Genomic DNA, 349,664 nt, shown 5'->3' on the forward strand with positions numbered 1-349,664 from the left:
TTCTTGACGACCATAGAGCATTGGAACCACCTGATCCCATCCCGAACTCAGCAGTGAAACGATGCATCGCCGATGGTAGTGTGGGGTTTCCCCATGTGAGAGTAGGTCATCGTCAAGATTAAATTCCGAAACCCCAATTGCGAAAGCAGTTGGGGTTTTGTTTTGGGCGCTCGAAAAGTGTCCACCTTGTCCCCGTACACTTATTCCCCGCAGCTCCGACCTGACTGCCCCGACAAATTTGCACAGTTATTTCTGAGCGACACCACTAGAATAGCCACCTAACCATTTTTAGAGTCAGAGCCCTATCTATGCCCGATCCGGTTGATGCCCGCGAGGTGTCGGATTTACCGCTGGACGATCTGGTGGCATGCCATGAGTGCGACTTGCTGATGCGCAAACCAACGCTCGCCCTCGGCGAAAAAGCCCAATGCCCACGCTGCGGCTACGAGCTATACGCTCACCGGCACAATGTGGTCGAGCGCAGCCTAGCCTTGGTACTGGCAGCTCTGCTGCTGTACATCCCCGCGAACTTTTTGCCCATCATGCAGCTCAATCTACTCGGGCAGTCCTCGGAGGACACCGTGTGGAGCGGCGTGGTTGGCCTGTTCGATACCGGTATGCAAGGCGTTGCCGCCGTAGTGTTCCTGTGCAGCATGGGCATCCCCTTGCTCAAGCTCCTGTGCCAATTGGCAGTGCTGCTCAGCATTCGCTGGAACATCGGTCGCAACTACGGGCTGCTGCTATACCGCATCTACCACCACATGAAGGATTGGGGGATGTTGGAGGTCTACTTGATGGGTGTGCTGGTGGCGATCGTAAAGCTCGCCGACATGGCCTCCATCACCATTGGCCTGGGTCTGGTCTGCTTCGTCAGTTTATTAATGGTCCAAGTTCTGCTTGAGGTGGTGATGTCGCCCCATCAGATCTGGCAAGCGCTGTCAGGAGAGGATGACCATGCGGGCGATTGATGCAGGCATTCTGATTTGTACTGAATGTCATGAGTTGAACAAGCAGGAAGCGGATATCGAGGAGCAACTCTGCACCCGTTGCGGCGCGTTGATCCATGCCCGTCGCCCCAATAGCCTCACACGCACCTGGGCGCTGTTGATCACCGCGGCGATCCTGTATATCCCCGCTAACCTGTTACCCATCATGACGGTCAACTCCCTCGGCCAAGGCGACCCCAGCACCATCATGTCGGGAGTCATCCAGCTGGTGCAGCACGGGATGTTTCCTATCGCTGCCGTGGTGTTCATCGCCAGTATCCTGGTACCGACCTTCAAGTTGGTCGGCATTGGCCTACTGCTGTTCTCGGTGCAGCGTCACCAACCGCTGTCCGCGCAACAACGCATTGTGATGTATCGCTTTATCGAGTTCATTGGGCGTTGGTCCATGCTGGATATCTTCGTGATCGCCATCCTGGTGGCGGTCGTTAACTTTGGGCGACTCGCCAGTGTCGAGGCCAACCTCGGCGCTGCGGCGTTCGCCAGTGTGGTGATCTTGACGATGCTTGCCGCAGTAACTTTCGATCCCCGACTGATTTGGGATAACACGGAGTCGGACGACGACCATGAGTGATTTGCCTAAAGCTAAAACCCGCCCAGCCTCTAACTGGTCGGCCATTTGGGTGTTGCCCCTGATTGCCCTGATCATCGGTGGCTGGCTGGGGTGGCGTGCCTATTCCCAGCAAGGTATCGAGATTCAAGTTCGCTTTGAGAGCGGCGAAGGTATTCAGGTCAACAAGACTGAAGTGGTCTACAAAGGCATGACCGTGGGTAAGGTCAAAACCCTGGCCCTGGATGATGAGGGCAGCAATCGCGGGGTGATCGCCACCATCGAGATGAACAAGGACGTTGAGCAGTACCTCAAGACCAACACCCGCTTCTGGTTGGTCAAGCCCAGCGTCAGCCTTGCCGGCATCACCGGCCTGGAAACCCTGGTCTCGGGTAACTACATCGCCGCCAGCCCCGGTGATGGCGAGCCCACGCGCAAGTTCAAGGCGCTCTCCGAAGAGCCGCCGTTATCCGACGCCAAGCCCGGCTTGCACCTGACCCTAAAGGCCGACCGCCTGGGCTCGCTGAACCGTGGCAGTCCGGTGTTCTACAAGCAGATTCAGGTCGGCCAGGTCAAAAGCTATCTGCTGTCCGAGGACCAGAGCACGGTAGAGATCAAGGTCTATATCGAACCGACCTACGCCAACCTGGTGCGCAAACACACGCGTTTCTGGAACGCCAGCGGCATCAGTATCGATGCCAACCTTTCCGGTTTGAAGGTGCGCAGCGAATCCCTCTCCAGCATTGTCGCCGGTGGTATTGCCTTCGCCACGCCAGAGAATCGCAAAGACAGCCCGCCCACCGACCCGAGCCTGCCTTTCCGCCTATACGAAGATTTCGATGCCGCCGCAGCGGGCATCAAGGTCAAGGTCAAGCTCACCGACTTTGAAGGCCTGCAGGCCGGGCGTACGCCGGTCATGTACAAAGGCATCCAGGTCGGCAGCCTGAAAACCCTGAAGATCGACCCGGACCTGTCCAGCGCCAGCGCCGAGCTGACCCTCGACCCATTGGCCGAGGACTACCTGGTCGAGGACACGCAATTCTGGGTGGTCAAACCGTCCATCTCCCTGGCAGGCATCACCGGCCTGGAGGCCTTGGTCAAGGGCAACTACATTGCGATTCGCCCAGGCGACAAAGGCACCCCGCCACAACGCGAATACGTAGCCCGCGCCAAGGCGCCGCCGTTGGACCTGCGTTCCCCGGGCCTGCACATGGTGTTGCTCACCGACAGCCTGGGCTCGCTGGATGTTGGCAGCCCGATTCTGTACAAGCAGGTCAAAGTCGGTTCGGTGCAGAGCTACCAGTTTTCACGCAAGAAAAAACAACTGGTGATCGGCGTTCATATCGAGAAGGAATATGAAAGCCTGGTCAACGGCTCGACGCGCTTCTGGAATGCCAGCGGCGTCACCCTCACGGGCGGCCTCACCGGCGGTATCCAGGTCAAAAGCGAATCCCTGGCTAGCCTGATGGCGGGCGGTATCGCCTTCGAAACGCCGGAACCGAATGTGCCGTTGAAACATCGTATCCCGCGCTTCCGCCTGTACGCCGACCGTGATGCCGCCAACCAGCACGGCACCCTGGTGACCATCAAAGTCGACCGCGCCGACGGCCTGAGCGCCGGCACGCCGGTGCGCTTCAAGGGGTTGGATGTGGGCAAGATCGAGAGTGTCGACCTCAGTGCCGACATGCAGTCGGTGCTGCTCAAGGCGCGTATCACTCAGGTTGCGGACCGTATCGCGCGTTCGGGCAGTCAGTTCTGGGTGGTCAAGCCGGAACTGGGGCTGATGAAGACGGCTAACCTGGAGACCCTGGTCACCGGCCAATACATTGAAGTGCAACCGGCCGCAAAAAACGCCGGCCCGCAGAAGAGTTTTGTCGCCCTGGCCCAGCCGCCTGAAGGCGTGCATCAGGAAGCTGGCCTGAGCCTCACACTCAGCGCCGCCCGCCGTGGTTCGTTGAAGGAAGGGGTACCGGTCACTTACCGTGAAGTGACGGTCGGCAAAGTCACCGGCTATGAGTTGGGCCAGACCGCCGATCGTGTGTTGGTGCACATCCTGATCGAGCCCAAGTACGCACCTCTGGTACGCAGTGGCAGCCGCTTCTGGAACACCAGCGGCTTTGGCCTCGACTTCGGCTTGTTCAAGGGCGCGACCGTGCGTACCGAGTCCCTTGAAACGCTGGTGGCCGGCGGCATCGCCTTTGCCACCCCGGATGGCGAGCGCATGGGCAACCCGGCACGGCCGCAGCAGACGTTCCCGTTGTTCGACAAGTTTGAGGATGAGTGGCTGACCTGGGCGCCCAAGATTCCACTCGGTAAATAAACCGAGGCGCGGCCTTCGCGAGCAAGCCCGCTCCCACATTCGATCGCATCCCTACAGGGAAACTCGATCAACTGTGGGAGCGGGCTTGCCCGCGAAGAGGCCCGCCAAAACACCACAAATCCCAAGCCGAAAAAAAGGCCGCGATCCATCAGATCGCGGCCTTTTTGCCTTTCAGTACAACCCGTCAGGCTTCATCCAGCTCCGGCTCGTCCGCCTGCACATTCATCGTCGCCTTCACCACATCATGGCGACGGATGTACTTCCAGTCCGCCTCATCAATGTAGATCCCGTTCGGCCCGCTGCCGCCTTCCAGGTCGATCGCCACCTGGGCAGACACCTGCGGCTTCACACTCGCCAGGATCGGCACAAAGCCCAGTTGCAGGCTGGTTTCCAACAGCGCTGCCTGGTTCTTCTCATCGATGTCTGCCGCTTCATCGAGGTAGTACGGCAACCGCACGCGACCGGCCTGGTCGCGGTCCATCAGGTGCAGCAACAAGTACATGTTGGTCAGCGCCTTGATGGTCATGGTGGTGCCGTTGGACGCAGCGCCGTCGATGTCGGTATGGATCACTGGCTGGCCGTTGACCTTGGTGATTTCGAACGCCAACTCGAACAAGTCCTTGAGGCCCAACTGGTTATGGTTGGCGGCGACCAGGCGAGCCAGGTATTCCTTGGCTTCTTCGTTCTTGTTGTCCTGTTCGGCGCTCTGGCTGAGGTCGAACACCGAGAGGGTCTCGCCTTCTTCATACTGACCGGCACTGTGGATGATCTGGTCGATATGCTTGAGGGCTTCCTTGTTCGGCGCCAGCACGATGCGGAAGCTTTGCAGGTTGGAGACCTGGCGCTTGTTGATCTCGCGGTTGAACAGCGCCAGCTGGTGTTCCAGGCTGTCGTAGTCGCTGCGGATATTGCGCAGGGTACGGGCGATATCGGTGACCGCCGCACGACGTGCCTTGCCGAGGGTCAGCGCCTCGTCGGTACGGTGCGCATAGGCGTTGATCAGCAGTTGCAGGCGACGCTCGACATCATCCTCACTGTCGAACTTGGCCACGCCCTTGAGACGCACCTGGGCGTACAGCGCCTCGATCTGGCCATCGGCCCGCAGCAGGCCCTGCCAGCTGTCCTGATAGTCATTGAGCAGCGGCAGCAGGTTGTCCATGGAATCGTCGACCGGGTCCATGAACGGCGTGCCGAACGGCAGGTCCGCCGGCAACAGCTGACGACGGCGCAACGCGTCATCCAGGGTACGTTGCTTGGCTTCCATATCACCGATCTGGCGGCCGACCAATTGCAGCTTGGCCGACAGTTGCTGGACACGCTCGGTAAAGGCATCGCTGGAGCGTTTCAACTCGTCCTGGGCGGCTTCCATCTGCGCCAGGTTGTCCAGTTTCTCGCCTTCTTCGGCGCTCAGGGTCTGGGTGCGGCGGAAGTCTTCCAAGGCCTTCTGGGCGTCCAGTACCTGCTGGTACAGCGCTTCGGTCTGGGTCTTGCTCGCGGCGCGGTCGGATGCCACGGCCTGCTGGGTTTTCAGTTGCTTGAGTTCTTTTTCCAGGCGCTCTTTCTGGTCACGCAACGCGGCGCGGTCCGCCAGGGCTTGTAGTGCCGGCGGCTCGATGTGCGAGATGTCGATGGACAGCCCCGGCACTTCAAAGCGCTCGCCCTTGAAGCCATCGAGGATCTGCTCCAGGGATTTGACCCACTGGCCGTCCTCGTCCAGCGTGATGCCATGTTCGCCCAGCGGCAGGCTGAACAACGAACTGTTGAACAGGCGCATCAGGCGCTCGACATCCTGCTGCGAGAACTCTTCGCGCAGCTTGGCGTAGCTGTTGTTGTCCGCGTGATCGAGTTGCTGCTTGACCGACTTCAAGCGCTTTTCCAGGTCGCGCAGACGCTCTTCAAGGTCCTCGGCGCTGAACTGCCGCGACTGCGCCAAGGCGCCCGCCAGTTCATCGTGGGCATCCTTGGCGGCGAGCAATTGCTGCTCCAGCATCTTGACGTCATCCACCAGGGCAAAGCGGTGCTTGAGCACCGACAACTCGCCCAGCCAGCGCTGGATGCCACTGATTTCCCGCTCCAGGCGCATCAGCTCCTGAGTGCCGCCACGCTGGTCGTTTTGCAGCGCGTCCTGCTCGTTGCGGTAGTGTTCGGCCTGGATGGTCAGCTCTTCCTTGCGCGCACTGGCGTAGTCCGACCAGGTGCCCAACAACGAATCCAGCAGCGGCGACAGGCGATGCAGTTTGCCGCGCAGGGCGTCGCGCTGTTTCACGCCATTGGCCAGGGCTTCAACCAAGGGGCCGGCAGCCACCAGCGAGTTGTAGTCCTGCTCCATGCGTCGCACATCACGGAAGGCTTCTTCACAGGCCGCGATGTAGTCGACACTGCCCGAACGCAGGCTGTGTTCGAAGGCATCGAGGAACAATTGCTTGAGCTTGGCCGCGGTGATTTCGCGCATGTGCAGCAGGTTGATAAACAGCGCGCGGAATGTTTTCAGGCTCTGCTCGCTGGTGGAGCGCAGCGGAATCAGGGTCAGGTCCAGCGGGATCGACGTATGCCCGCCCACCAGCAAACGCCGCAGTTCATCGGGCTTGAGTTCGTAGGCTTTCAGGCCCTCGCGCTCAAGGTTGGTGAACAGCTCTTTCTGGCGCAGGCAGGTGTCGTTTTTCTGGTAGTGGGCCAGGTCCAGCTTGCCGGCGTAGGCAAAGAACTGGTGACCAAAGCCACCGCCCGGGCCGCGGCCGACCACGCCGATAACGTGCGGACCGTGGGGCAGGGAAACTTCTACCAGGATGTAGCTGGTGTCGGTGGCAAAGTAAAAGCGCCGCGATTGTTCCAGGGTGTACTTGCCGAAACTCATGTCCGACATGCGTGCCAGGATCGGGAACTGCAAGGCGTTGATCGAGGCGGATTTACCCAGGTTGTTGGCGCCGTACACCGACAGCGGTTCTTCCAGCGGGAACAAGCCCAGGCTGTAACCGGCGGTGTTCAATAGGGCGAAGCGGCGGATGCCGTAGCGTTCCTTACTCATGCGTCGGTCTCCTGTTCTTCGGCAATGGCGCGTGCCAGGGCATCTTCTTCGCTTTCTTCGGTGAAGGCGCTCAGATCCAGCGGGTCATCGGTCTTCAGCAGTTTTTCATCGCTGTCTTCGTCGATGATCACCGGCGCCGGCAGCGGCAATACGCTGTGTACGCTGGCGGCAAGGTCGCGGTCTTGCTGCACCGACAGGCACACATCCAGGAAGCGGTGCATCGGCGGCAGGAAGCGGTAGATACCGTTGTCTTCGCTGGCAAAACCCAGCTGGGTCATGCGGCGCATGATTTTTTCTTCGAGCTCTTCCTGGGTTTGCACCTCGGCCTGGATAAACAGGTCGCGGTATTTCTCCAGCAACGAAGGCAACTCATCGCGGCCCAGGCTGCCCCCGTCGAGCACGGCAATCGGGTCACGGCCCTGGTCGGCCAGGTGTTCGACGATGATGAAGGTGAACAAGGCCAGGCGCTGGGCGGTCTTGTTCACCTGCGCGGCAGCCACGGCAGTGTCCGGCACGAAGTAATAGAAGCCGCGGGTATCGCAGACCAACTCAAAGCCCAGGGCCTTGAACAGTGTGCGGTACTGGTCCTGGAAGTTCGACAATTGCGCGTACAGCTCCGGGTCGCGGCGGCTGACGTGGTAACCCTTGAACAGCTCGCGAAAGATCGGCGCCAGCTGGGACAGTTCGGATAGATCAAGATGCATAAGGCGTGCTCGCAGAATTCTCGGTGGCATCAACGCCGGCCGGGAGCAGGGCGAAGGAGCGCAGGCTGACCTGGTGCTCGTGGGTGTGGTAATCGCGACGTTCCAGGCGCTCGCGCTTGAAGCGTTTTTCCCGGGACAGGCGCGAGAACCAGTACAGCAATTCATCGGTGGCGCCGTCCGGTTCCTGCTCCAGCAGCCAGGTCATCAGGTCGGGCATCGGCAGCGCGTCTTCGCAGCGCTCGAGCATTTCCTTGACCGTGCGCGGTGCGCGCGGGGCTTCGCCTTTGTGCGACTTGTGCGCCTTGGGGAAACGCGCCGGTTTGGGCTCGAAATTCGCCAAGGCATACACATAGGCTTCGACCTGGCTGGCACTGCCCAGGAAGGTGCTTTGCGGCCGCGTGAACATCGGCATCGCCGCTTGCGGCACCGCGTCCAGGCCTTTGCGGCGAATCGCCGACAGGGCCAGCGCCGCACCGCGAGTCACGGCGTTATGCCGGCGTGCTTCTTCACGCAGCGGCAGCAGCAACTCCCGTGCATGGCGCAAGGTCAGCTGGGCGCTGGTTTGCATTTCGAGAATGCGCGCGTGGGTGCGCAGCAGCATGTCGTCATCCACCAGGTGGCCAAGACGCTGTTGCTCGGTGAGCATGCGCAGCAGCACGTTTTCCACCTTGCGCACGCCTTGCTCGAAGGCGCCGTCGGCATTCACCAACTGGATCATCGGCTCGACGTATTCGTCCCAGGTCGCCAATACTTCGGCGTAACGCTGGCGCAGCGGGATCTGCCGGTCGCTGGTCTTGGCGCGGTCGGCCACGGCGGCGAGGGCTTGTTCGTCGTTGGCGAGCTTTTTGAGCACATCGCGCACGCGCATATCCAACAGGCGCAGTTGCCGGGCCAGGTCGTGGCCGTCGCGGATGTCGAAGGCGTCCTGGATATAACCGGCCAGGCGCTCCAGGTGGCGCAGGTAGGCTTCGATTTCCAGGCACAGGCCAAGCCGGTGCTCCTTGCGAAGATAGGCGAGGAAGTCGTGGATCTGCGCGTTAAGCTCGAAACGGTTCGGGCTCTTGGCGACAGGCACCAGAATATCCAGGCGAATCCACACGTCCAGCAGGCTGGTGATGTCCTGGGGCGTGCTGTCCAGTTGTTGGGCGGCCAACTGCGCGCGCAACTCGGCCAGGCTCAGGGTGCCTTGGTCGAAGTGTTCGCACAGAGGCTCAAGTAAGGCCCAGTGTTCGGCGAGGGCGCGCAGGACGCGCTTGGGTTCGATCATGGGAATGGCCGGCTGGTTGGCGATTAAAAGTCGCGATTGTACTGCATCACGCGCGGGAATTATCCACAGCCGGTCAGTGCGCAGTGGGCGATTGTTACCGAACAGCGGTAGAATCCCCGCTCTTTACTTATCCACAAGTGGCCGAGCTGTGCTTATCGAGTCCCGACGTCGTGCTTACTTGACCGCCATGCAGGTGGTCAACTGGCTGCCCCGCACCGAACTGCCGTTTGCCGCGCCGTCGCGGCCCGAGCTGTTGCAGGCGCTTGAGCCCTATGAGGCGTTCGAGTCGTCGGGAGAAGAGGCGGCCGCGCCTGTGGCGGTGGTCAAACCCACCCCTGAGGCGCGTCCGGCGGTCGAGCGTGCCAAGATCGAAGTGCCGCGCCCAGCGCCGGTGACCAAGGCTGTCAAGGTGGCGGACGAGGCTGCGCCGGTGACCAAGGCGCCGGTGGTGCCGCCGCCACGCTTCGCCCTGCAATTGCTGCGGGCCGGGCGCTGCCTGTTGTTGGTGGAACTGCCGACTGGCGAGCGTTTCCAGTCCCGTGACCCGGCCTACCTGTTGCTCAAGGACATGCTGCGCGCCGCCGGCCTGCCCGACAGCCCGCAAATCGTCGGTGAGCCGGTGCGCTGGCCGCTGCTGGTGCGCGGCACCATGGACCAGGGCCCCGAGGCTGCACGAGATTTTGTCCAGGGGTTTGTCTCGGCGCGCCTGGAAGACGAGCCCTGCGTGTGCCTGTGGCTGATCGGCCTGCCCGCCGTACGGTTTGCCGGTGAAGCCAATGCCGAGGCCTGGTACCGCGAGCTGCAGGTTGAAGGCCTGGGGTCAGTGTGGGCCCTGCCGGGCCTGGAATTATTAATGGAAGAGCCACAGCGTAAGGCTGATGTCTGGCAAGCCATGCGCCGGCTGATGGCGCGCTGGAAAACAACTGATGAGTGAGGCTTTATCCTTTCGCCCGATGACCGAGGCCGACCTCGACGCGGTGCTGAAAATCGAATACGCAGCGTTCAGCCACCCCTGGACCCGCGGGATTTTTCTCGACGGGCTGGGCAAGTACCAGATCTGGCTGATGTTCGAAGGCGAGCAGCAAGTGGGCCATGGGGTGGTGCAGATCATCCTCGATGAAGCGCACTTGCTGAACATTACCGTGAAGCCGGAAAACCAGGGCCGTGGTTTGGGCCTGGCGCTGCTGGAGCATTTAATGTCCCGTGCCTACGCGGCCAATGCGCGGGAATGCTTTTTGGAAGTGCGTGACAGCAATACCGGCGCGTTTCGGTTGTATGAGCGCTATGGCTTCAACGAAATTGGCCGTCGCCGGGATTACTACCCCGCTGTGGGTGGTCGCGAAGATGCAGTCGTGATGGCGTGCACCCTGGTTGACTAAATGCAAAGGCCCTATGTGCAAAGCCTCTGTGGGAGCCGGGCTTGCCCGCGATGCAGGCACCTCGGTCTTCAAGTAACACCGCGGTGATACCATCGCAGGCAAACCAGCTCCCACAGGGTCAGCGCTTGCGGTTCAGTGGGTCCAGATCAGCCAGTTCAGCCTCATCCAACCCACTCCCTCCGCCAATGTCATTTTCTCCCACGACGCTCAAGTCATAGTCGGCGGCATTGTCTTCACCTTCCTCCTGCGCATCCCGAGCGCCATCCTCGTGGATCAGCGTTTCCGGGCTCATATCGTCATCGGTCGATTCATGATCATCGGTAGAAGCCCCGGTCATCCCGGCTTCGCGCACCCGTTCGTCGGGCATCAGGTGCTCGCGCTCGCCACGCGGGATTTCATCGCCGATTTCCGCTGTCTGGTCCTCTTCGTCAAAATCCAGCTCGCGCATCTCACCCATGCGGTCTTCGTTGTCATCGATCGGTTCCGGCTGTGTTGCGCCGTAGGGACGTCGTGATTCAGTCATGGCCAATCCTCATACTGTGGGGCTTATAGTGTGTGGACAGGCATGGCAGCCAAAAAATTCAAGCTAATTAGCGCCTGGCGTGACCCGAACGAGGGCTTGTCAGTCACAAAACTGCGCATCATTCCTGAGGCTTCCCTGATGAACGAACTACAAGACCTGCTTGATAACAACGAACGCTGGGCGGATGCGATCAAACAGGAAGATCCCGAATTCTTCGCCAAGCTCGCCCGCCAGCAAACCCCGGAATACCTGTGGATCGGCTGTTCCGACGCCCGTGTACCGGCCAACGAGATCGTCGGCATGTTGCCTGGTGATCTGTTCGTGCACCGCAACGTCGCCAACGTGGTGCTGCACACCGACCTCAATTGCCTGTCGGTAATCCAGTACGCGGTGGATGTGCTCAAGGTCAAACACATCCTCGTCACCGGCCACTACGGTTGTGGTGGCGTGCGTGCGTCGATGCAGGACCGCCAGTTCGGCCTGATCGACGGCTGGTTGCGCACCATTCGCGACCTGTACTACGAAAACCGCGATGTGCTGGCCCAGTTGCCGACCGAAGAAGAGCGCGTAGACCGCATGTGCGAACTCAACGTGATCCAGCAGGTGGCCAACGTCGGCCACACCAGCATTGTGCAAAATGCCTGGCACCGTGGGCAGAGCCTGTCGATCCATGGCTGCATCTATGGCATCAAGGACGGTCGCTGGAAGAGTTTGAACACCACCATCAGTGGCTTCGAGCAACTACCGCCGCAATACCGCCTGCGCCCGTTGGGCGAAGCCTAAGGTCGTTTGTGCTCACGCCACCAGGCCATGAAGGCCTGGCCTTCGGCGTTCAGCGGCTCCTTGCTGCCGGTGATCCAGCCCCGGCAGTTCAGCTCGCCGCAATGGCAAGCGAACTGCCGGGCCAGTGTGTCTTCGGTAGTGGCGTAATCCAGGGTCAGCAGGCTACCGGCGTGGATGGGTTGCACCGTCCATAGTTCCAGGTACGTGGTGTCTAGAAACACGTTCGGGTTGCAGGAGTGCTGTAACAGGCCGCAGAACCAACAATCGTACAAGTGGATGCGGGGTGACAGCTGCAGCGTGTGCGGGCGACGTTCGCTCACGGCATAACCGGAAACCTGGGCAATGCGCGTGCGACTCTCAAAGGCCACGCGGGCCGTGACCCTGGCCGCAATCCCTTCAGCCTCTTGCTTGACCTCAAAGTGCTCGGTCGAGGGGTAACCCTGTTCCACGAGCAGCGTCTTGAAGGGATAGAGGCCGTCATTCACAGCCGTTTTAGCCTTATCCATGGCTCGAGTTTTCATCACTCTCCTGAGCGGGGCTGCATGGACGTGCGGGTGTGACGGCCAGTCTTGCAGCAAATGGGCGCGGCCCTAGATTCGCTGAAGTGGGATCCGGTTTCTACTGTCAAAGTTGACAGTAGAAACGGTTTTTCCCCTTAAAGCGCGGGGGCTGTGACCGTGGGGGCGGGGGCGGCATTTCTCAGCTGTTTCAACTGTGCCTTGATAGGCGCTGTGGCGCACTTGGCGTTGGCCTGCTCGGGCGTCAGGTGGCGCACGGAGGTGTAGAACAGCTCACACGTCTGCTCCTTGCGCGTGACCTGCCACGTATTCAGGCAGGCCTTGAGCAATACATTGGCATCGCTGGCGGGCTTCTGGCCCATGCCGGCTTGCCAGCAGGCGGCGCTCAAATCCTGGCCCATCACTTTCAAGCCGGCGTCGTCGGCTTTTTGCTCGTCACCGTCATAGCTGTCGGGGCTGGCCGCATACCAAATGTAGCTTGGGTGGTTGGCGCCCAATACCGCGACGGTTTTGCCAGGCTCCGGGCTGATCTGCGCCAGGCTCAGCACGCCCACGGTTTGCCCGTATTGTTGCTTGATCCAGCTACGCACCGGCGCGCCGAAGGCCACCATCGGCAATGCGCCGCCAGGGCGCAGGCTCAGTTCCTTGACCATGCGGGTCTGGTAGTCGGTGAAATACCCGTAGACGGTTTCCAGGTCTTTGCCGGCATTGGACGGCGCAGCGATGGGCGCGATATCAATGATGGTCTGGTACGCCGGCGTTTCCGTGGCCGGTACGCCGTTTTCGCTTAACAAGGTGGCCCAGCGGTCGGTGGTGGCCGATTCCAGGTAATCCTGGGCCTGGGTCAGCGAGTAATCCGGAGGGAAGTGCAACAGCTCGATGCTTTTGCGGTTTTCCAGGGCCATGCCCAACGGCAGGAACAGGTACCAGTTGTAGGCCCATTTGCCATCGCTGTTGAGCTGGCGCGCACCTTGATAAGCCAGGTCGGCGGTATTGAGCAGCGTGGTCAGCGGCTGGCCGTAACCGTCTGGCACGCCGCTGAAGGTCGCCGTGACCTGACCGTCGTGGGTCTTCACACTGACCTTGGCCCGGCTGTAACCGTCACGTTGCAGGCTCTGGTTCAAATAGTGTTCGGCGGTCTGCTCCAGTGACCATGGCCGAAAGCAGATCACATTGCAGTTGTTGGGGTACGCGAACAACTGGGTGACGCGCTGCGTGCTGCCCAGTGGCACCTCGATGTCGGCCTGTACGACCGTACTCGCCAGCAGTGCGACGAGGGTGAAGGACAGCCTGGTCAGTTTAAACATAGTCGATTCCTTGTCAGCGAAGCCCGTCTGCGCGGGATGGAAGCCCACCTGCACACAGTAGCGGCTGACCAGGAAAATCGCGTGTTAAATCGCCCGGCATGTCGTTATTGGATAAGCCCCTACAGGCTGAACTGCAAGGCATTGCTCAGATCGCCCATGGGCTTCTGGCCGCGCGCGATCATCGCGTCATCACGCTGCTTGAGGCCGTCCAGGATCTCCAATTGGAACACTCGAGTGATCAAACGCAGGATCGATGCGGTGTCGTACACCGTATGGTCCACCGTGTCTTTGCGCGCAAACGGCGACACCACCAGCGCCGGAACTCGCGAGCCTGGACCCCAGCGGTCACCCTGGGGCGGCGCCACGTGGTCCCACCAGCCGCCGTTTTCATCCACGGTCACCACCACCACCATGTTTTTCCATTGCGGGCTTTCTTGCAGCACCTTCAAGGCGCGGGCGATATGGCGGTCGCCCGAGGCCACATCGGCATAGCCGGCGTGCATGTTCAGGTTGCCTTGGGGTTTGTAGAAACTCACGGCGGGCAGCTTGCCGGCCTGGGCGTCGGCGAAGAACCGGTTGGTGCTCGACTCATCGCCCAAACCGCCGTCACGCAGGCGCTTGGCACGTTCTGCCGGGTTTTGCGGCCCTTGCTGCTTGAAGTAATTGAACGGCTGGTGGTGGTACTGGAAATTCGGAATCTTGGGGATGCCGCCGGAGTCCTTGAACTGCTCCAGCGTGGCTTGCCACGCACCGGCGTACCAGGCCCAGTCGATGTTCTTTTTCGACAGCTTGTCGCCAATATGCTCGTGGGTTTGCGGCACCAGCACATTGGGCAGGTCGGGCTTGGAATAATCCGGGTTTTGCGGGTCGCGGATCCAGGTGGGCCAGTAGGGTGGGGCCAGGGTGTTTACGCCGTAACCGTCTGGTGTCAGCGCGCTGGGGCCAAATTGTGGCGGGCCGGTCATGGCGCTGGCCGGGGAGGTGTCCAAGGGCTTGAGGCGTGTGCCGCTGGGGTCATCGCTTTGCAGCGTAGCGATCTGCGCCTTGGCCACCGACTGCGCGGCATTGGGATAAAACGGCGCGGTGGCGCTGATCAGGTACTGGTGGTTAAGGAACGAGCCACCAAACGCGCCCTGGAAAAAGTTATCGCACAGCACAAACTCCTTGGCCACGTCCCACAGGCGCAGGGCATAACGGCTCTGGGCGTAATGGCCCATCACCAGCCCACCGGAATCGCCCCAGGCGACAAAACCATCATTCTTGCCGCCGTTGATCTGCATCTGGTTCTGGTAGAACACGTGCCACAGGTCGCGAGTTACCAGGCTCAATGGCAGGTCTTCGCCCTGCGGGCCTTTGAGGGCGAACGGCGCGTTGGGCAGGCTTTCCTGGAATTGCACTTCGCTGGGGTAAGTCACCCCGTCCACTGTTTGTGGGCCGACCTGCAACACACCGCCCCAGCTCGGTGGCAGGGCAGGCAATACGCTGCCATCGCGGTCGCGCTGCTGGAAGTCCTTGGCGGTTAACGCCGACAGTGGTTTCTCCACGCCGGGGAAATCTGCAAATAGGTTGTTGAAGCTGCGGTTCTCGGCGTAGATCACCACCACGGTCTTCACCTGCTCGCGCAATGCCTTATCCAACTCCTGAGGCGTGAGCGGCCGCGTCACGGGTGGGCTCGGTGCTTCGCTGGTATTGCCGCAGGCACTCAAGGTTGCACCCACGCCCAACACCGCCGCACCGCCGAGGAATCGCCGGCGGCTGGTGTCTACCGGCGTTTTGGGGGCGCAGTCGTGGGCAGGGTGGTCGTTGTGCTCGTCACTCATTGCGAGGAATCCTTGGCGAGATGTTGCAAGATATTTCGCAGGACGGTAGCAATGGAATGTGACGGAACGAAGACAGGCTTGAGAGCGCTACAGAACAAATTGTGGGAGCGGGCTTGCTCGCGAATGCGGGTTGTCAGTCAACGAATTCATTAACGATCCACCGCATTCGCGAGCAAGCCCGCTCCCACACCGACCGCGTTATGGCATGACTGGCGGCAGATACTTCAACGTCGTCCCCAACGCCCACAGCAAAAACAACACCAGCGGCGTGTGCACCAGCAACTGCACAAACGAAAACCCGATCAGATCCCGCGCCTTCAGGCCCAGCACACCCAGTAACGGCAACATATAAAACGGGTTGATCAAGTTCGGCAGCGCCTCGGCGGCGTTGTAGATCTGCACCGCCCAGCCCAGGTGGTACTGCAGGTCATTGGCCACTTGCATCACATACGGCGCTTCGATGATCCACTTGCCGCCACCTGAGGGGATGAAGAAGCCCAGCACCGCCGAGTACACACCCATCAGCAGGGCGTAGGTGTCGTGGGAGGCGATGGAGGTGAAGAACGTCGAGATATGGTGCGCCAGGGTCTGGCCATCGCCGCCCTTTACCACCGTCATCAGTGCGGCAATCGAGCCGTACAGCGGGAACTGGATCAGCACGCCGGTGGTGGTCGGCACCGCACGGGCCACGGCATCGAGGAAGCTGCGCGGGCGCCAGTGCAGCAGCGCGCCCACCATGATGAACAGGAAGTTATAGGTATTGAGCCCCGAGATGGCGCTGATCGCCGGCTTGGTCGAGAACTCATGGAACAGCCAACCGGCCGCCAGCAACGCCAGCAGAATCGTCAGCAACGGGCTGTGTTCCAGCCATTCACCGGGGCGCGTCGGCGCCTGCGGCTTGGGCAGGTTGAAGGCCGGGTCAATGCCGCAGGCCTTGGCATCCCGGGCGCTGTTGGGGCCAGGCGCGGTGGCGTAGGCGATGATCAGCGACACCACGATCAGCGCCAGCAACAGCACGCCGGACTGCCACAAAAAAATGGTCTCGGTGAACGGGATCATCCCAGTGATCGACAGGATCGACGGCGGCAAGCTGGCCGGGTTGGCCTGCAACTGCGCGGCCGACGACGACAGCCCCAGCGCCCATACGGCCCCCAGGCCCAGGTACGCTGCAGCGCCAGCGGCGCGGTAGTCCATGCGCAAATCCGTGCGCCGGGCCAATGCCCGCACCAGCAAACCGCCGAACACCAGGGACAGGCCCCAGTTAAGCAATGAAGCCACCATGGAAATCAACGCCACCCAGGCCACCGCCGAACGGCCATTCTTGGGAATGCGCGCCAGGCGGTCGATCAACTTCACTGCGGGCGGTGAACTGGCGACCACGTAACCGCCGATCACCACAAAGGCCATCTGCATGGTGAACGGAATCAGGCTCCAGAACCCATCGCCAAATGCCTTGGCCGCTTCGGCCGGTGCGGCGCCCATGCCCAGGGTCGCCACGGCGACGATGATCACGGCGAGGGCGGCAAACACCCAGGAGTCAGGAAACCAGCGCTCGGCGAAGTTGGAGCAACGCAGGGCAAATCGGGCATAGCGGCTGTCTTCGGTAGCATCGGCCACGAGTCTTTCCTCTTGTAGTTATTATGGGGTTTGGCAGTTTTACGGCATGTTCCTCTACGGCCATTGATTTGGGAATGTAGTTATCTTCAACGATCAATGAGGAAAACAAATATATCCGTCGCGATTGCCATCGATGGGCTCAGCTCATAACCTGCACGCCATTTTGTTTGCCTGCCGAGCCTGCACATGACTGCCACCTTTTCCCCACGGGCGCAGCGTTTTTCCCGCTCCGACTACAAAACCCTGGGCCTGGCCGCCTTGGGTGGAGCCCTGGAAATCTACGACTTCATTATCTTCGTGTTCTTTGCGCTGACCCTCAGCCAACTGTTCTTCCCCCCAGAAATGCCCGAGTGGCTGCGCCTGCTGCAAAGCTTTGGCATCTTCGTCACCGGTTACCTCGCCCGTCCACTGGGCGGCATCCTGATGGCGCACTTTGCCGACCACCTGGGGCGCAAGCGCGTCTTCAGCCTGAGCATCCTCATGATGGCCTTGCCCTGCCTGCTGATCGGTATCATGCCGACCTACGCGCAAATCGGCTATTTCGCCCCGTTGATCCTGCTGGCGCTGCGCGTGCTGCAAGGCGCAGCGGTGGGCGGCGAAGTGCCCAGCGCCTGGACTTTCGTCGCCGAGCACGCACCGCGTCACCATCGTGGCTATGCCCTGGGTTTTTTGCAGGCCGGCCTGACTTTCGGTTACCTGCTGGGGGCGCTGACCGCCACCTTGCTCGCGCAGGTCTTCACCCCCGCCGAAATCCTCGACTATGCCTGGCGCTTTCCCTTCCTGCTCGGCGGCGTATTCGGAGTGATCGGCGTATGGCTGCGCCGCTGGCTCAGCGAGACTCCGGTGTTTCTGGAAATGCAGGCGCGTCGCCAAGCCGCCGCCGAAATGCCCTTGCGCACCGTGCTGCGCGACCATCGCGCCGTGCTGCTGCCGGCGATGATCCTCACCTGCGTGCTGACGTCTGCCGTGGTGGTGCTGGTGGTCATCACCCCGACCATGATGCAGAAAACCTTCGGCATGAGCCCCAGCCACACCTTCGCCCTGAGCGCCCTGGGCATCGTCTTCCTGAATATCGGCTGCGTCCTCGCCGGCCTGCTGGTGGACCGCATCGGCGCGTGGCGCGCGGTATTGGTCTACAGCCTGTTGCTGCCGGTGGGCATTGCGCTGCTGTACGCCAGCCTGATCGCTGGCGGCGTGTGGCTCGGCGCAGCGTACGCCGTGGCGGGCCTGAGCTGCGGCGTGGTGGGCGCGGTGCCGTCGGTGATGGTCGGGCTGTTTCCGGCGCAGGTACGGGTGTCGGGGATTTCCTTCACCTACAACATCGCCTATGCGCTGTGGGCAAGTACTACGCCGTTGTTGTTGATCGCGCTGATGCCGACCAGCCCGTGGATCTGCGTGGGGTATTGCGTAGTGATGGGGGCTGTGGGAGTGGCGAGTGTGGCGCTGTTTGGCAAGCGCCACACCTTGGCCGCCTGAGGGTCAGGTCAGGAAGTGCCAGAGCAACAAGGTACCCACCAACCCAACCACCGAAACAATCGTCTGCAACACCGACCACACCCAGATTGTCTGCTTCAACTGCAAGCCAAAGTACTCACGCACCATCCAGAACCCGGCGTCGTTGACGTGGCAGAAGAACACCGAGCCGGCGCCGATGGCCAGGGCGACCAATGAGCTTTGCGTCGCCGCCAACCCGGCCATCATCGGCGCGAGGATGCCGGCGGTTGTGGTGGTGGCGACCGTGGCCGAGCCGGTGGCTTGGCGCAGGGCCACGGCGATCAGCCAGGCCAGCAGCAGGTAGGGCATGTGCGCGCCTTCGGCGACTTTGCTGATGGTCTGGCTGACGCCGGCGTCCAGCAGGGTTTGCTTGAGGCCGCCGCCGGCGCCGATGGTCAGCAGCAGTACGGCGATGGGCGCCAGGGCTTTGCGCAGGGTGTTGCCGACGTCGGCGCGTGGCATGCCCGCCGCCCAACCCAGGCAAACGACCGCGGCGATCACCGCCAGGCCGAGGGCAACCAGTGGTTCACCGAGGAATTTCAAGCTCAGGGCGAGGGGGCTTTCCGGCGCCAGCGCGACTTTGGCCAAGGTGCTGCCGAGCATCAGGATCACCGGCAACAGAATGATCAGCAGCGACACGCCAAAGCTCGGCTGGCGCGGGGCCTTGGGCGGTGCGCTGAACAAGGCGCCGATATCGGCCGGTTCGTCCACGTGCAGGCGCTTGGACAGCCAGTTGCCATACAGCGGCCCGGCCAGGATCACGGCCGGCACCGCCAGGCAAAAGCCCAGCAACATGGTCAGGCCCAGGTCGGCGTGCAATGCGCCCACGGCGATCAGCGGCCCCGGATGCGGCGGCATCAGGGCGTGCAAGGTGGTCATGCCCGCCAGTGCCGGGATGGCAATTTTCAACAACGGCTGGTTCGAACGCTTGGCCATCACAAAGATGATCGGCACCATCATCACCAGGCCCACTTCGAAGAACAGCGGCAGGCCGATCACCATGGCGACCAACGCCATCACCCAGGGCAATGACTTGCCTTTGCCCAACCCGAGCAACGTGGTGGCAATACGGTCGGCCGCGCCGGATTCGGCCATCAGCGCGCCGAGCATCGCACCCAGGGCAATGATGATCCCGGCTTCGCCGAGAATCGCCCCGGCGCCTTTGCTGAACGCCTTGGCCACTTCTTCCGGCGGCAGGCCGGCGCCGACCCCGGCGATAAAGGTGCCGATCAGAATCGACAGGAAGGGCGGCAGTTTGGTCGCGCTGATCAGCACGATGATGCTGGCGATCGCCAACAGCACGCACAGCATGAGGCGGGTGTCGTGAACCATCCACGCGGCAGTCGATAACTCCAAAACGGGACTCCTTATCGAGCAGGTTGGCTAATATGTTTCTTTTTGTTTCAGCCTGAAAAGCATACCTGATAGTGCTCCCCCAACGCGTGCATGAACGATTTTGGTGCGCCCGAAGCTAACGACGCTCTGGCGCTCAGATGACAATTTTGCAAACCATGCCAGTGGATCTGGCCTATAGCTCTATGATCCGCCCCATCCCAACCCACGAGGACATTTCATGAGCGCAGGACACAGCCACGCCCAAGTACGCGCCGGCCACGAACGCAAGTTATGGATCGCCCTGGGGCTCACCGGTAGCTTCATGCTCGCCGAAGTGATCGGCGCCTTTGTCACCGGCAGCCTGGCGCTGTTGTCCGATGCAGCGCACATGATGACCGACGCCCTGGCCCTGGCGATTTCCCTGGTGGCGATCCAGGTCGCCAAGCGCCCGGCGGATCGCAAGCGCACCTTCGGTTATGCGCGGTTCGAGATCCTGGCAGCCGCCTTCAATGCATTGCTGCTGTTCGCCGTGGCGTTCTACATCTTGTACGAGGCTTACCAGCGGCTGCAGGCACCTGCAGAAATCCAGTCCATCGGCATGCTGGTGATTGCGCTGCTGGGGCTGGTGGTCAACCTGATCTCCATGCGTTTGCTCAGTGCCGCCAGCGGCGAGAGCCTCAACGTCAAGGGCGCCTACCTGGAAGTCTGGAGTGACATGCTGGGCTCCGTCGGCGTGATCATTGCCGCGCTGGTGATCATGTTCACCGGCTGGGGTTGGGTTGACTCCGTGGTCGCGGCCGCCATCGGCTTTTGGGTATTGCCGCGCACCTGGACGTTGCTCAAGGCGAGCATGAATATCCTGTTGCAAGGAGTGCCGGAGGGCGTGGATATCGAGCAGGTGGAGCAGGGCATTCGCAGTGTGCCTGGGGTCAAGGACGTGCACGACCTGCACATCTGGGCCCTCACCAGTGGCAAGAACGTGCTGAGTACGCATCTGGTCGCGGATGCGTCCCAGGGCACTGAGCAACAGATCCTCAGCCGAGTGACGGAGTTACTGCACGAACAATTCGATATTTCCCACGCCACGATCCAGGTCGAGGGCGAGGGTTTTCAACATGACGATCACGACGAAGTGCATGCCTGAACCTGGCTAACGGATTTGTAATCTTTCGCCCACGGCCCTGATAAGTACCGAAAGCTACATTGCCCCCGCTGGGAAATCTCAGCGACTTCATGGGCGTGGAACTCTCGTTATGGCAATTTCCGTTAGAACACTGTTGGGGGCGGCGGCATTGGCATTGTGGATATCCGCAAACGCCGCCCAGGCACAACCTCTCACCCTCGATGCAGCCTTGCAAACCGCCTTCGCCAACAACCCGGACCTGGCGGCCGCACAATGGGAAATTGACATCGCCCAGGGCGGTCGCCAGCAGGCCGGCTTGATCCCCAATCCGGTGGCCTCCTGGGACGCCGAAGACACCCGCCGCCGCAGCCGCACCACCAGCATCAAGCTCAGCCAGACCCTGGAACTGGGCGGCAAGCGCGGTGCACGTATCGAAGTGGCCAGCCGTGCCCAGGATGCCGCCGCGCTGACCCTGGAGCAGCGTCGCAACCAGCTGCGCGCCGAGGTCATCGACAGCTACTACGGCGCCTTGCGCGCCCAGGAACGCCTTGACCTGGCGCAACGCTCCATGACGCTTGCCGAACGCGGCCTGGTGGTCGCCAACGGGCGCGTCACCGCTGGCAAGTCGTCACCCGTGGAAGCCACTCGCGCCCAGGTGCAAGTGTCCGAAATTCGCCTGGAGTTGAACCGCGCCCAGATCGGCCTCACTGACGCCTACCGTCGCCTCGCCAGCAGCACCGGCAGCGCCGCCACCGACTTCCAGGCCGTCGCTACGCCAAGCACTTCCGTGCCAGCGTTACCCGCCGCCGCGCCATTGCTGGCTCGTCTTGAACAGACTGCGGAACTGCGCCTGGCCGAACTCAACATTGTGCAGAACGAAGCCAGCGTGGGCCTGGAAAAAGCCCAGCGCATTCCGGACCTGGATGTGTCCATCGGCAGCCAATATGACGCCAGTGTGCGCGAACGGGTGAACCTGGTGGGCGTGTCGATGCCCATTCCGCTGTTCAACCGCAACCAGGGCAACATCCTGGCGGCCACTCGACGCGCCGACCAGGCCCGCGACCTGCGCAACGCCGCCGAGTTGCGCCTGCGTACCGAAACCCGCCAGGCCCTGGACCTGTGGCAAACCGCGAACACCGAAGTGCGCGCGTTCAACCAGCAGATCCTGCCCGCCGCACAAAGTGCGGTAGACAGCGCCACCCGTGGCTTCGAGATGGGCAAGTTCAACTTCCTCGACGTGCTCGACGCCCAGCGCACCTTGATCGCAGCCCGCACCCAATACCTTGCGGCCACCGCCCAGGCTACCGAGGCCTGGGTACGCATCGAGCGCATTTACGGCGACCTCGCCCGCTTTTGATTTTTCTTGGAGTCTCCTGATGAACAAAAAACATGGCATGGCGCTCGCCGTCGCCCTGGGCCTGATGCTATCGGGCCTCGCCCTCGCCGAGGAAGAAGAAGGCAAGCTCGAACTCACCGAGCAGCAGATTCAAGCCGCCGGCATCCAGTTGGCCCAGGCGCAACCGCGCGCTATCAGCACCGTGCTGACGCTGCCGGGCGAGGTGCGTTTTGACGAAGACCGCACCTCCCATATTGTGCCCCGCGCAGCGGGCGTGGTAGAGGCGGTGAAGGTCAACCTGGGCCAGTCGGTGAAGAAGGGCGAACTGTTGGCGGTGATCGCCAGCCAGCAGATTTCCGACCAGCGCAGCGAATTGGCGGCCAGCGAACGCCGGGTCGAACTGGCGCGCACCACCTTCCAGCGCGAGCGTCAGTTGTGGCAGGACAAAATCTCTGCCGAACAGGATTACCTGCTGGCGCGGCAAACCCTGCAAGAAGCCGAAATCGCCCTGAACAATGCGCGACAAAAGATGACTGCGCTCAGCGGCAGCGCGGTATTGGCCGGCGGCAATCGTTATGAATTGCGTGCGCCCTTCGCCGGTGTGGTGGTGGAAAAACACCTGGGGGTGGGCGAGGTGGTCAGTGAAACCAGCAATGCCTTCACCCTCTCGGACCTGTCCCAGGTGTGGGTCACCTTCGGCGTGTTTCCCAAGGACTTGAACAAAGTTCGCGTGGGCAAGCCGGTGAAAGTCAGCTCGACGGAAATGGGCACCGAAGTGCTGGGCACGGTGGCCTATGTCGGCAACTTGCTCGGCGAACAGACACGCACCGCCACCGTGCGCGTGACGGTCCCCAACCCCGACGACGCCTGGCGCCCGGGCTTGTTCGTGGCCGTGCAAGTGGCCACCGATACCTACCAGGCCAAGGTGACCGTGCCGCAAACCGCTATCCAGACCGTCGAGGACAAACCCTCGGTGTTTGTGCGCACGGCGGACGGCTTTATCACCCGCCATCTTGAACTGGGCGTCAGTGAAAACGGCTACGTCGAAGTGCGTAAAGGCCTGGAGGCCGGCGCGCAGGTGGCGACGGCTGGCAGCTTCATCCTCAAGTCCGAACTGGGCAAAGGCTCGGCCGAACACGCCCATTGATCCTGCGAGTGATTCCCCATGTTTGAGCGCCTTATCCAATTCGCCATCGAGCAGCGCATTATCGTGTTGCTGGCGGTGCTGTTGATGGCCGGTGTCGGCATCGCCAGCTATCAGAAACTGCCCATCGACGCGGTACCTGACATCACCAACGTACAGGTGCAGATCAACTCGGCGGCGGCCGGTTTTTCGCCGCTGGAAACCGAGCAGCGCATTACCTTTCCCATCGAGACGGCCATGGCCGGCCTGCCGGGCCTGCAGCAGACGCGTTCGCTGTCGCGTTCCGGTTTGTCCCAGGTCACGGTGATTTTCAAGGACGGCACCGACCTGTTCTTTGCCCGCCAACTGGTCAACGAGCGTCTGCAAGTGGCGCGCGAGCAATTGCCCGACGGCATCGAAACTGCGATGGGGCCGATTTCCACTGGCCTGGGGGAAATTTTCCTATGGACCGTCGAAGCCGAGGACGGTGTGCGCAAAGAGGACGGTACGCCTTACACCCCCACCGACCTGCGGGTGATCCAGGATTGGATCATCAAACCGCAGCTGCGCAACGTGCCAGGCGTGGCCGAGATCAATACCATCGGCGGCTTCGCCAAGGAATACCAGATTGCGCCAGACCCCAAGCGCCTGGCCGCTTACAACCTGACCCTCAACGATCTGGTCACGGCGCTGGAGCGCAACAATGCCAACGTCGGCGCCGGTTACATCGAGCGCAGCGGCGAACAGTTGTTGATCCGCGCGCCGGGCCAGGTGGCGTCTATCGACGACATCGCCAACATTGTCATCACCACCTCGGACGGCACGCCGATCCGCGTGCGCAATGTGGCCCAGGTCGACATTGGTCGTGAGCTGCGTACCGGCGCCGCCACCGAAAACGGCCGTGAGGTGGTGCTGGGCACGGTGTTCATGTTGATCGGCGAGAACAGCCGCAGTGTGTCCCAGGCGGTAGCGAAAAAGCTTGAGGAGATCAACCGCTCGCTGCCCGAAGGTGTGGTGGCCGTCACCGTCTACGACCGCACCAACCTGGTGGAAAAAGCCATCGCCACGGTGAAGAAAAACCTCTTCGAAGGTGCGTTGCTGGTGGTGGCGGTGTTGTTCCTGTTTTTGGGCAACATCCGTGCGGCGCTGATCACGGCGATGGTGATTCCGCTGGCGATGCTGTTCACCTTCACCGGCATGTTCACCAACAAAGTCAGCGCCAACCTGATGAGCCTGGGCGCGCTGGACTTCGGCATCATCGTTGATGGCGCGGTGGTGATCGTCGAGAACGCCATCCGCCGTCTGGCCCACGCGCAACACCGTCATGGCCGGTTGCTGACCCGCAGTGAACGCCTGCACGAAGTGTTCGCCGCGGCCAAGGAGGCGCGACGCGCGCTGATCTTCGGGCAGTTGATCATCATGGTGGTGTACCTGCCGATCTTCGCCCTCACGGGCGTGGCCGGGAAGATGTTCCACCCCATGGCTTTCACGGTGGTGATTGCCTTGCTCGGTGCGATGATTTTGTCGGTGACCTTCGTACCGGCGGCGATTGCGTTGTTCGTCACCGGCAAGGTCAAGGAAGAAGAAAACATTGTGATGCGCAGTGCGCGCCGGGTGTATGACCCGGTGCTCAACTGGGTGATGGTGCGTCGGCCCCTGGTGTTCGGCTTGGCCGCTTTGACCATCGTCGTCTCGGGCCTGGTTGCCAGCCGCATGGGCAGTGAGTTTATCCCCAGCCTTAGCGAAGGCGACTTTGCCCAACAGGCGCTGCGTGTGCCCGGCACCAGCCTGACGCAATCGGTACAGATGCAGCAGCAACTGGAAAAAACCTTGCTGGCCCAAGTGCCGGAAATCGAGCGGGTGTTTGCGCGCACCGGTACGGCGGAAATTGCCTCCGACCCGATGCCGCCGAATATCTCCGACAGCTACGTGATGCTCAAACCCAAGGACCAATGGCCGAACCCGAAGAAGTCCCGCGAGGCAATCATCGCCGATATCCAACGGGCCAGCGCGATTGTGCCGGGCAGCGTGTATGAGCTGTCGCAGCCGATCCAGTTGCGCTTCAACGAGCTGATTTCCGGGGTGCGCAGCGACGTGGCGGTGAAGGTGTTTGGCGACGATATGGCGGTGCTCAACCAGACTGCCGGGGAAATCGCCGAGACCTTGCAAAAGCTCAACGGCGCCTCGGAAGTGAAGGTGGAAACGAGACGTTTACTAAGACCGTAAGCCGTTGTTTCCCAATCACTTTCTTCGCTGGCTTGACTAGCGAAGACCTTAATTGTAGCCTCATTTTTCACCCTCGGCAACAAGTTCGTCCAGAAACTTCCAGTAAGGTCCAAGGACACCTCCTCAGCGCATCGTCCCCACACCTCGTTCATCGCCGGCTACGGTGGTCTCGAACTCACCAATGATCACCTTTCCATATGCTTGGCTAGCTGCGTCGAAAGGCATTCGAGCACGTCACGCAAGTCCGCATAGAGGTCATGCCCGTTGGGCCGAGCCGAGCGCACCAGGCTCATCACCGAAACAGCGCGCTGACCGGCACGCAAGCTACCGACGAACAACTGGTTCGCCCTTTGAAGTGCCACTGGACGAATTTGCCTCTCGACGCGGTTGTTGTCTGGCGGCAGACGCCTGTCGTCGTTAGCGCCTCCCGGCGACCAAGGTTGGACTGCATGGCTCTCGCCGTGCCTGAGCTGTTCGGCACACCGGCTCGCTGCAGAAGCGACCACCCATACCCGTCTGCGCAAGTTGCGCGGGAAGAACCCATACGCTTGTCACTGGGACTGGATGCGCGATTCTTTATCGGTATATCAGGATACCTGGGAACGCATGACAGGCTCGGGATCAGTACGCCTGCCTTGGCATCTAGAAGCCACTGCGCGCCTATTGCGCCCTGTGAAACCGCAGGGGTATCACACCATGACAAATTGCTCTTGATGAGATTGCGGTAACGCATGACGCTGCCAGTGTGAGCGCCATTCTTCGTGTTGATCAGCGACAGGACCGATCAACCTACCACTCACGGATTCTTACACATTGAGCACATGGCGGCTACCACTGACTTGAGCTACTGAAAAGTGCTCAGGGCTCATGAAGAAGCGAGACTCGGGACTCGCTTCATCCACAGACAACTGCCCGGCCATGAGGTTGGCGCCAAAGGAGTCGGCCATGTAGTTCTCCTGGAAGGAGATGGGAGCATGAACCACAATGCACCAGCATCGAAGGTGTTCTATCGTCCGATCGAAGCCTCCCTCCGGTGGGCTGGGCTTCTGCGGTTTGAGCATGTCATCCTCACTTCGGTCTCGTCGTCAAGGAACCTGCCACAGTCGTTGGATTGCCCACGTTGGGGTGAGCTGAGGCTGTATACCGAACGCATCTACGATGGCATCCTCAATGCGGAACTTCCTTTCGGGAGGAACGGCATCACGACGCACGACACCGCGCTGATCGACTCCCCTGATCTCACTGTCCGTCACGTCGATCTGAAGCGTTGGATGCGCCAGCACTACCCCGAACAGCGCCCCGGCTTTCTCTTCTCGCGCAGCGAGCGCATCGCCCATCCCTCCATCTCTCTGGAAACCGGGCAGGCCATGCTGGTCGAGCGCTTGGCCCTCAAATCTGCCCTGGAGCAGTCCAAGCGCCAACTCCGCGAGCTGCAAGACAAGCACGACGCACTGCTCAAACAGTCCAAAATCATCCCGGCCTGCGCGCAGTACCCAATCAGTGATCGGGCCGAAGCCACCTACCTGAACATCATCGGCGGCATATTGGAGCTGATGCTCGGCCAATCGCCCTCGGGCACACCGTACTCCAGCTTCAAAACGCAAGAGGCTGTCGTAAGCGCATTGGTCGCCCATCACCACGGCGTCATGGGGATCGCCGAGCGGACGTTGAACGGCAAGTTCGCCACGGCCAGACGCCGGCTGCATAGCGCCACCCTCTGAGGATTGCCAGCTTGTATGTGCAGTCGCGGAGATTGCATTTGCAATGTCTTTCCGTAGCCATGTCTATTGAATAGAGGTCACGCCAACAAACGCCACTGAGCGTTCAGGAGTGACCACCATGTCGCAAACACCTGTTCTGCCGCCCAACGAGCGCCGCATCCTGCGCTTGGAAGAAGTCGAATCGAAGTCCGGCTTCAAGCGCGCCCACCTCTACAACCTGATGCGCGCGGGCAAGTTCCCCAAGGCGCTGCGCCTGGGTGTGCGCGCCGTCGGCTGGGATTCCATCGAAATCGATCAGTGGATCGCCGAGCGCGTCAACAACCGGGCCTGACCCATTCTCCCGCGGACCTTCCATCCTCACACGGAGAACGCCATGCAGGTTGTATCCATCATTTCAACGAAAGGTGGCGTCGGCAAGACCACCACTGCCGCGAACCTGGGCGGGCTCGTCGCCGACGCGGGGCTGCGCGTGCTGCTGCTCGATCTCGACGTGCAGCCCACCTTGTCGTCCTACTACGAACTGGGACACCGTGCGCCTGGTGGCATCTATGAGCTGCTGGCCTTCAACGAGCGCGACCTCGGCCAGCTCGTGTCCCGCACGATCATTACGGGTCTGGACCTGGTGCTGTCCAACGACCACCGGGGCGAGCTGAGCACCTTGTTGCTGCACGCGCCGGATGGGCGCCTGCGGCTGCGGCACCTGCTGCCCATGCTGGCTCCTCTCTACGACCTGGTGCTGATCGACACCCAGGGCGCGCGTTCGGTGACGCTGGAGATGGCGGTGCTCGCTTCCGATCTCGCGCTGTCACCCGTGACCCCGGAAATCCTCGCCGCCCGCGAACTGCGGCGCGGCACCATGCAGTTGCTGGAGGACATCGCTCCGTACCGGCACCTGGGCATTGAGCCGCCGCCGCTGCATCTGCTCATCAACAGGGTCCACCCGGTGTCGGCGAACGCCCGGCTGATCCAACAGGCCTTGCGCGACCTGTTCCAGGACCACGCCGGCATCCGCGTGCTGACCACCGACGTGCCGGCCATCGAAGCCTATCCGCGCGCCGCGACGCGCGGCCTGCCAGTGCATCGGGTCGAATACCGCCAGCCACCGGGCAGAGTCGCCCCCGCCGCGCTCGACACCATCCGCGGCCTCGCCGGCGAACTGTTCCCGCAATGGCAGCACCGATTTGCCACGGTGTCCGGCCGCCCGCCATTTCCTCTGGATACCGGGAGGCCCCATGGCGAGCGCACATGAACTGGCCCGAGGCCATAAGCGGCTGCGCGCCCTGATCGAATTCGCCGTCGGCGAGGGCTGGCACGTCAAGCGCACGCCGGGCGGCCACCTCAAATTCACCAAGGCCGGCTGCGCCGCGATCTACACCAGTTCGACGGCCAGTGACCACCGGGCCGCCCTCAACGCCCGCGCGCAGATCCGCCGCGCCGAGCGCGAGGCCCGGTCCCCAGTGCAGGGAGGCCGCCATGGCTGAAATGACCTCCCAGCAGATGGCCGGCAAGCTGCTCGCGGCCGGGTTCGAGCGCAGCGGCCCGTCCACCTCGGCCTTGAGCGACCCGATCGCCGACACGCCCATGGTCGTGACCCTGGACCAGTTGCGCCCCTACGACCACGATCCCAGGAAGAAGCGCAACCCGGCCTACGAGGACATCAAGGCGTCCATCCGCGAGCGCGGCCTGGACGCAGCCCCGGCGATCACCCGGCGCCCGGGCGAGGACCACTACATCATTCGCAACGGCGGCAACACGCGCCTGGCGATCCTGCGCGAACTGTGGTCGGAGACCAAGGACGAGCGGTTCTTTCGCATATCGTGCCTGTTCCGGCCGTGGCCCAGCCGCGGCGAAGTCGTCATGCTGACCGGCCACCTGGCCGAGAACGAATTGCGTGGAGGCCTGACGTTCATCGAGCGCGCCCTCGGCGTCGAGAAGGCGCGCGAGTTCTACGAGCAGGAAAGCGGCGCCGCCCTGAGCCAGTCCGAACTGGCACGCCGCCTCGCCGCCGATGGTTTCCCGGTCCAGCAGTCGCACATCAGCCGGATGAACGACGCGGTGCGCTACCTCCTGCCGGCGATCCCGACCGTGCTCTATGGCGGGCTCGGCCGCCACCAGGTCGAACGCCTGTCGGTCATGCGCAAGGCCTGCATGCTCGCGTGGGAGCGCTACGCCAAAGGCCGCACACTACTGGTACAGGACTTCGATGACTTCTTTCAGGAGGTGCTGTCGCAGTTCGACACGCAGGCCGACGAGTTCGCCCCCCAGCGCGTGCAGGACGAGCTGATCGGCCAAATGTCCGAACTGCTCGGCATCGACTACGACGTACTGGCGCTCGACCTCACCGAATCCGAAAGCCGCCATCGCGCCCTGGTCAGCGATCCGACCCCACCAACGGCACCCCCCACGCTGCCTGAGCCTGACACCATGGCACGCCCGCCCGCGGCGCCGGCCCCATCGGCCCCGACGCCGGCAACCACACCTGGGTCGCGCGAGCGCGAGGGCGGCTCAGGGTCGGACGGCTCACCCGCAGGAAGCCCCATGGCTGCTCCTGGTGATCGGCTGCAGGGGCACATCGTTTCGCCTGCACCGACGACGGAGCGGCTGCAATCCATTCAGCGGATGGTCGCCGACGAGCTGGGGGATGCGCTGCCCGATTTCTCGGCCAACGTCTTGCAGTCCATTCCCGTCCAAGCAGGCGGTCTCTACCCGATTTCCGACGTCTGGCACATCGACGCGAGCCTGGACACGCCCGAGCGCCTGCGCATCCACGTCGCGCAGTTCGCCCGCGAGATCGCGGGCGAGGCTCGCCTGGACGAGTGCATCGATGACCGTCCAGACGGCATCGGTTTCGCCTGCCGTGCCCACGCCCAAGACCTGGAGCCGCTGGGCCGTGCCGTCCTGGCGCTGCTGGCATGCATGGCCGGTCAGCAGCCCGCCGACGTCGGCTTGGATAACAGGCAATTCGTCATCGACCTGTCGGCGTTGCTGCACGGACAAGGCGACGCAACCCGGCGACTGAGCGACACCGCACTGGTCAAGCTGTTCCGGCTGCTGCGGCTGGCCCGCCGTCTGCTCGACCTGGACGCCGGCGCTGCGGACCCTGGAACGTGACCGAGGGAGACCAGCATGTCCGCACCACACCCACTCAACCAGGCCGTCATCGCCCAGGCCCTCTATGACCTGCGCAATGGGCAACTGCGCCGCTGCAAGCTGATGGGGTTTGGCGAGGAAGAGCTGGACGCCCTCAAGCATCCCGCGCTGATCAGCGTGCTGGCCAACGCCAACGTCTCGTGGTGCTCGGTGACGGTCAACCGCGAAGTGCTCCGGCGTCTGCTCAGGCAGGCGCAGGATGTGGAGAAGGAGATCGCCACGGTCGATCGCATGCTGCGCCTCGGCGCGAGCACCGAAATGGTCAGCCGCTTCTACGGCCTGACCCACCAGGAAGTGGCGCTTCGCCGCGAAATCCTCGGCCTGCCCAAGCGCAAGGGTCGCCATCCCGTGCTGGACGAGAAGCAGGACACGGAGCTGTGGCGGCAATGGAAGGCCGTGACCAGCAGCAGGAACGTCGATCTCGAAGACGAAACCTCCATCCTCGATGCCGCCATGGACCTCGCCGAAGGCATGTCGCTGCCTCTGTCGGTGGTCTGGGCTTCGATCAAGAGCTGGGTCGATCAAGGATTGGGTTAACCATGGCCGTGGACGACACCGCACCACGTCGTGGCCCCATCGCACTCGCAGACCTGTTCGACGCTGCGCTGAAAGACCTTGTGCCCAAGCCCAACGCCGACGCGCCCCCGCCCACACCTACACCTGTCGCGATGCCCACTGGTCCGGCGTCTGGCGATGCCTTCCTGTTCAGCGGCAACCGGCACGAGACCGTACCGCGACGGCTGTTCCTCGACCGCCGCCTGACGCCGCTGGAGCGCAATGCCTGGCAGGTCTTCCGGCTGATGCTCAACGACGATGGCGTGACGGCGTTCCCGACGTATGAACAGCTTCGGCCCTGGCTGGCGTCGATGCCCTGCGCCGGGCAAGCCTCGCACGAAACCGTGGCGCGAGCACTGACGCTGCTGCGGCTGACTCGATGGCTGAGCCTGGTGCGGCGACGGCGCGACGCCAAGACCGGCCGCATCCTCGGCAACCTCTATGTCCTGCACGACGAGCCGCTGACCCCCTTTGAAGCGATGCAGCTCGACCCGGACTACCTGCAACTCGTCAGCCAAGCGCTCGGCCATTCGGCCAAAGCCGTGCAGATCGTAGGCCTGCACACCCTCAAGGAAATCGGCGAAGACCCGATGCTGGCCGGGCGCACCCTGCCATCGAGGCTGCAAGTCCTGGCCGAACGCCTCGCCAGCCAGGGCGTCGGGGCGCACGAAAGTTATCCACAGGAGGACGCCACGCACGAATCCGAAGAAGGGGCGACGAGCCTTCTTCGGAATCCTGACGATCCCACTTCGGAATCCGAAGCAGGGTCGAAACCCGCGCCAGACGCCTCTCTTCGGAATCCGAAGCAGGCCCGTACAGTACGTAGTAGTCGTATTAATGAAGTACGTACTACCGCGCAGGCACAAGCGCATGCGCGCGCGCTGGGCGACCTGCAATGGCCCAAACGCTTCGCGGAACTGAAGGCAGAGCAGCAGACAGGTGCGAGGGTGGCACTACAGCAGGTCGATGCTGCGCTGAGGCAGGCCGTGCTGGACGAATGGGCTGCACGATGCAGCAACCATGGCATCCGCAATCCTGCAGGGTATCTGTTCGGCATCATCCAGCGGGCCATCCATGGCGAGTTCAACGCCTGGGCCAAGAAGGACGCGCCATCGGCGCCCGTTGCGCCGAACGAGCGGCCGCCACCACCAGCACCGCCACCATCCCAGCCGCAGGGCAAGCCTGTGCCGCCAGAAGTCGCCAGGCAGCACATCGAGCGGCTGCGCAACCTGCTCGCCAGCAAGTGAGCGGGCCTGCAAGGTGGTGAAGTGGATGCCGGTGGCTTCCAGTAGAGCTATCCCCTGGGGATAGTTCCACTGACGGCTACACGTCGAACCGCTGCACGCCAGGCCTCGATCGCCTGCAGCGGGATCGGCCTTGTTCGCGCTGATCCGGGTGTGCAGCGTTCCTTGGCGCTCCATGGCGCTATCCCCAGGGGATAGATCGCGACGCATGCACCCACCGCGCCGTGAACCGGGGACGGGCGGGTTTCGGTTTGTTGACTGACTGCCTTCCGCTACCTGCCGAAGCTGTCCGCTCTTTTCCAACAACGAGCGGACACCATGGCAACCACCAACGAACCCCTGCAACTGAATCTCGGCTCCTTGCGCAGCGCGATGTCGCTGACGCTGCACACGCACCACGCCTCGCGCATCTGGCACGGCCGCGCCGCCGCCGAAGGGCGACCGGGCATCGTCGGCCTGAACGGCTACATCGCCCAGATGAACAAGATGCGGCGCGGCTCGGAGCAGGACGACCCGTACAGCGACTTCTGGATGCTCCGCATCGAGGACAAGCTCGACCAGACCAAGGCCACGCTGCAATCGCTGCGCGAACAGGTGGACCAGGCCCTGGCGAGCGTGCCGCCGGCACTCACCCTGGGCGAAAACCTCAACGTCCAGCCGGTCAAGCTGCCGCTGTTCGTCAATGCGCAGCTCGGCTTTGCCGCCGTGTACCTGCTCGCCGACTACGACGATATCGCCCGCAAGCTGATCCTCGCGCACCACACCGCGCTGATCGATCGCTCGACGCTCGAACGCTGGCTCAACGAAGGCGCGCATGCACTGCGCAGCCTGTTCTCGCTGGCCCAGCAGTACCGCTACTCGGGCTGCACCCGCGACGACTTCGCCGCCAAGAATGCCGCAGCGCGGGCGGCGTTGGAAAAGTTCGGCGAGATGCCGCCGGACGTGCTGGAGGGCACGCGCCGCTCGAAGTTCGCGCCGCCCATCATGCGCCGTGGCCTGCAGCAGCGCGGTGACGGTCCTGCCGCAGCCGCATCGCCCAGCGACGAGGCCGCCGCCCCCGAAGCGACGGCCGGCGAGGACGCGCAGGCATGAGCGACCCAAACCGCGACACCCGCTACTTCCGCCCTCTGCAACAGACAGCCTTCATGCAGTTGGAACACGCAGCCTCTCAAAAAGGCCTTTTAAAGCCCTTTAAGGGTAAAGGGGACTTGGAGGCCTGGGCCAGCCAGTGCTTCGCCATGCGCGACGAGTTGATTGGCTTGGCGCAGCGACAGGTGCTGCAACAAGCCCTCGGGCATCCCTTCCACCTGCTCCCCATCGAACTGGCCCAGCAGACAACTGGCGCAGGCACGGCGTTTCTTCGCTGGCGCAAGCACGACCGCTCGGCCATGGGCGTGGCACTGTGGCAGGAGCTGATGGCGAGTACCAGCACGCCGGTCAACCTGCTGGCCGACTTGCACGCCATCGAGCTGCAGCGCATCACGCTGAACATGCAGATCAGCCTGTTGCACACCTTGGGCAGGCTGGCCCAGGAGTGTGCCAGCAAGGCCACCGAGGCGGAAGACGCTTACCTGCGTCGGCTCAAGTCCATCCCACCCGCACTGCGCGATCAGTGATCGCGCCGGGCAACCCAGCACGCGCTCGTCACCGACCAGGTGCGGGTATTTCAACCACCACGGAGATTGCAACATGAGTACGCATTTTTCTGGCGAGGGCAACATCGGCTCGCCCCCCGAGTACCGGGAGTTCCCCAACGGCAACGACGAGCCCAGCCGCCTTCTGCGCCTGAACGTCTATTTCGACAACCCCATTCCCAAGAAGGATGGCACCTTCGAGGATCGCGGCGGCTTCTGGGCGCCGGTGGAAATCTGGCACCGCGACGCCGCGCACTGGAAGGACCTCTACCAGAAGGGCATGCGCGTGCTGGTCGTCGGCCGGATGGAGCGCGAACCTTGGACGGACAACGAGGATCAGCCGCGCGAGACCTGGCAGATCAACGCGCGCAGCGTCGGCATCCTGCCGTTCCGCATCGAGTCCGTAGCCCTCAGCCCCAGGCAGCAAGAGGCCGCGCAGGATGCGCAGCCGAAACCCCCGGCCGCCCAGGAACCGACCGCGCCGAAGGAGCCGAAGCGCAGGAAGTGATCCGGCATGGGGCGGTGGCAGTCGTCCGTCGCCCCCATGCCCTCGCGAGCTATCCCCAGGGGATAGCTCCATCAACGTCCACCGGCGTCCGTGCGCTCCAAAAAATCGCGGCTCCCGGCCCGCACATCCCCGGCCGAACGCCACTCCCGTCCCCGCCATCCCATCCCGTAAAAGTGGTCGCCACCGCATGCGGCTTGTTTGCTGCTGCCCTTGGTGGTGTTCGGCATCCTCGATTCCCGCAACTCAATGAACCATGGAAATCGGATGGACTGACATGCGGCTGTTCTTGTGCGAGAAGCCCTCCCAGGGCAAAGACATTGGCCGGATTCTCGGCGCGACGCAGCGCGGTGAAGGCTGTCTCAGCGGCTCCGGCGTCACCGTCACCTGGTGCATTGGCCATCTCGTAGAAGCAGCAGCTCCCGAGGTCTATGACGCGGCGCTCAAGCGCTGGTCGCTGGAGCAGTTGCCCATCGTTCCCCAGCAGTGGCGGGTCGAGGTCAAACCGAAGACCGCCACGCAATTCAAGGTCGTCAAAGCGCTTCTGGCGAAGGCGACCCATTTGGTCATCGCCACCGATGCCGACCGCGAGGGAGAGCTGATCGCCCGCGAGATCATCGACCTGTGCGGTTACCGCGGCCCCATCGAACGGCTGTGGTTGTCGGCGCTCAACGATGCGTCGATCCGCACCGCGCTCGGCAAGTTGCGGCCCTCATCCGACACGCTGCCGATGTACTACTCGGCGCTTGCGCGCTCACGCGCCGACTGGCTCGTGGGCATGAACCTCAGCCGGTTGTTCACGGTGCTCGGGCGTCAGGCCGGCTACGACGGCGTGCTGTCCGTCGGGCGCGTGCAGACGCCGACCCTGAAGCTCGTCGTGGACCGCGACCGCGAGATCGCGGCCTTCAAGTCGGTGCCGTTCTGGGCCATCGACGTGTCCCTGTCTGCGGGTGGACAGGCTTTCAGCGCGCAGTGGGTTCCGCCCGATGGCTGCACCGACGACGCTGGCCGCTGCCTGCAACAGCCGGTTGCCCAGCAAGCCGCGCAACAGATCCGCGCTGCGGGTAGCGCTCAGGTGGTGTTTGTCGAGACCGAACACATGCGTGAAGGCCCGCCGCTGCTGTTCGACCTGGGCACCTTGCAGGAGGTCTGTTCCAAACAGCTTGGGCTGGATGTTCAAGAAACCCTGGAGATCGCCCAGTCCCTGTACGAGACCCACAAGGCCACTACGTACCCGCGTTCCGATTCAGGCTACCTGCCCGAAAGCATGTTTGCCGAGGTGCCCACTGTTCTGGACAGCCTGCTCAAGACCGATCCCTCGCTGCGCCCGATCATGGGCCAGCTCGACCGCTCCCAGCGCTCGCGCGCCTGGAACGACGGCAAAGTGACGGCGCACCATGGCATCATTCCCACCTTGGAACCCGCGAACCTCTCGGCCATGAGCGAGAAGGAACTGGCGGTGTACCGGCTGATCCGCGCGCACTACCTGGCGCAGTTCCTCCCTCACCACGAGTTCGACCGCACTGTCGCCAAGCTGTCCTGCGACCAGCAGAAGCTGGTGGCCACCGGAAAACAGGTGATCGTCAAGGGCTGGCGCCTGGTGCTGGCCGAGCCGCAAGCGGACGAGGACGGTGAAGCCACGGCACGCAGCCAGGTACTCCCCGTGCTGCGCGAAGGCATGGCGTGTCAGGTGACCGAGGCCGAGATCAAGGCGCTCAAGACGATGCCGCCCAAGCCTTACACGCAGGGCGAGCTGGTCAAATCCATGAAGGGGGTCGCCAAGCTGGTGACGGACCCGCGCCTGAAGCAGAAGCTCAAGGATACGGTCGGCATCGGCACAGAGGCCACGCGGGCCAACATCATCAGCGGGTTGATCGCCCGCAGCTACCTTGTGAAGAAAGGACGCTCCATTCGCGCATCGGATGCAGCGTTCACCCTGATCGACGCCGTACCCGCGGCGATTGCAGACCCCGGCACGACGGCAGTGTGGGAACAGGCGCTCGACATGATCGAGGCTGGTCAGCTCACCCTGGATGTGTTTATCGGCAAGCAGGCCGCATGGATTTCGCAACTGATCGCGCAGTACGGCAGCACCTCGCTGTCCATCAAGGTTCCCCAGGGACCCGCTTGCCCGCAGTGCGGCGCACCCACGCGCCAGCGCACCGGCAAGACCGGCCCCTTCTGGTCGTGCAGTCGCTACCCCGACTGCAAAGGTACGCTGCCGGTCGAATCCGGCGCGTCCAAACGCGGAGCCTCGCGATCTCTACGCCTTTATGGCAGTAGCGGCCGCAAAGGCTCTTGACCGACCCCGTTCCCCGAGAGCCGTGTCCGCCATCGGCGGCGTGGCCCATGTCCCGCACGCCCTGCGGGACGCCCAGCGCGCAACGCCTTCTCTTGTCCGTGTGCGCGTCCCGCCCGGCCGTCCCCGGCCGCGGGACCTGAAGGTAGCTTCTCCACGAACCATGTCCGGGGTTTCCCGGCGCGTTCTACTGATCTGCATTTTTCCGCTTCTGCGAAGGGTCCCCCGATGGCTTGCCCGCCTGCGAGCCACCCGGAGACCCTTCGTGGTCAGCGGTATTCGATGCCGTGCCCAACGGCGAAAAACTGGGCTCCTTTTGTGCGCGGATGTGCGCCAGAAGATGCCGGCGCCAACCACGACATGCGCCGGGTGCGATTGCTTGATGAGCAGCCGGTTCTAGCGACAACCGGGCCTGCAACAGCCCACGGGTGGTTCTGTCATCCCGAGCCGGAGGCCACTGGGCCTTCGGCGCCTTTCTCCTGCCGATCAACGTCCCGGCCCGGCCACACAGTCCAAGGCCACACAAACAGGAGACCCGACATGAACCCGCAACCTCGCCCCCCACGCGGTGTGCCCCAAACCGCGCCACTGCTGTACGGCAGCGTGTGCAGCGGCATTGAGGCCGTGAGCCTCGCCTGGCAACCTCTCGGCCTCGAAGCCGCATGGTTCGCCGAGATCGAGCCGTTCCCGAGCGCCGTGCTCGCCCACCGTTACCCCCGCGTGCCCAATCTGGGCGACATGACCGCGATCGCCCGCCAGGTGCGTGCCGGCACTGTGCCAGCGCCCGACATCCTGGTCGGCGGCACGCCGTGCCAGTCGTTCAGCGTTGCAGGTAGCCGTCGCGGGCTGGATGACCCGCGCGGTGCCCTTTCCCTTGCCTATGTGGAGCTTGCCAATGCCATCGACCAAACCCGCCAACAAGACAGCCGCCCGGCGGCCACGCTCGTCTGGGAAAACGTCCCAGGCGTACTCAACGACCGCAGCAATGCCTTCGGGCATTTCCTGGGCGCACTGGCCGGAGAAAGCCGTGCGCTCCAGCCGCCAGGGGAAAAATGGGCGTACGCTGGTTGTGTGTCTGGACCCCGCCGCCGCATCGCCTGGCGCGTGCTCGATGCTCAATATTTCGGTGTCGCCCAACGCCGCAAGCGTGTGTTTCTTGTGGCAAGTGGTGGAGATGACCTCGATCCCGCAGAAGTACTTTTTGAGCGCGCAGGCCTGCTCGGGGATTCTTGTGCGGGCAGCGCGCCGTGGCAAGAAGCTGCCTGCACTGCTGAACCTAGTGTTGACCCAGCAGACGGATATGCAGGACTGAAGCAGCCCTGCGGCAAGGTCACGACGACGTTTGGGTTCAGCAATGGGCGTGGCCCGACCGATCTTGCAGCCAGTTTGATGGCTGGCGGCCCGAAGCACGACATCTGCACCGAGACCTACTTGGTGCAATCCGTCGCAGGCAACATCAGCCACACCCTCGACACCGCCAACAACGGCAAGGGCAGCAGCGAGGACGGCACCGGCAAGGGTGTTCCGATCATCGCCTTCATCGCGCAGGGCAGCGGCGCCGATGCCACGCTCGACCTGACACCGACGTTGCGCGCTGGCGGCCATTGCAACAGCCATGCGAACGCCGGGGTCGTGCCCGCCATCGCGTTCGCGCAGAACAACCGCGGTGAAGTGCGCTTCGAGTCGGGCCATGGCCAGGTCGCTTGCACCGTGCTGTCCAACGGCAAGCCGGGCTACGGCGTACCTATGGTGGCCTGCGTGTCTCTGCACGGCCGCGAGCAGGGTCTTGCCGCCGAGCTGGGCGGCAGCGTAGCGGGCGCACTGCGCACCAGCGGCGGCGGCGCGGACAAGCCCTATGTCCTGGCTCCCGACTTCGAGGCGCATTTCCGCTACGACTGGAACGACCCTGGCCCCGGCGACTGGTCGCATTGGCGGGTGCGGCGGCTGATGCCCGTGGAGTGCGAGCGGCTGCAAGGCATGCCCGACGACTACACGCTGATCCCGTACCGCGGCAAGCCCGCTGCAGATGCTCCGCGCTACAAGGCGATCGGCAACTCCATGGCCGTCCCGTGCATGGCGTGGCTGGGCCAGCGCCTGGTGCAGTACCTGCACAAGACGGGCTCGACCGCTTCGGATTGATCGGCGACGCAGCCTGCGGGCCACTCCATTCTCCCTCTTGCATTGCCGATGGTTCGGCAACAGCCCGTAGCCAGGGTGTCAAGGCTGCCGCGGGTTTCACCCACGCCACCCGCCAGTTCGCCTCGGCATCTCACCGGCGAACGCTGCCCACTGGGCATCGATGCCTCATTTCTCCAACCCACGGGATGGCCGCCACGTCCCGTCAGGAGCATGTCGCCACCCGGTCGATCTCAGGACTTCCCCATGGACAACATCACCAAGCAAGACCGCATTACGCTGAAGAACCTCAAGGTGGCCGACTTCGCCAGCGAGGAAACACTGTGCTTCAACGCAACCGTCGTGTTCGACGGTACTCCCATCGCCGAGGCCCGCAACGACGGCCACGGTGGCTCGACGTTCCTCCACGCGCTCAACGGCAAGGCGGGGCTACTGGCGCAGGCCGAAGCCTTCGCCAAGGGCCTGCCGCCTGCGCCGCTTGACCTCGGCCACGAGAGTGAAGACCCTCACTACATCGACATGACGCTCGACTTCCTGGTCGATGAGCTGGCCGACGCCATGCACGCGGAACGCAAGGTGCGAGCCGCATTCAACCGCGACATCGGCAACAAGGTGCTGTTCATCAAGGAAGGCAAACTGCTGTTTATCAAGGGCATCAAGCTCAAAGCCATCGCCGACCGGAAGGCGTACTTCGCTTCGCTGCGCGCCCGGCAGGCCCAGCCCATCGTCATCCTGGCCGAGCTTCCACCCGAGCAGGCATTCGATTTGTGGAAGCAGTATGTCCTGGGCGACAAGCCCGACTGACCCAGCGTCACCGCACCCTCCTGACAGCCCCGCACTCGATGCGGGGCTTCTTTCTTTCGGTCCCCATCAATCGGGTCTGGGCTGGATGCCATTTTCCAACTGACGCAGCGCGGTCCGCGCACGAAGCTGCCCGCATGTTCGCTGATTCGTCAGCACATGCCAGCAGCCAGGGTTTTAGGCTGTCGCGGGTCTCTCCCGCGTTACCCACCAGTCCGCATCGCATCAAGTCTGCGGACGCGCGTCCTCGTGACGTCGATGCCTTTTATCAACCGCGTGCGGGAGCCGCCATCCCGTGAGGGACGAGGCCCCGCTTTTCCAAGGAGCCTATCCATGTCCCAGCAAGCCTCTTTCGGCCAAACCTTCGGGCAATTGGCCTCGACCTACTGCGGCAAGTTCCTGCCGCTCGAAGTCCTGCAAAGCGCCGCCGGCCACTACATCGGCACGCGCGATACCGAAGGCCCCGTTTCGCGGGAATCCCGCGAGTACTTCCGCAGCTATGCCGCGGCTCAACGTGCCCTCGAAAGAGGCGGCTGGTCCCAGCTCGCCGTTCCTTGATCCAAACTGGAGGAATCACGTCATGAACCAGCTACTGCCGCGGGAAGTCGTCGATCAGATCATGCGGGAAGAACAGCATTTCGCCGCCGCGCCTCAAGCCTTTTTCGAGGCATGGAAGCGTGGCGTCGAGATTGCTGGCCCCGAGTGGTTCGGCGACGGCACCCGTGAAGGTCTGAACCAGGCCAAGAGCAAGTGGGATCTGCGTCCCAACATGCTGCGGCTCAACGACGCCCTCGGCGTCCTGAGCAGCGGCGAACGCATGTTCCTGTCTGCCATGGTCAGCTTCTACAACGCGCGTGAGGGCGGTGCCATGCTCAAGCGCTGCCACTTCCACGGGCTGTCGGACTTCGACGGTCTCGACCTGCAACGCCGCAAGGTCATCGCCGACCTGCTCGTGAACTACAACGGTTGGTGAGCCGGTCTCCGGCACACCACTGTCTTTCGTTCCCCCCGAGAGGGACATGCGCCCAAAAGGCCATGTCCCTCAATTTCTTCTCCATCACCCTGCGGATGCCATCGTCCGCATGGGCTGGCTCCGCTTTCTCGAAAGGAGCCACCATGGCGAACAACTACTACGAAGGCACGGGCGTTCTCGTGCTGGAGCGTGTCACCCCCGTCATCAAGGCGCTGTTCGGCGCCTTCGCGCTGAACGAAGGCCATCCCGGCAACGGGCAGGCCTACATCGCCCAGATCGCCGAGACCAATGATCCGCGCTGGACGGATGTGCTGGACGGCCTGGAAGACCTGGCCGCACAACTCGGCATCCCCATGCCCGACGACGAAGAGTTGTCGATTCCACCTCTGCTCGAACGGCTGGCCGCGCACTTCGGTGCCGAGCAGGACGCGGAGCTGGAGAACCTGATCGAGCACCACAAGTTCGAGGACAGCGCCGACCTGGAAGCCTTGCTTCTGATCGCTTCCTGCTTCGATGACGGCCATCGCCTGACCGCCATCCAGTTCGAAGGCTGCTGGCATTGCAGCAGGCCGAGGCTGTTCGAGTTCGGCGGCAACGGCTGCTACCTGAGCCGCGAGGTCCAGGTCTTCAGAACGTCCTCGCAGGCGCTCCAACTCGGCGACCAACTGCGCAAGACGATCCTGTCCGCCGACATCGAAGAGGCCTCGGCATTGATCGCGCTGGAGGCCGCCAACCTGCTCGCAGGCATCAACGACGAGCAGTTCCGCCTGAATGTGCGCCGTCGCGTCGCCGACCGACTGGCCCAGATGCCAACGATCAGCGCCGCCTGACGCATTTTCCATTTTCAACCCACCGGGTCCAATTCCCGGTGGCGGGAATTGGCTCCATTATTCAATCTGGAGAGTTCCCAATGTCCCAGAAACCCAATCCCTTTCACCGTGGCTACTGGAATCTGAAAATCGTCCGCACGCTGTGCATCAGCTACGAGGACGGAAGCCCGCATGTCTGGCGCAACATCCACGCGAGCCAGCAACACCTCTCCGACGAGGAACTGGTTTCATCGTCCTGCATCGTCGCCAACGATTTCGCCGTGGTCAGCGATGGCCGCGAAGCCGTGAACGCCGAGGTACTGGCCGAATGCGATGCCGGTGAAGGCGTCAGCGGCGAAGGTGTGATCGGTGCCGTGGTCTATGCCATCCATGGCGAGGACTTCGACGGCCGCCCAGTCCACGTCGGTGACGCCTATTCGGCCGAGGCCGCGCGGGAAGCGATGCAGCGCCTGAGTTTCGAGACCGGCTACTACAGCCGGTGCTGGGAAATCAGCCGTGAGCACATCACGGTCGATAGCTGGCACTACCTCGCCGGCCTGGCGGACATCGCCACGCCGGAGGCCATGTTGTTCATCGCCTTCCGTGTGCCGTACAGCCCGGCGATCGGCGTCAAGCTGATTTCCACGCCCTGGACGGACCAGAACCTGGAGCACGCCGAGGGCATCACCGCCGAGCAGCTTCGACAGGAGCACCGGAACAAGGGCATGCCGGACGACCTGGCGAACATCCTTGAACTGGCTGGCCAGGCCGATGTGCGCATCCTCATCCTCGATGCAGACGCACCCGCGTTGCTGGGCCTGCCGCTGGCCGAGGGCTAGCAGCCGCGCGACACGCGGGTCTTCCTCTTTGTCCCCTCATGCCAGCCCGTCTCCCCCAAGAGTCGGGCTGGTCCATTTTCATAGGAGCAACCTCATGTTCCCCAACCTCATTTCGCGCGCACCGGACTTCGAGCACCAGCTCGGAGCCTGCGTCAACGCCATGAGCCAGGACGACGCCATCGGCCAGATCCTGGTATTCGAGCGCACGCACGGCACGCTGCACATGCGCCATATCGCCGGCGCCGACTTGGTGGACACCGACATTGACGACTACGAGATGGTCGTCTTCGACGGTGGCAACACCGGCGGCGACACGTGGAAGCATGTGTTCTTCCCGCGTCAGCGCGAACACTACTTCGTGTACCAAGCCTGATCCAACCAGCCCCTTTCGAGGGGCCTTTTTCTTGTCCCCAGCGCGGGAAACCGGGTGCGGCGCAGTGCCGTTTCATGCGGGCGGGTAGCCCGGCCCAGGGCCATCCTTGCCCCCATGTTCGTCGGCGTTGCCGACACATGCCCAGGCAGCCGAGACCTTCGAGGCTGCAAGCACGGGAAACCGCGCTGGTTGTTTCTTCCTACGGACGCACCGCGTCCATCCACCCACAAGGGACCTCTCCCTTGCGGGCGGGGAATCCCTTGTTCTTCCTCAAGGAGATTCCCATGGACCGTTCCCTCATCAAATCCATGATGCCTTCGCTTGTCGCAGGCCATGTGCCCCGCAACGTGCGGTCGTTCAAGTATCGCGTGTTCGATGATCAGCCGCAGTCCTCGACGCTGGGCTTCGCCATCGACCCCCAGCCCTTCGACGGCAAGGTGGTCGCGGCCAGCGACGACGCCATCGTCGTCAAGCTCAAGCCCAGCGAGTTCGCGGTGCTCGACCCCCACCTGGTGACCACCCTTCCCAGCGAAGGCGCCAAGGTGCATGTCCAACCGTATGCCCGCCGCCGCTTCGACGGCCTGCGCGCGGACACCCCGGAAGTAATCACCGAGAAGACCGCGGACGGTGTTCCCTACACCATCACCAGGCACATCCTCGGCTCCGCGCCTGCCAAGCTGCCCATCCCCGAGCCGCAGTGCATGGAACTGGGACAGCTCATCCAGCAGTTGGAGGAAATGCCGGCTCCCGATGGGTTCCGGCGCATCACCCACATGCTGGTCGATGCGGGTGCCCGCGACTTCACCTGGGTCGATCCGAAGCCGTCCAAGATCATCGAGACACCCCCGGCGATCAGCTTCTCGGTTTCGACCTCGAAGTTCGAGGGCCAGGTGACGATCCTCTACGACCGCGGCGGCGACACCTACGCGGTGGAACTGAGCCGCGACGGCGAACTGGTCGATCGGCACGACGAGGTGTATTTCGACATGCTCGGTGAAGTGCTGGAGCGGCTTATCGACGACGGGCACTGGCGTCTGATCGACGTGAGCGTCATCGACGCCAAGGCAACCAAGCGGCGCTACGGCTGACCGCAGCCTACCGGCGACTTGCCCCCATAGGCCTTCCATCCATTCGGGTGGAGGGCCTTTTTCTTCAGGAGATCAACCATGTCACTGCGATTCAAAGGTTCCGACCTGCGCCCCGTGCTGGCCGAGGCCGTTGCCAACCAATGCCGCGTCGTCCTCGCCAAGGACCAGGGCGTGTACTTCCTCGCCGAGCAGGGAGAGCGCCGTCCCGATGGCCGCGTGAAGCTGCTGGCCTATGCCGTCGGCTGCAACCCGGATACCGACCCGTTTGACGGCTGGTGGGAACTGGCGCGTGCCGAGCTGGGTGGCGACGACTTCGGCGAGTTCTTCGATCCGAAGGAAGGCGTCTTCGCCCGCATCCTGCGCGGCATGGACGATCTGATGCTATCCGCCACCACGACGCACCTGTCGCTGGAGGTGGTGCCATCGATGTAGTGCGAATACCACTGTCCCCTCACGGCCCCCTTCATGGGGGCTTCTTTTTTTGCGGCGCTGGCGGCATGGACAAAGGGAAGCGTCCGGATGCCGATTGATTACTGCCGCGCGCGCGAAGCCCGTCCATGCTGCCCCCATGCCTGCTGACGTTGTCAGCGACATGCCAGGCAACCATCGGTCTTCGAGGTTGCCGCGCAGTTTCCACTGCGTGACCGAGCCAGCTCGCACCGCATCCATCCGCGAGCGGCCACCAGTCCTGGTGGCGGATGCTTTCGCCTTATCAACCCACCGCGGGGTTACGCACCTTTCCCCGCATGCGTGGGGCCGGTGTGTCTCCGCTTCATCCCAATGGAGATTCACCATGAGCACCACGTCCAACGAGAAATCGTATTTCGACCTCCACACCTCGGGCATCGGCTACATCCAGCGTGTCCGCGAGGTTCCCGTCCGGGGCGGCCGCCGTGCGCAGCCCTTCCTGGCATGCACCATCGCCGCGCTGGTCGGCTCCGCCAAGGACCCCAGCTACCGCTACTTCGACGTCAAGGTCTCGGGTGCCGAGGCCAAGAAACTGGTCGAGCGCTACATCGGCGTTGACGATCCCAAGCAGCGGCCGCTGGTGCGCTTCCGCCTCGGCGACCTCTGGGGCGATGCGTACATCCGCGACAAGGGTGAGCACAAGGGCCAGGCCGCCGCGTCTCTGAAGGCGCGACTGCTGAAGGCCGAGCCGCTTGACCGGGCCGAACTGGCTTCGATCAAGCTGCACGAGCTGATCACCCGCGGCATCGGCTACCTCAGCCGCCCGAAGGACGTCTCCCCCAAGGATGGCGATCCGTTCCTGTCGTGCTGCGTCGCGGCGCTGGCCGGACCTGTCGGTGAACCGGAATATCGGTACTTCGACACCATCGTCGCCACCCCTGAAGCCGAGCACCTGGTTCGCCGGTGCGTGCAGGCCATCGAAGGGGACCGCAAGGTGCTGATCGCCTTCCGTCTGAACGACATGAAGATCGATCCGTACATCCGCACCAAGGGCGAGCGCGCCGGGGAACCGGGAGCGAGCCTGGAATCGACGCTGGTCCACATCGGTCTCATCAAGATCGACGGCACCCAGGTCTATCCGACGAGCCAGGCGCAAGCCGAGGCGCCGCAAGCCGAGGACGCACCCGCGCCCGAAGCCGAGGTTGCCGCCGACACCGCTGCCGACCAGCCTGTCGAGCCCGCCGTGCGCGAGCCCGCAGGTGAAGTCGAGGAGCAGGAGCCGGCATTGGCTGCTTCGTTCTGATCCGGCATGGCCCCTCACGGGGCCTTGCCTTTTTCCTATTCCCCAAGGAGAACCATCATGGCAGTCACATCGGCGCCCGACCAATCGGGTTCGCCCATCACCGTCCCAGGCCAACTCACGCTGCGCACGATCCGCGGAAGAAACGGCCCTTTCAACGTCGGCCGACTTGTCACCCCCATCGGCAAGTTCGCGGTGAAGGATGCGGAGCTGGAGCAGTACCCCGAAGGCAAGTACGACGGGGAGTTCGTCATCCGCTACATCTTCCCGAAGTCCTATCCCGTCGGCGACGGCATGCGGTTCGAGATCCGTGCCAACCTGGACGGGATGACGCTCAACGGCATCGACAAACTGAGCCGTGACGAGGCACGCAGCTTCACCACCCAGGAAGTCGATCCGCTCGATGAAGAACTGGGCGCGCAGCCTGCGTCAACGCCGGCCAAGCCCGCCAAGGCATCCAGACCCGCCAAGCCCGCATCCGTGCAGGCGTCCGCGGACCCGCTGATCGATACCACGCCTTTTGGTGTGGATGCCCCGCCGCCCGCTGCGGCTGCTGCCCCCGGCAGCACCGAAGATGGCGACGCCGCGCTGTTCGGGCTGCTCTGGCCGCTGGGAGAGTCCGTGAAACTGGATTCGACCATCGACCGCCGCACCCTGCGCGCGCAGATCGCCCGCCTGGGTGAACTGGGCTACGCGCTGGACTTCAAGACGCAGGAGTGGAGCCGCCAGGCCGAACTGCAACCTGCGTGATCGCAGACGCCGCATCCGCGGTGTTCTTGATCCATCCGCCGGGGTTCCTTCCCCATGCGGGGGAGGCTCCGACTTTCTTCTGGAGGTCTCCATCATGTCCACCATCGCTTGCGATGCACCTCATTGCACGCTGGACGAACCCGCGTGGCGCGCTGTCTGCAAGACGGCCGCCGAGCACGCCCAGCGTGGTTGCGGCCTGTCCTGGGATCACTGGGTCACGCTTTTCAGTTCGGAGATCGACGCGCAAGCCAGTCGGTTGCCGGAAACCCAGCGGGCTCAGGCCCTGGAAATCGCGACCCAGGAATGGGACTACGCAACCCCTGCCGAACGGCAGGAAACGCAGGAGTGGAACGCTGCGAACGGCTACTGCTCCCATGGCATCGAACTGGGCTACTGCCCAGCCGGTTGCGGCTCCTAGTCCGCACCGGACTCCATCGCCGCACGCGCGGCATTCCATCACCCGCTGGGGGCTCTCCCCCACGGGGAGGCCTCCGGCTCGATTCTTCAGGAGGCCTTTCATGGGCTGGTATTTCTCCCCCCAATCGCGGTCTGAACTGATCGCGGAACTGATCGCACCGCAAGAGACCGAGCGCGCCAGCGTCAAGGTCATCGCCCACGCGCTGCGCGGCAACGTCCTGTGGTCCGTCACGGAAGTGACGGCCAAGGTCGAAGGCGTGCATCGTCATCTGGCGCCAGGCCAATCCCTGCGCTACATCCGCTGCGATCTTCTCGAACGCAGCGGCGACCAGTGGGGCTACAAGCCACTGGACGAGTCCATGCACCCGTACTACTACACGTGCCCGCTGTCCTATCTGGACCTCGCACCAGAGCAGTCCGCCGACTGGCGTGCAGGCGTTCGCGCCTACCACGCGCGGCGGCGCACACCCACGGCACCTGCGGCACCCACCGCAGCGCTGATGGCCTGAGCCAGGAGGAACCGACATGGACCCGATCCTGGCTGCGCTTCCGCCCTCGCTGTTGAAGCTCGTTGAAGGGAGTTTGTCCAACGACGAAGTTTCTTCCGACGAGGAAATGCTGGAGTACTTCATCAGCAACGGCCTCACCGAGGCACAGGCACGGCAGGCACTGACCCACCGCGACCAGTACCTCAACAACATCTACCTGGAGGGCTTCACGCCAATCACTTCGGTAGATGAGGCGCTTCACTTCAACCCGCACACCCGGCAGTTCGAGCCGGACTGAGCGGCTTTCTTCCACCCCCTGGGGCAGTACTTGCCCCAGCGGGCGGTGCTGTTCCCGTTCATCCGAGGACACCACCATGCCCGAAAACACTTCTTCCACCACGCTGTATCGCATCGACGAATGCTCCGACGTGATGGCCGATGCTTGCGTCGGCGATGACCAGGGCAATCTGATCTTCCTGTCGATCTGGGCGCGCGACACCGCCGTCCAGCAGTTCCTCGCTCGTCTGACCCTCGGGCGCGACGAACAGGGCCTGGACCAGTTCCACGTCATCACCGACCAGGGCGGCAGCGTCCCGGTGTTCGTCAGCAACGTCGATCGTCTGGAAAAGCGCATGACCCGCGCCTACCGGCGAACGCTGTTCGGTTCGCTGTCCAACGTGTGGCTGTTCGACCGCCGCTGCGTCAAGCCCGACAAGGCCAACGCCAGCGCACTGGCATTGCTGCCCAAGGGCAGCGCCCACCGGCTTGACCGCCTGTGGATGCTGGTGCGGGACACCTGCCCACTGCCGCTGCTCGACCACTGGCGCGAAACCGTGCTGGAGCTGCTACAGACCCGCGAGATGCTGGCCCGTCTTCCGTTCGCCCTCGGGTCGCTGGAAGGCCATCGGCTCGCCATCGACGTGCCGGCGCTGACCCTGGCGCTGGGCTCCCTGATCCGCAGTGACGTGCTCACCGCCTATCCGTATCCGGCCAAGATTTGGACGCCGGAAGCGGTAGCGGCTTGACCCGCCCGCGAGAGCACGCCAAGGCGTGCTTTCGCACTTCATCCCCGCCAACCAGGAGACTTCCATGGCCCTCATGTTCCCGCGGCTCGCCCGCAATTTCTCCAAGAACGGGTACTACCCGACCGACGAACCCACGCTCGAAAGAGCCCTCAACGCACTGATGCCCAGCGATGGCCCGATGTGCATCCTCGATCCCTGCGCCGGCGAAGGCGTGGCGATCGCCGAAGCCGCTCATGCTCTCGGGCGCGAGCAAGCCAAGGCGTTCGCCGTCGAGTTCGACGCGGAGCGGGCACGCCATGCCCGCGGCCTGGTCGATCATTGCCTGCACGCGGACCTGATGGACACGATGATCTCAAAGCAGTCGTTCGGGCTGCTCTGGCTCAACCCACCGTATGGCGATCTGTCCAAGGACGTCAACGGCAACATCGGCTATCAGGGCCAGGGCCGTGCCCGCTTCGAGAAGCTCTTCTATCAGCGCAGCCTCTCGCTATTGCAGTATGGCGGCGTGCTGGTCTTCATCGTCCCTGGCTACGTGCTCGACGCCGAGCTGGTCGGCTGGCTGACACGCCACTACACGGACCTACGCATCTACCGAGCGGTGGAAACGCAGTTCAAGCAGGTGGTGATCTTCGGCCGCAGGGTGCGCCAGCGCGAGCTGGCACCCGATGGTCTCAAGGCCGTGCGCAATCTGCTGCTGCAGATCGGGCTTGGTGAAGTCGAAGCCGAGGAACTGCCGAGCGAATGGCCGTTCCTGCCGTACATCGTCCCCGCCAGTCCGGCCGAGCCGGAGCATTTCTTCCGCGTGACGATGGAGCCAGAGCAGTTCGCCGATGAAGTCGGCCGGCTGCAAGGCCTCTGGCCGTCGCAGGACACGCACCTGGGGGCCGCGCAGCAGTCGCTGCGTCCACCGGCGCGTGCCTTGTCCCACTGGCATCTCGCCCTGGCTCTGGCCGCGGGCGCGATCTCGGGGGTTGTGCGCTCCAAGACCGGGCGCGTGCTCGTCGTCAAAGGTGACACCCACAAGGACAAGACGCTCCAGCGGGAATTCACCGAACGCGAAGACGGCTCCATCGCCGAGACCCGCATCCTCACCGACAAGTTCGTGCCCGTCATCCGCGCGTGGGACATGACGCCCGGCTCCGCCACGCGGGGCGAGGTGTTGACCATCCGCTGATCGCTTCTCTACCGCTGACGGTCACCGTCGGCTTCCTCCACCCACCGGGGTCCAGTCGCCCCGAGGGGGCGCCGTGGCCCCTTCATCTTCAAGGAGCCTTTCCATGGCAGCCCAAGCACTTCCCATCGGCCAAGCATCGAGCCGGCGCTTCTTCCCTGGCGAGACCGTCGTGACCTGTGGCGTTGACGCCCTGGTCCAGCAGGGCCGGCTCAACCCGGTGCCGTATCTGCACCGCCACCTCAATGGCGACTGGGGCGACCTCGACGACTACGACAAGCGGCAGAACGATGCCGCGCTGGAGTCCGGCGAGGACCGCCTTTTCTCTTCCTACCAGGTCGCACCCGGCCTGCAGCTTTGGATTATCACCGAATGGGATCGCAGCGTGACCACGCTGCTGCTGCCCAGCGAGTACTGATCTCTCCCAGACGACGGCCGCCTGCCGTCTCTTCATCCCACCACGGGGCATGCCATCGCCCCGCGGGGGTGGTGCATGCCCCATTTTCTTTGGAGCATCACCATGTCCCTCGATCTCGAAACCACTGCCGCTGAAGCCGCGCCCGTACAGGGCGAACTGCTCGATGCGGAATCTTCCCCTCTGACCCTGAGCCTTCAGGATTTCGTCGGCGAGTTCGGCGACGAACTGCTCGACGCCCTCAACAGCGCGAACCCGCCGGTCTATAACGGCCAGCCGCAGGCGCACCGGCAACTCGTCGTCGCCAGCCTCAAGCGCAAGCTGTTTCCGGCCCAGGCCGAAGTCGTCCACGCCGCCGCCGAGCTGCTGATCGACCGTGGCGAACGCGCCGCGATCGTCAATGGCGAAATGGGCTGCGGCAAGACGACCGTCGGCATCGCCACGGCCGCCGTGCTCAACGCCGAAGGCTATCGCCGCACCCTGGTTCTTTCGCCGCCGCACCTTGTTTACAAGTGGCGGCGCGAGATCCAGGAGACGGTGGCAGGCGCCAAGGTGTGGGTGCTCAACGGGCCGGACACGCTCATCAAGCTCATCAAGCTGCGCGAGCAGTTGAATGTCCAGCCCACGGGCCAGGAGTTCTTCGTCTTGGGCCGGGTCAGGATGCGGATGGGGTTCCACTGGAAGCCCGTCTTCACCCAGCGGCGCACCCGTCACGGCAACGTGGCGGCGTGCCCGGACTGCGGCACGGTCATCACCGACCTCGACGGCGAGCCGGTCAATCCGGTCGCGCTCCAAGCCGAGGAATACCGCAGGAAGTGCAGCCATTGCGCCGCCCCCCTGTGGACGCTGATCCGCCCGCGCAGCCTGTCCGGCAGCGACCAGTCCTCGGCCGTGCTGAAAGCCCTCAAGCGCATCCCGACGATCGGGGAAGTCACCGCGCAGAAGCTGATGCAGAAGTTCGGCGAAGGCTTCCTCGCGTCGATGCTGGGCGACAACATCCATGAGTTCATCAACCTCATGGACGGCAACGGCGAACTGGTCTTCTCTGACCGCCAGGCGCATCGCATGGAAAGAGCGATGGCGAACATGGAGTTCGGCTTCGGCGAAGGCGGCTACCAGCCGTCCGAGTTCATCAAGCGCTACCTGCCTCAAGGCACGTTCGACCTGTGCATCGCGGACGAGGCCCACGAGTACAAGAACGGTGGCAGTGCCCAGGGCCAGGCCATGGGCGTGCTGGCGGCGAAGGCTCGCAAGACCTTGCTGCTGACAGGCACGCTGATGGGCGGCTACGGGGACGACCTGTTCTACCTGCTGTTCCGAGCCCTGCCTGGGCGGATGATCGAAGACGGCTACCGCCCGACCACGAGCGGCAGCATGACCTCGGCGGCCATGGCGTTCATGAGGGACCACGGGGTCCTCAAGGACATCTACTCCGAAAGCACCGGCACGGCGCACAAGACGGCCAGGGGCACCAAGGTATCGGTGCGCACGGTCAAGGCTCCCGGCTTCGGGCCGAAAGGGGTCTTGCGGTGCATCCTGCCGTTCACGATCTTCCTCAAGCTCAAGGACATCGGCGGCAACGTCCTGCCGCCGTATGACGAGGAGTTCCGTGAAGTCGCAATGGACACGGCGCAAGCCGCGGCCTACCGCGACCTGGCGGGTCGGCTGACCGCGGAGCTGAAACAGGCTCTGGCGCGACGCGATACGACGCTGCTGGGTGTGGTGCTCAACGTGCTGCTGGCCTGGCCGGACTGCTGCTTCCGGTCGGAAACCGTGGTGCATCCGCGCACGCGCAACACCTTGGCGTTCGTCCCGGCTCAGTTCAACGAGTTTGAGGTGACGCCGAAAGAGCGCGAGCTGATCGACATCTGCAAAGAAGAGAAGGCGCAGGGCCGCAAGGTCCTGGCCTACACGGTCTATACCGGCACGCGCGACACCACGTCGCGCTTGAAGGTGCTGCTGGAGCAGGAAGGTTTTCGGGTGGCGGTGCTGCGCGCAAGCGTGGACGCCAGCCGCCGCGAGGACTGGATCGCCGAGCAACTGGACCGTGGCATCGACGTGCTCATCACCAACCCCGAGCTGGTCAAGACGGGCTTGGACCTGTTGGACTTCCCGACGATCGTTTTCATGCAGTCGGGCTACAACGTGTACTCGCTCCAGCAGGCGGCACGCCGCTCCTGGCGCATCGGACAGAAACAGCCGGTGCGCGTGATCTACCTCGGCTACGCCGGTTCCTCGCAGATGACCTGCCTGGAGCTGATGGCCAAGAAGATCATGGTCTCGCAGTCCACCTCGGGCGACGTGCCCGAATCGGGCCTGGATGTGCTCAACCAGGACGGTGATTCCGTCGAGGTCGCGCTGGCCCGGCAACTGGTCGCCGCCTGATCCCCACGCCAACGCCGGCCTCGCGCCGCCGGCTTTCCATTGTTCCCACCTTGCAGCCACGCCCACGGTCTCCGTGGACGTGGCTGCGCATTTTTCATTCCAAGGAGATTTCCATGAACACCCATACCCAATCCACGCCCGAAAACGTGAAGGCCCGCCTGACGCTGGACGTGACCTGTTTGCTCAACGGCGAGGCCGCGTCGGAAATACTGGCACGGCTGCAACGCATGTGGGTCCGCGCCATCGGCGAGAGGTTGCTAATCGATGAGACCGCCGCGAAGGTGGATGTTTGGTCGATCGAGGTGACCGAGTTGCCCTCGGCGACTAACAGCGATGCGCTCGAAGCCGAGATCGCCGCCTTCATGCAGCAACGCATCGGGGACGGCAACCTCTGTGCAGAGGACATTCCCTTGCGCCTGGCGAGCTATGGCCTGATGGCCCCCGAGGATTTCATCGACGAAATGCGCGAGCGCATGGGCATGGAAGACGACGCCCCCACGGGCCGAGCCGTCATCCCCTCGACCGAACCTGCCGACGGCGGTGAGATCGAGATGCAAGTCGCGGTCGTCTGCATCGGTGCCTCCGGTAGCCCCAACGTGCCGGTCTTCAAGGTCAGGATCACCCAGGAGGAATACGACCTGGGTATCCACTACGACAAGGCCAGGGACCTGGCCGAAGAGGCCCGGTACGAAGGGCCGTTCATCTGCTTCGACGCCGCCGAATATGGCCCCATCCTGTCGGCCGCCCGCGAACTTGGCCTCGTTCCGCAGGTCGTCGTGGTCGATATGACCGACGGCCAGATCCACTCCATCCGCTGCGACAGCGGCGAGATCAAGGTCATCTGCTACGACACCAGCGACACTGACGAGTATTCGGCGGCGGTGGCGAACCGGCCGCTCGGCGAGAACGGGCAGTTCGTGCGCTGCTGGTCGCACACCCAACTGGCACGGGTCGATCCCGGCCTGAAGCTGGCTCGGGATTGATCGGGCGAAGCCCGATGCGTTTTCACAGGCCCCTTCGGGGGCCTTTTCCTTTGGAGGGAGGCTGCCGGGAAATCGGGCGCTGCCTGGTTCGCATTGTTTGCTGCCGCTCGTGGCCCGAGCGGCGATGGTGAGGGCTCGATGTTTCAGGACGACGCGCCATGTGCCCCTCTCCACCTTGGTTTCACCATCCCGAACGCCGTCTGCTGGCGGGTTTTCTCGGCCTGCTTTGGTCGGTGCTGGCTGGCGGCTGCGCGACGACGAGCGCGCCGGTCGCGCCCGACACCATCGAGGAAGTCTCGGCCGCACCCGTACCCGAGGCGCCCGAATACATCCCCGTTGTGCGCTACGGCCGCTACACCCTCGTGGAACTGGCACCGACAGCAGCGCAGCGCGACCTGCTGTTGCAGACCATCGACGTGTCGATGCCCGAGGATGCACGCGCTACGGTCGGCGACGGGCTACGGCATGTGCTCAAGCGCAGCGGTTACGGCTTGTGCCAGACGACGCACGCGGTGATCGAGCTGTACGCACTGCCGCTGCCGGCGGCCCACCTGCACCTCGGCCCCATGACCCTGCGGGATGCGCTGCTCACCCTGGCTGGTTCGGCCTGGGAACTGCACGCGGATGACCGCGCGCGGCAAATCTGCTTCGAGCGGCCCGGCGACAGCATGACCGCCGACAACGTACCCGCGCCGCCTGCCACCGAGGCGGTGCAGACGTTCCCGCTGGCGCCCGCGGCATCGGGAGGCCAGCCATGAACGCCCCGCAGCCCGCCCATCGTTCAACGGCCGCCGTGGTGGTGCAGAGCCTGATGTGGCTCTGGCTGATCGGCCTCAGTGTCCTCGTTGCCCTCGGCTACCAGACGATGAACGACCAGGCCGACCAGGAGCGCCTCGATTCCCGCCTGCAACGCCTCGAAGCGCAGGCAACAGGCCTGGCCGAGACCGTCGAGGCCATCCAGCAGCGTCCAGCCGTCGCCACGGCGGCAGACCTCAAAGACACCCGCCAAATCCTGGAAGCACGCGCGGCCCAGGTCGAGAAATCGCTGAGCGCCTATGCCTCCGCCGACGACCTTCAGGCACTGCGCGCCGAAGTCGAGCAAATCAAGGCGCGGCAGACCGCTGCGCGCGCCGCTGCACCCGCCCAGCCGCGCACCAGGAACAAGCCCACCGCCAAGCCCGAACCGACGCCGCTCCCGTTCCGCATCGTCGGTGCCGAACTGCGTGCCGGCGAGCGCAGCGTGTCCGTCGCGCCGAGCAATGGCGACTTCACGCCCGACCAGCTTCAGGTGCTGCTACCCGGCGATGCGGTCCGCCCGTGGCGCTTGCAGGCCGTCGAGGGCAGCACTGCGGTGTTCCAGGCCGGCGACCAGACCCGCCACGTGGCGATCCCCTGAACGGAGCACACCACATGAAGCCGTCGATCATCCTTTCCGCGCTTCTGCTGGCGTCCACCCAGTTGCCCGCGTGGGCGCAGCAATCCGCCACGGCTCCCGCCCGCAATGCGCAGAGTCAGGAACGCCCGCTGGTCGCCCGCATTCTGGACGACCGGGTGGCGAGCGACTGGGGCCTTCAACCTCAGGAGTGGGCGCGCTATCGCGAACTGATGGACGGTCCACTGGGCATCTATTCGCCCAACCTGGACCCGCTGTCGGCCCTGGGCATCGAGGCGCGTACCGAAGAGGAACGGCGACGCTACGCCGAGCTGCAGGTGCAGGTCGAAGCGCGCCGCGTGGAGAAACTGCTCGCTTATCAGCGGGCCTATGACGAGGCCTGGCAGCGCCTGAACCCCGGGATGCAGCGGGTGAACCTGCCGGACGACAAGCCGGTCGCCGGGGCCACGCGCGGCTCCGGCCGCACGGCAGTGTTCGTGAAAGATAACTGCGTGGCCTGCGGCCAGCTCGTGCAGCGCCTGCAATCCTCGGGCGCCGAATTCGACCTGTACATGGTCGGCAGCCGCCAGGACGACGCGCGCATCCGCGATTGGGCCAAGCGCGCGAACGTCGATCCGGCGCGCGTGCGCAGCGGCAGCATCACGCTCAACCACGACGGCGGCCGCTGGTTGACCTTGGGGGTACCCGGCGACCTGCCGGCGGTCGTGCGCGAGGTGAACGGCCAATGGCAGCGCCAGCCATAGCCGCCCCCCTGCGCACACTGGTGCTCGCCGCTGGCCTATGCGCCTGCGTCGCCCAAGCCCAGGAGGTTCCGCCACCGGCCTACCAGCTCGCCGCGCAGCGCGCAGGCATCCCCTCGACGGTGCTCTACGCCGTGGCCTTGCAGGAGAGTGGCATCCGCCGTAACGGACGCATCGTCCCGTGGCCGTGGTCCCTCAACGTCGCCGGCCAATCACGCCGCTATGCGACCCGCGCCGATGCCTGCGCGGGTTTGCAGCAGGCGATGCGCTCCACGCCGCACACGCGCATCGACGCGGGCCTGGGCCAGATCAACCTCGGCTACCACCAGCAGCGCTACGCCAGCGCCTGCGACCTGCTCGACCCGTACCGGAATCTCGCCATCGCTGCCGAGATCCTGCGCGAGCAACACGCCCCCGGCGAGGACTGGTTGCTGGCGATGGGCCGCTACCACCGCCCCGCGGGTGGCGAGCCCGCCGCCCGCTACCGGCGCAGCGTGTCGCGCCACCTCGCCCGGGTGCAGGGCGCACGCCCAACCGCCGCGGTTCTCGCCGCACGCAAGGAGACATCCCCATGACGACATCCCATCTGGCCTTGCGTGGCCTGCTCGTACTGCTGGCGGGTCTGCCGCTGGCCTCGCTTGCCGGCGAGCCGCTGATCGTGGTCGAAGACCGCGGCGGCGCGTCGGCGCTGCCGTACTACGAAGCCCTGAACCTCCAGCCGCGCACCAACGCACCGGCCCGGCCGCCGATCCCGACGCCCCAGGTTCCCGCCACGCCGGCGGACGAGGCCGCGATGCTGCCGGTGCGCAGCGCCAAGCTCACCCCCGGCACCGTCCCGCGGCGTGTCATCGAGGCTCCGGGTCTGCGGCCTTTCGTTGTCGTCGGCGACGACGAGGCATCTCGGGCCTGGCTGCGCAGCCAGGCAGCCGCGCTGCGCGAGCGCGGCGCGGTCGGTCTGGTGGTCAACGTCGAGACCGTGCAGGGCCTGGCGCGGCTGCGCACCCTGGTGCCCGGCGTACCCCTCGCGCCCATGTCCGGCGACGACCTGGCCGAGCGCCTGGGCCTGCGGCACTACCCGGTGCTGATCACAGCCACCGGCATCGAGCAATGAAGCCATGTCGGGGAAACAGCCGGTCGAGGTACTGCTTCGCCCAGCGGTGGAGCTATACACCGTTGCCGCATGCGCGGGCGCCGCGTTTCTCTCCCTGGTGGCCCCATGGTCGCTCGCGCTGAGCCCGTCCATGGGCGTCGGCAGCGCGCTGGCGTTCGGCGCCTACGGTGCCATCCGCTACCGCGATGCCCGCGTCATCCTGCGCTACCGGCGCAACATCCGCCGCCTGCCGCGCTACGTGATGACCAGCAAGGACGTGCCGGTCAGCCAGCAGCGGCTGTTCGTGGGGCGCGGGTTCCTGTGGGAGCAGAAGCACACCCATAGGCTCATGCAAACGTACCGGCCGGAGTTCCGCCGCTACGTCGAGCCCACACCAGCCTACCGGCTGGCGCGACGGCTGGAAGAACGGCTGGAGTACGCGCCGTTCCCGCTGTCCCGGCTGTCGAAACTCACCGGCTGGGACGTACCTTTCAACCCGGTGCGGCCGTTGCCGCCTGTGGGCGGCCTGCCGCGCCTGCACGGCATCGAACCCGAGGAGATGGACGTCAGCCTGCCGCTGGGCGAGCGCGTCGGCCACTCGCTGGTGCTGGGCACGACGCGCGTCGGCAAGACCCGGCTGGCCGAACTATTCGTGACCCAGGACATCCGGCGCGTGAACGCCGCGGGCGAGCACGAGGTGGTGATCGTCATTGACCCCAAGGGCGATGCCGATCTCCTGAAGCGGATGTACGTCGAGGCTAAGCGCGCCGGCCGCGAAGGCGAGTTCTACGTCTTCCACCTGGGATGGCCGGACATCTCCGCGCGCTACAACGCCGTGGGGCGATTCGGGCGTATATCGGAAGTCGCCACCCGCGTTGCGGGGCAGCTTTCCGGTGAAGGCAACTCGGCCGCCTTCCGAGAGTTTGCGTGGCGGTTCGTCAACATCATTGCCCGCGCCCTGGTGGAGCTGGGACAGCGGCCCGACTACATGCTGATCCAACGGCACGTCATCAACATCGACGCGCTGTTCATCGAGTACGCCCAGCATTACTTCGCCAAGACCGAGCCCAGGGCCTGGGAGGTGATTGTCCAGATCGAGGCCAAGCTCAACGAGAAGAACATCCCGCGCAACATGATCGGGCGCGAGAAGCGCGTGGTGGCGCTGGAGCAGTACCTCTCGCAGGCGCGCAACTACGACCCGGTGCTGGATGGCCTGCGCTCGGCGGTTCGCTACGACAAGACGTACTTCGACAAGATCGTCGCATCGCTGCTGCCGCTGCTGGAGAAGCTCACTAGCGGCAAGATCGCGCAGCTCCTGGCCCCGAACTACTCCGACCTGGCCGACCCGCGCCCGATCTTCGACTGGATGCAGATCATCCGTAAGAGGGCCATCGTCTATGTGGGCCTGGATGCGCTCTCCGACGCCGAGGTCGCCACCGCGGTCGGCAACTCGATGTTCAGCGATCTCGTGTCGGTCGCCGGGCATATCTACAAGCATGGGATCGACGATGGCCTGCCGGGCGCATCGGCCGGTGCGCGCGTGCCGATCAACGTCCATGCCGACGAGTTCAACGAATTGATGGGCGACGAGTTCATCCCGCTGATCAACAAGGGCGGCGGTGCCGGCCTGCAAGTCACTGCGTACACGCAGACCCTGTCGGACATCGAGGCCCGCATCGGCAACCGCGCGAAGGCAGGCCAGGTGATCGGGAATTTCAACAACCTGTTCATGCTGCGCGTGCGCGAGACCGCGACCGCCGAACTGCTGACCCGGCAATTGCCGAAGGTCGAGGTCTATACGACCACCATCGTCAGCGGCGCGACCGACAGCTCGGACATTCGCGGGGCGACGGATTTCACGTCGAACACTCAGGACCGCATCAGCATGTCCAGCGTGCCGATGATCGAGCCGTCGCACGTCGTCGGCCTGCCGAAAGGCCAGTGCTTCGCGTTGCTGCAGGGCGGCCAGCTTTGGAAAGTGCGCATGCCGCTGCCGGCGCCGGACCCGGACGAAGTGATGCCGGCAGACTTGCAGCAACTGGCCGGGTACATGCGCCAGAGCTACAGCGAAGCGACGCAGTGGTGGGAGTTCACCAGTTCCCCCGCCTTGCAGGACACGGGCCTGCCCGACGACCTGCTGGATGACGCCGCTGCGGCCGAACCTCCCGCGGTGGCCATTGCCACCGACGAGGACACCGGCAACAAGGCCTCGCCATGAAGGACGCCGCCTCGACTGCACAACGGGAGCAGAACCAGCGCCAGGGCCTGATCGTCGGCACCATCACCTTGCCGTTCCGGCTGCTCGGGGTGCTGATCGGCTCGCTGCTGTTCTCGATCGTCGTGGAGTGCGTCGGCATGCACCTGTTCTGGAAGGACCAGGGCTGGCGGCACTCGCAGCAGATGTTGCAGTACGAACTGGGGCACCTGTCCAGCCACTTCACGCGCAGCGTCGTCGTGCAGGAGCCGGGGCGCACCGCGCACGAACTGGTGGATACCGGCTACGAATGGGTATTCGTTCGCTCCGGGCTGCTGGAGCGCATGAGCCAGACCGCCGAGCGCGCCCGCGCGCCGAGCCACGGGAGGATCCAGGACGGGGGGCGCAACTTTCGCTACTACATCAGCCAGGTCTATGTCTGGACCGAGAACTACCTGATTGCCGCGGCCTTCACCACCCTCACGTTTCTGGTGCGCCTGCTGGTTCTGGTGCTCACGTTGCCGCTGATCTGCACCGCGGCGTTCGTCGGCCTGATCGACGGTCTTGTGCGGCGGGACGTGCGCCGGTTCGGCGCAGGCCGGGAATCCGGCTTCATCTACCACCGCGCGAAGGCGAGCCTGATGCCGCTGGCCGTGCTGCCGTGGGTCACGTACCTGGCCTTGCCGATCTCTGTGCATCCACTGCTGATCCTGCTGCCCAGCGCAGCCTTGCTGGGACTGGCCGTGAGCCTGACTGCGGGCAGCTTCAAAAAATACTTGTGATGACAGAGAAACCAGATCATTAGGCAACTCATTCAGTATTTCTTATTTATTGAATTTGCTGACCAAGGATTTTCTCGCGATACATATTGGCCAAATGGCGCGCCCTCATGCTCCACTGCTCTGTAATCTTTGGGAAATCTGTTGCGCCGCGCCCATCCATTCCTTGCAATGTAACGTAGCCCTGCCCATCCTGTCCGCGTACAAAAGCTATGTAGTTATATATTGAATCTCGAAATTCAGTGAGAGCATAAAAGAAGGCATCGCCAGCCGGAAGCGCACGAGATAAGTCAATGCGACCTTGGGCATATAAAAAATCATTGACACCCTTCATTCCCCATCCTACCCGATCCAACTCAATGTAAAGATTGTCCACGGCGTCATAATGCACAGATGGAATGTAACCACATGAAAAGTCCCATGTTTCGAGCCAGTCGAGAAAGTCAGACCTGAAATATGAAGGAACAATATTTTGAAGTGTGGCTATGGAATCCGCCATCTGCTGAGGCGTTAATGCGCTCCTGGCAACTTGAAATGCTGATGGGAAAATTCTCTTACAGACATCTTGTGGGATAAAACTAATATCAGAAATTTCACCCCAATAGACCACGTGAACCGGAAAAATCGATCCATCCAGCCTTTTGTGTTGAGTGCCATGGAACTGATGATGATTTATGCTGGTATGGCGATTTGCCGTTGTGAAAATCACATAACAACCAATCGGCTCAGGGAAGGAATCGGTCTTACTCAACTCAGCCGTAACGTCTGTAGAGTTTAGTTGATTAACAAATTTTGCCTGCCCAAACACTGAGTAGCCGCCAACGGCAGGAAAAATGTCAATGCCATGCTGCCTTTGCCCATTTCCGCCGTATCTTCTGAATTGCACGTCATACCTCATATTCCGCGCGACCCAGTCCCTCATGAGGTAGCAGCAAATTTCCTCAAAATCTTGATCAGTTCTAAAGGTCAGTCCTTGCATTTTTATCCTGGATCTTTGTAAGAGCGTTGATATTTTGCCACGCGGCCGGTGGAAATTCCCTTCTTGAATTCTGGCCTGACGACCACTCCCTGAGCGAACTGGACGCACGCTGCCAATCAAACCGATCAGCGCAGTTTCCTATTGTTTGCTGCCTGCAGTCACCCTGAACTCCACCATCGCACTATTCTGATCACACAGGAATGGCGCGATGTTGGCTCCGATCTGGCAGCGCGCCGCGCATCGCGGCGTGCCCATTTTTCTCGTGACGGCCCTGCTGCTGGGTCAGTCCCCGATGGCGTTGGCCGAGTCCCCCGCACAGCGCCAGGAGCTGGTCGCCGCGCTGCGCCAACTCGACGCGCTGGAGCGCACCGTCGCCGACAGCGCCGCGCGTGCCCCCATCCAGCCGGGCGAGCGCTACCACTTCGATTACCCGCGGTTGCTGGCTGACTTGGCGCGCGTGCGCGCCGGCATCCAGGCCCATCTCACACCGTCGCGTGCCCAGCCGCGCGACCCCTCCGAACTGGCCAGCGACTACCGCACCGAGCGGTCCGCTTCGCCATCGCCGACGACTACGGAAGCCAAGCCATGAACGGCGCCCAGGTCTCGGCATTTCAAGCCAACAGCGGCATCGCGCCTTCGGCGATGGCGACCGTCCTGGTCGGCGCCGTGTTCGCGGTGCTCCTCGTCTGGGGCGTCTGGGCCATCCGAACGGCCTACGTGGGGTGGTCCGAGAGCCGCCTCAACCAGCGCCAGTTCCTCGGCGTCTGCATCCGCTTCGTCGCGATGTACCTCGTCCTGAGCTTCTTCCTCCTCTCCTGACCTGAAAGGCACGACCATGCAAAACCGCATCCTCCATTCCCGCCTTGCCCAGCGCGCCGCTGTGGCACTGGGCTCCGCCGCGCTGCCCGCGCTGTCGTTCGCGCAAGGCTTGCCGCAGTTGGAAAACCCGACCCGCGGCACCGGCAACGGCATCATGGAAACGATCAGGAACTACGGCTACGACATCATCATGCTCGTAGCCCTCCTGGTCGTGGCGTCGATGTTCATCGGCGTCTGCTACCACGCCTACGGCACCTACGCGGAAATCCACACCGGCCGCAAGACCTGGGGCCAGTTTGGCCTCACCGTCGCGATCGGTGCCGTGCTGCTCGTGATCGGCATCTGGCTGCTCACCGAAGCCACCGGCATCCTGTAAGGCGAGGCCGGTATGTCCGAGCAGCAGCACGTCCGTGCGGACGGGACGGTCACGTTCCTTCCGCATCGGCTCAACCGCCACCCTGTTGTCGTGCGCGGCCTCACCGCCGACGAACTGTGGATCTGCTGCGGCCTGTCCGGCGCCGCCGGCCTGCTGGTCGGCGCGCCGCTGTCCTGGGTGTTCCGCACGATCGCCATCGCGCCGACGTTCGTCGTCCTGGGCGTGGCCCTGGGCGTCTTCATCGGCGGCGGCATCCTGCGCCGGCTCAAGCGCGGGCGCCCCGACACCTGGCTGTACCGGCAACTGCAATGGCGCATCGCCACGCGCCATCCACTGATGGCGGGATGGGTAGGCGGCCACGTGCTGATCTCGCGCTCCGGCTTCTGGTCCACCCGAAGGTCCGTTGCAAGGGGGGCACGATGAGCCGCTTCAAGAACGAGATCACCCACCTGCAGGCGCACATCAAGACGCTTCGCCTGGGTGCTGGTGCGCTGGTCATCGTCGCCCTGGTCATGGGCGGTGGCTGGTGGAGCGCGCCGCGCGACCTGACCATCCACGTCCCGCCCGACCTGCGCTCGGGCAGTACCCGCAAGTGGTGGGAAGTGCCGCCCGAATCGGTCTATGCGTTCACGTTCTACGTGTTCCAGACCCTCAACCGCTGGCCGACGAACGGCGAAGAGGACTATCCGCGCAACCTCCACACGCTCTCGCCGTACCTTACCCCGTCCTGCCAGGCCTTCCTGCGCGCGGACTACGACTACCGCCGTTCCACGGGCGAGCTGCGCCAGCGCGTGCGCGGGATTTATGAGATCCCCGGCCGCGGCTACGGCGACGACCCCACGGCGCGCGTGCGCGTGGTCTCCGACCGCGACTGGGTGGTGACGCTCGACATCACCGCCGACGAGTACTACGGCGCCGAGCAGGTCAAGCGCGCGCTCGTGCGCTACCCGGTGAAGGTCACGCGGGTGGACGTCGATCCCGCCCGCAACCCCTTCGGCCTGGCGCTGGACTGCTACGACGGCGCGCCCCAGCGCATCAGCGCACCGGAGCCGACTCGCCCGGCACCTGGCGGCCTGTCTCCGCAAGCGCCCCAAGGAGGAAACACCCCATGAAGCATCCTGTACTCGTGCTGCTGGGGCTGCTGGCCGTGGCCGCGGCACCCGTCTCCCATGCTGTGGAGATTCTGCGGTGGGAACGCATGCCGCTGGCGGTGCCGCTGAAGGTCGGCCAGGAGCGCATCGTGTTCATCGACCGGAACGTCCGCGTGGGCGTGCCCGCAGGCGTGGGCGAACGCCTGCGCGTGCAGAGCGCAGGTGGCGCGGTGTACCTGCGCGCCAGCGAGCCGATCGAGCCCACGCGGCTGCAATTGCAGGACGCCGACACGGGCGCGCTGATCCTGCTCGACATTGCGGCCGAGCCGCCCAAAGACGGCGAAGCCGAGCTGGAGCCGGTGCGCATCGTCGAGGGCAGCAGCACCCCTGCGCGCTACGGCGATCAGCCAGGCGGTGCCGATGAGGCCCCGGCACGCGCCCAGGACCAAGCAGGTACGCGGGCGACCCGGCGCGAAACCCCGGTTCCGGTCGTCCTGACGCGCTTCGCCGCGCAGAACCTCTACGCGCCGCTGCGCACTGTGGAGTCGCTGCCTGGCGTCATGCGGGTGAACCTGCGCCGTGACCTCGACCTCGGCACGCTGATGCCGACGCTGCCGGTGCGCGCGGTCGCGCTCGCGTCGTGGCGTCTGGAAGACCAGTGGGTCACGGCCGTGCGCCTGACCAACAGCAGCAGCGGCTGGGTCACGCTCGACCCGCGCGTGCTGCAAGGCGATTTCCTCACCGCCACCTTCCAGCACGAAGCGCTCGGACCGCGCGGGACGCCCGAGGACACGACCGTCCTGTACCTGGTGACGCGCGGGCACGGCCTCGCGCAATCGCTGCTGCCGGCGATCCACCGCTTCGACCCGGCCGTGCATCTGCCGCAGCGGGAAGCTGAAGCCGACGATGGCAAGGAGGCCCGCCATGCGCAGTAACGGCTTGCTCAAGTGGCTGATGATCCCGGTCGCCTTGCTGGTGCTGTTCGTTGCCATCCGGCTGTTCTCCGGTGGAAGCACGTCGGCACCGCCCGCCGCGGATGCTGGCTCCAAGCTCACGCCCGAGGAAATGAAGGCGTTGGGCATCGAAGGCGATACCCCGCGCGATACCGTGGCAACGCTCGTCGCCCAGGTGAAACAGTTGCGCACCGAGCTTCAGACCGCGCTGACCGACAACAAGTCGCAGCGCGAGGAAAACCAGCGGCTGCGCCAGCGGGAGAACTCCATTGATCAGCGCATCAATTCGGCCCTCGAATCCGAGCGCTCCAACCTGCGCCGCGACCAGGAACAGGCGGCCAGCGCGCGCCAGCAGACCGAGGGGCTGCTCGCCGACCTGCAGCGGCGCCTGGACAGCATTGGCGGGCGCGGCGGCGGTCACGCTGATCTGCCGGTGGGCCTGGGGCTGCGCGGCGGCGACGAGGCCGGCATGGAAGGCGGCATGCGCTGGGTCGAACCGGACGACGCGAAGAAGGCCGAGGGCCGCAATGGCAGTCGTGGCGCAGGCAGCGGCATGAGCTTCCCGACGAGCTTCGGCCCGGCACAAAGCACACTGGAAACCACCGCGGAAACCGTGGCGAACGCCGGCGCAGGTGCGGCAGGCGTCAAGAGCGCCAAGCCGGTCTATACCGTGCCGACCAACTCGACACTGATGGGCTCCGTGGCGATGACGGCGCTGATTGGGCGCGTGCCGATCGACGGGACGGTGAACGATCCGTACCCCTTCAAGGTGCTGGTCGGGCCGGACAATCTGACTGCCAACGGCATCGACATTCCCGACGTGGCCGGCGCGGTGTTCTCCGGAACCGCATCGGGCGACTGGACGCTCTCGTGCGTGCGCGGCCAGGTTCGCAGCATCACCTTCGTCTTCAACGACGGCACGATCCGCACGATTCCCGAAGACCGCGAAGGCAACCAGCAGAACAACCAGCAGCGCGACGGCCTGGGCTGGATCAGCGACCCGCACGGCATCCCGTGCGTCAGCGGCGAACGGCGCAGCAACGCCCAGCAGTACCTCGGGTCGCAAGCTCTGATCACCGCGGCCGGAGCCGGCGTGGCCTCGCTCATCGAGAGCGACAGCGGCCGCATGTCCTACGTCGGCTCGGACGGCGCCATCGGCACCGTGGGCATCAGCGGCAAGGAAGCAGTCGGCCAGATCCTCGCGGGCGGCGTCCGGGACATGTCGACCTGGGTCAACAAGCTCTACGGACAGGCTTTCGCCGCCGTCTATGTGCAGCCAGGCGCCAAGGTCGCCGTCCACCTCGAAAAGCCGCTGGCCATCGATCACGACCCCGAAGGCCGGCGCGTCGATCACCGTGCAGGAGAAAGCCATGCGCTCGAACTCGATTAAGGGCCTCGCGCTGGCCGCGGCCGTCGCCGTGCTCAGCGGTTGCGCCACCAGCAAGGAAGAACTGCTGACCCATAGCGACCGCACCATGATGGACATCTGGCAGCAGGAAACGGGTGGCGGCGGCAGTGGCACCGGCCAGGTCGCGCGCCGGCAGTTGCTCGACGCGCGCCAGAGCCTGCGCCGGCCGCTGACCGACGCCGATGTGCAGGCTGCGCCCGTCGAGCAGATGCGCTACACGCGCACGGCGCGCAACGAGGTTTATCGCCAGTTCCAGCGCCTGCCCAACCCCGATCTCGTCATGTATGTGTACCCGCACCTGGCGGGCACGGACCCCGTGCCGGTTCCGGGCTACACGACGGTCTTCCCCCTGTACCAGCGCGTGCAGTACGCCATGCCCGGTGAACGGCTGGAGGACTATTGATGCGCTGGGAACTTCCCTGGCCGAAGCTGGCCGCATCCGGCACCGGCGACGAAGAGAAGCCGGACGGCTGGCAGCGCCACGTCGAGGCCTTGCGCCAGGCCGGCGTCCCTGAACCCGGCGCAGCGGTCCAGGGCCGCAGGCCGGCGACGGTAGCCGACGAGCAGGCGCTGTACGACGTCGCGCCGTCGTTCGCGGAACTGCTGCCTTGGGTGGAGTTCTTGCCGCAGTCGAAGTCCATGCTGCTGGAGGATGGGCAGTCGGTCGCTGCCTTCTACGAGCTGGTGCCGCTGGGCACCGAGGGGCGGGAGCCCGGCTGGCTCGCGCATGCCCGCGATGCCTTGGAGAACGCGCTCCAGGACTCGTTCGATGAGCTGGACGAAAACCCCTGGGTACTCCAGCTCTATGCCCAGGACGAGCCCAGCTTCGACCAGTACATGCAGACCCTGCGCGACTACGTGCAGCCGCGTGCCCGCGGCACCGCTTTCACCGAGTTCTACTTGCGCTTCTTCGGCCACCACCTGCGCGCGGTCGCCAAGCCGGGCGGCCTGTTCGAGGACACGGTGGTCACGCGGCTGCGCTGGCGCGGCCAGACGCGGCGGGTGCGCATGGTGATCTATCGCCGTGCAACTGGGCAGGCAAGCCGCCGCGGCCAGACGCCCGAGCAGATGCTGAACATCGTCTGCGACCGCCTGTGCGGCGGCCTGGCGAACGCCGGCATCCAGGCACGGCGCATGGTCGCAGCCGACGTCCACGACTGGCTGCTGCGGTGGTTCAATCCGCGCCCGGCGATGCTTGGACCGAGTGCAGAGGACCGGGAGCGCTTCTACGCGCTGGCGCGCTACCCCGACAGCACCGAAGAAAGCGAGGCCGGCGAAATCGAGCTGGCGAGCGGGCGGGATTTCAGCCAGCGGCTGTTCTTCGGCCAGCCACGCTCCGACGTGGAGCACGGCACCTGGTATTTCGACGGCATGCCGCACCGCGTGCTGATCACCGACCGGCTGCGCATGCCGCCCGGCACCGGACACCTGACCGGCGAGACCCGCAAAGGGGATGCCATCAACACGCTGTTCGACCAGATGCCGGAAGACACCTTGCTGTGTCTCACGATGGTCGCCACGCCGCAGGATGTCCTGGAAGCGGATCTCAACCACCTGGCGAAGAAGGCCGTGGGCGAGACGCTGGCGTCGGAGCAGACGTTGAAGGACGTGCAGGAAGCCCGCTCCCTCATCGGCAGCGCACACAAGCTCTACCGGGGGACGCTGGCATTCTACCTGCGCGGACGCGACGAAGCGGAACTGGACCGGCGCGGCCTGGACCTGGCGAACGTGATGCTCAATGCTGGCTTGCAGCCGGTGCGCGAGGACGACGAGGTGGCGCCGCTCAACAGCTACTTGCGGTGGCTGCCATGCTGCTACAACCCCGGCCAGGATCGGCGCAAGTGGTACACCCAACTGATGTTCGCTCAGCACGCGGCGAACCTGTCGCCGGTGTGGGGCCGCGCTCAAGGTACGGGGCACCCGGGCATCACGATGTTCAACCGCGGTGGCGGGCCGATCACCTTCGACCCGCTCAGCCGCCTGGATCGGCAGATGAACGCCCATCTGTTCCTGTTCGGCCCCACCGGCTCCGGCAAGAGCGCCACGCTCAACAACCTCTTGAATCAGGTCACGGCCATCTACCGACCGCGGCTGTTCATCGTGGAGGCTGGCAACAGCTTCGGCCTGTTCAGCGACTTCGCACGCATGCTCGGGCTGACGGTAAACCGGGTCAAGCTGGCCCCAGGTTCGGGCATCAGCCTCGCGCCATTCGCAGACGCGCGTCGGCTGATCGAGACGCCCAGCGACGTGCAGACGCTCGACGCCGACGCGCTGGATGAAGACCCGCCACCAGATGCCTCGGCCATGGAGGCGGACGAGCAGCGCGACGTGCTCGGCGAACTGGAGATCACGGCGCGGCTGATGATCACGGGCGGAGAGGACAAGGAGGAAGCCCGGATGACGCGGGCTGACCGCTCGCTGATCCGTCAGTGCATCCTCGACGCCGCCGAGCACTGCGTGGCCGACAAACGCACGGTGCTTACGCGCGACGTGCGCAACGCGTTGCGCGCCCGCGGCCAGGACCCGACGCTGCCCGAAATGCGCCGCGTGCGGCTGCTGGAGATGGCGGATGCGATGGACATGTTCTGTCAAGGCACGGACGGCGAAATGTTCGACCGCGACGGCACGCCGTGGCCCGAAGCCGACATCACCTTGGTTGACCTCGCGACATACGCCCGCGAGGGCTACAACGCGCAGCTCTCCATCGCTTACATCAGCCTGATCAGCACGGTGAACAACATCGCCGAGCGCGACCAATACCTGGGACGCCCGATCATCAACGTCACCGACGAAGGCCACATCATCACGAAGAACCCGCTGCTCGCGCCCTACGTCGTGAAAATTACAAAGATGTGGAGGAAATTGGGGGCCTGGTTCTGGCTCGCGACGCAGAACATCGACGACCTGCCGCGCGCCGCGGAGCCCATGCTCAACATGATCGAGTGGTGGATCTGTCTCAGCATGCCGCCCGATGAAGTTGAGAAGATCGCGCGGTTCCGCGAACTCTCGCCCGCGCAGAAGGCGCTGATGCTTTCGGCGCGCAAGGAAGCGGGGAAATTCACCGAAGGCGTCATCCTCTCCAAGAGCATGGAAGTGCTGTTCCGCGCCGTGCCGCCGTCCCTGTACCTCGCCCTCGCGCAGACAGAACCCGAGGAGAAGGCCGAACGCTACCAGCTCATGCAGCAGTACGGCTGCACCGAACTGGAAGCGGCTTTCAAGGTGGCCGAGAAGATCGACCAGGCCCGCGGCATCGAGTCGCCGGCCCTGGAACTGTCGTAAACCGGAGAACGCCATGGAACAGAAACGTCCTTCCATTCCGATGCAGGTCCAGGCGTTCCGCCGTCGCCGCTGGCGGCCTCGCTGGCCCTGGGTATTGGCTGCTGCGCTGGTCGCGCTGCTGCTGATCTGGCTGGTGTCCCGGACGCCCGGCGAATCCTCAGCGCCGTCGCGCGCGCCGGTCAGCACGGCGCAGGTCGCTGGGCCACCCTGGCAGATGGGCAACCCGGAAGGCCGTTTCACGCTGACGCTCTATGCCGACCTGGAATGCCCGTTCTGCCGGGAGTATTTCCCGCAGCTCAAGCGCTGGGTCGGCAACAACACCGACGTGGCGCTGCAATGGCATCACCAGCCGCTGGCCGCGCACGAGCCTGCCGCGTCGGCCGAGGCACGTCTGGCCGAGTGCGCCGCCGAAGCGGGCGGGCATGCGGCGTTCTGGCAGGCGGTCGAATGGGTCTATGCCCACACGCGCAGCGACGGCCAGGGCTTGCCCGATGGCTTGCGTTACCCCGAAACAACGTCAGCCATCGAACAGTGCATGGCTAGCGAGCGCCCCAACGTGGCCATCCGCGCGCAGGCCGCGGAAGCCACCAAGAGCGGCGTGACCGCCACGCCGTCGCTGCGACTGCTCGATCGCCAGACGGGCCAGGCCATCCTGTTGCAGGGGCCGATCGAGGGCGATGCCTTGCTCTCGGCCATGGACCTGCTGGTGGCCGGGGAAATGGCCAGCGACGCGCCGGGTTCGCCCGCCACCCCCACATCCGAAATGCCTGCCGACGTTGTCGGCGACATGCCCAGGTAGCCCTCGGTCTTGAAGGCTACGGCGCGGCTCGCCGCGCTGACCGCTACCCGTTCGCTTTCGCATCCTGGCCGCGAACAATCACCGCCGCGCGGTGATGGATGCACCTTGTTCCGCTGTTTCCATCCCCAGGAGGGCTTGCCCTCCCAGGGTGGCGCCCTCCGCTCACTTTCTGGAGGTCCGCCATGTCTCTCGTCGCCAACGACTCCTGCGTGGAGCCACGTTTTGCCCCCATGTCCCAATCCGATGACTGGATCATCCGGCAAGCCATCGCGCTGCTGGAGCAGCGGGTCTTCAAGAAGGGGCCATCCCTGGAGAGGCCTGCCGCCGTCAAGGACTACCTGCGCCTGAAACTGGCCGCCGAGCCCAATGAAGTCTTCGCCATCGTGTTCCTCAACAGCATGCACGAGGTGCTGGCCTACGAGCCGATGTTCAGAGGCACGATCCATTCGACCTCGGTGCATGCGCGTCCGATCGTGCAGCGTGCCTTGGAACTGAATGCGGCAGCGGTCATTTTTTCTCACCAACACCCTTCGGGCTGCACGGAGCCGTCGAGCGCGGACCGTGCGTTGACCCAAACGCTGAGGGCCGCGTTGTCGCTGATCGACGTGAGGGTGCTGGATCACCTCATCGTCGGCCAGGGCACGCCGTACTCGTTCGCGGAATCCGGCCTGCTGTAGCGACGGCATCGGCTCCCTGATCCACGCGGAGGCTTCGGCCTCCGCTTTTTCATGGGCGCGAGACAAGCAGGTATGCGGGCAGTGCGCGATGCGCATTGTTTGTTGGGGCCGCGTCGGCTTCGCGTTTGACTACTGCTCTGATCAACTTCAAGGGCACGCGACATGACAGCATCCCTTTCCAGGTTCGCGCCGGGCTGGCGAACCCTCGGCCGGGCCGTGGCGCTGCCGGCAGCCCTGGCCGTTTTCAGCCCGGCCACCTTCGCCGCCGACGTGGTGGTCGTCACCGACAGCCGCCACCCGGTCAAGACCATGGGCGGCGAGCGGCTGATCGAGCTGGACGAAGCCCACAGGATTGAAGCGGAGCTTTCCGCGGGACTGCCCACCGACCCCGAACAGGCGACGGCCATCGTCAAGCGCCGGCTGAATGGCGGCGGTGCCGATCTGCAGCGACGCATCGCTTCCGCATACCAAGGCGTTACCGACGCATGGAGCCTCGGCATCACCAGCCTCCCGGCCGTGGTGGTGGACAGGCGCTATGTGGTCTATGGCGAGCCGGATGTGGCTCGCGCTGTCGCGCGCATCGAGCAGCACCGGAGGACCCAGCCGTGACCCGACCATTCGACCTGATGCGCCGCCTGCGCGCTGGCGTGGCTTCGTTGCTGCTGCTCAGCGCCACGGGCAGCTACGCCCTCAATACAGCGACCATCATCGGCTCGGTGGCATCGCCCGATTGCCTCGAATACCGCGTCGTCGGCATCTGCTACTGGCTCTACTGCACATGGACGGGCTGCACCGTGCGCACGTCGATCAAGGTGCGCCACTACATCCCCGATGCAGTGGTGTCGTCGTACTCGAATACCGGAGAAAACCCCTGGGTCGAAGTCCAGGCAATGAGCACGCCCAACCCGTCCGCCCAAGCTGGCGGCGACGGAACGACGAACGAGGATCACGAAAACAGCCTCGCCAAATTCAAGAACGCGGATGTCATCGGTCACCCCGGCGCAGAGGTGTTCAACCAGTTCGTCTCTTCGTCAGGCTACTTCTGTGAGGGCGCGGGCACGGCGTTTATGCCGTACTTGCTCAGCACCCTGGATACGCTGGCCTGGCGCTACAACGTGCCCGAGATGGCCTACCCGGAAGCGCTGATTCCGGGCCGGCGCGAAGTCGGTGCCCGTACCACGATGAATCTCTGGGGCAACGTGTATCCCCGTGGCGGCTTCCTGCACCAGACCGACGACTTCAAGGCCGGCGCAGTGGTGGCCCAGCGTGCGGGCGATGTGGTCACGCGCCGCGGGCAGATCCACGTCTATCAGCCGTTGCTTGCCAACTCCCGTGACGGCTACTGGCCGGCCGGCGCGCTGATGGAGGGCGAGGCCTCGACCGGCAAGTGGCAAGAACTCACGCCCGTCCTGTCCTCGTCCTGCACGGTCTTCCCGCGCAGCGGCTTCCTTACCCAGGCCCAGCAAGGCGACTACGCATGGGCGCTGTGGCGGCCGTATGCCTGCTGCGAGCGCCGGGGCCAGGTGTTCCTGGGCAGCGTCGATTTCCTCTGAGGGGGTGCCATGAAGTTCCGTCCTGCATTCAATCCGTTCTCCCGCCGGGTACGTCGCACGGAGATCGTCCTGGCACTGGCCGGCGCGCTCGCGCTGGGCAGCGGCGTGGCCTGGGGTCAACTGGGATACCAGACCAGCGGCAGCGTCATCGGCGATGACGTCATGTACTCGATCGGTGGCGGCAACGCCGTGTCGATGGGACGTGCAGCCGGCATGCGCTCCATCGGTGTCGGCGTGGGTTGGAACAGCAACTTGATCTGCGGCGACATGAGCATCCAGACCACGTTGAAGAACCAACTTAACGGCATTACCAACGGCTTCCAGCAAATCATGTCGTCGGTGATCCAGAGTGCCACCAGTGCGGTGGCATCGTTGCCCGCACTGATCATCCAGCGGGCCGATCCCGGTCTGTACAACCTGCTCACCAATGGCGTGCTGCAGGCGCGGCTGGATTTCGACCGCAGCAAGCTGACGTGCCGTGCCATGGCCGAGAAGATGGCCGAAACGGCGGGCGGCCAACTCGGCTGGAGCCAGATGGCCGAAGGGCTGGCGCTGCGCGATGCCGTGTCGAGCACGGATGCGGTCTCGGCCATCGAGCAGGCCGAGACGCGCCGCGGCAATGACGGCGTGCCGTGGGTCGGGGGCAGCAACGCGGGCGGCTCCGGCCAGCCCGCGATCAAGGTCGTCGGCGATGTCACCCGCGCTGGCTACAACCTGGTCAACGGCCGCGGCGTGACCGACACCTCGTCCATTGCGCCGGCCAGTTGCAGCAGTCTCTCGTGCCAGACCTGGACCTCGCCGCAGGCTGCCGTCGAGTGGGCCACGCGCGTGCTCGGCGAGAAGGAGCAGCGCACGTGCGATGCCTGCACCAAGACCGAGACGACGCCGGGCGTCGGGCTCACGCCGCTGATCCAGGAGGAGTACGACGCCAAGCTGCAGGCGCTCCAGGACCTGGTAACCAAGGCCAAGAACACGACGCCGGAGAACCTGCGCGAAGCTGGCAGTGCGTCGCTGCCGATCACGCGCGGCGTGATCGAGGCGCTGCGCGACGAGCCCGACCAGCACCTGCTGTCGCAGCGCCTCGCGTCCGAGGTCGCGCTGGCATCCGTGCTGGAGAAAGCGCTGCTGCTGCAGCGCACGCTGCTCACGGGCAAGAAGGAGCCCAACGTCGCGGCGAACGAACTTGCCGTGGAGGCGGTGAACCACGAGAGCGACACGCTCGACCGTGAGATTCGCAACCTCAAGACCGAACTGGAGCTGCGGCGCGAACTGGCGAACAACTCGCCCATGGCGATCATCCAGCGCCACGGCGCGCGCGCGGCCGGTTCGCGCGGCATCTACGAGGGCGATCCTGTGCCGGACCGTCTCGACCAGCTCCAGAAGGGCAATCCGGGGAGTCGGCCATGAGCCCGGCGCGCATGGCCTGGCGGCCGCTGCGCTGGTTGTTCAGCCGGCGCGCGGCGAAGACGCTGCTGTGGCTGGTGCTTATCGTTGCCGCCGCAGTGGGGGCGAACGTCGCGGGCATCAACCTGGTCGGCAGCGTTGCAGGCTGGGAACGGTGGCTGGCGGCCTCCGCAGGGTATTTCTTCATCTGGCGGCTGTGCGTGTACGCGGCAACGGCCTATGGATGGTTCTGGATGCGCCGCCGGGTGCTGGCCCGCGAAGACCAAAGCGGGACAGATGGGCAGGCGCGGCGCCGGCTGATCCGTACCGAGGTCGCCGGCGTCGTCGCCATCGTCGCGCTGGAAGCCAGCCTGTTGATGCAGGCCGCTTGAGGGGAGATCGGGGCCATGACGCTCTTCACGACCGACTATCTGGAGTACTACCTCACCCTCGTGTCCTGGATCGTCAACAACGGTATCTGGGCCGTGCTGGTGTCCAGCGGGGTGTTCGCGCTGCCTTTCGTCGCCATCGTCGTGCAGGAGTGGCTGAAGGCCCGCGCGGAAGGCGCTGACGAGGGCAACAAAGGCGTTCTGAGTGCCGCCCGTATCGAGAACCGGGTGTTCGTCGCGATCGTGGTGGTGATGTTCGCGGGCATTCCGTTCATCGACGTGGACCTCAGCACCATCCAGTACGACAGCTCGCGCTCGGCGCAGTGCCAGGTCAGCGTGCCGCAGCCCACGGAAACCGGCTGGTCGCAGTCCTTCAGCACCATCAACAACCAGTCGGCGAAGGTGCCGGTCTGGTGGGCTTTCATGCACGCGCTCTCGCGCGCCGTCACGAGCGCCTCGGTAGCGGCGATCCCGTGCGGTACGGACCTGCGGCAGATGAGGATGGAGATCGACGCGACCCGCATTGACGACCCGGTACTGGCTCAGGAGGTCGCGGACTTCTCGCGGGATTGCTATGGGCCTGCGCGGGCCAAATTGTTCATGCAGCGCCCGGATCTCGATGAGCAGCAGATGCACGACGTAACCTGGATCGGCTCGCGCTTTTTCACGGACACGGGTGGCTACTACGACAGCTACCGCTCCAGCACGGCGCGCGAGGCATGGCCCTATGACGACACCCGCGATGCAGGCCTCGCGCAGGTTGCCAATGGTGGCGGCTACCCGACCTGCAGGCAGTGGTGGTCAGACGGCAGCAACGGCCTGCGCGCGCGGCTGCTGGGGCAAGTGGACCCGACCCTGCTGAATCGCCTGGCGGGCTGGGCCGGGTTCCTCAGCCGGGCCGAGGTGGACGATTCGGTGATCCGCGCCATCGCGTCACCGCGGCAGCAGAAACTGAACCAGGGCAGCGTCTATACGGACTACGGCGGCCAGATCGACAAGACCCTGCCGAACATCGTGACGCGCGCCACGGGCGACGTGGGGATGGCAGTCGGCGCGATTGCCGCGTTTCCTGCCATGGATGTCGTGCGCCAATCCCTGCCCATGATCCTCGCCTTACTGAAGATGGCGCTGGTCATCTGCATCCCGCTCGTGCTGGTTGTGGGCACCTACGACCTGAAGACGGTCGTCACCGTCAGCGTCGTGCAGTTCGCGCTGTTCTTCACGGACTTCTGGTTCCAGCTCGCACGCTGGATCGATTCAACGATTCTGGACGCGCTTTATGGCTGGGGCTTTGGCTGGAACCGGCCGCACACCAACTTTGACCCGCTGGTAGGGTTGAACAACGCCTTCGGCGACATGCTCCTGATGTTCGTCATGGGCACGATGTTCCTGGTTCTGCCGGGATTCTGGCTGGCGAGCCTTACCTGGGTTGGGATTCGGGCCGGGCACGTCATCCAGGGACTTTCCGATGGCAGCAAGAGCGCCGGCCAAGCTGGCGGCAAGGGTGCCGGGGCGCTCACCGGAGGAAAACTGAAATAGCGCGAGGCCGGTCAGTCGTCGGTGTACAACTCGTGCGACGTGTCGTTGTACAGGTTGGGATCGTAGCCCGGCGTCTTGCGCAGCTCGGTGAGGTCGGTGAAAGGCCACTCGTCCTCATCCGAAGTATTTGCAGCAGCAGCCCATCCCGCCGCCGCAACGCCCAGCATCACGAGTGCAAACCAAAACGCAACGTAGAGCAGCACCCCCAGTACAGCCAGCTTGGCTACCCACACGAGCGCGGTAGCGCCAGCTCGCGGCATGCCCTTGGACACCAACCAGTTCGACGCCCGCCGTTCGCGTCGCGCATAGGCACGCCATCCGCGGCCAAAGGCGCGGCCGAGGCGTTCTGCGGTGCTGGTGCGGGTCGTCGTGTTCATGGTCGTCTCCTGCTGTTGAGGAATGCCTATTCCAGTTTGCTCCACTTCATTCGGTTTGCGGCTTCAATGTGTTTTCTTGCTGCTTCAGGACGCTTCGTCATCCGGCCCCACCGGGCCGGGGTCGGGTTCAACGCCGATGCGGTAGGTAACAACGAAACGCGGCCAGTCCACATGGTCCACCAGGTCGATGTCCTCGATGACGCCAACCTTCGCTCCCGCACGCTCGAACAGGGCGATGCTCTTGGCGGGATAGTTGTTGCGCGACGGATAGAGCACCCCGTCGAACAGCGCCTGGCCATCATCTCCGAGCATCGCATGCACCTGGGCGGACACCCGCTGTGTGTGCGTGTAGTCGCGGCTGGCCAACTGCTCCAGGTTCAGGCCGAAGTAGCCCGCTATGACGCCCTGCGCCGTGAGATCGGCCAGAAACACGTCGTCCATCACGCCTACTGCGCGCACCATCCGGGCTTGGACTTCTTTCAGCGCGATCGAGCGTTGCGTGTCCGCAAGCCACTGGTGCTTGTGAAACACCGACTCCATCAGCGCCGTGGGCAGGTCGCGCCCCAGGTAGAGCACGCCGTAGGCCCCCGCTGGGTCATCGTAGCGATTCGTGCTGCTGCGGCCATAGTACAGCGGGCTGCCCCGATAGACGACGCGGCTCACATGCTGGAGCAGTTCACCGGCATCGATCAGGAACGAAGGCAGCTCGTGGCTCATGGCGGTCTCGCTTCAATGCACCTGGACGCCCAGCACGTTGAACACGGCCTCGGCCACGTCATCGATCGTGCCATGCGTCACCGCATCCACGGGCGAGCGACCACCCAGGCCTTCGAGGGGTTCGGACAGCGCGCGGTAGATCGTCCAGTGGTCGATGCCCTCGACCTCCTGGAGCACGGTTTGGGTCAACTGCTGCTTCACCGGGTCGAGCTGCCAGTCGGGCAGCTTCTGGCCGCGCGGCCCCACGTTCAGCGCCAGCAGCCGACGGGCGAGGATGTCCTTGTAGATTTGCTGGCGCGACTTGTCCGCCAGCTTGGCGAACTCGGCAGGCGGCAGGTTGTCCGGCTGGTTGAAGGCTTCCAGCAGCAAGGCGCGGCCTCGCTGGACATCGGTTTCAGCCGGTGTCCAGCGCGTGTCGGAGCGCAACGCGGCCGCCTTGCGCTGCAAGGCCTGCGCCACCGTTTCACCTTCCAGGTTGGCGGGCAGCGTCACCGCCTCCACGCGCTCGTGGATGAACGCCTGCAACTCAGCCGCGAACGCCGGTGCATCCCGGATTTCGACGGTATCGGCGAAGCGTCGCACATCCTCCACCGTGACTCGCGGCAGCCGGTCGGCAATGAATTCGATCGCAGTGGGCATGGTCAGCTCCCAGGTAGGTTTGAGACAGGATTCACTCTAGTCTCCTTTGTCGCATTTGTCAACTTAGTCGCCCGGGTGGGAGCCTACCTGGCGGTGTAGCGCCCCGGCAGCATAGGCCGGGGCCCAGCGCCAGGTCGCCGTCTAATCCATTCGTGCGGGTTCCGCATTGACGCTGGAGCCGCAGCCCAGGCCCCGCTATACCGAAACGGTTAAAGGCCAAAGGGTCGAAACGGCAAGGGAATGGGGTGCAAGGGGAAAGGCCCTACCTTGAAAAGGCCAAAAGGCCTCCCGCCCGGCCCGCCATCAGGACACCGACATGCTCTCCCTGTTCCAGCGAAAACGGCCCCCGGTCGCTGCCGCGCCGTCGCCAGCACCCGCCACCGACCTCCCGAAAGGGTTGATGCGGCCGGAGTCGGCCGCATCGTTGCTCGCCACCCCGCGCCGGCAGAAGCTGCTGGAACACATCTGGCAGCGCACCTCGCTTTCGCGCAAGCAGTTCGCCTCCCTGTACCGCGCGCCGCTGGAGCGCTACGCCGAGCTGGTCCAGGCCTTCCCGGCTTCCGAAGCGCATCACCATGCCTACCCGGGCGGCATGCTCGACCATGGCCTCGAAATCGTCGCCTACAGCCTAAAGCTGCGGCAGTCCCATCTGCTGCCCATCGGGGCCAGCCCCGAAGACCAGGCGGCGCAGGCCGAAGCCTGGACTGCGGCCGTCGCCTATGCCGCACTGCTCCATGACATCGGCAAGGTGGCCGTCGATCTGCACGTCGAGCTGGCCGACGGCAGCACCTGGCACCCATGGCACGGCCCGCTGCGCCAACCGTACCGCTTCCGCTACCGCGACGACCGCGAGTACCGGCTTCATAGCGCCGCGACAGGCTTGCTGTACCAGCAATTGCTCAATCGCGATCTGCTGGACTGGCTCAGTGGCTATCCATCCTTGTGGGCGCCGCTGCTCTACGTCTTGGCTGGGCAGTACGAGCACGCCGGGGTTCTGGGCGAGCTTGTCGTGCAGGCCGACCGCGCCTCCGTCGCCCAGGAGCTGGGCGGCGATCCCGCGCGCGCCATGGCCGCGCCCAAGCACTCGCTCCAACGCAAGCTGGTCAACGGGCTGCGCTACCTGCTCAAGGAAGAGCTGAAACTGAACCAGCCGGAGGCCTCCGATGGCTGGCTCACCGAGGACGCGCTGTGGCTGGTGAGCAAGACAGTCTCGGACAAGCTGCGCGCGCACCTGCTGTCCCAGGGGGTCGATGGCATCCCCGCGAACAACACGGCCGTGTTCAACGTGCTACAGGATCATGCCATGTTGCAGCCCACCGCCTCCGGCAAGGCCATCTGGCGCGCAACTATTACCAGTGAGAGTGGCTGGTCCCATGCCTTCACGCTCCTGCGCCTGGCCCCGGCGCTGATCTGGGAGCCCTCGGAGCGACCCAGCCCATTTGCGGGAACCGTGACCGTGGACAACGCCGGCGAGGCCGAGGACGGGCCGCGCCCGTCCGCACCCGACGCTGCATTGCTACCTGGAGCAGCGGTGGCAACGGAGAAGGAGCCCGCAGCAAGCAGCCGTCCAGATCAGTCGGGCGGAAGTCACGCCATACCTCCCAGCACGCAGCGCAATCCGGCCGACCCACTGGAAAGCATGCTGGCGATGTTCGAGACAACGCCTGAGCCGGAGCAGTCCGTCGAAGCCCCGCCAGAGGGTGCCGACGATGCAGCGGTGCCGCTCGACCCTCCCGCATCGGCCCCAGGTCCTTCGGCGCCGACCGCCGCGCCTGCGCCGCACGATTTCGCCTCATTTACCGGGCGGCCATCGGGCGAGCATTTCATGGCCTGGCTGAAACAGGCCGTCCAGACCCGCAAGCTCATCATCAATGACGCCAAGGCCCTGGTACATACCGTGTCCGACACGGTTTACCTGATCAGCCCTGGTGTTTTCCAGCGCTACGCACAAGAGCATCCAACCATTGGGCCGCTTGCGAAGGACGCGGCCCTGCAGGACTGGCAGTGGGTGCAGAAGCGCTTTGAAAAACTCGGACTCCACAGGAAACAGCCATCGGGTCTGAACATCAGGACGTGCGAGGTCATGGGACCGCGCAAAACGCGCCAGGTGCATGGCTATTTGCTCGAAGACCCATCGCACATATTCGATGCCGTTCCACCGAACAATCCTTATCTGTCGCTCAAATAGCCGACTAAGAGGGGAAGTGCCACACGTTCTGTTTGAACGGGTGGCAGGCTTCAGTCGATCCGAAGAGGCTCGAACGACTTGACGAGTTGGTCCACCGCCTTGACCTGCCGCAGCAGCGGTTCGAGCGTGTCCAGTGGCAGAGCGCTGGGTCCGTCACAACGTGCATGCGCCGGGTCGGCGTGTGCTTCGAGGAACAAACCGCCAATGCCGACCGCCATGCCGGCCCGCGCGAGTTCGGGCAACTGTTGGCGACGCCCACCCGAAGCCAACGCATCCGCTTCTCGCCGCTGCAGGCTATGGGTTACGTCGAACACCAGTGGCAGGCCACTGCTGGCAACGCTCATTTCGCGGAAGCCCAACATGTCCACGACGAGATTGTCGTAGCCGAACTGCGTGCCACGCTCGCACAGCAGGACGCGCGGGTTGCCAGCCTCGTGCAGTTTGTGGACGACATGCCTGATCTGGCCCGGGCTGAGGAACTGCGGCTTCTTGACATTCACTACCCGACCGGTGCGGGCAATGGCGGCCACCAGATCGGTCTGCCGGGCCAGGAAGGCCGGAACTTGCAGTACGTCGGCAACGGCAGCGACCTGCATGGCCTGCTCAACCTCATGCACGTCGGTCAAGACTGGGCATCCGAACCGCGACTTGACCGCATCGAGGACCCGCAGCCCTTCCTCCAGGCCGACACCTCGGAAAGAATGGATCGACGAGCGATTGGCCTTGTCGAACGACGCCTTGAAAACGAAGGGTATCCCCAGCTTGCGCGTCACCTCCGCGAAGTGCTCAGCCGCAGCCAGGGTCGTATCGAGATCCTCGATGACGTTGATGCCGCCGAACAGCACGAACGGCAGGTCGTTGGCGACTGTGATGCCCTCGGAAATGGCGACGTGCAGGGAGGTGGCTGATGATGTCGATCGCATAAAAATTCCTCTCGTGATGTCAACGACCGCAGGCGAAAGCGCCGAGCGTCGTCGGCGAAGAATGCCTCACGGTCTTGAGCTTTGCGTGCAGACGCGTCCACAACAGCGCTTACAGGGTCCGACCGGGGTCCGCACCGGCGACTCCGCCCGTGACCACGGTCTTCCTTCAGCGGCTCACTGAAGACCGAGCGCCTTCATCAGCCTCGGCTTCTGGCTCGCGAAGGTGCCATAGAAGACCTCGTCGCCGACGATCGTGATCGGGGCCACGCGCACGCCGGTTCGTGACTTGGCCTCCGCGGAAATCTTCGGGTCGGTCAGGTCGCGCTCTTCAAACGCGATGCCCTGCTGGGACAACCACTCCTTTAGTGCCCGGCAGTCCGGGCAAGTTGGAGTGCTATAGATGAGGATGCGCGGGGTGTTGGCTTGGTTCATGGTCGTGCCTTCACTTGCCCCGAGCGACAAGCCAACTCTTCATCATGGCGATCTCGCCTTCCTGCGCGGAGATGACCTCCTGAGCCAACTTGCGGACCTCCGGGTTCTTGCCGTACTGCAGCGCCACCTTGGCCATGTCGATCGCACCCTGGTGGTGCGGGATCATGCCGCGCATGAAGTCCACATCGGCGTCGCCGCTGAAGTCGATCATCATGTCCGCATGCATGCGGTCGTTGCCGGCACGGTAGGCGGCCGTCGAGGCATCGCCCGAGCTGCCGGCCGCCGCCTGCTGGCCGTTGTCGCCCAGCCACTTGTTCATCATGGCGATCTCGCCTTCCTGCACGGTGATGACCTCCTGGGCCAGCTTGTGAACCTCCGGGTCCTTGCCGTACTGCAGCGCCACCTTGGCCATGTCGATCGCGCCCTGGTGGTGCGGGATCATGCCACGCATGAAATCGACGTCGGCGTTGCCAGTGAACTGCGCTCCCATCCCGGCGTGCATCTGGTCGTTCACGGCGCGATACGCGGTCGTGGAAGGACTGTCATTGGCCGAGGCGCTGGAGGGCATCGCGTGCCCTTGGTGACCTCCGCCCGCACTGGCCTGCATCGCTTCACCCGACGGGACGACCACCTTCTTCTGGACGGCCATCAGGCCGGCGGCGACCACGACGGCGCCCGCAATGAACAAGAGGCTGAACTTGTTGACCTTCATGAAAAAACTCCTTGAATGAGGTTGATGGGTTCACTGTAGGGCCTCCCATTGTTGGAAGGTCAAGCCCTTATTTCGCCCGTCACTTGGCGCTGCACGGCGGTGTGCCCATGCCCATTTCAGTTGCAAGTAATTCTCAACAAAGGTAGGATGTTAGGACGTTAATAGCGAGAGTCCAGGATCATGTCCCAGCAACCGAAAGTTCACGACACCAGCGATTTCCCCATCGTCCGCTTCGACGGCGCAAGCATCTACAACGGATACAGCAGCGCCTGGTGCGCGGAAATGGATGAACTCGTCGCCTGCGGAAAGCCCTTCGTGCTTATCTACGTCGCGGGAGGGCCAGAAGAGACTCTCGACGATCGCGCTCAGCGCGGCGTCTGGCTGAAGACTCACAAGGAGACGCTTGGCGGCACATTGCTCGCGCTCATCCACGTCGAACCGGATTCGGATAAGCGAGCCCAGTTGGAGGCCATGCTGCCAAAGCTCGTCCAGGCTTTCGGTACACCGCAGTCCACCCGGGCCACCCACGCCGATGCCGAGGCGCTGGCCCGGTATGTCCTGGCGGGTGGTCGCGTCGAAGATTCGATATGAACAGCACCGTCCGGTCGCTGTAGCGCACCAAGGGCCTATCCATGAGGACCGGCTACCGCGTGCTCTCCGGGAAACAACCCGCGTTCCGATCAACGGGGCCGGCGACCGGCTGCTCGATGGAAAGCGGCATTGCCAGCGCGGGAGTCGCGCTCGGATCAACCCGATTTCTCAAGTGCCGCAATCAGCGGAGCGACCACGTTCCGCACAGCCGCCGCAGCTGCTTCTCCATCCTGGCGCTCGATAGCATCCACGATCGCCTCATGGGTCGCGAGACCCGGCTCGGGCAGTTCCTTGTCCTTCAGCGCAGTCAGCGTGTTCATGCGGACCGAGTTCGCGAAGTAGCGGTACAGCTCAGCCAGCGCGCCGTTGCCGCACATCCCGGCGATCGCGCAGTGGAAAGCCGTATCGGCCTCGGCAAAGGCCGCGCTCGATGCGTGTTGCTCCTGCTCGCCGCGGGCCTTCAACAGTCGGCGCAGCAGCCCAACGTCCGCCTTGGACCGATGCACCGCGGCCAACCTGGCCGCCTCGGTTTCCAGCATGCAGCGCAACGCGAAGTGCTCTCGCAAGCCGGAACGCCCGACACGGCGCATGACCTCGGCCGGATCGATATTGGTTCGCACGTAGGTGCCATCACCCTGGCGGACTTCCAGGACCTGGCCGTGCGAGAGCACGCGAATGGCTTCCCGCACCGTGTTGCGGCCAACCTCCAGCATCTCGGCCAGTTCCTGCTCCCTGGGGATGCGCTCGCCGACCTTCCAGGCGCCTCCCTCGATCTGGCCGCGGATCAGCTCAATCGTCGAATCGACGAGCGAACGCCGCGGCGCCTGTGGGAGTGTGAAGCGGTTATTCATCGCGGTTCTCAAATGACGTAGAGACGGGAGCCCATCGGACCTCGATTGTAGCAACTCAGGCCTTATACATAGGATGATTCTATGTATTTGACAAAAGAGCAATTGCCGACGGCCTGTGCTTCGTTGCGCGCGACATGCGATTTTCCACCACGCCCGTGCGAGCGGGATTTTTTTCAACACCTTTTGGAGTATTTCGACCATGAACAACATGCAGCACGCCCTGTCATTCAGGCCCCTTCGTTCTTCAGACGGCTTGCGCTGCCGTCCGGTGCAGGCTTTGGGAGCGATATTCCTCGGGCTGGTTTCACTCGCCTATAGCGTCACGTCGCAGGCGGCAGATGAGCCAGAGAACGTGAAGGTGGTCCAGCAATACCTTGACGCCTGGAATGGCGGGCGAACCGACGCGATGGAAAAAGTGCTCGATTCCAACGTCGTCTATTTCAATACCAGCAATGAAGCGTCCCGCACTGGGCCTCAAGCCATTACCGAAGTCTCGCAGTTTCTGATGAAAATCCTGCCCGACCGAAAAATGAAAATCCGTTCGCAGCCGGTTGCCTCCGGCGATGGTGTGGCGATCGAGTGGGAATTCACCGCCACCAAGAACAGCAATGGCGGGACGTCGCCCTCCAGTTCGACCATCAGTTATTTCGGCGCGAGCTTCTTCCGTGTTTCGAACGGAAAGATTGTCTATGCCAGCGACTACTACAACCACAACACCATGCAGAAGCAGCTTCAGCAGTAACGTAAATCCGCAAACAGGAAATCACCGACATGTCCCGCTTCATCATGCACAAGCCCTCGGCGCCGCCAGCGCAGCGGTGAGGCAAGCGCTTTTCCTCAATCCAAGGTAATTGCGCTGGTGACTTGATGAATATCTGACACGCCGGTTATCGAGCCTTGTCTCGATGAAATAGAAATCCCGAATGAAACTACCAACCACGAAGCAGGAACTCCTTGACAAGGTTCGCGCCAGCCACCGAAAGCTCGGGGTAGAAGCTGCCACCATTCCCGCCAGCCACTACCGGCACACGGCCATGATCTGGCAGGAGCCGCGCCTGCATACCAACGCTGCGATGGTCCTGGTGGACGTCATCGTCTGGAACACGATGATCCTGCAGTTCGCGCATGATCGGACGCCTGGACCTTCGGCGTCCTTTTACTCGCCGAGTGCGATGGCGCAGCGGGCCGAGCGTCTTTCTGCCGGCTTCCAGCGCCGTTTCGCGGGCAGAGACCTTCGCGAGCTGGAAGCCATGCTCACGGAGGGACAGGACCGGGTGCTCGACTGCGTGGCGCACCATTCGAACGCCTCGCTTTTCGATCCCGCGTTGAGCCCGATGAAGACCCTCGGGCGCAAGATCCAGTTCTTCACCTCCACCGCCTACGACGACGCGCTGTCGAGGCTGCGCCAGTGGAAGCAGGTGCTGTAGCGGCCGAGGCGACCCACTGCGCGGAGCGCCTCTTGCACCGCTCCGATCAGACCGGAGCTGGCAGCGCCGGCTTTCGCGCGGCCTGCCACAGCAGCGGCACCAGGATCAGCGCCAGGGCCGGGAAGATCATCCAGTTGACCGCCTGCCAGCCCGAGCTGTGCAGGATCGATCCCGCGAGGAACGACACGGCCGCCGTGGCGGCGAAGACGAAGAAATCGTTCATGCCCTGCGCCTTGCTGCGCTCGGCCGGGGTGTGGCAATCGGTGACCATCGCCGTCGCGCCGATGAAGCTGAAGTTCCAGCCGATGCCCAGCAGCGCCAGCGAGCCCCAGAAGTGGGACAGGCCGAGCCCGCCCAGGGCCACCACCCCGGAGGCGGCGAGCAGCACCATGCCGACGGCGGTCACGCGCTCCTTGCCGTAGCGCACCATCAGTCGTCCTGTGAAAAAGCTCGGCCCGAACATCGCCAGCAGGTGCCACTGTATTCCTAGGGCGGCGTTGTCCACCGAATGCCCGTGGTTGACCATCGCCACCGGCGCGGCCGTCATCACGAACGCCATCACCCCATAGGACACCACGCCCGCAGCCACGGCCAGCAGATAGCGCGGCATCGCCAAGAGCTGCAGCACCGTCCGACCGCTATCGGCGACTGCTTCGGCCTGGGTCTGGCTCGGCGTGCGCAGCATCAGCAGGATCGGCAAGGCGATCAGCGGCAGCAGCGCCTGGCTGAGGAAGCTGCCAACGTAGGGCGTGCCCGCTACCGCATCGCGCGTGAAGATCACCAACTGCGGCCCGATGATGGCGCCCGCGAGACCGCCCACCATGACCCAGGAAATGGCCTTGGCCTTAAGCGCGTCCTCGGCGGTGACGGCGGCTGCGAAGCAGTAGCCCACAGCAGGAAATCGAACTATGAAACGAATAACCCCTTTCCTTCTGGTCGCAGTACTCGGGGGCACTGAAGCAGGCCAGCGTGTCTACTCATCGCGCATGAATTGCCTGACAACCTTTCAAATTTAGAGAAGATAAATTGAAGTTCTGACGGGAATTTCTCAGTAAAAGAATCCTATCTTTCTCGTCAACAGACTGAACGGCACCCCCTGAGTTTTTATGCATATATTCAAGATCGGCAAATTCTTTAATGATTCACCACAAAAAAGGCGGGAAGCCCATTGAGCGATCCCGCCATAGCAAAAAACTCAAACATGCTCACATCAGGAAACTTTACCCTGAAACGATCCCTTGAAATTTAAGCGCATAGTAATAATAAGATTTAGCCATTAGCCGAATCTTCCAAAGTTGGCGCACTGCTTGCTACGTTTTTAAGCGACTCCGCCATAGTGAAGTACGGAGACCACTGTTTTGCAAGTTGGTCAACCGTAAGTCCTGCGGAGATAATATAGGTTGCAGCTGCAATAACCTCTCCAGCAGATTCGCCTACCATATGAATACCCAGAATCCTTCCTGTCTCACGCTCGGATATCATCTTGATTATCCCTTTGTCGTGACGACTTACAATAGCACGTAGAACAAAGGAAACCGGAATTTCACGAACATCATAGGCAATTTGGGCCGCCTCAGCCTGCATAGGAGTCATGCCGACAGCAGCCATCTCGGGCGACGTGAAAATGACGCGGGGCAAGGCGGTGTAGTCTAGGGACCGAGGCTCGTTGCCCAGAGCATTGCTCGCGGCCACGGTCCCCTGCGCACTAGCGACATACACTAATTGAGCCATACCAGTGACATCGCCCGCTGCCCAGATGCGAGGATTTGAGGTTCGCAGATGTTCGTCCACAATTATTTCGCCTCGATCGCCCCTGGACACATTGACAGCATCCAAGTTGAGTCCTTCAGTTGCCGGACGGCGCCCCGTCGCTATGAGAATCTTATGGGCGAAAATTTGCTGAGTACGTCCTTCGGCGACGACAGTTGCAAGCACCCCGCTCTCGTGTGGTACGACGTTTGTCAGATTGGCGCCAGTATGGAACATGATGCCCTCCGCTGACAGCGCCTGCTCCAGTGCCGCAGAAATCGCGGGATCCTCGAACGGTGCAATTCGAGGAGCTATCTCGACCACTTCAACCTTGCTGCCCAGTCGAGCGAACAATTGACCTTGCTCCAGACCGATCGCATTGCCGCCGACGACCAGCATGGACTCAGGCACCTGCTCAAGGGACATGGCCGAGCCGGAAGTGAGAAAGTCCACCTCACTGAGGCCAGGAATGGAAGGAATGAATGGCGCTGCCCCACTGGCGATCAGTACCTGCTTGGCGTACACCAGGTTTGTGTTTCCGTCTGAGTCCGCGACGACGAGCGCTACGATATCTGGCTCATCTGACGCTACAAAGGTCGCCTTGCCGCGAAATACCGCAATACCTGCATCCTTGGGTGCTTGTACATGGAAAGACTGCCGGAAGTGCCCGATCATTTGATCTTTATCTCTGACAAGCAAAGACAAGTCGACAGGCCCGGCCGAGGTCGCTATACCTGGGAACTTCCCATGCGCAGCAGACATGCGAGCAGAAGCCGCCGCAAGCAACGTCTTTGAAGGAACGCATCCTACATTGAGACAGGTCCCTCCTGCCAACCCCTGTTCGATCATGGCGACTGTTTTGTCGAGCCTACGTGCTTCGTTCGCTGCGGCTCTAGCCGCCGAACCGGAACCTATCGTGACTAGATCATAGATGACGGAGGGCTGTTGTGCGGAAGCCGCTGTTGTCGTGTTCATAAAAGAAGCCTCAAGGAAATTGCAAAGAAAGAGACAGATCGGTCTCCTTGAGGGATTGTAGACAACCCTGTCTCCTTGTGTCAACATGTCGCGTATGAATCCTCACAACGATGAATAACATCATGGACAAAAAAGAACAGTTAGTCGCAACTGCCTTTAACCTTTTTTATAAGTACGGCATTCATGCTGTTGGCATCAATCGGGTACTTGAAGAGTCCGGCATTGCCAAGAAAACGCTATATAACCATTTCTCCAGCAAGGAAGATCTAATTGCTGCGACCGTCGAATATTGTGATCAGCAGTATTTCTCTTGGCTCGATTTGCGTTTGCACGAAGCGACGCCAGGTAGGGACGCCTTGTATGCCATGCTTGATGCTTTTGACGATCTGTTTCAGGGTCTCGATCAATCCAAGCCACTTTTCTTGGGTTGTTATTTCATTAATGTCAGCGCCGAATTCAGCAATCCGGATCATGATATACATAAGCTTTGCGCCCGAAACAAAGAGGCTATGCTGCGATGGATCACACACCACACTTCACTTGTCATAACGTCCAGAGAATCGATAGTTCAAATCTCTGAAACAATTGCTATGTTGCTTGAAGGGGCGATTATTCAGGCTCACGTTCTTGGAGATCTGCACGCTGCTCGCAAAGCCAAAGCCGTGGTTAAACTGCTTCTTGATAAATCTAACTAACTAACTAACTAACTAACTAACTAACTAAATTCATCTGTCCATACAACTCTTTGACCATCAATAAAGGTGGAACGGCAAAGTAGCTTTCCGAAGTTTCAGCAGTGGAGACAAGTCGTGTAGTGCCGGAACGGGCCACTTATCGGCTTCCAGTCCTCGATCAATGCCCCAAGTCAAGTCAGTTGCAACCGTACCGCCCCTGCCACAGCAGCGGCACCAAGATCAGCGCCAAGGCCGGGAAGATCATCCAGTTGACCGCTTGCCAGCCCGAGCTGTGCAGGATCGACCCCGCGAGGAACGACACGGCCGCCGTGGCGGCGAAGACGAAGAAGTCGTTCATGCCCTGCGCCTTGCCCCGCTCGGCCGGGGTGTGGCAGTCGGTGACCATCGCCGTGGCGCCGATGAAACTCAAATTCCAGCCGATGCCCAACAGCGCCAGCGAGCCCCAGAAGTGGGACAGGCCGAGCCCGCCCAGGGCCACCACCCCGGAGGCGGCGAGCAGCACCATGCCGACGGCGGTCACGCGCTCCTTGCCGTAGCGCACCATCAGTCGCCCGGTGAAGAAGCTCGGCCCGAACATCGCCAGCAGGTGCCACTGTATTCCTAGGGCGGCGTTGTCCACCGAATGCCCGTGGTTGACCATCGCCACCGGCGCGGCCGTCATCACGAACGCCATCACCCCATAGGACACCACGCCCGCAGCCACGGCCAGCAGATAGCGCGGCATCGCCAAGAGCTGCAGCACCGTCCGACCGCTATCGGCGACTGCTTCGGCCTGGGTCTGGCTCGGCGTGCGCAGCATCAGCAGGATCGGCAAGGCGATCAGCGGCAGCAGCGCCTGGCTGAGGAAGCTGCCAACGTAGGGCGTGCCCGCTACCGCATCGCGCGTGAAGATCACCAACTGCGGCCCGATGATGGCGCCCGCGAGACCGCCCACCATGACCCAGGAAATGGCCTTGGCCTTAAGCGCGTCCTCGGCGGTGTCGGCGGCTGCGAAGCGGTAGCTCTGCACATACGCGCCGTAGAAGCCCGCCAGGAAGGTGCCGGCGCAGAAGATCCAGAACGAGGCCAGCATGATGCCCAACGCGGCGATCAGGCCCGAGGCCACGCCGAAGCCGACCCCCACCACGTATCCGTTGCGGCGGCCATGGCGCCGCATGATGAAGGCGGCAGGCAAGGTGCCGATGGCAAGACCCAGGCCGAACAGACTCACGGGCAAGGTGATCCAGGCCGAATTCTTGGCAAGCTGCTGGCCGACCAGCCCACCCAGCGACATCACGATGGGCGCGCTGGCGCCGCCGAGCGCCTGCGCGGCGGTGAGAACGCCGATGTTTCGGCGCGTGATGCTCTGGTCGGTCATGGGCGTCTTTCTTATTCGTTTGTCTGGCCGGAAATATTACACGCATGAATATATATTCAGTTATATGGACATGCGATGCTCACGAACCATCGCGAGCCGGTCCATCCTCGGAAGCCCCGGCGGAAGCAGCACCGTGCAGGGCCAATGCGAGCAGGTGCTCTTTCACCTGGATCAGTTGCTCCATGCGTTCCTCAACACAGGCGAGATGGCCTTGGACAGCCTGCCTTAGCAGCTCAGGTTCCAGGAACCCCTCATGTGCCCAACCCAGTAGGCGGCGCACGTCATCCAGGCCGATTCCCGAGGCACGGTAGTTGCGAATCAGGTGAAGCCGTTCGACATGGGCCGGGCCATAGCGCCGATAGTTGTTGCGTGACCGCTCCGGGGCTTGCAACAGGCCCTCCCGCTCGTAGAACCGAATGTTCTCCGGGGGGTGCCCGTCAAGCGCGCAAGTTCACCGATCCTCATCCGGTTCTCCGTGCGCAACGATGGGGAACGCCGCCGTTGCGCATAGCCCTTATCCCGGCGACCGGGCGGATGGTTGCCCGGTGGCGCCCGATTGCACCGTGTGCTCAGTCCAGCCGCCACCCAGCGCCTTGTAGAGGTGGATGAGGTTGTTCAGCCGCGTCAGGCGCGTGCGCACCAGGGTCTGCTGCGCACCGTACTGTGTGCGTTGCGCATCGAGCAAGGTGAGGTTGTCGTCCACGCCTTCCTGGAAGCGTTGCTCGGCTAGTTGGTAGGCTTTCTGGCTAGCCGCTACCAGGAGCTGCTCCGAGCGGATCTGCTCATCAAGCGTGCGCTTGCCCGCCAAGCCGTCAGCCACCTCAGCAAAGGCCGCCTGGATAGACTTCTCGTAGTTGGCGATTTCGATCCTCTTTTGTACCTGTGCCACGTCCAGATTGGCTCGCAACGCGCCGCCGCGGAAGATGGGCAGCGTGATCTGCGGCAGGAAGCTCCAGGCCCGCGAGCCCGAATCGAACAGGCCGTCCAGCGAAGCGCTGGCCGTGCCCGCCGAGCCCGTGAGGCTAATCGTCGGGAAGAACGCGGCCCGCGCCGCGCCGATGTTGGCGTTGGCGCCGATCAGCATCTGCTCGGCGGCGCGGATGTCCGGCCGACGCGCGAGCAGTTCGGACGGCAGGCCGCTCGGCAGGTCGGTCGGCACGATGTCGTCCGGCAGCGCCACGGCCTCGTCAAGCTGCCGGGACAGCTCCGGCGTCAGCGGCTGGCCCAGCAGCAGCACCAGCGCGTTGCGGTCCTTGGCCGCCTGCCGCGTGTAGGCGGCGCGGTTGGCCTCGGCGGTGCGCAGCGCGATCTCCGCGCGGCGCAGGTCGAGCTGCGTGGAATTTCCCGCTTCCACCAGTTGGGTGGTCAGGTCATAGGAGCGCTTCTGTGTGGCGAGGGTGTCGCTCGTCAGGCGCAGCAGTTCCTGGTCGGCGCGCAGCGTGAGGTAGGCGCTGGCCACCTCGGACACCAGGCTCATCTGCGTGGCGATGCGGGTCTCGTCGAGGGCCAGGTAGGACGCCAGCGCCCGGTCGTTGAGGCTGCGGATGCGGCCCCACAGGTCCAGCTCCCAGGCGGCCGTCACCCCGGCCACGTCGTAGCGCCGGAGCACGTCGCTTTGCCCCGTGGTACTGAGGTCGGCCGGTACGCGCTCTGACGCGCCGCGGGCGGAAACGCCCAGGTTCGGCAGCATCTCGGCACGCTGGATACGGTACAGCGCCTGAGCCGCCTCCACGTTGAGCGCGGCTTTGTGCATGTCGCGGTTGTTCTCCAGCGAAATGCCGATCAACTGCTGCAGCAGCGGGTCGCGGAAGAAGTCCCGCCAACCGATCTCGGCCGTGATCGCGTCGTCGGGCGTCGCGGCCGCCAGTTCCACATAGGCCGCGCCCGAGGGATAGGCCGTGTCGATCGGCGCTGCGGGCCGGTCATACTTCGGTGCCATGGAGCAGCCAGCCAGCGCCGCCGCGAGGGCGAGCGGCGCCAGCGTCCTGGCGGGTCGTGTGAATGCGAAAGATGTTTTCATGTCGTATGTCCTCCTGGCCGTCATGCGTGCTGGTCGGTCATGCCGCCACGGGCATGGCGCGCTTCGCGGCGCAGCGCCAGCTTGCGCACCACAACGTAGAACACCGGCGTCAGCACCAGGCCGAATACCGTCACGCCCAGCATGCCGGCGAACACCGCGATGCCCATGGCGTGGCGCATCTCGGCGCCCGCACCGCTGGCCAGCACCAGCGGCACCACGCCAGCGATGAAGGCGAACGACGTCATCAAGATCGGGCGCAGCCGCAAGCGCGCGGCTTCGAGCACGGCTGCCAGCGGATCGGCCCCTTCGCTTTCCTTCGCGCGGGCGAACTCCACGATCAGGATCGCGTTCTTGGCAGCCAGGCCGACCAGCACCACGAAACCGATCTGCGTGAAGATGTTGTTGTCGCCCCCAGAGAGCCAGACGCCGGCGATCGCCGAGAGCAGCGCCATGGGTGCAATCAGCAGCACAGCGAACGGCAGCGACCAACTGTTGTACTGGGCCGCCAGGAACAGGAAGGCGAGCAGCACCGCCAGCGCGAAGATGTAGATCGCCGTGTTGCCAACCCGTTTTTCCTGGAAAGTCAGGTCCGTCCATTCGTAGGTCATACCGTCCGGCAGCGATTCGCTCACGATCTTCTCAATCGCGGCGGTGGCCTGGCCGGACGAGTAGCCCGGCGCTGGCCCGCCGCTGATGTCGGCCGAGGGAAAGCCGTTGTAATGCATCACCCGGTCGGGGCCGGAACTGCGCTCGATGGTCGCGATCGCGCTCAGCGGGATCATGTCGCCCGCTGCATTGCGCACCTTGAGCATGCCTATGTCCTCAGCCTGCATGCGGAACTGCGCATCGGCCTGGGCCATGACCCGGTAGGTGCGACCGAAGCGGTTGAAGTCGTTGACGTAGAGCGAGCCAAGGTTGACCTGCAGGGTGTCGAACACCTCGGTCAGCGATACGCCCTGCGACTTGGCCTTCACCCGGTCGATGTCCACCTGCAACTGCGGCGCATTGGTCTGGAAGCTGGCGAGCATGTTCGCCAGCTCGGGCGCCTGCATGGCCTTGCCCATGATCTGGCCCTGTGCCTGCGCAAGCGCCTCGGGACCCAGGCCCGCCCGGTCCTCGATCTGCAGCTTGAAGCCGCCCATCGAACCCAGGCCCGGCACCGGCGGCGGCGGGAAGATGCCAACGAAGCCGTCCGGGATCTGGCTGAACTTGCCCATGAGCTTGCCCTGGATGGCGAAGGCCGACAGCGACGGGTCCTTGCGCTCATCGAAGGGCTTGAGCATGGCGAACATCAGCGCGGTGTTCGGCTGGTTCACCGGTCCATTGACCGACAGGCCCGGGAAGGCCACCACGCTCTCGACGCCCGGCTCAGCCAGTGCGATCTTGGTCATCTCCTTGACGACCGCCTCGGTGCGATCCAGCGAGGCGCCGGTCGGAAGCTGGGCGATGCCCACGAGATAGTACTTGTCCTGGGCCGGCACGAAGCCCGCAGGCACCTTGTGGAAGCCCAGCCAGGTCAGGCCCAGGAAGCCGACGTAGAGCAGCAGCACGATGGCGCTGCCGCGCACCGCGCGGCGCACGCCCCCGACGTAGGAATTCGAGGCGCGATCGAAGAAGCGGTTGAAGCGGCGGAAGAAGCCGCCGAACACGCCGTCGATGATGCGCGTGAGACGATCGGGCTTGGCCGCGCCGTGGTGCGGCTTGAGCAGGATGGCGGCCAGCGCTGGCGACAGCGTAAGCGAGTTGATCGCCGACAGGATGGTCGAGAACGCGATGGTCAGCGCGAACTGGCGATAGAACTCGCCCTGCAGCCCCGACAGGAACGCCGAGGGGATGAAGACCGCTGCCAGCACCGAGGTGATGGCCAGGATCGGGCCAGTCACTTCATCCATCGCCTTGCGCGCCGCATCCTTGGGCGATTCGCCCAGCGCCATGTGGCGCTCCACGTTCTCCACCACCACGATGGCGTCATCCACCACGATGCCGATGGAGAGCACGAGGCCAAACAGCGACAGCGTGTTCAGCGAGAAGCCGAACATGTGCATCACCGCGAACGTGCCGACCAGCGAGACCGGCACGGCGATCAGTGGAATGATCGACGCGCGCCAAGATTGCAGGAACAGCACCACCACGATCACCACCAGGAGGATGGCCTCCAGCAGCGTGACGGCGACGGACTGGAGCGAGGCGCGCACGAAGACTGTGGGGTCGTAGGCGATCTTGTACTCGATGCCTTCGGGGAACTTGGCCTGCAGCCGCTCCATCGTCGCGCGCACCGCGCTGGACGTGTCCAGGGCATTGGAGCCGGGCGTCATCAGGATTTGCAGGCCGACCGCGTTCTCGCCGTCGAGCTGGCCGCGCATGGTGTAGTTGTCCGAGCCCAGTTCCGTTCCAGGCGTGCGACGTCGCGCAGGCGGGTCACCTGGCCGTTGGCGCCGGCCTTGATCACGATGTCGCCGAACTGCTCTTCGGTGGTCAGGCGCCCCAGCGCATTGACGCTGACCTGGAAGGCGGCCGACGCATTCGGCTGCTGGCCGATCGAGCCGGCTGCGACCTGCACGTTCTGCTCGCGGATGGCGGCGACCACATCGCTGGCGGTCATGCCCCGCGATGCGACCTTCTCGGGGTCGAGCCAGACGCGCATTGCGTACTCGCCTTCACCGCCGATGATCACGTTGGCGATGCCCGGCAGGCGCGCCAGTTCGTCGCGCACGTTGAGCATCGCGTAGTTGGACACGTACAGCGGGTCGTAGCGGTCCCCCGGCGAGAGCATATGCACCACCATGAGAATATCGGGCGCGGTCTTGTCGGTGACCACGCCGATGCGCTGGACCTCGGGCGGCAACCGGGGCAGCGCGCGTGAGACGCGGTTCTGCACCTGGATCTGCGCGACGTCGGGGTCGATGTGCTGCTCGAACGAGATGGTCAGCACCATCCGCCCGTCCGTGGACATCTGGGACTGCATGTACATCATGCCTTCCACGCCGTTGACCGCCTGCTCCAGCGGCGATGCCACGGTGTCGGCGATCACCTGCGGGTTGGCGCCGGGATAGCTGGCGGTGACCTGCACCGTCGGCGGCGTGACCTGGGGGTACTCGCTCAGGGGGAGCTGGAAATAGCTGATCGCGCCCGCGATCAGCATCAGCACCGACAGGACGATGGCGAAGATCGGCCGGTTGATGAAGAAGCGGGGGAAATTCATTTGCGGGCCTCCGCCGAGCCGGCCGCGCCGTCAGCCTTGGCGGGGTCCGCGCCACCGGCCTTGGCAGGCGCCGCAGCGGGAGCCGGAGCGTTTGCCGCAGCCTTGGTCGCGCCGGTCGCGCCGGCGGCCGGTGCCGCGGGCGCCTGCATGGGCACCATGCGCGGCGTGACCGCCATGCCGGGGCGCACGAGGCCCTTGATGATGATCTTCTCACCGGCCTGCAGGCCGCCGTTGATGACGCGCAGCCCGTCCACCACCGGCCCCAGTTCGATGGGCCGGTACTGGGCCTGGTTGTTCTCGCCCACGACCAGCACGTAGTTGCGCCCTTGGTCGGTGCCCACGGCCTGATCGTCGATCAGGACGGCCTCGCGCGCCGCGCCGGTGGACAGCTTGGCCCGGGCGAACATGCCGGGTGCCATGCGCCCATCCGGGTTGGGCACAACGGCGCGCGCGCGGATCGTGCCGGTGCTTCGGTCAATGGTGTTGCCCACGAAGTCGAGCGCGCCCCTGTGCGGGAAACCCTTGTCCGTGGTCAGCCCGACCTGCACGGGCAGCGAAGCCTTGCTACCGGCGCCCGCAGCGGGCCGCGAGCGGCTGACGACGTTGAGATAGGTGGCCTCATCAATGTCGAAGTACACGTGCAACGGGTCGATGGATACGATCGTGGTCAGCAGCGTGGCCGCGCCGGCGCCGCCACCGCTGACCAAGTTGCCCTCGGTCACGAGCACGCGGTCGACGCGCCCGGCGATGGGCGCAGTGACGCGGGCGTAGGACAGGTCCAGCTGAGCCGCAGCAACGGCGGCCTTAGCCGCCTGCACCTGAGCCTGGCGCGCGTTGCGTGCGGAGGCGGCATCGTCATAGGTCTTGCGCGCGACGGCGCCGGTCGCCACCAGGCGCTCGGCGCGGTCAAAGTCGGCCTGGGCCTGGCTGGCCAGCACCTCGGCCTGACGCAGTTGCGCCACGGCCGTGTCGAGCGCAACCTGGAACGGCCTCGGGTCGATCTGGAACAGCAGTTGGCCCTTGCGCACGAGGCTACCTTCGGGAACGCTCACCGCATCGACGGCGCCGCCGACCCGCGAGCGCAGCTCGACGGTCTTGGGCGCGGCCAGGAAGCCGGTGTACTCGGCCGATGGCGCGACCGTGCGGGTAATGACCTCGGCCACGGGCACCTGCGGCGCCATCGGCGCGCCCGCCGGGGGCGCCGCGGCCTTGCCCTCGTCCTTGGCGTCGCGGGCAGCGATCGCTATCCCCCCCGACGGCTGCGATGACGCCTGCCACCACAATGATTCTGATTTTTTTACGCATGGAAGTGACCCTTTCTTGGATGCAGGACTCCGGCCCTTCCGAAGCGCTCTGCAGACATTTGTGTGGAGGCTAGGCGTTACAACGACGGCAAGGTCAAGCCCTCTTGTTGCCTCAGCGGGCAGACGGCACGGACAAGGTGGTGGGACGCCCGGCGTCGTCGCCGTGGTTGGCCTCCGGCGCGCCCTTGAAGCGCAGCAGGCGCAGTGCGTTCAGCGTGACCAGGGCCGTGGCGCCGGTGTCGGCCAGCACGGCAACCCACAAGCCGGTGATACCCAACACGGTGGTGACCAGGAACAAGCCCTTGAGGCCAATGGCGAATACGACGTTTTGGTGAATGTTGGCCATCGTCGCCCGCGACAGGGCCACCAGGTGGGCCACGTCCGTGACGCGGCTCTTGAGCAGCGCGGCATCGGCGGTTTCCAGCGCCACGTCCGTGCCGCCGCCCATGGCGATACCCACGTCGGCGGTCGCCAGGGCCGGCGCGTCGTTGATGCCGTCGCCGACCATCGCCACCTTGGCATCACGCTTCATCTCGTTGACCAAGCGCAGCTTGTCCTGCGGCAGCAGCTCGGCCTCCCACTCGATGCCCAGCTTGCCGGCGATCGCCTGCGCGGTGCGGCGGTTGTCGCCGGTCAGCATGACCGAGCGCACGCCCATGGCGTTGAGCTGGGCCACGCCTTCGCGCGCGTCGCGGCGGGGCTCGTCGCGCAGGGCCAGCAGGCCCAGAACGTTCTTGCTGGCTTCGTCGAACAGGACCACCACGGTCTTGCCGCCATCCTCCAGCTTGTCGATTTCCCTGCGGTGCGCGGCTGTCAGCGTGGCCGTCTGTTCCGCATGGGCGGGCGATCCGACAGCGAGCGCACTGCCGTTCACGGTGGCGCGCACCGCCTTGCCGGCAATGGCCGATGCGCCCGTGGCCTGGGGAATCGCCACGTCCAGGCTCTTGGCATGGGCGACAATGGCCTTCGCCAAGGGATGGTTTGAGCCGGACTCGACAGCGGCGGCAAGCGCAAGGACCTGTTGATGCTTGAACAGCCCGAAGGGCAGGACCTCGGTGATGCGCGGCTTGCCCTCGGTCAGCGTGCCAGTCTTGTCGAAGGCAATGGCGCGCACGCGGCCGATGGTTTCCAACGCGTTGCCACCCTTGATCAGCAGGCCCCGTCGCGTGGCCACCGCAAGGCCCGAGGCGATGGCCGCCGGTGTGGAGAGCACCAGCGCACATGGGCAGGCAATCAACAGCAGTGCGAGGCCGCGGTACAGCCAGGTACCCCAGTCGCCACCCATGGCAAGTGGCGGAACCACCACGATCAACGCCGCGATGGCCATGACGGCAGGGGTGTAGTAGCGGCTGAACTTTTCGATGAAGCGAGCCGTGGGCGCCTTGGAGGACTGCGCCTGCTCCACCAGTTGGATGATGCGAGAAATGGTGTTGTCCGATGCCGTCTTCTCGACTTGTACTTCGAGCACGCCATCGACGTTGATGGAGCCGGCGAACACGTCGGCACCGATAGCCTTTTGACGCGGTACGGACTCGCCGGTGATAGGCGACTCGTCCAGGCTGCTTTCACCGCGGAGGATCTTGCCGTCCGCAGGCACCCGGTCACCAGGGCGCACCAGCACGCGGTCGCTCACGCGCAGGGAAGCGGCGGGCACTTCGCGCTGCCCGCCCGCGGCATCGAGCAGTACCGCCGTCTTAGGCACCAGGGAGGCCAGCGCCTTGATGCCGGCGCGCGCGCGGCCGGCGGCCACGCTTTCCAGCAGCTCGCCGATCGCGAACAGGAACACCACGGCAGCAGCTTCCTCGGCCTCGCCTATCACGAGCGCGCCCAGCGAGGCGACGACCATCAGCGTTTCGATAGAGAACGGCGAGCCTGACACAGCCAGCGCGAAGGCTTTGCGAGCGAACGGCAGCACGCCCGCGATCACCGCAGCGGCGAAGATCCATTCAGCGTAGCCAGGAACGAACTGCGCGATCGCGTAGGCCGAGCCCATCAGGCCGCCCAGGCCCAGCACGTGCTTGCCTTTCTTCGTCTGCCACCAGCGCTGATGGCGCGCCGTCGATGCTGCTGCTGGGGCCGCGGGTGCTGAGCCATCATGGCGGCGCACGTCGGAGACGCCGAAGCCCAGGCTCTTGATGGTCTTCTCGATGTGGCCGAGCTGCGTGGGGCCGCCAGACGCGAGCGTCAATTCCAGCGTTTCTGCGGTGAAGTTTATGCGGGCATCGGACACGCCATCCATGCGAGCGAGCGCCGTTTCGATCTTGCCGACGCAACTGGCGCAGTCCATGCCCTCGACGCGCATGGACACGTTGGGGGGCGTGCTGGGTGCTCCACGGGAGGCAGAGGCCGGCGCATGGTCATGCCCGCTGCAGGCCCCGTGATCGTGACCGTGGTCATGGGCATGGCCGTGAGCATGGCCATGCCCATGGTCATCACCGCACGCTTTGCCGTGCGAATGATCGTGCCCGTGGTCGTGGGCATGCCCATGGTCATGGTGGCCGCCGCAGCCGGCGTGGTCATGCGCGTGGGCCGCATGGCACGGTGCAGGTGCTGCGGACATTTCGGACGCGGGCAGTGCCTGCACGTCGAAGCCCAGGGACCGGATTTTCTTGGCAATGTCGCGTGCAGTATTTCGGCTACTTGTGCTGCGCGTCAACGTCAGCGTCTCATTTGTAAAATTAACCTGTACATTTGATACGCCATCAATTCGACCAAGCGCTGTTTCAATCTTGCCGACGCAACTGGCGCAATCCATACCTTCGACCCGAAAGCCCAGTTGTTCGTCCTGCGCTCCTGTGCCGTCCAATGTTTCCAAAGACATATCAATCTCCTGGTTCTCTGAGTAATCGCCGTGGCAGGACGCACAAATCAGCGATCGGAATGTTATGCAAACAAATGAACACTTGTTTGTATGTTTATTCAAAAAAAAGAAAGAATCTCTTTCTGGCTGAACCATCCGACCGCTGCTTTATGCAGCTGCCATTAAGTCATTTTTTGTTGCGCAGCATCTGGTAGGTTTCAAATGCGGTGCGGTAGGCATCACTATAGGTATCAGGCGTCTGCTCACCAGCCCAGAATCCAGCCATTCCCGCAACCTGCCAATCTGCCAAATCACTCTTTACTTGAGCACGAGTCAATGCCACCGGAGCCTTGTAAGCCGCACCCAGCTTGAGCTGGAGATAGCTCTCGTAGGCTTGTTGGTAGGCTTGGGTGTGCGAAGCGGTGGTGATTCCGCGCGAGGTGAACGCGTGCATGCCGGAGATTTTCCACAGTTCCAAATCAGCCATCACTTCAGCACGAGTCTTTCCTGCTGAGGGCGCCTGATACATATCACCTTGGGTCAATTGCAAGTAGCGCTGAAAGGCAGCCTGGTATTGAGGGCTGAACGTATCCGGGCCGCTTTCGCCGCGAGACAACGCTTCCAACCCAGATTGCCTCCAAGCAGCCAGATCCTCCTGGACCTGTTGCCGTGTCATATCTGCGGCGAACGGTTGAGCGTTTACTCCAGCAGCAAAAAGTGCGGAAAGCAGAACAGCAAAGCGAATTTTCTTGGACATGGTCAATACTCCTTGACGTTAAAAATAATGGCGTGGTCCTTACGCCTTTCGGATACCCCGTAGACAAATAATAACACACATGAAGATATGTTCAAGTGTTTATTTTTAGAGTGCTTTTTGCTTGGGGTCTTCTAGGCATTCAGCAAGGCGCGCCGGTGTCTCTCTAGATTAATAGCCAAAAAAAGCCTACCCCTTGAAGGCGTAGGCCGGCGCGCACTCACATGTTCAGTCAATCGTCGTGTCTGTCCTCCGAAATGTGAACCGCCATGTCCTGGAGTACCTGGCTGACGTGCTGGTCGGCAATGCCGTAGAAGATGTGCTTGGCTTGGCGCTCGCCGCGCACGAGGCGCGCGCCGCGCAACAGGCGCAGGTGATGGCTGACCAAGGACTGCGACAGGTCTAGCGAGCCAGCAATGTCGCCCACTGCGACCGATCCGCGCATGCACTGCAACAGGATTTTCAATCGCGATTGGTCGCCCAGCAGGCGGAAGGTCTCTGCCAGAACAGCGACGTCACTTTGCGATAGTGCGAGGACATCAGTGGTCGTGCCGTGGTTAGAGGTCGAACATTGCACAATAGCGGCGCTGGTGGTTTTGCGGGATGTCATGGATTCAAACCCTCAAGTGAACTGCGAACCGTCTAGCACGGCCTCAATGCTTGTGACCGGGAGCGGAGTGGTCATGGTCATGATTGTGCTCACTGTGGTCGTGGCCGCTGTGGTCCTGACGGCCTGTCGTGGGTTGCAGGCTGCAGATGTTCTCGTCAGCCTCCGAGTTCCAGTCGATTCCGACTGTGGCGTGTTCGATGCTGAACTGCTCTCGCAGCACCGCCTCGACGCGCTTGACCACAGCTCGCGCCTCCTCGTCCACGTTGGGTCGAACGTGTAGCGTGGCCATCGTGCGACCGGAAGTGAGTTGCCACACGTGAACATGGCTGACAGCCGCCAGGCCGGGCACAGTGCTCATCAGGCCTTGTTCCACCTTTTCCGGCGAAGCGTCCTCTGGCGCACCCTCCAACAGGATATGGATCGACTTGGCCAGGAGCTTCCAGGCGCTGCGCAGAATCAACGCCGCTACTAGAACCGACAGGATGGGGTCGATCGGAGTCCAGCCGGTGAAGTAGATGACGATCGCTGCAACGATGGCGCCGACAGAGCCGAGCAGGTCACCCATCACGTGGAGGATGGCACCTTTCACATTGACGTGATCGGTTTCGCCGCGGGTCATGATCCACAGCACGAGGACGTTGATCAGTAAGCCGAGCACGGCGACGATCATCATCGGGCCGGCGAGGATGACGGGCGGCGCCTGCAGCCGCTCCCACGCCTCGTAGGCGATCCATGCGACGATCGCGAACAGGGTCACGGCGTTCAGGAAGCCGGCGATGACCTCGAAGCGCAGGTAACCGAATGTGCGTTTGCTGTCGGCTGCGCGGCGACCGAATCGGAAGGCAGCGTAAGCCAGGGCAAGTGCCACGGCGTCGGTCAGCATGTGGCCAGCATCGGCAAGTAGGGCTAGCGAGCCCGACAGCACGCCGCCGACAGCTTCCACGAGCATGAAGCCGAAGATCAGGAAGAAGGAAACCAGAACCTTGCGCTCGTTGGCGCTCGTCACTGTGGGGGTGTGGTCGTGATCATGGTCGTGACCATGGTCATGTGCATTGGATTGGGACATGGGCGCCTCTGCTGGTTGAGTGTTTGACTATGGCGAAATATAACACATGAATATGTGTTCATGTGATATATTTTCGCTCACCCTTCTCAGCCTCCGAAGCCATGCGTTGTGATGCCGCAACGAGAAAATGTGCCTATCCTTTCGGCCAGATACGGTGCAGGTCATCCAGAATCAGCTGGTGATGGTGCCTGCCTTGGTCTGCGTGTGTGCGTAAATGAGGGTGATCCGGCGGCAAGCTGGGGTGGTCATGCGCCACGTCAGAAGGGTCGCTGGCCGGCCACAGCCAGAGCGTCAGCGCCACGCCGGCCAAGCCGACCAGGGACATGACAATGAAGGTCGATGGCAAGCCCATGACCGCGCCGAAGCGGCCGGCAAGTGGGTAGCAGATGAGCCAACAGGCGTGCGACAGCGCGAAGTGTGCCGCGAAGATCGCAGGACGGTCCTCGGCATGGGCCGAGCGGCGCAGAAGACGGCCGGATGGCGTTTGCGCCACGCTGTAGCCAAAGCCGATGATCAACCACAGCGGCAGCAACAATGCATAGCTCGGCAGCAGTGCGCCGATCCCCGTGCCCACGACCAGTACGGTAGCGCCGGTGAGCATCGCGGTTCGGTCGGCCACCTTTTCCAGTAAGGATGGCAGAACGAAGGCTGCCACCATCGAACCGCCTCCGAATGCCGCCAGTGCCGACGCCACTTCGACCTCGCCTAGGCCAAAGCGCGCCTTCACGAGAACCACCGTGTTCACGATCACCATGGCGCCCGCCGCCGAGACGGCCAAGCTGATCGCCAGCAGGCCCCGCAGGCGTGGCGTAGCGAGATAGATGCGTGTGCCGCGGGTCGTGCGATCCCAAATGCCGCGGCGCGGTCCGGGAATAGTTGTGGGCAACCGCACGCTGACCACGAGCGCGGCTGAAACGAGGAAACCGAGCACTGTTCCCGCGAACAGGTTGTGAAAGCTGATGACGGTCAGCAGCGCAGCAGCCAGCATCGGGGAAATCAGGCTTTCCAGGTCATAGGCCAGCCGGGACAGCGACAGCGCCTTCGTGTAGTCCTCTTCATCGGGAAGGATGTCCGGGATAGTGGCTTGGAAAGTCGGCGTGAAGCCGGCGGATGCCGCTTGCAGGACAAAGATCAGCAGATAGATCTGCCAGACCTCGGTGACAAAGGGCAAACAGATCGCGACAACCGCTCGTACCAGGTCCAGCGCTACGAGCAATGACCGTCGCGGGAACTGGTCGGCGAAGGCCTGTGCGACTGGAGCGACTCCCACATAGGCCAGCATCTTGATAGCCAGCGCCGACCCGAGCACCGCACCTGCATCGGCCCCGGCCAGCTCGTAGGCAAGTAGGCCGAGCGCTACCGTCATCAGGCCTGTGCCGACGAGTGCGATCACCTGCGCGGTGAACAGGTGGCGGTAGGTGCGGTTCTTTAGGACGGAGAGCATCGAGAGACCTCAGAGCAGTCTGGTTAGCGCCTTCATTTCGGCTAGAACGGAGTCCTCATCATGAGATAGGCAGTGGTCGATGTGGTCATGGATCAGGACGCGCTTGGCCGCTGTGACGGCGCTCTCCACCGCAGCGAGCTGGCGAGCGATGTCCAGGCAGGTTTCTTCTCCTTCGATCATCCCGATGACGTGTCGCAGATGACCCTCGGCGCGCTTGAGCCGTTTCACGAGATCTGGGTGGCTGGTGTGCTTGTGCATCTCTTTCATGCAGCAATCATATCCCCCCCCGGGGGATATGCTCAAGGAGTCTGCATAGCTGTTTGCGCAGTGGATTAGCCCCACCTCGCCTCTCGATGTCTTGCGCCCGACGCCCTCTCTAAGGCGATTGGTGCTCAAAGGATGTAAGGTTTTCTTTCCCATTCATATGAATAGATATACAATTGTTCATATCTAAGCCAGTGAACAGTGGCTTTTCAACGACAAGCACTTGCTCGGAAAGAGAACACCCAGCCGGGGGTAAGTACTGATGCAACACCGATGGAGAATTGAATGCTTCGCAAAGACATACGCAAGGGATGGATCTGGGCGGTATCCACGCTTTGGGCCGGCACCGTGCTAGCCCAGCCAGTAGCCGCCCCTCACGTCCCATCCAGACCAGACAGCCACATGGTCGCCCAATTGTGGGAGTCAGCTTGGCAGCGGCAGCCAGAAGCCGCTGGAGAAGGCGCCTGGCAGCAGGCCGCCCAAGCACGCCAAGAGACGGCCGGCAGTTGGGTGGCAGGTCCGATGGCGCTGGAAGCCTCCACCAAAACTGATCGGTTCAACAACCGCAACGGACAGCGCGAATATGAAGTCGGGGTGGCTATTCCCCTTTGGATGCCTGGTGAGCGCGCCTCGTCGGCACGCTGGGCGGACGCGGAAAGCCTCGCGCTATCCAGCCGGATGCTGGCCGCCAAGCTACGCACGGCCGGACAGGTTCGCCAGGCATGGTGGGCATGGCAGCGTGCCCAGGCCGAATTGGTGGCGGCGCAGGATCGCACCCGCAGCGCGGACGAGTTGGCGCAAGATGTGGCTCGCCGGGTTCGCGCGGGCGACCTGGCGCAAGCCGACAGAAACCAGGCCGATGGCGCCTTGGCGTCGGCTCGTAGTGCCCTGGCCATTGCTCAGGCCGAAGAAATCACGCAGCGCGAGGCGTTGTTGGCACTGACCGGCATCGAGAGTATCCCGTCGCAGGCCGATTCCGCGCAGCCGGAGCAGTCAGGTGTCCGAGTTCAACCGGCATCGGCACAGCCGTCCGGCGCGTTGTTGGGTAACCACCCTGCGCTGCTGGAACTGCAGCACAAGGCGCTGGCGGCCCGCCGCTCTGCGGAACTGGTGTCCCATCAGAAGTACGCCAACCCCGAACTGACCCTGGCGACCACGCGGGATCGGGGCGGCTACGGCGAACGCTACAACCAGACGATCACGGTGGGTGTGCGCATTCCCTTCGGTACGGGTAGCCGTCATACCGAGCAATTGTCCAGCGCCAATGCGCAGGCACTGGAGGCTGAGTCGGCACTCGCGGCCCAGCGCACCCGGCTACTCTCGGAAATTCGAACTGCCCAATCGCGCGAACTGGCAACCAGCACCCAGATGCAGGCCGCTTCGGAGCGCCAGCGACTAGCCCAACAAACGCGCACCTTCTACCAAAAGTCGTTCGCGATGGGCGAGACGGACATGCCGACACGCCTTCGCATCGAGCAGGAGGCCACCGAGGCCGAGCGCGCGGCGCTGCTCGCCAAGGTGGAGCATGCCGCGGCCATCTCGTCCCTGTTGCAGGCACAAGGCACGCTGCCGCAGCCGACCGAGACTTTCACTGACATCTCCGGCACGCGCTGATCGGCGCGCGCTCAACCATCCTGGAACCTTAGAAATGTCGCAATCCTCTTTCTGGCGTGCAGCTGCCTTGTCCAGCCTCCTGCTTGGCAGTAGCGCAACGTGGGCCGGCGACGGCCATGACCATGGCGAAGCCGCTCCTGCCCCCGCAGCGGCCGCGCTTCCGCGCTTTGCCGCAGTTTCCGATGACTTCGAACTGGTGGGTGTGCTGAACGGCCAGCGTCTCACACTCTACCTCGACCATGCTGCCGACAACCGGCCGGTGACCGATGGCGAGCTGACCCTCGAGCTGGGTGGTCAACAGGTAAAGGTCAGCTCACACGGGGTTGGAGAGTTCGAGGCCGATCTGACTGAGCCGCTATCCGATGGCGAGACCTCAATCATGGCCACTATTACTGCGCAGGGCCAATCGGACCTGTTGACGGGCGTTCTCGATGTTCATAGCGAAGACGCCGAACACGAGCATGCCGTCGCATCCGGCCGTGTGGTCGTACTAGGTGGCGGTGCCGCAGTCCTCGGCGTCGGTGTCCTAGCGTGGGCGCTGCGCAGACGTACACGCACCAACGGTGCACTGCGAGGTGCAGCATGAAGCGCAACTTCCGTTTCCTAATGACGACGGCCATGGCGGCTGCATTGGCTCTGGCTGCTCCCGCGTTCGCTCACGACGGCCATGACCACGGCGACGAAGCGCCGGCTGCGTCTTCCAATGGCCCCCAGCGCCAGCCTGATGGCAGCGTGTTTCTTCCGAAACCGTCGCAACGTCAGATCGGTGTACGCACCCAGCTGATCAAGCAGGAGCCCTTGGCCCGCAGCCATGAACTGGCTGGCAAAGTAATCATGGACCCGACGACAGGCGGCAAGGTCCAGGCAATGGTAATGGGCCGGCTGGTGCCCGGGCCGGATGGTCTGCCGCAGATCGGCCAATCCGTGCGCAAGGGCCAGGTGCTGGCTTACATCGAACCGGCCAGCGGTGTGCTGGAGCGCTCAGGCCAGATGGCCCAGGTTGCCGAGCTGCGTGCGGGCCAAGCGCTCGCGCAGAAGCGCTTGGCCCGGCTGCGCGAGCTGTCGGAGACCGTGCCCCGCAAGGAGATCGAAGCAGCCGAAAGCGAAGTGAACAGCCTGACCGAACGCGCCCGCGCCTTGAGCGGGGGCCTCGCCGGCAGGGACGTACTGAAGGCCCCAGTCAGCGGCGTCATCGCATCCAGCCCCGCAGTTGCCGGGCAGGTCGTGGATGCGCGCGAACTGGTGTTTGAGGTGGTCGATCCGACCCAACTGCGCATCGAGGCGCTTGCCTACGATCCGGCAATGGCACAGAACCTGGCCGGTGCTGCACTCGCAGTAGGCGGTCAGAAGGTGCCGCTGAGCTTCGTCGGTGCCGCCAGCAGCCTGCGCGAGCAGGCCCTGCCCATGCTGTTCAAGGGCACCAGCGAAAGCCTCTCGCGCTTGGCGGTCGGTATGCCGGTGGTGGTCTTCGTGCAAGAGGCGACGACGGTACCTGGCTACCGCGTGCCTTCCGGTGCGCTGATGAAGAACCCTGCCAACCAGAACATCGTCTGGGTCAAAGACCAGGCCGAGCGCTTCGAGCCGCGTGTCGTGAACATCACTCCTTTGGATGGTGCATCCATCGCTGTCACTTCGGGCCTGGCGGACGGCGACCGCGTGGTTGTCGAGGGCGCGTCCCTGATCAATCAAGTTCGTTGAGGGGCACCATTCCATGTTCAAGTGGCTTCTCGAAAATAGCTTACGAAACCGGCTCCTGGTCATCATCGGGGCGCTGGTGCTGATGGCGTATGGCGCGTTCACCCTGACGCGCACGCCGGTAGATGTCTTTCCCGATCTCAACAAGCCGACCGTCACTCTCATGACGGAGGCTGGCGGCATGGCTGCCGAAGAAGTCGAGCAACTCATCACGTTCCCGCTCGAAACGGCCATGAACGGCCTGCCCAGCGTCGAAAGCGTGCGCTCGGTCTCCAGCGCCGGGCTTTCCTTCATCTACGTGACATTTGACTGGAAGACCGACATCTTCCGGGCGCGCCAGATGGTCTCCGAACGCCTGACGTCCATGGAGGAAGGGCTAGCCCCGGGCGTGACGCCCACTATGGGGCCAATCAGCTCAGTGATGGGCGAGATCATGCAGATTGCAATCCCCATCGGTGCCAAGCCCTCAGGGCAGAAGAACGCAGCCCCGCCGCTGTCGGCCATGGACACTCGCGAGTACGCGGACTGGGTGCTACGCCCCCGGCTGATGGCCATACCTGGTGTTGCCCAAGTCATCCCGATCGGAGGCGAGGTCCGTCAGTTCCAGGTCCAGCCCAACACCACGCGTATGTCAGAGCTGGGCGTGACTGCGTCCGATCTGGATGCGGCTCTCAAGGGCTTCTCCGCGAACACTTCCGGCGGCTTCCTGGAGATCAATGGCCGCGAGTACCTGATCCGCAACCTGGGCCGCACGTCCCGACTCGACGACCTGCGTAACCTGCCTCTCGCGGTGCGTGCGGGCCAACCCATCCTGCTCCACCAGGTCGCCGATGTTCAGTTTGCGCCAGCCATCAAGCGCGGCGATGCGGGCTTCGAGGGCCTGCCAGCCGTGATCCTGGGCATCCAAAAGCAGCCCACGGCCGATACGATTGCACTGACCCGCTCGATCGAGTCAGCGTTGGCGGACATGAAGGGCTCACTGCCGGCTGGCATGGCCGAGCCACAGGTGACCTTCCGACAAGCCAACTTCATCGAGGCGTCCATCAGCACGCTGCAAGGCAAGCTCATCGGCGCATCGGTCTTCGTGGCGGTGATCCTGTTCTTCTTCCTGGGCACTTTGCGCCCCCTGGTGATCGCGTTGACCGCGATTCCTGCCTCGATCTTCGTGACCGGGCTGGTGTTCCACTATTTCGGCCTATCAATCAACACCATGACGCTCGGTGGGCTGGCGATCGCCATCGGCGGTCTCGTGGACGATGCTGTGGTCGATGTGGAGAACATCATGCGGCGGCTCAAGGAGGACCGCACCCGCCACCCTGAGAACCGGCTGACGCCCCTGGTCATCGTTGCCAGGGCCTCGATGGAGGTTCGCTCGGCGATTCTCTACGCCACGATGATCATTGTGCTGGTGTTCCTGCCTCTGTTCGCGCTGCCGGGGATGGAGGGGCGCTTGTTCGTGCCGCTGGGCATCGCCTTCATCGTCTCCACGCTGGCCTCGCTGCTGGTCTCTGTGACGGTCACTCCGGTGCTTTCGTACTACCTGCTGCCCAAGATGAGGACGCTGGACCATGGCGACACTCGGCTTCTAGCCTGGTTGAAGACGCGCTATCAGGGCGGCCTGCAGCGGGTCTTGCAGCGGCCGCGTGCCGCCCTTGGCATGGCCGCTGTGGCTGTCACACTGGCTGTCGCCGCGGTGCCATTCTTCCCGACCACGTTCCTGCCCCCGTTCAATGAAGGAACGTTGCTGGTGGGCCTGCGCCTGAATCCCGGTGTGACGCTGGCCGAATCTTCGGCGCTTGCCCAGCAAGCCGAGCTGCTGGTCGCGCAGGTGCCAGAGGTGCAGCACGTGGGCCGGCGCAGCGGACGGGCCGAGCTGGACGAGCATGCCGAAGGCGTGCATGTCAGCGAGCTGGACGTGGGCCTGCTGCCCGCCTCGGAGCTAAAGCGCTCCATGGAGGAGATCACCGCCGACATCCGTTCGCGTCTGGCTCACTTGCCCGGCTCCATCGGCATTGGCCAGCCGATCTCGCACCGCATCGACCACATGTTGTCGGGGGTGCGCTCGCAGATCGCCATCAAGGTGTTCGGCGAGGACCTGGACGTCCTGCGCGGGCAGGCGGATCTGCTGCGCGCCAAGCTGGCCGGAATTCCGGGGCTTGCTGACCTGGAGATCGAAAAGCAGGTCCTTGCGCCGCAGATCAAAATCCGCGTGGATTATGCGGCGGCGGGACGCTACGGCGTGGCCGCACCGCAAATTCTGTCCACGCTACAAAGCCTGGTCGAAGGCGAAAAGATCACCGAGGTCATCGAGGGCAACCGCCGCTTCGCGCTGGTGGTTCGCCTGCCCGAGCAGGCGCGGTCGATTGAGGGCTTGAGCCGCATCCTCATCGACACGCCCATGGGTCGGGTCCCGTTGTCGCGCCTTGCCACCATCGAAGACAGCGACGGCCCCAACCAGGTCAGCCGCGACGATGGCCGTCGGCGCATAGTTTTGTCGGCCAACGCTCAGAGACGGCCGCTGTCCGAAGTAGTGGCCGACATACGCAGCGTCGTCCAAGAAGTGCGCTTGCCCGAAGGCTACTTCATCACGCTGGGCGGCCAGTTCCAGGCACAAGAGGAAGCCTCGCGACTGGTGGGCCTGCTGTCCATCGTCTCCCTGACGCTCATGTTCGTGGTGTTGTACACGCGCTACAAGTCGGTCGCCCTATCGGCGCTCATCATGGTGAACATTCCATTGGCCCTGGTCGGCGCCGTGCTGGGGCTGTGGCTGTCTGGCCAGCCGTTGTCCGTGGCCGCTCTGGTCGGCTTCATCACGCTCGCGGGTATTTCTGTGCGCAACGGCATCCTGAAGGTGAGCCACTACCTCAACCTCATGCGCATGGAGGGCGAGGACTTCGACCAGAAGATGATCGTGCGTGGCTCGCTCGAACGGCTTTCCCCGGTTCTGATGACCGCGCTGGTCACGGCCTTCGCACTGGCCCCGCTGTTGTTCGAGGCGTCACGACCCGGTACTGAGATCCTGCACCCCGTCGCGGTGGTGATCTTCTCGGGGCTGGTCAGCTCCACGCTGCTGGACACCTTCCTTACACCCGCCATGTTCTGGCTGTTCGGCCGCAAGCCTGCCGAACGCCTGCTGGACGACCGCGACGCGGGGGCATTCTGATGCAACGCCTTCTGTCACCCGATTTCAACCACCGTAACCCTATAGGAGCTTTCATGTCTGTTCGATTTCGTTCCCTCACGGCTGGCACCGCCCTCGCCCTGGCATCCGTCACCGCCTTCGCCGCAGGCGACCATGACCACGCGCATGACCACAAGCCGCTGCATGGTGGCGTCGTGACCGAAGTCCGGGACGTGGACTACGAGTTGGTCGTTCAGCCCGCAGCAGCGCAACTCTACCTGCGCGACCACGGCAAGCAGGTCAACGTAAGCAACACCAAAGCCAAGCTCACGCTGTTGACCGGCTCACAAAAGCAGGAGGTGCAACTCACGCCTGCCGCGGACGGAAGCCGCCTCGAAGGCAGCGGGACCTTCGCCGCAGCCAAGGGCACGAAGGCCGTTGTCCAAGTCGAACGTGGGGGCAATACCGCGAGCGCCCGGTTCGTTCTTCCGTAGTGTTCAACGTGATCGTCAGGGAACGAGCTGTAATCTGGCGACCACCTGACAAAAGGCGCGACATAGGCGCTCACTATTTCCTCAAAAACTTTGGAGATGTAAATCATGGACATGCATTTCGACGTCATTGTTATCGGTGCCGGCCCTGGCGGATACATCGCGGCCATTCGCGCTGCCCAATTAGGCATGAAGGTCGCTTGTGTAGATGCCTGGAAGAACAAGGACGGAAAGCCAGCACCTGGCGGTACCTGCAACAACATCGGTTGTATCCCTTCGAAAGCGCTACTGCAGTCGTCAGAGAACTTTGAACAAGCCAAGCACCACTTTGGCACGCACGGCATCTCCACGGGTGATCTGCGCATGGATGTGACCACGATGCTGGAACGTAAGAATCAGGTGGTGAAGTCCAGCAACGAAGGCATCCTTTATCTGTTCCGCAAAAACAAGGTCCAGTTCTTCAACGGCCTGGCGTCTTTCACCAGGACTGTCGATGGTGGCTTCGAGGTGAGCGTCGCCGCCGATGAGGCTGTTACCTTGGTGGGCAAGCAGATCATCGTTGCCACAGGCTCCAACGTGCGGCCGCTCCCCAACCTACCGTTCGATGAGCGGGTCGTGCTCTCCAACGACGGCGCGCTGAACATCGCGGCCGTGCCCAATCGGTTGACCGTCATCGGTGCCGGCGTGATCGGCCTGGAGCTGGGCTCCGTTTGGCGCCGCCTGGGGGCGGATGTCACGATCCTCGAAGGCTTGCCCAGCTTCCTGCCAATCGTCGACCAAGCCATCGCCAAGGAGGCGAAGAAGGCGTTCGACAAGCAAGCCCTGAAGATCGAACTAGGTGCGAAGGTTCGCGAAGTCAATGCAACCGAGGCCGGCGTGACTATTCACTACACCGACAGCCAGGGCCAGACGCAGTCCTTGCAGGCAGACAAAGTGATCGTGGCTATCGGCCGTGTGCCCAACACCGAAGGCCTGAATCCGGCCGCCGTGGGACTCCAACTGGATGAGCGCGGCGCCGTGGTGGTGGACGATGCATGCCGCACCAGTGTGCCCGGCATCTGGGCCATCGGTGACGTGGTGCGTGGCCCGATGTTGGCGCACAAGGCGGAAGAGGAAGGTGTCGCAGTGGCCGAGCGCATTGCCGGCCAGCACGGTCACGTCGATTTCAACACGATCCCCAACGTCATCTACACCAGCCCGGAGATTGCCTGGGTAGGCCGCACCGAGCAGCAGCTCAAAGAGCAGGGCACCGCCTATCGAATCGGTTCCTTCCCGTTCATGGCCAATGGCCGCGCGCGTGCACTGGGCGACACGACGGGCCTCGTCAAGGTGATCGCCGATTCTGCCACGGACGAGATACTCGGCGTGCATGTAGTCGGCCCGCAGGCCAGCGAACTGGTGGCCGAGGCCGTGATCGCCATGGCGTTCAAGGCCAGCAGCGAAGACATCGCCCGCATCTGCTTTGCCCATCCGACCCTCTCCGAGACGTTCAAAGAGGCCTCGCTGGCAGTGGACAAGCGCGCGCTCAACTTCTGATTGATCGGAAGCGGCATCCAAACCGCCTCACCGAACGCAGCTGCGGGCGGTGGGGCGCATATCGCCATGGAACGTAGGCCACGCTGCAACGGCATGCTATGCCCAACAGTTACTCGTCGTTGTGGTCTTCCGCGATGTGGGTGGCCATATCCAGCAGCACCTGGTTCACGTGCTTGTCCGCCACCTCATAGAAGATCTGTTTGGCCTGGCGCACGCCCTTGACCAGGCGAGCACCGCGCAGCAGCCGCAGGTGGTGGCTCACCAGCGACTGCGAGAGTTCGAGGGTTTCAGCGATATCCCCGACCGAGGATGAGCCCTTCATGCAGCACAGCATGATTCTCAGCCGGGACGGGTCACCCAGGAGGCGGAATGTCTCAGCCAAGATGGTCACGTCATTCTGTGACAGCGATTCCAAATTGGCGCTGGGATCCTTCGGTGGGGTACTGAATGGCTTACTTGTATTCATTTTTAAAATATTTCCTAACCTCGAATGGCTGTTTTCGCCCTTCAGAATTAACAAGGCAGCAGCCGCTTAGGCGCGCGCAGCAAAGAACCAGTGCGAGCCTGGCAGGCAAGGCCTCCGCTCCCCGTGCACCGGGTCATTTCTGAAACCTGACAGCATCCGAAAAAGCGCTTGACCTTCCCACGATGGTAAACCCTAAGCTCCCTCCATGTCGAATTTCAACTATGGGAAGCACACCATGAGCATGGCAACAACGAGTAGTGCTGGCGGCCAAGCAGCGGCAATCAGCCTGCCCATCGAGGGCATGACCTGCGCAAGCTGCGTCGGCCGAGTCGAGGCCGCCCTTGCCAAGGTCGAGGGCGTGGCAAGCGTGTCTGTCAATCTCGCCACCGAGCGAGCGGACATTCGCCTGAACCGTGCTGTCGATCGCATGGCGCTGATCCAGGCGATCGAGAAGGTAGGGTACGACGTGCCTCAGGGCACCATCGAGCTGGCGATCGGAGGCATGACCTGCGCTTCGTGCGTGGGCCGCGTCGAGAAGGCGCTCAAGGCGGTGCCGGGCGTCACTGAGGCTGTGGTCAATCTGGCGACCGAGCGCGCTACCGTGCGTGGTGTGGCATCCGTGCAGGATCTAATCGCGGCTGTCGATAAGGTCGGCTACGAGGCCAGCCCTGTCGATACCAGCATGCAGGCCGACGAGGAAGCCGCCGAGAAAAAGGACGCCGAGCGCGCCGAACTCAAGCGCGACCTGACCCTGGCCGCCGTGCTGGCGCTGCCTGTGTTCGTGCTCGAAATGGGCTCGCACATGATTCCCGGCATGCACGAGTGGGTGGCTTCCACCATCGGCATCCAGCAGAGCTGGTATCTGCAGTTCGTGCTGACCCTGCTGGTGCTCGCCATTCCGGGCTGGCGCTTCTACGAGAAGGGCTTCCCGGCGCTGTTCCGCCTGGGTCCCGACATGAACTCGCTGGTCGCGGTCGGCACGGCCGCGGCCTTCGGCTATTCGATGGTCGCCACGTTCGCGCCCAGTCTGCTGCCGGCCGGCACGGTGAACGTGTACTACGAGGCGGCCGCCGTCATCGTGGCGCTGATCCTGCTGGGCCGCTTTCTTGAGGCACGGGCCAAGGGCCGCACCTCCGAGGCCATCAAGCGCCTGGTCGGCCTACAGGCCAAGGAGGCGCACGTGCTGCGCGACGGCCGCATCGTGGACATCCCGATCAACGACGTGGCGCAGGGCGACATCGTGGAAGTGCGCCCCGGCGAGCGCGTGCCGGTCGATGGTGAAGTGACCGAGGGCCGCAGCTTCGTGGACGAGTCGATGATCACCGGCGAGCCGATTCCCGTCGAAAAGGCGGAAGGCAGCACCGTGGTCGGCGGCACCGTCAACCAGAAGGGTGCGCTGACGCTGCGTGCCACCGCCGTGGGCGGTCAGACCATGCTGGCGCAGATCATCCGCATGGTCGAGCAGGCGCAAGGTTCCAAGCTGCCGATCCAGGCCGTGGTGGACAAGGTGACGCTGTGGTTCGTGCCCGCCGTCATGCTGGCCGCCGTGCTGACCTTCCTGGTCTGGCTGGTGTTCGGCCCGTCGCCCGCGCTGTCCTTCGCGCTGGTCAATGCCGTGGCGGTGCTGATCATTGCCTGCCCGTGCGCCATGGGTCTGGCGACGCCGACCTCCATCATGGTCGGCACGGGCCGGGGCGCTGAGATGGGCGTGCTGTTCCGCAAGGGTGAAGCCCTGCAACTGCTCAAGGACGCCAAGGTGGTGGCCGTGGACAAGACCGGCACGCTGACCGAGGGCCGCCCGGTCCTGACCGACCTGGAGATTGCCGACGGCTTTGACCGCAACCAGGTGCTGGCGAAGGTCGCCGCCGTGGAATCGCGCTCGGAGCATCCGATCGCACGCGCCATCGTCGAGTCGGCCGTGGAAGGTGGCATCGCGCTGCCGACGATGACAGACTTCGATTCGGTCACGGGCATGGGCGTGCGCGCCACCGTGGACGGCGCGCGTGTCGAGGTCGGTGCCGATCGCTTCATGCGTGAGCTGGGGTTGGACGTGGGCGGCTTCGCTCGCACGGCCGAGCGCCTAGGCAACGAGGGCAAGTCGCCGCTGTACGCCTCGATCGACGGCCGGCTGGCCGCCATCATCGCGGTGGCCGATCCGATCAAGTCCAGCACGCCCGCGGCCATTGCCGCGCTGCACCAGCTCGGCCTGAAGGTGGCGATGATCACCGGCGACAACGCGCGTACCGCGCAGGCCATCGCCAAGCAACTGGGCATCGACGAGGTGGTGGCCGAAGTGCTGCCCGAGGGCAAGGTCGAAGCCGTGCGCCGGCTGAAAGCCAGCCACGGCCAGATCGCCTACGTGGGCGACGGCATCAACGACGCCCCGGCGCTGGCCGAGGCCGACGTGGGCCTGGCCATCGGCACCGGCACCGACGTGGCGGTGGAGTCGGCCGACGTAGTGCTGATGTCGGGCAACCTGCAGGGCGTGCCCAACGCCATCGCGCTGTCCAAGGCGACCATCGGCAACATCCGCCAGAACCTGTTCTGGGCGTTTGGCTACAACACGGCCCTGATCCCGGTGGCCGCTGGCGTCCTGTACCCCGCATACGGTGTGCTGTTGTCGCCGATCTTCGCGGCTGGCGCGATGGCGCTGTCCAGCGTGTTCGTGCTCGGAAACGCGCTGCGCCTGCGCCGCTTCCAGCCGCCGCTGGCGGCGGATACCGCTCATTGAGAAAGGAGGAACACCATGAACATCGGTGAAGCATCCAAGGCCTCGAAGGTCTCGGCCAAAATGATCCGCTACTACGAGCAAATCGGTCTGATCCCTCCGGCTGACCGCACCGATTCGGGCTACCGCGCCTATACCCAGGACGACGTTCACCGGTTGCATTTCATCCGGCGTTCGCGCGACCTCGGCTTCTCGGTAGCCGAGATCACGGACTTGCTGGGACTGTGGAATGACAAGTCGCGCCAGAGTGCTGATGTAAAGCGTCTGGCCCAGCAACACATCGACGAGTTGGACCGGCGCATCGAGAGCATGCTGGAGATGGCCGCGACGCTCAAGGCGCTGATCCGGTGTTGCGCCGGCGACGAACGGCCCGACTGCCCGATCCTGCACACGCTGGAGCAGCCCGATACCAGTGACAACAAGCCCGAAGCGCGCACTGGCGCAGTGCCGCGCCGCGCGCGAGCCAACGCAGCAGGAAAAAAGCCGCGTGCGCACTGAGCAGCCAGGAGAGATATGCCCAAAATCACAGTCTTGCCCCATCCTGAACTGGCTCCCGAGGGAGCCGAACTGAACGTGCCAGCAGGCACTTCGATCTGCGAGGCCCTGCTGGACAACGGCATCGAGATCGAGCATGCCTGCGACATGAGCTGTGCCTGCACGACCTGTCACTGCATCGTGCGCAAGGGGTTTAATTCTCTAAACGAAGTCGAGGAGTGCGAGGATGATCTGCTCGACCGGGCCTGGGGACTGGAGGCGCAGTCGCGGCTGAGCTGCCAGGCCATCGTTGCGACCGAAGACCTGACCGTCGAGATCCCCAAGTACACGATCAACCATGCCAAGGAGAACCACTAGGAGCCTGCGTGCTGCCTCAGGCGCACCGGCCTGCGGCAGGGTTGCTCTGGCAGATGGAGGACTGACGGCATTGCAGCCAGATAACCAACCCGTGGGCCAGACCAACCCGCGAGCCAGGTGTCTACACTCCCTTTGCACGGTCGTCGGTTAGGCTGGAAAGGTCATCAACGTCCTTAAATCCGTGACGGCCGGCCCATGGAAAGTCACACAGGAGAAGTCCTGCATGTCTGCGCCCAAGCTAGCCACGCTCTACCGAATGGTCATGCCCGGCCATACCTGCCCCTACGGGCTGAAGTCGCTCGATCTGCTCAAACGCAAGGGCTACGAGGTCGAGGACAAACACTTGGCGAGCCGCGAGCAGACGGATGCGTTCAAGAAGGAGCATGGCGTCGAGACCACGCCCCAGGTCTTCATAAACGGGCGGCGCGTGGGCGGCTACGACGACCTACGCAAATTCTTCGGCATGTCCGTGAAGGACAAGAACGCCGTGACCTACACCCCTGTGATCGCGCTGTTCGCCATGGCGGCCGCGATGGCGCTGGCGGCGAGCTGGGCGGCCTTCGGCCAGCTCTGGAGCATTCAGGCGGCAGAGTGGCTCGTGGCCTTTGCCATGTGTCTCCTGGCGCTGCAGAAGCTCAAGGACGTGGACGGCTTCGCGACGATGTTCCTCAACTACGACCTGCTGGCCAAGCGCTGGGTTCGGTATGCCTATTTCTACCCGTTCGCGGAGGCCATCGCAGGCGTCCTGATGGTCGCGGGCGTGGGGATGTGGGTGTCGATTCCGTTGGCGCTGTTCATCGGGACCGTCGGGGCCGTGTCGGTTTTCAAGGCGGTCTATGTCGATCGCCGGGAACTCAAGTGCGCCTGCGTGGGCGGGGACAGCAACGTGCCGCTGGACTTCGTGTCCCTGACCGAGAACCTGATGATGGTGGCGATGGCCCTGTGGATGTGGGCCAAGGTCGCCTACCTTGGGATGCACTGAGCGCCGCGCCAGATATGGCGCAGCGCACGTGCTCGCATCGGCCGTCCTGTGTGCATGCCGGCCACGACGCGGTGTTACTGCGCGCGCGGCGGGAAGCCAGCTTCGCTCAGGGCCGCGGCGATCTGCTCTTGCGAGGCCGAGGTCTGGACCTCGACACGGCGGGTCGGCGGGTCCGTAACGATCTTGGCGTTGGGGTCGATCGTTTGGATCGTTTTCGTCACAGTGCGGGCGCAGCCGCCGCAGGTCATGTCTTCGAGATGGAATTGCATGGAAAACTCCTTTCGGGTTGGGATGCTTAAAGTTTGATCCTTGCCACGGTTGGAAGGTCAAGCGCTATTTGCATCCCCGCCACACCAACCTGCCGAATGTTCATAGGGGCAAGGCCGTGGTGCTCTTCACGCGGTCCAGCACGAAGCTGGTCTTGCAGTCTTGCACGCTGGGGTGCTTGAGCAGCGTATCGAGCACGAAGCGGGAGTAGTGGGCCATATCTCTGACGACCACCCGCAACAGGTAGTCCATGTCGCCGGTCAGCGCGTGGCACTCCACCACCTCGGGCCAGTTCTGAACCGACGCGCGGAACACGTCCATGGGGTTGCGCTTGTGCGAATCAGAGTGCTTTTCGAGGCGCACGTTCAGGTAGGCCGTGAGGGTGAGGCCGATGCGTTCGGGGTGCACCAGGGCCACATAGCCGGCGATGACGCCAGCCTCTTCGAGGCGGCGCACCCGCCTCAGCGTGGCCGAGGACGACAGGCTTGCGTGTTCGGCCAGTTCGTCGAAGGTGGACCTTCCATTGCGTTGCAATGCATCAATAAGGCGTCTATCCGTACCATCAAGGACTATTTCTGTGCTCATTTCTTTCACCACGCAGGAATCAGGCATCAAGAAGTCTATTTGCAATTGATTTTGCAGAAATGATGTGCGGGCTTTTTCTTACCATCTAGGGTGTCCAGATTTCCACCCCAAACCCAAGAGAGACACCCCTGATGACCGACCTTTTTGACAACCCGATGGGCCTGTGCGGCTTTGAATTCGTCGAGTTCGCCTCGCCGACGCCCGGCGTGCTGGAGCCGCTGTTCGAGAAGCTCGGCTTCACCGAGGTGGCCCGGCATCGCTCCAAGGACGTATCGCTCTACCGCCAGGGCGACATCAACTTCATCGTCAACCGCGAGCCTAAAAGCCAGGCGGCGTATTTCGCGGGCGAGCACGGCCCCAGCCCCTGCGGGCTGGCGTTCCGCGTCAAGGATTCGCACAAGGCCTACCACCGCGCGCTGGAGCTGGGCGCGCAGCCGATGGACATTCCCACTGGCCCGATGGAGTTGCGCCTACCGGCGATCAAGGGCATCGGCGGCGCGCCGCTGTACCTGATCGATCGCTTCGAGGACGGCAAGTCCATCTACGACATCGACTTCGAATTCCTACCCGGTGTGGATCGCCGTCCCAAAGGCCACGGCTTCTCGATCGTCGATCACCTCACACACAACGTCTATCGCGGCCGCATGACGTACTGGGCCGACTTCTACACGAAGTTCTTCAACTTCCAGGAGATCCGCTACTTCGACATCAACGGCGAGTACACCGGCCTGGCTTCCAAGGCGATGAGCGCGCCGGACGGCCTGATCCGCATCCCGCTGAACGAGGAAGCACGCCAGGGCGGCGGCCAGATTGAGGAATTCTTGATGCAGTTCAGCGGCGAGGGCATCCAGCACATCGCCCTGCTGTGCGACAACCTACTCGATGCGCTCGACCGCGTGCAGATGGCCGGTATCCCGCTGCTGACCGCCCCCAACGACATCTATTACGCAAACTTGGAAAAGCGCCTGCCCGGCCATGGCCAGCCCGTGCCCGAGTTGCAGGCGCGCGGCATTCTGCTCGACGGCACGACCGAAGGCGGCCAGCCCCGCCTGCTGCTGCAGATATTCTCCGAGCCGCTGCTTGGCCCGGTGTTCTTCGAGTTCATCGAGCGCAAGGGCAACTACCGCGAGGGCTTCGGCGAAGGAAACTTCGGCGCCTTGTTCGAGTCGATGGAACGCGACCAGATCAACCGTGGCTCGTTGGAAATCAACCCGGCCTGATTTGGGCTTTTCCATGAAGGCAGAGCGCCTTCGGTCCTACATCTCGCGAGCCCCTCTGTGGGCTCGCGCTACTTTGGCGTCAGTACGGCCTTAGCCGCTCAAGCATTGAGCGGGTTGGGTTCGGCGTCACGTTCCGAAACAGTTGCTACCACTCTTGACTTGAGTTAATACATGAACATATGTATTCTTATTCAGATACACCGATGGCCTTTTTCCTCGCCCTGAAGAGGGACCCAGCACTACCTCGCCCCCTCTAAGCGCACTTCGGCAGCAATGCGCCGTGGCCAACCCAATGACCAGGATTGCTGAAGGACGTGCCCATGGAACTTCGTCATTTGCGCTGCTTCGTGGCTCTCGCCGAAGAGCTGCATTTCACCCGTGCTGCGGAGCGCTTGCACATCGAGCAGCCGCCGCTGTCCCGCACGATCAAGGAATTGGAAGACGAACTGGGGGTGCTGCTCTTTGACCGCGATCGGCGGGGAACGCGGTTGACGCCAGCGGGTACCACCTTCCTTCAGGACATTCGCCGGCTGTTCACCAACCTGGAGCAGGCACGAGAAAACGTCAGGGCGATCGCCGCAGGCCTAAGAGGCAGCGTGCGCATCGCCATCTCCGATGGCGCCATCGACCCGCGGCTGTCTGCACTTCTTGCCCTGTGCCGCCAGGAGGAGCCGGAGATCGAAATACGGCTCTCCGAGGTCACCCTGGCGGAACAGTTGCGGGGGCTGCGATCCGGCGACTTCGCGATCGGTTTCGCACACACTGCGGACGTCGGCGACGGACTGGTGACGGAGCCCATCTGGCAGGACCCGCTGGTGGTGACCTTGCCGATCCGGCACCCGTTGCTGGCCCACAAGGAAGTGTCGCTACGTGAACTCGTGAGTTACCCGCTGGTGATGTGCGATCCGCAGCTTTGCGAGGGCTACTGCCGCGAATTGACCCGGCTGCTACATCCCCTGGAGCGCGAGTCCACCATCGTTGAGCATGTCTCGTCGCTGGACATGATGCTCACGTTGGTCGGAGCTGGTTACGGCATCGGCTTCGCAACGGCGACCCGAATCGCGGTATGCCAACGTCCCGACGTGGTGATCCGGCCGTTGGCGCTCGATTCGGCCGTCATCATCACCTACCTGCTTCGGCCCGAAGGCGGTAGCGGACTATCCGTTCCCGTAGAGCGCTTCATCGAGCGTTTGCGTTCGCCAAAGAGCGATTAGCTACGGCGCCTGCGCCACACCCGGCGTCACGCATCGCCCTGAAGGTAGAGGTTGCGCTCCGTGGCCGTCATCAGTTCGGCCGAGCTGATCTTGAGAGCCAGGGAAATTTTTAGAATGAGAGCGAGTGTCGGCATGTGCTCGCCGCGCTCAATCTTGCCCATGTGCGAACGCGCGATCCCCGCCAAGCCCGCGAACTCATCCTGAGCAATCCCCTGATCCAGGCGAGCGGCTCGCACCGCTTGCCCGAACGCCAACGCCGGTGCGGACTCATAGGTGGTTACTCCGGCGGGCCGTCCAGGCCGAATAGTGCGCTTCTGCATTCGCAGAAGCGTCATGGAATCACTGATCTTTAACCACGTTAAAGATATCTCTTTAGTATGATGTCGGTAGATCTTTTCGATCCCCTCCCGCCGCCTCTTTGGGGGTATCCATGCATGACGTCATCAGTCCGCCCCCGAATTTCACACTCGCCATAGCGCCAGGTGTACCGTCTTCACGGCTGTCGGCGCTGCTTGCACTGCAGCGAGCGCAGGAGCCGGGCGTCGCGATGGCCGTGCGTGAAGTTTCGGATCAAGAGTTGATGACGGGCCTGCAGGAGGGCCGCTACGACGCGGGACTATCTCTTAGCGGTGCGGGGGATCACCTGACGAGTAGCCGGAGGCTATGGTGCGAAAGCATGGCCGTTGCGATACCACCGCGGTCCCGCTTAGTTAACCAGGCGAAGCTCACCATCTCAGATCTTCAGGATTATCCAATCTATCGCTGGCGGGTGGAGGCTTGCCCCTTGCTGGACGAGAGGTTGGCCTCCCTCATGCCAGTGGACCAAGAGAACATCCTGTCTGCAACTTCATTCGAGATGATGGCGCTGTGGGTCTCATCCGGCTACGGCATCGGCGTATGCGCGCAATCGCGCATCGAGCGTGCCCATCAATGGGGGATCGGCATGCGACCGCTCGCCGATGGCCCCTACAATATCGTGACGTACCTCCAACGGCCCCACGCGCAAGCCGATTCTGCTGCCAAGCGGTTCGAGCGTAGAGCGCTACAGATTGCTGGGGAAGGTGCAAGGTGATGGGCCTACGGCCGGAAGCGTCATCCCGGCCATAGGCTGACCCGTGGATTAGGTTCCCTCGATCACCACAGCGCTGTCCACTAGCCTACGAACGCTCTGCCGCACATCTTCCGGGACGGGCTGCGGGGCGACGGCCTTGGGCACATCCTCGTGATGCTGGTAGTCGCCCATGATGACCCGTACGATCGCCGGCACGTTGGTCGGCGTGACCGCATCGATGGCGGCGCGATCGCCCAGGTCAGGGTGCGGCTGGGTCAGCATGCGGTAAAGTCCCCAAGAATCCGCGTGCGGGCACTGGTTCATGAGCACCTGGGCCAGCCTGTGTTTGAGCGGCACCAGTTGCCAGTCCGGAACACGCTGTCCCCGATTGCCAAGGCTGATAGCCAGCAACTTTCCGGCTTTCAGTTCGCGGTTGATCTGGTCCTTGGACTTCCCGGCCAGCTTGCCGAACAACGGGACCGGCAGGCTGTTCGGCGACTCATAGATAGCCAGCATTTCCTCGCGCTCGCGCTGGATCGCGGACACTTCCGGCTCTGGGACATGCACCGGAGGCGGCGGCAGATGCGACAGTCTCCGGAACGTGATTCCGCCGCTGCTCGAAGTGACGACAATGGGCGTTGCGACAAGGGACTGCACGCCGGGCACAGGGGGCTCGGCCACGATGGGGGCCGCACCCACCGCCTCTTCCACTTCTGCCATCGCAGGCACCCCATCGATGCGGATGGTCAGGTGTGCGCTCGCAGCTTCTACCTCGCCCTGTTCGAGCAGGTCGAGGCGATCGGCCCAGTCCTGCATCATCCGGCGCCTCGGCTCCACGTATTTGGCGTGGTTGTAGGCCGAGCTGACCTTGTTGGGGTCGGAGTGCGATAGCTGTGCATCCACCCAAATTTTCGGATAGCCGATTTCGTTGAGCGCCGTCGAGATGGTGCCGCGGATGCCGTGCCCGGTCAGGCGCCCCTCGTAACCCATGAGCTGCAAGGCCTTGTTCAGCGTATTTTCGCTGATGCGCTTCTTGAGTTCGCTGGTATGAGCCAACAAGTACTTCTGCGCCGGCCGCATCGCGCTCAGAAGATAGCGCACGATCTCGATGGCCTGCAGAGAGAGGGGCACGATGTAGGGCGGCACGTCCTGCGGCCGCTTACCGGCCTTGCGCATTTCGTCCTGGAGCTGCTTGACGAATTGTGGCGGGATGATCCACAAGCCGCGGTCGAGGTCGAACTGCTCAGGCTCGGCCAGCCGCAATTCGCCCGTCCGCACCCCAGTTAACAACAGCAGCCGCACACCAAGCTGGGTCTGCCAGCCGCGGGGGGTGTAGAGCCGAAGCTTCTGAAGGAACTCGGGCATCTCGGGCAGGTGCAGATAGGGATTGTGGGTCACCGGGGGCTTGGGTTCGGCCACCACATCCAGGTCAGCAGCAGGGTTGACCTCCAAGCCCTCGGCAACGACCAAGGCATAGCGGAACATCTGGTTGAACCAGGTGCGAACCTTCTCGGCGGTGGTGAACGCTTTGCGCTTCTCGATCGCCGCCAGAACTCCCAGGAGCTGAGGGCGGCGAATGTCGTAGATCGACATCTTCCCTAAGGCGGGCAGCACGTCCTTGTTGAAGATGCGCAGAATCTGCGACAGGGTGCTCTGGCGGCCTTCCTTGAGTTCCTTGCGGCGATGCTCGACCCAGGCATCAAAAACGTTCCTAAAGGTGTATTCACCCGCCAATTTGGCCGCGTGCCGGCGCTGGTCACGCTCGATTTGCGGATCAACCCCCCTGGCAAGCAGGGCTTGGGCCTTATCCCGCTCGGCGCGGGCCTCGCGCAAGCTGAGGGCAGGATATCCGCCCAGGGACATACGTTTTTGCTTGCCCAGCCAGTAGTAGCGAAACATCCACGACTTACCGCCTGCAGCAGAGACCATCAGGCCCAGGCAGTCATTATCGGAGAGGGTGTAGCGTTTTCCGGTGGTTCTTGCCTGCCGGACGGTCAGATCAGAGAGTGCCATTTCGAGGCTCCTAAGTAATGACTTAGGCCCTATGCTCGTCATGGTTCCCGCTCAGCCCCAGCAACTATCCGGTAGCCGTCCCACCCGTATTCTTGTGCCTCAATTGGTCACTCAAAAACGGTAGCTGTGGGTGGATTTCCGTGGCGCTCGCTGGAATGGAAAAAGGGGCCGAAGCCCCTTTTTTCAATGACTTACAGACGTCAGTAGAAGTCTGTAGATCATAATTTGGAGCGGGAACAGACCTCCGGCCTGCCGGTGCTGACCATCAATATCGACCGCGACAAGGCCGCTCGCTTTGGCCTGAATGTGGGTGATGTGCAGGACACCATCGCCGTCGCGGTCGGTGGGCGCCAGGCCGGTACGTTGTACGAGGGCGATCGGCGTTTTGACATGGTGGTGCGCTTGTCCGACACGTTGCGCACCGATATCGACGGCTTGTCACGGCTGTTGATCCCGGTGCCGGCGCTGGCGAGTAGTACCTCGGGGCAGTTGGGCTTTATCGCCTTGTCCCAGGTTGCCAGCCTCGACCTGGTGCTGGGCCCCAACCAGATCAGCCGCGAGAACGGCAAGCGCCTGGTGATCGTCAGCGCCAACGTGCGTGGGCGCGATATTGGCTCGTTTGTCGAGGAGGCCGAAGCCGCCATCACCACCCAGGTGAAGGTCCCTGCCGGTTACTGGACCACCTGGGGCGGCCAGTTCGAACAGTTGAAGGAGGCTTCTGAACGCTTGCGCATCGTGGTGCCGGTGGCCTTGCTGTTGGTGTTCGGGTTGCTGTTCATGATGTTCAACAACCTCAAGGACGGCCTGCTGGTGTTTACCGGCATCCCCTTCGCGCTCACCGGCGGGATCATGGCCCTGTGGCTGCGCGATATTCCGTTGTCGATTTCAGCGGGGGTGGGCTTTATCGCCTTGTCGGGCGTGGCGGTGCTTAATGGCCTGGTGATGATTGCCTTCATCCGAAACCTGCGCGAGGAAGGCCGCTCATTATCGGTGGCGATCCACGAAGGCGCGTTGACCCGCCTGCGCCCGGTGCTGATGACGGCGCTGGTGGCGTCCCTGGGCTTTATCCCCATGGCACTCGCCACCGGCACCGGCGCCGAAGTGCAGCGCCCGTTGGCGACGGTGGTGATTGGCGGGATTATTTCTTCGACCTTGCTGACCTTGCTGGTGCTGCCGGCGTTGTACCAGTGGGCTCATCGCCGCGATGAAGAGACCGCCTGACAACCGTGAAAACGCCGCAATGTGCGGGCTTACCCTCTGTAGGAGCGAGCTTGCTCGCGAAAAACCCTAGGCGCCGCGTTTATTCAGGAAACACGCGTTATCGTTGACGTTTTTCGCGAGCAAGCTCGCTCCTACATTGGGCCTAGGCTGGCTTCGAAGGAAACACAAGGCTGAACCGCGTAAAACGTCCAGCCTGGCTGGTGACATGAGCATGCCCCTGATGCAAATGCATGATCGATTTCACAATGGCCAGTCCCAGCCCGGTGCCGCCCTCTGCACGGGTACGGCTGCTGTCGGCGCGGTAGAAGCGTTCGAACAGGTGCGGCAGGTGGTGCGCTTCAATACCTCGCCCCGGGTTGCCCACCGACAGCGATACGCTCTGCTCGTAGGTCTCCACCAACAGCAACACGGTGGAGCCCTCGGGTGTGTGGCGAATGGCATTGGAGAGCAAATTGGAAATCGCCCGCTGGATCATCAGGCGGTCGCCCGTCACCCAGGCATCGCCGCGCAGGCTCAGGGTGATGTGTTTGTCTTCGGCACTCAGGGCAAACAACTCCATCACGCGCTGGGCTTCCTGCGCCAGGGACACCTCGGTGAATGAGGCCCGCGCCGCCGGATGGCTGACCTGCGCCAGAAACAGCATGTCGCTGACAATCCGCGCCAGGCGTTCGAGCTCTTCGGTGCTGGACTCCAGCACCGCCTTGTATTCCTGCGGTGGGCGTTGGCGCGACAGGGTCAACTGGGCCTTGCCCATCAGGTTGGTCAGCGGCGCGCGCAGTTCGTGGGCCAAGTCGTCGGAGAACTGCGAGAGTTGCTGCACCCCGGCATCCAGGCGGTCGAGCATCACGTTGATGCCGTGGGCCAGTTCACCCAGTTCGTGGGGCAGGTTGTCTAGGGACAAGCGATGGGTGAGGTCTTGGGTGGTGACTTTCGCCGCCACCTGGCTGAACTGCTTCAACGGCGCCAGGCCGCGTTGCACCAGCCACCAGGCACCCATGCCAATCAGTATCAACAGCAGCGGCAGCGCAATCAGCGTGGCGCGCAGGTAGGCACTGAGCAACGCCTGGTCGTCCATGCGGTCCAGGGACAGCAGCACCCGCACACGTTCACCGTTGGCCAGGCGCATCAAGCTGGAGGCACTGAGTATCTGGTTGCCGTAGCTGTCGACCCAATTGAGGTAACCAAGGGTTTCCCGTGGTTTGAAGTCAGTGAGCAGCGGTTCCTGGGGCTTGCTGCCGACGTTCAGCAGCACGCTGTTATCGGGCGCGGTGCCGACAATGGTCAGGTGGAAGTTGTCGTGGCCCATCACCAGGTCCATCAGTGAGTGTGGGCGAGCGCGAATACCGTGGGCATCCAGGCCCAGGGCCAGGCTGTGCTGGATCTGTTCCATCTTGCTTTCGAGGTTCTTGCGCGCGAGTTTTTCCAGCTCATGGGTGAGGGCCAGGTAGGCCAGGGTTGCCAGCAGCAGCACCAGGCCCGCGCCCATCAGGCTGACCGTCAGGCCCAGGCGCATCGACAGGCTGCCGGTCTTCATGGGCGCGCTTCCAGCACGTAGCCCACGCCACGAATGGTGTGGATCAGCTTGACCTCGCTCTGGTCATCCACCTTGGCGCGCAGGCGGCTGATGGAGACTTCCACCACATTGGTGTCGCAGTCGAAATTCATGTCCCAGACCAGGGAAATAATCTGCGTGCGGGTCAGCACTTCGCCGGCCTGGCGCATCAGTACTTGCAGCAGGGCGAACTCCTTGGTGGTCAGGTCGATGCGCCGGGCGCCGCGATAAGCGCGGTGGCGACGCGGGTCCAGTTCCAGGTCCGAGACGCGGAACACTTCCGGCTGTGGAATGTGCTCGCTGCGGCGCATCAGGGTGCGCACCCGTGCCAGCAGTTCGGGAAACTCGAACGGCTTGACCAGGTAGTCGTCGGCGCCCATGTCCAGGCCCTTGATCTTGTCAGCCAGCCGGCCACGGGCGGTGAGCATCATCACGCGCTGGGTACCATTGCGGCGCAATTCTTCCAGTACTTGCCAGCCATCCTTGCCCGGCAGATTGACGTCCAGAATCACCAGTTCATAGGCGTGTTGCCCGGCCAGGTGCAGGCCGTCGATGCCATTGGCGGCGCAGTCGACCACGTAGCCACTTTCGTTCAGGCCCTGTTGCAGGTAGTCGGCGGTTTTCTGCTCGTCTTCAACCACAAGAATACGCATGGGGGGGTTACCTCTTGAATTAGGGGAGAGAAGGCGCCCATGTCCCTATGGCGGCGGTTATCGGAGTAGGAAAAGTCTGAAGGCTAAAGTAACTACAGGGTCAACTGCGACCATCGGCCGCATGGAGCAGCAGGCAAAAAAAACGCCCCAAGCGGGGCGTTAAAAATTCATCTCTTTCCAAAGGAGCTACACAAAAGCTTCAGAGATGAATGTGCTCGGTGAATAAGTTGAAGCGAGTATAGAAAGTTCCACTTAACGAGAAGCTGAGGCCAATATTACAATTTTGATAACTGGCTATTTGTGAACAGATGTTAGTTAATCGCGAGCGAATGTAAGGGCTACAACACGACCAAGGGGTATTCGGCAATCAGACGAACTTCTTCCAGGTCTGACTCGAACGCACTGGAGCGCACGGTGGCCTGGCGCACGCGCAGGGACAAATCCTTCAAACGCCCACTTTGCACCACGTACTTGGCCTCGATATCCCGTTCCCAACGGCGTTGATCGGTCAACGGGTTACCCGCTGCATCGCGGCGCATATACACGGCATTGGCGTTGCTGTAGTCGGCGCCGGTGCCTTTGCCGTAGCGGGTCATGAACGACAGGCCGGGAATGCCGAACGCCTGCATGTCCAGGTCGTAGCGCACCATCCATGAGCGCTCCTTGGGCGCGTTGAAGTCGCTGTACTGGATCGAGTTATTGAGGAAGATCGAGTCTGACTGGCGCAGGTAGTCGAAATCATCGTCGCCGTTGTTACGTTGGTGGGACACGGCCAGGCTGTGGGCACCGACCTTGACCCCGAGCCTGGCGCTCCAGATGTTGTTGTCGAACTCGCCGAGCCGTTTCTGGCCTTCGTCCACGGCCTTGTAGTAGTTGAAGTCGCCGAACAATGACATGTCGTCGGTCAATGCGTAATTGGCATTGCTGCCGAAGTAGTACTGGTCCCAGGCGTCCTTCAAGCGGCTGCTGTACAGGCTAAAGCCCAGGTGGCTGTTGAGCTGATAGTCACCGCCGAAGTAGGCGATCCAGGGCGAGTCGACCTTGCCTGCATAGAAGGTGGCAAAGCCTTTGTTCATGCCGCTTTCACTGGGCTGGCTCATGCCGCTCAGGCGCCCGCCTTGCAGGCTCAAGCCTTCCAGGCTGGTGTTTTGCAGGGTGACGCCGCGAAAGCTCTCGGGCAACAGGCGAGAGTCGCCGTAGGCCACCACCGGGGTGAGTGGGAACACGTCGCCGGCCTTGATCACCGTGTCCAGCACGCGCAGTTTTGCCGCGCCGCCGATTTTGCTGTAGCTGTTTTCCGGCTGGTTGTCGCTGTTCACCGGGAGCACGCCGAACGAGCCTTTGCCGCCGCTGCGGCCGCTGCCCGAGTCAAGCGTAAGGCCGTACATGGCGAACGCGTCCAGACCAAAACCCACGGTGCCCTGGGTAAAACCGGATTCGAATTTGCCAATAAAGCCCTGGGCCCAGGCTTCTGAGTAACCATTGCCAGTGGGGCTGGACTGGCCTTTGCGGTCATCGCGGTTGAAGTAGAAATTGCGTGCCAGCACGTTGATGCGACTGCCCTCGATAAAACCCTCGGGCTTGTCCTCCACCGCCATGGCGGCCATGGGCAGTGCAGCCATCAGTGAAAAGGGAAGGGTGTAATGACGAATGCTCATGATGCGCTCCTCGGTGATGGCAGTTATCAGCTTCTTATAGAGGCGGGCGTTCTTATTGATCTGGCCCTGGCTGATAGTTGCAAACGACGGATAACAGCTGCATGGCGCGAAGATTACAATTCTGGAAACTAACGGCCATCTAACAAATAAGTAATGTTCTGGTGAACCTGGCGTCAGGGTGGGTTGGTTAATCTCGACACTGAACTTTTCAGTCGAGGAAACCGCAATGAACTTTTATAAAGTAGGTGTGGCTGTATTAACGGCTGTGTTGTCATTTGGCGCGCTGGCCGAAGGGGGCGGGGATCGCACCTTTGCCCTGATGATGGAGCGCAATGAGAAAGCCATGGCCGCCTACGCGATCAAAAAAGGCAAGCCGGTGCCCGAGGTCCAGGCTTACCGCTATGGCATGGACCTGGACATTGCCAAGGTCGTCAACGTGACGCCGCCGATCCGCTCGTGCAACGTCGTGCCGTCGCGCATGACCTATGAAGACTCCAGCGGCAAGCTCAATACCCTGGAATATCAGGTCATGGGCGTATGCCGTAACAATGGCGGTTGAAAATATAGTTCGGCCCAGGGCTCAAGCGCTCTTCAGAAAACCCCGGCAGCGCCGATGCAAGTTAGAACACCCACCTCACTTGCCTAACGGTGCCCCATGTTCAATACCGGCCTGAAGCAGGAGCTGACCGCTCTGCGCGAAGAATTGTCGAGCTTGCTCCAGGTGAAAGAGAGCCTGGAAAACGAAATGCTCTGCCTGACACTGGACCCTGAAGGCCGTGTGGAGTGGGCCAATGCCAACTTCCTGCAGGAATTGGCTTATTCGTTGAGTGAAATTGTCGGGCGCGCGATCGAAGACCTGGTGCCAGCCCATGTGCGCCAGGACCCGTTCCAGCTGCGCTTCAAGCACGCGCTGGCCCGCGGCGAACACTTTGCCGGCGCCGTGCGCCTGATGCGTGGCAATGGCAAAGAGGCCTGGTTGCGCTCAATCGTGCAGCCGGTGCGCAGCTCTGAAGGGCGCATCAAGCAGTTTTCGATGTTCTCCAGCGACCTTACCCGCACCATCGAGAGTTCGCGTGAACATGAAAACCTCATCACTGCGTTGATGCGTTCCACCGCGTTGATCGAGTTCGACCTGGAAGGGCATGTGCTCACCGCCAATGACCGCTTCCTCGGCGCCATGGGATACAGCCTGGCGCAGATCGAAGGCAAGCATCACCGTATGTTCTGTGAACCGCAGGAATATAACAGTGCCGAATACCAGCAGTTCTGGAAGCGCCTGAACGCCGGTGAGTTCGTCGCCGCGCGCTTCAAACGAGTGGACAGCCACGGCCGCCTGGTGTGGTTGGAAGCCACCTACAACCCGGTGGTGGATGCCAATGAGCGACTGTACAAAGTGGTCAAGTTCGCCACGGTCATTACCGAGCAGGTCAACCGCGAGCAGGCGGTGGCCGAGGCCGCCAATATTGCCTACAGCACCTCTTTGCAAACCGACGACAGCGCCCAGCGCGGCACCACCGTGGTCACCCAGGCCGTGGACGTGATGCGCGACCTGGCCCAGCACATGCAACAGGCCGGTGAAGGCATCGAGGCGTTGAATGCCCAGTCCCAAGTGATTGGCAGCATCGTCAAGACCATCAGCGGCATTGCCGAGCAAACCAACCTGCTGGCGCTCAACGCCGCCATCGAAGCGGCGCGTGCCGGGGAGCAGGGGCGTGGCTTTGCGGTGGTGGCCGACGAAGTGCGGCAACTGGCGTCACGCACCAGCAAAGCCACCGAGGAAATTGTCGGTGTGGTGCGCCAGAACCAGGACATGGCCCGCGACGCGGTGGCCTTGATGGCCGACGGGCGGGCGCAAGCCGAGCAGGGCCTGGCCCTGGCGGCCGAGGCGGGTACTGTGATCGTCGAGATTCAAGACGGTGCGCAAAAAGTGGTGAGTGCGGTCGGGCAGTTTGCCAATCAGCTGTCGAGCTGACCTGTGGGGCTTGTGCTTGAGGTATCTTAGGTCTTTTCTCGCTTGCAGAGCTGATCGACCATGAGCCCTACGTTCCGTCGCCCTGTCCCACTGTCCAAAGCTTACCGTTTGCTCAACCACGGGCCGACCGTGTTGGTGAGCGCAGCCCACAATGGTCAGCGCAATATCATGGCCGCTGCCTGGGCCATGCCGCTGGATTTCGAACCACCGAAAGTCGCGGTGGTGCTCGACAAGGCCACCTGGACTCGCGAGCTACTGGAAGGCGCTGGTACCTTTGTGTTGCAGGTGCCTTGTGTTGCCCAGGCTGATCTGGTGCAGACGGTGGGCAATACCCGCGGTGTTGAAGCCGATAAATTCGCAGCCTACGGCTTGCACAGCTTCAGCGGTGAGCACACCGAGGCGCCGATGTTGGAAGGCTGTGTGGCCTGGTTGGAGTGCCGCCTGCTGCCCGAGCCGCATAATCAGCAGGCCTATGACCTGTTCCTGGGCGAAGTGGTCGCGGCTTATGCTGATGAGCGGGTATTCAGTGATGGCCACTGGCATTTTGAAGGGCATGATGAACTGCGCACGTTGCACCATGTGGCGGGTGGGAATTTCCTGGCCATTGGCCAACCGATTGTCGGGCGCCAGCTCTGACAGAGGCGCAAAGCCACGAAGATCAACTGTGGGAGCTGGCTTGCCTGCGATGGCATCATCTTGGTGTACCTGATGTACCGAGGTGTCTGCATCGCAGGCAAGCCAGCTCCCACAGTTTGAACGTATTCCAACCCAGTACTCAGCGTCCGAGCATTTTCACCCAACGCGATGGCGGCATGCCGTAGGTGCTGCGAAATTGGCGGGTCATGTGGCTTTGGTCGGTAAAGCCTGCGGTCATCGCCGCATCTACCAACGATTGGCCCTGGGCCAATAAGTGGCGCACCAGGTCCAGCCGGCGCATGGTCAGGTAGCGGTAGGGGCTGGTGCCGAACAACAGACGAAAATCCCGCGATAACGCCCAGCGGTCGCGGCCGGCATGGTCGGCAATTTCATCGAGGGTGATGCTGCGGCCCAGGGCGCTGTGGATGAATTCACGGGCGCGTTCGGCCGCGACGTAGTCGAAGGATTTACGGCGAATGAGGGCCCCGGACGCAGCGCTCAGCGCGTGGGCCAGGTCGAACAGGGCGTCTTGCTCTTGCATCGGGTCTATCGGGCAATCGAGGCTTTGTAGCAACACTTCGCTGGCGCGGTGCAGCCTTGGGTCGGTGGACAAACCGCCGGGGATAAACGGCAACGGCTGCCCACCGAGGATCTGCTGGATCAGCGCCGGCTCCACATAAATCATCCGGTACTTGAAACCTTCGTCGCTGCCGGCGCGGCCGTCATGGGTTTCATCCGGGTGGATCACCATGGTGGTGCCGGGCAGGCTGTGGGTCGTACCGCCGCGGTAATGAAAACTCTGCACGCCGAACAACGTGCGCCCGATGGCGTAGGTGTCATGGCGGTGGGGGTCGAAGGCGAAGCCGGCAAAGTACGCCTCGATACGGTCCAGGCCGCTGGCGTGGGGCGCGCGGTGCAGCCAGTCGAGGGAGTGGGTGGGGTTGCCCATGGTGACTTGTCACAAAAGGAGGTGGAAACACGTTAACTGAGTCTGCACCGGTTGTCTGCCGGGGTCTTGTACGATTGTGCAGGTGTGGGGCGAGGCCTATGATCCCTGTTCGTATACTGCGCTGTTGGTGCTCCCCATGGACTTTTTCAACCCCGCCTATGTGGCGCCGCTGGTCTCGCTCGCATTGCTGTGGACAGTCGCCGTGGTGACGCCTGGCCCCAACTTTTTCAATACGGCGCAGTTGGCCGCCAGCTGTTCTCGGCGTCACGGCGTAATGGCCTCGGCAGGCGTGGCCACTGGCACGATTATCTGGGGGCTGGCGGGCGGCCTGGGCATCAAGTCGCTGTTTACCGCCGCGCCCATGCTGTACTTGGCGTTCAAGATCATCGGCGGCTGTTACCTGATCTATCTTGGGCTGAAACTGTTCAAGCGCTCGGCGCCGACCACAGGGCAGACGGTGTTGCCCGATGAGCCGCGACGTTCATTGTTTTCCGCGTGGCGTTTCGGTTTATTGGGCAACTTGTCCAACCCCAAGGCCGCTCTGTTCGTCGCCACAGCCTTCGCCTCGACCATGCCGCCGTCACCATCGCCAGCGCTGCTGACCCTGGCGGTCATCACCATGGCAACCTTGTCGTTCAGTTGGTACTCCAGCGTAGCCCTGGTGTTTTCCAGCGAGCGCATGGCCAACCTCTACAGCCGTTCGCGCAAGTGGCTCGACCGCTTTGCCGGGAGCTGCTACCTGTTATTCGGTGCACATCTGGTAGCGAATCGCTGACCGCCCGTGGTAAGAAGCCTTACTTTCAACAGTGAGGCCGGGTCATGAGCAAGGTGCGGGTAGGTATTATTTTTGGGGGCCGTTCGGCTGAGCATGAGGTCTCGCTGCAATCGGCGCGCAACATTGTCGATGCCCTTGATCGCTCACGCTTCGAGCCGGTTTTGATCGGTATCGACAAGGCCGGTCACTGGCACCTCAATGACACCTCGAACTTCCTGCTCAACCAGGAAAACCCGGCGCTCATCGCCCTCAACCAGTCCAACCGTGAATTGGCCGTGGTGCCCGGCAAGGCCAGCCAGCAAGTGGTAGAGACCTCTGGCCAAGGCGTGCTTGAACACATCGACGTGATCTTCCCGATTGTCCACGGCACCCTCGGTGAAGACGGTTGCCTGCAAGGCTTGCTGCGCATGGCGGACTTGCCCTTCGTCGGTTCCGACGTGCTCGGCTCGGCGGTGTGCATGGACAAAGACATCAGCAAGCGCTTGCTGCGCGGCGCGGGCATTGCGGTCACGCCGTTCATCACCCTTACGCGAGCTAATGCGGCGCGCACCTCTTTTGAAACGGCCGCTGGCAAGCTCGGTGTGCCGATGTTCGTCAAGCCCGCCAACCAGGGTTCGTCGGTGGGGGTAAGCAAAGTCGGCAGCGAAGCCGAGTACCGCGCTGCCGTTGAACTGGCGTTGGGGTTTGATGAGAAGGTGCTGGTGGAGTCCGCCGTCCAGGGCCGTGAGATCGAATGCGCCGTGCTGGGCAATGACGAGCCCATCGCCAGCGGTTGTGGCGAGATCGTGGTGAGCAGTGGTTTCTATTCCTACGACAGCAAATACATCGATGGCCAGGCCGCCCAGGTAGTGGTGCCGGCGGCGATCAGTCATGACGCCAGCGAGCGGATCCGCAGCCTGGCCATTGAGGCGTTTGAAGTGTTGGGCTGCGCCGGGTTGGCGCGGGTAGATGTGTTCCTGACGCAGGACGGCGAAGTGCTGATCAACGAGATCAACTCACTGCCCGGTTTTACCCGCATCAGCATGTACCCCAAGCTGTGGCAGGCGGCAGGCATGAGCTACAGCGAGCTGGTGAGCCGGTTGATCGAGCTGGCGCTGGAGCGGCATGCGGGGCGCAAGGGCTTGAAGATCAACCGCCAGTGATTGGCCCGAAGCAGTAACGCGATCAGGCGTTACTGAGTACTTCGCGAAAAACGTCCGGCCTTATGGCCGCAATATGCAGTAGCGAACGTGCTGCTCCGGAAGGTGCGCGACGCCCTTGCTCCCATTCTTGAAGGGTTCTTACTGACACGCCCAGAAGCTCGGCAAATTTGGGTTGTGAGAGCCCTGTCTTGCTTCTTGCTTCGGCAGCCTGAGTGACCTCAACGTGCTGCACGGCCCCGTAACGTCCCGCTTTGACATCCTGAATGGCTGTGAGTAGTTCTTCGCCTATATTGCGTTTGGCGTCACGTTCCTTCAGTTCTTTATCAGTGAGTGGCATGGTTCATTTCCTTTGCGATTTTGTACAGGATATGTGCCGGAATATTCTCCGTGGCGCTCTTGCCATAAATCAGTAGCGCGACGACTGCTCCGCACTTCAGTTGTGTGGTGTAGATGACCCGCACTGATCCACTTTTACCCCGGCCCTCCATGCTCCAGCGTATCTTTCGGCAACCTCCCGAGCGCGGAATGACATTTCCAGCATCAGGATGGCTGGCGAGAAACGCCATGAAGATACCTTTTTCATCTTCAGTCCAATAGTCAGGCCATTGCCTGCTGAAGAGAGGGGATTCTATGAGAGTGAACACGCGAAATTCTACGTCTTTGACGTAGCCTCTGGCAAGAAAGGGCGGGCCAGAAAATCGCAGGTGAGATGGGGCTGCTCAAGAAGGTTTTTATCGCAAAAGATGACATGGCACTTTGAGTTCTGGCGCTCCGCGTAGGATTTAAGGCGTAAGGGTGCAGGTCTTTTTTTATAAGCCTGTACGGATAGATCAACACCTTAATCACCCAACGCCTCACCTTCACGCCGAGGGTCCGCGCCACCACTGAGCGTCACCTTGCCCTGGGCATCCCGTGTGCGCACGATGGCCTGCACGCCGCTGGTCATCTCGATCTCGCTCAGGGCGTGGCCCTTGTCCTTGAGCGCCTGTTTAAGCGCCGTGCTGAACAGCCCAGCTTCCAACTCGGTAGCACCATTGCGACTGCCGAAGTTGGGCAGGCTGATGGCCGCCTGCGGATCGAGCTTCCAGTCGAGCATGGCCACCAGGGATTTACTCACGTACTCGATGATCTGCGAGCCGCCGGGGGAGCCGACGGTAGCCAGCAGTTCGCCCGAGTTGCGGTCGAACACCAAGGTCGGCGCCATGGCCGAGCGTGGGCGTTTGCCCGGTTGCACGCGGTTGGCCACAGGCTGGCCGTTTTCTTCGGGGATGAAGGAGAAGTCGGTCATCTGGTTGTTGAGCAAAAAGCCCTGGACCATCACATGGGAGCCGAATGCCGCCTCCACCGTGGTGGTCATCGACACGGCGCCGCCCTGGTCGTCCACCGCCACCACTTGTGAGGTGGAGATGCGCAGTGGCGAGCGGTCTGGTGCGTACGCCACCTGAATACCAGCAGGTTGCCCCGGCTTGGCGATGCCCATGCTGCGCTCGCCGATCAGCGTGGCGCGCTGCGCCAGGTAACTCGGCGCGACGAGGCCGGCGACCGGGACGGGGGTGAAGTCTGCATCGGCCACGTACAGCGCGCGGTCGGCAAAGGCCAGGCGCCCGGCTTCGGCGAGCAGGTGCACGGCCTCGGGTGTCGGTTCAAGCCCGGCCGGCGAAGCACTCTTGACCGGTGTCATAGGGGCGATGGCCAGGCGCGGGGTGCGGGTTTCCAGCGCCTGCAGTGTCCCGAGGATCTGCGCCACGGCTATCCCGCCCGAGGACGGCGGTGGCATGCCGCAGACCTTCCATTGTTTGTAGTCGGTGCACAGCGGTGCGCGTTGCTTGGCGGCGTAGCCCTTGAGGTCGGCCTGGGACAAGCTGCCGGCATTGCGATGGCCCTGCACCTTGCGTGCGATCTCCTCGGCAATCGGGCCTTGGTACAGCGCGTCCGGCCCTTCCTTGGCGATGCGCTTGAACACGACGGCCAGTGCCGGGTTTTTCAGCAGCGTGCCGGTGGCTTTTGGCGAGCCATCGGCATTCAGGAAGTACGCCGCCATGTCGGGCGATTGCGCGATAAAGCGGTCTGCGGCGATCAAGCTGTGCAAGCGCGGGGAAATGGCGAAGCCTTGCTCCGACAAGTGAATCGCCGGCTCGAACAGCTTGGCCCATGGCAAGTGGCCGCTCTTTTTGTGCGCCATCTCCAGGGCGCGCAATACCCCTGGCGTGCCCACCGAGCGCCCGCCAATCTGCGCATCCGTGAACGCCATCGGCGTACCGTCGCCCTTCAGGAACAAGCGCTCCGTCGCCCCGGCCGGCGCAGTTTCGCGGCCGTCGTAAGCCTGCACGTTGTGCCCATCCCACAGCATGATGAATGCACCGCCGCCGATGCCGGACGACTGCGGTTCCACCAGGGTCAATACCGCTTGCATGGCAATCGCAGCATCAATAGCCGAACCGCCTTGGCGCAACATCTCACGCCCGGCTTCAGCGGCCAGAGGGTTGGCGGCGGCGGCCATATGGCGCTCGGCGTGGCGGGTGCTCAGGTCGGTGCGATAGCCCGAGCCCAGCTCCGGGGCCGGTGGCTGTTCGTTGACCGGCGTGTGGCAGGCGGCGAGGGCCAGGGCTGCGGCGATGACTGTCAGGCTGCGGCGGGAAATCAAAAACACGCGCTGAACTCCGTTCATAGTGAGAAGGGGCTGTTGTCCTTGGGGTACTGCTTTTTACAGGTAAATCGTGCCTTGCATGTACAGCACGGCCTTGCCGGAAATAATCACCCGGTCGCCCTGGAGTTCACAGCGCAACTGGCCTTTACGCTGACCGCCTTGCTCGGCGCTCAATTGCGATTTTCCCAGGCGCTCGGCCCAGAACGGTGCCAGTGAGGTGTGCGCCGAGCCGGTAACCGGGTCTTCATTGACGCCCACATTCGGGCCGAACCAGCGCGAGACAAAATCAAACCGAGTGCTTTTGGCGGTCACCGCAATCCCGCGTTTAGGCAGGCCCTTGAGCCGTGCGAAATCCGGTGTGAGGGCCGCTACCTGGGCTTCATTCTCCACCAGCACAATGTAGTCGTCGGTGCCAAACACCTCGGCGGTTTCAAGTCCCAGGGCGCTCAACATGCCGTGGGGCGGCTCGCAGCGTTCGGGTTTTTTGGCTGGAAAATCCATCGCTAGCTCATCACCGTTGCGCGTTACCCGCAACTCGCCGCTACGGGTGGCAAAGCGCAACACCTGCGGGGCGTCCGCCAGCTGATGGATCAGCACCCACGCGGCCGCCAACGTGGCATGGCCGCACAGGTCCACCTCCACTTGCGGGGTGAGCCAGCGCAACTCATAGAAGTCGCCACGGGGTACGAAGAACGCGGTTTCCGAAAGATTATTTTCGGCCGCAATCTGCTGCAGTTGCTCGTCGGGCAGCCACTCAGTGAGTGGGCACACCGCTGCCGGGTTGCCGCCGAAGGGATGGTGGCTGAAAGCGTCGACTTGGTAGATGTCCAGTTGCATCGGGGCACTCCGTGTTTAGGGGAGGCTGGACACTAACAGTGGGGGTGGGGGGCGTCAAAATACAGTTAGGGAGTTTTTTGCGCGCATAAAAAAACGGCCTACCTTTCGGTAAGCCGTTTTTAGTACTTGGTGGCTACACAGGGACTTGAACCCCGGACCCCAGCATTATGAATGCTATGCTCTAACCAACTGAGCTATGTAGCCAAGTGGCGCGCATTATTCGCTTGGAACGGCAATGCGTCAAGCGTTTTTGTTGAAAATTTTTCTACGCTTTCAACTGTTTAAGCCAAAGCGCTGATTTTGGCGACGGGCGGTGGCGAATGCACCGTGGATGAGGGGAGTAGAAGAAGCTCGGTGTCTTTGAAGGTTTACTCGGGGGCCAAGTCCGACAGTGTTGGGCAGATATCCCTGTCGCCCAACGCTTGACCGACTAATTCAACTTACGTGTGCAGTGGGGGGTGGGTGACGCGCTTGAGCTGTTCGCGTGCCCGTGACAGGCGCGAGCGCACGGTGCCGATAGGAATGTCCAGTACGTCGGCGGTGTCCTGGTAGCTGCCGTCGGTTTCCAGCGAGGCATACAACGTCCTACGCATTTCTGTGGGCAAGTGATCGATCGCGCTCAGGGTATTTTCCAGTCTCCGGTTGACCTCGAATTCCCAGTCCAGGCTGTGGCTTTCTTCCTGTCCGTGCCACAGCGACTCATCGAATTCGCAATGTGCAGGCTTGGCATATAGGCGTCGAAAGTGGTTGCGGATCAGGTTTTGCGCGATACCGCACATCCAGGTACTCAGCGTCGCGGTACCACTGAAACGCTCGCGATTGCGCCAGGCTTCCAAGTATGTCACTTGCAAAAGATCATCCGCGTCTTCCGGGTTGAGTACCCGTTTGTGAATGAAACGTCGGAGTTTTTTCTGTTGGTCGTCTGTCAGATGGAGCATGAATTGAGGCGAACTGCCACCAAGGTGAGCTAAGGCTTCAATAGGGATATTCATGATTTTTCCTTAAGGTAGACGCAGTCGAAATAGTTTCGGCGTTTACCTCTTTTGCACTGCCTGTGCCAAAGGAGAATCTGAACATAACCCAATGATTTATATATATAAATACTTTAATTTCGTGGCGCTTTTGTGCAGTAATTTGCAAAAGGCACCAGGGGCTTGTGCGGGTTTTTTCACCTTGTTGGAAGAGCGAGTTTCGATGGAACCATCTGGACGGGCCTAACCACACATTGGCACTCTCTTCCTGTACTGGCCTGCCCATGAAAGTCGAATCTACCCCCGATGTGCCAATGACCCCGCGTGTGGAACTCCCCACCGTTAGCCCGGCCGCCAAGCCTGAGCCGGGCCAAGGTATCGATGATCTTTTCCTGCACTTCAGTCAGGAGGTTGAATCCAGCAGCCGTACGTTGGACAAACGCAAAATTGGCGTACGTGTGCCTCCTGTCCAGGCGCTCGCGCAGCTCTATGAGCAGTTGGGGCATCCGGCCCAGGAAAGCTTTGCCGCGGTAGCGCGTCGAATCAGGCTGCAATTGCTGATGCAACCCAGCATCGATAAGTTGCTGGAGGCCACTGGCGGTGATCCGGCGCGCACCTTCGTGGTACTCAAGGCGGTGTGGGAGCAGGCCGAGGCCGACGTGCGCAGCTCCGAAGCCGACCTGGCGCGGGATGCTATTGCCAAGCTGGAGGTCCGTTTCAAAGGGCAGATCCAGGCGGGCCTGAATATCGCCATGGCCTTGCAGACGGCGGGTGGTGATCCACAAGAGCGCCAGGCGCTGCGCGCGCTGTACTACGCCAGTGTGGTGACACGGCAATCCCTGGCCACCATGATGCAGGCGCTGCTGGGCGTCTACGGTGACGACCGTTTTGCACATGGCTTGAATGTGATGTCCAGCGCCCTGACGGCCGACATCGCCGCCCATGTGTCCTCAGTGCCTACGGCAATGTTGCGCACCTTGCTGGTAGGGCTGCGCAGCTGCAGTGCATTGAGCGGGGTGTTGTGCAGCTGTCGTGAGCTGGTCCAGAACCTTGCAACCGAACTGCATGCGGTAAGCCTGCTGCAACGCCTGCTGGGTTATACAAGTACCGGCATCGTGACAAATGAAGTCATGCGCCTGGCCGAAGATATGGGGGCCGGCACGACAACACTCGTGGCGCTCAATGCGCTTTATCCACTGTTTCTGAAATTGCCCCTGGCTTTGTGGCCGGATAGCCAGTCACGCCAAGAGGCGCTGCACAACTTTCTACTGGTGATGGACGAGCTTGCCCGCCTCGAAGGCATAAGCCCTGGCTTTCCTAATTCGAGTATCCTGGCGTGAACGTGCTGTCCACCGTCAACGGCATACTGCTCAAGGTAGCGCAGCGCGCCGAGGTCTTGGGCGCCGTGGTGATCATGGCCATTGTGTTCATCTTCATCGTGCCGCTGCCTACCTGGCTGGTGGACATTCTGATTGCGCTGAATATCTGTATTTCCTGCCTGTTGATCATGCTGGCGCTGTACTTGCCCGGGCCTTTGGCGTTCTCTTCCTTCCCGTCTATTTTGTTGCTGACCACCATGTTTCGGCTGGCATTGTCGATCGCTACGACGCGCTTGATTCTGCTCGAACAGGACGCTGGCGATATCGTTGAGGCCTTCGGCAACTTCGTAGTGGGCGGCAACCTGGCTGTTGGGATGGTGATCTTCCTGATCCTCACCCTGGTCAACTTTCTGGTGATCACCAAGGGCTCTGAGCGGGTTGCCGAAGTGGCGGCGCGCTTCAGCCTGGACGCAATGCCGGGCAAGCAGATGTCCATCGACAGTGACTTGCGTGCCGGCTTGATCGACGGTGGGCAAGCGCGCGACAAGCGTGAACAGTTGTCTCGCGAGAGCCAGCTGTTCGGCGCCATGGATGGCGCGATGAAGTTCGTCAAAGGCGATGCCATCGCTGGCTTGATCATTGTGGTGGTCAACCTGCTGGGGGGATTTTCCACGGGGATGTTCCAGCACGGTTTGAGCGCTGGCGATTCGATGGCGCTGTATTCTGTGCTGACCATCGGTGATGGCCTGATTGCGCAGATTCCCGCGCTGCTGATCTCCCTGACCGCCGGTATGATCATTACCCGCGTGGCACCGGAAGGGCGCAAGGGCGTCACGAACATGGGCGCCGAGATCGCACGCCAGATGACCAGTGAGCCCAAGAGCTGGATGATCGCCTCGGTGGCCATGCTGGTATTTGCGATCGTGCCTGGCATGCCGACGCTGGTGTTTATCCTGCTAGCGATGATGACCGGCGCCTTGGGTTATTACCTCGACCGGCGGCGCCGACGTGAAGCGCAGCCAGAAGCCGAAGCCGTCGAAGCCATGCGGCCTGAAGAAAATGGCAAAGAGGACCTGCGCGGGTTTGATCCGTCCCGGCCTTATCTGTTGCAGTTTCCCTCGGCCCTGCGCGGCACGCCTGAGGTGACCGATCTTATTCACGGCATCCGCCAGGTTCGAAATTCCCTGGTTGCCAATATCGGCCTGACATTGCCGCCGTTTGAGGTCGAGATCGATGACTCGCTGGCCGATGATGAAATGCGCTTCTGCGTCCATGAAGTGCCAATGGTCAAGGCGTCTGTGGTCCAGCGCGTTGCCGTAGAGCGCAGTGCCCTGACGGTTGAGCCTGAGCATGGCATACCGGGATTGGCCGAGCGTAACGAACAGGATTGGCTCTGGCTGCCACCTGACGACCCACTGCTCAATGACACGCAGTTGGAGCGCTTCAATGCGACGAGCCTGATCGTCGAGCGCATGAAGACGGCGATGATGCTCAGCGGGCCGCAGTTCCTGGGGATTCAGGAGAGCAAGGCGATCCTCAGTTGGCTGGAGAACAATCAACCCGAACTGGTGCAGGAACTGCAGCGCATCATGCCGATCTCGCGCTTTTCGGCGGTACTGCAACGTCTGGCCAGCGAAGGGGTTCCGCTGCGCGCCGTGAGGTTGATTGTCGAATCGCTGATCGAATACGGCCAGCACGAACGTGAGCCCGAAGCACTGGCGGACTATGCGCGCATTGCCCTCAAGTCGCAGATCTACCATCAGTACAGCGAGGCCGATGGGCTGCATGCCTGGCTGTTGTCACCGCAGACCGAAAGTGTTTTGCGCGAGGCACTGCGCCAGACCCAGACCGGGGTGTTCTTTGCACTCGACAACGACAATAGCGCTGCGCTGATCAACCTGCTCAACCAGGCCTTCAGTGCACGCGCAAAAATAAAAAGCGTGTTGTTGGTGGCGCAGGATTTGCGCAGCCCCTTGCGAACCTTGTTGCTTGAGGAATTCAACCATGTACCGGTGTTGTCTTTCGCCGAGCTGGGGAGCAATTCCAAGGTCAAGGTGCTGGGGCGTTTTGACCTTGGCCAGGATGAGTTGATGTACGGGACATTGGCATGAACACATCGCTACTTGCAGAGTACGGGGGGGCGTACTGATGTTCGAACTCCGAGTGTTGGATGGTTCGCATCAAGGGGCCGCGCTGCCTCTGTTTGGTGAGCAATGGAGCCTTGGCGCCAACGCGGGCGCCGACCTCTTGCTGGATGACCCTGGTGTCGCCGAGCACCACGCACGCCTGTTATTGCTCGAAGGGCGATGGTCGGTGCAGGCTGAAGCGGGGCTGCTGAAAAACAGCGATGGGCAAATGTTGGCGCAGATCGGCGATCTGGCACTCAACACGCCGTTTGTGATTGGCTCCGTCAGCTTGTGTGTCAGCCCTGCCGATCATCCTTGGCGCCAGGCATCAGTGCTCAAACCGCCTCAGCCGGCAACGGAGCCCTTGCCCCAGGCGCCATTGCCGCTGACGCTGTCTTCCATTTCCGCGTTGCAGCAAAAACGCTTGGTCAGCCTGGTGCTGCTATGCGCCGTGATCATCGCTGCGGTCGGCATTATCTTCAGCGGTGAGCGCGAGGCCCAGGCATCGCTGATGCCGGCGGTCATTCAGAAACCTGGGTTGGACTCACCCGCTGAGGTGCGCCAGCAACTCGTGAGGATGCTCAACGAGCGCGAATTGCTCCAGCGTGTCAGCTTGCAGATCGTCAATGGTCAGATTGCCCTCAATGGTGTTGTTTCCCAAGATGAAGTGGAACTGATTGCGCGCATGCTCGACCGTTTTGCCGAGCAATTCGACACTGTGGTGCCGGTGATCAGTCGCGTACGGGTACGCGATGCCAGGTTACCGTTCAAGATCTTGCAGATAGTGGGCGGTCCGAATGGCCACGTGGTGCTTGAAGAAGGAACCCGCTTATTCGTGGGTGATGAAGTAGATGGTCTGCGCCTGGTTTTGATCGATAACAGCAAAGTGGTTTTCGACGGCGAGCAACGTTATGAGGTGGGCTGGTGAAGGGGTCGCTGCAGGAGCGTCTGGAGGCCTGGCAACTGAACCAGTCACAGGCGTTGAGCAGTTTCGCACCGGTGACAATGCGCGGTCGTATTCAGCGCGTGAACGGCATGCTGCTGCAATGCCGATTGCCGCAGGCCCGTATCGGCGACCTATGCCAAGTGGAAAAAACACCAGGCGACTACATGCTCGCCGAGATCATCGGGTTCGATCAGCGCGATGCGGTGCTCAGTGCCCTGGGCAATCTGGAAGGCGTGCGTGTAGGGGCCAGCGTTGCGCGGTTGGGGGTTCCGCATCAGGTTCGGGTCGGTGATGAGCTGTTGGGACAGGTGCTGGATGGTTTTGGTCGCCCGATTGCGGGCGATGGTGTGGGCGCGTTCGTGGAAGCGGACACACCTGGGGCGACCACCGTGTTATGCGAGGCGCCTCTTCCTACCGAACGGCCGCGGATCAACCGTGCACTCGCTACGGGTGTGCGCTCGATTGATGGTCTGATGACCCTAGGGGAAGGCCAGCGTGTGGGGCTGTTTGCCGGTGCCGGTTGTGGCAAGACCACCTTGTTGGCCGAGATCGCCCGTAACGTGGAGTGCGATGTGATCGTATTCGGTCTCATCGGGGAGCGGGGCCGGGAGTTGCGCGAGTTTCTTGATCACGAACTGGACGAGCAGTTGCGTGCCAAGGCCGTGTTGGTGTGCGCAACCTCCGACCGCTCAAGCATGGAGCGCGCGCGTGCCGCGTTCACGGCAACCGCGCTGGCCGAAGGTTTCCGGCGTAAGGGCCAGCGGGTGCTGTTGCTGATCGACTCTCTGACGCGTTTTGCCAGGGCCCAGCGTGAAATCGGCCTGGCTGCCGGTGAACCCTTGGGGCGCGGTGGTCTGCCGCCGTCGGTCTACAGTTTGCTGCCACGCTTGGTGGAGCGTGCCGGCTTGACCCGTGAAGGCGTGATCACGGCCATCTATACAGTGCTGATCGAACAGGACTCCATGAACGATCCGGTGGCGGATGAGGTGCGCTCTCTGCTCGACGGGCATATCGTCCTGTCGCGCAAGCTGGCCGAGCGCGGCCACTACCCGGCGGTCGATGTACTGGCCAGCCTTTCGCGGATTCTGAGCAATGTCGCCGAGCCCGTGCATATCCGTGCCGGTACGGCGTTACGACGCTTGCTGTCGGCTTACCAGCAGATCGAGCTGATGCTCAAGCTAGGGGAATATCAGCCCGGCAACGATGCGCTCACCGACCTGGCAGTTGACAGTCGGCAGGCGGTGGATGGCTTTCTACGCCAGGACTTGCGCGAACCTTCGCCGCTTGCCGCCACCATGGATCAATTGGCTGAGTTGACCGCCCATGTCCCATTCTGAAGTGTTACCGGGTGAAATCGACACCCTGCGACGTTTGCGCCGACACCGTGCTGACCGCGCCGAGCGTGCGCTGCGTGAGGCAAAACGGGCGCAGCAAGCGCTGGTCGAGCATATCCGGGAGGCGCAAGAAGTCCTCGAGCAAACCCGCCTGGAAGAGGCCCGGCAATGCGCCGAGCTGTTGAGTTTGCACCAGGGGCAGGTAGTGACGTTCAAGGCGCTGAAAAACTGGAATGCCAAGGAGCGGCAATTATCGGCGGGTACCCGGCGTGAAGAAGGCCAGTTGTTGCAACTCAAAGAGCAGCAGCACGAGCAGGCTGCACAGGTCGGCCACGCGCAGAAACACGTCACCTTGTGCTTGCGCCAGGTGGAAAAAATCCAAGAGCTATCTAAGTTACTGACGCAGGAGCCGATATGAAACAGGTTTCAGTTAGTCCGCCTGAACGTCCGCGTCCGCGTGAGTCTCGCGATGACCGTGCGCCTGAATTCGGCGCCCTCGTGCCTTGGGAGCAAGGACGATTGTTCGCCCGGTTGTTTAACGATGGGGGCCAGGACGGCGGGGGATATGGAACGTCTCTGAACGCAATCAAAGCCTCGGGCGATGTCGCCATGATCGAGGCGTTGACCGAGCAGTTGGCGCCGCGAATGCTCGTCGGTTCGCAATGGCCGATGATGGCGGTTTTTCACCTGGGCCGCCTGGGACGGATCAACGCCAGTGTCCGCCGGGAGCAGGGGAGCTGGAATGTCGAGCTGGACGCGGAGCAAGACAACACGGCGCGCTGGCTCAGTGGCGTACGCCAACAATGTGAGCAACGGCTGGCGGCGAGCCTGCGCCAGCCCGTCAATGTGTATCTGGCAAAATCGGCGCAGGCATGATGCTGCCACCTCTGATATTTCCCACATTCAAAGCCGATATTGCGGTTGCCCGGCAGCGGTTGGGGCAAGGGTTGTGTATGCCGTTCGAGGTCGCCGGGTCGAGAGGCGAGTTGAGAATGGAGCCTGGTACTGCTCCGGTGGGTATACAGCCGCTCTGCTTCGAAACCGCCTGTGGAGTATTGGCCTTCAGTGAGCCAGGACCGCAGTTGAGCTTGATGGGCGAATGCCCGGTGACGTTCGCACAAGCCGGCAACGATCCCGACGCCTGGTTCTGGGAGTTGTTTCAGCATCATCTGAGCCCTCACGTGCAAGCGCTGTTTGGTTACCTGCGTTTGCTGCCCGGCACCCGCCCCTTGAACTTTGGTTGTCGACTCTGCGTGACGCTCGGCGCCTCTCGCGTCACGGGCTATCTGTGGCTGTCTGTCGAGAGCTTTCTGGCGCTATGCAAGGCGGGGCCGTGGCGGCTCAAGGCTGAGCCAATGCCGGCGCAGTTTCAGCTGGCGGTGGACGTAACGCTCGGGCGCCTGCGGTTGTCCATGCACCAGCTGCGCAGCTTGCGTGTCGGTGACGTGCTGGTGCTTGAACGAGCCTTTTTCAGTGCGTCGGGAACCGGCCACGTGCAGGTTGGCAAACAGCGTCTGGTGGGCTGGATCGACGCTGGATCCGGGCCGACGCGTCTTACCCTTACTTCTATCGAGGATATGTTTGTGGACGAGGATTTTGCAACACAGCCTTACTCAGGGCATGAGGATGAAACAGCGGTGATGGATGTGTTCGGGCATGAACCCTTCGACGAGCTGAGCATGGCGCTCAATGTGCGGTGCGGTACGCTGAACCTGACCCTCGGCGAATTGCGCAACCTTGCGCCTGGCGCGGTGCTGGGGGTCGCAGGCTACGCCCCTGGCACTGCGGGGCTCTACTACGGCGACCGCCCCCTCGGCCAGGGCCAGTTGGTTGAAGTGGACGGGCGGCTGGGGCTGCAGATGACTCGCGTGATCTTTTCTCGATGAGTAGTTTCCAGGGAATAGATCCGGTCGTCCTGGCAATATTTCTGGGGGCATTGTCGTTGATGCCCATGCTGTTGGTCGTCTGCACGGCGTTCCTGAAGATCGTGATTGTGCTGATGATCACCCGCAATGCCATCGGTGTGCAGCAGGTGCCTCCGGGCATGGCCATCAATGGTATTGCCCTGGCGGCCACCCTGTTCATCATGGCGCCTGTAGGCTATGAGATGGCCGAGATCGTCAAGGTGTCGCCCCTGGACCTGACCAGCGTGGGCGCACTTCAGCAGACGGGAATGGAGGCGATCAAACCGGATATCCTTACCCACCTGTTGGAAAATGCCATGCGCATGTGGCCGGCACAGATGGCGCAGGAGGTTCAACGTGAGGACCTGATCCTGCTGGCGCCGGCCTTTGTGCTGTCACAGTTGCAGGCGGGGTTCGAAATCGGCTTCCTGATCTATATCCCTTTCATCGTGATTGACCTGATTGTCTCCAATCTCTTGTTGGCGCTGGGGATGCAAATGGTCTCGCCCATGACCATTTCCCTGCCGCTCAAATTGCTCTTGTTCGTGATGGTCTCCGGGTGGTCGCGGTTGCTCGACAGCCTGTTCCTTTCCTATCTCTGAGTGGCCTATGGAACCCATCGTATTATTCAAGCAGGGCATGTTGCTGGTAGTGATGCTGACGGCGCCGCCGCTGATTGTGGCGGTGGTGGTGGGGGTCATGACCTCCCTGGTGCAGGCGCTGATGCAGGTGCAGGACCAGACGTTACCCTTTGGTATCAAGCTGGTGGCAGTGGGGATCACCCTGATCATGACCGGCCGCTGGATCGGTGTGGAGTTGATCCAATTGATGAACGTGACCTTTGACATGATCGGTCGCTCGGCCCTGCACTGAGGTCTTGCCTGTGCTGCTATATCTTGAGTATTTGCCCAGCCTGCTGGTCGCCATGGCGCGTATCTACCCCTGTGCCTTCCTCGTGGCGGCATTCTGTTTTCAACATATACGCGGCATGCTGCGGCACAGCATTGTGATGGTCATGGCACTGCTGCCTGCACCTGCCATTCACGTCATGCTGGCGGGCCAGGAATACTCGGCGCTGATGCTCGGTGGGCTGGTCTTCAAAGAGTTGGCCCTGGGATTATTGCTGGGCGTGTTGCTGTCCATGCCGTTCTGGCTGTTCGAGTCGGTTGGGGCGTTGCTGGACAACCAGCGGGGCGCTTTGGCCGGTGGTCAGCTCAACCCCTCGCTTGGTCCAGACGCTACGCCAGCCGGGCACTTGTTCAAGCAATTGGCGATTTTTTTGCTGATGGCCAGCATGGGCCTTGGGGCGTTGACGCAGGTGATCTGGGACAGCTATCTGCTCTGGCCACCGACGGTGTGGTTCCCACTGCCCGCTGCCGATGGCTTCGATGTATTTGTCGGCCTGCTGGGCGATACCTTCATGCACATGATGCTCTACGCCGCTCCCTTTATTGCAGTGCTGCTGTTGCTGGAGTTCGGCGTTGCCCTGCTGGGGGTCTACAGTCAGCAATTGCAAGTGAGTACGCTGGCGCCGCCCCTCAAGAGCCTGGCGGGTATCGGAGTGCTGTTGTTGTATTTTGCGTTGCTGCAGGACCTGATCGTCGGACGCATGGGCTTGCTTAAAGACCTCAAGCACTCCCTGGGCGTGTTTTTCGAGGTCTCGCTGTCATGAGTGATTCGGGGGAAAAGAAGCACCCCGCGTCAGCCAAGAAGCTGCGCGATCAGCGTAAGAAAGGCCAAGTCGCCCAAAGCCAGGATGTGGGTAAGCTGCTGGTGCTGACAGCCATCAGCGAAATCGCCTTGTTCACCGCCGAAAGCAGCTTGCAACGTTTCCAGCAGTTGATGCTGCTGCCGATCTCGCGCCTGTCCTTGCCTTTCCCGCAGGCGCTGGAAGAAGTGATGGTCGAAGGCTTGATGTTGTTTTTCTCCTTCGCCCTGCTGATGGCCGCGGTGGCGATTATCACGAAGCTGGTCAGCAGCTGGATGCAGTTCGGGATTCTGTTCGCACCGGACTCCTTGAAGCTCGACTTCAATCGTCTGAACCCGCTCAGCCAACTCAAGCAAATGTTCTCTGTCCAGTCGGTAATGAACCTGTTGATGAGCATCGTCAAGGCAACACTGCTGGGCCTGATCCTGTACGTGGTGATCTGGCCTTCCCTGGGGGTGTTGATCAATATGGCCAGCAGCGATCTGCAAAGCTACATCCTGGGGTTGATCGCCCTGTTCCGCTATCTGCTGCATGCCTGTCTTGGGTTATTGCTGGTGCTGGCGCTTATCGACCTGGCGATGCAGAAGTACTTCTTTGCCAAGCGCATGCGCATGACCCAGGTCGAGGTCGTGAAAGAGTACAAAGACATGGAGGGCGATCCCCACGTGAAGGGGCAGCGCCGCGCCCTGGCGCAGCAGTTGGCCCAGGAGGAGCCGAAGGTCAAGCTGCCCAAGCTGGAGGAGTCCGATATGCTGGTGGTCAACCCGACGCACTTTGCCGTGGCCTTGTATTACCGCCCCGGTGAAACGCCGCTGCCCCTGCTGGTGAGCAAAGGGACTGATGACGACGCCCGTGCGTTGATTGCTCGCGCCAAAGCGGCCGATGTACCGGTGATCCAGTGCGTGTGGTTGGCCCGTACGCTGTATACGAACAAGCTGGGGGCGACCATTCCTCGTGAAACTCTGCAGGCCGTGGCATTGATCTACCGCACCCTGCGCGAGCTTGATGATGAGGCCAAGCGTGAAACCCTGGAATTGCCGGAGCTTGATCTGCGTTGATCAGCCCCGGGTACGCGCATCCAGGGTTTCAAGGTTGGCCAACGACAACATTCGGCTGAGGAGGCTGTTGAGCAGGTTGCGCTGTGGAGGCAGTGCATGCCAGATCACCAGGGCGTCCTGTGCGTCAATGTAGATAAAGCAGCCATCGAATGCCACGGCTTGCTCGAAACGCCGCTCCAGCACGTTCTGCAATTGTGAAGCTTGCAGTGCCTCGCGAGCCACGTGCAGGGCCAGACCCTGACGGGTTCCGGCTTGCAGGCTGCTGGCCGTTACCCCCGGGCCAAGTTTCAGGTGAGCGGCAGAGCCGCCCACCAGGCTGTCGAGGAAGACCTGGCGTTCATCGGCCGGGGTTCCGTGGGCGCTCATCGTTCCAGCGACACTGTCTGATAGTCCGGACGTTCTCCGGCTGGGCCGGGTTCGACGCGCATTTGTGGCGGCCACCAGATCACCAGCTTGTCCTTGGTCGATTGCGGACGTGAGCAGGAGTCGCCCTTGCAGGTGGGCGTGCAGCCGGCGACAAGCAGCGCCGCGCCGATCAGGGTGACGTACAGCAAGCGATGTTTCATGGCTTGGCCTTTTGGGTTGGAGTGATCAGGGAGGGACGAGGCACGCTGATGTGTTCATCCTTGACCACCGGTCGCATGGCGATAAACACTTCTGCTTCCTCGCCCGGCTTGAGCCAGGCGCGCGGCCAGACACTCACGGCCAGGGTTTGCGACGTACTGCATTCCTTTTCGTCGATACGCACATTGCGGTTGAACTGATTGCGCAGCACCACCACGGCTACGTTGTACTGCGGGCCGGCGTACCATTGGCTGCGCTCGGTGTTCAGCGCCAGCAGGCTGCGGGTGCTGCACAAGGTGTTCAACCCCAGGGGCATCGGCGCTACCTTGAAGGCTTTGGGCACTTGCCCGGTGACCAGGTGCGCCAGGGTACTGATAATGTCGCTGCGCTTGATCACTGGCTGGTGAGGGTCGGAGCGCCTGGCCAGGGGGGTAAGAGCGGCTTGCAATTCGACCTGGTCTGCCTGGGGCAGGTAGCGTGACGGGTCGGCCTGGTCGCCGATAACGCGTGGTGTGAGGATAAATAGACGTTCGCGCCGATTGTTCTGTCGTTCAGTCGAGGAAAACAACGCCTTGCCCAATAGAGGAATATCACCCAGCAGGGGTACCTTGCTGTGCTTGTCGGTGCTTTCGGTGACGTGGAAACCACCGACCACGAGCGAGCGTTTTTCGGCCATGATGGCTTGAGTGCTGACTTTGCCTCGGCGTACATCGAAGCTGCCGGGAGTAGGGTTGGCCTCTTCGAAGTTACCGTCCTCGATATCTACCAACAGCTGAATCTGATGGCCACCACGGCTCGTGATGACGCGGGGCACGACCTGGAAGCTGGTACCCACGGTGATCGGTAAAATCGTAGCGTTCTGCCGACCGCGAGTCAGGTATTGGGTCCGGTTGAAATCAATTACCGCAGGCTGGTTTTCCAGGGTCAGGACTGATGGATTGGACACCATGGTTGCCAGGCCCTTGGCTTCCAGCGCGCGTATCTCCGCGTCGAAACGACCGCGGTTTTCAATGGTCAGTTGAGCGTTGCCGGAAATCATGTTGGCTGCGCCACTGAAGCGACTGTTCTGAAAGCCCCATCTCACCCCGAACTCACGCAGTTGCGTGCGCTCGATGTCGAGGATGATTGCATCGATTTCCACCAGTTTGCGTGCCACGTCGAGTTGAGTGATCAGTTCGCGATACATGGCCTGCCGTTCCGGCACGTCATAAATCAGGATGGCGTTATTGCGCAAGTCGGCTTCGACGCGGATACGGGCTGGGCTGACCGGGGCCCGCGGTGTGATTGACATGCCCGTATCGGTCGAGCCGTTCAGCCCGGTTGTCGCGGTGGAGCCGAGCATTTGCCCCAGCAACGGGTTGCTCAAGCGTGGAACCACGGGCGTAATGAACGCGGGTTGGGTGATGGAGCGTTGAGCCTGTGCCGAAGACGTCGAGGTTGAGCGCGGTTCCAGAAGCCCTCGTAGCATGGTGGCTACACCGGGGATGGTGATTTTTTCGTTGCGGTATTCCATTTGGCGGTCCGCCGCGCTGGCGAACTTCAGTGGGTAGCTCAACACGCTCTGTTTTTCATCCGCGGAACGGCGCTGGCTGCTGAAACGCTTGATCTGTTCGATGTAAACTTTCGGGCCGGAGACCAGCACAACACCGTCTTCCGGCAACTCGCCCCAGCCGAAACGACTGTCGAGCAAGCCTATATCGGTCAGCGCTTGCTTGAGGTCCGCGATGGTCTCGGAAGAGACTTCCAGGCGTGCGGATTCTTGCTGGTCCAGGGTGCTGATATAAAGGGTGTTGTTGTACATGTACCATTGGAAGCGGTGCTCAACCCCCAGCCGGTCGAGCAATGACTGTGGCGTATTAGCGCGTATCTTGCCGTTGACGTTACCTTCGAGCAGCCCCTCGACCTGGAGCTGAGTACCAAATGTCTGGGCAAAATCTTCCAGCACTTCGCGCACTGGTTTGTGCTGGGCTTCATAAGCGTAGGCCGTGTTTTTCCATTCGGCAGGGATTGCTGCCAGCGCGCTATCCAGTGGCAGCAGCCACCCAGGCAGCATGATGAGCCAACACCAGGCGGCGCGGTGGGTCGAAGCAGGTACGTGAGGGCGCAAGCGTTTGTGCTTGTCTTTTTTGTCAGGCATGGGAAAGTCTCTGATTAGTGCGGTATCGAGCGCAGCGACGTGGGTATGAATGTGCGTACAGACCGCGCCTGGCGCGCGACGATGGCACGCCAGGTATCGCGTTGGTTGAGAAGGGATTCGAGACACTTCGCCAGCTGTTCGCCGTTCCCCATCGCCACACATTGAATAAGCCAAAGCGCACCGGTGGACGGCGCTAATGCAACTGCGCCGTGAAAATAGCTCAGGCTGGGGCCTCCCAGACGCATCCAGGTGCGCAGATGGGCTTTGTCTTCGCCCGCTTTGGTCAACTGGACCTTTACCAGCAGTCTGTTCGAAACGCGTTGAACGATGATTTCGTCTTCGTTCTCAAACAAAGTGAGCTGCTCTTCGTGGCCATTCAGCCAACTGGTAAGGAGTGCTCGCAACTTACTGCACGCCATCCAGCGCTGTTTTGAGCAGCGTATGCCTGGAGCGCGTATGTTCGTTTAGCGCGATGATAGAGAGCTTTTGTTGTTTCATGAGGTCGCCGAAGTATTCGATATCCGCATCGAGCGCAATCGGATCTTTATAGGCTGTATTGACTCGCTTGATATCAGCCTGAACTTGCTTCAGTAGATGGTTTTTCAGGTTTCCGTGAAAGTCCATGATTTTTACTCCAGATGTGTCTGAACTGTGTGGCGGGTTGTTTGCCACCAGTTCCATCGGCAGACATTTTTTTAAAGATATCGCCTGCCTCTACCGCTATGTCCTACTCGCCTGTAAACAATATTTCTCGCATCGAGGCCCAGTCGATACGAAAATCGCCTTCATCTGTTTCCAGTAGCAGTGATTGAGGTTTGATCTGGTCATCGGGGCGAAGCTTCCAGGGTGTAGAGCCCAACCGGGCCAAGGCTTGGGCTATCTGCTCATGCTCGTGCGGGTGGCAAACCAAGGTTGCCTTGATAGGTGGAATTTGCGTCGCTACCAACTGTTTGACCAATGCCGAAAGACGCTTTGGGGGCGGCACCTCTTCCAACAGGCAGTGGAAGGCTCGGCTGGCAATGGATGTTGCGTAGTGTTCGAGGCTGTCACACATTGTCTGGCGTTGGCGCTCCCACGCGCTGAGTTGCGCATGGGCACGTGACCAGAAGTCGAGGCGGGCCTGCTCGAGCATTTCTTCGCGATGCTCAGCCGCCTGGCGCAGCAACTCTTCAGCTTGGGCCTGTGCGCTACCCAGCAACTGCGCGGACTGAACGCACTCGGCGAGCATCTCCCGGGTAATCAATACTTTTGGCTGCCCGCAAGCGCCGTTGTGCAATTCGATTTTGCGTAGGGTCAACATAGACAATTGCTCTGGCTTGTTGCAGTTAACGACGAGTTGTTTCGCTGCCCGTTGCTTCGATACGCCAGACAATCGCCTGCCACAGCGTATTGAGCCGGCCATGCGCGTCGTCGAGTGGCAGGTGAGTGGTTTCAAGCGCCTGCACCCGGTCAGGGGGCAAGCGCAGCCGAAGACGTTGCCAGACAGCAGGCTCAACCCAGGCCCTCAGCAATTGCAGTGGATCATTCTCCGGCTGCAACAGCGCGTCAGGGTGCAGCGCCTTGGCAAGGCGCTCACACCACTTGCGGTGTTCATCGTACAAGGGGCTGTCGACGTTGGGATGGCACGTAAGCTCCAGTAGCGCTATCGCCAGATCGAACTGCTCCCGTGAAGCCAGGGCCAAACCAAGCACCGTTGCACGGGGAGGGGGAGGCAGGCACGGCTCGATGCCCAACGCTGCACACGCCAGCGCGGGTTGGCTACGACACAAGGCGGGTAATGCATGGTAAGCCTGAGCGCTGGTCGCATCCGGGTGCGAAAACTGCCACGGACTGGCCCACCATTGGGCCCAGGCCAGATGATCAATCATTCGGTAGATGCGCTGGGGCGACAGGTTCCTGCCTTGATCGTTGGCCTCGTATGCGCCAGAACAGCGCAGCGACGAGCGTCAGTATCGCGCCGATAACCAACAAGCTGACAGTGGTACGCCAAAAACCGATGTCTTCCTCGGGGACCAGGAACGGACCGAAATAGCTCAGGCGTTGCTGCTCTTGGTAAGCCGCTGCCGGCACAAAAACCACCGTGAGCTTCTGCGCGTTATCCAATGCAGTGGTCATGCCGGGAATACTACTGGATACCATCCTGCGTACGCGCGCCCGGATGCTGTCGGGCTCCAGTCGCGGGTCGTGCTTGATGAACACCGAGGCGGAGGCGGGTTGGACGGGTTCACCGGGAGACACGCGTTCGGGCAGCACCACGTGTACACGAGCGACGATGACGCCATCGATGTTTGACAGCGTAGCCTCCAACTCCTGGGACAGGGCGTAGATATACCGGGCACGCTCTTCCAACGGGGTAGAGATGACACCCTCCTTGCGGAAGGTGTCACCCATCGTGGCACGGGCGACCTTGGGTAATCCGACCGCTTCCAGTGTGCGAACGGCGCGGCTGATATCGGCTGCATTGACACGCACCACGACGCCGTCCTTGGCAGGTACTTTCTGCGCGCGTATGTGTTTGTCAGCCAGTTCCGCGATGACCTCATTGGCATCCTGCTCGGAGAGCTGGCGATGCAGTTCGACACTTTCGCCGCAGCCGCCCAGTATCAGCGTCAGCGAGAAAACTAATCCGATGGATAGAAAACGAATCATTTTTTCCTACTGTAGGTTACTGACTTTTTCTAGGCATTGCGCGCCCTTGCCGACGCACTTCACTAGGGTTTGGGTCAGCAGTACGGAGTCTGAAAGATGAGAGGCATAGTTGACCCGACTTTTCTCTTTGAACTCATTGTTGAAGTCCTTGAGGCCTCGACTCATGCCATTTTTCGCTTTGTCCAAATGCTGCAAAGCGTCGGTCAGGGCATTCGATGATGACGTGGCGGTAGCCCGTTGCATCGAGGGTTCCAATAACGAGCTGAAAAAGTTTACATCTTCGCCGTGGTGCGTAGGTTGGGCAGGGGGCCTGCGGGCTGTGAGGCCGTTCTGATATTCGCGTAATACATCGAATTCTTTTATCTGCATATAGACCTCTTGGGGAACCGCCCTTTGGTGACAAAGAGCGGTAATGCTATTTAGCGTATCGCGTCGATGTTCTTTTTCTGCTCAGTGATCTTGAAGGCCTCAATACTGTCCTTCAGGGATTGGCGAGCCGCTTCTTTCCTTTCTTGTTTAAGGTCTTCGTTTTCGCCGCCGCCGCCGCCGAAGCTTTGGACAGGGGGTTGATAGGTTTGTGCGTTAACGCTAGAAGTACTCATAGTGACACTCCAATATCTAAGAAATGATGTCTGAGTCTTGATATATAGTTGCAATATTTTTGCTTCCAATAGGCACTAAATATATCAGGCTCATCCTTATGTGGTTCCGGAGCGAATATGGTTCCAGCTTTTACTTGAAGGGTGTGTCTGGAAATTTCTTCGGTGGCTGTGGACTGCGCTGCGGGCTACTGTATGTCTAGTTGTTTCATGCGATAGTAAAGCGTTCTCTTCGCCATCCCCAACTCTGCAGCCACGTCGTCCACACAATAGGTATGACGACGCAACGACTCTTCAATCAGAGCTTTCTCGATTTGTTGCAGGCGTTCTTTCAGGTTGATTGGCTCGTTTGTAACGTTCGAGGGTGAGCTTGATAACGGCACCAGGCCCAGCACAAAACGTTTGGCAGTGGAGCGCAGCTCACGCACATTCCCCAGCCAAGGGTGGCACAGCAACTGTTGGACCAGCTCGCTGCACAGGTTTGGGGCGAGACACTTATAGTGCTCGGCTTCCTCTTGAATCATATTCAGGAACAACGGGACGATTCGGTCACGGCGATTGCGCAGCGGAGGCAGATTGATATTTACGACGTTAAGGCGGAAATACAGGTCGCGCCTGAACCTTCCCTGCTCGACCATCTCATGCAGGGATTGCTGCGCAGAGGCGATGACTCGCATGTCTACCGGGATAAACCGGGTTGAGCCCAGCCGTTCCACACCCCTTGATTCCAGTACCCGTAGCAGTTTGGCTTGCATGGAGAGCGGCATACTGTCGATTTCATCCAGATACAAGGTACCCAGATGGGCGGCTTCGATAAAACCCGCACGTGATTGCACTGCTCCGGTATAGGCGCCGCTGTTGACGCCGAACAGTTGGCTCTCTGCGAGGCTTTCCGGGATGGCGGCGCAGTTCACGGCGACAAAATGACCTCGTCGTCCCGACAAACGATGGATCCGTTGGGCCAAGGTATCCTTGCCCGTCCCCGTCTCTCCTAATAATAAAATGTCGATATCGAGCGCCGCAGTACTCTTGAGCGTATGCTCGATGTCCAAGGCTTCAACAGAGGGGAGGTATGTCTCATTTGTTATTTTGTAAGAGGCTGACATAGTCCGGGTACTCCACTATCGCTATCACTTCACTGTTGATAGAACGCTGTTGGCGTACGGCCAGTAGAACGCAAATAATCAAAAATGTCATCGTGGCTGTGAGTATGAAAATGCTGCGGGAGAATGTGTGAAAGATTAACTATGTCAGCGCGCTGTATTATTCAAGTGCTTTAGTGTCGGTTATTGAGCGTTTAGTGTAGGAGAAGACTTAAGGGTTGAGGGATTCATCGTTCAAATGGATCGCCGGATCTGGATGATTAAGGTTTCTATGTAGAGGGACTTTAGTTGAGTGGTAGATAGAAATAGGAGGCAACAAAAAACCGACGCAATGCGTCGGTTTCTTGTATAGGGCAGGGTGTTCAGCTAACGCTTATACGTTGAAGCGGAAGTGCATCACATCGCCGTCTTTAACAATGTAGTCCTTGCCTTCCAAGCGCCATTTACCAGCTTCCTTGGCACCGGCTTCACCCTTGAACTGGATGAAGTCGTTGTAGGCGATCACTTCGGCGCGGATGAAGCCTTTTTCGAAGTCGGTGTGGATCACGCCGGCGGCCTGTGGCGCGGTGGCACCGACCTTGACGGTCCAGGCGCGAACTTCTTCGACACCGGCTGTGAAGTAGGTCTGCAGGTTGAGCATTTCGTAGCCGGCGCGGATCACGCGGTTCAGGCCAGGCTCTTCCAGGCCTAGGGCCTCGAGGAACATGTCCTTTTCTTCGCCGTCGTCGAGCTCGGCGATTTCCGCTTCGATCTTGTTGCACACCGGAACAACGATGGCGCCTTCTTCGTCGGCAATGGCCTTGACCACGTCGAGCAGCGGGTTGTTCTCGAAGCCGTCTTCGGCAACGTTGGCGATGTACATCACAGGCTTGGTGGTCAGCAGGTGGAAGCCCTTGATCACGGCCTTCTCGTCTGCGCCCATGTTCTTCATCAGGCTGCGCGCCGGCTTGCCTTCGGTGAAGTGCGCGATCAGTTGCTCCAGCAGGCCTTTCTGGACCACTGCATCCTTGTCGCCGCCCTTGGCGTTACGTGCGACTTTTTGCAGTTGCTTCTCGCAGCTGTCGAGGTCGGCGAAGATCAGTTCCAGGTCGATGATCTCGATGTCGCGCTTGGGGTCGACGCTGTTGGAGACGTGAATCACGTTCTCGTCTTCAAAGCAGCGGACCACGTGGGCGATGGCATCGGTTTCGCGGATGTTGGCCAGAAACTTGTTGCCCAAGCCTTCACCTTTCGAGGCGCCGGCAACCAGGCCTGCGATGTCGACGAACTCCATGGTGGTCGGCAGGATGCGCTTGGGATTGACGATGGCCGACAGTGCGTCAAGACGCGGGTCCGGCATCGGCACAATGCCGCTGTTGGGTTCGATGGTGCAGAAGGGGAAGTTCTCCGCCGCAATACCGGACTTGGTCAGGGCGTTGAACAGGGTGGATTTGCCGACGTTGGGCAGGCCGACGATGCCGCAATTGAATCCCATGGTGTTTCCCCTCGGTAAGAGTCAGGCCTTCTGGCTGTGCAGGTTTTTCATCGCACGGTTCCATTCACCGGCGAAGATATCCGGCAGCACGCCGAGGGCAAAATCGATGCTGGCATCGAGTTTTTCCTGTTCGGCGCGTGGCGCACGACCCAGGACGAAATTTGAAACCATACTGGCAACGCCTGGGTGGCCAATGCCGAGCCGCAGACGGTAAAAATTATTTTGATTGCCCAACTGCGCGATGATGTCGCGCAGGCCATTGTGCCCACCATGCCCGCCGCCGAGCTTGAGCTTGGCTACACCGGGTGGCAGGTCCAGTTCGTCATGGGCCACCAGGATTTCTTCGGGTTTGATCCGGAAGAAGCCCGCAAGCGCCGCGACAGCCTGGCCGCTGCGGTTCATGTAGGTGGTGGGAATCAGTAGACGAACATCCTGACCTTGGTGCGAGAAGCGCCCGGTCAGGCCAAAATATTTGCGATCGGCCACCAGATTGGTGCCTTGGGCGTGGGCGATGCGCTCAACAAAAAGGGCCCCCGCGTTATGCCGGGTCTGTTCGTATTCGGCGCCTGGATTTCCCAGGCCAACGATCAGTTTAATGGCAGTCACGACAGGGGCCCTTCCTTTGGAGTTGTGGATAACATCGCCGTACCCAGGTGCGGCGAAAGTGGACGACACTACATCATTTACTCAAGAGTAAACGCCGCGTTATCGCCCGCTTTCTCGCTACGTTTCGGTCCGCGATGTTTCCTCAAGCTCCGGCAATACAGAGTGAATTACTCTGCAGCGCCTTCTTCAGCTTCTTCTGGAGCAACGCGTGGAGCGTGAACGTTGGCAACAGCTTTGTCATCACCGTGAGCCAGTGCAACAAACTCAACGCCTTTAGGAGCCTTGAGGTCGGACAGGTGAACGATGGCGCCGATTTCCAGAGCCGACAGGTCGACTTCGATGAACTCAGGCAGGTCTTTTGGCAGGCAGGTCACTTCGATTTCGTTCAGGACGTGAGAGATCTCGCCGCCTTTCTTGACCGGAGCTTCTTCACCTACAAAGTGCACAGGCACGATGGCGGTCAGTTTTTGGCCAGCAACAACGCGAACGAAGTCAGCGTGCATGATGAACTGCTTGGAAGGGTGACGCTGCATCGCTTTAACGATGACGTTCTGCTTGGCGCCGTCGACGTTCAGCTCGATAACGTGGCTGTAGGCAGCTTCGTTTTCGAACAGCTTGGCGATTTCCTTGGCCAGGATGGTCACGGATTCAGCAGGCTTGTTACCACCGTAGACAACGGCTGGGATGTTGGCGGCGTGACGCAGGCGGCGGCTCGCACCTTTCCCCAGGTCAGTACGCGCTTGGGCGTTCAGAGTAAATTCGTTCATGTTGTATCTCCAAAATAGCCATCATCGAGGGGCGTTTGCGACCAGCGCCGAACTCGATATGGGCAAAAAAGCCCCGCCCCAGCGGAATGCTGGGGCGGGGCGCTTTTCGTCAGTGAGGTGATCCGTTGGTTTGACCCTTAACGGAACATCGCGCTGATCGATTCTTCATTGCTGATGCGGCGAACCGCTTCGGCAACGACCGGTGCAATATCCAGTTGACGGATACGTGCACAGGCTTGAGCTGCGGCGGACAACGGGATGGTGTTGGTCACCACCAGTTCGTCCAGCACGGAGTTCTCGATGTTCTCGATCGCTCGGCCCGACAGCACAGGGTGTGTGCAGTAGGCGAAGACTTTTGCTGCACCGTGCTCTTTCAAGGCTTTCGCCGCGTGGCACAGGGTGCCGGCGGTGTCGACCATGTCATCAACCAGAATACAGGTACGCCCTTCGACATCACCGATGATATGCATCACTTCAGAGTGATTGGCTTTCTCACGGCGTTTGTCGATGATCCCGAGGTCCACGCCCAGGGATTTGGCAACAGCCCGTGCACGCACGACGCCGCCAATGTCCGGGGACACGATCATCAGGTTTTCAAAGCGCTGGTCTTCGATGTCATCCACCAGAACGGGGGAGCCGTAGATGTTATCTACCGGAATATCGAAGAACCCCTGGATTTGGTCAGCGTGCAGGTCAACCGTGAGCACACGGTCGATACCTACCACGGTCAGCATGTCAGCAACGACTTTCGCGCTGATAGCCACACGTGCGGAACGCGGACGGCGATCCTGACGGGCATAACCAAAGTAAGGGATTACAGCTGTGATTCGAGTCGCTGAGGAGCGGCGGAAGGCATCAGCCATCACGACGAGTTCCATCAGGTTATCGTTGGTCGGAGCGCAGGTCGGCTGAATAATGAAGACGTCTTTACCGCGGACATTTTCATTGATCTCGGCTGTAATTTCGCCGTCGGAGAATTTACCGACAGAGATGTCACCGAGAGGGATATGCAGCTGACGTACGACACGTCGAGCCAGATCGGGGTTGGCATTCCCCGTAAAGACCATCATCTTGGACACGCGCAGTACCTAGAGGCTGAGGGTAACCTGGATGAGTATTAGAAAATGGCAGGGGCGGCTGGATTCGAACCAACGCATGGCAGGATCAAAACCTGCTGCCTTACCGCTTGGCGACGCCCCTGTATCTGTTGCAACGAGTGCCTAACACTCGGTTCCTTTTAGAGCAGACTTTGCAGCTTGCGATGCAACATCGAAACGTTGCTTCCCTTTGCTACAAACCCTGTAAGGGTCTCTGTAAGAAGGGCCGAGACTTTATCAGCTTCAGCTTTGCTTGGGAAGCCCCCAAACACACAACTTCCAGTTCCGGTTAATTTTGCTTCGGTAAAATTACCTAACAAATTCAAAGCGTTACGTACCTCTGGATAACGCCTTGCTACAACCGGTAAGCAGTCATTTCGACTGTTTCCCTTGGGAACGGGGCGCACTTTAATGGGAGAAGAGTTACGTGTCAACAACGGATCTGAAAAAATTTCTGCTGTACTTACAGATACTTGCGGCACCAGTACGACATACCAGGGTTCTTCGGGTTCTACAGGGGTGAGTTTCTCCCCGACGCCTTCAGCAAATGCGGCGTGCCCACGCACGAAAACCGGGACGTCGGCGCCCAGCGTAAGGCCCAGCGCAGCAAGGCGGTCGTGGTTCCAGCCCAGTTGCCATAAGTGATTGAGGCCCAGCAAGGTGGTGGCGGCATTTGAACTGCCGCCGCCGATGCCACCGCCCATGGGCAGGATTTTGTCGATCCAGATATCAATGCCAAGTGGGCAGCCGGATTGTTCCTGAAGTTTTTTTGCCGCCCGCACAATCAGATTGCTGTCGTGGGGTACGCCGTCGAATTCGGTGTGCAGTTGGATAACGCCATCGTCACGCACGGCAAAGGTCAGCTCATCGCCGTAGTCGAGAAACTGAAACAGCGTTTGCAACTCGTGGTAGCCATCTTCACGGCGACCGAGGATGTGCAGCATCAGGTTGAGCTTGGCCGGGGAGGGCAGGGTCAATTTTTGTGCGGACACGTTATTGCCCCAGCTTGCGCGGTTGCCAGTCCTTGATCACCAGCGTGACGTCAAGGTCGGTGCCATGCAGCTTGATACGTTCTGGAAGCCAGTAGCCGCTTTGTTCCACATAGCTCAAATATTCGACCTGCCAGCCATCCTGCTCCAGTGTGGCGAGGCGGCTGTCGCCATTGAGGCTCAGACGGCTCTTGCTGTCCGGCGCCGGCAAGCCGCGCACCCACCAGACCAAATGCGAGACAGGCAACTTCCAGCCAATCTGCTGCTCCAGCAGTTCTTCCGGGGAGGTTGCCTCATAGCGGCCCTGGTTGGCCACTTCCAGGCTCACTTGACCCGGCCGGCCAGTCAGGCGGGCTGCACCACGGCCCAGGGGGCCCGAGAGGCGAATGTCGTAGTAGTCCTGGCGCTGCAGCCAGAACAGGGTGCCGCTGCCGGAGTCTTTCGGCGCGCGCACCCCGACCTTGCCCTCGATCTGCCAGCCATCGATGCTGCTGAGTTGGTCCTTGTGTTGTTTCCATTGGGCCGGGTTGCCCCGGCCTTCAACGGATTCACGGCTGCCGATGCCCGCGCAACCGGCGAGCAGGGCGATGAAGCTGAAAACAATAACGTGGCGCAAGAACATAAATTTAAAGGGTCTCGGATCCGGTCAGGCGCTTGATGGTGCTGCGCAGGATAGGGCTATCGGGTTGTTCCTTGAGGAATTTTTCCCAGATTTGTCGGGCTTCGCGCTGCTTGCCATTGGCCCAGAGCACTTCGCCCAGGTGCGCGGCAACTTCCTGGTCCGGGAAACGCTCCAGTGCCTGGCGCAGCAAGCGCTCGGCCTCGTCGAGGTTGCCCAGGCGGTAATTCACCCAGCCCAGGCTATCGAGCACGGCCGGGTCTTCAGGGTTGAGCGCATGAGCCTGTTCGATCAGCACCTTGGCTTCGGCGTAGCGTGTAGTGCGGTCGGACAAGGTATAACCCAGGGCGTTAAGGGCCATGGCGTTGTCCGGGTCACGCTTGATGATCAGGCGCAGGTCTTTTTCCAGCTGCGCCAGGTCATTGCGTTTTTCTGCCTGCATGGCGCGGGTGTACAGCAGGTTCAAATCGTCGGGGTATTGCAGCAACGCCTGTTGCAACAGTTTCCAGGCGCGTTCGCCCTGTTTGTTGGCCGATAAGGTCTCGGCCTGGATCAGGTACAGCTGGATCGCGTAGTCCGGTTCGGCATCGCGGGCCGCGGCCAGGCGTTTTTCCGCTTCGTCGGTGCGGCCGTTGCTCATCAGGATATCGGCCTGGCGCAATTGCGCGGGCAGATAATCATTGCCGGGGCCGACCTGGGCGTATTCAAGCAGGGCCGCCTGGGGGTCGTTGCGCTCTTCAGCGATGCGGCCCAGGTTCAGGTGCGCCGAGTCCACGTGGCTGTCACGTTCGATCAGCTCTTGCAGGTAGCCCTTGGCCTCGTCCCAGGCTTTGGCTTCCAGGCACACCAATGCCAGGGAATAACGCAGTTCGTCGTCGTCCGGGTATTGCTGGACCAGGTTGGCGAACTGCACTTTGGCGTCTTCCATACGATCCTGCTCAACCAGCATGCGTGCATAGGTCAGGAGCAGGCGCTTGTCGCCGGGGTATTTCTTGATGCTTTTTTCCAGCAGCGGAATCGCTTCCTTGCCGCGGTTAAGGCTTTGCAGCAGGCGTGCGCGCAACAGGATCGGCGCGATTTCGCCTTCTTCCGGCGGGTTCTGTTCCAGGAGTTTGAGCGCGGCGTCGGCTTCATCGTCCTGTTGCAGCAGCAGGGCCTTGCCGAAAATCAACTGGCTGTTCTTCGGGTGCTTTTGCAGCAGGCGATCGAAACTCTTCATCAGGCCATTGCGCGTGTCCTGGTCGGTGTCGGCGGCCGACAGCGCGAGAAAGTCAAAATGCGTGTCGCCCTTGCCCTGCAAAACTTTCTCCATATAGACCATGGAGTCGTCATAGCGCCCGGCACGCGCCAATTGCACGGCCGCGGCGCGTTGGGCTTCCAGATCATCCGGCGCGTTTTTGGCCCAGATCAGCGAGGTGTCCAGCGCTGCCTGGTCGGCGCCCAGGTATTCGGCGATGCGAAACGCTCGCTCGGAAATCCCCGGGTCCTGGGTATTGATGGCCTGGGTCACGTAATTATCCAGCGCAATATCGAAGCGATTGCGCTGGCCGGCCAGTTCAGCGGTCAGCAGGCTGTAGATCGTTTCTTCACTGAACGAGGAATAAACCTTGGGCTTTTCAGGGGCGGGAGTGCTGTCTTCCACCGGCGACGTAGCGTCCGGCGACACGGGGGCCATGGCCTGGCAGCCGCTGAGGAAGACAAAAGCGAGGAGCAACGCGGAAGATCTATTCATATAGGAAGAGGACGACTAACCTGCGGTCGGATCATCATGACACAAGCCTTCGGCCAAACATAACCGGGGCACTCGGAATACGACTATTGCTGCCTTTTGCCTTTCCTTTGTAGGAGCGAGCTTGCTCGCGAAAATCGTCAACGATAATGCGGGACGCCTGGCGCTCAGCGGCGCTCTCAGGTTTTTCGCGAGCAAGCTCGCTCCTACAAAAGTGCATTGATAGGCATAAGGTATAGGGACAATAGACGACGGTGGTTGTTCTGGATCTTTCGAAGTAGGACAATTGTCGGCTTCCCGACATCATCAGCGATATTGAATGGCCTTCCTCGCACTCGGTATTAACCACAAGACTGCCTCCGTAGACGTGCGCGAGCGCGTGGCGTTTACGCCAGAGCAGTTGGTTGAGGCCCTGCAGCAGCTCTGCCGGCTCACCGACAGCCGCGAAGCTGCGATCCTTTCGACCTGCAATCGCAGCGAGCTCTATATAGAGCAGGAACATCTCTCGGCGGATGTGGTGCTGCGCTGGCTGGCCGATTATCACCATTTGAGCCTCGATGACCTGCGCGCCAGCGCTTATGTGCATGAAGAGGATGCGGCAGTTCGTCACATGATGCGCGTGGCGGCTGGTCTCGACTCGCTGGTATTGGGCGAACCGCAGATCCTCGGCCAGATGAAGTCCGCCTACGCCGTGGCGCGCGAGGCCGGCACCGTCGGCCCGTTGCTGGGCCGCCTGTTCCAGGCCACCTTCAATTCCGCCAAGCAAGTGCGCACCGATACGGCCATCGGCGAAAACCCGGTGTCCGTGGCCTTTGCCGCCGTGAGCCTGGCCAAGCAGATCTTCAGCGACTTGCAGCGCAGCCAGGCCCTGCTGATCGGCGCCGGGGAAACCATTACCCTGGTGGCCCGTCACCTGCACGACCTTGGCGTGAAGCGTATTGTGGTTGCCAACCGCACCCTGGAGCGCGCCAGCATTCTGGCCGAGCAGTTCGGTGCGCATGCGGTGCTGCTGTCGGACATTCCCGCTGAACTGGTACGCAGTGATATCGTCATCAGTTCCACCGCCAGCCAATTGCCGATTCTGGGCAAGGGCGCGGTCGAGAGCGCGTTGAAGCTTCGCAAGCACAAGCCGATCTTCATGGTGGATATCGCCGTTCCTCGGGATATCGAGCCCGAAGTCGGCGAGTTGGACGACGTTTACCTCTATAGCGTCGATGATCTGCATGAAGTGGTCGCTGAAAACCTCAAGAGTCGTCAGGGTGCCGCCCAGGCCGCCGAGGAAATGGTCAGCACCGGCGCCGAAGATTTCATGGTGCGCCTGCGTGAACTGGCGGCAGTGGATGTGCTCAAGGCGTATCGTCAGCAGGGTGAACGCCTGCGTGATGAAGAGTTGCTCAAGGCCCAGCGCATGCTGGCCAACGGCAGCGGCGCCGAAGAGGTGCTGATGCAATTGGCCCGTGGCCTGACCAACAAGCTGCTTCACGCCCCTAGCGTTCAGTTGAAAAAGCTTACCGCCGAAGGCCGCCTCGATGCGCTGGCCATGGCCCAGGAACTCTTTGCCCTCGGTGAGGGCGCGTCAGACAGCTCTTCGGATAAAAAACCGCAATGAAAGCGTCACTGCTCAATAAACTGGACGTGCTCCAGGACCGTTTCGAAGAACTGACCGCCTTGCTCGGCGATGGCGAGGTCATTTCCGATCAAACCAAATTCCGTGCTTATTCTAAGGAATACGCCGAAGTTGAGCCCATTGTGGCCACCTATAAAAACCTGCTGAAAGTCCAGGCCGACCTTGAAGGCGCCCAGGCCCTGCTCAAGGACAGCGACCCGGACATGCGCGAAATGGCCGTGGAGGAAGTCCGCGAAGCCAAGGAAAAACTCGCTGAGCTTGAGGGTGACCTGCAACGCATGTTGCTGCCCAAGGACCCTAACGACGGGCGCAACGTGTTCCTTGAAATCCGTGCCGGCACCGGTGGCGACGAGGCGGCGATTTTCTCCGGCGACCTGTTCCGCATGTATTCGCGCTATGCCGAGCGTCGCGGCTGGCGCGTGGAGATCCTCTCCGAGAACGAGGGCGAGCACGGCGGCTATAAAGAAGTCATCGCCCGGGTCGAAGGCGACAACGTCTACGGCAAGCTGAAGTTCGAGTCCGGTGCGCACCGCGTACAGCGGGTGCCGGCCACCGAATCCCAAGGCCGTATCCACACCTCGGCGTGCACCGTCGCCGTGTTGCCTGAGCCGGACGAGCAGGAAGCCATCGAGATCAACCCGGCGGATTTGCGCGTCGACACCTACCGCTCATCCGGCGCGGGTGGCCAGCACGTTAACAAGACCGACTCGGCGATCCGTATCACTCACTTGCCGTCGGGCATTGTGGTGGAGTGCCAGGAAGAACGTTCCCAGCACAAGAACCGTGCGCGGGCCATGTCCTGGTTGTCGGCCAAGTTGAACGACCAGCAGACCAGCGCCGCGGCCAACGCGATTGCCAGCGAACGCAAGCTGCTGGTGGGCTCCGGCGACCGCTCCGAGCGTATCCGCACCTACAACTTTGCCCAGGGCCGGGTTACCGACCATCGGGTCAACCTCACCCTGTACTCCCTCGACGAAATCCTTGCCGGTGGCGTGGATGCGGTGATCGAGCCGTTGCTCGCCGAATACCAGGCCGATCAACTGGCGGCGATAGGTGACTAAATGACCATCATTGCCAGCCTGCTGCGCGCCGCTGACCTGCCCGACTCGCCGACAGCGCGCCTGGACGTGGAGTTGCTGCTGGCCGCTGCCCTGGGTAAATCGCGCAGCTACCTGCATACCTGGCCGGAAAAGATCGTCAGCAGCGAAGATGCCCTGACGTTTGCCAGCTACCTGCAGCGCCGCCGCAGCGGCGAGCCGGTGGCGTATATCCTCGGCCAACAAGGTTTCTGGAAACTCGACCTTGAAGTGGCGCCGCACACCCTGATCCCGCGCCCGGAAACCGAACTGCTGGTGGAGGCCGCCCTGGAATTGCTGCCCGCCACGCCCGCCCAGGTCCTGGACCTGGGCACCGGCAGCGGCGCCATCGCCTTGGCCTTGGCCAGCGAGCGCCCGGCCTGGCAGGTCACGGCGGTCGACCGCGTGCTGGAGGCCGTGGCCCTGGCCGAGCGCAATCGCCAACGCCTGCACCTTCATAACGCCACGGTGCTGAGCAGCCATTGGTTCAGCGCCCTGCAAGGCCACCGCTTCGACCTGATCATCAGCAACCCGCCCTACATTGCCGACAATGACCCGCACCTGGTGGCCGGCGATGTGCGCTTCGAACCGGCCAGTGCGCTGGTGGCGGGGCACGATGGCCTGGACGATTTGCGCTTGATCATTGCAGAGTCTCCTGCCCACCTGAACGACGGCGGCTGGCTGTTGCTCGAACACGGTTACGACCAGGCCCAGGCCGTGCGCGACTTGTTGCTGAACCAGGGCTTTGAAGGCGTACACAGCCGCATCGACCTCGGCGGTCACGAACGCATCACTTTGGGACGCCGCCCGTGCTGACCGACCAGGAGCTGTTGCGCTATAGCCGGCAGATTCTGTTGCAGCATGTCGACATCGAAGGCCAATTACGCCTGAAACAGAGCCGCGCCTTGATCGTCGGCCTGGGTGGCCTGGGCGCTCCGGTGGCGCTTTACCTGGCCGCTGCCGGTGTGGGCGAGTTGCACCTGGCGGACTTTGACACGGTCGATTTGACCAACCTGCAACGCCAGATCATCCATGACACTGACAGCGTGGGGCAGACCAAGGTCGATTCGGCCATGGGGCGCTTGAGGGCGATCAACCCTGACGTCACCTTGGTCGCCCATCGTGCTGCGCTGGATGCCGACTCGCTGGCCGCTGCGGTCAACGCAGTGGACCTGGTGCTCGATTGCAGCGACAACTTCTCTACCCGCGAGGCGGTCAACGCGGCCTGCGTAACCGCTGGCAAACCGTTGATCAGTGGCGCGGCCATTCGCCTTGAGGGGCAATTGTCGGTATTCGATTCCCGTCGCGCCGACAGCCCCTGTTACCACTGTTTGTATGGGCACGGCAGCGACACTGAACTGACCTGCAGCGAAGCCGGCGTCGTCGGGCCGTTGGTGGGGGTGGTTGGCAGCCTGCAAGCGTTGGAAGCCTTGAAACTGCTGGCCGGTTTTGGTGAGCCGTTGGTGGGGCGCCTATTGTTGATCGATGCGCTGACCACGCGTTTTCGTGAGTTGCGCGTCAAGCGCGACCCTGGCTGCAGCGTCTGCGGAACACAACATGGTTAAGGGCGCGCCTATCGGTGTGTTCGATTCCGGCATCGGCGGCCTCACGGTGCTGGAAGAAATTCAGCAATTATTGCCCCGCGAGTCACTGCTGTACGTGGCTGACTGCGGGCACATTCCCTATGGCGAGAAAACCCCGGCGTTCATTCTCGAGCGTTCTCGCTCGGTCGCTGAGTTTTTCCGCGAGCGGGGCGCCAAGGCGTTCGTGATTGCCTGTAACACGGCAACCGTCGCCGCCGTCGCCGATTTGCGCCAGGACTACCCCGACTGGCCATTGGTCGGCATGGAGCCTGCGGTCAAACCTGCTGCTGCTGCCACGCGCAGCGGTGTGGTGGGTGTGCTTGCCACCACCGGCACCCTGCAAAGCGCCAAGTTCGCCGCCTTGCTCGATCGCTTCGCCACCGATGTGCGAGTGATTACCCAGCCGTGCCCAGGCCTGGTGGAGTTGATTGAAGCTGGCGACCTGAATAGCCCCGCCTTGAGCGCCCTGCTGCAAGGCTATATCGAGCCGCTGCTCAGCGCTGGTTGCGACACCATCATCCTGGGTTGTACTCACTATCCTTTCCTCAAGCCACTCCTGGCGCAGATGCTGCCCCCCAGCATCATCCTCATTGATACCGGCGCCGCCGTGGCGCGCCAGCTCAAGCGCTTGCTCGGTGAGCGCGACCTGCTGGCCGTTGGCGAACCTGAACCTGCACAGTTCTGGACCAGCGGCGATCGGTGTCACCTAAGAAATATCCTACCGACACTTTGGAAACATCCTGGAGTTGTGCGAAGCTTTGGCTCGTGAAAATTTCGTGAAATAACACTGAAAAAAGCTGAACTTCTGGCTATGCGTCGGCTTCTATAGCCCGTTAGCCTGTACATAACCCAATTATTCCGTTTGCAAAGGACGTTTCACATGAAGCGCTTGTTCTGTTTGGCTGCGATTGCGGCCGCTATGTTGGGACACTCTGTTTCAGCCCAGGCCACCGGCCTGGAGTTCGGCTTGGGCAGCACCAGCGATTCGACGCTGACCTACCGCCTGGGCCTGACCTCCGATTGGGACAAAAGCTGGATGCAGAGCAATGTCGGCCGACTGACCGGCTACTGGAGCGGCGCCTATACCTATTGGGAAGGGGATGACCGTGCGGGCGCCAGCAGCCTGTCGTTCTCGCCGGTATTTGTGTATGAGTTTGCCGGCGAGTCGGTCAAGCCCTACATTGAAGCCGGTATCGGCGTGGCGTTGTTCTCTCGCACTCGGCTGGAAGACAACAACATCGGCCAGTCCTTCCAGTTCGAAGACCGCCTGGGTTTCGGCCTGCGGTTCAACGGCGGGCATGAAGTGGGCATTCGTGCCACGCATTATTCCAACGCCGGCATCAGCAGCAATAACGATGGGGTAGAGAGCTACTCGCTGCACTACACCATGCCGTTGTAATGCACTGTAGGAGCGAGCTTGCTCGCGAAGAACCTCAACGATAACGCAGCGAATCAGGTTTAACGCGGCGTTCTCAGGTTTTTCGCGAGCAAGCTCGCTCCTACAGAATCAGCGGTAGGCCGTGGTAATACCTTCACGCTCTTCAAGGCATTCCGGCGCCCCCATCTCGAACTCCCGGCAAATCAGCGGCCGCAGCTCATAAATCGTGCACATCATCGTGTCGCGGTCCAACGCTGCGCACCAGCCGTCGTCCAGGCGCAGCATCACCTCACCGCCCCAATCGTCGGTATCGATAAAGCGTTGCGGCACGCCAGTGTCGGTGATCAGCATGACTTCCAGCTGGCAGCAACAGGCCGCGCACGTCGAGCAGGTGACGGGTTCGGTGATTTGAATGTGAGGGATGTTGGTCATAGGCGCGCAGTGTAAGGCAAGTGCGCTAGACGCGTATGAATGCTCGGACGGGCGTCAATGCTCCAGCCTCTGCGCAATCCTGTGCAACAGCGGAAAGAGCATGGCCCATAACAGCGCCAGGCCGATCAGTGTTGGGATGGTGCCGTACCCAAAACTCACACCCGCCAATTGGCTGCCGGCGTAATAAGACAACGGCCCGCCCACCGCGCCTAGCAGGCTGGCCAGCCACCAGGGCTGTGCGCTCCAGGCCAGGCAATGCCGCAAGGTGGTGGCCAGCAAGGCCCATAACAGTATCAGCCACAGCGGAATCAATGGCCCCGGTGTATTGAACTCAAACACGCCCAGCCCGCGCAGTGCCGTATCGACCAGGGTGCCCAGCACCGTCACGGCCAGAATCACTTGCCCCTCTCTGGTCCATGAACTTATCCACAGAAGATGGACGCCCAGCGCCGCGATACCAATCAGCAGCCAACGGCTATCGCCGCCGAGCACGCAGGCAAACCAGCCGCACTGAAACAGCACGGCGTTGGCCAGGGATTTAAGCACTGAAACGCCCGAGCAGCGGTGGATTGATCGCCGCCGGTTTGGCCAGCAGCAACTGTGCGGTGCCGATGGTGCGCTCCATAAAGCCGCCTTCGCAGTAGCACAGGTAAAACTCCCACAGGCGCAGGAAGTACTCGTCATAACCCAGTTCCGCAAGACGGCCATGGGCGCGGCGAAAATTCTCATGCCACAGGCGTAGGGTACGGGCGTAGTGCAGGCCGAAGTCTTCCATGTGCAGCAGGTTCATGTCGGTGTCGCGGCTGACGATTTGCAGCATGTTTTGCACACAAGGCAGCGCGCCGCCGGGGAAGATGTAGCGCTGGATAAAGTCGACGCTACGCTTGGCCTGTTCAAAGCGCTGTTCACGTATGGTGATGGCTTGCAGCAGCATCAAGCCGTCGGGCTTGAGCAACTGGGCACATTGTTTGAAATAGGTGGGCAGGAAACGATGGCCCACCGCTTCAATCATTTCGATCGACACCAGTTTGTCGTACTCACCGGTGAGGTCGCGATAATCGCTCAGCAGCACCGTCACTTGGTCTTGCAGGCCCAGCGCCTCAATACGCTGCGCGGTGTAGGCGAACTGTTCCTTGGACAGGGTCGTGGTGGTGACCCGACAACCGTAATGCTGCGCCGCATACAACGCCATGCTGCCCCAGCCGGTGCCGATTTCCAGTAGATGGTCGCTGGGCTTAAGCGCCAGTTTCTGGCAGATGCGCGCCAACTTGTTCAGTTGTGCCTGTTCCAGGGTGTCATCGGGGGTCAGGAACTGCGCCGCCGAGTACATCATCGTGGGATCGAGAAATTCTTCGAACAGGTCGTTGCCCAGGTCGTAATGGGCGGCGATGTTTTTTTGCGAGCCTTTGCGTGTGTTGCGGTTGAGCCAGTGCAGGCCCTGAGTGAACGGCCGGGCCAGGCGAGCCAAGCCACCCTCCATGGCGTCGAGCACCTCCAGGTTGCTGACCATCACACGCACCACGGCGGTGAGGTCGGGACTGGTCCAATAACCATGGATAAACGCTTCGCCGGCGCCGATCGAGCCATTGGCCGCCACCAGCCCCCATACCGCCGCGTCGAGAATCTGGATCTCGCCCAGCAGGTGCGCTTCCCGTGCGCCGAAGACTTGCCGCTCGCCATCCTCGATGATCACCAACTGGCCGTGGCGCAATTGGCTGAGCTGGCGCAACACGCCTTTGCGCAATAGCGCAGCGGTCATGCCGTTGACGTTCAGGCGGTTAGCCTTGACCGATAAGCTAGGGGATTTCATGGCGGCGATCCTTGGTATACCCGACTGCGGTGCGAGAGGCGCCATCGGCGGCCTGGTGGGAAAAAATCGGTGTGCGTTTGAGCAGCAGGCGCAAAGCTTGCCAATAGATTGCAAGGCCGGTCTTGGCGGTCATCCAGGGAAAGCGCCACAAATAGCGATGCAGGCTGGCGCGGCTCAGTGCCTGTTTTTCCAGGCTCAAGGTGGCATCGAAGACTTTTTGCGTGCCTTGCCAATCGGCCATGTGCACGCCGAGCCTGGCGGCGGGTGGGCTGAAACTCATGCGGTATTCCAGGTCGCGAGGCAAAAACGGCGACACATGGAAGGCCTTGGCCACGGCGAAATGCTGGTGCTCATCGGCGCCCAGTGCCTGGGCGGGCAGCACGTAGTGATAGCGCTCGCGCCATGGGGTGTTGGTCACTTCACACAGGATCGCGGCCAGTTGCCCGTCAGCCTCGAAGCAGTAGAAGAAACTCACCGGGTTAAAAGCCAGGCCCCAACTGCGGGCCTGGGTCAGCAGGCAGATAGCGCCCTGGGGTGTTTGCCCCAGGGCCTTGCCGACTTCCTGGCGCACGGCATCGCTCAGGCTCATGCCGTGGCGCGTGAATTCACGCAGGTAATCCTGCTGGCGGAAACCGAAAGGCGCCAGGCGACCCGTGCCGGCCAGCGGCGAAAGCCCCAGTACTTCATCCTCTTCACTGAGGTCCAGGTACAACAGGCCGATGCGGTAGCGAAAGGCGTGGGCCTTGGGCGTAAACCGGCGATGGGCGATCCAGCCGCTGTACAAGGCGCTGTTCACAGGGTTTCCCCAAAAGCCTGGGCCACGCGCAGGGCGCTGACCACGCCATCTTCGTGAAAGCCGTTGGCCCAGTAGGCCCCGCAGTAAAAGGTATTGCGCACGCCGTTCACTTCTTCCCAGCCTGCCTGCGCCGCCACTGCGGCCAGGCTGTATTGCGGATGCGCGTAGGTGTAGCGCGCCAGGATCTTCAGCGGGTTGATCATCGGCGTCTGGTTGAGGCTGACGCAAAAGGTAGTGGCGCTGTCGATGCCTTGCAGGATGTTCATGTCATAGGTGACGGCGGCCTGTTGTTGCACGTTGCCCGTCAGCCGATAGTTCCAGCTGGCCCAGGCCAGTTTGCGGTCGGGCAGCAGGCGTGTGTCGGTGTGCAGCACCACGTCGTTGTCGGCGTAGGGCAGGGCACCGAGGATCTGCTGTTCGGCCTGGCTGGGGTCGTCGAGCAAGGCCAGGGCCTGATCGCTGTGGCAGGCGAACACCACGCGGTCGAAGGTTTCGCTGCCGGCCGGGCTGTGGATAACTACACCTTCGTCGCTGCGTTGCACTTTATGCACAGGGCAATTGAGCCGTATCTGTTCGCGAAAGCTGCGGGTCAGCGGTTCGATATAACAGCTGGAGCCGCCTTCGATCACACACCATTGCGGGCGGTTGCTCACCGAGAGCAAGCCGTGGTTCTTGAAGAAGCGCACAAAAAATTGCAGGGGGAACTTGAGCATATCGGCCAGGGACATCGACCAGATAGCCGCGCCCATCGGCACGACGTAATGCCGGATAAACCTGGGGCCATAGCCGCCGGCGGTGAGGTAATCGCCCAGGGTCATGTCGGCGCTGATGCGCTGCTCCTGCAAGTCCAGCGGCGCCTGGCGATTGAAGCGCAGGATATCGCGCAGCATGCCCCAGAACCCCGGCGACAGAATATTGCGGCGCTGGGCAAACAGACTATTGAGGTTGTTGCCGTTGTACTCAAAGCCGGTGCTTTGGTCGCACACCGAAAAGCTCATCTCGGTGGGTTTGAACCTGACCCCGATTTGCTCCAGCAAGCGGATGAAATTCGGGTAGGTCCAGTCGTTGAACACAATGAAGCCCGTGTCCACCGCATAGCTTTTGCCGTCGACCGTCACGTTGGCCGTGTGGGTATGCCCGCCAATGCAGTCACTGGCCTCGAACAGCGTAATGTCGTGGCGACGGCTGAGCAGGTAGGCGCTGGTCAGCCCGGCGATGCCGCTGCCGATAATGGCGATCTTCACAGGTCGTCCTTCTTCGGTGGCGGGCTGCGCAGCATGCGTTTGCCGATGATCAGTTGCGCGCGGTTGGGCAGCTTCGACAGCGGCCACAAGGTGGCAATGAACAGGGCCGGAAAGGCGATTTCCAGCGGGCGTTTTTCCAGCTTGGCGAAGATGTGTTTCGCGGCTTTGTCGGCCGGCCAGCTCAGGGGCATCGGGAAATCATTGCGCTCGGTCAGCGGCGTGTCGACGAAGCCTGGGCTGATCACCGTGACATCGATGTTTTCTGGCGACAGGCCAATACGCAGGGATTCGAACAAGTAACGCAGGCCGGCCTTGGACGCGCCGTAGGCTTCGGCGCGAGGCATGGGCAGGTAGGTCACGGCACTGGCCACGCCCACCAGATGCGGGGTACGCCCGGCGCGCAACAGCGGCAGCGCGGCCTCGATGCAATAACTGCTCGCCAGCAGGTTGGTACGCACCACGTGCTCGATGATCGAGGCGTCAAATTGCCGGGCGTCCACGTATTCGCAGGTGCCGGCGTTGAGGATCACGGTGTCCAGCGAACCCCAGACCTCGCTGATACGCTCACCTATCTCGCGCACGGTCTGGCTGTTGGTCAGGTCGCCGGCCACCACCAGCACCTGGCCTGGATAACGAAGGGCGAGGGCATCCAGCGGGCCTTGGGTGCGGGAACTGAGGGCCACGTGGGCGCCACTGTCGAGCAACTCCACGGCCAGCGCGGCACCGATACCACTGCTGGCGCCGGTCAGCCAGTAACGACGGGGCGGTGTAAGGCTCATCCCATTCTCCTTTTCAGCCAACGAATAACGCGACCCAGTAGGGGGACATGTTCATAGAGCAGGGCGCCGGCATCGAAGTAGTCGCGATGGCGGTAAACCTTGTCGTGCCACATCAAATGGGAACAGCCTGGCACCTCGATCACCTGGCCGCCGGCCAGGCGTGGGTGACGAAAACGCATCGTCCAGCGCAGGTAGCCCTCGCCTTCGGCCACGGTATCGAAGCCGTGGAAGTCAAAATTCAGCTCGCTGACGTTGCTGTACAAGTCGGCAAAGTAACGCCGCAACGCTGGCAGGCCCTGGACTTCATGCAGGGGGTCGGCAAAGGCGACGTCCTCGCTGTACAGGCTGCCGAGCAGGTGCAGGTTGTGCTTGTCCAGCGTGGCGAAGGTGTGGGCGAACTGGCGCAGGAAGTCACTCATGTTCGGCCATCTCCTGACGCGAAGGTAGCCGGCGAAATGCGGCCAAGGCGCGCTCGCGAGACTGTTTCAAATCGACGATGGCACGCGGGTAATCCGCCACCCCGAACAGGCCGCCCGCCGCTTCGGGGTTGTGCACTTGTTTTTTATTCAGCGCGGCCAGTTCCGGGAGCCAGCGTTTGATGAACACGCCGTCGCCGTCGAATTTTTCCGATTGGCTCAGTGGGCTGAATATCCGGAAATACGGCGCCGAGTCGGTGCCGGTGGACGAACTCCACTGCCAGCCGCCATTGTTGGCCGCCAGATCACCGTCGATCAGGTGGCGCATAAAGAAGCGCTCGCCTTCGCGCCAGTCGATTAGCAGGTTTTTGGTCAGGAACATCGCCACCACCATGCGCAGGCGGTTGTGCATCCAGCCGGTTTCCAGCAGTTGGCGCATGGCCGCGTCGATGATCGGCAAGCCGGTGCGCGCCTGTTGCCAGGCGGCCAGGTCTTCGGGCGCCTTGCGCCAGGCCAGGGCTTCGGTTTCCGGGCGGAACGCGCGGTGGCGGGAAACCCGTGGGTAGCCGACCAGGATGTGTTTGTAGAACTCGCGCCACAGCAGCTCGTTGATCCAGGTGATGGCGCCGATGTCGCCGCTTTCGAACTCGCCCTGGTTGGTTTGCAGCGCGGCGTGCAAGCACTGGCGCGGCGAAACCACACCGGCGGCCAGGTAGGCAGAAAGCTGACTGGTGCCGGGCTTGGCCGGGAAGTCGCGTTCGTCCTTGTAATAGCTGATCTGCTGATCGGCGAAGGCATCGAGGCGACGGCGCGCTTCGTCTTCGCCAGCGGGCCAGAGGGCACGCAAGGTTTCGCTGGGTGTTGGGAACCCTTCGACTGCCGTCGGCACAGGGTCGCTCGTCACGCCAGGTTCGGCCTGGGCCTTTGGCGTCGGCACCACGCGGGGCAGGGCGCTGTGCAGGCGGCTGTAGCAGACCTTGCGGAACTGGCTGAACACCTGAAAGTAGGTGCCGGTCTTGGTCAGCACGCTGCCCGGCTGGAAAAACAGTTGGTCCAGGTAGCTGTGGAAGGTCACGCCGTCAGCTTCCAGGGCCTGGGCCACGGCGCTGTCGCGGCGGCTCTCGTGAATGCCGTATTCCTCGTTGACGTGTACCGACTCCACCGACAGCTCGCGGCACAGTTGGCTCAGCACCGTCGGCGCCTGGTCCCAGGTCGCGGCGTGGCGGATTAACAGCGGGATGTTGAGGTTGCCCAGTGCCTGGCTCAGGTGCTGCAAGTTGCGCAGCCAGAAATCGACTTTGCACGGCGCGTCATCATGCGCCTGCCATTGCTCGGGCGTGATCAGGTAAACAGCCGCGACGGGGCCGCGCTGGCTCGCGGCCGCCAGGGCAGTGTTGTCGTGCAGGCGCAAGTCGGTGCGCAGCCAGATCAGATGCATTCAGACAATTCCACGCTGGATCAATAATTGATGGGCCGACAACAGGTCCTCGGCCACGGACAACTCAGGGATGTCCTGGGTTAATACGCCCAACTCGGCGTGGTGGATGCACACCGTTGGTCCGGCAATCACCGTGGGGCAACTAATGCCGCCCAACAGTTTGCTGAGTGCCGGCACCTGCAGGGCCTTGCTCGAATACAGCAGCACCGCACGCGGTTGCAGGTGTTCCACCGCCAGGGCCAGTTCGCCGACCGGCAGCGGCCAATCGAACACTTCCACCGGACAATCGGCACTGCTGGCCAGCCAGGCGCTGAGCCACAGGTGGGGTTCCAGGGGCAAGTCGGAATGATTGACCAGCAACAGCGGCGCGCCGTGGAGTTGACGATTGTTGTGATAGATCCGTGCGCCGAACTTGCTGCGCAACCAGGACAGGAAGAACACCCGCTCCATCTGCGCGCCGAACTGGCCCTGCCAGCGCTGTTCCAGCTCGTTGAGCAGCGGCAGCATCAATTGCTCGCACAGGGTGCGCGGCGGGTACAGCGCCATGGCCTGGTTGAACGCGTCATCAACCCGGCGCTCGGCCAGTTCACTGATGGCACTCACCAAATGCTGGCGCAGGCTCTGCCACTCGTTTTCCATCGGCTCCGGGCTGCCTTGGGCGGAGTCGATCAGCCCTTTGACCTGGCTGACCGGCACGCCGCGATTGAGCCAGGTGAGAATGGCTTGGATGCGTTGCACATGTTCGGCGCTGAACAACCGATGCCCTTTGGGCGTGCGCTGGGGCACGATGAGGCCGTAGCGGCGCTCCCACGCGCGCAGCGTCACCGCATTCACGCCGGTCTGGCGCGCCACCTCGCGGATCGGTAGCCAGCCGTTTTCCAGGGCCAGGGCGAGGTCTTCGCCGGGTTCGTCGAGCAGGGCAGGTTTCATGGGTTAGATCGCATTACGCAGGCTGAGGTTTTCCGGGTGCGGTTGCAGGTAGGCCTGCTGCGCGATGTAGCGGTCCGGGTGTTGGCGAAAGTGGTGCTTGAGCAGGGTCAGCGGCACCACCAGTGGCACGATGCCGTGGCGGTATTGGCCGATGACGGTCTGCATTTCCTGTTTGTCATCGGCACTGATGGCCTGCTTGAGGTAGCCGCTGATGTGTTGCAGCACATTGGTATGGGTGCCGCGAGTCGCGCATTTTTTCAGGCCCGCCATCAGTTCGCTGAAATAGCCGTCGGCCAACGCTGGCAGGTCAATGCCTTTGCCCATGCTGCCGAGCAAGTGGCCCAGGCTTTTGTAATGCGCCGGGCTGTGGGCCATCAGCAGGTATTTGTAGCGCGAGTGAAACGTCAGCAAGCGGTGACGGGTAAGCCCGTCGGCCATTAGTTGCTGCCAACTGGCGTACACGAATACGCGGGTGAGGAAGTTTTCCCGCAGCACCGGGTCGTTCAGGCGACCGTCTTCTTCCACCGGCAGGTTGGGGTGGCGAGCACAAAACGCCTGGGCGTAAATGCCGCGCCCGCCACCGTCGACGGGCGTGCCGTTGTCGCGGTAGACCTTGACCCGCTCCAGGCCGCAGGACGGTGACTTTTGCATGAAGATGTAGCCGCACAGGTCGGTATGTTCCCGGGCCATTTGCTGGCCGTAGTCGTCCAGTGGCTGCGTGACATTGAGCGCGGGGTTTACGCTGCCCACAGCCTGCGGATGGTCGGGGTCACCGACCAGGCGGATTGCTTGCCGAGGAATGCCCAGGCCGATGGCAACTTCAGGACACAACGGGACAAAATCGAAATAGTCACTGAGGGTCTGGCTGCATAGCAGGGACTGTTTATGACCGCCATTGAAGCGCACGTTCTCACCCAGAAGGCAGGCGCTGATGGCGATCTTCGGTTTCACATGGCTGGACATAAGCAAACCTCTGCAAGAATCCTGTACAAGCTACAAAGCTTGTACAACTAAATCTCATCATAGGCTCGATGTTGTACAAGTCAAATAATTTGTACAGGTTTGTGCGGCCGCGTTATTTCCAGCCGATTTTCCAGTCCTCAGCGTTTTTCAACGTCTCCCAGGGCAGGCGTTCAGCGCGCCGGGTGAGGATGGCTTGCAGTTCGATGTCCAGCACCGTGCCCTCTTCGTCACGGAACAACTCGGTGACCAGGAAGTGTTTTTCCTTGTGGCGAGGATGAGCTGCCGTCCATTTTGACAGCAGCAGTTTGGCGGGGTTGATGCGGTTCATTGCAGGTGCTCGATCAAGCGTCGTGCCGCTTCCTGGCCACTGAGCCAGGCACCTTCCACCCGACCGGACAGGCACCAGTCGCCGCAAACGAACAAGCCCAGGTCGGCGTCGGCCAGCACACCGAACTCATGGCTGCTGGAGGGGCGTGCGTAGAGCCAGCGATGCGCCAGGCTGAACGACGGCGCGGGCATGGCGCTGTGCAGCAATTCGGCAAAGGCGCCGTGCAGGTGTTCGATCACCGCTTCCTTGGACAGGTCCAGATGGGCCTTGCTCCAGGCGCTGGTGGCGTGCAGTACCCAGGTGTCGAGGGTGGTATCGCGCCCGGGCTTGCTGCGGTTGCGCGCCAGCCAGTCGAGGGGGCTGTCTTGCACGAAGCAGCCCTCCATCGGCGTATCCAGGGGCTTGTCGAACGCCAGGGCGATGGTCCAGGTCGGGTCCATTTTCACCCCGGCGGCGGCGCTCGCGAGCTTGGGCGCGGCGGCCAGCAGGGCGGTGGCTTGGGGCGCCGGCGTGGCAATGATCACGTGACTGAAAGGGCCGTGATTGCCGCCGTCCGCGTCGAGCAGGTTCCAATGCTGCGTGCCCTGGAAGACTTCGGTGATGCGGCAACCGAACTCCACCGGCAAGTCGTCGAGCAGGGCGCGAGTGATGGCGCTCATGCGCGGCGTGCCCACCCAGCGGATCTGCTCATCGGGGGACGGCGTCAATTGCCCGGACTTGAAGTTATACAGCTGGGGCTTCCACTGCTCGGCCCAGCCGTTGCTCTGCCAGCGCTGCACTTCGTTGACGAAGCGCCGGTCGCGGGCGGTGAAATATTGCGCGCCCATGTCCAGCGCGCCGGCGTCGCTGCGCTTGCTGGACATGCGGCCACCGCTGCCGCGGCTTTTATCGAAAAGTTGTACTGCGTGCCCGGCGTCTTGTAACGCTCGGGCGGCGGAGAGACCGGCGATGCCGGTACCAATGATCGCGATGGGAACAGTCATGGGAGGCCTCGTTTTACCGTTGGGTACAGACTACGCCGACACCAATAGCTGTACAATATTGTTTTTTGGTATAAGTTTTGGCGTGCCTGATTGTGTGGCGTGACCTATGGTTAAGCTAAGGCTTAAACCCCCGTCACGCTCCATTATCAAATTGATCCCTGCTTATAAAATAGACCAGTGAGCGGCGGCGAACGTTACATGAGGAGAGTCCCATGCATATTTTGCTGACCGGCGGTACCGGCTTGATCGGTCGCCAACTCTGCAAGCACTGGCTCGCACAAGGCCATCGCCTGACGGTGTGGAGCCGGCAACCGGAAACGGTCGCCCAGGTGTGTGGTGCGCAGGTGCTCGGGGTGGCGCGTTTGCAAGAGGTGATTGGCGCGGTGGACGCGGTAGTCAACCTGGCAGGCGCGCCTATCGCCGACCGGCCTTGGACCCACAAGCGCAAGGCGTTGCTGTGGAGCAGTCGCATTCACCTCACCGAAACCTTGCTGGCCTGGATGGAAAGTCTGGAGCAGAAACCGGCGGTGCTGATCTCCGGTTCTGCGGTGGGTTGGTACGGCGACGGCGGCGAGCGCGAACTGACCGAAGCCAGCGGCCCGGTGCTGGATGACTTCCCCAGCCAGTTGTGTATCGCCTGGGAGGAAACCGCCCAGCGTGCCGAAGCCTTGGGCATTCGTGTGGTGCTGGTGCGTACGGGGTTGGTGCTGTCTGCCGAGGGCGGCTTTTTGTCGCGCCTGCTGCTGCCGTTCAAACTGGCGCTGGGCGGGCCGATTGGCAATGGGCGGCAGTGGATGCCCTGGGTGCATATCAAGGATCAAATCGCCCTGATTGATTTTCTTCTGCACAAGCAAGACGCCAACGGTCCTTATAATGCCTGCGCGCCACACCCGGTGCGCAACCGCGAATTTGCCAAGACCCTGGGCCAGGTGCTGCACCGCCCGGCGTTCATGCCGATGCCGGCATTTGCGTTGAAGGTTGGCCTGGGCGAGTTGTCCGGCTTGTTGCTGGGTGGGCAAAAGGCTTTGCCTGAACGGCTGCAAGCCGCAGGTTTCACTTTCCAGTTCACTGAGTTGCGTGCGGCTCTGGACGACTTGTCCAGCCGCCTCTAAAGATAGGATGTTGCATGACCGATCACGCGTTGTTACTGGTCAACCTGGGTTCGCCAAAGTCCACTTCAGTGGCCGATGTGCGCAGCTACCTCAATCAGTTCCTGATGGACCCTTATGTGATCGACTTGCCGTGGCCGGTGCGGCGCTTGCTGGTGTCGCTGATCCTGATCAAGCGCCCCGAGCAATCGGCCCATGCCTATGCGTCGATCTGGTGGGACGAGGGTTCGCCGCTGGTGGTGCTGAGCCGCCGCCTGCAACAGCAGATGACTGCGCAGTGGACCCAGGGCCCGGTGGAACTGGCGATGCGTTATGGCGAGCCGTCCCTGGAAACGGTCCTGACACGCCTGGCCGCCCAGGGTATTCAAAAAATCACACTGGCGCCGTTGTACCCGCAGTTTGCCGACAGCACCGTCACCACGGTGATAGAGGAAGCCAAGCGAGTGGTGCGCGACAAGCAACTGAATGTGCAGTTTTCGATCCTGCAACCGTTCTACGATCAGCCCGAATACCTGGATGCGCTGGCGGCGAGTGTGCGCTCTTATGTAGAGCAGGATTACGATCACTTGCTGCTCAGTTTCCATGGTTTGCCTGAGCGTCACCTGACCAAGCTCGACCCTACTGGCCAGCACTGCTTCAAGGACGCCGATTGCTGCAAGAACGCATCCCCCGAGGTGCTTGCCACCTGTTATCGCGCGCAGTGCTTCAGCGTGGCGCGGGACGTGGCCGCGCGGTTGGGTTTGCCGGAGGGTAAATGGTCGGTGGCGTTCCAGTCCCGCCTGGGCCGGGCCAAGTGGATCGAACCCTACACCGAGGCGCGCCTTGAGGCATTGGCCCAGCAAGGCGTGAAGAAGCTGCTGGTGATGTGCCCGGCGTTTGTCGCCGATTGCATTGAGACGTTGGAGGAAATTGGTGATCGCGGTCGCGAGCAATTTTGTGAAGCGGGGGGGGAGGAGTTGGTGTTGGTGCCTTGTCTGAATGATGAGCCGCAGTGGGCGGCGGCGCTTAATACCCTGTGCGAGCGGGCGCCGGTTGCCTTGTAATCGAGGCCTGGGGTGACCCAATTGTGGGAGCTGGCTTGCCTGCGATGGCGGCCTGCCAACCGACGCTTCTCTACCTGACCCCCCGCGATCAACCTGTGGGAGCGGGCTTGCTCGCGAAGGCGGCCTGGCAGTCAACACAGTTGGATAGTGTACATATCCATTGCTGCGGTAACGGCCACCTAGGGTTCCGCTCTGACAGCGGGTCACTTTTGGAAGGACCCAAAAGTAACCAAAAGGTCCTCGCCCCACCACTCGGCACCTCGCCTAGGCTCGGTGTGCCCGAACGCAGGCTTGAATCCGTGGGCCGCCGCCACGCGCCATCCATGGCGCGGGGCGGCTAACCCGGCGTCCTGCCGGGTTAACCACGAATTCAAGCCTGCGTTCGGCCAGCGTGGTTTGACGGGGCGCCTGAGATCAAAAGCAGATCAAGATCAAGAGCGGCTCGCTTCGCATCGTGGTTACCTATGGCCATCGCAGGCAAGCCAGCTCCCACAATTTGACTGTATTTACAGATTAAGGGTCAGGCTAACCGTGAAGTTGCGCGGCTCTCCGGGGTTGACCCAATAGTTGCTGTAGGACCGCTCGTAGTACTTTTCATTGAACAGGTTGTTGAGGTTCAGCCCCACCGTCACGTTCTGCGTGGCCTTGTAATGGGCCAGCAAATCCACGGTGTGGTAGGCGGGCAGTTCGAAGCCTGTGCCGGCTTCGCCTGAGCGGTCACCTACATAGGTGAACGCTGCGCCCAGGTCTGAGCCACGTAACGCGCCGTCCTGGAATTCATACACGCCCAACACACTGCCGCTGCGCTTGGCCACGCCGAGAATGCGGCTGCCCGTGGGGATGGTTTTGTCGCCCTTGGTTACTTCGGCGTCGATGTAGGCCAAGGCGCCGATCACGCGCACGGCGTCGGTCACTTGCCCGGTTACTTGCAGGTCGAAGCCCTGGCTGCGGGCCTTGCCCATGGCGCGGTTGAGGTTGGTCGCCGGATCCAGGGTCAGCACGTTTTCCTTTTCGATATGAAAGGCCGCAAGCGTAGCGCTGAGGCGGTCGTCAAACAGCTCGCTTTTGATTCCCACCTCGTAACCCACGCCTTCTTCGGGCTTGAAGGACTTGCCGCCGGCATCCAGGCCGCTATTGGGCTTGAACGAGGTGGAGGCGTTAGCAAACACGCCGACTTCTGGCGTGAGCTGGTAGAGCAGGCCGGCACGTTGAGTGAAGGCGTCGTGGGTTTGGCGGCTCTTGGCGTGGTTGCGGGTGAAGTCGTCGGTGCTTTGTTCGAAGTGTTCCAAGCGCGCACCGATCATGCCGCGCAGGCGGTCGGTGAAGATGATCTGGTCTTGCAGGTTCAGCGCGTGGCTTTTGGTTTGTTCGAAGAAGTCGGTGCCGGAGCGTTTGCCGTTGGGTTTGGGCTGGCCGTACACCGGCTTGTAGATGTCGATGGGATAGTCCCCAGCGATCGCCGTCACACGCTCTTTCTTGCGGTAATCCTCGTATTCGGTACCGATCAACAGTTCGTGTTGCCAACTGCCTATATCGAACACCCCGCGCAGTTCCAACTGGGTGATGCTGTCGTGCCAACCGGTGGAGCGTTCACGGTAACGGCGGTTGACGCTGTGGCCGTCTGGGTTCAGCGCACGGCTTTCCGAAGCATCGCCCCACAGGCTGCCCTGTTTGTAATGACTGGCCAGACGCAGTTTCCAGGCGTCGTTGAGGTGGTGTTCCAATGCCGCCTGAATGCGGTTGTTGTGGTTGCGGATATTGCCGTCGTTGGGCTCGCCGAGGAAGGTGGAATGGGACATGCCGGTATTGGCGACGATGCCTCGGTCGAAGGTGGAGCTGTGACGCACGAACTCGCTTTCCACCAGCAGGGTGGTGTCCGGGTCCAACTGCCAACTGAAGGAGGGCGCGACGAACACGCGCTTGGCGTCGACGTGATCGCGAAAGCTGTGGTTGTCTTCAACGGCCAGATTCACCCGCGTCAGCACACGCCCCTCGCTGTCCAGCGGCGTATTCACATCCAGCGCCGTGCGGTAGCGGTCCCAACTGCCGGCGCTGGTCTGCAGCGTGGTGAAGGCCTCGGGCTGGGGTTTCTTGGTGACGATGTTCACCGTGCCGCCGGGATCGCCACGCCCGTACAGGCTGGCGGCGGGGCCCTTGAGCACCTCAATGCGTTCGATATTCGCCGCGTCCGGGGTACTGGGGTAACCGCGGTTGGCGCTGAAACCATCCTGGTAGAACTCGGACGTGGTGAAGCCGCGCACGCTGTATTCGTAGAGGGTCAGGCCGCCGAAGTTGTTTTGCTTGGACACACCGCCGGCGAATTCCAGGGCGCGTTCCACGCTGGTACTGCCCAAGTCCTTGAGCACCGTGGCCGGAATCACGCTGATCGACTGCGGGATGTCGCGCAAGGCCGTGTCGGTCTTGGTCGCACTGGCAGAGCGGGTGGCACGGTAGCCGTCGACCGGACCGGTGGCGGATTCATAGGCGTCGGAAGTGACGCTGATGGTGTCCAGCTCCAGGGTGTTTTCTTCGGCGTAGGCAGGGTCGAGCAGCAAACCCAGGGCCAGGCCGGCCAAGGGCACAAACTTTCGAGACGGCATGATAGAGCGTTCCAATAGCGATATTGAAACAATATAACATGCCTAATGAGAATGAATCGCTAAGAAATATGGCCTTACAAGCGCCCGTGAACGGGCGCTTGGGTCGCGACGGTTATTGCTCTTCTTTCACTGGCGCGGTCGCCGGTGGTGGGCGCAGGCCGATTTCCGCCGACAGTTTGATCTCCTTGCCGTTGCGCATCACCAGGATCGCCACCTTGTCGGTCGGCTTGATCCGAGCCACCTGGTTCATCGACTTGCGGCCATCACCGGCCGGGGCGCCGTCGATGCTGAGGATCACATCGCCCAGTTGCAGGCCGGCCTTCTGCGCCGGGCCGTCGCGGAAGATCCCCGCTACCACGATGCCTGGACGCCCGGTCAGGCCGAATGATTCGGCCAGTTCCTTGGTCAAGGGCTGTACTTCAATGCCCAGCCAGCCGCGAATCACCTGGCCGTGCTCGATGATCGACTTCATCACTTCCATCGCCAGCTTCACCGGGATCGCAAACCCAATGCCCTGTGAACCGCCGGACTTGGAAAAAATCGCGGTGTTGATGCCGGTCAGGTTGCCATTGGCGTCCACCAGCGCACCGCCGGAGTTGCCGGGGTTGATCGCCGCGTCGGTCTGGATGAAATCTTCGTAGCTGTTAAGGCCCAGCTGGTTGCGCCCGGTGGCGCTGATGATGCCCATGGTCACCGTCTGGCCCACCCCGAACGGGTTGCCGATGGCCAGCGCCACATCGCCCACGCGCAAACCGTCGGAGCGGCCGAGGGTGATGGCCGGTAGGTTCTTCAGATCAATCTTGAGTACCGCCAGATCCGTTTCCGGGTCGCTGCCCACCACGCGGGCCAGGGTTTCGCGGCCGTCACGCAGGGCCACCACGATCTGGTCGGCGCCGGTGGTCACGTGGTTGTTGGTGAGGATGTAGCCCTCGGGGCTCATGATCACACCGGAGCCGAGGCTGGATTCCATGCGGCGCTGCTTGGGGCCGTTGTCACCGAAATAGCGGCGAAATTGCGGGTCTTCAAACAACGGATGCGCGGGCTTGTTGATGACCTTGGTGGTGTACAGGTTGACCACCGCCGGCGCGGCAATGACCACGGCATCGGCATAGGTCACCGGGCCCTGCACCACCGTGTTGGTCTGCGGCGCCTGTTGCAGGTTCACATCCAGTGTGGGCAGGCCCACCCACTGGGGATAACGCTGGATAATCAGCATCGCGATCAGCACGCCAGCCAACAATGGCCATCCAAAAAAACGCAGTGCCTTGAGCATCAAGTAAGTCCTGACAGGTTGCAGGGGGCGCGAGAGCGCCCATAATGTCGCGCATTATACGAGGCTGCGACGCCTGCGAACGGGATATTTAGGAGTCTTTTATGGCCGTGCCCCTTACTACCCTCGTCGAGGAAGCCGACCGCTACCTCGGCAGCGCCAAAATTGCCGATTACTGCCCCAATGGCCTGCAGGTCGAGGGGCGGCCCCAAGTGATGCGCATCGTCAGCGGCGTGACCGCCAGCCAAGCGCTGCTGGACGCCGCCGTCGAGGCCAAGGCCGACCTGGTGCTGGTGCACCACGGTTACTTCTGGAAGGGCGAAAACCCCTGCATCACCGGCATGAAGCAGCGCCGCCTCAAAACCCTGCTCAAGCATGACATCAGCCTGCTGGCCTACCACTTGCCCCTGGACCTGCACGCCGATGTCGGCAACAACGTGCAACTGGCTCGCCACTTGGACATCACCGTCGAAGGCCCGCTGGACCCTGGCAACCCCAAAGTCGTCGGCCTGGTCGGCTCCCTGGCCGAGCCCCTGTCACCCCGCGACTTCGCCCGCCGCGTGCAGGACGTGATGGGCCGCGAACCGCTGCTGATCGAAGGCAGCGAGATGATTCGCCGCGTCGGCTGGTGTACCGGTGGCGGCCAGGGCTATATCGACCAGGCGATTGCCGCCGGTGTCGATTTGTACCTGAGCGGTGAAGCGTCCGAACAGACCTTCCACAGCGCCCGGGAAAACGACATCAGCTTCATCGCCGCCGGCCATCACGCTACCGAACGTTATGGCGTGCAGGCATTAGGCGACTACCTGGCGCGGCGCTTTGCCCTGGAGCACCTATTCATCGACTGCCCCAACCCGATCTAAAGCACAGCACTGAACACTGTGGGAGCTGGCTTGCCTTAATGCCAGTCAGTTAAGCGTGCATCGCCCTCTGTAGGAGCGAGCTTGCTCGCGAAAAACCGCAACGATAACGCGTGCTTCCTGAATGAACGCGGCGCCTATGAGTTTTTCGCGAGCAAGCTCGCTCCTACAAAAGCCTTAACTGACTGGCATTATGGCTTGCCTGCGATGGCATCACCTCGGTCAGCCTAAATGAGCACGGCGCCTGTATCGCAGGCAAGCCAGCTCCCACATTGGCCGAGTTGAGCGCCAAACTCGGCGGCATATTCATATATCGTTTCGGTCTAGCTGGTGCCCTAAATAGAAGAAGTCGCTGTGCTAGCATGCCTCGCTCGAACACGGCCCGCTGGCCGTCCATAAGATCGTTTTTCCGTGAGTAACCATGGTCGACAAACTGACGCATCTGAAACAGCTGGAGGCGGAAAGCATCCACATCATCCGCGAGGTCGCCGCCGAGTTCGATAATCCGGTGATGCTCTACTCGATCGGTAAAGACTCCGCCGTGATGCTGCACCTGGCACGCAAGGCCTTCTTCCCAGGCAAGCTGCCGTTCCCGGTGATGCACGTCGACACCCGCTGGAAATTCCAGGAAATGTACAAGTTCCGCGACAAGATGGTCGAGGAGCTGGGCCTGGACCTCATCACCCACATAAACCCCGATGGCGTGGCGCAGAACATCAACCCGTTCACCCACGGCAGTGCCAAGCACACCGATATCATGAAGACCGAGGGCCTCAAGCAGGCGCTGGACAAGCATGGTTTCGACGCCGCATTCGGCGGTGCCCGTCGCGATGAAGAGAAATCCCGTGCCAAAGAACGCGTGTACTCGTTCCGCGACAGCAAACACCGCTGGGATCCAAAAAACCAACGCCCGGAGCTGTGGAACGTCTACAACGGCAATGTCAACAAGGGTGAGTCGATCCGCGTGTTCCCGCTGTCCAACTGGACCGAGCTGGACATCTGGCAGTACATCTACCTTGAAGGCATCCCGATTGTGCCGCTGTATTTCGCCGCCGAGCGCGAGGTGATCGAGAAGAACGGCACGTTGATCATGATCGACGACGACCGCATCCTCGAGCACCTGTCCGACGAAGACAAAGCCCGCATCGTCAAAAAGAAAGTACGTTTCCGCACCCTTGGCTGCTACCCGTTGACGGGGGCGGTGGAGTCCGAAGCCGAGACGCTGACGGACATCATTCAGGAAATGCTCCTGACGCGAACTTCCGAGCGCCAGGGCCGTGTCATCGACCACGATGGTGCCGGCTCGATGGAAGATAAAAAACGTCAAGGCTATTTCTAAGGGGCTGTCATGTCGCATCAATCTGATTTGATCAGCGAGGACATCCTCGCCTACCTGGGCCAGCACGAGCGCAAAGAGATGTTGCGCTTCCTGACCTGCGGCAACGTCGATGACGGCAAGAGCACCCTGATCGGGCGCCTGCTGCACGACTCCAAGATGATCTACGAAGATCACCTGGAAGCCATTACCCGCGATTCGAAAAAATCCGGCACCACCGGTGACGATATCGACCTGGCGTTGCTGGTCGATGGCCTGCAGGCCGAGCGTGAGCAGGGCATCACCATTGATGTTGCCTACCGCTATTTCTCCACCGCCAAACGCAAATTCATCATCGCCGATACCCCCGGCCATGAACAGTACACCCGCAACATGGCCACCGGTGCGTCCACCTGTGACCTGGCGATCATCCTGATCGACGCTCGCTACGGCGTGCAGACCCAGACCCGTCGTCACAGCTACATCGCCTCGTTGCTGGGCATCAAACACATCGTGGTGGCCATCAACAAGATGGACATCAACGGCTTTGACCAAAGCGTATTCGAGTCGATCAAGGCCGATTACCTGAAGTTCGCCGAAGGTATCGCGTTCAAGCCGAGCACCCTGGCCTTCGTGCCGATGTCGGCGCTCAAGGGCGACAACGTGGTGAACAAGAGCGAGCGTTCGCCCTGGTACACCGGCCAGTCGCTGATGGAGATCTTGGAGACTGTCGAGATCGCCAATGATCGCAACTACACCGACCTGCGTTTCCCGGTGCAGTACGTCAACCGCCCGAACCTGAACTTCCGTGGGTTTGCCGGCACCCTGGCGAGCGGCATCGTGCACAAGGGCGACGAAGTGGTTGTGTTGCCGTCGGGCAAGAGCAGCCGCGTCAAATCCATCGTCACCTTTGAAGGTGAGCTGGAACACGCAGGCCCAGGCCAGGCCGTGACCTTGACCATGGAAGATGAGATCGACATCTCCCGTGGCGACCTGCTGGTGCATGCCGACAACGTGCCGCAAGTGACCGACGCCTTCGACGCCATGCTGGTGTGGATGGCCGAAGAACCGATGCTGCCGGGCAAGAAATACGACATCAAACGCGCCACCAGCTACGTGCCGGGTTCCATCACCAGCATCGTGCACCGCGTGGACGTAAACACCCTGGCCGAAGGCCCGGCGAGTTCGCTGCAGCTCAACGAGATTGGCCGGGTCAAGGTCAGCCTGGACGCCGCCATCGCCCTGGACGGTTACGACAGCAACCGCACCACCGGCGCGTTTATCGTGATCGACCGCTTGACCAACGGTACAGTGGCCGCGGGTATGATCATCGCACCGCCGGTGGGTCATGGCGGCGCAGCGCAGCACGGCAGCCTGGCGCATGTTGCCACCGAAGAGCGCGCCCTGCGTTTCGGCCAGCAGCCGGCCACGGTGTTGTTCAGCGGCTTGTCGGGCGCTGGCAAGAGCACCCTGGCCTATGCGGTTGAGCGCAAGCTGTTCGACATGGGCCGTGCGGTGTTCGTACTGGATGGCCAGAACCTGCGCCACGACCTGAACAAAGGGTTGCCGCAGGACCGTGCCGGGCGTACCGAGAACTGGCGTCGTGCCGCTCATGTGGCGCGCCAGTTCAACGAAGCCGGCCTGCTGACCCTGGCGGCCTTCGTTGCCCCGGATGCCGAAGGCCGTGAACAGGCCAAGGCGCTGATTGGTGCGGACCGACTGCTGACCGTCTACGTGCAGGCATCGCCGTTGGTGTGCGCCGAGCGTGACCCGCAAGGGTTGTACGCGGCCGGTGGGGATAACATCCCTGGCGAATCCTTCCCGTATGACGTGCCGTTGAATGCCGACCTGGTAATCGACACTCAGGCGTTGTCGCTGGAAGACAGCGTCAAGCAAGTGCTGGAGCTGTTGCGTCAGCGCGGCGCGATCTAAACCTCGCAGCCATCAAAAAGCCCGCCATCGATCACTCGGTGGCGGGCTTTTTACATATTCTCAAATGTGAACTCGATCACTGTGGGAGCTGGCTTGCCTGCGATGGCGGACTGTCAGTTTATTTATCCTTAGCTGATCCACCGCTATCGCAGGCAAGCCAGCTCCCACATTAGCTTGCTTCCACATGTGATCAGCGGCTGGCCGGAAAGTCTTTGTGAAGCTGCTCCAGCAATGCATCCTTGTCTTGCCACAACTGGTTGATCCAGCCCTGGAACGCTAACCGATATTCCCCATCCTGCTCATAATTCTTGCCGATGAACTCAGCCGGGATCTGCACCTCTTCAAAGTGCACCACCACGTCCTTCACATTGCCGCACAGCAGATCCCAATAGCCTGGGCGCCCGCCGGGGTAGTGGATGGTCACATTCACCAGTGATTTGAGCTGCTCGCCCATGGCATCCAGCACAAACGCAATACCGCCCGCCTTGGGTTTAAGCAGGTAGCGAAACGGTGACTGCTGCTGCGCATGCTTGCCCGGGGTAAAGCGTGTGCCTTCGGCAAAGTTGAAAATCCCCACGGGGTTGTCGCGAAACTTCGCACAGGTCTTGCGCGTGGTTTCCAGGTCTTTGCCTTTCTTCTCCGGGTGCTTCTCCAAATAAGCCTTGCTGTAGCGCTTCATGAAGGGAAAGCCCAGTGCCCACCACGCCAGGCCAATCACGGGTACCCAGATCAGCTCTTGCTTGAGGAAGAACTTCAGCGGGCGAATGCGCCGATTGAGCACGTACTGCAACACCATGATGTCGACCCAGCTCTGATGGTTGCTGGTCACCAGGTACGAGTGCTGGTAGTCCAAGCCCTCAAGGCCAGTCAGGTGCCAGCGCGTACGGCGCACCAGGTTCATCCAGCCCTTGTTGTTGGTAACCCAGGCTTCATGGGTGTGGTTCATCAGCCATTCGCTCAGGCGCTTGGCGAACGGCAGCGCCTTGAACAACGCCACGATAAACAGGAACGAACACAGCAGGATCGTGTTCAGCGCCAGCAACAGCGAAGCGATCACCCCGCGCACGGCGGCAGGTAGAAAATCCAGCATTTAGATATCCATGGGTCGGTTGGCGGCTTGGATCGCCGTCAGGGCGATGGTGTACACGATGTCGTCCACCTGGGCGCCACGTGGCAGGTCATTGACCGGTTTGCGCAGGCCCTGGAGCATCGGCCCCAGGCTCACGCAATCGGCGCTGCGTTGTACGGCTTTGTGGGTGGTGTTGCCGGTGTTCAGGTCCGGGAACACAAAGACGGTGGCCTTGCCTGCCACCTGGCTGTTGGGCGCCAGTTGCCGGGCGACGTTTTCGTTGGCGGCGGCGTCGTATTGCAACGGGCCGTCGATCAGCAGCGAGCTTTGTTGCTCGTGGGCGAGCAGGGTGGCTTCGCGGACTTTTTCCACCTCCTCGCCGCTGGCCGAGTCACCGCTGGAATAGCTGATCATCGCCACCCGTGGCGTGATGCCGAACGCGGCCGCCGAGTCGGCGCTTTGCAGGGCGATCTCTGCCAGTTCTGCAGCGCTTGGGTGCGGGTTCATCACGCAATCGCCGTACACCAGCACCTGCTCGGGGAACAGCATGAAGAACACCGACGACACCAGGGTGCAGCCCGGCGCGGTCTTGATCAGTTGCAGCGCTGGGCGAATGGTATTGGCGGTTGAGTGAATCACGCCGGAGACCAGGCCATCCACTTCGTCGAGGGCGAGCATCATGGTGGCGATCACCACGGTGTCTTCCAGTTGTTGCTCGGCCATGGGCGCGTTGAGGCTCTTGCTCTTGCGCAAGGCGACCATTGGCTCCACGTAGCGTTGGCGAATCAGGTCGGGGTCGAGAATCTCCAGGCCTTCGGGCAGGTCGATACCCTGGGCGCGGGCGACCGCTTCCACATCCGCAGGCTTGGCCAGCAGCACGCAACGGGCAATGCCGCGGGCCTGGCAGATTGCGGCGGCCTGTACGGTCAGCGGCTCGCTGCCTTCGGGTAGCACGATGCGTTTGTTGGCGGCCTGGGCGCGTTGGATCAGTTGGTAGCGGAACACCGCCGGCGACAGGCGCATCTCCCGTGGCGTGCCGCAACGCTGGTGCAGCCAGCGCGCATCGAGGTGGCTGGCGACGAAATCGGTGATGATTTCCGCACGCTCGCGGTCATCGATGGGGATTTCCTTGTTGAGGCTATTGAGCTGGTTGGCGGTGTCATAGGAGCCGGTGCTCACCGACAACACCGGCAACCCGGCCTGGAAGGCGCCTCGGCACAGATCCATGATGCGCGGGTCGGGCAGGGTGTCGCTGGTCAGCAGCAGCCCGGCCAGCGGCACGCCATTGATGGCGGCCAGACTGACGGCGAGGATGATGTCGTCGCGATCGCCCGGGGTTACCACCAACACACCGGGCTTGAGCAGCTCGACGGTGTTACGCATGGTGCGCGCGCAAATGATGATCTTGGTCATGCGCCGGCTTTCGTAGTCACCGGCGTTGAGGATCTGCGCGCCCATCAGGTCGGCTACATCGCGGGTGCGCGGGGCGTTGAGCTCGGGTTGGTAGGGGATGCAGCCGAGCAGCCGGAAATCACCGCTGCGCAACAGCGGCGAATGCTCTTTGAGGCGCGCCGAGAAGGCTTCCATGCTTTCGTCGGTGCGTACCTTGTTGAGGATGACGCCCAGCACTTTCGGGTCTTTAGGGCCGCCAAACAGTTGGGCCTGCAATTCCACGCGGCCGGAAAGCTCGGTGAGCACTTCGTTTTCCGGGGCCGAGACGAGGATTACTTCAGCGTCCAGGCTCTTGGCCAGGTGCAGGTTGACCCGTGCCGCATAGCTGGCGCTACGGGTCGGTACCATGCCTTCGACGATCAGCACGTCTTTGCCTACGGCCGCCTGCTGGTACAGGGTGATGATTTCTTCGAGCAGCTCATCGAGCTGGCCGTCACCGAGCATGCGCTCTACGTGAGCCAAGCCCAGAGGCTGCGGCGGTTTCAGGCCGTGGGTGCGTGCCACCAGCTCGGTGGAACGTTCCGGCCCGGTATCGCCAGGGTGTGGCTGGGCGATGGGTTTGAAAAAACCGACTTTCAGGCCGGCCCGTTCCAGGGTGCGCACCAGCCCAAGGCTGGTGGAGGTCAGACCCACACCAAAATCGGTGGGCGCGATAAAAAAAGTCTGCATGCGAATTCTCTGGAGGTGCATGGCTTGGGTGGCGCTCTATGGGTGAGTGCCTACCGCGAATCAGGCGCCAAGGTTATCGTTATTCGTGCCCTTGCGCACACCAGCCGCACGCAAAGGCCTGGCCTATTTTTTCAAGGCGTTGCGCGGGGTCGAGCACCCAGGCGCGTGACTGCCAGGGCGGCTGGTGGCGCAAATGCTGGGTGTGGCCGCAAGACAGCTCGACCACCCAGTGCCCATCGTCGTCCTGATGAAAACCTGTGATCGTGACCGTTGATCGGCCCCGTCCGTCCGGGTTCCGTTCGCTTTCGGGCAAATCCTTGTTTAGACTTGTCCGTTCTTCATTCTTTTGCAAAAGGTCTCGCCCCATGACGATCGCCGCTAACAAGGCTGTCTCCATCGACTATACCCTGACCAACGACGCTGGTGAGGTCATCGACAGCTCCGCCGGCGGCGCGCCGCTGGTTTACCTGCAAGGCGCAGGCAACATCATCCCGGGCCTGGAAAAGGCTCTGGAAGGCAAGAACGTCGGTGACGAACTGACCGTCGCCGTAGAACCTGAAGATGCCTACGGCGAATACTCCGCCGAACTGGTCAGTACCTTGAGCCGCAGCATGTTCGAAGGTGTTGATGAGCTGGAAGTGGGCATGCAGTTCCACGCTTCGGCGCCGGACGGCCAAATGCAGATCGTTACCATCCGCGACCTGGACGGCGATGACGTGACCGTTGACGGCAACCACCCTCTGGCTGGCCAGCGCCTGAACTTCCAAGTGAAGATCGTAGCCATCCGCGACGCTTCCCAGGAAGAAGTGGCTCACGGCCACGTCCACGGTGAAGGCGGTCATCACCATTGATTGATGTTTTGATCAAGTGGTAGCAAAAACGCCCCGACTGGTTCGGGGCGTTTTTTTTGCCCTGGGCTCACTGTAGGAGCGAGCTTGCTCGCGAAAAACCCGAGACCCCCGCTGGGCGCCAGGCTTCCCGCGTCATCGTTAACGATCTTCGCGAGCAAGCTCGCTCCTACAGTTTCAGGCACACACAAAAATGCCCCGAACCTTTCGGTACGGGGCATTTTTTAACTGTTACACAGCCTGAGCTGCGTTGCAGTTGTTACCACTTAGGCTGCAGCAGGAACGCTCAGAGCCTTGATGTGGCCATTCAGGCGGCTCTTATGGCGAGCGGCCTTGTTCTTGTGGATGATGCCTTTATCGGCCATACGGTCGATAACAGGCACAGCCAGAACGTAAGCTGCTTGAGCTTTTTCAGCGTCTTTGGTGTCGATGGCTTTGACTACATTCTTGATGTAGGTGCGAACCATGGAACGCAGGCTGGCGTTGTGGCTGCGACGCTTCTCAGCCTGTTTTGCACGTTTTTTGGCGGAAGGTGTGTTGGCCACCGTCGAGCTCCTCGAAAGACTTTTTAGGAAATAGCAAACAAAATAGGCCGCGAATCATGCCGATGACTTGACGGGTTGTCAAGGGCGGCTGATGCGAACTGCTGAGTGGTCGATCTGAAGAGGCGGGTGATTTATTTCCGGCGCTTGACCTGTAAACTCGCGAGCTTTGGCTCTGTGCTGTTGCAGGCGCGCAGTATCGCATAAGTGGGCGCGTAGTTCGCCTGCTCTTTATCTATAGGCGCAAACTCTTTCAATGAATCTGCTCAAATCGTTGGCTGCCGTCAGCTCTATCACAATGATCTCCCGGGTATTGGGGTTTGTGCGTGACACCCTGCTGGCACGCATCTTTGGCGCCAGCATGGCCACGGATGCGTTCTTTATTGCCTTTAAACTGCCCAACCTGCTGCGGCGGATCTTCGCTGAGGGCGCATTTTCCCAAGCGTTCGTGCCGATTCTGGCCGAATACAAGACCCAGCATGGCGAGGAGGCAACTCGTACGTTCATCGCCTACGTGTCGGGTTTGCTGACGCTGGTGCTGATGCTGGTAACCGTCGTCGGGATGCTCGCCGCGCCCTGGGTGATCTGGGCCACGGCGCCCGGTTTTGCCAATACGCCGGAAAAGTTCGCGCTGACTACTGATCTGCTGCGGGTGACCTTTCCTTATATATTGCTGATTTCCCTGTCTTCGCTCGCCGGGGCGATCCTCAATACCTGGAACCGTTTCTCGGTACCGGCTTTTGTGCCGACCTTGCTGAACGTCAGCATGATTATTTTTGCGCTGTTCCTTACGCCGTATTTCGATCCACCCGTCATGGCCCTGGGCTGGGCGGTCCTGGCCGGCGGCCTGGCGCAGTTGCTGTACCAACTGCCCCACCTGAAAAAAATCGGCATGCTTGTACTGCCGCGCTTGAACCTCAAGGATTCCGGCGTCTGGCGCGTGATGCGCAACATGCTGCCGGCGATCCTCGGGGTGTCGGTCAGTCAGATTTCCCTGATCATCAACACCGCGTTCGCCTCGTTGCTGGTGTCCGGCTCGGTGTCGTGGATGTACTACGCCGACCGCTTGATGGAATTGCCATCCGGTGTGCTGGGCGTGGCGTTGGGCACCATCCTGCTGCCGACCCTGGCGCGTACCTACGCCAGCAAGGACCGCCAGGAATACTCACGCATTCTCGATTGGGGCCTGCGCCTGTGCTTTTTGCTGGTGTTGCCGTGCGCCTTGGCCCTGGGCATCCTCGCCGAGCCGTTGACGGTCTCGCTGTTTCAATACGGGCAGTTCGACGCCCATGACGCCTTGATGACCCAGCATGCGCTGGTCGCCTACTCCGTGGGCCTGCTTGGTATTATCGTGATCAAAGTGCTGGCGCCCGGCTTCTACGCCCAGCAGAACATCCGCACCCCGGTGAAAATCGCGATTTTCACCCTGGTCGTTACACAATTGCTCAACCTGGTGTTTATCGGCCCGCTGGCCCACGCCGGCCTGGCCTTGGCGATCAGCGCGGGTGCGTGCATAAACGCAGGCCTGCTGTTTTACCAATTGCGTAAACAACAGATGTACCAACCACAGCCAGGCTGGGGCGTGTTTGCGTTCAAACTGCTGGTGGCGGTAGCCGCGATGTCGGTTGTGCTGTTTGGCCTGATGCACATCATGCCGGCCTGGGGCCAAGGCAATATGCTGGAGCGCTTCATGCGCCTGGGTGTATTGGTAGTAGCGGGCGTGGTGGTGTACTTCGGCATGTTGCTGTTGCAGGGTTTTCGCCTGCGCGATTTCAATCGCAAGTCGCTGGGGTAGCGAGTTTGCCGTGATAAAACGGTTGTTTTATCGATTCGACCCATTTGGCCTGCGCTGTTGCCTGTCGTCCGGGGCTGGGTGTGGTTATAATCGACCACTTTATGAGCAAGAAGCGCGTTATGCAGCTGGTTCGAGGTCTCCACAACCTGCGCCCCGAGCACCGGGGCTGCGTCGCCACTATTGGCAACTTTGACGGTGTTCACCGTGGCCACCAGGCTATCCTGGCTCGGTTGCGCGAGCGTGCGGTCGAGTTGGGCGTGCCCAGCTGCGTGGTGATTTTCGAACCACAACCGCGGGAGTTCTTTACCCCGGAAACGGCGCCGGCCCGCTTGGCGCGCTTGCGGGACAAGTTGCAGCTGTTGGCGGAAGAGGGCGTGGACCGTGTCCTCTGCCTGGCTTTCAACCAGCGTTTGCGCAGCCTCAGCGCCGCCGAGTTCGTCGACCGCATCCTGGTGGACGGCCTGGGCGTGCAGCACCTGGAGGTCGGCGACGACTTCCATTTCGGTTGTGACCGGGTCGGGGATTTCGATTTCCTGCAGCATGCCGGCGTCAACCAGGGTTTCACTGTCGAAGCCGCGCAAACCGTCGAACTGGACGGCCTGCGCGTGAGCAGCACCCAGGTGCGTAACGCCCTGGCCGCCGCCGACTTCGACCTGGCCGAGCGTTTGCTCGGTCGCCCGTTCCGCATTGCCGGGCGGGTACTGCACGGCCAGAAGCTGGCGCGCCAACTGGGCACGCCAACCGCCAACGTGCAACTCAAGCGCCGCCGTGTGCCGCTGACCGGGGTTTACCTGGTGAGCGTCGACATCGACGGCCAATCGTGGCCAGGAGTCGCCAATATAGGCGTCAGGCCCACGGTTGCAGGTGATGGCAAGGCCCACCTGGAAGTTCACCTTTTGGATTTTGCCGGTGATTTATACGACCGGCGTTTGACGGTGGTTTTCCACCAGAAGCTGCGTGAAGAGCAGCGTTTCGCCTCCCTTGAGGCGTTGAAAACGGCGATCAATGCGGATGTCGCCGCCGCCCGTGCACTAGCCGCACCTAGCGCCCATCGCTAACCGAAGAGCCTTAAATGACCGACTATAAAGCCACGCTAAACCTTCCGGACACCGCCTTCCCAATGAAGGCCGGCCTGCCACAGCGCGAACCGCAGATCCTGCAGCGCTGGGACAGTATTGGCCTGTACGGAAAGTTGCGCGAAATTGGCAAGGATCGTCCGAAATTCGTCCTGCACGACGGCCCTCCTTATGCCAACGGCACGATTCACATCGGTCATGCGCTGAACAAGATTCTCAAGGACATGATCCTGCGCTCCAAGACCCTGTCGGGCTTCGACGCGCCGTATGTCCCGGGCTGGGACTGCCATGGCCTGCCGATCGAACACAAAGTCGAAGTGACCTACGGCAAGAACCTGGGCGCGGATAAAACCCGCGAACTGTGCCGTGCCTACGCCGCCGAACAGATCGAAGGGCAGAAGTCTGAATTCATCCGCCTGGGTGTGCTGGGCGAGTGGGACAACCCCTACAAGACCATGAATTTCAAGAACGAGGCCGGTGAAATCCGTGCCTTGGCCGAAATCGTCAAGGGCGGTTTCGTGTTCAAGGGCCTCAAGCCCGTGAACTGGTGCTTCGACTGCGGTTCGGCCCTGGCCGAAGCGGAAGTGGAGTACGAAGACAAGAAGTCCTCGACCATCGACGTGGCCTTCCCGATCGCCGACGACGCCAAGCTGGCCCAGGCGTTCGGCCTGGCAAGCCTGGCCAAGCCGGCCGCCATCGTGATCTGGACCACCACCCCCTGGACCATCCCGGCCAACCAGGCGCTGAACGTGCACCCGGAATTCACCTACGCCCTGGTGGACGTCGGTGATCGCCTGCTGGTGCTGGCCGAGGAAATGGTCGAGTCGTGCCTGGCGCGTTACGAACTGCAAGGTTCGGTGATCGCCACCACCACCGGTTCTGCGCTGGAGCTGATCAACTTCCGTCACCCGTTCTATGAACGTCTGTCGCCGGTGTACCTGGCTGACTACGTCGAGCTGGGTTCGGGTACTGGCATTGTTCACTGCTCGCCTGCCTATGGTGTGGACGACTTCGTGATCTGCAAGAAGTACGGCATGGTCAACGATGACATCATCAACCCGGTGCAGAGCAACGGCGTATACGTGCCTTCGCTCGAGTTCTTCGGTGGCCAGTTCATCTTCAAGGCCGATCAACCGATCATCGAAAAGCTGCGTGAAGTCGGTGCGTTGATGCAAACCGCCACCATCCAGCACAGCTACATGCATTGCTGGCGTCACAAGACCCCGCTGATCTACCGCGCTACGGCGCAGTGGTTTATCGGCATGGACAAAGAGCCGACCAGCGGCGACACCCTGCGTGTACGTTCGCTCAAAGCCATCGAGGACACCACGTTCGTCCCGGCCTGGGGCCAGGCGCGCCTGCACTCGATGATCGCCAACCGTCCGGACTGGTGCATCTCCCGCCAACGTAACTGGGGCGTGCCGATCCCGTTCTTCCTGAACAAGGAAAGCGGTGAACTGCACCCGCGCACCGTGGAGTTGATGGAAGTCGTGGCTCAGCGCGTTGAGCAAGAAGGCATCGAAGCCTGGTTCAAGCTGGACGCCGCCGAGCTGCTGGGCGACGAAGCGCCGCTGTACGACAAGATCAGCGACACCCTCGACGTGTGGTTCGATTCGGGCACCACTCACTGGCACGTGCTGCGTGGCTCGCACCCGATGGGTCACGAGACCGGCCCGCGCGCCGACCTGTACCTGGAAGGTTCGGACCAACACCGTGGCTGGTTCCACTCGTCATTGCTGACCGGTTGCGCCATCGACAACCACGCGCCGTACCGCGAGCTGCTGACTCACGGTTTCACCGTCGACGAGACGGGCCGCAAGATGTCCAAGTCGCTGAAGAACGTGATCGAACCGAAAAAGATCAACGACACCTTGGGCGCCGACATCATGCGTCTGTGGGTGGCCTCCACCGATTACTCGGGTGAAATCGCCGTGTCGGACCAGATCCTGGCCCGCAGCGCCGACGCCTACCGTCGTATCCGCAATACCGCACGCTTCCTGCTGTCGAACCTGACCGGTTTCAACCCGGCCACCGACCTGCTGCCGGCCGAGGACATGCTCGCGCTGGACCGTTGGGCCGTGGACCGTACCCTGTTGCTGCAGCGTGAGCTGCAAGAGCACTACGGCGAATACCGCTTCTGGAACGTCTACTCCAAGATCCACAACTTCTGCGTGCAGGAGCTGGGCGGTTTCTACCTCGACATCATCAAGGACCGCCAGTACACCACCGGCGCCAACAGCAAGGCGCGCCGTTCGGCGCAGACCGCGCTGTACCACATCAGCGAAGCGCTGGTGCGCTGGATCGCACCGATCCTGGCGTTCACCGCCGACGAGCTGTGGGAATACCTGCCGGGCGAGCGTAACGAGTCCGTCATGCTCAACACCTGGTACGAAGGCTTGACCGAACTGCCGGCCGACTTCGAACTGGGCCGCGAGTACTGGGCAGGCGTCATGGCCGTCAAGGTTGCGGTGAACAAGGAGCTGGAAGTCCAACGTGCGGCCAAGGCCGTGGGTGGCAACCTGCAAGCCGAAGTCACCCTGTTTGCCGAGGATGGCCTGACCGCCGACCTGGCCAAGCTGAGCAACGAACTGCGCTTCGTGCTGATCACCTCCACCGCGAGCCTGGCACCTTTCGCCCAGGCCCCGGCAGATGCCGTGGTCACCGAGGTACCGGGCCTGAAGCTCAAGGTGGTGAAGTCGGCCTTCCCTAAATGCGCCCGTTGCTGGCACTGCCGTGAAGATGTCGGCGTGAACCCTGAGCACCCGGAAATCTGTGGTCGTTGTGTCGACAACATCAGCGGTGAAGGCGAGGTTCGCCACTATGCCTAATGCAGCCAGTCGTTTCGGACGTCTGGGCTGGCTCGTACTGAGCCTGCTGGTACTGGTCATCGACCAGGTCAGCAAGGCTCACTTCGAGGGCTCCCTGGAAATGTTCCAGCAAATCGTGGTGATCCCGGATTACTTCAGTTGGACCCTGGCCTACAACACCGGCGCCGCCTTCAGCTTCCTGGCTGACGGCGGTGGCTGGCAGCGCTGGCTGTTCGCGGTGATCGCCGTGGTGGTCAGTGCCGTGCTGGTGGTGTGGCTAAAGCGTCTGGGCCGCGACGACACCTGGCTGGCCATCGCGCTGGCCCTGGTGTTGGGCGGCGCGCTGGGTAATCTGTATGACCGCATCGCCCTGGGCCATGTGATCGACTTCATCCTGGTGCATTGGCAGAACCGCCACTACTTCCCGGCGTTCAACTTTGCCGACAGCGCCATTACCGTTGGTGCAATCATGCTGGCGCTGGATATGTTCAAGAGCAAGAAAACCGGAGAAACCGTCAATGACTGATCAGGTATTGGCTGAGCAACGCATCGGCCAGAACACGGAAGTCACTTTGCATTTTGCATTGCGCCTGGAAAATGGCGACACGGTCGACAGCACCTTCGACAAAGCCCCGGCGACCTTCAAGGTTGGCGACGGTAACCTGCTGCCTGGTTTTGAAGCGGCATTGTTCGGGTTCAAGGCGGGCGACAAGCGCAACCTGCAGATCCTGCCGGAAAACGCCTTCGGCCAGCCCAACCCGCAAAACGTGCAGATCATCCCGCGTTCGCAGTTTGAAGGCATGGACCTGTCGGAAGGCTTGCTGGTGATCTTCAATGATGCGGCGAATACCGAATTGCCCGGAGTGGTTAAAGCGTTCGATGATGCGCAAGTGACCATCGACTTCAACCATCCGTTGGCCGGTAAAACCTTGACGTTTGATGTTGAAATCATCGACGTTAAAGCGCTCTAACTGACGAAACCGGTTCCTGTGGGGCTGGCTTGTGTGGGAGCTGGCTTGCCTGCGATAGCATCACCTCGGTGTACCTGATACATCGAGTCGTTTGCATCGCGGGCAAGCCCGCTCCCACAGAGGCTTATTCTATAGAGCTGAGTTGATCCAATTTCTTGGCCTGCAAGGCACGAGGCACAGCATGCAAATCAAACTCGCCAACCCCCGTGGCTTCTGCGCTGGCGTGGACCGGGCGATCGAAATCGTCAACCGCGCTTTGGAAGTCTTCGGGCCGCCGATTTATGTGCGCCACGAAGTCGTCCATAACAAGTTCGTGGTCGAAGACCTGCGCGCACGCGGTGCGATCTTTGTCGAAGAGCTCGACCAGGTACCCGACGACGTTATCGTCATCTTCAGTGCCCATGGCGTGTCCCAGGCCGTGCGTACCGAAGCGGCCGGCCGTGGCCTTAAAGTGTTCGATGCCACCTGCCCGCTGGTGACCAAGGTGCACATCGAGGTAGCGCGTTATAGCCGCGACGGCCGCGAATGCATCCTGATCGGCCATGCCGGTCACCCGGAAGTCGAAGGCACCATGGGCCAGTACGATGCCAGCAACGGCGGCGCCATCTACCTGGTGGAAGACGAAAAAGACGTTGCCAACCTGCAGGTGCACAACCCTGATCGCCTGGCTTTCGTCACCCAGACCACCTTGTCCATGGACGATACCAGCCGCGTCATCGACGCCCTGCGCACGCGGTTTCCTGCTATTGGCGGCCCCCGCAAGGATGACATCTGCTACGCCACGCAAAACCGCCAGGATGCGGTCAAGCAATTGGCGGACGAATGCGATGTAGTGCTGGTGGTCGGCAGCCCTAACAGTTCCAACTCCAACCGCCTGCGCGAGCTGGCCGAGCGCATGGCCACACCGGCGTACCTGATCGACGGCGCCGAAGACATGCAGCGCAGCTGGTTCGACGGTGTCGAGCGTATCGGCATCACGGCGGGCGCCTCCGCTCCGGAAGTACTGGTGCGCGGCGTGATCCAACAGTTGCAAGCCTGGGGTGCCACCGGCGCCGATGAGCTGGCGGGTCGTGAAGAGAACATCACGTTCTCGATGCCCAAGGAACTGCGGGTCCGCTCGCTGCTCTGACGGCCAGGGTGCTGGAATAGCCTCGGCATAATGCCTGCTCGGTCTTATCACTGCGCAGGCTGACGCGCCCGCTGGGGGCCAGTACGATCTGATACAGGCTCTGTGCCTGGTCCTTGTCACACACATGCACGGTGCCGGCACGAAATCCCCCGCCGGCGAACACCGGCTCTCCCAAGCCGCTGAAGCGCACCTGGCTTGTCACCGGGCCATTACCGGCGACCGGCACGCGCCCACTGCTTTCACGCTCCAGCAATATTGGATTGTCGTCATCCAGGTGGCCGCGCCCACTTACATCCAGTATCACGCGCCATCCCAGGCTCCAGTCCTCGTCCTTTGCATGAATGACCACCGCCCGGTTGCGCGCGATGGCCTCGGTGCCTGCGTAGCGCAACCCGGAGGCGAGTGCTTGGGCCGCGTTTTGTCGTTGCTGCGATTCAAGCAAACCCTTGAAACCGGGTACGGCCAGTTGCGCTAGAAAACTGGTGACGATCAGCCCCAGCAACATTTCAATCAGGGTGAATCCTTGTTGTTTCATGTGCGTTCTCTCCTTGGGCACGAGTGGGTTGTCTAGGTATAGCGCTTGGTCCTTGGCGCTGGATGATGGCCTTTATGTCCAAAGTATTTCCCTTTGTTCCGGAAGCAGCGCGGCTCTAAAACCGACGCTAGGCTTGGGTCGCACAGCAGGCTTTGCCTGCTTTTTTCACCGGCCTTCGACGCGGATGACGACGCAAATGCCAGCCTGCCACAACCGATTTTTCCTGCGCGTTGCGCACTTGCGCCAGTCCGGCATGACGCTGGTCGAAGTGCTGGTAGCGCTGTTGATATTGGCGATCGGCCTGATGGGCGCTGCGGTACTGCAACTCAACGCGCTCAAGTACACCAACAGCGCCAGGATGACCAGCCAAGCGAGCTTTATTGCCTACGACATGCTCGACCGCATTCGCACCAATGCTGGCGCCGATTACACATGGGGCAGGGCGGAGCTGGCGCCACCCAACACCGCCACCGCCAGCGTGCGTGACCTGGACCTGCACGATTTCGAAGCCAATATCATGGGTTTTGCCGGCGAGGATGCGAAAGGTTCAGTGGTGGTGAACGGGCACGAGGTCACCATCAGCATCAGTTGGGCAGATGCCCGGGCAGCAAACCGCCCAGGGGCGCGGGAAACCTTCACCCTGACCAGTCGTATCAGCAATGAACAAGGAGTGTCGCAATGAAGCGTGTTGTGCGAGGTTTCAGCCTGGTGGAAGTGCTGCTGGCGCTCGCCGTCGGGTTGGTTTTGATACTTGGAGCGAGCCAGATACTGGTCAGTGCGCGGTTGACCCATGCCAGCCAGCAGGCCGCCATGGTGCTGCAGGATGATGCGCGGTTTGTGCTGAGCAAGATCACCCAGGATATTCGCCAGGCAGGCATGCTGGGGTGTTTGGCCGTGGCCGCTATCGATAATGCTCCGGCTGCCTTTGATCGGCCGATAAGCTGGGAAGCGGCGGGGAGTGCGAAGTCACTGACGCTGGTTACCGCGAATGTCGGCGATGGCGTCGGCAAGCCTGACTGGACCGTGTTGTCCGACTGCAAGGAGGCGGCCCGGGCTTATGCCGGCACACCACCCGTTGCCGAGCCCGGCCAGCTTCGCTTTGGCATACGTCAACTGACCTACACCTACGAGTCGGGCCAGTTGAAGATCAGTACCCCGGGAGCACCCGCCAGGGCGGTATTGATGGATAACGTGCGGGCATTCGACGTCAGCTTCGGCATGGCGACCACCTCGGCATCAACGGTCGTGGTGCGCTATGACAGCCATCCGGCCGATGAGTCGCTGATACGTAGCGTGCGCATCTTCATGACACTTCAAGACCCCGCCGGCCGGGTGAAGGACCAGACCTACAGTGTCGTGGCGGCACTGCGGAATCGGCTGGGGTAGGGGCAATGACTATGCATGGAGGCATTCGTGTACGGCAGGCCGGGATGGTGCTGCTGATCAGTCTGGTGTTCCTGTTGGTGCTGTCCCAGGTGGGGCTGTCTTCGATACAGGCTGCGGTCTCCCAGCAAAAAGTCGCGAGCAGCCTGTGGCATGGCAATCAATCGTTTCAAACTGCCGAAAGCGGCCTGAGGTTGGGGGAGTCGGCCGTTCAGAGGAGTGGCCTGGGGATGCCTGTATGCCACTCGATCATCCGCTGTGCGCCGCCTGCTGAAGCTTTTTCCCTGACTGCGGCCGGGACGAATCCTGCTTCGGCGGTCACCTGGCTTGCCTTGAAGAATGGGTTTTATGGCATTCAATCCCTCGGAGAGGGTGAAGGGCTGGCTCATTTGCCGCCCCGTTCCCCGGCCTCGCTTTTCCGAGTCACCTCGGTCGGGCTCGCGGGGCAATCGCGTACGGTGCTGGAGACGGTCTATGCACGGGTGGAGGAGGGCGGCCGCGTCAGGTTTCGACGGGTCTTATGGCGGCAACTTCAATAAGGAGCAATCGGATGGGCAAGGAGGGCCAGGGGTTTACCCTGATGGAGTTACTGATCGTTGTGGCGATCATCGCGTTGCTGGCCGGGATTGCGTATCCCGGGTATCTCGGCCAGGTAAAAAAGGTGTATCGGGCGCAGATCGTCGCGTTGTTGAGCGAACAAGCCCAGCATCTGGAGCGTTCTTATACGAGGAATGGCACTTTTATTGATGCAGGCGACGTCAGCGCGGGCAATGATCATTATAGAATCAGTGCCGTCCTCAACCCTCAGGATTTTGACCTGCTCGCCACACCCGCTGCGGACTCGGTCATGGCGAACGACGCGTGCGCAGCCTTCAGCTTGACCAGCACCGGTATGCGCGGCAACCCGGGAGCAGGGCCTGAAATATCGCCCAAGGTCTGCTGGGGGCAAGGATGAGCGTACTTGAAGCGTGGGCGCCGGGCGCGCCTTTCCCTGTTTATCGGCTGGATCAAATGATGGCTAAGCAACAGCAAGTGGTGATTGTCGGCGGCGGAGTAATCGGGCTGTTGACGGCGTACAACCTCGCCAGTGAGGGCCAGGCGGTCACACTGCTGGAGCGCGGCGGGCTTGGGCAGGAGTCTTCCTGGGCGGGCGGCGGGATTGTCTCGCCGTTGTACCCGTGGCGTTATAGCCAGGCGGTCACGGCCTTGGCCCATTGGTCCCAGGATTTTTACCCACAACTGGCGCAACGGCTGTTTGCTGCGACCGGCGTCGATCCAGAGGTACATACCACGGGGTTGTATTGGCTCGACCTGGATGACGAAGCGCAAGCACTGGCCTGGGCTGCGCGTGAAGGGCGACCGTTGAGCAAGGTGGACGTATCGGCGGCCCATGACGCGGTACCGGTGCTGGGGGGCGGCTATTCCCAGGCGATCTACATGGCCGATGTGGCCAACGTTCGCAACCCGCGCCTGGTCAAGTCACTGAAGGCGGCGCTGCTGGCGTTGCCGAACGTGACGATTTACGAGCAATGCGATGTGACGGGCTTTGTGCTCGGCGACGACAGGGTGATGGGTGTGAATACCGCTACCGGCCAGGTTTTTGGTGATCAGGTGGTACTCGCGGCCGGCGCCTGGAGCGGGCAGTTGCTGGGTACGCTGGGCTTGGCGCTGCCCATCGAGCCGGTCAAAGGCCAGATGATTCTGTACAAATGCGCGTCGGACTTTTTATCCAGCATGGTCCTGGCCAAGGGGCGTTATGCGATCCCGCGGCGCGATGGGCACATCCTGATCGGCAGCACGTTGGAGCATGAAGGATTCGACAAGACGCCAACCGACACCGCGTTGGAAAGCCTCAAGGCGTCTGCGGTGGAATTGATTCCCGCCTTGGCGGACGCCGAGGTAGTCGGGCATTGGGCCGGTTTGCGGCCTGGCTCACCCGAAGGTATACCGTATATCGGTGAGGTCCCTGGCTTCAAGGGGTTGTGGCTCAATTGCGGGCATTACCGCAATGGTCTGGTACTCGCACCAGCCTCTTGCCAGTTGTTCACCGACTTGCTGCTGACGCGGGCTCCGATCATCGATCCAGCGCCTTACGCCCCCGCAGGGCGCCTCAACGCTGGATAGACTTTGGCCCTTGTTCCAGGTGTGCCTGGGTGCAGTACCATTGCTGGCGTGAGCTCAGTGCGCGGTCCTGCGGCAGGTGCACGCCACAGTGGGCGCAACGCACCATCAGGGCCGCATCCGGCTCAGCAGGCCGCTGCTGACGGGCGGCAGGGTTTTTGAATTTGCGCCAGAACCATACCGCGGCAGCAATGACAGCAATCCAGAACAGTAGACGAAGCATGATGGGCAGTTTCTCGACAAGGAATGCGCCAGTTTAGCCAAGGTGATCCCGGGCGCACAGGGCAATAAATACTCGCTCATAAAAAAGGGAGCTCCTTAAGAGCTCCCTTTTGCGTTGCGTCGAACAATCAGTCGAACACACCGAAGGTCATGTAGCTGAACCACGAGCGGTCCTGGTTGTTGCCCAGTGCTTGCGGCTCTTCTTCTTCGATCACGTCACCGTTCTCGTCGTGCGGCTTGAGATCCGAAGGAATAGCGTCCTTGGCGTCCTGGTACATCTTGATCACGTCCTGGTTGGCGCGAGTTTCACCCGGCGGCAGTGGTGGACGGGACTCGATCAAGCCCAGGGTGTACTTGCTCAGCCACGAACGGTTGTCCGCTTCGGCAACCTGAGGCACGAACTGGCCGTCTTTCAGGCTCGGGTGGTCAGGATAGTTGAGCTTCAGGGTTTCCAGGCTGGTAGTCGCCAGGGTGTCCAGGTGCAGACGCTGGTAAGCCTCGGTCATCACGGCCAGGCCGTCACCCACGGATGGGGTTTCCTGGAAGTTTTCCACCACGTAGCGGCCACGGTTGGCGGCGGCCACATATGCCTGACGGGTCAGGTAGTAGTGGGCCACGTGGATCTCGTACGAAGCCAGCAGGTTGCGCAGGTAGATCATGCGCTGCTTGGCGTCCGGCGCGTAGCGGCTGTTGGGGTAGCGGCTGGTCAGCTGGGCGAACTCGTTATAGGAGTCGCGGGCAGCACCCGGGTCACGCTTGGTCATGTCCAGCGGCAGGAAGCGCGCCAGCAGGCCAACATCCTGGTCGAACGAGGTCAGGCCCTTCATATAGTAGGCGTAGTCCACGTTCGGGTGCTGCGGGTGCAGGCGGATGAAACGCTCGGCAGCGGACTTGGCAGCTTCCGGCTCGGCGTTCTTGTAGTTGGCGTAGATCAGCTCAAGCTGGGCCTGGTCGGCATAGCGGCCGAACGGGTAACGCGACTCCAATGCCTTCAGCTTCGCTGTGGCGCTGGTGAAGCTATTATTGTCCAAGTCTGTCTGAGCTTGCTGGTACAGCTCGACTTCGCTCAGGTTTTCGTCGACGACGTCCTTTGTTGACGAGCAAGCAGCAGTCATGGCGAGGATGGCGATCAGCAGCAGGTGTTTCACTTGCATGGCGGCTTGCGTCCCTATGACGGCCGCTGTCTTGGGCGGGGCCGTCCTGTTATGATGAGCGCCCCGTTGAAAGCCTCGGGGCAAAAGACGCCGTATTTAACCACAAGCGCGCAGCCGAAACCAAAGGCTACGCCACGCCTAGTCTGAGCATGTCCGATAAAATTGAACTTCGCGCAGAGGTGCCGTCCGAATTGGGCGGCCAACGCCTCGATCAAGTCGCCGCACAATTATTCGCTGAGCACTCGCGCTCGCGCCTTTCCGCCTGGATAAAAGACGGCCGCCTGACTGTGGATGGAGCGGTTATCCGCCCGCGAGACATAGTCCATGGCGGTGCGATTCTTGAGCTGACTGCCGAGCAGGAAGCCCAGGGAGAATGGGTCGCCCAGGACATCGAGCTGGATATCGTCTATGAAGACGACGACATCCTGGTCATCAACAAACCCGCAGGCCTGGTGGTTCACCCGGCCGCCGGGCACGCTGATGGCACCTTGCTCAATGCCCTGTTGCACCACGTGCCGGACATCATCAATGTGCCGCGCTGCGGCATCGTGCACCGTCTGGACAAGGACACCACCGGCCTTATGGTGGTAGCCAAGACCATTCAGGCGCAGACGCAACTGGTTACGCAATTGCAGAGCCGTAGCGTCAGCCGCATCTATGAGTGCATTGTGATCGGCGTTGTTGTGGCCGGTGGCAAGATCAACGCACCCATTGGTCGTCACGGCCAGCAGCGCCAGCGTATGGCGGTGATGGAGGGCGGCAAGCAAGCCGTCAGCCACTACCGTGTGCTGGAGCGTTTCCGTTCCCACACCCATGTGCGGGTCAAGCTGGAAACCGGGCGTACCCACCAGATTCGCGTGCACATGGCGCACATCAACTTCCCGTTGGTCGGCGACCCGGCCTACGGTGGCCGCTTCCGTATTCCGCCGGCGGCCAGCCAGACCATGGTTGAGTCGCTCAAGACGTTCCCGCGCCAGGCACTGCATGCACGCTTCCTGGAACTGGATCATCCGACGAGCGGTAAGCGCATGAGCTGGGAATCGCCACTGCCAGACGATCTGGTCTGGCTGTTGTCGCTGCTCAAGCAGGATCGCGAGGCGTTTGTCGGATGAGTGACTGGCTGATACCTGACTGGCCCGCGCCGGCTCGGGTAAAAGCCTGCGTCACCACCCGCGCGGGCGGCGTCAGTCTGGCGCCGTTCGACAGCCTCAACCTGGGCGATCATGTCGAGGACAGCCTTGAGGCCGTCCTTGAAAATCGCCGTCGCCTGAGTGACGCCCTCGATATCCAGCCTGCCTGGTTGCGCCAAGTCCACGGTACTCAGGTGGTTGAGGCCGATCCGGGCCGTACTGTCGAGGCTGACGGCAGTTGGACCAGTACCCCTGGTATCGCCTGCACGTCCATGACCGCCGATTGCCTGCCTGCGCTGTTCTGTAATCGGGCGGGCACCCGGGTTGCCGCAGCCCATGCCGGTTGGCGTGGCTTGGCAGCTGGGGTGCTGGAGGCCGCTTTCGAGAGCCTGGATAGCGTACCCGAAGACGTTATGGTCTGGCTCGGCCCTGCCATTGGCCCACAAGCCTTTGAGGTCGGCCCGGAAGTGCGTGAAGTGTTCATGCAGCAACTGCCGGCCACCGCTGAAGCCTTTGTTCCCAGCCGCAACCCTGGCAAGTACATGGCCGACATCTACCAGCTGGCGCGTCTGCGTCTGGCCGCTCGCGGTGTTAGCGCTGTGTATGGTGGCGGTTTGTGCACTGTGACCGACCCGCGTTTCTTTTCTTATCGCCGCAGCCCGCGTACGGGCCGATTCGCCTCCCTTATCTGGCTTGAACGCTAGACTGTCCTGACCTGTATCAACCGTCCGCCGCTTGAAACGCCCAGAATCCACCCCATCTATAAGGGTATCTGGCAGGTTTCTTCATTCAGGATGTGTTTGTTCATAGCTCCGGCCTGCTCAAAAGGAAGGTGACTAATGCGTATTGATCGTTTAACCAGCAAATTACAGTTGGCATTGTCCGACTCTCAATCTTTGGCAGTGGGCCTCGACCACCCGGCCATCGAACCTGCGCACTTGATGCAGGCACTCCTGGAACAGCAAGGTGGTTCTATCAAGCCCTTGCTGATGCAGGTGGGCTTTGACGTTAACAGCCTGCGCAAGGAGTTGAGTAAAGAGCTCGACCAGCTGCCGAAAATCCAGAATCCCACCGGCGACGTAAACATGTCCCAGGACTTGGCGCGCCTGCTCAACCAGGCCGACCGTCTGGCCCAGCAGAAAGGTGACCAGTTCATCTCCAGCGAACTGGTGCTGCTCGCCGCCATGGACGACAACAGCAAGCTCGGCAAATTGTTGCTGGGCCAGGGCGTGAGCAAGAAAGCCCTGGAAAACGCCATCAACAACCTGCGTGGCGGCGAGGCGGTGAACGACCCTAACCATGAGGAGTCGCGCCAGGCCCTGGACAAATACACCGTCGACCTGACCAAGCGTGCCGAAGAGGGCAAGCTGGACCCGGTGATCGGCCGCGACGATGAAATTCGTCGCACCATTCAGGTGTTGCAACGTCGCACCAAGAATAACCCGGTGTTGATCGGTGAACCTGGCGTGGGTAAAACCGCGATTGCCGAGGGCCTGGCCCAGCGCATCATTAATGGCGAGGTACCAGACGGCCTCAAAGGCAAGCGCCTGCTGTCTCTGGACATGGGCTCGTTGATCGCCGGTGCCAAGTTCCGGGGTGAATTCGAAGAGCGCCTCAAATCCTTGCTTAACGAATTGTCGAAGCAGGAAGGGCAGATCATTCTGTTTATCGACGAATTGCACACCATGGTCGGCGCCGGTAAGGGCGAAGGCTCCATGGACGCCGGCAACATGCTCAAGCCCGCCTTGGCACGGGGTGAGTTGCATTGCGTCGGTGCGACCACGCTCAACGAATACCGTCAGTACATCGAAAAGGACGCAGCGCTTGAGCGTCGCTTCCAGAAAGTCCTGGTGGAAGAGCCGAGCGAAGAAGACACCATCGCGATCCTGCGTGGCCTGAAAGAGCGCTATGAGGTCCACCATAAAGTGGCGATCACCGACGGTGCGATCATTGCGGCGGCCAAATTGAGCCATCGCTATATCACCGATCGTCAGTTGCCGGACAAGGCGATCGACCTGATCGACGAAGCGGCCAGCCGTATCCGTATGGAGATCGACTCCAAGCCGGAAGTGCTGGATCGTCTGGATCGGCGCCTGATTCAACTGAAAGTCGAATCCCAGGCGCTGAAGAAAGAAGAAGACGAAGCGGCCAAGAAACGCCTGGAAAAACTCCAGGAAGAAATTGTCCGCCTGGAACGTGAGTATTCGGACCTCGAAGAAATCTGGACCTCGGAAAAAGCCGAAGTACAGGGTTCGGCGCAGATCCAGCAAAAAATCGAGCAGTCCCGCCAGGAACTGGAAGCCGCGCGCCGCAAAGGCGACCTGAACCGCATGGCCGAGTTGCAGTACGGGGTGATCCCGGACCTGGAACGCAGCCTGCAGATGGTCGACCAGCACGGCAAACCTGAAAACCAGTTGCTGCGCAGCAAGGTGACCGAGGAAGAAATTGCCGAAGTGGTCTCCAAGTGGACCGGTATTCCCGTGTCGAAGATGCTCGAAGGCGAGCGCGACAAGCTGTTGAAGATGGAAAGCCTGCTGCATCAGCGCGTCATCGGCCAGGAAGAGGCGGTGGTGGCGGTGTCCAACGCCGTACGGCGTTCGCGGGCGGGTTTGTCCGACCCGAACCGTCCAAGCGGCTCGTTCATGTTCCTCGGCCCGACCGGTGTAGGTAAGACCGAGTTGTGCAAGGCCCTGGCCGAGTTCCTCTTTGATACGGAAGAGGCCATGGTGCGGATCGATATGTCCGAATTCATGGAGAAACACTCGGTGGCTCGCCTGATCGGTGCACCACCAGGCTATGTGGGTTACGAAGAGGGCGGTTATCTGACCGAAGCCGTGCGGCGTAAGCCTTACTCGGTGATCCTGCTGGATGAGGTCGAGAAGGCGCACCCGGATGTGTTCAACATCTTGCTGCAGGTGCTGGAGGATGGTCGCTTGACGGACAGCCACGGGCGTACGGTGGACTTCCGTAATACGGTGATCGTGATGACCTCCAACCTGGGCTCGGCGCAGATCCAGGAATTGGTGGGTGATCGTGAAGCCCAGCGTGCGGCGGTGATGGACGCGTTGACCACGCACTTCCGTCCGGAATTCATCAACCGGGTCGATGAAGTGGTGATCTTCGAGCCTCTGGCGCGGGATCAGATCGCGGGCATCACCGAGATCCAGTTGGGCCGCCTGCGTAGCCGCCTGGCTGAGCGCGAGCTGGACCTGGAGCTGAGCGGCGAAGCGTTGGACAAGCTGATCGCGGTCGGTTACGACCCGGTGTATGGCGCACGGCCACTTAAACGTGCGATCCAGCGCTGGATCGAGAACCCACTGGCGCAGTTGATCCTGTCGGGCAGCTTTATGCCTGGCACTCGCGTCACGGCGACGGTGAAAGACGACGAAATCGTCTTCCATTAAGCCCTGCGCTTGGCATAAACAGAGAAGGCCCCGCATCGCGGGGCCTTTTTTTTCGATAGGGCGTTGAACTGTAAGGCAAAGGCTTGTAAAGTGCGCCCCGCAGCAACGTCAGCCCACGGGTTTCTTCTCCCCAAGAAGAAATCAGAAAGAAGCGCAAATCATTGTCTTAAAAGCAATTTAAAGGGTTGACAGGGGTTTTTAAGATTGTAGAATAGCGCGCCTCAGAGACGCTAACGTAGCGATACGGACAGGGTCGAAGAGGAAGCAACACAGCAGTAACTTTGAAATATGTAGTTCCGTGATAGCTCAGTCGGTAGAGCAAATGACTGTTAATCATTGGGTCCCAGGTTCGAGTCCTGGTCACGGAGCCAATTTCAAACCGGGGTATAGCGCAGTCCGGTAGCGCGCCTGCTTTGGGAGCAGGATGTCGGGAGTTCGAATCCCCCTACCCCGACCATATTTGGGTCGTTAGCTCAGTTGGTAGAGCAGTTGGCTTTTAACCAATTGGTCGTAGGTTCGAATCCCACACGACCCACCATTTTTGAGACCAGTTAGCGCTGGAATCAAATCTTAGAATCAGAGGTTCTAGCTCTGATAGAGGCGGTTTTACGGTTTTGGAAAGTGTTACAGCACTTAGATATCGCCGTAGACATGCAGCCGTCTGAGGCGAACAGTAGTTTCGGTTCGTCATGATGTCAATGTGCATCGGTTTTGCGATGTGCATTCCGGGGTATAGCGCAGTCCGGTAGCGCGCCTGCTTTGGGAGCAGGATGTCGGGAGTTCGAATCCCCCTACCCCGACCATATTCAATGAAAAAAGGCGCCTTTATGGCGCCTTTTTTTGTGTCCTTGAGCAAAGTCGTACCGTTCGTCTGAAAAAAGCCGGATTTCGACATGGCGCTTTACTCCGGGCAAGCGAAAGCCTCTGGCCAACCAGAATTCCCTACATGCAGTGCGCTTTGCTTATGAGCGTACTAGGGCGATGCTCGAGAAAACGATGAGCTTCGCATTGAATGCTCAGTTGAGGTGCGTTTCCTGAATGTGCCGACACCAAGCCCGCTCGCCATTAGCGTCAATAGTAGACTCTGCTCTACTTGATCTACTGGTGGGTCCATAGAGCATGTCATTGACTCGCGATGCAGTTGCGCAGATGCGAGCTCGAGAGCCCTCTGTAACGCGCCTCGGCCAGTCGACTTGGTCGGCCGATCAATACTGACCTCTGTGCTGGTAGGTTGTTGTGGAGCTGGCAACTTCTTGGGCTTTGGTTGAGCGGTTTCCTGTGAATGCACACCTATCTTGGCGGGTAAGGGAGTAGAGGGTGTGCCACTTGGATCAACCCGTCTCACTCGGCTTAGAGCGCCCTGAGCCAGGCTTCGCTCATGCAGAACAGCGCGCATATGGTCGTAGTCCGCCTCTATGTAATTCATCGTTGTCGCTAGATTCGAGTGATTCAGCAGGCTTTTCGTGAGATGAATGTTTCGCTCAGGCTGCTTCATCAAGTCTGTTGCTAATGTGTGCCTGAAGCGGTGAGGGGTCATGCGCACGCCAATCTTATCGGTGAGCTTGCCGTACATTGACTCCACCTGGTCGATGTTCATTTCCTTGCCATGGAAGTGACGAGAGAATCTGTTGACGTTGAACAGCTGATCGTCTGGTGAAAAACCGATTTTCTCGGCCTCCCCCAGGATCCTGGATAAGTGTGGAGCGAGTCCTTCCATAATGGGGAGGAAAAACTCCCGATGGGTCTTCTCTGTTTCACCGCGGACCAAGATCATCTGGCTGTCCCAGTCGATATCTTTGTAGCGCAGGCACAGCAGGGCATTCAGACGTATGCCTGTGTAATAAAACATCTCGAAGACGCTGAGCCAGAACCAGGCAGGTGTGATCTGGCTACGTTCATGCGTACAACGTTCTTGGCCTACAAGGGATGTGAGCCAGTTGCGTGCTCGTTGGATAGCGTCTCCATTGATTGTCTTGCTGGCTCGCTTCGGTGGGATAACGCTGGTTTTCTTGAATGGGTTGATCGAGGTATGGGTCATCAGGCCGTGTTCTATGGCGTAACCCCAAACAGTTCGAAGGTGATTTGAATAGGTGTTCCAGCTGCGTTTGGATAATCCATTCTCAAGGACTTTTTTTCGCCATGCCAGAACCGCACGATGATCTATCTCCTCAACTGAGGCCGTTCGGAAATGCTTAAGTAGTGCTTTGGTCGAGGCACGATAGATCTTTGCACTGGCAGGTCGTAGATCATGGGCAAAGATGTATTCCTCCGTCAGATTCGAGGGCGTCGTCATTGTGGCGGCTCCGTTGCTTCTGACTTCAAGGACAGGCTGATATTGTCGAAGGGGACCTCAGAGAAGATTGTTCGCGGGTCTAGAAGTAGGTACCCCTTGAGCTGCTTGGATTTTCGAGGTCCAACAACGTCGCAGGTCCAAATATTCAGACTCTTATGCGTTTTTCGATGAAGTTTTTGTTTCTCGAAACTGCGTTGAACCAGCTGCCAGGCGCTGACTTGCTGTACTTTGGCCTGCTGTTCGATGTGGGGGAACTCAAGGACGTAGCGCTTGAATATTCCAGGCGTTACCAGCATAGCGGTCCCTGCTACGGTGTGAACCAGCGCTTTGGTATCGTTGATAATAATGGTCCGGGATGCGATGCCTTTCTTAAGCCATTCAACAAATCCCTGACCGATCTCGGTGTTATTGCTAGGCATCGGGGTGACTTCTTCGATTATTGCTAGAGGCGCACCTCCTTGATTGGAGGTTTGGGAAGGCTGGATGTCATCCAGTTTCGGAGGCGCGGTATGTGCTGCTGAGACCTCTTTGTTTTTGGTGTCTTCTGATGGCTCATTGATGTTACCAAGGAGCGCCAGTAGCTCGTCAAATTCCTCGCTACTGCTCGAGGAATGCTGCGGGAGTTCGAACGGTGATGGCTGTGCCGGTGCTAAAGGCGCCGGCACAGGGCTGGATTGAATGTCCGTAGGCAACTTTTTTGCCGGTGTGGCGACGTTATTTTCAGCTGGAGAGTCTTCTGCCGGGTTGCCAGCTTCCACCTCAAGGGTCCCAGCGTAAGCTGTGGGCCGATCATTTGGATCATTCCAGATCAGTGCCGGTGAGAGCTTCAGCAGGGTGAAGGTGTTTCGCCAGCCACAACCATTGTCTATCGTAGCTTTCCAGATTGCCTTGTCTTGGGCATTGGTTTGGATTACCCCCTGATCTTGCAGCATGTTGAAGAAAGGCGCATTCGAACTGGGTACGCCTTCAACGCCTTGGGTCAGCAAATAGGCTCGCAATTGATCAGCAATAGGCTTGCTAACCAGCCAAAGAGCATCCTGTGTCAGCCAACCATCTGACGGTCCATCGGGTTGATTCAGTTTGAATGTATCTCGGACCAGGTGACGCAACCCATCTGCCAATTGACGCTGCAAAGACTGTTTGGGCGCGGATAGCGCGCGGGCTGGATTTCCACCGAGTTCCTGTGCGACGGACGCCTGATCGGCCTTGACCACGATCTCGCCCAAAATGCCGGCATTTTCGTACTGACCAGCCAAAATGAAGATTAACTGCGACCACACTTCAGGGAAATTACTGAGCCAATCTAAGATTTCTGAGGAGAGGATCTGCGCGTAGATCAGTGCGGCAGCGGCTCCGTGAAGTTGGTAGTTGCGTCCTTTCACGTAGCGGAATCGATAGGGACGATCGATTGGACCGTGCCAGGGGTGCCAGGTTTTACCTCCTACCAGCTCGACGTGCACGTCGACGGCGATCTTGCCCAGGTCGTGTATCAGAGCGCCATAAGCCGCGGCGGCAGTCCAGGCCTCAGCCTGTGCTGATTGAGACTCCGGCGGTGCGCCTATAGGTAGCAGATAGCTCTGTCGAATTTTCAAGGCATAGGCGACGATTTCAAGCCCGTGATCCAGCATGCCTCCACGGTGTGCATGATGGTGGTTTTGCGAAGCAGGGAGCTGCTGGACCAACTCCGCGTAGCGCTCAAGTGGACGCCGATACAGCTCGACAAACTGTGAGCGAGATAACGATGCGCGCTGCCAAATGTTCTCCAGTAGTTTTTGACGGCGTGGCGATGCCAGCAGTGCTTGGCTAGAGACCGGTTGTATAAAGCCGTTAGGGGAGGGGCTTTGGGCGGGTAGCGCTTTTTTGCGGCGGAAAATAGAGAACATCGCCTGCTCCGTAAAAGATTCATGGGGCAGGCTTTTCTCCTATCAAAGGGGGGCGAGCAAGGGGAAAAGATCACTGGTGGTCTCGGGTATTTCTTTTGGCGAAGAGCCATCTTTCTATGGTGGTGACGGAGAAAGGAATGCAGAATTATCGTCGTTTCGGTCTAAGGGCGCGGTGCCGCAGATCGACCATGTGAGGAAAAAATTGATGGTTTCACTTCGCTACGCTACGAAATCAACCTCTGATAATGTTTGGGCACTTTGTGATTTGATACGTGACAATAAGTGTGACGAGATCATTCTTTTTGCTAGCGTAGGGAATGATCTTGACGATGAAGAAGCAAGGTGGGACAACAACCTTCCTTTGGTTGTCGCCTTAGCTAAATATATTATTCCTCACGTTGACAGCGTCTTGGTCGTTTTTGATGGGGTTTTTTTAACCGCTGCGCGTCCCCCTCGTTATGGTGAAGTACGAAACTTGCTGGACGTAGCTATTGCGTCAGACAAGATTTATTACTCTGGGCAGAGAGCTCCACTCACTAGCGAAATGACTCCTGACCAGGCAGTTTCAACTCTTATTAATTTAGGTTCTATCCAACCGTTGACGGTTGAGTCCAGAGCTGAATACTTTTCTTTGCTTAGTAATTTTACAGAAGACGAGTTAGTTGAAATGTATTCGACGCAGGAGATGCGTTGATTTGATGGGACCTTTTCCCGCTGAAAGCGGCCCTTTCGGGTAAGGCTTTTACCCTTGTGAACCATTCCATTCGCTTCTACAGAACCCTTTACCTTTTGGGCCATTTCTGCAGCGAAAATGGGACGGCGCTAGGTGCCAAGGGTAACGGCCGTTTGTCTCATGATCTTGCGGCAGAGAAAAAACGGTATTATAAGTAATGTCATATCGCCCCTAGATGGGGTTAGAAGGAGACGCACCATGACCACGCAGACCTCTCAGGGAGTAGCAAGTCGCTTAGGCTATGGCCTGGGTCAGGCTGCGCGCCTCGTTTGGTGCAGTCAGAGCCGCACGTTGCGTTGGGTCAAGCGTTTGGCGGTGGCGTTGGTGCTGTTGTATTTTTCAGCGGGGATGTTTCATTGGATTGCCAGTGTATTCATGGGTGTCCTGGCCACAGTACTGATATTTCTAGCAATCGTGAAAGGGGATTTTTCTGTCCTAGAAGGTCAGCCTGGGGCCGTTGAGTCGGAAGATGGCTTTCGATACGGCCTATCTGGTTATGGTCAATATTCGAACGGTGCACGGATTGACTCTGATGATGAATAGTTGAGGATGCCGCTAACACATCCTCACTAACTTGACCAATCTTCTAAGTTTTTTTGCTTGAAATGTCACCCAGGGCCTGTTTCGCTAGTCCACCCCCTTGGGAGCCAGCTTTTTGAACCCCATCTGTACCTGTTTGTAGCCCGCCCAGTACTGAGCCTGCCTTAACTCCCGCCCAACCTAGGGCGCCCATCCAAAACACTGGCAGAATAATGAACATTGCTCCCATCACGAAGTTTAAAATTGCATCCTGAGTGGCAGTGTTCAATCCCATTACAGGATCAAATGAAAGATATGGTGATCCTGCTCCATACAATGCATCGAGTATTGTGCTGTCTACCCATCTTGCTAGTTGAAACCAGAAGTCTACGAAGATCAGGGCAAAAAACGTCACGGTCAAGGTCATAGCAACTTGAAGTTGGTAAGCTCCGACGATTAATACCAACGGAATGCAGATCACCATCGCCATTTTCAAAAAAGCCATGACCATCGGTAGCGCTTGACGAACCATGTCCATCGCTGGGAAATAGGCCATAGATCCTAATGCAACTCCAAGAGTCCCCGCTGCCCGGGCTGCTCCATTCCACACGGTTCCGTTGATTTGCCCCCCGTAATCCGTATAAACATCCCCTTTCACCTGGTTCGACGGCGAGACCAGTTGCCGAACAAGCGAATCAGTCACATCTTCCGGGGATAGCCACTTTGCCCAGCCGAGCATTTTGGTCATGAGGTCCGGCGACACTTGAGCCTTGATACGATCCCGCAGTCCCACTCCGCTATCCGACCACCATTGTTTGCAAGTTGGATAGCCTCCACCTCCACTCACTTGTGGTAAACCCACATCGCGAGATGCGCTATAGGGCCATGAGGCCCTTGGAGTTTTGGAGTAGTCCGTGTCGTAATACCCCGAGGTGTTCAATAAATAGTGCGAACCAATCCAGCTGAGTTCTTTTGCAAAACGAGGGTCATTCCCTTGCGCTCCCAATTCGGGTTGGCGCATGAATAATCTGGCACGGGAGGGACCGTAGCAATCATGCGTGAAGTCGCCAATTTCCTGAGCCAATAGCGGGTTGTTGATCTTGGTGTTGCTAACTTCCATGCGTACTTGCCGTAGATCAGTTCCGCAGGGAATTGCTGCTACAGCGCCATTGGTTAATCCCTTTGATAAAGCGTGCATTAATGCCCACCACATGGGCATCTGGGCACTCTTTCCTGCCAGTGAGCTGAATGTAGTGTTCCAGCCTGTGTCTGTGGGTTTAGGTAAGTTGTATTGACATTGCTGAGCTCTACTCTGGTCAAATGCCAAGGTATCAAAACTCACATTGACGGCTGGTACAGCGAAGAATGCGACCACGATGTAGCCAACGTAGATATTGGTCTCGATACGTGCCAGTGAGAGAACGCCTTTGTTGCCCTCATCGGCTCCCTCACCACGGACTTTCAGCCACTCTCGAATAACGATGATGCAGAAGGGGAGGGCGAATAGACCGGTATCTGAAATCATCGCCCAGATACCATTGTTGATGATCCAGCCGACCAACGTCAGGTAGTACTCTAAATAGTCATTGGTGTAGAGCGTCACAGAACACCCCCTGCCTGATACAACACCTTGCTCAGTTCAACCATCAGAAATAATAAGATCACCATTATCTCGATCTTTAACAGTCCTTTGCGCCGTTTCGAGCGTTCTGAGTTCGATAACCGTGCCTTGAATTTGAACCAGGCAACGGTCAGTGCGATATAAAGCATTAGGCGCCAGGTAAAGAGCGGCCAATAGTGGTCGGTGCGCCAGGCTTGCCATTGCTCGGCGCTGTCGAACATGTTCATCAAGGCAGCGCTGAGTAGTACTACGAGAGCGGTAGTCGCGAGCAAAACACCCAGAACAAGCAGAATGCTCCTCCCGGTTCGTCTAACCAGCGAGCGGTTGGGGGCGGTGACAGGCTCCGGCATATCGGTCATGGCCTTTCTCACTGTTTGTTCTGGGCGGGTGACTGCAACTGGTCTAATCGATCCGTTTCTGGTGCTCCCGAGGACACACCACGAGAGTCTTCTGCCCGTGCTTTGCTGCGTTCAATGATGGTCAGAGGCGAGTTCTTCGCGAGCTGCTGACGCATGTCCAGTTCCATTTTGAGGTTGCCGATCTCCTGTTGCAGCGAGGAGCTCTGCTGGCCGACTGCCTGGACGGCGAGGTCATTAGCCGCGACGTTCGGTTCCCGACTGCCTGCCATCAAGGTGCGCTGCAGGGTCAGAGCTTTCTCCAACACATCGGACAACGCGACTTCGGAGGCAAGCCGGCGAGCGAGTACGTCCTGGTCGCGCTCATCCTTGAGTGCTGCTACAACGCCTCGGGTGATGGGTAACGAGTTGCTGCTCGCTGCTTCAAGGTTTTCTAGCGACAGCGTTTTGCTTCCGCTCAGTAGTTCCTGCAGGGCCTTCAGCTTGGTGTCGTACGTTTCCTGGATCAGCGGCGTGAGGCCGACGCCTGCGGCTGTCACCGTTTTAGGGCAACTGTCACAGGTCTGCTGTTGTTGTTCCCCTAGGACACGATTGGCAAAGGTGGTGGCTTCCTGGGGCGATGACCAGACATTGCATACCATGCCGTTGTTGCAGTTCGCTTTGCTGATGGATGCGGTGTCGCCGGCCGCGCGCTTGTTCAGGAGGTTGTAGCCCGCCTTGGTGACGTCGCCTACGATACGAATTGGCTTCTGACCGGAACCACCTGCTCTATCACCACCAACCCAAGTGACGCCATCGTTACCACCTTTCTTTTCGACTTGTTCCACCGCCGATACTGCGTCCGTGTTGGATGTTAGCGCCTGACTCATAGCCTGACCTTCAGCAAGCTTGCCCCAGCCCATTTGGTTGCCGGCGATATCCGCCATCTTTTCGCCAATGGCGCGGCAGGTGCCTTTGGAGCGGTCGAAGTCCAGGCGGGCCTGCAAAATGCCGTTGGTGATGAGGTTGTATAGCGCCGGGTTCGCACGTTGAAGAATCAGTGCCGGCAGCGAAGCCACGGCGCTGGTGGCGCTCTGTACCACCGAGCTCATGATGTTTTTGAAGCCGGAAGTTGCACCATTCAATTGGTTTTCAAGGGTTGTGCTCAGGCTCATGTTCCCGCAGATTAGATTGGTATTCCAACCGCCTCCCACAGAAATACTATCCATGTTGCCTGCGCTCCCCATGGTGACTGCGTTGCCGCCGCCAATGCTATACAGCACGTTGTCCCCAATGACGCTTCCGGAGGATGAGACGTTGATTGGATCAGCAGAGAGCGCTATTGCACTGCTGAGGCTGCAGGCGAGCCCTATCGCCAAGGTAGTGAGTTTCATGCTTTGCTCCGATCGCTGTTTCATTGGAAGTCCGTACTGCCGAGGAAAGTCTGGCCACGACGCTGGCAACACGAATACGGGCGCCAGAGTGCCCAGGCGTAGCCGCCATCCTGCGCATCGATGTTCGGACCGATGGTGGGAAAGGTTGCGCAAGTCGGGTTGAGGACTGGGGTGAGCTCTTGCCACTTACCAGTGGAGGCGTCACCTTCGCGTAGCGGCCCTGCAGGCCAGTAGCCGGGGTAGGGAAGGGCGAGCATCGGCAAGTAGACATGGACCTGGCCTGGGCGGGTAACCACGTCGCCGGCACGCTGCGCAATAACTGCGCCCGTTTTGTAGTCGTCAGTCTGGTTAAGGAAGCCGCTACGCGGGTAGACGTTCCCCCAGCTGCTTGCTGAGAGCAGGCTACCGACTTCACGCATGCCCGGAATGAGTGCTTCGGGGTATACGGATTCCGGGACGCCGTATCGCCAAGCAATGGGGTCAAGGGTGCTCAGAAAGTAAGGCACAAGCGGTAAGGTTGCGCCTTTGCATACATAGCCCGAGGCGCTGGCAAACTGACTCAACGCCGCACCACCTGGATGGCCGATGACATCGGCTTCCTTGAATTTGATGATGTTGTTCTCGGCAACGTGATTGGTAGTGCCGTCGTTACCCGCTTGGGCCATCGGATTCGGGGTGCCAAGAGGTGACATCTCTATCCAAGGGTTCATCCCGGTATTTGCATATGCAGACACCACAGCGTCCGGTACGTAGTGACGAACCTTGGTCGAGGTTTTGACTTTGCATCCGAATGGCGTGCAGAGCAGCCAATAGCAGATGCCGACCACTTTGTATTCCAGGCAGGTTGGTGACAGGGTCGAGGCAACAATCGCTGCCGAGTTGATCGCAGCCGATGCACTGAATGACAGGCTGAAAGTGATAGCCAGCGACAAAGGCCGGATCGCAAAACGTGAGCGTCTCATCGTGACAGGCTCCGTGCTCGTTCAATCAACGCGACGGCTTTAGCTACGTCAGGCTCGCCGTACACGACGTAGCTCCGATCTACGACCACGGCTGGGAGTTTTTCGACTCGCAGGCTCCAGGCGTCTGTGACGCCCTGCTGGGCTTGGGCCAGCTCGTTTTGCAGATGCTTCCCTGCAGGGCTGACCAGGTAGCGTTGAATGGCCGCTTCTGCCTGGCGTGGATCGGCGGGTAGTTGGTTGGAAAGTTGTTCTTCAAGGCGCTGCTGATCATCCAGGAAGATGACGCGAGCGCCAGAAGGTGCGGATACTGGATGTGCTCGGTTTGTAATAACCCACGTCTCCGCGTGGGACGCAGTGGACAAGAACAGTAGCAGTGAAAACAGCCAGCGCCGCGTTTCGCTAAGGTGGGTAAGGATCTGGAGCATGGCACCGTACCTGATATGGATTCAGGTACAGAAGACCGGATGGCTGTCTTGAGCGCAGTAAGAAATAGGAATTTGGAAGCTTTGGGTATTTGAGAGCGAAAAATTCGTGTGGGTTGGATTAGAGATGGCACTTGGTCGGCTCAAATTGACGACGCAGTGAGTACGCAGTTAACTGTCTATCCATACAGTAACTATTCAGGCCAAGTTTATGAGCGCGACCCTTCTTGGTCCCATCGCCGGCGGTGGCCATTCCCTGCCGATGTACTCCAATCCTGTCTCGGCTGGATTTCCCTCGCCGGCGGCTGATCATCTGGAAAAGTTGATTTCGCTGGATGAGCTTTTTGAAATCCGTGCACCACACGTTTACCTGGCTAAGATCCAGGGCGACAGTATGCAAGGTATCGGTATTTTCAGCGGTGACCTGGTGATCGTTGACCGAAGCAAAACAGCCCGTCATGGAGATATCGTTATTGCGGCGCTCAATGCCGAGTGCGTGTGCAAGCGTCTGCACTGTCGAGATGGCCAAGTGATTTTGATGGCTGAAAATCCTAAATATCCCCCCAGGTACGTAATGGAAGGCGACGAGCTTGTGATTTGGGGTGTGGTCAACTACAGCGTGCGCGACCATGAGCGTTAAGGTCGACCTCAACCCTGCCTTGCCAATTTTCGCGCTCGCGGATTGCAACAGCTTCTACGCCAGTTGCGAGCGTGTCTTCCGACCGGACCTGGCCAGCACGCCCATCGTGGTATTGAGTAACAACGATGGTTGCGTCATCGCACGCAGCTATGACGCGAAACCTTTCGTCAAAATGGGCGCGCCCTATTTTCAGATCAAGGACACGTTGCGACGCCACGGCATCATGGCGTTCAGCAGCAATTACGCGCTGTACGGCCAAATGTCGGAAAGGGTCATGACGCTGATTGAATCGATGGTGTGTGACAGTGAGGTCTACTCCATCGACGAGATTTTTTGTGACCTGACCGGCATGCCCGGCAACCTCACAACTTTTGGGCGGCAAATACGAGCCAAGGTCCTGAAGTACACGGGTATTCCAGTTGGCGTGGGCATTGCCCACACGAAAACCCTGGCAAAACTCGCCAACCACACGGCCAAACGCCTGCAGGCGCAAACTGGTGGCGTGGTGGATCTGTGCGATCCCTTCAAACGCGATTGGGCTCTGCGTAACACCGCAGTGGAGGAAGTATGGGGTATTGGCCGCCGCATGACGGCGCACATGCATGCCTTGGGCATCCACTCTGCAATGGACCTGGCTAAGGCCGACCCGGTCCTGCTCGGGCGCAAATTCAGCGTCGTTCTAGAAAAAACCGTGCGCGAACTCGCTGGCACCTCGTGCTTAGCCCTGGAAGAAGCTGCACCGGCAAAGCAGGAGATCTGCTGCAGCAGAATGTTTGGCATACGGCTGGAAACAATTGAGCCAATCAAGGAAGCGGTTGCTACCTATGCGCAACGGGCTTCGGAAAAACTTAGAGCCCAGCATTCACTGTGCAAAAAGATCCGCGTCAGCATTCGCACCGGCATGTTTAACCCCGAAGAGGCTCGTTACGCTAACGGTGTATTGGTGGAGCTTCCCTATCCCACCAATGACGTGCGTTTAATCACTAAGGCGGCAACACAGGCGGTGGAACGCCTGTTCCGCCCAGGGTTCCGATACAGCAAGGCTGAGATTTTGTTGATGGATCTTCGCCAACCAGGTGAATTCACTGACGACCTGTTCGCGCACACGCAACCAGCTGCAGCGGACAAGGTGATGAGCGTACTCGATGAAATCAACAGCCGATGGGGCCGTGGAACGCTACGCGCTGCAGCGGTGCCTGCTGCACCGGCCTGGGCAATGCGTCGTGAGTTGATGAGCCCGAACTACACCACCAGGCTTGATCAGCTCTGGACGGTAAATGCCAATTGAGGCGTCAGGATTGAGGGAGTTTCAAAATGTGCAGTCATTACGAAGCACCGGCGCCGCAGCGGGTAGCAGACACCTTCGGCGTTGAACCTTATGAACAGGGTAAGCTGAATCTGTGGCCAGGTTACATTGGGCCCTTCATCCGTAGCGCGGAACACGTCGACCTCGAGGCAGAGTCGCCGGCGCCGAATGAAGTACTAGCTGGTTCGTTCGGCCTGGTCCCTTCATGGAGCAAAGACACCAAAATTGCACGGAAAACCTACAATTGCCGATCAGAGACCGCGAGTGCGAAGCCGTCTTTTCGCACCGCTTGGCGTCAGGCCCGCCACTGCATTATTCCAGCAGCAGCCATTTATGAGCCTGACTGGCGAACGGGAAAATCCATACCCACGCGTATAGTTAGGTCAGATGGAGAGTTGATGGGAATCGCCGGCCTGTGGGAGGAGTGGCACGAACCTGGTACCGACAGGATCCTGCACAGTTTTACGATGCTCACGATCAATGCCGATGACCATCCTTTCATGCGCAACTACCATAAACCCGAAGATGAAAAGCGCATGGTGGTTATCCTTCCCAAGGGACTTTATGGCGATTGGTTGAAAGCCTCGACTAGCGATAGTATGGAGTTCATGCGTCAGTATCCGGCTGATCGCATGGTCGTAGCGATGTGATATGGCGCTGCAGAAGATGCATAATCCGCCAGGTGAAAGCGAGAGTGACTGTATGACCCGAGACGAAATGCTAAAACAGATACAGGAGCGGTTTGAGCTGCACCTGCAATTGACCCCCTATTCTGTGAAAGCATACCCAGCAGAGCCAGAGCCCGAAACGAAACCTCGCAATAAGGAATCGAGCCAGCTTGATCAGTCGTCCAAATATCACCAAGAGTAGCCGACCGCTCAATCCTATTTGACGGCCAAACAAGCCGCTATACGAAGAGCTTAGAAGCTGGAAATGTAGATACAATGTATAGACAAAGCTCTGGTGTTTCCTATGCGATGTATATACAATGTTTCTACATCATGAGGTGATTTATGGAAGTAAAAATTCAGCTGTGGGGAAATAGTGCAGCGATTCGCCTGCCAGCAGCGGTACTTAAGCAAATGAGTCTGGCCAACGGCGACGTGCTGATGCTTGATGCATCGGAAGACGTAATGACGCTCAAGCCTGCTAAAGCCAAGCTGCATTATCGACTAACCGATCTGATGGCCAAGTGTGATTTGAATGCGCCGGAGCCCGCAGAACTGGCCGAGTGGAACGCCATGCAGCCAGTAGGGCGTGAAGCTTGAAGCGGGCCAAATTCAACCGGGCGGATATTGTGCGCCTGAACCTGAATCCAACCGCTGGCCGCGAGCAGCAGGGTGATTTTCGTCCGGCGCTGATCCTCACACCTGCGGTTTATAACGCATCTGGCCTCGCGGTCATTGCGCCGATCACGCAGGGCGGCGATTTTGCCCGGTACGCCGGTTTCGCGGTGCCGTTGAGCGGGTCAGGCAGCGAAACGCAGGGGGTTGTTCTGTGTAACCAGATCCGCACTGTTGATCTTGAGGCCCGTGGAGCCAAGCGCATTGAGTCGGCTTCAGAGGTGGTGATTGACGATGTGCTGGCCCGCGTCCAGGCGCTCTTTGAATAACTAAAAAAATCCCGCAGTACACTCAGTAAAGGTATGCCGGGTTGGCCGGCACGCCGCAAGGCCAGGATGCACCTCGGCTTTCATATCAATTAAGGACGACGATATGTCCAGCGCTGCAATGAAGTACATGCCAAATAATGCGAAACCTTTGTTCGTAACTACTGCTTTAATCGCGCTCGCGGTCATTGTTTATATCGTCCAGCGTGACGAGGCTCAACAACTTGCGGAGCGTGATGTTCGATGCCAGCAAGAGCAGGCCAATCCTTCTGTCACCTTTCAGAAGTCCGCAGATTGCATCATCTGGCGAAAGCCGGGTAACTATTAAAGGATGGGCTCCGATATGTACGATAAAACGACCCCCGAAGAACGTCGCCACACAGAACTGCTAAAGGCCATTGACTCGGTCAAGGCTCCTTTGTCAGTAATGGCACTAATAGGTCTTCTCGATGAACTGTATTCGAAAGAAGAACGAAAAGTGCTGTATTCTGAGTATGAAGCGCTACGCAAAGCAAGCTATGCTGGTTATGAGGCCCTTATGGCCGCAGGCGCGACGGTGGAGCCCGGCATAGGCTGGGACGCGCGCGTTAAGAAATACGGTGAAGCTGCTGCAACTGAACATATGCGCCCCCATATGGAAGCGCTAGAGGCAAAAAAAGCAGTCGACCAAAACCTGACAGACTTCGAAGTGAAGCATCCACAAATCAAGCGTCTATTTTGGCTAAAGAACCAAATCGGGAAAGGCGCTTACGAATAAATAGGCGCCCGTGCGAAGAGCAGACTAGATGACCAGTGAGGACTTCAGCGCCGGGCTTTGGGCCCGTAGCCGTCCATGAAGTAGGCATTACCTGCCCGATTGAAGGAAAAGCTTATGAATCGCGAAATCGATGACCTGCTGCAGCGGGCATTGGACAGTTCAGCTAAAGCAAGCTCGCTGATTCGCAAGCTGGCAACAAGCTCGCCGCACGCTTCCCTGGAGGCACTGGAAAAACATGTGGCCGCGTTGCAGGCCGTCCGTAACGAGTTTGCCTATCGAACCGGCCGTAGCGCGCTGGAATAGGTAGGAACATCAAATGACTATTCAATTCAAAGGAGCATTGCTAGTCCTCATTTTTGCGGTACTGATAACTTGGATGATCTCAGGCATGTTCAGTGGCATCGAAAAATTGAAAGCTGCTCAGCCCGCAGTCAAGCACCAGGCACTCTAGCCTTAAGGTGAATAGTTCGAGGAAAAGTCTCTATGAGTGCGCTGAGCAACTACAATCGGCAAATTCATTTGATGCGTCAGATTCACGAAGCCAGCTACTACATAAGCAAAGCAGAAGAGCTTGGTCACCCTCATCTCTGGAATTCATACATCGCGATCCTAGACTTCTTGGGATACTTCAAAAGTGCACTCAATTCGTATGCGAAATGCTTTGTGGAGGTAGGGAAGGGGCGAAGCAAGCTCGAAGCGTCCTCAATTTTTAAATCGGAGCCAGCGTACCTGGAACAACACAAAAAAATTATGGATTTGCGCCACACCTACGTAGCGCACAATGACGAAAACGAGTTTGAATCGGTGACAGTTCATGAGGAGGACGCGCCAGGAGAGCTTATGCTTCACCTGCAATACAAAATTTCTTTTCCTTTTGATCGCCTGTATGAACTTCGTAAGTTGATCCGGATAGTAGAGCTTCATATTGTTGACCGTCAAAAGGGACACCTAGCTGCGATTGGGCGCGAGGTTGGGAAACCAGTGCGAGTTTTAGAAGGAAATGAGTTGTGAAGAGCGATCTCTAAATAGAGCGCCCACCTGCAAGTCGAAATGAATAGGAAATGACTTGATGAAAGTGAAAACGCAAATACCTGTTTTCAAAACACCACGCGATATCGCGCTTAAGCTGTTTCGCGAAGCTGGACGGGTGTGGAACGCGCCAGATTTGCAGTCCATGGGTGACCACCTCTTCAATTTTTGTGTGACTAACTCGTCACTTCGAGATTGGTTACTGAAATCAAAGGGGATAACGGGAGACCACGTCTTTTTCGAATCTTGGCGCGCAAAAGCGAGCGGTTTGTTTGGCGAGTGCGCAGACATAGCCAATGCTTCCAAGCACCTTGTTGTGAAAAAGACTGAGGTTACAGCCGTTACGGAGAACCTGGTGGGTCTCGGTCCGAATGGAGTGATTGCAGGTTCAGAGCAGACCAGGGAGACCTTCAACATTGTGTTGAGCAGTGGCATTACGATTGATTTGCTTCTTTTCATTCACAAAATTTGTATGGAGTGGGAAGGAGAGTTTAGTTCTGATCCAGACCAGAATCCGCTGCCGCCCCACGGCAGTTTTCTACTTACTCGGGCCTAAGAAAAAATCCCCCATGACGCAGCTGATCGAGGCGCTACGCGCAACTGCCACCAAGTGGCGAGCAGGCAACAAAGAGCACCCTGATGGTGTTGTGCTGGTTTGGGAAGGTGAGGTCTACGGCTGGAAAAACGAACTGCGTGATCCGGCAAGCGAACGCCCAGGTTCATACGCTGTAGACATGACCGGCTTGGTCTTCAAGGCCGAAGGCGGCGACGACTACAACGGTGCGAAAGCGTGGATAGCGGTTGACCCTGACGCGCACTAGGAAAGCTTAAGCAAGCTCAATGATTCGCAAGCTGACAACAATCTGGCCGCACGCTTTCTCAGAAGCACTGGAAGAGTGCATATAGCTGCGTTGCAGGCCATTCTAGATGAACTGATCGACCGTGCCGGTTGTAGCGCGCTGGAATAGGTAGGAACATCTCACCATGGAATATCACAACCAGTAGGAGAACTATATATGAATGGGCTTCTTGAGAATGGAGTGATTCCGCTATGTATAGGACTACTCCTGTTGAGCGGTGCTTTGTGGGTCTTTCAAGTCGCCATGGGCTAAGTACTGCACGAGCGTCGACGTAACCAACATTAGCGGAGATAAGCACATGCTCAACACCCCTCAAACAGCAGCTGCAGGTGATGGGTGACCTCATCCAGGACATGGCCAACGTGCTGGAGGATGGTACCGATGATGCGCCCTTGGCCTTCTTCGAAGCCTGTGAGGATCTGCAGCTGCAAGTCACTCAGTTGATGCACGCGACGTTCCTGGCTGTGCAGCAAAAGCCAGAGCCTAAGCTTTAGTACTTCACTTTGTACGTCGGTGAATCCTCCGGCCGCTGACCACGTCGGTCATACAAGCGGGTGGTGCTGATATTGGCGTGCCCCAGCCACACCTGGACCTTGGCGATATCGGCGTCATGCTCCAGTGCATTGGTTGCGGCCGTGGCACGCAGACCATGCACACCCAGCCCGTCGACTTGGATGCCTGCAGCCTTTGCCCACTGCGCAACCACCTTATAGATGCCATCGGCGCAGATCCCGGTACCGGTGGTGCGACCGCGGATCGAGCGAAACAGGGGGCCATTGCCCGGTTCGCGGGTGATGTCCCGTTCCAGATACGCATGAATGCGCTCGGCCGCGACCGGGTGCAATGGTAAATAGCGAGTCTTACCGCCTTTCCCTCTTACCTGCAGGTGCTTGATACCGCGACGGTCCTGCAGGTCGCCGGTCATCAGCTTAGCCGCTTCCTCGCGGCGTAGGCCGTGGTACAGCAGCACGGCCAAAATAGCGCGGTCACGCATGCCCTTGAGCGTCCAGCCATCCGGCGCGGACAATAGCAATTTAGCCTGGTCATCCCCGAGTGCAGGCGTCTTGCCTTCGTTGGTTTCAATCCGTGGCCGTTTCACGCCGTGCACGGGGTTGCCGCCGGCGACTGCATTGTTCTCCAGGAGGTGATCGAACAGGCTGGCCAGCGCGGCCAGTTTGCGCCGGATAGTGGCCCCGGCCAGGCCCCGGGTTTCCAACTGGGCGCGCCAGGCCAGCACGTGCGCGCGGGTGACCGCGCGGAATTCCTCGGCACCGGTGAGCCCGACAAAGCCGCAGAAGTCTTCCAGGTCATTTTGATAGGCGCGGCGGGTGCGCGGGTTGTCGATATTGGCGAACCATTCCACCGCTGCCGGCACACCGGCCAGCTGCTGGAATTCCACGGCGCTCAGCCGACGTTCACCGATCGGCAACAGCACGGCCGTGGACTGGGGGGGAGTGAGGTCGGTCATGGAATGCCCGGCCCTGCAGGTCGACCAGCCGCGTGTTCAGCGGCGACCCACTCCCAGTATTCACGGATCAGACGTTTGTCTTCGGCCTCGGGCACCAGGTGCTGCCAGCGCGCTTGTTCCAGCTCCATCGCCTGGATGCCGCGCAGCTCGTCCTCGATCACGGCGCCGGCCGCAGCAAATCGCCGGCGGGCCCGGTCCCAGAACCCGTCGGATGAGGTGTACTGGTACAGCGGCACAATCGGCACCTGGTGCGTGCGCCACAGGAGCCACAACACGGCCATACCCATGCCCTGCCCCTGCTGCGCCGGCTCAATTTCAAGCATGTTGATGTACAGCCGATCGCCCAGCGGATTGATGCCGTAATCGACGTGGCCAACGCGATGGCCACCGACCTCGATATCGTCCAGGTAGTCGGTACCGGGAAACACGAAGTTGCCCCGGGGGGATTCTTGCCGGCGGTTCACCAGGTACACGCATGCTGCCGCTTCATTCAGGGTTTTTACTGCGCGTCTACGGAAAAAGGCGTGCACCGGCTCAAAAATCGACATACGGCCACCCCTGTTAAAAAGTCGTGATAACGTATTTTATCACGACTTATCGGACCATCGAGCGGCGCGGCATAAACCTGTCAAAAGGTGACTGACAGCGATCATTTGGTCGCGAAAGAGGTGGAAGTTTTGACATCGTGGAAAAGGCCCGCACGTGCGGGCCGTCGAGTATCGAGAGGGAGCGAGGCTCGACTGATGCAGTGTAGTTCAGCGCGGCGTCATCGATTCAGAGCGCCGCTGCACATTTTTTTGAGCTAGCCAATCAATGGCTGATAACAACAACACCCCATCAGCTGGTCCCTCAAGCTTTACGGAGCTGCCCGTCGTGTTGTCTGTAATTATGACAGTAGGAGTGGCCGTAACCCCGGCTTTGACGGCCTCCTCGGCCTGCTGGCCGACACGCTGGGCGATCACTTTGTCGGTGGCTGCACAGGACAACAGGGCCTGGTTAGTAACACCAACAACTTTCAGATGCCCATCGAAACCCTCACCGTTGCTACGGGTCCGGTCAAAGATCTGGTCAATGGCTTGCCAGAAGGCAGGTGCGCCACCAAGCGCCCCCGCACATTCAGCGAGCTTGGCTTCGTGTAATGCGGTGGGACCGTGCACATCCAGTGGCAGATGATGCCACTGCAGGTTTACATCCTTCTGCTGCTGTATCCAGGTTTTCAACGCAGGTGTGTACGTCTTGCAGTAGGGGCACTCCAGATCCGCGAACTCAGTCACAGTCCAGCGTGCTTTGGAAGGACCAAACAACCACGGGCCTGTGTTGTGCGGGGATGGTATCTCACTTCGAGTGAGGGCTAAGCAGGCCATCGATGTGCCTGCCAAAACGCACCCCAGCATCAACCAATATTTGCGAAGGCCTATCATGCCCGAGCCTCTGCTGGCTTCGATGAAAGCAGCGCTTGTTTACGAAGGGCCTCAAGAAGAGCGTTCTCAGCATTCTCGGGTTGTGGGTGCTGTCGCAGCCAATTGGCTAACACCGCGTGAAGTTGGGACTCGATGTCACGACGATCCACCGCACGAACCAAGACCTGTTGCAGTTGCTCTATCAAAACGGGGGCACACACCTCAAGGGTTTGAAGGGCGTCTTCACCCGGTTGTTCAAGCAGCTGGGTCAGACTTTCTATCAGGTTCTGGGTCAGGGAATTCAATGCTCTCATGCTTGGCGCTCCAAGGCCGTGACTTGCTCGGGGAAAGTAATGATGTGAGGTTCGATACCGCGATAGCGGTCAAGCGTTGCAGCAACTTCAATGGCGGCATCGAGCTCGCTGCAGCCTTTGGCTTGCATGATGTCGAAGCGTTGCTTTTTCTCTTCCGGCTCGGTCATGGCCAGGGCCAGATACAAACTCGGTGGTACCGCCCGGAATAACATTTCCATGCTTTTGGACAACACGACGCCCTCGGTGAATTTGCCGCTTTCTTTACGCGCTGACAGCATCATCGACTTCTGTGCAGGAGTCAGTTCACGAAACCGCGCGATCTTCTCCACCTCATCAGGCGGCATGTTTAAGCACATCCACCATTCGATCATGTTGAGCAGGGCTGAGGCCTCTGGCGGCACGTCGTCAACGTTCTGGGTGGCCATCCAGAACCAGGCGCCGAGCTTTCGCCACATTTTGGTAATCTTGACGGAGTAGGGGGATAGGAGTGGGACCTTCAACTGGATGTGGCCTTCGTCGGTGAAGCAGATCAGCGGACGGCCTTTAAACTGGTCACGCTCGGCAATGTTGTTGACCGTGTTGAGCAGGGAAATATAAGCGATGGCCATCTGTGCGCTATAGCCTTCTCGCGCATAGGTGGCAAGGTCGACAATGGTAATGTCCGCTTCTGGCCATGGGGTGCCAGGACGGTTGAACATGTCGCCTTCGGTGCCCATACAGAACATGGACAAGGCTTCCGCCATCTCCAAGAATCGTGAGCTTCGGGCGTCTGGAATACCGGGCTCTAGTCCCATTTCTCGCAGCGCTTCACGGATATCTTCCGGCAGAACGATACGTTGTTCCGTCACGCATTTTTTCGCTGCATTCAGGATGCATTGGCGGATGGCGCTACGGTCGGCACGAGTAAGACGGGCATCCTCTTTTTCTTCACCACCGGTGATCATCAGCCTGGCCGCAATTTCCATCTCGCCCAGGATGTCGCGTTGTTCATCCTCGGTCTGGCTAGTCAGATGTTCGTCCGACGCCTCAAGATCATCAGCTTGGATAATCTTCACGTTTTGGCTGGGCTCGATGAGCTTCACGGCATCAGCGAATGGCGCGAGGCTGACACCCGATCCAGGGGCAAGTCGAACCCGGTTTACTGTCAAACCCAACTTTTTGGCGAAATCACCGAGTAAGCCGAAGCTGTTGCCAGCCTCCACAATGAACAGACGTGGCCGATAGATGGCAATGATTTGGCTGAGGATGTTTGTCGCGCTGGCCGATTTACCTGAACCCGTAGGCCCGAAAATGAACAAATGCGCATTCATCTGTCGGTCCAGCTTGTTCAGTGGGTCGAAGGTTATCGGCGCTCCCCCACGGTTAAACAGGGTAATACCCGGGTGCCCGGTACCGGTCGACCTACCCCAGACGGGGGCCAGGTTCGCAATGTGTTGGGCGAACATCAGTTGTGCGTACCACTCCAGTGCTTTGCGCGCATTGGGGTCGAAGTTGCCGGGTAGCCATCTAAGATAGGAGTTCAGCGGTGCCACTTCATCCCGAGGTTCCACCGGCTCCATGCCCGCACCCAGCAATGCGCTGCTGAGTTGCAAACTGCGTTCGTGCAGTTGGGCATCGTCTTTACCCCGCAGGTAAAACGCTACGCTACCTCGGTACAGCTTGTGCTTGCGCCCGAGCAACTGACGGGCGGTGGCGACGTCTTCGCGTGTCAGGATCGAGGCCTGAGTGTCTCCAACTGCCTTGCGTGAAAGCTGTTCCAGATGCCCTTCGAGAATGTCCTGCGGGGTGATCACGAGAGTGATACAGAGAATGGTGTCCTCTGGCATTTTGTCGAACAGCGCGTTGAGCGCATCACCACCCTTTCGGGTTTCACCGGTTAAGTGCCCGGTCTTGGGAGCATCCCTCAAGCGGTCAAGCATCACCACCTGATGAGGAAGGCCGTCGAAATACCACAGACCTTTCTCGATATCTGACAGTGGTTCGCGATAAAACAGGTTTTGCGAGAAGTCAGTGCCGCTGGCGAGCGGCAGCTCGCCCTCTGCAGCACCAGGTATTTGCTTGCATACCAATTCGTAGAAGCGGCGAATATCTGCATCGGCAGGGCCAAGATGATCGGGACGTGGATTGAACCAATGAATCAGCCAATGGCGAATGGCGTGGCCATCCATGCGATGGGTTTTAATGCCGGCGTTCGCCAAGCCGCCCACCAAGCGATCACAAATGATTTTCAGGTAAGGACCTGGCGCCTGGCCTCGCACATCCGCTTGCGCGCCTTGGGTACGGCGGTAGACAACAACACGGACGCGGCGCTGCTGGCCCCTCCAGGGCAGTTGGCTGACCTTGGTGTCTTCAAACAGCCCGCCTGGTTTGGAGATGGATTCCAGGTGTTGCTTCATCAGCTTCAAATAAAGCTCGGTGAATGCACTGCCTTGTGCGCGTGGTTGAACGTAGTCATGCAGTTGCTGAAGGTAATCGTCCCAGCTGGTTTCGTCCTGGGCATAGAGCTGAACCACCCAGGGTGAGGTTTCAAGCTCGTCGAAGGAGTCCTGAAGGGCGTTTTCCAGGGCGTCGCGGGCCTTGCGTAACCATTCGGGATCCCGACCTTCGGTACCAATCGGTGTCAGCTCAAAAAAGGCAGCGCGTGACACGCCGTCTTCCAATAGCATGGCTTTTTCTGCAGGCAGGTAATCCACCCAGGGCAGTAGGTCTACGAAGGAGGGGTTGACGTCGTATAGACGGTCAGCATCAGCGGTTGTGGCTGGCTTTTTCTTTGGGTTACGCCAATCGCTCGGCGATGGAATACCCATGGCAGCAAGGCGTTCGTAGTAACGCTCTGTCGCAGCCTCAAACGTCTCGGTGGCTGGTCCCTGCACATCGTCAGATAACGGCGAACCTGGTGTTACGCCAGGTTCCACACGCTCTGTCGCCCGTCGCGTTTTGAATCGTTCAAAAAAACCCATCAATATGCCTCCGTGCGTTCGCCAGGCATGGCGTATTGCACCCGCTGATACAGCGGAAACACCGTGGTGTAGCCTGGGATCGGTGCCGGGTCTGAACCCGCTAAATGAGGAAAGACGTACATCACCAGGTCGGGATTGGGTAGGCGTTTAAATTGGCTGTAGATCTCGTTTTGTGCGGTACGTGTGAACATGGTGCTGTCTGTTTCCCTCGTCTCCAGAGGCCGACGAAGATCTTGGCGTGCATCGAGCAATTGGCGGCTGCTCGAGCTGCTTGAGCCGCTGGAACCTTGATCCCAAACGTCCATCATTGTGCGGTCCCCATGGGGGAGCAATTCGTCTTTGTTGGTGGAACAGGCCGAGGCGAGTAGGGCGATGGCCAGGTATGCACCTAGTTTTAAGCCATGATTAGTCAAGCGCAGTCGAAACATGACGGGCTCCTGAGCGATAGTTGACCTTGCGGCCATTGAGTTCGTAATCGATGGTCAGTTGCTGGTCCAGGTGCACAGCTATCTTTGCCCCGGGTTGTACATACACCGCTGCGAAGGCTTGCCCGTAGAGTTTGTTGACCCAGCTGGAGACGTCATTGACGCCCTGGCCAATGATTTTGCCCATGGCTTCACTGCCCGAGCCGCCGACAGAACCGATGGTCCCGGACTGAGGGTTTATAAAAGAGCCGCTGTTTCCATCTGACTTGATGAGGGAGGCAGCACCTGCGCCGGCGGCGGTAATCAGTACCTGCGAGCCAATGTATTGCGAGGCGTTGCTTTTGCGGTCGCCACTGATACAAGGAATGCCATAGGCATCGCTTATCCAGCCCAGGCCACCCTGAATGGTGGTTTGGTTGCCATTGTTCTGGTTGTTACTATTTTGACTGCTATTCGTTTCTTCTTGAGGTTGTGGCAGCGTGCGCACAGTGCCGTCATTGAAGACGAACGTCAGGCTTTTTATCTGACCGCGTACGCAAGACAGGGTCCAATCGCCGGAAGCCGTTCCGCTGGCCACCGCGCCGGCGACGTCGGGCAAGTCGATGCCGTTGGCCGTGAGATTGTCCGGCCCAATCAATACCTTGAACGGGTAGGGGTCGTTGACAGTGCCGTCAATGGGCACCCGGCCGATCAGCGCGGACATAGCCACCGAACCCATCAATGTCGAGTTCTGCGGCAAGGTATAGACCTTACGCACCTGTTTGCGGGCCTCCTGTGGCGAGATTTCATTCGCAACACTTTGAGCGCCCGTGCGCAGTGCATTTTGTCCTCGGTCCACGGACTCGCCAAAAGAGGTCGGGAAGTTGAAGCCGCTTGCCGTTTGATTTGACCCGGCAGCGATGGGCTTGCCGTTGACATCGACCGGCGTTGCGTCCTGCGGCTCTATCCAAACAACGTCCGCGCCGGGTCCGCCTTTGAAGCCTTGACCGTCACCTGGCTGAACGCCGAAGCCGATCGGCAAATCAGATCCAGACTCATTGCCACTGCCCGATTTGCTGCTCAGGGTATTGTACTGCTGCTGCAGTGTGTCCAAGAGGGTTTGGCTCTGTTGTTGCGCCTCCTGCTTCATCGTTTGCTGAACGTTCTGCAGTTTGTTATCGACGTTGAGGTCGATGTTCTGCAGGCGTTTTTGCAGCTCGATGTTCTGTTGCTTTAGCTCGTCATTGTTCTTCAAAGCATTGGAGACTTGGTCCTTGAGTTGTCTGCTTTCCACGACAATGGTGCGCAATGTGTCGCTGGGTGTATCTCCGTCAACCCCAAGCTTTTTAGCCTCCTTGGTACTAAGTACAACCTTTTCCGGCGCATGAACCTGTTGATCGGCACTTTCGCGATTGAATAATTTGACCACTACGTATATCGCCAGGATCGCGAACGGTATGACCAGGTATTTAACAAGTGGATTACTCTTCACGACGGCCTCCCTTCGGATCGATCTGGCTGATGGCGGCCGGCAATAACGATTCGGCTAGACCATGGCCGCGGGTCACTAGGTAGACCGTCGAGGTGTCGCTAGAATCACCTTTGGCGCCAAGGTAGGGATGCTGAAAAGTCGCGGTGACAAAGTCACCCATCAGGTCACGCGGATCCAATGTGAGGTTTTGGGCGCTTGTGTTACGTAGCTTCACCGCCGTGACCCAATACTCGTCTAACCGCCACGACCCCAACGCAGAGGCTTCGACCGGCAATGTCGGCATTAGGGTGGTGAGGTCCAAACCGCGCTTCAGATTGATCTGAGCAATCCCCTCCACGGGCTCAACGGTGCGTAGGGGCGCGTAAAGCATCTGTGCGGCATAGCGCGTCATGACCACCGGAAGTGGGGTCTCACGACGCGGTTTCGGCGCGTCCTCATCCTCTTCGGCTTGAGCGCTGGCTTGGGCCGTGGAAGAAGTTGCATGGTTGCTTGTAGGTTTGGCGTTGACTTGGCCGTAACGCGGGGCGGGACTGTCCCCGGCTACAATTTTAGCCGGCTCGGATGCGACCTGATTCGGTTTCCCTACCGTTGCGATGATATCCACGAGCATGATCTCACCGGAGTTCATGTTCTGCAGCTGTAAGCGAGTCGGTTCAATCGGCTCTTTCGCCAACAGGTAGAGGGCACCACCGGTGCTCTGCACGCGCAGTTTGTCGACGAGGTTACGAGGCAGACCCACCCGTACGTTTTGGTCCACAAAGACAATACGCTCCTGACCCACGATCAAGGGCAGTGCTATAGGGATACGATCCCAGCGCAGGATTTCGACGGCGTTGGCCAACCCGCAGAAGTGAAGGGCTAAGAGCCCGATGATCAGTAGGCGGCGTGTCATCATTTGCCTCCTGCTCTGGTCGTTTCTGCGGAGACTTCGATGCGTTGTGGATTACTGCTATAACAGTCCCAGGCCAGGCCGAATGGGTTTTTTTCGGGATCGACGTCAGATCGGATAATTCGTAATGGATAGCGAGCAAATGCCCGCTTTACGCGCTCCCCGCCGTAGTGCTCGTCAGCGGTGATATCCAGGTTGACGGTCCAGTCATTGATGCTGTGCTGCTCAATATGTTGCTCAGACTTATCGTCGATGCCTCTGCCTGGAATTTCAAATACACCCCGTTCACGTTTGCGCAGTTCCCCGCTATTGCGGCGTAGCTCGAAATCTTTCTGCAAGTAGGCTTTGCAGCTGGGAGTCAGGTAGCTTTCCAAGCGGGTAATGTTGTCCTCGTAGTCGGTTTCACCGTCAACGGGCCAACGGTTCATCTGCTGAAAAATGTACAGACCGAAGGCGTATACCGACTCCGGTGGAATATCCCACCACCTACGGGTGCTACCTGAACGTAGATCTGGAGGTACATGAACAGTTAGGTCACGCGGTGCGCTCTGCCAGCCATAAGCCATGTACAGACCCAGTGCAATGAGAAAGCCAATGACCATGCGCAGGCTGTTGATGTGGGCCAGTTGGGCGTCTACTTTTTTACGGTAAGTCATTGAACCTCCGTTCGATGACAGGTCCACGCACCTGTACGAGTAATCAGCAGGGCTTTATTCCAGGTCGGAAAAAACCGCGCGATGTTCAATTGCATCTGGCGGTATAGCCATGTATCAGGTCGGCCGCGTTTCCACCGACGCAAGAAACGACTGGCAAGAAACAGCCCTAGGACAGCACAGAGCATGGCGGCGCCGATGATAAGTGCCCAAATCTGGGTCAATATCGCGGCCGGAATACCGATAACCAGCCCTGCGCCGGTACTTAACGCCAAGGTGGCCCACATTTCGTCAGCGGTAAGGCCGCCCATAATGACTGGCTGGTTGTTCAATCGCACAGGGAGGAAAATCAGGGTCCCATCGTCTGAGAGTTCTGTCATGGCCACGGCTCTTTTAAAGAATATTTGAAGCCTTGGTGACCAGAAAAATGGCGACACCGAGGATGGCGACGCCAACGGCGGCTGTCGCCCCCAGATCTCCCCATTTTTTCTTGCCAAGTTGAATTTCGTGGTAGGTGCCGAAGGCATGCCAAGCAACGCCACTGAAAATGACGGCGCAGATGATGAGGCCAAGCAAAGTAAAACCGTCAAAGGCGTAGTTCTGCATGGTTTGCATCAGGTTAGAGCCTTCCCCCCGGGTAGGAGGCTGAGACTGCGGAAGAGCCGCCATGGCCAGTTGGGGGAGAGCAAGCAACCCGATCAGCATGCGGCCCGGTTTTAAGAATGAAGTCATGGTGTATCTCCCATAGGGTCAACTAAGAACAAATGTGGTGAGGATCATGCAAAGCAGTAGGATGCGGACGACCGAGGTCGAGGCAATCGTTCGATCAAGGTTGCCAGTGGCCCATCCTCGGTAGCAGCTCCAGATAGCCCAGGCGCCCCACATAAAGATGATGGCTACAGCGACGCCGACAAAAAACAGGTAGCTCGTCGAGGCAGGGAATCCTCCCGCCGCTTGAAACGCAGCAGCCTGAGCGCCGCTCATGCTCATGGCTTGGGTCCTTCGGTCGTGTATTGGCCTGACAGCTCAACAGGATCACGAGGCTGGGCTCGGGTTGGGGTTAAATAGCCCTCCAACCCATGACGAATTCGAGCGATATCACCTGCTAGACGCTGGTAATCGAAGAAGTAACGCTTGCCAGGTTCGTCGGCCACTTGAGCGCTACGACGTGCGGTGTCCTCAAGGGCATTTAACTGGCGGATCATCACGTCCAGGTTGGCCTGTTCGGAGGCTGAAGCAGCGGTCGCATGAGAGACAGGCAGGCCGCATCCAAAAAGTGCGATGAGGCCTGGCAAGGCAAGTCGGCAAGTGAGTGCAGTGAGACGCGGGTACTGGATCACGGCTGGGCTCTAGTCATTCCTGATGCCGTCAGCTTGCCGTGATCAAGCTATGGTCGCCGCAAGAAAACCATATTCAGGACTGTAAGGATTTCTTCTGAAGGTACCGACACCATCAATCACAGTGGATAGGGCGTTTGAAGAACAGCAGATAGCCGGTGGGCAAGGCGAATCCGTAAGCCCAGCCTTGGGCGTTTTGATTGCCAACCTTGACTTCTCCTTTGACCACGGGCTGGACGCTGACCAGCTCCCAGCCTTCGCTGCCTAATTGAGCAAGGCGGTTTTGACGTTCAGAATCTTCCAGAAAACCCTGGGTGTCGGGTTCAGTGGTGGGCTCTTCGGACTTGAACATGAAGAGCTTTTTGGTTTTGACAACGTACTGAAAGGGAGAGAATTCAGTGTAGTATTCAAATTTCTGACGGCCCATGGCGACGTCCTCAATGTGCAGAGCTACCAGGGTTTCAATAATGAGCGCGTGCCAGCAATCTGAAATAGTTTGCTGCTAAGCGCGTGATTTCTGAGGTTGGAGAGCAGAGGTCCGAGCATCGACATAGCGCTGCATGATAGAAAGCACCATCGAGTTCAACGCTAGAATCTTCATCCCTCGCGTCACCGCCACGTACAGCAAATTCAACTCGTCATCTTTACGACCTTGATCGATATCGGGTGAAAGCGGATCAGCGCTAAAGTCGTCATACAGGCTGACAAAGTCCCACTCCAGCCCCTTGGCTTTGTGCCCAGTCGTGAGTGTCACGGTGGCGTCTAGCTCGTTATCTACCGAGCGGGAACGTAAGGTTTGGATCCGCTGGGGCAGGTCCGGATAGGCTGTAATAATCTTGATCGATCGCAACATCTCCGTATCCTGGCTTACCTCGGCTATTTCCACGTACTGTGAAAAGTCCCGGTAATCTCGCAACAGTCTGCGGTTCTGCACGTCCTGGTTACGGTTGCGGCTGAATAGGTATAAATCTTCTAGGTCGCGTAACGAGTAGCTGTCGATACCGCCGACCCAGAAAATCTTGGGGTTTCTTGCGACCAGCTGCAGGGCGTTCTCGATGACGCCGATCACGGTACGATGGATAAACGTGCGATGCGGTAGCTCTTCAGGCAGAGCCCGTTTAACCAGGGTGTTGCAACCTAACCCCTGCAGCTTTCGTGTCTCACCCTTGTAAAAAAGAATGATGTTGGCCACATGCGCGACGGCAGGGCCGAAGCGAAAGCTTTGGGTCAGGTAGTGACGTTCAGCGTCGGCCATCCGGTCGCTGTTGAGCGCATCTTCTGCGCCGCGGAAGCGATAGATCTGCTGGTGGGGATCGCCGACTGCCACCTTGCGGACACGTTGTATTTTTACTATGTCGGCAATAACTTGGTTCACGTCGCGTCTAACCGACGGTGCAACGATCCAGTATGTGAACGAGCCCCATGAAAGACAGGACACCGTTTCCCCTTTACGTGTTGCCGCTGACCGAAAACTGACCCCGGCAGCAAGGCTTGCTTGGATCAGTCGTACTAGCTCGTCATGCAAATTGGGGAGTGTTACGTGCTGGTTGTACGAAACCTTGCTTGGAAAACGACGCATTCGATCCCGCGCTCTCAATTGATGTCGGATAAACGTTGAAATTCGAGAAGTAGGAAATGATCCTCTTGCTCGAACGGTAATTCCGGGTAAGCGCCATTTCTCTTATCGGGATTCCAACCTCGGCACGAAAATCAGCCACCGGAACTGCGTAGCTACCGAGGGAGCCGCAGATAGTTTGGTTTGGATCGCCGACGATGAAGGTCTTCGTTCGCCCCGCTCCGGCACGCAAAATAGTGGTAAGAAGGCCATACTGAATTGCTTCGTGTCCTGACACTCGTTTACCAGGACATATGAGAAAACCGGAGCGAGAGCTTCAGTTGCCCTGCAGCTTCATACGCTGAAATAGAATGTCTGTGGACGATTTACTTGATGTCGCTGCAAAATTGTTAGAAAAATGTCGCGATCGGTGCGCATTCTTAACTGGACTCGACTCGAAAATGACGATGCTGTTTGTTTTTCTCCGGCTAATCCCGCCTAGTTTTGCCTCACCACCACCGTCCCGAATTATTTTACGAGCGCAGGAACCACATGCAAGTGGTCCAGTTTAAAACCTGAAAACCGATTGTGGATGGGAGCTTGTCTCGTGATGACGCTATCCTGGAACAACGCGCTGCATTGCCTTGACGCTACGGCCGGACTCGTTATGTTCCGGTTGAACTTATCGGATGCTGTCTGTCCCCTTCATCGGGTTTGACTGTCAGTGCACATCTACAAGTGAGGTTAAAACATGATTTGGTTTCTCGAAGGGCAGTCTAGCCAGCGCGACATTATTCAAGGTGCGCGTGATGCGCTGCCACCTGAAGTGAAAATTTTCGCCTCGCATCGCGACGATCGCCCTGAAATCACGGCCGGTGCAGATATGAGTTTCATTGAGCCTCGTGGTTCTGAAGATCGGATCTCGTGGGTGATTTCAACTGCGCGAACCTATGGCATTAAAGTAATCCTGGCAGGTCGATTGGGGGGGGTATTTGAGCAGGCTCGGGCTCGATTCGAGGAAGCTGGCCTGGTGCTGGTAACCGGTGGGACATCGATGCGTACCTTCGACCTCGTTGATGACAAGAGCAGGTTTACTGCTGAGGCAGAGCGTGCTGGCTTGGCTTGCGTGCCGGCGATTACTGCTACGAATACTGAGGAAATGTTTGCTGCTTACCAAACTCTTTTGGCATCGGGTGAGGTGTGCGTAAAACCTTCAATCGGCATCTATGGTCAAGGCTTTTGGCGTTTCAAAGAGGGAACTGATTCCTTTCGCTGCTTCGCTGATCCCGATGCACGGGTTGCGAATTTCGCAACATACATGCGTGCTTACAGCGAAATCGCATCGCCGCCAGCGATGCTTGTAATGCCTTACATGCCCGGGAGCGAGTGTTCGGTCGATATGGTCTGCGAAGCTGGCCGAGCGATCGCGTTCGTGGCCCGGAGGAAGACCGGCGTCCATCAGATTTTTGAAAACGCTGGTGCAGCGGTTGAGCTTGCACTCAAAGCGGCCGAGCATTTCCAGTGTGACGGCATTGTGAATGTTCAGACAAAGGATGATGCGCAGTGTATACCCCACTTGTTGGAAATTAACCCGCGCTACTCTGGTGGCGTTGGTTATACCCGGGAGGCTGGCGTCAATTTGGCGGGTATATTTGCTACGCGCCGCCTGAATCTCCCTGAGCCAGCTACCGTTTGGCGGCCAGACGTACGTGTGAAAGGGGTCACCGTTGCAGCTGTAGTGCCAAAATGACATCCTGAGGCATTGAGAAACCTGAAGTTTGGTACCATTGCAGCGCGGTGATTTTAGCACTTAAGGAGTAATCAAGGAATGATGGTGCTCGCGCCAGGCGCAAACACTGCGGTATCAAGTGCACGGAGTGAATGGACTCTGGAATGCGGGAACTCCTCGGCTTTCGGGGAGTACGCTGCGATTGCCATACTGCCGGTAAATGACAAACGCCAACCCACTGGTGAGGCTGCCCTATTTCAGACGTCACAGTCTTGGATGGAGTGGAGCGGCGACCAAGCAAAGGTTGGTTGTAAATTGAACTTGTCAGCCCTCCCGTCCGGTAGCGATCGGCTACTTCTCATCGCATACTCTTTTTCTGCAGCAGGACCGGTAAGCGATCTTCGTTCGTTGCACCTACTTGTTGACGAACAGATTGAATATAGGTTGGACCTTCGCGATAACGGTGAAGCGGCGATCATTATCGGCGAATTCTACATCCGCAATCAGCAATGGAAGTTTCGCGCACTGGCTGAGGGTTCGGCTTATGGTTTAGCCGCTCTAGGCCGCCGCATCGGGATCGATATTAATGACGCTCATCCAAAAGGGCGCAGTAGCTCTGCGGAGGCTGACCGCGCACGTACGGGCGCAACCGGCACTGGTTTCGCTGTTTCCCAGCACCATGTGCTCACCTGTGCTCATGTAATCGAGGGCATGAGTGACATATTCATTTCCTCCTTTGAAGGTCGTTATCGTGCAGAGCCGGTCGTCGTTGATCAGCGTAATGACATCGCTCTCCTCAGAGTGATGGAGTCCCCTGTCCTCAGATCTGTCTCTTTTAAGGACGGCTCCGGCTGCGACTTGGGCGAATCTGTAGTCGCGCTGGGTTTCCCTATGTCGGGTTTCGCCGGCGGTGGTGTCCACGTGACCCAGGGCGGCGTGTCGGCGTTGTTTGGCCTGCATAACGATTCTAGCCTTCTACAATTTACTGCGGCTATTCAACCTGGCTCTAGCGGATCTCCTTTATTTGATTCGACAGGCGCTGTTATCGGTTTGGTAACTTCTACAATGCCTGATGCTCAAAATATGAACTTTGCCGTTAAAGCGTCTTTGCTCCTCTCCTTTCTGGATGCGTGCCGCGTTGATGCAGTTCAAGCATCCAGCAGCAGGACGTTCACAACTGCTGAATTAGCACGTTCGGCCCAAGCATCTATGTGGCGCGTCGAAGCCAAGAATTTTTAGCCCCTATTTTGACTTGAAAGCTGCGGAAGAGACGTTAGGTTATCGACCTCACGCTACCCTAGGAATTTGTTTCATGGAATGTAACGCAGTTAAACAAGCTCTAAGCGCACAACTGATGCGCGGGCGTCTCGATGTCACTGTCGATGCCACACATATCGACCCGGACTCCTTGTTCGGTTTTGCCGAGCGCCGTAATCCAAAGCGTGCGTTTCTTTTCGTGTCCAAAGTACTTGGTCGCCACATACCTGTGCGGCCTTCGATCATGAATTCAAGCTTCAATAGCCTCGCAGCACAAATTCCTGACGATCTGCCTGGGCCCGTACTCGTTATCGGCATGGCTGAAACAGCAGTTGGCCTGGGTGCTGGTGTGCATCGCGCATACAGCGCGACGCGGCCGGACACGGTTTATATGGTCAGCACACGCCACCCTACTGGCAATGACCTGTTCACCCGTTTTGAAGAAGAACATAGCCACGCCAGTGCGCACCTCATTCATTTGCCGATCGATGCCGACGTTCGGGAAATGATGTTGAAGGCCCGTTCGCTAGTGCTGGTCGACGACGAAGCCTCGACGGGCAAAACCTTCATCAATCTTCACCGTGCGCTGGTCGATGCCGGCCTGACTTGGGTCGAGCGCGTGGTGACGTGCGTACTGACGGATTGGTCCGGCGATGCGGTGCGCAAAACCATCGGTGACTCTGCGCATCAGGTTTCGCTGTTGCAGGGGTCGTATACCTTCCACGAGGACGCTGATGCGCCGCTGCCGGAAATGCCGGCCGTGGGCAGCATCGAGCCCGGAGAGTGGCCGTTGTCGGCGGAAAGCGATTGGGGGCGCCATGGTATTCGCTGTGTAGAAGACACTTTGGCTCTCGATCTGAAAGTCAAAGCGGGTGAGCGCGTACTCGTGGTTGGTACCAGCGAATTCGTCTGGCGTCCGTTTTTGCTCGCCGAGCGCTTGGAGCGTGCTGGTGCTGATGTGCATTTCAGTTCGACTAGTCGCTCACCAATCGCACTGGGCCATGCCATCGGTCACGCGTTGTCGTTCGCGGACAACTACGGTCTCGGTATCCCCAACTTCCTCTACAATGTCAGACCAGGGCAATTTGATCGTGTCCTTATTTGCTCGGAAACACCTGAGCAGGCTGTGTCCGTCGCGCTGATTGAATCCCTGAGCGCGGAGGTGATTGTCGATGGTCAATAATCGCCCCCTCGCCCTGGTCGATCTCGACGACACCCTGTTCCAGACTGCTCGCAAAATGCCAGAAGGTTCTCAGCGGATTACTGCGACTCTCGATATCGAGGGTCAGCCCAATGGCTACATGAGTACGGTCCAACACTCCCTCGCCCAGTGGCTCCTGTCTACGACTGACGTGGTCCCAGTTACAGCGCGCAGCGTTGAAGCATTTAGTCGTGTGCAACTGCCTTTTATGCACGGTGCCGTCTGCTCCCATGGCGGCGTGATCCTTGGTGCTGATGGAAAGCTTGACGAGGAATGGCAAGCACGCATGAGCGATGTTCTTGCTGACTATCAGGCTCGCTTGCCAGGCCTCAGTGAAGCAACCCTCGCCATTGGCAAGGAACTGGGCATTTCCTTGCGCGGATGGGTTGTCGAGGAAGAAGGCCTGCGCCACTACGTAGTGACCAAGCACAACGAATCCAATGATGAAGTCCTGCAGACGGTTCTCGCTGAAGTACAGGCCCGCGGTTTATTGGAAGGCATGCACATCCACGGAAATTCCAACAACCTCGCGTTCTTGCCGCTGGGCCTGTCGAAGGTAGTGGCTGTTCAAGAATTGTTGCGCCGTGATCGTGAGGCCAATGGTGAGCGTCCGGTGCTGGGCTTTGGGGACAGCATCACTGACCTCGGTTTCATGCAGGAGTGCCATATGTGGGCGACCCCAGCGCGTAGCCAATTGGCCAAGCTCGTTGGAGGGAAGGTCCATGACTAAGGCCATTGCGGGTCTGGTTACCGTGGGGAGCGGCAGCTATGCAGCAGATGATGTTCAGTTCCTGCTGCAGGCCGTTCAGATGGAGACCACTGATGTCTTGGAGAAGGAGCGTCTGATTCAGTCGAAGCAGAAGCACTACTCCGAAATGATCAGCCTTGAGAGTGCGCCGACTGACGTGCACAAAGCCCTCTACGAGCGCGCACTCGAACAAAACGGTACCCGCATGGCCATGGACGTTCAGTCCCTGGCGCTGGCGCTGAGCGAGGCATGCACGGGCCCGTCTATTGTGCTTGTGTCGTTCGTTCGTGCTGGCTTGCCGCTCGGCGTGTTATTGCGACGGGCCCTGCTAGATATGGGTCGAGATGCGCACCACTACGGAATCAGCATTGTCCGAGATCGAGGGATCGACAAAGTTGCCCTCGAGGCCATCATTCAGGGACATGGTTCCGAGAACGTCGTCTTCGTCGATGGCTGGACAGGGAAGGGCGCAATCTCTGGCGAGATTCAGCGCAGCCTCAATGGCGACTCGCGCTTCCCTGAGGAACCCCGGCTTGTAGTGCTGGCAGATCCCTGCGGCCGGGCGTGGTTGTCCGCGTCGGCTGAAGACTGGGTTATCCCCTCCGGCATCCTTGGTGCGACGGTGTCTGGTCTGGTTTCGCGCTCCATATGGCCCGCAGATGGGGGCCTGCATGGTTGTGTGGTTTATGACCATCTGCGTGCGCACGATGTCACCCGCGAGTTCATCGAGCAGATCGAGGAGAAGCGAAAGGCGCTGGGGACGGTTCCTCAAGCCTCTCCATGGACCGATACCCAGCGCTTTGAACTGCAGGGTGCAGCTTCGCACGTAGTCAAATCGCTGGCCTCCCAGTTAGGCATTACCAATCACAATCGAGTTAAGCCTGGTATTGCCGAAGCAACCCGCGCGGTACTGCGTCGTGTACCGGATCACGTCTTGGTCCGCAGCCGTAGCGACAGTGATGTTCAGTTGCTCATGCACCTGACTGAGGGCGCTGGGGTCGCTGTGGAAGAGGTGGGGGCTGCATTGGGCCCTTACCGGGCGGTAACTATCATTCGGAGTGTGAGCTGATGAAAGTCCTTTCTCCTTATGCCCTGGGGGCAACGCTCTACATGCCGGCCACACGTCCGGATCTTCTGGATGTGGTTTTCCGCACAAAACTGCCAGAACTGCGTTCTTTGGTCGTGTGCCTTGAGGATGCGGTCGCGGAGATTGACGTCGACACGGCTTTGAGAAATCTGCATGGCCTGCTGACCGCAATCAACGAGCGCGGTGGGCGTCCGTCCGATGGTCCACTGCTGTTTGTTCGTCCCCGAGACTCGGTGATGGCTGCAGTGCTGAATGATTGGTCGTTGATGGCCCACGTTGATGGGTTCGTTGTGCCGAAATTGACCCTGCGCAACCTCGGGGAATGGGAACAGGCCGTTACAAACCCGGCGCTGTACCTTATGCCGACGCTGGAAACCACAGAGGTGTTCAACCCTGGTGCAATGGTCGAGTTGGGCCAGGCGCTGAAGGCGAACCTAAATCAGCGGATTATCGCCCTACGTATCGGTGGGAACGACCTGATGGGAAGTCTTGGACTTCGTCGGAATCCTGCAACAACGCTCTATAGCACCCCAATGGGCTACGTGATCCCAATGTTGGCAGGCGTCATGGGGTCCCAAGGTTTCGCACTGACGGCACCAGTGTTCGAGCAACTCGCGACACCGCATTTGCTGATGGAGGAGCTTGAACTCGACATCGCCCATGGCTTGGTAGGGAAGACGGCGATTCATCCATCGCAGATCAGCATGATCCAAGACACGTTGCGCGTAAGCCTCGAAGACCTCAACTGCGCGAAGATGATTGTCAGTGACGCTGCTCCGGCAGTGTTCAAGCACAACGATGCCATGTGCGAACCTGCGACCCATTACAAGTGGGCGGTCAACATCCTTGAACGAGCGAAGTGGCACGGGGTTCGGCAACCAGATGTAGGACCCATTGAGGCCCCTATCCGTTTGGCAGAGGCCGCGGGATGACAATGGAATATGACGATGCTGGCGGGCAAAGGCGTCATGTGCTGTCGGTTTTTGACTTCGACGGCACGCTGACCCGGCACGATAGCTTCGTTCCATTCCTGAAGTTTGCCTTTGGAACCCGGGAATTCAATCGACGTATTTTGCGGCTTGCCCTGCCAAGCGTTCGATACCTGGCTCGGCGTTTGAATCGTGATGAGTTGAAAGCACAGCTGATCAGCACGTTTCTTACAGGCGTAGAAACGAAATGGGTGCAGGAGCAGGCCGTGAAACTCTGCGGGTTATTTTGGGAACAGCTCATGCGCCCTTCAGGTTTAAAATCTGTCGCCGCCGAAGTAGAGGCGGGAGCAGTAGTTACTCTCTGCTCCGCGTCCCCAGCGTTGGTTCTCCAGCCGTTTGCGGATCGACTTGGCATCAGGTTGATCGGCACCGAGCTTGAGGTAGTAGACGGTCTGTTGACCGGGCGCATGACTGGCAACAACTGCAGATGCGAGAACAAAGTACTCAGGCTTGAGGCTGTGTACGGGCCACTGGACCTGTTCCGGGTTAAAGCATGGGGTGATACCCGCGGCGATTTCGAGTTGTTGGCTGCGGCCCAAGAAGCACACTGGCGACACTTTCATCCCGCATGGCGTCGTCTAGGCCTGCGGGCAAATAGAAGCGGGAATTCGGGTGTGCGCAATGTCGCGCAAGCCAACCTGCAAGTGACGATCAACCCTGATCGACACGCGAACACTGATGACCAACAAGGAGCGTAACCATGGCACTTACCCTGCAAAAACAGCAATCCATCTCCCTGGCTAAAACGGCCGGCAGTTCGCTGACCAGCATCAGCCTTGGTTTGGGTTGGGACCCAGTCAAGGCGGGCGGTTTCCTCGGCAAGATGTTTGGTGGCGGTGCCGAGATCGACCTCGACGCTTCCTGCATTTTGCTGAACAGCGATTATCAAAAAATCGACCTGGTGTGGTTTCGCCAACTGAAGTCTCAGGACGGTTCGATCAAACATTCCGGTGACAATCGTACCGGCGAAGGCGATGGTGATGACGAGACCATTAATGTCGACCTGCAGCGCTTGCCTGCCTCCGTCAAGTATCTGATTTTTACGGTAAACTCATTTACGGGACAGACTTTTGAGAAAGTCGAAAAGGCCTACTGCCGTATTGTGAATGGCAGCAACAACAATGAGCTTGCACGCTTCAACCTATCGGACAAAGGTGGGCACACCGGAATCGTCATGGCGAGCCTGACCCGCGAGAATGGCGACTGGGAATTCAAGGCAATCGGTACGACCACGAATGGCCGAACTGCCGACGACCTGATCACTCTGGCCGTTCAGGCGCTGCGCTAATGGCGAATCTCGTACCTGGTGGTAATGCGGCTGTTGCCAGCGGCCAGCTTCGCGTTGATATCAATTACTCGCCAATCCCGGGGGCCGACATTGACGTCTCGGCCTTCGCACTGGGCGCCTCGGCCAAAGTCCGAGGCGATGGCGACATGTGTTTCTATGGCCAGCCTCAAATTCTGGGTGGCGCCGTTCAACTGACCGAGTCCTCGGCCGGGCGCGCAGTGTTTTCCCTCGATACGAGTCGTCTTGAGTCTTCAGTTGAGAAAGTGGCCCTTACCGCCACTATCTACGAAAACAAGGCAAGCTTTGAACGTGTGTCACAACTTTCGGTTGTGGTGACAGGTGGAATCGAAGCTCAAATCCCTACTGGCGGCATGAAGGAAACAGCACTCATCCTCGGCGAATTTTATCGCCGAAATGGTGACTGGAAATTCCGCTGTGTGGCCCAGGGCTTCAATGGTGGACTTGAGCCGTTGGCCAAGCACTTCGGTGTAGATGTCGCCGCACCAGCGCCGGCCCCTGCCCCAGTGGTACAAACGCCGCCGCCTGCTCCGGCCGCGCCCCCTAAATCTACGATTAGTCTGAACAAGGTCACCCTCGATAAAACACGATCGTCTATCAGTCTTGAAAAGACGGCAGCCGGTTTCGGCGAAATCAAGGTGAACTTGAACTGGAACAAAGGCAGCTCGGGCGGGTTCTTCAAGCGAAGCCAATCCGTCGACCTGGACGTTGGTTGCCTGTACGAACTGCAGGACGGCGAGAAAGGAGTTGTTCAAGCCCTCGGTAAATCGTTCGGTAGTCTTACACGTGAGCCTTTCATTCAGTTGATGGGTGACGACCGTACTGGCTCTGTCGCTGGTGGTGAGTGGATGCACATCAACGGGACCAAGTGGAGTGAAATCCGCCGGATCTTGGTCTTCGCCTTTATCTACGAGGGTGCTCCGAACTGGAGAGAAACCGATGGTGTTGTGACCATTCTCATCCCAGGCCAACCTGAAATTGAGGTGCGTCTCAATGAAGAGGGTGGTCGTGACGCAATGTGTGCCATTGCGATGCTTGAAAATGTGAACGGCGCCGTTAAGGTCTCTCGGCGTGTGGACTTCCATCGAGGTCACGCAGTAATGGACAAAGCTTACGGCTGGGGCATGAACTGGCGCGCAGGCTCCAAATAGAAAATCTGGCGGGGTCTGTCGACCCGGCCCTTGGGGGAACACAACATGTTTGCATGGCTTAAACAAAACGCTGTTGCAGCGCGTGAAGCACTGTCTACTGAAGTTTCAAAGTTCAAGAACCAGAAATTTCTTGATGCGATGACTGCGAATTGCGCGCTCATCTCGGCTGCGTCAGGTGGTATCTCTTCTGAAGAAAAACAGAAGATGACCGGTTTCATTCAAAACTCGCCTGAGTTGAATGTGTTCGACATGGGCGACGTAATCAAGGCGTTCAACGCACACTGCGAAAAGTTCGAGTTCGACTTTCAGATTGGCCAGGCCGAAGCACTGAAGGTGATCGGCAAGATCAAGAACGATGCTGGCGCTGCCCGGCTCTTGGTTCGAGTCGGCTGCGCCATTGGTGCGTCTGACGGCGATTTCGATGACAAAGAAAAAGCGGCGTGCCGCTTGGTCTGCCTTGAGCTGGGCCTTAACCCAGCTGACTTTGAACTTTAAGGAGCGGTACTTTGGACACTCACATCGGTTTCCCTCCGCTGACCATGGCGGTATTCGTGGGGATCGCGCTCGGCGCGCTTCTCCTCGACATGGTCACTCACCGCGGTGACAAGCCAATTTCCCTGGCTAAGGCTTCGATTTGGTCGATCTTCTGGATCGCTATCTCGTTGGCGTTCGCCGGCTTCTTATACGTACAGCACGGCCCGGAGGTCGCCAGCCTGTTTGTAACTGGCTACGCCCTCGAAAAAGTTCTCAGCGTCGACAACCTGTTTGTGTTCATGGCGATTTTCGCATGGTTCAAAGTGCCGGATGGCATGCGTCACCGCGTGCTGTACTGGGGCATCATTGGCGCGATCGTGTTCCGCGGCATCTTCGTTGCCATTGGTACCGGTCTGCTGGCTTTCGGTCCATGGGTCGAAATCGTGTTCGCCGTGATCGTTGCGTGGACCGCAGTTATGATGCTGCGCGCCGGCGGCGATGATGAAGAGGAAGAGGACTACTCCAAGCACATGGCTTACCGCTTCGCACAGAAGTTGTTCCCTGTGTGGCCGAAACTTCACGGCCATAATTTCTTCGTCAGCCGTAAGCAGCTAGAGGTGGAACTCCAGAAGCCTGAGAACAAAGGCATGACCCTGGCAGCAAAAGGAACAGTTTTTGCGACCCCGCTGTTCCTCTGCCTTGTAGTGGCCGAAGTTTCTGACGTGTTGTTCGCGTTCGACTCTGTGCCAGCGGTGATCGCCGTTAGCCGTGAGCCCCTGATCGTCTACTCTGCCATGCTGTTTGCGATCCTGGGACTGCGTACCATGTACTTCGTGCTCGAAGCGCTGAAACGCTACCTGGTTCACCTTGAAAAATCTGTAGTCGCCCTGCTGTTCTTCATCGCCATTAAACTCGGCCTGAACGCTACCGACCACATGTTTCACCATGGCTACACAATCGATGCAAACACCAGCCTGCTAATCGTTATGGTTGTACTGGCGATTGGTGTAGTTGCAAGCCTTGTCTTTCCAGGCAAGGAAGAAGCTCAAACTGAAACCGCTGAGTAATAGCCCATACCACAAGGAGTAATACCCATGGCGTTGACCCTACAGAAAGGTGGCAATCTTTCGTTGACCAAAACCGACCCGAGCCTGACCAAAATTTTGGTAGGCCTGGGCTGGGACCCGCGTGCTACTGATGGTGCTGAGTTCGACCTGGACGCCAGTGCGCTACTGCTGGGCGCAAATGGCAAAGTACGCGGGGAAGCCGACTTCATTTTCTACAACCAGCTGAAAAGCGTTGACGGTTCGGTTGAGCACACTGGCGACAACCGCACTGGTGCGGGCGACGGCGACGACGAAGTAATCAAGGTAGACCTGAGCCGCATCCCGGCCGACGTGGACAAAGTGGTCTTCATCGTTACCATCCACGATGCAGAAGTACGCAAGCAAAGCTTCGGTCAGGTCGGCGGCTCCTTCATTCGCATCGTTAACGATACGACCAATGCGGAAGTCGTTCGTTACGACCTGGCAGAAGACGCATCGACTGAAACTGCGATGGTGTTCGCTGAGTTGTACCGCAACGGCGGCGAGTGGAAATTCCGGGCTGTTGGTCAGGGTTATGCCGGCGGCCTGAAAGCTCTGGCCAATAACTATGGCATGAATTTTTAACGTCTAAGCCGTTAATCTAATTATCTTTTTTTACCTGGCCTTGATCTAAAGGCCTGGTCTACCTTACTTAAAGGAATCGAAAATGGCCGTATCTCTGCAGAAAGGCGGGAACGTTAGTTTGTCTAAAGAGGCCCCAGGCCTGACCGAAGTCACTGTAGGTCTGGGTTGGGACGCACGAGTTACCGATGGTTCGAAATTCGACCTCGACGCGTCGATCTTCATCCTGGGTGAAAGCGGCCAAGTCCTCGACGACGCCAGCTTCATTTTCTACAACAACAAGAAATCGGTTGATGGTTCTGTTGAACACATGGGCGACAACCAGTCCGGCGAAGGCGAAGGTGATGACGAGCAAGCCACCGTCAAGTTGAACGGTCTGGCTGCCGCTGTGAAGAAGCTGGTTTTCGCAGTGACCATTCACGACGCTGAAGCGCGCAAGCAGAGCTTCGGCCAGGTTGCCAATGCATACATCCGTGTAGTGAACAAGGCTGACGGCAAAGAACTGGCGCGCTACGACCTGAGCGAAGACGCTTCGACTGAAACCGCCATGATCTTCGGCGAGCTGTACCGTAATGGCGACGAGTTCAAGTTCAAGGCGATTGGCCAAGGTTTTGCTGGTGGCCTGGCGCCTCTGGCTAAATCGATGGGCGTGAACATCGGCTAACGCGCAAGGGGTGAGAAAGCCCCCGCGAAACGGGGGCTTTTTCTTGCCTACTGAAAGTCCACGGAGTTGGTCCTGTAGGCGGTTTTGACGAATTCATCACTAGGAGCGACTGCTGGCGATCGCCACGGCAGTCTACCGGTTCTCGGGTTTAAAAGGATATTTGGATGAGCATGTTTCGTGGGGTTGTAGCTGCGGGTGTTTTGGTGTCTATGTCAGGCTGCGGAGCCTACAACGACTTCCAGGCAAACAATGCAGTTCAAGAATACAGGCAGGCATGCCTTGGAAATTATACGAACGAGTGTGAAAGCAAACTGGTCGACACGAACATTGTCATGCTCGAGCTCGCACGAAGCAACATCGAGCGGGAGAAGGACTCGATCGTGCAAGTCGTCGGCAAAGATGGATTTGATCGTTTCTCAAAAACTGCCAATGAGCTAATTGACCACTTGGTCGATCAACAGGAAAACAAGCGTCCAGGTTTTTTTGCACGATGGTTCCTGGGTGAAGGTCAACCGTTCGGCAACACACGCAACCAACTTTTTGACATTGCGGACATGCAAGAATTACGCGCTGCAGTGCTTCAAAACATCAGCGCCGGTGTCCACGCGAGCAAAGCATCTGCTAAGCCTAATGAACCAATGACTGAGACTGAGGCAATCTTGTTAGGCAAGGTACCTCAGGCACCGATTCAGGCTCAGGTCACCCAGACTGCCCGGCCGGCGGAACCAGCAGCACAGGCCGTCGAATCGACTGTTCAGGCATTAGTGCCATCCAACCTTGCTGCATCTGCAGATCGGATGATCGCGAGTGAAATCGCCCAGGATGGCGGGGATGAATACAAGGAGGGCCGTCAGGTTATTTTTGCTGACCTGAATAACGACGGCATCAAGGATGCCGTGTTGCTTTACACGATCGAAGGTCAAGGTGGCGGTAATGGCTACTTCCAAACCCTTGCCGCGTTCATTGGCAACTCGGCAGGTTGGGACTTCCGTGGAAAAGCTGTAGTCGGCAATGGTGTCCAGGACATTCAGGTAGTTGATCCCCAAACCGTCAGACTGACGGTTCTCTCCGTCGGTCCGGATGATGCGGATTGCTGCCCGAGTGTTCAGAGCACCGAAAACTACAAGTGGGACGGCACGACCTTTCTTCAAGCCCCAACGTCGTAAGTAAGAGCCAGGCTTCAGGCACCTAGCCGTGTGCATACGAGCGCGGTTAGGCAGGGCTCTGACGAAACGCTGGAGTAAACAAAATGAAGGAAAAATCGAATATGTCGCGATTCAACATCGGCTCTGGCCTTTTCGTCATGTTGCTCACCCTGGTATCAGCCCACTCCAATGCCACCAGCTTTGATTGCACCAAAGCTGCAAGCTTTGCTGAGAAATCGATTTGCACAGATTCTGCACTCAGTCGTCTGGATGAGCAGATGAACTCCGAATATGTCCGCGCTTTAGACGCAGCGCCGAACAAGGCCCAGGTCCGTCAAGATCAACGAGACTGGTTGCGTCTGCGCGACAACTGCAAGACCGCCAGTTGCTTAACCGCTTCGATGACTGATCGGCTCAGTGTTCTATTACGCACCAAGGTGGATCAGCCATCTAAAGCGCCAACCTCCGTTGCCGCTACCCGGGTTGATCAATCTGAAACGAATGTGATTTCAAAGGCCGCTACTTCTCCAATGGTCCCCGCCGTGGTGAAGCCGGCAGCCCCGCGAAATGCCACGGATGATCATCAAGCGATCCTGAACTTGAAGATTGGCCTGTTCGTGATGGCAATGTTGCTGCTGGTCTGCATTTACCTGCACCGTCGGGGGACCATTACGATCTATCAGGACTACACCGACGCGCTTTGGACAACCTTGACTCCGATCTTGGGGATTGGGGCGTATTTCGCCGCGAGCGCCTGGCTGGAGGTACCACGCAACTACTCCATCATTGCTGCCTGTGTCCTTGGTGGTCTTATGTCATTGCAGGTGCTTATCCAAACGTACAGAAGCAACAGCATCTGGTTTTTCCTTTTATCCCTCTTCGCAAAGGTCACTCTGCTGACTTTCTACCTCCTGATGATGGCCCTCCTGCTGTGCGGCGGTGCGCGAACCAAAAGTGAGGCCCGGCGGCGGCGCGGCTGGGCAGTGCTTGCCACGACTGTATTCGTATTCCTCTCAGGCTGGATGTGTCGGCATCGGCAATTCAGTTCGATCGACGATTACATAGCCGGACGGGCATAAGTGACATATCGGAGGTTGCGCTATTGCCACATGCGCGGCCACCGATGTAAATGGACGTCGGGCCAGTCTAAGGGGCCCGACCGAAGCCGGCATTTTCAAACAACAAAGAATCCAGGAAGAAGGATCAAGGAGTAGTCATGGGATTTCGTTTCAGCAAGCGAATCACGATTGTGCCTGGCGTACGCCTTAACATTAGCGGCAAAGGGGTAAGTACTTCGATAGGGCCTCGTGGTCTGAGTATGACGATGGGTCGCAATGGCACCTATCTCAATGCGGGCTTACCCGGTACTGGTCTTTCATATCGTGAAAGGATCGACCGGCCCAGTAGATCGAGTAGCTCCCAACCAGGACCTGCCGGAAGCGAATACTCTGGCCAGGTAAAGGTGAAAGTAAACGACGATGGCACGTTGTTGATTACGGATATAGATGACATCGAGTTGCCGACTGCTGTCATCAAACGCGTCAAATCCGAGATGGCCGATTCCATTCAGGACTTGCTGACTCAAGCAGCTGATAAGGTCAATCAGGATCTCGAATCCTGCCTTGGTGTGCACCTACTGACGCCGCGGCCGGGGGCCATGCCGTTGATCCCAGCTCCATTCGCCATTGAAGAACCCACGAGGCCCACTCAGCAGACGCCAGGTTTGATGGATCGAATGCTGCTGCGCATCGCTAAGATTGAGCGTGAGGCTGAGTCGGCGGAAGAGCAGTATCGACAAGACCTCGCGAACTGGCAGGCCACGCGTGACGCGCATGAACTTGAACGCACCGAAATCGAGAAAGCATTCCGGCTGGCGGCAAAGGGCTTCAGTGCTCAGATGGAACGTGCCCTGGACTATGTGTTGAGCGGCATTGCCTGGCCAAAAGAAACCCAGGTGGACTATGAGTTCTCACAAGACGTTACCGGCGTCGCGCTCGATGTTGATTTACCTGATGAGGGCGATATCCCGCAGCGCAGCGCTGAAGCCCGTGGCAACGGCAAACTAACCTTCAAAAATCGTTCGGATGCCCAGGTACGTAGAGACTTTGTCGCGCTGTGCTATGGATCTCTGTTTCGAGTTGTAGGGGAGGTGTTCGCTCTACTGCCGGCGATCCAGAAGATTCTAGTGTCGGGTTATATCCAGCGTGACAACCCCGCTACCGGGACAGTGGAGGATCAATACGTGCTCTCGGTCTTGGTAACGCGAGATCAGTGGGATGCGATTGATTTCAATCGTCTGGATGCGATCGATCCTGCAGCGACCCTGAACGCGTGTGGCGCAGTGGTAAAGCTGGACCGCTCTGCGCGTTTTGTTGAGGTGACGCCGATGGATATGTCGGTCTTGAACTGAAGACAACCGCGGCGGCTAGAGCCGCCGCGGTGTGGGGAGGGCAGGAGAGGGTTAGCGAATGATTCCTTCGCGCTTTGCCTCCAAGATCCACATCGGAAACTCCTGCATCAGCCGTTCGTACAACTGCTCTTCCGTCATGTCGTGCAGGTCATCCAGGGCAAAGAATCCGCAGTTGTCCACGACTCTCCCGGGCATGGTGTCCAGTTTTTCCAGAATGCCGTAATTCCGGCCTGCTAAACCAATGTATTGCCAGAAGATTCCCAGCTTCGCTGCATCCACCATAAGTTGCGTGATCTTGCGGTTTTCAGACACGCCACCGTCGCTGATGAAAACCACAAACATTGGGGTTTTGTCTTTGGAAGCTTGGAAGGACTCGATCACTTTTTGGATCGCCTTCGGCTCATCATTGTAGCGCCGACCGACGTCCCACTTTTTCCAGCCGCTGTTGTCGGATTCGACAAAGTTCTGGTAGTTGTTCAGTGTCACAGGTGAGAGTCGCAATGGCCGTTCGGCAAATGTCCAGCACTCAAGTTCGGCGTCTGTATCTAGGGCGACGGCGATTGGCACAAGTCGATTGAGTACTTCCTGCACCCGGCCGGTTTTGTATTGATTTCTCATTGAGTCGGTGACGTCGAGCACGAGCAAAACGCGAGCTTTCATTCCAACCAGGCAGGCTTTCTCGAGGCTAACCTGTGCCTTCTTGGCCAGACTGACCAGTTCCGGCGCGACAGCAGCTACACGCTTCTCCAGAGAGATTGTGGAGGGAGATGGGGCCGGTGCAGCCTCTTCAGTAACTTCGCCGCCAAAATACCTCACGAGAGCGTCCAAGCCCTCGGCAAACCCCTGAAGGTTTGAGGCCAACCGCCACTCCCGATTCTTACGGTAAAGCTCAACGATCATTACCGCTTTCTCGGTTGTGAATGTGAGCCCTGAGAATGCGCAGGTCGCTCCTATCTCACCAGATGGGCTGATTACTTTGAAGTTGCCATTCTGGATGTCATTCATCGCCCCGGCACCGTCGATGGAGGCTGTAAAGACCAAGCGATCGATAGAGGCGGGCAGGGTGGCTAGATTAATTTCAAACTGGCCACCGGGGGCGAGAACCAAACTGCCGCAAGGCGTGAAAGGCTGATTGAAGAAGACCATGTAGCGATCATCAGAAAGCTTGCCATGTTCGTCGACACCGAAACATACGAAATCGATTGCGCTGGGGCTCTCAATGTTGACCGAGAGAGTGAATGAGAGACCGGGAAGAATATTTGCCAGAGGCATACGCTGGCCTTGGGTGATCTGCATGCATGGTTCCTTGTGACGATTAGAGCGCCTAATTATGAAACGGCCAAGGTGATACAGCCATTTTCACAGGAGTGGCTGGTATATCCGTAGGCTTAAACTTAACGGCGCTCGATGTTTCTGCAAGTCTTATACGGCCAATGAGGTCGCAGCGGGAAATTCCTATGGGAAGAACTGTTCATTCTCTCGAGGACACGGGGCAATTCATCATGGGTTGACGAGGCCGATGATGCTTGCATACAACCAAAATAGAAATCCCGCGGCGGCCGTGTGCCGTCGCGGGATTACTTGTCAAGCATGAATCTGCTGAAAGCGCCTGCTAGCACGAAAGCTTAGACATACTGTTTTTTGCCGCTCCTTTCGATTGGGTGGCCTTTAAATACGTGTGGGCCGTCCATGGTCAGCTCAATTTTGTCTCCCTTTCGAGTCAGCCACGGGGTGGCTTCGCTGCCGGCTTTGGAGGTAACTCCGGACGGGCTAAGCAGGACAAAGTCCTGGGAAATTTCGATCTGCCCGATCACATAGGTATACACCATTGAGCTAAAAAACCCGGATTTGAACTCGAATGCGCATTCCACGACCTGGTCGCCATACTCCATCCGCATCTTAGGTTTCAGCGATGCCACCGAAACCGCACCGTTATCTACTGCTGAATAAACGCTGCAGACCAGCGCTACCTTGCCGCCCATGAGCTGCGAGATTGCTGGGTTAATTTCGACGGTTTCAATACCAGGAGCTGAGGTGCTGGCGCTGACCACGTCACCGGTATGGAAAACGAAGGGATCGACGTCAAAAGCCCCACGCTTGTCAGGTGCCTGGATGATGGACATTCGCCCATCAGGGCGAAGGATGCCGATTCGCAGATCGAGGTCGTCGTTGTCAGATCCGTCGCCGTTATCAACCCACGTAGCGCTGACGCGAATTACCTTTGGAGCTGACGGCCCTTTTTCGAGTGACACCTTGTGGCTGCTGCCAGGCTTGTCCAGTTTTACCACGGTCTTAGCGATGTTGACGGGCTTCGGAGGCGGCGCAGGTGTTACCGCCTGCCCGGAGGATGCATCGTCTTCAACTTCGATGCCATAAAACCCGCAAAGTCCGGCAAGACCTGAGGCGAAACCTTGCCATACAGATCGCGCTTTGAGCTGGCCGTTCCGGACGTACAACTCAAGCACGATGATGCCCGTCTCTTGTGAGAAGGGCTCAGGTGCCAGTTCCAGGGTTTGGTCCCCGGCAATGACGATAGCGCGTAGGTCTTTGACTGCTTCGAAGCCGCCGGCGCTGCCGTCTTGCGTCAAAGTAATAGCGATCTTCGTTATGTTGGCAGGCAGTCGAGACGAGTCGAAGCTGATGCTGTGACTCACCGTGTCGCCACGAGCGACCGGGGGCGCGAATGTCGCCGCGCCTGAAGAGTGCTCGGGTGCATTGAAGAAAACCATGCCGCTGTCATCCACTACCTTGCCAGTGTCGGTGACCAAAAACGCAGTAAGGTTCACGTCTAGGTTGTTACCTGCCGCATGGGTAACTTCCACCCAACCTTGGGAGGAAAAGATCGTTGTGTTCTCGCCGGGTTTGAGTGACTGATTCAATTCATGCCGCCTATTCCATGGGTTTTCGTAACGCATTGTTCATGCGCTGCGCTTTTGTTGTTTGAGCGCGAAGGCCGGCCAATGGGGAAACATCCCTCATTGGTGCTGATCGCATTGATGCAGTTTAACGGCTTGGCCGCCGGCGACCGCCGAGACATCCATTCTCCATTTACACACCGTCTGAAACCCAAGTTTGGAACGTACGAGAGGGAATGTTGTGCGCGACATTGAAAGTCCTCTCAGTCCCGTTAAGTTCTGTTCGTAGGAAACAAAAACATCTGCCCGGCGTTCTGCACCGGAATTCGACAAGGCATTTTAAGTGGTGCGGTCTCCTCCTAGATGGCAATATGCTACATCTATTTGCGCTCCCCCTCATCATCCAGGGTCTGGCGTTTAATTTCTGACAAGGACCCGTTGGATGCTAATCGCACTTGTGGTTTTGAACGCCCTTTATTTGATCTGCAGTCTGCTGTTCAACGCCGAGCTGCTCAACATGGCTGGCGCTGATATCCCCCTCCGAAAACTCGAAGTCCTTGAGACCTATAGCCAGATCCTGGCGGCGACGAGTATGTGCTTGCTGGTATGGCGAATCTGTTATCGACGATACCAAGGCAAGGGGAGGGTGCTGTGGGTTTGGCTCGGAGCATCGGCTCTTGTCGTTACGCCGTTAACGTGGTGGTTTCAGGGTGCGGCACCGGATTGGATCGCAGAGCAGTTCCCCGGCTCGCTACGGGTCAGTAGCCTCTACGCATACGTCACCAAAAAGGGATTGCTCTATGACTCCCTGACTATTCCGCAGATCCCCTATAAGGCTTACAAGGATCAGGGAGAGGGGAAGGCTTTTATAGCAAACCTCGGCGTTCTGATGAGTGTTCAAGGCTCTTACGTCGAGCGCATCGACAGGAACTTCCAAGGCTTTTCAGCTGCTGTTTTTCGTGGCTACACCGTCCGTAATGGAGACGCGTTATACGAGCGCTTGCAAGAAACTGTCGTGCCCTCAGTCAGTGACATCAGCAGGGCGTATGCACAGCTTGAAGGTTTTCGTGCGGGAGGCATCTCGGGGAGTGAGTGGCGACCGATCAAATGGCCGAATGCAGGGGAAGATCTGGGATACCAGCCGACCATTGACGAGTACGCCCGGTCAATCAATCCCGGTGTGCGGACACGAGATGCTCTGGCCAACACCACCGAGGTTCGCCACATGGCGAAGACCAAACTCGGTCCTCTCTATGTGAAGGGCATGAACCTTCTGGCTACGCGAGAGCAGTACCAGGCTTATCTGCCTGGCATTGCCGACAACATGGCCTATGACGTCGCTCACACCGACATCCACGGGGCTGAAGGTTTGAACGTCCTCAAGAATATGTGGTTTATCCCCTTCTCCCTTCTTAGTGGGTTGTTCTTCGGCGGCATCAGTCTTGTGGTCTTGATCATCTCGGGTGTTGAGGCGCTTCGAAGCCTCCCCGGGCGAATTCGCTTCGTTCGACCGGTCGCCGTGATTTCGATCGTTATGCTGCCTCTCGTTGTTGGCAACGCAATTGTCGATAGCCCCGGTTATAGAGATGCGTTCAGGAGCTTGGGCAAACAGCCAGTTGTGCTTGCCACCGTTTTCCATTGGGCCATGTCCTCAGAAGCAATGCTTTACAACATTACAAGGCCTCTGCTGAAAGCAGAGTGACCTACACAAAGGGAGAGTCACCGTGCGTAAAAAGTTTCTCGTTTCAGTACTGGCATTGACCATCGCAGCATCAACCTCTGGCTGCGCTGAGTTGGGTATCAACAAGCAACAGGCTGGCACCGCAGTGGGTGTCGTTGCTGGCGCTGTCATCGGGCAGTTCATCGGGAAAGGCAACGGACGGATCGTGGCAACCCTGGTCGGCGGTGCACTGGGCGGTTACATCGGTAACAAAATCGGTGCAAAACTGGATGAGCAGGATCAGCAGGCCCTAGCACAACGCACGCAAGATGCATTGAACGCGTCGCCGAGCGGGTCCAGTCTGCCCGTGTCCTGGACATCGGCCCATTCTGGCGCGTCGGCGGAGATCGTTCAGGGCAAAGAGTTCACCCAAACCAAAACGGTTGAAGTGAAACGTGCTCCGAAGATCGTCGCCGTCCCTTCGATGAAGCTCATCAATGAACAGTACGTCACCAAAAGTAGTTCGAATGTGCGCGCCGCGCCTGAAAAAGGCGCAGACAAAGTGGGTGGTTTGAAACCTGGCACCGAGTTTACTGCCGTTGGTTCGACAGGCGACTGGATTCTTGTCGGCCGCAAGGGTGTAACTGTCGGCTACGTCCACAAAGATTTGGTTGAACCAAAATCAGTAGCCGTTGCGAAGCGTGTGAAGTCCGCGGCCAACCTGGACGAGATGAACGTCGCTGCCGACAAGGAAACAAGGGCCTTCGATCTCGATTCGATCCCGACGTTGCCAACTCAGCAGGTCGCTGCTGAAACGTCTTGCCGGCCGGTGACCGTGAGCCTCAAAGCGGCCGACGGAAACACTGTGCAGGAGAAGAACACCTTCTGCAAACAAGCCAACGGCACCTGGGAACTCATCTAAGGAATCTTCATGAAAAACCGCGCACTCGCTCTCGTTGTAGTGGGTGCTTGCGGCATCGCGCCGCAAGCCTGGGCTCACCAGCTCGCCTACTCGAAGACAGAACAGATCCAGGTGAACGTTGATGGTGAGGCGACATCCTGGTGCAAACCAGAAGTGGCCATCACCATGCAGCGCCCAACTTGGGATGACCAGAAGCCGCTGAACACGCTTCTATCGAAGCTCCCGTATATTCTCGGCCAGGAATGCCCGACGGCCCAGGTCACCTGGAAAGCAGTCGACGCAAAGGGGGCGGTTTACGCCACCGGCGCGGGCAATGCGAGCAATCTGGGCCTGGCCACGCTGACTTCACCGACTGCCGCTACGGCCGCTGCCGCGCCCGCTGTTTCGGTAGCCCCCGTGGCTTCTCCTCCTACTCCACCAGCAGCTGTGGCGGCTGCATCTGTACTACCAGCCGCCGCTGCGCCTACTGAGCCTGCCGGTGCAGCGCCTGTGGTTGCTGCACCGGCCCCAGCGCCTGTAACGGCACCTGTGATACCACAACCAGCACCAGAGGCTTCACCCGTGCCAGTGCAACCGGTGCCGGTGGCTAAAGTACCTGTGACGGTTGCCCCTGTAGCTGCAGTGGCCACAGTATCTGTGGAGGCAACTCCAGCCGCCGCCCCTAAGCCTGCCGCTCCAGCTGAAGCGCCGGCCGCTGTTGCTGCCGTTCCTACTGGTGACTTCGGTCGCTCATTGGTGCTGGCCAACCAGAACCTGATGGGGATTACCGACGGAAGCGGATGCAAATGGGTTATCAGTAAGTCGGTAACTGATGGGTCCGATCCAAGTCTGTCCTTTGCGTCGACACCCGCCATGCCTTGCACTGCATCAGGCTATGCCGAGGGGTCCTATGACAAGTTGCGTTGGGCGGTACCGAACACCTATCGCGGTGATACCTGGTCAAAAACAACCGTGCACCCAAGCGGTCTGATGTTCAACCAGGCACTGGTCCAAGCGGTGAAAGGCAAGGCGCTTTCTTTCCTGAATAGCCGGGCAGACCAAGCACTCTTTCAGGTGGGTGAACTGCCTGCGCGTAACATGAAGGTGTATTTGGCCTTTGAGCGCCCCAACTACCGTGTTCTGTCGCCGTTCTCCAGTGATCCGTATTATGTAGTGATCACTGCAGATGAGGCATTTGCGCTTGATGCGGTTGAGTTGAAGCGCGCTGTGGTTGAGGTCTACCAACTGGTGAAGGCAACGTCGCCAACGACCGTCGGCCTGTCGAACCTCTTCTTCGCCAAGAACTTCGAAGCCCTTTACCCCGAGGGATACGCGTCGGAAACCAAAGACAGCATTCTCAAAACGCGTATGGGCGAGAACCGTGGTGAGTTTTACTTCGATGCTCGCCAAGGCAATAACTTCGCCCTGCGTCGCGAGGAGATCCGCCTGAGAGAAGTACGTCGTCTGCAGCAGCAAATGGCTGAGCTGCACACACGCGTCTTGGCGCGTTACGAACAACTCAAATCCGGGATGAAGGAATTCGAAGGTCGGGAGGCTGAAGCGCTGGCGCAGATGGCCGGCATCAAAGTCACCTTCCCATCGCCGATCGCAATGCAGGACCCGAACTCTTCAAAGTCCGCTGTGCCGATGATGATTCACGTCACTGGAAAGAGCGGCGACTACTACGAGGTCGATTTCCCACGTAAGGGGCGTGTACAGACTGATGCTGAACTGGAGAGCCAGTGGTACGTGCTGCCGGCGGCAAACATGACACCCTTCCTGCCGCTCGAAGACGGTCGCGCCGTTCCTACGTATCGCGTGTATACCGCTGGCGCGGCTGAGGTCTGCAAGCAAGACCACTGTGCTGACAGAGTGTCATTTGGTGCCGTACTGGCCAAGGAATTTCCTGGCGCCGGGATCGACTTCAACTGGACGCCTGCAGTCTCTCAGCAGCACGTGATTGATTGGCAGCAAGCATCCGCTCAAATTCAGTAAGGCAACCGACTATGAAAACGATGAACAAGAAGCACATCCTCATCGCCGCTGCGGTCGCCGGTATTGCGATTCTTGCAGCTGGTGTGGGGTTATCGAGCTCCGGCAAGAAGCAAGCGCTGCGTCAGTACGATGAGATGAAGGAACAGTACTTCCTAGAAAACGTCCTGAGCGAGGGAGATATTTCCTATTCCTTCTGGTCGGGAAACGTCACCGTTGAAACACCAGAAATCCGCCTGGTTGCAGCAGAGACCAACGGCGCAGATAAATTCCTCAAAGGGATTATGGGGCTGCTCGGTGGAATGGACTCCGGGGCAAAAGAGTCTGCCCTGGTCGAATGGTCACGGTATCTGCTTTCGACCAGTACTGGTGGCGGCCGTGCCGGTGGCGTTTACTTGAAGGCCGACGCCCTCAAGGTTAGCCGCGAAGGTGATAACAAGAAGGGCGAGATTCATGTCCAATTGTTGGGCATGGACATGAGTTCTCCTTACCTGTCGCACAAAGGCACGGATGTGGTCCTGCCCTCGGAAGTAGCGGATGAGATCCAGCCGCGCGCGGAGATGGATCAGTACGGAGGCGTGGTCAAGTCGCCCTACTCGTGGGGTAGCAATATCGTCCAACGTCTGCCGTTCACTGGTGCATTTATCATCGGCGCTACAGGGCAGTTCGGCACCAAAGTTGACTTGGACTTCAAGCTCACGCGCTCCAGCGACGGCGAAGGCTCGGTCGAGTTTGTAGTGGTGCATCGTAATGACGGCAGTGAAGTTGGCCGGATTGTACGCGAGGCTAAATTTGCGTCCATCCCAGAGCTTGACGATGTCCAGGTGCAACTCAAGAGCGCGCTAAGTGGCTTCATCATGGGGGCTTACAGTACGTCCATGGGCCAGGCCGTAATTGCGGAAGCCGCAGGTGACTTTGCTCGTAAGACCAAGGTGTACAGCTACTCGCTGACCTACAAAGGCTTCGACCAGTTAAAGGAGTCGTTCGACGAATTCAAGGCCGCTACCAAGCGTGAGGAGTTCACCGGCTTTTGCAATGAAACAGGCCTATCAGGTTATCAGAGTGACTTTGGAGTCAAGGGCAAGGATCACAGCGATTCGGAGTGCGCGATCGCTCAAAAGCTGGCTACCGATGCCAAGTTTGAAGAGTCCTACATTTTCAAGGAGGACAAGTCGTTATTTTCTGGCCTTTTCGTGAGCAAAAGCTTCACGCTTGAGACGAACTGATCATCAAGTTTCCTAGAACCTGGAGTACGGTCCGCCGTACTCCACGGTCACTAAAAAAATCTCAAGACAAAGGTAAGAATTTCATGACGAGTGTTTCCAAATGGGCAATCATGGCGTTCTGCTTGATGCTGCTGGCTGGTTGCGGTTCAAGCCAGGACAAAGCTGAAGAATTGGTCAAGTTGATGGGCATGGACGTCCAATACAAGATGGTAGTGCAAGTCGCAACGTCGGGTTATGCATCCAAATATCGCGAAGTCGCGCCAGAAAAAATCAAGGCCGTGATCGAGGACAACATTTCCCAGGACCTCTTGAAAGATACCTTGGTCCAGGTATATGCGAATCACTTTGATGCCGACGAGCTCGAACTGATGATCGAGGCCAACAAGCATCCTGATCAGGCGATGAAAATTATTATGAGCTCTAAGGACGGCATGAAGCTGGCAAAAAAATCCATGGACGTCCAGGTGGATCTGCAGCGTGATATGGCCAAGGCGTTCGAGGATCGCGATGAGGACATTGTCGACGAACTGGACGACCTCCGAAAGGATGCCCGCGGCTGATCCTTCATTTGCTCCGAACCACGGTAATCGACGCGGCTACTACGAACAGTTCGAGGTAGCGTTTGGCAATTCATGGAGGGTGGGATGAGGTTTATTTTGGTAATGCTGCTGGTGCTCAGCGGCTTCGCTCACGCCGGTTGCGGCAGCATCAACAACGACGATCAACGCGCCTACTGCTATGTCAAAGAGGGGAATGGGAGCTGCGCGAGCATTAAGGACGACGATCTGCGCGCTACCTGCTATGTGGAGGCCGGCAATGGCAGTTGTGCGAGTATCCGTGATGATGACAAACGCAAATACTGCTACGTGAAAGAGGGCAACGGAAGCTGTGCAAGCATCAACAATGACGACTTACGTAACGCCTGCTACGTCGAAACAGGCAACGGGAGTTGCGCGAGTATCCGTGACGACGATCAGCGATACTTGTGCTACGCCAAGACTGGCAATGGCAGCTGCGGGAGCATCAAAAACGATGACTTACGACGTCAGTGTGAAATGGTAAAGCGCTGACTGGCTTGCTTTAGCCAGGCCGGATAAAGGAATCTCACCTACAAAAAATGCCAGTCAGGTAACTGACTGGCATTTTTCATTCTGCGGCTAACGATCTTCCAAGCTGAAAAGGCGAGTGGTTCAACCGCTCAACCCAGTACTTCGCCCCTGGACTTGCGCTTGAATCGCCGGCGCAGGAAAAACACCACAAACAAAATAAGCAGCGTTCCTACGGTGAGGAAAATCGTGTTGAACCAAGGAAACGGCTCTTCGCGACTGTTCGTGGCTTCGATGTCTGTTATGTTTGGGAACACGGACAAGATTTGAATGCGCCAGCCGTAATAACGAATGAGAGCCAGCTGCTGGGCATCTCGTGAGTAACCCTGGGCCTTTGCCTGAATGTCGGCCGAGTCAAACTTGAAGTACCACGGAAAACTCCACCCGGTATCTTCATTGCGATAGACCATTACGTTTTTCGATGTTGGGTGTTCAGTGTTAATGAAATACACATCCCGGGTAGGGCCGTCTGCTGGGTTTTCAGCATTGATGACGCCGTCATCGTCCACACGTTTTACCTCAACGCCGGTGATGGCCACCACGTCGTACTGCGGTAAAACATAAAACAGACCCAGTCCCGCACCAGTGATTACGAGCAAGATTGCGCAGATAACCACCCCTTTAATCCACTTCATTTATGTGCTCCATTTTGATCGTCGAATTCTGCCCCAATTAGATCTTGGGTTTTCACCTTTGACCGCTGGGGTGCTACTAAACTTGGTTAGCAAATGTGTAGGTGCTGCAGTGATAGTAACGACGACTCAAAAAAAGCCCAGGAAATCTCCCAGGCTACTTGTTTTCTGAAGAACGCGATCGCGTTCCGATCACCCTGGCTTATGCAGGTGCTGTGTCAAATTCCAGGCATTCGGAAAGTGAGGTGAACTCAGGTCGCCGGCAGACCCAGGCAGTAAAAGCGGTGTAAGCCACCGTTAAGCCTGTGATCAGAGCCATTGTTTGCTTCTTCTCTCGACTGTTTCTCGCAGCAGCACGCACTTGAGATTCACCTTTGCGTCGAGCACTGTTCGAAAAGAGAGACGCGATCAGCATTCCAATCACCGCATAGAACACGGTGATGAGAGTGAGCTTGGCAACAATAACTAGGGTGATACTCAGAGCTCCCTGGTTTGTCCGGAAGGTCGCGAATACGGCGTATGCAATGGCCAAGATAATCCCGGTACCCAACGCTATCCCTGAGACCAAGCCAGGCATTTCAAGCCAACGAAGGATCAGAGCCGAAACGGCACCGATCGCGGGCAGCGCATTCGTGATCGCAGCATCGGTGTAGTCGGTGTAGATCGTGGCAGCCTCTGTGTGGTGTCTCCAGATCGCCAGGCAGGTGATCATAGAACCTATCAAGAGCGTGTATTTCCATGTCGGGCCTGCCCAGAAGGCCTGCCACATGCGTAACACTGCTGGTTTCTCAGCTACAGACTCAGCAGGGCGCACTTGCTGTGCCGAAACCACATAGGCTGGGCTCTGAGAGGAGAGCGCCGGTTGCACACTTTGAGACGGTGTCTGAGCCACCTGATGCTGCTGAGCAGATTGCTGTCTTTGTTGACGGGATTGTTCCTGAGCGATCCGGTACTGCTCATCTCTTTGGGAGCTGGCAAGTTCCTCTGCCTGGCGCTGAGCTTCATACTCATCTTTGCGCAGCTTCTCTTCTGCAGCGTATGCCTTACTTTTTTCAACGCGTGAGTAATTATCCAGAAAGGTGACACGAGCTCCCATGGTTTGATCGAGACACTTCTGGGTGGTGCACTGATCTCGTACGGACAGCCACTCGCGTTGTGACTGGCGCAGATCATCCGGGTGCTCTGTTTCAGCGAGGACTTTTTGATAGGCTCGATCGAGAATACTGTCGACGCCACTCAGATAGCCGTCTTTACAGATGCTGGACTCCGCGAAATTTGCAGCCTTTGAACAATCAAAGCTCGCTGCCATTGAGCTACTAGTAACCAATGCCAGCGTAAGTGCGAGAGCGTTGCGAATTATCATCCGGTTCATCCCTAATTCCGTTATTCAGTGCCCGTAGCAGGGCATAGTGGTATCGGCCGGGCATGTGAATACGTGAGGAGAACATGCATGCTCGTGTGGACGCGTCAGTTAAAGTCTTGAGCAGCAGCATTTCCTTCCCGGGGAATTTTTGTTGTCAGATGCCGACGTTGACAGGGCTGTACTACCAGCCCATCTTTCCTAGAAGAACGTCACCCGTTGTGGAACATAGCCGGTCAAGAGGCTACCTATGTTGGCTGAATTGCTGCCCAAACCGGTGTACCGTCACTACCGACGTCATCTTGGATTTCACTGCAAATTGCCGTTGGGGCATCAGAGCAAGAGATCCACGAGATTATCGCGGCAGGATTCGCAGCCGAGGGATTCAAATTGCTTAGCGAATCTGGCGTGTACGACGCAGTCGCCCTTGAAAAGATTATGCCGGTTGGGACCCTTAACGCCCGATTGGCTCGCCGACAGCGCTTAAATCTGGACGAGAGTGATCGGTTGTTCCGACTTGCACATGTGACAGCAATGGCAGAGGCGCTGTTCGGAGACGTCAAAAAAGCCCAGCGCTGGCTGAGCAAGCCTAAGCAACGTTTTGCCAAGGAACAGCCCCTCGCACTGTTATCCACTACCCAGGGCACTCGGATTGTCGAGAAACTGCTGATTCAGGTTGCCGAGGGGATGGTCTTATAACGAGTGCACTGATCTTTGGTGGCAAGTCGATGAGCCACGCTACATCGATTTTACAGAAACCAACTCTACAAGGCGGTAATTCTTCCTGGCCGCTTTGATCGCCTCCTGTTCTGCGAGACGCGTACTGAGCGTATCCGCCTCATGGACCATTGTGTGCTTCCTACCCTCAAACTCATTACCGATCCGCAGCGTGACCCTTAACACGGGGGTGAACGCTTTCACCGATCTTCTTTTTCTCCGCAGCCTTCACTGGCTGGATGTTCGAGTTATCCGAAAGATTGTCATGTTCATGTAAGGCATGAGTCTGCGCAAGTGGCAGCACCGCCAAACAGTGCTCGGCGAATCTTTGCTTCAGTGAGGTCGTGATCTTTGTATATAGCCTTGGCGTAGGTTTGAACTTGCCGCTAGTGCTTGGCTCGGCCGCAAATTGTCGTAATTCTCATCGGCTTCGGCACTGCCTTTTCAAAGGCACGTTTGCATTTACCCAAATATAACTGTCAATGTTTGGAAGCGTTAAGAATCTGAGGTCGGATGCCTCTGTCAATCTTCCACTTTTCGCGTTCCTGATGCGTCAATATCAGGCGCAAACATTGACTGTCAATGAGCAGTTCACTTACTCAGTGGGAAAGCCCAATCTTGCTGGCCTACTGCTGTGTCAATGGTTAGAGACGTAGCTGATACGTGTGTCCACTGCATGGGCAGCTCCTAAAGGTATTTTTTGAAGCTTGAGACGGTGATGTAGACGGACACACCCAACAGCACCGCGCAGGGCAACAGAATCAAAAGGGGACTGATGCTGATGGGGATGGCCAAGTAGACCGTCCAGGGCACGATGGTCAGCGGAATGATCGTCCCCCGGGCTTTGTGATACAGGTAACTTGACTCGCGGCCGGAGCCGAATTTTCGTAGATCACGCCGCACCAGGCCATCGACCAAGCCAGTGAACGCCGCCAGGGCGAACAGTGGAATCGTCAACGTCAGAATGACCATTCGCACACAGAAGGTCAGGACTGTGTATAACGCGGCTAAGCCATAGTCCTGGAATTTGATCATCGCCCGACCGAGTTCGTAGCGAAGGTTCAAGGTTCCCGTTTGTTGTGGTGATGTTAAGCGAGCGTACTGTGTCAGTGCATTTATGTTGTCCTGCATGCCGGTTTTCACCATCAGCCAGTCATAGACCGTTTGTGCCAGCCAGGTTGCCGTACGCCCCGGTTCCTTGATGACAACGCTGTGCAGCAGATCCTGGGACAGCCAGCCCAGTTCATGTTGGAACATCTGCTGAGCATGTTTCCAGCCGGCATCCGGCCAGAACGTGTACATGCAAAGCCATTCAACGACGATGGCGCCGAGCAAGGAGCCGAACATCACCCCCAAGAAATGAAAAGGGGTAGAGAACAGCATGCCCAGGAAGTTTTTTTGACCTTCCTGTTGTTGCTGGGCTTTTTCCGCGATATCGGCCATGGCTCTGTTCCTTCAAGCCTATGCGGCTTTTCCGTTATTGGCCATCTGGCGGAAGTCGTCTACCAAGTCATCAGGAAGCGACTCACTTAATGCGTCATATCCCGGTGCTTGCCACCAGTCGCTGCTGGTTCCGGATCCTTTACGCATGCCCTCAACCAAGGCCTGAAGATCCTTGGGCATCACTTCATCGGTATCGCTTGCCGGCAACGGCATACGAATCTTCCACAAATTCCCGCCCTCTATCAGGGCAAAGCATTGCCCCTTGGGTAGGGCAATCACATGCGCCGGTTCGATCATCGGTACGCTGACACTTTGGATCTGATCGTGAGTGTTAGAGGTGAAAGCGGTGTTGCCGTTAATAGCGTCGTTTGCACTGCTCGCTGGTGTACTGGTAAACACCTGGACCTTTGGCAACTGGTTGGTCAGCAGCTCGGCGGTTGCAGTCTCACGTACACGTAACATGAACAGGTTGTTGAAGTTACCGATGACTTGGCCAGCTTTAGCCCGGTTACCGATTTTTGCCTCAATATCGCTCATGGTTTGGGTGTAGGCCGTGACCTGCATGCCGGCACCACCGCCTTTGTTGATCATCGGTATGAATTCATCGCCCATCAGTTCGTTGAATTCGTCCGCATGTACGTTAATTGCTACCTTGCCGCCGGTGGCCCCGGGCAAGCCATCATCGATGCCAAACTTATAGATGTGACCCGCAACTGACACCAGATCGCTGAACATCGAGTTGCCCACCGCTGCAGCTACCTCTGTATCAGATAAAGCGTCCAGGCCGACATAGACCACTGCCCGTTTGCGGATGATCTGCATCCAGTCAAAGATTGGACGTGGGTCCTCAAGATCCAAGTAGTCGGGAGATAGCAGCTCTGCAATCCGGCCTGTGGTCAGTTTTTCCAGCAATGGCAGAAGGCTGGCCACGATCTTGTCGAAATAGGTTTTGTCATAGCGTACGGCTGATCGCAGACCCTCCATCACTGGGTCGGAGATGCGTTGCTGAGTGAGGTACATGTCCAGGGCCACCACGCGTAGCGGTCGATCCTTCATGGCGAAGCTGAGGTTCTTACGATCGATCTTTCCTTCCAGCTCAACGATGGTTTGCCAGGCTTTGGGATCATTTTCAGCAAAGTACTTCTGCGCATACTCGATGAACAGCGCGTCAATGTTTGTCACATGCTTGAGGATCTGTTCATAGTCCGGTCGACGTCCAAGTGCCACGAGGGCGCGCGCGATGATGTTGACGAAACGCCAGGCGAATTCACGGAATGCCGCGGAATTGCCTTCCCCCGAAAGTTGGCCGGCAATGCGGGTGGCAACCTCCGAGATCCGACCAAACCGGCCGACGGCGTTGTAGCGAGCGGAGTGATCGGGCCAGCCCAGGTGGAACACGTAGAATTCCTCCAGTCGGTTTGCGCGCTTGCATTCGATGTACATGCGCTTCAGGAGGTCTGCGTCGCCTTTAGGATCGAAGACAATCACCACTTCGCGGTCCAGGTCCAGTTCTACATTGCGCTGGCTTCGATGAACGGGTTGCACGCGTCGCCCCATATGAACGCGGCGCCGGGGGCTACGGCGGGTACGCCTGATGTCTTGGGTGATAAACAACTCTGCCAGGCGGGTTTTCCCAACACGAGTAGTCCCCAATACAAGGGAGTGTCCAACCCGCTCACCCAGTGGCAGGCTGACATCCGCTTCGTTCGGCTCTATACCGTGTAAGCGCGGTAGCCCCCCGACTGGAGGAAGTGGACGCGCCGGGTTAAATGGCACATCCCACGAGGTAGCCTTTGACAGCAATTTGAGTGGAAAGGGCGCGAACTCCAAACGCTCCTCAATTCTGCGAGCAAAGGTATAGATAGACGTGGGCTCGACATACTCGGCGTATTTTGGGAGGTAAGTCTCCATCAACCGCTGAGTATGTTTTTGGGTCCAGCGAAAGCCTTTACCGATGAATAGCCGCTCATTGCTGACCGGCATGTCTTTGCTGGTCATGGTGTAGTGGGGTAGGCGCCGAATATTGCGTCGGTAACGCAGCACCACCAATGCCTGTTTCAGGCGGACGAACCCCAGACCCAGAAAGCCTGTGCCGGCAACCATCCCGAATAAGGGCGTCAGAGCAACCGCCCAGGGCGCTAAAATACAAAGCAACGCCGCAGCGACACATACGCAAACTGTGTACAGCTCGACGGCAGGGCGTAGTAACGATTCAATGGTATAGGAGGTGGCCATGGATCATTTCCTATGAGTGATAGGGAACAGTGGCCCCACTGTTTCGTAATGGAAAACGACTGGCTTGCCTGTCTCAACGATCAGCCCATAGGACTTGGCCAGGCGGTATATGGGGTGGTAACTGTTGAGGGAGTTGACGTGATCAGCAATGCGCTTTCGCCAGACCTCCAATGGCATCGCTGCCTTGCTCAAGTTACACGGCACGCACGCGGGCATCATGTTGCTGATGGTGTGGTTCTCCGGCAGCCCCAAAATGATGGCGCCGGTGTACTTGCCGTTCACCCTTTCAGGTTCTCGCCATACTGCTTCCTTGTGGTCCGCATGCCACCGGTCTCCCAACAGCACACCGCAGTATGCGCAATGGCCCGCGAATTTAGCGTGAAGCTCGCAGCGTTGCTTCTTGGTCAGCTTCATGGGGCCGGGATCCTCCTTTGATGCGTGATGATGAATTGGCCAACTCTTGCCTCGCTTGCTCAACTGCCTCGGGCAGGCGTTCTTTCAGCCGCTGACATAGCTCCACCTCGTCACCAGGTACGCAGGCGATGACGGTGCCGCCATAGAGCTTGGCGACATAGGTGACCTGTTCAAAAAGCAGTTGGCCTGCTCGTGGGTCATCTGGTTGCTTGATGACCAAGGTGATGTGCGTAAGAGAGGCCATACCCTGGTTACTGCTGGATCGTTGTGGCAGTGATCAACAGCGGGTAATGCTGGACTCCCAGGCGCTGTGCCAGATCATTTGATGGTGCCGGGACCAACTGTAGATTTCCTGCCCATCGTTGGATTTCGGCAAATCGCTCGGCGCTGGCCACGTTAACCACAAGGCCGACTGCCTGCAGTTGCTGTAACTGATCGCGGCGCTGTGATAACCACTTTCTGGAGTTTTCATCGTCGCCTACAAGAAACAATGGTTGCAGGCCAGGTGCATTGATTACCCGGCCCTGGACCTGCCCGGGTGTCAGTTGGTCAGAGCGCACTGGAAACGAGCCTTGCCCACGCACACCAATATTGTCTGACTGTGCGGACTGCTCGGTAGGTTCTGGAGCCAAGTCCTGGTAGTAGGGCAGAGCGGAAACACCCCCTCGGTCTTCAACAACAATCAGCGAGGTGGCATGCACCGCTATGGGGGAGGCCAAACACAGCAAAACAGGCAGATGCAGCAATCTATTCATGGATTATTCGCCATCAGGTTGATACCGGTGACCCGGCTGAGGTGTTTGGCAAAAGCTCGTCGGTAGCGGGCAGCGGGTTCACCTCCGGCAGGGCGGTGGTACCGGCCAGCAGCGGTGATCCAATCGCCTCCTTTAGCTTTTTGCTCAGCCAGGATCTGGGCCGTAACCGAGAGGTTTTTGTACGGATCCAGCCCTTCGCAGGGATAGCTATAACGGTGGCCGTTTGCACCGATGTTGGTTTGTCCAAGACCGACGTCGACCCTACTTGGGCCTGCGGTCTGAAGGGCGATCATCAACGCTCTGCAAGCATCGCTGCGTGTCGCAAAGCGATATCCGGCGCCGGCGACATTCAACGTCCAGGGCCAGGGGACGATCTGGCCGCGAAGTCGGGTGCCACTCTCTTGCAGTGCAACGGAGTACAGCACCTCGGACGGAACGCCGGCAGGCAGGGCAATCAACTGATAGGCCGGTGGCGGAACCTCGGCACCGTTAGCAAATGCCGCGGTGAGCAGTAGCCCCCCCGTTAAAGCCGCGCGAATTACAGACGCTGCCATTGTCCATTCACCTCGCGTACCACGGCCGGCAGCTCACCGCCGAGTCCAAGGCCAAGCCATCGACCGGCATCGTGATTCAGTGTGATCTGTCGGCTTCTCACGCTGGCCGGTTCGACTCCGGCCAAGATGGCCCAGCGGCGAATTATTTCGTCATCACCTTGACTACCAACGAAGTACAGATCAAAGGCCTGTTTCTGGTTTTGTAAGTCTTTGACGCGGTCAATACATGCGTTGCAACTGTCTTGAACAAAAACGGCTAGTCGTCCAGTGCCTTTCACAGCAGTTACCGCTCCCGAGCCTGGAGCAGATGCAGGGTTGGACGATAGTTGAATGACTTTTTCATTGGGGTAAAGACGTGCGAAGGCTTGGTCATAGGCCCTTTGGTACGCCAGTTCCTTATCGATACGCTGTCGCTCGGCTCGCACCTGCAGCTCTGCATAGCGTCGGCGCTCCTCCTCCGACTTCGCTTCGATGCCAAGTGCTGTCAGAGGATCCAGGCCTGGCGAATAGATTCCGCGAGGACCTTCCATCACAGTTTGAAAGCGGGACCATTCTTGGGGGGTTAATCCCCACTCGCGGGCGAGTTCTGTCTGACTGGCTCCTTGAGAAGAGTTGTGAACTTCACTGTTCTGAGTGTTCGAGATCGACGTTGATTGCCCCGAAGCCGCATGACAGCCGTATGCAAACGCGAAGGTGGCCAAGCCTGCAATGAAACCCAAAATGTTCCTGGGCTTCATTGTTTTCGAGGAAGTGGTAGGGGAGTGCATAAAGGAGGTCCTATTGCGCGACGGTTACGGTTTGAGGTGTTCCGGCCACGTCAAAGCGTGCGGATCTTCCGTCCAGCGCGTTGAGTCGCCAGGCGGTGCCCGCCACAGCGTCACCAGGTCGGATAAGGTAAATTTGATTCAACTGCGTGCTGCCAGGCGGTGCTACGGACAAAAAGCGTTCTCCGCCGCGATACTCGATACCGACAACGGTAAAAGGGGGTGTTTGCGGTGTGACAATGGTGGTAGCGGGCGGTGTTGGCCGCTTTGGTTGGCGGGCAACGGGCTTAGGCTTGGGCTTGAGGGGAACAGCAGTGGCTTGTTTGATTCGTGACTGACTGAGTTCTTGAAGACGGCTATCGAGTGTTTCGACGCTGGCTTTGAGGACTACCAATTCACCAGTAGACGCAGCATTTTGAGAGATTTCCTGCGCTGACTCCGTCGCTTGCTTTGCATACGCTTGTGCGGCATCAATTCGATTCGACAAAGCCTGCTGCCCGGCTCGGAAGTCCTCATTGGTCACCAGGTGGTTGCCGGCTACCGTGTCCAGTCGCTCATCGACTTTGCCCAGCCGCGTCAACAACGCATCGAGCGACTCTTTGTTTGCAGTCGCAGCTAAGCTGGTGCTGAGTTGGGAGAGTTGATGATGCTCATAACCCAGCATGCCTGCCAGTATTGCAAGGCAGAGGCTGAGTATCGCTGTGGTTCGAGTAGGGCGTGGTAGGTTCATGGGCGTCCTCGCGCAAAAGCCAAGACACCCTCTCAAACCGCTCTGTTACGTGCATTAGGAAATAGGTTTTACAGGCCGATTGATTTAAGTCCTGCGGAGAGGTGCCCCCACAGGCAAGCCAACGAAAGAGCTTCACGGTACATTCAGGGTCGACGATCGCCGAGGTCGGAGAGAAGCTGCGCATCACTGCTGATGGAGTATTTACCATTGCAAGTGACTGATTGAGCGGAACGCGGTCAAACGAACCTAGTCAATCTGGGTCTCAGCTCGACGTGCCACTTGGCATCGCAGAGCGAGTACCGCTCAAAACTTCGACAGTGACAGGGGCGGCGGTGCTTGAGGCTACAAAGCATGTTATTAGTTAGCCATGATCTGTGTCGTGATGTTCTGCCGTCAGATGTATTGTTCCCAAAATAAAGCAGCCCACTGTGTCGCTCAATTCAACGTTGAATAGGACTACCACAAGAAATTTGAGTCTGACTCCAGTCTCTTCTTCATTATTATAATTACTCGACAGCAGTAAACGATCAGAGTCGACCATCGACCAAATAAAATGGACTCTCGCATTGCGAGGTCAAATCCATGACTCGAAAGCCCCATGAACTCTTTCATCGGTATGTAGAATCTGTTTGCTTCGTCTATATGAATCTGAATAAGTCCATTGAAAACTATTCGCCCAGTGCGACCGTTTCCATCACGAAAGGGATGGATGCAGTTAAATGCTCCAATGAACACCGGCGCCAGGAAGCAGCTCGGAAGGTTATTGGCGTACCCAAATTTCAGGAACGAGTGCAGCTTGATTAGTTCGGATTTCACATGGCGCCAATCCAAAAACTGCCAGTAATCTCCGAGGTGGTCTGGTTTGGTAATTACATTTAGTTCTGATCTGAGCTTCACTGATTCTTTGTTAGCGTCAGTCGCTATGCTTTCAAGCAATTCAATGAAGGTCGAGGATTTAAGGTGAGGGATTCTCTTTATGTCTGCCAGGTAACTTTCAAAAATTGGTAATTCAAGAGTCGTGCGTTCTCCAGTTACAGAAGGCGACCCATATTTAACGAGCATGAATTCTGATAGAGGTCTTTCTAATGACGCTAGAGCTCCCCTAAATCTTACAGTTTTGTTATCCGAAGTTAATTGCTGTGCGATTGCCTCGTTGAGGAAAACTGGTTCGAATCTGACTAGGTCGGAGAGAGCCTCACTAGCTTCATCAATAAGCGTGTTGGTGTAGGTTGAGATCCCCCCTATGGGGGGGTATTTTGGCGATGAGAAAATGCGCTTGTGCATGATTTTACTGTATTACTCGATATTCTATATTGCTCTCTGGAGCTTTATTTTCTCCCCAGTCTAGGAGGGTTTTTATCGCGGAAAAATCTGGGTTTTTCTTAGTTATAAAAACAGTTAATGTGGAAACTTTGTTGCAGCCGGAAGGTCTTTCGATTGTACGCAAGTCTGAGCATTTTTTGCTTATTAACGCGGCGCCGACGATTTTTTCACTTTCGTAAATGATGGCGGATTTTTCAGTACATGATCGGAAACGACAGCCGGATTTCATTACTGCGTTTTTTATACCTTCAGGGGTTCTCAGAATGATGTTGGAGTCCGGGTCGGGGTTGGACAGTCCCATGATGATCTGATCCACTACCGGCGAAGAATTTACTATGTAGGTACCCTTCATATCCCCAAGGTAATTTTGAAGCTTTTCCTTGTCCTGTTCGGCGCCTTCAGTGCTGTTTGCAGCAGTACAGTAAAGAAGCAATAGTGAGTAGGCTAAACAAAATGTATTACGAGTAAAAAAGTGCATGCTTGTTCCTGCCCTAGCTTTAGCATGGATCTGCATCGGATGGCATGCGGTGTGTGTTAATGTCATTCTGAAGAAGCGTTGCTTCTCGCGCTCTTCGCTCATGGTACGCGTCACCGAAGTTGTTTAAGTTATTAAGTGCCGCTTGCCAGTTACCTGTCGTAATTTGCACCCAGAAGTTTGGGGTGGCTACAGCTAGATTGGTGCCATATTGATAGGCTAAGTCAACTATTGCTGTTTGAGTTCCAGAGGGGAGTTGATCAAAGTTCGCAAAAGTAGCTGCATTGTCAAAGTTTGTAGCCACTTGTGACATTACATTACTTAAGACGGAGCTGTCCATCAAATCAGCGTTAGCTTGGGATACAGTAAGCGGATTAGCTGACAAAAAATTGTTAGCCTCTTGACCGGTTCTCCCTGTATAGGGAAGCAATTGAGATATCAAGTCAACTGGCCAGCCAAAATTGGCCATGCTTTGCTCGGTGCGACCACCCAAGTCAATGCCAGTAGCAACTGTTACGCCACTGCTCGCGCCTCCTGGCCAGTAACCGTTCAGACGCTGTTGGCCTTCACTAGTCGAAATAAATGCATGGTCTACATTTCGAGATGGGTTTACACACAATGGATTTGGCTCGTGTTCTGGCTCGCCATTTCCTCCATCAGGATCTGTCGGGCTTGGGCCATCCGGGAAATCTCCAGGATCTGGTTCAGGTGCAATTACAGTAATGTCGGGAAGCGTAATGTCCGGGTATGTATCAGTGCTTTGGCCGCCACAAATTATATACTGCTCAGAAGCTTTTAGTTTGCGCATATAAGTCCCTTTTAAGAGTGTCGGTTTGATTATTGTCTAGTCTTGTTCGATAAAATCTCTATTGCAATATTTCCGAACAATCTGTCGAGAGCGGTTTTTGATATGCGTAAATACCCTCTTCTCGGATCCTTGATTAAAGAAAATTGTTCGTTGGTTTCCACTAATATTGCATAGTGGTTTTTGCCAAATAGAATAATTGAGGGGAGTGTTAAGTTTTTTAGCTCGTGTTCATGTAACCACCAGCTTCTGACTCTTAGTCCATAGAGACGAAAAGTCGATGATAAATCCCTTATGCTGACTTTTTTTATGCCGTCGGTAATTTTTTTAGGGATAATAGGCAGGTGGAGAGTAGGCTCAAAACTATGGGAGCATAAGATCATTTGTATGCATGCCCAAGCGCACCCATTAGAGGTGGTTTGACGAATCATTGGTGTTTTAGGCATGTCATAACCTCCATGTTTAGTAGTAAGTAAGCATAAAATTGTTACAATTTTAATTCTGCTTCCTTGATTGCAACTGCACACACCACGAATCGGTTAACCAACTGGCTGGGATTGTTGGCGGTTTAAACGTTTCACAGACGTGCACTGACTGTCTGGTTTGCACCTGCTAATTCTTCCCATCTGACCGAAAAAAAAGGCCACCCGAAGGTGGCCGTCAAACTATGAAGCAATGAGCTGCCTTGCAAGTGTCATTTCAACTGAGTCACCATCTTGGTTCAGCGAGTCGAGACCAGAGTCTGGCACATCTCCCGACGTGCTTTGAGCCACGGCGATTTTCTTGGCCATCAACTGCAGGCAAGTAATCTGAGAGCTGTCGGCATAGCCAAAAAAAACCACCCGCACCGGCTGCTTTTGCCCAATCCGCCATGACCGTCGAGCTGCCTGTTGCAAGGTGTATACGTTGTACCCCGTCTGCAGGAACGCAATGGTCGGAAAATCGAGCAAATCCAACCCGGTCTTGACCAGCTCCGGGTTAGTGATCAGTACGTCGACACCTCTGTCTACCTGCTCGAGGATCCAATCCTCGCGCCTGGCGGTATCCACTGACGCCCTCAGGACCGCTACTTTTAAACCAGATTGCTCCAGCAGTCGTTTCAGGCGAGAGGTGGTGTCTCGCGTGCCGCTGTACACGGTATAGGCCAGAACCTTCCGGCCTTTGGCTTTTTCCGTGAGGCAGAGGTCGAGCAGTGCTTTCTCCTTCGGCATTATTTGCTCATCTGCAAAGATCGAGGGGACGAACGCCAAGGTATCTTTGCTACGAGGGTGCTTAACGATCTCCGGTCGAAAGCAGCAGTCAGGCCAAGCCAGCAGCACGTTGAGTACTACCCCTAGCAAGGTAGTGTCTCGACGGGCCAATGCTTGGCGAAGTTCCTGCGTCAGTTTTCCTGCCAATTGCTGATAGGCCGACGCTTGTTCTGCAGACATGCTGATATCGACAAATTCCTCCTGGTACGCCGGCAACACGTTGCCACCGATATCTCTAAGTTTCAGAAACACGGTGAACGGCAACACAAAGCGGTGAATGCCTTTAGGGCCGAAGCCTGGGGCTTTCACCGTTCGCACCGAGAGTTTTTTTCCCTTGGCTGTTTTGTGTGACACGTTGTCCCGCTCGGTGTAAATGTCCTTCAATACGCCGTGGTCGCGCATGAATGACATCGCGGCCGGAGCCATACTTCCGCGCGCGTTTGGTTTGTAACCGTCCTCGATCATTCGCCGGGTAAGTATTCGGAACAGGAGGTAGAACAGATCATCTGCATAGCCACCCATGAGGGTGCCTGTCAGCAGCACGGTTTTACGTGCTTTCGCTGCCAATACACCCATAGCTTGACCCTGGGCCGAGCCACTGTTTTTGTATTCATGTCCTTCATCCACCACCAACAGGTCGAAATATCCGTTTGGTAGGTAGCGTTTGATGAACTCGGTGGGTTGGTAACCGCCCTCGCCAAAGCCAAACTCAATGTTGGCCATGGCGCGCTCCATGCGTTTGGCTTGGCGGTCGCTGAAGATGAAATTGCCCTGAGCGTCCATCAGATTGATGAATTCGCTGACGTTGTCGATCAGCATCGAGGCGAGGAAGTCCTCCCCGAAGTCATTCAGCAATCTGTCCGCACGTACTGGACCGATAGTCGGAATCCGACACATCGATTTTAGTATGGTCGCACGACGAGTTCCGTTGTCGGCTTTGCCCGGGCGCATCAGCGTCCAGAGTTGTCCTTGGCAATAAGGGCAGCTCCGACGGCGTTCCTCTCGGTGAAACTCTTCGACAGTCACACGGTTGCCTTCTAAGTCCTCCAGAAGGCGTCCGCAGTCGGGGCATCCTGCGAAGTTGTATCCGCCGCTGGCGCGACGTGGCCAACATACCGTACGCCAGTGATACCCCATGCGCATTCGCACGCGTCCGAGAATGAAGAACTCTTTACGGCCATCGTAAGGATCCCCCAGTTGGTCACGTAGCTTGATCAGCTTAACCAGCGTATCGGGTCCATTGAGAACCCACACGCGTGCGTCTGGGATGGTTTCGAGTATCTCCCGTCGCCATTTGTAGACCAGGTGTGGAGGCGAAATCACCAAAGTGCGGCGGTAGCCCGCACTGTGCATGACAGCGGCTACAGCGATGGCCATCATGGTTTTCCCAGTGCCCATTTCTGCATTGATAACGGCTGCCTGCTCGTTGCGGTCTAGCAATAAAGCTGCAACGGCCTGCACTACATCAGCTTGAGCAGGGAACGGCTGGCGTTTGAGTTCGCTCATAACCCGTTGATGGGCTTCGTTGATGCTGCCGGAATAAACCGGTGGGTTAGAGCGATTGAGGGAGTCCAATAATTCATCACCGAATTCGTCGATGAACTCAGTCAGGCCGATGGCCAAGGGGGATACAGAGACTTGGGATAGGTCGTTCATGAGTGTTTCTCCAATAGGAACGAAACAGGGTATGCACGACACCCCGACGGGTATGGTGAATACCCTGCGGGTTGGTTAACGGATGGCCAGGTTGGCGTGGTGGGTCAGTAGTCCGATGGCAGCAACACGGTTGTTGCACTGCGGTCAGCTTCGGTGATGATCCAGAGCCGGGTCTCATCGCCGGCGCATATGTCATAACAGGAGAACAATCGATCCCCGTAGGTCAAAGCCCGTTGGTTACTGCTCCAGTCTTCTTTGGGCAGTTCCCCCCAGTCACCGGAGAAATGCCGTCGCAAGTAAGTGCTTGGATCGAGATGTCCATGCTCAATCAGGTGGTGCACTGACTGGGTCAGCACTAAGCGGCCAGGTTCAAATGTCACTCTTGGTGGTGGGGTAAGTGTTGGCTGTGTCACCGCCTCATCAGGCTCATGCGGCGTATCGGCCGTATCCGCCGATGAACTGATGGTGATCACGCGGCCTTGGTTGGCAGAGCCTGGCGTCATGTCCCATGCCCGAATGATGGGCACGAAACGATCAGTCAGGATCCTTACCTCGGACACGTTGCCGTCCTGGTCTTCGGTGAACTCGGTCTTGCGGACCTTATCTTTGTAGGTATCGCCTTTGAGTACCAATACTCGGCCGGTTTTGGATTTCACTACGCCGGAAATCGCACCGGCAGCCAATGCCAACGCCAAGTGCCAGCGCGACAGCTCCCTCACGGGAGGTCGTGGCTGAGCGCCGCTTTGACCAAAGTGCAGTGTGAAGTCAGGCCACATGCCACGAAGTCTTTTGATTTCTTCGCTGAGCTGTTCAGGTTCAAGGCTGATACGGTAGAAGTGTTCCAGCTCGTTGGATGCCGGGAGAACCCTGTAGGGCTCCCATGGCCAACTGGTTGGTAACGCTTCCGCGCTCAGTGTGCCGGCACCGATCGCCTGAAGGCGTGCGCGTACGTTTTTGACCTCTTGCGGTCGAGCGAGGTCCTGCCGGCGGATTCGTATACCGAAGATCACTACCTGTTTAAAAGTTGGATCAGCGGCTTTGTAGATCCGCAGTTCAGTAAAGTGATTGCATAGCCAACCACACAGCTCATCGTCCAGCACGTAGTGCGGAACAATCAGCACCAAGACTCCCCCGTACTGCAGCAGTGGTAGCGTCCGTTGATAGAACATCTTCTCCAGGCGCCGACGGCCGTTACCTTGGTACTGAGATGCACCTGCATGGTCAGCGACCAGGTCACCGTAGGGCGGGTTGAGCCAGAGCAAGCCGAAGGCCTGGCGGCTGATCATGGTGTCCATCAAGTCGCTGTGCAGCACGCAATCCAGCAGTGTCTTGCTGTGTTTGGCACGCTCCTGGTCATACTCGACTGCGTAGGTCTCAACGCGGTCACGCCCGAGTGCATGAGCAGCTTCAGCTAAGGCAACGCCTTCGCCTGCACAGGGATCGAAGATCCGCATCTTCCCGCTTGGGGATGGTGCCAACGCTTGTAGGGTGAGTTCCAGCGTCGTTTCGTCAGTGGGGTAGTAGCCATTGCGAGCGAAGTTGCGCGCCAATCGTGGGAACATCAAAGCCATGGTGAGGCTCCTGGATCAATGCTCAAACTGAGCGTGGGTTGAGAGCTGCCCCTGGCGAATGAGCTCGCCTAGGGCTGTTTCGAGAACGTCGAGTTGCAACGTCAAACGCCATGCCGCAACAGCACCGGACGTTCCAGGTAACAGCTGCAGCATGTCGTGTTGGGTGAGCAACCCCATTACCTGCTCCTGCCAATGAGGCAGTAGCGGTAATGGACAGGTGTCCTGTATCAACGGCCAAAGCCGTTGATGAGGTGACTGCCCGTTCTCAAGAAGGGCGTAGGCGAAGTGGTTGGCCCGATCCGGCTGTACGCAGCGTCGGTCAAACAACCAGAGGTGAATCAAGCTGCCGAATAACGTACCGCGCATTTGTCGCGTGGTGCGCTTCTCCAACAGATCGATGTTGGGGAAAACAGGAAGACTTCGGCCATCTACAACGATGTGAAACTGGCTTAGACCATCTTCTGTCGTGCCGAGGGTCAGCCTGGCCAGGAACTCCTGCAGCGCCGTGTCTCGACCCCATGCAGAAAGGAACACCAGGTTGCGTTGTTCGTCACACGCGCAAGCGTCGACGAAAAGATCATTGCACTCCTCGATTGGGAAGAGCGGGGTAGGGCTGGGCATGGGAACCTCCACAATGGAGGGGGAACCCGCCCGGAGGGGCGGTGAGCCCCTCGGGGGTGTTAGCAGTAAGTGTTATTGCTTGGGAAACAGCAGGTTGTCCGATTTGAACGTTTTATCGTTCGGGTCAAACGAGACCGTCTCGTCTTGAAATAGAGGGCTGTGCCCAGTGAGAAAAATTTGCCCTAGGTATTTGTGGCGAAGGGCAACGGCGGCATCGGCTTGTTCTGCCGTCATTTCGAGCTCCTCTACGAAGAAGTCCCAAAGCTCCTCATTCGTCGACACCTCGTTATTGGCGAGCTGATCTTCGATGTTTTCAAGGATTTCTTGGGTCAGGTTATTGAAGATTGGATTCATGTGCTGCTCCTGCTAAGTCGAGGAGCGCCCAGGAGGGGGCCCCTCATGGGTTGTGCCGATTGGCTTGGCGTATCGCGGGCTTCGTCAGGTATTGGAGATATTCCATACCTGCAGTTTGAAGTTGTGTACATAGCCGAGCTCAGAGAGCCGACTGCACTGTTGGCGTAGTTGCTGACGATCAACAGTTGTGTCCAGCCTGACTGTATCGCTTAGAGGCCAGATTGTGCCGAACAACTCGGCATCTGCCTCGAGGTCGTTGGTTCCGCCGGTCGGGGTCATCCCAAACGGGGCATCCTCTTTTGATACCTGTTTATTGGAGGCCGGTACTGCGGGCGGACTATTCCGCTGCACTGGCTTGGAGAGGTTGGAGGAAGACTCTTCATCCATAGGGTCAGGCTCGTTTGGCGAGAGCCTGGCGGCGTCTTCTGGTGTCAGATTGTCGACGTCGTCGAGGCTCATGCTTTCCAGCTTTGCACGGATCTCAACGACCAGGCGGCCTGCTGTGGAGTAATACGAAGGACGGATCTCCGTTATCAGAAAGTCGCCTCGGTATTTGCCTTCATCGTACTGATCGAGGAGTGCGTCTTTGATCACGAACTCACCGATAGAGGTCGAGAGCCGTCCGACGTTGAATTCGCCATTACGGCCGCTGATGGTACGGATGGCCAGTTGGCCGGGGATGTTGATCATGGGCAGCTCCACACTGCTACGAATGAAAAAAGCCCGACAGATGTCGGGCTTTGGGTAGTGCTGTGAATGTCGAAGGATTACGGGCAAGAAGTATGAGTTTCATCCTTGAGTGAGATGTACAGATAGAAAACGCCTGGCGGTGATTCTATGCGGTCAAGTTTTAGGTCCAGCCAGACCCGATCAGTGCTATTGCCGGCAGGCAATAAACGATAGAGGCCGAAATGGATCTGTGTGCTGTCAGGTTGCAAATGCAGTTCTCGGTAGGCCTCCAGGACAACTTCGCCCAGTCGCTCACTGACAACACTTGCATCCTGTGGGTTTTCAATATGCACCGCTTCCTGCCAGGCCCGAGGTGTTAAAACGACCGGGAGCTTGAGCAGGTCAGACGACACGAGGTTAGTGGTGGTTTGCATGTTTATCTCCAGGTGCGAAAACCACCTGGCCCGTTCGGGAGATGGTTCCCGGCGGGGTATTGTTTGCTGTGTGATTTATGCTGTCTTTCGAAGGCTTGCTAGAATCGATTGGTACTTAGTCACCTTCTCGGCCGATAACTCTGCCCAGAATGTGTCGCCCATCCTTTCCGCTTCTGCCCCTTGAGAAAGCCAGAGGTTGATTGATTTCTGCGCCTTCTCCATTTCCGCTGCGCAAGTAGCAGTTGAAGGGACTGATGCAGAGTTTGCAGAGTGTGTTAATAGCGAGTTAGTAGTATTCGGGATGAATATGTTCATCTTCCAGTTCCCAGCGAGCTCTTCGATATTCCTTGAGAAGTCCGTACTCCGATAACAGTGGGCTGTTTTTGGGAGTGAATTCATCTCGATGGTCCATCTTTGCCAATGAGATAACGCCATCCAGAACTTCTAACCAAAGGTCAGAAGTAAGGGTGTAGCGCGGGTCGTCATCGGGATCGAGCGCCGGGTTGCTCGGAAGTAGTTTATCCAGCTCGCTGTAAACACTAGCTTGAGCAGCTAAAAGACCAATTTCGGTCAGCAGCGGCAGTCGTTGAGGATTCATCATCATGGTTTATCTCCAGGGTTCGGAAATCACCAATCCCGAAGGGAGGCGTTCCCTTCGGTACGAATATTGAAAGGCGCCCAGGGGGCGCCATGATTTCAATCATGCAGATTGACGTTGTTCAGGTTCTGGTTGTCCTTGGGCGTCATCCGAATCATCTCCAGCAGCACCATCCTGGGCAGGAAGGGGCTCAGCAGAGTCTTTCGGTTTGGCTTCATAGACAGTTACCCCATCCACCTTGATCCAGCCGATAAACAACAGGCGTCCCTTGAGGCTTGCTCCAGGTTGACCTTTTTTATCGCCTTTTTCGTAGGTAAATGCGTCGGTCCAGATATCACCGATTCGGAAGCTCACAAGGACCTTCTTTCCGGCTTCAACGGCTGCTTGGCTGCGACGAATCAGCTTTTCAGCTTCAGCGCCGACCACGTTGCAGTCGATATAGGAATACTCGGCATCATCCATCGAGCCGCGCAGAGCCGCAACGGTAACTGCCATGAATGGCTTACCTTTGCCGCGAGGTTTCACTTCACGGATACGGTTGAGATAACCGATACCAGTGGTGTGAAGGTCGAAGAATTTTGCTTCGTTGGATTGATTAGTGCTCATGGTGATTCTCCAGTTTCGAAATAACAGAAAGCGGAGAAACACTTCGCCCTAGGGGGAAAGTATTCCCCGCGAGGGTGGGTGGAGCTTAAGGTTTTTTAATGCATCAGCTTCATTGCAGCAATCATTACACCGACAGCTGCAGACAACATGACGCCCATGCGAATGGTGAGCTTGACTTCAAGCTGTGAAATCTCAGATTTGAACTCTGCAGCAAGAGCAGTTAAATCTGCCTTGGTAGCCAAACGTGAAAGCATGTCGGTCTCCAAAGCTTCAATAACAGCATTTGCCTTCTGTTCCGGGACGTTAATCGAAATCAACGCCTGGTAGAGAGCCAGTTCAGTTTTCATCAGACCTCCAAAAGTGAGAGGCCTGCCCTGACGGGGTAGGCCCGTCATGGGTGGGAAAGGTGCTTCCATCGACTAAGTCGACTGATCGCGCTACCGGAAGCTATGGCGATCTTGGGAGTGGATCAATGCGGAAAACCGCATCGTAGTCTTGCGGATCCAGACTACTTGGGCATGTTGCTGACGACGTCAGCGATACATGTGCAGATCATGGAAATACGATTGTCGCTTGTCAAGCCCCTACCGTAAAACTCTGAGGAAACCTTCCCGTTGGGAAGGCTCCCTACAGAGGCGAAGGGCGCAGACTTAGCAAGTTGCTGGCACCAACGAGCGTGCAGCTGGCTTCTTACGCGATTTCCGAGCAGGCTTTTCGACCACTCGAGTGTTAGCCGCGTACCAAAGGTTCAGGTCGACACCTTTACGAGTTATTGCCGGTACATGATCCATCTCACGTACGAGACGCTCAGGTACGCAAGGCGGTGGAAGCAACGGAGCTGCTTTGGTATGGATAGCTGTGGGCGCAGCGCTGGATTTCTTAACCGCACGCAGAAACTGTCGCGTGATGGTGCCAAGCGCGAAGCCGAAGCCATAAGCAAGTTTGGACATGGTGATTCTCCTGCAGGTTGAATGCGGAGAACCCACTGACCCTGTTGGGGAAGTGATTCCCCGCGAGGTGAGTTGCATAAGGTGCTTCCATCGACGATTGTCGACCGACCGCGCTACCAGAAGCTCAGCGGTCTTGGGCGGATCTGACACTAACATCGTGTCGCAGTCTTCAAGATCCTGACTGCCTGGGCATGATGCTGACGACGTCAGCAAAGCACGTCCATATCATCGAAGGGGGATGGTGATGTGTCAAGCGGGGAGGGGATATTTCGGGGAGGGCAAAGCAGGTTCAGGACGACAGGAGAAGCTACCGAGAGTAGCTGGGTCAACAGTCACTCTCGGATGTAGTAAGAAGCGTCTTTCAGAAAAAAATACCACCTGTGCGGGATGAAGGCGTTATTGATCCCTGGGCTGTGATCTGAACGTCTTACTTCCAACACCTGGCCGATTATCGTGGCTGAGGCCAGCTAGCATAAGGCACGCATCCGCGCACAAAGGGAGCCCTGCGTTTCGCCGGCGGGCCACCGGCAAGGAAAAGCAGCTACCAATAGGTAGCCTGATCATCCTTTGCAAGATGATCAGGCTACCTATTGTGTGAGCTTTAAAAAGTGTGGGCCACAACACCAGTGTGGCCCTTAGACTACGGTGCTTCGAACCTCAACAGAGCCCTATGTGCCTTTGAACTCGCAATTCACGAGTTAGACGGCTGCGTGTCTGGCTTGAACAGGGAGACACAGGGAGAGCTCTGAACCAGGTCCGCACGCCCTTCCCGGAGCTATGCGTGCTTTGGGGTTGGTGATAAGGCAAGCCGTATCACCGGGCGCTACTGATGACCGCCAGTAGCCAACGGGGTGGAAACGTTGTTGCGTGCATTATGTTGATAGGCCGTAGCTTATGCAACCCGGCGCCTTTCAAAGTCGGTCGACGCAGACTAATTGACGGCGACGACCGCACCCTCGGGAACGGGGGACGGAATTGCTATACCGGTCGCCCCAGTTATCTGTGAAATCAGCATTCCTGAACGCTTTAAACCAACGGTAGTTGTCTTTGTCAGGTCTACCAGCACAGAAGGCAAGCCTGACGGTGCAACCCCATCAAAATAAGTATAGGCCGTTCCTGATGAGATGTAAGAACCGACGCCCACAGGTTTCACAAACCACCCAGGTAGGTTGAGCGCAGAATCGCTCGGTACCCCGCTGAAGCCCGGGTTGGCCTGGGCATATTCGGTAGCGGCAGATCGGTACACCAGAAAGCCGCGACCCAGCGAGTCGAGGGTAGCGTAGTCGGATATACGTTGGTCCTGATGTTGGTTCTCCATGAAAATGCTGGAGGCAATAAGCACAACCATCAAAACGAGCCATTGCATTGTCATGATACGAGGTCCATTTACAGAACGGTGGTTGTTACATCCGAAGCGTCAATAACAAAACTATTTCGATAGGGTAATCAATGTTAAGCAAATTCCAACTAGGCCAAGCGCAATGACTGTCCACGTTGCGGCTCGCTTGAAGCCCAATGGTTTACGGTGTGGGTTGATTAACTCCATAGTGGCGATTTTCTTTACAAAATAACGACCAGAGGGCGTAGGGTGTAATTTGTAAGTGAAATCGCCGACCTCGAATGCCTCCTTTCCTTCTAATGCGCGACGCCATAGCACAGTTGAGCATATCCTGCTTCGGGTGCTTAGCCAGGCCTGTAATTCTCCAGCACTATACTCAACGTCATTCTCAAGCGTCTGCACTGCAATAATCCCCATAAACATACAAAAAACGTTTGTTAAATTTTATAAGCGGATGCTTTATTTGAAGCAGCTCCAATAGAAAAGACCAGGCCAGGAAAGTCGAGATGTGGAGAGAAACCATCCACTTGCATTTCTGAAGATATAGCCAGTCTCGCTATCTCCGATGCCAAAAGCGCCGGTTAAAGAGCATGACTTCCATGTGGTGTCGCCAAGGGAGCACGTCACACTTCCTCTGGCAGGCGCCTGGCAGGTGCCCTGGATCAGCTGGAATTCCCACCCACCTGGTCTTTTCCATAAGCCTTGTTCGCAGGACAACGTTATTCCCGCGGCGCTTTTTGCAAGAAGGGTTCGGTCACTACACTGTTGCCCCTCGGTAGCTATGCCTCCCAGGGACAAATATTCATTTGTCTGAATGCGATCATAGGCCGTTATCTTGCCAGTCGAGGTTATCTTTCCACCCCATAGTTCACCACCGGTTGAAAAGTTTTTGTCGTTATATACTTGGACCCAGTTGGGGCTATTTTGATAAATCCCGCCTCCCCATTTTTCGCTGTACCAGCCTGTGTCACCACGTGTTCTGAACCAACCGCCTGTGCTGGTATCACCGGTAATGGTTGCAGTAGCGGCATTTACATTGGCTGTGGCGATGACGTTTCGAGCTGTAATGTAGGCGTTAGCTGTTATGTTGCCTGAGGCTGTAATATTTCCTGCGTTGTTAATATTGTGGTTGCCCATCGTGATATCAGTATTCATCGTGTTGAATTCTGGATGGTTTGGCACTGCGTTTCGATATAGATAGTCATTAGCCAACGCACCATCCATAAGGAAAAGTGCGCTAGCTGTATGTCCTGGCCCAGGAGCTATAGCATAGTTACTTAGTGCTACCTGCCATCCACCCCGCACGCCCTGGACGATGTTCGGGTTGGCTGAAGAGATGAAACCACCAGGTCCTCCGAGATTTTCAGCGATGGTTCGGATACCCATTTCAGGAATCGTCTGCCCACCACTAGTAACCACAATCACTTCCAGTTGATTTGGGTTGGGTTTCCGGGCGAGGCCGAGAATGGTCTGCCCAAAGGCGTTCGTGGGGCTAAAACCTGCAGGAAGGTAGTTGGTGTTGACGAGCATCGGAACGGTTATTTGTACCGGTACGGTTGCTGCCGCGTTGGCCAGCACCACGCTGTAGTTATCCTTCAGATATTTGGCCAATGCCTCTGAAATGGTTCTCTGTTGATCAGCAGCAATTCGATAGTCCTGAGAGTCCATCTGCTTGATTTGCCATGCGATCGCCAAAGTGACGACAACGGAGAAAACGGCCAATCCGATCGCCATGTCCAAGCTCAAAAAGCCCCGCTGCTTGTTCCTACTGGTCATTCCAGAGACTCCTTGATGATTGGTGAGCGATGTCGTGATCGAGCATCGTGATCTTTCCTGCATGGACTTTCTCTCGGATGCCCGGTCCGTCATCGCCCGTGAAAAGCAGGCTCTGCAGGGTTAATCGACGACTCCCTTCGTTGCCGCTTGATAAGGACTGGTGAAGAACGGCCACTAACCCCTTGGAGAGCAGCTCTCGGGCGTTATTGAGTAACGGCTGAGCCAGGGCTGATATACGCTCAATGCCTTGAGTAACGCTGCCCGCATGGCCTGTGCTGATGATGAGATGGCCATTGATCGAGGCTTGAATTACTTGTGCTGCTGTCGAGCTGTCGCGAATTTCTCCCACGAACAGGAAATCCGCTCTTGTGCGCAGCGCTAGAATCAACGCTTCCTCGTATCCCCCCATCCGGCGAGAGACCGGAACTTGAATGCAGCGCCCACTACCATGCCGACCATTCAAAAACGGTTCTGGAGGATCCTCGACAGCCACACAAATGCCTCCCCAGGCCTCAAGGCGAGCTTTCACCAGTGATGCAGCACTGGAGGTTTTCCCTGTGCCCATTTCCCCACAAATGAATATCAGGCCGCGAACCGTGTCGCTCATCAGCGCGTCCTGCAGATAGTCGGGCAGACCCAGCATGTCCAATGGCCGGATCTGGACTGAGGATTTGCTTACGACAAACACAGGCTTGCCATTCAAATCCAGCAACTGGGTTACACGAAGGACGACGCCATCTTCAATTAGGGCGAACTCTGGATCCTGGGTTGCCTTGTGCTTTTCCTCGCACTGCGCCCGTAAGCGCTCAAGGTCAGCCCGCCATTCGGCGGGCGCTTCAACCCTTCGTGCCTGCCCAGGGAGACCTTTGGCGTCGGCAAATCCATCGCCGAGGTACAGGTCGACGAATTCAGCATCAGAGATCACGCTCACACTGAGTTCCTTAGTACGAAGTCCAAGCGATGGTATTGGCGTCCGAGGAGCAGCTGGTCGCAGCCGCCACCGCAGTGATTTCGCCGGCAATTGCAGTGCCGCCGTTGATCGCCGTCGTTGTCTGTTTGTCCTTGGCCATGTTCGAGGCAAGGGTGATGCAGGCATTTTTCGGAAGGTTGGATTCTGTGATGGTGAAGGTCATGCCGTTGCTCATCACGGTCACTGCGCCGTTCCAGCGGTTGGACAGGGCATTACCGTTGATGCTCATGCCGCCAGTTGCCTCGAGGTTGATCAAAGAAGGCGCCAAGTTGGTGCCTGCCGTGGCGTAACCCGTGGTGCTTTTCAGTCGTTTGGTATTGCTCAGCAACGTGCCGAGATTGCTCTGTTCAATGGTGACGTCCGAGCTGCCGAACGTTCTGTAACCCATGAACACGATGAAACCAAGTGCCACCGCGATCAGCATCAACCAGAACATCCCGTCCAGGGAGAGAAATCCGCGTTGGTTGTTTGGAGTGTTTGTTGGCATTTCCAGTACCTCATTTAGGTTTGATTTAAAGCGTTGCAGTCACATTGCCGGCCAATTGGAAGATCCCGATCACTACCAGAATCATCATGACCCCCATGGCCATGGAGGACATGCCGATAAGAGATTTGGCGATGGCTTCGACGCGCTGAAGCGTTTGCTCCAGCCACCGGTTGGAAAACCGTTCCATCGACTCAGCGAAGCCTTTGCGGGTGGCGAGCACTTCCAGAAAATGCATCGCCATGGGGTCTGGGAATTGATGACCCGCAAGCTTCAATGCGGTACCGAAGTTTTTGCCGGCGCTCACTCCGTAATGAATGGCGCTCAGGCGCTCTTTCAACCATGGAGAGGCATTGCGTTGAAGAGAGGTCAAAGCATCGAGTTGGTTGATGCCGGAGCGCAGCATCACAGCCATGTTGAGCAGAAAGATCGAACCGTGGAGTGCCTTGTAGACTGACCAAGGCGGGAGCCTCTCTGCTCGCACTCGCAGGATCTGGAGCAGCTTGTTCAACTGCAGCTTCCAGGATGGGCTGGCGGCCGTGATCTGGAGTCCGCAAAAAACGGGGAGAGTGACTACCGATATGAGGATGAAGACAATCACAGCTATCAGCGTCACAAGTCCGTAGTGGGTCACGAAATTCGATAGGGCGTAGAGGAAGGCCGGCACTCCGGTCCACGCCTCAGGGTTGGAGCGTCGTGTCATGGAGGGCACCATCCACACTGCAATCACATACAGCAACGCCGCCATGACGCTCCATACCACGGAGGGGAAAACTGTGGCTGATGCCACGAGTTTGCTAATCCGCTGACGTACCTCGATGATCCTCACGCAGTCCCGAAATGCCTGCACCAGGTTGCCGGTGTCTTCCCCGGAAGCGATCAGAGAGTTCTCGTCATAGGGAACCCAGCCTTCGCAGGAAATGCTCAGGGATTTCCCGCCTTTCACAGATTGCGCGATATCCCTGCATGCAAGGGATACAGGATGTAGCTTCTGGCCGTTATCGCTGAACGCTCTTGCCACCGTATGCAGCGCGTCCTCAAGCGACACACCATCCTCAAGGATGCCCATCAGGCTCTCGTAGAACTGGATTCTTTCGTTTTTGCCAAACTGCTTGGCATAGAAGGTCTCTGCCCAACGATTCAGCATTGCTCTGAAGTCACTCAGCATGAGCGAGCTCCAGGATTTGCTTGTCAAAGTCCAAAGGCCCCACCGTCATTTCGGCGTGGCGGGGGTCTACTAAGCCTTGTTTCAGTTTGATGATCGTGTGCGCGGTCTTGGTAATACCGCCCATTTCCTTGACCCAGTGGCGACGTGCCGCACTTGCACCCTGCCCATTGAAAACGCGCATGAACTCAAGGTCGGTGAGCAAAGTTTCCGCCACCACCGTGCGGCCGGTGATGCCCAAGCCTTTGCAGTGCGGGCATCCAGGTCCTTTGAGGTAGGTCTCATCAAGCGCTTCCAGATCGCTCAAGCGCTGCACCAGCGCACTGCTGAGCTCCCCGAGGTGCTCGCGTGCGGGTACGCGGCAGTGGGAACACAGCACGGGCAAGAGGGATTGGTTGACCACGCTTGTCATCAATGCAGGATCAGTAACCAGGTGTCGGTCTACACCCATGTCGATCAGTCGTTGAAGAGCTGCTACAGCGTTGTTGGTGTGCAGTGTCGTCAGCACCAGGTGACCAGTCATACCGCCGCGGAAAGCTGCTTGTGCTGATGCAAGGTCCCGGATCTCCCCATACATGAGAATGTCAGGGTCGAGCCGCATGGAATTGGTGATACCGTCATTCCAGGTTTCACCGGCGCCCAGCGGTGACTGATTGGCGAGGAGTGGATATTCAGGTGGATCTTCCATCGTCAGAATGTGTTTTGTTCCACCGCACTCTTCATGCAAGAGGTTCAGGTTTACCTGCAGCGACTTCGATTTGCCGGAACCGGTGGGTCCAGTGATCAGGTTCACCCCATAAGGCAAACTGCGGATGCGGCTGAATGCATCAATTTGCTGCGTCAGGAAACCGAGATCACTAAGCGTCATTTTAGTTTTGTCGTCATACAGCAGACGCAAAACCATCAGAGGGCCATCTACGAGCGGCCGAGTGGCGACTCGGGCACCGAACAAACCGAGTTGGTCGACATAGGCGCGTTTTACCCTGGCGTCCTGGCTCACCTGCGGCTGGTAGTGGTCTTTCGCGACATCGCACATGCTGTTGTAGAGGGACGAGCAGAGCTCCATGCCCACCTGGCTCTGATGCTGTTCTGCCTCCCACAAGAGCCCGTGGATGCGAAAGAAGATTCGAGTGATATCGTGACCTACGACAAAGTGGACGTCGCTGGCGTTGCGCCGGTGGGCTTCTCCTAAAAGCTGCACTACCTGGGCCTGGCGCTTCGTCTCGGTCGCCGATAGCGCTTTACCATTTGCATCATCATTGGCGCGGTAGAGTGCCTTGATCGTGCTCATCGAGCAGACCTTGACCTCAAAGTGGTGATTTTCGTGTTCCAGCTGGTCCTCGAATGCCATGACATAGGCATCCGTTTGGTGTTGGGCTGACACATACAAAATCCCATCGCTGGTCAGCGCACATAGTTGACGCAGCTCGGGTTTCAGCTCAAACGGTCCACCAGGGGCCGTCAGCAGTGTTTGGTGCGACGTCAGTAGGACTGCAGCAGACTCATCACTGTCAGGCTCTATGACATCTGGTTTTTCAGTCAGGATCGTCATCGAACTTCTCAATCAACGTTGGCCAGGGATCAGCCCAGGCGGCATGGGTGCTGATGGGGTAATGCTGGGGGCTGAATTGTCGACGTTGCTCAAGCTGGCCGGGGGCGTACTTGAAAAGCCGAGGGGGTAGCGCTTACCGCCACGCTCGAGGGTCACGTTTTCGACGGAGAGGATGGCCACGCGATAACCACCGGGTAACTCCCGAGATGAGGCATCTGCGTCTACTTCAAATCCACTGCTGTAGAGCAGGGTTGCACGGAGCCGTTTTGCTGAGCCGAATACCGCTTTCACGACAGGCAATTCAGACTGTGTATCACTGCTGTGGGCCGAGGCTGCAGCCGGCTGTGCGAGGTTTCCTTGAGAAAAAAACACTGTTGACGGCTGCGCCGTAGCACTTTGGTCTTCGCCCTTGATCGATCTTTCGGCCTTGGCCTTCTCGGCTTTGGCATTCAACAAGATCGTCTGGCTTTGAATCTGGGCCAGCTCGCCGACGTTCACCCCAGATAGGGTGTTCTCATCCGCCCAGCTTGATGGTGCCCCTAACGCAAGGATGGAGCACAAAAAGAACAGCGCTTTATTTCGCATAAAGGTCACCTATTACTGACCAGACAAGGTGGCCAGTCTCATATTTGGTTGTGATTTCACGCAGCCGTAAGCCTTGACTGGGTGCGCCGGACAATGAGTCCAGCGGGGTAATGCCAGTGGCATAGCTCAGCTCGAATTGCTTCCATTGAGGTGGTGGTGGCGGCGGCGGAGCAGGCTGACCGGGAATGGCTGGTTGAACGGGCACAACTACCGGTACTTCTTTCAGCACTGGGGATTGATTGAAGCTATGCAACCAAGAGGAGAGATTCGCCAACATCACGATGGCTTCTTTAAGAGGCTCATCACCAGCTGCGGGTAGCGAGATGTCGAATTTCAACGTGGCCGAGTTGCCTTCGTCAAAGAAGGCCGGCCGATCAGAAAAGTGGCCCTGAGTTGCCTGTATCAGTTTGTCGGCTGTGCTATTGCCCGAACGCTTATAAGAGGACAAGACCTGTGCGCCGTCGCAGACTGCGCTCGTGAACTGCCATCCCTGAATGGACAGAGGCAACTGATAAATGACGTTGCTGCAACCCTCCAAGAAATCAGCAACAGATGGACGTTTGGCCCAGGGGTGTTCAAGCGCTTGGGGTGGCTGCTCCATACCGGATTCTTTTTGCAGCCTGGCCAACTCTGCCAGGCGTTGCTGTTCAGCCTGGAAAGCCGCCTCTTTGGCTATTTGGTCCTGATGGCTCTGCCATTGAGCCCACCCGATGATGCCGGCAGCGATCAGCGCTCCAAGAATCGCCAGTTGCACCAGTTCTGCTTTGGATAGCCCAAAGACGAGTGGCCGAAGCCGATACTCGCGTTTCAGGTGCGAGGGCTTTAGTAGCTCTTCCACGTCCAGTGGTTGACCACCCATTTCGAACTCTGGGGGTAGGTACTCATGGTCGAAGTTGATGCCACGACTACGCTGTTGTACGACTCGTCGGCGCACCTCGGCACCTGTGCCGATCATGTCGCAGCCAGAGATCACCCCACCTTGATACACCGCGACGAGGGCGTACTGGTCAATGTCGCTTTCAGTTTTCCAGGCCGCGATCCATGAGTCCCCCAGCTGTCCAGCCAGGGTGGCCGCGAGCGAGTACATCCCTTTGGTGACCTCCTCGCTTCGCGCTACAAAACCTGCCTGAATAATGGCTGGTGTTCTTCGAATGGCGACAATGTCGAGGTGGTGCTCACGACCGTACTGGCGCGCTTCCTTCATGTGACCGGTGACACTGCCCAGCGGATGCCAGCGCAGACCGGTGACAAATGATTTTCCTCGATACTGGAGTACCTGGACCCGAGCAGAGCGTGCATTTTTTGAGGTTTCCGCAACCATGGCTTACCCCTTGGAACCTGTGCAATGCAGCAGTGGGGTAGGGCAAGAGCCCCAAGGCTCGTTGGCAGCAGGTGAAATCACCGCGCTGGGGCTGCCTGTGTCGCTATCAACAACAGGAGTAATCAGCACTACGAGCACGCTGTGCCCTGTGGTGCGGACACGGCTGCCGCCCAAACCGAAGAACCCTGGATCCCCCACGCCCGACTTGGTTGCGTTTTCGCTGTTCTCCTCAAAGCCAGTCAGTACGAGGGTTTGACCGCTGCGCAATTTGACCTTGGGCGACAGGTTCTTGGTGTCGTAGTCCGCTGTCTGGACACTGGAGCCGTTGCTCGTAAAAGTGGTAAACGTCGGTTTGCTGCTCATGCTCAGGGTGATCATCAGCAGCATGTTGTCCTGGTCGATGATTCGAGGAAGCAACATCATGTTGAAGCCGCTGGTGATGGTAGCGGGGGTGAGCGAAGTAGACGATCCAACGGAAGCCGTGGTGGTTGTCGAGCTTGATGCGACATAGCTCTTTACGTTGCCGATCTGGATTGGTGCCGGCTGCAGATTCAGCGTGGTGACCGACGGCGAGCGAACGTTTGAGATACGGCCCTGTTCTGAGAGTGCTTTTATGATTAAGTTGGAGCCAGCCCAGGGAGACTTCGACGTGTCCAAAATACTCAGGGAGCCCGAAACCGCACCCGTGCTTATGCCGGTGGTGGCATTTTTCAGGGAGAAGCCCCATTTGTTGCTCAGGGACGTATAGACAGCTGTCCAGTCCAGGCCAGTCTGGTCTGTGTCAGTGAGAGTTACCTCGAAGACTTTGACATTGAACAAAACCTGACGAGTGATACTGCTGTTGATCGAATTCAGGTATTTGGCAACGCTAGAAAGTACTTCTGGTCGATCACTTACCGTCAGGGTGCCAGTGGATCGGGAGAGGAACATTCGGCCTTGGGGCTGCTGGCTCAGCATCGCCTTGACGTTTTTTTCAATGTCTCCGATCAGGGACGTCTTGATGGTGACGGTGGTGCTCTGGTTGCTGCCTGATTCACCCGATGCACCTGTCGACGAAGATCCGCCACCACCGCCACCACCGGAACTGCTCCCGCTGCCTGTGGCGGTCAGCAAGCCCGACTTCACAGTGCTTTCAATGACCTGGTCATCTCCAAATGCCCAGACGTCGAACGTCTTGGTGTCGAAGTAAGTGACATGCACGCTGCGATCATCGGAGGAATAATTCCACGCTAAACCCAACTGGGAGGTCGCTTGATTCAACAACCCTGACAGCTTGCCGCTGTACTTAATGGGGAATGTGTTGGGCGCAGTCAGCCCAACCGAATTCATTGAGCGGGCGCTGCTCGGAACATTGCCGATGACGCCGGCGGGCATGAAGTTGGCCAGGTTGTCGGCAGAGCCCAAACCAGGTGGAACTGCAGGTCCTGAGTTGCCCTGGGTCGAACTGGAAAGGACACTTGGGTCGATTGCATCAGGGGCTACGATGACCGGAACACCACATTCGCTAGTGATGTACTGCGCAATCTCCGCGATCCCAACGTTATACGAAGGGCGATAGGTGATATCGCAATCCATGCTCAGCGGTAAACCACGCTTGGCGACCAGCGGTTTTTTGGATACCCATGGTTTGTCGCTGAACACCACCGTAGCGCGCGCGGACTCTTGTTGCTGATTTCTCAGAAATCGGCTGTATTGGGAGGCTGTCGCAGCGTCATTTTCAGCTCGGCCGGCTGATTCATTCACGCGCTGCAGCGAACAGGAACTCACCAGCGAGACCATGAGTGACAAGGCTGTGCCTTTGATCCAGAGACGAGCGTTCATCATTTGTTCCTCTCTGTAATAAAAATCAGCCGCTGTGATGAGCTACTGTCGACCACATCGACCAGAAAGGACCGTGGAGCGGTGTCGTACAGCGGGAAAATCGACCCGATGGCTTCTTGGAAACTGCCCTCAAATCGAAGCGGAGCGTCAATTGAGTAATCCAAATCATCGACCTGCCACATCAGTTTCCAGCCCGCTTTTTCAGCCCAGCCTTCGACGGTTTGACGAAGAGTTGAGCCAGTTGAAGCCGTCCATATCAGGGCCAGCGGCTTCGGCGCTGCTATGTCCGTCGCAACCGGCTTTGGCGCTGCAGAAGCTGCAGACGCCGCGGTGATCAGTTTCGGAGTTGAAGCGACCTTCGCATTGGCATTGCTGGACGTGGTCGAGTCCGGACTCGGAGTCGGCAAGGTAGACGTTTGTTTGGTAGAGCCGTCCTTGGTATTTACCGTAGGAGGGGCCACGGTTTTGGCTGGTGCAGCATTCGCCGCAGGTGTGGCGACAGATGCAGTTGTTGTGAAAGGCGCTGTTTGCGGAACGGCGGCGACTACTACTTGGCTGCCCGCATCGTTGTTATTGCTCTTTGCTGCGACAGGCTGTGCAGCTGTAGATGTGTTGAGCTGAGCAATCTGAGTTGATGAAGGACGTGGAGAGTCCGGGAGCTGGTAGCCGGGGCGCAGGACGTAGCACACCTGACGGTTGACCTCGTCGACCTTCACTTGCCAGGCCGGACCTGCGAGCACTTGCAGGGTGTTACGCAGAGTCATAGGGCCAAGTTTATATTGGGCTGCTGGCAGTGGTCGGGTGTAGAGGATGTTGACGTGGCCAGTGTCTGCCGAGCAAAGCGTATAGCCGGAACGGTCCACCACGTACTGCATCGCCTCACGCACATTTGGGTGCATGTTGGCTGGAATGCTGATGTCGATAATCTGAGCCATCAGGTCACGTTGGCCAGAATCTGGCAGCGTGCTGACGAGGGTGTAGCGCCCATAGCGCACTACCGGTTCTTTTTCAGGAACGGCGCCGCCGGGATAGAGGTCTGGCGTCAACATGTCCGGATTGCGACTGCTGTCGAAAGCGGGCTTGGGTGTCTGCGCCGTTTGGGTCGTGCAACTGGCGATTAACGCTAGAAGCGAGAGCGTGGTGACGTGCCTGATCATGTGCCGAGAGGCCCCCTGTAATGATAGGGGAACGGTGACAGGCTGGTACCAGCTGCGCAGTAGGAAATAGAAAACTACGTCTATAGGTATTTATAGGCTATACAAAGATGACGCGACCGAGGTGGAAAATTACCTAGTATCTGATCACCCATTTCCATTCACGCTGAGCATTCATTTGCATTCACGCTGACCACTCAATTGCATTCGACCTGACCAGCTATCCTGCCATTACGCCTAGAGTAATGAATCCAAAATCGCGTTCAGCGAACATCCATTCGAACATCAAATCTCCGTCCGCGTGCTGAGGCGATTGTTAATCCCTCCTGGTCGTTACCCTGTGGTCGACCGGTGAGCATTGATCCCCATCGTTAACTCCCGCCACAGGCATTTGTGCAAGCAGGCTGAACGTGGTTAAATCTGCATATTCGATTATCCACATATGCAGAGCGATTGCTTATGAGCCTTACACCACACACATTCTTCAAGTGCTTGGGTGATGAAACTCGCGCCCGGATCATGCTCATGCTTTCGGCTGAGGGTGAGTTGTGCGTGTGCGAGTTAATCTGGGCACTGGACGATAACCAGTCGAAGGTCTCCAGGCATCTTGCCCAACTGCGTGCTTGCGGGTTACTCGCAGATCGGAGGCAGGGTCAGTGGGTTTACTACCGGCTGCATCCCGAGCTTGAACAGTGGGCACTGGATGTTCTGAACGTCACTACGCAGGCACACCAGTCCTGGGTTAACGACCATCAAGGACGGCTGGCTTCCATGGAAGACAGACCCGTGCGCCAAGCCTCCTGCTGCTGACATCCTGATCTGGAACATACTCATGCTCATCGCAGCATCGATTTTCGTAGTTACGCTCGTCTTTGTTATCTGGCAACCCAAGGGGTTAGGTGTCGGCTGGAGCGCGGCAGCGGGTGCCGTTCTGGCACTACTGACTGGCGCCGTAAGTCTAGGGGATGTGCCGGTTGTGTGGCACATCGTCTGGAACGCTACCGCGACCTTCATTGCTGTGATCATCATCAGTTTGTTGCTCGATGAAGCGGGATTCTTCAAATGGGCGGCGCTTCATGTCGCTCGCTGGGGTCGGGGCAAAGGCGGACGTCTGTTTGCGCTGATGATCCTGCTCGGTGCAGCCGTTTCGGCACTGTTCGCCAATGATGGAGCCGCACTGATTCTGACCCCAATCGTCATCGCGATGCTGACGGCGCTTCGCTTCAGCCCGGCATCCACCTTGGCATTCGTGATGGCCGCAGGCTTCATCGCTGATACCGCCAGTCTGCCGATGGTGGTGTCCAACCTGGTGAACATCGTTTCGGCAGACTTTTTTGGCGTGGGTTTCGGTGAATACGCTTCTGTCATGTGGCCAGTGAACCTAGTGGCCGTGGCCGCGACACTGTTCATGCTCTGGATGTTCTATCGCAAGGACATTCCCGCCCAGTACGACGCGGATCAGCTTGAGGCCCCGGAGTCGGTGATTCGAGATCGGGCGACCTTCATTGCTGGCTGGTGGGTACTTGGCCTGCTGCTGGTTGGTCTGTTCGCACTGGAGCCGTTAGGTATCCCCATCAGCGCTGTTGCTGCTGCGTGTGCAATGATCCTGCTGGTCATCGCAGGTAAAGGCCAAATCATCTCCACGAGAAGGGTCATCAAGGACGCGCCCTGGCAAATTGTCGTGTTTTCGCTGGGCATGTATCTGGTGGTCTATGGCCTGCGTAATGCTGGCCTAACCGACTCGCTCTCGGGGCTGCTGAACATATTTGCCGAGCATGGCCTATGGGCCGCTACCTTGGGCACCGGTATCACCGCTGCGCTGTTGTCCTCGATCATGAACAACATGCCGAGTGTGCTTATCGGCGCTCTGTCCATTCAGGGCAGCGACGCTACAGGACTGGTACGTGAGGCCATGATCTACGCCAACGTCATCGGTTGCGATCTTGGCCCCAAGATCACGCCCATCGGAAGCCTGGCCACGTTGCTGTGGCTGCATGTGCTAGCGCAGAAAAATATCCGCATCACCTGGGGTTACTACTTCAAAGTCGGCAGCATCCTCACCCTCCCTATCTTGCTGGTAACGCTGGTGGCACTGGCGTCGCGGCTGAGCATCCCTGTCTAGGAGAAACCCATGAAAGTGCTATTTATGTGTACGGCAAACAGCTGCCGGAGCGTTCTCTCGGAGGGGTTGTTCAACCACCTGGCCCCGAGCGGTTTTAACGCCGTCAGTTCGGGCAGCTTCCCAAGCGGACAACTGAATCCACGCGCCGTGAGTACGTTGCAAGCGCTTGGTATCTACACCACAGATCTCTACAGCAAAGGCTCAGAGGTGTTTTCGGACTCACCACCGGATGTGGTGATCACCGTGTGTGATAAGGCTGGAGGCGAACCCTGCCCGGTCTATTTCGGGCCTGCTGTCAAAAGCCACTGGGGCCTCGCCGACCCTTCCGATGTAGAAGGCACAGACAGCGACATCCAAGCCGCATTTGACGCGACCGTCGTCCAGATTAAAAAGCGTTTCGAGGCATTCTTCAGCTTGGATCATTCGGCGCTCACACCGCAGGAACTGAAGCGCGAGCTAGATCAAATAGGTGAACTGTAATGGACGAATTTTCCTCGGAAAGCAGCCTGGATCTACCTAATCTGGATCAGTCGCTAATCGACTTCGTCACACTGGATCGCCTGCAAGGCAACGAGCAACCGACTCACAAACCACGCATCTTGTTGCTGTATGGCTCAACCCGTGAGCGCTCTTTCAGCAGGCTGCTGACCCAAGAGGCCGCGCGCATCCTGACCCTAATGGGAGCCGAGACCGTCATCTTTGATCCCTCGGGTCTGCCTCTCCCTGATGACGCTCCGGAAGACCATCCAAAGGTTAAAGAGCTGCGGGATCTGGTTCTGTGGTCAGAGGGACAGGTGTGGTGTTCGCCAGAGCGTCACGGTGCAATGTCTGCTGTATTCAAAGCCCAAATAGACTGGATACCTCTCACGTTGGGCGCTGTCCGCCCCAGCCAGGGCAAGACGTTGGCCGTCATGCAGGTCTGCGGTGGATCACAGTCCTTCAACACGGTAAACCAGCTTAGGATCCTCGGGCGCTGGATGCGGATGATCACCATCCCAAACCAGTCGTCAGTACCCAAAGCCTTTCTGGAGTTCGACGACGCAGGGCGTATGAAGCCATCCGCCTACTACGACCGTGTTGTGGACGTGATGGAGGAACTGATGAAGTTCACGCTGATGGTTCGGGGCCGGGAAACGTATTTGGTAGACCGCTATTCGGAGCGCAAGGAAAGCGCCGAAGCACTCTCGAAACGAGTCAATCAAAGATCGATTTGAGCGACCAAGGGGATAGAGGATGAGCAACACCACAGTAAGGATTGCGCAGATTTCGGACGCTCAAGCCATCCAGGCAATTTACGCACCGATGGTTGAGCATACGGCGATTTCGTTTGAGCTTGAGCCGCCCACAGTCGAAGAGATGGCCAAGCGGATTGGGTCGACTTTGCCGACTTACCCGTATCTGGTAGCGGAGCGAGACGGCCAGCTCATCGGCTATGCATATGCCAGTCAGCACCGGGCTCGTGAGGCCTATCGCTGGTCGGTCGACGTCACCGTTTATATATCGCCAGAAGCGCACCGTAGCGGGGTCGGCCGGGCACTGTATGGCGTGTTGCTGCCGACATTGAAAAGGCAAGGGTTTCACGCAGCCTTTGCCGGGATCGCGCTGCCAAACGATGGCAGCGTGGGGCTGCATGAAGCACTAGGCTTCGCTCACATCGGTACGTATCCAGAAGTAGGATTCAAGCATGGCGCTTGGCATGATGTTGGATATTGGCGTATCGCGCTGGATTCAACGAGTCCGCCAAAACTGTCCGTGCCTTTCAGTGAGATCAGTCTCTTCTGAATGGGTCTCGACGGCCATTATGAGCGATGGGAAGATTCTAATACGTAACAAAGTCAATTATGTTCGACTCCTCGAAATGAATACGAGCAAAGTGGGTAAAATCGAAATAGATTTGCCACTTTCGGAAGTTTGCAGATATCGAACGAAACTATTGTTGCCGATGGGGAGGCCTATTAGATTCCAGAAAACAAAAGTAATGGTTCCAAGTACGTTTACAAGGTCTCAGCCACTAAGAAGCAGTGATATACCGCAGATCTACAAATTGGTCGCCAATGCTTGTCTCGCGTTGCCGGCCGCGTCGGGCTCAATGAGGTCACTTGCCAACTGACGCTTATCCTGCAGCATTTGCCAAAGCATCTGGTCGATTGTGTTTTCCACCAGCGGGATTTTCACCACGACCATGCGCAATTGCCCATTGCGGTAGGCCCTGTCCTCAGCCTGGTCCTGCAGTCCAGGCGTCCAGGGGAGGCCCAGGAACATCACATAGTTGGCCGCAGTGAGGTTGTTGCCGGTGCCGGCAGCGGAGGTAGTGGCGGCAAAGACGCGGGTTTCTGGATCACTTTGGAATTGATCGATCGCCTTCTGCCGTTTGCCTACAGAGTCACTGCCGACAACCGTGACGCACCCGTACTCAGCTTGCTTGCACCGAGTGCGAAGTGTTCCTACCGTATCCTTGAACTCACAGAACAAGATTACTTTGTCCTCCGCGTCCAGTTCGCACAGCAGATCCATTACGACACGAATCTTTACCTGCTCAAGCAACTGACGCAGTGATCCCAACCTGGCGAGGCTAGGCCTGTCTTCGAGCCGAATTTGATCGTATTGCTTGCGCTCTTCAGCAGTGAGTTCGATGGGTAAAGTTTGGCGCTGTTTGCCCTTGAGACCGGGCAAGACATCCTTGCGTCGACGGAGCATCCAATCGCCGATTGCGCCCCGCAGATTCATGCGGAAATCCTGACTGCCGGCGAACTGTTCGCAGAATTCTTTCAAGGGCAGTTTCCCAACGGGGTGGCCGGATAGCCGTAGCAGCGTGTGCAGCTCAGATTCTCGGTTGAGGACTGGCGTACCCGTCAGCAGGTAACGGTTGGGTATCTTGGCGGCAATGTCGAAGCCGTGACGTGTCCACGCGGCGGTCGGCTCTTTCAGGCGGTGCGCCTCGTCGATGATCATCACTTCAAAGTGTCCTGCATGCAGAACAAAATCGCCAAGGCGTTCGTAGTTGGTGATAATCCATTGCGAAGAGGGATCAAAGACCTGTTGGCCGATAGTGGCCTTGGGATACACCATCTGGATTTCGCGTTGCCAGTTGATGATCAACGTCGACAGGGTGATAACCAAGATGGGTCTATTAGCTGCTCGGATTGCAGCGGCAATGATTGCTTGGCGAGTTTTACCAAGCCCCATGTCATCCGCAAGCAAGGCGCTTGTGCGCTGTAGCAAGTGCCGGATGCCTGCCGGTTGATGGTCCAGTAAAGAATAACCAGCCAATGCCTGGTTAATCTGTTCGGTAGTGGACCCGGTGCGCTCGATTGAGGGCACCGCGGCTAAATACACATCGGTTGAGGTGCTATCGTCAGCCGCTTTTGCTGCGCGCTCTTGTGGCGGTCCACCAAGACTGATGCGGGTGATTTCATCAGCTGGAACAACGGATCCGTCGGTCAGCAGCTCTTGCACGGTGTCGAGGATTTCGAACTGATCCTCCGACAATCCAAGCTCCAGGATCAAGTTGCTTCGCACCACTTCCGCACCAGCGTCAATGCGCCAGGACTTGGAATGCCCGAGAAACACGCCGTGCATGCGCCTTGAAACGGCGACCGCGCCAGGATGGTAGTCACCTGACAGCAGGATCCCGCCCTGAACGAGTGGAGCTATCCGAAAGGTCAGCCCCCACGTGAATGCCTGCCGATCTGGGTCGTTTTGTGCGGCTGTGATTTTATGTGAAAACGTCTCCCAACTTTCATTGAAACGGTCCTCGGACAACTCCATCAAACGGTGGAAGAGCACATCCAGGTCATCCAGCAACTTGCCTTTTGGTAATCGCCAATAGCGATGTTGAGGATGCTCGGCACGCCGAATATAGAAACCATTACGTTCGAGAAACAGCCGGTTCGCACCCTCAACGTATTGCATTAAGACCCCGAAGTCATAGCCGTCAAAAATGACTTTTTCGACCAGGTCCTGCCGGCGGTTCATCAGACGTGGACGACTCATGTCCTGCTCAATCGTTGGTTGATCCATTCCGCACAGGCCTGGGCATGCATTTTTTTCCGGTTTCGATTTGTATAGCGCGACATGGATAGTGTTTGGTCGGGCCATTCCAGGTTAATGGCGAGCTCACCCGATTTGATCTTTGCCCAAAACCATTGATAGGCCCGGTCAACCCTGGAGCCCGACTTAGGTGTGCGATTGCGGAGCCCTCTCAGTTGTATCGTCACCAGGTGTTTGGGAGTCAATTTTGCTAACGTTTCGCCCCAGGCACTTTCATCCATTTGGATTTCTGCAGAGGCCAACGATTTCCCGTTTTCGCGAACCGAAAAAAGACGGCAGATGCCCCGATAAGCACTGTAGTCGTAACCATCAATGCAATGGCCCAGCGCTCGATGTTCCGCATCAAGATCGGCGGGGCACTTCAGTTCGATAATTTGCAGCCCATTTGGACTCACGAGGGGTGTGCTGGTTGAATAAAGCAGCGGCTTCCAGGGCGTTAAAGAGTCTGTTCTTGTTTGTGGATCTACTGCATCTAAAGCCTCACGGATGTCTATCAACGCGAGGTGAAAGCCATTCACCAAGCTGGCGATCTGGTGATAGGAAGCAGTAGCAATGAAGCTTTTGAGTTTCTGCAGTGCTTCACCAGAAGCTGGTCCGTCGCTCTCATCAACGTTGTTAAAGAGCTCGTTCAGGTCTCGAAAGTCGTCGGCGATTTTGGACCAATTGTCGTCCGACCAATCAGTTGGACACCCTGACAGCAGCCTGTTCCAGTCCTGCGTTTGATCCAGCAGTTGATACGGGATTTTATCCAGCAGCGCGAAGAGAGTGATCCAGTGCGCTTTTTTAAGAGGACGGCGATTGCCCAGTGAGGCTCCCAGCAGCAGTCGATGCCAGGGTCCTTGTGGCCCCTCGCGGCTGATACGGGTCAATGCACTGCCGGTATCGAATACCCGCTGTTGACCCAGGTAGCGCACTGCAGCGCGCGGCGCCTGTAGCAGCCAAGCCAGTGTGTCGGAAAGGGGGAGGCCCGCGTCGGCTATGCGACCTACCAGGCACTCTTCAGCGGAAATCAAATAACGGTCCTCACTCCAGTATGGGCGCCACGCCTGAAGTTCATCCCATGGGCAGTTCATGTATACCTGCTGCTGCCCATCCCACGGCCACGGCCATTGATCTGCTAGTACCAGAAGTGGAATCAGTACTGGCTGGGCTTTTAGGGCCTGAAGGCGGCGTTTTCGGTCACCTTGAGCCAGCCAGTTATAGAGCTTGGGTGAGGGACATTGCGCTGAACGAATGGCGAATAAAAGCTCTTGGTCCAGACACTGGCAAAACTGCTTCAGCGTGCTGCCAATCTGCTTCAGGTAAAATCGGGTGCGGGGATTGAAGTACCGATTGTTGCTCGCCGTCCAATCGAAGCCGCGGCGATTAAAGCTTCCTAGATCTTCAATCGAAAGGGCTTTCGCCCTCTCTCCAGCAGACTTGCAGAAGGAGGTCAGTAGGACGTCTGCATACCAGCGTTTTTCAAACCTGAGCAGTAGCTGCTGGGCCACCATTGCGGTGGGTTTTCTCTTATGCACGCGGTCCTTGCTGAAGATTTTGCAGGCCTTAACCTGATGACCATCGAAGTACTGGAGGTGATCGCCGATTCTGGCCAGGAGCCGCCGTGTTTGATCATCTGTAGAGGGCAGGGCTACGCACCAGCAACGAGTATGGACAGTGGAACTCAGATAGGTATCGATGAAGGAGGTCAGCTGGGAGGGCGGTACGTTAAATTGTAAAGCCCAGGTCTGGGCGACTTCAATTTGCCGGTCTGAGAACTTCTCCAGCTTCGGCGCTAAGATGCGCAGCCCCACCACCGATTGTCTCTTCTGTACGCTCACCCATGACCTCCTCTGCAATTTCGCAGAGGACTGTCAGGTATAGGAATGGTGGGCTTCTAGGGTTAATGCGTAACGGCGTTGTCGGTGATTTATATCGGCAATGGCAGAAGTCACACCCCTCTGGGTTTATTGAGATCTGGTTTGCCATTCAAGTTTGGAAAACTCACCTTGCATCCATTCGATTTGAAGCCTGTGCAACCCCAAAAGTCATAGCCACCGCCCCCTTTTTTTTGTCGCCTTGCGAGGGGTTGATTGCACTTGGGACAGTTGAAAGCGCCACCTGCTGTGGCTGGGCGTGGAGCGGACGCCATCGGCACACTCGGCATTCCACGTTGCTGAGACAGTTCCTCTTCCAGGCGTCTATGCAGACGCGCAACGACAGCTCCATAGGTGTCTTGGCCCTGGGCGACTTTGTCCAAATCCCGCTCCAGCTCCCTCGTAAAATCGAGCTCCACGAAACTGTAGAACCCTTCCAGCTTCGCGATTGTTTCCTCCCCCAGCGGCGCCGGTACCAGCTTGCGGCTTTTTTCCTCAATCATTCCTTTGCTGGTGATGTTCTTCAAGATCGAGGCGAACGTGCTGGGACGACCAATACCGCGGCGCTCCATTTCTTTGATTAGACTGGCCTTGGTGTAGCGGGATGGCGGCTGAGTTTTCTTCTTCAGCAGTTCTCCGTTGTGCACAGAGATGATCTGTTTTGGTGTGAGTGCAGGAACTGGGTTGCTCGCTGCTCCATCTTCCTCATCGTCTGTGTCATCGCCCTTGAGCAGTTTCCGCCACCCAGGATGAAAAAGGGTTTCACCAGTTGCATTGAATCGCAAAGCCTTACCATTTGGGCCAACCGCGAGCAGTTTTACAGCACGCACGTCGAATACCGCCGCTTCGATCTGGCTGGCCAGCGCCCGGACCCAAATCAACTTGTACAGGGCGAGTTCCTCGTCGTTCTCACCAGCTTTTGTATCAGCCCAATGCGTCGGGGTAATAGCGGGGTGGCCTTCCTGCGCGCCTTCGGCGGCCTTGAATGTACGTCGCTCGTCGACGGTCTTCAATCCGATAGATCTAGCTACGGTTCTAATATCCTCCATGGCCTCGTCTGGTACGTTGGGATTATCCGTCCTGTGGTAGGTGATCACGCCTTGTTCATACAATCGCTGGGCGACTTGCATGGTCTTGTCCGGGTCCCATTTCAAGGCGTTGCTGGCTGCTTGTTGAAGGGTGGAAGAGATGAAGGGCGCGGGTGGGTGGCGCTCGGCCTTGCGGTCTTCACAGGACTCGACGACGACATTACGTGTGCCGGCGACGAGTCGGGCCAGGTTGGCATCTTGAACGTAAGGAAAGTCTTTGCTCGCGAAATCCGGTACCGGTTGCCAGTCTGCATACCAGGTGGTGCCCTGATTCATATCCACAAAGTTCAGACGCACACCGAAGTGGTTGATTACCTGAAAGTTGCGGATCTCGCGCTCGCGCAAAACCACCAGGTATACGGCAGGCGATTGCACGCGGCCTGCAGAGGTGGGCTTGCCCATCAGTCGGCGTAGCTCCTGAGTCACCAGGTAACCCACCAAACGATCAAGTACACGCCGGCATTCTTGTGACGCGACTCTGTTCAAATCGATTTGGCGAGGATTGGCTAGAGCCTCTGCGACACGCTTCAGGGTGATTTCATTGAAGGTGATGCGTTTGTAGGATTTGACCGCCAGTACCTGCTGGATGTGCCAGCTGATGCTTTCACCTTCGCGATCCGGATCGGTTGCGAGGTAGATTTCATCGGCCTGTTTAGCTGCGGCCTTGATGGTCCGCACGGCCTTGGCGCTCTTATCCAGGATCTCGTACACCGGTGTGTAATTTTTGCGGACGCCTGTGGTGATCATGCTGTCGTCCTGCCCTCTGGCGGGCAAGTCACGTATGTGCCCACCACTGGCGACAACCAACCAGTGTTCGCCTGGGCGCAGTTTCTTCATCATTGGCTGAAGCTTTTTCAGCTTCCCAGGTGCCTCGATGATCAATAGCTTCACGGTGTGCCCCTTCTCAATTATGCAGAGCGGGACTGTCACGTCATGGCAGGTAAGGCTTCAATGGGAAATGGTCAATGCACAACGGGAGGCTTTTAGCGGCTAGAGGTCCAGCGTCAGCTGCTGTTCCTGGGCAAAGCCCTTTAGCCACGACGCGCGCATCGCAGGATGGTGGTAAGGGCAGTCATACACCCGTAGCCCTTTTCGGGCGGCGTCAGCACCGGCTATTTGAACGGCAGTATGGGGGTTATTGAATTGCCGCCTATCTGCTGGTTTCAAAGAAGTTCGAGATTGCGCCATTGGCTATCGGTCCCCGAAGAACAGATCTATCAGACAGTAACATCACGAATAGCGCATTTTTTTGCATCAAAAACGGAAGTTTTAAACTTCTGTGCTTGAGATAGCCGAATGGAAGTGTGACTCAACCTGAAAGTTAACGAATGGCGCGATTTTTTGCCAACCAATTGGCGGTTTGATGTCAATTCGAAGCTGGCTCGTCCGTCCAGTTCGCAACTCTGATCCACGCGATGAAGTCCTGAGTGGATTGTCCGCTTTGAACACGTAGTTGTTCCAGCTTGCCGTATAAGTGTTCAGTCATTTCGTCGTCGTCGTCAAAGTCGACGCGGTATTCAGTATCTAAGCGGTATTCATCGAGCAAGGTGTTGATAAATCGGCGGGCTTGCCAGGTATCAAGGTCTGTCTCTCCACGGCCCCCCATCAGATACTCTCCCGTTCGCCACCCAACTGGAGCCCATGATGCTCGGTTTATGTCCAGGGTGAGCCCGTAGTAGTCCGGAGCATTCACCTCGCTTTCATCAAAGTAAGCCCAGTAAACACGGCCTAAAGCTGGGTGCTCTGCGCCAATGACAACGTACCCTGTTGGGTCCCTCAAAACTTCATCCATCGGCACGTCCTAATTTGTAGTGGTTCTCTAATGAGGTCGGGGGAAACGATGAGCTGTTTCCCCCAACACCGACAGCTACACGAATGGGCCGAAAAATTAAGCCCCTGTTTTCAGAATTGCGGTGGATCGGTATCTGGATATTCATCCGGGCCTGGAGCTGGCTGCGGCCGCGATTCGGGTCTGTTGGACTGTTGCGAATTCTGGTTTTGCGAAGGCGCCAGATTCACCATGGTCACGCGGTGTGGCAGCATGCCGACCCGGCTGGCCTGGATTTTCAAAGCTTCGAATTCGCCATCGTCGTTCTTCCAACGGTCCATAACGGCGCGACCGGAAACCAGCACTCGCATACCTTTCTGGAACAGTTGCGAATAATGCTCGGCGTCCTTGTGCCACCACTCCACATTCGCCCAAAAACCGCCACGATCTTCGTAGCCGCCTTTGCCATCCGGAATCGAATTGTCGAAGTAAACGTTGGCTCGCATGAGTCGACGTGGGTCTTTATTGCCGTTGGGGAATTCTTTGAATTCCGGTGCAGAACCGATATTGCCTTCCCAGCCTTGTACGGGCGTGCCCATGAGTATTCTCCGAGGTTATTGGTGTTGCGTTGGGTTGTTGAGCTGCTGCAGGCGAGCGGTATACACGGCCTCTGCCTGGCCCATTTTTTCTGCGCACTCGGCGGCCTGTTTGGTGATCGAGTGCAGCAAACTCATTTGCATATTCAAGGTGATGCGCTGCAGCTCCATCACGTAAAGATCCTGCAGCATGGATTCCGGTGTTCTGGGTGAGCCCATCATTTCTGCCCAAACCCCTACGCCCATCCGCCGATCTGTCACCTGCTGCCATCTCAAAAACTGGGTGCCGGCTTGGGTGTTCTGCTCAGTCAACCGCACTGGAACTAGGGTGAATGGATATCGGCGGGCCTGGCTCAGCACTTCCTGGGCAAGAGCTTTTAAGTCCGATTCTTGAGCTCGGCAAAGATCGGCAAATTGGGTCAGCTCCCCCTTACCTTTAAAAGGCTTTAAAAGGCCCTTTAGTGAGGCAGCCTGTTGCAGTCGCTGAAAGGCTTCCTGTTGCAGTGGCCGGAAGGCGGTCTGTTGCAGCGACCCATCATTGGAGGGAATCTGGCCCATGCTCTTTAACCCTCAACGGGGTCATCGAGATGATCATCCGTCTCGGTTTGCTGCTGACCGCGGATGATCGGTGGCGCGAAATTCGAACGGCGGGTGCCTTCCAGGATGTCTTGTGGCAGCTCACCGTACCGCTCGTACATTTTGCGGGCTGCTTCAGCCTTGGCATTGTTTGCAGCGAAGTCGTCGCGGGCAGCGCCTGAGTACTTATAGATCTGGGCCAGACCAAACAGTCTCCGCAGTACCGCTGCGCCTTCGTCGATCCAGGTTTCCATATCGTGGCGCCCGACAAGGCCAACGTGCTGGGCCAACAGAATGCGTCTGACAATTTCGTCGTAGTTCGTCAGCAGGTACACAGCCTGAAATCCCAGGGGATTGGAGATGTACAGCGGGAGGCTGACAGGCTGGATCGAGAGGTTTTCGCTAATGCTGATGGCCGGTGGAAGAGAGGCCATGGCTGTGTCCAGGCGATCTTCGATGGTCTTTAACGCTTCCTTGGAATCGTTGATCTTTTCCTCGAGGAGGATCATCCACCAGTCAGAGTAGGGATCATCCTGTTGGGCGCCTCGAGACATTCGATTGACGACAGTGCAGAACCCTGACAGACCAATGATGCCGGCTTTGAGGTCATTTTTAGGGCGCCCCATCCATATACGAGCGGCGTGGTGAGTGTGAAGGGTGAGCTTCACATCGCTGCGCAGTGAACCGATGTTGAGCCGGAAGTTATCAGCCATGGTGCAGTGTTTCCTTGGGAAGAGGATTGACGTACCCATGCTGCAATTTGGCTATAGGAGACGCAGCATTAAATACGTAGCCCGATGGAAGGGGATTTGTTGAGGCTTCTATATAGGAAGAGCTGAAACTCGCCGGTGCGGACCGAATCCCTTGCGTGGCGGCCACCTCCGGTGCCGGATGCTGTCAGGGTGTTGTGGGCCACAACACTTGCCATGTCGCCGGCACGGATGCCGGATCCTGCCAAGGTGGTGCGGGCCGCACCACTTATATGGCTGCCACCTCCGGTGCCGGATGCTGTCAGGGTGTTGTGGGCCACAACACTTGCCGTGTCGCCGGCACGGATGCCGGATCCTGCCAAGGTGGTGCGGGCCGCACCACTTATATGGCGGCCACCTCCGGTGCCGGATGCTGTCAGGGTGTTGTGGGCCACAACACTTGCCATGTCGCCGGCACGGATGCCGGATCCTGCCAAGGTGGTGCGGGCCGCACCACTTATATGGCGGCCACCTCCGGTGCCGGATGCTGTCAGGGTGTTGTGGGCCACAACACTTGCCGTGTCGCTGGCACGAATGCCGGATCCTGGGCAAGTGATTTGGGCCGAGTCACTTGCGTGGCGGCCGCGGCGTATTTCGGTTCCTGTCAGGGTGTTGCGGGCCGCAACACTTGCTGTGTAGCTGGCACAGATTCCGGTCACGACCGCTTCGCTCTGGGCCGCGTTACCACGATATTCTGGTTGTCCACCTGACATCATGGATGTGTACCCCGATTAGGCTTCAGCAGATGCAGCATTCCGCTGAGTGTGTGTTTTGCGGTTTGTATCGACTCAGGGCTACGCGTCTGCGTTAGCGTCTTCGTCGGCTGCTCTGCGCCCTCTGGCGGGGCTGAAGCGTCTTGACGCTCGGGGCTCGCTTTTGCCTTGTCGTCAGGGTTCCATTGGCTGTTGAAATCGCCGCGAACGGCCATGCCGACGAGCGTCATTAAGTATCCAAGCGGGTTTCGGACCCCTCCCGAGTCACAGCGGTGGACCCATTGTTTGATGAGCGCGGTTTTCAACTCTGCTGGAACCTTTTGCAGCGCCAGGACCGCGTTCTGTTTTTGCTCGACCGGTAGTCGATGCAGTGCACCGAGCAAATCGGCAGCGATGTCGTTTGGTGTGGGCGGTACATGTACAGAGCTTTTACAAACATCTTTGTGTGTATCTGTATACGTACTATATGAGTTCGGATGCCGAACTAAGTCCGAACTCAGTGATTTACGGCTGAGTTCGGCATCCGAACTCTGCTCCAAAGCGATTCGCTCTTCGCCTTTTTCACTGAGTTCGGTATCCGAACTCAGTGGAGATAGAGCTATATTTTGCTGAGTTCGGATTCCGAACTCAGTCGCTTTAAGAACGACTGGAGCCTGCGCTTTGGTCCAGGCCTGGCTATTCATGCGGGATTCGATGATGTCCAGCCTGCTAGGTAAGCGTTGGCCAACATCAGGATCAGCTGCAAATTCCTTCCAGGCAATTTCTGCCACTTCGCGAATCACCTTGGTCTGGTGCTGCATTGACTGCGCGAGTAGCTGCAAGTAGTCCTTGTCGAACTCTATAGCTTCGGCCGGTGTGACCGGTTCGTCGTGAAGCAGGTAGACGTTGCCTTGCACTTGTCCACTCAGATCATTGCGCACCCGTCGCCCCAGGCTAAGCCAACGGGTGAGACGTAAGGTCACTAATGCTTTTGATACAGTTTCACGCGAGGCAGGCCTACCGGGTTGCATACCCAAATATGGCCGCAGTTGGTCATAGGTAGGGAACGCCGTAAGGCCGTCGTCATTGATCAGTAGGCGAAATACCTGCCAGGTGTTTCTTTCAAGCGGGGTTAAGCGATCATCCAAAAGCAATCGGCGAGGAACCGTTTCGTGTGGGTTCCCGCTGAAAATAATTCCGGAGTAGGGGGAAGACCCTTCAATCCCCGGAGGCGCCGACTCTTTTTTCTGAAGCAAATGAGCTTCAAGGTGACCCGAGGCCGAGTCTAAAAGCGTCGACAAGGGAAGCCGAGACAACCTCATAATACAGAGTCACCTTCCACCGATGTCGCTGCAGGCTGTGCAAGTCGTTGAGAAGACACAAGCTGTAGCCTTCTCGGAAGGCCAGGGTTTGCAGGAGGGTAAAGCCCTTCCTTTATCCAGGACTGAATGCGATGCCAGATGATGGCCAGGCTGAGGTTTTCGTGGGTCTCATCTGGGCTAGTATCCTGTGGAGCATTGAGTTCCTCGGCGACCAACATGGCGATGTCCAGCAACGCGAGACTGTCGCCAAGCTCTACCTGATGCTCTTGCATTAGGTGCGTCCATCGGTACCAAAGCTGAGCGTCCATCTCCTCACTGAATTCGCGCCAACGGCCACGACGTGCCGTCACGCCGATCATTAGGCGTTGAAGGGCCACATCCTGCGGAGACAGCCCGAAGAACTGTTGCAGCATTTGAGTGGTCGCGCCAAGTCGCAGCGCACGTTCAATCATGCGCACTTCTTCATCAGAACGCTGCGCGCCTGACAGTAGTTTTTTTACCATGTCCCCATCAATGGTGACGTTGCACCAAGACACGGGAGTGTTAAGCAGCAAGCTCAGTACTGAAGGTTGTTGGAGCTGAGCCAATATCTCTGGCTCCAGGCCCATTTCGATGCAGCGCCGAAGTTGGCCATTACGCATGTGATGAAGCACCTGTGACAGGATTGCTTCATTTATTGGTGTCTTGGACATGACGACTCCCCCTTGTAGAGTCCGTGTGTTAACTGGCTGAATTCGGACCGTTGTTGGCGACTGACTGGATTTCCAGGTCAATCAAACGTCTTGCGAGACGAATAATGCGGAACAGCTTCACTAGAGCGCCGTCGCTGAGACGGCATTCACTTTCAGGGGGCTGATCTTTTGTGTGAGGCTGGCCCAGTAAGATCTGGCCCAGTCCGGCTGCGAACTCAAAGTCAGCCAACGCGTCGATTTGAAGCTTGGGTTGCTGCTGAATCATTTTCAGTACGATGGCCATCGAGCCGCTCAAAGACTGGAGCAGCGTCAAGGTATGTTGGGCTGTGGCAGTAATTTCGACTTCCGCTTCGGGGTGTCGGTAGCTGAACCCGACGCCACCATCGATATCGATAAATTGACCTGGGGCTTTGACCGAGCTGGCTATTTCGCGAGCCAATTGAGCGATGTGCTGACGCAGGGTCGCGGTATTGTCTATTTCGCGTTCGATGTACCAAAGGTCAGAAATGGGATTGAGTCCGCCAGCTTGAACAGGGATGGCCACCAAGGCATTGGAGGCGAAGTCGGGCAAGACCTCACCGTCAAGCGCAGCGAGCTCCCGTTTCATCTTGTCGACTCTGGGAGAAGTCTTCACAGGGCTCGCAACGTGCCCATCGATACGTGCTTGGCGCTCTTGTGGGCTCATTTGCTCCTGCGGAGTTGGGGCCAGTTGCTGTTGCACCCCTTGAGGTGAAGGACTCTCTTTGGAGGGCGTCGTCTTATGTGTGCTGCCCCCCGAAGTAGTAGGGGGTAGTTGTAGAGGGTTCTGATTAGCCTCAATGCCATTGTTCGAAACGTTAAGTTGAGTCCCCCCCTCAAATTGCGATGCAGGGTACTGTGGCAGCTCAAGAACCGGCGTAGACCGGCGCAATTGGTCCTGGTTCTGAGTGATTTCCAACAGTATTTGCTCGTAGCCGAGGTTCAGCGGCTTTTTAAGGTGATCTATCAGTTCGTCCTGAAATCGCTGGAATAGAAATTCTTCAGCGTCGCCCTCAAACTGGGACAGTACATCTTGGAAAAGCGTATCGAAATCAAGGTGCTGCTCCTGCTCTTGATAATTGCGATCCCAGCACTGAAGAGCTGTTTTGCGCAAAGACAGAAGCTTTATGATTCTGTCTACTCCCAGTCCAGAGTACAGCGCGCCTGGAATTGCTGGCAGTAAGTACCGAATGGTGTCGTGCATACGACTCAAGTGAGACGCGGAGACCGGGTAGCCATCCGCTGACAGCCGCCGTGAAAGCTCACGTAATGAGATAGACTCCCCTGCCTCTGTTTCATACAGCGCTCTCGCTTTGTCGACCCCAATAGCCCGCTCAATGAACAGGAGCTGGCCTTGGAGGTCGTTTTCAGCCAAGTGGCCGGTGAGCGAGATGATTTCGCCCCGAACGGCGTCCCAGGGTCGAAATAGGCAGTGAAACTTGAAGTACTTCTCGTCGCCGGTCTCACGATACAACTCGTTTAAAATTGCCAGGCGAGTGTTGCCGCCGTTGCGGATCCGGTACTTATCTTCCCCAGGTTTACGAGTGACGGGAGGTGGCGTATCGAGTCCCCGATTTCGTATCGACTCTTTAATTTCATCGTACTTCGGGTTACGAGTCGTCCTTGGGTTTTCGTCATACGGCAGCGTTTCGTCGAGAGTCAACAGCATGGGGGTATCGACGATGGGGTCGCTCATTCGCGCTGCCACCGGCGACTTCGATTCAAACGCCGGCAGCAACAGCTTATCTTTCATGGTTTGGGCCAAAGACGCTTTCATACTCTGGCTCCTGGCTGCTCATAAGCCGGGCTTGCCGCCAAAAGCTGGTCAATGATTTTCAAAGCACGATCCAGAGCAGCTTCAAGTTCGGCAGTTGTCTCCAGCCGATAAACAATTTCTGAGTTCATCGACCTGGCGTTTTCACGTGCTTCCAACGCGATGCGTTCGCGCATCCCGTCGGGCAGGCGAATAACGAATTTTTCTTCATGCAGACGCTGTGGTTTGTTACTCATGGTGGGCTCCGATGCCTAGGGTAGAAAGTGTGTTCAGCGACGTTTCAACTGATCAGTGAGTTGGGTAGGTAACCCCTTGATGACTAATGAATTGGACGCCTCGTCGTACTCGATCTTGTCCCCTAGCAGATGCGCTTCAAAACTGATGGACAAGCCTTCGGCACGGCCGGTGAACCGACGGAATTGGTTGAGAGTGCGTTTATCCAGGGGGATTTCCGGCGACAGGCCGTAGTCCTTATTGCGGATATGGTCGTAGAACGCCTTGGGGCGATCTTCATCGATCAAGCCTGACAGTTCCTCCAGGCCCATGGGTTCACCGAGCTTGGCCTGGCTGGTGGCGTAGTCCACCAGGGCCTTGGTTTTCTCGCGGGCCGATTCGTCTGGCAGGTCTTCGTTTTCAACGAAGTCGCTGAACGCCTTGAGGAGGGCGCGGGTTTCGCCCGGGCCGTCGACGCCTTCCATGCAGCCAATGAAGTCGCTGAAATACCCCGAGATCTTCTTACCGTTTTTGCCTTTGATGTACGAGATGTACTGCTTGGATTGCTTGTTGTTCTGCCACTCGGACAAGTTGATACGCGCTGCCAGGTGCAACTGGCCAACGTCCAGGTGGCGTGAAGGAGTGACGTCCAGATCGTCAGTAACCACCACGCCTTCACTGTGGTGGAGCAGGGCGACAGTTAGGTAGTCGGTCATGCCTTGCTGGTAATGGGCAAACAGTACGTGGCCACCGGTGGAGAGGTTGGACTCTTCCATCAGCTTTTGCAGATGCTCGACCGCCGTGTGGCTGAAGGCGGTGAAGTCCTGGTCACCTTCAAAGTACTGCTTTAACCAGCCGCTAAACGGGTGCGCGCCGGACTCGGCATGGAAGAAACCCCAGGCCTTGCCTTGTTTGGCGTTATAGCTCTCGTTGAGGTCGGCAAGCATGTTCTCGATGGCGACCGATTCGGATAGCTCCGAATCGCGTGCCTGGAGAACAGCAGGTGTGCCATCGGGTTTTTTGTCGATCAGGTGGACGATGCAATGACGGATAGGCATTAGATTGCCTCCTGCGAGTGTAGGGTTTGAGCTCGATCAGCACGACGAATACGGGCTTTGGCGTTGAGGCCTGAGCGGTAATCGCTTGCGGTTGATGAGGTGTAAATCGATCCAAGGCCAGATTTCGTGAACTTGATATGGCCACCTTGAGTGCGAGACACCGTCCAGCCATTCGCTTCAGCAAACTTCACGAGTACACGAAGGCTCTCGCTTTTTCCGCGTAGGAGATTGGTGGTCATAGCTCTGCATCCCTGTCTGCCAGAACGTTACCGGTCTGGATCGCGATGATTTCAGCCTGATCGCCAGGAAACTTGGTACCGAGCTCATGCAAAAAGTGACGCGTAGCCTCACGTGCTCCAGGCACGCGGAACACCACGCTGCAGTGCTGAACTTCCGCGGGGTGTTGCAGGTGAGACATGACGGCCACTTTCAGCGAGCAGCACTGGAGGTAGCGGGGCACCCAAACCGACCAGAAGTAGCTGGATAGCAAGGCGCCCGCACAGAGCAGTTCAACGGTAATTGTTGCGCTGGGCGTGTTGGTCAGCTCGACGTAGCCGAGCTTCTCAAACTCCAACAGATCCTCACGCATGCTCATTGGGACCACGGTGCTGTGGTCACGAGCAAGGCGGCCGATCGCTTGAGCTAATGCGTCGAGCTCCACCGGGTTGATCCCAGATTTATGGGCATGAGCCACAGCAGAGGCTTCGAACACGGCACCGGCATGGATACTAGGAAATAGCTCGGCGCTACTGTGCATCCGACACCTCCTGAAGCTCCTCGATGTCATAGCTATTGCAAGTAGGGCAAATAAGCTCGTCCACTTCACCGCCGGGTAAGGCTGGAGCGCCACTCACTTGATGTTTCGGGTGGTGGCTATCGCATTGAAGGCACCAGTGAGTGATGCGTACGAGAGTATTCATCGCTGAGGTGTGCTTTTTCATAGTTGAGCCCCTTGCCAGCCGGCGTTGGGACTGAGGTTGGCAAACCGGGTCTGATTGGCGATGAAGGCTGTTCGTACGGTCCCAGTTGGGCCGTTACGCGCCTTGCCGAGAATGATTTCTGCAATGCCTTTGTGTTCGCTCTGAGGGTGGTACACCTCGTCCCGGTAGACGAACATAATCAGGTCCGCGTCCTGTTCAATCGCACCGCTATCACGCAGGTCTGCGTTGATCGGACGCTTATTTGGCCGTCGCTCCAGTTCTCGGTTGAGCTGGGAAAGCGCAACCACCGGGCAATTCATCTCTTTCGCTAGGGCCTTGAGGGACTGGGATATAGCGCTGATCTCGTTGGCCCTGTTTTCCTGACCTGGGCAGCGCATGAGCTGCAGGTAATCGATCAGGATCAAGCTCGGGTGTCCGAAGCGACGAGCTGCTCGACGAGATTTAGCTCTGATTACTGCAGGCGTGAGCGCTGATGAGTCGTCGATGACCAGCCGCTCTCCATAGCCATTAATACGAGAAACCGCTGCAGTCAGCTTCGGCCAATCATCATCATCGAGCTTGCCCTTCAATAGCCTGCCCAGATCGATATGGCCTAGGATGCCCATCAATCGATACATCAGTGCTTTGGCCGGCATTTCCATGCTGAAAACCTGAACTGTACGATCAAGCTTTGCCTGCAGAGCCGTATCTATGAAGTTCAAGGCCAGAGAGGTCTTCCCCATAGACGGGCGCGCGCCGAGGATGATCAGGTCGGCTTCTTGAAAACCCGACGTCAGCTCGTCCAGGTCCTCCAGGCCTGAAGGCAGGCCGGTCACGGTGATATTGCCGTTGAAATGTTCGTCTATTTGTTCGACGACGTTCGTCAGGCATTGGTTGATATTGACGAATTCCGTTGCGCTCTTGCCTTCACCCAGAGCGAACAGTTGCTGTTCAATTGATTCTTGAACATCCTCCGCACTTGCCAACGGGTCTGTCGCCTCGCGAGAGCATTGGTATCCAAGGGACATGAGCTGTCTGAGCCGAGAGCGATTACGCACGATGGATGCGTAATGCTCGATGTTGGCTACAGACGGCGTGTTTTTGGCCAGCTCGCCCAGATAGCTCAGCCCTCCGGCTTCGTCTGGCTCCTCCAACGCGTTGTGGACGGTGACGATGTCGAACGGAATGGACTTGTCAGCAAGGCTTGCCATTGTCCGGAACAGCAACCGATGGTCGTGTCGGAAAAAATCAGAGGCATCCAGTTTGTCTGCGACGAGATCCCAGGTGTTGTTGTCGAGCAGTAGCCCACCTAACACACCTTGTTCAGCCTCTACGGAGTAGGGAGGTGAGAGGTCAAGGTGATTCATTTCCCAGACTCCTGGCCTATCTGAAGAAAACCACTCCCGTTGCGTGCCCCCAGGGCTTTGACCATGTCGACTTCAACCTTCGCTGAATTGATCATGACCTGAGCAACCTCGGCAACCGCTTTGGCCCGTTCGATTTCCATTGGTCTTTCTGGGTCCAGGAGGCTCTCGATCGCGACGAACAGGTGATTACGTAGATCTTCAATCTTGTTCTTCATGTTCAACCTCCCGGATGGTGCGTTTGAGTTTGCCGATAGCGCGTATTGCGGATTTCAGCTCTTCCGGATACCGATGAATGGTGTTCCGACGCATACGTTCTGCTCTCGTCAGCAACTCCAGGTTATTCAGGGCTATATGGGCCTTGTTGCCGTCCTTGAAGCACACGCACATGTTTATAGGGACTGGTCCGTGATGCTCCTCCCAAAGCAGTACATGCACGGCTTTCCAGTCAACGGGTGGGTAACCGGTATCGGTGATTTTCTTCTGCTGATAACCGTCAGGAGTTGTGCGCAGGCTGCCAATAGGCAGCCAGTTCCCTGGTTTATTGCCGGCCTTAAACTGCGTCTGAGTCATACGGCCAGAGGAGGGGAGCCCCTTAAGGCCCTTATTCCATGGGACGGATCCCTTGGGAAAGCGGAATTCTGCGCCCAACTTGCCGTCAAGCCGGCCACAGAGACTACTGCGAAGAAACTCGGCGCTTTTGCTCAAGCCCAGCCGTTTGGCTTTGGCATAGACCTGATAGACGCTGAGCCCCAATTCGGCGGCTAGGACCTGAGTCGGTTCATTGGGATAGCGGGCAATGAGCGAGCGCTCTTCTGCCTCACTCCAAACATGGTGTTTGTGAACCGGGGCAAGCCCAAGTTGGGATCTGGCTTGTTCCAGCGCCGCCATGGCCAAAGGTGAAAGCGAATGAGTTCTCATTGGCTCCCTCCATGCCCAAGGGCTCCTTGTGACTGCTGTCCGACACCACGATGCAGCCTGGCATGCTTGCCCTGGTCCCATCCCGCTTGCAAAGAGCGGGTGTCATGACCTTTGGCTTCGATGGGCTTGATAATGGCTAGCGTTAGTTTTGGATGATGCCATTCCAGGTAGGCTTGGATCTCCAGCGCAGTGTTTTCGTCTATCCCACCTGCAAACTGGTTCACCTTAGAGGCGACGGCATTGAGCCAGCCCTCGGCAAACAGTTGGCCGCGGTGACGTTTGGTTTTCAGTTGGCAGCGCTTCTGCTGGGCAACATGAGCTCGTCGGGCTGCGACAAGCTGGTGATGCAGCGTTGAATAGGTGTGAGCTGCCAGATCGGGTGAAATACCTTTCCCCAAGAACTTGAAGGACCAGCCAAGTAGCGGATTGAAATACGCCAAGTGGCTGCAATCGAAGGCTTGGGAACAGATTGAGGCCAGGTTGTGCAGCCAATCCTGCGGTGCCCGACGGGTTTTGGTACCCACAATGGATTCTTCGATTGTATGGGCAGCGACTTCGGTGTGTTCCAAGTTGTACTGATTCATCAAATGGCGAGCTTGACGAAGTGCAATTTCCACTTCGTTTGGGGCAGCGCCTTGTGACTTGGCCAGCGCCATGAGTTTGGCGACCTTGCTGAGGACTTTTTGCTTGTCCATCATTCACCCCCTTCCTGTTGGAGGCGGGGGGAGAGCGCCTCTGACCACAGGCGAAGTGTTTCTTCCTCATCAGCAGAGAGGTGAGTCCGGGCAAGGCAGTCCGCAACCTTCTGTTTCAGGGCATCAAGGCGGTCTTGAACACTTGACCCATCGTCGTAAGCAATCTCTTGCTCAACAGCTTGCACAACGTCATTACGAAGAGAGAGAACCGTGCTTATCCAAAAAGCACTTGGGCTGGTCCAGCCAATGAGCTTTCGAGTTCTGGCAGGCGACAGGTAATCACGGAGCCTGAGATTGAACTCCCTAGGGGAATAACCATTCCTGAAAACGTCTGCTCGATTAAGCGTCAGCGCTGTTTTAAGAATATCTAGAAGAGGGTCCAAAGCCGTTGGCTCAGGAGCAAAGGGTTCTAAATATGTTTCAGCTACCAGGCGTTTGGCTTCGGCATATCGACTTTGCTGACGGCGTTTGGCTTGGTTTTCGTCGCGGCCGCGCTTTTCCTTCGCGTGCTTAATGTTCGAGTTCACTGACTCGATAAGCTTCGCGGCGTCCTGCAAAAGCTGAAGCTGGTCAACGCTCAACTGAGCGCCAATCCGACCGGGTAATTGGTAACCGCTTGTCAGGGCTCGGATTTCTCGTGCGGTTCCACTGAGCTTGGCTTGCAAGCTGCGCAATTGCTGAGCGCTGTAGTACTTGCCAACCTCTAGGATGAGGTTTGCAGTAATACTGCGGGCGTCGGTAATGGAGGGCTTCGCCATTTCAACGACCCTCCCTCACCAAGTTAGCTACCTTTTCCTCGGTCATGGCCTCGAAGCGGTCACGCCATTCTGGAAAAAGCTCAATGGCCAATTGGCGGATCACGACAAGGGCTGCAGGGGATATGCGGTTGGAAGGCTGTCTGTATTCCAAGCGGTGTACTGGGACGCCCAGGGATGAACTGTTACGAAACACCACTGCGGAGGGGACGACGCATTCCAGAACGTTGATTTCGTCATTGTCCTGGAAAATTTCCCGTACCGACTGCTCGATCATTTGCGCGTCGGTGGTTTGGTCGAGATTGTTGACGACGATCCGCACAGGAGGGATTTTCATGCCCAGGCGCCCATAGGCGCGCAGGCCGTCCAGCATCTGCATGGATCCCCGGCTGAACTCCCGTGCAGCGAGCATATTGGGCGGAAGTGGGGATATGACCAAATCAGAGGCTAGGACCACCATTTCGAGCATTGCCGACCTGGCGCCTTGGGTGTCAATCAGTACCAGGTCGAAATGATCTTTGAAGCCCGGCATCAGGTTGGCGAGTCGCAACCGTCCGTCAGGTGCTTGCAGGATCAGGCTGTTCAGTTGGTTGTTGATGTCGTTGGAAATGACAAGCGACAGGTTTGGTATCGTGGTGCTGGATATGATCTTGGCTGATTCGGTGATATTGAATGCCAGCAGGTCGTAGATGCCTCCTTGAGCTTCATCGACCAATTGGTAATACGAGGAGAGCGAAGGCTGTGCAGGATCTAGGTCGATCATGAGCACGCGCAGGCCTGCATCCGCACAAAAAGCGCCGAGGTTGGCCTCGATGGTAGTTTTGCCTACGCCGCCTTTGGTCGAAACGACCGCAGAGATTTTCATGGTTTGGAGCCTCTAATGTGGGTTCATTAGAGGCTGCGAGGCCACGGAAACAGCTATGTGTAGCGAACACGATCCTGGGCTATGAAGCACTAAAACCAATTGTCTTTTAACCAATTGGTCGTAGGTTCGAATCCCACACGACCCACCATTTTTGAGACCAGTTAACGCTGGAATCGAATCTTAAGATCAGAGGCCAAAAGCGCTGATCGAAGAAGGCGACTGAAAGGTCGCCTTTTTATTACCGGGGTATAGCGCAGTCCGGTAGCGCGCCTGCTTTGGGAGCAGGATGTCGGGAGTTCGAATCCCCCTACCCCGACCATATTAAAAATCCTCGTATCGAAAGATACGGGGATTTTTTTTGCCTGCGTGAATCCTGAATTCACCGCAAAACAAATGTGGGAGCGGCGGTGCAACGATTCGACTTGCTCGCGAATGCGCTGTGTCAGTCAGTACATCTGTGACTGAACCACCGCATTCGCGAGCAAGCCCGCTCCCACATTTACCAGGCCTATTTCGAGACCAGGTTGTTAATGCAATTTAAGGCGTGGCTCGGTGCCGCGGCCGATCTTGCTGCCCAGCATCAGCATCGCCGTGCGGAAGAACCCATACAGCGCCATCTGGTGCATGCGGTACAGCGACACGTAGAACATCCGCGCCAGCCAGCCTTCCAGCATCACACTGCCTGTCAAATTACCCATCAGGTTGCCCACTGCGGAAAAGCGCGACAGCGAGATCAGCGAGCCGTAGTCGGTGTACTTGTAGGTCGGCAGCTCCTTGCCTTCAATCCGCAGCTTGAGCGATTTGGCCAGCAATGACGCCTGTTGGTGAGCCGCTTGGGCCCGTGGCGGTACATTGCGGTCGGTGCCCGGCTGCGGGCAGGCGGCGCAATCACCAAAGGCGAAGATATTTTCGTCGCGGGTGGTTTGCAGGGTTTGCAGGACTTGCAGCTGGTTGATGCGGTTGGTTTCCAGGCCATCGATGTCCTTGAGGAAACCGGGGGCGCGGATACCGGCCGCCCAGACCTTGAGGCTAGCCGGAATCACCTGGCCGCTGCTGGTGATCAAGGCGTCGGAGGTTACTTCACTGACCGCCGAATTGGTCAGTACCGTCACCCCTAGTTTCTCCAGAGTTTTATGCACTGGCCCACCGATCCGCTCCGGCAGGGCAGGCAATACCCGCGGGCCGGCTTCGATCAGGGTGATGTGCATGTTTTCTGGCTTGATACGGTCCAGGCCATAAGCCGCCAGTTCATGGGCGGCGTTATGCAGCTCGGCGGCCAGCTCAACGCCGGTGGCACCGGCGCCGACGATGGCGACGCTGATCTGTTCAACGGCGTCGGTTTGGCCTGCATGGGCGCGCAGGTAGTGGTTGAGCAGTTGCTGGTGGAAGCGCTCGGCCTGCTTGCGGGTGTCGAGGAACAGGCAATGTTGCGCTGCGCCTTCAGTGCCGAAGTCGTTGGTAGTGCTGCCTACCGCAATCACCAGGCTGTCGTAGCCCAGCACACGAGCAGGCACCAGTTCGCGGCCTTCTTCGTCGAGGGTGGCGGCCAGCTGGATTTTCTTCTGTTCACGGTCAAGCCCGCTCATACGGCCCAGCTGGAACTCGAAGTGGTTCCATTTGGCTTGGGCGACGTAGTTGAGTTCGTCTTCCGAGGAATTCAGCGAGCCGGCAGCCACTTCGTGCAGCAAGGGCTTCCAGATGTGGGTCAGGTTGGTGTCGACCAGCGTGATGCTGGCCTTGCCACGCTTGCCCAGGGTCTTACCCAGGCGGGTAGCCAACTCCAGGCCGCCGGCACCGCCGCCGACGATAATAATACGATGGGTCATGGGGATATCTCGCAAGGCTAAAAGAAATCGGAGCAGTTACCATCGCGAGCGCCAAGCGGCTCATAGCGTCAGGTAACTCAATAGGCGGCTCAGCGCACCGAGCCCGATCACCACGACCAGCACCACGCAGAGGAGCAGCCACGGCCGGAAAGGCTTGCGCTCGACTCTGTTCTGGGAGAGTTGCAGGTACTCTTCGACACGCTCTTGGTCATCGGGTTTCAGGCGGCTGGTCATAAAGGCCTCGTCAGGTAGACGTTGCAAAGGGGCGCCACGTTACAGCCAGGGGCATCACAGGCTGATGCCGACATCAAACACTATGCTGCGGCCCAGGTTGTTGCGCAAGAAGTCCGGCGCGTCGGGATGTGCGAACAGGACCCGTGCGAATGTCGGCCCCACCAGCGATAGCGAGCGCCAGCCCTGACGCAGGTATTCGGTCGGCGGCGGAAAATGGCTGTTGAGGTCCAGCACCTCGCGTTTGAGGCTGGTAAACGCAATGAGGTCCAGTTCCCCCAGGTCCATGCCGCGCTCTTTGTAGTTGTGAGCTTTTTTACGCAGTGTGGGGGCCAGGCGCAGCAGGAACTCATGGGCGGGGATACGCCGTGGCTTGGCTTCACGCCGTACCAGTTGGCTCAAGGAGAAAGCACTGCGCCTGCGCAGCAGCTCATCGCGCCACTCGTCGTTCAGGCGGCGGCCCTCGTCCAGCACAAAAAAGACCTCGAAGCTGGCGTCGCGAAACAACACGTCGGGCGGCTCCTGGCCCGCCGCGTGGAATTCTTCGACACGGTAGGGCACGTTCAAGCCTTGCAGCAGGCGCTGGCAGACCCAACGCTCACGCTCCCACTTGCGGGCATTGGACAGGAATGCGTTGGCTTGTTCGGCCGCTACGGTGAGCAGGCGCAAGTAATCTGAGTCATCCATAGTCGCAGCTTAGCGTTCAAATGATGACCACAGGAAGTCTTGCCTTAAAACGCGGGTGTAGAATGCTCACGTGAAACAGGCCAGGGACGAGGTGTGTGATGAGTTTTTTAGTAAAGGCAGAGCGTCCGTGATCAGTGCTGCGGTTCTGGCACCCCAGACCCTCGGTATCGGCTGGCTGGTGTATGCGCCCGTGGTGATGTGGGCGATCCTTCGCTCGCCCTGGTTGGAGCTGTTTGCCGACCGTCGGCGCCAGCACTTGCTCTTCGGTACGGTGTTCGCGTTGTTCATGCTGTGGCTGGTGCGGCGGGATTTCGATACCGGTGTGTCCTACCACTTTATCGGCATGACCGCCGTGACTTTGCTGCTCGATTGGCCGCTGGCTATCGTCGGTGGCTTTGCCGCCCAGCTTGGCTTGATGCTGTTGGGGCGTCAGGACCTGGCTGCGCTTGGCGTCAATGGCCTGCTCCTGATCGTGCTGCCGGTGCTGGTCACCGAAGGGTGCGCGCTGCTGGTAGAGCGGGCGCAGCCGCGAAACCCCTTTGTGTATATCTTCTGTTCCGGCTTTTTTGCTGCCGCTCTCTCGGCATTGCTGTGCCTGTTGGCCGGCCTGGGCCTGTTGTGGTTCGACGGCCTTTTTGCGATGCCTGAGTGGTTGGAAGATTTTGTCGGTTACCTGTGGCTGATCATCTTTCCCGAAGCCTTTATCAACGGCATGGTCATCAGCGCGCTGGTGGTGTTTTGCCCGGAATGGCTGGAGACGTTCAACCGTACCCGCTACCTCTCAGCGCCGTGGAAGGACGACGATTCGCGGCGTTGATCCAGGTCAAATGCAGGGCAGCGGCGCAGGTCCATGCTCGGCAAAATTTTCAGGAGCATGAATCATGAGTGTGTATGAATGGGCACGGCAGGAGTTGCGCAGAAGCCAGGATGCAGCGCAGGAAATCGGGTTTGACCCCGGTTTGACCTTGCGCGCCATGCTCAGCGCAGTGGTGCAGCAAAGCAAGGGTGTACGCAGCTTTGAAGACCTGGCCGACGAGTTGCAATACCTTGCAGAAAACCTCGACGACCAGCAGGAATATGCCTTTATGCGGCCTTAGTGGCGCGGCGGCAGGTCTTCGGAAAACAGTTCGTCTTCGGCGTCGGGGGCCACTGGAATCTTGTGTTCTTCAGCGGCCCAGGCACCCAGGTCGATGAGTTTGCAACGGTCCGAGCAGAACGGCCGGTTGAGGTTGGTCGCTTTCCATTCCACGGGGGCGCCGCAGGTTGGGCAGTCGACGGTCAAGGGTTGGCTCATGATCGGCCTCCACGCAAAGTAAGGTAAAAGTGGTGCAGTCGCTCGACCTCGCCGTGCAGCCAGGCGAGGTCCTTATCGTTGACCAGCACGTCATCGGCATGGTTCAGGCGGTCTTCGCGGCTGGACTGGGCCTTGAGAATCGCCTGCACCTGTTGTTCGCTGATGCCATCGCGCTGCAGGGTACGCTGAATCTGCAGCGATTGCGGCACGTCGATCACCAGGATGCGCTGGGTCATGCTGTACTGCCCGGACTCGATCAGCAGCGGTGACACCAGGATCGCGTAGGGCGACTGGGCGCGTGCCAGGTGGCTGCGAATTTCCTCGGCGATCAGCGGGTGCAGCAAGGCTTCCAGCCACAGGCGCTCTTGTGGGACCTCAAAGATCAGTTTGCGCAGTGCGGCACGGTCCAGTCGGCCGTCGGCTTGCAGCACGCTGGCGCCGAAATGTTCGGCAATGCGCGCCAGCGCCGGGCGGCCAGGCTCGACCACCCAGCGCGCGGCGTGATCGGCGTCGACCAGGTCGATGCCCAGCTTGATAAAGTGCTCGGCCGCAGCGCTTTTGCCGCTGCCAATGCCGCCCGTGAGCCCAAGAATCCAGGGTGTTGCAACAGAAGTGGTCATCTGAAACCGACAGACTGCAAATAGAAGTCGGTTATTTGACCACCCCAGAGCAATGCAATCCAGCCGGCAATTGCCAGGCAGGGGCCAAACGGCATTGGCGCTGACACCTGGGCCTTACGCAAACGCAGCAAAATCAGCCCGGCAAACACGCCCAGCAGCGAGGCCATCAGCAGGGTCATCGGCAGAATCTGCCAGCCGCCCCAGGCTCCCAGCAAGGCCAATAATTTGAAGTCGCCATGGCCCATGCCGTCTTTGCCGGTGGCCAGCTTGAACAGCCAGAACAGGCACCACAAGCTCATGTAGCCGATAACCGCGCCCCATACTGCATCGGGCAATGGCGTCAGCAGGTCAGCGCTGTTGAGGATCAGCCCCAGCCATAGCAGCGGCAGCACCAGCACATCCGGCAGTAATTGGTGGTCCAGATCAATCAGGCTCATCCCCAGCAAGCCCCAACTCAGCAGCATCACCGCGCCGGCTTGCCAGCCGAAGCCGAAGTGCCAGGCGACAGCGGCGCAGATCAGCGCGCAGGCCAGTTCGGTGAGAGGGTAACGCAGGCCGATGGGCTCACGGCAGTGGGCACAATGCCCCCGGAGCAGCAGGTAGCTGAGCACCGGGATATTTTCCCAAGGCCGAATCGGTTGATTGCAGCGCGGGCAGCAAGAGTTCGGATGCATCAGGTTATAGGCCGGCCCACCGGGCTCGGCTGGCAAGTCGAGAATCTCATGGGCCTGGGCACGCCACTCCCGCTCGAGCATTTTGGGCAGGCGCCACGCCAACACATTGAGGAAGCTACCGACGATCAGGCCCAACACCAGCGCAAGGCCAACAAACGCCCAGGGATGTTCGTTCAGCAGCAAGCTCAAAACGCCGTCCCCAATTGGAACACCGGCAAGTACATGGCGACTACCAGCGCGCCGACAATCCCCCCCAATACCACCATGATCAGCGGCTCCATCAGGCTGGTGAGGTTGTCGACCAAGGTATCCACGTCTGACTCGTAGTGGTTCGCGACTTTTTCCAGCATGCGGTCCAGGGTGCCGGACTCCTCACCGATTGCGGTCATCTGGATCGCCATGCCTGGGAACAGGCCGCTGTTATGCATCGATTGATTCAACTGCATGCCTGTGGATACATCGTGGCGCATACGTTCGATTGCCTGTTTGAAAGGGCCATTGCCGACGGCGCCAGCCACCGAACCCAATGCCTGTACCAGAGGAACGCCCGCCGCAAAGGTAGTGGATAGCGTGCGGGCGTAGCGGGCGACCGCAGATTTGTGCAGCAGTTTGCCTGCCACGGGCACTTTCAACAAACCTGCTGCCCACCCATGGCGAAACCCCGGGTAAGTACGGTAGGCGTGGCTTCCTGCAACCAGCGCCGCGCCTACACCCAGCCCCAGCATCCACCACGCCTGTTGCAGCAGTTCCGATAGCGCGATGACCCCCAGGGTAAACCCCGGCAATTGGCCGTTGACCCCGGCGAACAAGTTCTGGAATTGCGGCACCACATGGATCAACAGCACTGTGCTCACCCCTGTGGCAATTACCAGTACCGCGATAGGGTAGGTCATGGCTTTCTTGATCCTGGTTTTGAGCCGTTGGCTTTTTTCCAGATGAATCGCCACGCGCTCCAGTAGGGTTTCCAGGGCTCCGGCCATTTCGCCAGCCGCTACCAGATTGCAGTACAGTTCATCGAAGTAGCAGGGATATTGACGCAGGGCAGCGGCCAACGGGTGGCCGCTGGCAATATGCTGTTTCAACGCCTTCACCAGTTCGCGCAGCTGTTGGTTTTCGACGCCTTCGCTGATGATGTCGAAGGCTTGCAGCAGCGGGATGCCGGCCTTGAGCAAAGTGGCCAACTGGCGAGTGAACAGGGCGATATCCACAGGCGTTATGCGCGTCTTGAAGGTCGGCAGTGCACAAGACTTCTTGCGCACACGCTCGGGGCAGATCCCTTGCTGGCGCAGTTGTACCTTGATCAGCGCAAGGTTATGGCCGGCGATTGTTCCGGATACCCGGCGCCCTTTGCGGTTGATGCCCTCCCAGGCATAGATTGTCGACGTATCGTTCATGTGAGGTTGGCGCACCCAGGTTGTGAAGAATTTATAGCTTAGTCAGGTGGCGGAGTCGGGCAGGCTGGTGCTGGGCGATAAAATGTCAGATTGTGCGTCTTGCAGGCGAACGGCTGCGTGGGGATGAGTACACTGGCGCCGTTGCACACTACGGGGCGCAGGACGCGCCTTGTCATGGTTCTATTCTGGAGAGTGAAAGAGATGCGTCAAAAAGGTTTTACCTTGATCGAGTTACTGATCGTCGTGGCAATCATCGGCATTTTGGCCACCATCGGTCTGCCCATGTACACCAAGCACCAGGCCAAGGCCAAGTTCACTGCGGGGTTGGCGGAAATCAGCGCGTTAAAGGCCGGCTATGAAGACGTCATCAACCAGGGCACTGTGCCGACCCTGGCGCTCATCGGGGGCTCCAGCCCTACCGCCAACTGCACCATCGATGTGACAGGCGATGTAGCCTCGGGCGCAGGTACTATCCGTTGTGAAATCCTCGATGCGCCCGCGCCCGTGCTCGGCAAGACCATCACCCTGACCCGCAGCGCTAGCACCGGATGGAGCTGTGCCACCACGGTAGACCCGCAGTACGCAGCCAAGGGTTGCGGCGCCAACGGGGCGTGACAGTCGCCGGGCGGTGAGCGAGCAAGTTGCTGCATGCCCAATGCAGTGCTAGCTTTAGCCCACCGCCCGTGTAGCTCAGCCGGTAGAGCAGCGCACTCGTAACGCGAAGGTCGCAGGTTCGATTCCTGTCTCGGGCACCACAGGCACCACTGTTTCAACGGCAATGTTTTCAGATGATCCCAGAATGGTTCTGAAGGCCAGGTGAGCCGGGCATTTGCGCCCGCTCTTTTGTATCTGCGCAACCTTGAAGACCCAGATGCATTCCCATTCCTCGATCTAAGAGAACAACATGACCACGACTGAAATGACCCAGGACGCTCGGCACGAACAAGCGCTCAAGCACTACCTTGAGGACACGCCGCAGCTAAAAGAAGAGATCAAGGACCTGAGTGCCGATGATCAGCGCGACCAGATTCAGTGGGCATTCGAGGACGAGGCCGAGAGCCAGAACCTCCAGCCTTGGGAGCTGACCCTCAAGTACACCACGACCCCTGAAGAGTTCGAAGCTGCACGGTTGGCCTTGCACAAAGAGGCGGCCGAGGTGCTGGGTGTCGAATGGGACGAGTACTGCGAGATGAATAACCTCGTAGTTTAAAAGCAGCCTGTAGGAGCGAGCTTGCTCGCGAAAAACGCTAGCGATAACCCGTACCTCTGGAGGGCACGCGGTGGTCTTGAGTTTTTCGCGAGCAAGCTCGCTCCTACAATTACGGCATCTTTCAGATACTGAGGCGCATCGACAGGTCCACCGCCTTCACATCCTTGGTCATCGCGCCGATGGAGATGTAGTCCACGCCGGTTTCAGCGATAGGCAGCAAGGTGGTTTCATTGATCCCGCCGCTGGCTTCCAGCTTGGCTTTGCCGGCGTTCAGGCGCACGGCTTCGCGCATGTCTTCCAGGCTCAGTTCATCCAGCATGATGATGTCGGCACCCGCCGCCAGGGCTTCGCGCAACTCTTCCAGGCTTTCCACTTCGATTTCCACCGGCTTGCCCGGGGCGATCTTGTGGGCGGCCGTAATCGCTTGGGCAATACCACCGCAGGCGGCGATGTGGTTTTCCTTGATCAGGAACGCGTCATACAGCCCGATACGGTGGTTGTGGCAACCGCCGCAGGTCACCGCGTACTTCTGCGCCAAACGCAGACCTGGGAGTGTCTTGCGGGTGTCCAGCAGTTTGACCTGGGTGCTCGCGACAAAGTCCGCCAGGAACTGCGCTCGGGTGGCTACACCTGACAGCATCTGCAAAAAATTCAGCGCACTGCGTTCACCCGTGAGCAGCGAGCGTGCCGGGCCTTCAAGGTGGAACAGCGCCTGGTTGGGGCTGACACGTTCACCGTCAGCTACCTGCCAATGCACGGCGACCCGTGGGTCCAGTTGACGAAACACTGCATCCACCCAGGCCGTACCGGCAATCACGGCCGCTTCACGGGTAATGATCGTGGCCTTGGCCAGCCGTTCGGCCGGGATCAACTGCGCGGTGATGTCACCACTGCCGATGTCTTCCAGCAGTGCGCGGCGCACGTTGGCTTCGATTTCGGCGGTGAGGTCGGCAAGACGGAGGTTCGGCATAACAGGCTCCACAAACAAAGTGCCTCGATTATAGGGCCAGCGTGCGTTCTAACCCAGGCTCGCCACTCATTTACCGCACAAAGTCAGAGTGTGCTGGCGCAACTGCCCTTGTTTGCAAGATAATCTCGCGCCTTGCAATTGGCGTCATAGCTTTGACGTCTTGGTGGTAACCGGGATATTTGCAGTGCCTGCCGGGCCTGCTCCCGGTCTGTCCACCTCTCAAAACCGCCGTTTCAGGAGGCCAGGATGCACAATGACGGGAAGGTGGTGCCTATCAACAGGGCACAGGCCACGCCATCGCCGCTCGCGCGCCTGCCGGTGGTGTTGCTGCAGGTGCGTGACAAGGCTGCGCAACAGCTGCAACAGGGTTTGCAGGAACTGTTCGATAACGCCGACGACACCCTGTTTGAAATGGCCGAAAAGGCCCGTAGCACCGTCGACCATCATATTTTTTTCGAGGCCATGCGCGACCTGCGCCTCAAGCGCAAGAACTTCGAACGCGTGTTCATGGAGCAGTTGTTCGTGGCGTTCGCCAACCTGGGCCAGGCCCGGTGCAGCGGGGCACACCTGGTGCCGCTGGTGTCTTATGAGGCGGTACCCGGCACCAGCGCCGATGACGTGGAAAAAGCTGTGGCCCTGGAGGCGATGCTCGGTCGGGTGCGCCACCGTGATGGCTTGGCGCTGGGGCAATTGAACGCGCGCTTGAGTGAACTGTTCGGCAGGCGCCTGGATGATCCGGAAAACCCCTTGGCCCCGACGCGGCTGTGCGAGTTTTTCTTGCAGGCAGGGCGCAGCCTGGGGGTGGAGATCCGCGTCAAGCTGGTCATGCTCAAGCTGTTTGAGAAGTACGTGCTCAGTGACGCCGACCTGTTGTATGGCGAGGCCAACCAATTACTCATCGCCACTGGCGTATTGCCGGAACTCAAGGCGCTCCCGTCCCGCCGAGCCGGCGGGCGTGCGGCCCGGGAGCATCAGGATTGCACTGGCCAAGCGATGGCCGACCCGCCGCTGGATAAAAGCGGCCAGCAAGCGTTCAGCGCCTTGCAGACGTTGCTGGTAGCCGTGCGTGGCAGCGTGGCCCCCACCCTTGAAGCCAGCGCCGAGCCGCAACCCATTGCCACCCGCGATCTGCTGCGGCTGCTGTCGCATTTGCAGCAATATGTACCGGAGCCGGAGTGCGAGGACGATTTCGACCTGCGCAGCCAGCTTGAACAGTTGCTCACCCGGGTCAGTGTCAAAAGTGGCAAGTCGCGGGTGTTGGAAGAAGCAGACGAAGATGTGATCAATCTGGTGGCCATGCTGTTCGAGTTCATGCTCGATGACCGCAGTGTGCCGGACGCTTTCAAGGGGCTGATCGCCCGCTTGCAGATCCCGCTGCTGAAAGTGGCGGTGCTGGACAAGAGCCTGCTCAGTTGCACGCAGCATCCGGCGCGGCGCTTGCTCAATGACATCGCGAGCGCCGTCATCGGCTGGAGCCCGCCCCATGACCAGCCACGGGACAATCTCTATCTGTGTATCGAGCAACTCGTACAGCGGTTGCTGAATGAGTACGTCGAAGACCCGGCGATTTTCTCCCAGTTGCTCACCACGTTCAGCACATCTACAGCCCAAGAGCGCACGCGCAGTGAACGCCTTGAGCGCCATACCCGTGACGCCGAGCAAGAGCGCCTGCATATCGAGGTGGCGCGTCAACGTGTGGCGCAGGTGCTCAATCGGCGGCTCGTGGGCAAAACCCTGCCGGCATCGGTTCTGCAATTTGTGCAGCAAGCCTGGAGCCAGGTGCTGTTAGTGGCCGTGCTCAAGCACGGTGAACAATCGCTGCAATGGCAGGCGGCGCTGCGTACCCTGGATGAATTGGTCTGGAGCGTGGGCCTGCGTGAAGACACCGAAGCAGGTCGGCGTTTGCTTGAGCAACTACCCGGGCTGCTCAAGGCATTGCGTGACGGGTTGGCCGGTGCGGCGTTCGATCCTTTCAGCACCCGCGAGTTTTTCCTGCGGTTGCAGGCCATGCATGTTCAGCCGCTCGACGGCGAGGTGCTGGTTGAAGTGCGTAAGCCTTTTATCCTTGGCTCTGGGCCGCCGACTGCCGACGAACCACTGCCCCCTGACGACCCCGACCGGCTCAAGGCACAGCAGTTGCGAGTCGGTGCCTGGGTAGCGTTGCAGCAACATGAAGCCGGTACCCTGCGTTGCAAGTTGACCGCAATCATGCCGCCCGACGATACCTATATTTTTGTCAGTCGAGGGGGCCTCAAGGTCCTGGAGAAAAGCGCGGGGCAGTTAGCCCTGGCGTTCAAGCAGGGCGTCCTGCACGCCTTGGATGATGGCCCGCTGTTCGAGCGTGCGCTGGCAGCCGTGGTGGGCAACCTGCGGCAACTCAATCGCGGCAAGTGATCGCAACCGCAGGGTGGAACGCGGCATACTGGTCACACCTCGTCTCACTCAAGGAGCCTGTATGCAGTTGGACCCCGCCAGCGGTTGGTGCCAGGGCATTCGTCATTGCCCTTCGCCCAACTTCAACGAGCGCCCTGAAGGCGAAATCTCGCTGTTGGTGGTGCACAACATCAGTTTGCCTCCGGCGCAGTTCAAGACCGGCAAGGTGCAGGAGTTTTTCCAGAACCGCCTGGATATCTCAGAGCATCCCTACTTTGAAGGGATAGCCAGCCTACGAGTGTCTGCGCATTTTCTGATTGAACGTGACGGCACTGTGACGCAATTTGTTTCGTGCCGCGACCGGGCGTGGCATGCCGGTGTTTCCGTTTTTGACGGGCGCGAGGTGTGCAACGATTTTTCCCTGGGGGTCGAGCTCGAAGGTACGGACGACCTGCCGTTCACCGATGCCCAGTATGCGGCGCTGATCGATCTGACCCGCCAGTTGCTCAAGGCTTACCCAAAGATCACCCACCAACGTATTTGTGGTCACAGCGACATCGCTCCGGGGCGCAAGACTGACCCGGGCCCCGCTTTTGATTGGACGCGCTTTCGCAGCGCCCTGCAGGATGGAGGACACGAACGATGAGTTTCCTGGTGTTGGTGCTGGCGGTATGGATCGAGAAGTTCTCGGCCTTGCGCCTGCGGTTGCAGCGTGACGGCGGATGGCTGCGTGAGCTGGCCAAGCTGGAATCGAGCCCGCGCATGGGCAAGCGGCCCTGGCTGATCCTGCTGGTGTTGGTGCTGTTGCCGGTGGCATTGCTGGCCTTGCTGTTGCTGGTCCTGGAGCCGGTGGCCTATGGCCTGTTGGCATTGCCGGTGCATTTGCTGGTGGTGATCTATAGCCTGGGCCGTGGCGACCTATTGGCAGGGCTGGGGCCGTTTCGCGATGCCTGGCGGCGCGGTGACCTGCAAGCGGCCGAGCATGTGGCCGAACGCGACCTCAAGCTTGGCGCCGACAGTGGCGAGCAACTGCTGGAGCGCGTCCAGGGCTACCTGCTGTGGCAGGCGTACCAAAGCTTTTTTGCGGTGATTTTCTGGTATTTCCTGCTGGGCCCGGTGGCCGCCCTGGCGTACCGCCTGTTGGCGCTGGCCAGCGAACACAGCCAGAACCCCCTGGTGGCCGAGCGCGCCACGCAATTGCGTCACGCGTTTGACTGGTTGCCGGTACGCCTGCTGGCGGCCAGCTTTGCCTTGGTGGGCAATTTCGTCGGGGTCAGCCGGGTGATGCTCCACGAATTGCTGAGTTGGGACATCAGCGCGGCACAGCTGGTGGAAAAAGTCGGCCTGGCCGCTGCGGAAATCCCGCCGCCAGTGGTGGGGGCCGATGGCATCAACAGCCTGGATCGCCTGTGGGAACTGCTGCTGCGCGCGGCGGTGCTGTGGTATGCCGGGTTTGCCATCTGGACGGTACTCCCCTGATTTGTAGGAGCGAGCTTGCTCGCGAAAAACCTCAACGATAACGCGTGCTTCCTGAATAAACGCGGCGTCGTTAAGTTTTTCGCGAGCAAGCTCGCTCCTACATGGCGTTAGGGCCTCCAGACACGCCGTTAACCTTACGTTACAAAACTCCCTTTCGAATTGAGCTATACAGATAGAGCGCCAAATAGTGGCTATCTGCCGCCGCCCTGCGCCTCAATAAAAATAAAAGAAGGGGAGGTCACCTGTGAAGAGCTTGCTCTATCCCGCCGTCGCGCTGATGAACCGCCTGAGCTTCGGCATGAAGTTCAGCCTGATCAGTGTGCTGTTTCTGCTGCCGATGCTGGCGACCAACTATTACCTGGTGCGCGACTCGTGGCGTGAATACCAGGGCACCCGGGTCGAACTGCAAAGCCTCGACCTGCTCGGCAGCAGCCTGGCGTTGCGTCGCGAGCTGGAAACCCTCAACAACCAGGTACAGATCAACGCCACCCTCGGCCAGTCTGGCAAAGCGGCAGACCTGGAGACCCGGATCAGCGCCTTGCAAACCAGTGTAGTGGAGCGCTTGCAGGGCTTGCGCGCCATTGCGACCCAGCCCGAGCAAGTTGCCGTCTTCGACAGTAAACGCGACGAACTGATCGCTGCGTTCAAGGCCCAGCAGCAGGAAACCTCGCTGCTCAACAAGGCGGCGTTGATCGGCAAGTTACTCAACCAGGCCCAGATGTTCAGCCAGATCATCGCCAGCCAAGCCGGCTTGAGCCGTGATCCGCAAAGTGATCTGCGCCAGCTCAGCGACCTGGTCACCACCATCACTCCTCAAGTCACCCAGGCCTTGGGTGAAGGCCGTGCCATGGGCGCTTACTCCCTGGGGCAGGGCTTTATCAATTCGTCCTCCAGCACCCGTTTTGACGAACTGCTGCAGCAGTTGGAAAAACTCCACGGCGAATATGGCCTGAAGCTGCAGGACGCGTTGGGCACCAGCCAGGCCGCGCACGCCGCCCTCGACGTCTCGGCGCAAGCCAGCCAGGCGAGCCTTAAGCAAGGCAGTGAGTTTTTCGAAGAGCAGGTGGTGATGGCCGAGACCCTCGACGCGCCTTGGCAGGGCTTTTATGACGGCGTCAGCCAACTGATGGCCAAGACCTATCAATTGGATGACGCCACCCTGGCGTTCCTCGGGCAGCAGTTGCAGCAGCGCCTGGCGCAGAACCGTTTGCACATGGTGTTGCTGGTCACGGCCCTGGCGGCGGTGTTTGCGCTGATTTTTTATCTCTATGCCGGTTTCTTTGTCTCCACCCGCACCACCTTGCGCCGCCTGGGGGCGATGATGGACAAAGTAGCGGCGGGCGATATGACGGTCACCTTCGTTGCCCAGAGCCGTGACGAACTGGGCGACCTGGGCCAGGTGTTCAATGGCACTGTGGCCAAGATTCACGACCTGATCGAGCGTGTTGGGCATACGGTCAGCCAGGTGGAGTTGCAGGCCGGCCAGGTGCAGGCGGTGTCGGCGCAGAGTAACCAGGCGGTGTCCGGCCAGCGCAGCCAGATCGAGCAAGTGGCGACGGCGATGAACCAGATGTCCGCCACCGCCCAGGAGGTGGCGCGCAGCGCCGCGGCGGCGGTCAGCAGTGCCCAAAGTGTCAACGATGAAACCGTCAGCGGGCGTGCGCTGGTGCAATCCCAGCAAGGCGGTATTGCGCGCCTGGCGGCGGAGATCGACGAATCGGTGCGGGTGATCAACCAACTGGCGACCGACAGCCAGTCCATCAGCAGCGTCCTGGAGGTGATCAAGAGCATCGCCGAGCAGACCAACCTGCTGGCGCTAAACGCGGCCATCGAAGCGGCGCGCGCTGGTGACCAAGGGCGCGGGTTTGCGGTGGTGGCCGACGAGGTACGCACTCTGGCCCGGCGTACACAGCACTCCACCGAGGAAATCGAGCAGATGATCATCCGCTTGCACAGCGGTGTCGGTGCGGCGGTGAAGGCCATGGGCAGCAGCCATGAAATGGCGAATGGCACGGTAGGGCAGTCGGAAAAAGTCCAACAAGCCCTGGAAAATATCCTGGGGGCGGTTGGGATGATCGTCGATCAGAACCAGCAGATCGCCGCCGCCGTGGAGCAGCAAACGGCAGTCGCCCACGACATCGACCAGAACATCGTCGAAATCAACCGCGCCGGCGAGCATGCGGCGCAAGGTGCGCAGCACACGGAGGCGGCCAGTCGGCAACTGGCAACCCAGGTGGTTGAGTTGAAGCAATTGATTGGCGCGTTTCGGGTGTAGGGAGGTTCTGAAGGACTGAGCGGTGGGCCGTGTGGCTTATGTCCTGATTTACCGATGCGTGTTTTATCGGGGCGTGAATAGGTGAAAATTTATTTCATCCGTCACGGTCACGAGGGGACAAAACGATGGCCGCCGCAATCGGTATCAAAGGGCATTGCGCCCAATGCAACATGACGTTTGAGCTCAAGCCCTGGCAACTGAACGCCATTGCCATTGATGTACCGTTTGACTGTACGTATTGCCACTGCGGGTTGCACTTGGGGTGCGTCAAGCAGTTGCGCCAGTTCAGGGCCCTGGACCACTGGGCGCTGGTGCGGCCGAGCATGATCATGCTGACGTGCGCAACCTTGCTGATGGCCCTTGTCGCTGAATGGTTGGGGCTGCTCAGTGTGATCGGGCAACTGAACATTTCGCTGGTCGCCGTGCTGATCCATTTGCTGGTGGTGCGCTATGCCCGCCATCGACAGAGAATGACCTTGAAGTTGCAGGTGATCAGTCCGCTACCAGTTGAACAGCTCGCACGCATTGCGTGTGCTCGCCTCAGCCAGCAATAAAGGGCTGATACCCATGCGCTCGGCCAGGGCGGTGCAGATGTCTGGCAGGTGCTGCGGGCTATTGCGCTGGTTGGGGTACATGGCCGGGGCCATATCCGGCGCATCGGTTTCCAGCACCACGGCGTCGAGAGGCAACTGGGCCAGTACCCGGTGCATGCGCAGCGCCTGGGGCCAGGTGGCCGCGCCGCCCAGGCCCAGTTTGAACCCGAGCTTGATGTACTCGCGGGCCTCTTCAGCGCTGCCAGCGAACGCGTGGATGATGCCGCCTCTGGGCACGCGGATGCGCTTGAGGGTGGCAATCACGGCGGCGTGGCTGCGGCGAACGTGGAGCAAGGCCGGCAGTTGGAAATCCACCGCAAGTTTCAGTTGGGCTTCAAATAACTGTTGCTGGCGCTGGTGGTCCAACTGTTCGAGAAAGTAATCCAGGCCAATTTCGCCCACGGCGCACAGTTGCCGGTGGCCATGCAGGCGCGTCAACCAGTCGCCGAGCTCCAGCAGGTCGGCGGGGCGATGCTCATCGAGATACACCGGGTGCAAGCCGAAGGCGGCGAACAGGCCTTCGTCCTGTTGCACCAAGTCCCATAGCCGCTGCCAATTTTTCTGGTAAACCCCCAGCACCACCAGGCGCCGCACGCCAAGTTCACGACTGTGGGCGAGGACGTGCGAGCGATCGGGGTCGAAGTCCTCGAAGTCCAGGTGCGTGTGGGTGTCGATCAGCTCCACGCTCAGGCCTCGTGAATACGCTGCTTGAAAGTCCGGCCAATCGCATGCACCCCGGGTTGGTACTGTTCCTCTTCAATGGCGGCCAGGGCCAGGCGCAGGGCGGTTTCGGCAATCAACTGATGTTGCTGGGCCATGGCGTTGACCGGCAGCGGCAGGAAATCCAGCAACTGCGTATCGCCGAAGGTGCCCAGGCGCAGGGGCCGCGACTTGAGGGGGAAGTCATGCAGCGCGTCGAACACGCCTTGCAGCAGTACGTAGGAGGTGGTCACCAGCGCGTCCGGCAGATGCCCCAGGCGTTGCAGCAGTTGCTCCATCAGCTCTCGGCCGCAGTCACGACTGAAGGCTTCGCCCTGCTCGATGATCACGTCGCCCGTAAAGCCTTGCAGCGCATCACGGAAACCGGCGGTACGTGCCTGGCTGATGCTCAGCTCGGGCCGTGCGCCGATCAGCGCGATCTGCTTGGGCAACGGTTGCAGCAGGCTGCTGGTGAGTTGCTGGCAGGCCTGGTGGTCATCGCTGACCACGGAGCAGAACTGGTTCGGCTCCATCTCCCGGTCGATGGCAATCACCGGCAGCCCCTTGGCCTGAAGCTCGCGATAGCTGTCATCGCTGGCCGGCAGGCAACTGGCGACGAACAACGCATCGCAACGCCTGGCACGGAACAGTTGCAGCAGTTGGCGTTCGCTGTCCGCTTCATCATCGGAGCTGGCGATCAGCAACTGATAGCCTCGCGCCCGCGCACCTTGTTCCAGCAGTTTGGCGATGCGTGCGTAGCTGGGGTTTTCCAGGTCTGGCAGGATGAACCCCAAGGTGCGCGTATGCCGGCTGCGCAGCCCGGCGGCTTGAGGGTTCGGGGTAAAGCCATGGGCTTGGACCACGGCACGCACACGCTCAACGGTTGCGTTGCTGATGCGCTGCTGTTCGGCTTTGCCATTGATGACATAGCTGGCGGTGGTAACGGACACACCGGCCAGACGTGCGATATCACTGAGTTTCAAACCGGGATTTCCTTGTTTTTTGGAGCTCGCCCCGACATTTTGTCCAATCGTAACCGATTCCAGCATTCGACCCATGTCCCACAGCAAGCGCCGAGTGGCCCTTCAAGCTTGCACAATTAACGCGTAATCTGCCATAAATTCTAGATTAAACGTTTCAGCAGGCGTATTTTTACGATGTTCGCCGCTGAGTGACCACTGCCAATTGACCGCTCAGTCAGTTAATTTTGAACATATTTACCTACAACAATACCTAGTGCGCCTGTCGCACTAACTGGGAGAACGGCATGCTTGAGCTCACTGTAGAGCAGATATCCATGGGCCAGGTGGCTGTGGATAAATCTGCTGCCTTGCACCTGCTCGCTGACAAATTAGTGGCCGATGGCCTGGTTGCCGAAGGTTATCTCAGTGGCTTGCAAGCCCGTGAAGCCCAAGGCTCGACCTTTCTCGGACAAGGCATCGCCATTCCCCATGGCACGCCAGAAACCCGCGACCAGGTATTTTCCACCGGTGTGCGCCTGCTGCAGTTCCCCGAAGGGGTGGACTGGGGCGATGGCCAAATCGTTTACTTGGCGATTGGCATCGCGGCTAAATCCGATGAACACCTGCGCCTGCTGCAACTGCTCACCCGTGCCCTCGGTGAAACCGACCTGGGCCAGGCCTTGCGCCGTGCCAACAGTGCCGAAGCCCTGTTGAAACTGTTGCAAGGCGCGCCCCAGGAACTGGCGCTGGATGCACAGATGATCAGCCTGGGCGTGTCGGCCGATGATTTTGAAGAGCTGGTGTGGCGCGGTGCACGCTTGCTGCGCCAGGCCGACTGTGTGAGCAATGGCTTTGCCGCCGTATTGCAGCAGGTCGACGCGCTGCCCCTGGGCGATGGCCTGTGGTGGTTGCACAGCGAGCAGACGGTCAAGCGTCCGGGCCTGGCCTTTGTGACGCCGGACAAACCCATGCGCTACCTCGGCCAGCCTTTGCACGGCCTGTTTTGCCTGGCGAGCCTCGGTGAAGCGCACCAAAGCCTGCTTGAACGCCTGTGTGCCTTGCTGATCGAAGGGCGCGGCCAGGAGTTGGGGCGCGCCACCAGCAGCCGCGCGGTGCTGGAAGTGCTGGGTGGTGAACTGCCGCCGGACTGGCCGAGCGCCCGCATTACCCTGGCCAACGCCCACGGGCTGCATGCTCGCCCGGCGAAGATCCTGGCGCAATTGGCGAAAAGTTTTGACGGCGATATCCGCGTGCGCATCGTCGATGGCGCGGTGGGCGCCGTGTCGGTCAAAAGCCTGAGCAAGCTGCTCAGCCTCGGCGCACGCCGTGGCCAGGTGCTGGAATTTGTGGCCGAGCCGACGGTGGCCGGCGATGCATTGCCCGCCCTTTTGGCCGCCGTGCAAGAGGGCCTTGGCGAAGAGGTCGAGCCCTTGCCTACGGTGAGTGCACAGCCAGCGCAGGTCGATATCGAACCCGTACTCAGCGCGCCACTGAGCGGTAGCCAACTCCAGGCGATTGCCGCCGCACCGGGTATTGCCATCGGCCCGGCCCATATTCAGGTGCCGCAGGTGTTCGATTACCCGTTGCGCGGTGAGTCTGCCGCCGCCGAACGCCAGCGCCTGCACACGGCCTTGAGCGACGTGCGCACGGATATCCAGGGCTTGATCGAGCGTAGCCAGGCCAAGGCCATCCGCGAGATTTTCATCACCCACCAGGAAATGCTCGACGACCCGGAACTGACCGACGAAGTCGACACCCGCCTCAAGCAAGGCGAAAGCGCCGAAGCCGCCTGGATGAGCGTGATCGAAGCCGCCGCCAAGCAGCAGGAAGCCTTGCAGGATGCCTTGCTGGCCGAGCGTGCTGCCGACTTGCGTGACATCGGCCGCCGCGTACTGGCCCAATTGTGTGGCGTTGAGAGCGTGCAGGAACCGAGCGAGCCCTACATCCTGGTGATGGAAGAAGTCGGCCCTTCGGACGTGGCACGCCTGGACCCGGCCCGCGTTGCCGGCATTCTCACCGCCCGAGGTGGCGCCACAGCCCACAGCGCCATCGTCGCCCGCGCACTGGGTATTCCGGCCTTGGTCGGTGCTGGTGCTGCGGTGTTACTGCTCAAAGCCGGCACGCCGCTGTTGCTCGATGGCCAGCGCGGTCGCCTGCATGTCGACCCCGACGCCGCCACCCTGCAACGGGCCACCGTGGAGCGCGACAGCCGCGAACAGCGCTTGCAAGCCGCTTCGGCCCAACGCCATGAACCGGCGCTGACCCGCGACGGGCACGCCGTGGAAGTGTTCGCCAACATTGGTGAAAGCGCCGGGGTGGCCAGTGCAGTGGAGCAGGGCGCCGAAGGCATTGGCCTGCTGCGCACCGAACTGATTTTCATGGCCCACCCCCAGGCGCCGGACGAGGCCACCCAGGAAGCCGAATACCGCCGCGTACTCGACGGCCTCAACGGTCGCCCGTTGGTGGTGCGCACCCTGGATGTGGGCGGGGACAAGCCATTGCCCTACTGGCCGATCGCCGAAGAAGAAAACCCCTTCCTCGGTGTGCGCGGCATTCGCCTGACGCTGCAACGCCCGCAGATCATGGAAGCGCAACTGCGCGCACTGCTGCGTGCAGCGGATAACCGCCCGCTGCGCATCATGTTCCCCATGGTCGGCAGCGTGGATGAGTGGCGCGCCGCCCGGGACATGACCGAGCGCCTGCGCCTGGAGATCCCGGTGGCGGACCTGCAACTGGGGATCATGATCGAAGTCCCGTCAGCCGCCTTGCTGGCGCCGGTGCTCGCCAAGGAAGTCGACTTCTTCAGCGTCGGCACCAACGACCTGACCCAATACACCCTGGCCATCGACCGCGGCCACCCGACCCTGTCGGCCCAGGCCGATGGCCTGCACCCGGCAGTTTTGCAACTGATCGACATCACCGTGCGCGCCGCCCATGCCCATGGCAAGTGGGTTGGCGTGTGCGGCGAGTTGGCGGCGGACCCGCTGGCGGTGCCGGTGCTGGTCGGCCTGGGTGTGGATGAGTTGAGCGTGTCGGCCCGCAGTATTCCCGAGGTGAAGGCGCGGGTGCGTGAATTCAGTCTGAGCGAGGCCCAGGGCCTGGCGCAACAAGCACTGGCGGTGGGTTCGCCCGCGCAAGTGCGTGCCCTAGTGGAGGCCGTGTAGATGGCGAATATTCTGACCCTGACGCTGAACCCGGCGTTGGACCTCACGGTACGCCTGGCGCACCTGCAACCCGGTGAGGTCAATCGCAGTGAAGCGATGCTCACCCACGCGGCGGGCAAGGGCGTGAATGTGGCGCAGGTGCTGGCGGACCTGGGCCATTACGTCAGCGTGGGCGGGTTTCTCGGCAGTGCCAACCCCCAGGCGTTCAATGCGCTGATCAAGCGCCGTGGGTTTGGCGATGCCTTCATCCGGGTTCCCGGCGAAACCCGTAGCAACATCAAGATTGCCGAACAGGATGGGCGGGTCACCGACATCAATGCACCGGGGCCGCTGGTGACTGAAGAGGCGCTAAAAGCGCTGCTCAAGATGGTCGCGATCATTGGCCCGGAGTTCGATGCGGTCGTGGTGGCCGGTAGCTTGCCGCGCGGCGTCAGCCCGCAGTGGTTTAAAGGTTTGCTGGAGGCGTTGAAGGACCTGGGGTTGAAAGTCGCCCTGGACACCAGTGGTGAAGCGCTGCGCCTGGGGTTGGAGGTTGGCCCGTGGCTGGTCAAACCCAATACTGAAGAGTTGGCCGAAGCCTTGGGTAACGCCACCGATGCCATCAGCCGACTGCATCAGCAAGGCGTCGAACATGTGGTGGTCTCCGACGGGGCCGCAGGCGTGACCTGGTACCGCCCGGGTGCGGCGCTGCATGCCACTCCGCCCAAGGTGGCAGTGGCCAGTACCGTGGGCGCCGGCGACTCGCTGCTGGCCGGGATGCTCCACGGTTTGCTCAGTGGTGACACGCCGGAGCACACCCTGCGCCGGGCCACGGCGATTGCCGCGATGGCGGTGACACAGATCGGTTTTGGCATCAGCGATGACGCGCAGTTGGCGCATCTCGAAAGCGGCGTCGCTGTGCGCACGCTGACAGAACAATAAGAGGGTTTGTGATGAAGTTAGCCATTGTTACCGCCTGCCCGAACGGCATGGTCACCAGTGTGCTGTGCGCCCGCTTGTTGGACGCCGCCGCCCAGCGCATGGGCTTGCACACCAGTGTTGAAGTCGTCGATGTGCAGCGCCCGGAGCGCCAGTTGTCCCAGGCCACGATTGATGATGCCGAGTGGGTGCTGCTGGTCAGCAGTACCCCGGTGGAGATGCAGCGGTTTGTCGGCAAGCGCGTGTTCCAGAGCACGCCGGCCCAGGCGTTGGCAGATGTCGAAGGCGTATTGCGTCGGGGTGCTGAAGAGGCCCAGGTGTATGTCGCCAACGCTGCCCCGGTGGCGGCCAAGGCTGCGCCGCGTATCGTTGCGATTACCGCGTGCCCCACTGGCGTGGCCCACACGTTCATGGCCGCCGAGGCCTTGCAGCAGACGGCCCAGCGCCTGGGTTATGACTTGCAGGTCGAAACCCAAGGCTCGGTGGGCGCCCGCACGCCGTTAAGCCCCCAGGCGATTGCCGATGCCGATGTGGTATTGCTCGCGGCCGATATCGAAGTGGCCACCGAGCGTTTCGCCGGCAAGAAGATTTACCGCTGTGGCACCGGCATTGCTCTCAAGCAATCCGAAGCCATCCTCAACAAGGCCCTGGCCGAAGGCGCAGTGGAAAGCGCGGCCAGCGGTGCAGCGGCCAAGGCCGAGAAAACCGGGATCTACAAACACCTGCTCACCGGCGTGTCGTACATGTTGCCGATGGTGGTGGCGGGGGGCTTGCTGATCGCCTTGTCGTTTGTGTTCGGCATCCATGCCTTCGAACAGCCCGGCACCTTGGCGGCGGCGCTCAAATCCGTGGGTGACCAGGCGTTCCTGTTGATGGTGCCGCTGTTGGCGGGCTACATCGCCTACTCGATTGCCGACCGTCCTGGCCTGGCGCCCGGCATGATCGGCGGGCTGCTGGCGGGGACGCTGGGGGCTGGGTTTATCGGCGGCATCCTCGCCGGTTTCGTCGCTGGGTATTGCGTCAAGCTGATTAGCCGCGCGGTGCAACTGCCCCAGAGCCTGGAAGCGCTCAAGCCGATCCTGATCATCCCGTTATTGGCGAGCCTGTTTACTGGCTTGGTGATGATCTACCTGGTGGGCCCACCGGTCGCCCGCTTGCTCACGGGCCTGACGGATTTCCTCAGCACCATGGGCACCACCAACGCGGTGCTGCTGGGCATTCTGCTCGGCGGCATGATGTGCGTGGACTTGGGCGGGCCGATCAACAAGGCGGCCTATGCGTTCTCGGTTGGCCTGCTGGCCGCGTCGAGCGGCGCGCCGATGGCCGCGACCATGGCCGCCGGCATGGTGCCGCCGATTGGCATGGGCATCGCCACGTTACTGGCCCGACGCAAGTTCGCCCAGACCGAACGCGAGGCCGGCAAGGCGGCAATGATTTTGGGGCTGTGCTTTATCTCCGAAGGCGCGATTCCCTTCGCCGCCAAAGACCCGCTGCGGGTCATTCCGGCCAGTATTGCCGGTGGTGCGTTGACCGGTGCGCTGTCGATGTACTTCGGCTGCAAACTCGCCGCACCCCATGGCGGGTTGTTTGTGCTGGTGATTCCGAATGCGATGAACCATGCGTTGTTGTACTTGTTGGCGATTGTCGCGGGCAGTGTGTTGACCGGGCTGGTGTATGCCGTGCTCAAGCGACCGGAAGCGGCCGAGCTGGCCGTGACTGCCTGACACTGGCAAAAAATGTGGGAGCTGGCTTGCCTGCGATAGCATCGACTGGGTTTGCCTGATACACCGAGGTGTTTGCATCGCAGGCAAGCCAGCTCCCACAGGTGAATTTGATCGTTCTCCCGATTGGTGTCACATCCGCTTCATCCCATCATGCTTAAGTGGCCCTTTTGATACTCAAGAGGGCATCCTGCATGAGCCACTTCGATCTCGGCCGCCGCCGTGTGATGCAAGCCGTAGGCGCTGGCCTGCTGTTGCCGGGCCTGGCGCCGGCGGTGATCGCTTCGGTGAAGGACCGGCCGCAACTCACGGACGGCGTGCAATCGGGCGACCTGCAGGGCGATCGCGCGATGATCTGGAGCCGCAGCGACCGCCCGGCGAAGATGGTGGTGGAGTGGGACACCCGCAGCGTGTTCAGCAACCCGCGCCGATTCGTCTCGCCCCTGGCCGACAGCCGCACCGACTTTACCGCCCGTGTCGAACTCACCGGGCTGCCGGTTGACCAGGCGATTTTCTACCGCGTGCATTTCGAAGACGCCCAGACCGGCATTGCCAGTGAACCCTGGTTCGGCCACTTGCGCAGCGTGCCGCAACAGCGGCGCGATATCCGTTTTGTGTGGAGCGGCGACACCGTCGGCCAAGGCTTCGGCATCAACCCGGACATCGGTGGTATGCGCATCTACGAAGCCATGCGCCTGCGCTTGCCGGACTTTTTTATCCACAGCGGCGACACCATCTACGCCGACGGCCCAGTCCCCGCGCAGCTCACCACTGAAGGCGGGCGCATCTGGCGCAACATCACCACTGAAGCCAAAAGCAAAGTCGCGGAAACCCTCGATGAATATCGCGGCAATTACCGCTACAACCTGCTGGATGAAAACGTGCGCCGCTTCAATGCCGAGGTGCCGCAGATCTGGCAGTGGGACGATCACGAGGTGATTAACAACTGGTCATCGAGCAAGCAGTTGGATGAGCGTTACCAGACCCGCGATATCCACACCCTAGTGGGCCGTGCCCGCCAGGCCTGGCTGGAATATTCACCCATGCGCCGACAGAGCGCCGACGCTGGTGGGCGCATTTATCGCAAGCTCAGTTATGGGCCGCTGCTGGATGTGTTTGTGTTGGATATGCGCAGCTATCGGGGGCCGAATGACGACAACCTGGGCGCTGAAAAACCCTTCCTCGGCCGTGAACAGTTGGACTGGCTCAAGCGCGGGCTCAAGGCGTCGCAAGCGCAGTGGAAGGTGGTCGCCGCCGACATGCCTATTGGCCTGGGCGTGCCCGACGGTGAAGTCAGCCCCGGCGTGGCGCGTTGGGAAGCGATCGCCAATGGCGACCCTGGCCCGGCGCAAGGGCGTGAGCTGGAGGTCGCCGAAATGCTGGGGTTCCTGCATGAGCACAAGGTGCGCAACCACGTGTGGCTGACGGCCGATGTGCATTACTGCGCGGCGCATCACTATCACCCTGACCGCGCGGCGTTCCAGGATTTCGAGCCGTTCTGGGAGTTTGTGGCGGGGCCGCTGAATGCGGGAAGTTTCGGGCCCAACCCACTGGATAAAACCTTTGGCCCGCACGTGGTATTCCAGAAGGCGCCACCGGCACAGAACACCTCGCCGTTTGCGGGCTTTCAGTTTTTTGGTGAAGTGCAGATTGATGGGCAGACGGCGGAGTTGACGGTGATGCTGCGCGATCTCGATGGCGTCTCGGTGTTCGAGCAAAAGCTGCAACCGGCCTGATCGTTCCCACGCTCTGCGTGGGAACGCATCCTGTGACGCTCCGCGTCACGCCGTCAAGAGCGGACGCGGAGCGTCCAGGGCGGCATTCCCACGCGGAGCGTGGGAACGGTCAAATATCAATAGACATCCCTGCGATAGCGACCCTGTTCGATCAGGCGCTCCAGCGCCTCATTGCCCAAGATGTCTGCCAGTGCCTGATCCACCCCCGTCGCCATCCCTTGCAAGCTGCCACACACATAAATCGCTGCGCCGTCCGCCAGCCATTTGCGCAGCACATCCGCTGACTCGCGCAGGCGATCCTGTACGTAGACCTTCTCCTCTTGATCACGGGAAAACGCCAGGTCCAGCAGGGCCAGGTCTCCACTGGCGAGCCAGCCTTGCAGTTCGTCCTGGCACAGGTAGTCGTGGGCGATATTGCGTTCACCAAACAGCAGCCAGTTTCGCTGCTGGCCATCGGCAATACGCGCCTTGAGCAAGCTGCGCAGGCCGGCAAGGCCGGTGCCGTTGCCCAGCAAAATCAGCGGCACCGGCGCGTCGGGTAAATGGAAGCCGCTGTTGCGCCGCAGGCGCAGGCTGATGGCCGAGCCGAGGGCGGCGTGTTCAGTCAGCCAGCCGGAGCCAAGCCCCAGGCTGCCGTCGGGGTGGCGTTCCTGGCGCACGATCAGCTCCAGCACACCGTCGCTGGCAATCGAGGCGATGGAGTATTCGCGCATGCCCAGGGGGACCAGCGCATCCACCAATGCCTGGGCGTGCAGGCCGACCAGGTGCGTGCGGTTGTCCGGCAGTTGGCGCGTGGCCAGGGCCTGATCAAGGGTGTGGGCGACGCCGTCGATCACCACACCGTCGCTGCCGACCAAGCCCAGTCCGGCCAGGAAGTGTTCGATGGCCCAGGGGCAATTGCGCGGCAGGACTTCCACCAGGTCGCCGGCCAGCCAGCTGTGCGCAGACGTGGATGTGAGGCCCAGCAGGTAGACGGGCGAGCCGACACTGTCGGGGTTGAGCAGAGTGCGTTGGCTCAGGGTCCAGTTTTCGTACTGGGCCGTCGGCCAGGCCGCCGCCTGTGCATGCCCGGTGAGCTGGCCCAATTGCTGTTGCCAGGCTTGCAACGCCAATGTGTCACCGCTGTCGACTTCAACCGGGGCAAACAGCGGGGTGCCGCCCTGGTTGGTCAGCCAGAAATGCAGGCGCCGGGCAAAGCCGCAAAAATGCTCGTACTGCCGGTCACCCAGGGCCAGCACCGAGTAGTTCAAGCCTTTGAGGGGCAGCGCCTGGCCGAGCACGCTGCGCTCGAAACCACGGGCGCTGTCGGGGGCTTCGCCGTCGCCAAAGGTACTGACCACGAACAGGGCGTTTTGCGATTGGCTGAGGTCGTCGCGGCTGACACTGCCCAGGGGCTGCACCTTCACCGCCAGGCCCGCAGCCTGTAATTGCCCGGCCGTTTGCCAGGCCAGTTGTTCGGCAAAGCCGCTCTGGCTGGCGAAGCCGATCAGCCAGGCCGGCGCATCGCTGTGGTTGGCTGCCAGACCCTTGCGCGCATCGCGTACCTGGCGCTTTTTGCGGCGACGGTCGAGGTACAGCAGCCAGCCGGTGATGAAAAACAGCGGCATGAGCAATGAGCTGACGGTGAGGACGATCCGCCCGACCAGGCCAAAATAGCTGCCGGTGTGCAGCGCATACACACTGGTCAGCAACTGCGCCTTGAGGCTTTTGCTGGCGTAGCGCTCGTGGGATTTGACCTCGCCGGTGGCCGGGTCCAGGTTGATCTGGTTCAGCGCGCGGTCATGGGGCGATGAAGAGAGCAGGTAATACACGGTGGCCGGTTGCCCGGCGACCGCAGGCATCCGAATGTTGTAGGCGCTCAAGTCGGGGCCGGCGTTGCTGTAGATGCTGCTCCAGATCGCATCGTAGTTGGCCACTGGAGCGGGGCCTGCAGGGGCTGGGCCGCGCTTGCGCATGCGCTCGTTCTGCGGCGAGTCGGACAGCAGTTGGGTCACGCCACGGTTGTACCAGTCGTAGGACCAATACAGCCCGGTCAGCGCCGCCAACAGGTAAAACAGCAGGCACCAGGTGCCGAACACCGAGTGCAGGTCCCAATTGAAGCTGCGGCCCTTTTTGCGCCAGTCCAGGGTCAGCCAGACGCGCCAGCTTTTCACCTGGCGTGGCCAGCGCAGGTACAGGCCGGAGAGGCAGAAGAACAGCAGAATCAGGGTGCAGGCGCCAGTGATGTTGCGCCCGGTGTCGCCGATGGCGAGGAAGCGGTGCAGTTGCAGGATAAAGCCGAACAGATCCTGGCCGACGGCGTCGCCCATGTAGTCGCCGGTGTACGGGTCGAAGTAGCGCATCTGGCCACGGCGCTCGCCCGGTGGCGGAGTGAAGGACACACGGCCGGCGTTGCCGCTTTCACTTTCTACCCACAGCATGGCCACGGTCTTGCCTTCGGCCGCTTCCAGCTTGCGTACCAGCTCGGCGGGCGGCAGTACACCGGCCTCGCGTTTTTGCACGCTCAACACGGTGGGGTTGAGCGCCCGCAGGATCTCGTCCTGGAACGAGTACGCGGCCCCGGTGACCCCCATCAAGGCCAGCACCAGCCCGGCCGTGATGCCGAAGAACCAATGCAACTGGAACAGGGTTTTCTTCAACACGTCGGAGCGCCTCGCTTAGCTGGATATCTGATCACGGCGCGCATTATGCCGTGAGTTGCCGGGAAACACGCAAAAGCCCCACGCATTCGATGTGTGGGGCTTGTGGCTGAACCTTGACCGCTTTTAGAAGTGGAAGCTGGTGGTCAACAACGCCGTACGACCGGCCGCCTGGTTGGCGAAGTGCGTGGAGAAAGCCTTGTCGTAGTAGGTCTTGTCGGTCAGGTTCTGCACGTTCAATTGCAGGTCGACGTTCTTGGTCAGCTTGTAGCTGGCCATGGCGTCGTAGCGGGTGTAGGAGGGTACATACACCGTGTTGCCGACATCGCCGTAAACCTGATCGACATAGAAGGCGCCGCCGCCGATGGTCAGCTTGGGCGTGATGTCGTAGGTGGTCCACAGGCTGAACGAGTTCTTCGGCGTGTTGGGCATCTGGTTGCCTTTGCTGGAGCCCGCACTCACGACACCGTTACGCCCGTTGAGGCCGGATTTGACCAGTTCACTGTCCAGATAGCTGTAGCCCGCAAACACCTGCCATTGATCGGTGATTTTGCCGCTGGCGGACAACTCGATGCCATCGACCTGGGATTCACCGGCGTTCTGGTAGGTGAGTGCATCCACCAGGATGCGGGTGTTTTTCTTCTCGGTGCGGAAGATAGCAGCGGTCAGGGACAGGCGGTCGTGGAACAGGTCCCACTTGGTGCCCAGTTCGTAGTTGACGGTTTCTTCTGGCTGCAAGTCGCTGGTGGCGGCACCGGCAGACAGCGGGTTGCCGTCGGAACCTTCGCCTATCAGGCCACCGGCTGGCGTGGCCGATGTAGCGTACGAGGCGTAGATACTGCCGTTCTCTACCGGCTTCCAGACCAGGCCGGCCTGCCAGTTGAAGAATTGACTGTCGTCCTTGATTTTGCTGCGGGCTTTTACCGTCGCGCTCGGCACTGCGTTGGTGTTGGCCTCGGTATCGAAGGTGTCATAGCGCAGGCCGACATTCAGCAGCCATTTCGGATCGAGTTCGATGGTGTCGAACACATAGGCGGCGCGACTGGTGGCCTTGGTGTTGGTACCCATGTAGTTGCGCGCAATGCTGCCGTTCCAGGCGTCGTCGGGGTTCGGGTTGCTCAGCGAGGTGCACTGACCACCCAGGCTGCCTTTGGCCGGATTGCACACTGGGTTTCCGTTTGGCGAAACGGTATAGCCGCTGACACGGGTCTCCTCACCGGTAAATTCCAGGCCAGTTGTAGGTTTTGTTAATTAATGCGACTGAAGTACTCCGAAAGCCCCGCCTCGCGGACTTACATTATGGAATTAAGTGCGACTGGCTTTGGAAATAGATGCGACTGCGTCTAGTATCGCTGGCAATAAG

General features: G+C 59.6%; 351 protein-coding genes, 8 tRNA genes, 1 rRNA gene and 8 pseudogenes. 189 read left to right on the forward strand and 179 right to left on the reverse strand.

Translation table 11 applies throughout. The annotated features are described in order from the left end of the window. Positions 1-2 precede the first annotated feature (2 nt). The 4 genes from rrf to TX24_RS16120 all read left to right on the forward strand — a co-directional run bounded on the left by rrf (position 3) and on the right by TX24_RS16120 (position 3,874). Positions 3-118 (forward strand): 5S ribosomal RNA (gene rrf / locus TX24_RS16105). A 190-nt stretch (positions 119-308) separates the two neighbouring features. Next, positions 309-968, forward strand: a complete 660-nt coding sequence (locus tag TX24_RS16110) for a paraquat-inducible protein A (RefSeq protein WP_003188275.1) — start codon at positions 309-311, stop codon at positions 966-968. Further along, on the forward strand, positions 955-1,578 hold the full coding sequence (locus TX24_RS16115) for a paraquat-inducible protein A (protein WP_032900385.1): 624 nt from the start codon (positions 955-957) through the stop codon (positions 1,576-1,578). Before TX24_RS16110 ends, TX24_RS16115 begins: the two co-directional genes overlap by 14 nt. Further along, entirely contained in the window at positions 1,571-3,874 is a 2,304-nt protein-coding gene (locus tag TX24_RS16120; RefSeq protein WP_057710667.1) for a PqiB family protein, read from the forward strand. Before TX24_RS16115 ends, TX24_RS16120 begins: the two co-directional genes overlap by 8 nt. 184 nt (positions 3,875-4,058) lie before the next feature. Here TX24_RS16120 and mksF read toward each other — a convergent pair whose 3' ends face one another. The 3 genes from mksF to mksB are packed head-to-tail and all read right to left on the reverse strand — an operon-like array spanning position 4,059 to position 8,870. Beyond that, entirely contained in the window at positions 4,059-6,899 is a 2,841-nt protein-coding gene (mksF, locus tag TX24_RS16125) for an Mks condensin complex protein MksF (protein ID WP_057710668.1), read from the reverse strand. Continuing rightward, entirely contained in the window at positions 6,896-7,603 is a 708-nt protein-coding gene (mksE, locus tag TX24_RS16130) for an Mks condensin complex protein MksE (RefSeq protein ID WP_003188281.1), read from the reverse strand. Before mksE ends, mksF begins: the two co-directional genes overlap by 4 nt. Further along, a complete protein-coding gene (gene mksB / locus TX24_RS16135) occupies positions 7,593-8,870 on the reverse strand; it encodes an Mks condensin complex protein MksB (RefSeq protein ID WP_003188283.1) in 1,278 nt (425 codons plus the stop codon). Before mksB ends, mksE begins: the two co-directional genes overlap by 11 nt. Positions 8,871-9,057: 187 nt before the next feature. Between mksB and TX24_RS16140 the strand changes: the two genes are divergently transcribed. Next, on the forward strand, positions 9,058-9,804 hold the full coding sequence (locus tag TX24_RS16140) for a flagellar biosynthesis protein FlhF (protein ID WP_003188285.1): 747 nt from the start codon (positions 9,058-9,060) through the stop codon (positions 9,802-9,804). Further along, positions 9,797-10,249: a ribosomal protein S18-alanine N-acetyltransferase gene (gene rimI, locus TX24_RS16145; RefSeq protein ID WP_003188286.1), complete on the forward strand. Its 453-nt coding sequence runs from the start codon at positions 9,797-9,799 to the stop codon at positions 10,247-10,249. The genes TX24_RS16140 and rimI overlap by 8 nt, the downstream gene beginning before the upstream one ends. A 118-nt stretch (positions 10,250-10,367) precedes the next feature. On the opposite strand, the gene TX24_RS16150 is transcribed toward rimI, so the two are convergent. Next, positions 10,368-10,772, reverse strand: coding sequence for a hypothetical protein (locus TX24_RS16150; RefSeq protein WP_057710669.1), 405 nt, complete (start codon positions 10,770-10,772; stop codon positions 10,368-10,370). Positions 10,773-10,910: 138 nt separating this feature from the next. On the opposite strand from TX24_RS16150, the gene can reads away from it, so the two are divergent. Further along, complete coding sequence (can, locus tag TX24_RS16155; protein WP_003188288.1) at positions 10,911-11,555, forward strand: carbonate dehydratase; 645 nt, start codon at positions 10,911-10,913, stop codon at positions 11,553-11,555. Here can and TX24_RS16160 read toward each other — a convergent pair. From TX24_RS16160 to TX24_RS16175, 4 genes are all read right to left on the reverse strand, one after another. Next, a complete protein-coding gene (locus tag TX24_RS16160) occupies positions 11,552-12,076 on the reverse strand; it encodes an SET domain-containing protein-lysine N-methyltransferase (RefSeq protein ID WP_003188291.1) in 525 nt (174 codons plus the stop codon). The genes can and TX24_RS16160 overlap by 4 nt on opposite strands. 134 nt (positions 12,077-12,210) lie before the next feature. Further along, positions 12,211-13,380 carry a hypothetical protein gene (locus TX24_RS16165; RefSeq protein ID WP_003188292.1) on the reverse strand — a complete coding sequence of 390 codons (1,170 nt, stop codon included), beginning with the start codon at positions 13,378-13,380 and terminating at the stop codon, positions 12,211-12,213. Positions 13,381-13,499: 119 nt separating this feature from the next. Beyond that, the gene (locus TX24_RS16170) at positions 13,500-15,200 is read right to left on the reverse strand and encodes an acid phosphatase (protein ID WP_057710670.1); all 1,701 of its coding nucleotides are present in this window, start codon (positions 15,198-15,200) and stop codon (positions 13,500-13,502) included. Positions 15,201-15,398: 198 nt separating this feature from the next. Continuing rightward, a complete protein-coding gene (locus TX24_RS16175) occupies positions 15,399-16,817 on the reverse strand; it encodes a short-chain fatty acid transporter (protein ID WP_057710671.1) in 1,419 nt (472 codons plus the stop codon). A 186-nt stretch (positions 16,818-17,003) separates the two neighbouring features. Here TX24_RS16175 and TX24_RS16180 point away from each other — a divergent pair, with 186 nt between their 5' ends. Next, positions 17,004-18,293 carry an MFS transporter gene (locus TX24_RS16180; protein WP_003188295.1) on the forward strand — a complete coding sequence of 430 codons (1,290 nt, stop codon included), beginning with the start codon at positions 17,004-17,006 and terminating at the stop codon, positions 18,291-18,293. A 3-nt stretch (positions 18,294-18,296) separates the two neighbouring features. Here TX24_RS16180 and TX24_RS16185 read toward each other — a convergent pair whose 3' ends face one another. Beyond that, the gene (locus TX24_RS16185; RefSeq protein WP_003188296.1) at positions 18,297-19,667 is read right to left on the reverse strand and encodes a GntT/GntP/DsdX family permease; all 1,371 of its coding nucleotides are present in this window, start codon (positions 19,665-19,667) and stop codon (positions 18,297-18,299) included. 217 nt (positions 19,668-19,884) lie between these two features. On the opposite strand from TX24_RS16185, the gene TX24_RS16190 reads away from it, so the two are divergent. The 4 genes and pseudogenes from TX24_RS16190 to TX24_RS16205 form a co-directional block, all read left to right on the forward strand. After that, on the forward strand, positions 19,885-20,790 hold the full coding sequence (locus TX24_RS16190) for a cation diffusion facilitator family transporter (RefSeq protein ID WP_057710672.1): 906 nt from the start codon (positions 19,885-19,887) through the stop codon (positions 20,788-20,790). Positions 20,791-20,899: 109 nt separating this feature from the next. Beyond that, positions 20,900-22,126 carry a TolC family protein gene (locus TX24_RS16195; protein WP_034134438.1) on the forward strand — a complete coding sequence of 409 codons (1,227 nt, stop codon included), beginning with the start codon at positions 20,900-20,902 and terminating at the stop codon, positions 22,124-22,126. 19 nt (positions 22,127-22,145) lie between these two features. Continuing rightward, a complete protein-coding gene (locus tag TX24_RS16200; RefSeq protein ID WP_057710673.1) occupies positions 22,146-23,252 on the forward strand; it encodes an efflux RND transporter periplasmic adaptor subunit in 1,107 nt (368 codons plus the stop codon). A gap of 18 nt (positions 23,253-23,270) precedes the next feature. Further along, a pseudogene (locus TX24_RS16205) lies at positions 23,271-25,430 on the forward strand (CusA/CzcA family heavy metal efflux RND transporter); the annotation flags it as partial. 209 nt (positions 25,431-25,639) lie between these two features. Here the strand turns inward: TX24_RS16205 and TX24_RS30905 are convergent. Both TX24_RS30905 and TX24_RS31870 read right to left on the reverse strand, forming a co-directional pair. Then, positions 25,640-25,960, reverse strand: coding sequence for an IS66 family transposase (locus tag TX24_RS30905; protein WP_074167576.1), 321 nt, complete (start codon positions 25,958-25,960; stop codon positions 25,640-25,642). A 300-nt stretch (positions 25,961-26,260) separates the two neighbouring features. Next, positions 26,261-26,401, reverse strand: a complete 141-nt coding sequence (locus TX24_RS31870) for a hypothetical protein (protein WP_153573857.1) — start codon at positions 26,399-26,401, stop codon at positions 26,261-26,263. Between the two features lie 27 nt (positions 26,402-26,428). Here TX24_RS31870 and TX24_RS16210 point away from each other — a divergent pair, with 27 nt between their 5' ends. From TX24_RS16210 to TX24_RS16390, 37 genes are all read left to right on the forward strand, one after another. Then, complete coding sequence (locus tag TX24_RS16210) at positions 26,429-27,175, forward strand: hypothetical protein (protein WP_003821040.1); 747 nt, start codon at positions 26,429-26,431, stop codon at positions 27,173-27,175. 118 nt (positions 27,176-27,293) lie between these two features. Beyond that, positions 27,294-27,506, forward strand: coding sequence for an AlpA family transcriptional regulator (locus tag TX24_RS16215; protein ID WP_003821041.1), 213 nt, complete (start codon positions 27,294-27,296; stop codon positions 27,504-27,506). Positions 27,507-27,548: 42 nt separating this feature from the next. Then, on the forward strand, positions 27,549-28,424 hold the full coding sequence (locus TX24_RS16220) for a ParA family protein (protein WP_003821043.1): 876 nt from the start codon (positions 27,549-27,551) through the stop codon (positions 28,422-28,424). Next, positions 28,408-28,656 (forward strand): hypothetical protein, encoded by a 249-nt coding sequence (locus TX24_RS16225; RefSeq protein WP_003821044.1) that lies wholly within the window; start codon positions 28,408-28,410, stop codon positions 28,654-28,656. The genes TX24_RS16220 and TX24_RS16225 overlap by 17 nt, the downstream gene beginning before the upstream one ends. Next, a complete protein-coding gene (locus TX24_RS16230) occupies positions 28,649-30,286 on the forward strand; it encodes a ParB family protein (protein WP_033470938.1) in 1,638 nt (545 codons plus the stop codon). The genes TX24_RS16225 and TX24_RS16230 overlap by 8 nt, the downstream gene beginning before the upstream one ends. 15 nt (positions 30,287-30,301) lie before the next feature. Further along, entirely contained in the window at positions 30,302-30,862 is a 561-nt protein-coding gene (locus TX24_RS16235; RefSeq protein WP_003821054.1) for a DUF2857 domain-containing protein, read from the forward strand. A 2-nt stretch (positions 30,863-30,864) separates the two neighbouring features. Continuing rightward, positions 30,865-32,127 carry an STY4528 family pathogenicity island replication protein gene (locus tag TX24_RS16240; protein WP_003821055.1) on the forward strand — a complete coding sequence of 421 codons (1,263 nt, stop codon included), beginning with the start codon at positions 30,865-30,867 and terminating at the stop codon, positions 32,125-32,127. 315 nt (positions 32,128-32,442) lie between these two features. After that, on the forward strand, positions 32,443-33,216 hold the full coding sequence (locus tag TX24_RS16245; RefSeq protein ID WP_003821056.1) for a PFL_4669 family integrating conjugative element protein: 774 nt from the start codon (positions 32,443-32,445) through the stop codon (positions 33,214-33,216). Then, positions 33,213-33,740, forward strand: coding sequence for a DUF3158 family protein (locus tag TX24_RS16250; protein ID WP_003821057.1), 528 nt, complete (start codon positions 33,213-33,215; stop codon positions 33,738-33,740). Before TX24_RS16245 ends, TX24_RS16250 begins: the two co-directional genes overlap by 4 nt. 73 nt (positions 33,741-33,813) lie before the next feature. Then, positions 33,814-34,266 (forward strand): single-stranded DNA-binding protein, encoded by a 453-nt coding sequence (locus TX24_RS16255; RefSeq protein WP_003821059.1) that lies wholly within the window; start codon positions 33,814-33,816, stop codon positions 34,264-34,266. A 274-nt stretch (positions 34,267-34,540) separates the two neighbouring features. Next, entirely contained in the window at positions 34,541-36,565 is a 2,025-nt protein-coding gene (locus TX24_RS16260) for a DNA topoisomerase III (RefSeq protein WP_003821061.1), read from the forward strand. A 537-nt stretch (positions 36,566-37,102) separates the two neighbouring features. Beyond that, positions 37,103-38,701 carry a DNA cytosine methyltransferase gene (locus TX24_RS16265; protein WP_003821062.1) on the forward strand — a complete coding sequence of 533 codons (1,599 nt, stop codon included), beginning with the start codon at positions 37,103-37,105 and terminating at the stop codon, positions 38,699-38,701. Positions 38,702-38,944: 243 nt separating this feature from the next. Continuing rightward, on the forward strand, positions 38,945-39,502 hold the full coding sequence (locus TX24_RS16270) for a hypothetical protein (protein WP_033470935.1): 558 nt from the start codon (positions 38,945-38,947) through the stop codon (positions 39,500-39,502). 330 nt (positions 39,503-39,832) lie between these two features. After that, positions 39,833-40,057, forward strand: a complete 225-nt coding sequence (locus tag TX24_RS16275) for a hypothetical protein (protein WP_033470933.1) — start codon at positions 39,833-39,835, stop codon at positions 40,055-40,057. Positions 40,058-40,079: 22 nt separating this feature from the next. After that, a complete protein-coding gene (locus TX24_RS16280) occupies positions 40,080-40,472 on the forward strand; it encodes a hypothetical protein (RefSeq protein WP_003821065.1) in 393 nt (130 codons plus the stop codon). A gap of 143 nt (positions 40,473-40,615) precedes the next feature. Next, on the forward strand, positions 40,616-41,302 hold the full coding sequence (locus TX24_RS16285; RefSeq protein ID WP_003821066.1) for a hypothetical protein: 687 nt from the start codon (positions 40,616-40,618) through the stop codon (positions 41,300-41,302). A gap of 80 nt (positions 41,303-41,382) precedes the next feature. Then, complete coding sequence (locus TX24_RS16290) at positions 41,383-42,120, forward strand: DUF5983 family protein (protein ID WP_003821067.1); 738 nt, start codon at positions 41,383-41,385, stop codon at positions 42,118-42,120. A gap of 94 nt (positions 42,121-42,214) precedes the next feature. Continuing rightward, positions 42,215-42,493, forward strand: a complete 279-nt coding sequence (locus TX24_RS16295; protein WP_003821068.1) for a hypothetical protein — start codon at positions 42,215-42,217, stop codon at positions 42,491-42,493. Positions 42,494-42,777: 284 nt separating this feature from the next. Next, positions 42,778-43,581 carry a hypothetical protein gene (locus tag TX24_RS16300; RefSeq protein WP_003821069.1) on the forward strand — a complete coding sequence of 268 codons (804 nt, stop codon included), beginning with the start codon at positions 42,778-42,780 and terminating at the stop codon, positions 43,579-43,581. Between the two features lie 78 nt (positions 43,582-43,659). After that, positions 43,660-44,013 (forward strand): DUF3085 domain-containing protein, encoded by a 354-nt coding sequence (locus tag TX24_RS16305; protein ID WP_003821070.1) that lies wholly within the window; start codon positions 43,660-43,662, stop codon positions 44,011-44,013. Between the two features lie 361 nt (positions 44,014-44,374). Further along, positions 44,375-45,292, forward strand: coding sequence for a DUF3577 domain-containing protein (locus TX24_RS16310; protein ID WP_031692692.1), 918 nt, complete (start codon positions 44,375-44,377; stop codon positions 45,290-45,292). Between the two features lie 57 nt (positions 45,293-45,349). After that, complete coding sequence (locus TX24_RS16315) at positions 45,350-46,039, forward strand: DUF3275 family protein (RefSeq protein WP_003821074.1); 690 nt, start codon at positions 45,350-45,352, stop codon at positions 46,037-46,039. Between the two features lie 94 nt (positions 46,040-46,133). Next, positions 46,134-46,457 (forward strand): hypothetical protein, encoded by a 324-nt coding sequence (locus TX24_RS16320; protein WP_003821078.1) that lies wholly within the window; start codon positions 46,134-46,136, stop codon positions 46,455-46,457. A gap of 100 nt (positions 46,458-46,557) precedes the next feature. Then, on the forward strand, positions 46,558-46,965 hold the full coding sequence (locus TX24_RS16325; protein ID WP_003821084.1) for a hypothetical protein: 408 nt from the start codon (positions 46,558-46,560) through the stop codon (positions 46,963-46,965). Positions 46,966-46,981: 16 nt separating this feature from the next. Further along, positions 46,982-47,242, forward strand: coding sequence for a hypothetical protein (locus TX24_RS16330; protein WP_003821086.1), 261 nt, complete (start codon positions 46,982-46,984; stop codon positions 47,240-47,242). A 76-nt stretch (positions 47,243-47,318) separates the two neighbouring features. Next, positions 47,319-47,969: a hypothetical protein gene (locus TX24_RS16335; RefSeq protein ID WP_003821087.1), complete on the forward strand. Its 651-nt coding sequence runs from the start codon at positions 47,319-47,321 to the stop codon at positions 47,967-47,969. A 64-nt stretch (positions 47,970-48,033) separates the two neighbouring features. Next, complete coding sequence (locus tag TX24_RS16340; protein WP_003821088.1) at positions 48,034-49,143, forward strand: DUF6094 domain-containing protein; 1,110 nt, start codon at positions 48,034-48,036, stop codon at positions 49,141-49,143. Positions 49,144-49,246: 103 nt separating this feature from the next. Further along, complete coding sequence (locus tag TX24_RS16345) at positions 49,247-49,558, forward strand: hypothetical protein (protein ID WP_003821089.1); 312 nt, start codon at positions 49,247-49,249, stop codon at positions 49,556-49,558. A gap of 102 nt (positions 49,559-49,660) precedes the next feature. Further along, positions 49,661-51,940: a helicase-related protein gene (locus TX24_RS16350; RefSeq protein ID WP_021205692.1), complete on the forward strand. Its 2,280-nt coding sequence runs from the start codon at positions 49,661-49,663 to the stop codon at positions 51,938-51,940. A 113-nt stretch (positions 51,941-52,053) separates the two neighbouring features. Continuing rightward, a complete protein-coding gene (locus TX24_RS16355) occupies positions 52,054-52,923 on the forward strand; it encodes a hypothetical protein (protein WP_003821092.1) in 870 nt (289 codons plus the stop codon). A 158-nt stretch (positions 52,924-53,081) separates the two neighbouring features. Next, complete coding sequence (pilL2, locus tag TX24_RS16360) at positions 53,082-53,681, forward strand: PFGI-1 class ICE element type IV pilus protein PilL2 (RefSeq protein WP_003821093.1); 600 nt, start codon at positions 53,082-53,084, stop codon at positions 53,679-53,681. After that, positions 53,678-54,319 carry a hypothetical protein gene (locus TX24_RS16365; protein WP_057710674.1) on the forward strand — a complete coding sequence of 214 codons (642 nt, stop codon included), beginning with the start codon at positions 53,678-53,680 and terminating at the stop codon, positions 54,317-54,319. Before pilL2 (TX24_RS16360) ends, TX24_RS16365 begins: the two co-directional genes overlap by 4 nt. A 14-nt stretch (positions 54,320-54,333) precedes the next feature. After that, the gene (locus TX24_RS16370) at positions 54,334-55,059 is read left to right on the forward strand and encodes a TIGR03759 family integrating conjugative element protein (RefSeq protein WP_003821095.1); all 726 of its coding nucleotides are present in this window, start codon (positions 54,334-54,336) and stop codon (positions 55,057-55,059) included. Beyond that, a complete protein-coding gene (locus tag TX24_RS16375; protein WP_003821096.1) occupies positions 55,041-55,631 on the forward strand; it encodes a transglycosylase SLT domain-containing protein in 591 nt (196 codons plus the stop codon). The genes TX24_RS16370 and TX24_RS16375 overlap by 19 nt, the downstream gene beginning before the upstream one ends. Then, positions 55,628-56,167 carry an integrating conjugative element protein gene (locus TX24_RS16380; protein WP_003821097.1) on the forward strand — a complete coding sequence of 180 codons (540 nt, stop codon included), beginning with the start codon at positions 55,628-55,630 and terminating at the stop codon, positions 56,165-56,167. Before TX24_RS16375 ends, TX24_RS16380 begins: the two co-directional genes overlap by 4 nt. Before the next feature lie 4 nt (positions 56,168-56,171). Then, complete coding sequence (gene traD, locus TX24_RS16385; RefSeq protein WP_003821101.1) at positions 56,172-58,364, forward strand: type IV conjugative transfer system coupling protein TraD; 2,193 nt, start codon at positions 56,172-56,174, stop codon at positions 58,362-58,364. Then, a complete protein-coding gene (locus TX24_RS16390; protein WP_003821103.1) occupies positions 58,361-59,122 on the forward strand; it encodes a TIGR03747 family integrating conjugative element membrane protein in 762 nt (253 codons plus the stop codon). The genes traD (TX24_RS16385) and TX24_RS16390 overlap by 4 nt, the downstream gene beginning before the upstream one ends. Before the next feature lie 46 nt (positions 59,123-59,168). Here TX24_RS16390 and TX24_RS16395 read toward each other — a convergent pair whose 3' ends face one another. Beyond that, positions 59,169-60,098, reverse strand: a complete 930-nt coding sequence (locus tag TX24_RS16395; RefSeq protein ID WP_003821104.1) for a hypothetical protein — start codon at positions 60,096-60,098, stop codon at positions 59,169-59,171. A gap of 208 nt (positions 60,099-60,306) precedes the next feature. On the opposite strand from TX24_RS16395, the gene TX24_RS16400 reads away from it, so the two are divergent. From TX24_RS16400 to TX24_RS16475, 16 genes are all read left to right on the forward strand, one after another. Further along, positions 60,307-60,687 carry an integrative conjugative element protein, RAQPRD family gene (locus tag TX24_RS16400; RefSeq protein ID WP_003821105.1) on the forward strand — a complete coding sequence of 127 codons (381 nt, stop codon included), beginning with the start codon at positions 60,307-60,309 and terminating at the stop codon, positions 60,685-60,687. Further along, positions 60,684-60,917 (forward strand): TIGR03758 family integrating conjugative element protein, encoded by a 234-nt coding sequence (locus TX24_RS16405; RefSeq protein ID WP_003821106.1) that lies wholly within the window; start codon positions 60,684-60,686, stop codon positions 60,915-60,917. Before TX24_RS16400 ends, TX24_RS16405 begins: the two co-directional genes overlap by 4 nt. Positions 60,918-60,978: 61 nt before the next feature. Further along, on the forward strand, positions 60,979-61,293 hold the full coding sequence (locus TX24_RS16410) for a TIGR03745 family integrating conjugative element membrane protein (RefSeq protein WP_425279593.1): 315 nt from the start codon (positions 60,979-60,981) through the stop codon (positions 61,291-61,293). Positions 61,294-61,305: 12 nt separating this feature from the next. Next, positions 61,306-61,716: a TIGR03750 family conjugal transfer protein gene (locus TX24_RS16415; RefSeq protein WP_003821108.1), complete on the forward strand. Its 411-nt coding sequence runs from the start codon at positions 61,306-61,308 to the stop codon at positions 61,714-61,716. Beyond that, positions 61,713-62,405, forward strand: a complete 693-nt coding sequence (locus tag TX24_RS16420) for a PFL_4703 family integrating conjugative element protein (protein ID WP_003821110.1) — start codon at positions 61,713-61,715, stop codon at positions 62,403-62,405. The genes TX24_RS16415 and TX24_RS16420 overlap by 4 nt, the downstream gene beginning before the upstream one ends. After that, positions 62,402-63,319: a TIGR03749 family integrating conjugative element protein gene (locus TX24_RS16425; RefSeq protein WP_003821112.1), complete on the forward strand. Its 918-nt coding sequence runs from the start codon at positions 62,402-62,404 to the stop codon at positions 63,317-63,319. The genes TX24_RS16420 and TX24_RS16425 overlap by 4 nt, the downstream gene beginning before the upstream one ends. Further along, positions 63,309-64,727: a TIGR03752 family integrating conjugative element protein gene (locus TX24_RS16430; RefSeq protein ID WP_003821113.1), complete on the forward strand. Its 1,419-nt coding sequence runs from the start codon at positions 63,309-63,311 to the stop codon at positions 64,725-64,727. Before TX24_RS16425 ends, TX24_RS16430 begins: the two co-directional genes overlap by 11 nt. Beyond that, positions 64,708-65,148, forward strand: coding sequence for a TIGR03751 family conjugal transfer lipoprotein (locus TX24_RS16435; RefSeq protein ID WP_003821115.1), 441 nt, complete (start codon positions 64,708-64,710; stop codon positions 65,146-65,148). The genes TX24_RS16430 and TX24_RS16435 overlap by 20 nt, the downstream gene beginning before the upstream one ends. Continuing rightward, positions 65,148-68,024, forward strand: coding sequence for a conjugative transfer ATPase (locus TX24_RS16440; protein WP_003821116.1), 2,877 nt, complete (start codon positions 65,148-65,150; stop codon positions 68,022-68,024). Before TX24_RS16435 ends, TX24_RS16440 begins: the two co-directional genes overlap by 1 nt. A 13-nt stretch (positions 68,025-68,037) precedes the next feature. Next, a complete protein-coding gene (locus TX24_RS16445) occupies positions 68,038-68,823 on the forward strand; it encodes a DsbA family protein (protein ID WP_003821117.1) in 786 nt (261 codons plus the stop codon). A gap of 182 nt (positions 68,824-69,005) precedes the next feature. Then, positions 69,006-69,500, forward strand: a complete 495-nt coding sequence (locus TX24_RS16450) for a JAB domain-containing protein (RefSeq protein WP_003821118.1) — start codon at positions 69,006-69,008, stop codon at positions 69,498-69,500. 162 nt (positions 69,501-69,662) lie between these two features. Beyond that, the gene (locus tag TX24_RS16455) at positions 69,663-70,109 is read left to right on the forward strand and encodes a TIGR03757 family integrating conjugative element protein (RefSeq protein WP_003821119.1); all 447 of its coding nucleotides are present in this window, start codon (positions 69,663-69,665) and stop codon (positions 70,107-70,109) included. A 17-nt stretch (positions 70,110-70,126) separates the two neighbouring features. After that, a complete protein-coding gene (locus TX24_RS16460; RefSeq protein ID WP_186354205.1) occupies positions 70,127-71,053 on the forward strand; it encodes a TIGR03756 family integrating conjugative element protein in 927 nt (308 codons plus the stop codon). A gap of 9 nt (positions 71,054-71,062) precedes the next feature. Then, positions 71,063-72,460 (forward strand): integrating conjugative element protein, encoded by a 1,398-nt coding sequence (locus TX24_RS16465; RefSeq protein WP_003821123.1) that lies wholly within the window; start codon positions 71,063-71,065, stop codon positions 72,458-72,460. Next, positions 72,457-72,828, forward strand: a complete 372-nt coding sequence (locus TX24_RS16470) for a hypothetical protein (protein WP_003821125.1) — start codon at positions 72,457-72,459, stop codon at positions 72,826-72,828. The genes TX24_RS16465 and TX24_RS16470 overlap by 4 nt, the downstream gene beginning before the upstream one ends. 15 nt (positions 72,829-72,843) lie before the next feature. Then, positions 72,844-74,364 carry a conjugal transfer protein TraG N-terminal domain-containing protein gene (locus TX24_RS16475; protein ID WP_003821126.1) on the forward strand — a complete coding sequence of 507 codons (1,521 nt, stop codon included), beginning with the start codon at positions 72,844-72,846 and terminating at the stop codon, positions 74,362-74,364. An 11-nt stretch (positions 74,365-74,375) separates the two neighbouring features. On the opposite strand, the gene TX24_RS16480 is transcribed toward TX24_RS16475, so the two are convergent. From TX24_RS16480 to TX24_RS16490, 3 genes are all read right to left on the reverse strand, one after another. Continuing rightward, positions 74,376-74,741 (reverse strand): DUF3742 family protein, encoded by a 366-nt coding sequence (locus tag TX24_RS16480; protein WP_003821127.1) that lies wholly within the window; start codon positions 74,739-74,741, stop codon positions 74,376-74,378. Positions 74,742-74,825: 84 nt separating this feature from the next. Further along, the gene (locus tag TX24_RS16485; protein ID WP_003821128.1) at positions 74,826-75,458 is read right to left on the reverse strand and encodes an RES family NAD+ phosphorylase; all 633 of its coding nucleotides are present in this window, start codon (positions 75,456-75,458) and stop codon (positions 74,826-74,828) included. Between the two features lie 12 nt (positions 75,459-75,470). Continuing rightward, a complete protein-coding gene (locus TX24_RS16490) occupies positions 75,471-76,097 on the reverse strand; it encodes an integrase (RefSeq protein ID WP_003821129.1) in 627 nt (208 codons plus the stop codon). Positions 76,098-76,413: 316 nt separating this feature from the next. Between TX24_RS16490 and mobH (TX24_RS16495) the strand changes: the two genes are divergently transcribed. Continuing rightward, complete coding sequence (gene mobH / locus TX24_RS16495) at positions 76,414-78,285, forward strand: MobH family relaxase (protein WP_003821130.1); 1,872 nt, start codon at positions 76,414-76,416, stop codon at positions 78,283-78,285. 50 nt (positions 78,286-78,335) lie between these two features. On the opposite strand, the gene kdsA is transcribed toward mobH (TX24_RS16495), so the two are convergent. The 3 genes from kdsA to copM form a co-directional block, all read right to left on the reverse strand. Further along, the gene (kdsA, locus tag TX24_RS16500; protein WP_003821131.1) at positions 78,336-79,208 is read right to left on the reverse strand and encodes a 3-deoxy-8-phosphooctulonate synthase; all 873 of its coding nucleotides are present in this window, start codon (positions 79,206-79,208) and stop codon (positions 78,336-78,338) included. 174 nt (positions 79,209-79,382) lie between these two features. After that, positions 79,383-79,640, reverse strand: a complete 258-nt coding sequence (locus tag TX24_RS16505; RefSeq protein ID WP_003821132.1) for a glutaredoxin family protein — start codon at positions 79,638-79,640, stop codon at positions 79,383-79,385. A 10-nt stretch (positions 79,641-79,650) separates the two neighbouring features. Then, entirely contained in the window at positions 79,651-80,352 is a 702-nt protein-coding gene (gene copM / locus TX24_RS16510; protein WP_003821133.1) for a CopM family metallochaperone, read from the reverse strand. Positions 80,353-80,532: 180 nt separating this feature from the next. Here copM and TX24_RS16515 point away from each other — a divergent pair, with 180 nt between their 5' ends. Next, the gene (locus TX24_RS16515) at positions 80,533-80,943 is read left to right on the forward strand and encodes a hypothetical protein (protein ID WP_012614065.1); all 411 of its coding nucleotides are present in this window, start codon (positions 80,533-80,535) and stop codon (positions 80,941-80,943) included. Positions 80,944-81,098: 155 nt separating this feature from the next. Here TX24_RS16515 and TX24_RS16520 read toward each other — a convergent pair whose 3' ends face one another. Beyond that, a complete protein-coding gene (locus TX24_RS16520; protein WP_003821135.1) occupies positions 81,099-81,794 on the reverse strand; it encodes a FadR/GntR family transcriptional regulator in 696 nt (231 codons plus the stop codon). Between the two features lie 199 nt (positions 81,795-81,993). Here TX24_RS16520 and TX24_RS16525 point away from each other — a divergent pair, with 199 nt between their 5' ends. Further along, positions 81,994-82,536: a nuclear transport factor 2 family protein gene (locus tag TX24_RS16525; RefSeq protein WP_003821137.1), complete on the forward strand. Its 543-nt coding sequence runs from the start codon at positions 81,994-81,996 to the stop codon at positions 82,534-82,536. 181 nt (positions 82,537-82,717) lie between these two features. Continuing rightward, entirely contained in the window at positions 82,718-83,221 is a 504-nt protein-coding gene (locus TX24_RS16530) for a ClbS/DfsB family four-helix bundle protein (RefSeq protein ID WP_003821138.1), read from the forward strand. A 46-nt stretch (positions 83,222-83,267) separates the two neighbouring features. Here TX24_RS16530 and TX24_RS16535 read toward each other — a convergent pair whose 3' ends face one another. Together TX24_RS16535 and merA are read right to left on the reverse strand one after the other, a co-directional pair. Next, positions 83,268-84,113, reverse strand: coding sequence for an MFS transporter (locus tag TX24_RS16535; RefSeq protein ID WP_024082530.1), 846 nt, complete (start codon positions 84,111-84,113; stop codon positions 83,268-83,270). A gap of 377 nt (positions 84,114-84,490) precedes the next feature. Then, complete coding sequence (merA, locus tag TX24_RS16540) at positions 84,491-85,945, reverse strand: mercury(II) reductase (RefSeq protein WP_003821139.1); 1,455 nt, start codon at positions 85,943-85,945, stop codon at positions 84,491-84,493. A gap of 122 nt (positions 85,946-86,067) precedes the next feature. On the opposite strand from merA, the gene TX24_RS16545 reads away from it, so the two are divergent. After that, positions 86,068-86,640: a TetR/AcrR family transcriptional regulator gene (locus TX24_RS16545; RefSeq protein WP_017638772.1), complete on the forward strand. Its 573-nt coding sequence runs from the start codon at positions 86,068-86,070 to the stop codon at positions 86,638-86,640. A 175-nt stretch (positions 86,641-86,815) separates the two neighbouring features. Here the strand turns inward: TX24_RS16545 and TX24_RS16550 are convergent, their stop codons facing one another. The 11 genes and pseudogenes from TX24_RS16550 to TX24_RS16605 all read right to left on the reverse strand — a co-directional run bounded on the left by TX24_RS16550 (position 86,816) and on the right by TX24_RS16605 (position 101,464). Next, the gene (locus tag TX24_RS16550) at positions 86,816-87,997 is read right to left on the reverse strand and encodes an MFS transporter (RefSeq protein WP_049285968.1); all 1,182 of its coding nucleotides are present in this window, start codon (positions 87,995-87,997) and stop codon (positions 86,816-86,818) included. A 79-nt stretch (positions 87,998-88,076) separates the two neighbouring features. Then, positions 88,077-88,418 (reverse strand): annotated as a pseudogene (locus TX24_RS16555) (MerR family transcriptional regulator); the annotation flags it as partial. A gap of 93 nt (positions 88,419-88,511) precedes the next feature. Continuing rightward, the gene (locus TX24_RS16560; RefSeq protein ID WP_003821143.1) at positions 88,512-90,017 is read right to left on the reverse strand and encodes an efflux transporter outer membrane subunit; all 1,506 of its coding nucleotides are present in this window, start codon (positions 90,015-90,017) and stop codon (positions 88,512-88,514) included. A gap of 20 nt (positions 90,018-90,037) precedes the next feature. Beyond that, positions 90,038-93,219, reverse strand: a pseudogene (locus tag TX24_RS16565) (efflux RND transporter permease subunit). Beyond that, complete coding sequence (locus TX24_RS16570; protein ID WP_023110692.1) at positions 93,216-94,400, reverse strand: efflux RND transporter periplasmic adaptor subunit; 1,185 nt, start codon at positions 94,398-94,400, stop codon at positions 93,216-93,218. Before TX24_RS16570 ends, TX24_RS16565 begins: the two are co-directional and overlap by 4 nt. 235 nt (positions 94,401-94,635) lie before the next feature. Next, positions 94,636-97,344 carry a heavy metal translocating P-type ATPase gene (locus tag TX24_RS16575; protein ID WP_003821148.1) on the reverse strand — a complete coding sequence of 903 codons (2,709 nt, stop codon included), beginning with the start codon at positions 97,342-97,344 and terminating at the stop codon, positions 94,636-94,638. 166 nt (positions 97,345-97,510) lie between these two features. Then, the gene (locus tag TX24_RS16585; protein WP_003821150.1) at positions 97,511-98,080 is read right to left on the reverse strand and encodes a DUF4148 domain-containing protein; all 570 of its coding nucleotides are present in this window, start codon (positions 98,078-98,080) and stop codon (positions 97,511-97,513) included. 229 nt (positions 98,081-98,309) lie between these two features. Then, a complete protein-coding gene (locus TX24_RS16590) occupies positions 98,310-98,687 on the reverse strand; it encodes an ArsR/SmtB family transcription factor (RefSeq protein ID WP_003821152.1) in 378 nt (125 codons plus the stop codon). 43 nt (positions 98,688-98,730) lie between these two features. Further along, a complete protein-coding gene (locus TX24_RS16595; RefSeq protein ID WP_003821153.1) occupies positions 98,731-99,753 on the reverse strand; it encodes a cation diffusion facilitator family transporter in 1,023 nt (340 codons plus the stop codon). 133 nt (positions 99,754-99,886) lie between these two features. Then, entirely contained in the window at positions 99,887-101,197 is a 1,311-nt protein-coding gene (locus tag TX24_RS16600; protein ID WP_003821155.1) for an MFS transporter, read from the reverse strand. Between the two features lie 9 nt (positions 101,198-101,206). Then, the gene (locus TX24_RS16605) at positions 101,207-101,464 is read right to left on the reverse strand and encodes a metal-sensing transcriptional repressor (RefSeq protein WP_003821156.1); all 258 of its coding nucleotides are present in this window, start codon (positions 101,462-101,464) and stop codon (positions 101,207-101,209) included. A 282-nt stretch (positions 101,465-101,746) separates the two neighbouring features. Here TX24_RS16605 and TX24_RS16610 point away from each other — a divergent pair, with 282 nt between their 5' ends. The 6 genes from TX24_RS16610 to lpdA all read left to right on the forward strand — a co-directional run bounded on the left by TX24_RS16610 (position 101,747) and on the right by lpdA (position 109,918). Beyond that, positions 101,747-103,075, forward strand: a complete 1,329-nt coding sequence (locus TX24_RS16610) for a TolC family protein (protein WP_003821158.1) — start codon at positions 101,747-101,749, stop codon at positions 103,073-103,075. Between the two features lie 34 nt (positions 103,076-103,109). Then, the gene (locus TX24_RS16615) at positions 103,110-103,661 is read left to right on the forward strand and encodes a hypothetical protein (protein ID WP_015912829.1); all 552 of its coding nucleotides are present in this window, start codon (positions 103,110-103,112) and stop codon (positions 103,659-103,661) included. After that, positions 103,658-104,773 carry an efflux RND transporter periplasmic adaptor subunit gene (locus TX24_RS16620; protein ID WP_003821159.1) on the forward strand — a complete coding sequence of 372 codons (1,116 nt, stop codon included), beginning with the start codon at positions 103,658-103,660 and terminating at the stop codon, positions 104,771-104,773. Before TX24_RS16615 ends, TX24_RS16620 begins: the two co-directional genes overlap by 4 nt. A 13-nt stretch (positions 104,774-104,786) precedes the next feature. Beyond that, positions 104,787-107,933: an efflux RND transporter permease subunit gene (locus tag TX24_RS16625; RefSeq protein ID WP_003821160.1), complete on the forward strand. Its 3,147-nt coding sequence runs from the start codon at positions 104,787-104,789 to the stop codon at positions 107,931-107,933. Positions 107,934-107,986: 53 nt separating this feature from the next. Beyond that, positions 107,987-108,385 carry a hypothetical protein gene (locus TX24_RS16630; RefSeq protein ID WP_015912828.1) on the forward strand — a complete coding sequence of 133 codons (399 nt, stop codon included), beginning with the start codon at positions 107,987-107,989 and terminating at the stop codon, positions 108,383-108,385. A gap of 105 nt (positions 108,386-108,490) precedes the next feature. Next, the gene (gene lpdA / locus TX24_RS16635; RefSeq protein ID WP_003821161.1) at positions 108,491-109,918 is read left to right on the forward strand and encodes a dihydrolipoyl dehydrogenase; all 1,428 of its coding nucleotides are present in this window, start codon (positions 108,491-108,493) and stop codon (positions 109,916-109,918) included. 109 nt (positions 109,919-110,027) lie between these two features. Here the strand turns inward: lpdA and TX24_RS16640 are convergent, their stop codons facing one another. Further along, positions 110,028-110,384 (reverse strand): ArsR/SmtB family transcription factor, encoded by a 357-nt coding sequence (locus TX24_RS16640; protein ID WP_003821162.1) that lies wholly within the window; start codon positions 110,382-110,384, stop codon positions 110,028-110,030. Between the two features lie 235 nt (positions 110,385-110,619). On the opposite strand from TX24_RS16640, the gene TX24_RS16645 reads away from it, so the two are divergent. The 4 genes from TX24_RS16645 (at position 110,620) to TX24_RS16660 (ending at position 114,946) form a co-directional block, all read left to right on the forward strand. Beyond that, the gene (locus TX24_RS16645; protein ID WP_033471058.1) at positions 110,620-113,115 is read left to right on the forward strand and encodes a heavy metal translocating P-type ATPase; all 2,496 of its coding nucleotides are present in this window, start codon (positions 110,620-110,622) and stop codon (positions 113,113-113,115) included. A 15-nt stretch (positions 113,116-113,130) separates the two neighbouring features. Beyond that, positions 113,131-113,610 (forward strand): Cu(I)-responsive transcriptional regulator, encoded by a 480-nt coding sequence (gene cueR / locus TX24_RS16650; RefSeq protein WP_003821164.1) that lies wholly within the window; start codon positions 113,131-113,133, stop codon positions 113,608-113,610. Between the two features lie 15 nt (positions 113,611-113,625). Then, positions 113,626-113,964: an ISC system 2Fe-2S type ferredoxin gene (fdx, locus tag TX24_RS16655; protein WP_003821165.1), complete on the forward strand. Its 339-nt coding sequence runs from the start codon at positions 113,626-113,628 to the stop codon at positions 113,962-113,964. Positions 113,965-114,187: 223 nt separating this feature from the next. Next, positions 114,188-114,946, forward strand: a complete 759-nt coding sequence (locus TX24_RS16660; RefSeq protein ID WP_017642570.1) for a MauE/DoxX family redox-associated membrane protein — start codon at positions 114,188-114,190, stop codon at positions 114,944-114,946. Between the two features lie 74 nt (positions 114,947-115,020). Here TX24_RS16660 and TX24_RS16665 read toward each other — a convergent pair whose 3' ends face one another. Together TX24_RS16665 and TX24_RS16670 are read right to left on the reverse strand one after the other, a co-directional pair. Beyond that, positions 115,021-115,215 (reverse strand): heavy-metal-associated domain-containing protein, encoded by a 195-nt coding sequence (locus TX24_RS16665; RefSeq protein ID WP_003821167.1) that lies wholly within the window; start codon positions 115,213-115,215, stop codon positions 115,021-115,023. Between the two features lie 100 nt (positions 115,216-115,315). Continuing rightward, on the reverse strand, positions 115,316-115,798 hold the full coding sequence (locus TX24_RS16670; RefSeq protein WP_033471055.1) for an Lrp/AsnC family transcriptional regulator: 483 nt from the start codon (positions 115,796-115,798) through the stop codon (positions 115,316-115,318). Between the two features lie 131 nt (positions 115,799-115,929). Here TX24_RS16670 and hppD point away from each other — a divergent pair, with 131 nt between their 5' ends. Both hppD and TX24_RS16680 read left to right on the forward strand, forming a co-directional pair. After that, a complete protein-coding gene (gene hppD / locus TX24_RS16675) occupies positions 115,930-117,018 on the forward strand; it encodes a 4-hydroxyphenylpyruvate dioxygenase (RefSeq protein WP_003821169.1) in 1,089 nt (362 codons plus the stop codon). Positions 117,019-117,338: 320 nt separating this feature from the next. Continuing rightward, positions 117,339-118,232 (forward strand): LysR family transcriptional regulator, encoded by an 894-nt coding sequence (locus tag TX24_RS16680; protein WP_003821171.1) that lies wholly within the window; start codon positions 117,339-117,341, stop codon positions 118,230-118,232. A gap of 26 nt (positions 118,233-118,258) precedes the next feature. Here the strand turns inward: TX24_RS16680 and TX24_RS16685 are convergent, their stop codons facing one another. Beyond that, positions 118,259-118,567 (reverse strand): helix-turn-helix domain-containing protein, encoded by a 309-nt coding sequence (locus TX24_RS16685; RefSeq protein ID WP_017642573.1) that lies wholly within the window; start codon positions 118,565-118,567, stop codon positions 118,259-118,261. Between the two features lie 95 nt (positions 118,568-118,662). Between TX24_RS16685 and TX24_RS16690 the strand changes: the two genes are divergently transcribed. Beyond that, a complete protein-coding gene (locus tag TX24_RS16690) occupies positions 118,663-119,304 on the forward strand; it encodes a substrate-binding domain-containing protein (RefSeq protein WP_023110687.1) in 642 nt (213 codons plus the stop codon). A 48-nt stretch (positions 119,305-119,352) separates the two neighbouring features. Here TX24_RS16690 and TX24_RS16695 read toward each other — a convergent pair whose 3' ends face one another. Beyond that, positions 119,353-121,296, reverse strand: coding sequence for a tyrosine-type recombinase/integrase (locus tag TX24_RS16695; protein ID WP_017642575.1), 1,944 nt, complete (start codon positions 121,294-121,296; stop codon positions 119,353-119,355). 234 nt (positions 121,297-121,530) lie between these two features. Between TX24_RS16695 and TX24_RS16700 the strand changes: the two are divergent. Continuing rightward, positions 121,531-122,517, forward strand: a pseudogene (locus tag TX24_RS16700) (efflux RND transporter permease subunit); the annotation flags it as partial. A 142-nt stretch (positions 122,518-122,659) separates the two neighbouring features. Here TX24_RS16700 and TX24_RS16705 read toward each other — a convergent pair. From TX24_RS16705 to TX24_RS16715, 3 genes are all read right to left on the reverse strand, one after another. Then, complete coding sequence (locus TX24_RS16705) at positions 122,660-124,051, reverse strand: heavy metal sensor histidine kinase (RefSeq protein WP_057710676.1); 1,392 nt, start codon at positions 124,049-124,051, stop codon at positions 122,660-122,662. Further along, positions 124,048-124,722: a heavy metal response regulator transcription factor gene (locus tag TX24_RS16710; protein ID WP_003188303.1), complete on the reverse strand. Its 675-nt coding sequence runs from the start codon at positions 124,720-124,722 to the stop codon at positions 124,048-124,050. Before TX24_RS16710 ends, TX24_RS16705 begins: the two co-directional genes overlap by 4 nt. Before the next feature lie 338 nt (positions 124,723-125,060). Beyond that, positions 125,061-126,380 carry an OprD family porin gene (locus TX24_RS16715; protein ID WP_057710677.1) on the reverse strand — a complete coding sequence of 440 codons (1,320 nt, stop codon included), beginning with the start codon at positions 126,378-126,380 and terminating at the stop codon, positions 125,061-125,063. A gap of 226 nt (positions 126,381-126,606) precedes the next feature. On the opposite strand from TX24_RS16715, the gene TX24_RS16720 reads away from it, so the two are divergent. The 4 genes and pseudogenes from TX24_RS16720 (at position 126,607) to TX24_RS16730 (ending at position 128,988) form a co-directional block, all read left to right on the forward strand. Continuing rightward, positions 126,607-126,939 carry a DUF2790 domain-containing protein gene (locus tag TX24_RS16720; protein WP_003188305.1) on the forward strand — a complete coding sequence of 111 codons (333 nt, stop codon included), beginning with the start codon at positions 126,607-126,609 and terminating at the stop codon, positions 126,937-126,939. Positions 126,940-127,125: 186 nt separating this feature from the next. Then, positions 127,126-127,812, forward strand: a pseudogene (locus tag TX24_RS32950) (PAS domain-containing protein); the annotation flags it as partial. A 108-nt stretch (positions 127,813-127,920) separates the two neighbouring features. Further along, positions 127,921-128,352 (forward strand): annotated as a pseudogene (locus TX24_RS32955) (methyl-accepting chemotaxis protein); the annotation flags it as partial. Between the two features lie 60 nt (positions 128,353-128,412). Next, on the forward strand, positions 128,413-128,988 hold the full coding sequence (locus TX24_RS16730) for a flavin reductase family protein (RefSeq protein ID WP_003188308.1): 576 nt from the start codon (positions 128,413-128,415) through the stop codon (positions 128,986-128,988). 139 nt (positions 128,989-129,127) lie between these two features. Here TX24_RS16730 and TX24_RS16735 read toward each other — a convergent pair whose 3' ends face one another. After that, the gene (locus TX24_RS16735; protein WP_057710679.1) at positions 129,128-129,937 is read right to left on the reverse strand and encodes an AraC family transcriptional regulator; all 810 of its coding nucleotides are present in this window, start codon (positions 129,935-129,937) and stop codon (positions 129,128-129,130) included. 136 nt (positions 129,938-130,073) lie between these two features. On the opposite strand from TX24_RS16735, the gene TX24_RS16740 reads away from it, so the two are divergent. Next, on the forward strand, positions 130,074-130,712 hold the full coding sequence (locus tag TX24_RS16740; RefSeq protein ID WP_003188312.1) for a LysE family translocator: 639 nt from the start codon (positions 130,074-130,076) through the stop codon (positions 130,710-130,712). A gap of 44 nt (positions 130,713-130,756) precedes the next feature. Next, positions 130,757-131,854: a D-alanine--D-alanine ligase gene (gene ddlA, locus TX24_RS16745; protein ID WP_057710680.1), complete on the forward strand. Its 1,098-nt coding sequence runs from the start codon at positions 130,757-130,759 to the stop codon at positions 131,852-131,854. Between the two features lie 22 nt (positions 131,855-131,876). Here the strand turns inward: ddlA and TX24_RS16750 are convergent, their stop codons facing one another. The 6 genes from TX24_RS16750 to TX24_RS16775 form a co-directional block, all read right to left on the reverse strand. Then, positions 131,877-132,191 carry a helix-turn-helix domain-containing protein gene (locus tag TX24_RS16750; RefSeq protein ID WP_019817027.1) on the reverse strand — a complete coding sequence of 105 codons (315 nt, stop codon included), beginning with the start codon at positions 132,189-132,191 and terminating at the stop codon, positions 131,877-131,879. Beyond that, a complete protein-coding gene (locus TX24_RS16755) occupies positions 132,178-132,420 on the reverse strand; it encodes a hypothetical protein (protein ID WP_222936352.1) in 243 nt (80 codons plus the stop codon). Before TX24_RS16755 ends, TX24_RS16750 begins: the two co-directional genes overlap by 14 nt. A 272-nt stretch (positions 132,421-132,692) precedes the next feature. After that, the gene (gene ggt / locus TX24_RS16760; RefSeq protein WP_057710682.1) at positions 132,693-134,522 is read right to left on the reverse strand and encodes a gamma-glutamyltransferase; all 1,830 of its coding nucleotides are present in this window, start codon (positions 134,520-134,522) and stop codon (positions 132,693-132,695) included. 36 nt (positions 134,523-134,558) lie between these two features. Then, a complete protein-coding gene (locus TX24_RS16765) occupies positions 134,559-135,338 on the reverse strand; it encodes a PhzF family phenazine biosynthesis protein (RefSeq protein WP_003188317.1) in 780 nt (259 codons plus the stop codon). A 127-nt stretch (positions 135,339-135,465) separates the two neighbouring features. Beyond that, positions 135,466-135,542: transfer RNA gene (locus TX24_RS16770), tRNA-Met, on the reverse strand. A 236-nt stretch (positions 135,543-135,778) separates the two neighbouring features. Further along, positions 135,779-136,330, reverse strand: coding sequence for an RNA polymerase sigma factor (locus TX24_RS16775; protein WP_003188319.1), 552 nt, complete (start codon positions 136,328-136,330; stop codon positions 135,779-135,781). Positions 136,331-136,593: 263 nt separating this feature from the next. Between TX24_RS16775 and TX24_RS16780 the strand changes: the two genes are divergently transcribed. The 11 genes from TX24_RS16780 to sctU are packed head-to-tail and all read left to right on the forward strand — an operon-like array spanning position 136,594 to position 146,704. Then, positions 136,594-137,649, forward strand: coding sequence for a TyeA family type III secretion system gatekeeper subunit (locus TX24_RS16780; RefSeq protein WP_003188320.1), 1,056 nt, complete (start codon positions 136,594-136,596; stop codon positions 137,647-137,649). Continuing rightward, on the forward strand, positions 137,646-139,739 hold the full coding sequence (gene sctV, locus TX24_RS16785; RefSeq protein ID WP_003188321.1) for a type III secretion system export apparatus subunit SctV: 2,094 nt from the start codon (positions 137,646-137,648) through the stop codon (positions 139,737-139,739). The genes TX24_RS16780 and sctV overlap by 4 nt, the downstream gene beginning before the upstream one ends. A gap of 37 nt (positions 139,740-139,776) precedes the next feature. Beyond that, positions 139,777-140,682 (forward strand): FHA domain-containing protein, encoded by a 906-nt coding sequence (locus TX24_RS16790; RefSeq protein WP_003188323.1) that lies wholly within the window; start codon positions 139,777-139,779, stop codon positions 140,680-140,682. Next, on the forward strand, positions 140,679-142,037 hold the full coding sequence (locus TX24_RS16795; RefSeq protein WP_003188324.1) for a FliI/YscN family ATPase: 1,359 nt from the start codon (positions 140,679-140,681) through the stop codon (positions 142,035-142,037). Before TX24_RS16790 ends, TX24_RS16795 begins: the two co-directional genes overlap by 4 nt. Then, positions 142,024-142,452, forward strand: coding sequence for a type III secretion system stalk subunit SctO (gene sctO, locus TX24_RS16800; RefSeq protein WP_003188325.1), 429 nt, complete (start codon positions 142,024-142,026; stop codon positions 142,450-142,452). Before TX24_RS16795 ends, sctO begins: the two co-directional genes overlap by 14 nt. Continuing rightward, positions 142,449-142,910 carry a type III secretion system HrpP C-terminal domain-containing protein gene (locus TX24_RS16805; protein WP_003188326.1) on the forward strand — a complete coding sequence of 154 codons (462 nt, stop codon included), beginning with the start codon at positions 142,449-142,451 and terminating at the stop codon, positions 142,908-142,910. Before sctO ends, TX24_RS16805 begins: the two co-directional genes overlap by 4 nt. Then, positions 142,907-143,920: a FliM/FliN family flagellar motor switch protein gene (locus tag TX24_RS16810; RefSeq protein ID WP_057710683.1), complete on the forward strand. Its 1,014-nt coding sequence runs from the start codon at positions 142,907-142,909 to the stop codon at positions 143,918-143,920. Before TX24_RS16805 ends, TX24_RS16810 begins: the two co-directional genes overlap by 4 nt. Continuing rightward, complete coding sequence (gene sctR / locus TX24_RS16815) at positions 143,917-144,540, forward strand: type III secretion system export apparatus subunit SctR (protein ID WP_057710684.1); 624 nt, start codon at positions 143,917-143,919, stop codon at positions 144,538-144,540. The genes TX24_RS16810 and sctR overlap by 4 nt, the downstream gene beginning before the upstream one ends. Positions 144,541-144,547: 7 nt before the next feature. Next, positions 144,548-144,811 (forward strand): type III secretion system export apparatus subunit SctS, encoded by a 264-nt coding sequence (gene sctS, locus TX24_RS16820; RefSeq protein WP_003188329.1) that lies wholly within the window; start codon positions 144,548-144,550, stop codon positions 144,809-144,811. 10 nt (positions 144,812-144,821) lie between these two features. Continuing rightward, positions 144,822-145,610 carry a type III secretion system export apparatus subunit SctT gene (sctT, locus tag TX24_RS16825; protein ID WP_003188330.1) on the forward strand — a complete coding sequence of 263 codons (789 nt, stop codon included), beginning with the start codon at positions 144,822-144,824 and terminating at the stop codon, positions 145,608-145,610. Continuing rightward, positions 145,607-146,704: a type III secretion system export apparatus subunit SctU gene (gene sctU, locus TX24_RS16830; RefSeq protein WP_003188332.1), complete on the forward strand. Its 1,098-nt coding sequence runs from the start codon at positions 145,607-145,609 to the stop codon at positions 146,702-146,704. Before sctT ends, sctU begins: the two co-directional genes overlap by 4 nt. On the opposite strand, the gene TX24_RS16835 is transcribed toward sctU, so the two are convergent. The 19 genes from TX24_RS16835 to TX24_RS16925 all read right to left on the reverse strand — a co-directional run bounded on the left by TX24_RS16835 (position 146,705) and on the right by TX24_RS16925 (position 161,040). Beyond that, positions 146,705-147,070 carry a hypothetical protein gene (locus TX24_RS16835; RefSeq protein ID WP_003188334.1) on the reverse strand — a complete coding sequence of 122 codons (366 nt, stop codon included), beginning with the start codon at positions 147,068-147,070 and terminating at the stop codon, positions 146,705-146,707. Then, complete coding sequence (gene hrpT, locus TX24_RS16840; protein ID WP_003188336.1) at positions 147,067-147,270, reverse strand: HrpT family type III secretion system protein; 204 nt, start codon at positions 147,268-147,270, stop codon at positions 147,067-147,069. The genes TX24_RS16835 and hrpT overlap by 4 nt, the downstream gene beginning before the upstream one ends. Next, entirely contained in the window at positions 147,267-149,405 is a 2,139-nt protein-coding gene (gene sctC / locus TX24_RS16845; protein WP_057710685.1) for a type III secretion system outer membrane ring subunit SctC, read from the reverse strand. The genes hrpT and sctC overlap by 4 nt, the downstream gene beginning before the upstream one ends. Positions 149,406-149,419: 14 nt before the next feature. After that, positions 149,420-149,824 (reverse strand): type III secretion system chaperone, encoded by a 405-nt coding sequence (locus TX24_RS16850; protein ID WP_003188339.1) that lies wholly within the window; start codon positions 149,822-149,824, stop codon positions 149,420-149,422. Next, positions 149,811-150,029 (reverse strand): hypothetical protein, encoded by a 219-nt coding sequence (locus TX24_RS16855; RefSeq protein ID WP_003188341.1) that lies wholly within the window; start codon positions 150,027-150,029, stop codon positions 149,811-149,813. Before TX24_RS16855 ends, TX24_RS16850 begins: the two co-directional genes overlap by 14 nt. 103 nt (positions 150,030-150,132) lie before the next feature. Further along, positions 150,133-150,777: a type III secretion system stator protein SctL gene (sctL, locus tag TX24_RS16860; RefSeq protein WP_241666015.1), complete on the reverse strand. Its 645-nt coding sequence runs from the start codon at positions 150,775-150,777 to the stop codon at positions 150,133-150,135. Beyond that, a complete protein-coding gene (locus TX24_RS30915; protein ID WP_082628811.1) occupies positions 150,731-151,273 on the reverse strand; it encodes a hypothetical protein in 543 nt (180 codons plus the stop codon). Before TX24_RS30915 ends, sctL begins: the two co-directional genes overlap by 47 nt. Beyond that, positions 151,266-152,054, reverse strand: a complete 789-nt coding sequence (gene sctJ, locus TX24_RS16870) for a type III secretion system inner membrane ring lipoprotein SctJ (RefSeq protein ID WP_057710686.1) — start codon at positions 152,052-152,054, stop codon at positions 151,266-151,268. The genes TX24_RS30915 and sctJ overlap by 8 nt, the downstream gene beginning before the upstream one ends. Positions 152,055-152,060: 6 nt before the next feature. Further along, entirely contained in the window at positions 152,061-152,423 is a 363-nt protein-coding gene (locus TX24_RS32530; RefSeq protein ID WP_003188345.1) for a hypothetical protein, read from the reverse strand. Between the two features lie 50 nt (positions 152,424-152,473). Then, entirely contained in the window at positions 152,474-152,656 is a 183-nt protein-coding gene (locus TX24_RS16880) for a hypothetical protein (protein ID WP_003188346.1), read from the reverse strand. A gap of 185 nt (positions 152,657-152,841) precedes the next feature. Then, complete coding sequence (locus TX24_RS16885; RefSeq protein WP_057710687.1) at positions 152,842-153,759, reverse strand: sigma 54-interacting transcriptional regulator; 918 nt, start codon at positions 153,757-153,759, stop codon at positions 152,842-152,844. Between the two features lie 370 nt (positions 153,760-154,129). Further along, the gene (ychF, locus tag TX24_RS16890; RefSeq protein WP_032893664.1) at positions 154,130-155,230 is read right to left on the reverse strand and encodes a redox-regulated ATPase YchF; all 1,101 of its coding nucleotides are present in this window, start codon (positions 155,228-155,230) and stop codon (positions 154,130-154,132) included. Between the two features lie 21 nt (positions 155,231-155,251). Continuing rightward, positions 155,252-155,836: an aminoacyl-tRNA hydrolase gene (gene pth / locus TX24_RS16895; RefSeq protein WP_057710688.1), complete on the reverse strand. Its 585-nt coding sequence runs from the start codon at positions 155,834-155,836 to the stop codon at positions 155,252-155,254. Between the two features lie 167 nt (positions 155,837-156,003). After that, positions 156,004-156,603, reverse strand: coding sequence for a 50S ribosomal protein L25/general stress protein Ctc (locus TX24_RS16900; RefSeq protein ID WP_003188351.1), 600 nt, complete (start codon positions 156,601-156,603; stop codon positions 156,004-156,006). Between the two features lie 137 nt (positions 156,604-156,740). After that, a complete protein-coding gene (locus tag TX24_RS16905) occupies positions 156,741-157,682 on the reverse strand; it encodes a ribose-phosphate pyrophosphokinase (protein ID WP_003171603.1) in 942 nt (313 codons plus the stop codon). A 46-nt stretch (positions 157,683-157,728) separates the two neighbouring features. Further along, positions 157,729-157,803, reverse strand: a tRNA-Gln gene (locus TX24_RS16910). A gap of 37 nt (positions 157,804-157,840) precedes the next feature. Beyond that, positions 157,841-158,644 (reverse strand): 4-(cytidine 5'-diphospho)-2-C-methyl-D-erythritol kinase, encoded by an 804-nt coding sequence (gene ispE, locus TX24_RS16915; RefSeq protein ID WP_186354411.1) that lies wholly within the window; start codon positions 158,642-158,644, stop codon positions 157,841-157,843. Positions 158,645-158,693: 49 nt separating this feature from the next. Further along, complete coding sequence (lolB, locus tag TX24_RS16920; RefSeq protein WP_057710690.1) at positions 158,694-159,311, reverse strand: lipoprotein insertase outer membrane protein LolB; 618 nt, start codon at positions 159,309-159,311, stop codon at positions 158,694-158,696. 4 nt (positions 159,312-159,315) lie between these two features. Next, positions 159,316-161,040: a tetratricopeptide repeat protein gene (locus TX24_RS16925; RefSeq protein ID WP_003188355.1), complete on the reverse strand. Its 1,725-nt coding sequence runs from the start codon at positions 161,038-161,040 to the stop codon at positions 159,316-159,318. Positions 161,041-161,356: 316 nt separating this feature from the next. On the opposite strand from TX24_RS16925, the gene hemA reads away from it, so the two are divergent. From hemA to TX24_RS16955, 6 genes are all read left to right on the forward strand, one after another. Further along, positions 161,357-162,646, forward strand: coding sequence for a glutamyl-tRNA reductase (gene hemA / locus TX24_RS16930; protein WP_003188356.1), 1,290 nt, complete (start codon positions 161,357-161,359; stop codon positions 162,644-162,646). After that, entirely contained in the window at positions 162,643-163,725 is a 1,083-nt protein-coding gene (gene prfA, locus TX24_RS16935; protein WP_003188358.1) for a peptide chain release factor 1, read from the forward strand. Before hemA ends, prfA begins: the two co-directional genes overlap by 4 nt. Then, positions 163,726-164,556, forward strand: a complete 831-nt coding sequence (gene prmC / locus TX24_RS16940; RefSeq protein ID WP_003188360.1) for a peptide chain release factor N(5)-glutamine methyltransferase — start codon at positions 163,726-163,728, stop codon at positions 164,554-164,556. Beyond that, on the forward strand, positions 164,550-165,305 hold the full coding sequence (locus TX24_RS16945) for a molybdopterin-synthase adenylyltransferase MoeB (protein WP_003188361.1): 756 nt from the start codon (positions 164,550-164,552) through the stop codon (positions 165,303-165,305). Before prmC ends, TX24_RS16945 begins: the two co-directional genes overlap by 7 nt. After that, positions 165,298-166,092, forward strand: coding sequence for a glutamate racemase (gene murI / locus TX24_RS16950; RefSeq protein ID WP_003188362.1), 795 nt, complete (start codon positions 165,298-165,300; stop codon positions 166,090-166,092). The genes TX24_RS16945 and murI overlap by 8 nt, the downstream gene beginning before the upstream one ends. A 111-nt stretch (positions 166,093-166,203) precedes the next feature. Then, positions 166,204-166,722 (forward strand): acyloxyacyl hydrolase, encoded by a 519-nt coding sequence (locus tag TX24_RS16955; protein ID WP_003188363.1) that lies wholly within the window; start codon positions 166,204-166,206, stop codon positions 166,720-166,722. A 108-nt stretch (positions 166,723-166,830) separates the two neighbouring features. Here the strand turns inward: TX24_RS16955 and TX24_RS16960 are convergent, their stop codons facing one another. From TX24_RS16960 to TX24_RS17015, 12 genes are all read right to left on the reverse strand, one after another. Further along, complete coding sequence (locus TX24_RS16960; protein ID WP_003188364.1) at positions 166,831-167,133, reverse strand: YkgJ family cysteine cluster protein; 303 nt, start codon at positions 167,131-167,133, stop codon at positions 166,831-166,833. A 54-nt stretch (positions 167,134-167,187) separates the two neighbouring features. After that, complete coding sequence (locus TX24_RS16965) at positions 167,188-167,679, reverse strand: DUF2878 domain-containing protein (RefSeq protein WP_057710691.1); 492 nt, start codon at positions 167,677-167,679, stop codon at positions 167,188-167,190. Next, a complete protein-coding gene (locus TX24_RS16970) occupies positions 167,672-168,943 on the reverse strand; it encodes an SAM-dependent methyltransferase (protein ID WP_020302482.1) in 1,272 nt (423 codons plus the stop codon). Before TX24_RS16970 ends, TX24_RS16965 begins: the two co-directional genes overlap by 8 nt. Next, positions 168,930-169,739 (reverse strand): DUF1365 domain-containing protein, encoded by an 810-nt coding sequence (locus TX24_RS16975; RefSeq protein ID WP_057710692.1) that lies wholly within the window; start codon positions 169,737-169,739, stop codon positions 168,930-168,932. Before TX24_RS16975 ends, TX24_RS16970 begins: the two co-directional genes overlap by 14 nt. Continuing rightward, complete coding sequence (locus tag TX24_RS16980) at positions 169,736-170,983, reverse strand: NAD(P)/FAD-dependent oxidoreductase (protein ID WP_057710693.1); 1,248 nt, start codon at positions 170,981-170,983, stop codon at positions 169,736-169,738. The genes TX24_RS16975 and TX24_RS16980 overlap by 4 nt, the downstream gene beginning before the upstream one ends. Next, a complete protein-coding gene (locus TX24_RS16985) occupies positions 170,980-171,762 on the reverse strand; it encodes an SDR family NAD(P)-dependent oxidoreductase (RefSeq protein WP_003188373.1) in 783 nt (260 codons plus the stop codon). The genes TX24_RS16980 and TX24_RS16985 overlap by 4 nt, the downstream gene beginning before the upstream one ends. After that, positions 171,759-172,181 (reverse strand): nuclear transport factor 2 family protein, encoded by a 423-nt coding sequence (locus TX24_RS16990; RefSeq protein ID WP_003188374.1) that lies wholly within the window; start codon positions 172,179-172,181, stop codon positions 171,759-171,761. Before TX24_RS16990 ends, TX24_RS16985 begins: the two co-directional genes overlap by 4 nt. Continuing rightward, positions 172,174-173,616, reverse strand: a complete 1,443-nt coding sequence (gene phrB, locus TX24_RS16995; protein ID WP_057710694.1) for a deoxyribodipyrimidine photo-lyase — start codon at positions 173,614-173,616, stop codon at positions 172,174-172,176. Before phrB ends, TX24_RS16990 begins: the two co-directional genes overlap by 8 nt. Beyond that, a complete protein-coding gene (locus TX24_RS17000) occupies positions 173,617-174,546 on the reverse strand; it encodes a MerR family transcriptional regulator (protein WP_032893648.1) in 930 nt (309 codons plus the stop codon). 3 nt (positions 174,547-174,549) lie between these two features. Then, positions 174,550-175,509, reverse strand: coding sequence for a YbgA family protein (locus TX24_RS17005; protein WP_003188379.1), 960 nt, complete (start codon positions 175,507-175,509; stop codon positions 174,550-174,552). Positions 175,510-175,621: 112 nt separating this feature from the next. Beyond that, entirely contained in the window at positions 175,622-175,837 is a 216-nt protein-coding gene (locus TX24_RS17010) for a TIGR02450 family Trp-rich protein (RefSeq protein ID WP_003188381.1), read from the reverse strand. Next, positions 175,834-176,820, reverse strand: coding sequence for an NAD(P)/FAD-dependent oxidoreductase (locus TX24_RS17015; protein ID WP_003188383.1), 987 nt, complete (start codon positions 176,818-176,820; stop codon positions 175,834-175,836). The genes TX24_RS17010 and TX24_RS17015 overlap by 4 nt, the downstream gene beginning before the upstream one ends. 212 nt (positions 176,821-177,032) lie before the next feature. Here TX24_RS17015 and TX24_RS17020 point away from each other — a divergent pair, with 212 nt between their 5' ends. Next, a complete protein-coding gene (locus tag TX24_RS17020) occupies positions 177,033-177,932 on the forward strand; it encodes a TIGR01777 family oxidoreductase (protein ID WP_034134402.1) in 900 nt (299 codons plus the stop codon). 14 nt (positions 177,933-177,946) lie between these two features. Next, positions 177,947-178,972: a ferrochelatase gene (gene hemH / locus TX24_RS17025; protein WP_034134401.1), complete on the forward strand. Its 1,026-nt coding sequence runs from the start codon at positions 177,947-177,949 to the stop codon at positions 178,970-178,972. A 506-nt stretch (positions 178,973-179,478) separates the two neighbouring features. On the opposite strand, the gene TX24_RS17030 is transcribed toward hemH, so the two are convergent. Both TX24_RS17030 and algW read right to left on the reverse strand, forming a co-directional pair. Continuing rightward, a complete protein-coding gene (locus TX24_RS17030; RefSeq protein WP_057710695.1) occupies positions 179,479-181,572 on the reverse strand; it encodes a TonB-dependent siderophore receptor in 2,094 nt (697 codons plus the stop codon). Positions 181,573-181,684: 112 nt separating this feature from the next. Beyond that, positions 181,685-182,845, reverse strand: coding sequence for a Do family serine endopeptidase AlgW (gene algW, locus TX24_RS17035; RefSeq protein WP_003188388.1), 1,161 nt, complete (start codon positions 182,843-182,845; stop codon positions 181,685-181,687). 101 nt (positions 182,846-182,946) lie between these two features. Between algW and TX24_RS17040 the strand changes: the two genes are divergently transcribed. The 3 genes from TX24_RS17040 (at position 182,947) to cysN (ending at position 186,949) form a co-directional block, all read left to right on the forward strand. Then, positions 182,947-183,705 (forward strand): Nif3-like dinuclear metal center hexameric protein, encoded by a 759-nt coding sequence (locus TX24_RS17040; protein ID WP_003188389.1) that lies wholly within the window; start codon positions 182,947-182,949, stop codon positions 183,703-183,705. A gap of 418 nt (positions 183,706-184,123) precedes the next feature. After that, complete coding sequence (gene cysD, locus TX24_RS17045; RefSeq protein WP_016971196.1) at positions 184,124-185,041, forward strand: sulfate adenylyltransferase subunit CysD; 918 nt, start codon at positions 184,124-184,126, stop codon at positions 185,039-185,041. Positions 185,042-185,050: 9 nt separating this feature from the next. After that, the gene (cysN, locus tag TX24_RS17050; RefSeq protein WP_003188392.1) at positions 185,051-186,949 is read left to right on the forward strand and encodes a sulfate adenylyltransferase subunit CysN; all 1,899 of its coding nucleotides are present in this window, start codon (positions 185,051-185,053) and stop codon (positions 186,947-186,949) included. Positions 186,950-187,139: 190 nt separating this feature from the next. Here the strand turns inward: cysN and TX24_RS17055 are convergent, their stop codons facing one another. From TX24_RS17055 to TX24_RS17065, 3 genes are all read right to left on the reverse strand, one after another. Then, the gene (locus tag TX24_RS17055) at positions 187,140-188,039 is read right to left on the reverse strand and encodes an acyltransferase (RefSeq protein ID WP_057710696.1); all 900 of its coding nucleotides are present in this window, start codon (positions 188,037-188,039) and stop codon (positions 187,140-187,142) included. Further along, positions 188,040-190,139 (reverse strand): phosphate acetyltransferase, encoded by a 2,100-nt coding sequence (pta, locus tag TX24_RS17060; RefSeq protein ID WP_057710697.1) that lies wholly within the window; start codon positions 190,137-190,139, stop codon positions 188,040-188,042. A gap of 79 nt (positions 190,140-190,218) precedes the next feature. Beyond that, a complete protein-coding gene (locus TX24_RS17065) occupies positions 190,219-190,506 on the reverse strand; it encodes a DUF3565 domain-containing protein (protein WP_080765560.1) in 288 nt (95 codons plus the stop codon). On the opposite strand from TX24_RS17065, the gene TX24_RS17070 reads away from it, so the two are divergent. Beyond that, on the forward strand, positions 190,505-190,990 hold the full coding sequence (locus tag TX24_RS17070) for an FKBP-type peptidyl-prolyl cis-trans isomerase (RefSeq protein ID WP_003188398.1): 486 nt from the start codon (positions 190,505-190,507) through the stop codon (positions 190,988-190,990). The genes TX24_RS17065 and TX24_RS17070 overlap by 2 nt on opposite strands. Before the next feature lie 263 nt (positions 190,991-191,253). Here the strand turns inward: TX24_RS17070 and rpsT are convergent, their stop codons facing one another. Beyond that, a complete protein-coding gene (gene rpsT, locus TX24_RS17075) occupies positions 191,254-191,532 on the reverse strand; it encodes a 30S ribosomal protein S20 (protein ID WP_003188401.1) in 279 nt (92 codons plus the stop codon). Positions 191,533-191,785: 253 nt separating this feature from the next. Here rpsT and murJ point away from each other — a divergent pair, with 253 nt between their 5' ends. From murJ to ispH, 6 genes are all read left to right on the forward strand, one after another. After that, a complete protein-coding gene (gene murJ, locus TX24_RS17080; protein ID WP_003188402.1) occupies positions 191,786-193,324 on the forward strand; it encodes a murein biosynthesis integral membrane protein MurJ in 1,539 nt (512 codons plus the stop codon). Positions 193,325-193,443: 119 nt separating this feature from the next. Continuing rightward, the gene (gene ribF / locus TX24_RS17085) at positions 193,444-194,382 is read left to right on the forward strand and encodes a bifunctional riboflavin kinase/FAD synthetase (RefSeq protein WP_003188404.1); all 939 of its coding nucleotides are present in this window, start codon (positions 193,444-193,446) and stop codon (positions 194,380-194,382) included. Between the two features lie 14 nt (positions 194,383-194,396). Continuing rightward, positions 194,397-197,228, forward strand: a complete 2,832-nt coding sequence (gene ileS / locus TX24_RS17090) for an isoleucine--tRNA ligase (RefSeq protein WP_003188405.1) — start codon at positions 194,397-194,399, stop codon at positions 197,226-197,228. Then, positions 197,221-197,733: a signal peptidase II gene (lspA, locus tag TX24_RS17095; RefSeq protein WP_003188406.1), complete on the forward strand. Its 513-nt coding sequence runs from the start codon at positions 197,221-197,223 to the stop codon at positions 197,731-197,733. The genes ileS and lspA overlap by 8 nt, the downstream gene beginning before the upstream one ends. A gap of 7 nt (positions 197,734-197,740) precedes the next feature. Continuing rightward, entirely contained in the window at positions 197,741-198,178 is a 438-nt protein-coding gene (locus tag TX24_RS17100; protein ID WP_169855857.1) for an FKBP-type peptidyl-prolyl cis-trans isomerase, read from the forward strand. Positions 198,179-198,359: 181 nt separating this feature from the next. Then, the gene (ispH, locus tag TX24_RS17105; RefSeq protein WP_003188409.1) at positions 198,360-199,307 is read left to right on the forward strand and encodes a 4-hydroxy-3-methylbut-2-enyl diphosphate reductase; all 948 of its coding nucleotides are present in this window, start codon (positions 198,360-198,362) and stop codon (positions 199,305-199,307) included. Here ispH and TX24_RS17110 read toward each other — a convergent pair. Beyond that, a complete protein-coding gene (locus TX24_RS17110; RefSeq protein ID WP_057710698.1) occupies positions 199,261-199,842 on the reverse strand; it encodes a GspH/FimT family pseudopilin in 582 nt (193 codons plus the stop codon). The genes ispH and TX24_RS17110 overlap by 47 nt on opposite strands. A gap of 196 nt (positions 199,843-200,038) precedes the next feature. Here TX24_RS17110 and pilV (TX24_RS17115) point away from each other — a divergent pair, with 196 nt between their 5' ends. The 5 genes from pilV (TX24_RS17115) to thiO are packed head-to-tail and all read left to right on the forward strand — an operon-like array spanning position 200,039 to position 203,349. Further along, positions 200,039-200,524 (forward strand): type IV pilus modification protein PilV, encoded by a 486-nt coding sequence (gene pilV / locus TX24_RS17115; RefSeq protein WP_034134835.1) that lies wholly within the window; start codon positions 200,039-200,041, stop codon positions 200,522-200,524. Beyond that, the gene (locus tag TX24_RS17120) at positions 200,521-201,228 is read left to right on the forward strand and encodes a PilW family protein (protein WP_057710699.1); all 708 of its coding nucleotides are present in this window, start codon (positions 200,521-200,523) and stop codon (positions 201,226-201,228) included. The genes pilV (TX24_RS17115) and TX24_RS17120 overlap by 4 nt, the downstream gene beginning before the upstream one ends. 5 nt (positions 201,229-201,233) lie before the next feature. Continuing rightward, positions 201,234-201,764, forward strand: coding sequence for a pilus assembly PilX family protein (locus TX24_RS17125; protein WP_032900404.1), 531 nt, complete (start codon positions 201,234-201,236; stop codon positions 201,762-201,764). 11 nt (positions 201,765-201,775) lie between these two features. Beyond that, positions 201,776-202,180 (forward strand): type IV pilin protein, encoded by a 405-nt coding sequence (locus tag TX24_RS17130; protein WP_003188415.1) that lies wholly within the window; start codon positions 201,776-201,778, stop codon positions 202,178-202,180. A 59-nt stretch (positions 202,181-202,239) separates the two neighbouring features. Continuing rightward, positions 202,240-203,349 carry a glycine oxidase ThiO gene (gene thiO / locus TX24_RS17135; protein ID WP_057710700.1) on the forward strand — a complete coding sequence of 370 codons (1,110 nt, stop codon included), beginning with the start codon at positions 202,240-202,242 and terminating at the stop codon, positions 203,347-203,349. Here thiO and TX24_RS17140 read toward each other — a convergent pair. Beyond that, entirely contained in the window at positions 203,336-203,569 is a 234-nt protein-coding gene (locus tag TX24_RS17140) for a PP0621 family protein (RefSeq protein ID WP_032897621.1), read from the reverse strand. The two genes, thiO and TX24_RS17140, sit on opposite strands and share 14 nt — an antisense overlap. 127 nt (positions 203,570-203,696) lie before the next feature. Continuing rightward, the gene (locus TX24_RS17145) at positions 203,697-204,722 is read right to left on the reverse strand and encodes an outer membrane protein assembly factor BamD (protein ID WP_003188421.1); all 1,026 of its coding nucleotides are present in this window, start codon (positions 204,720-204,722) and stop codon (positions 203,697-203,699) included. A 149-nt stretch (positions 204,723-204,871) separates the two neighbouring features. Here TX24_RS17145 and rluD point away from each other — a divergent pair, with 149 nt between their 5' ends. The 7 genes from rluD to TX24_RS17180 all read left to right on the forward strand — a co-directional run bounded on the left by rluD (position 204,872) and on the right by TX24_RS17180 (position 210,059). Further along, positions 204,872-205,834, forward strand: a complete 963-nt coding sequence (gene rluD, locus TX24_RS17150) for a 23S rRNA pseudouridine(1911/1915/1917) synthase RluD (RefSeq protein WP_003188422.1) — start codon at positions 204,872-204,874, stop codon at positions 205,832-205,834. Beyond that, positions 205,831-206,556 carry a peptidoglycan editing factor PgeF gene (gene pgeF, locus TX24_RS17155; RefSeq protein WP_057710701.1) on the forward strand — a complete coding sequence of 242 codons (726 nt, stop codon included), beginning with the start codon at positions 205,831-205,833 and terminating at the stop codon, positions 206,554-206,556. Before rluD ends, pgeF begins: the two co-directional genes overlap by 4 nt. Positions 206,557-206,691: 135 nt before the next feature. After that, entirely contained in the window at positions 206,692-209,256 is a 2,565-nt protein-coding gene (gene clpB / locus TX24_RS17160) for an ATP-dependent chaperone ClpB (protein WP_003188426.1), read from the forward strand. Between the two features lie 295 nt (positions 209,257-209,551). Further along, a tRNA-Asn gene (locus TX24_RS17165) sits at positions 209,552-209,627 on the forward strand. A 9-nt stretch (positions 209,628-209,636) separates the two neighbouring features. Next, positions 209,637-209,713 (forward strand) — tRNA-Pro (locus TX24_RS17170). Positions 209,714-209,718: 5 nt separating this feature from the next. Beyond that, positions 209,719-209,794: transfer RNA gene (locus tag TX24_RS17175), tRNA-Lys, on the forward strand. Between the two features lie 188 nt (positions 209,795-209,982). After that, positions 209,983-210,059 (forward strand) — tRNA-Pro (locus TX24_RS17180). Positions 210,060-210,229: 170 nt separating this feature from the next. Here TX24_RS17180 and TX24_RS17185 read toward each other — a convergent pair. Together TX24_RS17185 and mobH (TX24_RS17190) are read right to left on the reverse strand one after the other, a co-directional pair. After that, a complete protein-coding gene (locus TX24_RS17185; RefSeq protein WP_057710702.1) occupies positions 210,230-211,549 on the reverse strand; it encodes a tyrosine-type recombinase/integrase in 1,320 nt (439 codons plus the stop codon). Then, positions 211,546-213,432, reverse strand: a complete 1,887-nt coding sequence (mobH, locus tag TX24_RS17190; RefSeq protein ID WP_057710703.1) for a MobH family relaxase — start codon at positions 213,430-213,432, stop codon at positions 211,546-211,548. The genes TX24_RS17185 and mobH (TX24_RS17190) overlap by 4 nt, the downstream gene beginning before the upstream one ends. A gap of 76 nt (positions 213,433-213,508) precedes the next feature. On the opposite strand from mobH (TX24_RS17190), the gene TX24_RS17195 reads away from it, so the two are divergent. Both TX24_RS17195 and TX24_RS17200 read left to right on the forward strand, forming a co-directional pair. Beyond that, positions 213,509-214,126, forward strand: a complete 618-nt coding sequence (locus TX24_RS17195) for a hypothetical protein (RefSeq protein WP_169878781.1) — start codon at positions 213,509-213,511, stop codon at positions 214,124-214,126. A 237-nt stretch (positions 214,127-214,363) separates the two neighbouring features. Next, a complete protein-coding gene (locus TX24_RS17200) occupies positions 214,364-214,708 on the forward strand; it encodes a DUF3742 family protein (protein WP_057710704.1) in 345 nt (114 codons plus the stop codon). Positions 214,709-214,751: 43 nt separating this feature from the next. Here TX24_RS17200 and TX24_RS17205 read toward each other — a convergent pair whose 3' ends face one another. The 5 genes from TX24_RS17205 to TX24_RS17225 are packed head-to-tail and all read right to left on the reverse strand — an operon-like array spanning position 214,752 to position 219,421. Beyond that, on the reverse strand, positions 214,752-216,287 hold the full coding sequence (locus TX24_RS17205) for a conjugal transfer protein TraG N-terminal domain-containing protein (RefSeq protein WP_057710705.1): 1,536 nt from the start codon (positions 216,285-216,287) through the stop codon (positions 214,752-214,754). Then, a complete protein-coding gene (locus TX24_RS17210; protein ID WP_057710706.1) occupies positions 216,284-216,664 on the reverse strand; it encodes a hypothetical protein in 381 nt (126 codons plus the stop codon). The genes TX24_RS17205 and TX24_RS17210 overlap by 4 nt, the downstream gene beginning before the upstream one ends. A gap of 8 nt (positions 216,665-216,672) precedes the next feature. Beyond that, entirely contained in the window at positions 216,673-218,058 is a 1,386-nt protein-coding gene (locus TX24_RS17215; protein WP_371321885.1) for an integrating conjugative element protein, read from the reverse strand. Next, the gene (locus tag TX24_RS17220) at positions 218,055-218,996 is read right to left on the reverse strand and encodes a TIGR03756 family integrating conjugative element protein (RefSeq protein WP_057710708.1); all 942 of its coding nucleotides are present in this window, start codon (positions 218,994-218,996) and stop codon (positions 218,055-218,057) included. Before TX24_RS17220 ends, TX24_RS17215 begins: the two co-directional genes overlap by 4 nt. Beyond that, complete coding sequence (locus TX24_RS17225) at positions 218,993-219,421, reverse strand: TIGR03757 family integrating conjugative element protein (RefSeq protein ID WP_082628814.1); 429 nt, start codon at positions 219,419-219,421, stop codon at positions 218,993-218,995. The genes TX24_RS17220 and TX24_RS17225 overlap by 4 nt, the downstream gene beginning before the upstream one ends. A 208-nt stretch (positions 219,422-219,629) precedes the next feature. Here TX24_RS17225 and TX24_RS30940 point away from each other — a divergent pair, with 208 nt between their 5' ends. The 13 genes from TX24_RS30940 (at position 219,630) to TX24_RS32165 (ending at position 226,113) form a co-directional block, all read left to right on the forward strand. Further along, positions 219,630-220,058, forward strand: coding sequence for a LexA family protein (locus tag TX24_RS30940; protein WP_082628815.1), 429 nt, complete (start codon positions 219,630-219,632; stop codon positions 220,056-220,058). Next, on the forward strand, positions 220,048-221,346 hold the full coding sequence (gene umuC / locus TX24_RS17235; protein WP_057710710.1) for a translesion error-prone DNA polymerase V subunit UmuC: 1,299 nt from the start codon (positions 220,048-220,050) through the stop codon (positions 221,344-221,346). The genes TX24_RS30940 and umuC overlap by 11 nt, the downstream gene beginning before the upstream one ends. A gap of 26 nt (positions 221,347-221,372) precedes the next feature. Continuing rightward, complete coding sequence (locus TX24_RS17240) at positions 221,373-222,014, forward strand: SOS response-associated peptidase (RefSeq protein WP_057710711.1); 642 nt, start codon at positions 221,373-221,375, stop codon at positions 222,012-222,014. Between the two features lie 363 nt (positions 222,015-222,377). Then, positions 222,378-222,632, forward strand: a complete 255-nt coding sequence (locus TX24_RS17250; RefSeq protein ID WP_057710713.1) for an AbrB/MazE/SpoVT family DNA-binding domain-containing protein — start codon at positions 222,378-222,380, stop codon at positions 222,630-222,632. Next, positions 222,629-222,976, forward strand: a complete 348-nt coding sequence (locus TX24_RS17255; protein ID WP_057710714.1) for a type II toxin-antitoxin system ChpB family toxin — start codon at positions 222,629-222,631, stop codon at positions 222,974-222,976. The genes TX24_RS17250 and TX24_RS17255 overlap by 4 nt, the downstream gene beginning before the upstream one ends. Before the next feature lie 103 nt (positions 222,977-223,079). Beyond that, positions 223,080-223,301 carry a hypothetical protein gene (locus tag TX24_RS17260; protein ID WP_057710715.1) on the forward strand — a complete coding sequence of 74 codons (222 nt, stop codon included), beginning with the start codon at positions 223,080-223,082 and terminating at the stop codon, positions 223,299-223,301. Positions 223,302-223,316: 15 nt separating this feature from the next. Next, positions 223,317-223,730, forward strand: a complete 414-nt coding sequence (locus TX24_RS17265; RefSeq protein WP_057710716.1) for a hypothetical protein — start codon at positions 223,317-223,319, stop codon at positions 223,728-223,730. 114 nt (positions 223,731-223,844) lie between these two features. Next, the gene (locus TX24_RS17270; RefSeq protein ID WP_057710717.1) at positions 223,845-224,033 is read left to right on the forward strand and encodes a hypothetical protein; all 189 of its coding nucleotides are present in this window, start codon (positions 223,845-223,847) and stop codon (positions 224,031-224,033) included. A 13-nt stretch (positions 224,034-224,046) separates the two neighbouring features. Then, positions 224,047-224,181 carry a hypothetical protein gene (locus tag TX24_RS32745; protein ID WP_269476466.1) on the forward strand — a complete coding sequence of 45 codons (135 nt, stop codon included), beginning with the start codon at positions 224,047-224,049 and terminating at the stop codon, positions 224,179-224,181. A 32-nt stretch (positions 224,182-224,213) separates the two neighbouring features. Next, the gene (locus TX24_RS17275; protein ID WP_057710718.1) at positions 224,214-224,741 is read left to right on the forward strand and encodes a hypothetical protein; all 528 of its coding nucleotides are present in this window, start codon (positions 224,214-224,216) and stop codon (positions 224,739-224,741) included. Positions 224,742-224,799: 58 nt separating this feature from the next. Then, complete coding sequence (locus tag TX24_RS17280) at positions 224,800-225,315, forward strand: hypothetical protein (protein WP_057710719.1); 516 nt, start codon at positions 224,800-224,802, stop codon at positions 225,313-225,315. A 13-nt stretch (positions 225,316-225,328) separates the two neighbouring features. Continuing rightward, positions 225,329-225,580, forward strand: a complete 252-nt coding sequence (locus TX24_RS17285) for a hypothetical protein (protein ID WP_057710720.1) — start codon at positions 225,329-225,331, stop codon at positions 225,578-225,580. A gap of 371 nt (positions 225,581-225,951) precedes the next feature. Further along, positions 225,952-226,113 (forward strand): hypothetical protein, encoded by a 162-nt coding sequence (locus TX24_RS32165; protein WP_167348427.1) that lies wholly within the window; start codon positions 225,952-225,954, stop codon positions 226,111-226,113. On the opposite strand, the gene TX24_RS17290 is transcribed toward TX24_RS32165, so the two are convergent. The 15 genes and pseudogenes from TX24_RS17290 to TX24_RS17355 all read right to left on the reverse strand — a co-directional run. Beyond that, entirely contained in the window at positions 226,110-227,087 is a 978-nt protein-coding gene (locus TX24_RS17290) for a tyrosine-type recombinase/integrase (RefSeq protein ID WP_057710721.1), read from the reverse strand. The genes TX24_RS32165 and TX24_RS17290 overlap by 4 nt on opposite strands. After that, positions 227,084-227,635, reverse strand: coding sequence for a hypothetical protein (locus TX24_RS17295; RefSeq protein ID WP_057710722.1), 552 nt, complete (start codon positions 227,633-227,635; stop codon positions 227,084-227,086). The genes TX24_RS17290 and TX24_RS17295 overlap by 4 nt, the downstream gene beginning before the upstream one ends. A 207-nt stretch (positions 227,636-227,842) precedes the next feature. Next, complete coding sequence (locus TX24_RS17300) at positions 227,843-228,508, reverse strand: DsbA family protein (RefSeq protein WP_057710723.1); 666 nt, start codon at positions 228,506-228,508, stop codon at positions 227,843-227,845. Beyond that, positions 228,505-228,801: a hypothetical protein gene (locus TX24_RS17305; RefSeq protein ID WP_032877928.1), complete on the reverse strand. Its 297-nt coding sequence runs from the start codon at positions 228,799-228,801 to the stop codon at positions 228,505-228,507. The genes TX24_RS17300 and TX24_RS17305 overlap by 4 nt, the downstream gene beginning before the upstream one ends. Continuing rightward, positions 228,798-231,761: a conjugative transfer ATPase gene (locus TX24_RS17310; RefSeq protein WP_057710724.1), complete on the reverse strand. Its 2,964-nt coding sequence runs from the start codon at positions 231,759-231,761 to the stop codon at positions 228,798-228,800. The genes TX24_RS17305 and TX24_RS17310 overlap by 4 nt, the downstream gene beginning before the upstream one ends. Continuing rightward, positions 231,761-232,189, reverse strand: a complete 429-nt coding sequence (locus tag TX24_RS17315) for a TIGR03751 family conjugal transfer lipoprotein (protein WP_057710725.1) — start codon at positions 232,187-232,189, stop codon at positions 231,761-231,763. Before TX24_RS17315 ends, TX24_RS17310 begins: the two co-directional genes overlap by 1 nt. Continuing rightward, positions 232,167-233,657, reverse strand: a complete 1,491-nt coding sequence (locus TX24_RS17320; protein ID WP_057710726.1) for a TIGR03752 family integrating conjugative element protein — start codon at positions 233,655-233,657, stop codon at positions 232,167-232,169. Before TX24_RS17320 ends, TX24_RS17315 begins: the two co-directional genes overlap by 23 nt. After that, the gene (locus TX24_RS17325; RefSeq protein ID WP_057710727.1) at positions 233,647-234,549 is read right to left on the reverse strand and encodes a TIGR03749 family integrating conjugative element protein; all 903 of its coding nucleotides are present in this window, start codon (positions 234,547-234,549) and stop codon (positions 233,647-233,649) included. The genes TX24_RS17320 and TX24_RS17325 overlap by 11 nt, the downstream gene beginning before the upstream one ends. Beyond that, entirely contained in the window at positions 234,549-235,202 is a 654-nt protein-coding gene (locus tag TX24_RS17330) for a PFL_4703 family integrating conjugative element protein (protein WP_057710728.1), read from the reverse strand. Before TX24_RS17330 ends, TX24_RS17325 begins: the two co-directional genes overlap by 1 nt. Further along, on the reverse strand, positions 235,199-235,579 hold the full coding sequence (locus TX24_RS17335; RefSeq protein ID WP_008437403.1) for a TIGR03750 family conjugal transfer protein: 381 nt from the start codon (positions 235,577-235,579) through the stop codon (positions 235,199-235,201). The genes TX24_RS17330 and TX24_RS17335 overlap by 4 nt, the downstream gene beginning before the upstream one ends. A 13-nt stretch (positions 235,580-235,592) precedes the next feature. Next, on the reverse strand, positions 235,593-235,931 hold the full coding sequence (locus TX24_RS17340; RefSeq protein ID WP_008437401.1) for a TIGR03745 family integrating conjugative element membrane protein: 339 nt from the start codon (positions 235,929-235,931) through the stop codon (positions 235,593-235,595). Positions 235,932-235,949: 18 nt separating this feature from the next. Beyond that, positions 235,950-236,189 (reverse strand): TIGR03758 family integrating conjugative element protein, encoded by a 240-nt coding sequence (locus TX24_RS17345; protein ID WP_032877922.1) that lies wholly within the window; start codon positions 236,187-236,189, stop codon positions 235,950-235,952. Then, positions 236,186-236,494, reverse strand: a complete 309-nt coding sequence (locus TX24_RS30945; protein WP_153839004.1) for an integrative conjugative element protein, RAQPRD family — start codon at positions 236,492-236,494, stop codon at positions 236,186-236,188. Before TX24_RS30945 ends, TX24_RS17345 begins: the two co-directional genes overlap by 4 nt. A 157-nt stretch (positions 236,495-236,651) precedes the next feature. Next, a complete protein-coding gene (locus TX24_RS17350; RefSeq protein WP_057710729.1) occupies positions 236,652-236,963 on the reverse strand; it encodes a hypothetical protein in 312 nt (103 codons plus the stop codon). 75 nt (positions 236,964-237,038) lie between these two features. Next, positions 237,039-237,917 (reverse strand): annotated as a pseudogene (locus tag TX24_RS17355) (3'-5' exonuclease); the annotation flags it as partial. A 925-nt stretch (positions 237,918-238,842) separates the two neighbouring features. On the opposite strand from TX24_RS17355, the gene TX24_RS17360 reads away from it, so the two are divergent. The 16 genes from TX24_RS17360 to TX24_RS17435 all read left to right on the forward strand — a co-directional run bounded on the left by TX24_RS17360 (position 238,843) and on the right by TX24_RS17435 (position 253,919). Then, positions 238,843-239,841: an ATP-grasp domain-containing protein gene (locus TX24_RS17360; protein WP_057710730.1), complete on the forward strand. Its 999-nt coding sequence runs from the start codon at positions 238,843-238,845 to the stop codon at positions 239,839-239,841. 78 nt (positions 239,842-239,919) lie between these two features. Continuing rightward, complete coding sequence (locus TX24_RS17365) at positions 239,920-241,059, forward strand: trypsin-like peptidase domain-containing protein (RefSeq protein ID WP_057710731.1); 1,140 nt, start codon at positions 239,920-239,922, stop codon at positions 241,057-241,059. Positions 241,060-241,132: 73 nt separating this feature from the next. After that, complete coding sequence (locus TX24_RS17370; protein WP_057710732.1) at positions 241,133-242,260, forward strand: phosphoribosyltransferase domain-containing protein; 1,128 nt, start codon at positions 241,133-241,135, stop codon at positions 242,258-242,260. Continuing rightward, positions 242,250-243,008, forward strand: a complete 759-nt coding sequence (locus TX24_RS17375; protein ID WP_057710733.1) for an HAD family hydrolase — start codon at positions 242,250-242,252, stop codon at positions 243,006-243,008. The genes TX24_RS17370 and TX24_RS17375 overlap by 11 nt, the downstream gene beginning before the upstream one ends. Beyond that, positions 243,001-244,095, forward strand: a complete 1,095-nt coding sequence (locus tag TX24_RS17380) for a cysteine protease StiP domain-containing protein (RefSeq protein WP_057710734.1) — start codon at positions 243,001-243,003, stop codon at positions 244,093-244,095. Before TX24_RS17375 ends, TX24_RS17380 begins: the two co-directional genes overlap by 8 nt. Then, on the forward strand, positions 244,095-245,045 hold the full coding sequence (locus TX24_RS17385) for an HpcH/HpaI aldolase/citrate lyase family protein (protein WP_057710735.1): 951 nt from the start codon (positions 244,095-244,097) through the stop codon (positions 245,043-245,045). Before TX24_RS17380 ends, TX24_RS17385 begins: the two co-directional genes overlap by 1 nt. After that, entirely contained in the window at positions 245,042-245,800 is a 759-nt protein-coding gene (locus TX24_RS17390) for an HAD family hydrolase (RefSeq protein WP_057710736.1), read from the forward strand. The genes TX24_RS17385 and TX24_RS17390 overlap by 4 nt, the downstream gene beginning before the upstream one ends. 2 nt (positions 245,801-245,802) lie before the next feature. Continuing rightward, the gene (locus TX24_RS17395) at positions 245,803-246,390 is read left to right on the forward strand and encodes a TerD family protein (protein ID WP_057710737.1); all 588 of its coding nucleotides are present in this window, start codon (positions 245,803-245,805) and stop codon (positions 246,388-246,390) included. Continuing rightward, positions 246,390-247,559 (forward strand): TerD family protein, encoded by a 1,170-nt coding sequence (locus TX24_RS17400; protein ID WP_057710738.1) that lies wholly within the window; start codon positions 246,390-246,392, stop codon positions 247,557-247,559. The genes TX24_RS17395 and TX24_RS17400 overlap by 1 nt, the downstream gene beginning before the upstream one ends. Positions 247,560-247,604: 45 nt before the next feature. Next, a complete protein-coding gene (locus TX24_RS17405; protein WP_057710739.1) occupies positions 247,605-248,054 on the forward strand; it encodes a tellurite resistance TerB family protein in 450 nt (149 codons plus the stop codon). Between the two features lie 44 nt (positions 248,055-248,098). Further along, the gene (locus tag TX24_RS17410; RefSeq protein ID WP_057710783.1) at positions 248,099-249,100 is read left to right on the forward strand and encodes a TerC/Alx family metal homeostasis membrane protein; all 1,002 of its coding nucleotides are present in this window, start codon (positions 248,099-248,101) and stop codon (positions 249,098-249,100) included. A gap of 27 nt (positions 249,101-249,127) precedes the next feature. After that, entirely contained in the window at positions 249,128-249,703 is a 576-nt protein-coding gene (locus TX24_RS17415) for a TerD family protein (RefSeq protein ID WP_046071045.1), read from the forward strand. Positions 249,704-249,785: 82 nt separating this feature from the next. After that, complete coding sequence (locus TX24_RS17420) at positions 249,786-250,364, forward strand: TerD family protein (RefSeq protein WP_046071046.1); 579 nt, start codon at positions 249,786-249,788, stop codon at positions 250,362-250,364. A 164-nt stretch (positions 250,365-250,528) separates the two neighbouring features. Beyond that, a complete protein-coding gene (locus TX24_RS17425; protein WP_057710740.1) occupies positions 250,529-251,530 on the forward strand; it encodes a hypothetical protein in 1,002 nt (333 codons plus the stop codon). An 83-nt stretch (positions 251,531-251,613) separates the two neighbouring features. Then, a complete protein-coding gene (locus tag TX24_RS17430; protein ID WP_057710741.1) occupies positions 251,614-252,588 on the forward strand; it encodes a lysozyme inhibitor LprI family protein in 975 nt (324 codons plus the stop codon). A gap of 137 nt (positions 252,589-252,725) precedes the next feature. Then, positions 252,726-253,919: a DUF4236 domain-containing protein gene (locus TX24_RS17435; RefSeq protein ID WP_082628817.1), complete on the forward strand. Its 1,194-nt coding sequence runs from the start codon at positions 252,726-252,728 to the stop codon at positions 253,917-253,919. A 51-nt stretch (positions 253,920-253,970) separates the two neighbouring features. Here TX24_RS17435 and TX24_RS17440 read toward each other — a convergent pair whose 3' ends face one another. Together TX24_RS17440 and TX24_RS17445 are read right to left on the reverse strand one after the other, a co-directional pair. Then, entirely contained in the window at positions 253,971-255,215 is a 1,245-nt protein-coding gene (locus TX24_RS17440) for a VWA domain-containing protein (protein WP_057710742.1), read from the reverse strand. Positions 255,216-255,544: 329 nt separating this feature from the next. Beyond that, positions 255,545-256,798 carry a TerD family protein gene (locus TX24_RS17445; RefSeq protein WP_057710743.1) on the reverse strand — a complete coding sequence of 418 codons (1,254 nt, stop codon included), beginning with the start codon at positions 256,796-256,798 and terminating at the stop codon, positions 255,545-255,547. Between the two features lie 418 nt (positions 256,799-257,216). Here TX24_RS17445 and TX24_RS32170 point away from each other — a divergent pair, with 418 nt between their 5' ends. From TX24_RS32170 to TX24_RS17475, 6 genes are all read left to right on the forward strand, one after another. After that, a complete protein-coding gene (locus TX24_RS32170) occupies positions 257,217-258,476 on the forward strand; it encodes a hypothetical protein (RefSeq protein ID WP_057710744.1) in 1,260 nt (419 codons plus the stop codon). A gap of 22 nt (positions 258,477-258,498) precedes the next feature. Continuing rightward, positions 258,499-259,356, forward strand: coding sequence for an SH3 domain-containing protein (locus TX24_RS17455; protein ID WP_046071053.1), 858 nt, complete (start codon positions 258,499-258,501; stop codon positions 259,354-259,356). Between the two features lie 9 nt (positions 259,357-259,365). Beyond that, positions 259,366-261,330, forward strand: coding sequence for a hypothetical protein (locus tag TX24_RS17460; RefSeq protein ID WP_057710745.1), 1,965 nt, complete (start codon positions 259,366-259,368; stop codon positions 261,328-261,330). 11 nt (positions 261,331-261,341) lie between these two features. Next, the gene (locus tag TX24_RS17465; protein WP_057710746.1) at positions 261,342-262,553 is read left to right on the forward strand and encodes a hypothetical protein; all 1,212 of its coding nucleotides are present in this window, start codon (positions 261,342-261,344) and stop codon (positions 262,551-262,553) included. An 83-nt stretch (positions 262,554-262,636) separates the two neighbouring features. Further along, a complete protein-coding gene (locus TX24_RS17470) occupies positions 262,637-263,113 on the forward strand; it encodes a DUF2059 domain-containing protein (RefSeq protein ID WP_238994525.1) in 477 nt (158 codons plus the stop codon). Positions 263,114-263,197: 84 nt separating this feature from the next. Continuing rightward, entirely contained in the window at positions 263,198-263,623 is a 426-nt protein-coding gene (locus tag TX24_RS17475; RefSeq protein WP_057710748.1) for a hypothetical protein, read from the forward strand. 128 nt (positions 263,624-263,751) lie between these two features. Here the strand turns inward: TX24_RS17475 and TX24_RS17480 are convergent, their stop codons facing one another. Together TX24_RS17480 and TX24_RS17485 are read right to left on the reverse strand one after the other, a co-directional pair. After that, positions 263,752-264,294, reverse strand: coding sequence for a DUF1523 family protein (locus TX24_RS17480; RefSeq protein ID WP_057710749.1), 543 nt, complete (start codon positions 264,292-264,294; stop codon positions 263,752-263,754). Positions 264,295-264,493: 199 nt separating this feature from the next. Next, complete coding sequence (locus TX24_RS17485) at positions 264,494-265,663, reverse strand: hypothetical protein (RefSeq protein WP_169878783.1); 1,170 nt, start codon at positions 265,661-265,663, stop codon at positions 264,494-264,496. Positions 265,664-266,041: 378 nt separating this feature from the next. Between TX24_RS17485 and TX24_RS17490 the strand changes: the two genes are divergently transcribed. Then, a complete protein-coding gene (locus TX24_RS17490) occupies positions 266,042-266,350 on the forward strand; it encodes an antitoxin Xre/MbcA/ParS toxin-binding domain-containing protein (protein ID WP_229999808.1) in 309 nt (102 codons plus the stop codon). 705 nt (positions 266,351-267,055) lie between these two features. Here TX24_RS17490 and TX24_RS17500 read toward each other — a convergent pair. The 32 genes from TX24_RS17500 to pilL2 (TX24_RS17640) form a co-directional block, all read right to left on the reverse strand. Further along, on the reverse strand, positions 267,056-267,811 hold the full coding sequence (locus TX24_RS17500; protein ID WP_057710750.1) for a TIGR03747 family integrating conjugative element membrane protein: 756 nt from the start codon (positions 267,809-267,811) through the stop codon (positions 267,056-267,058). A gap of 18 nt (positions 267,812-267,829) precedes the next feature. Then, complete coding sequence (gene traD, locus TX24_RS17505; protein ID WP_057710751.1) at positions 267,830-270,046, reverse strand: type IV conjugative transfer system coupling protein TraD; 2,217 nt, start codon at positions 270,044-270,046, stop codon at positions 267,830-267,832. A gap of 3 nt (positions 270,047-270,049) precedes the next feature. Continuing rightward, on the reverse strand, positions 270,050-270,460 hold the full coding sequence (locus TX24_RS17510) for an HNH endonuclease (protein WP_057710752.1): 411 nt from the start codon (positions 270,458-270,460) through the stop codon (positions 270,050-270,052). Then, complete coding sequence (locus TX24_RS31880) at positions 270,420-270,704, reverse strand: hypothetical protein (protein ID WP_153838941.1); 285 nt, start codon at positions 270,702-270,704, stop codon at positions 270,420-270,422. The genes TX24_RS17510 and TX24_RS31880 overlap by 41 nt, the downstream gene beginning before the upstream one ends. Before the next feature lie 7 nt (positions 270,705-270,711). After that, a complete protein-coding gene (locus TX24_RS17515; protein ID WP_057710753.1) occupies positions 270,712-271,215 on the reverse strand; it encodes an integrating conjugative element protein in 504 nt (167 codons plus the stop codon). Continuing rightward, a complete protein-coding gene (locus tag TX24_RS17520) occupies positions 271,212-271,769 on the reverse strand; it encodes a lysozyme family protein (protein ID WP_032877907.1) in 558 nt (185 codons plus the stop codon). Before TX24_RS17520 ends, TX24_RS17515 begins: the two co-directional genes overlap by 4 nt. Continuing rightward, positions 271,754-272,506 carry a TIGR03759 family integrating conjugative element protein gene (locus tag TX24_RS30960; protein WP_082628823.1) on the reverse strand — a complete coding sequence of 251 codons (753 nt, stop codon included), beginning with the start codon at positions 272,504-272,506 and terminating at the stop codon, positions 271,754-271,756. Before TX24_RS30960 ends, TX24_RS17520 begins: the two co-directional genes overlap by 16 nt. A 40-nt stretch (positions 272,507-272,546) precedes the next feature. Continuing rightward, a complete protein-coding gene (locus TX24_RS17535) occupies positions 272,547-273,263 on the reverse strand; it encodes a hypothetical protein (protein WP_057710756.1) in 717 nt (238 codons plus the stop codon). 456 nt (positions 273,264-273,719) lie between these two features. Next, a complete protein-coding gene (locus tag TX24_RS17540; RefSeq protein WP_057710757.1) occupies positions 273,720-274,547 on the reverse strand; it encodes a Fic family protein in 828 nt (275 codons plus the stop codon). Between the two features lie 4 nt (positions 274,548-274,551). Continuing rightward, positions 274,552-275,166 carry a hypothetical protein gene (locus tag TX24_RS17545; protein ID WP_157255554.1) on the reverse strand — a complete coding sequence of 205 codons (615 nt, stop codon included), beginning with the start codon at positions 275,164-275,166 and terminating at the stop codon, positions 274,552-274,554. Next, positions 275,084-275,869, reverse strand: coding sequence for a pesticin C-terminus-like muramidase (locus TX24_RS30965; RefSeq protein ID WP_082628818.1), 786 nt, complete (start codon positions 275,867-275,869; stop codon positions 275,084-275,086). Before TX24_RS30965 ends, TX24_RS17545 begins: the two co-directional genes overlap by 83 nt. Positions 275,870-275,898: 29 nt before the next feature. Continuing rightward, positions 275,899-276,312, reverse strand: coding sequence for a cysteine peptidase family C39 domain-containing protein (locus TX24_RS30970; protein WP_082628819.1), 414 nt, complete (start codon positions 276,310-276,312; stop codon positions 275,899-275,901). Between the two features lie 219 nt (positions 276,313-276,531). After that, the gene (locus TX24_RS17550; RefSeq protein WP_057710759.1) at positions 276,532-278,772 is read right to left on the reverse strand and encodes a DEAD/DEAH box helicase; all 2,241 of its coding nucleotides are present in this window, start codon (positions 278,770-278,772) and stop codon (positions 276,532-276,534) included. Positions 278,773-278,876: 104 nt separating this feature from the next. Continuing rightward, a complete protein-coding gene (locus TX24_RS17555; protein WP_032877898.1) occupies positions 278,877-280,343 on the reverse strand; it encodes a DUF6094 domain-containing protein in 1,467 nt (488 codons plus the stop codon). Positions 280,344-280,358: 15 nt separating this feature from the next. After that, the gene (locus TX24_RS17560; RefSeq protein ID WP_057710760.1) at positions 280,359-280,964 is read right to left on the reverse strand and encodes a hypothetical protein; all 606 of its coding nucleotides are present in this window, start codon (positions 280,962-280,964) and stop codon (positions 280,359-280,361) included. Between the two features lie 72 nt (positions 280,965-281,036). Beyond that, the gene (locus TX24_RS17565; RefSeq protein WP_032877894.1) at positions 281,037-281,318 is read right to left on the reverse strand and encodes a hypothetical protein; all 282 of its coding nucleotides are present in this window, start codon (positions 281,316-281,318) and stop codon (positions 281,037-281,039) included. Positions 281,319-281,402: 84 nt separating this feature from the next. Continuing rightward, positions 281,403-282,008 (reverse strand): DUF3275 family protein, encoded by a 606-nt coding sequence (locus TX24_RS17570; RefSeq protein WP_032877891.1) that lies wholly within the window; start codon positions 282,006-282,008, stop codon positions 281,403-281,405. A 77-nt stretch (positions 282,009-282,085) separates the two neighbouring features. Next, positions 282,086-282,421 (reverse strand): hypothetical protein, encoded by a 336-nt coding sequence (locus TX24_RS17575; protein WP_032877890.1) that lies wholly within the window; start codon positions 282,419-282,421, stop codon positions 282,086-282,088. A gap of 286 nt (positions 282,422-282,707) precedes the next feature. After that, on the reverse strand, positions 282,708-283,025 hold the full coding sequence (locus TX24_RS17580; protein WP_032877888.1) for a hypothetical protein: 318 nt from the start codon (positions 283,023-283,025) through the stop codon (positions 282,708-282,710). A 96-nt stretch (positions 283,026-283,121) separates the two neighbouring features. Next, positions 283,122-283,625, reverse strand: coding sequence for an STY4534 family ICE replication protein (locus TX24_RS17585; RefSeq protein ID WP_008437365.1), 504 nt, complete (start codon positions 283,623-283,625; stop codon positions 283,122-283,124). Between the two features lie 95 nt (positions 283,626-283,720). Beyond that, positions 283,721-283,972, reverse strand: a complete 252-nt coding sequence (locus TX24_RS17590; protein ID WP_008437363.1) for a hypothetical protein — start codon at positions 283,970-283,972, stop codon at positions 283,721-283,723. A gap of 303 nt (positions 283,973-284,275) precedes the next feature. Next, positions 284,276-284,575: a hypothetical protein gene (locus TX24_RS30975; RefSeq protein ID WP_081883297.1), complete on the reverse strand. Its 300-nt coding sequence runs from the start codon at positions 284,573-284,575 to the stop codon at positions 284,276-284,278. A 931-nt stretch (positions 284,576-285,506) separates the two neighbouring features. Then, on the reverse strand, positions 285,507-285,947 hold the full coding sequence (pilM, locus tag TX24_RS17595) for a type IV pilus biogenesis protein PilM (protein WP_057710761.1): 441 nt from the start codon (positions 285,945-285,947) through the stop codon (positions 285,507-285,509). Between the two features lie 426 nt (positions 285,948-286,373). Continuing rightward, positions 286,374-287,690, reverse strand: coding sequence for a shufflon system plasmid conjugative transfer pilus tip adhesin PilV (pilV, locus tag TX24_RS17600; RefSeq protein WP_057710762.1), 1,317 nt, complete (start codon positions 287,688-287,690; stop codon positions 286,374-286,376). Then, the gene (locus TX24_RS17605) at positions 287,680-288,621 is read right to left on the reverse strand and encodes an ATPase, T2SS/T4P/T4SS family (RefSeq protein ID WP_008437359.1); all 942 of its coding nucleotides are present in this window, start codon (positions 288,619-288,621) and stop codon (positions 287,680-287,682) included. Before TX24_RS17605 ends, pilV (TX24_RS17600) begins: the two co-directional genes overlap by 11 nt. A gap of 10 nt (positions 288,622-288,631) precedes the next feature. Beyond that, entirely contained in the window at positions 288,632-289,147 is a 516-nt protein-coding gene (locus TX24_RS17610) for a type 4 pilus major pilin (RefSeq protein WP_173667485.1), read from the reverse strand. Between the two features lie 25 nt (positions 289,148-289,172). After that, entirely contained in the window at positions 289,173-290,312 is a 1,140-nt protein-coding gene (locus TX24_RS17615; protein ID WP_057710763.1) for a type II secretion system F family protein, read from the reverse strand. Then, a complete protein-coding gene (locus TX24_RS17620; RefSeq protein ID WP_057710764.1) occupies positions 290,302-291,861 on the reverse strand; it encodes a GspE/PulE family protein in 1,560 nt (519 codons plus the stop codon). The genes TX24_RS17615 and TX24_RS17620 overlap by 11 nt, the downstream gene beginning before the upstream one ends. A gap of 12 nt (positions 291,862-291,873) precedes the next feature. After that, positions 291,874-292,446, reverse strand: coding sequence for a type IV pilus biogenesis protein PilP (pilP, locus tag TX24_RS17625; RefSeq protein WP_057710765.1), 573 nt, complete (start codon positions 292,444-292,446; stop codon positions 291,874-291,876). Continuing rightward, positions 292,436-293,767 (reverse strand): type 4b pilus protein PilO2, encoded by a 1,332-nt coding sequence (gene pilO2, locus TX24_RS17630; protein WP_082628820.1) that lies wholly within the window; start codon positions 293,765-293,767, stop codon positions 292,436-292,438. The genes pilP and pilO2 overlap by 11 nt, the downstream gene beginning before the upstream one ends. Positions 293,768-293,770: 3 nt before the next feature. Next, positions 293,771-295,588 carry a PilN family type IVB pilus formation outer membrane protein gene (pilN, locus tag TX24_RS17635; RefSeq protein WP_057710767.1) on the reverse strand — a complete coding sequence of 606 codons (1,818 nt, stop codon included), beginning with the start codon at positions 295,586-295,588 and terminating at the stop codon, positions 293,771-293,773. Continuing rightward, on the reverse strand, positions 295,588-296,745 hold the full coding sequence (gene pilL2, locus TX24_RS17640) for a PFGI-1 class ICE element type IV pilus protein PilL2 (protein ID WP_057710768.1): 1,158 nt from the start codon (positions 296,743-296,745) through the stop codon (positions 295,588-295,590). Before pilL2 (TX24_RS17640) ends, pilN begins: the two co-directional genes overlap by 1 nt. A 456-nt stretch (positions 296,746-297,201) precedes the next feature. Between pilL2 (TX24_RS17640) and TX24_RS17645 the strand changes: the two genes are divergently transcribed. The 5 genes from TX24_RS17645 to TX24_RS17665 are packed head-to-tail and all read left to right on the forward strand — an operon-like array spanning position 297,202 to position 300,646. Next, complete coding sequence (locus TX24_RS17645; RefSeq protein WP_008437351.1) at positions 297,202-297,552, forward strand: metalloregulator ArsR/SmtB family transcription factor; 351 nt, start codon at positions 297,202-297,204, stop codon at positions 297,550-297,552. A gap of 22 nt (positions 297,553-297,574) precedes the next feature. Continuing rightward, complete coding sequence (locus TX24_RS17650) at positions 297,575-298,864, forward strand: arsenic transporter (protein WP_008437350.1); 1,290 nt, start codon at positions 297,575-297,577, stop codon at positions 298,862-298,864. A 9-nt stretch (positions 298,865-298,873) separates the two neighbouring features. Then, entirely contained in the window at positions 298,874-299,344 is a 471-nt protein-coding gene (locus tag TX24_RS17655) for an arsenate reductase ArsC (protein ID WP_057710769.1), read from the forward strand. After that, a complete protein-coding gene (gene arsH, locus TX24_RS17660; RefSeq protein ID WP_008437348.1) occupies positions 299,344-300,078 on the forward strand; it encodes an arsenical resistance protein ArsH in 735 nt (244 codons plus the stop codon). Before TX24_RS17655 ends, arsH begins: the two co-directional genes overlap by 1 nt. 19 nt (positions 300,079-300,097) lie before the next feature. Continuing rightward, positions 300,098-300,646, forward strand: coding sequence for an arsinothricin resistance N-acetyltransferase ArsN1 family B (locus tag TX24_RS17665; protein WP_008437347.1), 549 nt, complete (start codon positions 300,098-300,100; stop codon positions 300,644-300,646). A gap of 255 nt (positions 300,647-300,901) precedes the next feature. On the opposite strand, the gene TX24_RS17670 is transcribed toward TX24_RS17665, so the two are convergent. From TX24_RS17670 to TX24_RS17760, 22 genes are all read right to left on the reverse strand, one after another. Further along, positions 300,902-302,857, reverse strand: coding sequence for a DEAD/DEAH box helicase (locus tag TX24_RS17670; RefSeq protein ID WP_024073377.1), 1,956 nt, complete (start codon positions 302,855-302,857; stop codon positions 300,902-300,904). Continuing rightward, positions 302,854-304,734: a hypothetical protein gene (locus tag TX24_RS17675; protein ID WP_019818088.1), complete on the reverse strand. Its 1,881-nt coding sequence runs from the start codon at positions 304,732-304,734 to the stop codon at positions 302,854-302,856. The genes TX24_RS17670 and TX24_RS17675 overlap by 4 nt, the downstream gene beginning before the upstream one ends. 110 nt (positions 304,735-304,844) lie before the next feature. Continuing rightward, on the reverse strand, positions 304,845-306,749 hold the full coding sequence (gene topA / locus TX24_RS17680) for a type I DNA topoisomerase (protein WP_008437341.1): 1,905 nt from the start codon (positions 306,747-306,749) through the stop codon (positions 304,845-304,847). Between the two features lie 99 nt (positions 306,750-306,848). Continuing rightward, positions 306,849-307,046, reverse strand: a complete 198-nt coding sequence (locus tag TX24_RS30980) for a CrpP family ICE-associated protein (protein ID WP_073845721.1) — start codon at positions 307,044-307,046, stop codon at positions 306,849-306,851. A gap of 178 nt (positions 307,047-307,224) precedes the next feature. Next, the gene (locus TX24_RS17685) at positions 307,225-307,650 is read right to left on the reverse strand and encodes a hypothetical protein (RefSeq protein WP_008437339.1); all 426 of its coding nucleotides are present in this window, start codon (positions 307,648-307,650) and stop codon (positions 307,225-307,227) included. A gap of 110 nt (positions 307,651-307,760) precedes the next feature. After that, the gene (locus TX24_RS17690) at positions 307,761-308,225 is read right to left on the reverse strand and encodes a single-stranded DNA-binding protein (RefSeq protein WP_008437336.1); all 465 of its coding nucleotides are present in this window, start codon (positions 308,223-308,225) and stop codon (positions 307,761-307,763) included. Positions 308,226-308,240: 15 nt separating this feature from the next. Then, complete coding sequence (locus TX24_RS17695) at positions 308,241-308,780, reverse strand: DUF3158 family protein (protein ID WP_008437334.1); 540 nt, start codon at positions 308,778-308,780, stop codon at positions 308,241-308,243. 5 nt (positions 308,781-308,785) lie between these two features. Beyond that, positions 308,786-309,511, reverse strand: a complete 726-nt coding sequence (locus TX24_RS17700; RefSeq protein WP_008437331.1) for a PFL_4669 family integrating conjugative element protein — start codon at positions 309,509-309,511, stop codon at positions 308,786-308,788. Between the two features lie 68 nt (positions 309,512-309,579). Then, the gene (locus TX24_RS31885) at positions 309,580-310,263 is read right to left on the reverse strand and encodes a hypothetical protein (protein ID WP_125919920.1); all 684 of its coding nucleotides are present in this window, start codon (positions 310,261-310,263) and stop codon (positions 309,580-309,582) included. Further along, positions 310,260-311,561 (reverse strand): STY4528 family pathogenicity island replication protein, encoded by a 1,302-nt coding sequence (locus tag TX24_RS17705; protein ID WP_019816979.1) that lies wholly within the window; start codon positions 311,559-311,561, stop codon positions 310,260-310,262. The genes TX24_RS31885 and TX24_RS17705 overlap by 4 nt, the downstream gene beginning before the upstream one ends. After that, complete coding sequence (locus tag TX24_RS17710; RefSeq protein ID WP_008437329.1) at positions 311,558-312,253, reverse strand: DUF2857 domain-containing protein; 696 nt, start codon at positions 312,251-312,253, stop codon at positions 311,558-311,560. The genes TX24_RS17705 and TX24_RS17710 overlap by 4 nt, the downstream gene beginning before the upstream one ends. Before the next feature lie 28 nt (positions 312,254-312,281). After that, positions 312,282-314,048 (reverse strand): ParB family protein, encoded by a 1,767-nt coding sequence (locus TX24_RS17715; RefSeq protein ID WP_008437328.1) that lies wholly within the window; start codon positions 314,046-314,048, stop codon positions 312,282-312,284. Further along, on the reverse strand, positions 314,045-314,281 hold the full coding sequence (locus tag TX24_RS32750) for an Arc family DNA-binding protein (protein WP_008437327.1): 237 nt from the start codon (positions 314,279-314,281) through the stop codon (positions 314,045-314,047). Before TX24_RS32750 ends, TX24_RS17715 begins: the two co-directional genes overlap by 4 nt. Positions 314,282-314,314: 33 nt before the next feature. Beyond that, positions 314,315-315,316, reverse strand: coding sequence for a nucleoid-associated protein YejK (yejK, locus tag TX24_RS17725; protein ID WP_008437326.1), 1,002 nt, complete (start codon positions 315,314-315,316; stop codon positions 314,315-314,317). Then, positions 315,316-315,555 carry a type II toxin-antitoxin system HicA family toxin gene (locus TX24_RS30985; protein WP_008437325.1) on the reverse strand — a complete coding sequence of 80 codons (240 nt, stop codon included), beginning with the start codon at positions 315,553-315,555 and terminating at the stop codon, positions 315,316-315,318. Before TX24_RS30985 ends, yejK begins: the two co-directional genes overlap by 1 nt. Further along, positions 315,552-316,073: a hypothetical protein gene (locus TX24_RS17730; protein WP_008437321.1), complete on the reverse strand. Its 522-nt coding sequence runs from the start codon at positions 316,071-316,073 to the stop codon at positions 315,552-315,554. Before TX24_RS17730 ends, TX24_RS30985 begins: the two co-directional genes overlap by 4 nt. A 180-nt stretch (positions 316,074-316,253) precedes the next feature. Next, the gene (gene dnaB, locus TX24_RS17735) at positions 316,254-317,603 is read right to left on the reverse strand and encodes a replicative DNA helicase (protein ID WP_008437319.1); all 1,350 of its coding nucleotides are present in this window, start codon (positions 317,601-317,603) and stop codon (positions 316,254-316,256) included. Further along, complete coding sequence (locus TX24_RS17740) at positions 317,600-317,818, reverse strand: hypothetical protein (protein WP_008437317.1); 219 nt, start codon at positions 317,816-317,818, stop codon at positions 317,600-317,602. Before TX24_RS17740 ends, dnaB begins: the two co-directional genes overlap by 4 nt. Further along, the gene (locus tag TX24_RS30990) at positions 317,802-318,521 is read right to left on the reverse strand and encodes an HNH endonuclease signature motif containing protein (RefSeq protein WP_020301295.1); all 720 of its coding nucleotides are present in this window, start codon (positions 318,519-318,521) and stop codon (positions 317,802-317,804) included. Before TX24_RS30990 ends, TX24_RS17740 begins: the two co-directional genes overlap by 17 nt. Then, complete coding sequence (locus TX24_RS17750) at positions 318,518-319,219, reverse strand: DUF2786 domain-containing protein (protein ID WP_008437315.1); 702 nt, start codon at positions 319,217-319,219, stop codon at positions 318,518-318,520. Before TX24_RS17750 ends, TX24_RS30990 begins: the two co-directional genes overlap by 4 nt. Next, positions 319,216-319,974 carry a hypothetical protein gene (locus TX24_RS17755; RefSeq protein ID WP_008437314.1) on the reverse strand — a complete coding sequence of 253 codons (759 nt, stop codon included), beginning with the start codon at positions 319,972-319,974 and terminating at the stop codon, positions 319,216-319,218. Before TX24_RS17755 ends, TX24_RS17750 begins: the two co-directional genes overlap by 4 nt. A 1-nt stretch (position 319,975) precedes the next feature. Continuing rightward, the gene (locus TX24_RS17760) at positions 319,976-320,836 is read right to left on the reverse strand and encodes a ParA family protein (RefSeq protein ID WP_008437313.1); all 861 of its coding nucleotides are present in this window, start codon (positions 320,834-320,836) and stop codon (positions 319,976-319,978) included. A gap of 242 nt (positions 320,837-321,078) precedes the next feature. Here TX24_RS17760 and TX24_RS17765 point away from each other — a divergent pair. Beyond that, positions 321,079-321,155 (forward strand) — tRNA-Pro (locus tag TX24_RS17765). Positions 321,156-321,363: 208 nt separating this feature from the next. Here TX24_RS17765 and TX24_RS17770 read toward each other — a convergent pair. Genes TX24_RS17770 through TX24_RS17780 form a run of 3 tightly spaced genes read right to left on the reverse strand, consistent with a single transcriptional unit; the run spans position 321,364 to position 323,580 of the window. Beyond that, positions 321,364-322,662: an NAD(P)/FAD-dependent oxidoreductase gene (locus TX24_RS17770; RefSeq protein ID WP_003188428.1), complete on the reverse strand. Its 1,299-nt coding sequence runs from the start codon at positions 322,660-322,662 to the stop codon at positions 321,364-321,366. Positions 322,663-322,722: 60 nt separating this feature from the next. After that, on the reverse strand, positions 322,723-322,896 hold the full coding sequence (locus tag TX24_RS17775) for a DUF3094 family protein (protein WP_032893628.1): 174 nt from the start codon (positions 322,894-322,896) through the stop codon (positions 322,723-322,725). A 54-nt stretch (positions 322,897-322,950) separates the two neighbouring features. Further along, positions 322,951-323,580, reverse strand: coding sequence for a DUF1780 domain-containing protein (locus TX24_RS17780; protein ID WP_003188431.1), 630 nt, complete (start codon positions 323,578-323,580; stop codon positions 322,951-322,953). A 127-nt stretch (positions 323,581-323,707) separates the two neighbouring features. Between TX24_RS17780 and TX24_RS17785 the strand changes: the two genes are divergently transcribed. Together TX24_RS17785 and TX24_RS17790 are read left to right on the forward strand one after the other, a co-directional pair. Then, positions 323,708-324,397 (forward strand): energy-coupling factor ABC transporter permease, encoded by a 690-nt coding sequence (locus TX24_RS17785; protein ID WP_057710771.1) that lies wholly within the window; start codon positions 323,708-323,710, stop codon positions 324,395-324,397. Between the two features lie 64 nt (positions 324,398-324,461). Continuing rightward, positions 324,462-324,677 (forward strand): hypothetical protein, encoded by a 216-nt coding sequence (locus tag TX24_RS17790; protein WP_003171680.1) that lies wholly within the window; start codon positions 324,462-324,464, stop codon positions 324,675-324,677. Here the strand turns inward: TX24_RS17790 and yacG are convergent. From yacG to TX24_RS17810, 4 genes are read right to left on the reverse strand one after another with little or no spacing between them, the layout of a single operon-like run. Continuing rightward, positions 324,674-324,874 (reverse strand): DNA gyrase inhibitor YacG, encoded by a 201-nt coding sequence (gene yacG / locus TX24_RS17795; RefSeq protein ID WP_003188437.1) that lies wholly within the window; start codon positions 324,872-324,874, stop codon positions 324,674-324,676. The genes TX24_RS17790 and yacG overlap by 4 nt on opposite strands. Next, positions 324,871-325,494: a dephospho-CoA kinase gene (gene coaE, locus TX24_RS17800; RefSeq protein WP_003188438.1), complete on the reverse strand. Its 624-nt coding sequence runs from the start codon at positions 325,492-325,494 to the stop codon at positions 324,871-324,873. Before coaE ends, yacG begins: the two co-directional genes overlap by 4 nt. Continuing rightward, positions 325,491-326,357, reverse strand: a complete 867-nt coding sequence (locus tag TX24_RS17805; RefSeq protein ID WP_057710772.1) for a prepilin peptidase — start codon at positions 326,355-326,357, stop codon at positions 325,491-325,493. Before TX24_RS17805 ends, coaE begins: the two co-directional genes overlap by 4 nt. Next, positions 326,354-327,562, reverse strand: coding sequence for a type II secretion system F family protein (locus tag TX24_RS17810; RefSeq protein WP_057710773.1), 1,209 nt, complete (start codon positions 327,560-327,562; stop codon positions 326,354-326,356). The genes TX24_RS17805 and TX24_RS17810 overlap by 4 nt, the downstream gene beginning before the upstream one ends. 201 nt (positions 327,563-327,763) lie before the next feature. On the opposite strand from TX24_RS17810, the gene TX24_RS17815 reads away from it, so the two are divergent. From TX24_RS17815 to TX24_RS17825, 3 genes are all read left to right on the forward strand, one after another. Beyond that, complete coding sequence (locus tag TX24_RS17815) at positions 327,764-328,177, forward strand: pilin (protein ID WP_057710774.1); 414 nt, start codon at positions 327,764-327,766, stop codon at positions 328,175-328,177. Positions 328,178-328,241: 64 nt separating this feature from the next. Beyond that, positions 328,242-328,317: transfer RNA gene (locus tag TX24_RS17820), tRNA-Thr, on the forward strand. A 149-nt stretch (positions 328,318-328,466) separates the two neighbouring features. After that, a complete protein-coding gene (locus tag TX24_RS17825; protein WP_057710775.1) occupies positions 328,467-328,772 on the forward strand; it encodes a DUF6388 family protein in 306 nt (101 codons plus the stop codon). A gap of 121 nt (positions 328,773-328,893) precedes the next feature. Here TX24_RS17825 and nadC read toward each other — a convergent pair whose 3' ends face one another. Continuing rightward, complete coding sequence (nadC, locus tag TX24_RS17830; RefSeq protein ID WP_003188446.1) at positions 328,894-329,742, reverse strand: carboxylating nicotinate-nucleotide diphosphorylase; 849 nt, start codon at positions 329,740-329,742, stop codon at positions 328,894-328,896. A 246-nt stretch (positions 329,743-329,988) separates the two neighbouring features. Between nadC and TX24_RS17835 the strand changes: the two genes are divergently transcribed. From TX24_RS17835 to TX24_RS17855, 5 genes are all read left to right on the forward strand, one after another. Further along, positions 329,989-332,136, forward strand: a complete 2,148-nt coding sequence (locus tag TX24_RS17835) for a DUF1631 domain-containing protein (RefSeq protein WP_057710776.1) — start codon at positions 329,989-329,991, stop codon at positions 332,134-332,136. Positions 332,137-332,197: 61 nt separating this feature from the next. Then, positions 332,198-332,761, forward strand: coding sequence for a 1,6-anhydro-N-acetylmuramyl-L-alanine amidase AmpD (gene ampD / locus TX24_RS17840; protein ID WP_003188448.1), 564 nt, complete (start codon positions 332,198-332,200; stop codon positions 332,759-332,761). After that, on the forward strand, positions 332,758-333,594 hold the full coding sequence (gene ampE, locus TX24_RS17845; RefSeq protein WP_003188449.1) for a regulatory signaling modulator protein AmpE: 837 nt from the start codon (positions 332,758-332,760) through the stop codon (positions 333,592-333,594). Before ampD ends, ampE begins: the two co-directional genes overlap by 4 nt. A gap of 1,570 nt (positions 333,595-335,164) precedes the next feature. Then, a complete protein-coding gene (locus tag TX24_RS32960) occupies positions 335,165-335,869 on the forward strand; it encodes a methyl-accepting chemotaxis protein (protein WP_374992239.1) in 705 nt (234 codons plus the stop codon). A gap of 125 nt (positions 335,870-335,994) precedes the next feature. After that, a complete protein-coding gene (locus tag TX24_RS17855; RefSeq protein ID WP_032900411.1) occupies positions 335,995-336,423 on the forward strand; it encodes a hypothetical protein in 429 nt (142 codons plus the stop codon). Here the strand turns inward: TX24_RS17855 and TX24_RS17860 are convergent. After that, positions 336,370-337,146 (reverse strand): TatD family hydrolase, encoded by a 777-nt coding sequence (locus TX24_RS17860; RefSeq protein WP_057710777.1) that lies wholly within the window; start codon positions 337,144-337,146, stop codon positions 336,370-336,372. The genes TX24_RS17855 and TX24_RS17860 overlap by 54 nt on opposite strands. A gap of 2 nt (positions 337,147-337,148) precedes the next feature. Then, the gene (gene cra / locus TX24_RS17865) at positions 337,149-338,144 is read right to left on the reverse strand and encodes a catabolite repressor/activator (RefSeq protein WP_003188455.1); all 996 of its coding nucleotides are present in this window, start codon (positions 338,142-338,144) and stop codon (positions 337,149-337,151) included. 284 nt (positions 338,145-338,428) lie between these two features. Between cra and ptsP the strand changes: the two genes are divergently transcribed. From ptsP to TX24_RS17885, 4 genes are all read left to right on the forward strand, one after another. Beyond that, the gene (ptsP, locus tag TX24_RS17870; protein WP_003188457.1) at positions 338,429-341,287 is read left to right on the forward strand and encodes a phosphoenolpyruvate--protein phosphotransferase; all 2,859 of its coding nucleotides are present in this window, start codon (positions 338,429-338,431) and stop codon (positions 341,285-341,287) included. After that, positions 341,288-342,208: a 1-phosphofructokinase gene (gene pfkB / locus TX24_RS17875; RefSeq protein WP_057710778.1), complete on the forward strand. Its 921-nt coding sequence runs from the start codon at positions 341,288-341,290 to the stop codon at positions 342,206-342,208. It abuts the gene before it with no gap. An 11-nt stretch (positions 342,209-342,219) separates the two neighbouring features. Continuing rightward, positions 342,220-343,929: a PTS fructose-like transporter subunit IIB gene (locus tag TX24_RS17880; protein ID WP_003188460.1), complete on the forward strand. Its 1,710-nt coding sequence runs from the start codon at positions 342,220-342,222 to the stop codon at positions 343,927-343,929. A 191-nt stretch (positions 343,930-344,120) separates the two neighbouring features. After that, positions 344,121-345,662 carry an alkaline phosphatase D family protein gene (locus tag TX24_RS17885; protein WP_057710779.1) on the forward strand — a complete coding sequence of 514 codons (1,542 nt, stop codon included), beginning with the start codon at positions 344,121-344,123 and terminating at the stop codon, positions 345,660-345,662. Between the two features lie 116 nt (positions 345,663-345,778). Here the strand turns inward: TX24_RS17885 and TX24_RS17890 are convergent, their stop codons facing one another. Together TX24_RS17890 and TX24_RS17895 are read right to left on the reverse strand one after the other, a co-directional pair. Further along, on the reverse strand, positions 345,779-348,304 hold the full coding sequence (locus TX24_RS17890) for a PepSY domain-containing protein (RefSeq protein WP_057710780.1): 2,526 nt from the start codon (positions 348,302-348,304) through the stop codon (positions 345,779-345,781). Between the two features lie 123 nt (positions 348,305-348,427). After that, a pseudogene (locus TX24_RS17895) lies at positions 348,428-349,540 on the reverse strand (TonB-dependent receptor); the annotation flags it as partial. Positions 349,541-349,664: the final 124 nt, after the last annotated feature.

The sequence above is a fragment of the Pseudomonas lactis genome (genome assembly GCF_001439845.1).
Classification (GTDB): Bacteria; Pseudomonadota; Gammaproteobacteria; order Pseudomonadales; family Pseudomonadaceae; genus Aquipseudomonas; species Aquipseudomonas lactis.

What these genes read in the sequence shown, in the direction of transcription:
- TX24_RS16110 (WP_003188275.1), top strand. Translation starts at nt 309, where the DNA reads ATGCCCGATCCGGTTGATGCCCGCGAGGTGTCGGATTTACCGCTGGAC.
- TX24_RS16115 (WP_032900385.1), top strand. Translation starts at nt 955, where the DNA reads ATGCGGGCGATTGATGCAGGCATTCTGATTTGTACTGAATGTCATGAG.
- TX24_RS16120 (WP_057710667.1), top strand. Translation starts at nt 1,571, where the DNA reads ATGAGTGATTTGCCTAAAGCTAAAACCCGCCCAGCCTCTAACTGGTCG.
- mksF (WP_057710668.1), bottom strand. Translation starts at nt 6,899, where the DNA reads ATGAGTAAGGAACGCTACGGCATCCGCCGCTTCGCCCTATTGAACACC.
- mksE (WP_003188281.1), bottom strand. Translation starts at nt 7,603, where the DNA reads ATGCATCTTGATCTATCCGAACTGTCCCAGCTGGCGCCGATCTTTCGC.
- mksB (WP_003188283.1), bottom strand. Translation starts at nt 8,870, where the DNA reads ATGATCGAACCCAAGCGCGTCCTGCGCGCCCTCGCCGAACACTGGGCC.
- TX24_RS16140 (WP_003188285.1), top strand. Translation starts at nt 9,058, where the DNA reads ATGCAGGTGGTCAACTGGCTGCCCCGCACCGAACTGCCGTTTGCCGCG.
- rimI (WP_003188286.1), top strand. Translation starts at nt 9,797, where the DNA reads ATGAGTGAGGCTTTATCCTTTCGCCCGATGACCGAGGCCGACCTCGAC.
- TX24_RS16150 (WP_057710669.1), bottom strand. Translation starts at nt 10,772, where the DNA reads ATGACTGAATCACGACGTCCCTACGGCGCAACACAGCCGGAACCGATC.
- can (WP_003188288.1), top strand. Translation starts at nt 10,911, where the DNA reads ATGAACGAACTACAAGACCTGCTTGATAACAACGAACGCTGGGCGGAT.
- TX24_RS16160 (WP_003188291.1), bottom strand. Translation starts at nt 12,076, where the DNA reads ATGAAAACTCGAGCCATGGATAAGGCTAAAACGGCTGTGAATGACGGC.
- TX24_RS16165 (WP_003188292.1), bottom strand. Translation starts at nt 13,380, where the DNA reads ATGTTTAAACTGACCAGGCTGTCCTTCACCCTCGTCGCACTGCTGGCG.
- TX24_RS16170 (WP_057710670.1), bottom strand. Translation starts at nt 15,200, where the DNA reads ATGAGTGACGAGCACAACGACCACCCTGCCCACGACTGCGCCCCCAAA.
- TX24_RS16180 (WP_003188295.1), top strand. Translation starts at nt 17,004, where the DNA reads ATGACTGCCACCTTTTCCCCACGGGCGCAGCGTTTTTCCCGCTCCGAC.
- TX24_RS16190 (WP_057710672.1), top strand. Translation starts at nt 19,885, where the DNA reads ATGAGCGCAGGACACAGCCACGCCCAAGTACGCGCCGGCCACGAACGC.
- TX24_RS16195 (WP_034134438.1), top strand. Translation starts at nt 20,900, where the DNA reads ATGGCAATTTCCGTTAGAACACTGTTGGGGGCGGCGGCATTGGCATTG.
- TX24_RS16200 (WP_057710673.1), top strand. Translation starts at nt 22,146, where the DNA reads ATGAACAAAAAACATGGCATGGCGCTCGCCGTCGCCCTGGGCCTGATG.
- TX24_RS31870 (WP_153573857.1), bottom strand. Translation starts at nt 26,401, where the DNA reads ATGGCCGACTCCTTTGGCGCCAACCTCATGGCCGGGCAGTTGTCTGTG.
- TX24_RS16210 (WP_003821040.1), top strand. Translation starts at nt 26,429, where the DNA reads ATGAACCACAATGCACCAGCATCGAAGGTGTTCTATCGTCCGATCGAA.
- TX24_RS16215 (WP_003821041.1), top strand. Translation starts at nt 27,294, where the DNA reads ATGTCGCAAACACCTGTTCTGCCGCCCAACGAGCGCCGCATCCTGCGC.
- TX24_RS16220 (WP_003821043.1), top strand. Translation starts at nt 27,549, where the DNA reads ATGCAGGTTGTATCCATCATTTCAACGAAAGGTGGCGTCGGCAAGACC.
- TX24_RS16225 (WP_003821044.1), top strand. Translation starts at nt 28,408, where the DNA reads ATGGCGAGCGCACATGAACTGGCCCGAGGCCATAAGCGGCTGCGCGCC.
- TX24_RS16230 (WP_033470938.1), top strand. Translation starts at nt 28,649, where the DNA reads ATGGCTGAAATGACCTCCCAGCAGATGGCCGGCAAGCTGCTCGCGGCC.
- TX24_RS16235 (WP_003821054.1), top strand. Translation starts at nt 30,302, where the DNA reads ATGTCCGCACCACACCCACTCAACCAGGCCGTCATCGCCCAGGCCCTC.
- TX24_RS16240 (WP_003821055.1), top strand. Translation starts at nt 30,865, where the DNA reads ATGGCCGTGGACGACACCGCACCACGTCGTGGCCCCATCGCACTCGCA.
- TX24_RS16245 (WP_003821056.1), top strand. Translation starts at nt 32,443, where the DNA reads ATGGCAACCACCAACGAACCCCTGCAACTGAATCTCGGCTCCTTGCGC.
- TX24_RS16250 (WP_003821057.1), top strand. Translation starts at nt 33,213, where the DNA reads ATGAGCGACCCAAACCGCGACACCCGCTACTTCCGCCCTCTGCAACAG.
- TX24_RS16255 (WP_003821059.1), top strand. Translation starts at nt 33,814, where the DNA reads ATGAGTACGCATTTTTCTGGCGAGGGCAACATCGGCTCGCCCCCCGAG.
- TX24_RS16260 (WP_003821061.1), top strand. Translation starts at nt 34,541, where the DNA reads ATGCGGCTGTTCTTGTGCGAGAAGCCCTCCCAGGGCAAAGACATTGGC.
- TX24_RS16265 (WP_003821062.1), top strand. Translation starts at nt 37,103, where the DNA reads ATGAACCCGCAACCTCGCCCCCCACGCGGTGTGCCCCAAACCGCGCCA.
- TX24_RS16270 (WP_033470935.1), top strand. Translation starts at nt 38,945, where the DNA reads ATGGACAACATCACCAAGCAAGACCGCATTACGCTGAAGAACCTCAAG.
- TX24_RS16275 (WP_033470933.1), top strand. Translation starts at nt 39,833, where the DNA reads ATGTCCCAGCAAGCCTCTTTCGGCCAAACCTTCGGGCAATTGGCCTCG.
- TX24_RS16280 (WP_003821065.1), top strand. Translation starts at nt 40,080, where the DNA reads ATGAACCAGCTACTGCCGCGGGAAGTCGTCGATCAGATCATGCGGGAA.
- TX24_RS16285 (WP_003821066.1), top strand. Translation starts at nt 40,616, where the DNA reads ATGGCGAACAACTACTACGAAGGCACGGGCGTTCTCGTGCTGGAGCGT.
- TX24_RS16290 (WP_003821067.1), top strand. Translation starts at nt 41,383, where the DNA reads ATGTCCCAGAAACCCAATCCCTTTCACCGTGGCTACTGGAATCTGAAA.
- TX24_RS16295 (WP_003821068.1), top strand. Translation starts at nt 42,215, where the DNA reads ATGTTCCCCAACCTCATTTCGCGCGCACCGGACTTCGAGCACCAGCTC.
- TX24_RS16300 (WP_003821069.1), top strand. Translation starts at nt 42,778, where the DNA reads ATGGACCGTTCCCTCATCAAATCCATGATGCCTTCGCTTGTCGCAGGC.
- TX24_RS16305 (WP_003821070.1), top strand. Translation starts at nt 43,660, where the DNA reads ATGTCACTGCGATTCAAAGGTTCCGACCTGCGCCCCGTGCTGGCCGAG.
- TX24_RS16310 (WP_031692692.1), top strand. Translation starts at nt 44,375, where the DNA reads ATGAGCACCACGTCCAACGAGAAATCGTATTTCGACCTCCACACCTCG.
- TX24_RS16315 (WP_003821074.1), top strand. Translation starts at nt 45,350, where the DNA reads ATGGCAGTCACATCGGCGCCCGACCAATCGGGTTCGCCCATCACCGTC.
- TX24_RS16320 (WP_003821078.1), top strand. Translation starts at nt 46,134, where the DNA reads ATGTCCACCATCGCTTGCGATGCACCTCATTGCACGCTGGACGAACCC.
- TX24_RS16325 (WP_003821084.1), top strand. Translation starts at nt 46,558, where the DNA reads ATGGGCTGGTATTTCTCCCCCCAATCGCGGTCTGAACTGATCGCGGAA.
- TX24_RS16330 (WP_003821086.1), top strand. Translation starts at nt 46,982, where the DNA reads ATGGACCCGATCCTGGCTGCGCTTCCGCCCTCGCTGTTGAAGCTCGTT.
- TX24_RS16335 (WP_003821087.1), top strand. Translation starts at nt 47,319, where the DNA reads ATGCCCGAAAACACTTCTTCCACCACGCTGTATCGCATCGACGAATGC.
- TX24_RS16340 (WP_003821088.1), top strand. Translation starts at nt 48,034, where the DNA reads ATGGCCCTCATGTTCCCGCGGCTCGCCCGCAATTTCTCCAAGAACGGG.
- TX24_RS16345 (WP_003821089.1), top strand. Translation starts at nt 49,247, where the DNA reads ATGGCAGCCCAAGCACTTCCCATCGGCCAAGCATCGAGCCGGCGCTTC.
- TX24_RS16350 (WP_021205692.1), top strand. Translation starts at nt 49,661, where the DNA reads ATGTCCCTCGATCTCGAAACCACTGCCGCTGAAGCCGCGCCCGTACAG.
- TX24_RS16355 (WP_003821092.1), top strand. Translation starts at nt 52,054, where the DNA reads ATGAACACCCATACCCAATCCACGCCCGAAAACGTGAAGGCCCGCCTG.
- pilL2 (WP_003821093.1), top strand. Translation starts at nt 53,082, where the DNA reads ATGTGCCCCTCTCCACCTTGGTTTCACCATCCCGAACGCCGTCTGCTG.
- TX24_RS16365 (WP_057710674.1), top strand. Translation starts at nt 53,678, where the DNA reads ATGAACGCCCCGCAGCCCGCCCATCGTTCAACGGCCGCCGTGGTGGTG.
- TX24_RS16370 (WP_003821095.1), top strand. Translation starts at nt 54,334, where the DNA reads ATGAAGCCGTCGATCATCCTTTCCGCGCTTCTGCTGGCGTCCACCCAG.
- TX24_RS16375 (WP_003821096.1), top strand. Translation starts at nt 55,041, where the DNA reads ATGGCAGCGCCAGCCATAGCCGCCCCCCTGCGCACACTGGTGCTCGCC.
- TX24_RS16380 (WP_003821097.1), top strand. Translation starts at nt 55,628, where the DNA reads ATGACGACATCCCATCTGGCCTTGCGTGGCCTGCTCGTACTGCTGGCG.
- traD (WP_003821101.1), top strand. Translation starts at nt 56,172, where the DNA reads ATGTCGGGGAAACAGCCGGTCGAGGTACTGCTTCGCCCAGCGGTGGAG.
- TX24_RS16390 (WP_003821103.1), top strand. Translation starts at nt 58,361, where the DNA reads ATGAAGGACGCCGCCTCGACTGCACAACGGGAGCAGAACCAGCGCCAG.
- TX24_RS16395 (WP_003821104.1), bottom strand. Translation starts at nt 60,098, where the DNA reads ATGCAAGGACTGACCTTTAGAACTGATCAAGATTTTGAGGAAATTTGC.
- TX24_RS16400 (WP_003821105.1), top strand. Translation starts at nt 60,307, where the DNA reads ATGTTGGCTCCGATCTGGCAGCGCGCCGCGCATCGCGGCGTGCCCATT.
- TX24_RS16405 (WP_003821106.1), top strand. Translation starts at nt 60,684, where the DNA reads ATGAACGGCGCCCAGGTCTCGGCATTTCAAGCCAACAGCGGCATCGCG.
- TX24_RS16415 (WP_003821108.1), top strand. Translation starts at nt 61,306, where the DNA reads ATGTCCGAGCAGCAGCACGTCCGTGCGGACGGGACGGTCACGTTCCTT.
- TX24_RS16420 (WP_003821110.1), top strand. Translation starts at nt 61,713, where the DNA reads ATGAGCCGCTTCAAGAACGAGATCACCCACCTGCAGGCGCACATCAAG.
- TX24_RS16425 (WP_003821112.1), top strand. Translation starts at nt 62,402, where the DNA reads ATGAAGCATCCTGTACTCGTGCTGCTGGGGCTGCTGGCCGTGGCCGCG.
- TX24_RS16430 (WP_003821113.1), top strand. Translation starts at nt 63,309, where the DNA reads ATGCGCAGTAACGGCTTGCTCAAGTGGCTGATGATCCCGGTCGCCTTG.
- TX24_RS16435 (WP_003821115.1), top strand. Translation starts at nt 64,708, where the DNA reads ATGCGCTCGAACTCGATTAAGGGCCTCGCGCTGGCCGCGGCCGTCGCC.
- TX24_RS16440 (WP_003821116.1), top strand. Translation starts at nt 65,148, where the DNA reads ATGCGCTGGGAACTTCCCTGGCCGAAGCTGGCCGCATCCGGCACCGGC.
- TX24_RS16445 (WP_003821117.1), top strand. Translation starts at nt 68,038, where the DNA reads ATGGAACAGAAACGTCCTTCCATTCCGATGCAGGTCCAGGCGTTCCGC.
- TX24_RS16450 (WP_003821118.1), top strand. Translation starts at nt 69,006, where the DNA reads ATGTCTCTCGTCGCCAACGACTCCTGCGTGGAGCCACGTTTTGCCCCC.
- TX24_RS16455 (WP_003821119.1), top strand. Translation starts at nt 69,663, where the DNA reads ATGACAGCATCCCTTTCCAGGTTCGCGCCGGGCTGGCGAACCCTCGGC.
- TX24_RS16460 (WP_186354205.1), top strand. Translation starts at nt 70,127, where the DNA reads ATGCGCCGCCTGCGCGCTGGCGTGGCTTCGTTGCTGCTGCTCAGCGCC.
- TX24_RS16465 (WP_003821123.1), top strand. Translation starts at nt 71,063, where the DNA reads ATGAAGTTCCGTCCTGCATTCAATCCGTTCTCCCGCCGGGTACGTCGC.
- TX24_RS16470 (WP_003821125.1), top strand. Translation starts at nt 72,457, where the DNA reads ATGAGCCCGGCGCGCATGGCCTGGCGGCCGCTGCGCTGGTTGTTCAGC.
- TX24_RS16475 (WP_003821126.1), top strand. Translation starts at nt 72,844, where the DNA reads ATGACGCTCTTCACGACCGACTATCTGGAGTACTACCTCACCCTCGTG.
- TX24_RS16480 (WP_003821127.1), bottom strand. Translation starts at nt 74,741, where the DNA reads ATGAACACGACGACCCGCACCAGCACCGCAGAACGCCTCGGCCGCGCC.
- TX24_RS16485 (WP_003821128.1), bottom strand. Translation starts at nt 75,458, where the DNA reads ATGAGCCACGAGCTGCCTTCGTTCCTGATCGATGCCGGTGAACTGCTC.
- TX24_RS16490 (WP_003821129.1), bottom strand. Translation starts at nt 76,097, where the DNA reads ATGCCCACTGCGATCGAATTCATTGCCGACCGGCTGCCGCGAGTCACG.
- mobH (WP_003821130.1), top strand. Translation starts at nt 76,414, where the DNA reads ATGCTCTCCCTGTTCCAGCGAAAACGGCCCCCGGTCGCTGCCGCGCCG.
- kdsA (WP_003821131.1), bottom strand. Translation starts at nt 79,208, where the DNA reads ATGCGATCGACATCATCAGCCACCTCCCTGCACGTCGCCATTTCCGAG.
- TX24_RS16505 (WP_003821132.1), bottom strand. Translation starts at nt 79,640, where the DNA reads ATGAACCAAGCCAACACCCCGCGCATCCTCATCTATAGCACTCCAACT.
- copM (WP_003821133.1), bottom strand. Translation starts at nt 80,352, where the DNA reads ATGAAGGTCAACAAGTTCAGCCTCTTGTTCATTGCGGGCGCCGTCGTG.
- TX24_RS16515 (WP_012614065.1), top strand. Translation starts at nt 80,533, where the DNA reads ATGTCCCAGCAACCGAAAGTTCACGACACCAGCGATTTCCCCATCGTC.
- TX24_RS16520 (WP_003821135.1), bottom strand. Translation starts at nt 81,794, where the DNA reads ATGAATAACCGCTTCACACTCCCACAGGCGCCGCGGCGTTCGCTCGTC.
- TX24_RS16525 (WP_003821137.1), top strand. Translation starts at nt 81,994, where the DNA reads ATGAACAACATGCAGCACGCCCTGTCATTCAGGCCCCTTCGTTCTTCA.
- TX24_RS16530 (WP_003821138.1), top strand. Translation starts at nt 82,718, where the DNA reads ATGAAACTACCAACCACGAAGCAGGAACTCCTTGACAAGGTTCGCGCC.
- merA (WP_003821139.1), bottom strand. Translation starts at nt 85,945, where the DNA reads ATGAACACGACAACAGCGGCTTCCGCACAACAGCCCTCCGTCATCTAT.
- TX24_RS16545 (WP_017638772.1), top strand. Translation starts at nt 86,068, where the DNA reads ATGGACAAAAAAGAACAGTTAGTCGCAACTGCCTTTAACCTTTTTTAT.
- TX24_RS16550 (WP_049285968.1), bottom strand. Translation starts at nt 87,997, where the DNA reads ATGACCGACCAGAGCATCACGCGCCGAAACATCGGCGTTCTCACCGCC.
- TX24_RS16560 (WP_003821143.1), bottom strand. Translation starts at nt 90,017, where the DNA reads ATGAAAACATCTTTCGCATTCACACGACCCGCCAGGACGCTGGCGCCG.
- TX24_RS16570 (WP_023110692.1), bottom strand. Translation starts at nt 94,400, where the DNA reads ATGGCGCCGCAGGTGCCCGTGGCCGAGGTCATTACCCGCACGGTCGCG.
- TX24_RS16575 (WP_003821148.1), bottom strand. Translation starts at nt 97,344, where the DNA reads ATGTCTTTGGAAACATTGGACGGCACAGGAGCGCAGGACGAACAACTG.
- TX24_RS16585 (WP_003821150.1), bottom strand. Translation starts at nt 98,080, where the DNA reads ATGTCCAAGAAAATTCGCTTTGCTGTTCTGCTTTCCGCACTTTTTGCT.
- TX24_RS16590 (WP_003821152.1), bottom strand. Translation starts at nt 98,687, where the DNA reads ATGACATCCCGCAAAACCACCAGCGCCGCTATTGTGCAATGTTCGACC.
- TX24_RS16595 (WP_003821153.1), bottom strand. Translation starts at nt 99,753, where the DNA reads ATGTCCCAATCCAATGCACATGACCATGGTCACGACCATGATCACGAC.
- TX24_RS16600 (WP_003821155.1), bottom strand. Translation starts at nt 101,197, where the DNA reads ATGCTCTCCGTCCTAAAGAACCGCACCTACCGCCACCTGTTCACCGCG.
- TX24_RS16605 (WP_003821156.1), bottom strand. Translation starts at nt 101,464, where the DNA reads ATGAAAGAGATGCACAAGCACACCAGCCACCCAGATCTCGTGAAACGG.
- TX24_RS16610 (WP_003821158.1), top strand. Translation starts at nt 101,747, where the DNA reads ATGCTTCGCAAAGACATACGCAAGGGATGGATCTGGGCGGTATCCACG.
- TX24_RS16615 (WP_015912829.1), top strand. Translation starts at nt 103,110, where the DNA reads ATGTCGCAATCCTCTTTCTGGCGTGCAGCTGCCTTGTCCAGCCTCCTG.
- TX24_RS16620 (WP_003821159.1), top strand. Translation starts at nt 103,658, where the DNA reads ATGAAGCGCAACTTCCGTTTCCTAATGACGACGGCCATGGCGGCTGCA.
- TX24_RS16625 (WP_003821160.1), top strand. Translation starts at nt 104,787, where the DNA reads ATGTTCAAGTGGCTTCTCGAAAATAGCTTACGAAACCGGCTCCTGGTC.
- TX24_RS16630 (WP_015912828.1), top strand. Translation starts at nt 107,987, where the DNA reads ATGTCTGTTCGATTTCGTTCCCTCACGGCTGGCACCGCCCTCGCCCTG.
- lpdA (WP_003821161.1), top strand. Translation starts at nt 108,491, where the DNA reads ATGGACATGCATTTCGACGTCATTGTTATCGGTGCCGGCCCTGGCGGA.
- TX24_RS16640 (WP_003821162.1), bottom strand. Translation starts at nt 110,384, where the DNA reads ATGAATACAAGTAAGCCATTCAGTACCCCACCGAAGGATCCCAGCGCC.
- TX24_RS16645 (WP_033471058.1), top strand. Translation starts at nt 110,620, where the DNA reads ATGAGCATGGCAACAACGAGTAGTGCTGGCGGCCAAGCAGCGGCAATC.
- cueR (WP_003821164.1), top strand. Translation starts at nt 113,131, where the DNA reads ATGAACATCGGTGAAGCATCCAAGGCCTCGAAGGTCTCGGCCAAAATG.
- fdx (WP_003821165.1), top strand. Translation starts at nt 113,626, where the DNA reads ATGCCCAAAATCACAGTCTTGCCCCATCCTGAACTGGCTCCCGAGGGA.
- TX24_RS16660 (WP_017642570.1), top strand. Translation starts at nt 114,188, where the DNA reads ATGTCTGCGCCCAAGCTAGCCACGCTCTACCGAATGGTCATGCCCGGC.
- TX24_RS16665 (WP_003821167.1), bottom strand. Translation starts at nt 115,215, where the DNA reads ATGCAATTCCATCTCGAAGACATGACCTGCGGCGGCTGCGCCCGCACT.
- TX24_RS16670 (WP_033471055.1), bottom strand. Translation starts at nt 115,798, where the DNA reads ATGAGCACAGAAATAGTCCTTGATGGTACGGATAGACGCCTTATTGAT.
- hppD (WP_003821169.1), top strand. Translation starts at nt 115,930, where the DNA reads ATGACCGACCTTTTTGACAACCCGATGGGCCTGTGCGGCTTTGAATTC.
- TX24_RS16680 (WP_003821171.1), top strand. Translation starts at nt 117,339, where the DNA reads ATGGAACTTCGTCATTTGCGCTGCTTCGTGGCTCTCGCCGAAGAGCTG.
- TX24_RS16685 (WP_017642573.1), bottom strand. Translation starts at nt 118,567, where the DNA reads ATGACGCTTCTGCGAATGCAGAAGCGCACTATTCGGCCTGGACGGCCC.
- TX24_RS16690 (WP_023110687.1), top strand. Translation starts at nt 118,663, where the DNA reads ATGCATGACGTCATCAGTCCGCCCCCGAATTTCACACTCGCCATAGCG.
- TX24_RS16695 (WP_017642575.1), bottom strand. Translation starts at nt 121,296, where the DNA reads ATGGCACTCTCTGATCTGACCGTCCGGCAGGCAAGAACCACCGGAAAA.
- TX24_RS16705 (WP_057710676.1), bottom strand. Translation starts at nt 124,051, where the DNA reads ATGAAGACCGGCAGCCTGTCGATGCGCCTGGGCCTGACGGTCAGCCTG.
- TX24_RS16710 (WP_003188303.1), bottom strand. Translation starts at nt 124,722, where the DNA reads ATGCGTATTCTTGTGGTTGAAGACGAGCAGAAAACCGCCGACTACCTG.
- TX24_RS16715 (WP_057710677.1), bottom strand. Translation starts at nt 126,380, where the DNA reads ATGAGCATTCGTCATTACACCCTTCCCTTTTCACTGATGGCTGCACTG.
- TX24_RS16720 (WP_003188305.1), top strand. Translation starts at nt 126,607, where the DNA reads ATGAACTTTTATAAAGTAGGTGTGGCTGTATTAACGGCTGTGTTGTCA.
- TX24_RS16730 (WP_003188308.1), top strand. Translation starts at nt 128,413, where the DNA reads ATGAGCCCTACGTTCCGTCGCCCTGTCCCACTGTCCAAAGCTTACCGT.
- TX24_RS16735 (WP_057710679.1), bottom strand. Translation starts at nt 129,937, where the DNA reads ATGGGCAACCCCACCCACTCCCTCGACTGGCTGCACCGCGCGCCCCAC.
- TX24_RS16740 (WP_003188312.1), top strand. Translation starts at nt 130,074, where the DNA reads ATGGACTTTTTCAACCCCGCCTATGTGGCGCCGCTGGTCTCGCTCGCA.
- ddlA (WP_057710680.1), top strand. Translation starts at nt 130,757, where the DNA reads ATGAGCAAGGTGCGGGTAGGTATTATTTTTGGGGGCCGTTCGGCTGAG.
- TX24_RS16750 (WP_019817027.1), bottom strand. Translation starts at nt 132,191, where the DNA reads ATGCCACTCACTGATAAAGAACTGAAGGAACGTGACGCCAAACGCAAT.
- TX24_RS16755 (WP_222936352.1), bottom strand. Translation starts at nt 132,420, where the DNA reads ATGGCGTTTCTCGCCAGCCATCCTGATGCTGGAAATGTCATTCCGCGC.
- ggt (WP_057710682.1), bottom strand. Translation starts at nt 134,522, where the DNA reads ATGAACGGAGTTCAGCGCGTGTTTTTGATTTCCCGCCGCAGCCTGACA.
- TX24_RS16765 (WP_003188317.1), bottom strand. Translation starts at nt 135,338, where the DNA reads ATGCAACTGGACATCTACCAAGTCGACGCTTTCAGCCACCATCCCTTC.
- TX24_RS16775 (WP_003188319.1), bottom strand. Translation starts at nt 136,330, where the DNA reads ATGAATATCCCTATTGAAGCCTTAGCTCACCTTGGTGGCAGTTCGCCT.
- TX24_RS16780 (WP_003188320.1), top strand. Translation starts at nt 136,594, where the DNA reads ATGAAAGTCGAATCTACCCCCGATGTGCCAATGACCCCGCGTGTGGAA.
- TX24_RS16790 (WP_003188323.1), top strand. Translation starts at nt 139,777, where the DNA reads ATGTTCGAACTCCGAGTGTTGGATGGTTCGCATCAAGGGGCCGCGCTG.
- sctO (WP_003188325.1), top strand. Translation starts at nt 142,024, where the DNA reads ATGTCCCATTCTGAAGTGTTACCGGGTGAAATCGACACCCTGCGACGT.
- TX24_RS16805 (WP_003188326.1), top strand. Translation starts at nt 142,449, where the DNA reads ATGAAACAGGTTTCAGTTAGTCCGCCTGAACGTCCGCGTCCGCGTGAG.
- TX24_RS16810 (WP_057710683.1), top strand. Translation starts at nt 142,907, where the DNA reads ATGATGCTGCCACCTCTGATATTTCCCACATTCAAAGCCGATATTGCG.
- sctR (WP_057710684.1), top strand. Translation starts at nt 143,917, where the DNA reads ATGAGTAGTTTCCAGGGAATAGATCCGGTCGTCCTGGCAATATTTCTG.
- sctS (WP_003188329.1), top strand. Translation starts at nt 144,548, where the DNA reads ATGGAACCCATCGTATTATTCAAGCAGGGCATGTTGCTGGTAGTGATG.
- sctU (WP_003188332.1), top strand. Translation starts at nt 145,607, where the DNA reads ATGAGTGATTCGGGGGAAAAGAAGCACCCCGCGTCAGCCAAGAAGCTG.
- TX24_RS16835 (WP_003188334.1), bottom strand. Translation starts at nt 147,070, where the DNA reads ATGAGCGCCCACGGAACCCCGGCCGATGAACGCCAGGTCTTCCTCGAC.
- hrpT (WP_003188336.1), bottom strand. Translation starts at nt 147,270, where the DNA reads ATGAAACATCGCTTGCTGTACGTCACCCTGATCGGCGCGGCGCTGCTT.
- sctC (WP_057710685.1), bottom strand. Translation starts at nt 149,405, where the DNA reads ATGCCTGACAAAAAAGACAAGCACAAACGCTTGCGCCCTCACGTACCT.
- TX24_RS16850 (WP_003188339.1), bottom strand. Translation starts at nt 149,824, where the DNA reads ATGGCGTGCAGTAAGTTGCGAGCACTCCTTACCAGTTGGCTGAATGGC.
- TX24_RS16855 (WP_003188341.1), bottom strand. Translation starts at nt 150,029, where the DNA reads ATGGACTTTCACGGAAACCTGAAAAACCATCTACTGAAGCAAGTTCAG.
- TX24_RS30915 (WP_082628811.1), bottom strand. Translation starts at nt 151,273, where the DNA reads ATGATTGATCATCTGGCCTGGGCCCAATGGTGGGCCAGTCCGTGGCAG.
- sctJ (WP_057710686.1), bottom strand. Translation starts at nt 152,054, where the DNA reads ATGATTCGTTTTCTATCCATCGGATTAGTTTTCTCGCTGACGCTGATA.
- TX24_RS32530 (WP_003188345.1), bottom strand. Translation starts at nt 152,423, where the DNA reads ATGCAGATAAAAGAATTCGATGTATTACGCGAATATCAGAACGGCCTC.
- TX24_RS16880 (WP_003188346.1), bottom strand. Translation starts at nt 152,656, where the DNA reads ATGAGTACTTCTAGCGTTAACGCACAAACCTATCAACCCCCTGTCCAA.
- TX24_RS16885 (WP_057710687.1), bottom strand. Translation starts at nt 153,759, where the DNA reads ATGTCAGCCTCTTACAAAATAACAAATGAGACATACCTCCCCTCTGTT.
- ychF (WP_032893664.1), bottom strand. Translation starts at nt 155,230, where the DNA reads ATGGGATTCAATTGCGGCATCGTCGGCCTGCCCAACGTCGGCAAATCC.
- TX24_RS16900 (WP_003188351.1), bottom strand. Translation starts at nt 156,603, where the DNA reads ATGAACGAATTTACTCTGAACGCCCAAGCGCGTACTGACCTGGGGAAA.
- ispE (WP_186354411.1), bottom strand. Translation starts at nt 158,644, where the DNA reads ATGCTGCACATCCTCGGTCGCCGTGAAGATGGCTACCACGAGTTGCAA.
- lolB (WP_057710690.1), bottom strand. Translation starts at nt 159,311, where the DNA reads ATGTTCTTGCGCCACGTTATTGTTTTCAGCTTCATCGCCCTGCTCGCC.
- TX24_RS16925 (WP_003188355.1), bottom strand. Translation starts at nt 161,040, where the DNA reads ATGAATAGATCTTCCGCGTTGCTCCTCGCTTTTGTCTTCCTCAGCGGC.
- hemA (WP_003188356.1), top strand. Translation starts at nt 161,357, where the DNA reads ATGGCCTTCCTCGCACTCGGTATTAACCACAAGACTGCCTCCGTAGAC.
- prfA (WP_003188358.1), top strand. Translation starts at nt 162,643, where the DNA reads ATGAAAGCGTCACTGCTCAATAAACTGGACGTGCTCCAGGACCGTTTC.
- prmC (WP_003188360.1), top strand. Translation starts at nt 163,726, where the DNA reads ATGACCATCATTGCCAGCCTGCTGCGCGCCGCTGACCTGCCCGACTCG.
- murI (WP_003188362.1), top strand. Translation starts at nt 165,298, where the DNA reads ATGGTTAAGGGCGCGCCTATCGGTGTGTTCGATTCCGGCATCGGCGGC.
- TX24_RS16955 (WP_003188363.1), top strand. Translation starts at nt 166,204, where the DNA reads ATGAAGCGCTTGTTCTGTTTGGCTGCGATTGCGGCCGCTATGTTGGGA.
- TX24_RS16960 (WP_003188364.1), bottom strand. Translation starts at nt 167,133, where the DNA reads ATGACCAACATCCCTCACATTCAAATCACCGAACCCGTCACCTGCTCG.
- TX24_RS16970 (WP_020302482.1), bottom strand. Translation starts at nt 168,943, where the DNA reads ATGAAATCCCCTAGCTTATCGGTCAAGGCTAACCGCCTGAACGTCAAC.
- TX24_RS16985 (WP_003188373.1), bottom strand. Translation starts at nt 171,762, where the DNA reads ATGAGCCTTACACCGCCCCGTCGTTACTGGCTGACCGGCGCCAGCAGT.
- TX24_RS16990 (WP_003188374.1), bottom strand. Translation starts at nt 172,181, where the DNA reads ATGAGTGACTTCCTGCGCCAGTTCGCCCACACCTTCGCCACGCTGGAC.
- phrB (WP_057710694.1), bottom strand. Translation starts at nt 173,616, where the DNA reads ATGCATCTGATCTGGCTGCGCACCGACTTGCGCCTGCACGACAACACT.
- TX24_RS17000 (WP_032893648.1), bottom strand. Translation starts at nt 174,546, where the DNA reads ATGAAACCTGCCCTGCTCGACGAACCCGGCGAAGACCTCGCCCTGGCC.
- TX24_RS17005 (WP_003188379.1), bottom strand. Translation starts at nt 175,509, where the DNA reads ATGTCCAGCCATGTGAAACCGAAGATCGCCATCAGCGCCTGCCTTCTG.
- TX24_RS17010 (WP_003188381.1), bottom strand. Translation starts at nt 175,837, where the DNA reads ATGAACCGCATCAACCCCGCCAAACTGCTGCTGTCAAAATGGACGGCA.
- TX24_RS17015 (WP_003188383.1), bottom strand. Translation starts at nt 176,820, where the DNA reads ATGACTGTTCCCATCGCGATCATTGGTACCGGCATCGCCGGTCTCTCC.
- TX24_RS17020 (WP_034134402.1), top strand. Translation starts at nt 177,033, where the DNA reads ATGCATATTTTGCTGACCGGCGGTACCGGCTTGATCGGTCGCCAACTC.
- hemH (WP_034134401.1), top strand. Translation starts at nt 177,947, where the DNA reads ATGACCGATCACGCGTTGTTACTGGTCAACCTGGGTTCGCCAAAGTCC.
- TX24_RS17030 (WP_057710695.1), bottom strand. Translation starts at nt 181,572, where the DNA reads ATGCCGTCTCGAAAGTTTGTGCCCTTGGCCGGCCTGGCCCTGGGTTTG.
- algW (WP_003188388.1), bottom strand. Translation starts at nt 182,845, where the DNA reads ATGCTCAAGGCACTGCGTTTTTTTGGATGGCCATTGTTGGCTGGCGTG.
- TX24_RS17040 (WP_003188389.1), top strand. Translation starts at nt 182,947, where the DNA reads ATGGCCGTGCCCCTTACTACCCTCGTCGAGGAAGCCGACCGCTACCTC.
- cysD (WP_016971196.1), top strand. Translation starts at nt 184,124, where the DNA reads ATGGTCGACAAACTGACGCATCTGAAACAGCTGGAGGCGGAAAGCATC.
- cysN (WP_003188392.1), top strand. Translation starts at nt 185,051, where the DNA reads ATGTCGCATCAATCTGATTTGATCAGCGAGGACATCCTCGCCTACCTG.
- TX24_RS17055 (WP_057710696.1), bottom strand. Translation starts at nt 188,039, where the DNA reads ATGCTGGATTTTCTACCTGCCGCCGTGCGCGGGGTGATCGCTTCGCTG.
- pta (WP_057710697.1), bottom strand. Translation starts at nt 190,139, where the DNA reads ATGCAGACTTTTTTTATCGCGCCCACCGATTTTGGTGTGGGTCTGACC.
- TX24_RS17070 (WP_003188398.1), top strand. Translation starts at nt 190,505, where the DNA reads ATGACGATCGCCGCTAACAAGGCTGTCTCCATCGACTATACCCTGACC.
- TX24_RS17065 (WP_080765560.1), bottom strand. Translation starts at nt 190,506, where the DNA reads ATGGGGCGAGACCTTTTGCAAAAGAATGAAGAACGGACAAGTCTAAAC.
- murJ (WP_003188402.1), top strand. Translation starts at nt 191,786, where the DNA reads ATGAATCTGCTCAAATCGTTGGCTGCCGTCAGCTCTATCACAATGATC.
- ribF (WP_003188404.1), top strand. Translation starts at nt 193,444, where the DNA reads ATGCAGCTGGTTCGAGGTCTCCACAACCTGCGCCCCGAGCACCGGGGC.
- ileS (WP_003188405.1), top strand. Translation starts at nt 194,397, where the DNA reads ATGACCGACTATAAAGCCACGCTAAACCTTCCGGACACCGCCTTCCCA.
- lspA (WP_003188406.1), top strand. Translation starts at nt 197,221, where the DNA reads ATGCCTAATGCAGCCAGTCGTTTCGGACGTCTGGGCTGGCTCGTACTG.
- ispH (WP_003188409.1), top strand. Translation starts at nt 198,360, where the DNA reads ATGCAAATCAAACTCGCCAACCCCCGTGGCTTCTGCGCTGGCGTGGAC.
- TX24_RS17110 (WP_057710698.1), bottom strand. Translation starts at nt 199,842, where the DNA reads ATGAAACAACAAGGATTCACCCTGATTGAAATGTTGCTGGGGCTGATC.
- pilV (WP_034134835.1), top strand. Translation starts at nt 200,039, where the DNA reads ATGCCAGCCTGCCACAACCGATTTTTCCTGCGCGTTGCGCACTTGCGC.
- TX24_RS17120 (WP_057710699.1), top strand. Translation starts at nt 200,521, where the DNA reads ATGAAGCGTGTTGTGCGAGGTTTCAGCCTGGTGGAAGTGCTGCTGGCG.
- TX24_RS17125 (WP_032900404.1), top strand. Translation starts at nt 201,234, where the DNA reads ATGACTATGCATGGAGGCATTCGTGTACGGCAGGCCGGGATGGTGCTG.
- TX24_RS17130 (WP_003188415.1), top strand. Translation starts at nt 201,776, where the DNA reads ATGGGCAAGGAGGGCCAGGGGTTTACCCTGATGGAGTTACTGATCGTT.
- thiO (WP_057710700.1), top strand. Translation starts at nt 202,240, where the DNA reads ATGGCTAAGCAACAGCAAGTGGTGATTGTCGGCGGCGGAGTAATCGGG.
- TX24_RS17140 (WP_032897621.1), bottom strand. Translation starts at nt 203,569, where the DNA reads ATGCTTCGTCTACTGTTCTGGATTGCTGTCATTGCTGCCGCGGTATGG.
- TX24_RS17145 (WP_003188421.1), bottom strand. Translation starts at nt 204,722, where the DNA reads ATGCAAGTGAAACACCTGCTGCTGATCGCCATCCTCGCCATGACTGCT.
- rluD (WP_003188422.1), top strand. Translation starts at nt 204,872, where the DNA reads ATGTCCGATAAAATTGAACTTCGCGCAGAGGTGCCGTCCGAATTGGGC.
- pgeF (WP_057710701.1), top strand. Translation starts at nt 205,831, where the DNA reads ATGAGTGACTGGCTGATACCTGACTGGCCCGCGCCGGCTCGGGTAAAA.
- clpB (WP_003188426.1), top strand. Translation starts at nt 206,692, where the DNA reads ATGCGTATTGATCGTTTAACCAGCAAATTACAGTTGGCATTGTCCGAC.
- TX24_RS17185 (WP_057710702.1), bottom strand. Translation starts at nt 211,549, where the DNA reads ATGACGACGCCCTCGAATCTGACGGAGGAATACATCTTTGCCCATGAT.
- mobH (WP_057710703.1), bottom strand. Translation starts at nt 213,432, where the DNA reads ATGTTCTCTATTTTCCGCCGCAAAAAAGCGCTACCCGCCCAAAGCCCC.
- TX24_RS17200 (WP_057710704.1), top strand. Translation starts at nt 214,364, where the DNA reads ATGACCACGCAGACCTCTCAGGGAGTAGCAAGTCGCTTAGGCTATGGC.
- TX24_RS17210 (WP_057710706.1), bottom strand. Translation starts at nt 216,664, where the DNA reads ATGACCGATATGCCGGAGCCTGTCACCGCCCCCAACCGCTCGCTGGTT.
- TX24_RS17215 (WP_371321885.1), bottom strand. Translation starts at nt 218,058, where the DNA reads ATGAAACAGCGATCGGAGCAAAGCATGAAACTCACTACCTTGGCGATA.
- TX24_RS17220 (WP_057710708.1), bottom strand. Translation starts at nt 218,996, where the DNA reads ATGAGACGCTCACGTTTTGCGATCCGGCCTTTGTCGCTGGCTATCACT.
- TX24_RS17225 (WP_082628814.1), bottom strand. Translation starts at nt 219,421, where the DNA reads ATGCTCCAGATCCTTACCCACCTTAGCGAAACGCGGCGCTGGCTGTTT.
- TX24_RS30940 (WP_082628815.1), top strand. Translation starts at nt 219,630, where the DNA reads ATGAGCGCGACCCTTCTTGGTCCCATCGCCGGCGGTGGCCATTCCCTG.
- umuC (WP_057710710.1), top strand. Translation starts at nt 220,048, where the DNA reads ATGAGCGTTAAGGTCGACCTCAACCCTGCCTTGCCAATTTTCGCGCTC.
- TX24_RS17240 (WP_057710711.1), top strand. Translation starts at nt 221,373, where the DNA reads ATGTGCAGTCATTACGAAGCACCGGCGCCGCAGCGGGTAGCAGACACC.
- TX24_RS17250 (WP_057710713.1), top strand. Translation starts at nt 222,378, where the DNA reads ATGGAAGTAAAAATTCAGCTGTGGGGAAATAGTGCAGCGATTCGCCTG.
- TX24_RS17260 (WP_057710715.1), top strand. Translation starts at nt 223,080, where the DNA reads ATGTCCAGCGCTGCAATGAAGTACATGCCAAATAATGCGAAACCTTTG.
- TX24_RS17265 (WP_057710716.1), top strand. Translation starts at nt 223,317, where the DNA reads ATGTACGATAAAACGACCCCCGAAGAACGTCGCCACACAGAACTGCTA.
- TX24_RS17270 (WP_057710717.1), top strand. Translation starts at nt 223,845, where the DNA reads ATGAATCGCGAAATCGATGACCTGCTGCAGCGGGCATTGGACAGTTCA.
- TX24_RS32745 (WP_269476466.1), top strand. Translation starts at nt 224,047, where the DNA reads ATGACTATTCAATTCAAAGGAGCATTGCTAGTCCTCATTTTTGCGGTA.
- TX24_RS17275 (WP_057710718.1), top strand. Translation starts at nt 224,214, where the DNA reads ATGAGTGCGCTGAGCAACTACAATCGGCAAATTCATTTGATGCGTCAG.
- TX24_RS17280 (WP_057710719.1), top strand. Translation starts at nt 224,800, where the DNA reads ATGAAAGTGAAAACGCAAATACCTGTTTTCAAAACACCACGCGATATC.
- TX24_RS17285 (WP_057710720.1), top strand. Translation starts at nt 225,329, where the DNA reads ATGACGCAGCTGATCGAGGCGCTACGCGCAACTGCCACCAAGTGGCGA.
- TX24_RS32165 (WP_167348427.1), top strand. Translation starts at nt 225,952, where the DNA reads ATGGGTGACCTCATCCAGGACATGGCCAACGTGCTGGAGGATGGTACC.
- TX24_RS17290 (WP_057710721.1), bottom strand. Translation starts at nt 227,087, where the DNA reads ATGACCGACCTCACTCCCCCCCAGTCCACGGCCGTGCTGTTGCCGATC.
- TX24_RS17295 (WP_057710722.1), bottom strand. Translation starts at nt 227,635, where the DNA reads ATGTCGATTTTTGAGCCGGTGCACGCCTTTTTCCGTAGACGCGCAGTA.
- TX24_RS17300 (WP_057710723.1), bottom strand. Translation starts at nt 228,508, where the DNA reads ATGATAGGCCTTCGCAAATATTGGTTGATGCTGGGGTGCGTTTTGGCA.
- TX24_RS17305 (WP_032877928.1), bottom strand. Translation starts at nt 228,801, where the DNA reads ATGAGAGCATTGAATTCCCTGACCCAGAACCTGATAGAAAGTCTGACC.
- TX24_RS17310 (WP_057710724.1), bottom strand. Translation starts at nt 231,761, where the DNA reads ATGGGTTTTTTTGAACGATTCAAAACGCGACGGGCGACAGAGCGTGTG.
- TX24_RS17315 (WP_057710725.1), bottom strand. Translation starts at nt 232,189, where the DNA reads ATGTTTCGACTGCGCTTGACTAATCATGGCTTAAAACTAGGTGCATAC.
- TX24_RS17325 (WP_057710727.1), bottom strand. Translation starts at nt 234,549, where the DNA reads ATGACACGCCGCCTACTGATCATCGGGCTCTTAGCCCTTCACTTCTGC.
- TX24_RS17330 (WP_057710728.1), bottom strand. Translation starts at nt 235,202, where the DNA reads ATGACTTACCGTAAAAAAGTAGACGCCCAACTGGCCCACATCAACAGC.
- TX24_RS17335 (WP_008437403.1), bottom strand. Translation starts at nt 235,579, where the DNA reads ATGACAGAACTCTCAGACGATGGGACCCTGATTTTCCTCCCTGTGCGA.
- TX24_RS17340 (WP_008437401.1), bottom strand. Translation starts at nt 235,931, where the DNA reads ATGACTTCATTCTTAAAACCGGGCCGCATGCTGATCGGGTTGCTTGCT.
- TX24_RS17345 (WP_032877922.1), bottom strand. Translation starts at nt 236,189, where the DNA reads ATGAGCATGAGCGGCGCTCAGGCTGCTGCGTTTCAAGCGGCGGGAGGA.
- TX24_RS17350 (WP_057710729.1), bottom strand. Translation starts at nt 236,963, where the DNA reads ATGGGCCGTCAGAAATTTGAATACTACACTGAATTCTCTCCCTTTCAG.
- TX24_RS17360 (WP_057710730.1), top strand. Translation starts at nt 238,843, where the DNA reads ATGATTTGGTTTCTCGAAGGGCAGTCTAGCCAGCGCGACATTATTCAA.
- TX24_RS17365 (WP_057710731.1), top strand. Translation starts at nt 239,920, where the DNA reads ATGATGGTGCTCGCGCCAGGCGCAAACACTGCGGTATCAAGTGCACGG.
- TX24_RS17370 (WP_057710732.1), top strand. Translation starts at nt 241,133, where the DNA reads ATGGAATGTAACGCAGTTAAACAAGCTCTAAGCGCACAACTGATGCGC.
- TX24_RS17375 (WP_057710733.1), top strand. Translation starts at nt 242,250, where the DNA reads ATGGTCAATAATCGCCCCCTCGCCCTGGTCGATCTCGACGACACCCTG.
- TX24_RS17380 (WP_057710734.1), top strand. Translation starts at nt 243,001, where the DNA reads ATGACTAAGGCCATTGCGGGTCTGGTTACCGTGGGGAGCGGCAGCTAT.
- TX24_RS17385 (WP_057710735.1), top strand. Translation starts at nt 244,095, where the DNA reads ATGAAAGTCCTTTCTCCTTATGCCCTGGGGGCAACGCTCTACATGCCG.
- TX24_RS17390 (WP_057710736.1), top strand. Translation starts at nt 245,042, where the DNA reads ATGACAATGGAATATGACGATGCTGGCGGGCAAAGGCGTCATGTGCTG.
- TX24_RS17395 (WP_057710737.1), top strand. Translation starts at nt 245,803, where the DNA reads ATGGCACTTACCCTGCAAAAACAGCAATCCATCTCCCTGGCTAAAACG.
- TX24_RS17400 (WP_057710738.1), top strand. Translation starts at nt 246,390, where the DNA reads ATGGCGAATCTCGTACCTGGTGGTAATGCGGCTGTTGCCAGCGGCCAG.
- TX24_RS17405 (WP_057710739.1), top strand. Translation starts at nt 247,605, where the DNA reads ATGTTTGCATGGCTTAAACAAAACGCTGTTGCAGCGCGTGAAGCACTG.
- TX24_RS17410 (WP_057710783.1), top strand. Translation starts at nt 248,099, where the DNA reads ATGGCGGTATTCGTGGGGATCGCGCTCGGCGCGCTTCTCCTCGACATG.
- TX24_RS17415 (WP_046071045.1), top strand. Translation starts at nt 249,128, where the DNA reads ATGGCGTTGACCCTACAGAAAGGTGGCAATCTTTCGTTGACCAAAACC.
- TX24_RS17420 (WP_046071046.1), top strand. Translation starts at nt 249,786, where the DNA reads ATGGCCGTATCTCTGCAGAAAGGCGGGAACGTTAGTTTGTCTAAAGAG.
- TX24_RS17425 (WP_057710740.1), top strand. Translation starts at nt 250,529, where the DNA reads ATGAGCATGTTTCGTGGGGTTGTAGCTGCGGGTGTTTTGGTGTCTATG.
- TX24_RS17430 (WP_057710741.1), top strand. Translation starts at nt 251,614, where the DNA reads ATGAAGGAAAAATCGAATATGTCGCGATTCAACATCGGCTCTGGCCTT.
- TX24_RS17435 (WP_082628817.1), top strand. Translation starts at nt 252,726, where the DNA reads ATGGGATTTCGTTTCAGCAAGCGAATCACGATTGTGCCTGGCGTACGC.
- TX24_RS17440 (WP_057710742.1), bottom strand. Translation starts at nt 255,215, where the DNA reads ATGCAGATCACCCAAGGCCAGCGTATGCCTCTGGCAAATATTCTTCCC.
- TX24_RS32170 (WP_057710744.1), top strand. Translation starts at nt 257,217, where the DNA reads ATGCTAATCGCACTTGTGGTTTTGAACGCCCTTTATTTGATCTGCAGT.
- TX24_RS17460 (WP_057710745.1), top strand. Translation starts at nt 259,366, where the DNA reads ATGAAAAACCGCGCACTCGCTCTCGTTGTAGTGGGTGCTTGCGGCATC.
- TX24_RS17465 (WP_057710746.1), top strand. Translation starts at nt 261,342, where the DNA reads ATGAAAACGATGAACAAGAAGCACATCCTCATCGCCGCTGCGGTCGCC.
- TX24_RS17470 (WP_238994525.1), top strand. Translation starts at nt 262,637, where the DNA reads ATGACGAGTGTTTCCAAATGGGCAATCATGGCGTTCTGCTTGATGCTG.
- TX24_RS17475 (WP_057710748.1), top strand. Translation starts at nt 263,198, where the DNA reads ATGAGGTTTATTTTGGTAATGCTGCTGGTGCTCAGCGGCTTCGCTCAC.
- TX24_RS17480 (WP_057710749.1), bottom strand. Translation starts at nt 264,294, where the DNA reads ATGAAGTGGATTAAAGGGGTGGTTATCTGCGCAATCTTGCTCGTAATC.
- TX24_RS17485 (WP_169878783.1), bottom strand. Translation starts at nt 265,663, where the DNA reads ATGAACCGGATGATAATTCGCAACGCTCTCGCACTTACGCTGGCATTG.
- TX24_RS17500 (WP_057710750.1), bottom strand. Translation starts at nt 267,811, where the DNA reads ATGGCCGATATCGCGGAAAAAGCCCAGCAACAACAGGAAGGTCAAAAA.
- traD (WP_057710751.1), bottom strand. Translation starts at nt 270,046, where the DNA reads ATGGCCACCTCCTATACCATTGAATCGTTACTACGCCCTGCCGTCGAG.
- TX24_RS17510 (WP_057710752.1), bottom strand. Translation starts at nt 270,460, where the DNA reads ATGAAGCTGACCAAGAAGCAACGCTGCGAGCTTCACGCTAAATTCGCG.
- TX24_RS31880 (WP_153838941.1), bottom strand. Translation starts at nt 270,704, where the DNA reads ATGGCCTCTCTTACGCACATCACCTTGGTCATCAAGCAACCAGATGAC.
- TX24_RS17515 (WP_057710753.1), bottom strand. Translation starts at nt 271,215, where the DNA reads ATGAATAGATTGCTGCATCTGCCTGTTTTGCTGTGTTTGGCCTCCCCC.
- TX24_RS17520 (WP_032877907.1), bottom strand. Translation starts at nt 271,769, where the DNA reads ATGGCAGCGTCTGTAATTCGCGCGGCTTTAACGGGGGGGCTACTGCTC.
- TX24_RS30960 (WP_082628823.1), bottom strand. Translation starts at nt 272,506, where the DNA reads ATGAAGCCCAGGAACATTTTGGGTTTCATTGCAGGCTTGGCCACCTTC.
- TX24_RS17535 (WP_057710756.1), bottom strand. Translation starts at nt 273,263, where the DNA reads ATGAACCTACCACGCCCTACTCGAACCACAGCGATACTCAGCCTCTGC.
- TX24_RS17540 (WP_057710757.1), bottom strand. Translation starts at nt 274,547, where the DNA reads ATGCACAAGCGCATTTTCTCATCGCCAAAATACCCCCCCATAGGGGGG.
- TX24_RS17545 (WP_157255554.1), bottom strand. Translation starts at nt 275,166, where the DNA reads ATGAGCGAAGAGCGCGAGAAGCAACGCTTCTTCAGAATGACATTAACA.
- TX24_RS30965 (WP_082628818.1), bottom strand. Translation starts at nt 275,869, where the DNA reads ATGCGCAAACTAAAAGCTTCTGAGCAGTATATAATTTGTGGCGGCCAA.
- TX24_RS30970 (WP_082628819.1), bottom strand. Translation starts at nt 276,312, where the DNA reads ATGCCTAAAACACCAATGATTCGTCAAACCACCTCTAATGGGTGCGCT.
- TX24_RS17550 (WP_057710759.1), bottom strand. Translation starts at nt 278,772, where the DNA reads ATGAACGACCTATCCCAAGTCTCTGTATCCCCCTTGGCCATCGGCCTG.
- TX24_RS17555 (WP_032877898.1), bottom strand. Translation starts at nt 280,343, where the DNA reads ATGGCTTTGATGTTCCCACGATTGGCGCGCAACTTCGCTCGCAATGGC.
- TX24_RS17560 (WP_057710760.1), bottom strand. Translation starts at nt 280,964, where the DNA reads ATGCCCAGCCCTACCCCGCTCTTCCCAATCGAGGAGTGCAATGATCTT.
- TX24_RS17565 (WP_032877894.1), bottom strand. Translation starts at nt 281,318, where the DNA reads ATGAATCCAATCTTCAATAACCTGACCCAAGAAATCCTTGAAAACATC.
- TX24_RS17570 (WP_032877891.1), bottom strand. Translation starts at nt 282,008, where the DNA reads ATGATCAACATCCCCGGCCAACTGGCCATCCGTACCATCAGCGGCCGT.
- TX24_RS17575 (WP_032877890.1), bottom strand. Translation starts at nt 282,421, where the DNA reads ATGCAAACCACCACTAACCTCGTGTCGTCTGACCTGCTCAAGCTCCCG.
- TX24_RS17580 (WP_032877888.1), bottom strand. Translation starts at nt 283,025, where the DNA reads ATGATGATGAATCCTCAACGACTGCCGCTGCTGACCGAAATTGGTCTT.
- TX24_RS17585 (WP_008437365.1), bottom strand. Translation starts at nt 283,625, where the DNA reads ATGAGCACTAATCAATCCAACGAAGCAAAATTCTTCGACCTTCACACC.
- TX24_RS17590 (WP_008437363.1), bottom strand. Translation starts at nt 283,972, where the DNA reads ATGAAAACTGAACTGGCTCTCTACCAGGCGTTGATTTCGATTAACGTC.
- TX24_RS30975 (WP_081883297.1), bottom strand. Translation starts at nt 284,575, where the DNA reads ATGTCCAAACTTGCTTATGGCTTCGGCTTCGCGCTTGGCACCATCACG.
- pilM (WP_057710761.1), bottom strand. Translation starts at nt 285,947, where the DNA reads ATGACAATGCAATGGCTCGTTTTGATGGTTGTGCTTATTGCCTCCAGC.
- pilV (WP_057710762.1), bottom strand. Translation starts at nt 287,690, where the DNA reads ATGACCAGTAGGAACAAGCAGCGGGGCTTTTTGAGCTTGGACATGGCG.
- TX24_RS17610 (WP_173667485.1), bottom strand. Translation starts at nt 289,147, where the DNA reads ATGCCAACAAACACTCCAAACAACCAACGCGGATTTCTCTCCCTGGAC.
- TX24_RS17615 (WP_057710763.1), bottom strand. Translation starts at nt 290,312, where the DNA reads ATGCTGAGTGACTTCAGAGCAATGCTGAATCGTTGGGCAGAGACCTTC.
- TX24_RS17620 (WP_057710764.1), bottom strand. Translation starts at nt 291,861, where the DNA reads ATGACGATCCTGACTGAAAAACCAGATGTCATAGAGCCTGACAGTGAT.
- pilP (WP_057710765.1), bottom strand. Translation starts at nt 292,446, where the DNA reads ATGCGAAATAAAGCGCTGTTCTTTTTGTGCTCCATCCTTGCGTTAGGG.
- pilO2 (WP_082628820.1), bottom strand. Translation starts at nt 293,767, where the DNA reads ATGGTTGCGGAAACCTCAAAAAATGCACGCTCTGCTCGGGTCCAGGTA.
- pilN (WP_057710767.1), bottom strand. Translation starts at nt 295,588, where the DNA reads ATGAACGCTCGTCTCTGGATCAAAGGCACAGCCTTGTCACTCATGGTC.
- pilL2 (WP_057710768.1), bottom strand. Translation starts at nt 296,745, where the DNA reads ATGATCAGGCACGTCACCACGCTCTCGCTTCTAGCGTTAATCGCCAGT.
- TX24_RS17645 (WP_008437351.1), top strand. Translation starts at nt 297,202, where the DNA reads ATGAGCCTTACACCACACACATTCTTCAAGTGCTTGGGTGATGAAACT.
- TX24_RS17650 (WP_008437350.1), top strand. Translation starts at nt 297,575, where the DNA reads ATGCTCATCGCAGCATCGATTTTCGTAGTTACGCTCGTCTTTGTTATC.
- TX24_RS17655 (WP_057710769.1), top strand. Translation starts at nt 298,874, where the DNA reads ATGAAAGTGCTATTTATGTGTACGGCAAACAGCTGCCGGAGCGTTCTC.
- arsH (WP_008437348.1), top strand. Translation starts at nt 299,344, where the DNA reads ATGGACGAATTTTCCTCGGAAAGCAGCCTGGATCTACCTAATCTGGAT.
- TX24_RS17665 (WP_008437347.1), top strand. Translation starts at nt 300,098, where the DNA reads ATGAGCAACACCACAGTAAGGATTGCGCAGATTTCGGACGCTCAAGCC.
- TX24_RS17670 (WP_024073377.1), bottom strand. Translation starts at nt 302,857, where the DNA reads ATGAGTCGTCCACGTCTGATGAACCGCCGGCAGGACCTGGTCGAAAAA.
- TX24_RS30980 (WP_073845721.1), bottom strand. Translation starts at nt 307,046, where the DNA reads ATGGCGCAATCTCGAACTTCTTTGAAACCAGCAGATAGGCGGCAATTC.
- TX24_RS17685 (WP_008437339.1), bottom strand. Translation starts at nt 307,650, where the DNA reads ATGGATGAAGTTTTGAGGGACCCAACAGGGTACGTTGTCATTGGCGCA.
- TX24_RS17690 (WP_008437336.1), bottom strand. Translation starts at nt 308,225, where the DNA reads ATGGGCACGCCCGTACAAGGCTGGGAAGGCAATATCGGTTCTGCACCG.
- TX24_RS17695 (WP_008437334.1), bottom strand. Translation starts at nt 308,780, where the DNA reads ATGGGCCAGATTCCCTCCAATGATGGGTCGCTGCAACAGACCGCCTTC.
- TX24_RS17700 (WP_008437331.1), bottom strand. Translation starts at nt 309,511, where the DNA reads ATGGCTGATAACTTCCGGCTCAACATCGGTTCACTGCGCAGCGATGTG.
- TX24_RS31885 (WP_125919920.1), bottom strand. Translation starts at nt 310,263, where the DNA reads ATGATGTCAGGTGGACAACCAGAATATCGTGGTAACGCGGCCCAGAGC.
- TX24_RS17705 (WP_019816979.1), bottom strand. Translation starts at nt 311,561, where the DNA reads ATGAGGTTGTCTCGGCTTCCCTTGTCGACGCTTTTAGACTCGGCCTCG.
- TX24_RS17710 (WP_008437329.1), bottom strand. Translation starts at nt 312,253, where the DNA reads ATGTCCAAGACACCAATAAATGAAGCAATCCTGTCACAGGTGCTTCAT.
- TX24_RS17715 (WP_008437328.1), bottom strand. Translation starts at nt 314,048, where the DNA reads ATGAAAGCGTCTTTGGCCCAAACCATGAAAGATAAGCTGTTGCTGCCG.
- TX24_RS32750 (WP_008437327.1), bottom strand. Translation starts at nt 314,281, where the DNA reads ATGAGTAACAAACCACAGCGTCTGCATGAAGAAAAATTCGTTATTCGC.
- yejK (WP_008437326.1), bottom strand. Translation starts at nt 315,316, where the DNA reads ATGCCTATCCGTCATTGCATCGTCCACCTGATCGACAAAAAACCCGAT.
- TX24_RS30985 (WP_008437325.1), bottom strand. Translation starts at nt 315,555, where the DNA reads ATGACCACCAATCTCCTACGCGGAAAAAGCGAGAGCCTTCGTGTACTC.
- TX24_RS17730 (WP_008437321.1), bottom strand. Translation starts at nt 316,073, where the DNA reads ATGCACAGTAGCGCCGAGCTATTTCCTAGTATCCATGCCGGTGCCGTG.
- dnaB (WP_008437319.1), bottom strand. Translation starts at nt 317,603, where the DNA reads ATGAATCACCTTGACCTCTCACCTCCCTACTCCGTAGAGGCTGAACAA.
- TX24_RS17740 (WP_008437317.1), bottom strand. Translation starts at nt 317,818, where the DNA reads ATGAAGAACAAGATTGAAGATCTACGTAATCACCTGTTCGTCGCGATC.
- TX24_RS30990 (WP_020301295.1), bottom strand. Translation starts at nt 318,521, where the DNA reads ATGAGAACTCATTCGCTTTCACCTTTGGCCATGGCGGCGCTGGAACAA.
- TX24_RS17750 (WP_008437315.1), bottom strand. Translation starts at nt 319,219, where the DNA reads ATGATGGACAAGCAAAAAGTCCTCAGCAAGGTCGCCAAACTCATGGCG.
- TX24_RS17755 (WP_008437314.1), bottom strand. Translation starts at nt 319,974, where the DNA reads ATGGCGAAGCCCTCCATTACCGACGCCCGCAGTATTACTGCAAACCTC.
- TX24_RS17760 (WP_008437313.1), bottom strand. Translation starts at nt 320,836, where the DNA reads ATGAAAATCTCTGCGGTCGTTTCGACCAAAGGCGGCGTAGGCAAAACT.
- TX24_RS17770 (WP_003188428.1), bottom strand. Translation starts at nt 322,662, where the DNA reads ATGACCCATCGTATTATTATCGTCGGCGGCGGTGCCGGCGGCCTGGAG.
- TX24_RS17775 (WP_032893628.1), bottom strand. Translation starts at nt 322,896, where the DNA reads ATGACCAGCCGCCTGAAACCCGATGACCAAGAGCGTGTCGAAGAGTAC.
- TX24_RS17780 (WP_003188431.1), bottom strand. Translation starts at nt 323,580, where the DNA reads ATGGATGACTCAGATTACTTGCGCCTGCTCACCGTAGCGGCCGAACAA.
- TX24_RS17790 (WP_003171680.1), top strand. Translation starts at nt 324,462, where the DNA reads ATGAGTGTGTATGAATGGGCACGGCAGGAGTTGCGCAGAAGCCAGGAT.
- yacG (WP_003188437.1), bottom strand. Translation starts at nt 324,874, where the DNA reads ATGAGCCAACCCTTGACCGTCGACTGCCCAACCTGCGGCGCCCCCGTG.
- coaE (WP_003188438.1), bottom strand. Translation starts at nt 325,494, where the DNA reads ATGACCACTTCTGTTGCAACACCCTGGATTCTTGGGCTCACGGGCGGC.
- TX24_RS17810 (WP_057710773.1), bottom strand. Translation starts at nt 327,562, where the DNA reads ATGAACGATACGTCGACAATCTATGCCTGGGAGGGCATCAACCGCAAA.
- TX24_RS17815 (WP_057710774.1), top strand. Translation starts at nt 327,764, where the DNA reads ATGCGTCAAAAAGGTTTTACCTTGATCGAGTTACTGATCGTCGTGGCA.
- TX24_RS17825 (WP_057710775.1), top strand. Translation starts at nt 328,467, where the DNA reads ATGACCACGACTGAAATGACCCAGGACGCTCGGCACGAACAAGCGCTC.
- nadC (WP_003188446.1), bottom strand. Translation starts at nt 329,742, where the DNA reads ATGCCGAACCTCCGTCTTGCCGACCTCACCGCCGAAATCGAAGCCAAC.
- TX24_RS17835 (WP_057710776.1), top strand. Translation starts at nt 329,989, where the DNA reads ATGCACAATGACGGGAAGGTGGTGCCTATCAACAGGGCACAGGCCACG.
- ampD (WP_003188448.1), top strand. Translation starts at nt 332,198, where the DNA reads ATGCAGTTGGACCCCGCCAGCGGTTGGTGCCAGGGCATTCGTCATTGC.
- ampE (WP_003188449.1), top strand. Translation starts at nt 332,758, where the DNA reads ATGAGTTTCCTGGTGTTGGTGCTGGCGGTATGGATCGAGAAGTTCTCG.
- TX24_RS32960 (WP_374992239.1), top strand. Translation starts at nt 335,165, where the DNA reads ATGTCCGCCACCGCCCAGGAGGTGGCGCGCAGCGCCGCGGCGGCGGTC.
- TX24_RS17855 (WP_032900411.1), top strand. Translation starts at nt 335,995, where the DNA reads ATGGCCGCCGCAATCGGTATCAAAGGGCATTGCGCCCAATGCAACATG.
- ptsP (WP_003188457.1), top strand. Translation starts at nt 338,429, where the DNA reads ATGCTTGAGCTCACTGTAGAGCAGATATCCATGGGCCAGGTGGCTGTG.
- pfkB (WP_057710778.1), top strand. Translation starts at nt 341,288, where the DNA reads ATGGCGAATATTCTGACCCTGACGCTGAACCCGGCGTTGGACCTCACG.
- TX24_RS17880 (WP_003188460.1), top strand. Translation starts at nt 342,220, where the DNA reads ATGAAGTTAGCCATTGTTACCGCCTGCCCGAACGGCATGGTCACCAGT.
- TX24_RS17885 (WP_057710779.1), top strand. Translation starts at nt 344,121, where the DNA reads ATGAGCCACTTCGATCTCGGCCGCCGCCGTGTGATGCAAGCCGTAGGC.